A 459079-nucleotide genomic window follows, 5' to 3' on the forward strand; every position below is an offset into this window, starting at 1 on the left:
CAGACTTGACGGATTTGCCAGTACCACACGACCGAGAAGGCTGCGTACGTTAAAACCGATTTCGCGTAGCGCGCGCTCAAACACTCCATTCTGTTCAAAGCAATAACCGCCACGATGCGCCGTCACCAGCTTCTCTTCCAGCGACAAATCGTCAAGCTGCATCTCTCTTGGCAGTAATACATCCAGGTTTTCAAACGGAATCGCGCCGTTGTGCAGTAAATGCAGCGCTTTTAAAGTTTCAATGTCGACGCTGGCCGAATCTGACCAGCCAATACGGGCAAAATAAGCGGTTAAAAAAGGCGTCATAGGGAGTTCCTGTTCGATTAATGCAGTACTTATAACGCATTTTTAATTTTACGCCGTCGATTTTGTGCGTTGTTCCTCCAGACGAGGCGACAAAATCGCTAATACCGTTAATATCTATATCTATTGTGGTGTGTTATCTCTCAGCCCAGGAGCATCCATGAGCCATTTCCGTTCAATCGAATTAAAACATGCCAGTCGGCTGCTTAACCACGGCCCTACGATACTGATCACCAGCCGGGATGAGCATACCGAGCGGCGAAATGTGATGGCGGCGGCATGGTCAATGCCGGTAGAATTTGAACCGCCGCGGATTGCAATTGTTGTTGATAAGACCGCCTGGTCGCGTGAACTGATTGAGCGTAGCGGCAAGTTCGGTATTGTTATTCCGGGCGTGGCCGCTACCAACTGGACTTACGCGGTGGGCAGCGTTTCCGGTCGCGTGGAAGATAAATTTAACTGCTACGGTATTCCGGTGGTAAAAGGTCCGGTGCTGGGATTACCGTTAATAGAAGCGAAATGTCTGGCCTGGATGGAGTGTCGTCTGCTGCCTGCAACGGCGGCACAGGAAAAATATGACACCCTGTTTGGGGAAGTGGTCTCGGCTGCCGCTGATGAGCGAGCTTTCGTGGAAGGACGCTGGCAGTTTGATGATGATAAACTCAATACCCTGCATCATCTTGGCGCCGGAACGTTTGTCACCAGCGGGAAACGCATAACAGCGGCTGAATAATACGGGCGCAATAATCGCCCGTTTTCTTTCACATGCTGTAGCCGGGTTTTTTAATCAGCCTCGTCATCTGTGGTGCGATTTCCGCATCCCATACCGCCTGCCAGGCATCCGGCTCAACTTCATTCAGCGCCACGCTCACTGAACTCTCTTTGCTTTGTAAATGACGAATAATGACTTCGGTAATATCCGTCGCCAGTGCGGCCTTCTCTTCTTCGTTCAAATCGCGAGGAAAACATTTGATATCAACGTGCGGCATGACAGGTTCCTTATTGTTTTGGGATGCAGGTAACTTATGCGGACTCTCTTCAACCAGGTGAAATCCGACATCAATAATATCGTCTTCACGTGGAATTTGTTCGATACTATCGAGGCGACGCGTTGTCCAATGGCCCGTCGGTCGACGCTAACTGTGGTGATGTGCGTCAGCCGCAATACCATGACGACGATAACCTTTTTTCAGCAAATAGTCTGCCACCGCCTGCATCACTTTTTCCACGGTTTTCGGGCGCACCAACTGCAGGCTATTTAGCGCCCTGCTCACCGTCATGGGTGACAATCCCCAGTCTTTTGATTACGCCATTCTGTACGTCGGTTCGATGGGGCTGATTGGCCTGATTTCTTATCTGTTTATCGTGGGTCCATTGGATCGTATTACGCTAACCCTTCTGTCGCGTAATTTAACCTTATGGCGATAGTTCGCCCGCTGTTCCGGGATTTGCACTCCTGCGGAATAGCGTTTTTTTATTCAAATAATCTTATTGCTTTTCAGTACAGTACGCAGCCTCGGATGCTGACAAACTGCATCAGCGATAGCGCTAATATTCGGCGTGTTGTCCTGAAACCAGTCATGCCCAGGTCCCCAGCTGCGCATAACGGCAATATATACGTCCAGTAGTGTTAGCTGATCCCCGAATGCGTACGGCTCGGCGTTTAGCTGATCGTTCAGCCACATATAGAGGGATTTACGGTACTCAATGCAGTTCTTTTTCAACTGCGCCGGGGCGTCCGGTACCCAGCGTTCTGGATAGTCGGCATAGGTAAACGTGGGATAGACATTTGCTACCAGCCATATCAACAGACGCTGAAACTGCTGGCGTTCGGCGTGTCCAACGGGTGGTGAAAGTTCAGGGCGACGATCGAGGATCATCAGCGCGATCGCCGCCGTTTCCGTCATCACACTGCCATTTTCCAGTACCAGCGTGGGCACCTGGCATAGTGGATTCATCGTCTTAAGCAACTCCCGCTGAGGGCCGTCACTGTCAAAACCGTCGACATTAATAAAATGATAAGGGATCTCCGCCAGTGTGAGCATCACTTCACTGATGGCCGATCCCCAGCCCGGTACCCCATAGACCTTAATCATGCTGCAATCCCCAAAGTTAAAACCCTAAGTGTAGAGCAGCATTCGGCAACCTATGCAGACATGATTATTACTTTCATAATAACAATGGTCGAATACCGGGGGAGAATAAGCCATGCGTTCCAGTATGTTTGAATATATGAACATTTTTGTACAGGTTGTTGAGCAAGGTGGATTTGCCAGAGCAGCAGACGTGTTACACCTGCACCGCCCTGCAGTGACCAAAGCTATCCAACATCTTGAAGACGATCTGGGAGCAAAGTTGCTTAACCGCACGACTCGTAAAGTGAGTCTGACAGAAGAAGGTGACGCTTTTTACCAACGCACAAAAATCCTGCTCAGTGACGTTGATGACATCATGGCTTCTTTCTCATCCACTCGCCCTCCGCGCGGAAAACTTAGGGTGAATGCCCCCCTGTCGCTGGCTCACTCGGTATTAGTCCCGGCCCTGAACGATTTCCAGTCGCGCTACCCGGATATTGAGATTGTCCTCACCTCCACCGACCGCAGAATCGATCTGCTTGCCGAAGGTATCGACTGCATGATTCGCATTGGCGAGTTACAAGACTCTTCTCTGATTTCACGGCGGCTTGGTGAGGTAAAAATGGTGACATGCGCGTCACCGGATTATCTGCAAAAACACGGCGTACCGCAGACGCCAGAGGATTTATCCCGACATCAGGCAATTAACTTTTTCAGTGAACGTCATCGTGAAGCACTGGAATGGTCCTTCGTCCGTGAGGGTGAAACCGTGTCGTTTATCCCCACAGGTCACATCAGCGTTGATAACTCCGACATCCTTTTGACAGGCTGTTTATCCGGACTCGGTATCATCCACGGTGTGCACGCGGTACTGGCCCCCTGGATCCAGTCGGGCCAGCTCGTAGAGGTGCTGGCCGATTATGCCGGGGAATCAAAACCCGTTTCTGTGCTCTACCCGGACAGGCGCCATCTTGCCCCCCGCGTTCGGGTGTTTATTGACTGGCTGAGTGCGCTTTTTACCGAGAAAAAATCGCGCCTACAGGGATTATTATAATCTGAGTAATAGTGAAGTTCCGCAACGGCGGTTTTTCACCCTCATCTGAGCCGTTAAATTGTGCAGACCCAATACAGAACAATTTACAGAGGTTTGCTATGTCTAAGGTCGTGGTTTTTAATCAACCAGGCGACGCTGACGTCCTGACAATCCAGGATATGCCAGTTTCTGCTCCGCGTGCGGATGAAGTTCAGATACGCGTACGCGCAATCGGCATTAACCGTGCGGAAATTATGTATCGTACCGGCCAGTATATTTACCAACCCAAATTCCCGGCACGTCTGGGATATGAGGCTTCTGGCGTTGTTGAATCCGTGGGAGACAACGTGCGTGAGTTTGCGCCCGGCGATAGCGTCAGCGTCATCCCGGCTTTCAGCTTCCATGAGTATGGTATGTACGGTGAAGTCGTCAATGCTCCAGCCCATGCTGTCGTCAAACATCCTGAGAATCTTAGCTTCGAGGAAGCCGCGGCGAGCTGGATGATGTATGTGACCGCTTTCGGTGCGCTGGTTGAATATGCGGATATTAAGCCTGGTGATAACGTGCTGATCAATGCTGCTTCCAGCAGCGTCGGACTGGCGGCAATTCAGATTGCTAACATGCGGGGAGCAAAACCGATTGCGATGACGCGCACCAGTGAGAAACGTGCCCAGCTTCTGCAACTTGGCGCGGCAGAGGTTATCGCCAGCCAGGAGCAGGATCTGGTGGCGGAGATTAACCGGATCACTGACGGCAAAGGTACCCGCGTGGTCTTCGATCCGGTCGGTGGCCCTGGCGTGGCAAAAATTGCCCAGGTGATGCCTGCCGGCGGACTCTTTTTCCAGTATGGTTCTCTTGATGCGCGTGATTTGTCGATTCCGGTAATTGAGATACTCGGTCGTCATCTGACCTTCCGCGGCTATGAGATTTTCGAAATCACCGCGGACGCAGAAAAACTTTCGCGGGCGAAACGGTTTATCTTTGAAGGACTGCAATCCGGTAAGCTCAAACCGCTGATTGATAAAACCTTTGCCTTTGATGATATCGTTGAAGCACATCAATACATGGAAGCCAACGGTCAGGTGGGCAAAATCGTCGTCACCCTGTAATCCTTGTGCGGCACAGTTTTGTGCCGCAAATTACCCTCAAAGCACTTTCGACAAAAACTGCTGGGTGCGCGTGTGGCGTGGATGATTCAACACCTGCTCGCTGCTGCCCTGCTCGACGATTTTGCCATCAACCATAAACACCACCTGATCCGCCACCTCCCTAGCGAAGCCAATCTCGTGCGTCACCACCACCAGCGTGGTTCCCGACTTCGCCAGCGCTTTGATGACATCCAGGACTTCGCCCACCAGTTCAGGATCCAGTGCAGATGTAGGCTCATCAAACAGCATGACGCGCGGATTTAGCGCCAGTGCACGGGCAATAGCGATACGCTGCTGCTGACCGCCAGATAAGTGACGCGACCAGGCATCGGCTTTATTCCGCAACCCTACCGCATCAAGCAGCGTTAATGCCCGCTCGGTGGCGGCTTTACGCGATGCCAGTCCATGCGCAATGGGTGCTTCAATCAGGTTCTCCAGCACCGTTAAGTGCGGGAACAGATTAAAGTTCTGGAACACATAGCCGACGTTAACCCGCTGGCGCAAAATTTCCGCCTCTTTCAGCTCATACAGCTTGTCTCCCTGCCGACGATAGCCAATGTAATCGCCATCGATTTGAATAAAACCCTCATCGACGCGTTCCAGATGGTTGATGGTACGCAGGAGTGTGGATTTCCCTGAACCGGACGGCCCGAGAATGACCGTAACCGTTCCGGGAGGGATCTCCAGCGACACATTATCCAATGCTTTGTGGCGACCAAAGTATTTGCTGACGCCGGTAATAGAAATATGACCTTCAGGCGAGTGGGACATGGACGGCCTCCTGCTGTGGACGTTGACGACTGCGTTTTTCTGCACGGCTCACCCGGACGGTGTTGATCGCTGAACGTCGTTCGCTGCGTGCCAGCGCACGTTCGACCAGATGCTGAATAAGCGACAGGATGCTGGTGATCACCAGATACCACACCGCACCCACCATCAGCAGCGGGATCACTTCCTGCGTGCGGTTGTAGATCATCTGGATGGTGTAGAACAGCTCCGGCATTGCCAGCACGTATACCATCGCCGTCCCTTTCGCCAGGCTGATGATTTCATTGAAGCCAGCAGGCAAAATGGTGCGCAGCGCCTGCGGCAGAATAATCCGCAGCGTACGTCGCCCTGCCGGTAAGCCCAGTGCTGCCGCTGCCTCGTACTGACCGTGATCAACCCCCAAAAATCCACCACGTATAATCTCAGCGGTATAGGCGCTTTGCACCAGCGTCAGGCCAACCACCGCAGTGGAAAACTGACCGAGTACATTGATGGTCTCAAAACTTCCCCACTGAATGGGAGTAAACGGAATACCAATCGTCAGCGTGTCGTATAGATAGGAGAAGTTGTACAGAACGATTAGCACCACAATCAGTGGTAACGAACGAAACAGCCAGATGTACCCCCAGGCCAGACAGTTCAACAGCCAGGAAGATGAAAGCCGCGCCAGCGCCAGCAGACCGCCGATGAGAATACTCAACAGCGTCCCGATAAGTGTCAGTAACAGCGTTTGTCCAAGACCAGACAAAATCACCGGATCGAAGAACCAGCGGGCAAACACACTCCATTCCCAGCGCGGATTAAACGCCACAGACTGGAGAATCACCGCCAGGGCAAACAAAGCAATGATCGCGCCAACGGTGCGCATGGGGTAACGCGCCGGTACGACTTTAATGCTATCTGTCGTTTTCATCTTCTCTCCTCAGGCGATTCTGGCCTGACCGGCAATAGTCAGCAGTTTGATAAAGCGCAGTCGTCCATCAAACGGTGGCTGGCTGTACTCTTCGGGATTGCGCGTCGTATCAAATTGCGGATCGTAGCCCTGGCTTAAATAAAGTCTGACGGCCTCCGGCTGGCGAAATCCTGTGGTCAGATATATCCGGCTGTAGCCCGCGAGTAGCGCCCGACGTTCCAGTTCCTGCACTACACGCGCCGCAAGTCCCTGCTGACGCAGGCTGCTTTTTGTCCAGATACGCTTAATCTCGGCAGTGTCCTTGTCGTAAGGTTTGTAAGCCCCGGTGGCGATAATTTCGCCGCCACGCTCCAGGACCACAAAAAGTCCCTGCGGTGCCAGATACCATTCGGTCAGTTCCTCTTCAGCGTCACGAGAAAAATAATCGCCATAGCGGGCAGCATACTCACCGAACAGACCGTTCAAAATGGGCTGTAGCTCGCTGGCTTCAGGTGAGACCACGCGAAATTGATCGCTCACGATGACCTCCTTAGTCGCCTAAACCGGCCGGGTTGATTTCAGATTTCGGAATGCGTTCCACCCCTTCTCCCCAGCGATTCAGCACCTTGTCATAATCGCCGTTGCCAATCACGCCGTTGAGGGCGGTTTGTACCGGCAGAACCAGACCGCTGTCCTTTTTCAGCGTCACAGCGATGTGTGCCGCTTTTGGCCAACCGCCATCAACACTACCCACCAATTGCGTTTTACCGTTGAGTGCAGCTTTCCATGCGCCGATTACATTAGGACCGAAGTAGGCATCGGCGCGGCCTGACTGTAGGGCCAGGGTTTGCGCGGCATCATCTTTGGTATACACCGGCGTAAACGGCTGTAACCCTTTCTTCACGTTCTCATCGTTCCAGGCCAGCAGGATGGCTTCCTGGTTCGTCCCTGAACCGACGATAATGCGCAGTCCAGCGATATCTTCCGCCTGCTCGATTTTCTTCAGCTTGCTACCGGTTTTGACATAAAAGCCAAGAGAGTCTTTCCGATACGTCGCGAAATCGAATTTTTCTTTGCGTGCTTTGGTGACGGTAATATTGCTGATCGCGGCATCGTATTTGCCGGAAGTGACGCCAAGCGGCCAGTCTTCCCATGACGTAGGTACGACGTTGAGTTCCAGCCCCAAACTGTCAGCCACCAGACGCGCGATGTCCGCCTCGCTGCCGATCAGCGTCTTATTGTCATCGGCAAAGACGGTCAGCGGCGGTTGGCTGAGCCCGGCAATCGCCACGGTGAATTTGCCCGGTACGGCCAGGTGCAGGTTTGCGGGCAATTGCGCAATCGCCTGCGGATTCTTTGCCGTATTGATCGGCGTTTTATTGGCTTCCAGACTTACGCCCGTGCCGTTAATCGTCACATCATTTGCCCAGACAGTCGCGCTGAAAGCCAGCGACAGCGCGAGGAATACTGATTTTTTCTGCATAGCGTTTTTCTCTTATTGTGCGAATTGATTTGCAGGTGTCGTTAATCCCAGGCTTGCGCGCAGGGTCGTACCGGGATATTCATGGCGGAACAGGCCCCGCGCCTGAAGCACAGGGACAACCTGTTCGACAAAACGCGGGAAGGTATCCGGCGTTCCGCCCTGGATAATAAAACCGTCTGCGGCTTTCTCGTCGAACCACTGCTGCAGGCCGTCGGCGACCTGTTCCGGCGTGCCGCTGAAACGCGGACGTGGGCTGGCCGCTTCCAGAGCAACCTGACGGAGTGTTAAGCCACGCTCGCGCGCGTTGCGTTTGATCTCATCAGTCGTACTGCGAAAGCTGTTTTGTCCGAGAGAGCCAAGATCCGGGAACGGTGCGTCCAGCGGATATTGGGCAAAATCATGATGTTCAAAGTAGCGGCCAAGATAGTTCAGCGCGTCGGTAACGGAGACCAGCGCAGCGGTAGTCTGATACTGCTGCTCAACGTCCTCTTCGCTGTCGCCAACAATAACGCTGACGCCCTGGAATATATGCAGTTGATCGGGATGTCGTCCGGCGATTTCCAGCTGACTTTTTACATCCTGATAGAACGCCTTAGCCTCTGCCAGCGACTCCTGATGGGTAAAAATGGCATCAGCATGCTGCGCCGCTAATTTCTTGCCATCTGCTGAAGCTCCCGCCTGAAATATAATCGGACGACCTTGTGGCGTACGCCCAATATTTAACGGCCCGGCGACCTGAAAATAATCTCCATGATGGTTTAGCGTGTGCAGTTTATGCGGATTAAAAAATTCCCCGCTTGTTTTATTACGGGTAAAAGCATCGTCTTCCCAGGAATCCCACAGTCCTTTCACTACCTGTAAATATTCATCGGCAATACGATAACGCTGGGCATGCTCCGGATGCTGAGCGCGAGAATAGTTTTTTGCCGATCCTTCCAGAGGCGACGTAACCACGTTCCAGCCCGCACGCCCGTTGCTGAGATGGTCCAGGCTGGCGAACTGTCGTGCGGTCGTAAACGGCTCGCTGTATGATGTGGACACTGTGCCAACCAGTCCCAGATTCTGGGTGATGCTGGCCAAAGCGGATAATACTGTTAGCGGCTCAAAACGATTTAAAAAGTGCGGGATTGATTTTTCATTAATATACAGACCATCGGCGACAAAAATAAAATCCAGCTTCCCTTTTTCCGCAATAAGCGCCGTCTCTTTGACAAACTCAAAATTAATACTGGCATCGGCCTGAGCCGCCGGGTGGCGCCATGCGGACATATTTCCCGATGCGCCATGCAGAATAGTTCCGAGCCGTAGTTGCCGATTTTCAGCCATAATAACCCCTACCCAACAGGTAAACTTAAAGGTGTGCGAATGCCGTTTTTGCTAACTGCGCAAAGTAATGTGCGGCAGGTTCAATTAAACGTTCGTCTGGATTAAATCCCGGGTGATGTAATCCGTATTCACTGGCGCTGCCAATACTGACAAATGCGCCTGGCGTATTTTGCAGGTAGACGGCAAAATCCTCCCCGCCCATATGCAGGTCAGCATGGTGAGTTGTGTAGCCTGACTGTTTCGCCACCGTGGTGGCGATATCGGCCCAACGCGCATCGTTCACCAACGCGGTCGGCCCTGCATGCCAGATAACGTCTATTTGTGCGCCAAAGGCATGGGCAAATCCGGCAGCGATGTCATTAACCCGTGCTTTAACCTGCTGCTGTACCTGAGTCCGGTGCGTTCTGAGCGTCCCTTCCAGCTCAACGGACTCTGGCAGTACGTTCCATGTATTTCCTCCCTGAATACGGGTCACGCTGAGTACCACCGAATCCAGCGTGTTAACGTCGCGACTGGCAACGCTTTGCAACACGGTTACCAACTGGCTGGCAAGCAGGATGGCATCTTTGCCTTCATGCGGACGCGCCGCATGTGCGCCCTTGCCATTTATACGCAGCATGAAGCGATCGACATTGGCATAGAACGCACCGCCGCGTGTGGCAAATTCGCCCACCGGCAAACCGGGCTCATTGTGCATACCAAAAATAGCCGCTACGTTTTGCAACGCACCGGCGCGGATCAACGTTTTTGCGCCGCCGAAACTCTCTTCAGCTGGTTGAAACAAAATACGTACTCGCCCCGGTAAGGTTGTTTCCTGTTGTTTAAGCAGCAGTGCTGCACCAAGCATCACGCTGGTATGGATGTCATGCCCGCAGGCATGCATCACGCCCGGTGTGAGGGAACGAAACGGAACGTCGGCACTTTCTTCTATCGGTAGCGCATCGATATCCGCTCGTAGCGCGATGACATCTTCTCCCTTGCCGATTTCCGCGACCAGACCGGTTTTCAGCTCGAACGGCAGAATGTCGACATCCGCAGAGTGCAACCAGGCCTGAATGCGCCTGGTGGTTGCTTCCTCCTGCAGGGAAAGCTCCGGGTGCTGATGTAATTCGCGACGCCAGTTGATAAGCGTTGAACTGAGGGTCATCAGAGCACCTCCACGGCATTATGGACTTGTGCCAACAAACGCAGCGATGTCAGCCGCGCGTGGCCCTCCGCCACTGGCGTGTCGATAATGAACTCATCAATACCAAATTGCGTATGCAGAGCATTCAGCTTTACCATCACCTCTTGAGCGGTGCCGTGTAACAACGCCAGTTCACGACGCGCGATTTTGCGTGGCGAACTACCCGCCTGTGCGGCGAATGCCAGGGCTTGCTCTTCGCTGGCGACTGTAACGCGTTGACCATTTTCCAGCTCAACGCCCCAGATTTGGACGTTTTCCGCCAGTTGCGCAGCGGTATCGTGACTGTCAGCCACAATCACCTGAACGGCGACTATCGTCGGGCGGTCGCTGTGGGTCTGCCAGAAGGACAAAACCTCACGTAATAACGTTTTGTCACCGTTGAGGTGCGCAGCGAAGATAAAATTCAAGTCGGATTGCGCTGCTAACTGTGCGCTTTGCACACTGGCTCCGAGTACAAATCCTTCTGGCGGTATTGGTGGGATTGGCGTCGGGAATACCGTTTCCCCGCTTTCCGTTCCGTTCAGCGCCAGCCAGCCGTTAAGCTGAGAAAGCTGATCGGCAAAACTGCCTTTTTCTTCCTGATGCAGTCCATGCTGTAACGCCTGAGTCGACAACGGTAACCCGCCAGGGGCCTTCCCTACGCCGAGATCGACACGTCCAGGAGCCAGTGATGCCAGAAGATTGAAGTTTTCCGCCACTTTGTACGGGCTGTAATGTTGCAGCATCACGCCGCCGGAACCAACGCGGATACGCTGGGTTTGCCCGAGGATCCAGGCGATCACCAGCTCCGGCGATGGACTGGCCAGCTGTGGCGTATTATGGTGTTCCGCGATCCAGAAACGATGGTACCCCCACTCTTCCGCCAGTTGCGCCAGGCGCAACGTCCGGGAAAGCGCAGTCGCGGCAGTTTCACCTTCCCCGATGGGGCTTTTATCCAGAATACTCAGGCGATATGACATGTTACGAGCCTATGTTTATTAACATGTCTTTATTATTAATTTATCAAATAGCCATATTGAAACATTTAATTCACATTTACTCAGCTAAAAAGTAGATAACAAACCCTGCAGCAGCCAGGGTTAAAATTTGGATCGCCCTGTACCGCTAAACTGAAAAACACCCGCAATTAATAGCCTACAAAATATAATAGGGTCGTTGATATCACGTTAATAACATCAAAATCATTTCATGCCAGTTTTCTTTTTACGAAAAGGTTTTTTAACGCAATTTACGTTAAGTCAGTTTAAACGACTTGTAACGTTATGCGCTTGTATTAATTGTTTCACTTTTATGACGTGGGATGAATGATTTACATGGAAATTTTTATTTTAACTACTTCCACAGAAATGATGATTAGTAGAGAATGCAACGTTTCTTATTAAAACGGTTTAAAACAGATTTCTAATATCCCCCGATTTCATTGCGGGGATTTTTGTATGGATTATACATAGCATCATGGGACCTCTATGAAAAGTAACATGCCCGTTACACAAATTGAGCACGCACTTAACGATAAAACGACGCTGCTTTCTACGACAGATAAAGAAAGTCATATTACCTACGCCAACTCCGCATTTATTGATGCCAGCGGATTTAACGAACAGCAATTAATGGGCGAACCGCATAATATTATTCGCCATCCTGATATGCCTCCCGCGGCGTTCGCCGATATGTGGTACACGCTACAGCAGGGAGACAGCTGGACGGGGATGGTGAAAAACCGTCGGCAGAATGGCGACCATTACTGGGTTCGCGCCAACGTTACACCGGTCTGGCACAATGAAAAACTCACTGGCTACATTTCAGTGCGTACCGTTCCTTCGCGCGATGAAATAACTCAAAGCGAAAGTTTATATCAAAAAATTAATAGCCAGCAGTTTAAAGGGTTTCGACTTTTTAAAGGCATTATCATTCGCCGCGGCATATTGTCATGGGCATCAATGTTTAAATGGCTGAGCATTAGCCAGCGCGTCAATTATTCTTTAGGGGTAATCGCCCTGCTCGCTGTGCTATTTCTTTTTGCTCCTGTTAATCCATTTATTCAGGCGGGAGGGTTGCTGTTCTTATTTCTGATGCTTGCTATTTACCTTAAGTATCAAATTTGTCAGCCAGTTAATACGCTACTGACGCAAATGAAGAAAGTGGTATCCGGGAGAAAACCTGATAACTGTCATTTAAATCGGGTGGATGAAATCGGAATGCTGATGCGTCTGGTTAATCAGTCCGGGCTTAATCTGAATTCACTGGTCGATGATGTCAGTACGCAAATATCCGGTATTCGCGCTATCAGTCAGCGAGTATCAAAAGAAGGTACGGCGCTGCATAAGCGTTCCGAAGAAACCTCCGCCGACCTGCAACAAACCGCTGCCGCCATTGAAGAAATTGGTAGCGCGGTACAGCAAACTGCTGAGACTGCGGCACATACTATGACCATGGCCGATAAAACCAGCGCCAATGCGGCAGAAGGCGGCGATATCATGAAACAAACTATCGCCATGATGCAGGCGATATCGCGTGACAACGGGCAGATCGTCGACATCATCGGCGTCATTGATAGTATCGCCTTTCAGACCAATATTCTGGCGCTCAATGCCGCGGTCGAGGCCGCGCGAGCCGGAGAGTCAGGACGCGGTTTCGTCGTTGTGGCGGCAGAGGTCCGTAATCTGGCACAGCACTCAGCGTCTGCAGCAAAAGAGATCAAACAGTTGATTGAGAAGAACGTCGCCAACGTGAATAGCGGCGTCAAAATGGTAGAACAAACGGAGACGCATCTTACCGGGATGATTGGCGATGTCCTGCAGATGTCGATGATGATCAAAGATATTAGTCTGGCGACGCGTGAGCAAACCCTGGCGCTGGATCTGATTAACGATTCGATTTCACGCGTTGGCACCATGACACACAATAATGCCGAGATGGTGGAACGTGTCACCGATGCTACCGCCGATCTGACTCAACGTTCATCGCGCTTACAGCAGGCCGTTCAGGTCTTTGGCGTATCAGCATAACCTTACGGCGCTTATCGGGTGAATGTCTCGATAAGCGCACTCCTCTCCAGGTATTTACGCCCTTTTCTTTTATTGGCTGAATCGAGGCCACACCGCGCCAGTGCAGGCTGTACAAAAATGCTGAATTCTTGTTATCGGGGCTTTGCGGAACCGAACAATTGAATGTAGGATGCTCGGCCGGCAGTTTTCCCCCGTAACACAATGAAGGGTAAGGCTGTTTTCGCCGCAGCAGGTGCGGCAAAAAGGATTTGTATTTTTGTCAGGTCAACAGGAAAAGTAATGAACACAAACAACACGCAAGCCGCGGAACAACATGCGGCGAAACGACGCTGGTTGAATGCCCACGAAGAGGGGTATCACAAAGCGATGGGAAATCGACAGGTACAGATGATCGCCATTGGCGGCGCAATTGGTACCGGGTTGTTTTTAGGGGCTGGCGCGCGCTTGCAGATGGCTGGTCCTGCTTTGGCGCTGGTTTATCTGGTGTGCGGTATTTTTTCGTTCTTTATACTGCGCGCGCTTGGCGAACTGGTTTTACATCGCCCTTCCAGCGGCAGCTTTGTCTCCTATGCCCGTGAATTTTTAGGTGAGAAAGCCGCCTATGTGGCTGGCTGGATGTACTTTATCAACTGGGCGATGACCGGCATTGTCGATATCACCGCGGTGGCGTTGTATATGCATTACTGGGGCGCATTTGGTGATGTACCGCAGTGGGTATTCGCCCTCGGCGCGCTGGCCATTGTCGGCACCATGAACATGATCGGCGTGAAGTGGTTCGCGGAGATGGAGTTTTGGTTTGCACTGGTCAAAGTGTTGGCGATTGTGATTTTCCTGGTGGTGGGTACCGTCTTTTTAGGCACTGGAAAGCCATTGGATGGTAACGCCACGGGTTTTCACCTGATCACCGACAACGGTGGATTCTTCCCACATGGCCTGCTGCCAGCGCTGGTACTGGTTCAGGGGGTGGTTTTCGCGTTTGCCTCCATTGAACTGGTGGGCACCGCTGCTGGAGAATGCAAAGATCCACAAACCATGGTGCCGAAAGCGATCAATAGCGTTATCTGGCGTATTGGTCTGTTCTATGTGGGTTCTGTCGTGCTGCTGGTTCTGTTACTGCCGTGGAATGCCTATCAGGCAGGGCAAAGCCCGTTTGTTACCTTCTTCTCCAAACTGGGCGTGCCGTATATCGGCAGTATCATGAATATTGTGGTGCTCACCGCGGCACTTTCCAGCCTTAACTCTGGGCTGTACTGCACCGGACGTATTTTACGTTCAATGTCGATGGGCGGATCGGCGCCGAAATTCATGGCTAAAATGAGCCGCCAACAGGTACCCAGGGCTGGGATCCTCGCCACGCTGGTCGTCTATGTCGTCGGGGTATTTCTGAACTATCTGGTGCCGTCGCAGGTGTTTGAGATCGTGTTGAACTTCGCGTCGTTGGGCATTATTGCGTCGTGGGGCTTTATCATGGTCTGTCAGATGCGTCTGCGCCGGGCCATAAAAGAAGGTAAAACGGCAGACGTTAGCTTTAAACTGCCGGGCGCTCCGTTTACCTCGTGGCTAACCCTGGTGTTCCTGCTGAGCGTGCTGGTGTTGATGGCGTTTGACTATCCAAACGGCACCTACACTATCGCGTCATTACCGTTGATTGCCATCCTGCTGGTTGCAGGCTGGTTCGGCGTGCGTAAGCGCGTCGCGGAAATCCACCGCACCGCGCCGTAATGGCTGAAGGCCTGACAGGTTAACCCTTCAGGCCTTCTTTTTTAGTTCGCTTCAATCAACTGCGCTACATCGTTGCTGTTAATTTCCCGCGCGTTTCCATCCTGATCGGTATAGCTGGTCATTCCCGTATCTTTATCCAGTTTTGGCTTACCCTGGGTGGTAATGGTTTGTCCGCTTTTGGTCGTCATGACGTAATCGGTGGTGCATCCTGCCAGGGTAAACAGCATTACGCCTGCACAAAGACAGATAAATGGCTTTTTCATGGTATTCCCGTGTTATTCAGTTAGCCGTTGAGGGCGTAGTGTAAGTCCCTGAAGTGGGTCGGGCTACTGGCGGGGTGTAACGAGGCGTATCGTGGGGTTTAGAGAAATGACAGGAGGGGTTTCCCCCTCCTGATTTTTTACAACGCAATACGAATAACATCGTCCGGCTGGGTAGCTTCCTGCTCGCGGGTAGATTTCTGTTTCACACTGACGTACAGGGTTTTACCATCGGCAGAGAGCGCCAGGCTATTCGGGAATGTTGGGGTCTCGAATGTTTTGACGACTTTATAGCTTTTCGCGTCGATCACACTCACTTTACCGGCCTGGCGATGAGTCACGTAGGCTTCATTACGCGTCGGGTTGAACAGCACGGCAAGGGATTCCGGCGCGGCGACTTTTGCCAGTACGTTGCCGTTACGGGTGTCGATTACCAGCACTTCCGCCGCTTTAGAGTCGGTGACAAATGCACGGTTGCCCGCTGTGTCCAGGCTCAGGTTGATAAAGAAATGCTCTTTCCCATCATCCAGCAGTTTTTTGCGACTGAGAATTTTGTTGGTGGTGGTATCGATGGTAATGAATTCACCGTCCGCATTGGCGGTGTACAGGCGCTTAGCCTTGCTGTCGACCGCCAGAGCGGTGCTCATTTTGCCGGTATTTTGAATGGTGTCCTTCAGTTTAATGGCATCACCGTCCACCACCCAAATCACGCTCTCTTTACCAATACCGCTAATGTATACCGTGTTAGTGGCGTCATCTGCGGCCAGCTCACGCGGCTGCAGCGGGCGAACATCTTCAGAACGCTTACGCGCATCCAGCACCAGACGTCCTTTCACCGCGCCCGTTTTAGCATCCATCGCCGTTACCGCGCTATTTACCGTGTTGCCGAACCACAGCGTTTGCGTGGCGTTATTGATGGTGGCACCAAACGGTTTGAGATCGTTATGAATCACCTGAGTCACTTCGAGGGTGACCGGGTCAAGGCGGTAAACCACCCCGCCGGTATCCAGTTTGCGGCTCTGTGAGGTCGCCAGCCACAGCGCGTTCTCTTGTTGGCTGTACGCCATTTCATAAGCGCCTTTACCGACGGCTTTGCGCAGCAGTTCTTCTGCAGCCTGCGTAGTAAAAGATGATGCAACGAGCAGTGAACCTAACAGTAAAGAACCACGCAGACGCGGTGAAAACAGATGACGTAAAGACATGACGACTCCCTTTGATAAATTCGTTTGTTACTGCTTCACATAGCTTCAATGAGCAAAATCATGGTTTTGCCTTTTTAAGAATGAGAATAGTAATCATTATTTATCTCAATGTGGAGTATTTATTCGCTTTCGGGTTGTAACTTTCTCATTTTCTCCATGAATAATCGCTTTTCATCCAGATAACGTCATTGGCATTTTACCAGGCCTACATTTCGTACGAAGCAGGCCTGGTTACAGACATTCACCGTCTTCCACCCTTACGCATCAATCCTCAGCAAGACGAATAACTACCTTGCCGAAGTTTTTGCCGGTCAGCAGACCGATAAAGGTTTGTGGCGCATTTTCCAGACCGTCGGTCACCTGCTCGCGGTAGTGGATTTTGTCCTCTTTAAGCCAGCGCCCCATCTCCCGCTGAAACTCCTGAATGCGGTGACCATAATCCTGACCAATGATAAAACCCTGCATCCGGATACGCTTTTTCAGCAGCGTTGCCATTAACAGCGGTAATCTGTCAGGTCCGGCCGGAAGCGACGTTGCGTTATAACCACTGACCAGGCCACAAAGCGGAATCCGCGCTGAAGTATTGAGCAATGGCAGAACGGCATCAAATACTTTTCCGCCGACGTTTTCATAATAAATATCAATTCCTTGCGGGCAAGCTTTTGCCAGTTGTTGCGCAAAATCTTGTGCGTGGTGATCGAGGCAAACATCAAAGCCCAGCACCTCTGTGGCATGTCGGCATTTCTCTGCCCCACCTGCCACACCGATTACCCGGCAGCCTTTAAGCTTACCGATCTGCCCAACCGTTGCGCCAACCGGCCCGGTTGCGGCGGCTACCACCAGCGTTTCTCCCGCTTTCGGCTGACCGATATCCAGCAGACCCATATAAGCGGTAAACCCCGGCATACCCATAACACCCAGCGCCCAGGAGGGATGTTCGGGATGAGCGCCAAGCTTCACCAGTCCGTTACCGTCGGAGATGCCATAGTCCTGCCAACCGCTGTAGCTCAATACCCATTCGCCTGGCTGGTAGTCCGGATGGCGGGATGACACCACGCGACTTACGGTACCACCCACCATAACACCACCAATCTCTACTGGTGGTGAGTAAGATGGCTCATCGCTCATGCGGCCACGCATGTAGGGATCGAGGGAAAGATAAATGGTGCGCAGCAAAACCTGGCCTTCGCCCGGGGATGCCACCTCATCTTCTTCAAGACGGAAGTTCTCTGGGACTGGCGCGCCATGTGGACGGGAAGCCAGTACCCAGCGACGGTTACGATTAGTCTGTTGACCCATGATGTGCTCCTCTGCTTTTGGCATGAATCAATCAATAGTAGCAGTCTGCGCCTGCTATTTAGCTGACGACGTGGTTTAACCGCACAACCAGGTAAACGCAGGGTTTCGCGGTTTCATTGATAAACCGACAGTCATTCGGCGGGCCAAGTTCCAGGCAATCACCTGCCTGCATTTCATGGCGTATGTCCCCTTCCACAAAGACTAATTCCCCCTGCTGTAACCAGATAAGTTGTCTGGCCTGCACATAGGAAGAAGCTGGCATCGGGATATCACTTCCGGCGGGTAATTCAATCTGCACCAGATCGATAGGTAGATCGCTGCGCGGTGAAACATGGCGGCGCAGATAGTGGCTTTGCGGATCGTGCCAGACGGGCTGGTCAGCGAAGCGCAGCAGCTTGCCCTCCTGCATTTCAGCCCGCGCAATCAGGGTAGACATGCTGATGCCAAACGCACCGGAAAGTCTACCCAGCAGCGTCGCCGTTGGACTACTCTCGCCGCGTTCTATTTTATGGATCATGGCCCGCGACACGCCCGCGCGCTCGGCAAGTTCCGTGAGTGACCAACCGCGAGATTCCCGCTCAATGCGAATTCTTGCACTGATCCGTTGATTTATGCTGTCTTCAATAGTATTCATATTGTAATACTATAGTGAACAAGCCCTGAGGTTCAACATGTCAATTCGATTTGCCAGCAAAGAAGACTGCGCCGCCATTGCAGAAATCTACAACCATGCGGTACTGCATACGGCGGCTATCTGGAATGATCAAACGGTCGATGCCGAAAACCGTATTTCCTGGTATGAATCCCGACAATTGATGGGGTATCCGGTACTGGTGAGTGAAGAGAATGGCGTGGTTACGGGATACGCCTCCTTTGGCGACTGGCGTAACTTTGATGGCTTCCGTCATACCGTTGAACATTCGGTGTATGTCCATCCAGAACATCAGGGAAAAGGACTCGGACGAGCACTACTCAGCAGACTGATAGACGAAGCCCGCGCATGCGGCAAGCATGTAATGGTGGCAGGGATTGAGTCTCAGAATCAGGCATCACTGCATCTGCACAGCTTGCTGGGCTTTAAAACCACCGCGCAAATGCCACAGGTTGGAACCAAATTTGGGCGGTGGCTGGATCTGACTTTCATGCAGTTGCAGTTAGACGATCGTCGTGAACCGGATGCCCTTAGATGAACCAGACGCTGACCCTCTCCTTTCTGATTGCCGCTGGTATTGGTCTGGTGGTGCAAAATACCTTGATGGTACGCATCACGCAGACGTCCTCGACGATCCTTATCGCCATGTTACTTAACTCGCTGGTCGGGATCGTGCTGTTTGTCAGCATATTGTGGTTTAAGCAAGGTTTAGCAGGGTTTGGTGAATTGGTTTCCAGCATACGCTGGTGGACACTCATCCCCGGCTTGTTGGGATCGTTCTTTGTTTTCGCCAGCATTAGTGGATATCAAAATGTAGGCGCTGCCACGACGATTGCGGTGCTGGTTGCCAGCCAGCTTATCGGGGGACTGATACTGGATATTCTGCGCAGTCACGGCGTGCCGCTACGGGCGCTAGTGGGCCCAATCTGTGGCGCGGTAATGTTGGTGATCGGGGCATGGCTGGTGGCGAGACGTTCGTTTTAATTGCGCTTATCCGACCTACAGAACGCGCCTGTAGGCCGGATAAGATCCGGCGAGGAAATATCAAAGAATAGTGCCGCCTTTGGTCAACTGTTCGCGACGGGCTTCCATATCTTCTTTATGCTGACGGCCATGATGGGCGATAGCCGTACGCAAACGCTGTTGCTGGGTATAGCGGTCTTCCCGGCTCAACGCGACATCATCGCTGAGCTCAATCAGCAATTCATTCATATGCGTAATGACGCTCTCCTCAATGGCGGCGTCAACACGTGCGCTGACCTCATCCAGATGCGACATAACCTCTCCTTAACTCATTAATTTAATTTTGCTTTTGAAAAATCACTGCCCATCAGGCTAACGCTGTATCCGCTGACGTTGCTACGCGTAGCGTAGAACGTTTTACCGTTTGCCAGGGCTATCCAAGGAGCCTGCTGGTAGAAAATCTCTTGTGACTGCTGGTAAAGCGCGGCGCGCTCTTCCGGTTTGCTCACCAGTTTCGCCTTTTCAACCAGCGAATTATACTCTTTATCGCACCAGCGCGCGGCGTTAGATCCGGTTTTTATGCTGTCGCAGCCCAGCAGCACATCCGCGAAGTTATCCGGATCGCCGTTGTCTGACATCCAACCAAACAACGCGGTGTCATGCTCACCTTTACGCATTCCGGAGAGATATTCACCCCACTCGTACGATACAATTTTCGCCTTCACGCCCACCTTTGCCCAGTCGCTCTGGATCATCTCGGCAATCCGTCGGGAGTTCGGGTTGTATGGGCGCTGGACCGGCATTGACCACAGCGTCGCTTCAAAGCCATTTTCCAGCCCAGCCTGCTTCAGTAGGTCTTTCGCTTTTTGCGGGTCGTAAGCGTAATCCTGCAGATCTTTATTGAACCCCAGCATATTCGGCGGAATCGGTGATTTTGCCACCGTACCAGAACCTAAAAAGACAGCGTTAATAATGGCCTTTTTGTCCGTTGCGTAGTTCAAAGCCTGACGCACCAGTACGTTATCAAACGGTTTTTTCTCGGTATTAAACGCCAGATATCCAACGTTCAGCGCGTCAACCGAATGCAGCGTCAAATCTTTATTCTTTTTAATCTCGTCAAACTGTACGGGCGCAGGTGCTGGGATTATTTGGCATTCATTGGTTTGCAGTTTTGCCAGCCGCGTCTGGACGTTTGGCGTGATTGAGAAGATCAGGTGTTTCGTTGGAACGGCGCCATCCCAGTAGTTAGGGTTGGCAAGATAGCGGATTTGCGAGTCCTGCTTGTACTGCTGCAGCACGTAAGGCCCGGTGCCAATAGGCCAGTTGTCGACGTTTTCCGGTGTACCTTTTTTCAGCATCGCGTCGGCATATTCCGCAGAGAGAATCGAGGCAAAATCCATTCCCCAGTCGGCAAGAAACGCAGCGTTAGGTTCATTCAGGACAAACTGAACGTGATAATCATCGAGCTTCTTAACTTCTTTAATCAGTTTATCCAGACCGACATCGTTAAAGTATTCATAGCTTCCCTGAGAAACCTTGTGATACGGATGATCGGCATCCTTCTGCCGTAATACCGAGAAAATCACGTCGTCAGCGTTGAAGTCGCGGGTCGGTTTAAAGAATTTATTACTGTTGAATTTCACGCCTTGACGCAGGGTAAAGGTGTAAGTCTTTCCGTCCGGAGAAATCGTCCAGTCCGTTGCCAGAGATGGTACCGGGGTATTCTTTACCGGATCAAAGTTGATGAGTCGGTTGTAGAGCACTTGTGAACTGGCCACAAATGAGGGACCGGAACTGGCAATTTGCGGGTTAAATGACTCCGGCGATGCTTCAGAACAATAGATGATGGTGTCAGTATTGGCCGCGAACGCAACGCCTGACGGTATGACGGTGCTGAGAGCCAGCGCGAGTAACGTTTTCCTTGCAATCATGGTTATAAGCCTTCTTATTTTATTATTAACCGAGATATCAGAGCATAGCTGACAAAAACTGACCAATAACAAATCACTATCAGGTTATTCTAATCAGGTGTATTTCGCTGAATAATTCATCACCCTAAGCGAATTAATTTCCCTTAAGTCTTTTTCAAAACGTCAAGATTTTTCCCGGCACTCTATGCCATGAAAATTAGCCCCTTTTTGCCTCTCTTTCTCCGTTTGCTCGTTTTTATAAAACGTAAAGTAGATACGTGAAGAAGTCTAAGGGGTAACAACGTGGCAAAAACTCTCTTGCGCAGCGGCAATTTGGATGACTATCAGGCCGTGGGCGGCGGTGGTCAGGCCGTGTTTGATTCAGCATTGCAAATTCGTGAAACGCTTCGTCTGCGTAAACAGCAGGCGATGGTGGATTGTTTGGCGATCCCACAAATTAACGACAACGGCGATCGGGTTGACTGGTATTCCCCGATAGAAGGGAAAGCCGTGGCGTGGAAAGCCGCTGATGAAGAAGCACGTTTTCGTGCGCTGCGCTATCTGGGAAGCACGCTGGAAAATGCGGCGGCTCTGAGCCGTAAAAGCCTGCAGTCGGGAAAAACCTCCCTACAGCTGTTTGGCTCTCTGCTCGAAAAAGCCATCCAGTTTCCCGGTGAAAACCACGTGTTTCTGGTTGATGGCAAACCCGTTATTACGTTCTGGGGCTTCGTCAATCTGAATGAAAATCCCCGCGACGATGTGCTCGATTGCCTGCGACTTGCCGATATTCCTCCTGTCGTTACCGTAGCAGAGCCGGAACAGGAAGAAGAAATCCCCCCGGAAATCACCTTCGCCGAGGCTGATGCGCCTTTATTGACGCCAGTCGTCGAGCTGGCTAAACCGGCTGAACCTGAACCTGAACCACAGCCACCGGTTATAGTTAACGAACCAGAGGTTACACCGCCGCTGGCACAAGAGAAACCTGCGCGCCGCCTGCCGCTGTGGAGCCTGCCCGTTGCCGCAGTCATCATTGCCGCCATCGTTGGGCCGCTGCTGTGGAAGCAACAGACCACCCAGCCCGTACCCGAAGCCTCCGCTGTTGAAGTCGCTAAGATTGATATGGCACCGCTGCCAGCACTGGCATCTGCTCTGCCTTTGCATCGTGCTGAAGTGACTCCAGCTGCGAAGAAAGAGAAACCTGTAGAAGGACCGGTGGTGATCGCCGCGATTCCAAAAGATGCGCTGGTGATGGATGCCAATCAGATGAAGGCAGGAACGACGCGTTTCCTCAATGGTAACTGGCGCGTCCTGGTCGATGTTAAAGATCCGGTGAGCGGCAAAGCGCCGTCGCTGCGCTATCAGATCCAGGCCAATAAAGGCACTGCTCGCGTAGTTCATGGTGACAATATTGTTTGTCGTGCCGAGATTTTCTCCGGTTTGCACCAGTCGGGTGAATTAATGATTAAGAGTCGCGGCAATGCTCGTTGTACAGACGGGTCACGTTATCCGATGCCTGAAATTACCTGCAAAGCGGGAACCAACGACGTCGCCGCCTGTACCGCGCGTTATGACGATCACGCGGAAATCCCTCTGACAATCAAAAAGATAGGTGCCTGATTCTATGTTGGTGAATCTGTGTGATTACAAGCAGAGCGTGACGCTCATCGCCAATAGCGGTGTTCAATTCCTGGATTTTGGCCTGACGCCGCAGGAATCTGCACACCATGGCCGCTTTGTGCGCAAAACGGCAAACGGTCCCCTGCTACGGCTGGATTTCGATCTGGCAACGGGTCGCTATACCTTGCCTGGCAGCACTGGCGGTCAGCCCGAAGTGGTGAAGCCGGAAAGTACCCAGACGCTGCATTATTCGCTGGATGTCCTCGACGGTGTCTGGCTGCCGCTGCCGTTTCTGCGCTTTAACCCACCGCGCACGTTTGTTGAAGGCCCGGATAACTGGGCGCGCGTGCAGGTACGAAAACTGGCGCAACCCGACAGCGCAGGCAACACCCACCGCGTTACCGTGGCGCTGGATAGCCAGCTCACTGAAAATGCCCCGGCAGCGTTAACGCCTAATGAGAACGACCTGCTCAACGGGACACGATTCGCGCTGGCCTGGCATGACAATGAAATTGCTGATTTCCTTGACCAGACCTGGATTGACGGCTGGTTGCGCGAATCTTTTATGCACCATGTCACCCAACATGAGAATCGCTCAGAACAAGAGATCCAACTGGCGCTGCGTAACTTTGAATACCAGGCGCACTGGCTGAATGTGCTGACTCTGTTAGGCGAGCAGCTTTCTGTCCCGGAAGTGAAACTGGTTACGCATACCCTTAGCACACCCGCTATTCCCGTCGATCTTATTTTAGATATCGGTAATACCCATACCTGTGGCGTCCTGATTGAAGATCACGGGGATGCCAATGACGGGCTGCGTCAGACCGCTGAATTGCAGGTCCGTTCGTTAAGCGAGCCGCAGTTCCTCAACGATCCGCTGTTCACCAGCCGGCTGGAGTTTTCCGAAGCGCGCTTTGGTAAGCAGCATTTTTCCGTTGAGAGCGGACGTGATGACGCCTTTATCTGGCCGTCGATTGTGCGTGTGGGTGATGAAGCCCGTAAGCTGGCGATGCAGCGTATGGGCACCGAGGGCAATAGTGGGATCTCCAGCCCGCGCCGTTATCTGTGGGATGAAACGCCGGTGTTACATGACTGGCGCTTTAGCCAGATGAATGGCAAAACCCAGCGCGAGCCGCTGGCTACCGCCTTCCCGCTGATGAACCTGATGAACGATGACGGGCAACCGCTGTTCAGCCTGCCGCAGGACGATCGTCTGCCGGTATTCTCACCGCAATACAGCCGCAGCACGCTGATGACGCATATGTTATGCGAAATACTGGCCCAAGCGCTGGGGCAAATTAACAGCGTAGCGACGCGGTTGCGCCTCGGATTCCCGGCATCTCCTCGTCAGTTACGGACGCTGATCCTGACCCTACCGTCGGCGATGCCCAAACAGGAGCGCGAGATTTTCCGCCTGCGCATGTTTGAAGCTATTGCCCTGGTCTGGAAAGCAATGGGCTGGCACCCGCAGGATGAAGACTTCACTACCCGTAAACAGCAGGAAAAGAGTGTGGTTCCCGTACCTGAAATTCAGATGGAATGGGATGAAGCCAGCTGCGGGCAACTGGTGTGGCTGTATAACGAGGCTATCTCTCACTACGATGGCCACACCGAATCATTCTTTAACGCCCTTGCCCGCCCGGACCGTTTGCCGGAACCCGGTGAGACTAAAGGTCGGGCGCTGCGCGTGGCATCGATCGACATTGGCGGCGGGACAACGGATATGGCCGTCGTCCATTATCAGCTTGATGACGGCGTCGGCGCGAACGTTAAAATTACCCCGCATTTGCTGTTCCGTGAGGGTTTTAAGGTGGCAGGCGATGACATGCTTCTGGACGTGATTCAGCGTTGCGTGTTGCCTGCGCTGCAAACCCGCTTACAACAAGCTGGCGTGACCGATGCCGCTGCATTGCTGGCCACGCTGTTTGGCGATTCCGGTCGTATCGATACCCAGGCGATTTTGCGTCAACAAACGGCATTGCAGCTCTTTATGCCACTCGGTCATGCGGTACTCAGTGCCTGGGAACAAAGCGATATTAACGATCCGGTCGCTGGTCTGCATGCCACATTCGGAGAACTCCTGAGCCAACGACCAACGCGCAACGTGATGAACTACATCCAGCAGGCTATCGACCATGCGTTGCCAGCAGGTTCGCCAGCATTTGATGTTCTGAGCGTGCCGTTGCAGGTACAGTTCAGGCAGTTACAAGAAGCTCTGTTAGCGGGGCAATTTACCCTGACTTCCCCGCTGCACGCGGTTTGTGAGGCTATTTCACATTATCGCTGCGATATTTTATTAGTGACCGGCAGGCCCGCCTGTTTACCGGGCGTGCAGGCGTTGATCCGCCATCTGCAACCTGTTCCGGTTAACCGTATGATCTGGATGGATAACTACCGCGTGCATGAGTGGTATCCGTTCAGCCAACAAGGGCGGATTGGTAATCCCAAATCCACCGCGGCAGTCGGCGCCATGCTGTGTAGCCTGGCACTAGATTTGCGTTTGCCGCGTTTTAACTTTAAAGCTACCGATATCGGCGCTTACTCGACCGTACGTTATCTTGGCGTACTGGATAACACGGTCAATACCCTGCGCGATGAGAACATCTGGTATCACGATATTGATCTGGATAAACCCGGTGCGAAGCTGGATGCCCGGTTGCACTTCCCGTTACGTGGCAACGTGACGTTAGGATTCCGGCAACTGGCAAACAGCCGCTGGCCTGCCACGCCGCTGTATACGCTCAGCATAAATTCCGCCGAACTGGCAAAAAACATCGCCGGAGATGGCGTGTTGAATGTACGGCTGCAGCTACGCGGCGGCAGCAAAGAAAGTGGCCCAGAATTCTTCGTCCTGAGCGATGCCTGGTTACAGGATGGCACCCCCGTTGCCGCCAATGCCTTAACGTTAAAACTGAATACGCTGGCAGACCGTCGCCATAGCGGAAGCCATTACTGGATCGATAGCGGGAGCGTGTACCTGAAATGAGTAAGATGTTAAATACCGCGCAGGCCGCCATCGAGTGGGTGGTAGATACCCGTCAACGTGCGGCGCGTCTTGATGATGAAGCGGATGCCCTGCTGGCACAGCTTACGCTAGCCGCAGTGAGTGAATCTGCGCTAGAGACAACCTTTTCATCGCAAGGATGTATAGGGTTATACGGACATTCACAATCGGCAAAAGCACATCTGCTTGCGGCATTGTGCAGCAATGCCACTGGCAAAGTGAATATTGTTACCCCGGATCGCAGCTTTGATTATTTCTCGCATATTAATCCTGGCCATGCGCCAACCAATATGGCGATCCGCTTTACGCGCGATGAAAATCCGCATGATAGCGAATGGCCGTTGCGTCTGCGGTTACTCAGTGAAGCGGAACTGGTACAGCTATTTATCGCCCAGTTCAGCGCTCTCCCGGATAACCGGCAGGTCGAGAAATCGATTATTGAGGCGCGCCTGGAAAAATGGCAAACGCTGCGTCAGCGTCACCCTGTGCCGGGCATTACCGCACATGATGTTGCGGCAATCGGTCGTTTCTGGCGCTCCTGCGTACCGGCAAACCAGCAGCAAATTGACGATGCGCTATGGCACCAGTTTGCCACGTTGCTGCCCGCACTGGATCTGACTACCCGGGCAAACGCCTGGGCACTACTGTGGGGAGAACAACCAGAGCTGACGCAGCAGTGGCTGACGCTGGCGCACACGTTTCAACAAACTGGACACGCGCAAGAATTAGCGGCCCCGCTGAGTCTGCTGGTTGATCATTTTGGTTTACCTGCCGAAAGTTTCCTGACCCAGGTGGCATTAATAGGCAATAATGAGGCGCAAAGCGATGTGGTGGTTCATCCGATTGAAAATCATCAGTTGCTCAATGCAGTTAGCCTTTCTTTGTCGTCACTGGCGCTGCTCACGCGCGAACTGATCCTGACGGTTGAAGACGCGGTGCTGGAGAATGTCGATCTGCTCGATATTCCCCTCGCCCCGGATACTCATCCGCATCCACTGTGGCAGGCAAAATTAGGCTGGATGCTGGAACATTATCGCCAGCACCTGCAACCGGATGTGCTCTTAATCTGCAACGCTGTCTCTACCCGCGCCCAGACGCCCGCCATCACCCGCAAGCTATTGGGCTGGGTTAACGATACTCAACCCGTCCACGACGCCGCATTGCCAGGCGTGGTCTGGGCCATTACCCCGCAGGATGCGCGTTTTAGTACCCAGCAAAATCTTGACGAATCCGTGCAGCAATTAATGGGCAAACCCGGACTGCACTGGGGCACGCTGCAGGCGCTGGATAAACACAGCTTACAACGCCTCGTCGAATGGTTGACTCAGGCAACCTCACCACAGCAGCGCCAGGCCAGGCTGACCTCCCTGCGTGAACAGCACCAACAGCGCGTACGCGAAACCCTAATCGGCTGGATTAATCCCGTTGAGACCGAATCAGCAAGCAATGAGTCAGTGATCCGCCAGCTACAGGCTCAGGCGGCAAAGCATGGCGAACTGCTGGATGGTTTGCTCCCGCCGATGCGCATTTTTGAGTCGCTGCTGCGTATTCAGCAACCGCGCGAGGAGCAGGTAAGTGGTTTATTTAATGAAGAGATTGACCTGTTTGCCGAAGTGCGTGACACAATGCACTCACCGGAAAGCCAGGAGACCGGATATCAGGCACACAAAATGTGGATTAACCACGTGCGCCAGTGGTGTCGCGATGAAAATAATGCCCGCCGTTTACGACTCGATCCCCGTACGTTAAGGCAGGTTGCTGACATCCTCGTCACCACCAGCTATCGCCTGGAGATGCCGCAACGCTTACAGCGCATTATGCAGCGCGAAAACGTCTGTGCCGCGCAGCTATACGCCGATATCGGTGATTTTATTACTTGGCTTGGATTTGCCGACGTTGCAGAGGAGCAACGCCCTGCCAGCAGGATCCAGAAAGGAACGGCTATTTTTAGCGCGCCGAAGCAACAGCCGATGTTACGCCTGACGAAGCTGGATGAACAACCTTCGCACGGCGCAAGCCGCTACGTATACGACTGGCTGGTCGCTTTGTATACCCGTGCGAATGAGAACGTGGGGTATCAGCATCCACAGGATGTCAGCGAAGTCGACAAAAAGCGATTGGATGCCCTGCTTTCCGCCTGAAGCGGCGTTTACGCCGTCATCAGAAGAGAGAGAACATTAACGCGACGGGAAAACTCATCGGCCAGGTCGCACCGACTAATACCGCGCTGAGAAAGCGAATTCGCTTTTTATCGCGGGAAAGAAACCAGGTGATGATTGCCGTGATAACGGCCATCACCGCATAAAAAACCAACATTTTTTGGTACAGAGACATGTAAGGCATCCGGGCCGAAAGGTGAAATCGCGCGCAATATGCTCTTTTTCATGACCCACATCAAGTTTTATTAATTAATTTAAGAAAAGTGGCTGTAAAACAACCCATTTTCATTATGTTCAGAATTCGTACTATTGCGGATAGTTATAACCCGTACTATACCCATATGGGTTAAAACGAAAGGTGGCACAAATGAATGTTTCCAGTAAAACGGTGGTGCTGATAAATATATTTGCTGCTGTAGGACTTTTCAGTCTGATTTCCGCAAGGTTCGGCTGGTTTGCTTGATGTGGTTCTTGTTTGATTAATTGCAGCGTCCGTTGGCAGAGAGGGACTTCTCTCTGCCATTAGTAAACTATTTTCCCATTCTCGCACTGCCGGGTAAATTATCCTTAGTATGTAATACCCCTAATCCTTCTGCGGCATTATATTGCCCGAATAACGGCCTGGTGTTGTGCCGGTATGCTGATGGAAGAAAGCAATAAAAGCACTGTCGCTGACAAACTCCAGATATTGCGCGACCTGGCTGATATGGCATCCGTCAGCCAACATCTCCATGGCTTTTAACAGCCTAAATTGCTGCCGCCAGTCCTGATAATTCATCCCGGTATCCCTGATAAATATTCGACCTATTGTCCTTTCGCATGCCCCAACCTGTCGGGACAATTGATTCAGTCGTGGTGGCAGTTCGCCCATGCGTAATCCTTCAAGCCACACGTTAAGCCGCGGATCTGAGGGATACTGCAATGTCCAGTTTTCACTGTGGGCGGCACGCATTTCCTCACAAAATACGGTGATGAGACTGGTCTGCTGCGCGGCAGGCATCTCCCATGACCAGAAAGACATACGTTCTATCACCTCAAAAAAGAGAGGGTTAACGTCGACTATCTGCAGCGGTAAATCAGATAACGGCAACGTGGTTGAGAAGTACAAAGAACGATAAGCCATCACGCCGCGCATTATGGCGCGATGTACCGTACCGGCTGGGATCCAGACCGCACGACGTGGCGGTAGCAGACACAACGCCTGTTCCAGCTCAATCGTAATGCTTCCCGCTGCCGAATAAAGTAGCTGATGACGAAGATGGCTGTGCCGTCTTGAATCGTGTACGCCCATCTCGGAAGCAATCCCGATTACCGGTTTATCAAAGCTGTCCGCATCAAAAGCATCATCCGGGGCAATTTTCATCTTCTGTCCGATATCTGACATTTATAGTCCTGATAATGGTAATGCGACATTTTCCTTTCAGCAATAATGCCCACCTGTTTTCTGTTTCTCTGGATATTGCTATGAACACATTTCATCGACCGCCGCTGTGGCTTCTCACACTCCTGATTATGTTTCCACAACTGGTGGAAACCATTTACAGCCCGGCATTGCCAGGTATTGCGACGTCTTATCACGTCAGCAGTGAGCGCGCGGCTCAAACACTCTCCGTTTATTTTGTTGCCTTCGCCGTCGGCGTGGCGATGTGGGGATGGCTGAGCGACTGCATCGGGCGACGCCGGGCGATGATGGCTGGACTCCTGTGCTACGCCACGGGTTCCCTCATGGCCGTTGTTGCCACTGATTTCAGCGTTCTGCTGCTGGCACGGATGGTCTCGGCCATTGGAGCTGCTGCCGGATCTGTAGTGGTACAGACCATGCTAAGGGACAGCTATGAATCAACTGCGCTATCCCGCGTCTTTTCTGTGATGGGTGCCGCGTTGGCATTGAGTCCGGTTTTCGGTCTGCTAAGCGGAGGATGGTTGGTCAGTTTGTATGGTCATACCGGGGTATTTATTGCCCTTGTGCTGCTGGCGCTGCTACTGCTGATGCTGACCGTGACCATGCTGCCAGAAACCCGGCCCGAACATACGCTCAGACCAAGGCTTGCTGCGCTACTCTCCCGCATGGCGCGTGACTATGAGCTGTGGAAAAACGCCATACTGGTTGCTCTACTGAACACCATGCTGTTTAGCTATTACAGCCTGGCGCCGTTTCTTTTTGGGCAATTGGGATGGAGCTCCAGAGCCTTTGGCTTGACGGGGTTGCTACTTGCGTTTGCTTCTCTGTCGGGTAGCCTGCTGAACCAAAGACTGTTAACGACAGGTCTGACGCCGGAACAACTGGTACGTTATGCCTGTGCGCTGGCAGCGTTGTCAGGTCTCGTAGCGTGGTGCTTACAGCACTCTGCGTGGATCCTGATTCCGGTGTTCGGCGTGGTGATTGCCTATGGTATCGCCATTCCCAATGTGCTGAGTCAGGCGCTGCGTCATTATCGTGAACAGGCCGGAGCCGCGGGGGCATTGTTTGGATTAAGCTATTACCTGTTGCTGGGAATGATGCTGGGATTTGCAGGCATGGTGCAACAACTGGGGCTAGTTCTGAGCGTCTGTGCCCTACTCGCCTGGCTTTGCAGCCTGGGCCGCAGATAAACCCGATGGCGCTCCTGAAAGCACAAAGCCCCGGCAATATGCTGGGGCTTTATTTTATCAATTAGCCTGACCTCGCGGATATTTCCAACTTACCGCCGTCCGATGGCGACGAGGCCAGTGGCGCGAATAGTATAGACACACGTTTGCCGATATTTAGCTATCCGTGCCCCATTTACCGCTCGCGCTTAAAAGATTACTCATGCTTGATCATAACATGGCGAACAATCGTGTAATCTTCCAGCCCATAAACCGACATATCCTTGCCATACCCAGACTGTTTTTGTCCACCGTGCGGCATCTCGCTAACCAGCGTGAAATGGGTATTGACCCAAGTGCAACCATATTGCAGGCGAGCGCTAAAGCGATGCGCACGCCCAACATCCCGGGTCCAGACGGAAGATGCCAGTCCGTATTTCGAATCGTTTGCCCACGCCAGTACCTGGTCTTCATCATCAAATACGGTCACGCTGACCACCGGGCCGAAAACTTCCCGCTGCACGATGGCATCTTCTTGCTTCGCCCCGGCCAGCAGCGTTGGGGCAAAGTAGTAGCCTGCGCCATCCACTTTCTTGCCGCCGGTGATAACTTTGATATGCCCCAGGGCTTTGGCCTCATCGACAGCTTTAGTCACGCGATCAAGATGTGCCTGCGAACTTACCGGTCCCAGTTCCGTCGATTCGTCGTTCGGCGCACCAATTTTCAGGCTGGCAACCGCGGCGCCGAGTTTCTCAACCAACGCGTCATAAATGCCTTTTTGGGCATAGATTCGACAAGCGGCGGTACAGTCTTGCCCGGCATTGTAATAACCAAAGGTCCGCACGCCGCTCACTACCGCATCCAGATCGGCATCATCAAAAATGATCACCGGAGCTTTGCCGCCCAGTTCCATATGTGTGCGCTTAATTGACGGCGCGGTGTGCTGAATAATGTGTTCACCGGTTGCAATGGAGCCAGTCAGAGAAACCATGCGGACTTTTTCATGGCCGGTCAGCGGATCGCCCACCGTTTTACCGCGACCAAACAGGACGTTGATAACGCCAGCCGGGTAAATATCTTTGGCAAATTCGGCCAATTTAAGCGCCGTCAGCGGGGTAATTTCTGATGGTTTAATTACCACACAGTTTCCCGCTGCCAACGCCGGAGCCAGCTTCCACGCCGCCATCATCAGCGGATAGTTCCACGGTGCAATAGAGGCCACCACGCCGAGCGGATCACGGCGAATCATCGACGTATGTCCTTCCAGATACTCTCCGGCCGCCTGTCCTTGCAGAGTTCGTGCAGCCCCGGCAAAGAAGCGAAAAACGTCGACAATAGCTGGAATTTCATCGTTGAGGACACAGTGCAGTGGCTTACCGCAGTTAAGTGACTCCAGCTCAGCGAAGGTTTGCGCGTTATCGGCAATAACGTCCGCCAGTTTCAGCAGCAGTTCAGAGCGGACTTTCGGCGTGGTTTGCCCCCAGGTGGCAAACGCGGTGTCTGCCGCACGCACCGCGGCATCAACCTGCATGGCTGACGCCTCAGCAATCTCCAGAATGAGTTCACCAGTGGCAGGGTTATAGACTGGCTGCTTTTCACCTTCACCGTTGACCAGCTCGCCATTAATCAGTAATTGATGTTGCATAGCAATTTCCCATATCGTCGTTTATTTACCGTTTCCGGCGAGAGTGTCGCCTTCACGCGTTAGCCACCAGGCCCCTAAAATTGGCAGTGTTGTCACCAGCATTACCAGCAATGCCACAACGTTGGTGACCGGCACATCCCGTGGACGGCCCAGTTGATTAAGCAGCCACAGCGGAAGTGTTCTTTCATGTCCGGCGGTGAACGTTGTCACGATGATTTCATCAAACGACAAGGCAAACGCCAGCATCCCGCCCGCCAGTAGTGCCGATGCCAGATTGGGCAGCACGACGTAACGAAAGGTTTGCCAGCCGTTGGCGCCAAGATCCATAGACGCTTCAACCAGACTCCATGAGGTACGGCGAAAACGCGCCACAACGTTGTTAAACACCACCACCACGCAAAACGTCGCATGGCCCACTACGATCGTGAGAAAACCCGGTTCCAGGTTGATGGTTTTAAACGCCGTCAACAGCGCAAGGCCGGTAATAATGCCCGGCAGCGCGATCGGCAACAATAGCAACAGCGATATTGCACTTTTGCCAAAAAAGTCCCTACGCCACAGCGCGGCCGCGGCCAGAGTCCCCAGAACAAGGGCAATAGCGGTCGACAACGCAGCGATCTTAAGTGACAACGTCACAGACTCCAGGATATCGCTACGCTGCGCCGCAACGCTAAACCACTTCAGCGTTAATCCCTGCGGTGGAAAACTAAAAGCAGCCTCCTCAGTATTAAAAGCATAGGTGGCGATGATGAGGATGGGAAAGTGCAGGAAAATAACCCCGCCCCATGCCGCCAGTTTGAGTAACCAGGGCGCGCGTTCAGAGTGCATCGAAAGCTCCCAGACGCTTCACGAACGCCAGATACAGTGCGATTAACACAATCGGCACCAGAGTAAATGCCGCCGCCATCGGCATATTGCCGATCGCCCCTTGTTGCGAATACACCATGTTGCCGATGAAATAGCCTGGTGGTCCCACCAACTGTGGCACGATAAAGTCGCCCAACGTCAGAGAGAAGGTAAAGATAGATCCCGCAGCGATACCGGGTATTGCCAGCGGAAGGACCACATAGCGGAAGGTTTGACGCGGACGCGCGCCCAAATCAGCGGAGGCCTGTAACAGTGACGGCGGAAGTCTCTCCAGCGCGGCCTGTACCGGCAGGATCATAAACGGCAGCCAGATGTAGACGAACACCAGAAAGCGCCCTAAACCTGAAGTCGACAACGTATTGCCGCCTACCGCAGGCAGCGTCAGGAACGAAAGCAGTAACGGCTCCAGCCCAAGATGGGTTAAAAACCACTGCGCCACACCGTCTTTAGCTAACAGCAGCGTCCACGCATAGGCTTTAACGATGTAGCTGGCCCACATTGGCAACATTACGGCAATGTAAAAAAAGGCTTTCATTTTGCCGCTGGTATAGCGCGCCATATACCACGCCATCGGAAACGCCAGAATCGCGCTGGCAATGGTGACCGCCACCGCCATCGTCAGGGTACGCAAAATGATGTCGTAGTTAGCAGGATTAAACAGCGCCTGCAAATTCGCCAGCGTCAGGTCCGGCGTGACCGACATAGTGAAATCGTCGAAGGTATAAAAACCTTGCCACAACAGCGTCAGTAATGAGCCGAAGTAGACAATGCCAAACCACATCAGTGGTCCAAGGAGCAGCAAAAACAGCCCTATCCCCGGATTACGCCAGAAGTAACCTGAGATCCGGTTCAGGCTTGTCGACTGTGGAGGCGAATGTAAGACGTTCATAGCCATTCACCTCTCCTCAACCAGCGGGACCATCACGTCGCGGGACCACGATGCCATCACCTGCTGACCCGGCGACAACGTAGACGGTAGCATTTCTCCCGTCAGGTTCGCCTGGCTAACCAGCAGTTTTTCCCCTCCGGCGAGTTTCAGTTCAAACCGCGTCGCCGCCCCCTGATACTGCACCGCCTGAATAACACCCCGGGCCTGGACTTCTCCTCCGGCATCATTCAAGCGAATGTGTTCGGGACGTAGGGAGAACATACCCTGTAGCCCACAAACGTTCGCCGACATCGTCGCATCAAAGACATTTGACGTTCCGACGAAACTTGCCACAAACGGCGTCCGCGGACGCATGTACAGTTCACGCGGAGAATCCACCTGTTCGATGCGACCGTTATTAAACACCGCCACCCGATCGGACATCGACAGGGCTTCACCCTGATCGTGGGTGACAAAGATGAAGGTGATGCCAAGGGATTGCTGTAATTTTTTCAGCTCCAACTGCATCTGCTCACGCAGTTTGAGATCCAATGCCCCGAGCGGTTCATCCAACAGCAGGACGCGCGGTTCATTGACCAGCGCCCGGGCAATCGCCACACGCTGACGTTGCCCACCGGAAAGCTGCGACGGTTTACGTTCATAAACAAAACCGAGTGCGACCTTATCCAGTGCTTCACGTGCTTTCGCGTGGCGTTGTTTTTTATCAATGCCTTTAACCATCAGCCCATAGGCGACGTTGTCGAGGATCGACATGTGCGGGAATAACGCGTAATCCTGAAATACCGTATTGACGTCCCGTTCCCAGGGCGGCAATTCGCTGGCCTGTTTACCAAAAATAGTGATCGCGCCGCCTGACAGTTGCTCAAACCCGGCAATCAGGCGCAGACAGGTGGTCTTGCCGGAGCCGGATGGCCCCAGCATAGAGAAAAACTCACCGTCGTTAATCGCAATACTCACCCCATCCACTGCACGAACATCCCCATACAAACGCGAGACGTTATGAAACTCCACTGCGTACGTCATAAAACCCCCAGCGGAATTAACGACCACCCATAATGGCGATGTAATCCTGCGTCCAGCGACTGTAAGGAACGAATTTTCCACCTTCGGCAATCGGCGTTTTCCAGAAGGCAATTTTGTCGAAATAGCTATAGCCGTTGGTTTCACAGCCTTTTTCACCCAGTAACGGGCTGGCTTTACAACCTTCAGGCACCACTGGCAGAGAACCAAACCAGGCGGCTACGTCGCCCTGTACTTTCGGGGTTAATGACCAGTTCATCCATTTGTAAGCGCAAACCGGGTGTTTCGCTTCACTGTGCAGCATGGTGGTATCAGCCCATCCGGTAACCCCCTCTTTTGGGAAGACCGTGGCAATTGGCTGACCTTCGCCTTTCAAGGCGTTAGCCTGATAAGGCCAGGCGCTTGACGCCACTACGCCTTCGTTTTTGAAATCGCTCATTTGCACGGTGGTATCGTGCCAATAGCGATGGATCAACGCGTGCTGATCGCTCAGGACTTTGATCACCGCCTGATACTGTTTTTCAGTGAGCTGATAGGGGTCGGTAATACCCAACTGCGGCTGGGTGGCTTTAACGAATAATGCGGCGTCGGCAATATAGATCGGGCCATCGTAAGCCTGAACGCGACCTTTATTGCTTTTCCCGTCAGGCAGATTTTGTTCAACGAATACCACGTTCCAGCTGTCCGGCGGCGTTGGGAAGGTTTTGGTGTTATACATCAGCAGGTTTGGTCCCCACTGGTATGGCGTACCGTAAACTTTACCGCCAACGTTAAACCACTCCCCTTTTACTACTCGCGGATCAAGGGTTTTCCAGTTAGGGATCAGCGCAGTATTAATCGGCTGAACGCGTTTTCCCATTATCAGGCGCAGTGAGGCATCACCAGAAGCGGTTACCAGGTCGTAACCGCCTTTAGCCATCAGGCTGACCATCTCATCAGAGGTGGCCGCCGTTTTTACATTGACCGCACAGCCGGTATCTTTCTCAAACTGCGAGACCCAGTCATATTGTTTATCGGTTTGCCCACGTTCGATATAACCCGGCCAGGCAATAATATCCAGGCGGCCTTCCGGTTTATCTAATGATGTGGGGGGTTCGGCTGCCTGCGCAGTCATCAGCGTCATGCTGAAGGCACACAGGCTACTGAGGGCAAGTTGCTTGCTCATAACGTCTTACTCCTGTCGAAAAAATATTGAGCGGCAGCCTTGCCGTAAATATATGTCCTTTTCTAAAAATAGTCGGGGTGTTGTAAGCGTTCCTGCTGGTGCAAGGAAATTTAATCAGGTTGTGAGCTAACGCTCATTACGCTACAGACTCTGACCTGGGGGGTAATCTTCTGGAGTATAGACAAGGAGTTAGACGCAGAGGTGGCAATAGTATTAACTATTGATATTTTGTATGGCCGCACCCGATATAAATAATACCGTGGTTCAGCATTCACTATTTCGAAAATAAGAATGCGCTATTCATTTATATTGAATAGCGCGTTATGGTTTATTTCATCATTTCACGAATTAATTTGCCAAGCTGTTTTACGGCCAGCTCTTCGCGCTCTCCCCAGTGCCATGCAGTATTAAAACGAAAAAAACGTGTCCAGCTTCCCGAGGTCGAGAACATTTTCCCCGGCGCAATGCTGATGTGGTGTGCCAGCGCATGGGTACTGAGCACACCAGCATCAAGCGGTTCCGGCAGCTCCAGCCACAGAAAATAACCGCTGTCGTTGTGGTGAATTTTGACTTCCGCCGGAAGATGACGCAGCAGCGTTTGCCAGGCCTGTTGTTTACGTTCCGCCAACTGCCGACGCAAGCGTCGCAAATGCGCGTCATAGCGCCGGGTTGAAAGATAATCAACAAGTGCAAGCTGCATGGGCGAACTGGTAGATAAAGTACTCATTAGCTGGAGCCGCTGAATACGCCGGGCATGTTTCCCTGCAGCCACCCAGCCAATACGAAATCCTGGCACCAGACACTTCGAGAAAGACGAACAATGCAGAACGCTGTCGGCGCGATCCCAGGCTTTGGCAGGTAGCGGTTTTTCGCGGCCAAAGTACAGCTCGCTGTAAACATCATCTTCAATCAGCATTACGTGGTATTTTTCCAACAAGGCAACCAGACGCGCCTTTTTCTCTGCGCTGAGCGTAAAACCCAGCGGATTTTGGCTGTTGGTCATTAGCCAGCAGGCTTTTACCGGGTACTCCTGTAACGCCTGCTCCAACGCGGCAAGATCGATCCCCTCGTTAACGTCGGTGGCTACCGACAGCGCCTTCAGACGTAATCGCTCCAGGGCCTGCAACGCTCCGTAAAAACAGGGGTTTTCGACAATCACCCAGTCACCCGGTTCAGTGACAGCTTGCAGGCTCAGGTTGAGGGCTTCCAGCGCGCCGGTGGTGATGACGATTTCGTCCGGCGAAATGGTCATCCCCTGTTGAGCATAGCGACGGGCAATGGCATGACGCAGCTCAGCATTCCCCGGCGGCAGGTTTTCAATCACACTCATGGCGGTGGCGGTTTTACTCACCTGCGCCAACGAGCGGTTCAACTGTTGAAGTGGAAACAAACGCGGGTCGGGGAATGCTGAGGCAAAGGGCATCACTGACGCATCCCGGCTGGCCTGCAACATATCAAAAATATAGGTATTGATATCCACCGCTTCGTCGCGCATGACCTGTACCTGCGGCGCTGCCAGTTCACGTTCGGGGCGCGCGGCGACATAATAACCAGACTGCGGCCGGGCGATAATCCGCCCCTGGCTTTCCAGCAACTGGTATGCGTGTCCGACGGTCATAAAACTCATTCCGCTGCTGACCACTTGCTCACGCAAGGAAGGCAAGCGATCGCCTGGCTGCCATACGCCAGACGCAATTTGATCGCGAATTTGCTCTGCCAGTCGCTGGTACTTTTTCATTTTTGATCCTGATTACCGGTGTCGGTGACAATCACTGTGTATATCAGTTTACATAATCAGGGTGTTTTTTATAACTGTTATAGTTAACAGTTTTACAACATCGTTAACGCCAGCTCTTTGCCTAAGGCGCGCGCAGCAATCTGCACGGCATCAATTTTTGTCGTGTGCTTTAAATCAAATAAACGGGTGATCTCCTGCTTAGGTCTGCCGATCCTGTTCGCCAGCTCCTGCTGGGTGATTTTTGATTCAAGGAAGGCATTCAGCAGAAGAACCTTTATACACACAAAGTAAACATTTATGATTACCTTTTAATTACCTTGCTATTAATATTGCAGAATTACTAACGTGGGGAGGACGCTATTTAATAACAGGAATCCAGCTTCCAGATTTCATATCAGCGTGTACAACCTATAACAACACTGCAACTGTTATGGTTAAAAAGAACTGTTCTGTTTCTGCCCCGCATTGCTTCTCAGGCTTAGAATTGCGCCAAATCAATTTTGCCTGCGGAGTTAATCATGTTCGGTCTTGACGCGTTTCACCTGGCGAGGATCCAGTTCGCGTTTACGGTATCCTTTCACATCATCTTTCCGGCCATTACCATCGGCCTCGCCAGTTATCTGGCAGTACTTGAGGGGTTATGGCTAAAGACGAAAAATCCCACCTGGCGTTCGCTATACCATTTCTGGTCGAAAATATTCGCCGTAAACTTTGGTATGGGTGTAGTTTCCGGGCTGGTGATGGCTTATCAGTTCGGTACCAACTGGAGTGGTTTTTCCGAGTTCGCCGGTAGCATCACCGGGCCGCTTCTGACCTATGAAGTGCTCACCGCCTTCTTTCTTGAAGCGGGCTTCCTTGGGGTAATGCTGTTTGGCTGGAACCGGGTTGGCCCAGGGCTTCACTTCTTTGCCACCTGCATGGTCGCACTGGGTACCATTATTTCAACCTTCTGGATCCTCGCCTCTAACAGCTGGATGCAGACACCGCAAGGCTATGAAATAGTTAACGGCCAGGTCGTTCCCGTTGACTGGTTCGCCGTTATTTTCAATCCTTCATTCCCTTATCGTTTACTGCATATGTCCGTTGCCGCTTTCCTCAGCAGCGCGTTGTTTGTCGCAGCGTCGGGGGCATGGCATTTATTGCGCGGGAATAACACCCCGGCTATTCGCGCAATGTTCTCAATGGCGCTATGGATGACGTTAATCGTCGCCCCGCTGCAGGCTTTGATTGGCGATATGCACGGTTTGAATACGCTGAAGCATCAGCCGGCAAAAATTGCTGCGATTGAAGGGCACTGGGAAAATCCGCCCGGCGAACCAACCCCGCTACTACTTTTCGGCTGGCCGGATATGGAGCAGGAACGCACCCGCTATGGGCTGGAAATTCCTGCCCTGGGTAGTCTGATCCTGACCCATAGCCTTGACAAACAGGTCCCGGCACTAAAAGAGTTTCCTAAAGAAGACAGGCCTAACTCAACGATGGTGTTCTGGTCGTTTCGCATAATGGCCGGGCTAGGCATGCTGATGATCCTGCTGGGCGCTTTTGCCCTGTGGCTGCGCTATAAGCAGCGTTTATACACCTCGCGCCCTTTCCTGCGCTTTGCCTTGTGGATGGGCCCCTCAGGTCTGATTGCCATCCTTGCCGGTTGGGTGACCACTGAAGTTGGCCGTCAACCGTGGGTGGTTTACGGTCTGCAACGTACGGCGGATGCGGTTTCCGCACATGGTAATTTACATATGAGCATCAGCCTGCTGTCCTTCTTTGTGGTGTACAGCTCAGTGTTCGGTGTGGGTTACAGCTACATGATACGCCTGATCCGCAAGGGGCCACATGAAGATGACCCAACAATTCCGCCAACCGGCACGCCTGCCCGGCCGCTTTCGGCTGCCGTCCTTGATTCTCAACCGGAGGCTCATCGCTAATGGGTATCGATTTATCAGTTATCTGGTTTGTGATTATCGTGTTCGCCACGCTGATGTATATCGTGATGGACGGTTTTGATCTCGGGATTGGCATTTTATTCCCCGCGATTCGGGACGCTGATGACCGCGATGTGATGGTTAACAGCGTCGCTCCCGTATGGGATGGGAATGAAACCTGGCTGGTGCTGGGCGGGGCCGGGTTATTTGGCGCGTTCCCGCTGGCCTATGCGGTGATTGTCGATGCGCTGACGATCCCATTGACCCTGATGCTAATCGGCCTGATTTTTCGCGGCGTCGCGTTTGAGTTTCGCTTCAAGGCCACGCCGGCGCATCGACCATTCTGGGATAAAGCCTTTCTCAGCGGTTCAATTCTGGCGACATTCACCCAGGGCGTGGTGGTGGGTGCCGTACTCAACGGATTTTCCGTTACCGGACGCAGCTACAGCGGCGGTCCTTTCGACTGGTTGACCCCGTTCACGTTGTTCTGCGGCGTTGGCCTGGTTGTAGCCTATGCCCTGCTGGGGGCGACATGGCTGGTGATGAAAAGTGAAAATCCGTTGCAGGATAAAATGCGTCGCGTGGCCAAAAAACTGCTGCTGGCAATGTTGATTGTGATTGCCATTATCAGCCTGTGGACACCACTGGCGCATAGCGCGATTGCCGAGCGTTGGTTTAGTCTGCCCAACCTATGGTTCCTGATGCCGGTTCCGCTGCTGGTTGCGCTTATCAGCATCTGGCTGTGGCGTTCGCTGGGGCAACATAACTGCCATACGCTGCCTTTTGTATTGACACTGGGGCTGATTTTCCTCGGGTTTAGCGGGCTGGGGATCAGTATCTGGCCACACATCATTCCGCCGTCCATTACGCTCTGGCAAGCGGCGGCTCCGGCGCAAAGTCAGGGCTTTATGTTGGTTGGCGCACTGCTGATTATCCCGATAATCCTGGTGTACACCTTCTGGAGCTACTACGTTTTCCGCGGCAAAGTTCAACATGGTGAGGGGTATCATTGATGCAACAAACAATCTGGAAACGCCTGATGTGGCTGGTGATCCTCTGGGGCGGCAGCGTGCTGGCCCTCGCCGCTGTTGGTATGTTCTTTCGTCTCCTGATGACGGCCGCCGGATTTAAGTCCTGAATCTCTCCCTGATAACACCCGGGCAGTGCTGCACTGCCCGGGTGTTACAAATCCCAACATCGACTAAACAAAAATGTAAAAAACATCAAAATGACAAAACAGAGATTGTCATTATCCCGATTAAAATATTGAATAGTCACCAGGCGGAATTATCGCCAATTCCGCAGCTAACGTACCAGAGGGTGGATGATGTTTAAGAAAGGGTTAACAGTGTTATTGCTGGCCAGCGCGCTTTTTTCCGGTCAACTTTTCGCTACTAATCAGGGACATGAATATCTTCAGGTGCAGGATGCCGATCATTTACTACGACACACGGCCGACAGTGATGAGCTGCGAGTGACGGCGGAAGAATCCGCCGCCGATCTTCGTGAACGCCATCACTGGCAAAAATCACGCAAACCCGATACGCATCTGAGCTAACGATTAACCTTACGCTTCGGCAGTGTCTTCATCAGTTCTTCCGGACTGACCGAAGCCACGACGCTACCCGGCAACGGCATCTTCAGAATGTGATGTTTCATCTTGCCGATCACGTGCATTTCGCACGGTCGGCAATCAAATTTCAGCGTCAGGACTTCATCGCCGTTAACCAGTTGCATCGGTGTCGCTTTCCAGCTCTTGATGTTCCCTTTCGCCTGTTTCGGACACAGGTTAAAGGCGAAACGCAGGCAATGTTTGGTGATCATCACCGGTACTTCGCCCTTTTCTTCATGCGCTTCATAGGCTGCATCAATCAACTGAACGCCATAACGGTGATAAAACTCACGCGCTTTTTGGTTGTAGACGTTAGCCAGGAAACTCAAGTGCGTTTGCGGATAAACCGGCGCTGGCTGGGATACTGGTTTGCGGCTACCGCGCTTATAGCTTTGCAGGCGCGCTGCATCCAGCATATCAACGGCTTCACGTCTTAACTGATTTAGTTGACCGTTTGGCACGAACAGCGCGCCCGGCAGATTCACCTGAATATTGCGGGCGTAGTACATCGTCTGCCCAAGTTTTGCCAGTCCGTCCTGTAGGTTACTCAACGCTTTTTCCGCATTGTTCGCTTCCTCAAACTGGCCATCCAGCGTATGGGTAATGCTCACGCCCTCTTCACTGGTGAGCGTCAGAATCAACTGCTCCTGCCAGCCGCCGAGCTCAATATCGATCGCAACACGGCGTTCGCTGGAGGTTTTGGTTAACGCTTGCTGCCAGTTATGATCGAGGTTGCGATTCAGCGGATGATGCGGACGCACTTTGTGCAGATCGGCAGGCATTTCATTCGGCCATACCCGATAACGATTGTTCCCCGTTTTTTCCACGGTGTTGGCGCGGAATCCAACAACCTCACGTTTGATTAACACGTTCAGGCCATCCCCGTTAGCCAGCGGTTCTGTCACCTCAACATCGAGATGATCTTTCGCCACCTTCAGGACTTCGCCGACCGGCAAACCGATAAACTTTGGTGAGTCGAATGCGCCGATATCCCCTTTACGGGCATTCACAAAATAATCGGTGCTGCCACGATGGAAGGTTTTCTCCGTGGATGGGGTAAAGAAATGTTCGGTACGTCCCGCTGATGAACGGGCCAGGTCGCCGCGCTCTTCAATGATGGCATCGAGCATCTGGCGATAATGCGCGGTAATATTCTTTACATAACTCATGTCCTTATAGCGCCCTTCAATTTTGAAGGAACGCACACCTGCGTCAATCAATGCGCCGAGGTTGGCGGTCTGATCGTTGTCTTTCATCGACAGCAGGTGTTTTTCATAGGACACCACGCGTCCCTGATCGTCTTTCAGGGTATACGGCAGACGGCAAGCCTGGGAACAGTCGCCACGGTTAGCACTGCGTCCGGTTTGCGCATGTGAAATATAACACTGACCTGAATAGGCAACGCACAGCGCGCCGTGAATGAAAAACTCAATGGTCGCATCGGTAGCCTGATGGATGGCGTTAATTTGCTCAAGGCTCAGTTCGCGCGCAAGGACAATCTGGGTGAATCCGACATCAGCAAGAAATTTCGCCTTCTCAACGCTGCGAATATCACATTGGGTGCTGGCATGCAGTTCAATCGGGGGAATATCCAGTTCCAGAATCCCCATATCCTGTACGATCAGAGCATCAACACCGGTCTGATACAAATCGGTAATTAACCGCTGCGCGGGTTCCAGTTCATCATCGTGCAAGATAGTATTTAGCGTCACAAAGATTTTCGCCCCATAGCGATGGGCGAAAGGCACCAGTTCGGCGATATCTTTCAGGCTATTACTGGCGTTATGGCGCGCGCCAAAACCCGGTCCACCAATGTAAACGGCGTCTGCGCCGTGCAAAATGGCTTCGCGCGCAATGGCGGTATCCCGAGCCGGGCTTAACAATTCAAGGTGATGAGGCTGCTGGCGCATACAGTTGTTACCATCCACAAGCGGTAAAAATGGCGGCTATTGTAGTCACAAGCGCAGCTTTTCGGAATAGTTTTCCCGATTAACTGCGCGGGTAATGGATCAGCGAATGAAAGTGCACCGTTTGTTCGCTGCTGTTACGGTAACTGTGTGCCATATCTCCGGCGAAACGGACACCCTCACCAGATTTAAGGGTGCGCCACTGCCCCTCAATACACATATCCAGCAGACCATTAATCACCACCACGTGCTCTATTACGCCGGTCTCATGCGGAGTAGATTCACTGAGCGCGCCGGGCGCCAATAGTATCGAAAAATGATCGAAGCACAGTTGAGGATCCCACGGGAACAACGGCGTGACGACCATTGCCTGCTGCTGGGGATCGAATGTTAGCGTGCCGTCTGACTCTGGTGGTGAAATAAACGTTGAAAACGGGACGTTCAGCCCAGTGGCAATTTTCCACAATGTCGCCACCGTTGGACTGGATTCATTACGTTCAATCTGCCCCAGCATCGCTTTTGAGACGCCAGTTTCCTCCGCCAGACGCGAAAGACTCCATTCCCGCTGGTGACGTAATGTCCTGAGCGTTGTGGCCAGATAGTGGGTTAAGTTGTCCATTTTCTCCTTCGTCGCTCTCCTTACTCGGGGCTACAGTTTAGCACTTGTACGCTATAACGCACAGTGCTACAGTGATTGACCGTTATAACGCACACGGAGTGAATATGCGTGCATTCTCCATCCCCCTGCCCACTGTATTATCGGGTTTTGTGGCGGTCCTGGTTGGCTATGCCAGTTCGGCGGCCATTATCTGGCAAGCGGCACTCGCCGCAGGTGCGACTACCGGGCAAATTGCAGGTTGGATGACCGCACTGGGGTTAGCAATGGGGGTCAGTACGCTGGTGCTGACATTGTGGTATCGCGCTCCTGTACTTACCGCATGGTCAACGCCCGGTGCCGCGCTGCTGGTGACGGGCCTGCACGGGGTATCTATTCAGGATGCCATCGGCGTTTTTATCGTGGCTAACGCGCTGATTGTGCTGTGCGGCGTAACCGGACTGTTTGCCCGCCTGATGAAAATCATTCCCCACTCGCTGGCATCTGCCATGTTGGCTGGGATCTTACTGCGTTTTGGTTTGCAGGCATTTAATAGCCTGAACAGTGAGCTTATTTTGTGCGGTAGTATGCTGGTGGCATGGCTGGTGCTAAAAGTTATTGCCCCAAGATATGCCGTTATCGCTGCGATGTTAGTGGGTATTGCCATCGCCTTGATGAAAGGTGACATTGTCACTAATGATGTTAATCTGTCACCGGTTATCCCAGCGTTTATTACCCCGCACTTTTCATTAGCCCACAGTATCAGCATTGCACTACCGTTATTTCTGGTCACTATGGCTTCGCAAAATGCCCCTGGTATTGCGACCATGAAAGCATCAGGATATTCGTTACCCGTTTCCCCTCTGATTGTTTTTACGGGTCTACTGGCGCTGCTATTTTCACCTTTTGGCGTCTATTCCATCTGCATCGCCGCCATAACCGCCGCAATTTGCCAAAGTCCTGAAGCGCATCCGGATGCAAATCGGCGCTGGCTCGCCGCAGCGGCAGCAGGCGTCTTCTATCTTCTGGCTGGGGTGTTTGGCGGTTCGGTTACAGGACTGATGGCAGCCCTGCCCGTAAGCTGGATCCAGATGCTTGCTGGTCTTGCATTACTCGGCACGATTAGCGGTAGTTTATATCAAGCCTTACATAATGAAGCTGAACGCGATGCGGCCATCGTAACTTTTCTGGTTACGGCCAGTGGTCTGACGGTATTTGGCATTGGGTCTGCATTCTGGGGGCTGGTTGTCGGCGGTATTTGCTACGCAGTGTTGACGTTATTTCGCCGCGCGTAGCTGCGTTGGTGTTTTACCTGTCACTTGTTTAAACCGGTTACTGAAATGACTCGCCGAGCTAAATCCGCAGGCCATTGCAATATCCGACAGGCTGCGTGATGAATAACAGACCAGTTGCTGCGCCAGTGCCATACGGCGTTGCATGACGTACTGATGCGGCGCCATATTCATCGACTGGCGAAACATTCTGGCAAAATGGAATTCGCTTAGCGCTGCCTCACCAGCCAGATCGCTCAACGTTATGGGATACGCCAGATGTGCTTCAATATAGGCCAGCACGTTGCGCAAGGTGGCAGGTGCAAGCCCTCCGGTAACAACGGGAAGTCGCCATTGAACGTTGCTGTAATGCTGGATCAGATGCGTTAACAGTAGTGAAGATGCCGCGCTAAGCGTGAGGTGATTAGCGGGTTGCAGCCAGTCGTTACCAAGTAAAAACTGACGGTAAACCGCCGTGATCCCCGGGTCGCTGCCAAAAGTATGCTCGTCCAGCGTGAAGCTATAGGGGCTTTTGTCCCAGACTTTTTCACCCACTTCGCGCAGGTGAGCGTCGGTACAATAGAGATGAACAAAGGAAAGATCGTCGCGAATATCCCAACTGGATTCGCTCTCTTTTGGCATCAGGCAAAAACGATCCGGTCCGCCGCCATTCTTCCAGCCTCCCGCCGTTTTGTGATAACTCTCGTAGCCATCCGCGATGTATAAACTGAGCGTGTGGTGATCGCAATACTGGGTAATGGTGTCGCGCTTGTTTGACCAGGCAGCCAGTTGGATCCCCGAATGTAACGCAACTGATTCATGCAGCACGGCATTGTGTTTGCGTAAGTTTTCAAAGGCACCGTAGGGCTGAGACATACCATCACATTCAAAATAAGTTAGCAGGCTTTCAGTCTATATCAGCTACATATCGTTAACAGCTTCCTTTTCACCTTTACACTAAAAAAAGCGCAAGATTTTGCAAGTCCACCGCAAGCCGATGAAAGCCCCCTGCTACCCGACGTGGCACAGTGTGCGCCTGAAGACCAAAAAGAGAGAGTTGTATGAACGGACTGTTGTACTGCCTGGTGGTGGTGATTTGGGGAACGACATGGATTGCGATTTACCTGCAACAAGGCCCGGTTGCGGCGCCAGTTTCCATCTTCTGGCGCTTTGCCATCGCCAGCACCGTGATGATAGCCATCCTGCTGATCAGCGGGAAATTGCGTAAGCTTTCCGGACGCGACCATCTGTTTTGTCTGTTACAAGGTGGATGCGTTTTTTGCTTTAACTTCTGGTGTTTTTACACTGCCGCTGCGTGGATCAATACCGGTCTCGAATCCGTCATTTTCTCGATGGCGGTCCTGTTCAATGCGGTTAATAGCTACCTGTTTTTTGGTCAAAAACCACCAGGACGCTTTTATGTTGCCGCCGGGCTGGGGCTGACAGGTATTGTCACCTTGTTCTGGCAGGATTTGGTCAACAGCGGGTTGAATCACTCGCTGCTGCTGGGGATTGGTTTAAGCGCCCTCGGCACTTTTGGTTTCTCACTGGGCAATATGATAAGTCTGCGTCATCAGAAAAAAGGTCTCGAGGTGATGACCACCAACAGTTGGGCGATGCTGTACGGCACTGTGTTGATTGCTACCATTGCGTTGGTGCGCGGCGACAGCTTCACGCCACAGTGGACCTTCAGTTATCTCAGTGCGCTGTTGTATCTGGCTATTTTTGGTTCGGTAATCGCCTTCGGCGCCTATTTCACGCTGGTCGGACGCATTGGTCCCAGTAAAGCGGCATACAGTACACTGCTTTTTCCACTGGTGGCGCTAACGCTGTCTACGTTGTATGAAGGGTATGTCTGGCAGGTTAATGCGATTGTGGGATTAGTATTGATTTTGCTGGGGAATCTGGTGATGTTTGCCCGACCAGAAGCGCTAATGGGTAAACTCGTATATCGTCGCCGGGCGGCATAAAAGAACGCACCATCCAGGGATGGTGCGTTCTTCGTTATTATTGTTTTTTGTTTACGTCAAACATGGAAGCATCAGTCGCCATGTCATCAACAACTTTCTTCAACGTTTCGAACGCCATCGGCGTACTTTCGTTGTTCAGGTCTTTACCTTCACCCTGACGTACAACTTTAATGACAGGTTTATTGGTTGCCGCATCAATCAACTCACCTTCGAAAAAGAGGTGCGTGTCCATGGTACGGTGCCCCGTCGCCATTTGCGTACCCGCAACGAGCAGTGCAACCGGGACCACTTCATAGAACTGCAGCCCTTCTTTGCTGGTAGCAACACCGGTGATTGCCCCGCGGAAAATCAGACTGCGCGAGCCTGGAGTCGTAACCAGCGGTTTACGTTTTGCCAGGGCAGTTTTCATTTGGGTATTGGTATAGCTCAACAGCTTATCAAGAACCTGCTGACCGACCTGGGTGGTTGGTTTAGGAACCGGATAATACGTGATCGGGTTATAAACGATGTTATCGTATTTAGACTCATTAAAGTTGGGATCAACCCAACGCAGCACCGGCTGTCCGGTTGCAGATTTTGTTTCCTTCAGGCCGGAGTAATCTTTTAAAAAACCTGAATATTTATCAGGCTGCGTTATTTTTGAAGCACAGCCTGATAACGCCAGTAAACCCGTAAGCACTGCAACTTTAAATAAAGTTTGAGCACGCATGGAACGATCCCTTAGTATTTGCAGATATGCATCTGAAATAATAGCAAAAGGAAATCATTTTGGATGAACTAAAAATGGTAAGGCCCGCACAATTTTATCTTAACGTTTTCTTAATATTCAGCACGAAAAAAATGCTGAACGTAGAAAGAGTTATCACAAATGGGCAGGTCAGACCGTTTTACGCGCCAGCATTGTTGCAAAGCGTAGTTTAATTCGGTTGCCGTGCTCATCCGTACGATGAAGCTCACCTACGTCTTCGTTATATTTCAGCAGATCCCAACCTGTGTAGTAACGGCGTAACTCCCCTGTTTTAAACGCAAACGGGAACCCAACGGTGCACGGAAAATCATCGGTATCCATTGCCGCGACGATCAGGTTATACCCACCAGGATTGGTGCAGCGCTGCATATTTTCAATCAGGCCCGGGATGGTTTTCGCGTCCAGGAACATCATCACCACGGTAGAAAGAATAAAATCATATTCACCGTCAAAGTTTAGCGCATTGAGATCCGCCACCTCAGCGTGCAGATTAGTCAGCCCTTCCGCGTTTTTAATGCGTTCCAGATTGGCGATGCTCATCGGATTCTTGTCCCATGCGGTAACGTCATAACCGTTGGCCGCCAGGTACAGACTGTTACGGCCATTCCCGCAGCCCAGATCTAACGTTTTGCCCGGGGCAACAATTTTCGCCGCGTCGACGACATCGGAATGCGTGCGGGTCAAATCATATTTCTCAGTAAAGTAGTTTTCGTCACAACGGATCATTATTTATCCTCAGATTTCAGTAATGCAGCACGTTCGGTGCGAATAAGCAGTTTTCCCTGCATCAGCAATGCAAACGTACGTATCAGTAACAGCGCAATGATAAAATTGGTAAAAATAAACAGCGGGATCGCCAGCGTATGAAAAAAACCTGACTCGCTGCCGTGCCCTAAATGCAGCCCCGTAGTCGCCAGTGCCGACACGCCGAACGAGAAGCTCCAGAAAGACGCATTAAACGGCTGTGACAAATACCACGGCATCAGGCGTAGCATGAACAGAAGTTGCAGCAGACCATAGCCGAACAGCATTTTGGCTAACGTATCTCCCTCGCCACCGTTCACACTAAGCCACGCGCTACAGGCGACCAGCGCGGGTGCCAACTGTATACCAAGTGAAGTCCGTAAAACCGTCGGCAGCTCGCCGCAGCTTCGTAAACGCTGCAGAATAACCGGCTCGAGGCTGAGCCAGGAAAATACCCCTGCGCCCAAAAACACCAACCCGGCATCATTGAAGCCAAGCGCACCACAGGCCATGGCGCTGATAAAGTTATTGGCTACGGTTGGCAGATACAGACCCGGTGTGGTGGCCTCTTCCGGGTGCTCGCCACGCCATAATCCAGCCGTTTGCCAGGCCGCATACGCCAGCTGTATCACCACGCCGATGCTGAACAACACAATCGCCAGCGATCGATACCACGGGACAAAACCAATCGCGACCAGCATCGTTGTAGCCGGAAACAGACTGACAAAACTGCTCATCACCGGATGACGAATTTCCGCCAGTACGCTATGAGGAAAATGCAGTAAACGACTAATAAAGGCCAGCGTCAACAATCCCCAGATGACCATCGCAAGGATCACTAAACCGTCGCCAATCCAGTGGCTTACAGGCCATACCTGGCTGGCATATCGCCACGCGAACCCCATCCCGATGATGCCCAGTACCATGCCAAAATAACCGGCTGGAAGATTGAGGACTCGCTCACTTTGCTTGTTCTTACTCATTTTGTTTATTTTTTAAAGTATATTTGAAATACATTTTATGGAATTTCCACGAATTTAGCCAGTACGGAAAACTTTGCTACGTTTAACTAAGGTGCGCAACATGGAAATGAGCTATGACCAAATATCGTCTGGGCGATGAACCTCGCGCCTTTAGTTACCAGGATAATGGCAATAAAAAGAGCGTATTACTACGCCAGATAATTGCGCTCATTGATTTTAATGATGTCAAAGCCGGTACGCTCGGTGGCTGGATTGATGATGAAAGCGTGCTATCGCAAAGTGGCGATTGCTGGATTTACGATGAGAATGCGCTCGCGTTTTCCGGCGCGACGATATCCGGAAATGCCCGTATTACACAGGCAAGCGTGGTCAGAGATGGCGCGCAGATTGGTGATGCCGCCTGGATTGACCGAGCAGAAATCAGCCATAACGCGCAAATACGTGACAACGTCACCATTCGGGATTCTGTTGTTCGCGGTGAGTGCCTTCTCTGCGGTGATGCGCGCGTTGTGTGTGACTCTGAAATTATCGCCGCCAGAGGACTTACTCGTGAAAACGACCAGCTCCTGCAAATTTACGATCGGGCGATAGTCAGCAATTCACGCGTGGTGCATCAGGTGCAGATCTATGGTGATGCAATTATCAACTATGCCTTTATAGAACATCGGGCTGAAGTTTTTGATTTTGCACGGGTAGAAGGTAACGAAGAGAATAATGTCTGGATCTGCGATTGCGCTAAAGTCTATGGACATGCGCGTGTCATCGCCGGAACTGATGAAGACGCCATTCCTACCCTGCGCTATAGCTCGCAGGTGGCGGAACACGCGGAGGTTGAAGGTAATTGTGTGCTGAAGCACCATGTGCTGGTCGGTGGGCATGCAAAATTACGCGGCGGCCCAATTCTGCTGGATGGGCACATCCTGATTGAAGGCCACGCCTGTATTCTGGGTGAAGTGCTGATCGAGCATCATATTGAGATAACCGGTCAGGCCCAAATTGAAGCCTTTGATGGCGATGCGATCCATCTGCGCGGGCCAAAAGTGATCAACGGCGAACAACGTATTACGCGCACCCCTATCGCCGGTTTATTCTGAGGAGTCATCAATGATGCGGGCATAGAGATTCACATCATAGTAATCGCCATTGAGGAACTCCGCTTGTCGTAAGCATCCTTCCAGTTGGAAGCCATTGCGCAACGCCACCTGGTTGCTCTTGACGTTATCTACACGACATTTAATCACGAAGCGGCGAATCTCCTGGCGCTGCGCATAATGCTGAATCAATGCCTGTAACGCCTGAGACAGAATACCTTTGCCCTGGTGATCTTCGTCCAGCCAATAACCTATATAAGCGGCTCTGTTCAGCGGTTCTATCTGGTTAAACGAGATAACGCCAGCCACCTCCCCTTGTTCGAAAATAAGGAACATTTTGGCGTAGCCGCGCTGATGCAACATCATATTGCCCTGCACATTCTTGCGGGTGTCCTCCACAGAAGTCACAAACTGCGGCCAGTTCAGCGACTGCTGGAGCCAGACTTTATTTTTAAGCACCAACTGATGCAGAGGGGTGACGTGTTGTTCTTCGACGGCACGCAGTTCCAGCGCGTCACTAACGATAATTATTTCTGACATGTTTATCTCCTTTGCAATCGTAAACGGGGCATTTCTGACTGGCAGTAGCCGATATTACTCTGTTTAGAGTCGGGGAGGTCTTATTTTTATGCTGTAACAGCAATCACTTAGAAAGAATCTCTGGCGTGGAACCCGTTACTCTGGTGATCCGGGTATCCCCTCATGGATAGACCGTAATGATGACAATAACACTTTCACTTTATTGCTAAGGAGCAAGCATGGCAGCACCTTTGGGTCGTTTAGCACTTATTCCGCTTTTACTGATTACCGCCTGTCACCAACCCGTTTCCTCCACTCAAGCAGGCCCCGTTCCCTTTGCAGTCAATCAGCATCAGGTCGTGGATAATACCACGCTGGAAATTTCCCGTAGCGCACTGGAATATAACATTCATAAAGTTCAGCAACTGCTGGCAGATAAAACCCGGATGTGCGCCATTCTTAAAGGAGACGCGTATGGCCACGATCTCTCACTGGTAACACCGGTGATGATGAAAAACGGCGTGCAATGTATTGGCATCGCCAGCAATGAGGAGATTAGAACCGTTCGCCAGTCAGGCTATACATCACAGCTCATGCGCGTTCGCAACGCGACGGAAAAAGAGATGCGCCAGGCAGCGGACTTCGATACCGAAGAGCTGATCGGTAATCTGGATATGGCTAAGCGTCTGAGTGCCATTGCTCAGGAGAAAGGTAAAATCATTCGTATTCATCTGGCACTGAACTCTGGCGGTATGTCGCGTAACGGTCTGGAAGTCAGTACCGCTGCAGGTCTGGAAGAAGCCCGCGCCATTTCCGCATTACCCGGCCTGAAAATTGTTGGCATCATGTCGCATTTCCCGGAAGAAGATGCTGCGGTGGTTAGACGCGATCTGGCCCGTTTCAACACGCAATCGGCCCAGGTACTGAAAATTACCGGGCTTAAACGCGAAGATGTCACCCTGCATGTTGCGAATACGTTCGCCACCCTGACCGTTCCTGAATCCTGGCTCGACATGGTCCGTGTTGGCGGTATTTTTTATGGCGATACCATCGCCAGCACCGAATACAAACGCGTCATGACATTTAAATCCGCCATCGCGTCGGTAAACCATTACCCCAAAGGAAACACCGTCGGATATGACAGAACCTATACCCTTAAACGTGATTCCGTTCTGGCCAATATCCCGACAGGTTATGCCGATGGTTATCGCCGTGTATTCAGTAACGCGGGACACGTGCTGATCCGCGGCCAGCGGGTTCCGGTCCTGGGTAAAACATCCATGAATACCGTGATCGTCGATGTGACCGATTTACCGCAGGTTGCATCTGGCGATGAAGTGGTACTGTTCGGTAAACAGGGAAATGCGCAGGTTAGCGCAGAAGAAGTCGAAGAAATTAGCGGCGCGCTGTTCACTGAAATGTCGATCCTCTGGGGGGCGACGAACAAACGCGTGATGGTCGATTAACACCTAAAACAGGAAGGGCTTCCTTTTCTCGCTGGAAGCCCTTTTACACAGCAAGCGCCATTCTACTTAGCTCTCACTGACACTCTCTCTTTGCAAAATTTTGAGCAAATCTTCCTTCAGGTGGAGTTTCTGTTTCTTAAGACGAACAATGTCCAAGCTATACCCCCGACCATCCGAACCTTCCAGTCTGGAGATCTCATGATCAAGGCTGTTGTGTTTTTCGAATAAGGACAGAAAGCGAGGGTTCTCGGATTTCAGTCGGGAAATAAGGTCTCTATATTCTGGAAACATACTTTCTCCCTGTTAGTGGACAAGAACGTGTATAAGAAATACACACTCACAGAGTACCCATTTGCCATACAGAAAAATGCGAACAGGATCGAGTAAATAGTGTACAGAGTCGTTATGAGGATGAATGCAGATACGGCTCCCCATCAGGAGAGCCGTAAAGAGAGTGATTAACGCATCTCGCGGTCGTCAACGTACTGACGTTTATCCGGCGCTGGTGGGAAGTACTGATACAGCCAGGTTTCGCTGATGGCGTCACCCTGACAACGCAGGAACATACGCATATCTACCGGATCGGTTGAGTCAGAGGTCGGATACCAGTCAAACTGAATGCGATAACCGTCGATTGGTTCCACGTAGAGGATCTCAATCTGTTTCGCTTCACCGCTTGAGAGCGTAATCACCGGTTCAATGCCTTTCGGCGCAGCAGCTTTTAGATCGCCACCAACAAAATCAACGGCAAAACGGCGCGCCCATTTTTCCGGGTAGTGCTCGCCCGGCGCCCATCCTTCCGGAAAACCGCCCATGCCTGTCCGGGTCGCCATCACACGAGCCAGCGGTGAACGCACCGGTGGCTGAGCGCTCCAGTACAGGCGATATTTGAATTCCAGCTCATCGCCGGCTTTGATCTTCTTCTCAGGCTGCCAGAAGCAGACAACGTTATCCAGCGTTTCGCCGGTCGTAGGGATCTCCATCAGGCCGATGGTCCCCTTGCCCCACTGGTTGCGCGGTTCGACCCACAGGCTTGGACGCTTGTTATACCAGCCCATGATGTCCTGGTAATGGGAGAAGTCGCGATCGAGTTGCAGCAAGCCAAACCCTTTCGGGTTGTTATCGGTATAGGCGTTGAACTGCAGCTTTTGCGGGTTATTCAGCGGGCGGCAGATCCACTCGCCATTGCCCCGCCACATCGCCAGACGATCGGAGTCATGAATTTGCGGGTGAATAGTGTCGCACATTCGACGCTCATTGTTACCGCAGCTGAACATGCTGGTCATCGGCGCAATGCCGAGCTGCTTGATGTCTTTGCGCGCATAGATGTGGTTTTGTACATCCATAATCACCTGCGTTTTCTCGCAGTGGATCACGAACTTGAATGCACCAGTTACGCTTGGGCTGTCGAGAAGTGCATACACGGTAAAGGAGGTTGCGCCCGGTTTAACCGTCTCGAACCAGAAAGAGGTGAAATCAGGAAACTCTTCTTTGCTGTCGGTGTAGGTATCTACCGCCAGACCGCGGGCCGATAAACCATACTGATAGGTGTCATCCACGGCGCGGAAATAGCTGGCTCCCAGGAAAGAAACGACATCGCGGCGGGCCAGTTCTGGCGCTTTAAAAACACGGAACCCGGCGAATCCGAGGTCAGTCTGCCCTTCCAGCTGTTTGGTATCCACGCCCGCATCGTTATATTTAAACAGTTCCGGACGGAAGTGAATTTCACGCGCCATATGCGTACTGCCATCAACCGAGAACATGCGTACACGGCGACGAAAACCCATTCCCACGTGGAAGAACTGCGCATCAAGCTGACGATTTTCAACGTTGTTCCACAGAGACTGCTCTGCGTCATATTGAATGCTGTTGTAGGCCTGCGGCGTCAGTTTCGCCAGCGTGTCCGGTAACGCGCGCGGTGCGCCGCCCCAGGGTTTCTGTGCTAAGTCATGGGCCATCGATTGCAGAACGGAAAAATCAAAACGTACGGTTTTTCCGTCTGCAATGTCAGACTCTGCCGCAAAGGCGGCGCGGGAAAAGAGTGATGCAATACCACTGGTTCCGCACACGGCGGCCATTGCCATTGAACCTTTAATAAATCGTCTGCGATTCATGCCTGAAAGTGAGTCCTTCTGGTCGTGTAAATGGTCCCGCGCCGGTCAAAATCAGCGGCAAGAGAGTGCACATTTCTGACCGCTCACTCTAGACAAAATTCATTAATAATCCAATTGTTGGTCGCCGATTATCTGTACAAAATCGAAAATATTTTATGTCGATGGGAACAGACCGAATCCCATGTAAATTCCATTAAAGTAAACCACACCGACGTTTACTTCGCTCTTGCGCCTCCTGATACAGCGCAAACTCGTCATAAACCGCGCAACCCAGCGCCTGTTCAAACGCGTCGCGGCTGGAATTCCCGTGGCTGCGAGCCTGCGTTTCATTCCCCAGATTGGACTGGAAAATCCCTGCGGCGCTCACCGGTAAAAAATCTTCGTAGGTGATGGGTTGCGCAACCAGCCACCCTCGCTCAATGAGCGGTTGCGGGTCGTCATCCGGACGGATTGCCTGGCGATGCGCTTCGCCTGATGGCGTCAGTCGATAACGAAACCAGGCGAGTCCCTGCTGGCGCAGCAGAAACTCACTGTCCGGGAACGCCTTGAACACCTCCTGAAGATGTAACTGGTGCGTCAGATTGTCTTTCCCCGTTCCCGCTTTATTCAGCAATTCGTCGTATAACGCTCTACCTTTCGGCGTCAGGGCCACACCGCGCTGTTCGATTTCACCGAAACGTGCCGTGTGAGTGCCGCGCATTTCACCGGCAAACAACACCGGTTCTTCCAGCGCTTTGAAACTCGTCTGACGTAATAAAATGGGCACCTCGCGGCGTGGCGGCCCTTCAATCAGTATTTTCGGTTCAATGCCGCATTCCGGCATCATCGACTGCACCCGGTCGATATCCAGCGTACGCGGCGTCAGGTGGTTGATATGGCAACCGGGGAAACACACTACATCGGCAATCAGCCGGTGTTCGTTATGCAATGCGTGATAGGTCTCTTCATCGACCGTGGCGTGCTGATGCCAGCGGAATGTTTCCAGCGCTTCATGCACAAACTCTTGCGCCTGTTCAGATGTAAAACTGCCCTGCGCATCAAATTCATCCAGCAGCTCGTGACAACGGCGAGTGAAAATATCGCGTTTCGCGAGGATCTCAGCGGCTTTTTGCCGCAGCGCGGCGTTTTCGATTAGTTCGAGCCGTAATAACGAGGTGAATACCCGAAACGGGTTGCGCGATAGCGAGGCATCGTCGATGGGACGAAAGGCTGTGGAATGTACGGGGACGCCTGCCTGGGAGAGATCGTAATAACTCACCGGATACATGCCCATAACGGCAAACATTCGGCGCAGCGTAGAAAGCTCCTGCGCGGTACCCACTCGAATAGCGCCATGGCGCTCAACGTTTAGCCGGGCCAGTTCATCCGCATTCGCCAGTTTTTCATGCAGCGTCGGATTATTTTCCAGTACCGCCAGATTCACATCAGCGACAAGTTCCAGCAACGTGCCGTATTGCGGGACTTCCTGCTGGTACATTGCTGACATTGCCTGCGAAAATTGTTCCCGAATCTCATCTGCCGTGATGGTGTTCGCCATAATGTCATGCCTCCAGTGAATATTACCTGGAGTGTAGAAAACACCGCTGACTCCGGTGGGAAGAATTTACAAAGTGTGACCCCGCGTAAACTTCCCACCCATATAAACGATGAACAGTACCTACTGACGGGGTTTCAAATGGCTTTCCAGCCAGGGGAGCATCTGTTTTTTACGGCTAAGCATACCTTCTACCTTGCAGGGTTGCGGGATGTCTGAAAGTTCTGCTCCAGCAAACCACAGGCTGGTGTCACCCAGATTGATGTCGGTAAGCATCAGCACGACCAACGCAGCATTCTTTTCCTCTGCATAGCGCGCCATTTCCTGACGGAGATCGTCCAGCACCGCATCCACCTGTTGCAGCGCATACAGTTCAAGCTGCGCTACACAGACTGAATGTCCATGGATGGTGAAGGTTTTAATGTCTTTCTGCAAAAGTTCGCGGGCGCTCATCCCTTCCACACTTGTTTTGGCTGACAGCAGGTCGCGACTGAAAGCGTCAAGATCCACTCCGGTTTTTTGGGCCAGCGCATCAACCGCCAGGCGATCGTCAGTGGTGGTTGTTGGTGAACGAAGCGTGACAGTGTCACTCAATACGGCGCCGAGCAGTAAAATAGCCTCAGCGGAAGATAACTGGTTGCGTTCATCTTCCGTCATCAGTTGCCACAGCAGGGTTGCGCTACTGCCGACGGGCTTCACCCACACTTCCGGTGGCAGACGGGTGACTAACCCACCAAGTCGGTGATGATCGATAATTCCCACCACGTTACTTTCTGTCAACGATTCCGGCCCCTGGGCAGGCTCGGTGAAATCGACCAGCCAGACGTCACGATCGGTCAGTTCAAACGTCAACCGTTCAGGCATCGTCAGCCCCGCATGCTCAAAGATAAACTGCGTTTCGCGGTTAGGCTCGCCCAAACGCCATGCCGTCGCCTGCTGGCCACGTAAGCTAAGCCAACGAGCCGTCATTGCGGCGGTGCAGATGGCATCGCTATCGGGATTAAGGTGCCCTATTACATGTATCATTCATCAGTGCCTTGTGAAGAGAAATCGTTCAAAAGTAAACAATAACCAAAGTATAACGACTGAACATACTCCCTTCCATGATCCCACCACCCAGCAACGCTGTACAAAACATAAGCAAAATAAATCAGTTGTAAATAAAACATGATAAATGTTAATAATATTTTGCTATCAGGTTATCAAAAACAAACAACTTTACTTGTCACCGATACGGCTCTGTTTTTAACATCGCTTATGGAAAAAAATGTTCTGTTCAATCAGCGCATTCGCTTGCGCCATCTTCATACTTTTGTCGCCGTTGCACAGCAGGGAACGTTGGGGCGTGCGGCTGAGACCCTTAACCTGAGTCAACCGGCACTCTCCAAAACGCTAAATGAACTGGAGCAACTGACCGGGACCCGGCTCTTTGAGCGTGGCCGCCTTGGCGCGCAGTTAACGCTGCCAGGAGAGCAGTTTCTTACCCACGCGGTAAGAGTGCTGGATGCGCTCAACACTGCCGGGCAAGCGTTAAATCAGCGCGAAGAATCGCAGACTGATATCGTACGGATTGGGGCCTTACCCACCGCGGCACTGGGCATTCTGCCTGCGGTAATTGGTCCTTTCCACAAGCAGCAAATGGAGACCACGCTACAAGTCGCCACCATGAGCAATCCGATGATTCTGGCAGGTTTAAAATCCGGGGAAATCGACCTTGGCATTGGTCGCATGGCCGATCCGGAATTGATGGTCGGTCTGAATTATGAATTGTTGTTTCTGGAATCACTTAAACTGGTCGTGCGCCCTAACCACCCGTTGTTGCAGGAAACCATCACGTTAAGTCGGGTAATGGAGTGGCCGGTGGTGGTTTCGCCAAAAGGAACCGCGCCTCGCCAGCACGCAGAAGCATTGTTGCAAAGTCAGGGCTGTAAAATGCCGCCTGGCTGCATTGAAACACTGTCAGCATCGCTCTCCCGCCAACTGACGGTTGATTACGACTATGTATGGTTTGTCCCTTCAGGTGCGGTTAGAGAGGATTTACGCCAGGCGACGCTGGTATCGTTGCCGATACCTACCCACGGGGCGGGTGAACCCATCGGGATTCTTACTCGTGTCGATGTGCAACTCTCTCAGGCCGCGCAGATCCTTATCGCCGCAATACGCAAAACCGTACCTGTTTAATCGTATTGATGATTGGGCCTGTTAGTACCTACAGGCCCAATTCATGTAAATGTTCAATATATGGACGGTGAAACCGTCATAAAACACAGCTAAAAGCGTATTTTTTCTTAAAAGCAATTTAAGCAACACTTATTATTGATGATATCTCTGTCGAATAATGGCGGACGAAATCCCCGACACAAACTTACATCTAAAAATTTCTTCTTGGAATTCAATGAAGAATAAAAAATCAATCCAATTAAGTTAATTTCATATTACATTAAATAATTAGCTATTACCTCTAAACAAATTCTTAAAAAACACTAACCTCAGCTTCACCCGCTATTCAGTCAGAATCTCACGACATATAATGTTTTCGCCATTTAATTTGTTATTAAGGAAAATAACGTGAAATTTGTTAATTGTTTAAGCGCAGTAGCGCTTCTGGTCGCAGGTGCTACTTTTCAGGCCCAAGCGGCTGGTTCTGATTCTGCAAACATTGATTTTTCAGGAAATATTACATCATCAACCTGTGATGTCAGTATTGATGGTATTTCTGCTTCCAAAGAGGTCAAACTGCCAGATATCACTGTTCCTGCGATGCAAGCGGCTGTCAGTAGTCCTGCGATGAAAACCAAATTTCAGATCACCGTTAAAAACTGCGCCACTGAACCAGCGGGTGGTAAAGTAAAAGGGCAATTTTCAACAACCGGTAATTACAATAGCACCAGCAAAGCATTGTTAAACGCTGCCGCAGGAGATAAAGATGCGGGTTTCCAGGTAGAAGATACCGCAACCAGTACCATTATCGATTTTACATCAGCCACACCGCAATCTGAAGCCACTTACGATACCACCAACGGTGCAGTATTTAATTATACCGTCGGTTATATCTACTCAGGTTCTGGTACGCCGACTGTTGGTGTAGTGAAAGCGAATACCACCTTTGTAACAACCTACCCCTAACAAGCTGTATAAGATCAACATTAGTTAATAACTCTGCTGCAACTTTAATTCAAGGTTGCAGCTATTTAACCAAGACACAAATGATATGATTCCACAAAATACATTCAGATTAATTATATTTTCTGCCGCTATCTCTTTTAGCTATTCGTCAGTCGCCAGCATAGTGATTAACGCTACCCGTGTTATTTACCCTTCCGACGCGAAGGAGGCACTAATTAAAATGGTTAATCAGGGGCAACAACCTTTATTAGTCCAGTCCTGGTTAGACGATGGTCATGAAGATGTTGATCCGCAAACCTTAAACGTTCCTTTTATCGCCTCCCCCCCAGTCAGTCGGGTCGATCCTAAACAGGGACTGACCGTACGCTTAAACTGGGACGGGCAACCGTTACCCACCGATCGTGAAAGCGTGTATTGGTTTAATGCACTTGAAATCCCCGGAAAAAATAAAGATGCCGCTAAATCAAATCAGCTGCAGATCGCGCTGAAAACCCGCATCAAGGTTTTTTATCGCCCCGCATCCCTTCCTGGTTCGGCGGATGACGCAATCCAACATCTGAAATGGAGCCTTGCAAACCAAGGTAAACAAATTTGGGCGACGGCGAAAAATGACTCTCCTTATTTTGTTTCGCTTGTTGGCGCTAACATCACTTCCGGGGGGAAAAAATACAAAATTGAGCCCGACATGGTCGCCCCTTTTTCCAGCGCCAGCTATGAAGTGAAAACGCTCACCACTCCCCGGCTAGAATCCGTTTCATGGACAGCAGTCAATGATTACGGGGCTAACGTTGACGTAACGGATAAATAAAAAAACGCGTGCAAGGATTGCTCTATGTCAATGTCAAAACACCGGTTAGCGACCTCAGTATGGGTATTATTGGCTATTTGTCAGACAGGTTTTGCTGACGATAATTACATTGAATTCAACGATGACTTTATCTTCAGCAATGCAGGTAAAAAATCGGCAATCGACGTGTCACAATATGCACGCGGCAACCCGGTGAAACCCGGTATATATACCGTCTCAGTTTGGATTAACGGTGAGCAACAGCAAACTGCAAAGATCCAGTTTATTGACAACCACACCCCGAACGCGTCTCCCTGCCTGACTCGTGAGGTGCTCGATGAAGCAAACGTTGATGTAAGCAAACTCCCCACGGCAGATGCGGACGAAGGTGAATCGCAATGCTATATCCTGGCGGATTATTACCCCTCATCCAGCGTGAGTTACGATCCTAATTCACAGATCCTGATGCTCACAATTCCGCAACTGTTTCTCGTCAGCCACCCTGCGGGTTATGTCAACCCCGCACGCTGGGATGCCGGTATTCCTGCTGCAATACTGAACTGGAGCTTCAGCGGTTATCACAGTGAAAATGACGGTAGCGCCTCTGACAGTGGTTATCTGGGGCTCGGCTATGGTCTCAACCTTGGAGCATGGCGGTTACGCTCCAGCGGCGCGCTGAACTGGACAAAAGACGATAGTGCAACCTGGGACAACTACGATCTCTATTTAGCACGGGATTTACCCCCTATGCGGGCACAAATGGAACTGGGCCAGGTCACCTCTCGCAGCGAAGTACTGGATAGTATCGGCATTAAAGGCATACATCTGTATAACGACAAACGCATGGATCCGCATGATGGTCGCTACGTTCCCGTCATCAACGGCGTGGCCAACAGTAATGCCAAAATTACCGTACGACAGCAGTCGCGCATCATCTATGAAACCACCGTTCCCCCAGGTCCTTTTGCTCTGAAGGATTATTATGTGGCAATCAACGGCGCTGACCTCGACGTTACCGTGGAAGAAGCTGATGGGTCAAAACGGTTATTCACCGTACCGTATGCCTCTGTTGCTCAGTTAATGACCAAGGGTGAAGTTGACTGGGATTTTGCCGTTGGGACATTAGACAACAATGACAACAGCGACTCCCCCTGGGTGCTCACCACGAACGGTAATTATGGACTGAGCGATATTTTCACGCTGTATGGCGGCATACAGTCAATGGAAGAAGACTATCTGGCGGGGATGCTGGGTCTGGCGATGAATACGCGTCTTGGTGCTATCGCAGTCGATGTTATCCACTCTCGTGCTTCACTTGAAGATATTGGCGCTCTGCAGGGGCAGAGTTACCGTGTAAGCTACAGTAATGTGCTGGACGCAACACAGACCAATTTCAGCTTTAGCGCCTATCGATACAGCACCAAAGATTACCTCTCGCTTAATGACGTCATCTCTTTGCAAAATAGCATCGATAGTTATAGCGACGATCACGATACTAACCGTAACGATGCGTATCGCAACAGCTACAGTCATTCCAAAAATGAGCTTCAGGCTAACGTCAATCAACCTATTGTCCTCAACGGAGAGGATTACGGCTCATTCTATCTCAGCGGCACCTGGACGAGTTATTGGGGTAGCTCAGACAAAACGTCTCAGTATTCGCTGGGCTACAGCAATACTTTCCGCACCATCTCGTGGAATATCTCGCTGCAGCGTAGTTATAACGAATGGGGTGATGAAGATGACAGCCTGTACGTTGGGTTGAGTATTCCTTTTGGTAGCAACGCTCAAAACGATCAACCAGCATTCTCCAGTCTGAACCTCAGCGCCAATAGCGACTTTAGCGGCAACAATGGTTTCACCAGTACGGCCAGTGGTAACAGTAGCAACAATAAATGGAACTACAGCCTCAGTACTACCGCTAACCAGGCCAGCCAGGGAGAAGACACCTATTCCGTCAGCGGATATTCCACCTATAACGGCGCGCATGGAGCGACCAGCGTTTCCGCTACAGTCGATAAAAATCATAACCAGCAGTATTCCCTAAACAATAACGGCGGTGTGCTGTTACACAGCGGTGGATTGACGCTGTTACCGGGTAATGTCAACGCACAAAGCGCCATAGCCCTTATTGAAGCGCAAGGTGCAGATGGCGCGACCACCACCAATGGGTATGGTGAGATTGACAGTGCCGGATACGCAGTTGCCACCAGTCTTTCACCTTATGCCGAGAATACCGTCGGACTGGATCTCAGCACCATCAAGGCGGACGTCGAAGTGAAAAATACCTCCGCCGCCGTGGTTCCGCGCGATGGTGCCGTGGTGAAAGTCACCTTCGCCACCCAGCAAGGTCAATCGGTGTTTGTCACGCTCAGACGTAGTGATAACAGTTTCATTCCATTGGGCGCGAACATTCTCAATGAGCAGGGAAAATCCGTTGGCGCAATGGGTCAGGCGGGCCGCGCCTTTTTACGCGGGATCGAACAACGTGGCAGCCTGAAGGTTATTTGGGGGAGCGACGCGGCAAGCTACTGCGATGTGACCTACCAGATCCCTGACGCGCCCGCGATGATCGGAAAATCAATTCATCTGGAGACGTTAGTTTGCCAGATGCCAGGAGCCGGAAAGTAGCTTATGCGCCAGGTAATGCTTGTTTCTTTTCTATTATGCAGCCCGCATCTCTTTGCGGCGGATGTCGTGGTTAACTTTAAGGCCAATTTGCTTGCTATGACCTGCACCGTCAATATTGTTGTTGGTTCAAGCAAAGCGGTGAACCAGACCATCGATTTTGGTGTATTAACCCGCGCAGAACTGGAGGCTCAGGGCGCTAACACGCTGAAAGATTTTTCGTTGCAGTACAGCAAATGTACGATCGGCTCCAGTACAAACCAGACAGTGACCTGGATGAAAACGGGAATTAAGGCCTCATCTGTCTACAGCGGTTATCCAACCGAACTCAAGGGTGGGGATAACGGGGCAGCAGCGGTTTTGTATCGTTCTGGCTCCCCAAACTCTCTGTTGGTTCTCAATAGTAGTACTCCGCTTGACTGGACCTCGACTGAGCGCACCAATAAGGCCCTGAACCTGGTTTTATCTCTGCGTCCAACGTCTTACTCAACCACCGCGACAAGTGGCACCTTCAACGGTTCGTTGACGTTCACCACCACCTATCAGTAGGAGCCACCATGAAATTTATACCAATAGCCTTATTGCTGATATCCACGCCGCTATGGGCCGCGAACAGTACCAATACAAATGTATTAACGGTTAAGGCGGAGTTGGTTACTGGTAGCTGTGACATCACCGCCTCCGATGTTGATTTGGGCGACTTAGACGCGAGCGAGTTCGCCGCTGGCGGCGCATGGGCGAATTTATCAGCAACAACGAAGGGTAACGTCCCCACACAGCCCCTGAAGATTAGCTTCCGCTGTGATTCAGGCTCTCTCGCCAAAACGCTGGTGTTGAGCTTTAAGCCGCAAAAAGCGCAACTCACCGGTAATCAGATATTCCCGAATGAATATACCGGTCCGATGACTGCAGCGGGAAACGTGGGCGTTGTGGTCTTTGAGGGGAGAACAAGTCCAGTTGCTATTAATGTGCTTAATAAAGACAATACCTCTGCCGTCAATATTGTTAACTATAAAGGTTCAACCACTACCTATTCTGATATCACCCTTTCGGCTCGTTTTCAAAAAGTGGATTCAGCAAAAACGGTCACTCCAGGTGGCGTATTAAGTCAGGTGCAAATCAGCGTGAGCTACAAATAATGGATAAACGGCAGGTTAATATGAGCACGATGATTTCACGATCAATTTCTTTTGTGGCATTGCTGTTGAACGGAATTTATTCATATCAGGTGCAGGCTAAGGAGTGTTATTTTGACAAAATTAATACCAGCACGGTAAGCGCGGGAACGTTAGTCGTGAATAATTATAACCCATCCAGTACAACACCCGTGCTATTGGGGACGCTCAGTGCGGGAGAATATGGTCACATAACTTGTAATACAGGTAATGATGGTTCTGATTTTTATGGAAGATCCACAGCAACAAGCGGTACGCAATACGATAGTTATACCAGCACCAGTGGTAGTACAAAATATAGCTACAACAGAGTTTTTTTTCCAACGAGCATACCTGGAATATATTATAACATTTACATAGCTAATTCTATTAATGCTACTTATACAGCTTACATTCCGTCTAATACGAGTTGGACACGTGAGATCGATAATGCCGCAGAAGGAGGTTTTCCTGTTGGATTATACATCGAAGTTTGGCAGCGTGGGGTGGTTTCCTCAATAGGTAATGGTGAAGCGCATCCTGTTATAAATGGTGAAGTAGGCAGGTTTAAAGCAGGGAATGAAGATGTAAGTAGTCAACAGGTTGTCGCTACAGTAAACGCATCTTCATTCACCGTAAAATTCGCCACGCCAACCTGTAATTTATCCGTATCCCCCACCACCATCGACTTTGGCGATGTGGGTAATGACAAACCACGAAAAACCTTCACCTTGAAAAATAGCAACTGCGTTAATGCTTCAGGGGTTACCCTTAAACTGACGTCGACCAAAGCGGCTTATGATAATAGCGGGTTGTCTATTCTCGCCAATACCACAACTGGCACCTCAGCAGCGGGCGGACGGGGAGTGGCGGTTTCTTACGAGGGATCGTCCCGGCAATATCTGTCGGCGAATGACACAAATTCTTCAGTGTCCATCGACTTTGGTTCCATCGTAACGGCGAAAGATATCACCATGGCCGGGTTACTCACCTGCACCTCCGCCAGCAATAACAGTACCTGCGATGACTACACCCCTGGCGCGTTCACCGCAGCGGGAACTATTAGTGCCACGTACAAATAGATAGTAAATCCGGTAATACAAAGGATCGTATTACCGGATGGCTGGCCTGTCAGAATGTTTCCCAGTTATCCGTATTTACCGTGTTTGATTTTGGCAGTGAAACCGATGGATGAACGGCAGGTGTAACGCGTCTAATTGCGCTTGTCCCGGTTAAACGGAATGTGCCGACGGCTTCCGTTAAGCGTGCGGCCTGCTCTTCAAGAGAGGCCGCAGCAGCCGATGCTTCTTCAACCAATGAGGCGTTTTGCTGCGTGACCTTATCCATCTCTGAAATCGCCTGGCTTACCTGGACGATGCCCCGGCTTTGTTCATCAGAGGCCGCCGCAATTTCCAGCATAATGTCGGTCACGCGTTTTACCGCATCGACAATATCCGTCATCGTATTGCCCGCCGCGACGACTTCTCCAGAGCCCTGGTCAATCAGTCGGACAGATTCGCTGATCAATCCTTCTATCTCTTTTGCCGCCTGAGCGCTGCGGCTTGCCAGCGTACGCACCTCACTAGCCACCACTGCAAACCCACGCCCCTGCTCTCCTGCCCGCGCCGCCTCAACCGCCGCGTTCAGCGCCAGGATATTGGTCTGGAAGGCAATGCTGTTAATAACGGCGGTAATTTCAGAGATTTTCTTCGAGCTGGTTGAGATATTGCCCATGGTTTTCACCACACCAGAGACCATCTGACCGCCCCGGCTGGCCTTGCCGGACGCATCTTCCGCCAGCGTACTCGCATGATGCGCGTTGTCGGCGTTTTGCTTCACCGTAGCCGTCAGCTCTTCCATGCTGGCCGCCGTTTGTTCAATCGCCGCGGCCTGTTGTTCGGTACGTGAAGACAGATCGGTATTACCCGCCGAAATCTCACTGGTACCGCGGTAGATTTCTTCCGCGCCCTGACGTACCGTGCCCACTGTTTTCGCCAGCGACCGTTGCATTGTCTGCAGATGACGGCTCAGGCGCCCAATTTCGCTGCGCCCGGTTGGTTCCTCTGGCATTGTCAGGTCCCCTTCTGAAATTTGCTCAATGCGCTGGGCCGCACGTAACAGAGGATGAATAACGGTACGGCGCAGAACAATAAACGTCATCACGGTCAGTGCCAGCGCAAGAACGAATGCCCCCAGCATAAAGGCCATGCCAAGCTGTGTACGTTGGTGCGCCTGTTCGCTTAACTGATTCGCCCTGGCGGTACGAATATCGATCGCCTTTAACAATACCTTGTTGTAAGCAGAGTCCAGCGGTCTGGCCTGTTCATTTTCATGGTTGATGATCGCCTCGAACATGCCGTTTTTAGCGTACTTGAGCATAGGCTGTAAGCCATCGATATAGGCTTTGAAATTGGCGCTCAGTTCAGCGTCTAACGCCTCTCCGGCAGTAGTTTTCACCGCACGAGCCATATAAGTATTGAAACCGTCCTGCGATTGCTTAATACGTTTTTCTGCCTCGGCAATATTGGCCTTCATGTCATCCATTTCAGCAATACGGCTCGCCGCACCAGCATGGATCATGTTGATGCGCGCGGTGCGTAAGTGGTTAGAGCTGTTAGATAACCCCATCCGGACCTGAATCTCATCGGTTACATCGCGCTGATCGCGATCGGCCTGCATAAGAAAATAACCTGCCAGCCCGGAACTTAAGGCGAATAGCAGAAGGATGCCACCGAGAATGGAGGAAAACAGCGGAACCAGCCGGATTTGATGCAGAAAGCCCAGTTTATGCAGGGCTTGCATCGATGTAGTGTTGTCCATGACCGTCGACTCTCTTGTAGGGTTTATGCGTGAAAACACGCCCGTTAGATAGTCATCGGCAATCCGGGAAGTTTACTTACCGTGAAAAGCGCCGGATTCGTCACACTTTCACAACATAATTCTAAAAAATTCAGGAAAGTGCCAGCGGTGAAATCCGCTGGCCAATGAATCAGTTATCACCAAAATGGATAACGGTACGGATGGATTTACCCTGATGCATTAAATCGAACGCTTCGTTAATCTGCTCCAGAGGCAGGCGATGCGTAATAAACGGATCTAACTGAATTTTTCCGCTCATTGCTTCTTCGACCATACCCGGCAACTGAGTGCGCCCTTTTACGCCGCCAAACGCGGAACCGCGCCACACGCGACCGGTTACTAACTGGAACGGACGTGTTTTGATCTCCTGACCGGCACCCGCCACCCCAATGATGATGCTTTCGCCCCACCCTTTATGGCAACACTCTAGCGCCGCACGCATCACGTTAACGTTGCCGATACACTCAAAGCTAAAGTCCACGCCACCGTCGGTGAGCTCAACAATCACGTCCTGCACCGGCTTATCGTAATCGTTTGGGTTGATGAAATCGGTCGCGCCCATTTCACCAGCCAATTTGAATTTCTCCGGATTGGTATCAACAGCCAGAATACGCCCGGCTTTTGCCTGCACCGCGCCCTGAATCACCGCCAGGCCAATACCGCCCAGACCAAATACGGCTACGGTATCGCCTTCCTTCACTTTCGCGGTGTTATGGACCGCTCCGATACCGGTGGTCACGCCACATCCCAGCAGACACACTTTATCCAGCGGAGCCTGCGCGTTAACCTTCGCCAGCGAGATCTCTGCGCAAACGGTATATTCGCTGAAGGTACTGGTGCCCATATAGTGATAAATCGGCTCGCCGTTATACGAGAAGCGCGTTGTGCCATCAGGCATCAGACCTTTGCCCTGTGTCGCCCGCACGGCCTGACACAAGTTAGTTTTACCCGATTTACAGAACTTGCACTCGCCGCACTCTGCGGTGTACAGCGGGATCACATGATCGCCCGGTTTCAGGCTGGTGACGCCTTCCCCCACTTCAACCACAATGCCGCCGCCTTCATGGCCCAGTACCGCCGGGAACACGCCTTCCGGATCGTCGCCTGAGAGGGTAAAAGCATCAGTATGGCACACGCCGGTGTGGGTAATTTTAACAAGCACTTCACCTTTCTTTGGTGGTGCGACGTCGATTTCAACAATTTTTAACGGTTGGCCGGGGCCAAATGCAACTGCTGCACGTGATTTCATTTGTCTCTTCCCATTATTGCAAGGTGATGGTGTTATTTTAGATAAGCACGCAGAAGATGGCCGATCTCAGCCATGCGCACAGCTCGCTGGTCTGGTGTTGTCTCCCCACTGACCAGTTCATCTTTCAGGTGGATCTCAACCATTTCGCCCATCAGACCATTGGATGCGCCGCGTACGGCGGCAATTTGTTGCAGGATCGACAGGCATGGTTCGCCAGATTCCAGTGCGCGCTCAAGCGCATCAACCTGACCGCGAATACGGCGTACACGAGTGAGAATGCGTTTTTTATCTTCGGGTGAATGCGGCATACGCCCTCCATATACTATAGGGGGGTATACTATCAGAATTTTTATGTAATTGTAAAAAACTAACATTTATTTAATGAGGGGGTGACGACCAGGCCTCGTCAGATGAACCCTGGTCGCCAGGTCACTGAATGGCTTTCTGAACTAATTTTTCCAGATTTTTTAAGGGTTGAATTGCCGCAGTATCTGGTCCATAAGTCTGTAATATCTCAACCGGATGATATCCAACGACTACACGTCCATCCGACTCTTCCCGAATCAATACTCTAAAGGGAAGATCGAGCGCCATATCAGGATATGCCTGCATTAATGATGTGCCACCTTTAGGATTGCCAAAAATAATGACGGTTGTGGGTAACATGGTTAGTCCAGCATTTTTAGCCTCTTTCGCATGATCAAATTCTCCAAAAAAAACAAGATTATTACTCTCAATGGCAGCAATGAGATGCTCTCTGGTCTGCTGGTAATTATAAGTACTATACGTTTTGATCATAGTATTCCCGGTGTTGGCAGCATGACTGGTTACCGTCATAAGCAGATACAGTGCAGCTGTAATAAATATATTTTTTAGAGACCGAAGCATCACAACATCCTTAATTTAACGATAGTCTGGAAAGCTATCTAAGACCAGCGGATACTTTGCCGGTATAATCTCTCTCGTGCTGATTCTGTGCAAGGATACACTTGGCAGAATGCACCATCGCAATAAGACCCGCAGCCATCATTATCGTGTCTTTTAAGACCAGTCGCCCGGCGCCAGAAAGATAGGGAAACCCGGTGTGAGAATCCTGGCCACTTACCCATGTTTCTGGTGTAAATATCAGGAATGTCAGAGTGACAAAAGGAGTTAAGAAGGCAAGTGTTGCCCCCCAAAAGCCGATTTTTGGTGACACATAATGAGCAAGGATTAATAATGAAAAAATGACTTCAACAATACCAAGTCCGGTAGAGTACCCATAAGTATTATTCGCATGATGCCATGCGCGGTTAGCCTCTATTAATTCGCCCTCATGGTTCATAAACTGAGTATAATTACTCGGATCGTTATAAAAGAAAGACATAAATGGGCTATTAGCTACAAAAGGAACGATGCTATCTGCTTCATAGGGAATGAACTTCAACAATCCTATCCACATAAATACAATGGCAATAGAAATGCGACAAAGATTTATTCCCACGTTTTCTTTCGTTGAAACATATTGGTATAGTTTATCCATCATATCCAGAGGTCCTGTGTTGTAGAAATCACGACCTTTATAACCTTGTTATTTATATGTCTATATGTTCAGGAATCTATAATTTTTGTTTGATCGTCTGGATAGGTCAAAATATAGACTATGGATAAGTTCGGTTGAGTGGAATGAACTCCTTGTTTTTCAGTTTGGCTATCAAACTACTTGCAGCAACTGATTGTATAACGTGGTGAAAGCATGTCTCTCTTCATCGCCCACGGTTGCTGTATCCCTTGTCCGGCAAAGCAGAGCGTTCCTTTACCCTTTTCCCAGATACCTCCATCAGTTTATCGCTGTTACGCCGCGGCGTTAGGTTGTCGTCAAAAAGATTCAGTTCACCGTACGTATCGGCAACCAACCTGACATGATCAATTTTTACCAATCCATACCCCAGGCTTACAGCATTAATATGCTCCCACGTCAATAACCACTAAAAGTTAATGGTTTATAAAACAATTTAACCTTACAATAACCATACTTTTTCATGTCTTAAGTTTAAGCTGGAGAAAAAAATGGAGCTCAGCCGGAGGCAGTTCTTTCGAATCTGCGCGGGCGGTATGGCAGGAACAACTGTTGCATCTCTCGGATTCTTATCATCTTTTTCCGTTCACGCGGAAACCCGTCAATACAAACTCTTAAAAGCAAAAGAGACACGTAATAACTGTACGTACTGCTCAGTAGGCTGCGGCATGCTGATGTACAGCCTTGGCGATACAGCCAAAAACGTCAAAGAAAGTATCTACCATATTGAGGGCGATCCGGATCATCCGGTGAGCCGTGGATCGTTGTGCCCTAAAGGCGCTGGCGTGCTGGATTATATTCATAGTGAAACCCGTCTGCAGTATCCCGAATATCGCGCACCGGGTTCGGATAAATGGCAGCGTATTGGCTGGGATGATGCGATTAATCGTATTGCCCGACTTATGAAAGATGACCGCGATGCCAACTTTATTGAGAAAAATGCCCAGGGCGTTACCGTCAACCGATGGTCCACCACGGGCATGCTATGCTCCTCAGCGGCAAGTAATGAAACCGGGATCCTCGACGGTAAATTTGCTCGCGGACTAGGTATGGTCGCTATCGACTGTCAAGCACGGTTATGTCATGGCCCCACCGTTGCTGCTCTTGCACCAACGTTTGGACGTGGTGCGATGACCAACAACTGGGTCGATATTAAAAATGCCAACGTAGTGCTTATTATGGGCGGTAATGCCGCTGAGGCACATCCGGTAGGCTTTAAATGGGTAGTCGAAGCGCAAACTAAAAACGACGCCACCGTGGTGGTAGTCGACCCGCGTTTTAACCGTAGCGCCGCCGTCGCCGATCTGTATGCGCCAATACGCGCTGGTTCCGACACCGCATTCCTGCTCGGTGTAATCCGTTATCTGCTGGAAAACAACCAGGTGCAGCACGACTATGTGCGCCATTACACCAACGCCAGCCTGATTATCCGTGATGACTATCAGTTCGACGACGGCTTGTTCAGTGGCTATGACGACAAAAAACGCCAGTACGATAAATCGAGCTGGTTCTATCAGCTTGACGAACAGGGTAATGCCCTGCGTGATGAAACATTGTCTCACCCACGCTGCGTGTGGAATTTGCTGAAAGCCCACGTCGACCGCTATACGCCAGAAATGGTTAACCGGTTGTGTGGGACCTCAGTGGCAGATTTCAATCGTATCTGCGAAATTCTCGCCAGCACCAGCGTGCCTGACCGCACCGCTACTATTCTGTATGCGCTGGGTTGGACACACCACTCCGCCGGGGCACAGATTATCCGCGCCGCCGCTATGCTCCAGTTGCTACTGGGCAATATAGGCATGGCGGGCGGTGGCGTTAACGCCTTACGTGGCCACTCCAATATTCAGGGCTATACCGATCTTGGCTTGTTGTCGACGAACCTGCCGGGCTATATGCCGCTGCCGTCGGAAAAACAGACAGACTACCAGACCTATATTTCGCAAATCACGCCGCCTGCGCTAGGCGTGAATGAGGTCAATTACTGGCAAAATACGCCGAAGTTCTTTGTTAGCATGATGAAAAGTTTCTGGGGCGACAATGCAACAGTGGAAAATAACTGGGGCTACGACTGGCTACCTAAATGGGATCGCCTGTATGACGTAATGACCCAGGCTGAATTGATGCTCGAAGGGAAGATTAATGGTTACATCGTTCAGGGCTTCAATCCGCTGGCGGCGTTTCCGGATAAAAACAAATCAACTCGCGCGCTTTCAAAACTGAAATATATGGTGGTTATCGATCCGCTGGTCACTGAGTCGTCCAATTTTTGGCAAAATCATGGCGAGATGAACGATGTAAACCCGGCAGATATTCAGACCGAAGTTTTCCGTCTGCCCTCTTCCTGCTTTGCTGAAGAAAATGGTTCAATCGCTAACTCCGGGCGTTGGTTGCAATGGCACTGGGCTGCGGCAGAACCACCAGGTGAAGCCTTACATGACGGGAAGATCCTCGGTCGCCTGTTTATGCGGCTGCGCGAGTTGTATCAACAGGAAGGTGGAGCGAATCCGCAACCCTTGTTGAATATTGCCTGGAATTATAAAGATCCATACGACCCACACCCAGAAGAGATTGCGCGTGAAGCAAATGGCCAGGCGCTTGAAGACCTTTATGATGACAAAGGCCAGCTTATAGCCAAAAAAGGCCAGCAGCTCAGCAGCTTTGCACAGTTGCGCGATGACGGCTCGACCAGCAGTTTCTGCTGGGTCTACTGCGGAAGCTGGACAGAACAAGGCAACCAGATGGCCAATCGCGACAACAGCGATCCGTATGGTCTGGGCTGCACACCGGGCTGGGCGTGGTCATGGCCTGCCAACCGCCGTATTCTCTACAATCGCGCTTCGGCCGATCCATCAGGAAAACCGTGGGATCCCAAACGAACCCTGCTGCATTGGAATGGCAAAAAGTGGGCCGGTATGGACGTAGCCGACTACGGCCAGGCCGCACCGGGCAGCAACGTTGGTCCGTTTATCATGAATCCGGAAGGCGTAGCGCGTCTGTTCTCCATCGACAAAATGAACGACGGGCCATTCCCGGAACATTACGAACCCATTGAGTCGCCTATTGGTACCAACCCGCTGCACCCGAATGTTGTATCCAGCCCGGTTGCGCGTATCTACCATGACGATATCGCCAATATGGGTAAAGCGGATGCCTTCCCGTACGTCGCCACAACTTACTCCATTACCGAACTGTTCCGCCACTGGACCAAACATGCGCTGCTCAACGCCATTGCTCAACCCGATCAATTCATCGAAATCGGTGAGGCGCTGGCGAGCAAAAAAGGCATTGCGGCAGGTGATACGGTGAAAGTGATGTCGAAACGCGGCTTTATCAAAGCGAAGGCGGTGGTCACCAAACGTCTGCAAACGCTGACGATCGATGGTAAGCCGGTCGATACTATCGGTATCCCTTGTCACTGGGGCTTTGAAGGCGCCACACGCAAAGGGTTCCTCGCCAATACGTTAACGCCATCGGTGGGTGACGCGAACTCGCAAACACCGGAGTATAAAGCGTTTCTGGTCAACATCGAGCGAGCGTAAGGAAGGGAACTCATGGCTATGCAATCACAAGATATTATTAAACGCTCGGCGACGAACAGCATCACGCCACCGCCCCAGGCGCGGGATTACCGTGCAGAAGTGGCAAAATTAATTGATGTCACTACCTGTATTGGCTGTAAAGGCTGTCAGGTCGCCTGCTCAGAGTGGAACGATATTCGCGATGAAGTGGGCTACTGCAACGGCGTCTACGACAACCCGACCGATCTCAGCGCTAAGTCCTGGACGGTGATGCGCTTTAGCGAAACCACCCAGAACGACAAGCTGGAATGGCTGATCCGCAAAGACGGCTGCATGCACTGCGCCGATCCCGGCTGTTTGAAAGCCTGTCCATCCGCTGGAGCAATCATTCAGTATGCCAACGGGATTGTCGACTTTCAGTCCGAGCACTGTATTGGCTGTGGCTACTGCATTGCTGGCTGCCCGTTCAATATTCCGCGACTTAATCCCGAAGATAACCGGGTCTACAAATGTACGCTGTGCGTTGACCGGGTCAGCGTGGGCCAGGAACCGGCCTGCGTGAAAACTTGTCCGACCGGCGCTATCCAGTTTGGCACCAAAAAAGAGATGCTCAATGTAGCGGAAACTCGCGTGGCGCAGTTGAAAAAACGCGGCTATGCCAATGCGGGCATCTACAACCCGCAAGGGGTCGGCGGTACCCACGTGATGTATGTACTTCATCACGCGGATCAACCATCGCTGTACCACAATCTGCCGGATGAGCCAAAAATCGCCGCACCAGTGAACTTCTGGAAGGGGATTTTAAAACCACTCTCCGCCGCCGGATTTATCGCCACCTTTGCCGGGCTGATTTACCACTACGTGGGAGTCGGCCCAAACAAAGAGACGGATGATGATGAAGAGGAGAACGGTCATGAGTAAAAGCAAAATGATTCTGCGCACCAAATTCATCGACCGTGCTTGTCACTGGACGGTGGTAATAAGCTTCTTCCTGGTGTCGCTTTCCGGTATTGCGCTGTTCTTCCCGACGTTGCAATGGCTCACCGAAACTTTCGGTACACCGCAAATGGGGCGAATTCTACATCCGTTTTTCGGGGTGATAATTTTCATCGTGCTGATGTTTATGTTCGTCCGTTTTGTACACCACAACATTCCCGATAAACAGGACCTTCCCTGGATTAAAGGGATCGTTGAGGTACTTAAAGGCAATGAGCATAAAGTCGCTGATGTGGGGAAATACAACGCAGGGCAGAAAATGATGTTCTGGAGCATCATGAGTCTAATTCTGGTATTACTGATTACCGGCGTTATTATCTGGAGGCCCTACTTTGCCCATTATTTCTCAATTAACATTGTTCGTTGGAGTTTGTTAATCCACGCGACAGCAGCCATTGTGCTGATCCACGCCATTCTGATCCATATGTACATGGCGTTTTGGGTAAAAGGTTCAATTAAAGGGATGATCGAAGGGAAAGTGAGTCGACGCTGGGCGAAGAAACACCATCCTCGCTGGTATCGTGAGGTTGAACTTACTGAAGAAAAAGCACCGGAATTAGAGTCTAAATAAAAGCAATAAGGCCGCTGTTATTCAGCGGTCTTATTCTCTCAATGGCCCAGTGATATGCTGCGGCGCTGCGAGACCTGATTATCAGGCGAATAAAAGGCCCTCCATTCAATGATGAACAAACCCTACCCAACCCGCAGCAAATCACTGTATCTCGTGGTATAACGCGGTGAGAGCATATCTCGCTTCATCGCCCACGGTTGTTGTATACCTTGTCCGGCAAAATAGAGCGTTCCTTTACCCTTTTCAGCATTGAGCGTATCCAGAACGGCCATCAGCTTATCGCTGTTATGCCGTGGAGCGTTGTCATCAAAAAGATTCAACTGTGCAACACCTGAGCTAAAAAAATCGCCCAGCATGACCCCTGCTTTTTGATAACGTAGCCCCTCTCGCCATATTGCGTCCAGGCTACATGTGGCCGCCCTTATAATTTCCCGACTATCCTGGGTTGGTGTCAGCAGTTTTATCGATGCGCTGTTACCGTAATACGGTTCATTCAGGGAAAATGGGCTGGTTTTGATAAACGTAGAGATAAACCGGCAGAACTGGTGCTCTCTGCGCAGCTTTTCCGCAGCACGTGAAGCATAGGTACAAATTGCCTCTCGCATCGCGTTGTAATCCGTGAGTTTTTCACCAAACGATCTTGAGCAGATAATTTCCTGCTTAACTGGCGCAAACTCCTCCAGCTCCAGGCAAGGTTCACCGCGCAATTCCCGCACAGTGCGCTCAAGCACAACGTTGAAATGTTTGCGGATAAAGCGAATATCGGTATCTGCTAGGTCGCAGACCGTTTTAATGCCCATAGCGTCAAGTTTTTTACTGATACGGCGTCCAACACCCCAGACTTCATCAACCGGGAGCGCAGTCATCAGCTTACGCTGGCGCTCAATATTCGAGAGATCCACCACCCCGCCAGTCTGTTCCTGCCACTTTTTGGCAGCATGGTTAGCCAGCTTGGCCAGGGTTTTGGTCTGGGCGATACCGACCCCAACCTTGAGGCGTGTTTTTTGTAAAATGGTTGCTCTGATTTCCCGACCAAAATCCGTCAGATCCCGGCAGTTTCGCACGCCCGTTAAATCGCAAAAGGCTTCATCAATACTGTACATCTCCACGCGCGGCGACAGCTCCTCCAGAATCGACATCACCCTGCTGCTCATATCCGCATACAATTCGTAGTTCGAACTAAAACAGAACACGCCATAGCGCCTGAACAGATCTTTCTGTTTGAAATATGGTGCGCCCATATTAACGCCAAGCGCTTTTGCCTCCGCGCTACTGGCAATGACACAGCCATCATTGTATCTGAATGAAGCTAACAGTTAGTTGTTAGCAACGATATGATTTATAAACATATTTAATTACTAACTTTTTTCAGTCTTTTCGATTTTAGTGACTTGAATCGCCACGGGTTTAACAGACACCTCAGAGTCATTTAAAATGGCTTGAAGAGAGGTGCCCATGAGCGGTAAGTGTTATCCCGAAGAGTTTAAAATTGAAGCAGTCAAACAGGTTGTTGATCGCGGTCATTCTGTTTCAAGCGTTGCAACACGTCTCGATATCACCACCCACAGCCTTTACGCCTGGATTAAGAAGTACGTCACCCACTAATAAAGAACAGTCAGATGCTCAGGCCGAAATCCGCCGGCTCCAGAAAGAGCAGAAGCGGGTTACTGACGAACGGGACATATTAAAAAAAGCCGCGGCGTACTTCGCAAAGCTGTCCGACTGAGGTACGTCTTTATCCGTGACAACACCCGTTGCTGGCCTGTTCGTCTGCTTTACCGGGTGCTGGATGTTCATCCCAGTGGCTTTTACGCCTGGTTTAAGCAGCCGCATTCTCAGCGCCACCAGGTAGACCTGAGACTAACGGGACAGATCAAACAGTTCTGGCTGGAGTCCGGTTGCGTTTATGGTTATCGCAAGATCCATCTGGACTTGCGGGATAGTGGGCAACAGTGCGGAGTGAACAGAGTCTGGCGACTGATGAAGCGTGTCGGGATAAAGGCTCAGGTCGGGTACCGAAGCCCGCGTGCACGCAAAGGCGAGGCCAGTATCGTGTCGCCCAACAGGCTCCAGCGACAGTTCAATCCGGATGCTCCGGATGAGCGTTGGGTAACGGACATAACCTACATCAGGACTCACGAAGGCTGGCTGTATCTGGCCGTGGTGGTTGACCTGTTCTCACGCAAAATTATCGGCTGGTCAATGTAATCCCGGATGACAAAGGACATTGTCCTGAACGCAATGCTGATGGCTGTATGGCGGCGTAATCCGCAAAGATCGGTGCCGGTTCACTCGGACCAGGGCAGTCAGTACACAAGCCATGAATGGCAGTCGTTCCTGAGATCACACGGCCTGGAAAGGAGTGTGAGCCGTCGCGGTAACTGTCACGATAACGCGGTTGCAGAAAGCTTTTTCCAGTTACTGAAACGCGAGCGAATAAAGAAAAAGATCTACGGAACGCGGGATGAAGCCCGCAGCGATATTTTTGATTACATCGAAATGTGTTATAATAGTAAGCGTCAGCATGGTTCGAGCAATCAGATGTCGCCGACAGAATATGAAAACCAGTATTATCAACGGCTCGGAAGTGTCTAGATTATCCATGGCGATTCACATGTTGGATATCTATCAACTCCTCCAGTCGGAAAAATGTACTCTAATATAGCCTATCTTTACGTCTATAATATAAATCCCCATTAGGGAATCAGTTCAAAGCCATTTCACTTCGCCACTGGCAAATCTGAATAGCGGGTTGTGTAAGAGGGAGACAACATCTCACGTTTCATAGCCCATGTTTTTTCGACCCCCTGACCTGCAAACCAAATTTTTCCTTTCCCTGACTTATTCAATTTGTCGATGGTTTCCATTAACGCAGCGCTGTTTCTTCGTTGGGTATTATCGTCAAATAAATTTAGCTGAGCCACTCCATTACTAAAAAAATCAGTAAGAATAACACCAGCCTTCATATATCGATGACCATCAACCCATACCCTCCTTAGGGCGTTCGTAGCAGCGTTTATAATGTCACGTGTATCATTAGATGGTATCAATAGTTTTACGGATGCTTGATTCCCATAGTATATTTCGTTATCTGCATGTGGGCTTGTACGAAGAAAAACGCTAACGAAACGACAAAACTGGCGCTCACTACGTAGTTTTTCTGACGCCCGCTCTGCATAAGCACAAATGGCCTGATGCATATCTGAGTACTGAGTTATACGGTGGCCAAAAGATCTACTACAGATGATCTGTTGTTTTGTTGGTGAAAATTCTTCTAGTTCAAGGCATTGCTCACCACGAAGTTCTCGGACGGTCCTTTCAAGCACGACATTAAAATGCTTTCTTATTACCCACAATGAGCTTTCAGCCAGATCAAGCGCTGTATTAATACCCATGGAGTTAAGTTTCTTACTAATTCTTCGACCAATACCCCAAACATCCTCAACAGAGGTAAGTGCCATCAGTCTACGCTGCCGATCAATATTCGATAAATCGACAACACCACCAGTGCCACGCCATTTTTTGGCGGCATGATTAGCTAACTTTGCTAATGTCTTTGTTTGTGCAATACCTACTCCCACAATTAAACCAGTATTTTTTAATACTTGATTTTTCATCTCATAGCCGAAAGAACTTAGGGGCATGCAATTCATCATCCCAGATAAATTAACAAAAGCTTCATCAATTGAATAAATCTCGACGGAGGGAGATGTTTCATTTAATGTCTGCATAACTCGCTCACTTAGATCAGCATAGAGTGCATAGTTAGAGCTGAAGACATGAATTCTAGAACTATATGTATTATTCTTTATTTTAAAGAAAGGCTCACCCATTTTTATACCAAGTGATTTTGCTTCAGCTGAGCGAGAAATAATACAGCCATCGTTATTTGAAACGACGACAACAGGTTTCCCCTGCAAGTCTGGCCGAAAAACAGTTTCGCAAGAAGTATAAAAACTATTTACATCGACGAGAGCAAACATATCTATTTATGCGCCTTAATACTAAAAATTACTACGCCAAATATTTCTAATTCATCCACATTTTGAAATGAAATCGCGGAATAATGATGGTTGTGAGGTACTAGCTGTAGATAAGGATGAGTACGAAGTTCTTTCACGGTGAATTCACCTGAAACAGCAGCAATAACAATATCGCCATGTACGGCCGAAAGCGAGCGATCAACCACTAAAAGATCACCATCACTGATACCAGCGCCATGCATAGACTCCCCGCTAACTTTTATGAAGTAAGTGGCACTTGGATGTCTTATCAACAAGTTATTGAGATCCAGTCTGTCCTCAACATAGTCCTGTGCTGGGCTTGTAGTGGTCAACTAAAACTGGCCACGGCTTTAGAGTTTTTCCAGTATCGGTTTTCCGATTCGTTTGGGGGCAACCCACCGTTATAGTCATGCGGCCTTAGCGAGCTGTAATACCCGACGATATAGTCTGTGATCGCATGAGCAGCATCGCTAAAGTTTATATAACCTGTCACTGGCACCCACTCGTTTTTCAGACTACGGAAGAAGCGTTCCATCGGGCTGTTGTCCCAACAGTTTCCACGTCGGCTCATACTCTGCCTGATCTGGCAACGCCACAGTAACTGCCGGAACTGCCTGCTTGTATAGTGGCTACCCTGGTCACTGTGGAACATCACTCCGACTGGTTTACCGCGAGCTTCCCACGCCATTTCCAGCGCTCTGATGGTCAGCTTGCTATCCGGCGAGAATGACATTGCCCAGCCCACTGGTTTCCTTGCGAACAGATCGAGAACAACTGCAAGGTAAGCCCAACGCTTGCCTGTCCAGATGTACGTCACATCGCCGCACCACACCTGGTTAGGTTCTGTCACTGCGAACTGTCGCTCAAGGCGATTCGGGATAGCGATGTGTTCATGACCAACACGTTTATACCGGTGGGTAGGCTGCTGACAACTCACCAGCCCCAGTTCTTTCATGAGCCTGCCAGCAAGCCAGCGTCCCATTCTGAAGCCTCTCAGGGTTGCCATAATGGCGATACTTCTTGCGCCAGCAGAGCCATGGCTGATGTTATGCAGCTCCCGAACCTGGCTGCGTAACACAGCTCGCCAGCCGTCTGGCTTTTCGGCGCTTTTCTCCCAGTATTTGTAGCTACTGCGATGAACCCCGAACACGTGGCAGAGTGTGACCACAGGATACTGCGCTCTGAGTTTCCCGATTAACGAGAATTGTTCAGGGAGTCTGACATCAAGAGCGCGGTAGCCTTTTTTAATATGTCGTTTTCCATTTCAATGCGTTGTAGCTTTTTCTTCAGCTCACGTATTTCAATCTGTTCCGGGGTTATAGGGGAGGCTTTAGGTATTTTGCCCTGTCGTTCATCCCGCAACTGCTTTACCCATCGCGTCATGGTAGAAAGACCCACATCCATAGCACTGGCCGCAGCTGCAACGGTGTAGTTCTGATCAAGGACCAGTTGAGCGGATTCACGTTTAAACTCTGCGCTGAAATTTCTTTTTTTCATTGAGGCACCTGTAATGTTCTGAGGTGAGCATATCACCTCTGTTCAGGTGGCCAAATTCAGTAAACCACTACAGGTTTGCCCTTCAGATCGGGCCGGAATGCCGACTCACAGCTGGCATAAAATGAATTAACATCCACCAGCGCAAACATAATCAGCCCGCAGATTTAATGATGAATGTCACCACGCCAAATATATCCAGCGTGTCCTCGCTGCCGATCATGATCGGCGCGTAGGCGCTGTTCTCTGGCTTCAACATCACCACCGGATGCAATTGCAGGCGCTTAACGGTGAATTCGCCTTCAATAGCAGCAACCACAATGTCTCCGTGGGCCGCTTTTCTGGCACTGTCGACTACCAGCAAGTCGCCAGCACCGATCCCTGCCCCCATCATGGAGTCGCCAGACGATTTAACAAAATAGGTTGCGCTGGGATGCTGCACCAACAGATCGTTGAGATCGATACGTTTCTCAACGTAATCCTGCGCAGGAGAGGGAAAACCGCAGGGCACGAGATCGCTAAATAGCGGGAAGTGTTTGATTTCGCGGTGTTCAACTGGCTGGAAAAACAACATAATAATCTGCCTCTCATATAACTGTATTTATATACAGTAGTTTTAATGAAGACAGTGATCAAGTGACAAGTGTGGCGAATTGAGCGTTGTTTAACCATCTTGTCGATAAGCTTTTATGATGTCTGGAAAAATAATCGGCTAAAAAAATGCCCCACATTTGCGGGGCATTACCTCAGGAGCGTTTTCGCGGCATCATGCGCAACAACGTATTGTCCTTCCAGAAATAGTGATGCATCAGGGCAGCAGCAGCATGCAGAGCAATAACAAAATAACCCAGGTTTGCCAGCGTCACGTGCCAGGACTTCAGCATATCCACTAAATCAAAGTTGGCCTCTGCCGCATGCGGCATAACGATGCCGAATGCAATCCACGGGTTACCCCGGTTGTACATCATCACCAGCCCAATAATCGGCAGGACAATAAACAACAGATAGATAACCAGATGCCCCAGATGCGCCATTCCGGTCATCATCGGCTTCGGTTTTGGCACAATCGGCGGAGCCGGGTATTTCAGCCTGACCAGCAGACGCGCCACCATCAGCGTTAAAATAGTGATACCGCAGGATACGTGCACCATGTTGAACAAGGGGCGATAGCTGCGCGGGAAAAATCCGCGAAACTCCATGGCGCTGTACGCCACAATAACCAACAAAAAGACCAGCCAGTGAATACCGATTTGCAGGCCAGAATACTTATTCCCCATAACACTTCCTGAATAAAAACAATAATGCGTCAACATAACGGGCTTTTGTTAAAAATTCATTAACTTTTGTTCACCCATTTTCAGTCGCTTACGCTTAACCGCAAGAACCGCTATTGCCGAGGATGCCTGTCTGGACTAAGCCTGGTAGGGAAAATATGTCGTACCGCCTCATTCTGACAGGAGAAAACCATGAGTAAAATTGGCATTAACGGTTTTGGTCGTATCGGTCGTCTGGTATTGCGTCGACTACTGGAAGTCAAAAGCAACGTGGAGGTTGTGGCCATTAATGACCTCACCTCGCCCAAAATTCTCGCCTATCTGTTAAAGCACGATTCAAACTACGGCCCGTTTCCCTGGAGCATCGACTTTACCGAAGACGCGCTGATTGTCGACGGTAAAAAAATCGCGGTTTACGCAGAAAAAGAGGCCAAAAATATTCCGTGGAAAACGACTGGCGCTGAGATAATCATCGAATGCACCGGTTTTTATACCTCGACAGAAAAAGCCAACGCGCACCTGGATGCAGGGGCCAAAAAAGTGCTGATATCCGCCCCGGCTGGCGATATGAAAACCATCGTCTTTAACGTCAACGACGATACAATGGATGCGAACGATCGGATTATCTCGGTCGCATCGTGCACCACTAACTGCCTCGCACCGATGGCGAAAGCCCTGCACGACAGCTTCGGTATTCAGCTTGGCACCATGACCACCATCCACGCCTACACGGGAACGCAGTCGCTGGTTGATGGACCTCGCGGGAAAGATCTGCGCGCCTCACGGGCAGCAGCGGAGAATATCATTCCCCATACCACCGGAGCCGCCAAAGCCATTGGTCTGGTCATTCCGGCATTGAGCGGAAAATTAAAAGGCCACGCCCAGCGTGTTCCGGTGAAAACAGGATCCGTCACGGAACTGGTATCGGTATTGGGGAAAAAAGTCACTGCTGAAGAGGTCAACAACGCGCTGAAAAAAGCCACGCAAGACAATGAGTCATTTGGTTATACCGATGAGGAAATCGTCTCGTCAGATGTCATTGGCTCGCATTTCGGTTCGGTATTTGATGCGACACAAACCGAAATTACCGAAGTGGGCGATCTGCAACTGGTAAAAACAGTCGCCTGGTACGATAACGAATACGGTTTTGTCACCCAACTTATTCGTACGCTGGATAAATTTATCAAGCTCTAATGTTCTGGCGGAGGCTCGCCTCCGCCCTCTTTCATTTCCCGCGAATTCAATACGTTGTGAGTCTCTCCCCGTTTTCGATTCACTGACTGTGCTATAGCTAACCTTTGCCACTGAGGGAGCATAGTAATGGAAGCACTGAGTCGTGAAACGTTAGAAAACATGATGGAGCAAGCCGTTGCTAAGGCCACCACCGTCTCATTCTGGCCGCAGGGTGAAGCCCCCGGAGCAAAAAACAGTGATGCGGTGTTTACGCCTGAACCCCGACATACAGGAACATCTCAGTATGATCGTGCGGTCACCGGTATTCGCGCCCCGGAAATTACCGTTTATGCCCCCGCAAAACCTAACGGCATAGGGATCCTTGTCACGCCAGGCGGCTCTTATCGTCGCGTGGTGATGGATAAAGAAGGCAGCGTACTGGCACCGTTCTTTAACGCTCGCGGTTATACCCTGTTTGTGATGACCTACCGCATGCCGGGTGATGGCCATGAGGAAGGCGCAAACGCGCCGCTGGCCGATGCCCAGCGCGCCATGCGCTACATTCGCGCCAACGCCCATGAATGGAAAATTAACCCTGATCGTATCGGTGTGTTGGGCTTCTCTTCCGGTGGTCACGTGGCCGCCAGTCTGGGAACCCGGTTTGCCGAAACGGTTTATACGCCGATAGATAACGTAGACGAGCAACCTGCGCGCCCTGCGTTTATGGCACTGGTGTACCCGGTTGTCACTCTGCGCGAAGACATCGGTCACCCGGGATCTCGTCTTGAGCTGGTTGGCGCTAAGCCAGAAAAGGAAGATCTGCGCCACTATTCTCTGGAAGAACGCGTGGATAGCACAACGCCGCCGACATTCCTGCTACACGCCATTGACGATCCGGCGGTGAAGGTAGAAAACAGCCTGGTCTTCTTTAATGCGCTACGTGAGCAGGGCGTTCCGGTCGAAATGCATCTGTTTGAACGCGGTAAGCACGGATTTGGTATTCGCGATGCGCAAGGGTTACCGCTGGCCATCTGGCCGGAAATGATGATGAACTGGGTAGCCACTAAAGTGTGAGGATGGCGCCGGGTGGCGTACAGACTCACCCGGCGAAAAACTTAGGACTGCAGATACACCACTTGCGTTTGCAGGTATTCGTTCAGGCCATGTTTACCATCAGCCCCGCCAATCCCGGACTTACGCCAGCCAGCGTGGAAGCCCTGCATCGCCTCGAAGTTTTCACGATTAATATAGGTTTCGCCAAACTTCAGCCCCTTAATCGCCTTCATTGCCGTATTCAGATTCTGCGTATAGATCGATGAGGTCAGACCGTAGTCGCTGTCATTGGCCATTGTCAACGCCTGTTCCAGCGTATCAAACGCCACCACCGGCAGCACCGGACCAAACGTCTCCTCGTGCATAATCGCCATCTCCTGGCGCACGTCTAACAGTAACGTCGGCGGGTAGTAATAACCTTTGCCGACAACAGCCTTACCGCCCAGCGCCACTCTGGCCCCTTCCTGCACCGCTCGTGCGACTTTCTGCTCCACACGATCCAGCGCAGCGGCGTTAATCAGCGGCCCCATCGCAATGTCATTGCGTTCGGCCGGATTGCCAAACTGCACGGCTTTCATCGCCTCACCCAAACGATTAACGAACCGGTCATAGATACCTTTCTGAACGTATACGCGCTCAGCACAGTTGCATACCTGTCCGGTATTGATCACCCGCGAGTCAACAATGGCCTTCACCGCCAGCTCAAGATCAGCATCGTCCATCACGATAGCCGGAGCTTTACCACCCAACTCCAGACAAACTTTAGTGATGTTTTTGGCCGCTGCGGCCATAATTTTCTCGCCCGCACCGACGCTGCCGGTCATACTCACCATCGCCACCTTGGGGTTTCCAGCCAGCTCCTGACCGACCGTTTCACCGCGTCCCAGCACCAGATTAAAGACCCCGCGCGGTAAACCAATGTCATCAACAATTTTGGCAAAGGCGATGGCGTTATTCGGTGTGAATTCACTCGGCTTAATGACAATGGTATTCCCCGTCAGCAAGGCGGGAGCCAGTTTGCGGGCAATCAGGAAAAACGGGAAGTTCCACGGCAGAATGCCCGTCGTCACGCCCAGTGCACGCTTAAACAGCAGGATATTCTCACCCGGGCGATCGCTTTGCAGGATCTCACCTTCATAGCGACGCGCCCACTCCGCCATGTAATCGATATAGTCGGCGGTAAACGCGACTTCAACGTCAGCCAGTTGTCGAATTTTTCCACCTTCCGCCACAATCAACGCGCTGATTTCATCGGCTCGCTGGCGGATACCCGCAGAAATTTTGCGTAACCAGTTTGCCCGTTCAATGGCAGGCAACGCTTCCCATTGCGGCTGAGCGCGATCCGCGGCATCGATCGCTTTACGTGCGTCTTCGGCACGCCCATCGGGAATACGCGAGATAATCTCTTCCGTGGCCGGATTGACGACATCAATCCAGGCGTCATCGTGCCAGGTCACAAACTGCCCATCGATATACATAGGATGTTGTACGGGTACTGACATGCGGCTCTCCTGTGATTGATTTGTTTTCAACAAGTAAAACTATTGTTAATTAATATCAATCATGCATGGCGCATTATCGCTGGAGTGGCGGTTCTGTGAACTGCTTCATAAAAGCGCCTGGCAAAGTGATGATTAAGAGAAAAAACGGGTGGGCTTTCTGCCCGTTTGCCGTAAAACGCCGACAAACGGGCAGAAGGGATTACAGAGAACGGCTCTCAAGTAAGTCGGTCAGCGCGGTATCATTTTTTAGCTGCTGCCAGGCTTGCTCAACGTCCTGAGGAATATCAACATGGGCGATAAAATCGCGGCCGCAAGGCCCGTAGCCGGTTGCATCATCACGCAGGCGCGGAAGCTCACCGGTAATGAGAGACAGGTAACGATCCACCGACCACAGACCTTCGGCGGTCGGGGCAAAATCCACGCCGTCGCCCTGCTCAATCAACTCGGGGACAAAACCGGGGAAACTGATCCAGCGTGGGGGCTGAGGGTCGTCACGCGTGACGCGTTCAAATGTCGCCATGGTGCGGCGCTGCATGGTAGGGTCTTGCACCACAATGACGGTCCCCATGGTTTGGGTCGCCTGACGCAGTAACGCACAGCTAAACCGGGCGTTCTCCCCACAGTTGGTGGACTGATCCTCTACCCAAATCTTCTCACCAGGAATGTGCCAGAACTGGTGCGCGATATCGGCAAGGATCGCCGCTTCCGCGCGACCAGTGGTACGAATCGTGTGGTAGCGTGGATGCTCTGCGATGGCGGCATACAGAAAGGTCGTTGAGTGACCGATACCGCCGCTAATCAGCAAGGGAACCTGTTGCTCTTTCGCTATCCGACAGGCTGCATCGATGGTCGGGATCACTGCGTTCCCGGCCAGAATCACGCAATCTGTCTGCACCGTAATATTTTCAGCGAAATCATTTTGCGCCAGCCATTGCCCCACGGTGTTAATCGCCGCAAGGGTGCTAGCGGAAAGTGGCGGAAACTGTCTCATGTTCATGACTCCTGGAGTTTGTTCTTTACCGGATACAGATGCCGGATGGCGGCTACGCCTTATCCGGCCTACGGTCCAGCACTGCGTTAACCCGTAATCTGATCCATTGCCTGCAGGATACGCTTATCCGAAATCGGATACGGCGTGCCAAGCTGCTGGGCAAAGTAGCTGACGCGCAGCTCTTCTATCATCCAGCGGATCTCTTTGACATCGTCATCTTCGCGGCGCGCGGGCGGCAATTTATTGAACCACTGCTGCCAGGACTGCTGCACGGTGTCCACTTTCAGCATCTGCGCGCGATCGCGGTGCGGATCGATGGCCAGTTTCTCCAGCCGTTTTTCAATCGCCTGCAAATAACGCAACGTATCGCCCAGACGTTTGAAACCGTTGCCGGTAACAAATCCTCGATACACCAGTCCGCCCATTTGCGCTTTGATATCCGCAAGCCCCAGCGCCATGGTCATATCCACGCGCCCTTTCAGACGTTTGTTGATATTAAACACTGCGGTCAGGATCTGTTCGACCTGCTTCGCAATCTCCACCACCGTATCGTTCAGTTCAGCCCGCACTTTTTCATGCAACGCCGCAAAGCCTTCTTCGGTCCACACCGGACCACCGTTGGCGTCAATTAGCTGATCCACACCGCAGGAGATACAGTCGTCAATCAAATCCAGAACTTTACCGTACGGGTTAAAGTACAGCCCCAGCTTGGCTTTATTGGGCAGCTTCTCGTGCAAATATTTGATTGGCGAAGGAATATTCAGCAGCAACAGGCGGCGTAAACCGCACCACATCGCCTGCTGTTGTTCCAGCGGATTATCAAACAGTTTGATGGCAACGCTGTCACGCTCATCGACCAGCGCCGGCCACGCTTTCACCTTATAGTTACCGCGTTTTTGTTCGTAACTTTCCGGAAGCCGGCCGAAGCTCCAGATGTGCAATCCACTCTGTTCGATACCGTCATCGGCCACCGCAGACAATGTTTCCTGAACTTTGCCCTTCAGCGCATCTTTCAAATCCTGTAGCGAACGCCCTTCCTGCAGCTTCTTGTTCTTATCATCCACCACCCGGAAGGTGATTTTTAGGTGATCGGGCACCTGATCCCAGTGCCAGTCTTCACGGTCAACGGTGACGCCGGTCATGCGGCGCAGTTCACGCTCCAGCGAGTCCAGCAGCGGCAGTTCCAGCGGCGTCACTCGGCCTAAAAACGCTTCCGCATAGTTCGGTGCGGGTACAAAGTTGCGTCGAACCGGTTTCGGCAGCGACTTAATCAGGGCGATCACCAGTTCACGGCGCAGCCCCGGAATTTGCCATTCAAAACCGCTCTCGTCGATCTGGTTGAGCAGCGGGAGTGGAATATGTACGGTCACACCGTCCGCATCGGCTCCGGGTTCGAACTGGTAGCTCAGGCGCAGCTTAAGGTTACCCTGATGCCAGAAGTTCGGATAATCCAGCTTACTGATTTTCTCCGCGCCCTCTTTGATGAGCATGCTCTTTTCAAAGTTGAGCAGATCCGGTGTTTCACGGCTGACCTTTTTCCACCAGCTATCAAAGTGACGAGCAGAAACCACCTCATGGCTGATACGTTGGTCGTAGAACTCAAACATCGTTTCGTCATCGACGAGAATGTCGCGGCGGCGTGATTTGTGCTCTAACTCTTCCACCTCCGCTCGTAGTTTCAGGTTATCGCGGAAAAACGCATGGCGCGTTTGCCAGTCACCTTCCACCAGCGCATGACGAATGAACAGTTCACGCGATAACGCAGGATCGATCTGACTGTAATTCACCTTACGGGCCGCAACAATCGGTAAGCCGTAGACAGTGACTTTTTCTGTCGCCATCACAGCACCCTGCGCGCGTTCCCAGTGCGGCTCACTGTATGAACGTTTGATCAGATGCTGGGCTACCGGCTCCACCCATTCAGGATCGATACGCGCGGCAATGCGTCCCCACAAGCGGCTGGTTTCCACCAACTCCGCTACCATCGTCCACTTCGGCGGTTTTTTGAATAAACCTGACCCCGGGAAGATCGAGAAGCGAGCGTTACGCGCCCCGGTAAACTCCTGTTTATCGGTATCTTTCATCCCGATATGAGACAGTAAACCGGTCAGCAACGCGACGTGGATCTCCCGATATTCAGCAGGTTCGCTGTTAACCGGAATACCCAACTCTTTCACCACCTGGCGCAGTTGTGTGTAGATATCCTGCCACTCTCGCACGCGCAGATAGTTCAGAAAGTCGACTTTGCACTGGCGACGAAACTGGTTTGACGACAACGCTTTTTGCTGCTCGCCGAGATAGTTCCACAGATTCACAAACGCGAGGAAATCAGACTCTTTATCGTGGAAACGGCGGTGCTTCTCGTCGGAAGCCTGCTGCTTGTCCATTGGACGCTCGCGCGGATCCTGAATGGACAGCGCCGAGGTAATGATCATCGCCTCACGTACGCAGCCATGTTTTTGCGCTTCCAGCACTATGCGCGCCAGACGCGGATCCACCGGCAGTTGCGACAGCTGACGGCCCAACGGCGTTAACTTGTAAGCTGTTGCCTGTTCGTCGGTGGTTATCGCCCCCAGCTCTTCGAGCAGGCGTACACCGTCCTGAATATTGCGCTTATCCGGCGCTTCAACAAACGGGAACGCCGCGATATCGCCCAGCCCCAACGCGGTCATCTGCAAAATAACGGATGCCAGGTTGGTACGCAGGATCTCCGGGTCGGTAAACTCCGGACGCGACAGGAAATCGTCTTCGGAATACAGACGAATACAGATCCCTTCCGAAACACGACCACAGCGGCCTTTACGCTGGTTGGCAGAAGCCTGCGACACCGGTTCAATCGGCAAGCGCTGAACTTTGGTGCGGTAACTGTAGCGACTGATACGCGCGGTGCCTGGATCAATGACGTATTTGATTCCCGGAACGGTCAGCGACGTTTCTGCCACGTTGGTCGCCAGCACGATACGGCGACCACTGTGCGACTGGAATACACGGTTCTGCTCACTGTTTGAAAGACGCGCATACAGCGGCAACACTTCGGTGTGGCGTAAATCCAGTTTATTCAGGGCATCGGCGGTATCACGGATTTCACGTTCGCCGCTCATGAAGATCAGAATGTCGCCCTGACTTTCATGGCCTAACTCATCTACGGCATCAAAAATCGCCTGCAGTTGGTCACGCTCGGTGTCATCTGCATCTTCAACAATCGGGCGATAGCGCACTTCCACCGGATACGTTCGGCCGGAGACTTCGATAATCGGCGCGTTATTGAAATGCTTTGAAAAGCGTTCAGGATCGATGGTCGCCGAAGTGATGATAATTTTTAGATCCGGGCGACGCGGCAGAAGTTCTTTCAGATAGCCGAGCAGAAAGTCGATATTCAGACTGCGTTCATGCGCTTCATCGATGATGATGGTGTCGTACTGCATCAGCAGTCGATCCTGCTGGATTTCCGCCAGCAGGATACCGTCCGTCATCAGCTTGACCATGGTGTTATCACTGACATGATCGCTGAAACGAACTTTATAACCAATACAGCCGCCCGGCTCGGTCTGCAGCTCTTCCGCAATACGGTTCGCCACGGTGCGCGCCGCCAGACGACGCGGTTGGGTATGGCCGATCAGCCCTTTTACCCCGCGCCCCAGTTCCATACAGATTTTGGGTAACTGGGTGGTTTTCCCCGAGCCGGTCTCGCCAGCAACAATCACCACCTGATGATCGCGAATTGCGTCCAGAATATCCTGTTTTTTCTGGCTGACGGGCAGGTTTTCCGGATAGCTGATTTCCGGACGCGCCGCTTCACGCAGCACAACTTTACCGGCTGCCTGCTCAATCTCTTTCGCCATCTCCTGGTAAATGGCCTGTTGTGCATCAGGATTTTTAACCTTCTTCACGCCGTGCAGGCGGCGGGCAAAACGCTGTCTGTCACGCAGCATCAATGAATCCAGCTGTTGCTGCAACATGTTGAAGGTTAATTTTTGTTGTTCTGTCATAGCGTTAAAAGGCAGTGCTCTGCCGGGTTAAATCTCTTTTAGATGATGGGTATAGAGTACCACATCGGCGCTTTTCATGTGTTGTTCAATAATTTCGAACATAGGATTCGATATATTGCGCTATCACTGCGACAGGATTGTGAATAAAGTGTCAACAAGCAACGGGGCTCACCCCCTTCAAACACATAAAAGGAAACACCCATGAGCAAGGTATTAGTTCTTAAATCCAGTATTCTGGCAGGGTACTCTCAGTCTGGTCAGTTGTCTGATTATTTTGTTGAACAGTGGCGTGAAAAGCACTCTGCTGATGAAATCACTATCCGTGACCTGGCTGCAAATCCTGTACCGGTACTGGATGGCGAACTGGTGGGTGCGATGCGCCCGAGCGATACACCGCTGACACCGCGTCAGCAGGAAGCGCTGGCGCTGTCCGATGAGCTGATTGCTGAGCTGAAAGCGCATGATGTGATTGTTATCGCCGCGCCGATGTACAACTTCAACATCCCAACGCAGTTGAAAAACTACTTTGACCTGATTGCCCGCGCTGGTGTGACTTTCCGTTATACCGAGAAAGGCCCGGAAGGTCTGGTGATGGGTAAACGCGCTGTGGTGCTGACCAGCCGTGGTGGTATCCATAAAGATACACCAACCGACCTGATCACGCCGTACCTGAACGTATTCCTGGGCTTTATCGGCATCACCGACGTGAATGTCGTCTTTGCTGAAGGTATTGCTTACGGCCCGGAAGTGGCGTCTAAAGCACAATCCGACGCGAAAGCCGCTATCGACAGCGTAGTTGCTGCCTGATAATTCCCCCTCTCACCGTCCGGTGAGAGGGTTTCTCCGGCACTTACTTCTTTACCTGTACCCGTATCTGTTTGCCGTGAATGCGATTAATATCACGCCAGATGGTTGCATAATCCCTGCATTTCGCCAGATTCTCTTCCCAGCAATGAAGCAAAAATTGTTCAGGCTCCGCGACATCCCGGCTTAACAGTTTGAATACCCAACGATTCCAGACATACCACTTGAGAAGCCACATGATTTCACCCCACAACGCAACCGGTGTTGGACTATATCAGCATCCATTTTATGCCGTGTGGCAACTATTGCGATGTCGATGAGTAAGTCAGCGTCGTGACCGGGGGTTGTGTACAAAGAGATTTATTCTTTCCGCAACCACTTACCATTTATACCCTGGACATATTCACCCGGTTTAGCGCGAGCAACCAGCTTTTGCCCGGCCATTTTTGCTACTTCATCTGGCGGAATATTATTGCTCTCTGCCAGTTGCTGATAGCTGGCGTTGCGCGCTTTATTAATCTCACTCACCAGTGCCTGCGTTTCGGCATCGGTTTGCAATGCAACCAGATAGCCATTGAGCGTTTCTCCTACTCGACCCTGAGCTCTGGCTTCATTCAGGGTCAATGCCCACGCATTGCTACTGAGTAAACTCAGGACGACCAGCGCCACTGCAAACTGTTTTCTCATCATGACCTCAGAACAAATCGCTGCGCGATTTCAATAAGCTTTCGACGTCTTTATCAACTTTGATATGGATCTCATGCTCGATTTTGACGTTCATATTAATGGTGATGGGCTCTTTTGGCGCAGCCACTTCGATTCTGGGAGTGCACCCTACCAGCAGAGATGAAGCCAGCAGACCCAGCATGGCAGCTATCGTTTTCATTGTTGTTCCTCACATTCCTTGCCTTCCGGGCAATGGGTTTCCGGCAGCGCTGCATTTTGTTCAAGCCATGCCTGTAAATTGTCGCCAAAACGCAAGCTGCGCCATAGCGTAAAGACGTTTTCCTCGTGGGTATAATTCAAATTAACTGTACCTACTTTGCCATCCACCCGACTATTGCCAGTCACGGTTGACTGCATGGTTAAGACACCGAGGTTATCCAGATTTATTTTCGTCCACGAATGGCTTATTTCCATATAACGCAGCCAGTTAATGGCCGCCCCCGCCGCCATGTTATCTTTGACGACCGCATCCGCGGTGTCCTTATCAATACGCAACGTCATCGGCCCCGGATTAGTCAACCAGCCGTCTTTGATGATCCATTTTTCGTTATCCAGCCATAATGGCAACGCGCCACTGACCGGGCCAGACATGGCGAACTGTTTGGGGTTAACCGCACTGATAAGCTCGCTGGAAGAGATATTCTGCACTCGCAATAAGGCCGGATCGTGCTGCGGCATCCGCAGTTGCTGCATGATGATTTTGCCCCCCAGCAGGTCAGCGCTGACATCGCTCAACAGTAACGGGTTGTTTTCACTCCAGGGGTATGCCCCCTGCAGATCGGCGGCGATATTTTTCACCGTCACCTGATTCACCACTTCCGCAATACGCAATGAAATAGGTCCACGCGTACCCAGTTGCCATGCACCTTCACTAAACCGGAAAGGCAATACAAAATCGACACCGTTGATTTGGTTATCGGGCATCCAGGCGCTACCGCCTTTTAACACTCCATGACCGCCCGCTTCAAAGCCCTGCTCCGGGGCTGCCGAAAACGCGACCTGCGCATACAGCTCACCTTCTCGTAGCTTCATTTTCCAGTCAGGTGGGATCAGCGGTTGGAATACGGTGAGCGATTGTTTTGGCCACCAGGCCTGTCCGCGCAGGCGGATACCGTCCCAACGACCATTCAACTGTACGGGCCCAATCGCCCCAGCGTGAAGCTGGCCTTTGAACTGGAAGATTGTCGGATCGCTACCATCGACGCTGAACTTCAGCGTCGATGGTGGTAACACGCTTCCCCCGGTGAAGGTGGTGTTCCCTGCGTCCAGCGACAGCGCGCCGCTAAATGTCGGTTTGGTTGCATCCCGCACCCAGACTATCGGTTCGTCCATCACCAGGCGTGGGTTTTCCACCTTCATCGTACCGTATTGCAAATGATCAAATCCGGTGGAAAGATCAAATAGCTTCAGGGTGTTGTCATGCCATTCCCCCTTACCCGCTACGTCCCAACGGGCATGCATCGGCGTAAAGCTGCCTTCACCCCAATATCGCCACTGCCAACGACCAGCATCAGGAAGAAAATCATTTGCCAGGCCATCCAGATGCAGTTCAAAGCCCCCCATCTGGTTTTCATGCGCACGTAAAATAGCCTGCAGACGCCCATCCACACCGCGTTGCGTGACTTTTACCCCTGCCAGCGGCCAGCGAATCTCGTCAATATCCAGCGAATCAATCACCCGCCCACGTGAGCGCAGCAGCGCCCCTGGCTCGAAAGCCAATTGCGGATCGTTCAGACTTCCGGTGAGTCTCGCGGGTAATTTCGCGTAGAAGATCAGATCGCCCTGTTTCGCTTCACCGGTCAACTGTAGCGGCATCTCGCTACTATCCATGCCAAGCTTACCCGGCCCCAGCGTTAATACGGCATTTCCTTTACCGGCGTCGCCATGCGTCAGAACATTCAGACGCCCACTCACCACCGCGTTTTCCAGTCCTGCCTGCCAGTTTTCAACTTTCATGCCCAGCCGGCCACTTAACGGGAATCCCTGATAAGGCCAGTTCCAGCGTCCGTCGCTGATGGTCAGTTGCTGGCGTGTTATTTCCCACGGAAGGTCAAGCAGCGGATCGGCATTATCCCGCGCCATGACGATCAGTTGTCCGCTGTTTTGTTGCCACTCCAGTTCGGCGTCCACAAGCGTAGGTTCTTGCGGCAAACTTAACGTCGCAACCGCATGACCGCTTACCGGCAGTCCATCGGGCACCAGTGGCATAGTGAATTCACCGACCAGTCTTACCGGCGGCTGGCCTTCAAATGCCGCAACATCCAGCTCAGTTACTGTGAGGTTTTGCCCGTGCAAACGCCCCTGGAATTTAACTTTTTCCCCCTGGTAACGCAGCTGTTGAGTGGAGGGAGTGAGCGAGAGTGACAGTTTTCCCTGCCATTCCTGCCATGGAGAGAGAATAAGTTTGTCGATGTTAATCCAGGTATTAGGCAGCATTGACTGCCATTCAGCCAGCGTTTTGGGCGCTACTGGCGACGGCTCTGTCTGTGGCAATTTGGCCAGGCAAGCTGAGTCCAGCTCGATGGTCCCGACATTCAGCAACCAGCGGCTGGGGTGAGACAGATCCGCCTGAGTAATGCGCGCTAGCGGACAATCTTCAACCAGATAGCGGAGTTCAGGTATATGTAACCCATGCCGTGTCAGCCGCGGGCTCTCGTCCAGCGCGATGCGTGTTCCAACGGGTAACCAGATACCCACCAACGTAGGCACCCACAGGCCAAGCGTCATCACTAGCGTCAGCGGCACGAGAATCAATAATAAGAGGAGTGCCAGAACGGCTTTATATTTACCCTTCATGGGTAGTTAATATCCTGATTTAGCAAAAATTTAAGCCGGTTTAGGCCCGTATTGTGGCATGTTTAACTGGATATGCCCACATTAAGGATAGATAACCGTTTTATAGGCACGCTGTTACACGTGCCGTCGGGGATATTAAGATTCAGACTCAATGGGGCCTCAGTTGTCCATCGCTATGTTTAGGTCCTATACGACCTGCTTCTATCAGAATTTCTTCAATGAGTTCTTCGAGGCACTCCCTACCATGATGATCGCAGACCAGATGTACCTGCCGGGAAATCTCATCAGGTTTCATACCATCGCATAATGCCGCCTTCAGCATTAAGGTGGCCCATCGTTTTGCTTCAGAGTGAGTTAACATGACTCCTCCCGATATTTGCTACCTGTATAAGCGTAGCTGTCAGGATGTGATTCGGCTGGCTTTTTAACCACGTTGTCTTTACCGGTATGAGCTGAATGAAAATTATCCAGTTGTTGAAAACGCGTAATCTGCCCACACTAACCAGATATACGTTGGAATTATTCATTACGTCCATGACTATCAATAACTTTTTATATTTTGTAAAATAATTTGAATTGGATTAATGTGACGTCAAAATCACTGGAGAAAGTCTTATGAAACTCGCCATCTATAGTACAAAACAGTACGACAAGAAGTATCTGCAGCAGGTTAACGAGGCTTTTGGTTTTGAACTTGAATTCTTTGACTTTCTGTTGACGGAAAAAACAGCCAAAACCGCCCATGGCTGCGAAGCCGTGTGCATTTTCGTCAACGACGATGGTAGCCGCCCTGTTCTGGAAGAGCTGAAAAAGCATGGCGTGAAATATATCGCGCTACGTTGCGCCGGGTTCAACAACGTCGATCTCGACGCTGCAAAAGAGCTGGGTATGCAGGTCGTACGTGTGCCAGCCTATTCACCGGAAGCCGTCGCTGAGCATGCGATTGGCATGATGATGACGCTGAATCGCCGCATTCACCGCGCTTATCAGCGTACCCGTGATGCCAACTTCTCTCTTGAAGGGCTGACCGGCTTTACCATGTATGGCAAAACGGCTGGGGTGATCGGTACCGGTAAAATCGGTATTGCGGCCCTGCGGATCCTGAAAGGTTTTGGTATGCGCCTGCTGGCGTTTGATCCCTACCCAAGCGCTGCTGCGCTGGAGTTAGGCGTTGAATATGTCGATCTTAAAACGCTATTTGCCGAGTCCGATGTCATCTCTCTGCACTGCCCGTTAACACCGGAGAATTATCATCTGCTCAATCATGAAGCCTTTGAGCAAATGAAAAACGGCGTGATGGTTATTAACACCAGTCGTGGTGCATTGATCGACTCGCAAGCCGCTATTGATGCGCTGAAAAACCAGAAAATTGGTTCTCTGGGTATGGACGTGTATGAAAACGAACGCGATCTGTTCTTTGAAGATAAATCCAATGACGTGATTCAGGATGATGTGTTCCGTCGCCTGTCGGCCTGTCATAACGTGCTGTTTACCGGGCATCAGGCGTTCCTGACCGCCGAAGCGTTAACCAGCATTTCTGAGACTACGCTACAGAATCTGGCTCAAATCTCCAAAGGCGAAACCTGTCCAAACGCCCTCTTCTGATTTCCGTGCTCCCCTGGATTCAGGGGAGCATTTTCAGACAATCACCGATGATAAAACACTCAGTATCATTATTATATTGAATGTATTCCCGTCACAAACCCAGAGAAATAGAATGAAGAAAGTTGTCACGTTGATTGCGCTCAGCATGCTGATGGCTGGCTGTGTGAGCAATGGAAAAGTGTCCGTCAATCGCGAACAGTTGCAGCATCACCGCTTCGTTTTGCAGAGCGTCAATGGCAAGCCGGTAACCGTCGCCAATAACCCACCTGAATTAAGTTTCGGTGAAAATATGACGGTGTCGGGAAAAATGTGTAATCAGTTCCATGGTCAGGGCAAGCTGTCCGACGGTGAATTAAAAGTGAAAGACATGGCAATGACGCGCATGATGTGCGCCGATCCACAGCTTAACGCGCTCGACGGCATCGTCAGCGAGATGTTTAAGCAAGGCGCACAAGTTGATCTGACTGCTGACCAGTTAACACTGGCTACGGCAGAACAAACGTTGACGTTTAAACTGGCAGATTTAATGTAATAAAAGCAGTGGCTCAATAATTCCCACAGCTTCCGGCGGCAAGCGACTGCTCACTACAGCGTTTGCCGTTAGGTAATGCACACATGCCGATGGCAGAACCATCCAGTTGGCGTGCCACGGAGAGCGAACCTCCAATCATGGCGCAATTTGCCTCTCCAGAACTGGACATTACGGCCTTCATTCCCGGTGCGACATGAGCGGCGGTTGCCTGCTGAACAGGTTCACTGCTGCACGCCGATAATAATAACGCGGCACACCCTACCCAAAACGCTGCGCGCATCTTACTCCCCTCTGAAAATTAACCAAACGACACAGCCATAAATAATAGGCAGCGGAAACATTGCCGTCGAGAGGCAAAATGCGCATTTATGCGTGCTATTTACATTTTCTGGCAATTTTTTGGCTACTCCTTTGATCAAACCATTCATTCTGATTATTCCCAGGACACAAAAGCGAAAATCTGTCTTTAGCGCTTTTGCTAAAATAGAAAGATAACTACAGGATTCGCCGCAGTTACGTGAGTCCCTCTTTTTGCGCAATGTAAGGGTGTCAGTATGATCACAATTGACGGTAATGGTGCGGTTGCTTCAGTCGCATTTCGTACCAGCGAAGTTATCGCCATCTACCCGATTACGCCCAGTTCGACAATGGCTGAACAGGCAGATGCCTGGGCCGGAAACGGGCTTAAAAACGTCTGGGGGGATACCCCTCGCGTCGTAGAAATGCAGTCAGAAGGCGGCGCAATCGCGACCGTTCACGGTGCATTGCAGACCGGTGCGCTCTCTACGTCGTTTACCTCATCGCAGGGTCTGTTGCTGATGATCCCAACGCTGTACAAACTGGCCGGTCAGTTGACACCATTTGTGCTGCACGTTGCCGCGCGTACCATTGCTACTCATGCGCTGTCTATCTTCGGTGACCATTCCGACGTAATGGCAGTGCGCCAGACAGGGTGCGCGATGCTGTGTGCCAGCAGCGTGCAGGAAGCACAGGACTTTGCGCTCATTTCACAAATGGCCACTCTGAAAAGTCGGGTTCCGTTTATTCATTTCTTTGATGGTTTCCGCACATCGCATGAAATCAATAAAATTGTGCCGCTGGCCGATGACACGATCCTCAGCCTGATGCCGCAAGCTGAAATTGATGCGCATCGTGCCCGCGCGCTGAACCCTGAACATCCCGTTATTCGCGGGACATCTGCGAACCCGGATACCTACTTCCAGTCGCGTGAAGCGACAAACCCCTGGTACAACGCGGTTTACGAAAACGTCGAACAGGCGATGAACGACTTCGCCGCGGCGACGGGCCGCCAGTATCAACCCTTTGAGTATTACGGTCATCCACAGGCGGAACGTGTCATTATCTTGATGGGTTCTGCAATTGGTACCTGCGAAGAAGTCGTCGAAGAGTTACTTGCTCGTGGAGAGAAAGTTGGCGTCCTGAAAGTTCGGCTGTTCCGCCCATTCTCTGCCAAACATTTACTGCGCGCCCTGCCGGAAACCGTACGCAGCATCGCCGTTCTGGATCGCACCAAAGAGCCGGGTGCCCAGGCAGAACCGCTGTATCTGGATGTAATGACCGCGCTGGCGGAAGCCTTTAACTGCGGCGAGCGGGAAACCCTACCGCGCGTAATTGGCGGGCGTTATGGCCTTTCTTCCAAAGAGTTTGGCCCGGACTGCGTCATGGCGGTCTTTACTGAGCTGAGTAGCGCGAAGCCGAAACCTCGCTTTACGGTTGGTATCTATGATGATGTCACCAACCTGTCACTACCGCTACCGGAAAGCACCCTGCCCGGTACCGCGAAGCTCGAAGCGCTGTTCTACGGTCTGGGCAGTGACGGCAGCGTGTCGGCCACCAAAAATAATATCAAGATTATCGGTAACTCGACGCCGTGGTATGCGCAGGGTTATTTCGTGTATGACTCGAAAAAAGCAGGCGGTCTGACGGTTTCTCACCTGCGCGTCAGCGAGCAGCCTATTCGATCAGCGTATCTGGTTTCACAAGCCGATTTTGTTGGCTGTCACCAACTGCAATTTATCGATAAGTATCAGATGGCCGAGCGCCTGAAACCAGGCGGGATCTTCCTGCTTAATACTCCTTACAACGTGGATGAAGTCTGGGCGCGTTTGCCGCAGGAAGTTCAGGCAGTACTGAATCAGAAGAAGGCCCGTTTCTACGTGATTAATGCGGCCAAAATCGCTCGCGAATGCGGTCTGGCAGCGCGTATTAACACCGTTATGCAAATAGCATTCTTCCATTTGACGCAAATCTTACCCGGCGACAGCGCGTTGGTTGAATTGCAGGGTGCGATTGCGAAAAGCTATAGCAGTAAAGGTCAGGATCTGGTTGAACGTAACTGGCAGGCGCTGGCTCTGGCGCGTGAATCCGTCGCCGAAGTGGCACTCCAGCCAGTTGACCCGCACAGCGCTAACCGCCCACCGGTGGTTTCTGATGCCGCGCCGGATTTCGTGAAAACCGTTACCGCGGCAATGCTCGCCGGTCTGGGTGATGCTCTTCCCGTATCCGCGCTGCCGCCAGACGGCACCTGGCCAATGGGCACCACGCGTTGGGAAAAACGCAATATCGCCGAAGAGATCCCCATCTGGAAGGAAGAGCTGTGTACCCAGTGTAACCACTGCGTTGCCGCTTGCCCGCACTCGGCAATCCGCGCCAAAGTGGTTTCACCAGAAGCGATGGAAAACGCCCCTGCCAGCCTGCATTCTCTGGATGTGAAATCACGCGATATGCGCGGTCAGAAATATGTCCTGCAGGTTGCGCCTGAGGATTGCACCGGTTGTAATCTGTGCGTCGAAGTGTGCCCGGCGAAAGACAGGCAGAATCCGGAGATCAAGGCCATCAATATGATGTCGCGCCTTGAGCATGTTGAAGAAGAAAAAGTTAACTACGACTTCTTCCTCAATCTGCCGGAAATAGACCGCACTAAACTGGAACGCATTGATATTCGTACCTCACAGTTGATAACGCCGCTGTTTGAATATTCCGGCGCCTGCTCGGGCTGTGGTGAAACGCCGTATATCAAGCTGCTTACGCAACTGTACGGCGACCGCATGCTGATCGCCAATGCGACCGGCTGTTCATCGATTTATGGCGGTAACCTGCCCTCAACGCCGTATACCACCGACGCTAACGGTCGTGGGCCCGCGTGGGCAAACTCACTGTTTGAGGATAACGCCGAGTTCGGTCTGGGCTTCCGTCTGACGGTAGATCAGCACCGTGTGCGCGTTATGCGTTTATTGGAACAGTTTGCCGATAACATTCCGGCTGAACTGAATGACGCCCTGCACGCTGAAGCGACGCCAGAAGTACGCCGTGAACAAGTTGCCGCGCTGCGCCAGCACCTGAAAGATGTCGAAGGCGCACAGCAGCTGTTAACCGATGCCGATGCGTTGGTCGAGAAATCCATCTGGCTGATTGGCGGCGACGGCTGGGCTTACGATATTGGTTTTGGCGGTCTGGATCACGTCCTGAGTCTGACCGAGAACGTCAATATTCTGGTGCTGGATACTCAATGTTACTCCAACACGGGTGGACAAGCGTCGAAAGCCACACCGCTCGGGGCTGTCACCAAATTTGGCGAACACGGCAAGCGCAAGGCGCGTAAAGATCTTGGCGTCAGTATGATGATGTACGGGCACGTGTATGTTGCACAGATCTCTCTGGGCGCACAGTTGAACCAGACGGTGAAAGCGATTCAGGAAGCAGAAGCCTATCCGGGTCCGTCGCTGATTATCGCCTATAGCCCATGTGAGGAGCACGGTTACGATCTCGCGCTAAGCCACGATCAGATGCGCCAGCTGACGGCGACCGGATTCTGGCCGCTGTACCGCTTTGATCCGCGTCGTGCAGATGAAGGTAAATTGCCGCTGGCGCTGGACTCTCGCCCACCGTCAGACGCGCTGGCCGAAACATTGCTTAACGAGCAGCGCTTCCGCCGCCTGAATGCCCAACAGCCAGAAGTTGCTGAGCAGCTGTGGAAAGACGCCGCCGCCGATCTGCAAAAACGCTACGACTTCCTGGCCCAACTGGCAGGTAAAGCAGAAAAGAGCGGTGCCGAGTAATACATTTATCTCAGTATTTGCCTGGAACCAAAAAAAAAGCCCGAACAGTTGTTCGGGCTTGTCAATTTATTCGCTGGCTAATTAATAATTACCATCAATATACCAACGAAAAATAAAACGTGACAATAAAGGCATATAACACGCGCAGAATAGCCCAACAAAATTCAATTGTATAATTTTTATTTTATATATTTTCACGCAACACATTCATCGCAATTATCATCATTTCCGTAGAATTATTTATTTAAGGTTTTACTTAAGGCGTAACAATTCATATTTATCTCTTTACGGAACTTCTCCTTTAGCATGCTTTTACTCCCTACATGGGTAGTCACAGGTTAATAAAAAAACTAAAGGATTATTTCAATGAACAGAAAAGTACTGGCTCTCGTAATTCCTGCCCTGCTGGCTGCAGGTGCTGCTCACGCGGCTGAAGTTTATAATAAAGATGGCAACAAATTAGATCTCTACGGTAAAGTAGACGGCCTGCGTTATTTCTCTGATGATGCCAACAAAGATGGCGATCAGACTTATGTTCGTGGCGGCTTCAAAGGCGAAACTCAGATCAACGATATGCTCACCGGTTACGGTCAGTGGGAATATCAGGTCAATGCCAACACCACTGAAGGCAACCGCAACAATAATTTCACTCGTCTGGCCTTTGCCGGTCTGAAATTCGGCGACTACGGCTCATTCGACTACGGCCGTAACTACGGCGTACTGTACGACGTAGAAGGCTGGACCGATATGCTGCCTGAGTTCGGCGGTGACTCCTACACCTATGCTGATAACTTTATGACCGGCCGTGCTAACGGCGTAGCAACCTACCGTAACACTGACTTCTTCGGTCTGGTGAACGGTCTGAACTTTGCACTGCAGTATCAGGGCGCGAACGAGCAAGCGGGTGATGAGCAGGAAGGTACCGGTAACGGCAGCGATCGTAACGTGCAGAACTCTAACGGCGACGGTTTCGGTATCTCCTCTACCTACGATCTGGGTATGGGCGTAAGCTTCGGTGCGGCTTACTCGACTTCTGACCGTACTAACGATCAGGTTAACGCTGGTAAAGCTGGCGGCAACGTTGCCGGCGGTGATACAGCTGACGCATGGACTACCGGCCTGAAATACGATGCCAACAACATCTACCTGGCAACCATGTACTCCGAAACCCGTAACATGACTCCGTACGGCGACAGCGGCGTGGCGAACAAAACTCAGAACTTCGAAGTCACTGCACAGTACCAGTTCGACTTCGGTCTGCGTCCGGCTGTGTCTTTCCTGATGTCTAAAGGTAAAGACCTGAACGCTACCGACGGTGACAAAGACCTGGTTAAATATGCTGATATCGGCGCTACCTACTACTTCAACAAAAACATGTCCACCTATGTTGATTACAAAATCAACCTGCTGGACGAAGACGACAGCTTCTACACTCGTAACAACATCTCTACTGATGACGTAGTTGCATTAGGTCTGGTTTACCAGTTCTAATCCGTCAGCCCGCTGGCAACAGCGGGCTATCCTTTCTTTGATAACCAATCTGTTTTATCCAGATCGAAATATTATATCTATTGTATTAAAACACGCCTTTGATAGATGATATCTTGCATTAAGACCTGTAGTAGAGGATACCTGCAATGAATCATCATCCTGTAAAATCATCCCGTATTGCATCCGTCGGCTATGACGAATCCTCTCACACGCTGGAAATTCGCTTTCACCAATTGGCTACCCTGCAATATCAGCCTGTCCCTGCCCGTATTTTTCGTGATTTCCTGAGCGTGGTCTCGAAAGGTCGATTTTACGACGGCGTAATAAAAGGCAAGTTTCCTGAAATCAAAATAAAGTGATGCCAAAATGTGATCTTTGTCATTGTACATAAAGTGCCATTACGCGGTAAGCTTTAGGTGGATACTTAAACAGGAGGTTTTATGAACAGAACGATTCTTGTACCCATCGATATTTCAGACTCAGAATTAACTCAACGCGTTATTGCCCATGTTGAAGCAGAGGCCAAAATTGACGATGCGCAGGTCCATTTTCTGACCGTAATTCCGTCACTGCCCTATTACGCTTCTCTGGGACTGGCCTACTCGGCAGAGTTACCGGCCATGGACGATCTGAAAGCCGAAGCAAAATCTCAACTGGAAGAGATTATCAAGAAGTTCAATATCCCAACGGACAGAGTGCACATTCATGTCGCAGAAGGTGCGCCGAAAGATAAGATTCTGGAGATCGCCAAAAAATTACCGGCTGATATGGTCATTATTGCCTCACACCGACCTGACATCACCACCTACCTGCTGGGCTCTAACGCCGCAGCAGTAGTGCGTCATGCGGAGTGTTCGGTACTGGTAGTCCGCTAAGCTTTCAGGCCCGCACATCGCTGCGGGCTTTTTGTTTCTACCACTTATACCCCACGATTCCTGTCCTAAATGTGCTGACATTTTTCCCGCTTATCCGTACCATACACGCCACAGTTTTTATATCAGACTTCTTTTGCCGGACTATCCGGCGTGATGCATACTCTTCTGATGCCACACTATGAATTGAGCCTCTATTAAATGTCGCAAAATCAAGATATTAGCAAGAAAGAACAATACAACCTGAACAAATTGCAAAAACGTCTGCGTCGTAACGTGGGCGAAGCCATTGCCGACTTCAATATGATCGAAGACGGCGATCGCATTATGGTGTGTCTTTCCGGCGGGAAAGACAGCTATACCATGCTGGAGATCCTGCGTAATTTGCAGCAAAGCGCCCCGATCAGTTTTTCCTTGGTTGCGGTTAACCTCGATCAAAAACAACCCGGCTTCCCAGAACACATTCTGCCGGAGTATCTGGAACAGCTGGGCGTTGAGTACAAGATTGTCGAAGAAAACACTTACGGGATCGTCAAAGACAAAATCCCTGAAGGCAAAACGACCTGCTCGCTCTGCTCTCGCCTGCGTCGCGGTATTCTGTACCGTACGGCAACCGAGTTAGGTGCCACCAAGATTGCGCTCGGCCACCATCGCGACGACATCCTGCAAACGCTGTTTTTAAACATGTTCTACGGCGGAAAAATGAAAGGTATGCCACCGAAGCTGATGAGTGATGACGGTAAGCACATCGTGATCCGCCCGCTAGCTTACTGCCGTGAGAAAGATATCGAGCGCTTCTCCGAAGCGAAAGGTTTCCCGATTATTCCGTGCAATCTGTGCGGCTCACAGCCTAACCTGCAGCGTCAGGTCATTGCTGACATGCTGCGTGACTGGGACAAACGCTATCCAGGTCGGATTGAAACCATGTTCAGTGCGATGCAGAACGTTGTGCCTTCACATCTGAGCGATATCAATCTGTTCGATTTTAAAGGCATTAAGCACGGTTCAGAGGTTGTGGACGGCGGTGATTTAGCGTTCGATCGTGAAGAGATCCCGCTACAGCCTGCGGGCTGGCAGCCAGAAGAAGATGATGCTCAACTGGATGAGTTACGCCTGAACGTGGTGGAAGTGAAGTAAGTCGATTATGTAAACGCCCTATCAGGCCTACAACGAGCATATACCCGTTGTAGGCCTGATAAGCGGAGCGCCATCAGGCACTCCAATGGGTATTTATTTCAATAAACGAACTCGGCAAGTCTTGCCTTTAATCTTACCGTTTTGCAATTGTTTCCACGCCTTGTGCGCTATGTTCTGGCGAACGGCGACATAGACGTGTGCTGGATGAACGGCAATTTTGCCGATATCGGCGCCATCCAGGCCAATATCACCGGTCAGAGCCCCCAGAACATCACCAGGACGCATTTTAGCCTTTTTGCCACCATCAATGCATAACGTCGCCATCTCTGCTTCCAGCGGCAGGATTGACACGTTAGCTGGCGCTGGCAGCCAGTTCAGCTTCAATTGCAGCATTTCAGAAAGAATATTGGCACGCTGTGCTTCTTCCGGCGCACAGAAACTAATCGCCAGACCGCTGTTACCGGCTCGCGCGGTACGTCCGATACGATGGACATGAACCTCCGGATCCCACGCCAGTTCGAAGTTAACCACCAGTTCGAGTGATTTAATATCCAGGCCACGTGCGGCCACATCGGTGGCAACCAGAACGCGTGCGCTGCCGTTGGCAAAACGCACCAGCGTCTGGTCGCGATCGCGCTGTTCCAGATCGCCATGCAGTGAAAGTGCGCTTTGCCCCGCCTCATTCAATGCGTCACACACGGCCTGACAGTCTTTTTTGGTGTTGCAAAAAACGACGCATGAAGCAGGCTGGTGCTGGCTGAGCAATTTTTGCAGCAGCGGAATTTTTCCGTGGCTGGAGGTTTCGAAAAACTGCTGTTCAATCGCCGGTAACGCATCGACCGTATCAATTTCAATGGTTAATGGATTTTGTTGCACCCGGCCACTGATGGCGGCAATGGCTTCCGGCCAGGTCGCAGAAAACAGCAAGGTCTGGCGAGAAGCTGGTGCAAAGCGAATGACATCATCAATCGCATCGCTAAAGCCCATATCCAGCATCCGGTCGGCTTCATCCATAACCAGCGTATTCAGGGCTTCCAGAGAAACGGTGCCTTTTTGCAGGTGGTCGAGTAAACGCCCCGGTGTGGCGACAATAATATGAGGTGCATGCTGCAGAGAGTCACGCTGTGCACCAAAGGGCTGCCCACCGCATAGCGTTAAGATCTTGGTGTTTGGCAGAAAGCGCGCTAAACGACGCAGTTCACCCGCCACCTGGTCGGCAAGCTCTCGGGTTGGGCACAGTACCAGAGACTGCGTCTGAAACAGCGCGGCATCAATATGCTGTAATAGCCCAAGACCAAAAGCAGCCGTTTTGCCACTGCCGGTTTTAGCCTGCACGCGAACATCTTTCCCCGCCAGGATTGCCGGTAATGCGGCAGCCTGAACAGGCGTCATTTCAAGATAACCCAGCTCGTTAAGGTTCTCGAGTTGAGCAGCAGGTAAAACATTCAGGGTTGAAAAAGCGGTCACAATTTAATCTCGCGGTAAAAACTCACATTCAGCAGGCGCGTATCCTCGCAGATCTACGCCCACGATGCGACAATTTAATAGGTTCTTCATCCGGCGGCGGATCCGGCATTGGCTGCGGACGAGGAATGGGATCGGGAATGGGAACCGGGTCAGTCGGGAGCGAATCCGTGTGCGCAGTTGCAATCAGACAGGTCATATACTCCTCCAGTCATTCAGGTTGACTCTTTTAGGGTAGACGCTGATTTCCTGCAGGCAAAAAAAAGCCGACTAATCTAAGTCGGCGTCGTACGAATCAATTGTGCTATGCAGTAATTCAAAAAAGGAAGTAAGACAATATGGAGCGCAACGCCCATCGCTTGACGTTGCATTCACCTGCGAGAGAGATATTGCCCCGAATAGGTAGATGGTTTATTGACCTCGCTCAAAATTCAGGACGTTTTCATGCGCAAAAGTCACTAAAAAACGTTGTTGTTACAACCATTTACTACGATGCAACCATAAAGTAACACCACCAATCAGGACCACTAACAGAATACAAAAAAGTGAGAAACCGAACTGCCAACCACCGCCGGGGATACCGCCGAGGTTAACGCCGAAAAGCCCGGTTAAGAATGTGCTGGGAAGAAAAACCATTGCCATCAATGACATTGTATACGTTCGGCGAGCCAGAGACTCCTGCATCACCTGCGCAATTTCATCCGCCATGATACCGGTTCTGGCAATACAGGCATCGATTTCATCCAGCCCTCTCCCCAGCCTGTCAGCGATATCCTGCATCCGTCGCCGATGGTCGTCAGTCATCCAGGACAACCTTTCGCTCGCCAGGCGGGCATAGACATCACGCTGTGGCGCCATATAACGGCGCATCACAATTAACTGCTTACGCAGTAATGCCAGGAAGCCACGCGGCGGGATCTGCTGATCGAGCAGGTTATCTTCCAGATCGATAATTTTGTCGTGCAACTGTTCGATAAATTCGCTGGCATGATCGGTCAGCGCATCACAAACATCCACCAGCCAACCGCCACAATCAGCCGGCCCTGTACCTTCCTGGAGGTCGCTGACCACATCATCCAGTGCCAGCACTTTGCGCTGACGCGTTGAGACAATCAGACGTTCATCCATATATAAACGCATCGCTACCAGTTGGTCAGGCCGCTCGTCGGTGCTGCCGTTGATACAGCGCAGCGTGATTAACGTACCTTCTCCTACCCTGCTGACACGCGGGCGCGTGCTTTCACCCGCCAGCGCATCACGCACGTTATTGGGAAGTAAGGGCGTTGTCGCCAGCCATTGCGCACTTTCAGGATGAGTATAATTAAGATGCAGCCAGCAGGGATGCTGAGTGTCGATAACATCGTTATCTTCCAGTGGTTTCACCCCACCACGCCCATCCAACAGCCAGGCAAACACGGCATCCGGCACATTAACATCCGTTCCCTTAATGGCTTCCACAGCGCCTCCACAAACATTCAGCTTTTTTCGTTAGTCTAGCCGTCAGAATATGTTAAGCAATATCTCATTGTCCCATTGTGCTGAAATGACTCATAAAAGTATCTGATAACAAAAAAAGCGCCGACAAATGTGGCGCTTGTTGCGAGGCACCCTGTTAAGCCCGCTGGCGTCTCTCAGATTCAAAAGCGTGACTTAAACGAAACTTGTGCGTTCGCGACTGGAGGTCAGTCACTTGATTTTTCAGAATATCCGAAGAGTCAGACAGTTCATCCACCATAATGGCGTTACTCTGGGTAACGTTTTCCAGTTCCGCGAGCGCATGAGTAATACTGATGATCCCTTTCTCCTGCTCCTGCGTAGTGGTTAATATCTCGCCCATCAGTTGGTTTAATTGCCCGGCACCACCAACAATATCCTGCATATTTTTTTCAGCTTCACGCACAATAGCCGCACCTTGCTGAACGTTTTCATGAGTTTGGGCAATCAGATGTTTAATATTCTTAGCGGCATCTGCGCTACGGTGCGCGAGCATTCGTACCTCTCCGGCCACCACGGAAAAACCTTTGCCATGTTCTCCCGCTCTCGCCGCTTCTACGGCGGCATTCAATGCCAGAATATTTGTCTGGAATGCAATACCATCTATCAGGGTAATAATTTCTGTCATCTGCTGGGCGCACTCGGTGATCGACTGCATATTGGTTGCGACCTGCACCATTAAATCACCGCCCTGCCGGGCAGATAGTGTTGCAATATTGGCCTTAGCACTCGCCATTTGCGTATTCTCTGCATTGTTACGCGTGCTGACCGCTATTTCATCCATGTTGGCAGCCGTTTGCATTAATGCTCCGGATTGCTGCTCTGTTTTTACTGATAACTCAGCGCTGCGTTCCGCGAGCTGTTCAGAGAGCGCCATCGCCGTTTGTGAAGATGTTCTGATCTCATTAACGAGTGTTGAAATATTACTTGATAAACTATTAATGCCCGGTATTAATCTTCCCGCACAGTTATTGCCAAACTCTGGAATACTAATCGCCAGATTCCCGGAGGTTACCTCCTCAATGCTTCTTTTAACCGTATTAATTGGCACGACCAAATATTTCGTCATGTACCACCACAAACATAATATAGAAGTAAAACTGACCAAATTAGTTCCAATGATAATTACCGGGGGAGCAGAAAATATCATTTCAAAAACATTCAGAGCGACCGCCGTAATGAGCAGAAATAAAATAATAAAGGTTCTGACGCTAATATCATTTAACATTTTAGTCCTGTGCGCTAAGAAATAACGTGGATATTATTTTTTATAGCATCTGCAATGCAGATTTCCATAACGCGGAGACGAAAGACGAACTTTCAATGAGAGTCTGCAATCCTTTCACTTAAGACAGGTAATTACACTATTAGTTTACATTAACCAGGTGTTTTATCCTGCAAAGGATGAGACTGGCGCTTGTCGTTAGATTATTGTGATGACAAGCACGTCGTGTGCATAAAATGCACAGAATTATAAATCTTATGAATATTTGTATAAGTAAAGGTCTATCATTTTCGATGTTTGCCCCTTCCCTCTAATAGTCATTGTAAAAACACAAGAACATCCCAGGTTTTATCAGGTTAACTGGACAAAACCTGCTAAATTTATCATCACGTCTTTTTTTTGATAGGTAGTAAGATGTTGCACGTGTCGTGGGACCCTGTATTGATTGGGATTTCCTTTATTGTCGCGTTTATTGCCTCCTTTATTGCCCTCGACAGTGCGGGCAAAGTGGCAATTTCCAGCAGACGTGAATCTACCTTCTGGCGACTCTCTGGCGGCGCTACGCTGGGTATGGGGATCTGGTCGATGCATTTTATCGGTATGCTGGCCATGAAAATGAGTATGCCAATAAATTACCATTTATCCCTCACCGCGTTTTCGTTCTTTATTGCGCTCATTTCTGCGACAGTCGCCATCAATATCGCCATTTCTGGTAATACGCTATCAACAAAACGCCTGCTCATTGCTACCAGCATATTAAGTGCCGGTGTTGTTACAATGCACTACGTTGGTATGTATGCCGTTATCGAACATGTGGCTATTACCTGGGATCGCTCGCTGATCCTGCTCTCCGTGATTATTGCCGTCGCTGCGTCTGGCGTGGGTTTGTGGCTGGCCTTTCACTTACGCCAAAATAGCCGTCGAGCGCTAATAAATCGGCTTATTGCTGCCTTTATTATGGCGCTGGCAATAGCCTCTATGCATTACACCGGTATGGGAGCAGCTACGTTCACCCATTTTGGACACACTGCGCACGATGGTCTCAGCACGCTGGAACTTTCTATCTGGGTCTGCGCCGTCACGCTTGTTATTTTGGGGATCATGCTGGTGGTTTCGATGGTGGATTCGCAACTCCGTACCTCCCGACTGGCTGACAATCTGCATCAGTTGAACTGCCAGCTTGAACATCAGGTTCACTTCGACGCGCTGACCGGTCTCGCTAATCGTACACAAATAGACACCTGCTTACTGGCCTGCCTGCGGCATTCTAAACTGCATCAGCAGCATTTCGCGTTGGTATTTATCGACCTCGATCGTTTTAAAGTCGTTAACGATACCTGGGGACATCACATTGGCGATCAGCTACTGATAGCCAGTACACAGCGAATCTTCACTTGCCTTGATGACTCAATGACGCTGGCAAGACTAGGGGGCGATGAATTTATCCTGCTGGTTCCAGACTGCAACCAGCAGGATATCTCCGCCCTGCTGACGCGGATTGCCGATGTGATCGGTGAACCCTTTACCTTGTTCGAACATACCATTCGGGTTTCGTTAAGTGCGGGGAGCAGTATTTACCCTGAGCATGGCTCAACGCTGCATGAGCTAAAAGTGAAGGCCGATATGGCGATGTATCATGTCAAACAGGCGGGCAGAAACGGCTGGGCTATTTATCATCCGGAAATGGAAGCTATCGCGGATACACCGCCGACATTTTTACAAGAATTGTCGCAAGCGCTTGAACGCAACCAGTTTGAGCTATGGTATCAGCCTAAATATACCGCTGGAGATCATTCCCTGACCGGTTTTGAAGCATTATTACGCTGGCATCATCCGGAACGCGGCATGCTGCTGCCAGCCGAATTTCTTTCTGCGTTGGAAGATACGGGCCTGATTATTCCCGTTGGGAAATGGGTTATCCAGCAGGCATGCCTGCAGTTGCATCAATGGAAATTACAGGGAAATACAGAATGGACGCTCGCCGTTAACCTCTCACCCGCCCAGTTTGAACAGCATGATATTATTGATGTTGTTTGTAATGCCCTGGCGCAGTATCAACTGTCACCTGCCTGCCTCACGCTGGAACTCACTGAAAGCACCGCCCTTAAAAATTTGAAACGCAGTGTGGAAGTCCTGAATGCTTTTTCTGCTTTGGGGATCACCGTATCTATTGATGATTTCGGTACAGGTTATTCAAATATATTGATGCTGAAGTCTCTTCCGGCGCGCGAATTAAAAATTGACAGGATATTTGTCAAAGATATCAGCGAGAACAGCAAAAACACAAAAATTGTGTCTACCATTATTGACATAGCTCACTCCATGAATATGCGTGTGGTGGCAGAAGGAATAGAAACCCAGGAACAGGAAATACTCCTTACTCAGATGGGGTGTAGCATGCTGCAAGGTTTCTTGTTTGCAAAACCGCTGCCAGCACATAAGATTCATGAATTGATACAACAAGAAAACAGCATCAAGCAAAAGCCAGTTGTACCCCCCTTGTCTCACCGACAATCAATAACATTGTGAGACGTAATATCTAAAAATATTCGCCATTTAACAGGCAACACAGCAGATAAAGATAACGGGATTATCGATGAGCACAACCGAGCTGCATTCACTGGATTTATTAACCTTTCCGGTGTGGATTGTTTTGCCACATACCGAAGAGCTGGTGTTCGCTAATAACGTTGCACGGGAGCTAATGCAGGGTCTCTGTTTTTCCCCGCTCCGCAAGGGAACATTTTCAACGCATGCTCAAAATGACTTAACCATGTATCTCAGCGACTTGCGAAATCATCACCATGTAGTGGAAATTCTCACGGTTTACCGCGACGGTGAAGAGATTGCGATGGCAAGTCGCCTTTCCATTAAACCCCTGCCTGGCATGGGTGAAGTCATCCTTTTCGAAGGCATTGAGACGCCTACTGCACAAGGTCTGAAAGCGAGCCGTTCAGCAACCTATCAGCGGAAAAAGCAGGGATTTTATGCACGCTTCTTCCAGACTAATTCCGCGCCAATGTTACTTATTGATCCGTCACGCGATGGGTTGATCGTGGATGCAAACCTCAGTGCGCTCAATTTTTATGGATACACTCATGATGTGATGTGTCAGAAACATACATGGGAAATCAATATGCTGGGCCGCCATATACTTCCAGTGATGCATGAAATCGCCCATCTGCCCGGCGGCCATAAACCTTTGCATTTTGTCCATAAACTGGCTGATGGGACTTCCCGTCATGTGCAAACCTACGCCGGACCGATCGAAATTTACGGTAATAAACTGATGTTGTGCATTATTCATGACATTACCGAACAAAAGCGGCTGGAACAGGAGCTGGAGCGTGCGGCCCTGCGAGATGTTTTAACGGGATTACTTAACCGCCGACATTTTTATCAGGTAACCGAGCCGGAGCAGACGCAAGCGATATCATTGACGCAGGACTACAGCCTGTTGTTGATCGATACGGATCGCTTTAAAAGCATTAACGATCTGTTTGGCCATTTAAAAGGCGACGAAGTGCTTTGTGCTCTGGCACGCACCCTGGAATCCTGTGCGCGAAAAGACGATCTTATTTTTCGCTGGGGTGGTGAAGAGTTTGTGCTGCTCCTGCCGCGAACGTCGCTGGATGTCGCTCTCAACCTAGCAGAAGTGATCCGTGCAACAGTGGCAAAGGTGACTCTCCCTGGCCTTCCCCGCTTTACCGTCAGCATTGGTGTAGCACGGCACGAAACAAATGAAAGTATCGATGAGTTATTCAAACGTGTTGACGACGCGTTGTACAAAGCCAAGAACGAAGGCAGGAACAGAGTGCTGGCCGCCTGATGTTTACGTCGTTCAGCGACTACGTTTAGCGTGACGCTCCCAGTTATCCTGTTTTGCCTGCGCGGTTTTACGCAATGCCACATAGCATGCCCCGCTGCCGCCGTGATGCGGCAGTGCGGCGCAATATGCTTGCACGTCCTCAAATTCCGTCAACCAGCGCGCTACGTAGCTGCGAATGATATTGGCATGAGAATTATCGTCACGTCCCTTGCCGTGTATCACCAGCACATTACGCAACCCTTCTTGCTGCGCCTGCAGAATAAAGCTAAAGAGCATCTGACGACATGTTTCAACAGGTTGGCGAATAAGATTAAGACTCGCCTGCTGCGGATATTTTCCGTTTCGCAGCTTGTCAGTCACACCGTTCTGTAAACCTTCGCGACGAAACTCGAGCGGCACACTTAACGGGACAATATCGAGAAATCCTGTCGAGAGAAAATTATCCAGTTGAAGCGTATCGATACGCGCCGGAGGACGAAGATTGCGCATGGGCTGCCAGTATACATCGGTATGGCTTTTCAGCGGTTGAACATCCCCCATAGCGTCAAGAAACAACGATGCATCATCAAGGTTCATGTTTCATCCTCCAGCGTATTGCGACGGGCATTATCATAACCGCGCACTATTATACCGACAACTATACCGGTAACGGTTTACGGTTATTTCCAATAATTAACCGGATCCGTCGCGCTGAACCGATCTACTCACGACAAGTTGATATCCATTTTTAGAGGTATAGCTGCGACGGTCACTGGCGTGATAATGTGTAGCCTCGCCTGAATGCTGTAATGAGAGAAACGGATGCTTAACTTACTGGAAGACACCATCGACACGCCGCTGGGCCCGCTGTGGGTTATTTGTGATGAGCAATTTCGCCTGCGCGCAGTGGAATGGGATCAGCACAGCGATCGCATGGAACAATTGCTGGATATTCATTACCGCACAGAAGGTTATCAGCGCATTACCGCCAAAAACCCAGGTGGATTAAGCGACAAACTCGCTGAGTATTTTGCCGGAAACCTCAGCATCATTGACACGCTGGAAACGGCAACCGCTGGGACGCCTTTCCAGCGTGAAGTCTGGCAAGCGTTACGCACTATCCCCTGCGGGCAGGTCATGCATTATGGTCAACTGGCCGAACAGTTGGGACGCCCCGGTGCTGCAAGAGCCGTCGGCGCAGCTAATGGCTCCAATCCAATAAGCATTGTGGTCCCCTGTCATCGCGTCATTGGACGTAACGGCACCATGACCGGATATGCCGGTGGCGTACAACGAAAAGAGTGGTTATTGCGTCACGAAGGTTATTTGCTACTCTAGATTCCAGGCAATTAATGCCTTATCCATCACACTTCCGCATAATGCGATCCCAAATTAATTGTGGTTAATCAAGCAGATACAAATATTCACTCCAGTTATGCTTGAATTATTCTCTCTTGGGAGTAGCTCAGGCTTACGTGCTCACCAAAAAGATGTTAAAATTGACAAATATCAATTACGGCTTGAGCAGACCTATGATCCCGGAAAAGCGAATTATACGGCGCATTCAGTCTGGCGGTTGTGCTATCCATTGCCAGGATTGCAGCATCAGCCAGCTTTGCATCCCGTTCACACTTAACGAGCATGAGCTTGACCAGCTCGATAACATCATCGAGCGCAAAAAGCCTATCCAAAAGGGGCAGACGCTCTTTAAAGCAGGTGATGAGCTTAAATCACTCTATGCTATCCGCTCCGGAACGATTAAAAGCTATACCATTACCGAACAAGGCGATGAGCAGATTACTGGCTTCCATCTGGCGGGCGATCTGGTCGGTTTTGACGCGATTGGCAGCGGACATCACCCGAGCTTTGCTCAGGCGCTGGAAACCTCAATGGTATGCGAAATTCCTTTCGAAACCCTTGATGACCTGTCCGGCAAAATGCCAAATCTGCGTCAGCAGATGATGCGTCTGATGAGTGGCGAAATCAAAGGCGACCAGGATATGATCCTGTTGTTGTCGAAGAAAAATGCTGAAGAGCGCCTGGCGGCCTTTATCTACAATTTGTCTCGTCGCTTTGCCCAGCGTGGATTCTCGCCTCGTGAATTCCGCCTGACCATGACCCGTGGCGACATCGGTAACTACCTCGGTCTGACGGTTGAAACCATCAGCCGCCTGCTGGGTCGTTTCCAGAAAAGCGGTATGCTGGCGGTGAAAGGCAAATACATCACTATTGAGAATAGCGACGCGCTGGCAGTTCTTGCTGGCCATACGCGTAACGTAGCGTAATCTTTCCGCAAGCATCTCTGTTATCCTTCTGTCAAATCGCTAAATTATCCCGATTTATTGATCTGGCAGGAGGTTATTCCCTGTTTCAAACCACATTATTGGGTTACTCTTTTAGTTACAAACTGCGATGACAGTTGTAAGGAGACCCTGTATGGCTATGTATAAAAATATGCTGGTCGTCATCGACCCGAACCAGGACGATCAACCAGCATTACGGCGAGCTGTTTATTTGCATCAACGGATTGGTGGCAAAATTAAAGCCTTTTTGCCGATCTATGACTTTTCCTATGAGATGACTACCCTGCTGTCGCCCGATGAGCGTACGGCAATGCGTCAGGGGGTTATCAGCCAGCGAACTGCATGGATACGTGAACAAGCGAAATACTATATCGAAGCAGGGATCCCTCTGGAGATTAAAGTGGTCTGGCATAACCGACCCTTTGAAGCCATTATCCAGGAAGTCATCAGCGCCAAGCATGACCTGGTCCTCAAGATGGCGCACCAACACGACCGCCTCGAAGCCGTAATATTTACGCCAACCGACTGGCATTTATTGCGTAAATGTCCAAGTCCGGTATGGATGGTGAAAGACCAACCATGGCCTGAAGGGGGTAAAGCACTGGTTGCAGTAAACCTCGCCAGTGAAGAGGCTTATCACAACGCGCTCAATGAAAAACTGGTCAAAGAGACGCTACAGCTTGCAGAACAGGTTAACCATACCGAAGTGCATCTGGTAGGCGCCTACCCTGTTACGCCAATCAACATCGCGATTGAACTGCCTGAATTTGATCCCAGCGTTTATAACGACGCAATCCGTGGACAGCATCTGCTGGCCATGAAGGCGCTACGCCAGAAATTCAGTATTGATGAGAAAGTGACGCACGTTGAAAAAGGCTTACCTGAAGAGGTCATTCCTGATTTAGCCGAGCACCTACAGGCAGGTATTGTGGTATTGGGGACCGTCGGACGTACCGGTATTTCTGCCGCGTTCCTAGGTAATACTGCGGAACAGGTTATCGATCATCTACGCTGTGACCTGCTGGTCATCAAGCCAGATGAATATCAGACGCCAGTGGAACTGGACGACGAAGAAGACGATTAACCACATAATAAAATGCCGGATGGCGATATCATCCGGCATTTTAAACGCCTAGTGTTGCTTCTCGCCGCCGAGAAAATAGATACCAAGCGGGATAGCCAACAGAATCGTAAACACCATGCTGTAGACACAAATCATTGCAGATTGAATGGCATACATTGAAGCGGTCCAGTCGGATAGCGGAATGTCATACTGTTCAATAACGCCGCCGATCGTCGCGCGCGTCACGACCGACGCTGCGATAATAAACACTCCAAGCAGGCACAACAAAAATTTCCGTCCCTTCGCTGTTTTCAGCTTAGCCATGATCATAGTACTGTCCTTTTGCAGATGAAAACCTTGTTACTTTGCGCTAACAATATCATGACATCAACTGACTGTCTGCTACATAAACCGCATACTGGGTTGACGTCAGCACTATTTCGCTGAAAATAACGCTGATTGCATTATTTATCTCTCCTTTTGATTAATGATCTGACCGCCCTAACTGAGTAAAATATCTGGGGATTAAGATGTCAGATGATATTTAGATAACATGGAGTTGCCAGGAAGAATCATGATCGCTGAACTGTTTATGAATAATGCGTTTAATTTGACGGTAATTCTCAGCTGCTGTGCCGCGCTGGTCCTGATGAGCGTCTGGTATCATCGTGGAGAGCGTCGCTGCAAAGGATTCATATTTCATGCCGCACAATTTTTTGTCTATGCCATTATCATTGGGACGTTTGGCAGCATTGCTAATAACGTTATCGAAAGTTACAGCCTGAAATTTATCTCCCCCAGCGTGGTCGACTTTATCTGCACCTCATTGATTGCGTTAATCCTGACCATCAAACTTTTTCTGGTGATTAATCAGTTTGAAAAGACGCAGATTAATAAAGGCAGAGATATCACCAGCGCGAGGATCCTGTCGCGTATCATCAAAATTACCATCGTGGTTGCCATCATTTTACTGTATGGCGAACACTTCGGTATGAGCTTATCCGGCCTGTTAACCTTTGGCGGCATTGGCGGTATCGCTGTGGGTATGGCGGGGAAAGATATTCTGAGCAACTTCTTCTCAGGTATTATGCTCTATTTCGACAGACCGTTTAGCATCGGCGACTGGATCCGCTCCCCGGACCGCAATATTGAAGGCACAGTGGCCGAAATTGGCTGGCGAATGACTAAAATAAACACCTTCGACCATCGTCCGTTGTATGTGCCAAACTCGATTTTCTCCTCCATCAGCGTAGAAAACCCAGGGCGCATGACCAACCGGCGTATTAAAACGGTGATCGGGTTACGATATGAGGATGCCGATAAAGTCGGTGCTGTTGTCGAGTCGGTCAGAGAAATGCTGCAAAACCATCCAGGAATAGACCAGAAACAAACTCTGTTGGTCTATTTTAATGAATTTGCCGATTCATCGTTGAATATCATGGTGTATTGCTTCACGAAAACCACCGTCTGGAAGGAATGGCTCGCGGTACAGCAAGACGTTTATTTAAAGATTATCACGATAGTCCAGGCAAATGGTGCCGACTTTGCGTTCCCCAGCCAGACGCTGTATATGGATAATCCTGAAGCATCGCCGTTGACACACTAACAAAAAAAGACGCGGAAATCCGCGTCTTTTTTGTACTTATTTCAATGAGGCAATATCAATTACAAAGCGGTATTTCACATCGCTTTTCAACATCCGCTGCCAGGCATGATTAATATCCTGAATATTGATCACTTCGACATCGGCGGTAATACCATGCTGACCACAAAAATCGAGCATCTCTTGCGTTTCGGCAATACCGCCTATAACTGAACCCGCCACATACCTACGTCCAAGGATCAGGGGAACCGTATTCAGAAACGGATCCAACGCACCGAGATAACCAACCAGCACCAGCGTACCGCTTAGTGCCAGGGTTGGGATATACGGGTTCAGGTCATGAACGTAGGGCACAGTATCGATAATCAGATCAAACTGATTCGCTGTCGCTTTCATCTGCTCACTGTCAGTGGAAAGCACAACATGACTGGCACCCAAACGTCTGGCATCAGCTTCTTTGCCCGGTGAACGCGTAAACAGCGTAACTTCCGCGCCCAGTGCATTTGCAAGTTTGTTGAGCGTGAGTCCCGCATCCAGTTGGTATTGCATATTCGACTCTCCAGAGCGGTGGCAACATTGCACCACCGGGGGCTGAAAACAGTAAAATTATAGAGACTCGACGTGTCGGTGATTAGAGAGGAAAAGAAGGACAAACTTATGAGCTGAGCTCATCAATAATAAGCAGCAGGTACTCTTTATTTGCAGGTTACTGATTGATGACTTACGCCACAATCTCGATTAAATTGCCGTCAGGATCTTTTATCACCGCTTCGTAATAACCATCGCCCGTAGTGCGCGGACCTGAGACTAATATCCCCTGTTTCTGCGCTTGCATTGCAACGGCATCAACATTTTCATTGCCGCCAACAGAAATGGCGAGGTGTACCCATCCGCAACAATTATTGTCAGGTTGCTGCCCGACAAGACCCGGTTTGGTCATTAACTCAATTGCAATATCCTCGCCAATTTTGACAAAATAAGATTCAAACCCAGGGTTGGTTTTACTGCAGTATTTCTCGTTGATCTTACCGTCAAAAAATGAGACCCAGAAGCGAGCTTGCTGCTCGAGATTCTGTGTCCATAACGCCATATGCGCAATTTTCATAGCTTACCTCTTTCCGTTGTATCCAGAATAGTACGGTCCCTGTAAGGGATGTTGACATCGTTAATCATAATGCACGATCATGCACTTTATTGCTCGATGTTTATTTTACCTGGAGTATCTATGCTCGATTACGCCGCATTTCCGGAACAGCGCCAGGCGCTTATCTATCAGATCCTGCAAGAAAACGGCAGAGTCATTTGTTCTGAACTCGCGAACCGATTAGGTGTTTCTGAACATACAATTCGTCGTGACTTGCATGAATTGAGCAAAGATGGCGTGTGCAAGAAGGTCTATGGTGGCGCGGTAATTGCACTCCCTGAATCCGAAGACATTGCCGTGCGCAAGGGTATTAATGTGGCCAAAAAGAGCAACATCGCGCAGCGATGTGCCAGACTGGTCAAATCCGGAAGCTGTATTTTTATCGACACGGGTAGCACCAATCTGGCGATGGCAGAAGCTCTGCCCGCCGAACTGGCGTTAACCGTGGTGACAAATTCACCGGAGATTGCCGCCGTTTTGCTAAAAAAACCGCTGTTTGAGGTCATTATGCTGGGCGGCGCGGTACAGAGATCTTCTGGCGGGTGTGTGGGAGCTTCCGCCATCGCACAAGTGCAGGACATTTTATTCGATCAGGGATTTATTGGCGGCTGTGCGATGTCGCCTGAATCCGGCTTAACGGGGTTTGATTACACGGATTGTGAGTTCAAAAAAGCGGTGATCAAACAATGTAATGAAACTATCGTCGCGCTAACCGCTGAAAAAATCCCAGCCGTCGCCCGATATGTCGTTACCGAAAGCAGCAATATTGATGTGATTGTTGTAGAGGACAACATCAGCAAAGAGTACGCCACAGCATTCCAGGCGCACGACATTCGGATTTATACCGTCTAACCGCGGCAGGCTCTCTGAAAACTTACTGTGCTAAACGTCGCTCCTGGCGTCAGCGCGGTGATAGCTGACAGACAATCCAGACGGATTTTTTTGCTGATTTTCAGATTGCCCCACTACCAGAAATTCTTCTTTTTCCACGGTGGTACACGTCGTCAACGCTTTAGCATCAAAACATGTGCCATCCGTTAGTTCAATGCGCAACCAATAGTGGTACATGCAGGCGATTTCCAGATAATCATGAAGATCGCAATCTATCGGGTGATACTCTTCGGTCGTGTTCATCGCGTTACCTTCCCCAACGTCTTGTATATTCGGGAAATCGCCAACGCAACTTCCCGAACTATCCAGCTATTTCAACGCTTCAATGGGAGCGCCAAAATTAATATGCAGCACATTGCCGTCAATCACCAGCGCCGGAACAGATTTCACGCCAGCCACTTCAGCCTCGGCAACCCGATCAGGATGCTCTCCCAGATGAACCAAATCGATTTCAACATCCGCAGACAAGTGCTGCAGAAGAGCTTGTTCTGCGGAAACACAAACCGGGCAACCTGCATGATAGAAACGAGCTTTAGTCATGATACATCTCCTTTAGATTATAGTATCGATTCGATACTATAATTTATAGTACGTTGCTTTTATTCTTTGTCAATATAGTTTTCAATCGATACTATATGCCGAGGAGGATTTGTTATGACCGACATGTCACTTTTCGACGTACTTGACCGGCTTTCCAGCCTGACACGGATGTGGTTTCGCCAGCATCCTTTACTGGTGGATCTCCAGCCAGTACAACTTAGTGCGTTAATGTATCTGGCCCGTTGTAACCGTTATTCCAATACGCCGCTTGGCGTGACAGACTACCTTGGTCTCACCAAAGGTACCGTGTCGCAATCGCTGAAGCTGTTGGAAAACAAAGGGTTGATTGTTCGCAAACCGGATGACCGTGATAAACGTAGCGTCCATCTACACTTAAGTGAGTCGGCCAATACCTTATTGGAAGCCCTGCTGCCCCCCACGTTTTTAGTGGAGGGTGAATCGGCAATGGGTGAACGGGCGAGCGTACTCAGAGAGCTGCTGTTAGAACTGTTACGCGGGATCCAGAGGACCAACAATGTGCCTGGCTTTGGTCTTTGCCATAGCTGTCGGTTCCACCAAAAAATTGACGGCCAGGGATTTTGTAATCTGACGAAAGAGAGATTAAGTGAAGAAGACTCGTTGCTGATTTGCCGTGAGCATCAACCGCCGGAAACGTAGAATGGCTGATGCAAAATCACACCAGCCATTATCTCTGTCAGTGCTTAACGATATACATTGTGCGGCTATAGGCCACATCTTCAGGGTTAGTAATCGGATACCCTTTTAGCCACGGTTTAATTAAACGCCCGTTGGTATACTGATAAATCGGCGCAATAGGTGCCTGTTCCATCAGAATCTTCTCCGCAGCGTTATAATCGGCATTGCGCGCTTTTTCTGTATTCTCCAGAGTAGCCTGAGTCAACACTTTATCGTATGCCGGATTATTAAAGCGGGAGATATTGCCCGTATGGGTCGATGTTAATAATGACAGGAACGTAGAAGGCTCATTGTAGTCGCCCACCCAGGAGGCACGGATCACATCAAAATTACCGGTATTACGGCTGTCGATATACGTTTTCCACTCCTGGTTCTGCAGTTTCACGTCAACACCGAGGTTTTTCTTCCACATAGAAGCCACTGCGATAGCAATCTTCTGATGATTTTCTGAGGTGTTGTACAGCAGCGTCAGTTTAAGCGGTTTCTGTGGACCATAGCCCGCCGCACGCAGCAGCGTTTTCGCCTGCGCATTCAATTCTTCCTGACTCATTTGCTCAAACGGTGAAGGTTCCGGCACAAATCCTGCCGTTACATCCGGCGTAAAATGCCATGCTGGCTTCTCACCGGTACCCAGCACCTTCTCCGCCATCAGGCGACGATCGATAGTCATGCTGAGCGCCAGACGCACGCGTGAATCGGCAGTCGGTCCCTTCTGGGTATTAAAGGCATAATAATAAGTACCAAGCTGCGGCGGGGTGTAAACCTGACCCGGGATATCCTTCAACAGTTTCTGGTACATATTTTTCGGGAAGGATTCTGTGATATCAATATCACCAGCAAGATAGCGCTTGGTCGCTGCCGATTCCTGGTTAATTGGCAGGAAGGTAACTTTTTGCAGCACTGTTTTGGCGTTGTCCCAATAATGCGTGTTCGGGACAACTTCCAGTTTTTCGTTCACGACGCGATTTTTTAGCACATAGGCGCCGTTACCAATCAGGTTACCCGGTTTGGTCCACTCTTTGCCGCTCTCAACGTTGGCTTTTTGTACCGGATAAAATGCAAAACTCGCCGTCAGATTGGCAAACCAGGGCAGCGGTTTATCCAGTTGAACTTTCAATGTCCGTGCATCGACAGCACTAACGCCAAGTTTATCAGGCGTGGCTTTGCCATCGATAATAGCCTGAGCATTATTAATGCCCGCCAGCGCAGCAAACCAGGCAAACGGCGACAGCGTTTTTGGATCAACCAGACGCTGCCAGCTGTAGACAAAATCCTGCGCCGTTACGGGCGTACCATCCGCCCATTGCGCATTGTCGCGCAGCGTAAACGTCCAGATGCGGTTATCGTTACTCTTCCACTGGGTAGCGACGCCAGGTACGATCTCACCCTTCTCATTCTGGTTGACCAGCCCTTCAAATAAATCACGAATTACCTGAATCTCAGGGAGCCCGACGGCCTTTGCCGGATCAAGCGACGCCGGTTCGTCTTTTATATGACGCACCAGTTCTTGTTTCTCTGCCAGTACCGTTCCGCTGGGAACATCAGCAGCCCAGGATAAAGAAATGCTGCTAACCAACAACGCACAACAGGTTACTGAAACAGAATGCTGCATAAGATACCCTCGATTCCGGCTACTAAGTGAATGTGTAATTATTTGTATCGCCAGCAGGAAATGCAATTAACTTCCGACAAGAAAGTGATATTACACCTGAAAAGATAAGTGTGTGAAAACGATTTGATTATCCATACATTTTGCACAACACTGCGAGTAACAATCCAAGCATTCAGAGATGACTATGACCGTTACCCGTCCCCGTGCCGAGCGCGGCGCATTCCCACCTGGAACCGAACATTACGGACGTTCATTGTTAGGCGCACCGCTAATCTGGTTTCCTGCACTGGCAGCCGATCGTGAAAGCGGCCTGATACTGGCGGGAACGCACGGCGACGAAAACTCCTCGGTAGTTACCCTTTCCTGCGCATTGCGTACGCTTAACCCTTCCCTGCGTCGCCATCATGTGGTGCTAGCCGTAAACCCTGACGGTTGCCAGCTTGGGCTGCGCGCAAATGCGAACGGCATCGATCTTAACCGTAACTTTCCCGCCGCAAACTGGAAAGCAGGCGAAACGGTGTATCGATGGAACAGTAGCGCAGAAGAGCGTGATGTGGTGTTGTTGACCGGCGATCATCCGGGCTCGGAACCAGAAACCCAGGCATTGTGTCAGCTTATTCACCGAATTCATCCCGCCTGGGTAGTCTCTTTTCACGATCCACTGGCCTGTATTGAAGATCCCAGAAGCAGCGAGCTGGGCGCGTGGCTGGCACAATCGTTTGAATTGCCTCTGGTCACCAGTGTAGGTTATGAAACGCCCGGCTCTTTTGGTAGCTGGTGCGCAGACCTAAATTTACACTGTATAACCGCCGAATTTCCGCCCATTTCATCAGATGAAGCGAGCGAAAAATACCTGCTGGCCATGTCCAATCTCCTGCGCTGGCACCCTAGAGATGGAGCTGCCCGGTCGTAAAATGCAGGGCTGGCACCGCATCGGTGGCAAGCCACGTTGGGCCATCAAGATCGGCAAAGCTAACCAGTGGCGTAAGGGGTAATGCCGCGCCGATCGCCCGGGAGGTACACAGCATGCAGCCCAGCATCAGCGCAAATCCCTGCTCGCGTGCTTCGGTTGCCAGCGCGAGCGCTTCCGTCAGGCCGCCTGTTTTGTCCAGTTTGATATTGACCATTTCATAGCGTCCGTGCAGCGCTTTCAGACTGCTACGGGTGTGGCAGCTTTCATCTGCGCAGATGGGCAGCGGATGTACAAAATTCTCCAGCGCGGCATCATCCTGCGCCGGCAGTGGCTGCTCCAGCATCGCAACCCCTAAATCAGCCAGCAACTGACAGCGTGCCGCAAGGCCTTCTGCCCGCCAGGATTCGTTGGCGTCGACAATAATCGTGGCGTCAGGAACAGCCGCACGAATGGCAACCATTCGCTCACTAATCAAGCGAGCATCCAGTTTAACTTTCAGCAATTTCGCGCCATTTTCCCACAGCGCAGCCGCGCTCGCAGCCATTTGTTCCGGCGAGCCAATCACTACGGTTTGCGCCGTAGTCACCACTTCCGCCAGTTCACTTCCCACTAATTCCGCCAGCGACTGCTGCTGTTGACGCGCGCTTAGATCCCACAACGCGCAATCCACGGCATTACGCGCTGCACCCGCTGGCAGCTGCTTTTGCAGCTCTTCACGCGTCATTCCGTTTTCCAGTTGTGGCGCAATGCTCATAATTTGCGCCAGCACTGAGGCATCGCTTTCACCGTAGCGCGGGTACGGTGTGCACTCGCCTATACCTGTGACGCCGTTTTCTTCCACTTCGACAACCACCACATGCGCTTCGGTCCGGCTCCCACGGGCAATGACAAAGGGAGTGTGCAGCGGCCAGGCTTCCTCATATACCTTAACTGTTCTCATTTGTTTTCCTTAATGCAGTCCCTGAAGCGGATATCCGCAAATAGCGTTTGCCGTGTTAACTGCTGATGGCATAAACTAGCCTCGACGTTAACTATATGTAAACAGGAAGATAACCATGTCACAAACCGTTCATTTCCAGGGCAACCCGGTTGCAGTTGCCGGCTCTATTCCTCAGGCTGGAAGCAAAGCTCAGGCTTTTACCCTTGTGGCTAAAGACCTGTCTGACGTTACGCTGGGCCAGTTCGCAGGCAAGCGCAAAGTGCTGAATATTTTCCCAAGCATCGATACCGGCGTTTGCGCGGCATCGGTACGTAAGTTTAACCAACTGGCGACAGAAATCGACAATACCGTCGTACTGTGCATCTCAGCCGACCTGCCATTCGCCCACTCTCGTTTTTGCGGCGCGGAAGGTCTGAGCAACGTTATCACGCTGTCCACCCTGCGCAACGCTGAATTCCTGAAAAACTACGGTGTTGAAATCGCTGAAGGCCCGCTGAAAGGCCTGGCCGCACGTGCCGTGGTCGTTATTGATGAAAATGATAACGTTGTTTTCAGCCAGCTGGTCAATGAAATCACCAACGAACCAGACTACACCGCTGCGCTGGACGTACTGAAAGCGTAAGCTGCGTCTTCATACAAAAATGCCTCCACATGGAGGCATTTTCATTTACGGCATTACTCTTCGCTTTTTTTCTGCTGGCTCAGTCCATACTCACGCAATTTGTTAGCAATCGCAGTATGCGAAACACCTAGGCGCTTGGCCAGCTTGCGCGTGCTGGGATAATTCATATACAGCTGCGTCAACACGGAGCGTTCAAAGCGGCTGGTGATTTCATCCAGCGACCCTTCCATCACCTCTTCTCCGACAGCAACCGTTGCCGCATCGTAATCCGGCAGCAAAATATCCTGTGGTCGCAGCTCATAGCCTTCTAGCTGGGTCAGAGCCCGGTAGATCGCATTTTTAAGCTGACGCACGTTGCCCGGCCAACCATAACGAGTTAGTACCGTGCTGAGATCTGCGGACAGTTTCGGACGCGGCACGCCCTGCTCGTCGGCAAAACGCGCCACAAACAGTTCGGTAAGCGGCATAATATCTTGTGGGCAATCGCGCAGCGGCGGCAGGTTTAGCGTTAGTACATTCAGACGATAATAGAGGTCTTCACGGAAAAGTCCTTTCTGCACCAGTTCCACAAGGTTCTTTTGCGTTGCGCAAATCACGCGAACATCAACATGAACTTCGTGATCTTCTCCCACACGACGGAACGTGCCGTCATTGAGAAAACGCAGCAATTTGGTCTGCATACGCGGCGACATTTCGCCAATTTCATCTAACAGAACCGAACCGCCATTCGCCTGCTCAAAGAAGCCTTTTTTACCTTCCGGCGCATGGCCAAACAGCTCGCTTTCAACCGCATCTTCAGGAATTGACGCGCAGTTCAGCGCCAGATACGGTTTCGACGCACGCGGACTTGCCAGGTGGCAGGCATGAGCAAAGAGATCTTTGCCGGTGCCGGTATTACCTGTAATCAGCAGCGGCGCGCTCAGCGTCGCCAGCTTGCGCGCCTGTTCCATCACGTGTTTCATTTTGGCGCTGACGGCAATAATCTGGCTAAACGCGCTGAGATCCTGCGTAGTCATATTTTGCAGCTGGCGTCCCATTCGGATAGTGGAGCGCAACATCACCACCGCACCGGTCAGCATCTGCTCCTGATTTTCGCCCTGCAAATGGACAGGCGTAATTTCCATCAGGAAATTCTGTCCGTTAATCACGACATGTTCGCTATGGGAATCCTGCGGATTGCTTTCCAGCCAGCGCTGGAAGTTAAACCCATTGATTAACTGGGCAGCGGTATGATTGCGCATCCGTTCCTGACTGTGGGCGAAAAGCTGACAGCTCGCAGGATTCGCCATCTCGATTTTGCTTTTCATATCCAGAGAAAGGACCGGTTCTGGTAGCGCCTCAAGCAGCGCGCTCAGCGCAAGATGTTCACGCTCTGAAGGCATCCAGGGTACAGTACGCACATCCGTAACGCCTGATATACGGCGGATTTCAGCCATCAGACTGCTGAAGTTGGTGAACTCCAGCTCCGCAAAATTAAGGTAAATTCGCCCGATGGGGTCAATCTCGATACCGCGTAAATCAATGCTTCTCAGCACCAGTAAATCGAGCAGTTCGCGGGTCAGACCAAGACGGTCTTCACAAAAGACTTCCAAACGCATAGGAACCTTCACCTGGACAAGGGATTATGTGTTAAATGATAAGCCAGTATTTGGTTTGCAGGAAGAACTCTGTCAACAAATATTGACAGCGAGCTGGAAAATTGGGCGCCGGGGCGTAAAGTTAAACGATCGGCGCCTGTTTTATAGTTAACTTTCGCGCGGAGATTTATTCTTTTGTAAGGTCTCTTTCACCTGACCAATCAGTTGGCGGCGGAAATCGCCCAGCCGTGGCTTATCATCATCGAACCACGGTAGCGGTCGGCATAGTTCCATGGCTTTGATACCCAGACGCGCCGTTAATAACCCCGCGCCAATGCCCTGAGCTGCACGCGTTGATAAGCGGGCGGCTAAATCCTGCGACATCCAGTCCATTCCTACTTCCCGCACCAGTTCACTGGCCCCGGCAAAAGCAATATTCAACAGCACCAGACGGAACAAACGCAGGCGGCTGTAATAACCCAGCTCAATGCCATACAGCGAAGCAATACGATTAATCAGCCGCAGATTGCGCCAGGCGATAAACGCCATATCCACCAGCGCCAGCGGACTGACGGCAATCATCAGTGTGGATTCTGCCGCTGAACGGCTAATCTCACGCCGGGCTTGCGCATCCAGAACCGGCTGCACCAGATGGGCGTACAGACTAACCACTTCACGATCGTTCTGCGTTTCATGAATTGAGGCATACCAGCGCTGCAATGCCGGATGAGACTGATCGATGCCCGCCTGCTGCGCCAGCTTTTCACAAAATGCACGGCCTTTTCCGGTTCCATGGCTGTGGAGCAGATCTCGCGCTTCATCGCGCTCGTGCGCACGCTGACGCAATCGCCATAGCCGACGCCATTCGGTCGCCACCGATCCAACCCCTGCACCGATAATCAATGCGCCTGCGGCACATCCTCCCAGCGCGACCCAATCCTGAGTCTGCCAGGCATTCATGGTCCACTGCACACCCTGAGCGACAACGCTCACGCCAAACAGCGCCAGGCCACCCATCACCATCTTACGCCACAGACTACGTTTAGGGCGAAGGGCCGCATCAATAACGGCTTCTGCCTGACCTTCGTCTTCCAGTGGTTCATCCACTGTCGCCGGAGAAAAAGTTTGCGCCTCCGTTTCGTTAAACATCTGCTGCGCTTTAAACGCCGCATTTTGTTCCACGTCCAGCGGACCTGAGAAATCGATACGCGGTTTTAACGGCTCGCTCATCGCAATTTATCTCCTATTAAAAACTCCAGCGCGGCATCAAGACGGATATGCGGTAAGGGCTTATCGACATCCATCACCTGCGGGCGAAACGCCTCAAACTGAAAGCCCTGGTTGTCCCAAAATGCCTGTCCAGGTAAACGCGCGGGCACTTCCCCCGGATAAACGGTTAGCGGTTCGCCATCGCTCAGACGATTACCACGCAGCGCGGGGATCTTTTCACCTTTCACATCGATAAGGCCGCTGGTGGTTGCCTGCACCGATGCCAGGCCCAGACAATCCATGCTGATACCTTCGAACGCAGCGTTTTGCCAGGCATCCTGGATCAACTGCTGTAAAAGCGACACCATATTGGCGTGCTGATCGACGGTGACATGGTCAGCTTTGGTGGCGGCAAACAGCAGTTTGTCGATCACCGGAGAAAACAGCCGACGAAACAGCGTGCGCTGTCCATAATGGAAACTTTGCATCAGTTGGGTCAGCGCCAGACGCATGTCGTTAAACGCCTGTGGCCCGCTGTTGAGCGGTTGCAGGCAATCGACCAGCACAATCTGACGATCAAAGCGCAGGAAGTGATTCTTATAAAATCCCTTCACGACTTTTTCACAGTAGTAATTAAACCTGTCGCGCAGCATGCCCGCATTGGTGTGTTTATCTGCCTGCGCCAGCTTCGATTCTCCCCAGGCATCGACGTCCGGCCACGGGAAGAATTGCAACGCAGGCGCGCCCGCCATATCTCCTGGCAGAACAAAACGGCCCGGCTGAATAAAGTGCAGTCCCTGCTGCTTGCATTGATGCAGATACTCCGTCCAGGCAGCAGCAATTTCCGCCAGACGGTTTTCGTCAGCAGGTGCCAGTGGATCCAGCCCGTGGTTTAACTGCCGCCATTTTGCCGACCATTCGCCACGCTGGCCCTGTAATAATCCGGTCATTTGCCGCGACCAGCCCAAATAATCCTGGGCCAGCATCGGTAAATCGAGCAGCCACTCCCCCGGATAATCGACGATTTCCAGGTACAGCGTGGAGGTGTCTTTAAAGTGGCGCAGTAATGAGTCATTAGACTTGTAACGCAGTGCCAGACGAATTTCACTCACACCGCGCGTTGGTGTCGGCCAGGTCGGCGGAGAGCCATACAGCTGCGCCAGTCCTTCATCATAGGTAAAGCGCGGAATACCAAAATCGCATTGTGGAACCCGTTTCACGCCAAGCAGACGCTCTTCGCGCACGCAACTGAGCAACGGCAAACGCGCACCGGCATGAATATTGAGTAACTGATTAACCATTGCGGTGATAAACGCCGTCTTACCACTCCGGCTAAGTCCGGTGACAGCCAGGCGCAAATGCCGGTCTACGCCACGATTAACCAGCGAATTGAATTCATTTTTAAGTCGCTTCATCGCCATCCCGTTTTGCTGAAGGAACCGAAGAAATTATAACAAACAGGAAGTAAAGATAGGGGTCAATTCTTACTTATCAACTACCTGAGCTGTATCAGGCGGCATTATTCTTACCGCCTGTAGCAGAATGAATGTGGGCGGTTTATTTATTCTCTACTTTAGGAAGCGCTATCTGATTGATGCCACCTTCGTTGGTCACCTGCGTGTAGCCCATTTCAGTCAGCATATCTTTCGCCTGCCCTGATTGACGCCCGGAGTTGCAATAGAGCTTCACGGTATCGTTCTTATCTGGAACTTCAGTTACGATACGCGCCTTGATCTCTTTTAACGGGATGTTGACAGCCCCTTGAATATGCTGCTGTTGGTACTGTTCAGGAACGCGAACATCAATCCAGTGCTCGGCAGCATAAACCGGCATGCCAATAACCAGTGCCAACGCTAATACGCTTTTCTTCAACATAATATCTTCCTGACTGATAGTTGGATTTAACCCTTACACTATACGCCAGTTCTTAAGAAAATATTGCGACCGCATTATCACCGTCCACACCCGTGGACGATTGTTCCTCAGCACGCACATAGTGCGGTTAGCCTTTTGATTTTCCAACTCGCATTCCGAGATTGTTGTCATTCGCCACTTAACTCCATAATATGTCCGCCATTGACTCTCGGACGGAGCTTGGGATCTATGTCTCCTACCATTTATGATATTGCACGAGCCGCTGGTGTATCAAAATCCACGGTATCGCGCGTGCTTAATAAGCAAACCAACATCTCGCCGGAGGCGCTTGAAAAGGTGCTGCGCGCAATTGATGAGTTACAGTATCAGCCTAATAAACTAGCTCGCGCGCTTACCTCTTCCGGGTTTGACGCAATAATGGTGATATCTACCCGTTCTGCAAAAACAACTGCCGGTAATCCGTTTTTCTCTGAAGTGTTGCATGCAATTACTGCCAAGGCTGAAGAAGTCGGTTTTGATGTCATATTACAGACGTCGCGAAGCACCGAAGATGATTTACAAAAATGTGAGAGCAAAATTAAGCAGAAGTTGATCAAAGGGATCATTATGCTGAGCTCTCCTGCCGATGAATCATTTTTTGCTCGGTTGGATAAATACAACGTCCCGGTTGTGGTTATCGGGAAGGTTGAAGGTGACTACACTAATGTCTATTCTGTAGACACCGATAATTATCGCGACAGTATTACGCTGACAAATGCGCTGATTGAGAGTGGCCACCGTAATATAGCCTGTTTGCATGCACCGCTTGACGTTCATGTTTCTATCGATCGCGTTAACGGTTATAAATCCAGCCTTCAGGCACATAATATTAAAATGCGCGATGAGTGGGTTATTGACGGGGGGTATACTCATGAAACCGCCCTACTTGCTTCTCGAAAATTACTTAGTCAGCAACCGTTACCCGATGCCGTATTTGCGACAGACAGCTTGAAGTTAATGAGTTTATATCGCGTAGCGGCCGAGAAAAACATTTCCATTCCAAAGCAACTTGCCGTTGTAGGCTATAGTAATGAGCTACTTTCTTTTATGCTCACACCAGTTCCTGGTGGAATTGATGTACCTACTCAGCAGTTGGGTGAACAAAGTTGTAATTTATTATTTAATCTGATTGCAGGTGAAAAAGGATTACAGAATATCACGGTGAGCACGCAAATATCATTGGCGGACTCACTGGTGTAAAAACAGGGGCATAATAATGCCCCTGTTCATTTTTAGAATGCGTAGTTCACGCCTATGCCAGCATAATGGAACCTGTCGCTTTCACCTTCGTCATGATCTTCCCATTCATAAGCATACTCCAGAGACATTGATAAACCGTTCTGGAAATCATACGCATACAATAAACCGAGGCGATTGAAATCATGGCCTTCGCGTTCAGGATCATCCTGCCAGTCCCAGTTTGACCAGCGATCAAGCCCGATACGGGTATACGGCGTCAGGGTTGTATTGCCGAAGGACAGAGGCAGATAAGCACGAATTTCCTGGGTTGAGAACTCACCATTATTACGCGAATCTGCCAGATTAAAGCCGCGTTCAAGGTAATAGTTGACCGTTAACCCTATTGTTTCGTTAAACGTATAATTCAACCCGCTCTCACTTTCGACGCGGCTATCAGAGTAGCCGGTGGTGCTCAAATCATTAACGAATTGATACATCGCAAACCAGCCGCTAAAGCGCAGGTCATCAGTAAGTTTAACATCCCAATCTGGCTGCACTTTCCAGCGCTGCATATTAGCTGTATCTTTTCCGGGTTCATTGACATAGTGATAACCGTAATTACGAAAGCCACCGGTCAGACCGAAATTAACATTCTCGCTTTCAAGGAATTGATAGCGGACTTCCAGTTCAGGGCGGTCAAACCACGTACCGCGCTTACCCTCGCTGTAATCAACCGGTCCTTCCTGGTAATAGGCCAGCGATATTTTCCACGGCCCATTGGACGCATTAAAATAGATGGACGGTTCAGCCAGTCCATCCATATCTTCGCCCTGACCTTCAACGTTTTCTATTTCGTACATAGCACCGATATTAAAGTGCCAGTCATTCTTTTCAGCAGCCTGCGCGCAGGCCATTCCCGCGCTCATAATCAGCGCAGTCGCGGACAGTAGGGTTTTCATTATTATTCCTTGTTAAAATACTCGCAAAAATGCCCCAAGGCGCGGGGGATTATTATCCCCCGGAATTTTATTGAATAGCCACTTCAGTTTCAGTATCAAAGAAATGGCATTTCGCCATATCAAAATGAATAGTGATGTTTTCTCCTGCGTGATAATCATTCACTGCCCCAGCACGGACCACTAACTCATGCCCCCCAACAATGGTATAAAGCATAAATTCAGCGCCAGTTAATTCTGCAACGCTAATTTTTGCCGGTACACTATTTTCATTATTAAGCTGCGGAAGTATATCTTCAGGGCGAATTCCCAGCGTGACCGCCTGATGTTCATAACCCTGTGCTTTTAATTGTGCTAATTTATTCTCTGGAATCGTTAATTTTAGTGTTTCAGTAACAAACTTATCACCGTCAATCGCGCCACGAATAAAGTTCATGGCCGGTGAGCCAATAAATCCTGCGACAAACATATTTGCTGGGTGGTTATAAACTGTTTTCGGCGCACCAACCTGCTGAACAATACCATCCTTCATAATCACAATACGCGTCGCCATCGTCATGGCTTCTGTTTGATCGTGGGTAACATATATCATGGTGGTATTGAGTTTCTGATGCAGCTTGCTGATTTCTGCCCGCATCTGTACGCGAAGTTTGGCATCGAGATTCGATAAGGGTTCATCCATCAGGAAGACCCCTGCCTCACGAACAATCGCACGCCCCAGTGCCACACGTTGACGCTGACCACCGGATAACGCACCCGGTTTACGTTGCAGATAATCGCGCAGGCCAAGGATTTGCGCCGCCCAGTTGACACGTTCCTCAATCACGACAGGGGCAATTTTCTGCATTTTCAGGCCAAACGCCATGTTGTCATAGACTGTCATGTGCGGGTACAACGCGTAGTTCTGAAAGACCATCGCAATGTTGCGCGATTTCGCCGGCACATCGTTCATCCGTTTACCGTCAATCAGCAGATCGCCACCGCTGATCTCCTCCAGACCGGCGATCATGCGCAACGTCGTTGACTTCCCACAGCCTGAAGGGCCAACAAAAACAATAAACTCTTTGTCTTCAATTTCCAGATTGAAGTCTTTAACGACGTGTACCTGGTTGTCGTAAATTTTTTGAATGTGTTGCAACGAAAGCTGTGCCATGTTGAATCCTTTACTTGTCGTGTTGCCAGAGAGCCGATAAGCACGGCCACGTCAGAAATTCGGTTGAAGGAAGTTGCAAGCTTGCTCCGTTCAGCCCCGTACCAATGCCAACAGAGAGCATGCCGCAGGCGTTGATCGCATCAATACCCGCCTGAGCATCTTCTATGCCAATGCACTGCTGCGGGTCAGCGCCAAGGCCCGCACAGGCTGCCAGAAAAATCTCCGGATCCGGTTTCGAGCGAGAAATTAGCGCGGCATCCGCACAGAAATCAAAATAAGACTTAAGATCAAGCGCTTGTAAAATCGCAGGGGCATTGAGCGACACAGAGGCCAGCCCCACCGGAATCAGCTCTTCCCGCAACGTCATCAGCAACTCACGTATTCCCGGCAATACCGAGTTCACCGTCAACTGGCGCAAAGAATGGACATATAGTCTGTTTTTTCTCTCGGCCAATTGTGCGCAAACCTCAGGTGTAAACTCCCCCGTTTTCCCGCCATATTGCAAAATACGCTGTAGCGATTCGCCGCGACTAATCCCTTTCAGGCTGTCATTAAATGCCTCGTCAATCGCAATCCCTATTTCACCGGCTACCTGCCGCCAGGCGAGAAAATGCAGATGTGCAGTGTCGGTAATCACGCCATCTAAATCAAAAATGATGGCCTGTGGTTTGAGGATCATTCATCACCCCTTTCTGTGGTAGCGGTCCCATAAATAGGCGAAATAATGGCGTCATTGCAGATAACTATCTCCCCCTGAAAAGAGATCTTTTCCCCTTTTACCCAAAGAGTAATCTGCTCGGCGCTGTTAATGCGGATTTCAGTTGCATTGATGGTTACCTGCAAATCGATACCCTGCCAGCGCAGTGGGAAAGACAGTGTTTGCCAATGTTCCGGTAATGCAGGGGCAAGATGTAACTCCCCATGGCGAACATTCACTCCGGCAAATCCCTGGATAGCGCCCAACCAGATTGCGCCCGTTGCCGCCGCATGAATACCATCATCGCAGCTGTGCGGGTCATCCCCGAGATCGATTAGCGAACCTTCGCGCCAAAACCGATACCCCTGAGCCGAATCACCACAACGCGCAGCCACAATCCCGTGAATCGCCTTACTCAAAGAGGAGTCGTGAATCGTACGTGGCTCGTAATAACGCAGGTTAGCCAGACAGGTTTGCGGACTAAATTGCTCCGGCAACATGTAGGTCAGCATCACGACATCAGCCTGTTTGAGAATTTGCATCTCATTGACTTCTGCACGGGAGTAATCGAGCAAAATGGTCTGCTTGCCCGCTTTGGCTTTATACTGCGACAGATCGATAACCGGTTTGTTCAGGAAGGTATCATCCTGAGGAAGCACGCCATCGGGCTGCACTTCCGGTCGCCAGAGATACTGTAAAAAATGCTCTGCGCGATGAATAAACGTGTCATCGCCACAGCCCAACCGACGGGCAAAACCCAGCGCCTGCTCTACGTTGTACCAGGCCATGTAGTTGGTGAACGCATTGTTGTTCACATGCTCAGTGTATTCATCCGGGCCAATCACATCGTGGATCTCTAAACGATCGTTGACCATGACAGCCCTGCTAATCCAGAACTTCGCCGTTTCCAGCAGCAGCGTCATGCCCTCTCGGGTCATGAAGTTTAGATCCCCTGTGACATGCCAGTAATTGATTACCGCCCAGGCAACATCCGCCACGAGGTGATGTTCAGCCTGTGCGGAGGCCACTTTTTGCCGCAGCCCGGTACGGATGTTGATCGCCGCGAATTCAGGCGTTTCCTCATCACCGCTGCGAGCGCTTTCCCACGGGAACAGCGCGCCTTGCCAACCGTTACGGCGGGCTTTCTCACGCGCGCCCGGCAAATTATGCCAGCGGTAACGCAATAGACCTCTCGCGGTTTTCGGTTCGGTAAACAAGTGAAACGGTAACAAAAAGACCTCAGTATCCCAGAAGATGTGGCCTTTATACCCTTCACCCGTCAGACCTTTGGCCGCAATACTGCTGCGCTCATCATGGTCTGGGGTCATCACACGCAGATGATAGAGGGCATAGTCCAGCGCGCGCTGATCGCTAATATCAGAACTGGTAACCTGAACGCGACGAGTTTGCCACCAGGCATGCCAGTTGGTGCTCGACTCAGCCAACAGAGCGTCATATCCCTGTTGCGAGCATGCTTCAATATTACGCAGCGACTGGCGTCCCCAGGTCTCAAGCGACAGGTTGCGTTCGCTCGTCCAGTCAACCCAACTCATTTTCGTCAGCGTGACGCGCTGCCCGGCTTGCGCCTGCACGGTGTTGTGTTGTAACAACCGACGTTCTTTCGCGGTGAAGCAGCGCTGCGCTGCGCCGTCGACGTCACAATATGAGGTGATCGCGATATCGTTGCGATTGTCCTGGGTTGTGTAAATGCCCTGCAGAAGATGCTGACCAAAGACTCTAATCTGTGTTTCATCCAGATGCTGACGGCCATGATTGGTGATCGTGGCATCAATACCGGTTGAGATACCAATGCTGGCATCGGCATCCAGTGGCGTTACGACCACTTCCATAGCAAACAGCGGCAGCTTCTGTGCCGAGACAAACCGCCGACTCTCAATAGCAAAACGCGCCCCGCCAGGTGCATGCCAGATAAACGCACGGCGCAATTCCCCGCTGGCAAAATCCAGTTCGCGATGCCAGCTTTCAATCACGCCGCTGGTTAGCGAGAAAATCTCGCCATTAAGCGTGATCTCCACTCCGACTACATCGGGTAGATTAACCAGTTCATTAATTTCGCCTTTACCCGCACGGTGATACAACCCAGCCAGATACATGCCACGAGTCTGTAAGGTGTAAGCTTCCTCGTGGCTGGCGCGAATTCCCATATACCCGTTACCGGTCGTCATGAGTGACGCATATTTATTCAGGCTATGTGGGCAAAAAGCCGGTTCAGTTAGCATTACTGGCTTCGTCATAAGTCTACGTAGGTCCCTGTTTCAGCCGATTGGTACAGTGCGGCAACCAGTTGTTGAATAACGACGCCCTGCTCTGCGTCAGCAATAGTGACAGGCTCGCCCTGGACATGGTTAACGAAGGCTTCCATGCTGCGATAATGACGGTTGTCATCAGCCATCTCGCGCGCAAGCAGCACGTCAAGCGCACCATCACGGTCGGTGTAAACCTGGGCCGGGAATAACGTCGCCCCCGCCAAATCGCCGCAGAAATTAACGTTCATAATCGATTGTTCAGGAATATTCAGCGCGAAAGAGGTTTCCAGGCGCAGGATACCGCCGTTATGAAATTCAATCGTGCCGAACAAAGAATCCTCCACGGTATATGTAGTGGGATCCCATTTCCCAAACTGACCGCTGTTTTTAATCGTGCCAATGCGTTGATAGCTGTGCGCGTTAACACGCTTTACCGCCGGGAACCCCAGCACATACATGGCGGCATCAAGCATATGAATACCGAGATCAATCAGCGGCCCGCCGCCCTGCAGTTCTTTGTTGGTAAACACTCCCCAGCCGGGCACGCCGCAGCGGCGCAAAGCGCGGACATTGGTGACATAGATTTCACCCAGAATACCGGCCATCACCTGCTCACGAAGCAGTTGCGTATCCAGCGCAAAACGATGATGAAAATCATAAGCCAGTACTTTTCCCACCCGACGCGCCGTTTTACACATTTCCAACGCCTCGTCTGGCGTCATTGCCGGAGGTTTCTCGCACATCACATGGCATCCAGCGTTCAATGCCAACATGGTGTGTTCATAATGAAAGCGATTGGGCGAGCAGATGCTGACGATATCTGGCTTAGCTTCGCGTAACATCGTTTGCGGATCGTCCCAAACCTGCGGATTACCGTATTTTTCTGCAAACAACCGCGCCTGTGACAGGCGGCTGTCGCAGACAGCCACCAGTTCCAGATCGTTGCGGGTGCAGTAGTACGAAGCATGAACTTTATCCGCCACCTGCCCGGCACCAATAATGGCGACACGTAACGGAGCGCTTGTCAGTGCACTTTTCACGGAAATCCTCTTAGCAAGTACGCAGCCAGGCCAGTGACTGACGATACGCTTCCGGCAGATTCTCTGCTCGTACGCGCCCTTCGTACACAACGTAGCCCTGATAATTATCTTCACGTAACTGGTCAAACAGTGCAGTGAAATCCAGCGTACCGCTTCCCGGCTGATAACGATGGTTATCCGCAATATGGACGTGACCCAGCAGATCGCGATTGTCGTGCAGCGCCTGTGCCATATCGTCTTCTTCGATATTCATATGGTAAAAATCACCAATGATTTGCACATGCTTCAGATTATTTTCCACGATATAGCGACGGGCATCCGCCAGGGTGTTGATCATATGATCCTGATAGCGGTTGAGCGGTTCCAGATACACCACCGTCCCCGTACGCTCGGCAACTTTATCAAGATAAATCAATGAATCACTGACAGCTTTACGATCGCCTTCCAGGCTACGCGGAGAAGCCATCGGCGGTAAGCGGAAGGTAAACATGCCCCATGCAGCAGGTACAATAATGCCTTGTCCGCCGACTTCGGCCAGCGCTTCGAGAATGCGGGTAATCTGCCGCAACCCGTTTAAACGACGCTCTTCGATAAAATCACCGATCCAACCGTCATATCCTCCACAGGCAGTGGTAACAGGCAAACCTGTTTCTTTGATCGCCGCTTTTACTTCATCAAGGTTATTGACCAGCAACTTACCGTCAATTTCAAAACCATCAAACCCCATCTCTTTGATGTAACGGAATTTCTCGAGAATATTTTCCGGGAAAAAAGCCTGATTCTGTGTTCCAATTTTCATCTTCTGCATTCCTTAATTAAAACGTCACGCCCATTTTGATGCTCTTTTCCGGATGGCGATCGACATACTGCATATAGCTCTCCGGGCTGTTGGCGAAAGTCACTACCGGGTCAATGAGTTCTTCACAGTCCAGGTAACCGTTCATCAATAGTTCCCAACAGGTTTCCTCGATGCGCTTGCGGCTCCAGCGCGGATAATCTGGATTAGGTTCACTACCAGCACGTGAGAAGACAATTTTGGCATTGTTGAAATGCGCTTCACGCCCCAGGTTGAAACCTTCAGCAAAAGGTTTCGCGAAAGCGACATAGGAAATGGTTCCACCATAGGCCAGACCGCGTAACGCCGACTGCAGCGCATCTGCATAGCCGCTGGTTTCGATGATCACATCTGCGCCCTGCTTACCGGTCAGCTTCTTAATTTCCATGCCTACATCGGTGCCAATCGGATTCAGACAGAAATCCGCGCCATGGCGACGCGCGATATCGCAGCGATGGGCAATCGGATCGACGCCGATGACCACTGAGGCTCCCGCTTTCTTAGCCAGTTGCACGGCAATCTGGCCAATTGCGCCTAAGCCCACGATGACCACAAAGTCACCGACACGCACATTGGCGTCGCGCACACCGCTCATGGCGAACTGTGCCGGGTCATAGCACACGGCATTTTTCCACGAACTGCCTTCAGGCATTTTGCGCAGTTTGTAGTTGTTCACCGCATTAAAAATAACCGTTTCTGCCAGAGGACCGTATCCGCAAACTGAATCGCCAACGGCGTATTCGGTCACATCGCTGCCACACTCAATAACATCGCCCACCACCATATTGCCAAGCTGGAATTTACCGAATTCGATCCCGCGCGGTGCCCCTTCCGGACGCGGCATAAACATTTGCCATTCACCGTTAAAATCTTCGTCAATAAACGGGCTGGCAGCACGAAAATCGACCACTTCTGTGCCATGTTTCGGCGCGCCAAATTTAACGCGAACTTTAACTTCATTGGCGGATACCGCTCTGTCTTCATATTCCACCAGCGCTGCAACGCGCGGTTCTGTGGCAACTAACTTCTTCATTTACAACTCCTTAATTAAACTGGCCGCTTAGCCTTTCACGCCGCCAGCGGTCAAACCACTTTTAATAAAACGTTCGGAAAGCGCATACATAATGACCACCGGTAATGCGGTGACTAACGATGCGGCCATCATGCGTCCCCAGATATAGTCAGGTGTACTGAACAGCGCGTTCAGACCGACCGGTAAGGTAAAATTGCTGGCGCTGGAAAGGAAAATCGAAGCAAACAGATAGTCATTCCACGCCACCATAAAGCAATACACAAAGACCGAAACCAGACCAGACATTGCCAACGGCACGGTAATGCGAAAGATGATCTGCAGACGATTCAACCCATCCATCATCGCGGCTTCTTCGATCTCGTCCGGAATGGTGTCGAAATAGCTTTTCAACATGAACACTGCGGTCGGCAGCGTCTGGGTGACCATAGTGATAATCAACGCCATTTCGGTGTCGTAAATGCCGAGTGCCGTAATGATCTTGAATAACGGCACCACCAGCAGGATCCCCGAAAACATATACACCGTGTAAAAACTGGCATTGATGGTCATTCGTCCCTTAAAACGCAGGCGGGAAAGCGCATACGCCCCGAGCACGCCCAGAAATACCGCCACCACCGAAGAAGTCACCGATACCACCAGGCTATTACGGAAGTAGTCAACAAAGGGGAAAATCATCGGGTTGAAGATGTCGATGTAATGTTCCAGCGTCCATTGCTGCGGTAACAGCGTCGGATGCAGCGAAATCGCCTCTTTTGCGCTTTTAAATGAGGTCATCAGCATCACAAAAAATGGAAATAACGTGATGCCCAGGAAGACAATTAATCCACAGTAAAAGCCAATGCGGCCAAGCGTGCGCTTATTTGTTGCCATTGAGGTTCACCCGTTTTCTGGTCAGCAGGATAACAGCGAAAATGATGACGAAGAGGACAACAGAAATCGCGGCCGCTTTACCTAAGTCATTAAATGCAAACGCTGTTTTATAGAGATAGACCCCGAGAATATCGACTTTAGTGGTCAGCAGATAAACATCGGCGAACATATAAAACATCCAGATCGTACGCAGCGTGACTACGGTCGCCAGCACCGGCATGATCGCTGGCAGCGTGACGATGCGAAACCGTTGCCAGGCGTTCGCGCCATCCATTTCTGCCGCCTCATACAACGATTTATCAATAGTCTGTAAAATCGCCAGAAACGAGATAAAGGCATACGGGAAGTAGCGCCAGATGGCGAACAACACGACCAGCGCGAAGCTGCTACCGGGATTGTCGAACCACAGCGGAGCCTGATCGTAGAGATGCAACAGATCCACGCCGAGGTAGTTCACAATGCCGTAGCCGTTGTTGAACATGTATTTCCAGGCAAACACCAGCGAAATTGATGGCGTTACGTAAGAGAGGATGACCAGTGAGCGCGCAGTTTTCCGCAGACGAAACTCACGGTTAAAAAACATCGCCACTCCCAGCCCCAGCACCGTGCTCCCTGCCACAACCAGCGCGGTATACCAGACCGTCATCCACAGCGAATGCCAGAATCCGGGATCGGATAAGATACGGATATAGTTGCTCAGCCCGACAAACGTAGACTCAATTTGCGGATTAAGCGGCAAACGCATAAAGCTGATTTCGATGTTAGATATCATTGGCCACGCCACTAAACCGCCCAATAACAGCAAGCTGGGCGCCAGCAGCAGCATGGCAAATGGCATATCAGATCGACCTGAAAAGAACTTATTCATCACGGCTTTCCATTTCCCCATTAGCGCTGTTCAACGAGGTCATCCAGTTTTGTCTGGCTTGCCTTGATGGTCGATGAAAGGTCAGCTTTTCCTACCGTGACGTTGTGCACCATGGTACTCACGATGCCGGAGCCGGTTACGTCGCCCATGCGGGTAAAGTTCTTATCACCGACGGCACCAAAGACCTGAATATTTGGCAGTTCGGCAATCAGTTGATCGGGTAATTCACCCAGCGCTTTGATAACAGCGTTATCTTTCCACGTCGAAGTATTCACCACCGCTTTGTTGACCGGCAGCGCCGCCCCTGGCGACATCATGACCCAGTCCGCAATGTTGTCTGCCTGCTCCATAAAGGTGACAAATTTCTCTGCCGCTTCTGTTTCTTCGGTTTTTTGACCTGCGGTAATGGTCAGCGACGTCAGCATGCCGTAAACAGCGGAATTTTTTTCCGTCGGCACCATAAAGCCAACATTTTTAGGATCGCCCTCTTTGATCACCGCCGGGAGGATATAGGTGGAATAAATCGCCATTGGCGCCGTGCCGTTCATGAAAGCATCTTTGACTTCCATGATGTCGTTCGAGCCAGGCATAGTGTTCATGGCAAGTTGGCGGTAATACTGCAATGCCTGCGCCATTTCAGGTGTGTCGAGCGTAATCTTTCCCTGCGCATCAAAAACGTTGGCCTGGTTAGAGAGCGCAAACTGGGAGAATGACTGTTCGGTCAAAACGCTTTCTGCCGTCGGCAGCGCAATGCCGTATTTCTTACTGCCAGGATTGTTGAGCTTCTGCGCCACGTTTAGCAATTGCTGCCAGTCTTTTGGCTCTTCCAGTCCGGCTTTTGCCAGCACATCTTTGCGGTACCAGATCCCGCCAATCCAGGCGCTGACCGGAACCCCGGTCCATGCACTACCGTCTTCAGTGCGTACAATACGCAGGACACCATCATAAAAAGTACCCTCACCTACACCGTTGATGACCTGCGCTACCGCTTTACGGTCGATGAGGGATTCTTTATCCATAACTTTCGCGTAGTCATGGCTGGTTTCAATGACTTCAGGTAGTGAACCGCTGCGCGCCAGGGTGATGACCTTGGTGTTGTAAGCATCTTCTTCCACAGGAACCTGTTTGACGCTGATGCCCGGGTTTTCTTTTTCAAAACGCTCAATCAGTTTTGCAATGACCGCCTGCCGCTCCTGCTCAACAGAAGAGTGCATAAATTCAATCGCGACAGAGGACTTTTTATCATCCTTACACCCGGAAACCAGGGCGCAGGAAACCAGTGCTGAAATCAGCACAATTTTAGCTTTAAGCATGAAATGTTCCTTTTTATTACTTAACCCACATGACCTGCCAGGCGTACAACGTTAATTCCTTACCGAAAATAGTTTTACCGCCAATCAAATCAACTCCATTTTCTATATCAATACGAATGGTTTGAGTATGACCGCTGACATTAAATAACCCGGTAATTTCCTCACCTGTTTCCGCAGTACGTTTAATTTGCATTACGGCTGGTGTAATACTGTTAATTTGAAAATCACTATCAGGATGAAATGCTTTATTATTACGACGTATTACAATTAGTCGGGATAACTCATGATAAATAGCGTGACGCAAACTGGTTTCATTTGCCAGCTCCGCTTCTATTTGTCTCACCTGATATTTTTTGCGGTTGATCGCGCGGTTATAACCGAACGTCTCAACACCTTTATAATCATTGCGTGATCCAAGTATGCTTTGAATGTAAACCGCCGGCACGCCTGGAAAACTCAGCAAAATGGCATGTGCGAGAATAAAGCGAGAAAACCGTTCGGCATCGCTACAATTACCAGAGGTTAGCGCATCCATATATGTCACGTTAATTTCATACGGGCTGCGACTGCCATCAGGGTTATTTTTCCAGTTAACCAGCGCACCTTCCTGTTGTAGTTCAGTCACCAGCCGCATGATCTCGTCTTCAGGCAACAAACCGCGTAATGGGTTGAGACCAATGCCATCATGTGATGCGAGAAAATTAAACCAGGTTGTCTCACCAGACGGCAGCTCCAGTGATTGCGCCCACTGGCACAATATCGACGTGTCCTGGCGTTGTACCGCATGCAGCACCAACGGCGGCAGCGAGAACTGGTACACCATATGCGCTTCATCATGGCCATTACCGTAGTAGGACACGTTATCCTTATGCGGGACGTTGGTTTCGGTAATAATCGCCGTACCAGGCGCCGCGCAGTCCGCAATAGCGCGGAATAGTTTGATAAGCTGATGCGTTTTTTCCAGATGAATACAGCTCGTTCCAGGCTCTTTCCACATAAAGCCAACCGCATCCAGGCGAACATAATCTGCGCCCTGCTCAAGATAGCTCAGCAGCACATCGACCATCGCCAGTAACACCACCGGGTTGGCATAATTGAGATCGATCTGGTCATCGCTGAACGTCGTCCATAAATGGCGCACGGTGTTATCTTTTAGCGTAAATGGTGTCAGTAACGGTAATGTGCGTGGACGTGTGACGTTGCTCAGGTCCGTATCAGGATCCATTGCAATAAAGAAATTTTCATAACCGTCAAGTTGTTGCAAATAATTATTAAACCACTCGCTTTTAGCTGACATATGGTTACAAACAAAATCAAACATCAGTCGACTGGACTCACCTAATTCCTTAATATCATTCCAGTCACCGGTTTCTTCGGCAACCTGATGGTAATTAATCACGGAAAAACCATCATCCGATGACCACGGATAAAATGGCAGAAGATGCACATGAGAAAATGTCGACTTAAGCCATTCATTATAAAACTGATTAAACGTCGGCAACGGTTTTTTACCAACCCCGTGGAATTGATCGGCGTAGGTAATAAGCACCACATCGCCCTCGTCCCAATGCGCTTTACGGATTTTTTTAATTAATCCCTGTGATTTCTCTAAACGTGCAAACAGCGCTTCATAGTGGCATGAAGTAAATGTATGACCATAAACTTCTGTCAGGCATTTTTGGATTTTTTGGTTCACCTTCGATTCTCGTGGTAGCGGTCCCATGAACCAAGAGACTACTCTGCGGAAAATAAGCTGTCAATTAGCAGAGGTGGTCTGGAGGGGGGTAAAAAAAGAATTTTGGCAGCCAAAAAATCGTATTTGTGAGCTGCCGCAAATTAACTGAGGGAATGTTGATTAATTGTTGCTTGCTTTTACTGATTCAAATATCAGGTTCGATTACCGGAATATCGTTTCGACAATTTTGCCGCGGCCCGACTCAACACCGGTTCCAGAACCAACGCCAGCAGCATTTTTAGCGGGCGTCGGGCGACGGATTTCACCGCCCACCCTGCTACCCCCGCCGGGCCGTAGCGAAGCGCCGTTAAAAGCACCAGCTTACATGCTATTTTAAAGCCCGGCTTAACCCTTTGCCCGGCACGTTGCCAGCGATTGTTCATTTCTAACCTCACAATTGGCGGAAACGACTACGTAAGGAAAAAGTATCGGACGTCACATAACGTTCCATTTCACGCAAACGCTTTTCACTAGCCGCCAGCTCGCGATCGACGGCATCCAACAGCTCACCGCTTGATGGCTGCTGCTCGCCGGAAACCACATTGTCCGGCATCGGGTCCAACACAAATGTCAGCACGATATAGGCGACGAAGGTGAAAAAGGCCAGACCAAAAAAGACTGACAGCACCACCAGGATCCGTACCAGCTTCACAGGCACATCGAGATAATGCGCAATACCCGCACAAACCCCCTTCACCATGCCCTGCTGCGGAATACGCCACAGTTTTTTGTTCAGATTAACGCCTCCCATTAGCGGTCCCTCCAGTTTGGATGTTCAGCATCAAGGATGTCTTCCAGCGCCTGAATGCGCTCGCGCATCCGCTGTGCGTCATCGTTGAGTTCGACCAGACGTTGCTGTTCACTTTGCGACAGTTCGCCACGACTGGAACGGTTGCTGTAATGCAGCCAGAGCCAAATCGGTAAAACAAACAACACAAAGATAGTTAACGGGATAGCCAGAAATAGCGCGCTCATGAGTACTCCTTACAGGTGATGAGCGGCGGCGCGTTCGGGCACCGCCAGATGTTATTATTGCTTGTCTTGCTGCATTTTGGCTTTAAGTTGCGCCAGCTGCTCGCTGATTTCATCATCTGCTTTCAGGTCAGCAAATTGCTGATCCAGGGACTTCTGTTTACCGAAATTATGGCTTTCAGCCTCAGCTTCCATCTGATCGATACGACGCTCGAAAGATTCAAAGCGCGCCATCGCTTCATCAAGTTTACCGCTGTCCAGTTGACGACGAACATCACGTGAAGAACTCGCTGCCTGATGACGTAGCATCAGCGCCTGCTGACGAGCACGGGTTTCACTGAGTTTATTTTCCAGCTCACCAATCTCTTTTTTCATACGCGCCAGCGTATCGTCAACCAGCGTGACTTCATGCTCCAGAGAGGCAATCAGGTCAGTCAATTTCTGTTTTTCGATTAACGCAGAACGCGCCAAATCTTCTTTCTCTTTGCGCAGCGCCAGCTCAGCTTTTTCTTGCCACTCTGCCTGTTGCGCGCTGGCCTGTTCGATACGACGAGATAATTGTTTCTTTTCTGCCAGAGCGCGTGCGGAGTTTGAACGCACCTCAACCAGCGTATCTTCCATTTCCTGGATCATTAACCGCACCAGCTTCTGCGGATCTTCAGCCTTTTCCAGCAACGCATTAATGTTGGCGTTCACGATGTCGGCAAAACGAGAAAAAATACCCATAATGTAATCCTCACTTACTGTTCTGATATCGGGCTATGCCCTGCTGATTTCGTAATGCACTTGGCGTGCCAACTTTTTATCTAATTGATTTTAATAATTATATCTAATTTTACCTGGCGAGAGAATTAGGGTAAATTGGTGAATAACACTAACAAATGGTGAATTTCATCATGACAGGATACAAAGACAATCTTCTGGGTGAAGCAAACAGCTTTATTGAAGTGCTGGAGCAGGTTTCTCATCTGGCACCGCTGGATAAGCCTGTCCTGGTTATCGGTGAGCGAGGTACTGGGAAAGAGCTTATTGCCAACCGCCTGCACTATCTCTCCACCCGTTGGCAAGGCCCGTTTATTTCGCTTAACTGCGCAGCGCTCAACGAGAACTTGCTTGATTCCGAACTGTTTGGTCACGAAGCAGGTGCCTTTACCGGCGCTCAAAAACGCCATCCTGGACGTTTCGAACGCGCCGACGGCGGTACACTGTTTCTCGATGAACTGGCAACCGCCCCGATGTTGGTGCAGGAAAAATTGCTGCGCGTTATTGAATATGGAGAGCTGGAACGTGTTGGCGGCAGCCAGCCGTTGCAGGTTAACGTACGACTTGTTTGTGCAACCAATGCCGACTTACCTCGCATGGTCAACGAAGGTACTTTTCGCGCGGACCTGCTGGATCGTCTGGCCTTTGACGTAGTGCAACTCCCACCGTTACGCGAACGCCAAAGCGACATAATGTTAATGGCCGAGCATTTTGCCATTCAGATGTGTCGCGAGATCGGGTTACCACTGTTTCCAGGGTTTAGTGCCGAAGCCAGAGAAACGCTCCTCCACTACCGTTGGCCAGGCAATATTCGTGAACTGAAAAACGTCGTGGAGCGATCCGTTTATCGACATGGGACCAGTGATTACCCGCTGGATGAGATAATCATTGACCCCTTCCGCCGTCATGTCGTGGAATCTCAGGTGCAGGAAGCAAAACCAACATCTGTAGCATTACCGCTGGATCTGCGTGAATTCCAGCAGCAACAAGAGAAAGACTTTCTACAAACCAGCTTACTGCTGGCTAAATTTAACCAGAAAAAAGCCGCTGAATTACTGGGTCTGACTTATCATCAGCTACGAGCCTTGCTGAAGAAACACCAGATCTAGCACGCATTTGCAAGTGTCATACTGGCGGGTTTGACGCATAACCTCATCTAAGCTACGCCAATTTTTCGAAAGTCGTGTTGGAAAAGTGTGAGCTGCGGGAGAACCGCTGGATGGGGACTCAGGTACTGGGTGCGACATTCAGTGGCTCAGATCTCTCCGGCGGCAAGTTTTCTACTTTCGACTGGCAAGCAGCAAACTTCGCACATTGCGATCTGACCAATTCGGAGTTAGGTGACTTAGATATTCGGGGTGTTGATTTACAAGGCGTTAAGTTAGACAACTACCAGGCATCGTTGCTCATGGAGCGGCTTGGTATCGCTGTGATTGGTTAGCCCAGCGTTTACACCGGGAGATGCGTTTGACGATTTACTTTTAACCAGTACGACTCCTGGCAAGCATTGTGAAACGTTTTCTCCAGTGGACGAATATCCTGACCTGCCGCATCAACGACATGCCATCTAATGCTGCATTCTGGACAGGCATTTGATGAATATTTAACCAATTCATTTTCGCGAGAACAACGAATAACCACTCCCGAATCATGAAGCCATGTCTTATTTATAATCTCAACTTCAGCCATGTCATCCCGTTTACTGACATCCTCAATACAAATAACATTTTTGCCTATTTTTATAGCATTGACATAATCCGCTAAGTTGCTCATTTATTAAATATTCCCGTTGATTCGTACACTAACGCATTGTAATCGCTTACGCATTTTGTCACAGCGAGGAAACCGTAACAAATTACGCCAACTGTCCACATCCTGCACCGCGTTTATAGCAAGTCAGATGGGGCATGAAAATGCTAAGATAGTTAACAGAGTAGATTCAAAGTGGATAGCAGGTATGAATTTTGACCATGACGCGGTGTTGAACTCGCGCTTATCGAACCTGTTGCTCCCAAAAACAAACGGTAATGGCAAATGTCATTAAGTATTAGTAAGATAGCCTCTTTATATAATCCATTAAAATTATGCGCCTGGTTTTATCATCTCTGATCGTGATGGCTGGATTTCTGAGTGGTCAGGCTGCTGCTGCGCCTGAGCAAGCTTCGCACGCTGATATCCGTGACAGTGGGTTTGTCTATTGCGTCAGCGGGCAGGTCAATACGTTCAACCCGCAAAAAACGAGCAGTGGTCTCATCGTCGACACGTTAGCGGCCCAATTGTATGACCGACTGCTTGATGTAGATCCCTACACCTATCGACTGGTGCCTGAGCTGGCTGAAAGCTGGGAGGTGCTGGATAACGGCGCAACCTACCGCTTCCATCTGCGTCGTGACGTACAGTTTCAAAAGACCGCCTGGTTCACTCCCACCCGCAAACTGAATGCAGACGATGTGGTGTTTACCTTCGAGCGCATCTTTGATCGCCACCATCCATGGCACAATGTGAACGGCAGCAATTTCCCCTACTTCGACAGCCTGCAGTTCGCCGATAACGTCCAAAGTGTGCGCAAACTGGACAACAACACCGTTGAATTCCGCTTAACTCAACCTGATGCCTCCTTTATGTGGCATCTTGCCACACACTATGCCTCCGTAATGTCGGCGGAATATGCGGCTAACCTGGCAAAACAGGATCGTCAGGAACTGCTCGACAGACAACCTGTCGGCACAGGACCGTACCAACTTTCGGAGAATCGTGCCGGCCAATATATTCGGTTGCAGCGGCATGAAAAATTCTGGCGCGGCACTCCTCTGATGCCGCAGGTGGTAGTGGACCTCGGTTCTGGCGGAACCGGACGGTTATCAAAGTTACTGACCGGCGAATGTGACGTTTTAGCCTGGCCTGCCGCCAGCCAGCTCAGCATATTGCGTGATGACCCTCGCCTGCGTCTGACGCTGCGCCCGGGGATGAACATTGCCTATCTGGCGTTCAACACCAATAAACCGCCGTTGAATAACCCTGCCGTGCGGCATGCGCTGGCGCTAGCGATCAACAACCAACGGTTAATGCAGTCTATCTACTACGGGACGGCAGAAACCGCGGCATCTATTTTGCCTCGCGCCTCGTGGGCTTATGATAACGAAGCTAAAATTACAGAGTACAACCCGGCAAAATCGCGCGAGCAGTTAAAAGCACTGGGGCTGGAGAATCTGACGTTACAACTTTGGGTTCCTACCAGCTCTCAGGCCTGGAACCCCAGTCCGCTGAAAACCGCAGAGCTGATTCAGGCAGATATGGCTCAGGTGGGTGTGAAAGTGAAGATCATCCCGGTAGAAGGCCGTTTTCAGGAGGCAAGATTAATGGATATGAACCATGATCTGACGTTATCCGGCTGGGCGACGGACAGTAACGATCCTGACAGTTTTTTCCGGCCGTTGCTCAGCTGTGCCGCCATCAATTCGCAGACCAACTTTGCCCACTGGTGTAATCCGCAGTTTGACAGCATTCTGCGCAAAGCCCTCTCTTCGCAGCAGCTTTCATCGCGAATAGATGCCTATGACGAAGCGCAAAATATTCTAGCGCAAGAGTTACCGATCCTGCCGCTGGCCTCTTCACTGCGTCTACAGGCTTACCGCTACGACATCAAAGGGCTGGTGCTCAGTCCGTTCGGCAATTCCTCTTTTGCCGGGGTGTCCCGGGAAAAGAAAGATGAGGTGAAAAAACCATGATTATCTTCACCCTGCGTCGATTTTTGTTGCTGCTGGTCACCCTGTTCTTTCTGACCTTTATTGGATTCAGCCTGAGCTACTTCACACCTCATGCGCCGTTACAGGGCGCATCGTTGTGGAACGCCTGGGTATTCTGGTTCAATGGTCTCATTCACTGGGATTTCGGTGTATCCAGTATCAACGGTCAGTTGATCTCAGAACAGCTGAAAGAGGTGTTCCCGGCCACAATGGAACTGTGCATTCTTGCCTTTGGTTTTGCACTAATGGTCGGGATCCCCGTTGGTATGCTGGCAGGCATCACGCGCAACAAATGGCAGGATCGTTGCATCAGCGCATTGGCTCTGATGGGGTTTTCTATCCCCGTTTTTTGGCTGGCTCTGCTGCTGACATTGCTCTTCTCACTGACCCTCGGCTGGTTACCCGTTTCCGGGCGTTTTGATCTTCTCTACGAGGTGAAACCCGTTACCGGTTTTGCCATTATTGATGCGTGGATCTCCGACTCACCCTGGCGCGATGAAATGCTGGTCAGCGCTATCCGTCATATGGTGCTCCCGGTGCTAACGCTCTCCGTTGCGCCCACCACCGAAGTCATCCGCCTGATGCGTATCAGCACCATTGAGGTCTTTGATCAGAACTACGTCAAAGCGGCAGCCACACGCGGTTTGTCACGCTTAACGATTCTGCGCCGTCACGTTCTGCACAACGCCCTGCCGCCGGTGATCCCGCGTCTGGGCTTACAGTTTTCCACCATGCTGACGCTGGCGATGATCACCGAGATGGTCTTTAGCTGGCCTGGTCTTGGCCGTTGGTTGATTAACGCGATTCGCCAGCAGGATTACGCGGCGATTTCAGCGGGCGTTATGGTGATTGGCTCACTGGTTATCATCGTCAACGTTATCTCTGATATTTTGGGTGCTATGGCTAACCCTCTGAAACATAAGGAATGGTATGCCTTACGATAGCGTCTATAGCGAAAAACGCCCGCCAGGTACGTTGCGCACCGCATGGCGCAATTTCTATGGTGATGCAACTGCGATGATCGGCCTGTACGGCTGCGCGGGATTGGCTGTTTTGTGTATTTTTGGTGGTTGGTTTGCCCCTTACGGCATCGATCAGCAATTTCTCGGCTATCAGCTTTTACCGCCGTCATGGTCACGCTATGGCGAAGTCTCTTTCTTCCTCGGAACTGACGATCTGGGACGAGACGTTTTAAGTCGTCTGCTCAGCGGCGCGGCCCCGACCGTTGGAGGCGCGTTTGTCGTCACTCTTGCCGCCACACTGTGTGGCCTTGTATTGGGCGTAGTTGCCGGTGCGACGCACGGCTTGCGCTCCGCAGTGCTGAACCACATTCTGGACACCCTGCTGTCGATCCCTTCTCTGCTGCTGGCGATTATTGTGGTGGCCTTTGCCGGACCGCATCTGACACACGCCATGTTTGCGGTCTGGCTGGCGTTGCTGCCGCGCATGGTGCGCTCCGTTTACAGCATGGTGCATGACGAGCTGGAGAAAGAATACGTCATTGCCGCTCGCCTGGATGGTGCAACCACACTGAATATTCTGTGGTTTGCCGTTCTGCCGAATATTACCGCCGGTCTGATTACTGAAATCACCCGCGCACTGTCGATGGCGATTCTGGATATCGCCGCGCTGGGTTTTCTCGACCTTGGCGCACAGCTGCCATCCCCGGAATGGGGGGCCATGCTCGGTGACGCGCTGGAGCTGATTTATGTCGCACCGTGGACGGTCATGCTGCCAGGCGCAGCGATTATGATAAGCGTGCTGCTGGTTAACCTACTGGGTGACGGCGTGCGCCGCGCAATTATTGCGGGGGTGGAATAATGCCATTACTGGATATCCGCAACCTGACGATTGAATTCAGAACCGGTGACGACTGGGTTAAGGCAGTTGATCGCGTCAGCATGACCCTCAACGAGGGTGAAATCCGCGGGCTGGTCGGCGAGTCGGGTTCCGGCAAAAGTCTGATCGCTAAGGCCATTTGCGGCGTCGCTAAAGATAACTGGCGCGTAACCGCAGACCGTATGCGTTTTGATGATATCGATCTGCTACGCCTTTCCGCGCGTGAACGACGCAAACTGGTCGGTCATAACGTCTCCATGATCTTTCAGGAGCCACAGTCATGTCTCGATCCGTCTGAGCGGATCGGACGGCAGCTAATGCAAAATATTCCTGCCTGGACTTACAAGGGCCGCTGGTGGCAGCGCATCGGCTGGCGCAAACGCCGTGCGATTGAACTCTTACACCGCGTCGGGATAAAAGACCATAAAGATGCCATGCGCAGCTTCCCATATGAGCTAACCGACGGCGAATGCCAGAAGGTCATGATCGCTATCGCATTGGCGAATCAGCCGCGTTTGCTGATTGCCGATGAACCGACGAACGCGATGGAGCCAACCACCCAGGCGCAAATTTTCCGTCTGCTAACCCGTCTGAATCAAAACAGCAATACCACCATTTTGTTGATAAGCCATGACCTGCAAATGCTCAGCCAGTGGGCTGACAAAATCAACGTGATGTACTGCGGACAAACGGTGGAAACCGCGCCAAGTAAAGATTTGGTGACCATTCCGCATCATCCTTATACTCAAGCGTTGATTCGCGCTATTCCTGATTTTGGTAGCGCAATGCCGCACAAAAGCCGCCTGAATACCATGCCAGGAGCAATTCCATTGCTGGAACAATTACCCATCGGCTGTCGTCTGGGGCCGCGCTGCCCTTATGCACAACGCGAATGTATTGAAACCCCAAGACTGACCGGAGCAAAGAATCATCTCTACGCCTGTCATTTCCCGCTGAACATGGAGAGAGAGTGAGATGGTAGAAACCCTGCTCGAAGTTCGTAATCTGAGCAAAACCTTTCGCTACCGGACAGGTTTATTTCGCCGCCAGACCGTTGAGGCCGTCAAGCCTCTGAGTTTCACCCTGCGCGAACGTCAGACGCTCGCCGTCATTGGTGAAAACGGTTCAGGGAAATCTACGCTGGCAAAAATGTTGGCGGGTATGATTGAACCTACCAGCGGTGAGCTGCTGATTGACGATCATCCGTTAAAATATGGTGATTATTCATTTCGTAGTCAGCGGATCCGTATGATTTTCCAGGATCCGTCAACATCGCTTAATCCTCGGCAACGTATCTCGCAGATCCTCGATTTTCCGCTACGACTGAATACCGACCTCGAGCCTGAGCAGCGTCGTAAACAGATCGTGGAGACCATGCGCATGGTCGGACTGCTGCCCGATCACGTAAGCTATTACCCGCATATGTTAGCGCCGGGACAAAAACAGCGTCTGGGCCTTGCCCGTGCGCTCATTTTACGACCCAAAGTCATTATCGCCGACGAAGCCCTTGCTTCTCTGGACATGTCGATGCGTTCGCAGCTCATCAATCTGATGCTGGAATTACAGGAAAAACAAGGGATTTCATATATCTATGTGACTCAGCATATTGGCATGATGAAGCACATCAGCGACCAGGTATTAGTCATGCATCAGGGCGAAGTTGTTGAGCGCGGCAGTACAGCGGACGTTCTGGCCTCCCCGTTGCATGAACTTACCCGTCGCCTGATTGCAGGTCATTTCGGCGAAGCGCTTACCGCCGACGCCTGGCGGAAAGATCGCTAACAAACGACTGCCCCCTCAACCGGGGGGCATTCTGCCATCAGTGACACAACGTAGGTAAGAGCAGCGTATCAACTTCGGTAAACGTGACTGACGGGTAAAGGGCACCCTGCATTGCCCAGACACCTGCAGTACTGGCCTCGTCGACAAATTGTGATGTTTCGACTCCCTTCACGACAACACGGTCGCAATATTCCCTGATATTTTTGATCAGCACCGGGAACATCGGTTTTTCTACCTGTTCCAGGAAAAAACCGCGATCCAATTTAACAACGTCAAAATGACCGCAAACCAGCGGGCTGGCCCCTACGCTGCCGGAGCCAAGATCGCCTAACCACAATGCGTTTGGGCCGTCGCGAAGTGAATTAATCAACAGACTATTCAGGCACACTGTATTCGTCAGAAAACGTTCTGAAAGTTCCAGTGCAATAAATGGTAGTGCCTGTAAGGCCGACTTGATGGCTGGATCACCAATCGCCAGCAGCGCCATTTCGTCAATGAGTTTCAGGGTACAAATAAGGCTGTTGCGCTCAAACCAGTCACGCTTTTCGGCAATTAATCGAATTTGCTCGAGCATGAAATTACGCTTTTGTTCGCTATCCCACGCTGAAATGATGAAATCTGGATGCAACGGTTGAACCGTATCTGAAGTAAACCGGGCGTTGATCTCTACGCCCAGTAATTTATCTGTTGTGTCTCTCATCGTTTCCGCGATGAAATGATAGTGCATAAGACCACTCCAATTGATCATAACGTCATGATAATGCACTTCTAATCACAATCAATCAATAATATCGATCAATGTGTCGATATTGATCGATAAAAACAATATATCATAACAAGCTGAATATTGTCATATTTTTTGTTTTAAGAAAGTTCCTACCTTGCTATGTTTATTAACATCAGCTAGCAATGAAATAATACCATTTCAATGCCTTTGAAACCTTGCATTTTCTCTGATTCACCGACGTTAAATGCCTGAACGAAGCATAACCGGAGGGGAATGATATACTCCCCACATGCAATGAAGTGACTGGTCACGTGAGGTTGATAACCATTCCTCAGGGAAAAGGCGTGGGATATAATTTCAGACCAATTTCGAGTGAGCTTAACGCGTCAATCATAATTCATTGATTGGTAAAAGATAAGTGTTAACAAAAAGGATTAAAGCCATGGGTTTTTTATCAGGTAAGCGTATTCTGGTGACAGGCCTTGCCAGTAAATTGTCTATCGCATGGGGAATCGCTCAGGCGATGCATCGCGAAGGTGCTGAACTGGCGTTCACCTACCAGAACGACAAGCTGAAAGGTCGTGTGGAAGAATTTGCAGCGCAATTAGGCTCCAACATTGTTTTGCAGTGTGATGTGGCTGAAGATGCCAGCATTGACGCCATGTTTGCTGAACTGAGCAAAACCTGGCCGAAATTCGACGGTTTCGTACACTCAATCGGCTTCGCACCTGCTGACCAACTGGATGGCGATTATGTGAACGCAGTTACCCGCGAAGGATTTAAAATTGCGCATGACATTAGCGCTTACAGCTTTGTTGCGATGGCAAAAGCATGTCGTTCCATGCTAAACCCTGGCTCTGCGCTACTGACGTTGTCCTATCTGGGTGCAGAGCGTGCAATCCCTAACTATAACGTCATGGGCCTGGCGAAAGCCTCCCTGGAAGCGAACGTCCGTTATATGGCTAATGCGATGGGACCTGAAGGCGTGCGTGTGAATGCCATTTCCGCAGGTCCAATCCGTACACTCGCCGCTTCTGGCATTAAAGATTTCCGTAAAATGCTGGCGCACTGTGAAGCGGTTACACCGATTCGCCGCACCGTTACCATTGAAGATGTGGGTAACTCCGCAGCATTTCTGTGCTCCGATCTCTCTGCCGGTATCTCTGGTGAAGTCGTACACGTTGACGGTGGCTTCAGCATCGCCGCAATGAACGAGCTGGAACTTAAATAATCCTAAGACCTCGATGGGCGGTCTTGCGCCGCCCATGACACTCCCCTCAGCCACCACATATGCCTTTCTGATATTTATTATCACGTAACAATCTTTCATCCCCTCATTTGCTTACGTCAGGATATTGCAGCGCAAACGATCCGGCGTAGTAGTATGACGACAAGTCCGGGTCGCCACTTTTAGACCAAGGAACGCCCATGGAACAACGCCGAATTGAAGGCAAAAGCCACTGGTATCATGAGACGCAATCCAGCACGTATCCGCAAGATGTTCTGCCGCTGGTCCCGGAAGCCGCTCATGTCGACGACAGTTTTTTACTGGATCTGGCATTACCTGATGACGTTCTTTCGCCCTTTCAATCCTGGTTAACCCCTGCCCGTAGACTTGCCCAGACGCTCTTCCCGGCTCATGTAAACCTGAATCAGATGCATACGTTCAGTGCCTATGAACGAATGAGTACAGCCCTGACCGTCGCTCAAGTGTATGGTGTGCAGCGATTGTGTAATCACTATGCCGCGCGTTTAACACCGCTTCCCGGTCCGGACTCCTCGCGGGAAAGTAACCATCGACTGGCACAAATCACCCAATATGCTCGCCAACTTGCCAGCTCTCCTGCCGTGATAGGCGAACGCGACCGTCAGCATCTGGAAGCGGTCGGACTGACCACCAGCGATAATATTCTGATGAATCAAATCATCGGCTTCATCGGTTTTCAGGCCCGAACCGTGGCCCTGTTTCAGGCCTGGTCTGGTCATCCGGTACGCCGAATACCGGGGCTGGATATTCAGCAATTTGCTCACGCTTCGTTATTTAACGCCACAAAGACAACCTGGCATGCTGCACCATTCCCGATCGAAAAATATCCCCCCCATGCTGAGAATTCTGCCAGAGGATATCCCGATGAACTGCAAGCGTTGGTGCCATTATTGATACATTCACCGGTCATTTTAGATTTACTCACGACGCTGATTTCCGCTGTCCGGCGCAGCACTGTATCAGTACAGGCATTTTCACTGGCAGCGCTGGTGACGTCACGAATTAACGGCAGCGTGGCCTGCTTTAACGAGCAGGCGCATACAGCAAATGAATTAGTCGACGTTATCGCCCTGCTTCGCCTGGATGAACGTGAATTACAACGTTGGGAACAACGACATCCGGTTGAGCGCGTCACCCTACAGGCGGTACAATGGCTGACCCGGGCGCCCGACCACTTTAGCACCGCACTGTTAACGTCTTTGTTCGATCAGGGAATCTCTTCAGAGCAGGCCATCAACCTGCTAGCCTGGAGTGGATTGTGCGGATGGTTGAATCGCTTGAAAATCGCGCTGGGCGACACTGATTAACCGATCCACTTACTGAAAGAGCGCTTGCTGCCACTGGCAGAATCGCGTAAAACTGTCAGCCGCTCTTTTAGCCACGAAAATAGACAATTATGCTTCAGGACAACCCGCTGCTAGCGCAGCTTAAACAGCAACTACATTCCCAGACGCCACGTGCTGAAGGGGTGGTAAAAGCCACGGAAAAAGGCTTTGGCTTCCTGGAAGTCGATGCACAAAAAAGCTATTTCATTCCACCGCCGCAGATGAAAAAAGTGATGCATGGCGACCGCATTGTTGCGGTTATCCATACAGAAAAAGATCGTGAGTCTGCAGAGCCGGAAGAACTGATCGAACCCTTCCTGACGCGCTTCGTGGGTAAAGTTCAGGGCAAAAATGATCGTCTGTCCATCGTGCCGGATCATCCGTTACTGAAAGATGCTATTCCTTGTCGTGCCACCCGTGGCGTTGAACATGAATTTAAAGAAGGCGACTGGGCGGTTGCAGAAATGCGCCGTCACCCGCTGAAAGGCGATCGCACCTTCTACGCCGAGTTAACCCAATTTATCACTTTTGCTGATGACCACTTTGTCCCGTGGTGGGTCACACTGGCACGCCATAATCTGGAAAAAGAAGCACCGGACGGCGTAGCAACCGAAATGCTGGACGAAGGCCTGGTTCGTGAAGATTTAACCGCCCTTAATTTCGTCACCATCGACAGCGCCAGCACCGAAGATATGGACGATGCGCTGTATGCTGAAGAACAAGCTGACGGCACGCTACAATTAACCGTCGCCATTGCCGACCCAACAGCCTGGATTGCAGAAGGCAGTAAGCTGGATAAAACGGCAAAAATTCGCGCGTTCACCAATTATTTACCGGGGTTCAATATCCCGATGTTGCCACGTGAATTGTCTGACGATCTCTGCTCTCTGCGCGCGAACGAAGTGCGCCCGGTTTTAGCTTGTCGTATGAGCATTACCGCCGATGGCGCGATTGAAGACAACATCACCTTTTTCGCTGCGACAATTGAGTCAAAAGCGAAGCTGGCCTATGACAATGTTTCCGACTGGCTGGAAGGTACAGGCGAGTGGCAACCAGAAAACGACGCGATTGCGGAACAGATCCGTCTGCTGCATCGTATTTGTCTGAGCCGAGGAGAGTGGCGCCATAACCACGCGCTGGTCTTTAAAGATCGCCCGGATTACCGTTTCGTTCTCGGTGAAAAAGGTGAAGTACTGGACATCGTCGCTGAACCACGTCGCATCGCAAACCGTATCGTGGAAGAATCCATGATTGCGGCAAATATTTGCGCCGCCCGTGTGCTTCGCGACAAGCTGGGCTTCGGTATTTATAACGTCCATATGGGATTCGACCCGGCCAACGCCGACGCTCTGGCCGCGCTCCTGAAAACCCACGGTATGCACGTCGATGCCGAAGAAGTCCTGACTCTGGAAGGTTTCTGCAAACTGCGCCGCGAACTGGATGCTCAGCCATCAGGCTTCCTCGACAGCCGAATTCGCCGCTTCCAGTCTTACGCTGAAATAAGTATTGAGCCAGGTCCACACTTTGGGCTGGGTCTGGAGGCATATGCCACCTGGACTTCCCCAATCCGTAAGTATGGCGATATGATCAACCACCGTCTGCTTAAGGCTGTCATCAAAGGCGAAACCATCGCCCGACCTCAGGATGATACCACCGTGCAAATGGCAGAACGTCGTCGCCTGAACCGGATGGCTGAGCGTGACGTGGGTGACTGGCTTTACGCCCGTTTCCTGAGTGATAAAGCCGGTACCGACACCCGCTTTGCGGCCGAGATCATTGACGTCAGCCGCGGTGGCATGCGCGTGCGCTTAGTTGATAATGGCGCTGTTGCATTTATTCCAGCACCGTTCCTGCACGCCGTTCGTGATGAACTGGTATGCAGCCAGGAAAGCGGCACCGTGCAAATTAAAGGTGAAGTTGTTTACAAAGTCACGGATGTGATTGACGTAACTATCGCTGAAGTACGGATGGAAACCCGCAGCGTTATCGCGCGTCCAGCCGCGTAACACGCATAAATCAAGCGACCTTTCTCATTTTTGAAAGGTCGTTTTCTTTTTACCTCCCAAATTTCAACCGCGCACTACACTTCTTTCATCCAGTCAAAAAATTTATTTACTATTTTTCAGCTCCGTTGGCTTTGCTTTTTACGGATTCTGGATTACACATAAATATATAAAAAAAACAATACGTTCAGCCATAATCACCCTGAATGAATCATGGCTACCCATACTTTTGAGGCTCTATGCGCTTTAAACGGGATAGTACACATCATGAAAGACGTCCGGGAGCTGATTACGTTGTATAGCTATGTTGGCACTAATAACCCTTACTGGCGTTTGTCAGAGGATTGCAACATCCTGCATTTCTCTGTCGAAGAAACGTCAGAGGCCGATCAGACCATCGAATTATCCCCGGAACAAGCCGAACGCATTCGCGAGATGACGGTAATTACGTCAAGTTTATTAATGACGTTACCGATTGAAGATGACAACATTCCCGTGCATCTGGTCGGCCGAAAAATCAATAAGCGTGAATGGGCCGGTAGCGCATCCGCCTGGGATGACACCCCTTCCGTCGCCCGTGACCTGGCTCATGGCCTCTCTTTTGCCGAACAGGTGGTTTCTGAAGCCAATTCAGTCATTGTCATTCTTGATCGCATGGGCAACATTCAGCGGTTTAATCGACTGTGCGAAGAGTATACCGGACTCAAAGAACGTGAAGTCATTGGCCAAAGTGTATTCACATTATTTATGAGTCGACGTGAAGCTGCCGCGTCACGACGCAATATCGAGGTCTTTTTTCGCGAAGGTAACTCATATGAAGTTGAACGCTGGGTGAAGACCTGCAAAGGACAGCGTCTGTTTTTATTTCGTAATAAATTTGTGCATAACGGTAGCGGCAAGAACGAAATATTTCTGATCTGTTCCGGGACCGATATCACTGAAGAACGCCGCGCCCAGGAGCGTTTGCGGGTGTTGGCGAATACTGACTCGATCACAGGATTACCCAATCGCAACGCTATTCATAATCTGATCAGCAATGCGATTGAGAACGCGGGCGATACGCAGGTCGGGATTGTGTACCTCGATCTGGATAACTTCAAAAAGGTAAACGATGCCTACGGGCATATGTTTGGCGATCAGCTATTGCAAAGCGTATCGCTGGCAATACTCAGTTGCCTTAGCGAAAACCAGTTACTGGCACGGTTTGGCGGCGATGAGTTTATTGTCCTTGCCACCGAAACATCCCAGGGTTCACTGGAAGCCACCGCGTCGCGTATTCTGACACGCCTGCGTCAACCTTTTCGCATCGGCCTGATTGAAATCTATACCGGATGCTCTATTGGTATTTCCCTCGCTCCACAACATGGTCAGGACTGCGAGAGCGTCATTCGTAACGCCGATACGGCCATGTACACCGCAAAAGAAGGTGGCCGTGGACAGTTTTGTGTTTTCTCTCCGGAAATGAATCAGCGGGTATTTGAATATCTGTGGCTGGATACTAATCTGCGCAAGGCGCTGGAAAACGATCAACTGGTTATCCATTATCAGCCAAAGATAACCTGGCGAGGCGAAGTGCGCAGCCTGGAGGCGCTGGTTCGCTGGCAGTCTCCGGAACGTGGCCTCATTCCACCACTGGAATTTATCTCCTACGCCGAAGAATCAGGGCTTATCGTTCCTCTGGGTCGCTGGGTTATTCTGGACGTTGTGCGTCAGATAGCAAAATGGCGCGCAAAGGGAATCAATCTGCGCGTGGCGGTAAACGTTTCTGCCCGGCAGCTCGCCGATCAGACGCTATTTACCGATCTCAAGCAGGTGCTTCATGAACTCGACTTTGAATATTGCCCCATCGATGTCGAGTTAACGGAAAGCAGTTTAATTGAAAATGAGCAGTTGGCACTGTCCGTCATTCAGCAGTTTAGCCAGATGGGGGCGCAAATCCATTTGGATGATTTTGGTACCGGCTATTCGTCACTGTCTCAACTGGCCCGGTTCCCGCTTGATGCAATTAAACTGGATCAAACCTTTGTCAGGGATGTACACAAACAACCTGTTTCGCAGTCGCTGGTACGTGCCATTGTTGCGGTCGCACAGGCACTCAACCTGCAGGTCATCGCCGAAGGTGTTGAAAGCGCGAAAGAGGATGCGTTTTTAACCAAAAATGGCGTCAACGAGCGTCAGGGTTTTTTGTTTGCCAAACCAATGCCAGCCGCCGCGTTTGAGCGTTGGTATCGACGGCACCTCAATAAAAAAACACGCTAATGCAGTGGGATCAAACGTTGAAAATAGCCATAAATGGACATTACGTAACGATCCTATCTTCATGTAATCACAGAATATATAATATTCTTCTATCGTTGATAGTTAATACTATTTTTCCCTTCTCTTTTGCCATGAAATTCTGCATCATGAAATTCAAACTCTATTGCCATTAGGATGATAACCATGTCTGATATCGACGCTCAGCGTCTGGCCGAACGCATTGATACTGTGCTGGATATCCTCGTTGCAGGTGATTACCACTCAGCTATCCATAATCTCGAAATTCTGAAGGCTGAGCTGCTAAACATGACCAAAGAAGATGCCGAATCCTTGCCCAAAAAGCACAAGGCTCCCTGGGAGATCTGATGACATTAACCCTTTAATGTCGCTGCTATAAGCAAACTGCACGTGGGGCAGTTTCCGTTTAATTTCCGATACGATATCGCAATAAAATTAATATTATGAATTCCCGACAACAATCTATTTTGCAGATGGTGACTGATAAAGGTCAGATGAGCGTTGCTGAACTGGCAAAAATCACCGGTGTCTCAGAAGTGACCATTCGACAGGATCTGAACACACTGGAAAAACAGAGTTATTTACGCCGTGCGCACGGTTTTGCTGTTTCATTGAACAGCGATGATGTGGAAACGCGCATGATGACTAATTTTACGCTGAAGCGTGAGCTGGCTGAATTCGCCGCATCGCTGGTAAGCCCAGGTGAGTCCGTATTCATTGAAAACGGCAGCAGCAATGCGCTCTTAGCCAGAACGCTCGCCGAGCAAAAAGATGTCACCATCATTACCGTCAGCAGCTATATAGCCCATCTGCTGAAAGAAACCCCCTGCGAAGTGATTCTCCTTGGCGGCATCTATCAGAAAAAAAGCGAAAGTATGGTTGGGCCCTTAACTCGCCAGTTTATCCAGCAGGTACACTTCAGCAAGGCCTTTATCGGCATTGATGGCTGGCAGGCTGACACCGGCTTCACCGGACGCGACATGATGCGTTCTGATGTGGTTAACGCGGTGCTGGAAAAAGGCGCAGAAGTTATTGTGCTTACTGACAGCTCAAAATTCGAAGCCATTCACCCGTACACGCTGGGTCCATTAGAGCGATTCAGCCGCGTAGTCACGGACTCCAGGCTTAGCGCCAGCGTACAAATGCAGCTTGAGCATTCCGGATTAACCGTCAATATCATTGATGCCCACGCGTAACATTTTCAGCAGATGATTTGTCAGTTGGCAAATCATCTCCTCTCTGAGAGTTATCTGACAGTCCAATTAAGACTTTTTACCTGTCGTTAACAGGATTAAGTCGTAAAATTAATGTTAGCGATATAACAGGAACGAACCTCCAACTTCAGGATAGTGTTTGTAATGCCTTCGCTAAACGGTTTCACGGAAATATCTTCGTTAGCCTAAATTTAGCGCTATTCTTAAAGAACACTGGATTCCGTGAATCAATAATTCAGGAGAAAGTATTATGTTAGTAACGAGCAAAAAAATGACCGCTGCCATTCTGGCGATTACTCTGGCAATGTCGCTGAGCGCCTGCTCTAACTGGTCCAAACGCGATCGTAACACTGCAATCGGTGCTGGTGCAGGTGCAATAGGTGGTGCAGTCCTGACTGACGGCAGCACGCTGGGTACGCTGGGTGGTGCTGCAGTAGGTGGTATCATTGGCCACCAGGTGGGTAAATAATCTACGGTTGAACGGCTCGATATAATAATACGTTTACTTTTTCAGGTCTGTATTATTAAAAAGCCACGGAAATATTCCGTGGCTTTTTTTATTAACCGCCAGCCAGTTTAACTTTCATTCCTTTGGCTTCCAGCAGCGATTTAATCAGGTCGCGTTTATCACCCTGTATCTCAATCATGCCATCCTTCACTGCCCCGCCACAACCACATTTTTTCTTCAGTTCCGCAGCTAATTTGGTCAGTTCGGCATCGTCTTGATCAATACCGGTAATCAAACACACGCCCTTACCTTTGCGGCCACTGGTCTGGCGCTGGATACGAACAATGCCATCGCCTTGTGAGCGCACAGAAGCAGCTTTTGGTTCATCAATGCGTCCGGAGTCGGTTGAGTAGACCAGGCGAGAGTTTGAGTCGTTCATTTACGCACCTCGTTTCAGTGAGGCATTAATCATCTTCAGCGTCTGAGCCGGATCTGCCGACTGCGTGACCGGACGACCAATAACCATATAATCCACACCAGCTGACTGTGCTTGTTCCGGCGTCATAATGCGACGCTGGTCGCCCGCCTCGCTGCCTTCAGGACGAATACCCGGCGTAACCAATTTAAATGCCTGGCCAAACGCCTGCTTGAATCGCACCGCTTCCTGCGCGGAGCATACAACGCCATCCAAACCACAATGTTGGGTTAAGCGCGCCAGCCTTTCAGCATGCTCTGCAGGTGACAACGTCACGCCGAGATCGGCGAGGTCGCTGGCTTCCATACTGGTCAGAACCGTTACCGCAATCAGCAGCGGTGCGTCCTTGCCAAAAGGTAATAAGGCTTCACGTGCGGCGGTCATCATACGCGCCCCACCAGAAGCATGAACGTTAACCATCCACACGCCAAGCTCAGCCGCTGCCGCAACGGCATGCGCGGTAGTGTTGGGAATATCATGAAATTTCAAATCAAGAAAAACGTCAAAACCACGCTGTTGTAAATCGCGAACCAACTGAGGTCCAAAAAGCGTGAACATCTCTTTGCCCACTTTCAAACGGCAATCACGAGGATCAATTCTGTCGACAAAAGCTAATGCTTTATCACGATTGGAATAATCGAGAGCGACAACGACAGGAGAATCAGTAACAGCACGAGAAGAAGATGAAGCAGTAAACGTCATGACCAGACCTTCTTGAGGATGGGCGCCGACAGTAGCGCGAAATGGGTAAACGGCGTGCATTCTACCTGCGGTAATAGAAAATTAACAGGCGCGATTCCATTTCTGCCAGGCGAATTTGGCAACGGTGGCTGAGGATGGCTTTGTTCTCATCATTAGTATGTTGTAACTAAAGTAAGATTTTTTTAAAAATTACAACCCATCAAGTCCGCGAATAGGCTTAATGGTTGACCATGAGCGACAAGATGGGCAGTGCCAGTACAGTGTATATGCGGTAAATCCGCACTTCTGGCAACGATAGCGCGGCTTGCTGCGCACCTGCTCCCCGACCATATCGCGCAGAACCATCAGGCTCTCTTTCGCGCGCCCTTCTTCTGCTTCGTTAAGATGGTAATCCATTAATTTGTGGAAAACGCGCATCGTAGGATGGCGTTGTAGTTGGCGGGTAATATAAACCTGAGCGGTATCAGTCCCCTCACGCGCTTCAAGAATATCGGCCAGCATCAGCTCGGCGGCGGCGCCAGTATTCTCTTCAACGGCCCGACGTAAAAACTCTGCCCACTCATCGGTTTTCCCCAGATGCTGGTAGCAGCTTTGCAGCATTTCCAGCGTTTCGCTGACCAGTTCTTTATCCTGAGAAATCACGCGTTGCAGACTTTCAACGGCCTTCGCGTACTCGCCTTTCACCATGTACACACGGCCCATCATGATAGAAACCCGGGCACTGTTTTTGTCTGCCGCAGCCCCTTTTTTCAACAGCGCCATGGCGCGATCCATATCGTCGCTGCCCATCTGCTGTAAGGCCAGTTCGCAGTAGAAGTGGGCTATCTCAATACGCTGTTTATCTTTGCCTAGCTTCACCAGACGTTCTGCGACATCAATGGCTTTCTGCCAATCGCTGGTCGCCTGATAAATTTGCAGCAGTTGCTGTAATGCACCGACGCGAAAATCTGTTTCATCGGTAAGCTGATTGAACATGTCTTCCGCGCGGTCGTACAGACCTGCGGCCATGTAATCGCGCCCCAGCTGTTGTACGGCCAACAAACGCTGCTCGTAGGTCAGCGAAGCACTTTCCATTAACGTTTGATGGATGCGGATTGCGCGATCGACTTCACCGCGCGAGCGAAACAGGTTTCCGAGAGTGAGATGAGCCTCAACGGTGCCCGTATCCTCTTTTAGCATATCGAGGAACAGATCCACCGCTTTGTCTTGTTGGTTGCTCAGGAGGAAGTTAACCCCGGCGACATAGTCACGGGAAAGACGGTTAGCTTCATCCTGCTTGGTTTGTTGCGCACTTCTGCGACCCATATACCACCCATAGGCAGCGGCTACAGGTAAAAGCAGAAACAACAACTCCAACATAAATAATTATTCCTTCACAACCGACGAATCGGCAGAAACCGCAACGTCGGTCGCAGGCGTAAGCTGGTTTTCCAGTCGTTTGATTTTACGTTCGGCGCGCGCAAGAGACACACGAACCTTCAGCCAGAAAAGGCCGCAAATTAACCAACCAATCGCAAAACCTGCGGCAAACAATACAGCAAGCAGCGTAGAGATACGATACTCACCCTGAGCCAGCAGGTAATTAAACGTAACCTGTTGATCGTTTTGCGCACCTAATGTCACCGAAATAACAAAAATCGCCAACACCAGTAAGAAAATGAGTAAATATTTCACATTACTTCCCGTTATGTGGTTTAAGCGAATAAATCGTGTACAACTTACCGCGTTGAGCCCTTTAAATTACCATTTTCACAACGAGTGCGAAATGGAAAAGCGCTTTCCGCTTTCTGATTTAAGGGCAAAATTTGAAAAATCAATCATAGCTAGCTTTCTTGCTCGCGTTGCGCGATTTCTTTTGCCTCCTGCACAGGCGGCGTAAGTGGTCCGCATACTCGCTGCGCGAGCCAGGTCGCCAGCGTTACCAGCAACCATGAAATCAGTGTTGCAACGACCAAATCACGCGGCCAGTGCATGCCCAACAGCAAGCGGCTACCCATAACACCTGTCGCCCAGATAAGCAAAAACACAATCGTCAGCGTACGTCGGCGTGGCCATAACAGCCCTACTGCCAGTAAAGCCCAACTGGCAGCAAACATCGTATGTCCTGACGGAAAGGCAAAACCCGTTTCTTTTTGCCAGTGCTTACGTAGAAACGTCGGAATATCCTGTTGTTCGGCCAATTGCTCTTTAACTAAGTTGCCACGATCTTTACGTTTTAAAGTGTAGAACTCATCAACCGGGATATGGTGCGTTTTTTCCAGCCATACGACAAAGGGCCGAGGTTCCTGCACCCTGTCTTTAACCCAGGACTTCACACCCTGACCGACTAAAATTGCCACGGCCAGGATCGCAAACAGCATTACCGCAGCTTTCAGACGAAAACGCAGACACCACAGAAACCATGCGCAGAGCACAACGTGAGTGATAATCCCCCACGGCTGCGTCACCGTTTCCGTTACCCAGTACAGAGATTTTAGCCACCAAACGTTGTGTCCCGGCTGCCAGCTCCAGCCCGATACCCATACAGCAACCGGCATAATAAGTAGCAGCCCGGCCCCGACCGCAGTGCGCTTTGCAATTGACAGCATTGCCTCTCCTTTCGTCGATAAGTCTCACAATCATAACTGAAAAAAGTGCATGCCGGGAAAATTGACATTTTTGTGCCATTCCAAAGGCGAATCCGTTGTCGCGATTAGGTGAACATCATTGCCTTATGGCAAAATAGTGCAATACAGAACAAGAAGCCAACAGGCGACGGCACGACAGTGCCAGCATAATCTGGAGAATTACATGCAGCTTAAACGTGTGGCAGAAGCCAAACTGCCAACCCCCTGGGGTGATTTCCTGATGGTGGGATTTGAAGAACTGGCAACCGGACACGATCACGTCGCACTGGTTTTTGGCGATATCACAGGTCAAACGCCTGTTCTGGCGCGTGTCCACTCCGAATGTCTGACTGGCGATGCATTGTTTAGCCTGCGTTGCGATTGCGGCTTCCAGCTCGAAGCGGCTCTCACCCACATTGCTGAAGAAGGGCGCGGTATCCTGCTTTATCATCGTCAGGAAGGACGCAATATCGGCCTGCTCAATAAAATCCGCGCCTACGCGTTGCAGGACCAGGGTTATGATACCGTTGAGGCTAACCATCAGTTGGGCTTTGCGGCAGATGAGCGTGATTTCACGCTGTGTGCGGATATGTTCAAGCTGCTGGGCGTGGACGAAGTTCGTTTGCTGACCAATAACCCGAAAAAAGTGGAAATTCTGACCGAAGCGGGAATCAATATTGTTGAACGCGTGCCGCTGATTGTGGGTCGTAACCCGAACAATGAACATTACCTGGACACCAAAGCCGCCAAGATGGGGCATTTGCTGGGCAAGTAATGGTTGTTACCGCCGATAATAAAGCCTGCTCTCGCAGGCTTTATGCATTTTAATTCAACATATTACGAATCACGTAGTGCAGAATACCATCGTTTTGGTAGTAAGTTAGCTCCGTCGCAGTATCGATACGGCAGCGGCATAAAATCACCTCTTTACGTCCATCTGAGCGAACCATATTCACCGACACTGTTGCGCCCGGCTTGATGTTTTGCAGGTCCGTAATATCGATCGCTTCCTCACCGGTTAGTCCCAGCGTTTTGCGCGTGACTCCCTGTGGAAACTCCAGCGGCAAAATCCCCATACCAATCAGGTTAGAACGGTGAATTCGCTCAAAGGACTCAGCGATAACCACGCGAATCCCCAGCAAGCGCGGGCCTTTTGCCGCCCAGTCGCGACTGGAGCCAGAGCCATACTCTTTCCCGGCAATAACCGCCAGGGGGATATTCTCCTGTTGATATTGCATAGCCGCATCATAGATAGCCACTACCTCAGTTCCCGGCAAATGACGCGTCATCCCACCTTCCACTCCGGGTACCATCTCATTACGAATACGAATATTGGCAAAGGTACCGCGCATCATCACTTCATGATTCCCGCGGCGTGAACCATAGGAGTTGAAATCTTTACGCTCAACGCCGTGGCTTTGCAGATAACGACCTGCCGGGCTATCCGGCTTAATACTGCCGGCAGGAGAAATATGGTCGGTGGTGACGGAATCCCCAAGCATTGCGAGGATACGCGCACCATGAATGTCCTGGACCGGATCCGGCGTAGCCTGCATACCATCGAAGAACGGCGACAAGCGGATATAAGTTGAGTCAGACTGCCAACCATAGGTATCAGCCCGATCAACCTGGATAGCTTTCCATTCTGGCGTACCTTCAAAGACTTCAGCGTACTCTTTATGGAACATGGCGGTAGAAACCTGCTCCACGGCACGGGCAATTTCCTGAGCCGTCGGCCAGATATCTTTCAGATAAACGGGATCGCCCTTTCTGTCATGGCCTAACGGATCTTTCGTCAGATTGATATTCATATTCCCTGCTAGCGCATAGGCCACCACCAGCGGCGGAGACGCCAACCAGTTGGTCTTCACGAGCGGATGGATACGCCCCTCAAAGTTTCGGTTGCCGGAAAGCACAGCACCAACGGTGAGATCGCCTTTTTTGATGGCTGTCTCGATAGGATCGGGTAACGGACCCGAGTTACCAATACAGGTGGTACAGCCATAACCTACAAGGTTAAATCCCAGCTCATCAAGGTACGGCGTGAACCCAGCCTGCGCCAGATAATCAGACACCACCTTCGATCCTGGCGCCAGCGAGGCTTTCACCCACGGCTGACGTTTCAGACCAAGTGTCACTGCTTTTTTCGCCAACAGTCCCGCCGCCATCAATACGCTTGGGTTGGAGGTGTTGGTACAGGAAGTGATAGCTGCTATCACCACCGCACCGTCCGGCAGCTTATACTGCTGGCCGCTCATGGTGTAGTCCACGGGCTGACGGTCTTTCAGCGAGCTATTTACTTCGAGTTCATTACTCGCCGAAAACGCTTTCGGAACATCAGCCAGTGCCACCCGATCCTGCGGGCGCTTCGGTCCGGCAAGGCTAGCTTCCACACTGCCCATATCCAGCTCCAGTGAACTGGTAAATACGGGTTCATCCCCTGGATTACGCCACATTCCCTGCGCTTTGGCATAGGCGCTGACCAACTCAACCTGCTCCTCACTGCGTCCACTCAGACGCATATATTCAAGAGTGATGCCATCGATCGGGAAGAAACCGCAGGTTGCGCCGTATTCCGGTGACATGTTCGCAATGGTTGCCCGATCGGCCAGCGGTAAGGTGTCGAGTCCATCACCGTAGAATTCAACGAATTTACCGACCACGCCGTGCTTACGCAGCATCTGGGTGACGGTTAAAACCAGGTCGGTAGCGGTGATACCTTCCCGCAGTTTGCCCACTAGTTTAAAGCCCACAACATCCGGGATAAGCATAGAGACCGGTTGACCCAGCATTGCTGCTTCAGCCTCAATGCCTCCAACGCCCCATCCCAGCACACCGAGACCATTAATCATTGTCGTATGGGAATCGGTACCGACCAGCGTATCGGGATAAGCCACCCACTCACCGTCCTGTAACTCGCTCCAGACGGCTTTGCCAAGGTATTCAAGGTTTACCTGGTGGCAAATACCCGTTCCCGGCGGTACAACGCTGAAGCGACTAAATGCCTGCTGTCCCCATTTCAGGAACACATAACGTTCATGGTTACGTTCCATTTCCAGGCGAACGTTTTCTTCGAAAGCATCATCATCACCAAAACGGTCCACCGTTACCGAGTGGTCAATGACAAGGTCCACTGGCGAAAGCGGATTCACTTTTGCCGTATCTCCCCCCAGTCGTTTCACCGCTTCGCGCATGGCGGCAAGATCGACCACCGCCGGCACGCCGGTAAAATCCTGCATCAGAACACGAGCGGGTCGATAGGCAATTTCACGATCGGCATGGGCGGTCTCCAGCCAATGCGCGAGAGCATGAATATCATCTTCGGTAACGGAATTACCATCCTGCCAACGAAGCAGGTTTTCCAGCAACACTTTTAGCGATTTGGGTAGTCGGGTGATATCACCCAGTGATTTAGCAGCCAGAGGTAAACTGTAGTAGCGGTAGGTTTTATCTTTAACCTGCAATGTGTCCTTACTGGCTTCTCGTAGGGTCGACGACATAGCTCCTCCTTAAATGACAGGGTTGGATCCCCTGATTTTCCTCAGGGTTAGTATTAAAGATAACACAAACAAAATGTAACGCTTTGATAACAACTCAAAATGATAAAAGTAGCGGGCGATATAAAAGCGCGAACTGAGGTCGATGGTAAGGAGGAAGGTCTAGCCGTGTAGATTAATAGGATGAATATTCAGCAGGCAATAGAGCAATGGATAATACGTTGATTAGGTTGTTGATGACGATTACATGGATAAATGATTCGATATTCAAGGGCACAAGGTAATCGTTATTATTATAAAATACGTACGAATTATTGTTTCTGTTCATCATCATCAGTTAACAGATCAATAAACGCCCGTTGTTCAGGAGAAAGGTTCCAGGATTCGGGTACCTTCTGCCCCTTCTCTGCGACGGTTTTGCTCTCTTGCTCATGGTCATGAGGCGATAGCGTTTCGGTAGAGTGCTGCTCTGGTGCGGACATACTTACCCCCACACATTCCAGGCCACGAGTGCGACAATAATCCAGAATATCGCAGAACCAAGAAATACGGCGAACCAGGCTTTACGTTTCATCACCGGATCCCTGCGTGCTGGCTGGTTTCCTGAAGGCATCGCTAACCTCATACTATCGAAATCACTTATCATTTAGGCACCAAACAATCGGTACAATTAATCATCAGATAGGAGGAATCCTAATAAAAAAGGCGAAAAAAAGCCAGTTAATTTTCAGACTCGTCCTGATAAATAAATCGATTGTTTGATCGGTTATAAATATTTGAAAGGAATTTTTGGCAAGCTGACTAATTTGAAACTACTTTAGAGAATTTTTTCCACAAGCTATATATGGTTAATTTATCCACGGTAAATTATCAATTAATTCAGTGTTTCCCGTCGGTATCGCTTTATGCTTATGGATACCGACGAGGTTACAGTCGTTATTATTTCTCAGGCAATTTAATATCTTTAAACATGGCTTCAATATCATCGTTGGAACGCAGCGCCACCGCCGTGTCCACCACATCACGCGTCAGATGCGGCGCGAAACGTTGAATGAAATCATACATGTAACTACGTAAGAAGGTGCTGCGACGAAAACCAATTTTGGTGGTGCTATGGCTGAAGATATCGTGAGCATCCACGCGTACCAGGTCAGGATCGGAAACAGGATCAACCGCCATACTGGCAATCACACCCACGCCAAGGCCCAGACGGACATAGGTTTTAATGACATCAGCATCGGTCGCGGTAAAGACAATACGTGGCTCCAGACCCGCGCGGTTAAACGCGGTGTCCAGCTCCGAGCGTCCGGTAAAACCAAACGTGTAGGTCACCAGCGGATACTGTGCCAGTTCCTCAATAGAAACCGAAGATTTCCCCGCCAACGGATGATCCGGCGTGACGACGATCGAACGGTTCCAGTGGTAGCAAGGTAACATCACCAGGTCGTCATACAGGTGCAAAGCTTCCGTCGCGATAGCAAAATCTGCATTTCCTTTCGAAACGGCTTCGGCGATTTGTGTCGGCGATCCCTGGTGCATATGCAATGAGACGCGAGGATAGCGCTCAATAAAACCTTTAATCACGTTCGGTAAAGCGTAACGCGCCTGAGTGTGCGTAGTGGCGATATATAACGAGCCTTTGTCCGGCCAGGTATGTTCGCCAGCAACGGACTTAATGGCATCCACCTTCGACAGAACTTCTCGCGCAATACGAATAACTTCCTGCCCCGCTGGCGTAACTTGCGTCAGGTGCTTACCGCTACGGGCAAAAATCTGGATGCCAAGTTCATCTTCCAGCATACGAACTTGCTTACTGATACCGGGCTGCGAGGTATAAAGCCCTTCCGCTGTTGAGGAGACATTAAGGTTGTGGTTCACCACCTCAACAATGTAGCGAAGCTGCTGTAATTTCATGTTATGCCATCCCGATTCGCGCCATCAAATCATCGTTTCAGTGCAGGCTCGCGGGCGCTGCTAATACGATTTAATAATAAAAACTCTGTTAACTATAACCACTATATCATTTATATGTACGCTGTATAGGTATGACAAAAAATAATATGCGAGAAACAAAAAGGGCCGCTTACGCGACCCTTTGAGGAGAAATTCAGCCGAAACGCTGTTATTTCTTCCCTTCTACCCATTTGCCGTCAACAAAGAACGCGGACCAGCCAGTCGCCTTACCGTCTTTCTCAGCGGCAACGTATTGCTGCTTGGTTTTACGGCTGAAACGAACCATGGACTTGTTACCATCCGGATCAGTTTGCGGCGCATCTGCCAGATAACGCAGTTTTTCCGGCAGGCGATCGCGGAAGCGGTACAACTCTTCCACCAACGGCGCACGAGTCTCACGTGATTTCGGGAACGTATTGGCCGCCAGGAAGATACCTGCAGCACCATCACGTAACACGAAATACGCGTCAGATTTTTCACACGGCAGTTCCGGCAACGGAACTGGGTCTTCTTTCGGCGGAGCGACTTCACCGTTACGCAGGATCTTACGGGTGTTTTTGCACTCGTCGTTAGTACACGCCATGTACTTGCCGAAACGTCCCATTTTCAGGTGCATTTCAGAACCACATTTTTCGCACTCGACGATAGGACCGTCATAACCCTTGATACGGAACTCGCCCTCTTCGATCTCGTAGCCGTCGCAGGTTGGGTTATTACCACACACATGCAATTTACGCTTAGGATCGATAAGATAACTGTCCATTGCCGTACCGCACTTCTGGCAGCGGCGTTTGGCGCGCAATGCGTTCGTTTCCGCGTCGTCGCCTTCCAGCACGTTCAATACTTCGTTTTCCGGCACCAGGTTAATGGTGGTTTTGCAACGCTCTTTCGGGGAAAGTGCGTAGCCAGAGCAACCAAGGAAAACGCCGGTACTGGCGGTACGAATACCCATCTTGCGTCCGCAGGTCGGGCAATCAATGCTGGTCAGCACCATCTGGTTCGGACGCATACCGCCTTCTTCAGGATCTTTCTCGGCTTTATCCAGTTGCTGAGTAAAATCAGTGAAGAAGTTGTCGAGTACGCCCTTCCATTCGGCTTCTTTATTCGCCACCTGGTCGAGGCTATCTTCCATCTGCGCGGTAAAATCGTAGTTCATCAGTTCGCGGAAGTTTTCTTCCAGACGATCGGTGACGATTTCACCCATTTTTTCAGCGTAAAAGCGACGGTTTTCAACGCGAACATAACCGCGATCCTGAATCGTAGAAATGATCGACGCATAGGTAGATGGGCGACCAATGCCACGCTTTTCAAGCTCTTTAACCAGCGAAGCTTCACTGAAGCGCGCAGGCGGTTTAGTAAAGTGCTGTGCTGGCGTCAGTTCGATAAGCGTCAGCGTATCGCCTTTGTCCACCGCCGGTAAGATGCGATCTTCATCGCCTTTACGCAACGCTGGCATCACTTTCGTCCAGCCATCGAAGCGCAGAATACGACCGCGCGCCTTCAGGCGGAAATCACCCGCACCCACGGTGAGCGTGGTGGAATCATATTTAGCTGGGGTCATCTGACAGGCAACAAACTGGCGCCAGATCAGCTGATACAGTTTTTGCGCATCAGCTTCCATATCTTTCAGCGATTCCGCCTGTACGGCGACATCGGAAGGACGGATAGCTTCGTGCGCTTCCTGCGAGTTTTCTTTGCTGGCGTACTGATTCGCGTTTTCCGGCAAATATTTTTTACCAAAATTATCGCTGATGTAATCGCGAACCATCGTCACCGCATCCTGACTCAGGTTGGTTGAGTCAGTACGCATATAAGTGATGTAACCCGCTTCATACAAGCGCTGCGCCATCATCATGGTTTTCTTCACACCGAAGCCCAGACGCGTACTGGCGGCCTGCTGTAGCGTGGAGGTGATGAACGGCGCGCCCGGCTTGCTGCTGGTCGGCTTATCTTCACGCTCCAGAACGCTGTAGCGTGCTTTTTCCAACAAGCTAACGGCAGCTAGCGTTTGTTCCCGATTGACCGGGCGGAACGGTTTATCATTCTGATGCGTCACCTCGAGCGGTAACGCGTCGCCGCCAGGCGTGGTGGTGTTGGCATCAATCTCCCAGAACTCTTCTGGAACAAATGCTTTGATTTCGCGTTCACGCTCAACCACCAGACGCACAGCAACCGACTGTACACGGCCAGCTGACAGACCGCGCGCAATTTTTTTCCACAGCAGCGGCGACACCATATAGCCCACAACACGGTCCATAAAGCGGCGCGCCTGTTGCGCATTTACACGGTCGATGTTCAGTTCGCCAGGTTTTTCAAACGCCTGACGAATAGCATTTTTGGTAATTTCGTTAAACACCACACGGCTATAGCGGGTGTCATCGCCGCCGATCACTTCCCGCAGGTGCCACGCAATGGCTTCCCCTTCGCGGTCAAGGTCAGTTGCGAGATAGATGTGGTCGGCTTTTTCAGCCAGTTGCTTCAGTTCAGAAACAACTTTCTCTTTACCAGGCAGCACTTCATAGCGCGCATCCCAGTTGTGCCACGGGTCAACACCCATACGGTTGACGAGAGCGCCACGTTCATCCTTTTTGGGCTTTTTAGCCGTTTTGGTGGAGGTTGAGTCGGCGCTCTTTTTAGTTGCTGAGCCACTGGTCGGCAAATCACGGATATGACCGACGCTGGATTTCACCACGTAGTCATTACCCAGATACTTGTTGATCGTTTTGGCTTTTGCCGGGGACTCAACGATGACAAGAGCTTTACCCATATTCACCTTTACCTAATTTGATTCTTCCAGAATGCGTCGCACGTTGATTCACCTTCCACTGGCGACGAGACATCGATATGGTCTCTGCGTCGGCGGATATCAACCCTTTAAACTGATTCGCGCTTGTAATGTAACTCTCATGTAACTGAGTTAACAGGCTTTTTTTCTCACAAACGCTCTAGCACGACGAAGTATTGGTCGAATGTCAAGCAAATCTGTTGCCAGATTGACGAAAGCGTCACACTGTACCTGATAAAATGCGTTACGCAACTTTATTAGCATGCAAAAACAAATCTCGCCAGTTGTAACACTGTCGTAAAACCTTCATTTATGTCAGGGAATATTTGCCCATAAGGCGGGCTCAGCGTAGACTAATGTCCTTGTTTAAGGAGTAAATCATGCATAAAGACACTCAACCCATCGATCGCGAAACACTGCTGATTGAAGCCAACAAAATCATTCGTGAGCATGAGGACACGCTGGCGGGGATTGTCGCCACCGGCGTTACGCAGCGAAACGGCGTGCTGGTTTTCAGCGGAGATTACTTTTTAGACGAGCAAGGGCTACCAACGCCCAAAAGTACGGCGGTGTTTAATATGTTTAAACACCTGGCGCACGTACTTTCCGAAAAGTATCACTTGATCGATTAACACGAGTAATAATTTGCCGGATGGCGGCATCGCCTTATCCAGCCTATACTGGTGCATATTTGTAGGCCGGATAGGAGATATATGAGCATCGCTATCCGGCAATGACAATTTTACATCAGTGGCTTCTGCCCCCGCTGCCACCAGCGCATCAGCAAACGATCGGCGCTCTCCGTCGCACTACCGGTAAAACGATCCATCAGCTTTTTACGCTGCAGATAGCGAACGTTCAATACTTCACGACCTTCCATCAGCCCGAGGATCACCTCATCGCTGGTATTGATCTCATCCACCAGCCCATTTGCCAGCGCCTGTTGACCAAACCAGTGTTCACCGGTGGCAACCTGCTCAATGTCCAGAGTCGGACGCATGCGCTGCACAAAATCTTTAAACAGATGATGCGTTTCGTTCAGATCTTCGCGGAATTTCTGCCGCCCTTCTTCCGTGTTTTCACCGAGTAAGGTCAACGTACGCTTATACTGTCCGGCGGTGTGCAGTTCGATATCAATATCTTTCCCTTTCAGGAAGCGGTTAAAGTTCGGGATCTGCGCCACCACGCCAATTGAGCCGACGATAGCAAACGGCGCCGAGACAATTTTATCCGCCACGCAGGCCATCATATATCCGCCGCTCGCAGCGACTTTATCTACCGTAACGGTCAGCGGGATCTGCTTATCGCGCAGACGTTGTAACTGGGACGCAGCCAGGCCATAACCATGTACCACACCACCCGGACTTTCCAGACGAACCACCACTTGATCCTGAGGTTTAACAACCGCCAGCACAGCCGTCACCTCTTCGCGTAATGCGCTGACCTCATGGGCATCCATACTGCCTTTAAAATCAAGCACCCATACACGAGGTTTATCTGATGACGTACTGTCACCCAGTTTCGCTTTTGCCTTAGCCGCTTTCGCCTCCAGCTTTTGTTTCTTTTTCTGCGCCTTATGCCAGAATTTTTGCTGATGCCCATCCAATAAGGCTAGCGACAGGTCTTCCTTCATCTCTTTATATTGATCGCTGAGGTTAATAACCCTCAATTCCCCACGCTGACGTTTGCGTTGTGTCGCGTTTACGATCAGCATCACCACCACTGCAATAGCCACCACGACAGTGACAATTTTTGCCAAAAACAACCCATATTCAGACAACAATTCCACGAGATCCACCTTGGTTAAACAACGCGACTTCCGCTCAGTGTACAACAGGCGTGTCACCTCGTCTTGCTTCATACATCCAGTGCTGAATCAGTAAAAAGCATGACAAAGCGTTCATTTTGCGGTGTTATTGCCTTTGGCTGATTGAAAAAGTACAGGGTTTAAGGCATAAAGCCCAAAAGTTATCGCGAACGAGATATCCAGGACGTCGCCGAGGAGTTGCCGTGCATTACCAACCTAAACAAGACCTTCTACAGGGCCGCATTATTCTTATCACCGGTGCCAGCGATGGTATCGGACGCGAGGCCGCGCAGACCTATGCACGCTATGGCGCGACCGTTATCCTGCATGGGCGTAACGAAGAAAAACTGCGTCAGGTTGCCCGCACTATCGCCGATGAAAACGGAACACAACCACAGTGGTTTACACTGGATCTACTGACCTGTACCTCTGAAGAATGTCACCAGCTTGCGCAGCGCATTGCTGCACATTTCCCGCGTCTGGATGGCGTACTGCATAACGCCGGATTACTCGGCGATATTTGTCCAATGAGTGAACAAAACCCGCAGATCTGGCAGGATGTGATGCAGGTAAATGTAAATGCCACTTTTATGCTGACTCAGGCATTACTGCCGTTGTTACTCAAATCCGATGCCGGATCGCTGGTCTTTACCTCTTCCAGTGTCGGTCGCCAGGGACGCGCCAATTGGGGAGCATATGCCACCTCAAAATTTGCGACCGAAGGGATGATGCAGGTTCTGGCTGATGAGTATCAAAACCGTCATCTGCGCGTAAACTGTATCAATCCTGGTGGGACGCGAACTGGCATGCGAGCCAGCGCATTCCCAACGGAAGATCCGCAAAAATTGAAAACTCCCGCCGATATTATGCCGCTCTACCTGTGGCTAATGGGCGATGACAGCCGCCGTAAAACCGGTATGACTTTTGATGCCCAGCCGGGCCGTAAACCAGGAATTGCCCAATGAGTGAAGAACGCTATCAGCAACGTCAACAGCGCGTAAAAGATCGGGTTGACGCACGCGTTGCCGCAGCGAAAGATGAGCGCGGAATTATCATCGTGTTCACCGGAAATGGTAAGGGTAAAACCACCGCCGCATTCGGTACCGCCACGCGCGCGGTGGGCCATGGTAAAAAAGTCGGCGTCGTACAATTTATTAAAGGTACGTGGCCAAACGGAGAACGTAACTTACTTGAACCCCACGGCGTAGAGTTTCAGGTTATGGCGACAGGATTTACCTGGGAAACGCAGAACCGCGAGTCTGACACCGCAGCCTGTATGGCCGTGTGGGAACATGGCAAGCGGATGCTGGCTGACGATGAACTGGATATGGTGATACTGGATGAGCTGACCTACATGGTGGCATACGACTATCTGCCGCTTGAAGAGGTCATCAATGCCCTGAACGCGCGCCCAGCCCATCAAACGGTCATTATCACCGGCCGTGGATGTCATCGCGATATTCTGGAGTTAGCAGATACAGTCAGCGAGCTGCGCCCAGTCAAGCATGCGTTTGAAGCGGGCGTGAAAGCCCAACCAGGGATCGATTATTGAGTGTAGGCCGGATAAGGCGTTTGCGCTGTATCCGGCTCCACGCTAACGCCTGATGGCGCTTTGCTTATCAGGCCTGGTTATGATTAACCGTTGTTGCTGCGACCACCCGGACGACGGCTGCTGCCAACCTGAGAGTGGCGCTTCACCGCACGACGGATCTGATTCGCCTTCATGCGACGACGATCTTTCTCGACGGCCACTTTAGAGGTCGTTTCCGGCTTCAGCTCCACCAGTTCACGCAGATAGTTGGTCTGAGCAAGATCAAGCTCTGTCCAGCCACCACGCGGCAGGCCTTTCGGCAGCGGGATATCACCGTAACGGACACGAATCAGACGGCTTACCTGTACACCTACAGCTTCCCACAGGCGGCGGACTTCACGGTTACGCCCTTCGGTCAGCGTGACGTTATACCACTGGTTGATCCCTTCACCACCGCTGAACTTGATCGTTTTAAATGCCGCCGGACCATCTTCCAGCTGCACGCCACGACTCAGATCGCGCAGTTTTGCATCATCAACCTGACCAAACACACGTACCGCATATTCACGCTCAACTTCGCGGCTTGGGTGCATCAAACGGTTAGCCAGTTCACCATCGGTGGTAAACAGCAGTAAACCGCAGGTATTCACGTCCAGACGCCCTACGGCAATCCAGCGCGCATCACGCAGTTTTGGTAAACGATCAAACACGGTCGGACGACCTTCCGGGTCGTTACGGGTACACAGTTCGCCTTCTGGCTTGTAATAGGCCAGAACACGGCAGATTTGTTCCGCAGACTCTTTAACCGAAATCAGATGACCGTCGATACGGATTTTCAGACCCGGAGTGACTTCAACGCGATCGCCGAGCGTGGCAATTTTGCCATCAACGCTCACGCGACCCGCGGCAATAATAGATTCGATTTCACGGCGAGAACCGTGGCCAGCGCGCGCCAGCACTTTTTGTAACTTTTCGCTCATAGAGCTTCCTTTAGGTGTCGCCTTCACAGGCGTCTGGTATACTTTCTAAAACAACGAGTTAGCTAAAACATCAACTTAACTCACTGATCTGTAACTCTTTCATGGTACACAGCATGGCAAACAACGTGTCACACAAGCTGTCACACACAATGATTCGTGGGCGCACATACTACACTAACTTTAGACTAAATGATTCAACAACTTTTGTGCGCTTAAGTCTCGGTACTGATAGCCTAAAGCAAGCAGAAGTGATCATGAATCAAATCCGCCCTTTCATTCCCCTTGTGCAGAATGGAAAGATGAGCCTCGAAGAGTTCAAACGCAAAATGCAGGGCTACCGAGCCGCCACTAAGCAGGACTTTGACAACTACCTTCTACAGGCACTCGAAAGGGATGTTGACGAAGTGAAGCGTCTGCCTGAGTTAGGGCAATGGCACAGAAACATTAATCCTGATTCTCCTTTATCAGCTTCTGATACGATTTATGCAGCTCAAGGTTACTCAGAAGCACACTTCCAACGCATGATGAATGGTAGCGATCAGATGGCAAACGAAGTGCTTGCAAGTCTTCACATGAAGAAACTGGAACTTTCCAAGGATGATTTGCCCCTTGCTAATCAAGTGGGCGCTGCTCTTGATATGAGCCGCGCGACCGTCGCGCAAGCCTATGAAGCATACTTTTCGAAAGATCTGCTGCAATATCGCCAACTCATTGCCACACTGCAAGCTCAGTTAGAAGAGCAGAAACTGAAATCCTCACCGCAAAGTAATGTTGAAACAAACCAGTCTTTTTCAACGGAATTTAAAGACACAGCAAGCCAGGCAATCAAACTATCCGAAGCATGGACTCGGTATGTTCAAGAAAAAGGTCAAAAATGGAGTGCAAGCATTGCTAACGAGAACCAGCGTTTCTTTGATGTACTGATTTACGTTGTTGGTGATAAACTGATCGATCGGGTTACAAAGCAAGATATTCGTGAAGCGCTGAAAGTGACCGAAAACTTACCTACTCGTACTAAGCTGCCATACAAGCATCTATCTTTGCCTGAATGCATTGATTATGACGTTCCAGAGGAAGACCTGATCAGTAGTCAGCATGTTGAAAAACATCTCAAGATCTGGCGCTCGCTTTTTAAAACTTACCTCGTTGACACCAAAGACCAGTTAGAGAAATCCCCTACCGACGGAATCTCATATGAGGTGAAGCCAAACCGTAGAGGCCATTTCAGTAACGCTGAGTTGAGTAAACTTAAGACCAAGCTGTTCTCACTGGAAAATAACGATTGGCGCAAATGGTACTTCCTTACCCTCATTTATACTGGTGCTCGACGTGGTGAGATTGCCTCTATCAGAAAGCGGGACATTCGTTTAGATGAAGAAACTTCACGCTGGTACATTTTTATAGAAGATGGGAAAACCAAACAAGCCCAACGACAGATACCACTCCATGGGATTTTAGAGTCAGGTTTGCTCAATCTTGCCGAAACTCTTAATGATGACGATCTAATTTTCTTTGACTTACCTAACTACACTACCACTACAGAAGAATGGGCTAAGTTGATGAATGAAACTGGCGTTCCTGATTATGATGAGTTTGGACTAAAAAGGCGTATACATAGCCTTCGTCACACTTTCGTGAGCCATTGCCTTGCATCTGGAAGCGTATCTTTACCTTTGATGCAGTTTGTAGTCGGTCATTCAAGGACACAGAGTTTAGGTGTAACGTCCATTTATACACACCGCCCATCACTAAAAAACCTGCTTTGTGTGGTTGACTTCCAGAAGTGAAAAAGGGGCTTACGCCCCTTTTCTGTATCAGTCACTACCTAAAACATCCCGAGATTAAGTTTTGCGTTCTGTTTTTCTACGTCGTTTCAAGGTGCGAATTACATCCCAGATAAACAGGTATGTAAATAGACCCGTTTTAGTTCCATGTGTAAATAGACCCGTTTTAGTTCCATGCATTTTTTGAGATCCCGGCCAAATGATTGTGTTGCCGATATTCCTCCGGCGTCATATTGTTCAGTGATTCATGAGGGCGTTCACAGTTATATTCTGACACCCATCTTTCCGTGATTTCCCGCACTTCATTCAGCGTTCTGAACAGATAAAAATCGAGTATTTCTGTACGGTATGTTCGGTTAAAGCGCTCAATAAAAGCGTTCTGCGTCGGCTTACCCGGCTGGATAAACTCCAGTTTTACTGCATGTTTCTCTGCCCATTCAGCCAGTGCCAGTGAGATAAATTCCGGACCGTTATCCATACGTAGCATGACCGGATAGCCGCGATTTGCCGCAATCCTGTCGAGTACACGGACCACGCGCAGAGCTGGCAGATTCAGATCGATTTCAATCGACAACGCCTCACGGTTAAAGTCATCAACGACATTGAACGTGCGAAAACGACGGCCACAGACCAGGGCATCATGCATAAAATCAACAGACCAGCTCTGGTTCAGTGCTTCCGGCGTGGCCAGTGGCGAAGGATTACGCACCGGCAACCGCTGTTTGCCCTTTCGGCGAAAATTCAGCTTCAGCAGACAATAAATACGATGGATCCTTTTGTGATTCCACGGGTGTCCCTGCCGCCGCAACACCTGGAAAAGTTTTGGAAAACCGTATCGTGGGTATCGCTCTGCCACTGCCTGTAACGCGACAATAACGGGTTCGTCACGCGTGGGATCCGGGCGGTAATGGTAAACCGTTCTGCTCAGGTTCAGACTCCGGCAGGCCTGACGGATACTGAGTCCGAATGTCGTTACCAGATGAGTGACCAGCTCACGCTTAAAGGCTGGTTTTAAAGCTTTTTTTCGATAACGTCTTTCAGCGCCCGGTTCTCAAGGCTCAGGTCGGCAAACATCTGTTTGAGACGTCGGTTCTCGTCCTCAAGATCTTTGATCTTTTTAATATCAGAAGCCTCCATGCCGCCGTATCTGGACTTCCAGTTGTAGTAGGTGGCTTCAGAAATACCGGCCTCCCGGCAGACATCTTTAACAGTTCGTCCGGTTTCAACCGACTTAATCACAGCGATAATCTGATGCTCAGTAAAACGGGCTTTACGCATAGCGATCTCCTTCGTTGGCAGATTGATTATGCCGGATGATCTCTAAATGTGAATGGCACGATTATGCGGGCTACTTACAAGTTTTCCCCAGCCCTTCTGCAATTAGTAGATAGAAAACGTAAAGCTCCCCTTCTTGCCACAATGGAGTAGATGTTCACATATTGCTGTGCTGAGTATCCTTATAATGAGCATGTATTTAGAATTCAGCATATCCGCTCGATGAACCAAGAACCAACAGTGTAAGTCCCCCTAAGCATTCGATTTTTTCTTACAACTTTCGCTGTCATATAGCGTCACAGACATAGGTTCCCCCTCTTTATTCTCAACGGATACTAAAACAACGGCATTTTTACTCATAATCAGTGATTTTATTGAAGGGTTATTACAAACCAATATCCCTTTTATACCGTGGTCACTACTAGCCACATCATTGATAAAACCTGCATCAGTTGAATCAACTCTCACTGTATAGTTGAGAGAATCTATACGTTGCGCAGGAAGTTTAACAACCTTATTTCCTGTTTCCACTATCGGGACATAACCATCTAGTGTTGAAATTTTCACGCTGGTTATGGTGAAGAACTGTTTCAAGAAATCAGGTGGTACAACAATCTTCGTTTTTTGAGTACCTCCTGTCTCATCAGCAAATGCCAAAGAACTTATAAAACAAACAAGTAGAGCTAATATTTTCATCACATTTTCTCTTGTATTGCCAGCTATGACAGGAAGCCAGCTTCATTTGCTTATGATGTGGTTACAGGCTTTGAGAGGATAGCCGATAACACGTAAAGGGGCGCAACGCCCCCTTTATCATGGAAACTTTTTGCCTTGCCTCTGATAATAATCCTTCCAGAATTTCGTTGGTGATTCTGCACAATAATCGGACAACTCTTTGAAATCAGACTTAAACTGAGGGAGGTTTTTGGCCAATGTTATTTGCTTTGGTAGTGCACCTGTACCATCACCAACAACTTTAAACGTCATTGCACCACGCTTTCTATCCTCGTTAATTAATTCCAATACTGCAACAGTTTGCATTCTGCCTTCATGCAACTGCTTCAAATAAAACTTTCGGTTAAGGAAGAAATCACGGAATGTTGGCGCGTCTGCTTCAAGCCTAATTTCCCAAGTAAGCGGTAGAGCATCACAGATTTTTTCACTCATCATTTCACCGCTCGCGCTTCCGTCCTCGGATGCCTCCATACTCAAAGTCATCTTTGGTTGTGAAGGATCTAATCCCAGTTCGCCACTGTCCGCTGAGTATTCAGCATTTGTTGACCATTGACCTGTTAAAAATTCGCTATCGTAGATGTACGTATTCTTTAATTCTTTATAGGAGGAAGGAATTTTCACTAAACTATCTAAAACTCCACTGAAACTGGTCAGAAACCCCGCAAGATAGATCAGCGCGTATTTACCCCATTCGAGTTTTTTCATGGACATCCTGTGCGAGAAGTTGTGTTCAATCTTGCTTGTTAACCGCCACTAATTCCAAAACACCATGATGAACTTGCCTATGGCAGTTTGGACATAATGCTATAGCATTTTCCACGGAGTCCTCTCCCCCTTTAGAAAGCCACTCAATGTGGTGAACCTCAAGAAATGGAGTACCATCTTCTTTCAGGAAAGGTGCATCACGCTGACAGCTTTGGCACTTACCATTAGCTCTTAAAAGAACTTCAGCAACTACATAGGGGCTTCGCTTATAAACTCGCGTTGTAACTTCGATTAGCTCAGGAGTTTTACTCTCAGCTTCTAAAATCTCTTTGCGTTCTGACGGGAGCAGTTCTGACGCAGCATCAACAGCCTTTTCAAACTCAGATTTTACCTTGCGGTAACACCATTTGCCTTGTTGATCCTGGTATAACTCCCAAATACCATGAACTGAGGGTTCATAGATTTCAAAAATGTTCCCTCGCTTGAATAAGCGGTCATACTGGTGATGACGATGGGTTACATTATCCGTTCGTCTGGCTGTTTTGTTGAAACTCCAGTAGCTCCGATTGCAGTTAACCGTGTTAACAATAAGGTTAAGGCGAGTATCGTCTTTATAATGCGGGAATATCCCTCTAAGATAATCATCCACTTGATTAGCCGTTGCAGCACCTCCGAACTGTTCTGCGACAACTTGTACAGTAGTTATTCTTATAGGTTGATCCCCATACTTGTATGTTCGTTTGGATTTTGCAGACATCATCATAACTCTTGCATCCCAAGATTTATCTCAGGTTAACTATCGAGCATAGTATATGCAACTATCTGCTTTAGGTATAAGAAACCATTCAGGGCGTTGATGATAAGTCAACGTGCAGAACCATTCGGCATAAGCGTAATATTGAAGGGAAAAGTGTACATACACCATGAGAGTCGAGGTGTGGCTATTGGCTGTCACACAATCTGGTAACAGCCATTAACTAAATGACATTAAGCAGTTGATTTTAAATGGTTTAATATTCACCTTGTGCGCCTTCACAGGCGTCGAACAGGAGAATCAACGGCGCCAGTCAGCGCCATTTTAAGGCCGCGTAGTATAGCGGTTCGCGCCCTTATAAGAAAGGTTTAACGTCACCGACGCCTTCACGCAACACCACCGGAGAATCGTCGGTTAAATCAATGACCGTGGTCGGCTGCTGGCCGAGATATCCGCCGTGGATAATTAAATCCACCTGTTTCTCCAGGCGGTCTTTAATTTCTTCCGGATCTGACTCGGTAAATTCACTACCCGGCAGCATCAGTGACGTGGAAAGCATCGGCTCGCCCAGCGCTTCAAGCAGCGCCAGTGCTATCGGGTTTGAGGGTACACGCAGGCCGATGGTCTTACGTTTTTCTTGCAACAAGCGGCGCGGAACCTCTTTCGTCCCCTTCAGGATGAAGGTGTAGTTGCCCGGCGTGTTGTTTTTAATTAAACGGAAGGCCACGTTGTCGACAAACGAATAGGTCGACAGTTCAGACAGGTCACGGCACATCAGCGTAAAGTTGTGCCCGTCCGGCAGGTGACGGATGCGGCAAATGCGCTCCATTGCGCCTTTATCTTCAATTTTGCAGCCCAACGCATAGCCGGAATCGGTTGGATAGACGATCACCCCACCTTTACGCACGATTTCAACGGCCTGATTGATCAGGCGCTGCTGCGGGTTTTCGGGATGAATATAAAAAAACTGGCTCATACTTTCCTCTCTTTGATCTCGGGCTGCTCCCAAAGTTGCCAGACGCCTTCTACGCCTGCGGGCAACCAAAGTTTACGACCCAACTCAATCCATGGGCAGGGTAGATGAAAATCAGACCCTTGCGATGCCCACAATTGATGCTGACGCGCAAGCGTCGCCAGATGGGTGCGTTCATTGGGAGACTGCTGACACTGCGCTACTTCCATCGCGTCGCCGCGATGTTCAGCAAAATGTGCAACCAGTCTTTTCAGCCACTTAGCGCTAAGATCGTACCGCCCTGGATGAGCCAGAACAGCCTTACCGCCAGAATGATGAATGACATCAATAGCTTGTTCTATTGTACACCACTGTGGCGGAACGTAACCGGTTTTCCCACGGGCAAGATATTTTTTAAAGACATCCGCCATGGTTGTAGCTTTGCCACACTCCACCAGGAAACGCGCAAAATGGCCTCGCGTAACCGCCCCGCCATCAGCCAGGCGCAACGCCCCTTCCCACGCGCCGGGGATATGCGCTTTGTCGAGTCGTTCGGCAATCAGGCGCGCACGCTGCTGACGACGTTCCGTTTGTTGCGCCAGAAACTCGCACATCATGGGATGGGCGATATCAATGTTCAGACCCACTATATGAATCTCATGGTTTTCCCAGACAGTTGATATCTCGACACCAGGGATCAAATTTAACGCTAAACCCGAACGTGAAATTTCTTCTCTTGCCGCCGCAATGCCCGCCGTGGTGTCATGATCGGTGATCGCCAGTGTACCGACTCGCATCTCTACCGCACGGTGTACTAAGGCTTCTGGGGTTAATCGCCCATCGGAGGCTGTAGTATGACTATGCAGGTCATAAATCACTGCGTAATTCGTGTCGCTCAAGGCGGCTCCCGTTTCAATAAATGTCGTAACACGCCCATCATAGCGGTTTCGGCAAATATACTGAAATCAGGTGTTGACTTTACCCCGCCGAACTAGTTAACTAGTACGCAAGTTCACATGAAGAAGGTATCTGCAATGAAAGCAACATTTTTTCTGCACGGTTGGTGGCGCACTTCCTGATTTCGGGCAGTGTCTTACGTCTGCAATTTGCAACCAGATACCCGGCCCGCCTAATGAGCGGGCTTTTTTTTGAACAAAATTAATGAGAATAACGATGCAAACACAAAAACCGATACTCGAACTGCTTGCCTGCGATGCCGCCTACCGTGAGAATCCGACGTCGCTGTTTCATCAGGTGTGTGGCGCACGTCCGGCAACGCTGCTGCTGGAATCTGCAGATATCGACAGCAAAGACGATCTGAAGAGCTTGCTGCTCGTCGACAGCGCATTGCGCATTACCGCTCTCGGTGACACTGTCACTATTCAGGCGTTATCCACAAACGGCGCATCGCTGCTGCCCTTGCTGGATGCTGCCCTGCCCGCTGGCGTTGAGAATGAAAAACAGCCGAATGGTCGTCATCTGCGATTCCCTGCCGTCAGCCCGCTGTTGGATGAAGACGCCCGTTTATGTTCTCTTTCCGTATTTGATGCTTTTCGCATACTGCAGGGGCTGGTGAATGTTCCTGTTCAAGAACGTGAAGCGATGTTCTTCGGCGGTCTGTTTTCCTACGACCTGGTTGCCGGTTTTGAAGATTTACCTCAGCTTGAAGCGGGCAATCGTTGTCCTGACTACTGCTTCTATCTGGCAGAAACGCTGATGGTTATCGACCACCAGAAAAAAAGCACCCGAATTCAGGCCAGTGTTTTTACCCCCAATTATGCGGAAAAACAGCGTCTTAACGCCCGTCTGGCGCAGCTGAGCCAGCAGCTTACCGAGCCTGCGCCGCCGTTGCCGGTCACTGAAGTCCCGCAGATGCGCTGCGAGTGCAATCAGAGCGATGAAGAGTTCGGCGCCGTAGTACGTGGCATGCAAAAAGCGATTCGCGCGGGCGAAATTTTCCAGGTAGTTCCGTCCCGACGTTTCTCGCTGCCCTGCCCGTCACCGCTGGCAGCCTACTATGTGCTGAAGAAAAGTAACCCCAGCCCATACATGTTTTTCATGCAGGACAACGATTTCACGCTGTTTGGCGCCTCCCCGGAAAGCTCGCTGAAATACGATGCCACCAGCCGCCAGATTGAGATCTACCCGATTGCCGGCACTCGCCCGCGTGGTCGTCGTGCTGACGGTTCGCTTGACCGCGACCTTGACAGCCGAATCGAGCTGGAGATGCGTACCGACCATAAAGAGCTTTCTGAGCACCTGATGCTGGTTGACCTTGCGCGTAACGACCTGGCGCGCATCTGTACGCCTGGCAGCCGCTATGTTGCTGATCTCACCAAAGTCGATCGTTACTCCTTCGTAATGCACCTGGTTTCGCGTGTGGTCGGCGAGCTGCGTAGCGATCTGGATGTGCTGCACGCTTACCGCGCCTGTATGAATATGGGCACGTTAAGCGGAGCGCCAAAAGTTCGCGCTATGCAGCTTATCGCCGAGGCAGAAGGTCGTCGCCGTGGCAGCTACGGCGGCGCGGTAGGTTACTTCACGGCTCATGGCGATCTGGATACCTGTATTGTCATTCGTTCCGCCCTCGTGGAAGACGGTATTGCCACCGTACAAGCCGGTGCCGGAATTGTTCTGGATTCTGTACCGCAGTCTGAAGCCGATGAAACCCGTAATAAAGCGCGCGCGGTTCTGCGTGCTATCGCCACCGCGCACCACGCACAGGAGACCTTCTAATGGCTGACATTCTGCTGCTCGATAATATCGACTCTTTTACCTATAACCTGGCGGATCAGCTGCGTACTAATGGTCACAACGTGGTGATTTACCGCAACCATATTCCGGCCCAGACGTTGATTGACCGCTTAGCAACGATGAAAAATCCTGTGCTGATGCTCTCTCCAGGCCCAGGTGCGCCAAGCGAAGCAGGTTGCATGCCGGAGCTGTTAACCCGTCTGCGCGGCAAGCTGCCAATCATCGGCATTTGTCTGGGACATCAGGCCATTGTTGAGGCCTATGGTGGATATGTGGGCCAGGCTGGAGAAATCCTGCACGGCAAAGCGTCCAGCATTGAACACGACGGTCAGGCAATGTTTGCTGGTCTGGCTAATCCGCTGCCGGTGGCACGCTATCATTCGCTGGTTGGCAGCAACGTTCCGGCAGGATTAACCATTAACGCCCACTTTAACGGCATGGTGATGGCGGTGCGTCACGATACCGATCGCGTCTGCGGCTTCCAGTTCCATCCGGAGTCCATTCTGACCACCCAGGGCGCGCGTCTGTTGGAACAAACGCTGGCCTGGGCGCAACAGAAGCTTGAACAAACCAATACGCTGCAACCAATTCTGGAGAAACTGTACCAGGCGCAGACGCTGTCTCAGCAGGAAAGCCACCAGCTGTTCTCCGCCGTGGTCCGCGGTGAACTGAAGCCGGAACAACTGGCTGCGGCGCTGGTGAGCATGAAAATCCGTGGCGAACACCCGAATGAAATTGCCGGTGCGGCAACCGCGCTGCTGGAAAACGCCGCTCCGTTCCCGCGTCCTGATTATCTGTTTGCCGATATTGTCGGTACCGGCGGCGACGGCAGCAACAGCATCAATATTTCTACCGCCAGCGCCTTTGTTGCAGCGGCTTGCGGACTGAAAGTTGCCAAACACGGCAACCGCAGCGTCTCCAGCAAGTCAGGCTCTTCGGATCTGTTAGCGGCATTTGGCATCAATCTGGATATGAACGCCGACAAATCCCGTCAGGCGCTTGACGATCTCGGCGTGTGTTTTCTGTTTGCGCCGAAATACCACACCGGTTTTCGCCATGCCATGCCGGTACGCCAGCAGTTGAAAACCCGCACGCTGTTTAACGTGCTCGGCCCGTTGATTAACCCGGCACATCCGCCGCTGGCGCTGATCGGCGTTTACAGCCCGGAGCTGGTGCTGCCGATTGCCGAAACGCTGCGTGTGCTCGGATATCAGCGGGCAGCCGTAGTGCACAGTGGTGGCATGGACGAAGTTTCGCTGCATGCACCGACCATTGTGGCAGAGCTGCACGATGGGGAAATCAAGAGTTATCAACTGACGGCAGAAGACTTTGGCCTGACGCCTTACCACCAGGAACAGCTGGCTGGCGGCACACCGGAAGAAAACCGTGACATTCTTAGTCGCTTGTTACAAGGTAAAGGTGAAGCCGCTCATGAAGCCGCTGTTGCCGCGAATGTCGCCATGTTAATGCGCTTGCACGGTGAAGAAGATTTAAAAGCCAATGCGCAAACCGTGATTAATGTACTGCGCAGCGGCGCGGCCTATGACCGTGTCACTGCACTGGCAGCAAGAGGGTAAATGATGCAAACCGTTTTAGCGAAAATTGTCGCAGACAAGGCGATTTGGGTAGAAGCCCGCAAACAGCAACAACCGCTGGCCAGCTTTCAAAATGATGTTCAACCCAGCTCTCGTGATTTCTACGATGCGCTGCAAGGTGCGCGCACCGCCTTTATTCTGGAATGTAAAAAAGCATCTCCGTCAAAAGGCGTGATCCGTGATGACTTCGATCCGGCACAGATTGCGGGCGTTTATAAACATTATGCTTCCGCGATTTCCGTACTGACCGATGAGAAATATTTCCAGGGCAGTTTTGATTTCCTGCCTATCGTCAGCCGCATCGCGCCGCAACCTGTTCTGTGTAAGGACTTTATTATCGATCCTTACCAGATTTACCTGGCGCGTTTTTACCAGGCGGACGCCTGTTTGTTGATGCTGTCGGTCCTCGATGATGAACAATATCGTCAACTCGCCGCCGTCGCCCACAGCCTGAAAATGGGCGTACTGACCGAAGTCAGCAACGAAGAAGAGCTGGAGCGTGCTATCGCACTGGGCGCCAAAGTCGTTGGTATCAACAACCGCGATTTACGCGACTTGTCGATTGATTTGAATCGCACCCGCCAGCTTGCGCCGCGCCTGGGCCACGGTGTGACCGTCATCAGCGAGTCCGGGATCAACACCTATGGTCAGGTGCGCGAGCTCAGCCACTTCGCCAACGGTTTTCTGATCGGTTCCGCGCTGATGTCGCATGATGATCTGCACGCCGCCGTTCGTCGCGTACTGCTCGGCGAGAATAAAGTCTGTGGTTTAACCCGGGCTCAGGATGCCAACGCGGCGTATAAATCCGGCGCGATTTATGGCGGACTGATTTTTGTACCCACATCGCCACGCGCGGTTAGCGTTGAGCAAGCGCGAGAGGTCATGACCGGCGCGCCGCTGCAATACGTCGGGGTGTTTCGCAACACAGATATTATCGACGTACGTGAAACAGCGGCTGCTTTGGGACTCACTGCCGTGCAACTGCATGGTAGCGAAGATCAGGCCTACGTAGACGCGCTACGCAATGCGCTACCCGCACAGGTACAAATCTGGAAGGCGCTCAGCGTCAGCGATAAGTTGCCAGCCCGTGATTATCAGCATGTCGATAAATACGTCTTCGACAACGGTCAGGGCGGCAGCGGGCAACGCTTCGACTGGTCACTTTTAGGCGGACAATCGCTGGATAACGTATTACTGGCTGGCGGACTTGGCGCAGATAACTGCGTTGACGCGGCAAAAACCGGCTGTGCCGGTCTCGATTTCAATTCTGGCGTAGAGTCACAGCCGGGCATCAAAGATGCACGTCTTCTGGCTTCGGTCTTTCAGACGCTGCGCGCATATTAAGGAAAAGGACATGACAACATTACTCAATCCGTATTTTGGTGAATTTGGCGGTATGTATGTGCCACAGATTCTGATGCCTGCCCTGCGCCAGCTGGAAGAAGCTTTTGTCAGCGCGCAAAAAGATCCTGAATTTCAGGCGCAGTTTACAGACCTGCTGAAAAACTATGCGGGTCGCCCAACCGCACTGACCAAGTGCCAGAACATTACTCAAGGCACCAACACGACGCTGTATCTCAAGCGTGAAGATTTACTGCACGGCGGCGCGCACAAAACCAACCAGGTGCTGGGCCAGGCGTTGCTGGCGAAGCGCATGGGTAAAACGGAAATTATCGCCGAAACAGGCGCGGGGCAGCACGGTGTTGCATCTGCTCTCGCCAGCGCACTGCTGGGGTTGAAATGCCGTATTTACATGGGCGCGAAAGATGTTGAACGTCAGTCGCCGAACGTTTTCCGTATGCGTTTGATGGGTGCAGAAGTTATCCCCGTTCACAGCGGTTCCGCAACGCTGAAAGATGCCTGTAACGAAGCGCTGCGCGACTGGTCTGGCAGTTACGATACTGCGCACTATATGCTCGGTACAGCGGCAGGTCCGCACCCCTTCCCGACTATTGTGCGTGAGTTCCAGCGGATGATCGGTGAAGAAACCAAGGCGCAGATTCTGGAAAAAGAAGGTCGTCTACCGGACGCCGTTATCGCCTGCGTGGGTGGCGGTTCTAACGCCATCGGTATGTTCGCCGATTTTATTAATGAAACCAGCGTCGGTCTGATTGGCGTAGAGCCAGGCGGTCACGGGATTGAGTCTGGAGAACACGGCGCGCCGTTGAAACATGGTCGTGTCGGGATTTACTTCGGCATGAAGTCCCCGATGATGCAGACCGAAGAAGGACAGATTGAAGAGTCTTACTCTGTTTCCGCCGGGCTCGACTTTCCGTCGGTCGGGCCACAGCATGCGTACCTGAACAGCATTGGTCGCGCCGATTATGTTTCAATAACCGATGATGAAGCACTGGAAGCCTTCAAAACGCTGTGTCTGCACGAGGGGATTATTCCGGCACTGGAGTCCTCCCATGCCCTGGCGCACGCGTTGAAAATGATGCGTGAAAATCCGGAAAAAGAGCAGCTACTGGTGGTTAATCTCTCCGGTCGCGGCGACAAAGACATTTTCACCGTACACGATATTCTGAAAGCGCGAGGGGAAATCTGATGGAACGTTACGAAAACCTGTTTGCACAGCTGAAGGACCGCAAAGAAGGTGCTTTTGTCCCCTTCGTAACCCTGGGCGATCCGTCTGTTGAGCAGTCACTGAAAATCATTGATACGCTGATTGAAGCTGGTGCCGACGCGCTTGAACTCGGCATTCCGTTCTCCGATCCGCTGGCCGATGGCCCAACCATTCAGGAAGCCACTCTGCGTGCGTTTGCCGCCGGCGTCACACCATCGCAATGCTTTGAAATGCTGGCGCTGATTCGCCAGAAACATCCGACGATTCCCATTGGGTTGCTGATGTATGCCAACCTGGTCTTCAGCAAGGGCATTGACGAGTTTTACGCCCAGTGCGAAAAAGTGGGTGTGGATTCTGTGTTGGTAGCCGATGTCCCTGTTGAGGAGTCTGCGCCATTCAGAACTGCTGCACTGCGTCACAACATCGCACCGATTTTCATCTGCCCGCCGAACGCTGATGAAGAACTGCTACGCCAGATTGCCTCTTACGGTCGCGGCTACACTTATCTGCTTTCACGTGCAGGTGTGACCGGTGCCGAAAATCGTGCGGCATTACCGCTGCATCATTTGGTTGAAAAGCTGAAACAATATGATGCACCGCCTTCTTTACAGGGCTTCGGTATCTCTGCGCCTGAACAGGTAGCCGGAGCTATTGAAGCCGGTGCTGCCGGTGCAATTTCCGGCTCGGCAATTGTGAAAATCATTGAGAAAAATGTTGCGGCACCGGAACAGATGCTGGCTGAGCTGAAAGCGTTTGTCAGCACGATGAAAGCCGCCACCCACCAGTAAGTTAAATCAACCGCCAGAGACGTCTGGCGGTTTCACCCTTCTTTCGTGTGCTTCATTCTATACATAGCGCTATCCGCATTCTGAATTGCCACATCCAGTTCACCGTTCACTTCTGCAATTCCCCACGATACTGACAATGGTACGGTATGCCCATCCACCACAAACACATGACTGGTCACCTGCCCGCTAATACGTTGCGCGATTGCTATGGCGTCAGTTGCCTGCGATCGAAACAGCAGGATCATAAATTCATCCCCGCCGGTACGAATTACAATATCGTGGCTGGTGCGAGTGTTTGACAGCATCCTGTTGGCGATAATTTGCAACGCGCGATCGCCTGCCGCGTGGCCCCAGGTATCATTGACGGCCTTAAATTTATTGCAGTCCAGTAGCACCACCGAACAGTGTGATAAATCCCGACGCTTGATAATGTCGAGTATTCGGCGGTTAAAACAGCCGGTCAGAGTATCGATATAAACCTTGAGGTCGCTTTCGTTTAGCCATGACTTTAACGAGAAGCTAATGATGATGAAAAAGAACGGCGCCAGCAGGATAACAATCCCGGCATGTGTATCGCGCGCCATAAAACGGCCTAATGAAAGCGAATAGTGCAGCGCATATTTCTCCGAAAAATTGCGCACCAAATAGCTGGATTGCCCCGCACATTTGCCGGATAAGCAGAGGCTCTCTTTGTTGGTCAGATTCACCAACTCCACGTTCAATCCGGGAAGGATTTGATTATCAAACGCCTCGGCTAACGCTTCCTGCAGCTCAGGCTTCGAATGATCATAGACCAGATAGGCAACGATTTGGTCTGATATCTCTTTACCCGACAGATCGTAGATATAGCTCACTACGCTGTAGGCTTTTTCACCGGTAATTTTATCGGTATAGAAGTTTGTTGAACTGAGAGCTTTGTTTTTGACGTTTTTTTGCAACAACCGGGTATAGAAATCGGTGGGTGGATAGAAAAAATGCGTTATATCCATCGCCATTTCAGAGTCAGAAAAACTGAAATTGCGCGAGTCGGAAGCCATAAACCAATAAAAATAATCTGAATTGCTGGCGATAATGTAACGGTGTGCATCGAAGCTGCCTGGATTTAGCTCATTAACCATTCCGCGAATGAACTCCGCCGCAGTATACATACACAGCGCATTATGGCTGGGTTGCTGAGCAATAATTGTCCCCGTTGCAGAATGAACCCGCTTTGGGTCGGCGTTAATTCCCCATTCATCTTTGTTTCGCGGAACAAACTGCGCCATAACACCACACTGTTCGCCGGTTTTGATGTGGTAATAACGCTCGCCAATCGCATCGGCAATCAGTTCATTATCGTTAAAAATGTCCAACATGTGAGCTTGCAGGCGGCTAACGCCTTCACTGGCGGCCGCCATACGCTGTTCATAAATGATAAACAGAAACAACGAGGTAAAAATCAACGTAATGAGCCCGGATACCAGCAGAGCCTGCCTGTTTCTGAGCTTATCCTGCACAATCTTCACGAGTCCACCCTGATAGTTAACAGTATTGCCAAATCGGTTACCCGTTTATGTTGTTGCATAACAGCGTTGTACGTTGATAGAGAATGTTTGCCACTCCGAAGCAGGTAAGTTGATGTAGCCCGCAGCAGCGCGCGTAGGTTACAGATTTATACAATAAAAGCACATATTTGTTAACATAAACGCAAACTAATCATCACCTTCGATAGGATACCCTGCCCGCCGGATGGCCTCGCGGCAGTCGTTTACGCCTGCGGCATAGCCCGCCTCAATCTCACAAACCGGACTTGCGCTGCAATAAGGTAGTGTAACCGGAGTCGCAATAAGTTTCTCCAGCGCCTCAATTTTATCCATGCAAAGCAATAATTCACGTGCAACACTCACGGCAAACGCTGCCGTTTGATCCTCGTAGAACGGTTCCAGAAGTGTGATTTTTTGCTGTAGCAGATGGCGGGTCAACATCATCAGCAATCCCCTCAAAGTTGGTTTGCTTAAAGAGTAGCACTACATCAAAGGGGAGAAAGGCAGGATGTTTTCCCCAGAATTTTTTAAATGAAGAACGAGGGGAATTTTTCCTGGCTGCTAACCACGGGCAGGTATGCCCGGAATCTATACAGTTCAGTCGTTTTGGTTGTGCAACCATTAATGAAGTTGACTTCAAAAAGTCCCTTGCGAGACACTGAAGGAAAGCATGCCAAATATGGGTGAACTTGTTGAGACATCTGTTGATTAAATTAGTTATGTTAAGCGTTGGATTTTTAAGCGCTGGGGACATACTGGCAAATACTCCGGAACAGGTAATCACCGCTTTCCAGAGGGATTATAAATATTGGAATGACCAGTCATTTCAGAGAAATCAGAACTACGGAAAGCAAGAAGTTATGCTCCTGGCCCAGAAGGGTTGGAATGAGCTTTTGAATAAATATACAAAACCTGGTTTTCAGGGCGAGCCTATAGCTTTTGGTTCTGAGTCTAGTCATGATCCTGAGCAAGAGAACATCATATCGGTTCATATTTCTGAAAAAGTAGCGACCGTGACGACCAGATTATCGAGGCAGTATTATTCACCTGTTTATGAATATCAATTGTCCAAAGAGAATGATACCTGGTACCTATCTCAGATATTTTTAGTTGATGATGATGGAAAATATCCGAGTTTGTAATAAATAGTGCACTCATTACAACTTTATGAGTTAAAAAAATCTGCCATAATGACAGATTTCTTTAATCTATCATTAGAGATTTGCAACGTTATGATATACTTTTTGAACATCATCGTCATCTTCAAGAGCATCAACAAGCCCTGCAAAGACTTCTAAATCTTCTGGTGAAAGTTCAATTTCTGATTGAGCAATCATCTCTAATTCTGTAGTTGAGAACTCAGTAATTCCTGCTGCTTTTAGAGCTGCAATGCCTTTATGAAGATCTGTAGATTCAGTATAAATAACGATGTTTCCTTCTTCCTCGGTTACATCACGAACATCTACTTCAGCATTAAGCAGAATTTCAAAAATATGGTCAGGGTCTGTCCCTTCAAATACAATTACTCCGGTATTGTCAAACATATAGCTGACAGAACCCGCCGCTCCGATATTCCCGCCTTTTTTATTAAAAATTGAGCGGACATTAGCAATCGTACGGTTAACGTTTGAAGTCAATGTTTCAGCGATAATCAGTGAGCCACTGGGACCAAAGCCTTCATAACGCCCTTGCACGAACGTTTCATCGCTGCCGCCTTTGGCTTTATCAATGGCTTTATCAATAACGTGTTTTGGAACCTGAGCTTGTTTCGCACGTTCAATAACGAATTTTAAAGATGTATTTAATTCTGGGTCTGGTTCGCCTTGTTTAGCAGCAGCATAAATTTCTACACCGAATTTTGCATATACATTAGACGTTGCACCGTCTTTAGCTGTTTTTTTAGCAACAATATTTGCCCACTTACGTCCCACTGGAATGATCTCCTCGAAAATTCATTTACATTATTGAATGGTAAATAATCTGCCATCACATTATATCATGATGTATAAACCTTAGTCCATGAAAAATAAAATATCCAAATTTTACGATATGTTACTTTAATTTTATCAATAGTTAACATTTTGGATAAGTTATCCCCTGATTATCTGCAGGTTCTTTTTTGTACGTAATAAATGAGCCGCAGCAATAATGCATAAGAGAATAGAAACAAAAGCGATATTCCAGATAAACACACAGGCTATTATAGTTACCGCGGTACTGCTTAAAGAGAGCGCTACAAGTCATCTTGCACTGCGCCTTATTTGATAGTGTGTTCGTTTAGTACCGGGACAAGATACTTAGCCTATATTTACTCCACCACTCCAACAAAGGGAAATGCTAAATGGGTGGAGCGGTACAACCAGCATCTCTGACTGATGTATTCAGAAGCACACGTGACTCAGTTGACTACGGCTGGTCAAAATAACGATACGCGTGGAAAAGAATGGAAAAAAACTGGTCATTTGATGACCAGTTTTGCAGAGGAGTTTTGCAGAAGAACTTAAAAACGATAACCCGCAGAGAACATAAACACCCACGGATCGAGGCGTACACTGTCGCGCTGCTGGACGCCACCCATTTTATAGCTTGCGGTGGTGTCGATATCCATGTACCAGACCGACATGTTAATCAGCCAGTCGCGGTTAATCAGATAGTCCATACCGACTTGCCCTGCTGCACCCCAGGAATCTTTCAGACTCAGGTCCGATAATCCTGTTTCTTTACCGTTATCGTTAAAGCCTTCATCGAAGAAGGTCGTGTAGTTCACACCAACACCTACGTACGGACGCAGTTTACTGCTGGAGTCACCGAAGTACCACTGTGCCATTAACGTCGGCGGCAAATGATGTACGGTGGCAATATCACCCGTTGCTGCAGTACCAATTTTATGGCGGAACGGTGTAGCCGCCAGTAATTCAACACCGATATTGTCGGTTGCCATGTAGGTAAATGTCAGACCCAACTGCGTGTTATTGCTGACATCAAAGCCACCTAAGCTGCCCAGCGTACCACCTGCACCTTCCGTCGGTCTGACGGTGGCAGAACCTGCACGAATAAAGAACTCTCCAGCTTCATGCGCAAATGCGTTACCAGAGAGAAGAGTTGTTAAAGCCAATGCTGCAACTGTTAATTTTTTCATGTCCGCTCCATCGTTATGGTTATAAAAGCGGAATGAATATACCTACTTTGGAGTAATAAATGATCTAACATGGATCACATTGACTTTGATAATTTAACATTTATTGATCCAGATTAAGTTAGAACTTGCATTCAAAATCCTGGTTAAATTAATTCAGATCAATTTTGATATATTTTCAATGTGCAAGTACCTCCAGCTCATTGCTGATGGGTGATGGTTATCTGCACGCGATGCGCAGATAACAAACAGCGTTCATGCACGACGCTGAAGTCATAGCCAAAAATTACCGCAGCTTTACAAAGATATGCTTTTCCATACATCGCGCGATGCTGCCACTGTAGAGTTATCCAGGGTACAATTGCCCGCAAATGAACACCTGCAAAACTCAAGGAGAGTGCATGTCTATCACGGCGAAATCCGTTTACCGTGACACGGGAAACTTTTTCCGTAATCAATTCATTACCATCTTGCTGGTATCGTTGTTGTGCGCGTTTATCACAGTGGTGTTAGGGCATGCCTTTTCCCCCACTGACGCACAAATTGCGCAACTCAGTGAAGGCGATCAGTTAACCAGCAGCGTGGGGTTGTTCGATCTGGTGCAAAACATGACCCCGGAGCAACAGCAAATTTTGCTACGCGCTTCCGCGGCGTCTACGTTTTCTGGTCTGATTGGTAATGCCATCCTTGCCGGTGGGGTCATCCTGATGATTCAGCTGATTTCAGCAGGTCATCGGGTCAGCGCATTACGTGCCATCGGCGCCAGTGCGCCAGTGTTGCCAAAGCTGTTTATTCTGATTTTTTTGACTACTCTGCTGGTGCAAATCGGTATTATGCTGGTTGTTGTTCCCGGTATTCTGCTGGCCATCCTGCTGGCACTCGCACCTGTGATGTTGGTACAGGACAAAATGGGTGTCTTTGCCGCGATGCGCAACAGTATGCGTCTGGCGTGGTCGAATATGCGACTGGTTGCGCCGGCAGTAATCGGTTGGTTGCTGGCAAAAACGCTGCTGTTGCTTTTTGCGCCAAGTTTTGCAGTACTTACGCCGAATGTAGGCGCGGTATTGGCGAATACGCTGAGCAATATGATCTCCGCGGTGTTGCTGATCTATTTGTTCCGCCTGTACATGCTGATTCGCCAATAAACCCTGAACGCATTCCGGGCTTGTACCCGGTGCTTTTGATGACGGAATCGAAGAATGAAGCAGTTTCTTGATTTTTTACCGCTGGTTGTCTTTTTTGCTTTTTATAAGCTTTACGACATCTATGCGGCGACCTCGGCGCTGATTGTCGCAACGGCTGTAGTGTTGATTTACAGCTGGGTTCGCTATCGCAAGGTCGAGAAGATGGCGTTAATCACCTTTGTCCTGGTGGCCGTATTTGGTGGCCTGACTATTTTTTTCCACAACGATGAATTCATTAAGTGGAAAGTAACGGTGATTTACGGTCTGTTTGCTGGTGCATTGCTGGTAAGCCAGTGGGTGATGAAAAAGCCGCTGATCCAGCGCATGTTAGGTAAAGAACTGACCCTGCCGCAGCCAGTGTGGTCGAAACTAAATTTAGCCTGGGCAGTCTTTTTCATCCTGTGTGGTCTGGCGAATATCTATATTGCATTTTGGCTACCGCAGAACATTTGGGTCAACTTCAAAGTGTTCGGCCTGACCGCCCTGACTTTATTCTTTACGCTGCTGAGTGGGGTCTATATTTACCGTCATCTGCCGCAAGAAGATAAATCGTAATACATGCTCGCCAGATCTGCGGATCTGGCGAATTTTTATCCCCTCGCGTTCCATAGAGCTGACAACCTGACTTACATCTGCTCTGCATGCCGCATCCCCTCTGTTCTCGACGCACAAATTCTAGTAGCATCGCGCCTGTAATCTTTCTCTATAGTCGGTTCTACAATGACAACAACGAATAACACTCCCCAGGGTGAACTGGTTTTACGCACTCTGGCCATGCCTGCCGATACCAACGCGAACGGTGATATTTTTGGCGGCTGGCTGATGTCACAAATGGATATAGGTGGCGCGATTCAGGCCAAAGAGATCGCACATGGTCGTGTGGTAACTGTGCGGGTTGAAGGAATGAGCTTTTTGCGCCCGGTCGCCGTAGGTGATGTAGTGTGTTGCTATGCTCGCTGTGTGAAACGCGGGACAACCTCAATCAGCATCAATATTGAAGTTTGGGTGAAGAAAGTCGCTTCTGAACCTATTGGCCAGCGTTATAAGGCCACCGAAGCTCTGTTTATCTACGTTGCCGTTGATAAAGACGGGAAACCGCGTCCAATCCCCACGTTGGCCTGATAGCACACGCCAGTAATGCTATCCGGCAATCATCACTCTTGATCATTGCCGGACGGCCTGATGCTTACTCGATCTGCGTTGTGCCGTTTAATTTGAAAACAATATTCACCACGAGTCCGGAACCGGGTTTACCTGCTTCATAACGCCATCTACGCATCGCGTTTTTCACTTCACGCTCAAACATATTGGCAGGCTGTGCAGACAGGATCTCCACATTTTCAACCCGACCATCCGGCGTTACATTAAATTTGACCTTTACCCGCCCTTCAATGCGTAGCGCCTGAGCTCGCGCCGGATACTGAGGCTGATTACGGCTTAAAGCGCGTGGGCCCGATGGCGCACTGACCACCGGTTTGCTGGTAGTTGCCGGCGCGGTATTGGTCATTGTGCGCGTAGGTGCCGTATTTTCCAGCGGGGAGGCCGGCCGCGGTTCTGCTGGTTTAACATCGCGTTTCGGCTGCTCTTCCACCTTTTTCACCGGTTTTGGCTTCGGTTTAGGCTTGGGCTTCGGTTTTTCAATCACCACCGGCGCCTCTTTTGGTGGCTCTGGAATCGGCTCTGGTTCCGGTTCAGGCTCGACAACGGGTTCCGGCGGCGGCTGAACGGCCTGAGGTGGTTCGAGATCGGCAGGCGCGACCATCGTGACAGAGATCGGCTGCGCTGGCGCAGGCAGTTCAATAACCTGATGTACCGAGGTATACAGCAAACCAGCCACCACGGCACCATGAATGCCGACAGACAGTAACGTTGGCCAGGGAAAGCGACGAGGTAAATCAAGGGTCATTGAAGTCATAATCGTTTCAGTAAAAAAACCAGGCCCTGATTTTAAATGCAAATAGCAATCATATTCAATAAGCCCGTGGCGGTAACTGACATTTAGAACGCGATTTTATGATAAAAAACCACTTTCAGAGTATGGCCTTAACATATCAGTTATCTTTCCGTTGCAGTTGTTAGGCCTTTCCAATAACGTTATTAACGACTTTTACCGTTCAAGGAGTTCTACCCGTGCTGTATGTTATTTACGCCCAAGATATCGCAGACTCTCTCGAAAAACGTCTTTCCGTGCGCCCTGCTCATCTGGCTCGCCTGCAACTCCTTCATGACGAAGGTCGTTTGCTCACGGCGGGCCCCATGCCAGCGGTCGATAGTAACGATCCCGGTGCGGCGGGTTTTACCGGCTCGACGGTGATTGCCGAATTTGAATCTTTGGAGGCGGCACAGGCGTGGGCGGAAGCCGATCCGTATGTTGCAGCGGGCGTTTACGCGCAGGTTTCAGTAAAACCGTACAAAAAAGTATTTTAAAAACAAAACAAAAACAGACATTGGGCACCGCCAGCGGTGCCCTTTTGGGATCAGATGCTGTGGATCGCAAACAGCAACGAGTTGCGTTGATGGTTGAGAATGCACTTTCTGATAGTGTGGATACGCATATTACGACGCGATTGTCCTTCAAGCCAACGTGCTTTACGGCGGCTAGCCTGACGCAGCATCCGCCAGCGTCCCACTTCCGTTCTACTACGCTTCATGTTTACTACTCTTTCAGTCACTGAGTGGCCATTATAACGCCACACCGAATGCAGACCAGCGGTTTTCCCGTGTTTTTATTTGCCAGATTAATCCTGATGCGTAAACTCTTAACAATACGCTTTCAAAAGGATTTTTAAATTTATGACAACCTTCTACACCGTGGTGAGTTGGCTGGTCATTCTGGGTTACTGGGTACTCATTGCTGGCGTAACATTACGCATTCTAATGAAACGACGCGCAGTGCCCTCCGCAATGGCCTGGCTTTTGATCATCTATATTCTGCCATTGGTAGGGATCATTGCTTATCTGTCCTTCGGTGAGCTCCACCTGGGTAAACGCCGCGCCGAACGCGCCCGGGCAATGTGGCCGTCAACGGCCAAGTGGCTGAACGATCTTAAAGCCTGTAAGCATATTTTTGCGCAGGAAAACAGCAGCGTCGCCTCCTCCTTATTTAAACTGTGCGAGCGTCGTCAAGGAATCGCCGGCGTTAAGGGAAATCAGCTGCAACTGCTCACCAGTTCAGATGACGTGATGCAGGCGCTGATCCGTGATATTCAACTGGCGCGCCACAACATAGAGATGGTGTTCTACATCTGGCAGCCGGGTGGTATGGCCGATCAGGTAGCCGAGTCGTTAATGGCTGCCGCGAGGCGTGGCATTCACTGTCGCCTGATGCTGGACTCCGCCGGCAGCGTGGCGTTCTTCCGCAGCCCTTGGGCGGCGATGATGCGTAACGCAGGTATCGAGGTTGTAGAAGCGCTGAAGGTGAACCTGATGCGTGTATTTTTACGCCGTATGGACCTGCGTCAGCATCGCAAAATGATTATGATCGACAACTACATTGCGTATACCGGCAGCATGAACATGGTCGATCCGCGCTTCTTCAAACAAGATGCAGGCGTTGGGCAATGGGTTGATTTAATGGCAAGAATGGAAGGCCCGGTAGCCACCGCTATGGGCATCGTCTATTCTTGCGACTGGGAAATTGAGACCGGAAAGCGCATTTTGCCCCCGCCACCGGACGTCAATATCATGCCGTTTGAGCAGGCCAGCGGGCACACCATTCACACAATTGCCTCGGGTCCTGGTTTCCCAGAAGACTTGATTCATCAGGCGCTGTTAACCGCAGCTTATTCAGCGCGCGAATATTTAATTATGACCACGCCCTACTTTGTTCCCAGCGACGATTTGCTGCATGCAATTTGTACGGCAGCACAGCGCGGGGTCGACGTCAGTATCATTCTTCCACGTAAGAATGATTCCCTGCTGGTTGGCTGGGCAAGCCGGGCCTTTTTCACTGAGTTGCTGGCAGCTGGCGTTAAAATTTATCAGTTCGAAGGCGGCCTGCTGCACACCAAGAGCGTACTGGTCGATGGCGAGCTGAGCCTGGTCGGTACCGTTAACCTGGATATGCGCAGTCTGTGGCTCAATTTTGAAATCACGCTGGTCATTGACGATGCCGGATTCGGCGGCGATCTCGCCGCCGTGCAGGATGATTATATTTCGCGTTCCCGCCTGCTTGATGCCCGTTTGTGGGTAAAACGACCACTCTGGCAGCGGATAGCAGAGCGACTGTTTTACTTCTTTAGTCCGTTGCTGTAAAACGTGCCCATCAGACAGTAAACAGGTAGTCATTATGGATATGGATTTGAACAATCGCCTGACCGAAGACGAAACGCTTGAGCAGGCTTACGACATTTTTCTCGAACTGGCCGCGGATAACCTCGATCCGGCAGATATCATTCTGTTCAATTTGCAGTTTGAAGAACGCGGCGGTGCCGAGTTATTCGATCCGGCAGAAGACTGGCAGGAGCATGTTGATTTTGACCTGAACCCTGATTTCTTTGCCGAAGTGGTGATTGGTCTGGCAGATACAGAAGACGGCGAGATTAACGATATTTTTGCGCGCGTTTTATTATGTCGCGAAAAAGATCATAAGCTCTGCCATATTCTCTGGCGCGAATAATCAAACAAAAAAGCTGCTCTCGCAGCTTTTTTTATTTTTAGCCCGGTAGTTTGCTTCCGCAACGGTTACAAAACTGCGCGCTATGTTCGTGCTGCGCCTGCTGACACTGGGGACATTTTCGTTGGTGCCCGCGATGCTGGAACGCACTGCTCATGTGCGTGGTAATCAATCCCGTCGGTATCGCAATCACCGAGTAGCCAATCAGGATAAGCACGGACGCCACCATGCGCCCCAACGGGGTGTGCGGTGTGATATCGCCATAGCCGACGGTGGTTACAGTAACAATCGCCCAATACACCGACGCATTCAGCGTAGTAAATCCATATTTTGGCCCTTCAATCAGATACATCATCGCACCAAAAACCACCATCAGAATGGCGATAAAGGAATAGAACAACATCAGCTGATGTCGGGCACTTTTTAACGCATTCCAGAACACCCGTAGAGAAGGCATAAAGCGCAACAGCTTGAGAATACGCAGTACGCGCAGGACACGCATCGCCCGCCAGGCGAAAACATAACTCAGACTGATTTCCGGCCATAGCCACATCACATACAGCGGCAGGATGGTGGCAAGGTCAACTATCCCCCAGAAACTAAACACATATTTGGCGGGATTGGCCCAACAGCATAAGCGCAGAAGATATTCGAGAGTAAAGACCAGAGTAATAAAGATCTCCAGCCAGACAAAAACGCGCCATTCCTCAAATGTTAAATGGTATTGCGTCCCTACTCCGGACTCAATGAAGATAACAATAACGCTGAGCAAGGCGAATAGCGCGCACATACCTTCAAAGCGACGCCCTGAACGGGTGTTTAAATCGAATAATTTGCGAAAGAGCGCGCGGCGGACAGAAGAGACTAAACCTGGCACAGATACCTCACCAAAAAAAGGGCTGACTTTTGTCAGCCCTCGGAATTATAGCGGGTCTACTTTCAGGCAGGAAACTGCGTGTCGGAAACTTCCTTCGAGAACCGGGCGCGTTTTTGCGCATTCCGGCCCTGCAATCGGGCAGCGCGTACGGAACACGCAACCGGAAGGAGGGTTAATCGGGGACGGTAACTCGCCTTCCAGCAACTGGATAACCTTGTTCCTTTCCTGATCCGGATCGGGGATCGGCACCGCAGACATCAGCGCTTTGGTATAAGGATGCAGCGGGTTATGGTACACCTCGTCATAGGTCCCTAATTCCACCGCATGTCCGAGATACATAACCAGCACACGGTCGGAGATATGTTTAACCACCGCGAGGTCGTGGGCAATGAAGATTAACGATAATCCCATTTCTCGCTGAAGTTGTTGCAGCAGGTTAACCACCTGGGCCTGGATTGACACGTCCAGCGCCGAAACGGGTTCATCGCAGATAATCAACTTCGGTTCTAGGATCAGCGCGCGGGCAATACCAATACGCTGACACTGGCCACCTGAAAACTCATGTGGGTAGCGGTTAATCAGGTTGGGCAGTAATCCTACCTTCATCATCATCGCTTTCACACGATCGCGGACTTCCTGACCAGGAAGATTCGGATGATAAGTACGCAGCGGTTCGGCAATGATTTCACCAATGGTCATGCGCGGGTTTAACGATGCCAGCGGATCCTGGAAAATCATCTGGATATCACTGCGTACTTCCCGCCACTCATCGGGTTTCATGCCGAGTAAATCTTTACCCAGCCAGGCAACCTTTCCATCGGTGGCCTTCACCAGGCCGATAATCGCACGGGCAAAGGTCGATTTCCCGCAGCCTGATTCACCGACCACGCCCAGGGTTTCGCCCTCATACAGTCGCAGGGTTACGCCATCAACTGCCTTAAGGGTTTTAGATGGTTGCCAGAACCACTGTTTGCCATCTTTAATATCGAAATGGACTTTAAGGTCAGCAATCTCAAGGAGCACTTTACGTTGTTCGGTTACCGCATTCATACCAGTTCCTCCACCGGCTTAAAGCAGGCGCGCAAACGGCCTGGACTAAATTCCTCCAGTGGTGGAGCACTGCTACAGATTTCCATCGCATGCGGGCAACGCGGCTGGAATGGACAGCCTTTTGGCAGACGCAGCAGGTTCGGTGGGTTGCCCGGGATCGTGAGCATCTCTTCCCCTTCTGCATCCAGACGAGGTACGGCATTCAGCAAACCAATCGAATACGGATGAACGGGCTTATAAAAGACATCCCGCGCACTGCCGTATTCCATCGTACGACCGGCGTACATCACCAGAACTTTATCGCAAATACCGGCAACAACCCCCAGATCGTGGGTGATCATGATAATCGCGGTGTTGAATTCGCTTTTCAGTTCATTCAGCAGCGTCATGATTTGCGCCTGTACCGTCACATCGAGCGCAGTGGTCGGTTCATCGGCTATCAGTAATTTGGGCCTGCACAGCAACGCCATAGCGATCATTACGCGCTGACGCATACCACCGGAGAATTCATGCGGATACATTTTCATGCGCTTACGCGCTTCCGGCATTTTCACCGCATCCAGCATTCTGACCGACTCTTCAAAAGCTTCCGCTTTGCTCATGCCTTTATGCAGCATCAGAACTTCCATCAACTGCTCCCCGACCCGCATGTACGGATTGAGAGACGTCATCGGGTCCTGGAAAATCATCGAGATCTGCTCGGCGCGCAGTTTGTTCAGTTCACGTTCCGGTAAGTTCAGAATTTCACGTCCGTTGAACGTAGCGGAGCCCCCGATACGACCATTAGCCGCCAGCAGGCCCATCAGGGCAAAGGCCGTTTGCGATTTACCTGAGCCGGATTCTCCGACAATACCCAGCGTTTCTCCAGCTCGCAGAGAAAAGTTTAAATCGTTGACCGCAGTTACATCGCCGTCGGGGGTAGCGAACGTCACACGCAAATCTTTTACGTTCAGCAGTGCGTTAGCCTGTTGTTGCGCGAGCGGCGCGGTTGAGGTTTCAATTACGCTCATGGCTGCACTCCTTAACGGTCTTTCGGGTCGAGGGCATCACGCAAGCCATCGCCAATAAAGTTAAAACAGAACAAAGTGACCACCAGGAAACCTGCCGGAAACAGCAGCAGCCATGGTGAGACTTCCATTGAGTTGGCACCATCACTAAGCAGAGCGCCCCAGCTACTTAACGGCTCCTGCGTACCTAATCCCAAAAAGCTCAGGAAGGACTCAAACAGGATCATGCTCGGCACCAGCAATGAAGCGTATACCACCACCACACCCAGCACGTTCGGCACAATATGGCGGATAACGATACGCACGGTAGACACCCCACCCACTTGCGCCGCTTCAATAAACTCTTTGCGCTTGAGGCTCAGCGTTTGTCCACGCACGATACGCGCCATATCCAGCCAGGAGACCATCCCGATAGCGACAAAAATCAGCAGGATATTTTGACCAAAGAAGGTGACCAGCAGGATCACGAAGAACATGAACGGGAAGGAGTTGAGAATTTCCAGCAGACGCATCATCACCGAGTCGATTTTTCCGCCGAGGTAGCCCGACAGAGAACCGTACAGCGTACCGACAACCACCGCGACCAACGCCGCCGTAATGCCGACCATTAGCGAGATGCGCCCGCCAATCGCCACGCGCACCAACAGGTCGCGTCCCGACGAGTCAGTACCGAAATAGTGGCCTGATTCCGTATCCGGCGCGCTGGACATCATGCCCCAGTCAGTATCGAAGTAGGTAAACTGCGACAGCATCGGCGCGAGCGTCACGAACAGCGCAATAATTACCAGCACCACCAGGCTTGCTACCGCAGCTCGGTTATGCATAAAGCGTCGACGCGCGTCCTGCCACAGGCTGCGGCCTTCGACCTCCAGCTTTTCACTGAAATTCTCCAGCGCTTCGCTGTTTTTCTTACTTAACATCATAGCGAGCTCCAGTATCAGTAACGAATTTTCGGGTCGATAACGGCATACAGCACATCGACAATCGCGTTAAACACGATGGTCAGCGTACCCACCAGTATGGTCAGACTCAGAACCAGCGAATAGTCGCGGTTTAACGCGCCGTTGACGAACAACTGACCAATGCCAGGCAAACCATAGATGGTTTCAATAACCATCGAACCAGTGATAATGCCGACAAATGCCGGTCCCATATAGGACAGCACTGGCAACAGCGCAGGTTTTAACGCATGGCGGAAAATAATCCGCCGCATCGGCAGCCCTTTGGCGCGCGCGGTACGAATAAAGTTAGAGTGCAGCACTTCAATCATCGAACCACGAGTAATACGAGCGATACTGGCGATGTAGGCCAGTGACAAGGCCACCATTGGCAGGATCATAAATTTCAACGCCCCACCGTTCCAGCCCCCGCCGGGCAGCCATTTCAAGGTTATGGCAAATATCATGACCAATAAGGGAGCGACCACGAAACTGGGGATAACTACCCCAGTCATTGCCACCCCCATCACCGTGTAATCCCAACGTGTATTTTGCTTCAGCGCGGCTATCACCCCGGCGCTAACGCCGACGAGTACCGCCAGAATAAAGGCTGCCGCACCCAGCTTCGCAGAAACCGGAAAACTCGAAGCAACGAGGTCGTTAACCGTGTAGTCTTTATATTTAAAGGATGGTCCAAAATCGCCATGCGCCAGCTGTTTCAGATAGCTGAAATACTGCGTCGAGATAGGATCGTTAAGATGATATTTCGCTTCAATATTCGCCAGCACCTCTGGCGGTAACGCGCGTTCCCCGGTGAATGGGCTTCCGGGCGCAAGGCGCATCATAAAGAATGAAATCGTAATAAGAATAAACAGCGTCGGAATCGCTTCCAGACAGCGACGTAATATGAATTTTAACATTGCCCGTACCTTCTGGCGTGTGCCTTTATACCTCTTTAACCCCGACGTTCAGGTAAAGCGGTATTAATAGTTCGAAGAAAAAAGACACTGTGGGGCAAAAATGATTGCCCCACGTCTTGCCATTAATGCTTGATAATATACAAGTCTTTAACGTGGATATTATCCATCGGGTCTTTACCGGAGTATCCGCCAACCCATGGTTTCACCAGGCGGGCATTGACATAGTAATAAACCGGTACAATCGCAGAATCTTTATCCAGCTGCTGTTCCGCTTTCGAATACAGTTCACTGCGCTGCGCTTCATCCGTCACTTTCAGCGTATCCGCAATCAGCTTATCAAATGCCGGGCTCTTATAGTGGACGGTATTATTGGAGCTGTCGGACAGCACCATATTCAGGAAGGACGTCGGTTCGTTATAGTCCGCACACCAGCCCGCACGTGAAACATCATAGTTGCCCTGATGGCGCGTATCGAGGAACGTTTTCCATTCCTGGTTTTCCAGCTTCACATTAGCACCCAGATTTTTCTTCCAGATAGATGCCGCGGCAATAGCCAGCTTCTTATGCAGGTCTGAAGTGTTATACAGCAGGTCAAAGGTCAGCGGTTTCTCAGCGGTATATCCGGCCTCAGCCAGCAGTTTCTTCGCTTCTTCATTACGTTTTTCCTGAGACCACTTGAACCACTCTGGCTCAACCAGTTTCGCGCCATCGGTGTATGGAGGAGTAAAGCTATACGCCGGCAGGTCACCCTGGTTTTTCACTTTATTGACGATAATGTCACGATCCAACGCCAGCTTCAGGGCGGTACGAACACGAACATCGTTGAACGGTGCTTTCTGGTTGTTGATTTCGTAATAATAGGTGCACAGATACGGGTCAACGTGGACTTCGTTCGGGATCTCTTTTTTCAGTTTCTGGAATAACTCAATCGGCATGTTGTTATAGGTCATGTCGATTTCACCGCTGCGATAGCGGTTAACGTCAGTCACTTCAGAAGAAATAGGCAGGTAAGTTACCTGGTTAATAACCGTTTTGGCGTTGTCCCAATAGTTGGTATTACGCTCAAGCACAATGCGCTCGTTCACAACCCAGTCTTTCAGTTTATACGCACCGTTAGTAACGATGTTAGCGGGCTGGGTCCACTTCTCGCCGAATTTTTCAACAGCAGCTCTAGGAACTGGTGAAACGGAAGAGTGCACAAGCAGTTTGTAGAAATAAGGAACAGGTTCGCTGAGGGTGACTTCAAAAGTATGATCGTCGAGAGCTTTTACACCGAGATCGGTGATCGGTTTTTTACCGGCGATAATATCATCAATATTGACGATGTGACCGTACTGCAAATAACTGGCGTACGGTGATGCAGTATTTGGATTAGCCAAACGTTGCCAGCTATACACGAAATCTTGCGCGGTAACAGGCGTGCCGTCAGACCACTTAGCATCTTTACGCAGATGGAATGTCCAGACTTTAAAATCTTTATTTTCCCATTTTTCAGCCACGCCAGGCGATGGTTTGCCATCGACATCACTGATTAATAAACCTTCAAACAGGTCACGGTTAATGTTGGATTCAGGTACACCTTCGATTTTGTGGGGATCGAGTGACTGCACTTCCGAACCGTTATTACGCACCAGAGTCTGCTTTTCAGCAAGCTGCACACCCGCTGGCACTACTGCCGCCGTGGCAACATTTCCAGCGACTAGCGCAGTTAAGATCCCCGCAGCTACTAAACTTTTTTTAGTGATGTTAGTCATTGTGTTGTACTCCCTCATTATTATGGCTGGTTTTTTAACCAGACTGTTAATCCTGTCAGGATCACTGTACGGCACCGGAGATTTTCTGCCGTCAGGTCGTTTTTTGTTTTACTGCTTGCTATCACCGACTTTATTTATTCTGGCGGTTCGTATGACTGCCTTACGTCGATTATCTACGTGCCTCCCCTGCCGGAAACACGCTATTACCCTGTTGAGAGAAACTAACTGCAAATGATTCTCATCAACGTGAATTCTTCTGCATAATACCTGGCCGGAAAGTATCAAATGCGTTTCTTAACCGCCAATACATTTTACAAATTTGTTAACCAACTCTCTTTTATTGGAAATAAATCTCACAAAGAAAGCCTTACGAATGAAGGTTTTCTATAATAAACCCATGAAAAACAATAAATTATATCAAGCCAGGTGTTAACTACCCTGTCAGGTGTCAACACCACGTCAAAATGCACATAAATTTAACAATTGGTTATTAATTAGCACATTCAACTGAAAAAAACGCTGAAATAACTAATAACATTTCGATAATCCTACAGCAAGCCCCAGAGTATGATGTTAATTAAATAACAGCGATATCAGGCTCTCTCTGGCAGATGGATGAGCGTTACATTCATAAAATCAATGAATAAACAAATGAATAACCATCAGCATTTTTTATTATCACTATGCTGATTTTCAACTTTAGTGAGAAGTTTTACTGATAATGAAAGGAAACGGAGCCGGGACCGACTCCGTTTGTACAGAAGAGAGATATCAGGCCAGCAAACCAGGGAAAATGGATTTGATACCTGTAACAATGAATTCGATACCCAAGGCCATTAACAGTAGCCCCATAATACGCGTAATGACGTTGATGCCAGTTTGTCCCAACAGTCGTACCAGCCATGGCGCCATGCGAAACAGCCCCCAGCAGCACAGGGCAAACAGCGCAATCGCGACAAAAAAGCCAAACAGGTTAATCGCACTGTGATATCGCGTACCCCAAACAATAGTTGAGCTTATCGCCCCCGGTCCCGCCATCAACGGCAATGCCAACGGTACAACGCCGATACTCTCACGAATTGCGGTTTCTGATTTTTCCTGTTTGTTTTGTTTATCTTCCCCTAGTTTTCCGCTAATCATTGACATCGCGATAGTCACAACCAGAATGCCGCCGGCAATCCTGAACGAATCTATTGAGATACCGAAAAGTTGCAGAATACCATCACCAAGAAACAGCGAAGTCCACAGAATGATAGCGACTGACAGGTTTGCCGTAAGGTTGGTTTTGTTTCGCGCTGCAGCAGTTTGATAACTGGTCATACTGATAAAGACAGGGATGATCCCTACCGGGTTGACCAACGCAAATAACCCAATGAAAAATTTAAAATAGACAGGAAAATCAAATAGCGTTTGGATCACGGTTAGCTCCGAAGCGTTAGCCGGATAAAATGAGTCATAAAAATTGATAAAATCCGCGCTGAAGATACGCCTTTTGTCAGCATACTTCACCTTCTATCTTCGTATATCTACGTAAATACGCTACCAATACTCAGTGTTATTAATATGTATTAATTATGCTAACGTTATTAGCATTCATTACGTCAATTTATTAACACTTGACGAGAAACGCTAAAAGGGCCTGCTGAAAGGTGTCAGCTTTGCGAATTTTTGATCCAGATCACGCAATTACTACTCAGAAGTGAGTAATCTTGCTTACGCCACCTGGAGGTAACGCGTTAGAGTTAATTGGCACTAGCGTATAAGCTCTTTTAGTAAATCAAAGTAAAGTGGACGTTAATTAACCGTTTGATTTTCAAACCGTTACACAAATTTTCGTCGGTCTGTCTATACTCTCGTATCGAGCAGATGATTTACTAAAAAAGTTTAACATTATCAGGAGAGCATCATGGCTGTTACTAATGTCGCTGAACTTAACGCACTTGTAGAGCGCGTAAAAAAAGCCCAGCGTGAATATGCCAGTTTCACTCAAGAACAGGTTGACAAAATCTTCCGTGCCGCCGCTCTGGCTGCCGCAGACGCTCGAATCCCTCTCGCGAAAATGGCCGTTGCCGAATCCGGCATGGGTATTGTCGAAGATAAAGTGATCAAAAACCACTTTGCTTCTGAATACATTTACAACGCTTACAAAGATGAAAAAACCTGTGGTGTGCTGTCTGAAGACGACACTTTCGGTACCATTACCATTGCGGAACCAATTGGTATCATCTGTGGTATCGTTCCAACCACTAACCCAACTTCTACTGCGATCTTCAAATCACTGATCAGCCTGAAGACCCGTAACGCCATCATCTTCTCTCCGCATCCGCGTGCAAAAGATGCAACTAACAAAGCAGCAGACATCGTTCTGCAAGCAGCAATCGCTGCTGGCGCACCGAAAGATCTGATCGGCTGGATCGATCAACCTTCCGTTGAACTGTCTAATGCGCTGATGCACCACCCGGACATCAACCTGATCCTTGCGACCGGTGGTCCAGGCATGGTTAAAGCGGCATACAGCTCCGGTAAACCGGCTATCGGCGTAGGCGCAGGTAACACCCCTGTTGTTATCGACGAAACCGCTGATATCAAACGTGCTGTTGCATCTGTTCTGATGTCTAAAACCTTCGATAACGGCGTAATCTGTGCTTCTGAGCAGTCTGTCGTCGTGGTTGACTCTGTATATGATGCAGTACGTGAGCGTTTTGCGACTCACGGCGGCTACATGCTGCAGGGCAAAGAGTTGAAAGCAGTCCAGGACGTTATCCTGAAAAATGGCGCGCTGAACGCAGCTATCGTTGGTCAGCCGGCATACAAGATTGCTGAACTGGCAGGCTTCTCCGTACCAGAAACCACTAAGATTCTGATCGGTGAAGTGACGGTTGTCGATGAAAGCGAACCGTTTGCTCATGAAAAACTGTCTCCGACGCTGGCAATGTACCGTGCGAAGGACTTCGAAGACGCAGTCATTAAAGCTGAAAAACTGGTTGCGATGGGCGGTATCGGTCATACCTCTTGCCTGTACACTGACCAGGACAACCAGCCAGAACGTGTTGCTTACTTCGGCCAGATGATGAAAACCGCACGTATCCTGATTAACACCCCAGCTTCTCAGGGTGGTATCGGTGACCTGTACAACTTCAAACTCGCACCTTCCCTGACTCTGGGTTGTGGTTCCTGGGGTGGTAACTCCATCTCTGAAAACGTTGGTCCTAAGCACCTGATCAACAAGAAAACCGTTGCTAAGCGAGCTGAAAACATGTTGTGGCACAAACTTCCGAAATCTATCTACTTCCGTCGTGGCTCTCTGCCAATCGCACTGGATGAAGTGATTACCGATGGTCACAAACGTGCGCTCATCGTGACCGACCGCTTCCTGTTCAACAACGGTTATGCAGACCAGATCACCTCCGTTCTGAAAGCTGCTGGCGTTGAAACCGAAGTGTTCTTTGAAGTTGAAGCTGACCCAACTCTGACCGTTGTTCGCAAAGGTGCTGAGCTGGCTAACTCCTTCAAACCAGACGTAATCATCGCGCTGGGCGGCGGTTCCCCGATGGACGCCGCGAAAATCATGTGGGTTATGTACGAGCACCCGGAAACTCACTTCGAAGAACTGGCGCTGCGCTTTATGGACATCCGTAAACGTATCTACAAGTTCCCGAAAATGGGTGTGAAAGCGAAGATGGTCGCCGTCACCACCACTTCCGGTACCGGCTCTGAAGTGACTCCGTTTGCGGTTGTTACTGACGATGCAACTGGGCAGAAATACCCGCTGGCAGACTATGCGCTGACTCCGGATATGGCGATTGTTGACGCCAACCTGGTGATGGATATGCCGAAGTCCCTGTGTGCGTTCGGTGGTCTCGATGCCGTAACTCACGCTCTGGAAGCTTACGTTTCCGTACTGGCTTCTGAGTTCTCCGACGGTCAGGCTCTGCAAGCGCTGAAACTGCTGAAAGAAAACCTGCCGGCGTCCTACCATGAAGGTTCTAAGAACCCGGTAGCACGTGAGCGTGTACACAGTGCAGCAACCATCGCCGGTATCGCGTTTGCTAACGCCTTCCTGGGTGTATGTCACTCAATGGCGCACAAACTGGGTTCTCAGTTCCACATTCCTCACGGTCTGGCGAACGCCCTGCTGATCAGCAACGTTATTCGTTATAACGCGAACGACAACCCGACTAAACAGACTGCATTCAGCCAGTACGACCGTCCGCAGGCACGCCGTCGCTACGCTGAAATCGCAGACCATCTGGGTCTGAGCGCACCGGGTGACCGTACTGCCGCGAAAATCCAGAAACTGCTGGGCTGGCTGGAAGAAATCAAAGCTGAGCTGGGTATTCCTAAGTCTATCCGTGAAGCTGGCGTTCAGGAAGCTGACTTCCTGGCACACGTGGACAAACTGTCTGAAGATGCGTTTGATGACCAGTGTACTGGTGCAAACCCACGTTACCCGCTGATTGCTGAACTGAAACAGATCCTGCTGGATACATACTACGGTCGTGAGTACAGCGAAGGCCAGACCACCGCTAAGACTGAAGCAGTAGCTGCACCGAAAGCAGAAAAGAAAGCGAAGAAATCCGCTTAATTTTCTCAGATAAGTTTTAGTTTCATCATAAACGGTCCCAGTTGGGACCGTTTTTTTTCGTCTTGTGTTATGAAAAATGAGTGATCCCCAATTTAACCATGTGAATAGAATGGCACGGTAAGAGATGTATTCAGGAAGATGTGAGAATAGCCGTCAGAAGAGAGTCTGACAGGGTAGAGAATATTGACGAATGTCCCGGCCTACCCTGTGTTTATAAGCGCTCAGAAGCCTGCAGGTTAATCGTGGCTGTGTCGTTCTTGTATCGCCGTCAGAGAGCCCTCAGACTGCGCCTGTTTGTAGTGTTTACGGCATACCGACACATAGCGTTCATTCCCGCCAATAACCACCTGCTCGCCCTCGTTATAGGGCCTTCCAGACTGATCAAGACGTAAAACCATGCTGGCCTTACGCCCACAGAAACAAATGGTTTTTAATTCAACGAGCTTATCTGACCACGCAAGCAGGTATTCGCTACCGCCAAATAATTCACCACGGAAATCTGTGCGTAAGCCATAGCACAACACAGGAATATCCAGCCGATCGACAACTTCAGATAATTCATAAACCTGTTGTCGAGTCAGAAACTGCGACTCATCAACCAGTACACAGTGAATTCTTTGCTGCTCATTTTCAGCACGAATCTCTTCGTACAAAGATGAATTTTGGTTAAACAATTTTGCAGGCGACGACAGACCTATACGTGAACTTACTTTTCCAGCACCAAAACGGTCATCAATTTCCGCTGTATATACAACAGCACGCATCCCACGTTCCTGATAATTGTACGAAGATTGCAGCAATGCAGTTGACTTACCGGCATTCATTGCAGAATAGTAAAAATATAGCTGTGCCATTGACCGAAGGCCCTCACATGGGGAAATAAATATGCGCGGGATTGTATCATATTTCACGAAAGTGTCGGTGTAGCGTTGCGCCCAAAGGCGTATAAATGCGCGGGCAAGCCCGCTCAGTGCCGCCTGAATTTAAGTAGCAGGTTGTGAGAGAGCATACAACCATCGACCATACAGCCCGAGCTCGGACGCGTATATACACTCTCTTTCACAAATAGTGCTCATGAAATTTATCAATGTCACTTATCATCATACGGCAATAAAGAAACCCTTCCCATATTGTTATTGAATCTACCCACTCTCACCTTGTATTAGCGAATTCACGTAAGCAAAACTAATACAAAAGGTTGAAATCACTGCAAAGAGATACTATTTGTACACCATAAAATGTGACCTGAATCTTGAATTTTTACTCTCAGCTGCTGAGAAGCCCCCTCGCCAATAAGCCTTTTTTATGCCCAACATCATGGGGAATTTAAGACAGGAGAATTAATTCTGTTACTAAATAAAGCGCAATTTTGAATTCCTTACATTCCTGGCTATTGCACAACTGAATTTATCGCTCTATTATTAGCTCAACAAACCACCCCAATATAAGTTTGAGATTACTACAATGAGCGAAGCACTTAAAATTCTGAACAACATCCGTACTCTTCGTGCGCAGGCAAGAGAATGCACTCTGGAAACGCTTGAAGAAATGCTGGAAAAATTAGAAGTTGTAGTTAGCGAGCGTCGCGAAGAAGAAAGCGCTGCTGCCGCTGAAGTTGAAGAACGCACTCGTAAACTGCAACAATATCGTGAAATGCTGATCGCTGACGGCATTGATCCGAACGAACTGCTGAATAGCATGGCTGCTGTTAAATCTGGCACCAAAGCTAAACGCGCTGCACGTCCGGCTAAATATAGCTATGTTGACGAAAACGGTGAAACTAAAACCTGGACTGGCCAGGGTCGTACACCGGCAGTGATCAAAAAAGCGATGGAAGAGCAAGGTAAACAACTGGACGATTTCCTGATCAAGGAATAATTCAGAAATACTTTGCTTAAAATCCCGCCATTGGCGGGATTTTTTTTACTGGTACTTCGCTCAGCCTTACCCGGATTAGGTATAAAAAAATGGCGCTGTTAATACAGCGCCGTTCTGACCAGATAATGCCAGAAGGTTACTTCTTAATACCCATCTCGTCTTCCAGCCAGGCTTTAAATTCAGCGCCGAGAGTATTATGGCGAATACCATATTCGACGAACGCCTGCATATAGCCCAGTTTATTACCACAGTCATGGCTTTTGCCCTTCATGTGATAAGCTTCAACCGTCTCTTTTTCAATCAGCATATCGATTGCATCTGTCAGCTGAATTTCATCACCCGCTCCCGGAGGGGTTTTAGCCAGCAGAGGCCAGATATCGGCACTAAGAACGTAACGACCCACAACGGCCAGATTAGAAGGCGCTACATCAGCTTTTGGTTTTTCAACCACGCCAACCATCGGGACGCTTTCGCCCGGGGATAATTCAACGCCTTTACAATCAACAACACCATAAGCCGTAACATCTTCTACCGGTTCAACCATAATCTGGCTGCTACCTGTTTCATCAAAACGATGAATCATTTCGGCAAGGTTGTCGCGGGATAAATCAGATTCGTATTCGTCAAGAATTACGTCCGGCAGGATTACAGCAACCGGTTCATCGCCAACCACAGGGTGCGCGCACAATACTGCGTGGCCCAGACCTTTTGCCAGACCCTGACGCACCTGCATAATAGTCACATGCGGCGGGCAAATAGATTGCACTTCTTCCAGCAGCTGACGTTTTACACGTTTTTCCAGCATCGCTTCAAGTTCAAAGCTGGTATCGAAGTGGTTTTCAATAGAATTTTTAGACGAGTGAGTTACAAGTACAATTTCAGTGATGCCCGCAGCAATACATTCGTTTACGACGTACTGAATTAATGGCTTATCAACCAACGGTAGCATCTCTTTCGGGATTGCTTTCGTAGCCGGTAACATCCTGGTTCCTAATCCCGCAACTGGGATAACGGCTTTTTTGACTTTTGAATTAAGGGCAGCCATTTAAAACTCTCCTGGACTGTTCATGTATTGAACGTGTTCATCATTCTGTATCGCATCCGAGTATATCAGTACAGCGACAAACTTCTGGTCTGAAAAGGACGCGCGTCGGTATAATTAAGATAAATACGAATAAATCTGGCGTTGATAGTAGCACTCACAACACGGGGAGGGTGAACCAATTTCATTTGCACGCCTCTCAATTGTTCATTCCGCAGACAACATCAAGCGCAGGCGCCCTCCCGCCCCCCATATTTGGCATTGCCATGACTCACAATGTTGGCTCAACTGATTAAGATACGTATTACCTAAGGTACCCAGCGGAACGCCATTGCTGATTTGCACTTGGTGGGAACCTGTATTTAATGTCGCATTCAGCCCTGCAGATACCAGAATCAGATTTTTTAATCCGCTGTGGTAATACCCCACCAGCAAGGGAAATTGCCCTGGTAAATTGGCTTGCCGCAACAAATGATTTACCTGTTTCAATAACGTACCTAACTCCGGCAACCGCTGATTTTGTTGTGTCAGTTGCTCCTGCAGTAAACCATTAAATAGCGCCCGCAATAATAATGCAGCCAAAACACCATTATCCCCTGCCCGCGTCACATCAAGGCAATAGAATGCAAGGTCATGATCCGACAGCGGCGCAATATCCAGCACCAGCCCCGGTTGGTCGGCTACTACCAATTGTCGATAGTTAATGCGACAGTGGGAAATCACTTGCGACACTGGAGGCTGTAATTCTTTTAGCAGCTTCGCGGCGGCGGCAGGATCGTCCACCATCGCATCCCAGTCGCGAAACAGCCGCTCTTCTTCTTCTACGCGTGAATTAAACATGTTGGGATAAAGACATGCAAAGACGGTTTCTCTCAAGCGATTAAGGTCTTTCACCGGCTTCAATAGGACATCATCCACCCCGAGTCGTAGCGCTTTGGCTATGTCGGACATGTTTTCCGTCGCAGAAATCACCAGTATCGGGGTCTGATCGCCACGATTGCGTAGATACTCAACCAGTTTGAGGCCGTTCATTCTTGGCATAGCCAGATCGCAAATCATCAGATCTGGCGTGAAGTGTCCAAGTAGTTCAAGTGCTTCAAGCCCGTCGCCAGCCACCGCCGTTGTCGCTCCCAAAGAGGAAAACCATGAGTCCATGAGTGAGCGAAATACCGGCTCATCCTCAACGATAAGAATCTGTTTTCCGACCAATGGCTGCGTCATATTCTCCCCCCTGACTGGCTTTAATAAATAGTGGCATGCTATTGCCACTCACGCCTGTCAGAATTAGCTTAAGTGTTGATAAAAAATGCGTTAGACGTTGGTTTTCACCAGGGGTAGAAGTTCATCCATTTTCTTCTCGACCGCCAACTGCCCGGCAGCAATTGCTGCACTGGCGCGGTGAAAATCCAGCGTGGATATTTGTGGACAAAACGGCTGAATCAGTATGTCTGGAGGGTCACCGGCCATGCGGTTACGTTTCAGACGATTTTCCAGAACCTGAATAGACGTCGTCATGATCTCCATCGCCGTCGGTGCCGTGACTGCACGCCTGGCCGTAATGTTGCTCAATCGCTCTTTCAGGCGGGCATGCCATGAAAGCTCGTCAGCATCATTACCCGATTCGGCATCGCTATTGACGTTGAAGGAGAGTAAATCTTGTTGCATGAGATGCGCATCGTGTTGCAGGTCGACCGCGATAACAATATCGGCCCCCAACGCACGAGTCAGGGATACTGGGACGGGATTCACCACCGCGCCATCGACCAGCCAGTAACCATTATGCGCCACGGGAGACATCAGACCAGGAATACTACAGGAGGCTCGGACAGCCAGATGCAAATCACCTTCGGTAAACCACAGCTCCCGCCCCGTACTCAGATTAGTAGCAACAGTTGCGAAACGGCGTGTGCATTGCTCAATTGCTTCTACCGGCATAACATTACGGTACTGATTGAATACCCGTTCACCGCGCAGTAAACCTCCCCTGCGCCACGAGAGATCCATCAGCCGTAAAACATCCCAATAGCTGAAAGAACATACCCACTTTTCAAGAGCAGGCAACTTATTGCAGGCGTAGGCAGCGCCAACCAGCGAACCGATGGAGCACCCTGCCACGATATCAACATCGATGCCCATATGCTTAAGGGCTTTAATAACCCCAATATGCGACCAACCTCGCGCCGCGCCGGAACCTAGCGCCAGCCCAATTTTTATTTTTCTCATTATACGTACAAACTTCCCCTGGCTTGCAGACGTAGCAACATCGCTACCGCTCAGTTAACATAGTGCCACTCTGGCGTTTTTACGCCGTTTTTATATTCCAGGGAGTACTTTGTGTCTCAGCTTTGTCCCTGTGGTAGCGCTGTCGAGTATAGCCTATGTTGCTACCGTTATGTGTCCGGCGCGCAAGTAGCACCTACGCCGTCACACCTCATGCGTTCTCGTTACTGTGCTTTTGTGATGAAAGACGCAGATTATCTTATCAGGACCTGGCATCCAGATTGTCATGCGGCCTCGTTTCGCGACGACATTATCGCAGGATTTAATCATACTGAATGGCTTGGGCTGACCGTTTTTGAACAAGAGACGGCAGACACAGAAGATATCGGCTATGTCAGTTTCGTCGCACGGTTTTCTGAACAAGGTAAAACAGGTGCAATTATCGAGCGCTCTCGTTTTTTAAAAGAAAACGGTCAGTGGTACTATATAGACGGTACACGCCCTCAAATTGGACGAAACGATACCTGCCCTTGTGGCTCCGGTAAAAAATTTAAAAAGTGCTGCGGCTAATCAACGCCCGACAGTATCAATTTTGCAAACATTCTCAACAGGATCACCGCTGCAAATGCATTCATTACAAAGAAAAGTGCTGCGTACTATTTGCCCGGACCAAAAAGGTCTGATCGCGCGCATTACGAATATCTGTTACAAGCATGAACTGAACATCGTGCAGAACAATGAGTTTGTGGACCACCGCACCGGACGCTTTTTTATGCGCACCGAACTGGAGGGCATTTTTAACGACGTCACGCTGCTTGCCGATCTGGACAGCGCCTTACCTGAAGGCTCAATTCGTGAATTAACCCCAGCAGGCCGCCGCCGCATCGTCATTTTGGTCACTAAGGAAGCGCATTGCCTGGGCGATCTGTTAATGAAGGCCAATTATGGCGGGCTGGATGTTGAAATCGCCGCGGTGATCGGCAATCACGAGACGTTGCGTCCTCTGGTTGAACGGTTTGATATTCCGTTTGAGCTGGTCAGCCATGAAGGTTTAACACGTGACGAACATGATCAGAAAATGGCTGACGCTATCGACGCCCATCAGCCGGACTATGTCGTGCTGGCTAAATACATGCGCGTTCTGACCCCGACATTTGTTTCACGCTTCCCAAATAAAATTATCAATATTCACCATTCATTCCTGCCAGCATTCATTGGTGCTCGCCCGTACCATCAAGCTTATGAGCGCGGCGTGAAAATCATCGGCGCGACAGCCCACTACGTGAATGATAACCTTGATGAAGGCCCAATCATTATGCAGGACGTGATCCATGTTGATCACACCTACACTGCCGAAGATATGATGCGTGCGGGTCGCGACGTTGAAAAAAATGTTTTAAGCCGCGCGCTGTATCAGGTTCTGGCTCAGCGCGTCTTTGTTTACGGTAACCGAACGATTATTCTGTAATCGATTGATAAGTTAATTGGTTACCTTTACATCTTTGCGTGTAAAAATCAGGCAACCAGTTCTTTTTTATCAACGGAATGCTTTACAGGGGCGCATCATTTGATATGATGCGCCCCGCTTCTAACAGAAGCAGGCCAGTAATTAGCATTACCCCGTGGTGGGGTTCCCGAGCGGCCAAAGGGAGCAGACTGTAAATCTGCCGTCATCGACTTCGAAGGTTCGAATCCTTCCCCCACCACCATTTTTTACTACAGCGATGTAGTTATCCCGGCGAGCAATACAGAAGTTTGCACTTGTCGGGGAAGGGTGAGAACCTTCGATTAAGGTTCGACTCGAGCGAAAGCGAGAGAACGTTGCCAACGGCAACGGCCCGAAGGGTGAGGAGCGAAGCGACGAATAATCCTTCCCCCACCACCATTCATTCTTTTAGATTCACAAAATTAGTATACCCCTGGTGGGGTTCCCGAGCGGCCAAAGGGAGCAGACTGTAAATCTGCCGTCATCGACTTCGAAGGTTCGAATCCTTCCCCCACCACCATCACTTCATAAAGCACCAACACATAATCAATCTGCAATGCCTCATATTCTTCCTATGCGGGAAGGATGAGAAGCTTCGACCAGGGTTCGATTCGAGTGTTAGCGAGAAAGCGTTGCCGCAGGCAACGACCCGAAGGGCGAAGCGCGCAGCGCTGAGTAATCCTTCCCCCACCACCATCACTTCATAAAGCACCAACACAAAATCAATCTGCAATGCCCTTTATTTGCCTGATGCGCTGTGCTTATCAGACCTACAAACTCGACACATGCCCACAAATTGCCTGATGCACTACGCAGGCCTACGGCGCTCGCTTAAACCTGCGTAGGCTGGATAAGGCGCTTGCGCCGCCATCCGGCAAACAGGCATAAAAAAACCCCGCCGAAGCAGGGTTTTATCTTTCACAGAAATACGATTAGTGACGTGCACGAACAATCTGGTATTTGCGTGTCAGATATTCGACCGGGACGCTCCAGATGTGTACCAGACGCGAGAATGGAAACAACAGGAACAGCGTCATACCCAGCACAAGGTGCACACGGAAAATAAATGCGACGCCATCCAGATACTGAGACGCTCCGCCATGGAAGGTCACCACTGTCTGCGCCCAGTTCACCAGCTTCATCATCTCGCTGCCGTCCATATGCTGGGCGGAGAACGGAATGGTCAGCAGACCCAGCGCACACTGGATAACCAACAGAGAGAGGATCAGAATATCCGCTCCGGTGGTGGTAGCCCGCACTCGTGGGCTGAACAAACGACGTTTCAGCAGCAGTACACCGCCAATCAGACACATTACGCCGCTAGCGCCACCCGCGAACATCGCCATCTTTTGTTTCACTTCAAGCGGCAGCCACGCTTCATACATCCAGTGTGGCGTTAACATACCCAAGAAGTGCCCGGCAAAAATCCCCAGGATCCCAATGTGAAACAGGTTTGACGCCAGGTTCATCCCTTTGCGATCCAGCATCTGACTGGAGGCCGCACGCCATGTATACTGCCCGTAGTCATAACGCAGCCAACTGCCGATCAGAAAGACAGAACCCGCGATGTACGGATAGATGTCAAAGAAGAACGTATTCAGGAAGTGCATTAGTGCTGTCCTCCGGTGGTGATATTCAGATACTGCGGCGCAACGGCCCCGGCAAAACGACGCTGGTGAGCGGAGATTTCCGACTCGCCACACCCCTGATCGGCGAAGAATTTTACCTGCTCTTCTTCCCAGACCGCATCCAGCGCTTGTGGAGTATCATCACGGGCTTCATCCGCAATTTTTTCAGCCACTTTATCGCTGTCGATAACGGTATTCGCCAGTTTTAACAGCAAATCGAACAGCACTGCATAACGGCTTCCACGCTGCTGCAAACGAGCGCTGAGCAAAGCCAGGATCGGCGCAATATCCTGCAAGCCACCTAGCGCTTCGCTTTTCGGCAGTTGCGCAAGATATTCCAGATACAACGGCAGATGATCGGGAAGTTCGCGGCTGTCGAGCTGCAAACCGTGCTGTTCATACTGTGCCATCAGGTCAACCATCGCCTGACCGCGATCGCGGGATTCACCGTGTACATGTTCAAACAGCAGCAGCGAGGTGGCACGGCCACGATCAAACAGTTCGCTGTAACTTGCCTGCACATCCAGCACGTCTTGCGCGATTAGATCGCGCAGGAAAACGCCCAGAGTCTGGGCATCCTCTTTATCCAGGTTCTCAGATGACGCGAGTGCATCGAAAAGTTCCTGCTGATGCTGCCACAGGGCAGCATCCGGGTACTCGAGCAAACGCGAAACAATGACGAGTTCAATCATTGGTGCGGCTCCGTTTTGCTGGTCACATCGACAGCGTCGATGCGGCGGCTGTTGAACAGATTGAATTTAGTATCAGAACCGTGGCAACCGTCACCGAAGGTAAAGCCACAACCGCTTTTCTCCGGGAACGCGTCACGCGCCAGTTCACGATGGCTGCTCGGTACCACGAAACGATCTTCGTAGTTCGCGATCGCCAGATAACGATACATTTCCTGTGCCTGCGCTTCGCTCAAGCCCACCTCTTCCAGCGCACGGGTATCGACTTTACCGTCAACGGTTTCCGTACGTTTGTAGTGACGCATTGCCAGCATACGTTTCAGCGCCAACAGCACCGGCTGAGTATCGCCTGCGGTCAGCAGGTTCGCCAGGTACTGAACCGGGATACGCAGACTGTCAACGTCCGGCAGTATACCGTTGCTGCCCAGCTCGCCCGCATCGGCGGCAGACTGAATCGGAGACAATGGCGGCACGTACCAAACCATCGGCAATGTGCGGTATTCCGGATGCAGTGGCAGCGCCAACTTCCAGTCCATCGCCATTTTATAAACCGGAGACTGCTGGGCGGCATCGATAACGCTCAGCGGAATACCATCTTTCAGCGCTTGTTCAATAACAGCCGGATCGTTCGGATCGAGGAACACGTCCAGTTGACGCTGGTACAGATCTTTCTCATGCTCGGTGCTTGCCGCGCTTTCAATCGCATCCGCGTCATACAGCAGTACGCCGAGGTAACGGATACGACCGACGCAGGTTTCGGAGCACACGGTCGGCTGACCGGCTTCGATACGTGGATAGCAGAAAATGCACTTCTCTGACTTACCGCTCTTCCAGTTGAAGTAGATTTTTTTATACGGGCAACCGGTGATGCACATACGCCAGCCGCGGCATTTGTCCTGATCGATCAGCACGATGCCATCTTCTTCACGCTTGTAAATGGCACCGCTCGGGCAAGTCGCCACGCACGCCGGATTAAGGCAGTGCTCGCACAGACGCGGCAAATACATCATGAAGGTGTTTTCGAACTGACCGTACATCGCCTTCTGCATGTTCTCGAAATTTTTGTCTTTCGCCAGCTTCTCGAACTCACCGCCGAGGTCATCTTCCCAGTTCGGACCTTTGGTGATTTTATCCATACGCTGACCGGTGATCAGCGAGCGCGGACGGGCAATCGGCTGCGCTTTGCTGTCTGCCGGGGTGTTGTGCAGAGTCTGGTAATCGAAGTCAAACGGTTCGTAGTAGTCATCAATACCTGGCAAATGCGGGTTAGCAAAAATTTTACCCAGCAGCAGCGCTTTGTTACCCATGCGCGGCACCAGCTTACCGTTGATTTTACGGATCCAACCGCCCTTCCATTTTTCCTGGTTTTCCCAATCAGTTGGGAAGCCAGTACCCGGTTTGGTTTCAACGTTGTTAAACCAGGCATACTCCGCACCTTCACGGCTGGTCCAGACATTTTTACAGGTTACTGAACAGGTGTGGCAACCGATGCACTTATCGAGATTCAGCACCATGCCGACTTGTGAACGAATTTTCATTTTACGCTCTCCTGTACCTGGTCATTGCCTTCGCCATCCAACCAGTCAATGTTCTTCATCTTACGAACCACCACGAACTCATCACGGTTCGAACCTACGGTGCCGTAGTAGTTAAAGCCGTAGGCCAGGTGGGCATAACCACCAATCATGTGCGTCGGTTTCGGTGTGATACGGGTCACCGAGTTATGGATCCCGCCGCGCTGCTCGGTAATCTCCGACCCCGGAATATTCACAATGCGTTCCTGGGCGTGGTACATCATGGTCATCCCGGCCGGGACACGTTGACTCACAACCGCACGGGCGGTAAGTGCCCCGTTACTGTTAAAGACTTCGATCCAGTCGTTATCCTCGATACCCAGATCTTTCGCATCCGCTTCGCTCATCCACACGATCGGACCGCCGCGGCCTAACGTCAGCATCAGCAGGTTATCGCTGTAGGTGGAGTGGATACCCCACTTCTGGTGTGGCGTCAGGAAGTTGAGCGCTTTTTCAGGGTTACCATTTGATTTCTCGCCCATCACCTCTTTCACCGAACGGGTATCAATTGGTGGGCGGTAAACCAGCAGGCTTTCACCGAAGTCTCGCATCCACTGATGATCCTGATACAGCTGCTGGCGACCAGTCAGCGTACGCCATGGGATCAGCTCGTGAACGTTGGTGTAACCAGCGTTGTAAGAAACATGTTCATCTTCCAGTCCTGACCAGGTCGGGCTGGAGATAATTTTGCGCGGCTGCGCCTGAATATCGCGGAAGCGGATTTTCTCGTCTTCTTTATTCAGCGCCAGATGCGTATGGTCACGGCCGGTAAATTCACTCAGCGCAGCCCAGGCTTTCACCGCCACCTGACCGTTGGTTTCCGGTGCCAGGGTGAGGATCATCTCAGCGGCATCAATCGCCGTATTCAGCATCGGCTGGCCTTTTGCCGGGCCTTCAGCCTTGGTGTAGTTGAGCTTACGCAGCAGGTCCATTTCGCTCTGGGTGTTCCAGGCAATCCCTTTCCCGCCGTTCCCGACTTTATCCATCAGTGGGCCGATGGACGTGAAGCGTTCGTAGGTTGCCGGGTAATCACGCTCAACTGTCATGATGTGCGGCGCGGTAACGCCTGGAATCAGATCGCATTCGCCTTTCTTCCAGTCTTTAACATCCAACGGCTGCGCCAGTTCGGCGGCCGAGTCGTGCTGGATAGGCAGCGTCACTACGTCGGTTTCTTTGCCAAGGTGGCCCACGCAAACTTCAGAGAATTTCTTGGCGATAGCCTTGTAGATTTCCCAGTCGCTCTTCGATTCCCAGGCTGGATCAACGGCGGCAGACAACGGGTGAATAAACGGATGCATATCCGAGGTATTCATATCGTCTTTTTCATACCAGGTGGCGGTCGGCAGCACGATGTCGGAGTACAGACAGGTGCTCGACAGACGGAAGTCCAGGGTAACGACCAGATCCAGCTTGCCGTCCAGTCCGTTATCCTGCCATTCCACTTCTTCTGGCTTCACGCCCCCCTGTTTACCCAGATCCAGCCCCTGAATACCATGTTCAGTACCCAGCAGATACTTCAGCATGTACTCGTGGCCTTTACCGGAAGAGCCGAGCAGGTTAGAACGCCAGATAAACAGGTTACGCGGATGGTTTTTACCGTTCTCTGGTTGTTCAGCCGCAAAGCGAATAGAACCTTCCTTCAGAGATTTAACGGTGTAATCCACCGGTGTCATCCCGACTTTTTCCGCCTCACGCGCAATGTACAGCGGGTTAGTACCCAATTGCGGCGCAGATGGCAACCAGCCCATACGTTCAGCGCGAACGTTAAAGTCAATCAAATGGCCACTATAGCGGGATTTGTCTGCCATCGGGGACAGCAGTTCCTGTGCCGTAACCGTCTCATAACGCCATTGGCTGGAGTGGTTATAGAAGTAGGACGTACTGTTCATGTGACGCGCCGGACGCTGCCAGTCAAGGGCAAACGCCAGCGGCTGCCAGCCGGTCTGCGGACGCAGTTTTTCCTGGCCCACGTAGTGCGCCCAGCCGCCGCCGCTCTGACCGACGCAGCCGCAGAACACCAGCATGTTAATCAGACCACGATAGTTCATATCGAGGTGGTACCAGTGGTTCAGACCCGCGCCGACAATAATCATTGAGCGGCCGTGCGTTTTATCTGCGTTATCGGCAAATTCACGGGCAATACGCACGATCTGAGCGCGCGATACGCCAGTGATTTTCTCTGCCCATGCCGGGGTATACGCTTTGATATCGTCGTAGCTGGAAGCGCAGTTTTCATCGTTCAGACCGCGTTCCAGACCGTAGTTGGCCATGGTCAGATCGTAAACGGTGGTCACCAGCGCGGTGCTGCCATCTGCCAGTTGCAGGCGTTTTACCGGCAGTTTGTGCAGCAGAACATTTTCCAGTTCAACTTTGCTAAAGTGCTCGGTACCTTCGCCGCCAAAATACGGGAAGCCGACTTCAGCGATGTCGTCCTGGCTGCCCAACAGGCTGAGCTGCAGTTCGGTTTCGTTACCGGACGTGCCGTCGCGCTGCTCAAGGTTCCATTTACCTTTTTCACCCCAGCGGAAACCAATTGAACCGTTTGGCGCAACCATTTCGCCGTCGGTATTGATGGCAACGGTTTTCCACTCGGGATTATTTTCCTGACCCAGGGAGTCAACCAGATCGGCGGCACGCAGCATACGACCCGCCGCATAATACCCGTCACGCTCTTCGAGCATCACCAGCATCGGGAAGTCGGTGTAACGACGCACGTAGTCGGTGAAGTATTGGCTCGGGTTATCAAGGTGGAACTCGCGTAGCATGACGTGGCCCATTGCCAGCGCCATTGCGGCATCGGTACCCTGCTTCGGAGCCAGCCACAGATCGCAGAGTTTAGCGATTTCAGCGTAATCCGGGGTGATGGCGACCGTTTTAGTCCCTTTGTAGCGAACTTCCGTGAAGAAGTGCGCATCTGGGGTACGGGTCTGCGGAACGTTTGAACCCCAGGCGATAATGTAACTGGAGTTATACCAGTCGGCAGATTCCGGAACGTCAGTCTGCTCACCCCAGGTCTGCGGAGACGCAGGCGGCAAGTCACAGTACCAATCGTAGAAGCTCAGGCAGGTGCCGCCAATCAGCGACAGATATCGTGCACCGGAGGCGTAGGAAACCATCGACATCGCAGGGATCGGTGAGAAGCCCGCCACGCGGTCAGGACCGTAGGTTTTAACGGTGTAAACGTTAGAAGCGGCAATCAGCTCATTCACTTCCTGCCAGGAAGAACGCACGAAACCACCACGACCACGCGCTTGTTTGAAGCTTTTTGCTTTATCGGCGTCTTCGATGATGGAGGCCCATGCGTCTACCGGATCGCTGTGCAGTCTTTTCGCTTCACGCCACATTTTCATCAGGCGTTTGCGCATCAGCGGGTATTTCAGACGGTTAGCGCTGTAGAGATACCAGGAATAGCTTGCACCACGAGGGCAACCACGAGGCTCGTGGTTTGGCAGGTCCGGACGGGTACGCGGATAATCGGTTTGCTGGGTTTCCCAGGTCACCAGACCATTTTTCACATAGATTTTCCAGCTGCATGAGCCAGTGCAGTTTACCCCGTGGGTTGAACGCACGATTTTGTCATGCTGCCAACGCTGGCGGTATCCGTCCTCCCAGTCCCTGTTGGTATTGAGAAGCTGGCCATGCCCATCGGCAAAGGTTTCGCCCTTCTGCTTGAAGTAGCGAAACCGGTCCAGGAATTTACTCATCGGTTTTCTCCTGTAGGAGCCTGACGGCTCTCTGATAAATCGACATTGCTTGATTGAGAGCGAAGGTAACGCTCTGAAAGGGCGTGAGAATTGATAACGATCAAGGCAGGCAGGGATGAAAAATGAGGGTTGGTTTTTACATACCCCCAAAGTGGGATATTGATAATTAATGTAATAAATTGAATTTAAAGGATTTTTAATAATTCAATTATCATGCAAATGTTAAATTCTTTATAAGTGGGTATTAAGGGGTATCCCCCCTGCTTAGCATGTTGTGTTCGCCGTTCTCACAGGCTGTTGTCATGCCACAATACAAAAGTATGTTGTAACTAATTACAGATAAAAAAAAGCGCGGTCTAACACCGCGCAATGGATAATCAACTTACACTTCATCCTTCAAACTGCTTCGCGTTGGCTGCGCTCGTTCTCCCCAGTCACTTACTTCTGTTAGCTCCTGGGGATTTCTCACTTGCCGCCTTGATGCAGTTAGAATGATTTTGTGTATACCACTTTTTTACTTTTTAGAATGACGTCCGTATACCGCCCAGGTGATAACCACACAAGCGACATAGAAGATCAGAAATACTTTCATCGCACCGACCGGAGAACCGGTTAATGCCAGGGACGTGCCAAATGCTTTCGGGATAAAGAAGCCGCCGATCGCACCAATAGCAGAGATAAAGCCCAATGCTGCCGCCGTATCGGTTGCCGCCTCGCGCATCGCTTTCTCTTCTGAACCACCTTCAGCTTTCACTCTGTCCATCGTCAGTTTGCGAAAGATTACAGAGATCATCTGGAAGGTTGAACCACTCCCCAGACCAGCCGTCAGGAACAACGCCAGGAACACAGCGAAGAAGGCAATGAAGTTGCCACCGACACCGTTTGATGGCAGCGTCAGGAACAGTAAGGCACTGAAAATAGCCATCAGAATGAAGTTCACCAGCGTGACGCGGGTCCCGCCCAGACGGTCAGAGATTGCGCCGCCCGCAGAACGCGCCAGCGCACCAATGAACGGGCCAAAGAAGGCGTAATGCAGGATCTGCACCTCTGGGAACTGCGTTTTTGACAGCATCGCGAAACCGGCAGAGAAACCGATAAAGGAACCGAAGGTCGCCAGATACAGCAGGCTCATAATCCACAAATGCCCGCGTTTCAGCACCGGCAATTGCTCTTTCAGCGAGGCTTTGGAGGTTGCCAGTTCGTTCATACCGAACCATGCTGCCAGCGTGAAAATAGCGAGGAACGGCACCCAAATCCATGCAGCGTTTGCCAGATACAGCTGCGTGCCATCCGGTTGTTCAACCCCGTGGCTACCAAATGCGGCAAAGATTGACAATGAAACCACCAGCGGCGCGACCAACTGCATCACGCTGACGCCCATGTTGCCCAGGCCACCGTTCAGACCCAGCGCGCCGCCCTGTTTCTGTTTTGGAAAGAAGAAGCTGATGTTTGCCATACTGGACGCAAAGTTCGCACCAGCGAAGCCGCACAGCAGGGAGATAATAATAAAGGTACTAAACGGCGTGGAGGTATCCTGCACCGCAAAACCTAACCATACGCAAGGAATGATCAGGATGCCGGTGCTAAATGCCGTCCAGCGACGTCCACCAAACAGGGGGACCATAAAGGAGTACGGAACACGCAGCAGCGCGCCGGACACCGAAGGTAATGCCGTCAGCATGAACAGTTGTTCAGTGGTGAAATCAAATCCGACTTTCGGTAAGTTCACCGCCACGGCGCTAAATAACATCCACACGCAAAACGCCAGCAGCAAACAAGGGACGGAAATCCACAGGTTACGGCTGGCGATTCGTTGACCACGCTGCTGCCAGAAGGCGGGATCTTCCGGCCGCCATTCGGTAATTACAGCTCCAGATGCCCTTTCCGGGGCAGATGAGTGACTCATAGACACCTCTGATACTTGTTTCGATGCCTGCAACATTAGGGTTTACAGCTGGAGGTAAGTTGATATAAATCAAAGGAAAAGGTGTCATTATTCATGCCTAAAATTTATTATTACCCTTAATGAGTACATAACTTCGGTAAAAAAGATGTGGTTTTTCACGCTTCTGTCGCCCCCTACTCCCCCTCGCCCAGGATCTCTCCCTCCACTGGCAATTAAGGGGTAGCCCGTTTGAGGTATGGGTATACTCCAGTGTATCGCCGAGAATAACGCCACTGCCTGCAGCAGAATCGTCATTCAATAAGGTTTTCTGTTCGACGAAAACCCGAAGGAACAAGTCACCATGTTTAAACGTTGTCTCTCCCCGCTTACGCTGGTCAACCAGGTGGCGCTGATTGTTTTATTGTCCACAGCCATCGGCGTGGCGGGTATGGCTGTCTCCGGCTGGCTGGTTCAGGGCGTTCAGGGTAGCGCCCATGCAATCAACAAAGCGGGATCGCTGCGCATGCAGAGTTATCGCCTGCTGGCAGCCGTACCGCTGGACGCTAGCGATCAACCGCTGCTGGATGAAATGGAGCAAACGGCGTTTAGCCCGGAGTTGACGCGTGCCGCAAAGCGAGATGGACAACAGGCGCAGTTAAAAGCATTACAGGATTACTGGCACACTGAACTTGCGCCGGGACTTGCGCATGCGCAAACGCCTGATGCGGTAGCGCAGGATGTGACGCGCTTTGTGGGCGGACTGGATAAATTGGTCACCGCCTTTGACCATACCACCGAATTACGCATTGAACGCGTCGTCCTGCTGCATCGCCTGATGGCCGTATTTATGGCATTGCTGCTGGTTTTCACCATTATCTGGCTGCGCGTGCGCCTGTTAGAGCCGTGGAAACAGCTGCTGTCGATGGCGCGAGCCGTCAGCCAGCGTGATTTTACCCAACGCGCGCATATCAGCGGTCGTAATGAGATGGCGGCTCTGGGCTCGGCGCTAAATAATATGTCGGAAGAACTGGCCGAAAGTTACGCTGTGCTGGAACAGCGAGTACAGGAGAAAACGGCGGGGCTGGAGCACAAAAATCAGATTCTTTCTTTCCTGTGGCAAGCTAACCGCCGCCTGCACTCTCAGGTGCCGTTGTGCGAACGCCTCTCTCCGGTACTGAATGGTTTGCAAAATTTGACCTTGCTGCATGATATTGAGCTCCGGGTTTACGACCTGGAAGATGAAAACAATCATCAGGAATTTACCTGTCAGTCAAATGCCAGCTGTGATGAGAAAGGTTGCCATCTGTGTCCTCGCGGAACGCTGCCCGCGATTGACGGCGGGATTACATTGAAATGGCGGCTGACCGACGCGCATACCCAGTATGGTATTTTGCTCGCCACCTTGCCGAACGGACGCCATCTCAGCCACGATCAGCAGCAGCTGGTTGATACACTGGTTGAGCAACTGACCGCAACGCTTGCGCTCGACAGGCATCAGGAGCGTCAACAGCAGTTGATTGTGATGGAAGAGCGTGCCACCATTGCGCGCGAACTTCATGATTCTATTGCACAATCGCTCTCTTGTATGAAGATGCAGGTTAGCTGTTTACAGATGCAGGGCGATGCACTTTCAGATAACTGTCGCGAGTTGCTCAGCCAGATTCGTAACGAGCTAAATGCTTCATGGGCACAACTGCGAGAACTGTTAACCACCTTCCGTTTACAGCTCACGGAACCTGGATTACGACCGGCGCTGGAGGCCAGCTGTCAGGAGTACAGCGCCCGTTTTGGATTTACGGTTAAGCTGGATTATCAGCTACCGCCACGCCTGGTCCCTTCGCATCAGGCGATTCACCTGCTACAAATTGCGCGCGAAGCCCTGAGCAACGCACTTAAACACTCTCAGGCCAATGAAGTGGTCGTGACGGTGGTGCAAAATGGCAAGCAGGTCAAACTGACAGTGCAAGATAACGGCTGCGGCGTACCGGAAAACGCCGAACGCAGTAACCACTACGGCATGATAATAATGCGCGACCGCGCGCAGAGCTTGCGCGGCGATTGCCGCGTACGCCGTCGCGAGACGGGCGGTACTGAAGTTGCTGTCACTTTTATTCCCGAAACAAACTTCACAGAAGTCCAAGGAGATACCCATGAGTAATCTGGAACCGGCAACTATCCTGTTGATCGACGATCATCCGATGCTGAGAACCGGTGTAAAACAGCTTGTCAGCATGGCGCCCGATATTACCGTTGTCGGCGAAGCCAGCAATGGTGAGCAGGGTATCGAGCTGGCTGAATCCCTTGATCCCGATCTGATCCTGCTTGATCTCAACATGCCCGGCATGAACGGTCTGGAAACCCTCGATAAGCTGCGTGAAAAATCACTGTCGGGCCGTATCGTTGTGTTTAGCGTATCCAATCATGAAGAAGATGTGGTTACCGCACTGAAGCGTGGTGCCGACGGTTACCTGCTGAAAGATATGGAGCCAGAAGATTTACTGAAAGCATTGCAGCAGGCTGCCGCTGGTGAAATGGTGCTGAGCGAAGCCTTAACCCCGGTTCTGGCCGCCAGCCTGCGCGCCAATCGCGCAACATCCGACCGTGATGTTACTCAACTGACGCCGCGCGAACGCGATATTCTTAAACTCATCGCCCAGGGTCTGCCTAATAAGATGATCGCCCGCCGCCTCGACATCACCGAAAGCACAGTAAAAGTTCACGTGAAGCATATGCTGAAGAAAATGAAGCTCAAATCACGCGTTGAAGCCGCGGTATGGGTGCACCAGGAACGCATTTTCTGATAACGCGCTCATGCGTCATTGTTAACGAGGATCATTTTCCGAAACGGTAATAAACGGTTCGGTCAGTGATAGCGTGATCTCATTGGAAGAGACACGCTGGCCCTGCTCATCTTCTACCACCACAGACAACCGCCAGCGGTTTGTCGCACCTTCTCTGTTGTCCCACTTCGGCATAATAATCGTCCAACCCTGAGCGCTTCGGCTATTGCTGCCCGCCGTTAAGCTCAACGCCTGAGTATCCCCCTGCCATGCCAGACGACGGATCCCATGCAAACTACGCACCTGCACCTTCAACGCCACCGTCTCACCAGGCTTGAGATCCCAGGGTGGCGTGGCCAAAAATACCGACAGTGTTTTACGCTGGCGATACTCCAGCGTCGGCAGATTGTTACGTTGTGGATCGTCATAACGACTGCCGCGCAGCGATCGGCTGTTTGCCACCTCGCTTACCATCAGCTGTTTTTTTAGCGGCACACCAAAACGATAATTTAGCGTTAATCCGAGGTTATTCTGACTGACGCCATTTTCACCCTGCTTATGCTGTGCTGTCACGGTGATCAGCGGCACCGGCGTATAGCTCAATCCCAGATTCACCGCCACAGGATTGTGGTACCCGGTTCCGGAATGAAACAGATCCACCTGGTCACCAAAATACTGCTCCACGCTGACGCTGGTATTGAGATGTTGATAGAACGGCATGCGCATTTGCGCGGTCAGGTCGTATCCCCGGGCCATCCGTTGTTCTTGAGTTGCAAAACGATCCTGCCAGGAGGACAACGGTTGATAGTAATTAGCAGATAAACGGAGGTATTCACCCCACGCCTCTGCCCCCACGCCTCCCCGAGGCAGATTCTCATCCAGCAGGTTGTCATAAAAGGTGTTGTAACCCAGTAACCAACCGTCACGAACCCAGCGCTGCCCAATCCCCGCATTACTGACCAGGCCTCCGTCCTGTTGCGTCAGCCCCAACTGGCTCCATGTGAGATAACGTTGATTGTCCTGCCACGGGATAAACCAACTTCCCCGACTCCCGGTAAAGCTGCCTTCGTTATCCACCTGCAACCCGACGCTGGCGTTTCCCCAGGGAGAGAGCCAGGATTCCAGTTGCTGATTCACCTGTTCGCTGACCCTGTCGCGCACCTGGCCAAACGCAAACTGCTTCGCCTGTTCACCTGTATCAAGCCCGTTATCGGTCATGCTGGCTTCACCAAACGCTTTGACCATTTCGGCAAAGTGCTTTTCGCCTGCCCGCGACTCCGGCGCCATACCAAGATCGGGCAAGCCATCACTATTGTTATCGAAAGGGTTTTCCGCCTGGTGAATAAATGACGATTGCGCGCTGGCAGTACCGCCTGCCAACGGCAAGAGTGCAAATACAGCGAGAGATAAATAAATAATACGGCTCAAATCGTTAGTGGTTTCTTATATCTATTAGCCACAGCGGCATACTTATCTTAAACCATAACGTCTTCAGTATTGATTTTCAGCCCTTCCTTCCTTTTTCGGCATTATCCTGGCATCTAGAAATAGGTGTAACATACGTGTCAGTTTTTAACGCTCACATGCAGCAAAAGGAGTAAAAATGCAAAAGATAGTGATCGTCGCGAACGGTGCAGCCTATGGAAGCGAATCGTTATTTAACAGCCTACGTCTGGCTATCGCCTTGCGCGAGCAGGAAGGGGATCTCGATCTGCGTTTGTTTTTAATGTCGGACGCGGTAACCGCGGGATTGCGTGGTCAAAAACCCGCGGAAGGATACAATATTCAGCAAATGCTGGAGATTCTGACGGCGCAAAATGTGCCGGTCAAACTGTGCAAAACCTGCACCGATGGCCGTGGAATCACCACGCTGCCGTTAATTGACGGAGTAGCCGTCGGCACGCTGGTTGAACTGGCTCAATGGACGCTGGCTGCAGATAAAGTGCTGACCTTCTGATACACCGCTTTCAGGCAAGCACACTGAAAGTGTCGATAATTTCCGGATTTAATCGTAGATGGGCGCGGTTTCGTTGAACGTTAGCACGCCCTTTCAATCCTTTTGAGGGATTTTGTCACTTTTGTTTAATCGTTATGCCATTTTTTGATCAAAATCAGCATCCCGTTGCTCCCCCTTTGGTGTTATGCAATGAGTGAAATGTGAACAACATCACGCAGCACTTTCGACAGAAAGTACGTTGTTTTCAAGAACGGGGTGAAAAATGGCATTAGTGAAGGCAAGTTTAAAGTTATTTGGTGGCGATACGGTGGTTGTGCGCTGTTCCGAGCGCTGTCACATCCATCTGATGAGCGAGAAAAATCACGTCAAAGACACGCAGTCCGACATCTTAAGCGTGCAGGATCGTGATAACGCATGGTTGACCGTGCCCTACACCGGCATCTGGAATGTGCTGATCGACAGCCACAGCCAGTCGCTAGAGCATTCAATAAGTTATATTGCAGCCTAAGCGTTAATTGCCCGAAAAGCGCCTGGCTTTCGGGCATTCAGTTCCCGGCTGGATTCAGGCAAACCCTGGCCGCATAACGCCTTCCGGCAGATTCTCTCCCAACAATCGTTTGACCGTGATCACCAGATCGTTAAGACAGTCATCCTGCATCCCCAACTTGACCAGCTCTTGTTCCAGCGAGAACAAATACTGGGCGTTGGTGCCTAAAGGTCCGCTCGCCGCAGCGATAAGCGGCGCAATCACCTGCGCGCGCGTGTCTGACTCAAACAGCGGGTGGCGAGGATCCATAATAAAGACCAGCGCGTTCACCGTCCGACCATCATCCAGCGCCAACTGGCACCAGGTGGGCAGATAGCATCCGGTGATCATTTCACGCTTCCACAGTAAAGAAAGCTCTTGTTCGAGCGATGCGTTAGGTAAGCGGTAGGCTACACCGGTAGTGCGTCCGCCCTCTTTCAAGGCCAACATGCGTCCTGGCTGACCCGCCGTTCCTCGCCCCGCCGTCAGGCGCAGGCAAAAAGCACGGTGCCAGCCAACTAACGTCCCGGTACAGGACTCATCAAACTCTAAGGCCGGATTCCACATCAACGATCCATAACCGAAGATCCACACCGGTCCATCATCGGGTCGGCAAGCAAGCGTGGCCGCCAGTGAGGCTGCCCGTTGTTCCGCTGACCAGAGTAGTGATTCTTCAATAGCACCAAATGCCGTCTTACAGTCGGCATTCAATAAAAAATCACGCGTTAACACCTTACACCTCCGCCACTGCTGCTTCCCTGCGACAACTTTTTTGACGCCTTCCGGGCTTTTTTACTGCTCATTTTGAAACCAATAGCTGGACAATAGGCAATTCGCCGCTAGCTTGCAAGGCAACAAAGCGTCAACGGCACTTTATATCCTCTCGCGTTGCTAAGCTCTGCACTATCATTTGTATCAGTAGTATCAGCAATTTTTGTTGACGTTAAAATCTAATGCTTTGTTATTTAAATACTCTATAAACAAGATATGCAATTTTATCCGCTTGGATGCAAAAATTGGTCCATGCCGTAAAATTACGTAAAACTAGATCGGAAATACCGAAAGATCTGTTATTTTTTACATTCTTTAATACTTTTATAATTATAAATACCTGCAGAGATGGAGAATTAGTTCAATGACACAAGTACATGAGGCGGTAAAAACCCGCCACAAGGAGACCTCTCTCGTCTTCCCGATTTTGGCGCTGGTAGTCCTGTTCTTCTGGGGGAGCAGTCAGTCACTACCAGTGGTCATCGGTATTAATGCGCTGGCCCTTATTGGTATATTAAGCAGCGCATTCAGCGTTGTCCGTCATGCGGATGTATTAGCACATCGACTTGGCGAACCCTACGGGTCACTGATCCTCAGCCTGTCCGTCGTTATTCTCGAAGTCAGCTTAATCTCCGCATTAATGGCGACCGGTGATGCTGCACCTACGCTCATGCGCGACACGTTGTACTCAATCATTATGATCGTCACCGGCGGTCTGGTCGGTTTTTCGTTACTATTGGGTGGCCGTAAATTTGCTACTCAGTATATGAATCTGTTTGGTATTAAACAGTATTTAATTGCCCTGTTCCCACTGGCCATTATTGTACTGGTGTTCCCAATGGCTTTACCGGGAGCGAATTTCACTACCGCCCAGGCGCTGCTGGTAGCATTAATTTCTGCAGCGATGTACGGCGTATTTTTACTGATTCAAACCAAAACGCACCAAAGCCTGTTCATTTACGAGCATGAAGATGAAGGCGACGATGACGACCCGCATCACGGCAAGCCATCAGCACACAGCAATATGTGGCACGCCGCCTGGCTTATCATTCATCTGATCGCCGTTATTGCCGTAACCAAGATGAACGCCAGCCCACTGGAGACCTTGCTGACTGAACTGAATGCCCCAGTGGCCTTTACCGGTTTCCTGGTTGCGTTACTCATCCTCTCTCCTGAAGGGCTGGGCGCGCTGAAAGCGGTTCTGAGCAATCAGGTACAGCGGGCGATGAATTTGTTCTTCGGTTCAGTATTAGCCACTATTTCACTGACCGTACCAGTGGTGACGCTGATCGCATGGGCAACCGGGAATGATTTGGTGTTTGCGCTGGGCGCGCCAGAGATGATTGTGATGGTTTCTTCACTGGTACTGTGCCATATCTCTTTCTCCACCGGACGCACCAATGTGCTTAACGGTGCGGCACATCTGGCGCTGTTTATCGCCTATCTGATGACGATATTTGCCTGATGAAAAAAACCGGACACCGACATAACTTGTCGGGTCCGGCTTCTTATTTCCTTTCGTATACCTGATAAGCGCAAGCTCTATCAGGCACACAAAATGAACTAGTTCTCAGTATCCAGCTCGTCGAAGCTTTTCACCAGGTCATCAATCGCTTTAATCTGCGTCAGGAACTGTTCCAGTTTTGCCAGCGGCAGCGCGGATGGGCCATCGCATTTCGCATTGGCTGGATCCGGATGCGCTTCAATAAACAGACCCGCCAGACCTACCGCCATACCGGCGCGAGCCAGTTCGGTAACCTGCGCACGACGACCGCCGCTTGCTGCGCCAAACGGATCACGGCATTGCAGCGCATGGGTAACGTCAAAAATCACCGGTGAGTTGCCGGAGACTTTCTTCATCACGCTGAAGCCCAGCATGTCTACAACCAGGTTGTCATAACCAAAGTTCGCACCACGGTCGCACAGAATAACCTTATCGTTACCACCTTCATGGAATTTATCCACGATATTGCCCATCTGGCCAGGGCTTACGAACTGCGGTTTCTTCACGTTGATAACGGCACCGGTTTTAGCCATCGCTTCCACCAGATCGGTCTGACGCGCGAGGAATGCCGGCAGTTGAATCACATCCACCACGTCAGCAACAGGCTGCGCCTGGCTGGCTTCGTGAACGTCGGTGATCACTTTTACGCCAAAAGTCTGCTTCAGTTCCTGGAAGATTTTCATCCCTTCTTCAAGGCCCGGTCCACGGTAAGAGTGGATGGAAGAACGGTTGGCTTTATCAAAGGAGGCTTTGAACACGTAAGGGATACCCAGCTTTTGAGTAACGGTTACGTAGTGCTCACAAATGCGCATCGCCAGATCGCGGGATTCCAGCACGTTCATTCCGCCAAACAGCACGAACGGCAGGTCATTTGCCACGTTGATGTCGCCAATGCTAACCACTTTTTGTTTCATAGGATCGCCTTAAACGGTAGGTAAAGTGTCATTAATCAATGCAATACAATTTGCTTGTGCGAAATAGTATTAATCTGCGCACGAATCATTTCGCTGATCGGGTCTTCCGGACACTGCTCAACGAAATAACTTAAATCGGTCAGCGCAACATGTTCACACTCAAGCTGCGCGTAGATTAATCCACGATCGCGTATTTCATACGGATCTTCAGGATTAAACTGTAATAGTGCTTCGCTGGCACGCAGCGCCAGCTCCATTTGCCGCTCTTCCATCAGCGATGATTTCAGCGTGTCGAGCAGCTTGCGGATTACTTCTGCATTATCCGCCTCATCCAGGTCTTCGTTAAACAGTTCCGCGACCGGGCTGATATTCCCCTTCAGCCACACTTCCAGCGTGTGCTCATTTAACGTTTCGCCATTGAACGGATTGATTAGCCACATTTCGCCATCGAGCGATTCAATACGCAGGATGAGTTGTGTCGGGAAAATCACCGGCACCAGCGGTAGCTCCAGTCGGTTGGCAATCCACAACAAGATAGCGCCCAGAGATACGGCGCTGCCCTGACGATTTTTCAGTACCTGGTCAAGCCATAATGCATCAGAAAGACGATAGACGCCGTGGGTATCCGTAAACCCCCATTCGCCGTAAAAAAGTGCCAGCAGTTTTTCCAGTTGCTCATCCTGAGACAGGAGCTGGCTAATTTCTTCTTGCGCCAGACTAACCAGACGTTCCAGTTCGTCATACACAGTTTGTGTTGGAAAATCCAGACGGATAGACTCCGACGCCAGGATCATCCCATCACACAATGGCGCTTTATTAAATTCGAAATCAGCTAACGACCTCATGCTTACCCCAGTAACGGTATTTTTGTGGTGGCGAGTTTAATGATGATGTACAGCACCACCAGTGCCAGCGGAAATGCGACTAATCGCGCCTGCTGACTGCGCGCCCGACGATAATCGAGCGCAATAAAACCCAAAACGATGTAAATGATAACCCCAAACAGCTTTTCAGTCAGCCATGTCCCGTGCTCAGTGAATGGCAGGATGTGCGTTTTAACCATTAACGCTATGCCGCTGAGTAATAAAACGGTATCGACAACCGGCGGCACGATGCGCGTCCAGCGCGCGCAGGCAAGGCGCGAGTCGGTGTAACGCCACCAAAAACGCAGCGTTAACAGACCAACAGAAAGCGCAATGCTGATGAGATGGACGTTGAGTAACACGCTGAAGGTACTCATGATGGGATGCGTCCAAGCGTAATTCGCTCGTTGCCGCCATAGTCGCGGCAGGTTTCAACCGCCTGGTAACCGGCATGAGTATAGGCGTCGCGGACTGCCTGTCCCTGCTGCCAGCCGTGCTCCAGCAACAGATAGCCGCCGGGCGTTAACATTTGTCGAGACTGGTCAATGATATGCACGATATCCGCCATACCCTGCTCGCCCGCCACCAGTGCCGATAGCGGCTCAAAACGTACATCGCCAAGCGCCAGGTGCGGGTCCTGTTCGTCAATATACGGCGGATTGCTGACAATCATGTCAAACTGCTGCCCCTGCAAAGCACTGAACCAGTCGCTTTGCAGCACGCAAACATTGTCGATGGCCAGATGCTGTTTGTTGCGAGTTGCCAGCGCCACGGCATCGGGCATGCGGTCAACCGCAGTCACCGCACAATCCGGACGCTCAGTTGCCAGCGCCAGCGCGATGGCGCCCGTACCGGTTCCCAAATCGAGAATACGACACGCAGAGGCAGGCAGACGAGCCAGCGCCTGCTCAACAAGACACTCAGTATCCGGGCGTGGAATAAGCGTAGCCGGAGAGACAAACAGCGGCAGCGACCAGAACTCGCGCACGCCGGTCAGATGAGCCACCGGCTCACCCCGCTTACGGCGTTCCAGTAATGTATCGAGCCGTTGACGCTGCGCCTCGGTTAACACCGTTTCGCCGAACGCCAGAATAAAGGTGCGCCCCTTACCGGTGACAAACTCGAGTAAAATCTCGGCGTCACGTCGCGGGCTTTCGCTTGCCTGTAATTGGCTTATCGCTTCACGCAGCCAGTGCTGATAATCCATTAATCCTGCTCGGACAACGCCGCCAGCTGGTCGGCCTGGTATTCCTGGACAATCGGCTCAATCAGCATATCCAGTTTGCCTTCCATCGCTTCATCCAGACGGTAGAGCGTCAGGTTAATGCGGTGATCGGTCACACGACCCTGCGGGAAGTTATAGGTGCGGTTACGATCGCTGCGATCGCCGCTGCCCAACAGGTTACGACGTTCAGAGGCTTCTGCCTGTTGACGTCTTGCCACTTCGGCGGCACGAATTCGCGCCCCCAGCACCGACATCGCTTTGGCTTTGTTTTTATGCTGTGAACGTTCGTCCTGGCATTCCACCACGATACCGGTCGGTAAGTGGGTAATACGGATTGCGGAGTCGGTGGTGTTAACGTGCTGACCGCCCGCGCCTGATGAACGGAAGGTATCAATACGCAGATCGGCCGGGTTGATGTCCGGCAGTTCGGCATCCGGCAGTTCCGGCATGACAGCGACCGTACAGGCAGAAGTATGAATACGCCCCTGCGATTCCGTCGCAGGTACGCGCTGCACGCGATGGCCGCCGGACTCAAATTTCAGTCGCCCGTAAACGCCTTCGCCGCTAATCTTGGCAATAACTTCTTTAAACCCGCCATGTTCGCCTTCGCTGGCGCTCATGATCTCTACCCGCCAGCGACGCGATTCAGCGTAACGGCTGTACATGCGGAACAGATCGCCGGCAAACAGCGCCGCTTCATCACCACCGGTTCCCGCACGCACTTCGAGGAAGGCGTTACGTTCGTCATCGGGGTCTTTAGGTAACAGCAGGACCTGCAGATGCTGTTCCAGCTGCTCGCATTTCTCTTTTGCTTCGCGCAGTTCATCCTGCGCCATTTCACGCATTTCAGGATCGTCGAGCATCATCTGAGCCGTCTCGATATCTTCCTGAACCTGTTGCCAGTCCGTAAAACAGCGAGAGACATCGCTTAATTGCGCATATTCGCGCGACAGCGCACGAAAGCGATCCTGATCTGCGATAGTACCCGCATCACCGAGCAGCGCCTGAACTTCTTCATGGCGTTCATGCAGGGCTTCCAGTTTAGCAACGATAGAAGGCTTCATAGGCGTAAATGCACCCTGTAAAAAATAAGATTGGTGTGCTGCTACTCCAGCCCGAGGCTGTCGCGCAGAATATTCAGGCGTTCACTATCCCCGTCACGGGCAGCCTGTTGAAGTGATTTGGTTGGTGCATGGATCAGGCGGTTGGTCAGTTTCCAGGCCAAATCCTGCATAATGGCTTGCGCATCACCGCCCTGCTGAAGAGCGGCCAACGCTTTAGCGGTCAGTTCATCACGGATCTGTTCTGACTGACTGCGATACTCGCGGATAGTGTCGCTTGCGCCCTGGGCGCGTAGCCAGGCCATAAACTCGCTGGCTTCCTGCTCCACAATCGTTTCGGCTTCCACCGCCGCCGCTTTACGCTGGGCCAGGTTATGCGAAATGATGCTTTGCAGGTCATCAACGCTGTACAGATAGGCGTTAGACAATTTACCCACTTCCGGCTCGACATCGCGCGGTACGGCGATATCCACCAGTAACATAGGCTGATTGCGACGGTTTTTAAGCGCGCGTTCCACCATTCCTTTACCGATAATCGGCAGCGGACTGGCAGTAGAACTGATAATGATATCGGCATCCTGCAAACGCGCGTCGATATCACTCAGTGAAATCACCTCGGCGCCGACTTCATCCGCCAGCACCTGCGCACGCTCGCGCGTACGGTTGGCGATGATCATCTTCTTCACTTTATGCTCGCGCAAGTGTCGCGCTACCAGCTCGATGGTTTCGCCCGCACCGACTAACAGCACGGTTACCGTTGAGAGCGATTCAAATATCTGCCGCGCCAGAGTACAGGCGGCAAACGCCACCGACACGGCGCTGGCACCGATGTCAGTTTCTGTACGTACACGTTTAGCAACAGAGAATGATTTCTGGAACATGCGCTCCAGCGCACTGGCGTTCTGGTGGCCTTTTTGCGAATCCGCAAATGCTTTTTTCACCTGCCCCAAAATTTGCGGTTCACCGAGCACCAGTGAATCCAGACCACTGGCAACGCGCATCAAATGACTGACGGCGTCGTTGTCCTGGTGCCAGTACAGGCTATTACGCAGGTCTTCTTCATTGAGGTTATGGTATTCGCACAGCCAGCGAATCAGCGCTTCTCGCAGGTTATCCTGCTCTTCCACGCTGAGGTAAATCTCTGTGCGGTTACACGTCGACAGCACTACCCCGCCCTGCACCATTGGCAGCGCTTGCAGGCTGTCCAGCGCCTGATCGAGCGTATCCGGCGAAAACGTTACGCGTTCTCGCAGCGATACAGGTGCCGTTTTATGGTTAATACCAAGCGCTAAAAGGGTCATGTGTGCGGGAATAGTACCAGCGTTGATAAGGTTAGACTGGGTGCATCATACAGGATGCGTGCGGTCAATAAAAGAGACTGACCCCTTTTGGAGTAATAGCTTAGTGCACAAATTTAAGCGATTTAAGATAACTTGAACGTAGACGATGTCAGATGGTGGCGCTAGCATTGAGAGTTATAACTGCAACGTATCTCAAGGATTTGTCATCATTATGACCCTGCCTGATTTTCGCCTGATTCGCCTGCTGCCCCTTGCGGCCCTGGTTCTTAGTGCCTGTACCCTCAACGCGCCGAAAGGTCCCGGCAAAAGCCCCGATTCCCCGCAGTGGCGCCAGCACCAGCAGGAAGTACGCGCCCTGAACCAATATCAGACGCGCGGTGCGTTTGCCTATATTTCCGATCAACAGAAAGTGTATGCCCGCTTTTTCTGGCAGCAAACCGGTCAGGATCGCTATCGTCTCCTGCTGACCAACCCGCTGGGCAGCACGGAACTGGAACTCAACGCGCAGCCGGGCAACGTCGAACTGGTCGATAACAAAGGCAAGCACTACACTGCCGACGACGCTGAAGAGATGATCGGCAAACTGACTGGCATGCCTATCCCATTGAATAGCCTGCGCCAGTGGATCCTTGGTCTGCCGGGAGATGCCACCGATTACAAACTCGATGATCAATACCGTCTAAGTGAAGTGAATTACAGCAAAGACGGTAAAAACTGGAAAGTGGTCTATAGCGGCTACGACAGCAAAACCCAGCCAGCGATGCCGGCAAACATGGAGCTGTCGGACGGCGATCAGCGTATTAAGCTGAAAATGGACAACTGGATTGTGAAATGATGACTCATTGGCCCTCTCCGGCAAAACTGAATCTGTTTTTATACATCACCGGGCAACGTGCGGACGGTTACCACTCGCTGCAAACGCTATTTCAGTTTCTTGATTATGGCGACACGATAGATATTGCGCTGCGTGGCGACGGCGAAATTCGCCTGTTAACCTCGGTGGAAGGCGTTGCGCACGAAGACAACCTGATCGTCCGTGCGGCACGTTTGCTGATGAAGGTAGCATCTGAAAGCAATCGCCTTCCCAAAGGGAGCGGTGCGGACATCAGTATCGACAAACGCCTGCCGATGGGCGGCGGCCTCGGCGGTGGTTCATCAAATGCGGCAACCGTTCTGGTGGCGCTTAACCATCTCTGGCAGTGTGGACTTTCGATTGATGAACTGGCGGCACTCGGTTTAACCCTAGGGGCGGATGTTCCCGTGTTCGTGCGCGGCCATGCGGCCTTTGCCGAAGGTGTTGGAGAAATTCTGACGCCGGTCGAGCCTGAAGAAAAGTGGTATCTGGTTGCTCACCCGGGAGTCAGCATTCCGACACCGGTGATTTTTAACGATCCCGACCTCCCGCGCAACACGCCAAAAAGGTCAATAAAAACGTTACTAAAATGTGAATTCGGCAATGATTGCGAGGTTATCGCAAGAAAACGTTTTCGCGAGGTTGATGCGGCGCTTTCCTGGCTGTTAGAATACGCGCCGTCGCGCCTGACTGGTACAGGGGCTTGTGTCTTTGCTGAATTTGACACTGAGTCTCGTGCTCGCCAGGTGCTTGAGCAAGCCCCGGAATGGCTCAAAGGCTTTGTGGCGAAAGGCGTCAACCTCTCCCCATTGCACAGAGCGTTACTCTAAATCCTTCTGGTTTCAGGAAGATGGCGAAATGACAAACCGCCAGGAGCATACAAAAGTATGTGACTGGTGTGAGGAATTGATGCCAGCGAACATGAAACACGAAGGATAAGGAGTAAGCCGGGCAAGCTGAGTTGCGGTGACAACGTCACCCTGTTCCAGACGTTGCATCGCGCTCTTTAATACACCGCATGGAGAGGATACTGCCTGGCCCGCACAGTTTTCGGCAGATTCTTTCCACCAATGGACGCATGCCTGAGGTTCTTCTCGTGCCTGATATGAAGCTTTTTGCTGGTAACGCCACCCCGGAACTAGCACAACGTATTGCCAACCGCCTGTACACTTCACTCGGCGACGCCGCTGTAGGTCGCTTTAGCGACGGCGAAGTCAGCGTACAAATTAATGAAAATGTACGCGGTGGTGATATTTTCATCATCCAGTCCACTTGTGCCCCTACTAACGACAACCTGATGGAATTGGTCGTTATGGTTGATGCGCTGCGCCGTGCTTCCGCAGGCCGTATCACCGCCGTTATTCCTTACTTCGGCTATGCACGTCAGGATCGTCGCGTACGTTCCGCTCGTGTACCGATTACCGCTAAAGTCGTCGCTGATTTCCTGTCCAGCGTTGGCGTTGACCGCGTCCTCACCGTTGACCTGCATGCTGAACAGATCCAGGGCTTCTTCGATGTACCGGTTGATAACGTATTCGGTAGCCCGATCCTGTTAGAAGACATGCTGCAGCTGAACCTGGACAACCCAATTGTGGTTTCTCCAGATATCGGTGGCGTCGTGCGTGCCCGCGCTATCGCTAAACTGCTGAACGATACCGATATGGCTATCATCGACAAACGTCGCCCGCGTGCGAACGTTTCTCAGGTGATGCACATTATTGGTGACGTTGCAGGTCGTGACTGCGTGCTGGTTGATGACATGATCGATACCGGCGGTACGCTGTGCAAAGCAGCAGAAGCACTGAAAGAACGTGGTGCAAAACGCGTATTTGCTTACGCAACCCACCCGATCTTCTCAGGTAATGCGGCAAACAACCTGCGCAACTCTGTTATTGATGAAGTCGTTGTCTGTGACACAATTCCACTGACTGACGAAATCAAAGCACTGCCAAACGTGCGTACATTGACCCTGTCGGGTATGCTGGCCGAAGCGATTCGTCGTATCAGCAACGAAGAATCCATCTCTGCTATGTTCGAGCATTAATCGAGCCCGGCTCAAAAACCCGCTGCGGCGGGTTTTTTTATCTGTAATATTTATTTGTATGACTTTTGCCTCCTTCACCTGCCATTCAGTTGACAGATGATGCGCCCATGGATGAAACATTATTGTGAACAGATTATTTTCCTCACATGTGATGCCTTTCCGCGCCCTCATCGACGCTTGTTGGAAAGAAAAATATACTGCTTCCCGCTTCACCCGCGACCTGATCGCCGGGATAACGGTTGGGATCATTGCCATTCCACTGGCGATGGCGCTGGCAATAGGCAGTGGCGTTGCACCGCAGTACGGTCTGTATACCTCAGCCGTTGCTGGGATTGTTATCGCCCTTACCGGGGGCTCGCGCTTTAGCGTATCTGGCCCAACCGCCGCCTTCGTGGTGATTCTGTATCCGGTGTCGCAACAGTTTGGGCTGGCAGGCCTGCTGGTTGCCACGCTCATGTCCGGGATATTCCTGATCCTTTTCGGCCTCGCCCGCTTTGGTCGTTTGATCGAATATATTCCGGTGTCCGTGACGTTAGGTTTTACCTCAGGTATCGGTATCACCATCGGTACCATGCAGATTAAAGATTTTCTCGGCCTGCAAATGACCCACGTGCCAGAGCACTATTTGCAGAAGGTGGGCGCGCTATTTATGGCTTTGCCAACCATCAACGTGGGTGATGCCGCGATTGGCGTGGTGACACTGGGGATCCTGATTTTCTGGCCGCGTCTGGGTATCCGATTACCGGGCCACCTTCCCGCACTCCTGGCAGGCTGTGCGGTAATGGGTATCGTGAACCTCACCGGCGGCCATGTCGCCACCATCGGATCTCAGTTCCACTATATTCTGGCTGACGGCTCGCAGGGCAATGGTATCCCACAGTTGCTGCCGCAATTGGTATTACCGTGGAATATGCCAGAGTCAAATTTTACCCTGAGCTGGAGCTCGTTACAGGCGCTGTTACCGGCAGCATTCTCGATGGCAATGCTCGGGGCGATCGAATCTCTGCTGTGCGCCGTCGTACTCGATGGGATGACCGGCACCAAACACAAAGCTAACAGTGAGCTGATTGGTCAGGGACTGGGCAACATCGTCGCACCGTTCTTTGGCGGTATCACCGCCACGGCGGCAATTGCCCGTTCTGCGGCAAACGTCCGCGCGGGTGCAACATCGCCAATCTCAGCGGTTATCCATGCGATTCTGGTGATCCTAGCCCTGTTGGTGCTTGCACCGCTGCTTTCCTGGTTACCGCTTTCCGCCATGGCCGCCCTGCTGCTAATGGTGGCATGGAACATGAGTGAAGCGCATAAAGTGGTGGATTTGCTGCGTCATGCGCCGAAAGACGACATCATCGTCATGCTGATGTGTATGTCGCTGACGGTGCTGTTCGATATGGTTATCGCCATCAGCGTCGGTATCGTTCTTGCATCTCTACTGTTTATGCGTCGTATTGCGCGCATGACGCGTCTGGCGCCGGTCAACGTAGACGTACCGGACGATGTGCTGGTGTTGCGCGTCATTGGCCCGCTATTCTTTGCCGCGGCGGAAGGATTATTTACCGATCTCGAGTCGCGTATTGAAGGTAAACGCATCGTAGTCTTGAAGTGGGACGCGGTCCCGGTACTGGATGCCGGTGGTCTGGACGCTTTCCAGCGTTTTGTGAAAAAACTGCCTGAAGGCTGCGAGCTGCGGGTATCTAACCTGGAATTTCAGCCGCTGCGCACCATGGCGCGCGCGGGTATTCAGCCGATCCCCGGTCGTCTGGCATTTTTCCCGAATAAAGACGCCGCTTTAGCGGATATTAAATAGCAAAAAGGCTCCCGTGAACGGGAGCCTTTTTATTGCCGGATGCGGTTCGCTTATCCGGCCCACAAAACCCAAACATTGCACCGAACCCGTAGGCCCGGTAAACGCAGTGCCACCGGGCAATTACGCGTTTAAAATGCTCAATGCCGTTGCCTTAACGCTGGCCAGCAGGACTTTCACATCCTCCAGGCACACCGTCGGGTTCAGCAGCGTCAGCTTCAGGCAGGTGATGCCATCCGCTTCGGTCACGCCGACGTTGGCGCTACCGGAAGCCAGCAGCACGTCGCCAATACGCTGGTTCAGCAGCGCAACGAACGCCATATCATCGCTTTCAGGACGGAAGCGGAACAGCACGCTTGCCAGCTGTGGTTCCATCACCAGTTCAAGATGCGACTGGGTTTTGACAAACTCAGCAACATCACGCGCCAGCGTTACGCCATTATCAATGATTTCGGCATACTGCTTTTTGCCCAGCGCTTCGAGGCCCATCCACAGCTTCAGCGCATCGAAACGACGCGTGGTCTGCAGCGACTTCGATACCAGGTTTGGTACGCCAGCCTCTTCATCGAAATCAGAGTTCAGGTACGCCGCCTGGTAACGCATCAGCTCGTAGTGGCGCGCATCTTTTAACAGGAACGCACCGCAGCTGATGGTCTGGAAGAACTGCTTGTGGAAATCCAGCGTCACGGAATCTGCCAGCTCAAGGCCGTTGAGGAAGTGACGATACTGCTCAGAAAGCAGTAACGCCCCGCCCCATGCCGCATCCACGTGCATCCAGATCTGATGTTCTGCCGCCAGCGTCGCAATATCCGCTAACGGATCGATGGCGCCCGCATCTGTCGTACCAGCCGTCGCGACAATGGCCATCACCTGCTCGCCGTTGGCTTTCGCCTGGGCCAGCTTGTCTTTCAGGTCAGCCAGATCCATGCGTGAAAACGCATCGGTCTTCACCTGGGTGACGGAGCGGTAACCCAGCCCCATTAACGCCATGTTCTTCTGCACGGAAAAGTGCGCGCTTTCAGAGCAGAACACTTTAATTTTGCTCAGATCACCGGTCAGACCATCTTGCTGAATGGAATGTCCCTTGCGAGCGAAGAAGGCATCGCGCGCCAGCATCAGGCCCATCAGGTTACTCTGGGTGCCGCCGCTGGTGAATACGCCCGCATCGCCTGCCGCATAACCCACCTGCTCACGAAGCCATTCGATCAGTTTGATCTCAATGATCGTGGCCGACGGGCTTTGGTCCCAGGAGTCCATACTCTGGTTAGTGGCGTTGATCAGCACTTCCGCCGCCTGGCTAATCACCAGACTTGGGCAGTGCAGGTGCGCCACGCACTGAGCATGGTGAACCAACAGGCTGTCTTTGAGAAAGTATTCAACCGCACGCTCAATAGCGGCCTGGTTGCCCAGACCCTGAGACGTAAAATTCAGGTTGATACGTTCACGCAGTTGCTCAACGGTTTTGCCCTGATACATCTCAGGCTGCTTCAACCATTCAACGACCGCTTGCGTACTCTGCTCGATAGCGTCCTGATAGGCGGCGATGCTTTGCGCCGAGCCGGACAGAATCGGGTTTACGTCTGACATTCGATCCAACTCCGTTTAAACCGGCTTCACGCCAGCGCCCAGCAGGGCGTTTTCGAATTTATCGAGGAAAATTTCCAGCTCAGCGTTGGTGATCAGCAGAGACGGCAGCAGACGCAGCACGCAGCCGTTGCGGCCACCACGCTCCAGAATCAGCCCGTTTTCGAAGCATTTCTTCTGCAGCAACGCGGACAGCTCGCCATCAGCCGGGTAGCAACCCATGTGATCCTGCGCTTCGTTCGGCTTCACGATTTCCAGGCCGATCATCAGGCCCAGACCACGCACCTGGCCGATAACCGGGTAGCGTTTCTGCAGGTCAGCCAGTTTGCCTTTCAGCCACTCGCCCTGGGCGGCAACTTTATCGGCAATCTTGTCGTCTTTGAGGATCTTCAGCGTTGTCAGACCGGTCGCCATCGCCAGTTGGTTGCCGCGGAAAGTGCCAGTGTGGTGGCCCGGAGCCCACGCATCGAATTGCTTTTTAATGCCCAGTACCGCCAGTGGCAGACCGCCGCCAACCGCTTTGGACATCACGATGATATCAGGTTCAATACCGGCGTGTTCGAAGGCGAACAGTTTACCGGTACGTGCAAAGCCAGCCTGAACTTCATCGATGATCAGCAGAATGCCGTGTTCCTGAGTCACTTTACGAATGCGTTGCAGCCATTCGACCGGAGCCGGGTTCACGCCGCCTTCGCCCTGCACGGCTTCAAGGATCACGGCCGCAGGTTTACGCACGCCGCTTTCAACGTCGTTAATCAGGTTTTCGAAGTAATAGGTTAATGCTTTAACGCCAGCCTCGCCGCCGATACCCAGCGGGCAACGGTACTGATGTGGATACGGCATAAACTGCACTTCCGCCATCATATTGCTGACCGCTTCTTTCGGCGACAGGTTGCCGGTCACGGACAGCGCGCCGTGGGTCATCCCGTGGTAGCCGCCGGAGAAACTAATGATGCTGGAACGGCCGGTCACTTTCTTCGCCAGCTTCAGCGCCGCTTCAACAGCATCTGCACCGGACGGACCGGTGAACTGCAGGCAATATTCTTTGCCCTGGCCCGGTAATAAGGACAGTAAATATGATGAGAATTCATCTTTTAATGGGGTAGTAAGATCAAGCGTATGTAACGGTAAGCCGCTTGTGATGACACTTTGAATGCTCTGCAGCACTTCAGGATGGTTATGACCAAGCGCCAGGGTTCCGGCACCTGCCAGGCAATCAAGATATTGATTATTTTCTACATCAGTAATCCAGACGCCCTGCGCTTTAGCGATCGCTAATGGCAGTTTACGTGGATAGCTGCGGACATTAGATTCAAACTCAGCCTGTCTTGCTAAAAAGGTATCATTGCTCTGTGGTAATGAATTAGCACTTAAAGTATCAATACGGACTTTATCCGTCATCATATCACTCCTACAACCAGGTGTAGATTAACGCCTGATTGAATAAATGGTTATAAGGATTACCTGTAAAAAAGCGCGGCTAATATATGTTGTTTTAGCTTGGGACTCAATCATTTATTTTTAGACGTCTCAAATAAGCATTTTTTCCTTAAATTTCAGCGCATAACCTTCTTCAATCATTACTAAATCCTAAACAAATATAGCTATTAAATTAACAATACTGTAGCCAATTGCAGCGCTTACGATGTTATAAAAACCATGAGATTTTCATGTTTTTATTATTTTTTTACACGTTTTTACCATTAATAATGTAGGCGCTTTCTTGTTACGACATGATTTTTCACTTATTTGCCTATAAATCGAATAAAAAAGTCGATCCCTTAATATAAATCACTTAGTATGGCGCGCTTATTTGCAGGCTTTGTAAATAAAATTAATGCGCAGCACCCGGTAACGCGTACAGGCGACACTCGTTATCGACAACAGGTATACCCTGGGTTGTCAGCAGAAATGTTCGCGGGCGGACATTTCGTAAGGCGAACTTTGTTCCCTTATGCCGAGAATGAAAATTTTCTAGCCATACTTTTATGGCGCCCTGATATGAGATTGTTATGACTCGCATTTATCCACCATCCGTCGTTGCCAAATTTGGCGGCACCAGCGTCGCTGATTTTGATGCGATGAACCGAAGCGCCAGCATTGTCCTTGCTGATCAAGATGTCCGTTTAGTCGTTTTGTCTGCTTCAGCAGGCGTGACAAACTTACTGGTCGAGCTTTCTGTAGGTCTGGAAACGCATCAACAATTAGATAAGCTTGAGACTTTACGCGCCATCCAATACAAAATTATTTCCCGCCTGAAGCAGCCTTCCGTTATCAGCACGGAAATCGATAATCTTCTCAACAACATACAGCGTCTTGCACAAACGGCGATGGTTTCACCGTCTGATGCGTTAAGCGATGAATTAGTCAGCCATGGCGAGCTGATGTCCTCACTACTGTTTACTGAAGTCTTACGTGAACGGCAGGCCGAGGCCGGGTGGTTTGATGCCCGCAGCGTGATGCGTACTAACGCGAACTTCGGCTGCGCCGAACCCGAGCTTGGCACACTGCACCACCAGGTGGAGACTCACCTGCGCCCTCGTCTTGAGCAAGCGATTATGGTGACTCAGGGATTTATCGGGCGAGATGCCGCAGGACACACCACAACGCTTGGACGCGGCGGTAGTGATTACACGGCTACGCTTCTCGGTGAGGCACTTCACGCCACACGCGTTGACATCTGGACCGACGTCGCAGGGATCTACACCACCGACCCACGCATTGCACCGCGGGCCAAACGAATCGACCATATCTCATTTTCCGAGGCCAGCGATATGGCCGCCTACGGTGCGAAGGTCCTCCACCCGGCTACGCTACTCCCGGCAATGCGTAAAAGCATTCCGGTCTTTGTTGGCTCAAGTAAGGATACTGCCGCCGGAGGTACGTTGGTGCACAACACCACCGATAATCCACCTCGCTATCGTGCGATCGCCGTGCGTCGTAAACAGACGCTGTTGCGGTTACACAGTCTGGAGAAGCAACCTTCCTGCTCTTTTCTGGCGCAGTCCTTCGCCATTTTAGCTCGCCACGCTGTCACGGTGGATTTGGTTACAACCTCAGAAAATAGTATTGCGCTGGCGCTGGACGCCACTCATGCAACCTCAGGTGAAGACCATGTGCTGACCACCGCATTGTTTACCGCATTATCCTCCCACTGTCGCGTGGAAGTGGAAACCGGGCTGGCGTTGGTCACTTTGGTGGGGAATCAACTCACACAGGCTGCGGGAGTTTGCAAAGACGTTTTTGCCTGGCTTGAAGAGCATACGGTACGAATGATTTGCCATGGAGCATCGAACGACAACCTGTGCATCCTGTTACCGGCTGACGATGCAGACAGCGCGGTTAGAGCATTACATTACCGATTATTCGAATAATTCTTCTCTTATTCTGTCGCATCCAGTTTAAGCAATGATCATGAACAAGCAGAGCCCTGGTTTTATAACCAAGGCTCTTCATTCTGACCACCGCCCTCTCAACAGAGGGAGGATTTAGTTATGACGGTGATTGGTGTCACCACGACGACAGCGTTTGTCATAATGACGTACCCACCAGTAACGGTCACTGATTTGTTCGTGTCCACCCACTCTGGCACCTGCTAACCAGAGAATACCGCCAACAAAAATACTGAGCACCGCACCATGTGCGAAAAACTGCGGCAGATTAAATTGCGGCAACTGGTTTAAAATTGAATAACCCACACCCACAACCATTACCACCAACCCTAAAGCCATGAGCACGTTACCGAGTAGCGAAGCGTTTTTGCGTTTCATGTGTCACCTCCGGAACTTTGGGTTGTTACAGGGAATACCCCTAATCCTTATGTGTAAAGTATAGACAACACTGCCGTTCGCAAGTGCGGGAGCGATCACAATTACAAACACTCACGCAACAAAACTTTACAAATAAGCCACTGAACATACTCATTTTCTAATAGTCCATTTGTGCAATTATTCAGCTTTTGGCGATAAGCACGCAGTTTTTTGTCAAGCGCACCGTCAGACAGTAAACTACACGTCGTTTATCGAAACACTCAGGACAAAACACGTGGCGATTAAATTGATTGTCGGCCTGGCGAACCCCGGCGCAGAGTATGCGGCAACGCGACACAACGCAGGCGCATGGTATGTCGATCTACTGGCAGAGAGATTACGCGCCCCCCTGCGCGATGAGCCGAAATTCTTCGGTTACACCTCCCGAGTAACGCTTGAAGGTGAAGACGTCCGTCTGCTGGTACCGACCACATTTATGAATCTTAGCGGCAAGGCCGTCGGTGCGATGGCCAGTTTTTATCGTATCAACCCCGATGAAATTTTGGTCGCGCACGATGAATTAGACCTGCCTCCTGGCGTCGCCAAATTTAAGCTTGGCGGAGGTCATGGCGGACATAATGGCCTGAAAGACATCATTAGCAAGTTAGGTAATAACCCTAACTTTCATCGTTTACGCGTTGGAATTGGCCATCCGGGCGATAAAAACAAAGTTGTCGGATTTGTTTTAGGCAAACCGCCTGTTTCAGAACAGAAGTTAATTGATGAAGCGATTGACGAAGCGGCACGTTGTACCGAGATTTTGTTCAAAGATGGCCTGACCAAAGCTACGAGCCGGTTACACACCTTTAAAGCGCAATAAGCAGTGATGTGCGGCATTTTTCTCGCGTGCTGTGTATAATAGGCAAAGTTATTTACATTTCTACAATCTGTTTTCCATAACAGGTTGAATATCAAAAGATTAAGGTGATTTAAACATGGGATTCAAATGCGGTATCGTCGGTTTGCCAAACGTAGGCAAATCCACCCTGTTCAACGCGCTCACAAAAGCGGGTATTGAAGCGGCAAACTTCCCGTTCTGTACTATCGAGCCGAACACGGGTGTTGTCCCGATGCCCGATCCGCGTCTGGATCAGCTGGCCGAAATCGTCAAACCACAGCGTATCCTGCCTACAACGATGGAATTCGTCGACATTGCCGGTCTGGTAAAAGGCGCGTCCAAAGGTGAAGGTCTGGGTAACCAATTCCTTACCAACATCCGCGAAACCGAAGCTATCGGCCACGTGGTGCGTTGCTTTGAAAACGACAACATCATCCACGTTAATAACAAAGTGGATCCGGCTGACGACATCGAGGTTATCAATACCGAGCTGGCGTTGTCCGACCTCGACACCTGTGAGCGCGCTATCCATCGTGTGCAGAAGAAGGCAAAAGGCGGCGACAAAGACGCTAAAGCGGAACTGGCTGCGCTGGAAAAATGCCTGCCACAGCTGGAAAACGCCGGCATGCTGCGCGCACTGAAAACGCTGACTGACGAAGACAAAGCGGCCATCAAATACCTGAGCTTCCTGACCCTGAAGCCAACCATGTATATCGCTAACGTCAATGAAGACGGTTTTGAGAACAACCCGTACCTCGACAAAGTGCGCGAAATCGCGGCTGCCGAAGGTTCTGTTGTGGTTGCCGTTTGCGCTGCCGTTGAAGCTGACATCGCAGAACTCGATGATGCTGACCGTGAAGAATTCATGGCTGAAATGGGTCTGGAAGAGCCGGGCCTGAACCGCGTTATCCGTGCTGGTTACGAATTGCTGAACCTGCAGACCTACTTCACCGCTGGCGTGAAAGAAGTCCGTGCATGGACCATTCCTGTCGGTGCCACGGCTCCGCAGGCAGCAGGTAAAATCCATACCGACTTCGAGAAAGGCTTCATCCGCGCACAAACCATCGCGTTTGAAGACTTCATTACCTATAAAGGTGAGCAAGGTGCGAAAGAAGCTGGGAAAATGCGTGCCGAAGGTAAGGACTATATCGTCAAAGATGGCGATATCATGAACTTCCTGTTCAACGTCTAAGCCGTTTCTATTGTCTCATGCGATCTCAGTGAATCGCATGAAAAATGGAAAACCCCATAAAATCCACGCGATTGCGTGGATTTTTTATTTCATAGCATCTCAGTGGTTCCCGCTGTTGCGCATCTGAAAGTTGGCACCAAACACGATGACCAAAAAGGCTGAGCTATTTTGGCAAAGCAGCAGTTGCCACGTGAACGTACTCATATTGAGGCGCGCGGAAGCCAGGGGCTGTCTACCCGCACGGTATCGCGGTGATCGAGCCCCTGGATAAGATGCAGTGCACTGAGACGGCCAATTTCATAATGCGGCAGCTGTACTGTGGATAGCGGCGGTAAAAACAGCTCGCCGGTGCCTACCATGTTGTCATAGCCCAGTACGGCAACATCCTGCGGAATGCGCAGCCCTCGCCCCAGCAAGACCTGGTAGATAACAAAAGCCACGCGGTCGTTACCGCATACCACCGCATCAAACATCGGACGCGTGCCACTCAGGTAATGCCCGGCAATCTCCGCCGCATCAATATGGTGACTCTCGCCCGCCGGAAGATAGTGGTGGAACATGGCATCAGGGTCGACGCCCGCTTCACGACAGGCGCGCTCCATTCCCGCCCGGCGGCGATCGGTGGCCACAATCCCTTTTGGCAGGTGGATGCACAGCAGCCGACGGTAGCCTGCGGCCAACAGCGCTTTCACGCCAAGGTATTGCCCTTGCTCATCATCAGGAATATAGGTGGGAAAAGGGCCACTGATGCTTTCGCAGTTCGCCAGCACGCAGCGATACTTATGCAGCTTTTCCGGCACGGGAACCTGACGCAGCCCCATCGCGGTGTAGATAATGCCGTCAGGGCGATGCGCCAACAGCAGATCAACCATTTTCTCTGGCTGGTCATTGCTGAACATATTCACCACAAAGCTATTCCAACCGTGCGCCCGCGCGGTCTCTTCGATAGAGAGCGTTATCTCCACGGAAAATGGCGTGGTCATGGTGTCCAGCGCTAACACCCCAATAGTGTTAGCCGTGGTTTTCGCGCCACGAATTTTTTTCGCGGAGAGATCGGAGACATACCCCAGCGCATCTACCGCTTCCATCACCTTTTTATAGGTTTCTGGCCGCAGTCGTTCGGGCTCGTTAATCGCTCGCGATACGGTCATTAACGAGACGTTAGCCCGTTGCGCCACATCCTTTAAAGATGCCATACCCTCTCCTTCGCCGGTGTTCACTTTGCCGGGTTCTGAAAATGCGATCTTGATAACACTCGCAAAATGTTAACGTTAACTTTTGTGATTAACATCGATATTACCATTAATTTTGCGAGAAAACCGAGAATGTTAACGTTATCTTTTGCTCAATTCACTTACAGGGACAAGCAAATGACGTCACTACTTTCCAAAGCCAACGAAGCCTTAAGCCAGCAGAAAGACCTTGTAAACCCGCGCTGGTATCCACGCTATCACCTCGCCCCTCCGGCGGGCTGGATGAATGACCCTAACGGCCTGTCCTGGTTTGATGGTTACTACCATGCGTTCTATCAGCACTATCCGCGGCAGCCGGTCTGGGGACCAATGCACTGGGGTCATGCGCGCAGCCGCGATATGGTGAACTGGGAACACTTACCCATCGCACTGGCACCAGAAGGGCCGGAAGATAAAGACGGCTGTTTTTCCGGTTCAGCGGTGGTTGAAGGCAATAAGCTGGCCCTTATCTACACCGGACACAAGTTTGACGGCGAGGCGAAAGAGGAAAACCTGTATCAGGTACAGTGCCTGGCCACCAGCACCGACGGGATTCACTTTGAACGCCAGGGCATGATTCTGGATACCCCGCGAGGCGTACACCATTTTCGCGATCCGAAAGTCTGGCAAGAGGGAGACAGCTGGTACATGGTGGTGGGTGCCCGGGTCGATGACGTAGGCGAAGTACAGCTCTATCGCTCGCAGGATCTACAGCACTGGCAGCTTGCCAGCACGCTCGGCAGGGCCGATGACGGCATGGGCTACATGTGGGAGTGCCCGGACCTCTTCCCACTGAACGATAAGCTCGTCTTCATGTTCTCGCCGCAGGGCATCGCCGCGGACGGATACGATTACCGTAACCTGTTCCAGAGCGGCTATATGGTCGGCGAATGGCAGGATAACCATCAGTTCCACGTTACCCAACCCTTCCAGGAGATGGATCACGGGCATGATTTTTACGCCCCTCAGTCATTTATCACTCCGGACGGTCGCCGCGTGGTGATCGGCTGGCTGTCGATGTGGGAATCGCCAATGCCAGAACAAGCCGACGGCTGGGCGGGCATGCTTACTCTTCCCCGGGAAGTGACGCTCGATGCAGATCTGCGGCTGCGCATGAACCCGGTCAAAGAGCTGGAGGCATTACGCGGTCAGCTTCATGTCTGGCCGGTCAGTGACCTGAACAATCGCACCCTGATGGTAGAAGAACAGGCGCACGCTCTCGAAGTCGAACTGAGCCTCGATATCGCCCGCAGCCATGCTGAACAGTATGGCATCGCGCTGGGTGACGGGCTGCGCGTCTTCGTCGATACCCAGGCACAGCGACTGGTGCTGGATCGTCGCTACCCGCAGCATGGTCTCTCTGGTTATCGCAGCGTGCCGCTGCCAGTTGGTGACCTGCTGGATCTGCGCTTATTTATTGACAGCTCCTCGGTAGAGGTATTTGTCAATCACGGTGAATATACCCTTAGCAGTCGTATTTATCCTGAACCGGACGATCGCCAACTGACCTTATTTAGCCAGAACGGACATGCCATTTTTAATAACGGGCATGCCTGGCCGCTCGCCGTCAATTAACCACCCGTCTCACTGCTTTGGGGAAAAATAATGACAATCTGGACGCTTGGAGATGCCGTGGTGGATATGCTACCGCGCGACAATATGCAGTTTGAAGCCTGTGCGGGAGGCGCGCCCTTCAATGTGGCCATCGGCATCGCCCGCCTCGGCCATGACAGCGGCTTTATCGGCCGCGTAGGCAATGACACTTTTGGCCGCTTTCTGCATCAGACGCTGGTAACAGCGCAGGTGGATACAGGAAGTCTGGAGTTTGATGCACAACAGCACACCAGTACCGTACTGGTTTCACTGGCTCCCAACGGTGAGCGGCAGTTTGAGTTTTTAGTTAATCCGTCTGCCGATCAATTTCTCAGCCCGGCGAGCCTGCCCGACTTTGGTGCCGATATTCTGCACTTCTGCTCGCTGGCGCTGGTCGCCCCTGACTGCCGCGCCACCCTCACCCAGGCAATGGACGCATTGCGACAGGCCGGCGGTACGCTGAGCTTTGACATCAATCTGCGTCCGCAGATGTGGAGCAACGAGATGCAGATGTTTGACCTTGTCAGCGAGTTTGCCCGGCAGAGCGACATTCTGAAGATGTCGGAAGAAGAGCTGCTGTGGCTAACACAAACTGACTGTCTTAGTAGCGCCTGCGAACGCCTGGCTGATTTTCCCGCACGCCTGAAAATCATCACCCGCGGCGCCGATGGCGCAATCGCTTTCTGGCAAAACCATAGGCTGACTTTAAGCGGCTATCTCGTCGACAGCATCGATACCACCGGCGCCGGTGACGCCTTTATGGCCGGGCTGCTGGCGGCACTCGCCGGAGAAGGCTGGCCCACATCGACGTCAACGCTACTTCCGCTTATCGAGCAGGCCAGCGCTTGTGGTGCTCTGGCGACTACCCGGCGTGGCGCGCTAAGCGCGTTTCCCGACAGCCAACACCTGAGCAGCTTTATTCAGTCGCAACCGTCGCTACGGAGAACGATCACCCCGTAATAAAGCGCACTCGTTACGTCGTATCAGAAAGACCTTACAATGACCTGATCTGGATTGGAAAAATCATGAAGATAAATATGCCGTTCAGTAATGATAAATATCGATACTCATCCGGGTATCTGCTCTTTTTCTTTGCCGCCTGGTCGTTGTGGTGGTCTTTTTATGCAATATGGCTAAAAAATAAACTTGGCCTGTCCGGAACGGAGCTGGGAATGCTGTATGCCGTAAACCAGTTTTTCAGCATGCTGTTTATGCTGGGCTACGGTTTTCTGCAGGATAAGCTCGGTACCCGCAAACCCCTTATCTGGATGATGGGGACTGTCATCACGCTCAGCGGTCCGTTCCTGATTTATGTTTATGAACCGCTGCTGGTCTCCAACTTCAAGCTTGGCATGGTGCTAGGCGCCATTTTCTTTGGCCTTGGCTATCTCGCCGGTTGCGGTCTGGTGGAAAGCTTCGTCGAGAAAGTGAGCCGTAAATTCAACTTTGAATTCGGCACTGCTCGTTTCTGGGGATCGCTTGGCTACGCCGCAGGGACTTTTGTTGGCGGTATCTTCTTCAGCATCAACCCACACATTAACTTCTGGTGCGTGTCGGTCATGGGGGTGTTATTCCTGGTGATTAACGTGGTGTTCAAAACCGACGCACCGGCCCCGGCATCCACGGATACACGTTCGCCCGAGCCAGACGCGCTGACCCGAAAGGATTTTCTCACCATCTTTAAAGATTCGCAGTTCTGGTTTTTCGTTATCTTTGTCGTCGGCACCTGGTCGTTCTATAGCATCTACGATCAGCAGATGTTCCCGGTGTTTTACGCCAGCTTATTTGACGATCCCGAACTGGCACCACGCGTATACGGCTACCTCAACTCGGTACAAGTCTTTATGGAGGCCGTCGGTATGGCGCTGGTTCCGTTCCTGATTAACCGCATCGGGCCTAAATCCGCATTGCTGCTGGGTGGAACAATCATGACCTGTCGAATCCTGGGTTCAGCACTGTTCACCGATATATATATTATCTCCTTGATTAAAATGCTCCATGCGCTGGAGGTCCCACTGTTTGTTATTTCAGTGTTTAAATTCAGCGTAGCGAATTTTGATAAGCGCCTGTCGTCAACGATATATCTTATTGGCTTCAATATCGCCAGTTCCATTGGCATCATCGTGCTGTCACTGCCTGTCGGTAAGTTGTTTGATAAAGTGGGCTATCAGGAAATCTTCCTGATTATGGCGAGCATCGTGGTAATAACACTAATATTTGGCTACTTCTCGCTGAGTAAAAAACATCATCAGCAGAAGGGTATCAATGAACTGGTGACTGAGTAGCGAAGTTTTATTAATATCGCGACAGGGCCATTAGCCCTGTCGTACCCCCTCAACAGTAAGTTCGAACTGTCGATTTACTCAGGCATGTTCCAGCCAGTTGCGGAATATTTGCGCTCGCAGTATTCCCTGAAAATCAATCAGCCCAGAACAACCAAGCTTCTTGATCAGATTCTGCCGGGCCTGGTAAATCGTTTTTAAGTGTAGATTTAACAATGCGGATATCTCAAAAATAGTTCGACCTTCTCCTAACTGCGTTAAAATATATTTATCTCTCGCGGTTAATGAGATATTTGAATCAGATTGATTCTCGTGATTACCACCAGCACGAGTAATATCAATAATAAATTGTTTGATTGAGGCAACTCCGATATCTACTGGTAGTCTGTAAAGCGAAACATCATTAAGATACTGATACAAATGACCATCAATCAGCAATACCAGACGATGCGTTTTCAGATTGTAATTTTGCTTTTTTACCGCCTCAAAGTGATTCGCGGTAAAGAATACAAGTCGCGCCTTGTCATCTTCAAAAACGATATCTGCAAGAATATTCTTTAACCCTTGCCTGATAAAAATATCATCAATCCATAACTCTGCGTTTAGAGTATGTTCCTGAACGATGTTCATCATTATGGCCTCAATGAAAAATCATAATTGATTTAGAGGGGTGCTATGTATAGTCTTAATCCAAAAAATGCTTAGCATAAGGGCTTTCAGCATATAACAAGGGTACTGTACATATTTTGTTAATATGAAGACTTATTAAACATCGTCAGCTGTGTAGCGCAATACTATTTCCAGGGTTTTTCTGATAACATCTGCTTGGACAACGTCAACCGTTGACTCCAGAGAACCAATCAGGCTTAAAATGATGTTTTTATTATTAACATTATCACCTGCAAGAATTACATTTGTTACCGCCTGCCCCAATACCACAGACTCATCTGCTAATAGCTCACCTGCATTATGGAAGTAACTTGATAAAGCTTTATCCGTCATTACGTTGTGGACATTAATTTCATGGAGCATGGTAACCTCGCTTGTATAGTCTGGAAGATTATCTTTAATGTAATTTAGGGTTTTTGCTGGCACTGAATGCACTCTCATCTCTGGTTTTATCCGGTTTTCTGCTTATTTTCTCCGGATTAATGTTTGTAAAATCATTGATAACGCTGTCAATTAATTGCTTGCGTGTGCCATCTATTTCACTGGCCTGCATAAGTCGCAATTGCTTAATCACTGCAGCTAACGAAACGTCTCTATGCATTCGCAGAATTTCTAGCACAGCCAAACCTGTAATTTCATGTTTCAAGCGTTCACTATCAGTTTTCTTCATAACGCCTTCACTACTTACCCCTATCATATAAGGGGTTTATTTTATTCAAAGAGCAGACCAATTAACGCATTGTAATGTTTTTGTTCTTTCTCCCCTGATGCTTTTTCAAGACGACACAAAAGCTTAGTGCAAAGTGATTTGCGGTTCAGATTACGTCCATCTTTGAGTATCTCAGTGACGATTTCTCCCAATGTTTCCTGTTGAGTTGGCAGATGCGCCTTTGCAAAGTAACGAGAAATCGCGCTTGCAGTATCAGTGCGAACGTTATGCTGCTGCATGTCATGCTCCTGTATCAAAATGCTGGTGAATATTAAGTTTTATAACAGTAGCAAAGTTGTACCAAAAATGTGTACAACAAGATTAATTTGTTTTTACCAAAATGTGCTAAATGATGCAAATCAATTACTTACAATTGTATCGATTGATATAAACATTAGGATCACTGTACAAATCACGTCGTAACATGGCTAAATTTCATCTTAATCAGACCGTTCAATTGTGAAATTAAAGTTAGAATAATGTATTAAAATCAGGACATAACCTGGGTTGTCTGATACTGTCATATATCTTCCTCTCCCTTATTCCCGGACTGTCCATGCTCACGACCATTATTTACCGCAGCCATCTACGTGATGACGCCCCCCTCAAAGCGCTTGAGGATATGGTGACAGCCGCAAATATCAAAAACAGGCGATCTGATGTTACGGGAATCTTACTCTTTAACGGTCACCACTTTTTCCAACTGCTTGAAGGCCCTGAGGAGCAGGTAAAAGAGATTTATTGTTGTATTTGTAACGATCCACGGCACCACAATATCGTTGAGCTGATGTGTGATTACGCTCCTGCGAGAAGATTCGGAAAAGTGGGAATGGAGTTATTTGATCTACAAAAACATGAACGCAATGACGTTCTGCAAGCTGTGCTGAATAAGGGAACATCAAAATTTCAGCTCACCTATGATGACAGGGCGTTACAGTTTTTCCGCACATTTGTCCTTGCGACGGAAAAATCGAGCTATTTTGAAATACCAGCGCCAGATTGCTGGAGTTTTATTGCCGACAACTCTTGTACTCTCCTGGATGAAAACACACTCCCATCCGATATAGATTTCAGCTTTGCTTTTCAACCAATTATCGATCCTATGTCGCAACGCGTCATTGCTCTGGAAGCACTTATTCGTGGTAGAGACGGTGAAACGCCCGCAACTTATTTTGACAACTTAAATCCTGAGGAACTGTATACCGCGGATCTGCAGAGCAAAAAGACTGCTTTTGCAATGGCAAGCGCGCTGGGACTTAACGACAAAATGCTGTCAGTCAATCTGCTCCCCATGACCCTGGTAAACAAACCCAATGCAGTCAGCTTTCTTATAAACGAAATCGCTGCGCACGGGCTAGTGCCTGAACAAATCATTGTAGAGTTTACCGAAAGTGAAGTTATTTCTCGCTTTGATACGTTCGCGCAGGCCGTGAAGTCACTCAAGGCTGCGGGGATCTGTGTGGCGATAGACCATTTTGGGGCAGGTTTTGCCGGGCTTCAGCTTCTGTCTCGTTTTCAACCCGACCGAATTAAGATAAGCCGCGAGCTGATCACGGATGTGCATAAAAGTGGACCGCGGCAGGCTATCATTCAGGCAATTATCAAATGCTGCGCGTCACTGGAAATTATGATTTCCGCAGTCGGCGTTGAAAAACCCGAAGAGTGGATGTGGCTTGAATCCGCGGGCATTGAAATCTTCCCGGGTAACCTTTTTGCACAAGCCTGCCTGAATGGTATTCCATCTGTTGCATGGCCAGAGAAAAATGATTTCTCAGCGTCACAATAACTAACGCATTGTTATAAATCAACAATCACCACAACCGCCCTCATGCCGAACATAAAAAAACAGCATTTACTCCTTGCATGATAGTAAAGTAAATCTTAATTTTGCTAGAATCTTATATATGTTTTGTACAATTTGATGAATGTTGTACACAGTAGCAGGAACCGCATATCGGTGACGGAGAATCAAGAGTGTCCGGGGGAACTATGGCTTATTACAGCATTGGGGATGTCGCAGAACGTTGCGGGATAAATCCTGTCACCCTTCGGGCATGGCAACGACGTTACGGTTTACTCAAACCTCAACGCAGTGAAGGTGGCCACCGACTCTTTGATGAAGAAGATATTCAGCGTATTGAAGAAATAAAACGTTGGATTAGCAATGGCATACCTGTTGGTAAAGTTAAGGCATTGCTGGAAACCAGTACCCGTCAAGCTGACGACGACTGGAATCAATTACAAGAAGAGATGATGAGCATTCTTCGCATGGCGCATCCACCGAAGCTGCGAGCCAAAATTACCGCACTCGGTCGCGTTCACCCCGTAGATGCGCTGATTGATCACGTTTATCTTCCCGTACGTCAACGGCTGATACTTGACCATAATACATCCCGCATAATGAACAGCATGCTTGATGGCGCATTGATTGAATATGTTGCAACACTGCTGTCTGAAACGCGGCGCAAGTCAGGAAAGGATGCTCTCCTGCTGGCCTGGGATGTTGAAGACAGAACCCGTCTGTGGCTCGAAGCCTGGCGTTTATCGCAATCTGGTTGGCATATTGCCGTTCTGGCTGAACCCATTGAATCGCCAAGACCTGAACTTTTCCCTGGGCAAACGCTTTTTGTCTGGACCGGTATCGCGCCAACCCGCAGACAAAATGAACTGCTACAACACTGGAATGAGCAAGGTTATAAGGTCATTTTCCACAGCCCGTAGCCAATACGTAATACGTGTAAGATAAATCATACGACTCTCATTTTTTGGGTGGTTATTTTGAGTACCATCCAAGGAATATGTTGCCCCCTATTCTCCTGACTTAACACCCGCCATAGCATAAAAACAAAACAACATACTCACCCGTTGGTATTATTTTTTTGTCGACGACATCACCTTTTTCCTAAGTAAAATTCATTAGATCAACTGGCGTACACCTAATACTTATTCTAGGGTTAAATTATGTCTTCTTGTGCCACATTATTGTTTTTCTAAAGTAATAAATGTGGTTATTTGAAAAAGGTAAAGGATATGGCTCTAGTCTTAGACAAACGCTTAATTCTTTGTTGCTGCGCCTTTTCCATTATCTCTGTGGCAAATGCAGCAACCGTTAACGGAACATTTCAGGTGCTGATGACGATTCAAAAGGCCTGTACCGTGACTGCGGGTTCGGCTTCAAATATCACACTTGGTCCGGTGAATACCACGGCGACAAATACCAGTGCAAGCAACACTATTTCAATTAATTGCTCAAAAACCACGCCCTATTTTATCGGGCTGGCGCCGTCGGCCGCTAATGGAGGGACGACGACGGGCTCGGGCGCCATGTCCTCTGTGGCTAACGCTGCTACCAATACCGATAAAGTGCCCTATCAGCTAAATCGCACGTCAGCAACAGGTCCGGTATGGGGAAATACCGCCACCGACACCGCACCTGGGAATGGCGTAGCAGCGACAGGGACCGGCCTGGTGCAAACTTTTACTGTTTATGCCACCGCACCGAGCGCCAACTTCACTCCTGACGACTATGCCGACACGGTAACGGTTAACGTTAACTACTAACTTCAGGAAGCTATATGAGAGTAAAACTGCCTGTTAAGCAGTGTGCCTGCGCATGCCTGCTAGGGATGGTTGCGAGCGCCAACCTTGCCACTGCCAGTGGGCTGCAAATAGCCCCGGTCACGTTAACGTTGCAAGCGACGCAAAATGCCGATGGTATCTGGTTGAGTAACGCGGGTGAAAATGTGCTCAATGCCCAGGTTCGGGTTTTTCGCTGGAGTCAAAGTGCTTATGACAACAAACTTTCCCCCTCTCAGGGGCTGGTGATAAGCCCGCCGATGTTGGCATTAGCCCCTGGAGAACGTCAGTTGATTCGAGTTATTCGCACAAGCCCTCCCTCGGCACATGCCGAAGACGCTTATCGTTTGTCGATAGATGAGTTACCTCCTGCAAAAGTAGAAAAAAATAAGCTTCAGTTTGTGCTGCATTATTCCGTTCCCGTTTTCATTCAACCAACATCAGCGGCACAAACGCAGGCAAAACTGCAATGGAAATTACAACAACTGGATGGCAAAAAATTTATTGAAGTCAGTAATCAGGGAAATGGGCATGCACAGTTATCTGCTGCAACATTTATAAGCCCTGACGGTACTAAAAAAGTCATTACACCCGGACTATTAGGCTACGTTTTACCAGGCTCAACAATGCGCTGGATAGTCTCCCCGTCGGCCAGTAATAATCATTATGGCGGGAAAATTGAAGTCACAATCAATGGCCAAAAAACAGTACAAGATCTGTAACAGATTCTGGCTTCTGGTGAAATATTGCTTTCTCAATGGAGTATTAATATCGGGAATGGTTTGCGCACAAACGCTGAATAATAACCAGAGTGAGAATGGTGTTATTAATAGCACCTCACAAATTACGGGAGTCGATTTGTATCTCGATGTCACCTTAAATGGGAATCCCGTTGGGCTGGTACATTTTGGCTACGATAATGGAAAGCTTTATGCGGGAGCTAATACCCTGAGTAAAATGGGCTTTCGCTTTGCTCCAGACGCCACTAACGCCGTCTGCCTGAACGATATCCCCCAGTTAACCATTGACTACAACGTTCAGTTGCAAACGCTCTCGCTTACTGCGCCACTTAGTTCACTCGATCTTGCCACCACGCAGCTTAACTCGCCTACCGAAACCGCGCCAACGGCGACAACATCACGCGGAGCGCTGCTCAATTATGATATCTATACCCAGCAGGGGGATGAGAGCGTAATAAATACCTTCAGTGAACTTCGCGCCTTCAATGCTGCCGGCGTGCTCAGCACCACCCAGTTGACGCAGTACTCCACCGAGGGATACGCCGATAACAGCTTTGAGCGCCTTGATACCAGCTGGCGTACCTCATTTCCTGATACGATGTTGGCGTTAACCGTTGGCGATACCCTGACAAGCTCACTCATCTGGTCCCGACCAACGCGTATCGGCGGCATTCAGATAGGCACCGATTTTGGTTTACAGCCCTATATGCCAACCACCCCGCTCCCTGCATATCTGGGATCCGCGACGTTGCCATCAAACGTTGAGCTGTACGTGGACGGTGTCAGGTACTACAACGGAGAAGTCCCCGCAGGTAGTTTTCAGATCAACACCATGCCTAACATCAGCGGCGCGGGAACGGGTCAGGTGATGATGACAGACGCGCTGGGCAGAACGAGCGTACAAAATTTCTCGTTCTACAACGATCAACAACTCCTGCGGGAAGGATTAACCGCCTGGTCGGCAGAATTGGGCACGGTACGCGAAAATTATGGTTATTCCTCTTTTGACTATGCCAGCGCACCGGTATTGAGCGCTACGTGGCGTCGCGGGTTTAGCAATACGTTGACCGCCGGGGCTCACGCAGAAACCAGCGATGGACTAATTAACGCAGGCTTCAGTAACGACTGGATCCCGGGAACCCGCAGCGGCACATTTTCGACATCACTTGCCGCAAGTAGCGATTCAGGGCAGAACGGATTTCTGTATAGCTTTGGTTATCGTTGGTCCGGCGAACGGTTTAATTTCAGTACCAGTAACACGGCAACTTCTGGCGATTACCGCGATGTCGCCACCCATTATGGTGAGCCGCCCCCAACGCTTAACAGCAACACGGTCATTGGCTATTCGCTGGAATCTGCCGGAAATGTCAGCCTGAGTTATCTGCAGTTTCGTTATCCACACGAAAATGCGGTGCGCTACGCCAACGCCAGCTGGTTCAAATCCGTTACAGACAGCATCTCACTGAATGCCGGACTCAACCAGAACATTGACGATAACCGCGATCGCAGTATCTATCTGATGGTAACGATTACCACTGATAACAATCTGAGCGCCAGCAGCACGCTACAACGCACCAACGATGAAACCGGCTATCAGCTCAACGCCAGCAAGACGCCGCCTGCCGACGGCGGTTGGGGCTGGAATCTGGCCGCCAGTCAGCAGGCTTCCCGACAAAGTGGCCAGGGAGAAGTAGGATATCTGGGGCGTTATGGTAAAGCGTACGCGGGATTCAGCCGTTTACCAGATAACCATTACGGCTACGCAGGCGCAACCGGATCGCTGGTGACCATGGGAGGCGGCTTGTTTGCAGCAAGGGAAATCAACAATGGTTTTGCCGTCGTCTCAACTGACGGCGTGCCTGATGTTCCAGTCAAATTGCAAAATAACCTGATTGGCCGCAGCGATGACCAGGGACTACTGCTGGTCACGCCGCTCAACAGTTATCAAAAAAACCTGATCAGTATTGACCCGATGGATCTCCCCACCAATATGCGGATCGCACGCGTTGAGACGAATGCCACGCCTGCAGATCGTTCCGGTACTTTGGTTAGTTTTGGCATCACCACCGTACGTGCTGCGCAGGTTATCCTCGTCGACAATCAGGGTAAGCCAATTCCTGAAGGTAGCATGGCTTACGCCATCAACGGAAAAGGACAGTCGTCTGTCGTTGGTTTTGATGGGATGACTTGGTTCGACACCCTGGAACAGCACAACACGCTGCGCGTTGATACGGACACCGGTAGTTGTCGCGTGCAATTTGACTATCCCGTGTCAGCAAAGGGGATTATGCAAATAGGCCCACTGGTTTGTCGCCCACACTAACAGGAGTACGTTCATGAGGTTAAGACATCTGCTACTCATCGCTGCCGTACTTTTTTGTCCGGCTATTAGCCATGCGGTTACCTGTTCAGTGAGCAATGTTCAACCCATAAATTTAGGTTCGGTCAATCCACTGTCTGCAACAGGCGCAACGTCATCAATGACGTTCAGTTACACCTGCACCAAAGAGCTTGGTGACGCGCTGGCAGGGATCAATCTCTGTTTTAATATTGGCGCCTCGGCCGTCAGCGGCCAGGTGACACCGCGAAATATGTCATTAAGCGGAACGCCTGCCAGTACACTGGCATACCAGCTTTACCAGGATAGCGGGCGCACCAAAGTTTGGGGCAGCCAGTATCAGTCGGGAACCACTTTTCCCATGGTACAGCTTAACCTGCTGAATCTGACGCCAGTGACGGGTTCACTCACGGTATCGGCGCAGATCGTCACACCACAAACCGCAGCCGTCCCCGGAAATTATCAGGATAACTATACGACGGCAACAGCCCTTGTCACTCTCAATCCCGGATTGCTTTTCCCGCCAACAACCTGTGGCGATACGGTTGCCGCCAGGCTGCCTTTCACCGTATCGGCGACCGTAAGCAAACAGTGCAATATCACCTCTGCAACCGATATTAGCTTTGCGCCAGCCAGGGCGACCGGGCGTAACCTTACGGCTTCAAATACCGTGGGCGTAGCATGTTCCAATAACACGCCTTACACCATCGGGCTTCAGCCCTCCAACGGTAATACGGCAGGCAGCGGCGTGATGGCGGGCACGGGGTCAAATACGGATAAAGTCCCCTACCAGCTTAGTTCGACGCCAGGTCCTTCCGGTACGGTCTGGGGCAATACATCACTCAATACCGTCGCGGGCAACGGTACGGGAACAACAACTACCTACCCGGTTTACGCCACCGTCCCCAGCGCGAACTACACGCCAGACAACTATGCCGATACCGTTACCATCGCCGTAACCTACTGACCTCATCTTAACCGCAATAAAGAAAATACATTTTGTTATCAAATTATTTACTTTTAGAGGTGCGTCATAAATCTAACAAATTACGATTTTTATATATTCTGCATATTAAATTACGCACCCTGCAAAACAACCCAATTACAAACAAAGACACAGAATAACTATTCAATCGCAAGTTAAAGCCCATACTAATCATGGCGATAATTCGTGCTGGTCGGGCAGGCCCTTCTATGAAAAAAATGTTAAATTTAGGTTTATATGGTGAGATTCACTGTATACCACGGCCAAATTAAGAACATATTACTTTTATAACTAAGGTTTATCATGGATAAGTTATCTTACGCTTCAGATAGCAGCACATCTGCCTGGAATACCTACCTGCAACAAATCGAGCGTGTGGCCCCTTACCTGGGCGAACTTTCCCATTGGGTGGATACCCTGCGCCACCCAAAACGCGCGCTGATTGTCGATATCCCGGTGCAGATGGATGACGGCACTATCCGTCATTTTGAAGGGTATCGCGTGCAACATAACCTCTCCCGCGGGCCGGGCAAAGGCGGTGTGCGTTATCATCCTGATGTTGATCTTAATGAAGTGATGGCCCTGTCCGCATGGATGACCATCAAATGCGCAGCGTTGAACCTGCCGTACGGCGGTGCCAAAGGTGGAGTGCGCGTCGATCCGTTCTCGCTGTCTGAAGGCGAACTGGAGCGTTTAACTCGTCGTTATACCAGCGAAATCGGCATTATCATTGGGCCGCAGAAAGACATTCCTGCGCCGGATGTAGGTACTAACGGCAAAGTCATGGCCTGGATGATGGATACCTACTCCATGAACCACGGCACCACCGTGACCAGTGTGGTCACCGGTAAACCTATTCACCTTGGCGGTTCATTAGGTCGTGATAAAGCCACCGGTCGCGGCGTTTTCGTCAGCGGTCTGGAAGTCGCGCGCCGTGCCAACATCGAAGTTGAAGGTGCTCGCGTTGCAGTGCAAGGTTTTGGTAATGTCGGCAGCGAAGCCGCCCGACTGTTCGCGGCAGCTGGTGCACGCGTAGTCGCGATTCAGGATCACACCGCTACGCTGTTTAACTCCACAGGTATCGACATGACCGCGTTGTCTGCCTGGCAGTTAGAGCACAAACAGATTGCCGGTTTCCCGGGCGCTGAAACCATCGCCAGCGAGGCCTTCTGGAGCCTGGATATGGATATTCTTATTCCTGCCGCGCTTGAGGGTCAGATCACCCGTCACCGTGCGGAAACCTTGACCTGTAAACTGGTACTTGAAGGCGCTAACGGCCCAACCTATCCGGATGCCGATGATGTGCTGGCAAGCCGTGGTATCGTGGTTGTGCCTGACGTGGTCTGTAACGCCGGCGGCGTAACCGTCAGCTACTTCGAATGGGTTCAGGATATGGCAAGCTTCTTCTGGAGTGAAGAAGAGATCAACAATCGCATGGACAAAATCATGACTGATGCGATGGTGCATGTTTGGGAAAAAGCAGCTGAGAAATCCTGCTCCCTGCGTACCGCAGCCTACATCGTTGCCTGCGAACGCATTCTGCTGGCACGAAAAGATCGCGGAATTTATCCGGGCTAACGCTGAAATCGACCATGCCTACAAACCACCTGTTCTGCAGGTGGTTTGTTTTCCATAAAAAATCGTTCAAAAACTTTCCGCACAAATACCGCCCGACCTCTCACTTTCGCTGTTTTATGCACCATGACGTTCCAATACGGAACATTATTATGCTGCTATGTTTCGTATTGAAACGCTCTTCACAGCAATTTTCTTTTGCAAACCCGTGTGCAAAATTACCTTATCGGCAGCGAGCGGTCGCCGTGGCGTTGTACAAACCGATACCCTACATCAGATGCCTGCCCGAATTTGGCAGCCATCCAGGACTGTCTGCGGAGCATAAATAATGAAAAAATTGATCAACCGTGTTGAAGACGTACTGAATGAACAACTCGCCGGACTGGCGAAAGCGTATCCTTCCCTGGCACTGCATCAGGACCCAGTGTATGTCACCCGCGCAGATGCACCGGTGATGGGCAAAGTGGCGCTGCTTTCCGGCGGCGGCAGCGGGCACGAGCCTATGCATTGCGGCTACATTGGTCAGGGCATGCTCTCCGGCGCCTGCCCGGGTGAGATTTTTACCTCCCCCACGCCGGATAAAATGTTCGAATGCGCCATGCAAATTGATGGCGGGGAAGGCGTGCTGCTGATAATCAAAAATTACACCGGCGACATTCTTAATTTCGAAACCGCTACCGAGCTGCTGCACGAAAGCGGCGTCAAGGTCACCACCATGGTGGTGGATGACGATGTGGCGGTGAAAGACAGTTTGTATACCGCCGGACGTCGTGGTGTGGCTAATACCGTATTGATCGAAAAACTGGTCGGCGCGGCCGCCGAACGCGGTGACTCGCTGGAAGCCTGTGCTGCGCTGGGTCGTAAGCTGAATAACCAGGGCCACTCCATTGGCATAGCCATTGGCGCCTGTACCGTTCCGGCAGCCGGACAACCGTCGTTCACGTTACAGGATAACGAGATGGAGTTTGGCGTAGGTATCCACGGGGAACCGGGCATTGACCGCCGCACCTTCACCTCTCTCGATCAGACCGTTGATGAAATGTTCGATACCCTGCTGGAAAACGGTAACTACAGCCGTACGCTCCGCCACTGGGACAACGTCCAGGGCGCGTGGCATGAAGGTAAAGAAAGCAAGCGTGCGTTACAAAGTGGCGATCGGGTTATTGCGCTGGTCAATAATCTCGGTGCGACGCCGTTGTCTGAACTCTTCGGCGTGTATAACCGCCTCGAAAGCCGTTGCCAGGATGCAGGCATCGTCATTGAGCGCAACCTGATCGGTTCTTACTGTACCTCTCTGGATATGACCGGCTTCTCCATCACCCTGTTACAGGTGGATGACGAAACGCTGAACTTATGGGATGCACCGGTTCACACCCCTGCTCTCAACTGGGGTAAATAAGGAGATTCATGATGTCCCTCAACAGAACACAGATTGTTAACTGGCTCTATCGCTGCGGTGAAATATTCACCACTGAAAGTGATTTTCTCACCGGACTTGACCGGGAGATCGGCGATGCCGACCACGGTCTGAACATGCATCGTGGTTTCAGCAAAGTCGTTGAAAAGCTGCCGTCCATCGCAGACAAAGACATCGGCTTTATTTTGAAAAACACCGGTATGGTGCTGCTCTCAAGCGTCGGCGGGGCCAGTGGACCGCTGTTTGGCACGTTTTTTATCCGCGCCGCCCAGGTTACTCAGGCTCATCAAAGCCTGACGCTTGAAGAGCTGTATCAAATGATTCGTGATGGCGCAGAAGGTGTGATTAGCCGCGGTAAGGCTGAACCTGGCGATAAAACCATGTGCGATGTCTGGCTGCCGGTAGTGGAGTCTTTACGCCAGTCATGCGAACAGAAGCTGAGCGTCCAGGCGGCTCTGGAAGCGGCAAGCCAACAAGCGGAAGTCGCAGCGCAAAGCACCATCACCATGCAGGCTCGCAAAGGCCGCGCCAGCTATCTAGGTGAGCGCAGCATTGGGCATCAGGATCCCGGCGCAACGTCGGTCATGTTTATGATGCAAATGCTGGCTCAGGCGTCCAGAGAGTAAGGATAAAGCGATGGTAAACCTGGTTATTGTTTCTCACAGCGCCCAACTGGGCGAAGGCGTCGGCGTGCTGGCCCGGCAGATGTTAATGGGTGATGGTTGCAAAATCGCCATTGCCGCAGGCATTGACGATCCTGAGAATCCGATTGGCACCGATCCGATTAAGGTGATGGAAGCCATCGAGTCCGTGGCCGATACGGACCACGTGCTGGTGATGATGGATATCGGTAGTGCATTACTGAGTGCGGAAACCGCGCTGGAACTGCTCGACCCTAACATTGCCGCCAAAGTGCGTTTGTGCGCAGCACCACTGGTTGAAGGCACACTGGCCGCGACGGTTAGCGCCGCCGCAGGTGCTGATATCGATCGGGTCATCCGTGATGCCATGAACGCCCTCGACGCCAAATGTGAACAACTGGGTTTACCTTCGCCATCCGCAGCGAAACCCGCATCCGCTGAACTGTCTCCCGACGCTGATGCCCGTTCTGTTGCCATTGTGGTGAAAAACCCTAACGGCATCCACGTCCGCCCGGCTTCGCGGCTGGTTTCTGCGTTGTCTGGTTTTAACGCCGACATGTGGCTGGAGAAAAACGGCAAGTGTGTGGTCCCTGATAGCCTGAATCAAATAGCCCTGCTGCAGGTACGCTGTAATGACACGCTACGCCTGATTGCTAAGGGCGAACAGGCAGAGGATGCGCTGGCCGCATTTAAACAGTTGGCGGCAGAGAATTTTGGTGAATCGCTCGAGCCCGCGCATACTGATAACAAGGCAACTCTGGCTCCCTCAAAAGTCACGGGGACGGCATTTTGTCACACGCCGTTCTCGCCAAAGGTAAACCCGCAGTCCGCCGCATCACTGCAGGCTGAGCAGCAGCGATTACAGACCGCCATCCAAAGTACGCTGAACGATCTGAGCAAACTCACCGCTCTTGCTGAAGAACGATATTCCGCAGATGTCGCCGCCATCTTCTCCGGTCACCACACGCTGTTGGACGATCCTGAACTGTTTGAAATGGCCTGCGATGTAATGCGTGAAAAACAATGCAGCGCCGCCTGGGCCTGGCATCAGGTGCTGAGCGATCTCAGCCAGCAGTATTTACAGCTCGATGACCCTTATCTGCAGGCGCGATACATTGATATTGAAGATTTGCTGTCTCGTTCACTGCAACATTTGACGGGAGAGAGCGCACAAATTCCCGCGTTCTTGCGCCCCACTATCCTGGTCGCTGATGTCATTTATCCGTCTACGGTACTGCAACTCGATCCGAAGACCATCAAAGGTATCTGCCTGCGGGACGGCAGCGAAGCCTCTCATCCGGCGATTATCGCTCGTGAAATGGGTCTGTGCTGGATGTGTCAGCAAGGCGCTGCTCTCGATAGCATCAAGATGGGCGATACTCTGACCATTGACTGTGTCACACAGCGGATAACCCGCGCAAACTGATACCGAAGCACACCCTTTTCGACAAAGGGTGTGCTTCTTCCCTATTCGCGTCGGGAAATGTCTGTTTGTTCGCAAAATGGGGTGTCGATCACGCGCAACGTTCGATCCTGAACTAAGGTTTTCTCATGGTAAATGCCGCTACTTCGGCACACCGCTAAGGAGATTAACCGATGATAACGCCTGCAACTCGCCATCCAGGCCTGCTTTCTGTTGCAATAAAACTGACTCTCGCCAGTACCTTTTTTGCCCTTTCCTCTTTTGCCGTCAATGCAGAAGACGCGCCAGCCGCTACACCGCAGCCGCCAGATATCCTGCTTGGACCTCTGTTTAACGATGTACAAACGGCTAAACTGTTTCCAGACCAGAAAACCTTTGCTGACGCAGTTCCTAACAGCGATCCTCTCATGATCCTTGCCGATTACCGGATGCAGAAAAATCAGTCCGGATTCGACTTACGCCATTTTGTGGAGGTGAATTTCACCTTACCGAAAGAAGGCGAGAAATACGTTCCCCCGGCCGGGCAATCATTACGCGAACATATTGACGGACTGTGGCCGGTCCTCACCCGCTCGACAACTGACGCTGAAAAATGGGACTCGCTACTGCCACTTCCAGAGCCGTATGTGGTGCCTGGCGGGCGTTTTCGCGAAATATATTATTGGGACAGCTATTTCACCATGCTGGGGCTTGCCGAAAGCAATCACTGGGATAAGGTCTCGGATATGGTGGCAAACTTCGCTTACGAGATTGATTCCTGGGGACACATTCCTAACGGCAACCGCACCTACTACCTGAGCCGTTCGCAACCGCCGTTCTTTGCCTTTATGGTTGAACTGCTGGCGCAGCATGACGGGAATGACGTGCTGAAAAAATACCTCCCGCAGATGCTCAAAGAGTACAGTTACTGGATGGAAGGCGTCGAAACACTCCAGCCCGGTCAGCAAAATAAGCGCGTGGTTAAACTGGATGACGGTACCATTTTGAACCGCTACTGGGATGACCGCGATACGCCGAGGCCAGAGTCCTGGGTCGAGGATATCGCCACCGCTAAAAGCAACCCCAATCGCCCTGCCACAGAAATCTACCGCGACCTGCGTTCAGCGGCTGCGTCCGGCTGGGATTTTAGCTCCCGCTGGATGGACAATCCTAATCAGCTGGGTACTCTGCGCACCACCAGCATCGTTCCAGTCGATCTCAATGCGTTGATGTACAAAATGGAAAAAATGATCGCCCTCGCCAGCAAGGCTGCCGGTGATGATGCCAAAGCGGCGCAGTACGATGGCTTCGCTAATGCCCGACAAAAAGGGATCGAAAAGTATCTGTGGAACGACAAAGAAGGCTGGTATGCCGACTACGATCTGAAAAGCCATAAAGTACGCAATCAGCTCACGGCCGCCGCCCTGTTCCCGCTGTATGTCAATGCGGCGGCAAAAGATCGCGCCAGTAAAGTCGCCACAGCCACCCAGGCACATCTGCTGCAACCGGGCGGCCTTGCTACCACGTCGGTGAAAAGCGGCCAGCAGTGGGATGCCCCCAACGGCTGGGCCCCGCTCCAGTGGGTCGCAGCATCCGGGTTACAGAATTACGGTCAGGATAACGTTGCGATGGATGTGACCTGGCGATTCCTTACCAATGTGCAGCACACCTACGATCGAGAGAAAAAGCTGGTTGAAAAATATGACGTGAGCACCACCGGCACCGGCGGTGGTGGCGGGGAATATCCATTGCAGGATGGTTTTGGCTGGACCAACGGCGTCACGCTAAAAATGCTTGACCTGATCTGCGCCAAAGAGAAGCCCTGTGACAGCGTACCCGCATCGCGGCCAACACCGACAAGTACACCACCAGCCGAGCCTAAAAAACAGACTCAACCGACGCCATAACGTCATTACCTGAGCCGTTTTACTCCCCGAATCCGCGCTTCGTCGCGGATTTTTCTGTCATATTTTTCGCTATTTAAGCTGCCTCTATCCCCTCTAGCCCTTATGGGGTATCCGGTGTTTTCATCCGTGAGAATTTGATTCTGAACATGTTTTTATTCGCTGTATATGTAAATATATAGCGAATTTGTAACCTTCAGGATACTGATAATGGCACTGACAAGACGGATGTTTGCCCAACTCGTGGCATCTGCACTGCTGCTACGCCATCTTCCCGCATTGGCGCAAACGCCGCTAACCGTTGCCGTTGGAGGCTCGCCAGGGCCGAATATAACCCAACGCGTGGTCAGCGCGGGGGCGCCCGCTGACATGCTGCTGCTGGCCGTCGCGCCGGAAAAACTGGTAGGGCTTTCCTCCTTTGATTTATCTCGCCAGACCGCCATCCCGTTCCACGATGATATTCGGGCATTGCCGAAACTGGGCAGGCTGGCAGGACGCGCCAGTACCCTATCACTTGAAGCGTTACTGGCGCTTAAACCCGACCTGGTTGTTGACTGCGGCAATGCCGATGAAACCTGGCTTTCTCAGGCCAGACAAGTGAGCGCACAAACTCACATTCCCTGGCTGCTGATTAACGGCGAACTGCGCCATACCCCAGAACAGTTGCGCGCAGCCGGTGAAGCATTGGGCGTCGTCTCGCGTACCGCAATGCAGGCCGCGCTGGCCCGTCGATTTATCGATAATGCAATAGCTTTCTCGCATACAGCTGCAGCGAATCTGCGTTTTTATGCCGCGCGCGGTGCCAGAGGACTGGAGACAGGTTTACAAGGTTCTTTGCATACCGAAGCGGCAGAACTGCTGGGGCTACAGAATGTGGCGCACATCCCCGGAAGACAGGGGCTCACACAGGTTTCAATGGAAAATCTGCTCAGCTGGCAGCCCGATATTATTTTGGTGCAGGATGCGATGACAGCGCAGCACCTACGAGAAGATCCGATCTGGCAAGGGGTCAAAGCGGTTGCTGACCGGCGCATTCTGTTTCTCAGCGGTCTGCCGTTTGGCTGGTTGGATGCACCTCCTGGCATCAACCGTTTACTGGGGTTACGCCGCCTGCACGCCTGGCTTGAACCGCAGGTTAACAAGAGCTTTAAAGCCGATATGCAGCGCTACAGCGAACTGTTCTGGCATACCACGCTAAGCGATGCACAGTATCAACGTCTGGTGGCAGTCTGATGAAAACATCTACCCTCGGTTTTCTGATGATTGCTGCGGTGGTGCTTTGCGCGAGCGTCGCTGCGGTATCGGGCGCGTACCGCCTGGATGCGCAACAGGTTGTGAATCTTATTACAGGTACTGATGACGTCCCGATGCAGGACAAAATCGTCTTCTGGCAAATCCGCCTGCCGCGCATTCTGGCTGCATTGCTGCTCGGCGCGGCGCTGGCAGGCGCAGGAACCACCTATCAGGGCATGTTCCGCAACCCGCTAGTCTCGCCGGATATCCTCGGCGTGGCGGCGGGTGCCGGTTTAGGTGCCTGTACGGCAATCCTGTTTGGATTACCGATCCTGTTCATTCAGCTGTATGCGTTCACCGGCGGTTTATTCGTGGTCGCCGGTGTCTGGTTGATTACCCGGCGAGTCAAGCGCCACGACCCGGTGTTAACGCTGGTTCTGGTCGGGATTGCGCTGGGTACGGTATGTGGCGCGGGGATTTCACTCATCAAAACGCTGGCCGACCCGTATACCCAACTCCCGTCTATCACCTTCTGGCTGCTGGGCGGTTTATCAACGATTACGCTGCACGATCTGTGGTTCTCAGCACCGCTGATCTTCACGGGACTGGTCCCGCTATTGCTGCTGCGCTGGCGCATGAACCTGCTCACCCTGTCGGATGATGAAGCACGATCGCTTGGCATCAACGTCGCCCGACTGCGTCTGGGACTGATCGTCTGCGCAACGTTAATCACCGCCTGTACCGTCGCCATCGCGGGCATCATCGGCTGGATTGGGCTGGTTGTGCCGCATATCGGCCGACTCCTCAGTGGCAATAACCACCAGCAGTTGCTGCCGGTTTCCATGGGAGTCGGCGCCATTTTGCTGCTGCTCACCGATACCCTCGCCCGTACGCTGAGCAGCACGGAAATTCCGCTGGGGATCCTGACTGCATTTATTGGCGCACCGTTCTTTTTGCTGCTTTTGCTACGGGGAAATCGCCCATGACGCTACTGACCGTCCGCCATGCGTCGTTGGGATACCACAGTAACCAGCCCGTGCTACGCGATGTCTCATTTCAGGTTCCGCCCGGCTCCGTCTGTTGTCTGCTTGGTGCCAACGGTAGCGGAAAAACCACCCTGATGCGCACCATTCTCGGCGTTCTTTCGCCGCTTCACGGTGACATTCTTCTTGATGGCATCGCCATAAATCATCTCAACGATCGGCAACGCGCCGCCGCTATCGCCTGGGTTCCTCAGGCGCATGACGGCGCATTTGCCTTCACTGCGCTGGACATGGTGATGATGGGGCTGGCCCCGCAACTGGCGGCATTTGCGGTTCCCGGGGCTAAAGAACACGAAATTGCTCATCAACAACTGGCGATGCTGGGGATCTCTCACCTGGCGCCCCGGCGCTGGAACACTCTGAGCGGCGGAGAGCGCCAACTGGTATTGATTGCCCGCGCTCTGGCGCAACGTCCGCGCCTTTTGTTGCTGGATGAACCCGCTTCCAGCCTGGATTTTGGGCATCAGATCCGTCTGCTCGACACGCTGGTGACGCTGAAAAATTCGGGTATGGCCCTGCTGATGTCTACGCATCATCCGTTGCACGCCCGGGCAATCGCCGACAGCGTGGTACGCGTTGAACCGAACGGTGAGGTGTCGCAGGGGCTTCCTGAACACCAGCTCGCCACCGATCGCCTGGCTGCACTGTATCACGTTACACCGTCACAAATTGCCCACCACCTCTTTGGCTCTCACAATTAAGGAATAAGAATGCTCATTGACGACATTGATTTTGCCGATCTTTACCGTAAACAGTTACAACTGGCGAACAGAACCGAGAAAAAGCCGGAGCACTGGGATAAACGTGCGGAAAAAATGGCGGAGAATTGCGCCTCATTAACCGACAGCTATTTGCTACAGCTGTTGGGGAAAATCGACCTGCAAGGAGCGGAGTCACTATTTGATATGGGCTGCGGTCCCGGTACGGTCTCGCTGGCGCTGGCTAAAAAGATACCAATAATTTACGGCGTAGATTACAGCCAGGGAATGCTGAGCGTTGCTGCCCGCCGCGCTGTGCAAATGAACGCCCGTCACGTACAGTGGGTGCAGCGGGCCTGGGAAGAACACTGGGATGATTTACCCCAGTGCGATATCGCCGTCGCCTCGCGCTCTACGCTGGTTGCCGATATGCGCCAGGCAATGACCAAACTGAATAATCAGGCCCGGCTGCGGGTTTACACCACCCATCTCGTCAGTTCATCTTTCGTTTCCCCCTCCATTCAACGTGCGCTGGGCCGCGAGGTGATTGAGCTTCCCAACTATATCTATGCGCTTAATGTCCTGTATCAGATGGGGATCCACGCGCACGTCGATTTTATCCGCGGCCCCAACTGTCAGCAGGACAACAGTACCTGGACGCGCTTTCTGGAAAACGTGCGCTGGAGTATGGGCGAACTAAGCGCCGACGAGGTCGAACGTCTGGAAACCTGGTATCAGCAGCAGGATCCACGCGCGATTGCCCCTGCCAGCCGTGACTGGGCGCTTATCTGGTGGGACAGCGTCCCACGGGAGGCGCTGCGATGATCTACTTTTCGCAGGCGCAAACCGACGCGCTGCTGCTGGAAGATATTCAGGGCGGCGATCTGACTACCCGCGCGTTGGGAATTGGCGCACAGCCGGGCGTTATGGCGTTTTACCATCGCCAGGGCGGGTGTGTTAGCGGCACCGCCGTTGCCAGACAAATGCTGACGTCATTAGGGCTGACAGTCAGCGACATGGTGGCCGATGGTGAACAGGTAAGTGCAGGACAGCGATTGATTTGTGCGCATGGGAATGCGGCGGCGCTGCACCAGGGCTGGAAAGCGGTACAAAATGTCCTGGAGTGGAGCTGCGGAGTTTCGGGCTATCTTGAGAGCATGTTGAGCCAACTGCGCCAACGCTATCCTGATGGGCAGATTGCCTGCACCCGCAAAGCCATTCCCGGCACGCGTTCGTTGGCGACTCAGGCAATACTCGCCGCCGGGGGCATTATTCATCGCGGAGGATGCGCCGAAACGGTGCTGCTGTTCGCTAATCACCGCCGTTTTCTTACCAACCCAAACGACTGGACAAACGCGGTTGCGCGCTTACGCAGCCATGCGCCAGAAAAAAAGATCGTCGTCGAGGCGGATACGCCAGATGAAGCATTAGCCGCGCTACGCGCCGCGCCCGATATTCTGCAACTCGACAAATTCACCCCTGAGCAGGCGACAGACATTGCCCGCCTGGCACCTTCACTGGCCCCCCATTGCACGCTGGCGCTGACTGGCGGCATTACCCTCGCCTCGCTGGCGGGTTATCTCGACTGTGGCATCAGGCTCTTTATCACTTCCGCACCTTATTACGCTCCACCTGCGGATATCAAAGTTAACCTGAGCCCGGACGCACGTGGCATATAACATTAAAAAATGGACTAACAATAATGAATTTCAACAAAAGTTGTCTTTACACAGCCCTGTCGTTTGCTTTCGCGCACAGTGCTTTTGCTGGGCAAGAAAGCGAAACCATGACCGTCTGGTCAAGCCCGGCCTCTGCGGCAACCACTACGGTTCTCGGCCAGGAAACGATCCAACAGTTGGATAAACAAAACGTGGCGCAGGCGCTAAGCGTCGTCCCCGGCGTGGTGCTGCAAAAGTCGGGCAACCGCAATGAGCAGCAGGTGAAAGTGCGCGGTTTTGACAGCCGTCAGGTTCCCGTCTTTTTTGACGGTGTGCCGGTGTACATCCCCTATGACGGCAACCTCGATTTAGGCCGTTTTCTGACATCCGATATCGCTTCAGTTGAAGTTTCCAAAGGCTACTCATCTCTGCTACAAGGGCCTAACCAGATGGGCGGTGCCATTAATATCACCACCAAAAAGCCCACCAAACCAATTGAAGGCAGCATCGGCTATCGCCAGGGCTGGAGTCGTAGCAAAGACAACGCTCACGATATGCACGCTTCATTTGGCGCGAGTAACGATCTGGGTTATATCCAGCTCAGCGGCAGCCAGTTGAAGCAGGATTTCCTTGGCTTACCGCACGGCGTGGACAATCCGGTTGCGGGTAGTCACGGCAAGATTGCCAACTCGTCCGCCGATGATAAACGCGGCATCGTGAAGCTGGGCTTTACCCCTCGCGGCGATGATGAATATGTCCTGACCTATATAAATCAGGACGGTGAAAAAGATAACCCACCATATGCCGGAACCAGCAATCAGAAATCACGCTACTGGCAATGGCCACAGTACGATAAAGAGAGCTATTACTATCAGGGCACCACCCATCTGGGCGATCGTTTCACTCTGAAAAGCCGTCTGTATCGCGATACCTTTGAAAATACGTTGATGATGTACAACTCGCTTGCCGATCTGAAAAACAAAAAAGGCAACTACAGTCATTATTCAGACTATAGCGATGGAGCTGGCCTGCAGCTCGCTGCGGATATGCGTGAAAACGACCTGCTCTCTTTCGCCGTAAACTGGAAGGATGATGTTCACCGCGAGAAAGGCGCACCGAATGCGGCTTACGACCGTTACGAAGACCGTACCTGGTCTGTTGCCAGTGAATATCAGTGGGCGGCGGCGGATAATGTCGATGTAGTGGCGGGAATAAGCTATGACTGGCGTGACAGTCTGGAAGGCATGAAGCACGAAAAAAATGGTAGCGTCACCCACTATGATGACAACAATCAGTCGGCCTTCAACTGGCAGATGATGACCAAATATCACTTCGAAAATGCAGACACATTAGCGCTGTCCTATTCTGACAGAACGCGTTTCCCTACGTTGAAAGAACGCTACACGACCTCAAAACCGGCCTATAACCAGGTGGCGCTGGTCAATCCGCAGCTTAAACCTGAACGAGCCCACAGCGTGGATCTGACCTGGAATGGGTCACTTAGTCAGAACTGGGGATTCGAAGCCAGCGTGTATTACAACCGCATCAGCGACGCCATCCTTTCACACAATATTGATGCCGACACCATCCAGAATCAGAACAGTGGCCGGGTGGATTACACCGGTCTGGATGCAGGCGTTAAAGGTAAAGTCTTTGATATGCTGGATGTCGGTCTGAGCTACGGCCTTATTCATGCAGACGTCAAACGCAGCGACATCGGCAAGATTACCGACCTGCCAACGCAAACCCTGACTGCCTGGATGACGCTGAAGCCATGGGATCCGCTCAGTATTACGCTGTCAGAAGAGGCCCGTTCGTCGAGCTATAGCAATAGCGACGGCTCACAGAAAGCCGCTGGTTTCGCCATTACCCATTTACGCGCTGACTACGCCATCGGTCACGGATTCAGCGTTAACGCGTCGGTCAATAACCTGTTCGATACGCAGTACGTTTATAGTGAAGGATTTATTGAAGAAGGCCGTAATTACTGGGCGGGGATTGAGTATCAGTTCTGACTTAGCAATACAGAGAAACGGCCCCCGCGGGGGCCGTTCGATTAATCTCGCCGCACCAGTCGGAAGACACCCAGCACAACAATCGCGCCTACCACGGCCACCAGGAAGCTGTGGAGATTAAACCCGCTGACATCGCCGCCGATACCAAACATCGTTGCCAGCCATCCACCGACCACAGCACCGACAACACCGAGAATACAGGTCAGGATAAATCCACCGCCATCGCGCCCCGGCATAATCAGTTTGGCGATAACCCCCGCAATCAGACCAAAAATAATCCAGGCAATAATTCCCATTTTCAGGCCCTCTTTCCAGTGAACGCACGCGCAAGACATTCTTGCGCCAGCCTTTAAAGTATAGGCAAACCATCGCTATATGCTGTTTTCACGCAGACTTAATTCATTGGCGTTGGTAAAAAATTTCATCCATTTGTATTAAGTTCCGTTGATTGATGCCGATAATCCAACGACAAACCAGGCATCCGGGAGTCATTAGGTGTGAGTAACTACAATGAGCAGTTCCTGAAGCAAAATCCGTTAGCGGTGTTAGGTGTACTTCGGGACTTAAAATCGCAGCAGGTTCCACTGCGTATCTCCTGGTCGGGCGGCCAGTTCATCAGCAAAGTTCTGGCCGTCAGCCCGGACGAGCTGGTCATGGATTTTGGTAGCCAGGAATATGAAAACCAGGCCGTACAGCGGGCCAGTCAGATCTCGATTATCGCCGAAACGCAGGGAGCCAAAGTAGAATTCACCCTGCCACAGTTAAAAAAAGGTGAGTATCAGCAACTGCCAGCGTTTATTTCATCCTTGCCGCCTTCCCTGTGGTTTGTTCAGCGTCGGGAATATTTCCGCATCGGCGCTCCGCTGCATCCTCCCTATCGCTGCACGGCAAAAATGCCGGACAACAGCACGCTGTGCTTTCGCTTATTCGATTTGTCGCTTGGCGGTATGGGCGGGCTGTTAGAAACGGCAAAACCAGAAGGACTGGTAGAAGGTATACGCTTCGCGCAGGTTGAACTGAACATGGAACAATGGGGAGTGTATCACGTTGACGCCCAGCTTATTTCCATTAGCGAACGCAAAGTTATCGACAGTAAAAACGAAACCATTACCACTCCCCGCCTGAGCTTTCGTTTTCTCAACGTCGGCCCGGCGGTGGAGCGGAACTTACAGCGGATTATTTTTTCCCTTGAGCGCGAGGCCCGGGAAAAGTCGAACAAAGTGCGCGATTAACATCACCTGAATTACATTACATCCAGCGCTTGCTGAAGCTTCCAGATATAGCGCGGAGCTTGCGGCGCCGGATGATTGTCCGCAACATGTTCAATAAATTCATCCGGGCTGAGATCGTTGATCTTATTGATGGCTTTCTTCCTGTCGGAAGAGAACGTTCGCAGCAATGCTCCCGCTCCGTTAGCGTACGATACTACCAGTGCATACTGCATCACCTGCGGATCCTCAATCCCTGCCAGCGGCCCGGTCTCCAGAATGCTCAGGTATGCGGCCCCCATGGAGATATTGCGTTCGGGGTTTTTCAACTCGCTGGTCGACGGCTCTCCGCTCCATCCCATGCGACGATAAACATCGCGGCCTGAAGTCGAGGCTTTTAACTGCATCAGACCAATAGCATTAGACTTACTGACCGCATTCGGATTACCGCCTGATTCAATGGCAATAATAGCAGTAATCAATTGTGGACTGACACCCCAGGCCGCACCGGCTTTTTCACTGATCGGCATCCATTGCATTGCGCGTTTAACCGGAACTTCAGCATTCCACGGCGGGTTTTTGTAATCATGTTTTGAACTACAGCCCGCAAGTAATACAACCAAAAAAGCAAACCATCTCAATTTCACGTCATCTATCCTTATAGCCGGAACCTGTCGCTGAGGTGACAACGACATACCTACGCGGCATGATATACATTTGGTTTTAGTTGTAGCAAGGAAATGCCATGTCCCGGTTTCACTTAATTGCCCCGTCGGGCTACTGTATCAATCAGCAGGCTGCGTTACGTGGGCTTGCACGTCTTACTGAGGCCGGTCATCAGGTCGATAATTCAGCGGTCATTGCGCGCCGCTGCCAGCGTTTTGCGGGTACTGAGGCAGAAAGGCTTGCTGATGTGAACTCGCTCGTTAATCTGAAAACCCCCGATACCATTGTGATGGCGGTACGTGGCGGCTATGGCGCGAGCCGTTTACTGGAAGATATTGACTGGCAAGGGCTGGCAGCCCGCCAGCAACAAGATCCGCTGCTGCTGTGCGGGCACAGCGATTTTACGGCGATCCAGTGTGGTCTACTGGCTCAAGGGAATGTGATTAGCTTCAGCGGCCCGATGCTGGCGGCCAACTTCGGTGCCGAGGAGATAAACGCATTCACCGAGCACCATTTCTGGCAAGCATTGCGTAATGCCCAATTCACCCTCGAATGGCAGGGTGACGGTCCGCAGTGCGCGACTGAAGGTACACTGTGGGGCGGAAATCTGGCGATGATCATTTCGCTGATGGGTACACCGTGGATGCCGGCCATCAAAAACGGCATTTTGGTGCTGGAAGACATTAACGAGCATCCATTCCGTGTCGAGCGCATGCTGCTGCAACTGTACCACGCGGGAATACTGGCCCAGCAAAACGCCATTATCCTCGGCAGTTTTAGCGGCAGCGCGCCGAATGATTACGACGCTGGTTACAATCTTGATTCAGTTTGTGATTTTCTGCGCACCAGGCTGTCCGTTCCGTTGATCGGCGGCCTCGATTTTGGCCATGAACAACGCACCGTCACCCTGCCGCTGGGAGCCAAAGCGGTGCTGAAAAACGATAAAAACAGCACTCAGCTCACCTTAAGTGGGCATCCGGTACTAAAATCGTAAAAAAAGCGGCTAATGGGGCTAAGTAAAACGCTGTTTCTGTCGTTATTATGGTAGGGTTTATTAATACGAAACAGCGTAATTCAGGAGTAACCGAACGTTGGATGCCGCAGCAATTATTAGCCTTTTTATTTTGGGTTCCGTTCTCGTCACCTGCAGTATCTTACTCAGTTCATTCTCATCACGTCTCGGTATCCCAATTCTGGTGATATTTCTCGCTATCGGTATGTTAGCGGGTGTGGATGGTATTGGCGGCATACCTTTCGATAACTATCCTTTCGCCTACATGGTGAGCAACCTGGCACTGGCGGTTATCCTACTCGACGGTGGCATGCGCACTCAGGCCAGCTCTTTTCGCGTTGCGTTAGGCCCGGCGCTATCGTTGGCGACGGTCGGTGTGCTGATTACTTCCGGACTCACTGGCATGATGGCCGTGTTTTTGACCATCACACTCATCGCCATGATCCAAAATCACGAGACCGGCTTAAGCTGGATGTTCGCGGTGCACATTATCCAGCAGTTTGGCTTAGGAATCGCTATCGGTCTTGGCGGTGGATATATGCTCCAGCAGATGATTAACCGCATTTCTCTGCCTGCCGGACTGTATCCACTCTTGGCGTTAAGCGGTGGGATCCTGATTTTTGCCCTGACCACTGCGCTGGAAGGCAGCGGTATTCTGGCGGTTTATCTGTGTGGTTTCCTGCTGGGGAATCGCCCCATCCGCAACCGATTTGGTATCCTGCAAAACTTCGACGGTCTGGCCTGGCTGGCGCAAATCGCCATGTTCCTGGTGCTTGGACTGCTGGTTACGCCGTCCGACCTGCTGCCTATCGCAATCCCTGCGCTGATTTTGTCTGCGTGGATGATATTCATTGCCCGCCCGCTTTCGGTCTTCGCCGGACTGCTGCCGTTTCGTGGCTTTAATCTGCGCGAGCGTATTTTCATCAGTTGGGTGGGTTTGCGCGGCGCGGTGCCGATCATCCTCGCCGTCTTCCCAATGATGGCGGGCCTGGAGAACGCGCGCCTGTTCTTTAACGTCGCCTTCTTCGTGGTACTGATCTCGTTGCTGTTTCAGGGAACGTCACTTTCATGGGCCGCGAAAAAAGCCAAGGTGGTGGTCCCTCCCGTCGGCTGGCCCGTTTCGCGCATTGGTCTCGATATTCACCCAGATAACCCGTGGGAGCAGTTTGTTTATCAGCTCAGCGCAGATAAGTGGTGTGTGGGTGCCGCGCTGCGCGACCTGCATATGCCGGAAGAAACGCGAATAGCCGCCCTGTTTCGTGACAACGTGCTGTTTCACCCCTCCGGCAGCACGCGTCTGCGCGAAGGCGACGTATTGTGTGTTATTGGTCGCGAGCGCGATCTCCCAGCTCTCGGCAAGCTATTCAGCCAGTCGCCACCGGTGTCGTTAGACCAGCGCTTCTTCGGTGATTTTATTCTGGAAGCCAGCGCGAAATATGCCGATGTGGCGCTGATTTATGGCCTGGATGATGGCACAGAGTATCGTGATAAGCAGCAAACGCTGGGTGAAATTGTCCAGCATCTGCTTGGTGCCGCGCCGGTCGTCGGTGACCAGGTGGAATTCGCTGGCATGATCTGGACGGTGGCCGAGAAGGAAGATAATGCAGTGCTGAAGGTCGGTGTTCGCGTTGCTGAAGACGAGGATGAGTAAAGAGGATGTTGTTTGCCGGGTGGCGGCAGCGCCTTACCCGGCAAACAAAAGTTACACCGTCACAACCGGTACGCGCAGCGCCAAAGAACACATCAACTCGTAGCCCACCGTTCCTGCTGAGGTAGCTACATCATCAATTTTAATCTCTTTGCCCCACAGCTCTACCGGTGTCCCGATCCCTGCCTGCGGGCACGGTGTCAGATCTACCGCCAGCATATCCATTGAGACTGTCCCCACCGTCCAGGTACGTACACCGTCCACCAGCACAGGCGTTCCGCTTGGCGCATGGCGCGGATAACCGTCTGCATAGCCGGTCGCCACTATTCCAATGCGCTGCTCGCCGCTGGCGGTGTAACGGCCACCGTAACCCACCCGATCGCCAGCTTTCAGCGTTTGTATGCCGATTATCTCGCTGCTCAGAGTCATCACTGGCTTCAGGCCGGTGTTGGCGATGTCCCGCCATTGTCCCGAAGGCGACGCACCATACAAAATAATGCCCGGACGGACCCAGTCATAATGCGCTTCAGGGTGCCACAGCGTGGCGGCCGAATTCGACAGTGACCGTCTGCACTCCAGTCCTTCTGTTGCCTGCGCAATACGCGCCATTGCTTCCTGGATACCTTCCGGGTGCTCTGCATCTGCAAAATGCGACATCAGCGTCATTTCGCCGACGTTGGGCATCGCCCGCAGCTGTTGCCAGACCGTTGGAACTCTTTCCGGTAAAAACCCAAGCCGGTTCATACCGCTGTTCACCTTCAGGTAAACATCGAGCGGTGCTTTGAGGCGGGCATTCTGCAATGCTTTTAGCTGCCAGTTACTGTGTACACAGGTGGTCAGTCGATAATTGTCATATACCGTCAGGTCTTCAGCGTGGAAAAAACCCTCCAGCATGAGTATCGGGCCTTTCCATCCGCGCTCGCGCAGGGTTATCGCCTCTTCAAGATTGAGCATGGCAAAACCATCGGTTGTGCCCAGCGCATTCCAGACGCGTTCAATGCCGTGTCCATATGCATTGGCTTTCACCACCGACCAGACGCGAGCGTCCGGCGCTGCCTGGCGGGTAATGGTCAGATTTTGTTTCAACGCCTGCAGGTCAATGCTGGCCAGTATCGGGCGGGTCATCTCACGTCCTTATCAGTTATGTGCGCCATGTAAATGTCGTGGACGAGAGGGGGTAAACCCCGGACTGTAACGCGCCACGCTCAGATCGTCATAAGGTATGGCTGGCGTACGGCCAGAAAGGATATCGCTCAGCAACTGACCGGAACCGCAGGCCATGGTCCAGCCCAGCGTGCCGTGGCCGGTATTGAGCAGCAGATTCTTAAAGCGGGTGCGCCCCACCACCGGCGTACCGTCCGGCGTCATCGGACGCAGTCCGGTCCAGAAGGTTGCCTGCTCCACATGACCACCGCGCGGGAAGAGATCGCGTACGACCATTTCCAGCGTTTCACGACGAGGTTGTAGCAGCTCTGTATTAAAACCGACAATCTCCGCCATGCCGCCAACCCGAATACGATTGTCAAAGCGGGTAATAGCGATTTTGTAGGTTTCATCAAGGATAGTAGAAACCGGCGCACCGTCGTCTTGCGCTACCGGAATAGTCAACGAATAGCCTTTGAGCGGATAGACCGGGATATCAACGATCCCTTTCAGCATCGCCGTGGAATACGAACCAAACGCCATCACATAGGCATCGGCTTTGATAATCTCTTCGCCGCACTGGACGCCATAAATCTGCTCACCATCGCTCAGCAGCTTATCGACCGGGGTGTTAAAGCGAAACTTAACGCCCGCCTGCTCCGCCATCTGCGCCAGACGCTGGGTAAACAACTGGCAGTCGCCGGTTTCATCATTCGGTAAACGCAGACCGCCGGTCAGTTTGTGCGCTACTTCTGCCAGTGCCGGTTCGACTTCCGCCAGACGATTTGCTTCCAGGAGCTGATATGGCACGCCAGCGTCTTCGAGCACGGCGATGTCGCGAGTGGCGTTCTCATACTGTTGAGCGGTACGGAACAGTTGCAGGGTTCCGCCCTGACGTCCTTCATACTCAATACCGGTAGAGGCGCGCAGCGCTTTCAGACAATCACGGCTGTATTCCGCCAGTCGCACCATGCGTCCTTTATTTTCCATGTAGTGGCTAGTGTCGCAGTTGCGCAGCATCTGCCACATCCATTTCAACTGGAACTGGGTTCCGTCAAGACGAACGGCCAGCGGAGCGTGGCGCTGAAACATCCATTTGATTGCTTTAAGCGGTACGCCTGGTGCCGCCCATGGTGCCGCATAACCTGGAGATATTTGCCCCGCGTTCGCCGCACTGGTTTCCAGTGCCGGACCGGGCTCACGATCAATGACGGTGACATCGTGTCCAGCCTGACTTAAGTACCAGGCGCTGGTCACGCCAACGACACCACTTCCCAGTATGACAACTCGCATAGCCACTCCGTTAACAGTAAAAGAACAATCATCTAATTACATCTTGATAACTCAGTTGAAAATATTATTCAACATATGGCTTTTTTATGGTGACTTATCTCACATATAGCGGTGATGGCGGGGAACTCTCTGCTTTGGCATCTCCTGCTGTGCGTTATTTTTATCCAGCATAAAATTTTGCGGCAATGCCGTTTTTCAACGCCTCGCTAACGAGAAATCGCAAAGAAAAAATTTCTGCCGCAGCACGTTTTTTAACACCATGATCTATGCTTGAAATGAGGTACTCCAGACAGAGAGTGCCGCCAACAATGAGGGTGCGCGAATGGCTACGATTGATTCCATGAACAAGGACAGCACACGGTTAAGCGATGGACCCGACTGGACGTTTGATCTGCTGGATGTCTATCTGGCAGAGATAGACCGCGTGGCGAAACTCTACAGACTGGATACCTACCCGCACCAAATCGAGGTGATCACCTCCGAACAGATGATGGACGCTTACTCCAGCGTCGGGATGCCGATCAACTATCCTCACTGGTCGTTTGGTAAAAAGTTTATTGAAACCGAGCGCTTGTATAAGCATGGTCAGCAGGGACTGGCCTATGAGATTGTTATCAACTCCAATCCGTGTATCGCGTATCTGATGGAGGAGAACACCATCACCATGCAGGCGCTGGTGATGGCGCATGCCTGCTACGGACACAACTCCTTCTTCAAAAACAACTACCTGTTTCGTAGCTGGACGGATGCCAGTTCCATCGTCGATTACCTAATCTTCGCACGAAACTATATAACCCAGTGTGAAGAACGCTACGGGGTGGATGAAGTCGAAAAGCTCCTCGACTCCTGCCATGCGCTGATGAACTACGGCGTTGACCGTTACAAACGCCCGCAAAAAATCTCCCTACAGGAAGAGAAAGCCCGGCAGAAAAGTCGTGAAGAGTATCTGCAAAGTCAGGTCAATATGTTGTGGCGCACGCTGCCGAAGAAAGAGGAAGAGAAAAGCGTGGCGGAAACCCGGCGTTATCCCTCTGAGCCACAAGAAAACCTGCTGTATTTCATGGAGAAGAACGCCCCGCTACTGGAGTCCTGGCAACGCGAAGTGCTGCGCATTGTACGCAAGGTCAGCCAGTATTTTTATCCGCAGAAACAGACGCAGGTGATGAACGAGGGCTGGGCCACTTTCTGGCATTACACCATCCTGAACCACCTTTATGATGAAGGTAAAGTCACCGAACGGTTTATGCTGGAGTTTCTGCATAGCCATACCAATGTGGTATTTCAGCCACCCTACAACAGCCCGTGGTATAGCGGGATAAACCCTTATGCCCTGGGGTTTGCCATGTTCCAGGATATCAAACGTATTTGTCAGTCGCCGACCGAGGAGGACAAATATTGGTTCCCGGATATAGCGGGTTCCGACTGGCTGGAAACCCTGCATTTCGCGATGCGCGATTTCAAAGATGAAAGTTTTATCAGCCAGTTCCTGTCACCGAAGGTAATGCGCGATTTCCGCCTGTTCACCGTGCTGGATGACGATCGTCACAACTATCTGGAGATTTCTGCGATTCATAACGAGGAAGGATATCGTGAGATCCGCAACAGGTTGTCGTCGCAATACAACCTGAGCAACCTGGAGCCGAATATTCAAATCTGGAATGTCGATCTGCGTGGCGACCGTTCGCTCACCTTGCGCTATATTCCGCATAACCGCGCACCGTTGGATAAAGGACGCAAAGAAGTGCTCAAGCATGTACACCGGCTTTGGGGTTTTGATGTGATGCTGGAGCAGCAGAATGAAGATGGCAGCGTGGAGCTGTTGGAGCGTTGTCCGCCAAGGATGAACGGTCTGTAAATCTTATTGCCGGAGGCGGTGTAAACACCTTATCCGGCCTACGAAGTGCATGCATTCCAGGCCGGATAAGACGCTTTGGCGTTGCCATCCGGCTTTGAGCGATTAACGGCCCTGAATCGCCAAATCGCCCGGCAGGTTCTTCTGCATACGATGCCAAATCTCGCCACTGTCGTGACCGTAGCGACGCACCGTTTCATACACCTGCTCATGAGCACCCTGCTCGCAGAGTTCTGACAGCTTGTGGTAGAAGCTCAGCGCCAGCGCGCGCGCTTCCGGGTTGGCAAAATAATGGCGGCCAATGCGGGTATATAATCCTTTCATACCGTTGAGGATCAAACCGTAAATCGGATTGCCGGAGGCAAATGCCAGACCGCGGAAAATGTTATAGTCCAGATCGGCAAATGCGTCAGCGTGGTCAGCCACCTGATTTGCCGTCGCCAGAACCTCCTGTGCTTTATCAGGATGCTGGCGAAACGCAGTACGAACAAAGATCGTCGAAATATTGGTACGCACAGACAGCAGATTATCAATCAGCTGCGGGACACTCTCGTGATCGAGGCGCGCCAGCGTTTCAAGAATATTCAGCCCGGAGGTTTCCCAGAAGTTATTCACCTTCGTCGGTTTGCCGTGTTGAATGGTCAACCAGCCATCTCGCGCCAGACGCTGCAATACTTCGCGTAGCGTGGTACGTGTCACCCCAATAAGTTCGGAGAGTTCACGTTCAGCGGGCAAAATAGTGCCAGGTGGGAAGCGGTTATTCCAGATACTTTCAATGATGTACTCTTCCGCGAACCCAGCCGGGCTTTGCGCCTTAATGACCATAGTAAAAATTCCATTACACAGCAAAACATAGTTACACACATCATACCAGATGGGTATCTTAGCTGATAGCTGACGCAATGAAGAAAAAGTGGATCAAGGCTTCATTTTCCAAATAACGCTACAGTACAGCCAACCTTGCCAGTCTTGTGAATAGCTTGCCTGTACTCCCTCCTCCCGCTAAGCTTTGCGGTCAAACATAAAAATATGATTTCATTTTTAAAGGTAGGGAAATCACCATGGAGCTATCATGGGGCCGCGCGATGTGGCGCAATTTTTTAGGTCAATCACCAGACTGGTACAAACTTGCACTGCTTGTCTTCTTAGTCGTTAACCCGATTATTTTTTTCATCAACCCCTTTATCGCCGGCTGGTTGCTGGTGGCCGAGTTCATTTTCACGCTGGCGATGGCGTTAAAATGCTACCCACTGCTGCCTGGCGGGCTGTTGGCTATCGAAGCTGTCATTATTGGTATGACCAGCGCAACGCATGTTCGTGAAGAGGTTGCCGCAAACCTTGAGGTGTTATTGCTGCTGATGTTTATGGTGGCAGGCATCTACTTTATGAAGCAGCTGCTACTGTTTATTTTCACGCGTCTGCTACTCACTATTCGCTCCAAAACGCTGCTGTCGCTGGCATTTTGTGTTGCGGCCGCTTTCCTCTCGGCGTTCCTTGATGCGCTGACCGTCGTGGCCGTGGTAATCAGCGTTGCGGTCGGTTTTTATGGCATCTACCATCGCGTTGCCTCTTCCCGCGCGGAAGACAACAACATGCTCGATGACAGCCATATCGATCAGCACAATAAGGTCGTTCTTGAGCAGTTCCGTGGTTTTCTGCGTAGCCTGATGATGCACGCGGGTGTCGGTACGGCGTTAGGCGGCGTGATGACCATGGTGGGCGAGCCACAAAACCTGATTATCGCCAAAGCGGCTGGCTGGCATTTTGGCGACTTCTTCCTGCGCATGTCGCCGGTTACCGTCCCGGTACTGATTTGCGGCCTGTTAACCTGTGTACTGGTCGAGAAATTGCGCTGGTTTGGCTATGGCGAAACGCTGCCGGAGACCGTCCGTGATGTCCTGCAACAGTTTGACGATCAGAGCCGCCAGCAACGTACCCGCCAGGACAAAATCAAACTGATTGTCCAGGCGATTATTGGCGTCTGGCTGGTAGTTGCGTTGGCCCTGCATCTGGCAGAAGTAGGATTGATCGGTTTGTCGGTCATCATTCTGGCAACCTCCTTGACAGGAGTCACCGACGAACATGCGATAGGTAAAGCCTTTACCGAGTCGCTGCCCTTCACCGCCCTGCTGACCGTGTTCTTCTCTGTTGTTGCGGTGATTATCGATCAACAGCTCTTTTCGCCGATCATTCAGTTCGTATTGCAATCCTCAGAACATGCCCAACTGACGCTGTTCTATCTCTTCAATGGCCTACTGTCTTCTATTTCTGATAACGTATTTGTCGGCACCATTTACATTAACGAGGCCAAAGCCGCGCTGGAACAGGGGACCATCAGCCTCAATCAGTATGAGCTGTTAGCGGTGGCGATCAATACCGGGACCAACCTGCCTTCGGTGGCCACGCCAAACGGCCAGGCTGCATTCCTGTTCCTGCTGACCTCTGCACTGGCGCCGTTAATTCGCCTCTCGTATGGTCGCATGGTGTGGATGGCTCTGCCTTATACTCTCGTCCTGACGCTCGTCGGTCTGCTTTGCGTCGAGTTCACGCTTGTCCCGGTGACCGAGTGGATGACCCAAACGGGCTGGTTAGCTACACTTTCATAACAATTAACCGGGCAAATCACTGCCCGGTTTGACTTTTTGCATGATAATTATCCGATTACGCAAATTTTCAATTCCCGCTAGTGGCGCATAAAGTGAATTGGTTTAAACTGCGGTCTCTACGCATGTTGCAGGGAAATGATTATGTTGCGATTTTTAAACCAGTGCTCCCGAGGTCGTGGGGCATGGTTATTGTTGGCGTTAACCGCCTTTGCGCTGGAGCTCGTTGCGCTGTGGTTCCAGCACGTCATGCTGCTAAAACCTTGCGTGTTGTGTATTTACGAACGTAGCGCATTATTTGGCGTGATGGGTGCAGGGCTGGTGGGTGCTATTGCACCAAAAACACCGCTGCGTTATGTGGCGATGATAATCTGGATTTACAGTGCCTGGCGCGGACTTCAGTTAGCATATGAGCACACCATGATTCAGCTGCACCCATCCCCGTTTATGACCTGTGATTTTGCCGCTCGCTTCCCAAGCTGGCTGCCATTGGACAAATGGCTGCCGCAGGTGTTTTTAGCGTCCGGTGACTGTGCTGAGCGTCAGTGGTCTTTTTTAACCCTGGAAATGCCGCAGTGGCTGTTGGGGATCTTCGCCGCCTACATGGTAGTCGCCGTGCTGGTGGTGATAGCACAGCCGTTCAAACCGAAAAAACGTGACCTCTTCGGTCGCTAACAGAGACGCTCCTTCGGGAGCGTTTTTTTTGGCTTAAATTCATTGCCTGCTGGCATCTATAAGATGTATATTAAATACATCTTATAGATGCCACACCAAGGAGATGTCTTATGTCCCATTTACGCATCCCGGCAAACTGGAAAGTTAAACGCTCTACTCCCTTCTTTACCAAAGACAATGTCCCCGCAGCACTTCTTTCTCACCATAACACTGCAGCAGGCGTTTTTGGCCAGCTTTGTGTGATGGAAGGTACGGTAACGTATTACGGTTTTGCCAATGAAGACGCAAAAGAGCCTGAAGTAAAAGTGGTGATTAATGCCGGTCAGTTCGCGACCAGCCCGCCGCAGTACTGGCATCGCGTTGAATTAAGCGACGACGCCCAATTCAACATCAATTTCTGGGTTGAAGATGACAACCATGGAGATGAGATGTATCAGGCGAAAAAGTCTTAAGCCCTTACGCCTGCTAATCGATGGGCGGCTTAGTCCGCCCATGAAGGTTTGTTCAAAATATGGTCCTGCCAGTCACGCACTTCCGATTCTTTCACCGCAATATGACGTACTGAAATACGCTCGCCGTGCATTGCCGCTTTGGACCCCGTCAGCAGTGGATGCCACTCCGGCAGCCCTTTACCTTCCGCTAACAGACGATACGCACAGGTCATCGGCAGCCATTCAAAGGTAGGCAGATTATCGCGCGTCAGTTTGATACAGTCAGGCTCGTACTCGAATCGGCGTTCGTAATTACGGCATTGACAGGTTTTGATATTGAGCTGCTTACACGCGACGTTGGTAAAATAAATTTCGTCGGTGTCTTCATCCATCAGCTTATGCAGGCAGCATTGACCACACCCGTCACATAATGACTCCCACTCGGCATCGGTCATTTCATCCAGGGTTTTACTTTGCCAGAAAGGTATGTCGCTCATCAGGGTATCCGCTATTGCAATAAAGCTGCACCTTATAACCAGTCTGGCACGCTGATGCAAGTTTTGCCGCCCGAAAAGGCGGCAAGAAGAGATTACAGCACGCGTGTCGTCAGCGTTTGACCATGAAAACTGATGGCCAGCTCATCACCGCTGTTTAACGGCCCAACACCTGCTGGCGTCCCCGTCAACACAACATCGCCCGCTTTGAGGGTAAAGAAACGACTCATATAGGCAATCAAAGGAACGATTTGATGGATCATATCCGCCGTGGAGCCGTGCTGGCGTGTTTCACCGTTGACCGTTAACCCCAGCATCGTATCCTGCGGATCGCCGTTAAACTCGGCCACCGGAATAAACCCCGACAGCGGACAAGAGTTATCAAAACCCTTCGCTTTTTCCCACGGCTGCCCCGCTTTCTTCATTTTGCCCTGAATATCACGCAGGGTCAGATCCAACGCGACGCCATAGCCCGCGATGGCTTTGCGCACATGTTCTTCCGTCGCCTGACGTAGGGTCGCGCCAATCAGTACCGCCAGCTCAACTTCATGGTGAACTGAACCCATATCAGATGGGATCACCAGCGGCTGGCGCAAATCGCACAGCGCAGTTTCCGGTTTGATAAACAACACCGGCTCTTCCGGAGGGGTTCCGCCCATCTCTTTAATGTGGTTGGCATAGTTACTCCCTACGCAAACCACCTTACTCACCGGATAATCCAGCAGAGCACCATGCCAGTTATGATGTTGATACATTATTTTCCCCTAACGTAGTTATCGATTTCAGGTACTGCATCGATGGGGCGTGCTGCTGCCGGATGCAGTTTAACGTTTCGCGTCTGGTGTATTTTGTTTCGCCGCAGCCAGATGCTGTTTAAGTAAATCTTCTGGCGGTGGTGGTATTTGTAAATAATAGCCCTGCTCGGTGAGTGCCTGTTTTACTTTTTCCAGATCGGCATTAACGAGCTTTTTACGGCCATCAAGCGGCAACATCATTGCCAGCGTCGGCTGACCAAATCCTTTCATCAGTTCTTCAGGAACTCGCGAGAAATCGTCTTTTTTTTCGACATATAAATAGGTCTGGTCACGTTTACTGCTTCGGTAGATCACACAAAACATATCTTTTACTCTGAATTCACGGAATGGTGGCTTGCCTCAATATAATACTGACTATAACATGCCTTATAGTCTTCGGAATATCACCCCGCGCTGGGGATGATAAATAGCAAATTGAGTAAGGCCAGGATGTCAAACACGCCAATCGAGCTTAAAGGCAGTAGCTTCACCTTATCAGTGGTTCACTTACATGAAGCAGAACCCGAGGTTATTCGTCAGGCGTTGGAAGACAAAATCGCGCAGGCACCTGCTTTTTTAAAACATGCTCCCGTCGTGGTTAACGTGAGTGGTCTTGAAACCCCAGTAAACTGGTCAGCGTTGCAGAAAGTTGTCGCGTCTACTGGATTGCGCATTATCGGCGTTAGCGGATGCAAAGACGCCAGACTCAAGGCTGAAATCGACGAAATGGGTCTTCCTTTACTGACTGAAGGTAAAGAAAAAGCTATTCGTCCTGCGCCCGTTGAGGCCCCGGCTCACGTCGCTCCGCCGCAAAACGTTACTCCCATCACAAAAACACGATTAATAAATGTGCCGGTTCGTTCCGGTCAGCGCATTTATGCACCACAATGTGATCTGATTGTTACAAGCCACGTCAGTGCAGGCGCAGAGCTTATCGCTGATGGCAATATTCATGTTTATGGAATGATGAGAGGCCGTGCGTTGGCAGGCGCTAGCGGTGATCGGGAAGCGCAAATTTTTTGTACCCATCTGACGGCAGAACTGGTGTCTATCGCAGGTGTTTATTGGCTGAGTGATAAAATCCCAGCAGAATTTTATGGCAAAGCGGCACGTCTGCAATTAGCAGAGAACGCTTTGACAGTTCAACCGTTGAATTGATCCCTTTTTAACAAGGAATTTCTATGGCACGCATTATTGTTGTTACTTCGGGTAAAGGGGGCGTTGGCAAAACCACCTCCAGCGCGGCCATCGCTACAGGTTTGGCCCAGAAGGGAAAGAAAACTGTCGTTATTGATTTTGATATCGGCCTGCGTAACCTCGATCTGATTATGGGTTGTGAACGCCGCGTCGTTTATGACTTCGTCAACGTTATTCAGGGCGATGCGTCGTTAAATCAGGCGTTAATCAAAGATAAGCGTACCGAAAATCTCTTTATTCTTCCGGCCTCACAGACTCGCGATAAAGACGCGCTAACGCGTGAAGGCGTCGCGAAAGTTCTGGACGACCTGAAAACGATGGAATTCGACTTCATCGTCTGCGATTCCCCGGCGGGTATTGAAACCGGTGCGCTGATGGCCCTGTATTTTGCCGATGAAGCGATTATCACCACTAACCCGGAAGTCTCCTCTGTACGTGACTCTGACCGTATTCTGGGGATTCTGGCGTCGAAATCTCGTCGTGCGGAAAACGGTGAAGATCCGATTAAAGAGCATTTGTTGCTGACGCGCTACAACCCTGGCCGCGTAAATAAAGGTGACATGCTGAGCATGGAAGACGTACTGGAAATTCTGCGAATCAAGCTGGTTGGCGTGATTCCTGAAGATCAGTCAGTCCTGCGCGCGTCTAACCAGGGTGAGCCGGTTATTCTCGACATCAATGCTGATGCCGGTAAAGCCTATGCTGATACCGTAGACCGTCTGTTGGGAGAAGAACGTCCTTTCCGCTTCATTGAAGAAGAGAAGAAAGGTTTCCTCAAACGCCTGTTCGGAGGATAAGTTATGGCATTACTGGATTTTTTTCTCTCGCGGAAAAAGAGCACAGCGAACATCGCTAAAGAGCGACTGCAGATTATTGTTGCGGAACGCCGTCGTAGTGACGCCGAGCCACATTATTTACCGCAGTTGAGGAAAGATATTCTCGAGGTTATCTGCAAGTATGTACAAATTGATCCTGAAATGGTGACCGTACAGCTTGAGCAAAAAGACGGTGATATTTCTATCCTCGAACTTAACGTGACATTGCCTGAAGCCGAAGAATCTAAATAACGGCTTTACTCAGAGAGTCATCGTTACAAAAAAGGCAGATTATTCTGCCTTTTTTATTTTCTGTTTCTTACCAACCTGTTGCACTTTTATTCCAAAGTAAACTTTGGATAGTTTTCGGTAAAATAGCGGCGCAAATACTCGACCGTAATACGGATTTTTGCAGACGTCGCCAGCCGGGAAACATACACCGCCCAAATATTTGCTGGTTGATAATACTCGGGCAATATGTGTATCAGGTTTCCGCTGGCAATGTTGTCGCAAACGTCCCACCATGACCGCAGGGCTATTCCCTGCCCATCAAGGCACCACTGATGTACCACTTCGCCATGATTAGACGACAGAGGTCCCGTAACTTTAATCGAATGCGCGCCCTCTTTATTGCGCATTTGCCAGATACCAAACGGATGGTCGCGCTCTTTGATGACCAGACAAGGAAGAGTGGCAAGATCGTTGAGTTGCTTCGGCGTCCCATGCTGCGTCAAAAATTCCGGCGAGGCGCACAAAATACGGTAGTTAGTCGCCAGCTTGCGGGCAATCAGGTTCGGCGCGATATCATCCCCGATACGAATATCAAGATCGATGCCCTCATTCACCATATCCACCAGACGATCTTCAACATCGAACCTCAGTTCTAACTGCGGGTACTCTTTTGCCAGCGCCGACAGCGCCGGAGCCACCACCCTGCGGCCAAAGCCAAAGCTACTAATAATACGTAGCATCCCCCGCGGGACCTGCCTGGCATCAGAAAGCTCGTCCATCATTTGATCGACATCTTGTAGGATCCGCTGCGCCCATTCGTAGATCCGCTCCCCCTCTTCCGTGATGGTTACGCGCCGCGTTGTTCGATGCAGCAGCACTACATTCAGCGTTTGCTCCAGCAGGGCAACGCGCTTACTGATAAAAGCCGGTGATACGCCCAGTTCCTCGGCAACAGCGGCAAATCCTGCACGACGGGCAACCAGCATAAAGACGCGTAAATCATTTAGCAGCGGCAGATTATTCATGATCTGTGTTTTATGTTTCACCAGTTAGGGGGATTAACTATTAATCAGTCAATTATAGGATAAGGGGAAAGTCAATTTTGATGGCGCACAAGTGAGAGCTGCAATGAAGAAAACCTGGCGTATCGCCGCTATCCCCGGAGATGGCATTGGTAAAGAAGTCCTGCCTGAGGGCATTCATGTTTTGCAGGCAGCCGCCGAGCGTTGGGGGTTGTCGCTCAGCTTTGAGCAAATGGAATGGGCCAGCTGCGAATACTACGCCCATCACGGCAAAATGATGCCCGATGACTGGCATGAGCAGTTGCAATCCTTCGATGCTATCTATTTTGGCGCGGTTGGCTGGCCGGACACCGTGCCTGACCACATCTCATTATGGGGTTCGCTGCTTAAGTTTCGCCGCGAATTCGAACAGTACGTCAACCTGCGCCCGGTGCGCCTGTTTCCGGGAGTTCCTTGCCCACTGGTTGGCAAGCAGCCTGGCGACATTGATTTCTACGTCGTACGCGAAAACACCGAGGGAGAATACTCTGCCCTCGGCGGACGCGTGAGCGAAGGTACTGAACACGAGATGGTGATCCAGGAGTCGGTCTTCACCCGCCGTGGCGTCGACCGAATTTTGCGTTATGCCTTTGAACTGGCACAAAGTCGACCACGCAAAACGTTGACTTCGGCGACCAAATCCAATGGGCTGGCCATCAGCATGCCCTACTGGGATGAACGCGTCGAAGCGATGGCGTCACACTATCCTGAGATCCGCTGGGATAAACAGCATATTGATATCCTGTGCGCCCGCTTTGTCATGCAGCCTGAGCGATTTGACGTCGTGGTTGCTTCCAACCTGTTTGGTGACATCCTCTCCGATCTCGGTCCAGCCTGTACCGGAACGATTGGCATTGCGCCTTCTGCCAACTTAAATCCGGAACGCACCTTCCCGTCCCTGTTCGAGCCGGTACACGGTTCGGCCCCGGATATCTACGGTCAGAATATCGCCAACCCTATAGCGACTATCTGGGCTGGAGCCATGATGCTCGACTTCCTTGGCAACGGTGATGCCAACTATAAAGCCGCCCACGACGGTATTCTGGCGGCAATTGAGCAGGTCATTGCCAGCGGCCCGAAAACGCCAGATATGAAAGGCAGCGCCACCACCCAACAGGTAGGTGAAGCCATTCGTCAGGCACTGTGTCGCTAACTCAAATCCGATTAAAAACGGGAGCGCCAGCTCCCGTTTTTTTAGGTTTTCTACTGTGGGTATTCCTGCAGCAGCGCGTTGAGTCGTTCTGCCATCAACTCGCCACGCCAACCGGAAATCAGTTCCGGCAGGGACTGCTGCGGCTTTAATTTCCAGTGCCAGTTGAGCAACTGGTTAATCTGACGACGCGAAGCAAGTAGCTCGACGCTAAGATTATGTTCCGCACTCACTTCAGTAACCAGCGTCTTAATGGCTTTGAACGCCTTGCGATAGCCTGGCATATCCATCAAATTCAGCAGCGGCTGCGGCAGCGACTCTTCCGGTAAGGCCTGTGCCTTCTCTACCAGGGAGATCAGCGTCTTGCCGTGGAAGCGAATTTCACTGCCGGAAAGTCCCAGACTATCCAGCTCACCCAGACTCCCTGGCATATAACGAGCGACCGACCACAGGTGTTCTTCACGCACCACAAAGTTCACCGCCAGATCGCGCTCACGAGCTTTACGCAGTCGCCAGTCGGCAAGCAGTTGCAGGCAGGCCAACTGACGGGTACGCAGTTGCCAGGCGTTGGTGATGTCGCGCCATGCGTCTTCAGGTGCCAGAACCTCCTGGCGACGCTGCTGCATTAAGCGACATTCGTCCAGTGCGGCTGGCAGCCAGCCGCTGGCTTCAGTTTCGACCATCAGTTTTGTGGTGATCGGTAATAGATACCAGACATCAGCCGCCGCGTACTCACACTGACGCTCGGTCAGCGGTCTGGCCAGCCAGTCGGTACGCGACTCGCTTTTGTCGAGCGCCACGCCCGTAAACTCTTCCACCATCGCGGCAAAGCCCCACGACAGCGGACGACCGCAAAAAGCAGCCAGAATTTGTGTATCAATCAACGGCTGCGGCAGTTCGCCAAAAGTGTTGAGAAACACTTCCAGATCTTCGCTACCTGCATGTAGGAATTTGGTGATGGCAGTATCACGCAGAATATCGCGCAGCGGCGACCAGTCGGTGATCCCCTGCGGATCAATCAGAGCAACGTGTTTGCCATCAAACAGCTGGATCAGCCCCAACTGCGGATAATAGGTACGCGTGCGAACAAATTCTGTATCCAGGGCTATCGCCGGAAATTCACGGACGGCTTCGCACAGCGTGGCCAACGCGTCGTCCGTGGTGATCATTTGATAATTCAAATCGTGCTCTCTTAGGTTTGCGCCAAAAAAAACGCCGGATTACCCGGCGTTTTCTGCTGGCTGACTTAACGCTCAGCCTTTATTGTCCACTTTGGCGCGCGCTTCGTCACGTAATTCTCGTCGCAAAATTTTACCGACGTTAGATTTCGGCAACTCATCGCGAAACTCCACCAGCTTCGGTACTTTATAGCCCGTCAGGTGACGACGACAGAAAGTGACCAGCGCTTCATCGGTTAACGAGGCGTCTTTCTTCACCACGAAAATTTTTACCGCTTCACCGCTGCTGCCGGACGGAACACCAACCGCAGCCACTTCCTGCACGCCAGGATGTTGCATGACCACGTCTTCAATTTCGTTCGGATAGACGTTAAAGCCGGACACGAGGATCATGTCCTTCTTACGATCGACAATACGCAGGAAGCCTTCATCATCCATCACTGCAATATCGCCGGTGTGCAGCCAGCCGTCTTTGACGATTTCGTCAGTGGCGTCTGGTCGCTGCCAGTAACCCAGCATCACCTGCGGGCCTTTCACGCAGAGCTCCCCCGGTTCTCCCGGCGGCACTTCGTTGTCGTCGTCGTCCACCAGCTTGACCTCGGTGGAAGGCACCGGTAACCCGATACTGCCGCTGTGGTAGTCGATATCGTGAGGGTTGACGCTTACCAACGGCGCGCACTCCGTCAGGCCGTAGCCTTCCAGCAGATACTGACCTGTCAGCTTCACCCAACGTTCAGCTACCGCCTGTTGAACCGGCATTCCGCCGCCTGCCGAGAGGTGGAGTGAAGAGAAATCCAGTTGCTGGAACTCTTTGTTATTCAGCAGCGCGTTAAACAGCGTATTGACGCCGGTCATCGCGGTAAATGGATACTTCGCCAGCTCTTTTACCAGCCCCGGAATATCACGCGGGTTAGTAATCAGCAGGTTTTGACCACCTAGCTCAATAAACAGCAGGCAGTTCATCGTTAGCGCAAAAATGTGATACAGCGGTAGGGCCGTTACCACCAGCTCTTTACCCGGATGCAGCAACGGGCCATAGGTGGCATTAACCTGCTCCAGGTTAGCCAGCATGTTGCGGTGTGTAAGCATCGCGCCTTTCGCCACGCCGGTTGTCCCGCCAGTATATTGCAGGAACGCCAAATCTTCCGACACGACTTCGGGCTTCACATACTGCATGCGATAACCGTTTTGCAGCGCACTGCGAAACGAGATGGCATCCGGCAGGTGATATTTCGGCACCAGACGCTTGATATACTTGACGACGAAGTTAACCAGCGTCCCTTTGGCGGTGGACAGCTGATCGCCCATACGCGTCAGGATCACGTGTTGCACAGACGTTTTGTCGACTACTTTTTCCAGCGTGTGGGCAAAGTTAGATACGATGACAATCGCCGACGCGCCGCTATCGTTGAGCTGATGTTCCAGCTCGCGAGGCGTGTACAGCGGGTTTACGTTCACGACGATCATGCCGGCACGTAAAATCCCAAACAGTGCGACCGGATATTGCAGCAGATTCGGCATCATCAGCGCGACGCGATCGCCCTTTTTCAGCCCGAGCCCCTGTTGCAAATAAGCGGCAAACGCACGACTACGCTCTTCAAGCTTGCGGAAGGTCATCACCTCCCCCATGTTTACGAACGCGGGCTGATCGGCATACCGTCTTACTGAGTGTTCAAAGAGTTCCACCAGGGATTGATAACGGTCAGGATTGATCTCCGCAGGAACACCAGCGGGATAACGGTTAAGCCAAACCTTTTTCAATACATCACCTCTAAAATGCGTATTCGTCGTCATCACAACCCCAGACAATAAACAAACTGTTAACATAATATTAACTCAGCGTACCAGTTTGTTTATTACACAACGACAAGGTTGCGAAGCACGTCACTATTTATTTTTCTTATATCCACGTTAATGCAGAAACAGCGGACGGGCCGCTGTTTCTTTTACCAATAAAACAAAGAGTTACTCTGTTACTATGGTCTGAACCTGTGCCGGACCGGGATTGTACCAGCCCCATCCGCCATAGCCACCGTAAGGCCAGCCACGCGCACCGTAGAACCAGGGGTCGATAGGCTGAGGCGGCATGACAATCTGCTGAGTAATATGCCAGCGTTTATAGCCGGTTACCTGCATCAGCATGAATTTATACGGCGTATTACCTATTTTTCCGTCCACCGTACCGCTAATCGGACCGACGACGGTGACCAGTTGCCCGCGAAAGTCCACCGGGTCGAGGAAGCCATTTACATCAGCATATATCCGTCCGCGAGAGGCTTCACCCAGCACTGGACGCGCGCCACTATCGAGCGGAACGGTGGCAATTTCCAGACGGGATTTTCCCTGCTGGTTCTGAATATCCACCACTTTGCCACCAAAACGCGCTTCCTGGCCGACATACAGCTGCGGCGCATTCATCACCCGCACCAGATCCTGCTGCGGCATCGGGCTCGAACCTTTAATCGCATCCGGGATGGTGACGCAGCCGCTAAGCATTAACGCTAAGGCCCCCGCCAATACACCTTTCAATAACTGCTTTTGCACCGCCATATTGCGACTCCCTTTTCTTAGCTTCTGCCCCGGCCTGTTCACAACGCTGTGCACCGACGTCTATGAAAATTAACCGGGGATGTACTACTAAGATTCATTCTTTACCGGGAAGTTTCTTCCACGCCACGGTGTTACGTAAATAAACCGGTTCCGCGTGTTCGACCGCTACGGTCTTCCCCACAGCCAGCATTTGCATGGCGACAGGCAGCATATCTTCAGCCGCAGGAAGCAGCACGTCACCATCGCTGAGCGTCAGACCGCTGTCTTTACCAAGCTCAGGCCAGGCTGGCCACCCCGTCCCAACAGTTACCCACTCGCCAGAAAGCTGCAGTAAACGCTCATGTACCTGCTCGGGGGTTAACACCGCTTCGGTTTCTTCACCGTGCCAGTTGCCGTTGTCATCACGCTGGTATTCGGCCCAGTAGACTTCGCCCATTCGCGCGTCAATCGCCGCCAGTACACGAGTCGCGCCCGACTTACGCCAGGCGCCCTGCGCCATGGTCGCCAGGGTGGAGACGCCGATCATCGGTAAGTTTGCGCCTAACGCCAGCCCCTGAGCAATGCCAATACCGATACGCACGCCGGTGAAACTGCCGGGACCCCGACCAAACGCCAGGGCGTCGATATCGGTTAACGTGAGATCGCCAGCGGCCAGGATTTCCTGAACCATCGGTAAAATTCGTTGGGTGTGTTCTCGTGGGCAAAGCTCAAAGTGAGCCTTGATAGTACCGTCATTCCACAGGGCAACAGAGCACGCCTCTGTGGCGGTATCGATAGCCAGAATTCGCATGGGTGTTTGTGATCAGATCAATAAATTTGGCGCGCATCTTACCACACTCCGTAACAAATTACTCAGTCGTTGGTATGGCAAGAAAGCGAACCGCGCGAGCTATGTCACGCGTCCGCGGCGCAGGAGGAAGACTCGCCAGGAAGGTGGCGCCGTATGGCCGCATAACCAGACGATTGTCGCAAATCACCAGCACGCCGCGATCGTCGGCATCACGTATCAAACGCCCTACCCCCTGCTTCAGGGTGATGACCGCATCCGGCAACTGGACGTCTTCAAACGGATCGCCGCCGCGCAGTCGACAATCCTCCATTCGGGCTTTTAACAGCGGGTCGTCCGGCGAGGTAAACGGCAGTTTGTCGATTATCACCAGCGACAGCGTATCACCGCGCACGTCCACGCCTTCCCAGAAGCTGCTGGTGGCAACCAGTAGCGCATTACCTGCGCTGACAAACTGCTGTAACAGTTGCCCTTTACTGGTTTCGCCCTGCAGCAGAACGGGAAGCGTCATGGTGGCGCGGAATTGTTCCGCCAGATCGCGCATCATCGCGTGCGAAGTGCACAGCATAAAGCAGCGACCGTTGTTCGCTTCAATAATAGGTCGCAGCATGGATGCTAACTGGCGCGCAGCCCCCGGCTGGTTGGTTTGCGGGAGATTACGCGGCACGCACAGCAGCGCCTGGCGCGTGTAATCAAATGGACTCGGCAATAACATCGACTCGGCATCTTCAATCCCCAACCTCGCGGTGAAATGATGAAGGTCATCGTTTACCGACAGCGTCGCGGAAGTAAAAATCCAGCAGCCCGGCTTTTGTTCCATCACTTCTTTGAATTTATCCGCCACAGTGAGCGGCGTCAGCGCGAGAGTAAAATGGCGGGAGGTGCATTCATACCAGTAGCTGAAGCCTGGCTGGTTGATCTCTTTCAGACGCTTCAGGCGCGCACGGTAAAGTGTGGCGCGTTCAAACGCGGCATCCAGCAATGCCGAACGCCCAAGAGACAGCTTCGCCACGTCATAACATAGCTCCAGCGTGTCATCGAGCAGCAAAAACGCGCGCTGTACGCGCTGGTCGGCCAGCAGTTCCCGCAGGTTTCCGCGATAGCCCGGCTCACCAAGTTGCAAGCGGAAGTCCTGAGCGCTTTGTGCAAGGCGATCGGCGCACTTTTGCAACTGCTGAGTGTCTTTCAGCTCGGTGCGATAGGCAATGGTGATGTCTTTCGCCAGGTCTAACAGTTGGCGACTGGAGAGCGATTGACCAAAGTACTGGCTGGCGATATCCGGTAGCTGATGCGCTTCATCGAAGATCATTACATCAGCTTCCGGGATCAGTTCGCCAAACCCGCTCTCTTTTACCACCATATCAGCGAGAAACAGATGATGGTTAACCACGACGACATCGGCATCCATCGCTTTTTTACGCGCTTTCACGACAAAACACTCTTTATACAGCGGGCAGTCGCTGCCCAGACAGTTGTCATTAGTGCTGGTGACCAACGGCCAGGCCTGAGAGTCTTCCGCCACGCTGACGCAGGTGCTGATGTCCCCATCAAGGGTTTGATTTGACCAGGAGCGCAGCAGGATGACGTCGCTTAACGTTTGTACCGGCAAGTCACCACCCGCGAGTGCCTGCTGTTCAAGACGTTCAAGGCACAGATAGTTTGAACGCCCTTTCAGCAGCGCCAGTTTACCGGTGAACTTTAGTGCCTTAGCGACGGTCGGGAGATCGCGGCTGTATAGCTGATCCTGCAACGCCTTCGAGCCCGTGGAGACAATGACCTTCTTTCCGGCACGCAGCGCTGGGGCAAGATAAGCATAGGTTTTACCCGTCCCGGTTCCGGCTTCTACCACCAACGGTTGTGATTTTTCGATGGCATGACTGACGGCGATGGCCATCTGCCGCTGTGGTTCTCGCGGTTTAAAACCCGGTATCGCTTTAGCCAACTGACCGTCTGCTGCAAAATCGTCCGTCACACTGCCCCCTGTTCATTTGAACAGGGATTATGTCAGGCCAGCAGCTCTTTCGCCAGTTGAAGAGGTGACGTGGGCACAACATTATGGCAGTCTTGGCGCAACCCAAAGCCATTTGAAAACACGTAAATGAGGAATGATTTATGACGATTGTGCGCATTGATGCCGAAGCGCGTTGGTCCGACGTGGTTATCCACAACAACACGCTGTATTACACCGGCGTGCCGGAAAATCTGGATGCAGACGCTTTTGAGCAAACGGCAAATACGCTGGCGCAAATTGATGCGGTGCTGGAAAAACAAGGCAGCAACAAGTCACGTATTCTTGATGCCACCCTGTTTTTGGCAGACAAAAACGATTTTGCCGCCATGAACAAAGCCTGGGACGCGTGGGTTGTTGCGGGTCACGCGCCGGTACGTTGTACCGTTCAGGCCGGGTTGATGAACCCGAAATACAAAGTTGAGATTAAGATTATCGCTGCAGTTTAAGCGGCGTTATTCGTCCTCATCTTCAAAACGCGCCACGATCCGCTCGCCGGTATGACTGGCGCGTAACTCTTCAGCAACAAGAGCAATGGCTTGTCCGCTGCTCATCCCCTGCGACATCAGCTCCTGAATACGCTCTACCGCTTTTTGCTGCTGCTCATGACTGAGTGAAGGTAAACCTGCAAACATTGTTAACTCCTGCTAAATTGTCTGCGCTAATTATTTCATGCTACCGGGCAGTTAGCCAGTAGAGTAGCAACGAGTCAGGACTGATGAAGACGTTATCTCCCGCAGTAATCACATTACCCTGGCGTCAGGACGCCGCTGAACGCTATTTTTCGACATTAAGCCATCTGCCCTGGGCGATGCTGCTGCATTCGGGTCAAGCCGACCATCCGCATAACCGCTTTGATATTCTGGTGGCGGATCCCGTCACCACGCTTGTTACGCGAGCTACAGAGACCGTAGTGCAGGACGGGCACGCAACCACGTGCTCGCTTGATGATCCCATGACGGTATTACATTCCGCACTAACCGCACACAAGATTCACCCCGAATATCACCCCGACCTGCCGTTTCAGGGCGGTGCGTTAGGTCTGTTTGGCTACGATCTTGGCCGACGCTTCGAATCTCTGCCCACTATTGCAGAGCGCGATATTACGCTGCCGGATATGGCCGTTGGCATTTACGACTGGGCACTGATTGTCGATCACCAGTTGCAGACCGTATCGCTGCTCAGCCATACCGATGTCGAGGCTCGCCTGAAATGGCTCGACGCGCAACAACCGCCAACGCGTGAGCCGTTTACATTAACTTCGGCGTGGCAGTCTAATATGAGCCGTGCTCAGTACGGCGAAAAATTCCGCCAGGTGCAGGATTATCTGCACAGCGGAGACTGTTACCAGGTCAATCTTGCCCAGCGTTTTCAGGCGCATTACCAGGGCGATGAGTGGCAGGCATTTGTCACTCTCAATCACGCCAACCGCGCCCCGTTTAGTGCATTTATTCGTCTTGAGGAAGGTGCAATCCTCAGCCTTTCGCCGGAACGATTTATTCTGCTGGAAAACCAGCACATACAGACGCGTCCGATTAAAGGCACGCTACCGAGGCTTGGAGATACCGATGCCGATCGTGAGCAGGCCCGGCGACTGGCGAATTCGCCGAAGGATCGTGCGGAAAACCTGATGATCGTCGATTTGATGCGTAATGATATTGGCCGCGTTGCCGTACCGGGTTCGGTACAGGTTCCGGAGCTGTTTATCGTCGAACCGTTCCCTGCCGTTCATCATTTGGTCAGCACCATTACCGCACGTCTGCCAGAGTCATTATACGCCACCGATCTGCTACGCGCCGCCTTCCCCGGCGGCTCTATTACCGGCGCGCCGAAAGTGCGGGCGATGGAAATTATCGACGAACTGGAGCCGCAAAGACGCAACGCCTGGTGCGGCAGCATTGGTTATCTGAGCTTTTGCGGCAATATGGATACCAGCATTACCATTCGCACGCTGACAGCCACAAACGGACAAATTTATTGCTCCGCAGGCGGTGGTATTGTTGCAGACAGTCAGGAAGACGCTGAATATCAGGAAACATTTGATAAAGTGAATCGCATTTTGCACCAACTGGAGAATTGACACGTGGAATACAGCAGCCTGACGCTTGATGATTTTTTATCGCGCTTTCAACTCCTGCGCCCGCAGGTCAATCATGCCGCGTTAAACCAGCGCCAGGCCGCCGTACTGATCCCCGTCGTGCGTCGCCCACAGCCGGGGTTGCTGTTAACCCAGCGTTCCGTTCACCTGCGCAAGCACGCCGGACAGGTCGCATTCCCCGGTGGGGCGGTGGATAGCAGTGATGCCTCGTTAATTGCCGCCGCCCTTCGCGAAGCGCAGGAGGAGGTGGCGATCCCACCTTCATGCGTAGAAGTGATTGGCGTTCTGCCGCCTGTCGACAGCGTGACCGGTTTCCAGGTCACCCCTGTGGTAGGCATTATCCCGCCTAATCTGCCGTATCGCGCCAGTGAAGATGAAGTTTCCGCAGTGTTCGAAATGCCGCTGGCCCAGGCCCTGCATTTAGGTCGTTACCACCCGTTGGATATTTACCGTCGTGGCGATTCACATCGCGTATGGCTTTCCTGGTATGAGCAATATTTCGTCTGGGGAATGACTGCCGGAATAATTCGTGAGCTGGCGCTGCAAATTGGCGTCAAGCCCTGACTATACTTATCTTTACGCACACAATAGACAACTTGAAACTCAGGTCACAACATTAGTAAAACCGCGGTTATCTATTAGTTTAATTCATGTGAATAGTTAAGCCGATCGCCGCGTTCCCTCTTACACTATGCGCAGTTATAACATCGTTACTGGAAAGCCCAGTCGCCCTGTAGGAGTATTATCGTGATTAGTCTATTCGACATGTTTAAGGTGGGGATTGGTCCCTCATCTTCCCATACCGTAGGGCCTATGAAGGCGGGTAAACAGTTCGTCGATGACCTGGTCGAAAAAGGATTACTGGACAGCGTTACTCGTGTCGCCGTCGACGTGTATGGTTCACTGTCGCTCACGGGTAAAGGTCACCACACCGATATCGCCATTATTATGGGTCTGGCGGGCAATGAGCCTGCTACCGTGGATATTGATAGCATCCCCGGATTTATCCGCGACGTAGAAACGCGTGGACGCCTGCTGCTTGCGCAGGGTCAGCACGAAGTGGATTTCCCGCAGAATGACGGGATGCGTTTTCACAACGGCAACCTGCCGCTGCATGAAAACGGAATGCAGATCCATGCGTACAATGGCGAAACCGTCATTTATAGCAAAACCTACTACTCAATCGGCGGTGGATTCATCGTTGATGAAGAACATTTTGGTCAGGATGCCTCGGGCGAGGTCAGCGTGCCTTATCCGTTCAAATCCGCCACTGAAATGCTGGAATATTGCAACAGCACCGGCCTGTCTCTCTCTGGCATGGCAATGCAGAACGAACTTGCGCTGCACAGCAAAAAAGAGATTGAAGAGTACTTTGGCCACGTCTGGCAAACCATGCAGGCCTGTATCGATCGTGGCATGAACACCGAAGGTGTGTTGCCGGGTCCGCTGCGCGTTCCTCGTCGTGCTTCAGCTCTGCGTCGTATGCTGGTTTCCAGCGATAAACTGTCCAACGATCCAATGAACGTGATCGACTGGGTGAACATGTTTGCGTTGGCCGTTAACGAAGAAAACGCCGCGGGCGGTCGCGTAGTGACAGCGCCAACCAACGGTGCCTGCGGTATCGTGCCTGCGGTACTGGCCTATTACGATCATTTCATTGAGTCCGTTAGCCCGGATATCTATACCCGCTATTTCCTGGCGGCCGGTGCGATTGGCGCGTTGTACAAAATGAACGCCTCTATCTCCGGTGCAGAAGTAGGTTGTCAGGGTGAAGTGGGCGTAGCCTGCTCCATGGCTGCCGCGGGTCTGGCTGAACTGTTAGGCGCAAGCCCGGAGCAGGTGTGTGTTGCTGCTGAAATCGGCATGGAACATAACCTCGGGTTAACCTGCGATCCGGTTGCCGGTCAGGTACAGGTTCCGTGCATTGAGCGTAACGCAATTGCTTCAGTGAAGGCGATCAACGCTGCGCGTATGGCAATGCGCCGTACCAGCGCGCCGCGCGTCTCGCTGGATAAAGTCATTGAGACTATGTACGAAACGGGTAAAGACATGAACGCCAAATACCGCGAAACGTCACGCGGTGGCCTGGCGATCAAAGTTCAATGTGACTAATACTTAATTTTCGCCCATCTGCAACGGATGGGCGAATTTGCCCCCTCTCCCTCGTCTACTGTAATTTTCCCCACTACACTTGCTCTGTTGCTGTTGGCTTCTGTGACCAACGGCTTATCGGGCGGCCCGCATGCAAACAGCACAACGGATCATTAAAAATTATCGCCGGAATCGCTTAATCGTCTGCACAGTATGTGCACTACTGACGCTCATCCTCACATTAACTGTCCGATTTATTTCGGAGCGTAATTTAAATCACCGAAATATCGTCACCTTTGCCAACCATGCTGTAGAAGAACTGGATGACGTGCTTTTACCCTTGCAGACCGGACGGGATGTATTGCTGCCGTTGATTGGCCTCCCCTGCTCAGTGGCGCGTTTACCCTTAAGCAAACATGCCGCAAGGTTGCAAACGGTGCGTTCTATTAATCTGATTCAAAGCGGGATCCTCTATTGCTCCAGCATTTTTGGTTATCGTAATGTTCCCATTAGTCAACTGCAGCCCGAATTACCCAGCAGGGAACCGCAACTGCTGCTGTCTACCGACCATTCGTTGATTAAAGGCAGTCCGATTCTGACTCAGTGGTATCCGTCCTCTGCCGATGGTGAAGATGGCGTGCTGGAAATCGTCAATATTGACTTATTGTCGTCTATGTTGCTTGAACCCCAGCCGCCGCAGATCACCGATGCCAGCTTAACCGTTGGTAATCGGCATCTACTGTATGATCAAGGTGTTGTCGATACTCTGCCTAAGCTAAATGATGAAAAACGCTACCAGCTTTCATCTCAACATTTCCCGTTTACCATCAGCGTCACCGGCCCCGGTCCCAGTGAGTTGGCGGTAAAACACCTGCCAACACAGCTGCCGCTGGCGGTGATCCTAAGTTTATTAGTGGGTTATCTGGCATGGCTGGCTACCGCCAGCAGAATGAGTTTCTCATGGGAGATTAATCTGGCCCTTGCTGCTCGGGAATTCGAACTATTTTGCCAGCCGCTGCTTAATGCGCAAACCCAGCAATGCATGGGCGTGGAAATCCTTTTACGCTGGAATAACCCACGCCAGGGTTGGATCTCTCCGGAAGTGTTTATTCCCATTGCTGAGGAGCACAACCTGATTGTGCCGCTTACCCGTCATGTCATCGCAGAAACCATTCAGCAACGACACGTTTTCCCGATGAGCAGCCAGTTTCATATTGGGATTAATGTCGCCGCCAGCCATTTTCGTAATGGCACGTTGCTAAAAGATCTTAATCAATACTGGTTCAGCCAGCACCCAATCCAGCAATTGGTTATCGAACTGACCGAACGCGATGCGTTACTGGATGTGGATTATCGGGTCGTACGCGAATTAAATCGGCTTGGCGTAAAACTGGCGATTGATGATTTCGGCACCGGCAATAGCTCGCTCTCCTGGCTGGAAAAACTCCGCCCGGATGTGCTGAAGATCGATAAATCATTTACTTCGGCAATAGGAACAGACGCCGTGAACTCAACCGTCACAGACATTATTATCGCTTTGGGGAAAAAATTGAATATCGAACTGGTGGCGGAAGGCGTTGAGACACAGGCGCAAGCTCAGCATTTGCGCCGACACGGCGTACATTTATTGCAAGGTTTTCTGTATGCCAAGCCAATGCCGCTGCGCGATTTTCCAAAATGGCTGGCGGGCAGCACGCCGCCACCCACCCGGCATAACGGGAGACACAGTATGCCCGTCATGCCGTTTCGCTAAACCCGGTTACTCGTCTTCGTCGTGAGCGGGTTGTTCTTTAACAATGCGAACTAAATCCACACGATAGTCATTCGCTTCGACAATCGTAATGCTCAGCGGTGCGACCTCGATAACATCACCTACACGAGGAATATGGCCGTTAGCCGCAATGACTAAACCTGCCACCGTAGCGATGTCTTCGTCTTCATTCACTAACGTATCCACGTCCAGCGCCTGTTGCAACGCATGCAGATCGGTACCGCCTTTGACCAACCAACCGCCTGCATCAGCTATAATTTCAGGCGTTTCATCGGCATCAGGGAATTCACCGGCGATGGCTTCTAATACATCCAGCGGCGTGACCAGACCCTGTACTACGCCAAACTCGTTAGTGACGATAACGAAGCTACCGCGGGCACGACGCAGAACGCCTAACAGATTGATCGGGTCCAGCGTTTCCGGAACAACAATAGCCGGAGAGGCAGAGGCAATCGCCGCCACATCCACACCGTCTTCCAGCGCCACCAGCAGCTCTTTAGCACGCACGATACCGATGATTTCATCCAGTTCGCCACGGCATACCGGGAACAGGCTATGAGGTGACGAAAGCAACTGCTCGCGAATTTCCTCCACGCTCAGGTCTGCATCAACCCAGCTAATCTCCCCACGAGGCGTCATAATGCCGCGTAATGAACGCGACGCCAAAGAGAGGACGCCGTTGATCATATAGCGTTCTTCTTCTACAAATGCGCCTTCCAGGACGGGAACCGGTACCGGATTGTCGGATTCCATCTGCACGCTGGCCTGACGTTTACCGCCCATCAGACGGAGAATCGCATCGGCAGTACGAGCACGCAATGGCAGCGTCGACTGGTGACGAATAAAGTTACGACGGGCAATCTGGTTAAACAGCTCAATGATGATTGAGAAACCAATCGCCGCATACAGATAGCCTTTCGGAATGTGGAAGCCAAACCCTTCGGCAACCAGACTCAGACCAATCATCAACAGGAAGCTCAGACACAGCACCACCACCGTCGGGTGTTGGTTCACAAATCGGGTCAACGGCTTAGAGGCCAACAGCATCACGGCCATGGCAATCACTACTGCCGCCATCATCACTGGCAGATGGTTGACCATACCGACCGCCGTAATCACAGCATCCAGCGAGAACACTGCATCGAGGATGACAATCTGCGTTACGACAACCCAAAAGCTCGCATACCCTTTCGTCTGCCCGGTATCATGTTCACGGTTTTCCAGCCGCTCATGCAGCTCTGTCGTAGCCTTGAACAAGAGGAAGATCCCCCCCAGCAGCATAATCAGATCGCGCCCCGAGAACGCATAGTCCATTACCGTGAACAGCGGCTTTGTCAACGTCACCATCCACGAAATCACGGACAACAGGCCCAGACGCATAATCAGTGCCAGTGACAAACCGATTAAACGCGCTTTATCTCGCTGTTTCGGCGGCAGCTTATCAGCCAGGATCGCAATGAAGACCAGGTTATCAATACCCAGAACAATTTCAAGAACGACAAGCGTGAGCAAACCCACCCAAATCTGCGGGTCCATTAATAATTCCATGACAAGCTCCTGCTTAAGGAATGACCAAACTGCGCGCTGAGGATCTCAGGCGTTAAAGCGATATGCAGAGAAAATTTGTGGCAAAAAGTGCCAATCTGACAGGCTTGATACGGCCTGAAGGTGAAATGACGTCGGTGACGATCCATATGGTGGGCTACTGCCCTATACTCCTGAGTAATTAAACAGATGCTAAACATAACAGAGAGAAGCGGTTTTTAGCAAAGATTTACCTTCCTTTGCAATAAGTTGTTTCGGAGATATTTTACCCTTCGAAATTTCTTTTAATCGGAAGTTAAATTACGGATCTTCATCACATAAAATATTTTTTTCGATATCTAAAATAATTCACGAAAATCATAGGTTTTTCTTTGTAACCCTTATCTGAATCGATTCGATTGCGGACGACGATTCAAATACATCTTCACGTTGATGTGTTAACGATAATAAAGGAGGTAGCAAGTGACCATTGCTATTGTAATAGGCACACATGGTTGGGCTGCAGAGCAGTTACTTAAGACGGCAGAAATGCTGTTAGGCGAGCAGGAAAATGTCGGCTGGATAGATTTCGTTCCAGGCGAAAATGCCGAAACGCTGATCGAAAAGTACAACGCTCAGTTGGCAAAACTCGATACCAGTAAAGGCGTGCTGTTTCTCGTTGACACATGGGGAGGCAGCCCGTTTAACGCTGCAAGCCGCATTGTCGTCGATAAAGAGCATTACGAAGTTATCGCCGGTGTGAACATTCCCATGCTGGTTGAAACCTTCATGGCGCGTGATGACAACCCAAGCTTTGATGAATTAGTGGCACTGGCCGTTGAAACTGGTAGCGAAGGCGTGAAAGCGCTGAAAGCCAAACCGGTTGAGAAAGCCGCTCCTGCCCCAGTAGCAGCACCCAAAGCAGCAGCTCCCGCCAAACCGATGGGTCCGAACGATTATATGCAGATCGGCCTGGCGCGTATTGATGACCGTTTAATCCATGGTCAGGTGGCAACTCGCTGGACCAAAGAAACCAACGTAACACGCATTATCGTCGTCAGTGATGAAGTTGCCGCCGATACCGTGCGTAAAACGCTGCTGACTCAGGTAGCACCTCCGGGTGTGACAGCGCATGTGGTTGATGTCGCGAAAATGATCCGCGTCTACAACAACCCTAAATATGCAGGTGAGCGTGTGATGCTGTTGTTCACCAACCCAACCGACGTAGAACGTATCGTTGAAGGTGGTGTGAAAATTACCTCCGTAAACATTGGCGGTATGGCTTTCCGTCAGGGTAAAACGCAGGTAAACAACGCAATTTCTGTCGATGACAAAGACATCGAAGCCTTCAAGAAACTCAACGAACGCGGTATTGAGCTTGAGGCACGTAAGGTTTCTACCGATCAGAAACTGAAAATGATGGATTTGATTGCCAAGGTGAAATAATTCCCTGGCATTTACTTAGTTTTCACACTTAAGTCTGTATAGCAATAGGAGAAGTACAATGGAGATTACCACTCTTCAGATTGTGCTGGTGTTCATCGTCGCATGTATCGCGGGTATGGAGTCGGTACTCGATGAATTTCAGTTCCACCGCCCGTTGGTGGCCTGTACGCTGATTGGTGCCGTTCTCGGGGACATGAAAACCGGTATTATCATCGGTGGTACCCTGGAAATGATCGCCCTGGGCTGGATGAACATCGGTGCTGCGGTTGCACCAGATGCGGCACTGGCCTCAATTATCTCTACCGTTCTGGTTATCGCAGGTCACCAAAGCATTGGTGCCGGTATCGCGCTGGCTATCCCACTGGCAGCCGCAGGCCAGGTACTGACCATTATCGTTCGTACTATCACCGTAGCATTCCAGCACGCAGCGGATAAGGCGGCCGAAAACGGTAACCTGACGGCACTCTCCTGGCTGCATGTATCCTCTCTGTTCCTGCAGGCTATGCGTATCGCTATCCCAGCGGTAATCGTAGCGATTTCTGTTGGTACCAGTGAAGTTCAGAGCATGCTTAACGCCATTCCGGAAGTCGTGACTGGCGGTCTGAACATCGCAGGCGGTATGATCGTGGTGGTTGGTTATGCGATGGTCATCAACATGATGCGCGCAGGCTACCTGATGCCATTCTTCTACCTCGGCTTCGTCACCGCGGCATTTACTAACTTCAACTTGGTTGCTCTGGGTGTGATTGGCGCAGTAATGGCGATCCTCTACATTCAGCTGAGCCCGAAATATAACCGCGTAGCCGGTGCACCTGCTGCGGCGGCTGGCAATAACGATCTCGATAACGAACTGGACTAGCAGGTGAGCGAAATGGTTGATATGACTAAAACTACCACCGAGAAAAAACTCACTCCGAGTGACATTCGTGGCGTGTTCATTCGTTCTAACCTGTTTCAGGGTTCATGGAACTTCGAACGTATGCAGGCGCTGGGTTTCTGTTTCTCCATGGTGCCGGCTATCCGCCGCTTGTACCCGGAAAACAACGACGCACGTAAGCAAGCGATTAAGCGTCACCTGGAATTCTTTAACACCCATCCGTACGTAGCGGCTCCAGTACTGGGCGTTACGCTGGCGATGGAAGAACAGCGTGCAAACGGCGCAGAGATTGACGATGGTGCCATCAACGGTATCAAAGTTGGTCTGATGGGTCCGCTGGCAGGCGTCGGCGACCCGATCTTCTGGGGTACCGTTCGCCCAGTATTCGCCGCGCTCGGCGCAGGTATCGCGATGAGCGGCAGCCTGCTGGGGCCATTGCTGTTCTTCGTTCTGTTTAACCTGGTTCGTCTGGCAACCCGTTATTACGGTGTGGCATATGGCTACCGTAAAGGTGTCGATATCGTTAAAGATATGGGCGGCGGCTTCCTGCAGAAACTGACTGAGGGGGCGTCAATCCTCGGCCTGTTTGTCATGGGGGCATTGGTTAACAAGTGGACGCACGTAAACATTCCACTGGTGGTTTCTACTATCACCGGTCAGGATGGTCAGACTCGTGTTACCACTGTGCAGACTATCCTTGACCAGCTGATGCCGGGTCTGGTTCCTCTGCTGCTGACATTCGCCTGTATGTGGCTGTTGCGTAAGAAAGTGAACCCGCTGTGGATCATCGTTGGCTTCTTCGTCATCGGTATCGCGGGCTACGCTGTCGGACTGCTCGGCCTGTAAAACTGTTGTACATCACCGGGGGCTTGCCCCCGGTTTTTCTATTTAGAGGGTTGAGGATTCATGACTATCACGGACCTGGTGCTGGTTCTATTTATCTTTTCGCTGCTGGCGTATGCCATTTACGATCAGTTCATCATGCCCCGCCGTAATGGCCCTACTCTGCTTACTGTCGCCCTGCTTCCCCGCAGCAGAGTCGACAGTGTTATCTTCCTTGGCCTGGTAGCTATTCTTATCTACAACAACATCACCAGCCACGGCGCGCAATTTACCACATGGTTATTATGTGCACTGGTATTGATGGGTTTGTATCTGTTCTGGATCCGTACGCCAAAAATCATCTTCAAGCAGAAAGGCTTTTTCTTCGCCAACGTCTGGATTGAATATAACCGCATTAAAGAGATGAATTTATCTGAAGACGGTGTATTGGTGATGCAATTAGAACATCGAAGATTGTTGATTCGCGTACGAAATATAGACGATCTTGAGAGAATATATAAACTATTAATTTCAAATCAATAGCTTATAAATATAGCCTGAACTATATTTTTATATATCAGTGTAAAAGCAAACATAGCCAAGGCTATATTTTATTGTCCTCAATGTTATTTATTTTAACGTTTTATTTATAAAAAAATCTAAATGAAAATCGTTTTCAACTAGAAGTCAAATATTATTTCTGCGTTTCTTGTTTTATATTCTCAAAATATGTTAAGGTTGCGCCCGTCGTTGGGGAGTAGCCGATTTCCAGACTCCGGAAATGTACGTGTCAACATACTCGTTGAAAAACGTGGCGCGTACGGACTGAGCTTACAGGTTCAGTCAGGCGAGACCATAGGCACATCAACTGCAATGCATATTTGAATGGCGCTGTATTTACAGTGATTCCAGCCTGTATGCATGGTTACTGGGGGCAGTGATGTGTTTTATGGATACCCCGGTCAGGACGCTGTTATGAATCTCACCGCTACCGTTCTTCTCGCTTTCGGCATGTCGATGGATGCTTTCGCCGCATCAATTGGCAAAGGCGCCACCCTGCATAAACCCAAATTTTCTGAAGCATTGCGCACCGGACTGATATTCGGCGCAGTTGAAACGCTTACGCCACTGATTGGCTGGGGCATGGGGATGCTGGCCAGCAAATTCGTGCTGGAGTGGAACCATTGGATCGCCTTCATTCTGCTGATCTTTTTAGGTGGGCGAATGATAATCGAAGGTTTTCGCGACAACGGCGATGAAGAGGAAGAACCGCAGCGCCGCCACGGTTTCTGGCTGCTGGTTACCACCGCCATTGCCACCAGTCTCGACGCAATGGCCGTCGGGGTGGGTCTGGCTTTCCTGCAGGTCAACATTATTGCCACAGCGCTGGCCATCGGCTGCGCCACATTGATTATGTCCACGCTCGGCATGATGATTGGTCGTTTCATTGGCCCAATGCTGGGCAAACGAGCTGAAATTTTGGGTGGGGTGGTGCTGATTGGTATCGGTGCCCAGATCCTCTGGGCACACTTCCACGGTTAATTCAGACGCTGCCAGACATGAATACTAAAGTCGGTCTGGCAGTCAAACGTCGTTTTCCCCGCTAACGTTTCCCACACTTCCGGCTTTGCCCGCCAGGCGAACGGCGTCATTTGCAGTAACGCAACGGCCTCGCTGCCCTGAAGCTGCATCTGATATCCCAGCGCAATGCTCTGTTGCAGAACAAAACCGTCCAGTTGCTCAGTATGGGGCGCATGCAAACGCACCTCATCATAAATCAGCCCTTTCAGTTCCATTAAATGGCGTGGTCCCGGCGTGGCGGTGATCACCCATCCACCCGGTTTAACCACGCGAGCCAGCTCTTGCGCTTTACAGGGCGCATAGATCCGGATGATGGCATCCATTGACTCGTCTGCGAACGGCAGACGATGGCTGGAGGCAACGCAAAAGATCACCTGCGGATAGCGTCTGGCTGCGGCTTTAATTGCCACTTTGGATACGTCAAGACCAAAGGTTGTACAGCCCGCCAGCGCGTCGGCAAACGCATGGGTGTAATACCCTTCCCCACAGCCAATATCCAGGATCGCTGCATCTTCTGAATTCGACTTTTCTTTAAGCACATTCACAATCGCATCACGCAACGGTTGATAGTGCCCAGCATCAAGAAATGCCCGTCTGGCTTGCATCATTTCAGCGCTATCACCCGGATCGCGCGACCGCTTATGCTGAACCGGCAGTAAGTTGACATACCCTTCTTTCGCCACGTCAAACTGGTGCCGCCCGGGGCAGACAAAACTGTTATTCGCTTGAGTAAGAGGCTGGTGGCAAAGAGGACAGGAAAACGACATGACAACTCCGGCAGGTGACTTAAGGGCGCAAGTGTAACGCGAATTGCGCCCTGGGAAAATAACTTACAGCGACGGCGAGGATACGTTGCTGCCGTGCATCACCAGCAGATGATCAGAGTCGGCAGGCATACCATCCGGTTTAACGTTCTCCAGACGCAGGACATCACCCATTATCTGGCTGAAGACAGGCGCAGAGACAGCCCCACCATAATAAGCACCGTTTTGCGGATTATTGATGACGACCACCAGTGCAAATTTCGGGTCGCTCGCTGGCGCAACGCCTGCCGTGTAGGCCACGTATTTATCGACATACTTACCGTCATCACCAATTTTCTTTGCCGTTCCTGTTTTAACCGCTACGCGATAATCTCTGACCGCGGCTTTAGTTCCCCCACCACCGGGTAACGCGACGCTTTCCATCATATGTTCAACCTGGTGAACCAGCGCCTCTGGCATCACTCTGGTACCGATTACCGGCGGGTCAATACGGGTAATCGAAAGGGGTCGATAGATACCAAAACTACCAATGGTTGCATATACGTGCGCCAACTGCAGCGGCGTTACCATTAATCCATAGCCGAATGCAAAGGTCGCGCGATCCAAATCGCTCCAGTAGCGGCGTTGAGGCATTAAACCGCTACTTTCACCGGTTAATCCCAGTCCGGTTGGATCGCCAAAACCAAAGCTCTTATAGGTATCCAGCAACTTTTGAACAGGCATAGCCAGTGAAAGGTGCGACACGCCGGTATCGCTCGATTTCTGCAAAATTCCGGTCAACGACAGCTCCGGGTAAAATCCGACGTCGCGAATGCGATGTCCATCAAGGTAAAAAGGATGGGTATCAATCACGCTGTCCGGTTGTACTATCCCCTGCTGGAGCGCAGTCATGATCACCAGCGGTTTAACGGTTGAACCGGGTTCAAACGTATCGCTTATCGCACGGTTACGAAAATCATCCAGTACCGCGCCGTCACGGTTATTGGGGTTGAAGTCAGGAAAGCTCGCCATGGACAGTATTTCACCGGTAGCAATGTTGACCAGCACTGCGGCTCCTGATTCCGCTTTATTCCACGTAACGGCATTGTCCAACGCATCTTCAGTGACCGTCTGCAGGCGCTCATCGATGCTGAGCTGTAATTGGTGTGCAGGAACAGGCGTAACTTCGGTGATATTCTCGATTACATGGCCAAATTTGTCTTTACGTACCAGACGGGAGCCAGGTTTACCCATCAACTGGTTATTAAAGCTTTTTTCCAGCCCTTCAATGCCTTGTCCATCAATGTTGGTAAAACCTATGAGATTCGCCGCTACGTGGCCTGCAGGATAGAACCGGCGGGATTCCTCACGCAGGTTAATGCCCGGGAGATTAAGATCATCGACCCACTCAGCCTGCTGAGGGGAAATTTGTCGTGCCAGGTAAATAAAACGTCCGCCAGGATTACTGTTAACGCGTTCCGCCAGCGTACTCAGTGACAGATGCAGAGCCCTTGCCAGAGCTTGCCACCGTTCGTTATAACCCACGCCTCCCTTGCTGATGATGGTCTTAGGATCGGCCCATACGGCGTTAACCGGAACACTTACCGCCAGCGGGCGCCCTTCTCTGTCGGTAATCATCCCGCGCGGCGAGGCAATAGTTACCTCACGTAATGAACGCATGTCTTCCTGTTTCACCAGACTCGTCGGCGTGACAATTTGCAGCCATGCAACCCGACCCAGCAGCAATCCCAGACTCAATAATATTGCCACACAAAGCAGGGCAAAACGTACGGGAGTAAAATTGCGCGCGTCGCCGTCGTTTTTCTTTTTCACCTGAACTCCAGCAAGATAGTTTTTCAGGTGTCTGATTTAACGAGAAATGTCGTAAGAAAGCGGGGAAAACTATGCTACGAACATCACGCCTTTGCAACAAAGCGCTAATGGAAGGGCATTTAGAAATATTTAGACGTATTTTGCATTAAAAAGCCCCGCATAGGCGAGGCTTTATATCTGAGATGGTTGCGCATATGCGCTTCAAATCAGTGGTGTCGATCAGATAGCTGTTACGTTAACAGCAGCCGGACCTTTCTGGCCGTCCTGAATTTCGAACTCAACGTTCTGGCCTTCAGCCAGAGTTTTGAAGCCGTTACCCTGGATAGCGGAGAAGTGTACGAACACGTCTTTGCTGCCATCAGCCGGAGTAATGAAACCAAAACCTTTAGACTCGTTGAACCACTTAACTTGACCTTTAATCTTTGCCATTTGCAAAATTCCTTAGAGTATTTTCTTCGCCCGCAGGCATAACATAGATAAAACTGAGACATTACTAACATCGGGGTGTACTAAGGAAGGTGCGAACAAGTTCCTGATATGAGATCATCATATTCATCCGGAGCGCATCCCAGAGGGACATCATGAGCCATCAACTCACCTTCGCCGATAGTGAATTCAGCACTAAGCGCCGTCAGACCCGAAAAGAGATTTTCCTCTCCCGCATGGAGCAGATTCTGCCATGGCAGAATATGACCGCTGTCATCGAGCCGTTTTATCCCAAGGCGGGCAATGGCCGACGGCCCTATCCGCTGGAGACCATGCTGCGTATTCACTGCATGCAGCATTGGTACAACCTGAGCGACGGTGCCATGGAAGATGCCCTGTACGAAATCGCCTCCATGCGCCTGTTTGCCCGATTATCCCTGGATAGCGCCCTGCCGGATCGCACCACCATCATGAATTTCCGCCACCTGCTCGAGCAGCATCAACTGGCCCGTCAATTGTTCAAGACCATCAATCGCTGGCTGGCCGAAGCAGGCGTCATGATGACCCAAGGCACTTTGGTGGATGCCACCATCATTGAGGCACCCAGCTCTACCAAGAACAAAGAGCAGCAACGCGATCCGGAGATGCATCAGACCAAGAAAGGCAATCAGTGGCACTTTGGCATGAAGGCCCACATTGGTGTCGATGCCAAGAGTGGCCTGACCCACAGCCTAGTCACCACCGCGGCCAACGAGCATGACCTCAATCAGCTGGGTAATCTGCTTCATGGAGAGGAGCAATTTGTCTCAGCCGATGCCGGCTACCAAGGAGCGCCACAGCGCGAGGAGCTGGCCGAGGTGGATGTGGACTGGCTGATCGCCGAGCGTCCCGGCAAGGTAAAAACCTTGAAGCAGCATCCGCGCAAGAACAAAACGGCCATCAACATCGAATACATGAAAGCCAGCATCCGTGCCAAGGTGGAGCACCCGTTTCGCATCATCAAGCGGCAGTTCGGCTTCGTGAAAGCCAGATACAAGGGGCTGCTGAAAAACGATAACCAACTGGCGATGTTATTCACCCTGGCCAACCTGTTTCGGGTGGACCAAATGATACGTCAGTGGGAGAGATCTCAGTAAAAACCGGAAATAACGCCAGAAATGGTGGAAAAAATAGCCTAAATAGGCTGATTCGATGTGTTTGCGGGAAAAAAATCGGCCCAGATCCGCGAAATTTTAATCAGCGAGTCAGCTTGGGAAGAAATGACCTGCTTATTCGCACCTTCCCTAATCAACGGGGAGCAGGTCAGTACCTCGTTTAACCCAAAACGTGTTATCACATACAACGTTAATAATGGCAAGCCATTTTTAAACGTGTCTCGATCGGTCGCACAAATCCTGTCGTTCATCAAACAGCAACTGCACAGTTATGCGCCACACCGAGTAGTGTTATATTCCCGCCGCTCGCCCCATCCCCCGCCAGGCTTGCACCATAGCCGGGACATTTCTACCATAGCTCAATAGCTTCGGTTGTTCCAGATTAGCTGTTACAGGGTGTGCTGAATATCATTTTTTATGCTTAGTAATGCATAAAATGTCACAAGCGTAAAAATGAGATCTGCCTTCTGCTTTTGCACCAAAATAATGAAAGAATGATGACAATGCACAAAAAAAGTAAGAGAAACGTTTCGCTGTTAATAAAACGATCACTATCACAAAAATGACATAATCATATTTTTATCGTATGGGAAATTATATTTATATCAGACCGGGGATAAGATATTAATTGGCTGGAGCATCTGAAAATACTGAGTTAACACGAGAATCAGGGTGCTAATTACACGACATGTGCAGAAGAAAATAATCTGGCATGTTGGCGACAGGATGAAACATCTGAGAACGTAAGTAACAGATCCTCACCCTGTCATACCGTTTTTACCGCTCAGCTACCAGGCGGATGATGTCATCATCTTCGTCCTTCGCTGTGACCACAGCAGGCTCTGCCGCTTTTTCAGGTTCGTTAGCTTCGCAAAGGCGACGGAGCAATGCGTTCTGTCTTTTTTGCTGATCTAACAATGCTTCAAGCAGCTCAATCTGCTCATTAGTACGCGAACTTGCCCTATTGACGAAAAACCACAGTACAAGCCCGACAACCAGAATCACCACCGATACAGCCAAAGACGCCAAACTCAACGCGCCAGAATTCAAAACTTCGTTCATTTCACCACCTCAATGTAGACAGCGTAGTTTACCACTGCCGCACAAGAAGGTAATCAACTGTGGCAAAAATGCGCTTACCAGGGAATAAATTTATTAATGGCACAAATACCGCTGAAAAATTGTACATCCTGATCGCACATGATGTTGAACACTTGCGCCCACATCAGTATGCATACCAGCACGACAACTATCAGCACTACCCAGCGAATTTTTTTCACTCCAGCTCCACTCTTCGAATCAACATCTTATGCCTATAAATTATCATGCGTTACCTAAACCCAGCGTTAACTGTATCGGCATTCAATCTTTTTAGGAATGATTCACTTGTTTCATCCCATGTACAGGCTAATCTAATAATAACGAGAAAAGATAAGAGGTTGTAATGCGTCTGATAATCCGCGCTATTGTGTTGTTAGCTCTGGTTTGGATCGGTTTATTACTGAGCGGCTACGGAATTTTGATTGGAAGTAAGGAGAATGCAGCAGGCCTGGGCTTGCAATGCCAGTATCTGACCGCACGCGGAACCAGCACCGCGCAATACGTCCACACAGACAGCGGTATCATTGGCCTGTCGGATTGTCCCTTGTTAAGAAAAAGCACAGTCATTATTGATAACGGTTAATATAGCAGCAATACATCCGCTACGTTATTTGCACCAACTAACGTTATGACTGTTCATAAAAAACCCCAGATACAAAAATACCTGGGGTTTTTACCTTGACGCTATTACATCAGATTAGAACGGATAGTCGTTATAACCCATTTGTTCTGAAATTTTACGCGCAGCCGTATGCAGCATCGCCACATACTCGTGCAAACGTTCTTCTGAGAAACGCAGCGTCGGGAATGAAATACTCAAGCCTGCAATCACTACACCGAAACGGTCAAACACAGGTACACCGATGCAGCGCAGACCTTCTTCCTGTTCTTCGTTATCTTCACCGTAGCCCTGCTCGCGTACTTTATCCAGCAATACCAGCAGCTCATCAGTATTGGTAATAGTACGGTCGGTGCTGCGCTTGTACTCGATACCATCCAGAATCTGCTTCACTTCATCGCGGTCACGCCATGCCAGCAAAACTTTACCGATAGCTGTGCTGTACAGCGGATTACGGCGACCTACGCGAGAATACATGCGCAGATTGTACATAGAGTCGATTTTATGGATGTAGACGATGCTGTCTTCATCCAGTGCACCAAGGTGCACTGTCTCTTTGGTCAGGCGCGAAAGTTCGCGCATCTGAATATCAGCGCTACGGATAAGATCGACGTTTTGTAACGCGCGAGCACCCAGCTCGAATAGTTTCAGGGTCAGTGAGTATTTCTCAGACTCCCCTTCTTGTGCCACATAACCCAGCGTTTTCATGGTCTGCAAAAAGCGATAAACGGTGCTTTTTGACATCATGACGCGTTGCGACAACTCGGTAATACCAATTTCGCGCTCTTCACCCAGCGCCTGCAGAATGCCAAAAACCTTCAGCACGGAAGATACAGAATCGGGTTGTTTATCCAGATCTGCGATTGCCATTTATCACCCCTTTCGAGTGTTTTATAAAAATCAGAACCGGTTTTTATTATAATTTCACGTATCAGCCCTCGCAATCGCTCTTTGCTTACTTAGTTACAAATCTGCGACCTAACGCCTGAATATCAATGCTAAAATTATTATTCTCATCATAAATTCCAACAGTATTGACTTCCTATGGAAAAAACTCAGACCGATGGTCTGCCATTGCCCCAGCGATATGGCGCAATTTTAACCATTGTTATTGGCATCTCTATGGCAGTACTCGACGGCGCAATAGCAAACGTTGCCCTCCCCACTATCGCCACCGATCTTCAGGCCTCACCCGCCAGCTCAATCTGGATTGTGAACGCCTACCAAATTGCGATCGTTGTTTCGCTGTTATCGCTCTCTTTTTTAGGTGATATGTTTGGCTACCGACGCATTTATAAGTGTGGTCTGGTCGTGTTTCTGTTGGCATCGCTGTTTTGTGCCTTGTCAGACTCGCTGCATATGCTGACGTTAGCGCGCGTGGCTCAGGGGTTTGGCGGCGCGGCGCTGATGAGCGTTAATACGGCATTGATCCGACTCATTTATCCTCAGCGCCAGCTTGGCCGCGGGATGGGTATTAACTCCTTTATCGTGGCTGTATCCTCGGCAGCGGGTCCGACTATTGCGGCGGCAATTCTTTCTATTGCCTCGTGGAAATGGCTATTTCTGATTAACGTTCCATTGGGGATCATCGCCCTGCTGCTGGCTATGCGTTTTTTGCCACCCAATTCATCACGTAGCAATAAACCGCGCTTTGATCTGCCCAGCGCAATAATGAACGCCTTAACATTCGGTTTGTTGATCACGGCACTCAGCGGATTTGCGCAGGGACAGTCACTAAAACTGATTGGTGCTGAACTTGTGGGGCTTCTCGTGGTAGGTTTTTTCTTTATCCGCCGCCAGCTCGCATTGCCAGTACCGTTATTACCGGTTGATCTACTACGCATTCCGCTGTTTTCACTCTCTATTTGCACCTCAATCTGTTCATTCAGCGCACAAATGCTGGCGATGGTTTCACTGCCCTTTTTTATGCAAACGGTTCTCGGACGCAGCGAAGTTGAAACGGGCCTGCTGCTGACGCCGTGGCCGCTGGCAACCATGGTGATGGCCCCACTGGCGGGATATTTGATTGAACGTGTTCATGCAGGTCTGCTTGGCGCGCTGGGCATGGCAGTAATGGCGTGTGGGCTGTTTTCGCTGGTGTTACTGCCCGCATCACCTTCCGATTTTAATATCATCTGGCCAATGATTTTGTGTGGTGCGGGTTTTGGCTTGTTCCAGTCACCGAATAATCACACCATCATCACCTCCGCGCCGCGCGATCGTAGCGGAGGCGCGAGCGGTATGCTGGGAACGGCGCGCTTACTGGGTCAAAGTACCGGGGCCGCACTGGTTGCGCTGATGCTAAATCAGTTTGGTGACAGTGGAACGCACATCTCGCTGATAACAGCGGGCATTCTGGCTTCGCTGGCCGCAATCGTGAGTGGCTTACGTATTACACAACCGCGGGTTCAGTCATAAAAAAAGCGCGTCTGTCGACGCGCTTTTTGTTGTTGTCTGCTGCAGATTATTTCAGGTACTCACCGCTGCGCAGCGCTTCAATACGTTTGTCCAACGGGGGGTGAGTCATAAACAGCTCACTCAACGATTTGGATTTACCATTGATGCAGAACGCCATCATACTGGTCGCTTCCTGCGGCTCATAGCTGGTTTTCAGGCGCTGCAGCGCGGCGATCATTTTTTCACGACCCACCAGTTTTGCAGAACCGGCATCCGCATGGAATTCACGATGACGTGAGAACCACATGGTAATGATGCTCGCCAGAATACCAAACACCAGTTCCAGCACAGTCGCCACCGCAAAGTAGATCAACGGGTTACCGTTGCTACCCTCACCCTCATCACGGTTCCCGCCCATAAAGCCAGCGGCAATTTGCGCCAGAATACGTGAGATAAAGATAACGAAGGTGTTTACTACCCCCTGAATGAGCGTCATGGTCACCATATCGCCATTGGCAATGTGGCTGATCTCATGCGCGATAACCGCTTCGGCTTCATCCGGGCTCATGTTTTGCAACAGGCCAGTACTTACAGCCACCAGCGAGGCATCCCGGCGGGCACCGGTCGCAAACGCGTTAATATCTGGCGCGTGGTAGATTGCAACCTGTGGCATAGCGATCCCGGCCTGGCGGGCCTGATTCGCAACTGTATTCATCAGCCAGCGTTCTCTTTCATTGCGAGGCTGTTCGATCACTTCCCCGCCAACGGACTTTAACGCCATCCATTTGGACATCAGCAGCGAAATGAAGGAACCACCAAAACCAAACAGCAGTGCCATGATCAACAAGCCTTGAACGCTGCTTGACTGGATCCCTGTCAGGCTCAATACCAGCCCGAAAACGACCATCACAGCCAGGTTCGTCAGCAGGAAGAGCGCGATTCGCATCATAATTTTCTTTTAACCTCAATTTAACAAAACGCACTATGCGATTACCCATATCGTATGGGTCTTATGACTATTTTCAAGCATCCATAGGTGCTAAGTCACCAGAAAGACACAACTTTACATTTTATCGTATCAGGCTGACGTCTTCATGCACTTGTTAAAAAAACAGGCACAATTTCTTGTGCCTGTTCGAGGTTATTGACTGGTTGCGGGCTGTTCCGCTGGCTTCTCTTTCTCAAGATGCGCCAGGTCGAGCGCGATTTTTACCGTTTCATCCAGGTACGGATCCGGCTCCTGGTAATCCTTCGGCAGATCGTCCAGTTTCTTCAATGGCGGTTTGCCTTCACGTTTAAACCGATCGTTGATACGCGCCAGACGCATTGCGTCATCTTCGTTATTCTCTTTTTCACGCTGAGCGTAATTCAGAGAAGCGATGTTGCGCTTATCCTTCATCGCATTGAAACGCGCAATGTCCTTCATGATGTACTGGAACTCAGGATCGTTCGCAATACGTGCATTGTGCTCTTTCAGCAATTCAGGTCCGAACGGCGTCAGATTATCTGACTTAGTGTAGGTCGCAGCATCAATGCTGTCCCACGGCAGTGCGTTATCTTCAAATTTCTCGCCGGTTTCAGTTTCTTCATTACCTGTCGGCATGATGATATCCGGCGTAACGCCCTTACGCTGCGTGCTGCCACCGTTTACGCGGTAGAATTTCTGGATCGTGTACTGAACAGAACCCAGCGCTGGCCATTCCGGACGCAGCATCTGATCGTAAATACGGTTCAGGGAGCGATACTGCTGGACGGTGCCTTTCCCAAAGGTCGGTTCACCAACGATCAACGCTCGGCCATAATCCTGCATTGCCGCAGCGAAAATCTCTGATGCTGAGGCGCTGAAGCGATCGACCAATACCACCAGCGGGCCTTTGTAGTACACAACGCCGTCGGTATCGCTGTCTTCACGCACTTTACCGTTATTATCACGAACCTGAACCACCGGGCCGGAAGGAATGAACAGACCGGAAAGCGAAACCGCTTCAGTCAGTGCTCCACCACCGTTGGTACGCAGATCGATGATAATACTGCTGACATTTTGTTTTTCCAGTTTCTGCAGTTGGACTTTGACATCATCAGTCAGGCCTACATAGAAGCCAGGAATATCCAGTACGCCAACTTTTTCTTTGCCAACGGTTTTCACGGACATTTTCACGGCGCGGTCTTCGAGACGAATACGTTCACGCGTTAGCGTCACGGTGCGCGTCTTGGTACCTTTACCGGCAGGCAGAATTTCAAGGCGTACCTTGCTGCCTTTAGGTCCTTTGATCAGTGCCACGACGTCATCCAGACGCCAGCCAATCACATCGACCATGCCCTTGCCCGTCTGCCCGACGCCGACAATACGATCGCCAACGCTGATCGACTTGCTCTTGGCTGCCGGACCACCTGCCACCATGGAGTTAATGACGGTGTAGTCATCATCCATTTGCAGAACCGCGCCAATACCTTCCAAAGACAAGCTCATTTCAGTATTGAACTGCTCGGTATTGCGCGGAGAGAGATAGTTAGTATGCGGGTCGATTTCACGGGCGAACGCTGTCATCGCCAGTGAGAACACATCTTCGCTGTTGGTCTGCGCCAGACGGCGAATCGCAAATTTGTAGCGGCGCGTAAGCGTTTCGCGAATTTCCGCATCGGTTTTACCGGTCAGCTTCAGGCTGAGTTCGTCAAATTTAACCTTACCGTCCCACAGCGCATTAAGCTCTGCTTCGCTCTTCGGCCACGGCGCTTTGCTTCGGTCGAGGTTAAACGTGTCGTTACCGGTAAAATCCATCGGACGTGCCAGTACGCTTAATGCGTACTGATAACGTTCAAATCGGCGTTTTTGCGCCAGATTATAGAGATCGTAAAAGACATCCAGCTTGCCGGTGCGTAGTTCATCGCCGAGGACCGTTTTCTTTTTTGCATACTGTTCGATATCGCTCGCCAACAGCACATTGTGGCTGTAGTCGAGCAAATTCAAATAGCGGTCAAAAATTTTTGCCGAAAACGCCTGATCCAGATCGAACTGGCGATAGTGTGATCGCGTAAAACGCGACGTCACACGTTCGCTTACCGTCGCATGCTGGGTTTCTTCCTTTAAAACGGGGATCTGATCGGCACGCGTGATGTCTTCCACAGCAAGTGCCTGGCCTGCTAATGCAAGCAGACCAGCTAACGCAGTAAGCCTAAAAAAAGTGTTCATGCCAGGCCTGGCCTCCGTTTCAGAACACCAGGTGTTCTGCGCGTACAATCAAAGACATACCCGAATTCAGCTGTACACGGACGCCATCTTTGGTGATTTCTAATACGGTGGCATCCATCGCATTATTTCCTGCTTTCACCTTCAGAGACTGCCCTACCGTCAGTACTGAAATATCAGATACCGGGGTATGCTGTTCTTCGCGAGGAGCACGCGGTGCTTTTGCTGCTGGTTTTTCAGCGCGAGGTTTACGCTCTGCACCTTCTTTACGACGCGGTGCAGGACGCGGCTTACGCTCGCGACGCGGTGCGCCTTCTTTTTCACCGGCAGCAGCTGCCGCTTCGCGTTTTTTCGCCTGTTGCTCTGCGCGTTGCGCCTGAACACGGGCTTTAGCTTCTTCCAGCTGTTTGCGCGCATGTTCAACATGTTGTTCATCCAGCTCACCACAAGGGTTGCCGTCGAGATCAACACGCGTTGCGCCCAATTTAACGCCGTACAGATAGCGCCAGCTTGAAGTATAGAGACGTAAGGCAGAACGGAGCTGAGTCTTGCTGAGGTTCATTTCGCCCTCAACACGCTCTACCAGATCCTGAAAAATGCCAATTTTCAGTGGGCGCGCTTCGCCTTCCGCACTAAAACACTGCGGGAAGCGTTCGGCCAGAAACGCGATGACTTCTTTACTACTATTCAACTTAGGTTGATTTTCCATGAAATTTCCTGATTACAACGGACGTAGCCAACAAGCGCAGGCATGAACAGGCGACATTATAATGACGTCATCAGTAATTGCTACGTTATCCGTTGATTATCCTGCGACGTGCGCAAAGAATTTTTTGTAATCCGTCGTTGCAAGCACGGTTTCAAGTTGTGCCACCAGTGTACGCAGACCTTGTTCATCTTCCTCAGTAAAGCGGCCAAACGCCGTGCTATCGATATCCAGCACGCCGATTATCTGATTTTCGACGGTGATTGGCAGGACGATTTCAGCGTTGCTGGCGGCATCACAAGCAATGTGCCCATCAAAAGCATGTACGTCCTCAATACGCTGAACCTGGTTCTGCGCCACTGCTGTACCGCACACACCACGCCCTACCGGGATCCGCACGCAGGCAATTTTGCCCTGGAAGGGACCAAGCACCAGCGTATCGTCCTCAAGCAGGTAAAAACCGGCCCAATTCACTTCTGCAAGACGCTCGTACAACAATGCGCTGGTATTCGCCAGCGTTGCCAGAAAACTGGTTTCACCTGCCATCAATGCCTGAAAATCACGGTTCAGATCCGTGTATAGCTCTATTTTGTTCATTATGTAATCACTTAGTTGTCTTACTTAAAACTGCAGCCTACTAAAATAAACATTAAATGCGTTAATGCTCAAGATCATTCCCGTCATGAGTTAAGATAACATTACTTCAACAATTTGATTCGCGATACATGGCCTTAACGACACCACGCATCACGCCAACTAAAAAAATAGCCATCAGGTCCATCGGTGAGGCACTACCTCGTGCACATTATCATCGCTGCCCTGAATGTGACCTGATATTTAGCTTGCCTAAAATGCGTTCGCACCAAAGTGCCTTTTGCCCACGCTGCCAGGCAAAAATTCGTGACGGACGCGACTGGTCATTAACGCGACTGGCGGCAATGGCTTTCACCATGTTGCTGCTGATGCCCTTTGCCTGGGGAGAGCCACTCCTGCACATCTATTTATTAGGCGTGCGCATTGATGCCAATGTTATGCAAGGCATCTGGCAAATGACCCGACAAGGTGACCCCCTCACTGCTTCTTTCGTGCTTTTTTGCGTCGCTGGCGCGCCGCTAATTCTCGTGACCTCAATTGCTTATCTGTGGTTTGGCAATATTCTTGGGATGAACCTGCGCCCGGTGCTGCTGATGCTGGAAAGGCTCAAAGAGTGGGTGATGCTCGATATCTATCTTGTGGGCATTGGCGTCGCGTCAATCAAAGTTCAGGACTATGCATTTTTGCAACCCGGTGTGGGGCTGTTTGCTTTTATTGCGCTGGTGATCCTCAGTATTTTGACGCTGTCGCACCTCAACGTAGAGCAGCTTTGGGACCGATTTTACCCGCAAAGACCAGCCCGTCGCCCTGATGAAAAGCTCCGCGTCTGCCTCGGTTGTCACTTTACAGGTTATCCGGACGCTCGGGGTCGCTGCCCTCGTTGCCATATCCCGCTGCGCTGGCGCAGGAATCAAAGTATCCAAAAGTGTTGGGCGGCGCTACTGGCCTCGATTGTCCTGCTTTTGCCTGCTAATCTGCTGCCCATCTCGGTAATTTATGTCAACGGTGGTAGGCAGGAAGACACTATCCTGTCAGGCATAATGTCTTTGGCAAACAGCAACGTCGGCGTGGCGGCGATCGTTTTTATCGCCAGTATTCTGGTGCCATTCACCAAAGTGATTGTGATGTTTACGTTGCTCATCAGCATCCATTTTAACTGCGAGCAAGGATTGCGTACCCGCATAAAACTGCTGCGTATGGTGACCTGGATTGGTCGCTGGTCGATGCTGGATCTCTTTGTTATCGCTTTAACCATGTCGCTGATTAATCGCGATCAGATACTTGCTTTTACTATGGGACCGGCTGCGTTTTATTTCGGCGCGGCGGTAATATTGACTATTCTTGCTGTGGAATGGCTGGACAGCCGCTTACTTTGGGATGCACATGAGTCAGGAAACGCCCGCTTCGCAGACTGAAGCGCAGATTAAAACAAAACGCCGTATCTCTCCGTTCTGGCTGCTGCCGTTCATTGCACTGATGATCGCAGGATGGCTTATCTGGGGAAGCTATGAAGATCGCGGCAATACCGTAACCATTGACTTCATGTCCGCGGACGGCATTGTACCAGGACGCACGCCCGTTCGTTATCAGGGCGTTGAAGTGGGCACGGTGCAGGATATCAACCTCAGCAAAGATCTGCGTAAAATTGAAGTCCGCGTCAGCATCAAATCGAGCATGAAAGATGCACTGCGCAAAGATACCCAGTTCTGGCTGGTCACGCCGAAAGCGTCACTGGCCGGAGTTTCGGGTCTGGATGCATTGGTTGGTGGTAACTATATCGGCATGATGCCCGGAACCGGCGAGGAAGAAGATCATTTCGTTGCCCTCGACACGCAGCCCAAATACCGTCTGGATAATGGCGATTTGATGCTGCATCTGCGGGCGCCTGACCTCGGTTCGCTCAATAGCGGTTCGCTGGTTTATTTCCGTAAGATTCCGGTGGGCCGGGTGTATGACTACACTATCAACCCCAACAATCAGGGCGTAACTATCGACGTGCTGATTGAACGTCGGTTTACCAATCTGGTGAAAAAAGGCAGCCGCTTCTGGAACGTCTCCGGTGTGAATGCGGATGTCAGTCTCAGCGGCGCGAAGATCAAACTGGAGAGTCTGGCCGCGCTGGTCAATGGCGCCATTGCTTTTGATTCGCCTGAAGACTCAAAACCCGCCGCAGCCGACGACACTTTTGGTTTATATCAGGATCTCGCGCACAGCCAGCGCGGGGTGATCGTCAAGCTTGACTTACCCAGCGGGGACGGACTCAAAGCTGGCTCAACATCGCTGATGTATCAAGGATTACAAGTCGGCCAACTCACCAAACTGGATTTAAATCCAGGCGGTAAAGTGACTGGAGAAATGACGGTCGACCCCAGCGTCGTAACGCTGCTGCGCGACAACACGCGGATTGAATTACACAGCCCTAAATTATCGTTAAACGATGCCAATCTCAGCTCACTGCTGACGGGTAAAACGTTTGAACTGGTCCCCGGCGAAGGCGAGCCGCGTAGCCAGTTTGTGGTTATCCCCGCAGAGAAGTCGTTGTTACACGATCCAGGGGTCATGACATTTACGCTCACCGCACCGGAAAGTTACGGTATTGATGCTGGCCAGCCGCTGATTCTCCACGGCGTACAGGTCGGTCAGGTGATTGAGCGCACGCTTTCCAGCAAAGGCGTTTCATTTACCGTTGCCATCGAACCGCAGCATCGTGACCTGGTGCAAGGTGACAGTAAGTTCGTGGTCAACAGTCGCGTGGACGTCAAAGTCGGACTTGATGGCGTGGAGTTCCTTGGCGCCAGCGCCAGCGAGTGGCTCAGCGGCGGCATTCGCATTTTGCCCGGAACGAAGGGGGAAATGAAAAAAAGCTACCCGCTGTATGCCAACCTGGAAAAAGCGATTGAAAACAGCCTGAGCGATCTGCCAACCACCACGGTCAGCCTGAGCGCCGAAACGCTGCCTGATGTGCAGGCCGGCTCGGTGGTTCTATACCGCAAATTCGAGGTCGGTGAAGTGATCAGCGTTCGTCCTCGCGCCGATGCATTTGATATCGATCTGCATATTAAACCGGAATATCGCAACCTGTTGACCAGCAACAGCGTGTTCTGGGCCGAAGGCGGAGCAAAAGTTCAGCTTAACGGCAGCGGATTAACCGTACAGGCATCTCCCCTTTCACGCGCGCTTAAAGGGGCAATTAGCTTCGATAATTTAAGCGGTGCCAGCGCCAGCCAACGCAAAGGCGACAAGCGCATTCTGTATGCTTCGGAAACCGCCGCGCGTGCGGTAGGCGGCCAGATAACGCTGCATGCGTTCGATGCAGGTAAACTCGCTGCTGGCATGCCGATTCGCTACCTGGGAATCGATATCGGCCAGATTCAGACGCTTGAGCTGATCACCGCCCGTAACGAAGTGCAGGCAAAAGCAGTTCTGTACCCGGAATACGTGCAGACCTTCGCGCGAAGCGGTACCCGTTTCTCCGTGATCACCCCGCAAATTTCGGCAGCTGGCGTGGAGCATCTGGATACAATCCTGCAGCCGTACATCAACGTTGAACCCGGACGCGGTAATCCGCGACGTGATTTTGAGCTGCAGGAAGCCACCATTACCGACTCTCGTTACCTCGATGGTCTGAGTATTGTGGTGGAAGCACCGGAAGCAGGTTCACTGAATATCGGAACCCCAGTTTTGTTCAGAGGTATTGAAGTGGGGACCGTCACCGGGCTGACGCTGGGCTCGCTTTCCGATCGTGTGATGGTTGCCATGCGCATTAGCCAGCGCTATCAGCATCTGGTGCGCAACAACTCCGTGTTCTGGCTGGCATCCGGCTACAATCTTGACTTCGGCCTGACGGGCGGTGTCGTGAAGACCGGTACCTTCAATCAGTTCATCCGCGGCGGCATCGCCTTCGCGACTCCACCAGGTACACCGCTGGCTCCTAAAGCGCAGGCAGGTAAACACTTCCTGTTGCTCGAAAGCGAACCGAAAGAGTGGCGTGAATGGGGAACAGCCCTGCCACGATAATCTCTCCACTTGCTCCGGCGTACTCGCGCCGGAGCACTTATGCTACACTGCGCACCTGTTTTTTTGCCGGTGGTACCAAGTGGCTTATTTTCCCGACGCCTTTCTGACTAAAATGCGTGAAGCAATGCCTTCCACGCTCTCATTCGATGATTTTCTCGCTGCCTGTCAGCGCCCGTTGCGCCGCAGCATTCGCGTCAACACGCTGAAAATCTCCGTTGCCGATTTCCTCACACTGACAGCACCTTACAACTGGTCTCTCACTCCGGTTCCCTGGTGTGCTGAAGGTTTCTGGATCGAACGCGATGAAGAAGAGTCAGTGCCGCTCGGTAGCACAGCAGAACATTTAAGCGGCCTGTTTTATATTCAGGAAGCCAGCTCAATGCTGCCAGTCGCTGCGCTGTTTGCCGAAGGCAATACCCCGGAACGCGTAATGGATGTCGCGGCAGCCCCTGGCTCCAAAACCACGCAAATTGCCGCAAAAATGAATAATCGAGGCGCCATTCTGGCGAATGAATTTTCTGCCAGTCGCGTCAAAGTTCTGCACGCCAATATCAGCCGTTGCGGGATAGCCAACGTCGCCCTGACCCATTTTGACGGACGAGTATTTGGCGCTGCGTTGCCGGAATCATTTGATGCCATATTGCTCGACGCCCCGTGTTCCGGGGAAGGCGTAGTGCGTAAAGACCCTGACGCGCTAAAAAACTGGTCGCCAGAAAGTAATCTGGAAATTGCCGCAACTCAGCGCGAACTGCTCGACAGCGCCTTTCACGCTCTGCGCCCCGGCGGCACGTTGGTTTACTCCACCTGTACACTTAACCGTGACGAAAATGAAAACGTCATGCAGTGGTTGATTGAAACCTACCCGGACGCCGTCGAGTTTTTACCACTCGGCGATTTATTTCCACAGGCCGAACGCGTTCTGACGCCGGAAGGATTCCTGCATGTGTTTCCGCAAATTTACGATTGCGAAGGTTTCTTCGTTGCGCGTTTGCGCAAAACAGCCGCCATCCCTCCACTACCTGCGCCCACATATAAAGTCGGTAACTTCCCGTTTAGCCCGCTGAAAGGACGCGAGTCCGCGCTTGTCGCGCAAGCCGCGAGCGCTTGTGGACTGCAGTGGGAAGATAATTTACGCCTGTGGCAGCGCGATAAAGAGATTTGGCTATTCCCAACAGAAATTGAGCCACTGATCGGCAAAGTCCGCTTTTCCCGACTCGGCGTCAAATTAGCTGAAACGCACAATAAAGGCTACCGCTGGCAGCATGAAGCCGTCATCGCGTTCGCCAACCCAAATCACAGCAATGCGTTTGAACTGACGCTTGCCGAAGCTGAAGAGTGGTACCGCGGTCGGGATGTCTACCCACAAACCGCACCGACGAGTGACGACGTACTGGTTACATTCCAGCATCAGCCTATCGGTCTGGCAAAACGTATTGGATCGCGACTGAAGAATAGCTACCCACGCGATCTTGTCCGGGATGGCAAACTCTTTACGGGATAACGCACGTTTTTACTGGCGCTTTTGCTAACGTTGACTACGCTGAAAAATGGACGACCTAACTGGTCGTACCACAATCAGCAAATTAACGGAGAGCACGATGATGAAAACCAGTGTGCGCATTGGCGCTTTTGAAATCGACGACGCCGAGTTACATGGCGAATCGCCGGGGGACCGAACGTTAACCATTCCGTGTAAATCCGACCCGGATTTATGTATGCAACTGGATGCCTGGGATGCCGATACCAGCGTCCCGGCCCTGTTGAACGGAGAACATTCAGTACTATTTCGCGAACACTACGATCGTAAGTCAGATGCCTGGATCATGCGCCTTGCCTGATTCAAAAAGAACCCGTCGCCAGACGGGTTATTTCCTGGTTAATTTTCCTCATCTATCAACATCTTCTACACTACAGCTATGGCTTTACCATTTGAGGATGGAATGTTCACGCTGGTTCTTTTTGTGTGCTACCTGGATGGCGGTTGTGAAGATATCGTGGTTGATGTCTACAAAACTGAGCAGCAGTGCCTGATATCGATGGACGATCAACGTATTCGTAACGGAGGGTGTTTACCCGCGGATGACTACATCGAAAGTTTCTGGCACCCGGCCCAGGAATACAGCGATTTTTGATTATTGCAGTTGTACCAGCGTTAACTCGCCGCCAAATACAGCACCGGTATCAATATAATGCAGATTCTCGCGATCCAGCCGATGGCGCAACGGCGTGTGGCCAAACCAAAAGTGATCCGCGCCGCGAATCCCACAACCGTTGTTCATTAGTCTCGAACGATCCCACAGCACACGCTGTAAATCGATCTTTTTTAGCCACTGATAATCATCATCCGGGTAATCGGCATGAGCAATAACGTGTATGCCGTTTTGACAGTGCAGCTCCAGAATCCAGGGTAATTGCCAACACTCTTCAAGAGCGAATTTTGCTGCCGGTTGCTCCGCCTGCGCATACCACGAGCCACCATTCATTAACCACATGAATTTATCCCCCGTCGCCAGCGCGTCCAGCGCCATCTGTTCATGATTCCCCCTGACCGCGACAATCCAGCGTTTACGCAATAATTTCAGGCAACGCAAACTGTCTGGTCCACGGTCAATAACATCCCCCACTGAAACCAGCAGATCCTGCCAGGGATCAAAACGGTACTGGCGCAGTTTAGCCATCAGTATCGAGAAGCAGCCGTGGATATCCCCAACCACCCAGACGTGACGCCACTGTGTACCGTCGATTCGTTGATAGATATTGTCAGGTCGTCCCATGTCGCCTCCAGAGTACAAGGGTACCTGGTTATAATTTTAGCAATGATGGTAAAAAAGCCTGGACGATCGAGGGCAGGAGTATGGTATGGTTTATGGAGAATGCAGCATGCGATAAGACGTGTTTTGCCCTGGATGGCATCGCATTCGCCACATAAAAAGAGACCGAATACGATTCCTGTTTACAAATCAAAACGTAATAACCTATAAACTTCAATATGTTAACACCAAAAAACCACTAAAAAACACCTCCTGATACTTACTAATGCACCCATTCAAGATCAATCAGTTGCTATTGGTTTCGTGGCGTCGTCGGGAAAAATTCGGGATCGCATTGTTCCAGCATCTACATATTTTTAAGAATTCATCAATTCACAAAACCATCATTCCAATTTACCTTACAAGCTCCTTTTTAAATCATTACCGGTGCGCACCACTTTTTCTTCCTGCCCTATACTTTCAGTCTGACATATGGCTGGAGGTTTCTATGTGTGGACGTTTTTTACAGTCAATGACGCGTGAAGATTATCTTGCCCTGCTCGCTGATGAATCAGAACGCGACATTTCACTCAATCTCGAACCAACTAGTCAACTATATTCGGCACGAGATATTAAAGTTCAGCTGTTAAATTTATATGGTACACGGTTACACGTATCTTATATAAAATTAAACAATAAAAACAATGCAATACATATTAAACCCCATTAATATCATTTACTAACTTTGTCAATTTATCTATAGATAGTGGCTGTGAGTAATACCATCCTTGGACACCGCACTCAGGGAACATTTCAGTTAAATATTTCACCTGAGTTGATGTCTCGACACCTTCGAAAACGACTTTGTTAGTTATATCTTTAAAAATCTCCACCAATCCTGATACGATATTATTATTTACAGAGGGTTCACCAATAGAATCTGTAATTGACTTATCAATTTTAATTTCATCTATTTGTAAATTTGATAGCCAGTTTAAATTTGAATGACCAGTCCCGAAATCATCAATAGCTATTGATATACCTTTATTATTAAATAAAGAAATAACCTTTTGGAGGGAATTTATTTCCGCGCTCTGCCTTTCTGTTAACTCCATCATTATCATACCAGGTTTTATATTTGATTCATCAATCATCTGAAACACTTTTTCTTGAAATGATTCCGACAGAAGGTCTTGAGAACTAACATTAATGCTTATAAAAATATCAAATTCCTCAGAAAGAGACATGGTTTGCTTTACTACCATTCGAAATACAAAATCACTTATTCCCTGGATTAAACCATGCTTCTCTGCAATAGGGATAAAAATATCAGGAGGAATGCTACCAATATCATGATCATCCCATCTAATTAGTGCTTCTACACCAATAATTTTTCCGGTTTTTATTTTATAAATAGGTTGATACACAAGATATAATGATTCGCTTCTTATCGCATTTTTTAATCTTGAAACTAATGATTGCTTACGTGCAACTCTTTGATTATAAAAACCACCCAGAAGAACACCGGTCACAATAGATGTAAAGGAAATCAACAACATCGTTAACCAACTATCGAAACTCATCCACGGAAATTTAACTCCCCCCATGACACAGATATTATTATTTTTATTACAGCTTTGCGTGGTAATAAGTCCTAGTTGGTAGGATTTATCATGCTGAGCCTCTTCAAGAAGATCGACCTGCTCACCAAGTTTGAACAAATGAAGCGAATGATCTCTGTCACCTACAATTGCAGAAAACCCCTTCTCTTCATGGTCTGTAACAAATCTATTAAATGCAAATGGTGAAATCGTTATGGCTAATTTTTGATTGCTTAGCAAATCAGCTTTTACATTATTTTCCAGTAACACACCAAAAAACCAAGTTACATTGTCCTTTTCAACTTTTCTATCATAGATATTGAGAAGCAATGGTGCTGGCAACACTCCCCATAAAGCACTACATATGACTGCACCATTTGAAATAAATGATATATCTTTTATAAGAGCATAGGGCCATAAGGCCACTCTTAGAGCATGAAGTTGTAGTTCACTACAAGGACTATAAGCATTAAATATTTCATAACTATCATTTATTTTATCAATCTGTTGAATGAGACTAACGCTTCTATTCAAAACTCGTTCTGTATATGATGCAATCCTCTCCTTGTATATATAATACATTGAAATCTCAGACAATGAGAAAAAAATAAAAAATGAAAACATGATTGATATCATATAAGGCTTAATTCGTTTTAAATTGTGGTTATTCTTCACGCCGACCTCTTTATATGCCTGACCCTATGTAACAACATACATTCTACTATCTGTCGTGAATCAAATACATACAGTTAAAACAGATTATCGGCTAAAACAAATATTTCTTTATGTTTTTTATTAGAAAAGAACGTTATAAAATAACGCAAAACCACATCCAAGTTAGATTTGTGTTTGCATTTTAGCCAAATAAGTGGCACTTCATCTTGTATTCATAGGTCTAATGTAAAGGATGTAATTCTAAGGGAAATAAGTGTGAAACCGCGCCTTTTCCCGATACTGGTACTTGGGTAAAACCGATGATGACGCTGCCGGCGATCAACACTGACGCCAGCAAGCATGAGAAGGAACAGATAAGCCGTACTGTTCAGGAAATGTTTGAAGAGGCTGATGTGTGGCTGATGAGCGAATGATGAACGTGTATAACTTGATTTTTCTGTGGGGATGACAGGTCCCCACCCATCACCATCCCTCCGCTCTTACCTTTGGACTCAAAGCATTTCTTATTGTCAATAAGAGCAAGAATCTACCCAAAGATAGGGTTCTTGAACGTAAAAAGGACATCATACTACTGTATTGACTCAGGTTTTCGATGGTCCTATAGCCGCCAGATGCGGCAGATTAATTAAATTTTTTGTCATGATGTTTACCAGGTCAGCCCGCACTGCGGGTGATATTCAGTTTCTGGACAGAATAGAGTTGATTTCTGCCAGTTGTTTTGCTGTTGGCGTGTTATCGCCAGGTAAGATTTGTTTACTGTCGACCATATTCAGAGGCGTCAGGTATTTATCCCCTCCGGCGATGGGTGGAAGGTTCTCCATGCGGCGAATGTCGTTAACCGATAACCAGCCCCACTGGCGGCCTAAGGCATAAGATTCATAGCGTGACTTCTGATCCCCGCGCAGCAGGCCAGAAACATTGAATTCAATGTACAGATCACCGCGCTCGCTGGGTAAAAGCAGATCGCGCATTAATGCGCCTTCATGACGCTTCAGCCAGGCCAACAGCGTGTACATCACAAACTGCAGCCCCTGATGCTCAATGTTGTTATTTGTGGCTTTCGCCAGCATCTGCACCATATGAGGCGGGATTTTATAGAGCCGGCACACTTCCTCCACGCCCCATTGACGGGACTGTAACAACTGCGCTTTCTCATTATCCTGAGATAGCTGTTTGTAGCTCATCCCTTCCTGAAGCAATGCAACAGAGAATGCGTTCCTGACGCCGGAATACCTGTCCGTCCACTTTGCCAGCAGTCTGTCTATTGCATCCTGGTTTTTGATTGTCGCAGCTTCTTTTGGACGCTCAATAACACCGCTCATCGTCGTACCTCGACGAAAAACCTGAGCAGCATGTTCCTCCACAGCCAGGTTTAACCCAAGTACATCCGCATTTGTCTGGATTGGAGAACTGCCGATATAACCGTCGAGCGAAAATACTTTCACATGATGAATCATGCGCATTGGCAACGTTTCGCCAATTTCGGGGAGTTCATAATATGGCATCCCATCCGGGCCTTTCAGGACAATGACCTTTTGGGGATTAACCGGGATTAATTCGCGGGGATAACCTTTCCCGTCCCTGTCGATGATCGAGTAGCAATTCCCCTCCAGACCAAGCAGGCCCTGTTGTTGCTCAAAATACTCGAAAGAGGTGTCCTTTTTATTAGGCTGGGAATGTACAAGATCATAAACGGGGTGGTCAGTAGCTCGCTTACGGGCTCCGTTAGCACCTCGCCTGTAAAGTTCACACGGCAGCTGCGCCACCGATTCTGCCAGAAGCGTTACACATGCGCGGACCGCCGATAGCGCCATTGCGGTTTCAGGTGTAACCATTATTCCCGCCTTGCTCTGGCTGGAACTCACACCACCCAGCATAGCCTGCCAGAAGCCACCACCAGACTGAGATTTACCCCGAAACATCTGGGGAATGAACATTATTCACCCCCCGATTTAATTACGCTGGCAGACATCGATCTCGCGATTAAAAATGACCACAGCAGGCAGATTCCACCGCCAGTAATAAGCCCTGCTGCAGGTAAAATAAGCCAGGCACCGGCAGACAGTAACGCGGCTCCGGCGAGGCCGATAAAAAAACTCAAAAATGTCATTAGCATGCTATATCTTCCTCGTCGTAAACGGATGAATTACTCACCCGGCCATTCAACATTGCACGACCTATAGCCATAAAAAGCGCCGTTGCGCCGTCAATTTTTGACTGCTTGTCACCTTTCGTTGGTCGGACGATATCATCGCTACCCGGTACCGTTTTGCCGATGACATTGCTGATACACCATGACAGAACAGGATTTCCGTCATGATGGAAGCGTCCACCGGCAAGCGCTGCTTCCAGCTCTTTCATTGGTGGAGACATGTTGGTGTAGTCCTGCCGGATGGAAATCGGTTCAAAACCGTTATCCTGAAGCTCATGACTGAGCGCTGTTGCTCCGCTGGGGTCTATGGGGATCTCGCTGATACGAACCTTATGGATGTCCTGCAGGTCGATAATGCTGGCCAGAATCTCGCGATAATCAGCCTCTGCTCCATCTGTTGCCTCCAGAACACCCATTTCTTTGAATTTACGATAACGATCAGCAGTTTTAGCTTCTTTCGGATCCGTACTGTTGATCGTATCTTCAGGTACCCAAAATTTCGGGCTTACGCAGTAGTAGTGCTTTTTGCCTTCGATTTCCCGGACAAAAACCCCAACACCGGCATTAAGGTCAAGACGGCGGGCAAGGTCCAGACCGAGGTAGTAATCCTCGCCGGCAAAATCTTCATACCGCAGAGACTTATCTTCCGCCGCCTGCCATTGCGTCATGTTGTAGTACGCCGACTTACCAGACACCCAGATATTGAGGCGTTTAGTTTTGAAGGCGTTTACCTTACGCGGGACCTGTTTTGCGACTTCCAGTAGCTCAACCAAATCGCTGTACTTGATGGAAACATCAAGGTTGGGGTTCGCTTTAATCAGGTTTTTAGGGTCAGTCCAGTCATCGCCATCATCCAGCTCGTAAATCATGCCGAACAGACGATCATTGCTGACTATGCCGCTGAGAGCCTCTTTTACCTCTTTGTCTTTGTCATAACATGGTGATTCAAGAGATGTACCTGCAGTCGTGATAATGAGTGTTAGTGGCTGAGAACGCGCGCCCATCCCCATTGTCATCGCTTCATACATATGGTCCGTATCATGCTCGTGATATTCATCAATAATCGCGCAATGCGGGCTGTCACCATCGCCAGGTTTCCCTGCCATTGGTGCGAATACGGAACCATCAGGACGGGTCAGGCTGTCCACCCATACTGAGATATCAAATTTAGCCCGGAGAGAAGGTAATCGGTCCGCCATTTGCCTGGCTGGAGTGAAAACCTTCTTGGCCTGCGCCATTGTCGTCGCACCACAATAGACTTCCGCACTGTTTTCACCATCAGCGCAAAACATGTAAGTGCCAATCCCGGCCGCAAAAAAGGATTTCCCATTTTTCCTAGCTACCCTGATATATGCTTCGCGAAATCGCCGCTTTTTATCCTTTTTCGTCACCCAGCCAAAAATTGAACAGAAAATAAAACTTTGCCACGGTTCCAGTATCAATTTTTGCCCAGCTAAATCCCCGCTAGAATGGGGTAACAACTGAACGAATCTGCATGCACGTTCAGCTAAGTCTCTGTTGAATTGATAGGGGTAGTTCTTATCCAGTGATTTTTTCAGGTCATCAAAATGGCGCTGACATGCCAGTTTGATATATCGACATGCGAGGATTTTCCCGCTTAGTACATCGCGTGCATAAGCGTTCGCCAGATTGACGCTCGGGTATGCCGCCATATACTCCACCCATAAAAAAAGGGACTAAAGACCCAATTAAAATTCGTCGAATTCGTTTCCTGGGTTGGTGTTATCTCCTGGCTGCTTTTTCCTGATGCGGCTGTTGGGGTCCAGTTTCAACACAACACTGAGACGAATAAGTTCGCTGATATATTTGCTCCTGGCCTTTACCGCCGCACCCAGTTTTTGTCCACCTGCAGCAGTGTCGTCGCCAAGACCATCGCTTTTAATTTCCTGATTCGCGTCGTACAGAAGCTGCACTGTATTGCAGTATTCCATCAGTAAATAACAATCTTCCATCTCGAACGTACCCCTGTTGATCAGGATTTTGCACGTCCGTCGCCAGGCATCAACAGCCATTTCACCAAGAAGCTCATCAGGCGGGGAAACGGCTCTTGTAAGAGAACTAACCTGCGTTCCTGTGTTATTCGACTTACGACCGCCACCTGGTGCTCTCACTCCCGAACCCATGTCGAAACACCTCTAAATATGCTCAAAAAAAAATTTCTTATTTCTCACGCGCAAAAATCTACCGGGAGCGGCAGTCCTGAAGCGCGAAAGGGGTCAGGGATTTGATCCCCCCTCCCCCTTGAAGATGACAGCAAGAAAGCATGCAAAAGCAGATACTGGTCATTCATCAGGATGTTCAGCATAGTGTCTTCAGTTAATCTCAATAAATAAACGATGGAGTCTAAGAAATGGATAAAACTAGAAAATATGATAGAGCCTTACAACTTGAGATCCTCAACGCTCTTATAGATTGTGCTCCCAACTCTTTAAACAAGGCACAGGAGCGAGACCTCATTGAGAAGTTTGATAACTATGATCACTTTGTGGCGTGCATGCTATATCTTGAAATGCATAGTCTTGTTTCTACACCCTTCGTACGCAGCGAAACCATGGCTGGCGTTGATTTTATTTTCAACGCCCCATACTGCAACATTACAGAGAAAGGAATTGATTTTCTTCTTGATGATGGCGGCTTAAGTGCGATCCTTAAGGTTCAAACCGTTCGGTTACACAATGACACGATTGTTGCCCTTGAGGATATAATCCGTGTCGCAAATATATCTGAAGATCAGAAGAAGGGATTGATTTCAAAACTCCGAGAGCTTCCGGGAGACGCCATAAAACATTTGACCCTACAGTTACTGACTCAGGGGGTTCTGAATCTGCCGAACGCACTTCGACTAATTCAAACAACCCTCCAGTAGGGCTAAACTCGTCAGAGGGGCGAATTAACTCAAATTTGCCCCATCCCAGTGTTTTACTTAAAAACACCCAAAATTCCTTCCGGGTATCTGCATGAATGTAGAAACTGTTCTTATGCATTACAGCAGTGAATATTATCATCGAATACGTTCTCTTGCTGTCTTCGCTCTGTGGCATTCCCAACACAACGACTCAAGATTGGAATCGTCATCAGTACCGCCATGAGCTTTTGGGATTATGTGGTCAACGCTGGTCGCTTTCTTCGCTATCTTCTGCCGGCGATGGTTCTGACACAGGAATTGATCACGCTGTAAGATACGCTCCCGTATGATTTCCCAGGACCGCCCATAACCACGTTCTTGTCTGCTCTTTCCTGCCTGATAACTCCGCCAGCCGTCACCAGCATGCTGCTGTCGGTGTTGGTCACAATATCCGCTGACATCATTGGTGATTGCCGCACACCCTTTGTGTCGGCATGGGCGTTTAGCGCGTGCTGGCATCGGTATAATCCTGTTTATTAGATACAAATTTTTTAGTATGAGGAAAGAAAACGGAAACGGTCGTTAGTTGAATTTTTTCATAAATAGAAAGAGCCTCTGCGATTGTCGCCCGTTACAGCCGAGCTCGCCAGAAGGCCCCGTTAAAAGGAAGGCAGAAAATCTATGCATAGAAGCGAAGGCTTTGACAACGTTCTTAATTTTATGACAGAAATAAAAAAGCATTACCTTGAAAGGTAATGCTTTTTTACTCGAATTGAGTCTTATAACTATTAAATTAATGTAATTTTAATATCATAGCTTTCAAGCCCAGTCATTTTTTCACGGGCAGTAAACTGGATGTCGGAAACTTCTTTTCCTGTCTTTTTTTTGAGTTCAATAATTTTTTTCGTAATGAATTCAGAAATATCCGCTTCAGTTTTTCTTTTTAAATCTTCAACGTTCATTGTTTACCTCTCTTGATCTCTAACATATCCACGCCAGGCATGTTACATTCCCCATGGAGCACTTTTAAAAGCGCTGACATGCTTAAAAGATAGAATGGAAAGACCCAATAATCAAGAGGTTGCAGTACAATCCTCATACAATAATAGCTCACAAACCACACAAACCGCTGAGCTGAAATCTGGGTCGATAACGAAACCATCAGATATCATTTCAAAAGCTTCGATGCTGCTTCGAGAATCTCTTCGGAACTGACATCACGATCGGAGGCTACATAAACTATTTTATGGTCTCCTGTCAGAGATGGAAATCCCGCAGACATCACGGGTAGATGAGCTTTTTCCCCATTAGGAAACTCACGCATTATCGTTGTAATACCCTTCATTACGGATACAACTACTGCTGGTTCGGAGTTAAAAAAAACAATTACTTTTTTCATAATTATACCGTGATGGTTCTTACATAAATGAACGGTTAAGCATACAAAAAAGGCTCCATAAGGAGCCTGGAATTTATTTTCTAAAATCTAACGAAGTCTGACTAGAACGAATGTATAGTGCAACATTATCAAATGTTATCATTGTTGATTTGCAAAAAATACATTTTGCTCCGAAAGGATTTTTTTCAGTAACATCAAAGCTTGACGTTCTGTACTGAGATCCGTGACAACACGGGCATCTGAAGTGAATATTGTTAGTAATAACAGTACCCTTATACAGCCACGACATTAACTGCTGAGGGGCCTTTAGGTCCCTGTTCAACACTAAATTCTACTTCCTGATTCTCATTCAGTGTCTTGAAATCATTGCTCTGGATAGCAGAGAAGTGTACAAACACATCTTTACTGCCATCTTTAGGGGTGATAAACCCAAAACCTTTTTCAGGATTGAACCATTTAACTAAACCAGTCATTTTATTAGACATAATAATTACCTTAATTGAGTGAGCCCTTGGGCAGAATGGTCCGAAAAAAATTATCAGAGAGAAAAGCTAACAAGGAAATCTCAACAGGAACAAGAAATAAAATTATTACAGTGACTGCTTCAGATAAATTCGTAACAAACCAGAGATTCATTAACGCATGATTAACCAAACATAGCAAGGTTTAGTTTTGTAAGTAAATCACCCATGATTTTGAACATAAAAATTATTTTAAATGGCTAAAATTGAAAATTATGCCATGCTGCTTAAGACCTTTATCTATCACCCTAAGTTGTCAGGGATTTTTGACTCACGGATGAGTCGTATTTCATTCATTGGACAATTCAAATGTAGTACCTATAAAAAGTACTAACCTCTTAATTTTTCGCTTTATTCAGCATATTTCTATGCGGTCCACTATTAGTATTCCTTATGGCCCCATAAATGCTTTCACAAGTCAATCCGGCATTGAAGCGGTCGTCAGCAATCTCAGCATAATATTTAGCTTCTGCTGCAATACTTCCGAGCATGTCGGCAAGCATTGTGGCGTCGGCTCCGGCTGTTTTGCTTCTGGCGGAAGCGGCAATATTTGCGGTGTGCTTTGCGGCGTCCAGGTGGATGGCAAGTTTGGTTGCTTCGTTGCGCAACTGGCTAACAGTAACAGACAGACTAGCAGCAGTAGCAGCTGCTTTAGCGGCTTGTGCTTGTGCATCTTTAACGGCCTCATCACGGGCAATAATTCGCCCCTGTTCAATAATGCGGGCGACAATTTGGACATTAGCTTCCTGAGAGGATTCAGCGCTGTCGCGTTCCGCCCATTTCTTCTGCCAGCCACGGTCGCTCCAGACGCTTCCGGCAAGAAACGCACCGGCCACCAGCAGCAACACAGCAAATATTTTATTCACTGGTCTATCCCCCAGCACGTCAGCGCACTTTCTTGATCCCGTCGCTCTACCTGACCGTAACAGCCATTTTTCTGACCTTTTGTCAGGCGACAATCGCGTCCGCCGTCTTTAATCCACCAGCGGATCGCTTCACAGGCTCCTTTTCGGTCGCCAGCATTGATCCGTTTGTAGAAAGTGGAAGGGAAGCATTTTCCGGGACCGATGTTATAAGGGCAGAAAGAAGCGATACCCGCTTTCTGAGGTTCACTCAGCGGGACTTGGATATTTTTCTCTACCCACGCCAGCGCCTTGTCGCGTTCTATGGCGTTCACCTGGGCGCATTTCTCAGCAGACAGTTTCATGCTCTGAACTACTGGCTTACCGTCAACCATCGTGGCGCCACGGCAAATGGTCCACACTCCGCCGCCGTCGCGATATGCCGTCAGGCTGTTACCCTCTTTCTCATCCAGAAACTGATCGAGAATCACGGGTGCGGAAGCCCCCGCAAGAATCAGACCAACGACCGCTGCGCTCAGTTTATTCTTCAGCTTTGGTGGCATTGCCATTAAGCCGATCCTCCCTTTCCTTTTTCCTGTAATACCAGTTCACTGCACAGGTGATAACAGTGCATGCAATACCGACAATAATTGCCCAGTCGCTCAGGCTTAACCCTGCAATTCTGTCGGCCAACATCCAGGACACCTCTTTTGCTGTTTTAGCTGTTTCGGCATATGCCTTCGCTGATACACCGCAGCCGGTCAGCGTGGTTCCTGTTCCATATGAAAGTCTGCTGTAAATGGTGCTCATTCTGGTCATAGCCCTACCTCCGATTTTTCGGATGGCGTTGTGTGTAATTAAAGGGTCAGGCTTCACGGGCTGGATTTATCAACAAAGCACGTAGTGAGTGATACCCGTGAGCCTGAAATGAAAAAGGCTGCCAGTTGGCAGCCTCGAAGTGAGTTAAGTTGTTTACATTGGCGGAGAGAGAGGACCTTCTAACACCTCTGCTTCACCGTTATGGCAAATGTCATCACCCCTTGTCAGATGCCAGACACCTGTGATTGTTTTACCCGATTCCAGATCATCAACAGTGTCATTCGTGTAGTACGCTACCTGTACAACACCGACATGCTGAATCCAGTAATACCCTTCTTTCATACATTCCTCCGCGATACTCAGCAGATAGTATAGAGCGGAACAGATAATGCAGCGTTGCCAGAAGCCACAACTCAATGTTTGCTGTCCGTGGTGCTCATTCTGGTCATAGCCCTACCTCCGATTTCTTCGGATGGCGCTGTGTGTGATGAAAGGCTCAGGCTTCACGGGCTGGATTTATCTACAAAGCACGTAGCGGATGTTTCCCGTAAGTCTGCAACTAGTGAATATGTCTGAAATATCAGAGTGTTTATTAAAACAACTCGATAAGTGTGGTAAAATCTGGATATATTCCTTTAATTTACTTTGTACCAATGATTACTAAACCCTGCCCCTTTTGCGGGAAACTGATCACCTTACATGCCCTGATGTGCCCACATTGCCAAACCGTAAACCCGTTCGTGAAGGCAGTTAAAAGAGAGAGATTTAAAAACGTTTGCCTCACCGCTATAGCGATCACCTTGGCAGGGGTTGTTATCTGGTTCTCTTTTTGAACATAAATTTAGTCGTTTGCACAAAATCCGACCTGCTTACCTTTCATGCAAAACAAAGTCGGCTGGGACGAACAGGAGGGGAGAGTAAAAAATCCGTTCAAATAACCAGTTCAAAAACAACATTGTTCCTGAGAGGAGAGTTCTCATCAGCAGGTTCTTTGCGAAACTGTTTTCTTAGTGCTATTCCCGCAAACACTGTCTTCTCGGTGCCTCATCACAATCAATCTATACTCGTTATCTTACTAATGGCTATATCAATTCAGTCACCGATATTTTTTATCAGCCCACATCTTTTCATAAAAATAAGATTTTCTGGGCAAATTAAGGTAAAGTTGAAGTCCATACATCAAGGAAAAGCCTATGTCAGAACGTAAAGACTCTAAATCACGCCGTAACTATCTTGTCAAATGCACCTGCCCAAACTGTACCCAGCAATCTGAACACAGTTTTTCAAGAGTACAAAAAGGTTCCCTTTTAATCTGTCCTCATTGCAATAAAGTATTCCAGACGAATCAAAAAGAAGCAGCCTGAATCTGTTTGAGATACTGTTTCTCGCACAGAATCACTTCATCTGTATTTTAAGATTAATTAAGCTACAGATAATAAAAAACCCGCTGGCTGCGGGTTTAGTATTTTCATATTAAATGAATAGTAATTATTGTGATATCTGGGAAAACCATCCCCTTGCGTACTTTATCGTGTAAAGCAAGCAGTCAGTCTCTGAACGTTAGACTTTTCGTGCAGTGAACCAACACTTAACGACAATGGTCAGTATACTTTCTCATTCAAGATTGAGATGAAATATGCTCACCGTTGCCTTTAATGCCGGATCAGTAACATTTTAACTCTACTGATCCAACAATACATCCATTACTTCTGTCAGTATGTCTACTCAGGCTTTAGCCGTCATCGATATTGCATACAGACAAATAAGGATTTTACTCTGTGATAGCTACGTTGCCAGCAACCGGACCTTTGGCACCATTCTCAATGGAGAATGAGACTTTTTGACCTTCGAACAAGGTGCGGAAATTATCGCTCTGGATAGCAGAGAAATGTACAAACACATCTTTACTACCATCAGCAGGAGAGATAAAACCGAATCCCTTATCAGCATTAAACCATTTTACTAAACCAGTCATTTTATTTGACATTTTTATTCCTTAATTTGGCCTTCCGGCGAACATGGTTTTATTACAGAAACTACTTAGCGCTTAGTGGAGAGACTCAAAGAAGGGATAAATATACAACACCTGAAATGAGAACTGCTTTAGTAAACTACTTTGTATTTTGTCTGTTCTTCAAACCGACCCAATCATTAACGCATGGGCGTATGTAATAATCAATGTTTATTTTAGCCGTCCAGATCTCACGATGGCCGAAAAGTATTTCTGGCATTATCTACAGGCATGTGTATAGTGCACCTCGTTATTAGCTTTAAGGAATTTTTTTGTCTCGTAAAATGACAGGAATTGTCACAGCCTTTGACTGCAAAAGCGGTAAAGGTCTAATCACCCCCTCCGATGGTCGCATAGATGTTCAGCTTCACATTTCAGCTCTAAATCTCCGTGACTCAGAAGTACTCCTTCCCGGATTGCGCGTTGAGTTTTGTCGAATAAATGGTCTACGAGGCCCATCTGCAGCGAACGTGTATCTCTCATGACTTGTAGCTCACCCTGACTTCTGGAATCATAAAAGAAAATTTAAAAACAGGGAGAGTTTCATATGTATCCGAAAATCTATCTAAACGACTGGCTAACAGGTCTTAAGAGCTCATGCTGCACGCTGATAGTGACTATACTCCTTTTCATCTAACCTGTTAGGTTGCCGCGTCCTGCTGGCCTCGGCTTGAAAACAGGGGCCAGGAATCATGGTATCATCTGGAAAATACTGCAAAATCAAGCTGATGTTGCAACAAGTTGCGGAGCGAAATAACAATAGTTAACAGACTAAATAGCTTTTTGGAATTCCACAACCTTTTTTGCTTTATATGTGTCTGTATTTTTTTTCGTGCATTCTATATCCATCTCCAGAGTTACATCCACCATCGCCAGGCAGCCTTCAATAAACCCCTCAGCAGCCTGCAGTCGCTTTAATACTTGCGTATGGGAAATTCCCAACTTTGTCCCCATAACACGAACGGGAATACAATGGATGTAATACCATTCAAGCATCACACATAAAAGAGGATCATGTTTCTTAAGCCTGGCCATAGCGCCATTAATAATTAACCCATCGTTATCACTGCAAGACAATCTGGTTTTGCATGCCTGGGGCAACAGCCCCTTGAATCCTGCTGCTACTGGAGAATAGTTCACTCCTGAACTATCGCTTGCCACCCAACCGCCCCATCGTTTTAAAGTCATCTGAATATCTCGCATGTTATCTCCCCTATTCATGCCAGTACGCCGATTGCCAGCGCACGATCTATAACCCGAAAAATAAGCAACAACTGGTCACCATATTTCGCTTCAAATGCCACAGAATCAGCATGCAACTCATCGTGATGTTCTCTGCACAGTGGTATAACAAACAAGTCGTGCGCCTTTGTTCCCATCCCCCCCTGTCCATGGCCAATCAGGTGATGCGGATCATCTGCCGGTCGCCTATAGCTTTCGCAGGGTTGAGTTTTAATCCATGCCAGATATCTGGGAGCCGTCCAGCGATTACCTATCGCCAGCTCTGCAGGTTGTTCGCTGTAGTGGTCACGCAAATGGTCATCACAATGTCCACACAGGAGAACCGATCCGGGTTCATGACGCATAGTGGTTAACTCGTGATAATGGTAATCGCTGTGTGGCCACTGGCAGCAATTACCGCCATAACACAGAAGCCAGTAATCAAGACCACTCAAACCACCAGCAGCCTTTATAACCTTTTCATCCAGGAAGAACGGCCTCAGGGACCCGTCACTGGCAAGCGGCTGGCGAACGTCAGGAACACGGCCAGCAGGCAACCGTTCCATGACTGCCGGCTGGCTTTCCACCAGTACACACTCACAACTGAATAATGACATGAGCTCGCTGCCCGGCTTGAGCAGCACAACTCCAAGCTCACGCGCAACCACCGGCTTCAGCAGCGCCCTCATTCTGCTATCTCCCCGATAACTATTTGTCCCTTTTCTCCCCATAATTTTGTGACGCGTGAATCCCAGATGTGAGCGTCATCTTCGTAAATGGCATCCATCAGCGCTTTCATCATGTTGTCGAAATCGGGTTTAGCTTGGTGTGGTTTACCGTTTAACTCAGCCCGTTTCTTTTTGTTCCAGCTCGCAGGCATCGGAAGAATGAAGGTGACATGCGAACCGCTTTCCGGCAGCTCAACACCCTGCAGACGAACTTCATCACAGAAAGCCCGGTAACGCAGAACCTCGGGGCGTTTTTTCCATTTGTCAGCGCGCGTCATTCTGGGCTTGCCCATTGGGGTGATATCGTAGACTTTCACATTCACCTCCAGATCCGTTGTTGCCAGGTTCTGTCCTGACGCGGAGGCTTAGATGTTTCTGGCAAGAACGCACTAATCGTCCAGTGAATGAAGTCATTATCCAGACTGCGCTCGGTCTTAATCTGCTTTGCGCGATAGCGGGCTTCCAGCTCGTCGGCTTGCTCGGTTGTGCATTCGTGATGGTGGAACCAGGAATATTTCATCGCCATCACCCCGCAAAACTCATGAGCTGCGCTGCGGCGTTTTCCGCTTCACGCTGAGTCTTGAATGCCCGGGACAATACCCAGCGCCACAGAACATCGAGCGCGGCTTTGTACAACTGCTGGAATTCAGTCTCTTCCATGTTGGCGAAAGCAATGCTGCGGGGGTGTTTACGAAGGGTTCCGTCAGGCAGTTGAATGGCGTCGTAGTGGCCAGCCTCGACAATTACCCAGGCTCGGTATGCATCAAAAGATTTGCAGGCGCTGATACTTCCTGCACGCCTGTCAGCGATTCGATCGAGGTATTGCTCAGCTGCATCAAGAAGCGCACCTTCGTTTCCACCAAATGCCGCGAGATATTTAGCGTACCCGGTCACCAATTTTCGTTCATTGGAGGAGATCGCCCCGCCAGTAGGTTCCCAGTATTCAAACCCGAGATTCAGGAGCGCAAAGAAACGGCGATGGAAAGCGGGATTCCTCACCTGACGAAATTCGGCTACCAGTACGGCACCGAGTTTGATTTTTGATTGCAGAATATCGCTGGTCTCGGGAGTGGCCGGGATCAGGATTCCTGAAGATTGCTTGATGAGTTGTAGTTCGTGCGCCATGGTTTCTCTCCGTGGCGCAGTAGGTTACGGTTGTTCAGACCGTTGATTTCATATTATCAGAAGGCGGAGTTACCCGGTAGCCGAGACGGCGGATAAATTGCACAAAACCATTGGGAGTAAAGACTTCTTCATCATCGAGCAAAGGTCGCATTGATACCATTCCATTAACGCGATATATCAGATGCCTGCCAGATGAAGGAAAGCTAAACATAACACAACCATCAGAACGTCTGACAAGGTCGTACCAATGATCATCTGATGCCTGCAATGCTGAATTACTCACTTTTTATTCTCCCTTCAATCGACACAGACGCGGTTAAAAGTTGTCGGCAACAGCATCAAAGGGATACACATTTTCGGTATTCTGTTATCTGCGCGCCGGCTAACCCAAGTTCAGTAAAACCAGTCGTCGGCGCTTTCCCATGTTTCCTGCAGGATTTCCTCCACCTTCGTTTTATCGCCCTTATCGCCACCGAAAACAGTCAGGCTATCGCCGCCAGCCCTGCGGATAACCAGAGAACAATTTTCATATTGATTCTGAAGTCGTTTAAGCAACTCTTTCTCAAGTGCAGGTATGGCGCGGCGCGGCAGGTCTTTTGATTTGTTGATGGTAAGTTCTATCTTCATAATTCCCTCTACATCAATATACTGTACATTTATACAGTAAACCTATTAAACCTCATATTCAAGTGGTTAATAGCACTTTTTGCCAAAGCCATATCTTTGTATACACTAAGTTTTTCCGAGCATTCGGAATTTACTAAATCGGAGAGGAAAAACTGTGTAGGCAAGAAAAAACCCGCCGAAGCGGGTTAGAAGTGCGGGTGCGTTGAGGATACCAAACTAAAAGAGTGGCGGGGATCGCTTCCGTCTTGCTCTCTTACTCAACTTCGTAGGTTAAATCAATGCAGCTTGTCATTTTTAGCGAGCGAATCTACAAAGCTTACCTGAGACGCATCTTCTTGCTGTCTTTTCTTCCCCAGTACATCAACACTACTGAGGTCTTTTTCTGCGGGCTTATTTAGTTTTGCCAACTGGTTCCTGAGGGATTTCATTTCGATTTTCAGGGTGGATATTTCATTGGTCATTTTTCCACCAGCCTCTTCCCACTCTTTAACGAGATTCCGGCGGGCTTTCTCGTAGTCATCCTGCAGCAGACGCTTCAGGTCATGGATTTTTAACTGAACAACGATATTAGCAGCGCAAAAAACATATACGCTTAAGGCTAAAAAAGAAAAAATCAGTACGGCGATGTCGTTAATCGGCATGAACCCTTCACCCTCCCAATGTAAAGACCGTATAATCTTACTGTATTCACACTCAGACCATTACTCCTATGACTTGTTTCCACTCTCGTCAGCATTGGTTCGTTCTAACTCCCACTCAACATCCCTCCCCTGGTACTGCGGCATTACCTCACCTTTGTCTACACTTGTCACAACCTTGTATGACTCATTTTTCCACAAGCCAGTCTGTGGGCAGATCTGGCCTGATGAACACGATGAAACCGATGGTCTTGAGTATGGGTTGTCATTAGTGCTGTAGAAATTACCGTATCCAGAACCATTTATTGAAGAAACCATAAAAACACCACTTAAATAACCAGACATAATTGCTCAAAGCGGCAATTAATGCTGATTATTAACAATGTCACATCCTAACTGTGAATTTAGTCACACCAATACCATCAAGAAACGTTACTGCGTAGTCGCGAGCATGGCTGTACGACAGTCATTCCAACCCTCCGCGTACATTTTGGCGTCCTGCCAGTTTGTCTGTACGTCAGGGTATGTTGTTTCGACCGTGGTTGGCTCTGCCACTATCGGTGCTGGCTACTCTTTGATATGCAGCCGCGGTTCCCTGAGCTGGTAATCCATCCGTAGGGTTGGGATACAAATCTGGTCGAAGTTCATGTGGTGTAATACCTGTAACCCTGAAAATCGGTAATACGCGGTCCGGAGGAACAGCACCTTTATAACGCGTTTTCCAGCGGCTAACCGACATGGGCTTTATGCCCAGTAATGCTGCAAGATTGCTGGCATTACCTGCTTTTTTGATAGCTTTCTCTAATCCGTTCATCATTGTCTCCAAAAGATACACGAACAAATTAAGCCTTAGACTTAAATACAAATCAAGCCTTGGGCGAGTTTTATTTTATAAGCAAAAGGCTTATTCTTTTGATATGGCTGAGAAAAAAATACTTAACCCGATTCTCATCGAGCGTTTGACAGAACTGACGCAGCGGGGAATGACAAAATCTGATATGGCAAGGGTTGCAGGGATTACTCCGCAATCCGTAAATGGCTGGTTTAAAAAAGGGGTTATCAGCAAAAATTCAGCATTAGCTGTTGCTGATGCTGCTGGGGTATCCGTCCCCTGGCTACTTGGTGAGGATGTCGGAGAGAAGGATGGCCTTAAGCCTGACGAACAGCGCCTGCTGGAGCTCTACCGCCAACTGCCAGAAGAAGAACAACAGAACATGTTGCGGATCGTATCTCTGCGATTGAAAGAGCTCGACGAACTATACGCGAAGTACATGGGGCGTAGAATTAGAAGTGAACCAGAATAATGTGTTTACTTTCAAATGGTTAGTCTAATATAAATTTGTTATCGTGTGCCTAACAAGCAAGGTATATTTTTCACGACGCATACGAAAATAGCACTTAGATCAAAAACTCGACACTACACAAAAACGTAAATACTTACAGCAAGGCAATGCATGCAAAAGTTGTGTTTTCCCCCGTTACTTACCGCGGGTTTCCATGATTTTGATGACGACGGACTGAAGCGTTTATGTGTTGATAGCTTTCCAAAGTCATTGCGCCGAAATGATTTATACTGTAAATATATACAGCATATGAAATTCATTCGCGACATTAACCTGCAAATAAAATGTTTTAGCGAAGTTTGGATAGATGGTTCATTTACTACAGAAAAACCAGAGCCAGATGATATTGATTTGCTTTTAGTTTTAGATTATCAAGCATTGAATCAGTTACCTTCTACATTGCATGGTCAGGTAGGAGCAATGCTGGATCGTCAATACGTAAAGCAGAATTTTAATATTGATGTTCTGCTCTTGGCTGAAAACCACCCTCAAGTTAACTATAGTGAAAGAAGAAGTTACTGGCGCGGTTGGTTTGGTTTTGATCGTAAGGAGAATCCAAAGGGTTTGGTGAGGATCATGCTATGAACGATGATAAAATTTTCAAGTCATTAAATGACAGAATTGCTTTCGTTCAGCGTGAGGTTGACTCTCTTTCCCTAACGAGTAATCACACTTTTGCTGATAGAGTTTTATTCAACTCTATGGATTCTCATTTAAGCGATTTACTGGAAGAAAAACGTCACATCGAGTCGAGACACCCACTGGTTGACTTCATGGAGTTACGCCTCAGAGGGACTTTGGTTGATTTTGGAACAATTCCTTTAGAGCTTCTTTCTGCATTATCTGGCAGTTTGGCAGGGCTAATTCAAAAAGCGACACACAGAATCTCAAGCGGTAAAGACTCCAGTAGAGTACCGCAAAGTATAAGAACACAACTAGATATGCGGCTTGCTGACTTAACACCAGGCTCAACAAGGTTAGCTATCACCTTTTCAACAGGATCGTGTGAATTGGTTGATACTGTTTCGAGCCATGCTGTTAAGGAGATTTTTTCACTTTTAGGCACTGATAGTGACGTTGAGTTCATCTCGAAAATTGCTGAAATAGGTACAAATTCTGCCGCCAGTTTGCAAAAAATTGCCCAAGAATGTGAAAAGAACAACTTAAACTTTGATCTTAGTTGGGTTGGCCCTCTTAGTAATGGAAAACGCCATGTTTCATTGAACAATGAACGTTTACGTAAGTTATCTCAGCGCCTAATGACCACACATGTATCCAAACCTTACGATGAAGTTATCACCGGTGAATTAGCTTTATTATCTATGTTCGGGAAATTGGAAATAGTCAATGAATTCGGCAAGTTTAAATGCTCATATCCTATTGAAATGCTTGGTAACTTGCAAAGTAAATATAAGGTAGGGGAGCGTGTGAGCGTAATTGCGACGGTTACAGAAATACACAACGAGAGACTGAATTACGTCAAAAAAAATCTAATGATTAAAAGTTTCCAGTAAAGTTTTGACTCCCGGCCTTCGCGCCGGGTTTTTTATTGCCCTTTTCTCATCATAGCTGCCGCATCCCGCAATACACCTTTGTGAATCACATTTCCCACTGCCCTGCGCTTAGCCTCTAGGCTGTCAACAATTGCATACCGGCTGATCACAATCCCGTTAGCTATCAGACTGACAACTGCACCACCAATCTCACCCGCAATGAATGCTGCGCGGTCTTCTTCCAGTTCGTCACGATCCATAACCAACCCTCTATGATGCTTTTCTGACCATAGCATCCTCTACTCACGTGTATTCGTCAAAAAATAAGCCCGAAACTTAACCATGAGATTAGTTGAAGGCTTGACACCAATTAAGTCTGAGGCTTAATATAAATCCACATCAACACAACCACCGAGGCAGGACGCCCACGAAGTAGCCGTCCGGGGCATACGAAGACCGGAATGAGGTGGCGAGATTAACGCGCAGTAGGTTTGAAATGTTCCGCCAGCCTGGCGACAAGGGCAAACACAGAAGTGAGCTTCGCGGTGGCGAATTGCAGAGTGAAAAAATCAGCGCCGCAGCGCCACCAGCGAAGTTCACTCAGAAAACTGGAGAACATCATGGTTCATCAGCACTACGGTACACAGACAGTAAACCGCGGCGCAGTTCAGCCGGGGATGCTCGTCAAACACAAAGACTCAACCTGGACGGCATCAGCTAACGCTCGCGGACGTTTGTATCTGCATCGCGGCGTGGAGATGACTTACACCAAGGATTTGCTGGTTGAAGTTTATCTAAACGGTCTGGGGCATGGCCTCAGGCACTAGCGGAGGATGTCATGTTAGACAAGAAATGCGGATATTGCGGCAAGCCGGTTAAAACTGAAGAAGTAATCAAAAGCACCCTTCTCTATCGCAACGGCTCACAGCTGGCACGCAAAGAGAAAGAGTATTGTTCCAAGCGCTGCGCTTCTTACGACCAGATGGCGCACGAAGGCTAAATAGCAGTCCCAAAATATGAAATTAAAAATTCGCCATTAGTTTGGCGTGGATTCTTACACCCTGAATAAACCAACAGGAATAATTTATGAAAATCGTAAAAGTCGAATTAAATCTGAAAGCAGTAAATAAAGAAATTGCTTTATTCAACTGCGAAAAGAAAGTGTCTGGCGTTATTCACTCAATCAAAAACGGTGCAACAACCGTCGTTCTCGATGGCGGCTATGTGCTCGGTCAGTTCGATTGCCCTCACTGTGCAGTAACAGCCATTTCACTGCTTGCGGTGCAGGTGAGCGATGGTGATAAGGCAGGTTTTGGTAACTACCGCAGCTACAAACTCGATTACTCAGAAAGAGTTTTCAGCATCGTGCATTAAGAAAACGCCCACCGAAGCGGGCGTGCCCTGTCCGGTCCAACCGACCAAAGCGTACCGGACATAACAACCTGCTATATCGGGGTGCTGTTAAGGCACCTCCATTCTACACGAATCGAGGATAAAGTAATGAGTGGAACTAATCCTGTATTTTTAGTCCGCAGAGCAAAAAAACAATCCGGTAATAAAGATGCGGTGCTCTGGTGCAGCGATGATTTTGAGGCTGTAAATGCAACACTGGATTATTTGTTGATTAAAACTGGCGCGAAGCTGAAAAATTATTTTAAAGCTGTAGCCACTAATTTTCCAGTCGTTAATGAGTTGCCTCCAGAAGGCGAACTCAGCTTAACGTTTTGCGATTTCTACCGCCTCCGCGACGACAATATGACATGGGAACAAATCCCAGGTGTTACGTTGCCCTCTTCTGATGCGGCCGCCGAAGCACGTCAGCATATCGTTAACGGTGTTGATACCTCCACCGGAGAAATTGTCGATCAATCTCAGTTAGACCAGTCTGACAACAATGGCCTGGACGTCGATGAATACGACGATGAATACACCCGGTACCCGATCGTTCAGATGCCCTTCCGTAAGCAACTATTGTCCCAGTTCACATCCGATGCGCTTCGTCATCATCTCACTCTGACAGAGCATAAAGAGATAGTCGGTCTGGAAATGGATACCGATAACGGATACGTCCAGAACCTGATACTTGCAGCCGAAAGTGTCGAAGGTATCAAGAAACTCGACATGCCGTTCCTCTGGCAATATACGAAAGCAATGAAGGACGTATTTGATCCAGAAAAACGCCACGAGCTTTCTCTTATGTTGCATTTTTCTAAAGCCTGGATTGAAACCACGCATATTGTAGTGGTCAACTAAAACTGGCCACGGCTTTAGAGTTTTTCCAGTATCGGTTTTCCGATTCGTTTGGGGGCAACCCACCGTTATAGTCATGCGGCCTTAGCGAGCTGTAATACCCGACGATATAGTCTGTGATCGCATGAGCAGCATCGCTAAAGTTTATATAACCTGTCACTGGCACCCACTCGTTTTTCAGACTACGGAAGAAGCGTTCCATCGGGCTGTTGTCCCAACAGTTTCCACGTCGGCTCATACTCTGCCTGATCTGGCAACGCCACAGTAACTGCCGGAACTGCCTGCTTGTATAGTGGCTACCCTGGTCACTGTGGAACATCACTCCGACTGGTTTACCGCGAGCTTCCCACGCCATTTCCAGCGCTCTGATGGTCAGCTTGCTATCCGGCGAGAATGACATTGCCCAGCCCACTGGTTTCCTTGCGAACAGATCGAGAACAACTGCAAGGTAAGCCCAACGCTTGCCTGTCCAGATGTACGTCACATCGCCGCACCACACCTGGTTAGGTTCTGTCACTGCGAACTGTCGCTCAAGGCGATTCGGGATAGCGATGTGTTCATGACCAACACGTTTATACCGGTGGGTAGGCTGCTGACAACTCACCAGCCCCAGTTCTTTCATGAGCCTGCCAGCAAGCCAGCGTCCCATTCTGAAGCCTCTCAGGGTTGCCATAATGGCGATACTTCTTGCGCCAGCAGAGCCATGGCTGATGTTATGCAGCTCCCGAACCTGGCTGCGTAACACAGCTCGCCAGCCGTCTGGCTTTTCGGCGCTTTTCTCCCAGTATTTGTAGCTACTGCGATGAACCCCGAACACGTGGCAGAGTGTGACCACAGGATACTGCGCTCTGAGTTTCCCGATTAACGAGAATTGTTCAGGGAGTCTGACATCAAGAGCGCGGTAGCCTTTTTTAATATGTCGTTTTCCATTTCAATGCGTTGTAGCTTTTTCTTCAGCTCACGTATTTCAATCTGTTCCGGGGTTATAGGGGAGGCTTTAGGTATTTTGCCCTGTCGTTCATCCCGCAACTGCTTTACCCATCGCGTCATGGTAGAAAGACCCACATCCATAGCACTGGCCGCAGCTGCAACGGTGTAGTTCTGATCAAGGACCAGTTGAGCGGATTCACGTTTAAACTCTGCGCTGAAATTTCTTTTTTTCATTGAGGCACCTGTAATGTTCTGAGGTGAGCATATCACCTCTGTTCAGGTGGCCAAATTCAGTAAACCACTACATATTGATCGCGGCACCTTAGTAAAAGAGTGGATTGCCGGGAACCGCATCAGCAAGGTGTTGCCACCAAACACGCCGGAGAAAGCGCCAGAGAAAAAAGAAAAGTTAACGACAGTGACGGCAGAACGCTACAAACGTGCCGTTGCTCAGTCTATCTATAACCTGAATGTTGAATCCTGTATTGCCCGCATTTATCCCGACGCGGAACCCGGTTCAATTACGGTAGAACAATTAAAATCAGCGAAAGAACTCATCGACTCTCGCGATGACATACAAGCCAAAGTTATTAAAGTCATTTCTCAAATTAATGACATCATGGATTACGATGCCCTCTCAATTTTTGGCGTCACTCGCGCTATTGACTGGAGTGACTGCCTGAATATCGGTCCTGTAATACTGCGAGATCAGGCGCGTAAGTGGCTGGCTGAAAACGGCATCTATTCCAACGGTAAGAAGTCGAACGGCTATAGAGAATGGGAGGAAGATCCTCGCTCGGCGCGCCACTCCGATAGCCCATCAACGGAAGAAGTTGGTAAGCAACTTGCTGCTCAGCGTGGAGAGTTCGTCGAGGGTATCAGCGACCCTGATGATCCTAAATGGGTAAAAACTGAGACAAGCCAGCAGTCTGCAGAAACAGAGCTGGTTAAAAATGTCGGTAACGGAATATTCGACGTTACGGCTTTGCTGCAGAACTCAGCAACTCATGGCACGAAAAAAGCTACGGAGACCACCAGCAATGTGCAGGTTCAAGAAACTGTCAGTGATGAAAAACAGGCTGGTGATGCGCTGCATACAGGCAAGAGCAGTGTGGAAACTGGTGAAGAGTCACATACCAGCCAGCAAGCCGATGTAAACCAGAATACAAATTCTGTCCCCCAAAATAGCGATTCTGTAAACCAAACCGAACCAGTTGCGGCACAAACCGAGCCAGAAGCGCAATCTGACGAACCGGCTATTGTTTACCCCGCTTACTTCGAGCCAGGCCGCTATGAGGGTTTGCCGAACGAGGTTTATCACGCAGCGAACGGTATCAGCTCTATCACCACACGTAACTCGCCACTGTGGAAAACAGCGCCGAAGCAGCAGATCGCTTATTTGGCAGTGAAGTACTGGGCACGCTTGTACTGCCCTGAAGTCATCCTCGGCGTCTACAGCCCAGATGAAGTTGAGCCGCGTACTGAGAAAGAGATTAACCCGGCACCGAAGCACGTTAACCTGGCTGAAATTTCTGGTGACACCGTCACAACCACGCAAAGCGCACAGGAATCGTCGGTAAATATCGACTCTCTTGCCGATGATTTCCGCGAACGAATCGATGCCGCTCAGGATGTTGATAGTGCAAAAGCACTGCGCGCTGATATCGAAAGCGCGAAGACCACGCTCGGTTCAGCCCTGTTCACTGAGCTGAAGAACAAAGCGGTGAAGCGCTACTACCTGGTTGATTCACGTAACAAGGTTGAGGCCGCGATCAACTCCCTGCCGTCTCCGGGCGAACCGGATGCAACGGCGCGTTTCGGGGAAGTTGAGCGAGTTCTTGCAACTGCGAAACGTCATCTGGGCGACGAGCTGCACGATCAGTTCAGCATCACCCTGGCGGATATGAAACCGGAATACGTGGCCTAAGGGAGGCGGGAGGGTCCGCCCTCCCGGTAACAAGATGAGTAAATCTTTAAACGCACGCTGCATCCGCCGCTGGGAAATTGAGTTCAAAGGGCGTTGCGATTCGAAAGTAAGTCCTTGGTGGCGCAAACACCACCTTCGCGGTTACATCCGGGAATGCGCCCTGGCAACTGCCGACTGCATGGTTGAGCGTATGGCTGAGGACAACGCTCTGGTTGATTTTCAAGATAATGGTCGCGGCTGGTCACCGGAGTTCTCTGCCTGGTACCACGAACGCCGAGAACAGTACCTCAAAGAGGCGCGCGACTATCTAAACGAAGACGCCACCAATGACGAGATCGACGAGGAAATCCAGAACGAGCTGGAGGCCTGGAATGACTGAGCTGAATTATAACCCGGCAGACCCCGATAAAATGCAACTCCCGAAGGGTAAGACCTGCGGCGACTGCGCCCATATCCGTCGCTGTAAGGCAATTTTCGGGCATACCGAAACCGATGCCTATTGCGATTGGTCGCCGTCCCGAGCGGTTTTCCGTCAACCATCGAATCCAGAAGGCGGTGACCATGCGATTAATTAACCGAGGCAACCAGCAATCCCCGTTAGCGCGTCAGGCATGCGACATAGCACTGGCCACTCATGCAGAACGTTACGGCGACTATGGCCGCAGCAAGATGAAGGAGACGTACACGGTGAGAGTTGAAGGTGTGAAGGTATGGGTGGAAGTGGTGAACCGTAAGGCGAGCTATGTGGCCACGGCAATGACAGGTATGCGCCGGTTGCGCGCGCTGCCGGGTCAGGTGAGTTGATAACGATATTTCATTAACAGTTTTCCGGCAGCTCTATAATAAGTTGCCGGAAGCCGGAGGTAGTATGGCCAAGCTTCTTAATCTGCTGGAATGGGCGAATTCAACTTATTCAACCCCACCGTCTCTTTCAACACTTCGCCGCTGGGCGCGGGAGGGGCGTATTTACCCTGCTCCGGAACTTCACGGCAAAGAATATAAGGTTCAGCCAGATGCCATCTATGTGGATCCGAGCAAAAAGAACCTTCGTCACAAAGCAAAACGCATATCGCTGCCAACTGGCGGCACTCTACTGGAGAGACTGACTCATGGCGAAAAGGCCAGTACGTTACGACGCTAACCTGCCCCGTAACCTGACCTATCGTAAAAGAGACAGGCTTTATAGCTGGCGAAACCCGATTACCGGTCAAGAATTATCTCTTGGCCGGATCGACAGAAAGGACGCCATTTCTCAGGCCATCGAGGCCAACAACTACATCGACCAAAATTACCTTCCGTCAGCGCTGCTTGACCGCATAAAGGAAACACCAACATTTACGGTGAAAGCGTGGCTTGAGCGCTACGAAGTAATTCTTGAGCGAAGAGAATTAAAGCCCAACACGATGAAGGTCAGGCGCAATCAGATCGCCACTATCAGTGATGAATTCGGACGTATGCCGCTATCGGCGGTCAGCACAAAGGACATATCTACTTTCCTGGAGAGTTACATACTCTGCGATAAGAAGAGCATGGCCTCCGGCCTGCGTTCGGTATTGTTGGATATTTTCAGAGAGGCGATCGTCGAGGGGCATATTGAAAGGAATCCGGCAGAGCCGACAAGAACGCCGACACCCAAAGTGAAGCGCGAGCGTCTTCTACTTGAACAGTTCGAGATAATAAGGGATGCCGCAACCGCCCATTCCGAATGGGCTGCAAATGCTTGTGACCTGGCGCTGGTCACCGGGCAAAGAAGAGAGGACGTATCGTTGTTCAGATTCAGCGATATCAGGGATGGAAGATTGTTTGTCACGCAGGAAAAGACAGGTCACAAATTAGCGTTGCCGCTTGATTTGCGACTGGACTCTGCTGATTTGGTATTGCAGGATGTTATTGACCGTTGTCGTAAAAACAACCCGTCAGACTTCATGCTTTATTCAGCGGTGAGACGTGGCGGCAGGAAGCCAGGGCCATTAACTCCGGACGGAATTACCCAGGCATTTTCTGATATCAGGGATTCTACAGAGTTAAAGTTTGGTCCCAACCCTCCTCCTTTCCATGAGATCAGGAGCTTGGCGAGCAGACTGTATGAAAGGGAGCGCGGAGAGGATTTCGCACAGAGACTGCTGGGGCATAAAAATTTAACAATGACCAAAAAATACCTGGACGCACGCGGTGCAGAATATGTTATGGTTTAGACAGGATATGGAAATTTCGAGTAATTTTCGTGGGATTACGTGATAGCACCGAAAAAACCCAACGAAAACAAGTACATAAAAAGAGACCGAATACGATTCCTGTATTCGGTCCAGGGAAATGGCTCTTGGGAGAGAGCCGTGCGCTAAAAGTTGGCATTAATGCAGGCTAAGTTACCCTGCCATTTAAGAATAGATGACAGCGCCAGGTTTTCCAGTCCGCGACTAAAGTGGCCGGAAAAAAAGGACGTTTGTTACGCATCCAAACGCAAAAACCGCAAGTTCTCGTGTGAGATCCTTGCGGTTTTTTATTGGAAATCAGAGCGCTACATCTGACAATTAGCAGAGCTTTTCTGCACGCTCCACAAACGGTGCCAGGCTCATTTTTTCGCCCGGTTTCGCCGGATCATCAATCTGGATAATCTCGATCGGCTTTGCCGTGGTTTTTCCGCTCTCCATCTGCTGTCTGGCAACATCATTCAACGGGTATTGTACCAGCGTACTGGGATTGATGACATACAGCGCGTTACCCGGGCGGCAGGTCAGCATCACCTCTTCCCGATTAAACGCCCACTTATCTTTGCCAACCTCAAAACGGCTGACGGTAATGACCTGCGGCGCAGCCAGCGCGGCTCCGGAGCTTGCCAGGAGTAATAAAGAGATAATGATTTTTTTCATGCGTTTCGCCAGTCCATCAATCAGAAAGGTTCAAGGGTTGCGAACAGGCTGACAATTGCCAGCACAACGGCTCCTATACCCCATTCCAGCTTGGTCATCCAAATAAAATAGAGAGTCATGCCGCGGTTATCCTGCTGCATGCGTGGTACCAGAACATACCGATTCACCAGCGCAATCGCCACCATTAGCATGACCAGGGCACCTTTTAACAAAAGCAGCCGCCCGTAAGCCATGTGCCAGGGAACAGAAAAACCGACAATAAACAGCGCATTCATAATACCGGTAAGTAAAACACCAATAACAAAAAGATGCCCGTAGCGGGAGAAACGCATCATGGTGCTGATGGCCTGTTCTCGCCAGCGGCCATGCGCCATTCGCATACAGTAAAGTACGGGTAGCAGGCCACCGAACCAGGCGGCGGCGCATATCAGATGCAAGGCATGGTTAACCTGCTGGATTGCCCCAGTAATACCACTATGCAGCGTCGCATGCCCGACGCCAGCCAGCAAAATAAACTGCGCAATCGTCAGCATTAACAGCCGTCGCGGCATGCTACGCGGTACGATAATAACCACCACCAGAGTGACCAGCGCGAGGATAATCTGCCATAACCAGACGCCGCCAAACTGCGTTTGCAACACCGCGCCCCATACATCTGTAGAGATAACATCCCGCCAGCCTGAGCCCATTAACCCACCCTGGATCGCCAGCATCAGCGTCGCGCTGATAAAGCTCCACGTTGCGGCATGCCGTTGCAGACGCAAAAAACGACGCATCATTAAACGACGAACCGAAACGGGAGCCAGCCATGCGCCGTAAAGCGCACAACCAAACACCAGCATCAAAGTGGTAAAATGGATAAACCGTAATGCAACCCAGGTAAATGCCAGCATCGGTTATTTCACGCTAAAGGTATATTGCCCCTTCGTCTTGTGACCATCCACGGAAACAACGTGCCAGTCGACCGTATATTTTCCTGCTTCAAGTGTTTGATCAAGCGGAACAATCAGCTGCGTTTTGTCCTGCTCACTGCGTGACGCCTTGCCCGTTTTGATCTGTTCTTTGTTTGGACCTGTCAGGGTTGCGCCGCTGAATCCCGGCTCTACGCCTTCAGAAAAATTCAGCGTCAACGCCTGAGGAGATGCCACAACCTCGGCATTAGCAGCCGGGCTTTGTTTTGTGAGGTGGGCATGCGCCAGGGCGGCGGGCGTTGCCAGCACGCTGGCGAGTACGATGAGAGCGCTGCGAAGCATAGATGCAGATGAAGCCATTTCAACTATTCCTTTTTGTTATGTCTAATCTATAGAGAATAACCTTCTACAATGATCGAGTCGAGAATCATCATTTCGGTCTTGCCATTAATGCACACTCTTAGTAACTTTGCGCGCCGAAAGACAGAGAAAAGGAGAAGCCCATGAACATCAATCTGGCCAAACTTGAGCAAGCGGAAATGGATAAGGTCAATGTTGACCTGGCCGCTGCGGGTGTAGCGTTTAAGGAGCGATACAACATGCCGGTTGTTGCCGAAGTTGTTGAGCGTGAACAGCCCGAACATTTACGCGACTGGTTTCGCGAAAGACTCATCGCGCACCGACTGGCATCCGTTTCCCTTTCACGTTTACCTTACGAGCCTAAAGTTAAATAAAACTTATACTACGTTACGATTCCTTACATGATGGCTGCTACAGTATAAGTATATTCTTAATCTATACTTTCAGGATGATTGTAGACACTATGAAAAGGAAATCATTATGTCACACTGGAAAATCGCAGCAGCGCAGTACGAACCTCTTCACACCTCAGTTACCGAGCATGTCGCACATCACCTGCAATTCATTCAGGCAGCCGCCCAATGCCAATGTGAATTGCTGGTCTTTCCTTCCCTCTCCTTGTTAGGTTGTGTTGATGAACATGACGCGCTTCCTGCCCCGCCCGATGAAGCGCTGTTAGAACCTCTCGCCCATGCCGCCGTGACTTATCGTATGACAATCATTGCGGGACTACCGGTGGAACATAACAACCGGTTCGTAAAAGGCATCGCGCTCTTTTCTCCCTGGATGACCTCGCCCTTAACGTTTCATCAAAGTCACGGAGCCTGTATCGCCAGACAGCAAAATGCCATTAGCGTAGTGGATAGCCAACCGGAAGGAATCGATATCGACCCGGCTTACTCCCTGTTCACGAGCAGTCAGTCCATTAGCGAACCCGAATTGCTCTCCTCCACATCTCGTCTACAGAGTTTCTCGCATAAGTTTGCCATAGCTGTATTAATGGCCAACGCGCGTGGCAGCAGCGCGTTATGGGATGAGCGAGGCCGATTGATTGTTCGCGCAGACAGCGGTTCTTTGCTGTTAACCGGTCAACGCACGCCACGGGGTTGGCAAGGTGATATCATTCCATTACGCTAGTCGTTTTGGGTCAGGAGCATGGCATGTTGCGCATAATAGATACAGAAACCTGTGGTCTACAGGGAGGCATTGTTGAAATTGCTTCTGTCGATGTGGTTGACGGAAAAATAGTCAACCCAATGAGCCACCTGGTACGCCCTGACCGCCCCATCAGCCCACAGGCGATGGCTATCCATCGCATTACTGAAGCAATGGTGGCCGATAAGCCGTGGATTGAAGACATCATCCCGCAGTATTACGGCAGCGAGTGGTACGTGGCGCACAATGCCAGCTTTGACCGCCGCGTATTACCCGATATGCCCGGAGAGTGGATTTGCACCATGAAGCTCTCCCGTCGTTTGTGGCCGGGGATCAAATACAGCAACATGGCGCTGTATAAATCGCGCAAGCTGAGCGTACAGACGCCAGCGGGTCTCCACCATCACCGCGCCCTGTACGACTGCTACATCACTGCTGCACTCCTGATCGACATCATGCAGACGTCAGGCTGGACAGCCGATCAAATGGTCGATATTACCGGCCGTCCCGCGTTACTCACTACTTTCACTTTTGGTAAGTACCGCGGAAAACCGGTATCAGAAGTGGCTGAACGCGATCCGGGCTATCTGCGCTGGTTATTTAATAACCTTGATAATATGAGCCCGGAACTGCGATTAACGCTAAAACACTATTTGGATCACGCCTGAGCAGGCAGTGTTCCCTGCGCCAGTCCAATCAAAAAAGCGTACTCAAGAGCCACACCTTCGTAAGATTTAAAACGCCCGGATTTACCGCCGTGTCCGGAATCCATATCCGTGCAAAGTAGCAGCAAACGATCGTCCGTTTTCAGCTCACGCAGTTTTGCCACCCATTTTGCTGGTTCCCAGTATTGCACCTGGGAATCGTGTAATCCCGTCGTGACCAGCAGATGCGGATACGCCTGCGCGGTTACATTGTCATACGGACTGTAGCTTTTCATATAGGTGTAATACTCTTCGTCCTGCGGATTACCCCACTCTTCAAACTCACCGGTCGTCAGGGGAATTGATTCATCCAGCATTGTGGTCAGCACATCGACAAACGGCACCTGAGCAATAACACCATGGAAGCGTTCCGGGCGCTCATTAATGGCGACGCCCATTAACATGCCCCCGGCGCTTCCTCCCATGCCATAACATAACTCAGGCGCGCCATAGCCCATTTTTAGCAGCGCATCACAGACGTCGAGGTAATCATTAAAAGTATTTTTCTTGCGCAGAAACTTACCGTCCTCGTACCACTGTTGTCCTAATTCACCACCGCCACGCACATGGGCAATGGCGTAAACAAAGCCGCGATCCAGTAAGCTTAAACGGCTGCTGCTGAAATCGGCATCCATGCTGGCGCCATATGAGCCATAGCCATAAACCAGTAACGGATTTTTTCCTTTCAGGAAATACTTTTGATGATAAACCAGCGAAACCGGAACCTCGGTGCCATCACGTGCCGTTATCCATACGTGTTCGCTACGGTAATTCGCCGCATCAAATCCGGGGACCTCCGTCTGCTTAAGCACACGACGTTCCCCGGTGTCCATATCCAGTTCAAACAATGTGTCCGGGGTAGTCATGGAGGAATAGCCATAGCGCAGGCGCGATGTCTCCGGCTCTGGATTATAGGCAAGCCAGGTCACATATGCCGGATCGTCAAAGGCGATCCCGACCACTTCGCGCGTTTTACGATTAATCTGCCGCAAGCTGGTTAAGCCCCGCTGACGCTCTTCTACCACCAGCCAGTCGGTGAATAACGTAAAGCCCTCCAGCATCACGTTGTCACGCGGTGGGATCAGCATCTCCCAGGCTTGCTCATCACGAACACGGGTACGGTACAGGCCGAAATTTTTCCCCTGACGGTTGGAGCGCAGATAAAAGTTGTGCTGATAGTGATCGAGACTGTATTCGTGGTCTTTGCGTCGCGCTAAAAAGACCAACGGTTCGGCATCTGCCAGTTCTGCATCAAGCAACAAAACTTCACTGGTGGTCGCACTGGCAATGTGGATAATCACATAATGCAATGATGTGGTTTTATGCAGACTGACATAAAACATGTCATCGGCTTCTTCATACACCAGCTCATCCAGTGACGATGGCGAACCGACTGTATGTCGCCAGACCTGATACGGCAATAACGTCGTTTCGTGCTTGCGCACGTAATAGAAAGTCTGAGAATCATTCGCCCATACGAGATCCGCTTCGACGTTTTCCAGCACTTCCGGATACCAGTTGCCGCTTTGCAGGTTGCGAAAACGCACGCCATATTGCCGGCGAGAGAGATAATCTTCGGCCAGTGCCATGATGGTGTTATCCGGTGATATCGCCAGTCCTCCCAGCGTATAAAACTCGCTGTGTGCCGCGCGCTGGTTCCCATCCAACAAAGTGTCCCAATCATCCCACTCTTCACTGAAGGCAGACTGACGCTGATAAATGGCATATTCGCACCCCGGTTCATAAATATGCCGGTAGCGATAACCATTCTTAACATAGGGGGCAGAAGCATCCTGAGGCGGGATACGGTCGATAATCTCTTTCAGGACGCGATCCTGCAAAGCCTGCTGCGAGGCCATAACCTGACGGCCATACGCATTTTCTTGTTGCAGATAATCCAGCACTTCTGGCTGCGAGCGAGTGTCATCTCGCAACCAGTAATAATTATCAACACGAGTATCGCCATGCTGCGTCATGGCGTGGGGAATACGAGAAGCTTTTGGTAGCATGTCATTGTTCTTTTGCTTAAACATCCTATAAGGGTGGCAAAAGACAGCAATGATGCAAGCGAAACATGCGCCTTAGCGGTAAGTAATTAACCCGGTAACGCCTGTTTTTGTTCCTTGAGATCCTGTTCAATGCCTTCACGAACATCCTGCGGGATCTTCAACGCATCGCCCAGCGCATTGAGATAACTACGTTCCATAAAGTGGTCGATATCAATCGCCGCACAGCTCAGGAAGTAAATTTCTAGCGCTTCTTCTTCGTTACGGATCCCATGCGCCAGTCGTTGAGGGTCTAACGGTTGTTCGATGGCGCGTTCAATCAGAACGCGGCCCTGCTCTTCCACGCCCGCTTCACGGAGCTGCTGCTCAATGGCGCTACGTTCTTTGGCATCAATATGGCCATCGCTTTTCGCCGCAAAAACCAGCGCCAGAATCAGACGTTCAGTTCGCTCATCCAGCGGTGAGCTTTGTGCGCCAAACTGCGGCTCATCCTGATGCGCTGCGCGAATTTTATCCTTGTACTTGTTCCATAACACAGTCCCGGCAACCGCGCCGCCGCCCACCAGAAGCGCGCTGGTACCGTATTTACTCAGTAATTTACGAGAAGATTTGTTGGCAACCAGTAATCCTGCCAGACCGCCTAACGCGCCTGGAACGAGAAGTTTACTCAGCCCTTGCTCGCCAGAAGATGACGCGGAGGAAGCTTTTTGCCCAAGAAGAGATTGTAGTTGATTTAGCCAGTTAGCCATTTTGCCCCTCAAGTACAGACGAATAATCATCAAAGCGTACCCGAGGGGATGTCAGGAAGTGTTCAGGTCATCAAAAGATGTGCAAATACCTCCGTTACTGCGGCTGATACTCCGCTGTTCCGGCTTTGCAGTCGACTTTTACCTGATAGTGAATATCCGCACTTTTACCGCGAACCGTCAGGGGAACTGACCATTTCCCGTCTTTGCCCGTAATATCGGGCGTGTTTACCCAGGCGACAGGATCGGCTTGCCCGACGCGCTTTTGATCGTCAGCCCAGCGCGCGATGCGATTTTGTTGATAATCACGTTTCACGCTCGCCGCAATACCGTTAGCGTCCAGTCCCTCACACTTGGGAAACTGGACGTTTTTGCTTTCCATATTTGCCGCAAATACAGATACGCTGGCAGACAGCAGCAGCAGCAGCAGCAGGCTCAATAACGTTCTTTTTTTATACATTCTTTTCTCCTTAATCTCCCCTTCGTCATTCAGATTGCCTGTAGCAACGTGAAATAACGTCAGGGATTGCACAATGATTCAGGGAAAAGCATGGTACAAAACGTCAGGAGCGCAAGTCGTTTCAGGCAGCCTGAGTATCATCCCCAGCGTGCGCATCGTTTTCGACAGCCTGCGGCGAAGGCAGCTTGCCATTTTTCAGAATGGCGCTCAGCACATCTTTTTGCTCAGCCAGCCACAGGGAAAGCGCTTCGCGCTGCTCGTCTTCAAGCGCTACCGGCGATTGCTCCAGCCATGTGTCGAGCAGATCTGCTGTATCCAGCATTTTGTCATACGCATCGGCTTCCTTTTTGCTGGTAAACGACATTTTTTCCTCACCTTCCCGAATGACTACGTATTTAACTTCAACCGCCATTTTGCAGCCTCTTAAATTACCTGTATTTATGTACAGTATATTCTTTTTAAGCCCTGAAATCAACCTGGTAATAAAGACAGACGCAAACGTTTTCGTATATACTGCGCCCAGATAAAACAGGGGATTAATTTATGACGTTATTAGGCACAGCGCTGCGTCCAGCAGCAACGCGAGTGATGTTATTAGGTTCGGGAGAACTGGGTAAAGAAGTAGCAATTGAATGTCAACGCTTGGGTGTGGAAGTCATTGCCGTGGATCGTTACCCCGACGCGCCAGCCATGCACGTTGCCCATCGCTCATACGTTATCAACATGCTGGATGGCGAAGCATTACGCCAGCTCGTCGAGCGTGAAAAACCACATTATATCGTGCCGGAAATTGAGGCGATCGCCACGGATATGCTGGTAAAACTGGAGCAGGAAGGCCAGCGTGTTGTGCCATGTGCAAGAGCAACGCAACTGACCATGAACCGGGAAGGAATCCGTCGCCTCGCCGCCGAAGAATTGTCTCTACCGACCTCTTCTTACCGCTTTGCTGACAGTGAAGTCCGCTTTCGCGAAGCCGTCGCTGAAATCGGCTACCCTTGCATCGTGAAACCGGTAATGAGTTCATCCGGTAAAGGACAAAGCTTTATCCGTTCAGCCGATCAGCTCGCTGCAGCCTGGGACTATGCTCAACAGGGCGGTCGGGCTGGTGCCGGACGCGTTATCGTCGAAGGCGTAGTGAATTTTGATTTTGAAATCACCCTGCTAAGCGTTAGCGCCGTTGATGGCGTGCATTTCTGCGCGCCGGTTGGACATCGACAGGAAGATGGCGATTATCGCGAGTCCTGGCAGCCGCAACAGATGAGTGAACTGGCGCTGGCGCGCGCGCAGGAGATTGCCCGCAAGGTGGTTCTGGCGCTGGGTGGTCACGGACTGTTTGGCGTGGAGCTGTTTGTCTGCGGTGATGAGGTGATTTTCAGCGAAGTCTCCCCTCGCCCTCACGACACGGGTATGGTGACCTTAATTTCGCAGGATCTGTCTGAGTTTGCCCTGCACGTACGTGCATTTCTCGGTCTGCCCGTTGGCGAAATCCGCCAGTATGGGCCTTCTGCTTCCGCTGTTATTCTGCCGCAACTTACCAGTCAGAATATCACGTTTGATAACGTGCAGGCCGCTGTAGGTGCGGGTATGCAAGTTAGGTTCTTTGGCAAACCGGAAATCGACGGGAGCCGTCGTCTGGGCGTTGTGCTGGCCACAGCACAGAGCATTGAAGATGCGGTGATACGCGCGAAAGACGCGGCCGCACAGGTGAAAGTTACTGGATAAAAAAACGGGCCGAATGGCCCGTTACAGATTCGATGCCCGGTAGTGATTACCGGGCATTTTGCACAATTATTGCTTCGCGCCTTCAACAGCCTCACGAGCCAGTTTGGTAATGCGATCGTAATCACCTGCTTCCAGCGCATCTGCCGGAACCAGCCAGGAACCGCCGATGCATAGCACGCTTTTCAGTGCCAGGTAGTCGCGGTAATTCGCTGGAGAGATACCACCGGTTGGGCAGAAACGGACCTGTGAGAACGGACCCGCAATCGCCTGCAGCGCTTTAGTACCGCCATTTGCTTCAGCAGGGAAGAATTTGAACTCTTTCAAACCGTAGTCCATACCCAGCATCAGTTCAGATACGGTGCTGATACCAGGGATCAGCGGAATAGTGCCTTCAGTTGCGGCTTTCAGCAACGGCTCGGTCAGACCCGGACTGATAGCAAACTGTGCACCGGCTTCGGTAACTTCAGCTAGCTGTTGTGGATTCAGTACAGTACCTGCACCAACGATAGCGTCCGGAACTTCTTTTGCGATCGCGCGAATGGCATCCATCGCACATGCGGTACGTAGGGTCACTTCCAGAACGCGCACGCCGCCTGCAACCAGCGCTTTTGCCATCGGCACTGCGTGTTCCAGTTTATTAACCACGATAACCGGTACAACCGGGCCAGTGGTCAGGATTGCTTCTGCACTTGTCTTCCAGTTTTTCATCAGAGTTTTCTCTCGCCTGATTACAAAATAAGTCTTAAAAAGTGATACAGGTTGCGCCCTGTTCCGCACCGGACAGCTTTTCACGCAACGCGCTGAACATTTCACGGCCTGTGCCCACGCGCGATGCGCTGAGGTCAGGAATATGAGGCTGACGAGAAGCAAGTTCCTCTTCATCAACCAGCAGCGTCAATTCACCTGTCTGTCCATTCACACGAATGATGTCGCCATCGCGTACTTTTGCCAGCAGCCCGCCATCATAGGCTTCTGGGGTTACATGGATTGCTGAAGGCACTTTACCTGAAGCACCTGAAAGTCGTCCATCGGTAACTAACGCAATTTTGAAACAACGGTCCAATAATACACCAAGTGGCGGCATGAGTTTATGTAATTCTGGCATTCCGTTTGCTTTTGGTCCCTGATGGCGCACAACTACTACGCAATCACGATCGAGCAGTCCCGCATCGAAGGCAGGCAATACATCATGCTGACTTTCGAAAACAACCGCGGGCGCTTCAATCACCTGATTTTCTACCGGTACCGCCGACGTTTTCATCACTGCGCGGCCGAGGTTTCCACTCAGCACTTTGGTGCCGCCGTGGTGGGAGAAAGGCTGGTCAAAGGTGGCTATCACGTTGCTGTCCAGCGACTTCGCCGCACCTTCACGCCAGTCCAGCTCACCCTCGTTGAGCCAGGGTTCCATGGTGTAGCGCGATAAACCAAACCCGGCAACGGTGTTCACATCTTCATGCAGCAGACCCGCGTTAAGCAGTTCACGCATTAACACCGGCACGCCACCCGCCGCCTGGAAGTGGTTAATGTCTGCCGGACCATTCGGGTACAGACGCGCCATCAGCGGCACGATATCGGACAGATCGGAGAAGTCGTCCCAGTTAATCAGAATACCGGCCGCGCGCGCCATTGCGACCAGGTGCATTGTATGGTTAGTGGAGCCCCCGGTCGCCAGCAGCGCGACAATACCGTTGACCACCACTTTTTCATCGATCATTTTACCGATCGGCATCCATTCATTGCCGTTGCCGGTCAGACGCGTTACCTGACGAGCCGCAGCGGCGGTCAACGCTTCGCGCAGCGGCGCATCCGGGTGCACGAATGAGGATCCTGGCAGTTGCATCCCCATAAACTCCACTACCATCTGGTTGGTGTTTGCCGTGCCATAGAACGTACAGGTACCCGGTGCGTGATAAGACGCAGCTTCGGATTCAAGCAGCGCCATACGATCGACTTTACCTTCAGCATACAGCTGACGGATACGCACTTTTTCTTTGTTCGCCAGACCACTCGCCATCGGGCCGGAGGGAATAAAGATCGAAGGCAGATGACCAAATGACAGTGCCGCCATCACCAGACCCGGGACAATTTTGTCGCACACGCCAAGGAATAACGCGCCGTCAAACATATTGTGTGAGAGTCCCACAGCAGCCGACATAGCAATCACTTCGCGACTCAACAGCGAAAGCTCCATCCCATCCTGTCCCTGGGTCACACCGTCGCACATCGCAGGAACACCGCCAGCAACCTGGCCTACCGCATTGGCTTCATGCAGCGCTTTACGAATGATGTCCGGGTAATGCTCGTACGGCTGATGTGCGGAAAGCATGTCGTTATAGGAGGTAATGATCGCGATATTGTTACGCAGCATGCTTTTCAGCGAAGCCTTGTCATCCGGCTGGCAGGCAGCAAAACCATGCGCCAGGTTACCGCACGCCAGTTGTGAACGATGAACGGTAGTCGATTTCGCTTGTTCAATACGGGCAAGGTAGGCGGAACGTGTGTCGCGAGAACGTTCGACGATACGTTGTGTTACGCGTAACAAATTCGGATTCATAGAGGCTCCTAAAATTTATCTGTCAGAGCGTTGGAAAAACAATGTGTTTCAGTTGGGTTAAAAACAGCTGAATCGCTTGTTAGCCGTAGCTCAGGGGCAAAATCGTTTCAGGCAGTGTAATAAAAAAAGCCCCGCGGGTGAATCCACGCGAGGCTTAAAAGTGCAAAAATTATTCTACAATCTGTGTTAGATCATGTTACCGGTAAAATAACACCTATGGGCTAGATGATATTTTACTCGAATTCGTTCCAGGAACGACCATCACGGGTAATCATGGCCACAGAGGCAACCGGTCCCCAGGTCCCGGCCTGATAAGGCTTCGGCGCGTCGTTGTCCATTGCCCAGGCTTCGGTAATAGAGTCGACCCACTTCCATGCTTCTTCAACTTCATCTCGACGCACAAACAGCGCCTGAATGCCGCGCATCGTTTCAAGCAGCAGACGCTCATAAGCGTCGGCCAGATGTGTTTGGTTGAAGGTTTCGGAGTAGCTCAGATCAAGTTTGGTAATTTGCAGGTTATGCTTGTGATCCAGACCCGGCACTTTGTTCAGTACCTGGATATCGACACCTTCATCAGGCTGCAAACGGATGGTCAGCTTGTTCTGTGGCAGGTCCTGCCAGGATTCTCTGAACAGGTTCAGCTCAGGCGTTTTGAAGTAAACCACGACTTCAGAGCACTTGGTCGGTAAACGTTTACCAGTACGCAGGTAGAATGGAACACCCGCCCAGCGCCAGTTATCGATATCCACACGGATTGCCACAAACGTTTCCGTATTGCTGCTCTTGTTCGCACCTTCTTCTTCCAGGTATCCCGGAACTTTTTTGCCCTGGGCAAAACCGGCGGTGTACTGACCGCGAACCGTTTTTTCTCGCACGTTCGAACGATCGATGCGACGCAGTGATTTCAGTACCTTCACTTTTTCATCACGGATGCTGTCAGCGCTCAGATCGGACGGTGGAGACATCGCGATCATGCATAGGATTTGCAGCAGATGGTTCTGGATCATGTCGCGCATCTGACCGGCCTGGTCAAAGTAGCCCCAGCGCCCTTCAATGCCCACTTCTTCCGCCACGGTAATTTCTACGTGATCGATAGTGCGGTTATCCCAGTTGTTCACAAACAGGGAGTTGGCAAAACGCAGTGCCAACAGGTTCAGTACCGTCTCTTTGCCGAGATAGTGGTCGATGCGGTAAACCTGGCACTCTTCGAAATACTCGCCGACCTGATCGTTGATTTCGCGCGATGTTGCCAGTGACGTTCCTAACGGTTTTTCCATCACCACGCGGGCAGGCTTAGCATTCAGCTTTGCTTCACCCAAACCTTTGCAGATTGCGCCAAAAGTGCTTGGCGGCATCGCGAAATAGTTAATAGTGGTACGTGATTTCTGATCCAGCATTTCACCCAGACGGCTAAATGCGGCGGTATCATTGACGTCCAGATTACAAAACTCCAGACGACCGCTGAGGGTCTCCCATAAACCTTCATCGATTTTTTCTTTCATGAAGGTTTCGAGCGCTTCGCGCACAACCTTGGTATAAGCTGCTTTGTTCCAGTCGGCACGCCCAACCCCAATGATACGGGTTTCCGGGTTAATCTGGCCGGCCTTTTCCAGTTGATACAGGGAAGGCAGCAATTTCCGTCGCGCCAGGTCGCCCTTCGCACCGAAAATGACCAGGTCACATGCCTGGGCTGTTTGCGTTACCGCCATGTCATTCTCCTCAATTAAGTGCCTGGTGCTTTTGCCAGACACTGGTTGTAATTTTATTACAGTGCACTGTACTGCTTTTACGTGAATCCGGAAACCGTAAACGCTTATCCAGCCGTGCTGTTACCGCGAACAGCCGCTTTATTGGCGTATAACCCATCAAAATGGATAAAAAAGTCGTATTTTTCGTACCCATGACGAAGTATGAAAATCCGACTCCGATCATGTAATGAAAAAAAACAACAACTATTCTGTCCATTTTGCTCCGTTGCTGCATTAGCAGGGGTAATATCTATACACTAAATTGTGTATCGGTTTCCCCGTATCGCTGAAATCGTTTTTGCCCATGACCCATGAGTCTACCTACATCATGAATATGCTGGAAAAAATCCAGTTAAAACTGGAACATTTGAGCAAGTCAGAGCGTAAAGTCGCCGACATTATTCTTGCCTCTCCCGAGCGGGCAATCCATTCAAGCATCGCCGCACTTGCTGTAGAAGCGAATGTCAGCGAGCCAACGGTGAACCGTTTTTGTCGCAGCATGGACACCCGCGGCTTTCCTGATTTTAAACTGCATCTGGCGCAAAGTCTGGCAAATGGCACCCCTTATGTTAATCGCAATGTGGATGAGGATGACAGCGTAGAATCTTACACGGGGAAAATCTTCGAGTCAGCGATGGCAAGCCTCGACCACGTTCGCCAGTCGCTGGATAACGCGGCGGTAAACCGGGCGGTAGATTTATTAACCCAGGCGAAGAAAATTGCCTTCTTTGGTTTAGGTTCTTCCGCCGCGGTAGCGCATGACGCGATGAATAAATTTTTCCGCTTTAACGTGCCGGTAATTTATTCCGACGATATTGTTCTGCAACGCATGAGTTGTATGAATTGTAGCGACGACGACGTCATTGTGCTTATTTCTCATACCGGAAGAACCAAAAGTCTGGTTGAACTGGCGCAGTTAGCGCGGGAAAACGATGCCATGGTTATCGCCCTCACCTCTCCCGGTACGCCACTGGCGCGGGAAGCCACGCTGGCAATTACCCTCGATGTACCGGAAGATACTGACATTTATATGCCCATGGTCTCTCGACTTGCTCAACTGACCGTGATAGATGTGCTGGCTACAGGATTTACTTTGCGCCGAGGGGCAAAATTTAGAGATAACTTGAAGCGTGTCAAGGAAGCGCTCAAGGAATCGCGTTTTGATAAAGAATTACTCATCAAGAGTGATGACCGCTAAAAGCAATAACAATGTTCTACCCTTTTATCATCCGGGTTGTTCATTTACCGTTAATGTTTGAGAACGGCCGGATCAATGTTCACGCAACACCAAGTTGTTTCAGTCAACGGAGTATTACATGTCCAGAAGGCTTCGCAGAACCAAAATCGTTACCACGTTAGGCCCGGCAACTGACCGCGATAACAACCTTGAGAAGATTATCGCCGCGGGTGCGAACGTCGTACGTATGAACTTTTCCCACGGCTCTCCAGAAGATCACAAACTGCGGGCGGATAAAGTCCGTGAAATTGCCGCAAAACTGGGACGTCATGTAGCTATTTTGGGTGACCTGCAGGGACCTAAAATCCGCGTATCCACCTTTAAAGAAGGTAAAGTATTCCTTAACGTTGGCGACAAGTTCCTGTTAGACGCCAACCTCGGCAAAGGCGAAGGCGACAAAGAAAAAGTCGGTATTGATTATAAAGGGCTGCCTGCTGACGTCGTGCCTGGCGATATCCTGCTGCTCGACGATGGTCGCGTACAGCTTAAGGTGCTGGAAGTTCAGGGCATGAAAGTCTTCACCGAAGTCACCGTCGGTGGCCCGCTATCCAATAACAAAGGCATCAACAAACTGGGCGGCGGTCTCTCTGCTGAAGCTCTGACCGAAAAAGACAAAGCCGACATCATTACCGCAGCACAAATCAGCGTTGACTATCTGGCTGTCTCCTTCCCGCGCTGCGGCGAAGATCTGAATTATGCCCGCCGTCTGGCGCGCGATGCCGGTTGCGATGCGAAAATTGTCGCCAAAGTAGAACGTGCAGAAGCCGTCTGCGACCAGAATGCGATGGATGACATCATCCTGGCTTCTGACGTAGTGATGGTAGCCCGTGGCGACCTGGGTGTTGAAATCGGTGACCCTGAGCTGGTAGGTATTCAGAAAGCGTTGATTCGTCGCGCGCGCCAGCTGAACCGTGCGGTCATCACCGCTACGCAGATGATGGAGTCGATGATTACCAACCCAATGCCGACTCGTGCGGAAGTGATGGATGTGGCTAACGCCGTCCTCGACGGCACCGATGCCGTGATGCTCTCTGCAGAAACAGCAGCAGGTCAGTACCCGGCGGAAACCGTCGCAGCAATGGCGCGCGTCTGTCTCGGCGCTGAAAAGATACCGAGCATCAACGTCTCTAAACACCGCCTTGACGTGCAGTTTGATAACGTTGAAGAAGCGATTGCGATGTCAGCGATGTACGCTGCTAACCACCTGAAAGGGGTCACCGCTATCATCGCAATGACGGAGTCCGGTCGCACTGCGCTGATGACTTCTCGTATCAGTTCCGGCCTGCCGATTTTCGCGATGTCTCGTCATGAGCGCACGCTGAATCTGACCTCCCTGTACCGCGGTGTCACCCCGGTTCACTTCGACAGCGAAACTGACGGCGTCGTTGCCGCCAATGAAGCGGTGAACCTGCTGCGCGATAAAGGCTACCTGGTTTCTGGTGACCTGGTGATCGTGACCCAGGGCGATGTGATGAGCACCATTGGCTCAACCAATACCACGCGTATTCTGACCGTAGAATAAGTCGCTTAAATGTAAAAAAGCCTCTCGTTTGAGAGGCTTTTTTTATTTCTTCGGATAGAGATCTTTGCGCTTATAGGGCTCAATCTCGCCGGGTTTACGCGTCTTAAGCAGTTTCAGAATCCAGGTGTATTGTTCGACATGAGGCGTGACAAAAATCTCCACCTCTTCGTTCATCCGTCTGGCAATGGTGTGGTCATCCGCCGTCAGGATGTCATCCATCGGTGGACGAACATGGATCGTCAGGCGGTGCGTTCTCCCATCGTATACGGGGAACAGCGGTACCACGCGCGCGTGGCAGACTTTCATCAGACGTCCAATCGCCGGTAACGTTGCTTTATAGGTAGCAAAAAAATCGACAAACTCGCTGTGTTCAGGCCCATGGTCCTGATCCGGCAGGTAGTATCCCCAATATCCCTGACGGACAGACTGAATAAACGGTTTGATGCCATCATTACGCGCATGCAAACGACCACCAAAGCGACGGCGTACCGTGTTCCAGACGTAATCGAATACCGGGTTCCCCTGATTGTGGAACATCGCAGCCATTTTCTGTCCCTGGGACGCCATCAGCATCGCCGGGATATCTACCCCCCAGCCATGTGGAACGAGAAAAATAACTTTTTCATCGTTGCGCCGCATCTCTTCGATGATTTCCAGGCCCTGCCAGTCAACCCGACTCTGAATTTTCTCCGGGCCACGTATTGCTAATTCAGCCATCATGACCATCGCCTGAGGCGCAGTTGCATACATATCATCAACAATGGCTTCACGCTCAGCTTCGCTACGTTCAGGAAAGCAGAGGGATAAATTGATCAATGCTCTGCGACGGGAGCTTTTTCCCAGTCTTCCGGCGAGCCGTCCGAGTTTTGCCAGAATAGGATCACGAAATGCTGCCGGCGTTAACGCAATACCAGCTATCGCCGCCACCCCCAGCCAGGCGCCCCAGTAGCGCGGATGGCGAAATGATTTGTGAAACTCAGGGATATACTCAATATTCTTTTTTTTCGTTTCCATGCTCTTCCAGTGTCTGGTGCCGCGAAAAGTAAATCTGCTGATAGTGTAGCGGCGCACCGTGCGCCGTACAAAATAAAAAAGCCGGCACGCATAGCGTACCGGCTTTGTCAGTGTACTAATTAATCAAAACGTAGCTGAGGCATAACCTCTTTCACCTGCGCCAGGTAATCGGTGCGATCCGAGCCGGTCAGACCCTCTGTACGCGGCAGTTTCGCCGTCAAAGGGTTCACGGCCTGCTGGTTAACCCATACTTCATAGTGCAGATGCGGCCCCGTTGAACGCCCGGTGTTACCTGACAGCGCGATACGATCGCCACGTTTCACTTTTTGGCCTGGTTTCACCAACAGCTTACGCAGGTGCATATAACGCGTGGTGTAGGTGCGACCATGACGAACCGCAACATAGTATCCGGCAGCGCCGCTACGCTTCGCTACAACCACTTCACCATCGCCCACCGACAGTACCGGCGTCCCCTGCGGCATCGCAAAGTCGACACCTTTGTGCGGCGCTACGCGTCCAGTCACCGGATTCAGGCGACGCGGGTTAAAGTTCGAGGAAATACGGAACTGTTTCGCCGTCGGGAAACGCATGAAGCCTTTCGCCAGCCCGGTACCGTTACGGTCATAGAACTTACCGTCTGCTGCACGGATGGCATAATAGTCTTTGCCTTCAGAACGTAAACGCACGCCCAGCAGTTGGCTTTGCTCGCGCTTGCCGTCCAGCATTTCGCGAGACATCAGTACCGAGAACTCATCACCTTTTTTCAGTTTGCGGAAATCCATCTGCCACTGCATGGCCTTAATCACTGCGCTGATTTCAGAGCTGGTCAGCCCGGCATCTTTGGCGCTTGCGACGAAGCTTCCGCCCACCGTGCCTTTGATACGACTGTTAACCCAATCGCCCTGTTGCATTTCGCTGCTCATTTTGAACCCCGTCGCAGTGCGATCGTAAGTACGGGTTTCACGGCGGGATACTTCCCAGGTCAGACGCTGCAGGTCACCTTCCGCGCTTAAGGTCCAGGAAAGCTGCTGACCAATTTTCAGATTACGCAGCTCTTTATCGGAAGCAGCGAGTTGACTGATATCGCCCATATCGATGCCGTACTGATTCAGAATACTGCTCAGCGTATCGCCAGTGGAGACGACATACTCATGCACACCAGCTTCACCAGACGTTTTGTCATCCAGTTCATCCTGCGGAATGGCTTCGTCTTCCTGTGCAGCCTGATCAATAGGTTCGCTTGCCTCAGGCAACAGTGAACGAATCTCGCTTTTTTCCAGCTCGATAGTTTTAACGATGGGTGCAGAATCGGGATGGTAAACATAAGGCCGCCAGACGGCGACGGCCAATGTCAGTACGGTAAGCGACCCCAGCATAACGCGATGGGGTCGCGGCAGATTATTAAATGCCAGAGCGACAGAGCGGGCTATCTGTTGCACGTATTCACTTCCTCATTAATCTCCTTTCAGGCAGCTCGCATACTGGTTGGCTAATTGGTTCAAAAACGCTGAATAGCTTGTTTTACCCAGTTTGATATTCGTACCGAGCGGATCCAACGTTCCCATTCGAACGGATGTCCCTCTCGCGACGGCTTCAACGACCGCTGGCCTGAACTGTGGCTCAGCAAAAACGCAGGTTGCTTTTTGCTCAACCAACTGTGTTCTTATTTCATGTAAACGCTGCGCACCAGGTTGAATCTCAGGGTTCACGGTAAAGTGACCAAGCGGTGTTAGTCCGTAGTGTTTTTCGTAGTAGCCATAGGCGTCATGAAAAACGAAATAACCTTTTCCCTTGAGCGGTGCGAGCTCGTTACCTACCTGCTTATCGGTTGCGGCTAATTGTGCCTCAAAATCCTTCAGGTTGGCGTCAAGTTTGGCTCGACTTTGCGGCATAAGTTCCACTAATTTTTCATGGATTGCAACCGCTGAGGCCCGCGCTATCTCTGGGGAAAGCCAAAGATGCATGTTGTAATCGCCGTGATGGTGATGCTCGTCACTTTTTTCACTGCCAGCATCATTGTGTCCATGATCGTCATCGTCGTCGTCAGCACCTTTCATGAGTAACGGTTTCACGTCATTGAGCTGCGCAATCGTTACCAGTTTCGCGTTAGGAATATTCTTAACTGACTTTTCCATAAACGCTTCCATCTCAGGGCCAATCCAAACGACTAAGTCCGCGCCCTGTAAGCGTTTTACGTCTGATGGACGCAGTGAATAGTCATGTTCGGAAGCCCCGTCTGGCAGCAAAACCTCAGTGTCTGTTACCCCGTCCGCAATGGCCGAAGCAATAAATCCCAGCGGCTTGAGCGAGGCCACCACAGCAGCATTTGCTGCCTGTGTTGCACTACCCCAAAGAGCAGCGGATAATGCTGCGAAAAGAAGCGTATTTTTATGTAACATAATGCGACCAATCATCGTAATGAATGTAAGAAATGTGATATTATAACATTCTATAACTTCTGCAAGACTAAAATTGATATGACGACTTTGGTTTCACTGGAAAATGTCTCGGTCTCTTATGGTCAACGCCGCGTCCTGTCTGACGTATCGCTTGAACTTCGACCCGGTAAAATTTTAACGCTTCTCGGCCCGAATGGTGCCGGGAAGTCTACGCTGGTGCGCGTTGTATTAGGACTGGTAGCGGCTGATGAGGGAGTTATCAAGCGTAATGGCCAATTGCGGATTGGCTATGTACCGCAAAAACTGTACCTCGATACTACGCTTCCGCTGACGGTAAGTCGGTTTATGCGCTTACGTCCCGGCACCAAAAAAGAGGATATCCTTCCGGCACTGAAGCGCGTTCAGGCCGGACATCTGATGAATGCGCCGATGCAAAAGCTCTCTGGCGGGGAAACGCAACGCGTCCTGTTAGCCCGTGCTTTATTGAATAAACCTCAGCTACTGGTGCTCGATGAGCCGACCCAGGGCGTGGATGTCAATGGGCAGGTCGCACTGTACGACCTTATCGACCAGTTGCGACGTGAACTGGATTGCGCCGTACTGATGGTTTCCCATGACCTGCATTTGGTGATGGCCAAAACCGATGAAGTACTGTGCCTGAACCATCATATTTGCTGTTCCGGTGCACCGGAAGTGGTTTCCATGCACCCGGAATTCATCTCAATGTTCGGGCAACGCGGCGCCGAACAACTCGGAATTTACCGTCATAATCACAACCACCGCCACGATTTACAGGGTCGTATCGTCTTACGCCGGGGAAATGGTCACTCATGATTGAATTGTTATTACCCGGTTGGTTAGCCGGGATCATGCTGGCCTGTGCTGCTGGCCCACTCGGCTCGTTTGTGGTCTGGCGTCGAATGTCTTATTTCGGTGATACGCTGGCCCACGCTTCGCTGCTGGGAGTCGCCTTTGGCCTGCTGCTGGATGTAAACCCTTTCTATGCGGTTATCGCCGTCACTTTGTTGCTGGCTGGCGGTCTGGTATGGCTTGAAAAGCGCCCTCACCTTGCGATCGATACCTTACTGGGCATTATGGCGCATAGTGCATTGTCGCTGGGGCTGGTTGTCGTCAGCCTGATGTCCAACATCCGTGTGGATCTGATGGCATACCTGTTTGGTGATTTGCTCGCCGTGACGCCTGAAGATCTTATCTCCATCGCCATCGGCGTGGTTATTGTTCTGGCGATTCTGTTCTGGCAGTGGCGTAACCTGCTGTCGATGACCATCAGTCCGGATCTGGCATTTGTCGATGGCGTGAAGCTGCAACGCGTGAAGCTGCTGCTGATGCTGGTTACGGCGTTAACGATTGGCGTGGCGATGAAGTTTGTCGGGGCGTTGATTATCACCTCGCTGCTTATTATCCCTGCGGCGACCGCCCGTCGCTTTGCCCGTACGCCGGAACAGATGGCAGGAGTTGCCGTTGGTGTGGGAATGATAGCGGTTACAGGCGGGTTGACCTTCTCGGCCTTCTATGACACCCCGGCAGGTCCCTCCGTGGTGCTGTGTGCCGCGCTGCTGTTTATTTTCAGCATGATGAAAAAGCAAGCGAGCTAAGCATGCGTTGCCCGGTGGCGCTGCGCTTACCGGGCCTACAAAATCGCCCAGGCCTTATAAGCGTAGCGACATCATGCATTAAGGCATCTGTGGCGGTGTAATGCCAAAATGGTTCCAGGCGCGCACGGTTGCCATACGTCCACGCGGCGTACGCTGCAGAAAACCTTGCTGAATCAGATATGGCTCAAGCACGTCCTCAATGGTTTCACGCTCTTCCCCGATCGCCGCTGCCAGGTTATCCAGTCCGACCGGTCCGCCAAAGAATTTGTCGATAACCGCCAGCAGCAACTTACGGTCCATATAATCAAATCCTTCCGCATCCACATTGAGCATATCCAGCGCCTGAGCGGCGATATCTGCTGAAATCGTGCCGTCATGCTTCACTTCGGCGAAATCACGTACCCGGCGTAATAAGCGGTTGGCGATACGCGGCGTACCGCGAGCGCGGCGTGCCACTTCCAGCGCGCCTTCATCGCTCATTTCCAGGCCCATAAAACGCGCACTGCGTCCTACAATGTGCTGCAGATCAGCCACCTGATAGAATTCCAGGCGCTGTACAATACCAAAACGGTCACGCAACGGAGACGTTAACGACCCGGCGCGCGTCGTCGCCCCGATTAGCGTAAACGGTGGCAGATCGATCTTGATCGAACGTGCAGCCGGCCCTTCACCAATCATGATATCCAGCTGATAATCTTCCATCGCCGGATACAGCACCTCTTCCACCACCGGTGAAAGACGATGGATTTCATCGATAAACAGCACATCGTGGGGTTCAAGGTTGGTAAGCATTGCCGCCAGGTCACCCGCTTTTTCCAGTACCGGACCGGACGTGGTGCGCAGATTAACGCCCATCTCATTGGCGACAATATTGGCAAGCGTGGTTTTACCAAGACCTGGAGGACCGAAAATCAGCAGGTGATCGAGAGCGTCACCACGCAGCTTCGCCGCCTGGATAAAAATCTCCATTTGCGAACGGACCTGAGGCTGGCCAATATACTCTTCCAGAAATTTAGGGCGGATCGCACGATCCACCAGGTCTTCAGGGGTCGTGCTGACAGCCGAAATCAGGCGATCTGCTTCAATCATCCTTTACCTCACAATGCCGCGCGAAGCGCTTCACGAATCAGGGTTTCACTGCTGGCATCAGGGCGGGCAATTTTGCTCACCATGCGGCTGGCTTCTTGTGGTTTATAGCCCAACGCCACCAGCGCAGCAACCGCTTCCTGCTCGGCGTCGTCCGTTGTCGGACTGGCCGGAGAGGTCAGAACCAGATCCGCCGCCGGGGTAAAGAGGTCACCATGCAGGCCTTTAAAGCGGTCTTTCATTTCAACAATCAAACGCTCTGCGGTTTTCTTACCAATGCCCGGTAATTTCACTAACGCGCCAAGCTCTTCGCGCTCAACGGCATTAACAAACTGCTGCGCAGACATTCCGGAGAGGATCGCCAGCGCCAGCTTCGGCCCCACGCCATTGGTTTTGATTAACTCTTTAAACAGCGTGCGCTCTTGCTTGTTGTTAAAGCCATACAGCAGTTGAGCGTCTTCACGCACCACAAAATGGGTGAAGATAATCGCTTCCTGCCCGGCTTCCGGCAACTCGTAGAAACAGGTCATCGGCATATGCACTTCATAGCCTACCCCACCCGTTTCCAGAAGGACCAGCGGGGGTTGTTTTTCAATAATGATGCCTCTGAGTCTGCCTATCACGTGACGCTCCTGCGTTAAGGGCTAAAAGGTAATGCGCTATCATAAAAAAAGGCTGGATAGATATCCAGCCTCATTTGTCACTAACGTAATCGACCTCGCGCCAAATTCAGCCTCGACTCGCTCATTTGCATGGCATTCTGACTGACATGGCAGTGGGTAATAGCAATCGCCAGCGCATCCGCGGCATCCGCTTGCGGATTCGCCGGGAGTTTTAGCAGCGTGCGCACCATATGCTGGACCTGGCTTTTTTCCGCACTACCGATCCCCACCACAGTCTGTTTTACCTGGCGGGCCGCGTATTCAAAGACCGGTAGATCCTGATTGGTCGCCGCAACGATTGCCACGCCGCGTGCCTGTCCAAGCTTTAGCGCCGAGTCAGCGTTCTTCGCCATAAAGACCTGCTCAATGGCAAAATAGTCCGGCTGGAACTGGGTGATGATTTCCGTCACGCCCGCGTAAATTAACTTCAGACGTGACGGGAGATCGTCGACTTTGGTGCGGATACAACCGCTGCCGAGGTAGGTCAGCTGTCTGCCGACCTGACGAATAACGCCATAACCGGTGATGCGCGACCCCGGGTCAATGCCGAGAATGATAGACATCACGCACCTCCTGTCAGGTTGCGGTACAGCCACCTCATTCTAAGGTAGCTGCAACCTCATCAGAGATCTCGCCGTTATGGTAAACTTCCTGCACGTCGTCGCAGTCTTCCAGCATATCGATCAGACGCAACAACTTCGGCGCTGTTTCTGCATCCATATCTGCTTTGGTGGATGGAATCATAGACACTTCAGCCGCGTCCGCTTTCAGACCCGCCGCTTCCAGCGCGTCACGCACTTTACCCATCTCTTCCCACGCGGTGTAAACGTCAATTGCGCCGTCGTCGAAGGTCACCACGTCTTCAGCACCTGCTTCCAGCGCCGCTTCCATGATGGCGTCTTCGTCGCCTTGTTCAAAGGAGATCACGCCTTTTTTGCTGAACAGGTAAGCCACGGAACCGTCGGTACCGAGGTTGCCGCCCGTTTTCGTGAACGCGTGACGCACTTCCGCAACAGTACGGTTACGGTTGTCAGACAGACATTCAATCATAACGGCTGTACCGCCAGGACCATAACCTTCATAGATGATGGTTTCCATGTTGGAATCTTCATCACCACCCACACCGCGCGCGATTGCACGGTTCAGGGTGTCACGGGTCATGTTGTTAGCCAGCGCTTTATCAACCGCTGCACGCAGACGCGGGTTAGCGTCCGGATCGCCGCCGCCGAGTTTTGCCGCCGTCACCAGCTCACGAATTATTTTGGTGAAAATTTTACCGCGTTTAGCATCCTGCGCTGCTTTACGGTGTCTGGTGTTGGCCCATTTACTATGACCTGCCATAAATAATATCTCCAAAAAGCGCGCCTTTTCAGGCGACGTTAATTACAAACTCTTCAATCGCCTGCCGGTTACTCCACGACTTGGTTAATTGGGCGGCTTCAACCGCATTAACCCAACGATAGGTCAGATGTTCGGTGAACACGATCTCTCGTTCTGAGGGAAGTGCCAGGCAAAACCAGGATTCAGTATTACGTTCAATTCCCGGTGCATAGCGATGACGTAAATGGCTAAAAATCTCAAACTCCACCGTGCGCTGACAGTCAATTAAGGTCAGTTGCTCAGATGCAACATCAATGGCGACCTCTTCCTTTACTTCGCGCATAGCGGCTTGCGACGCGGTTTCACCCTCTTCAAGGCTGCCGGTGACCGACTGCCAGAAATCAGGATCGTCGCGTCGCTGTAACATCAGCACTCTCCCGGTGTCCTTTGCATAAATCACGACTAACACCGAGACAGGCTGTTTGTATGTCATATCAGTTATTCTCGGCCTTCTTAACAACCTGAATGCTCAGTTCCGCCAGCGCAGCTTCGTTGGCAAAGCTCGGCGCTTCAGTCATCAGACACGCTGCAGCAGTGGTTTTTGGGAAAGCAATAACGTCACGAATGTTGTCAGTACCGGTCAGCAGCATAGTCAGACGGTCCAGACCAAACGCCAGGCCCGCATGCGGTGGTGTACCATATTTTAGCGCATCCAGCAGGAAGCCGAATTTCTCACGCTGCTCTTGCTCGTTAATGCCCAGAATACCGAATACGGTCTGCTGCATGTCGCCGTTGTGAATACGCACGGAACCGCCGCCCACTTCGTAGCCGTTGATAACCATATCGTATGCGTTAGCAACCGCGTCTTCTGGCGCAGCTTTCAGCTCAGCAGCAGTCATATCTTTCGGCGCGGTGAACGGGTGGTGCATTGCGGTCAGTCCGCCTTCACCATCGTCTTCAAACATTGGGAAGTCGATAACCCACAGCGGCGCCCATTTGGCTTCGTCGGTAATGTTCAGGTCTTTACCCAGTTTCAGACGCAGCGCGCCCATCGCGTCGGCAACCACTTTCTTGTTGTCGGCACCGAAGAAAATCATGTCGCCGTCTTGCGCACCGGTACGCGCCAGAATCGCTTCCACGATTTCTGCGTTCAGGAACTTAGCAACCGGGCTGGTGATACCTTCCAGACCTTTCGCACGCTCGGTGACTTTGATGTAAGCCAGACCTTTCGCGCCGTAAATCTTAATAAAGTTGCCGTAATCGTCAATTTGCTTACGGCTCAGTGCGGCACCGCCCGGTACACGCAGAGCAGCTACGCGGCCTTTCGCATCGTTTGCCGGACCAGAGAACACTGCGAACTCAACGTCTTTCACCAGATCGGCAACGTCAACCAGCTCCATCGGGTTACGCAGGTCTGGTTTATCGGAACCGTAACGACGCTCAGCTTCGGCAAAGGTCATGATCGGGAAATCACCCAGATCCACCCCTTTAACTTCCAGCCACAGATTACGCACCAGCGCTTCCATCACTTCACGCACCTGCGGTGCGGTCATGAAGGAAGTCTCAACGTCGATCTGGGTAAATTCAGGCTGACGGTCAGCACGTAAGTCTTCATCACGGAAGCATTTTACGATCTGATAGTAGCGGTCAAAGCCAGACATCATCAGCAGTTGTTTAAACAACTGAGGTGATTGCGGTAGCGCGTAGAATTTACCTTTATGTACGCGAGAAGGTACCAGGTAATCGCGCGCGCCTTCCGGCGTCGCTTTGGTCAGCATCGGTGTTTCGATGTCGAGGAAGCCGTGGTCGTCCATAAAACGACGCACCAGGCTGGTAATTTTGGCACGCGTTTTCAGGCGCTGCGCCATTTCAGGGCGACGCAGATCTAAATAGCGATACTTCAGTCGCGCTTCTTCGGTGTTGACGTGGTTAGAGTCCAACGGCAGCGAGTCTGAACGGTTGATGATGGTCAGATCGGAGGCCAGCACTTCAATTTCGCCCGTCGCCATCTCGGCGTTGACGTTTTTCGCGTCACGCGCACGCACGGTGCCCGTAACCTGGATGCAGAACTCATTACGCAGTTCGGAGGCCAGCTTTAACGCGTCCGCACGGTCCGGATCGAAAAATACCTGCACGATACCTTCGCGGTCGCGCATATCGATAAAGATCAGGCTACCAAGATCACGACGACGGTTGACCCAACCACACAGAGTCACCTGCTGCCCCTCGTGGGACAGACGTAGCTGTCCGCAATATTCTGTACGCATGAGATATCCCTTAACTTTGCCGCAGGCGGATTGTCACCTGTCTCGCAGATGACGAAGTCGCAGCTTTAGCTGAATGTCACAACTGAATGAAAAAAGGCGGCTATTATACTGGAAATTCTGCCGCACGATAAGTCCGGTACTGACTGTACGCCTGTTTCCTGGACGGGCATTGCGTAATCTCACAAAAAATAACAAAAATTGTCGCCCCTTTCACACTGATTCGCGCTTAAGGTGTAACGGAATTCTATTTTTTTACTGGAGTGACCATGCTGGAACTGAACGCAAAAACAACCGCCCTTGTCGTGATTGACTTACAGGAAGGGATCCTGCCTTTCGCTGGCGGACCTCATACGGCACACGCTGTGGTTGCCCGCGCCGCGCAGTTGGCGGAAAAATTCCGTACCCACGGTTCCCCGGTGGTAATGGTGCGCGTCGGGTGGTCTGACGATTACGCCGAAGCGCTAAAACAACCAGTAGATGCTCAGACTCCAGCAAAAGCATTGCCCGAAAACTGGTGGGATTACCCGGCTGCTCTGGGTAAATGCACCAGCGACCTCGAAGTAACCAAACGCCAGTGGGGCGCATTCTACGGCACCGATCTGGAATTGCAGCTGCGTCGCCGGGGTATCGATACCATCGTCCTGTGCGGCATCTCTACGAACATTGGCGTTGAGTCGACGGCGCGAAATGCGTGGGAGCTGGGTTTCAGTCTTATCATTGCAGAGGATGCCTGTAGTGCTGCCAGTGCTGAGCAACACCTGGGCAGCATGACTCACATTTTCCCCCGCATTGCGCGCGTTCGCAGCGTGGAAGAGATTTTGCAAGCGCTATGATCTATATCGGTTTACCCCAGTGGTCGCATCCAAAATGGGTGCGTTTGGGGATCACAAGTCTTGAAGAGTATGCCCGCCACTTTAACTGCGTGACGCGGTAATTTTTAAAATCACTAAAGAACGCCCAAGAGCATGTGTTTTCTTTAGGTTAATCAGTGCATTATAAGACGCCTCCATATGAAATTCGGTTAAGTTCATATGAGTTAAAATGTCCCAACCATGCCCCAAAACTGGCATTTATGCCCCATACATGCCCCAAAAACCTTCCTTAAAAAGCTACGTGCCCAACCGTTGACGCTGTATAAATAAACAGTATAAATTGCGTGCAAAATCATTGTTGCTTTGGAGGCGGTATGTTCGTTGAGTTGGTGTACGACAAACGGAATGTTGAAGGATTAACAGGTGCCAGAGAAATAATTCTGAATGAGTTAACAAAGCGAGTGCACCGGATCTTTCCGGATGCAGAAGTGAAGGTTAAGCCGATGCAGGCGAACGGCTTAAACAGCGATGCCAGCAAAAGCGATCGGGAGAAGCTGAACCGCATGCTGGAGGAAATGTTTGAAGAATCCGATATGTGGTTAGTTTCGGAGTAGTGCCAGCTTTTACCAAGTCCTTTTCATACCTTTCTGGATACGGGAAACCAAATTCCCGTATTGGATGAACCATTGCCGCCCTTTTTTAAAGCTGCTCTACCAGCGGATAAAAATTATGATCCTCGCGCTGCATTCGTTCATGCACCTTGCGCAACACTACATTCGCGTCGCGGCGAAATGCCTCGTCACAATTGATAAGCTTATTTGCCGTATTCCAGCGACGGGAAAACTTTTCATACTCGGCAACAATATCAGCCATCTCGCGCTGAAAATTTACGCTCATTGTTTTTAGCTTTTGATCGTTCACCTTTTCCAGACAAGGATATAAAAACTGATCTTCGGCAGAAAGGTGTACTTTAATCACAGAACTCATACTGATAACGGTTTGAGCGATTTCTTGCGCATGAGCCGTCACACCCTCCCGGCTAAGCTCCCTGAGGCGGCTAATTTTATGGATAATCTCGGCATGCTGGATCTTCATTTTATCAATATTCACTGGGGAATCCCTTAATGAGCTTTGCAATTTATAACATATATATTAAATGCATCTTTAAAAATAAGCAATCTGAGTTGTTTTTATTAAATTTTATAAATTTACGTTATGTAAATACATAATAAACAAAATTTGAATGCAAATATAAAGAGATCTATTGCCAATCTTCGGAATTTTTCTATCGTACATATGTCTCAAAACTGCGCCAATGCCGCCTCAAGAGATATCGCAGCATCAGTGCTGTTGATAAAGTGCGTCACCCGCCTCATAACCTCAGCCTCTTCAGCTGCATCACCTTCGATCGCTTCGCCGTCATCCGTGATTAACGCTTTCCCCCTAAGCTTCGCAAACTGCGTCCGACCTCCGGACAGAATCAACAGCGCATCACCCTGCTGTGGGCGCGTGACCGGGACGATGATCGCATAACCCGCCGACGTCTCGAGGATGCGACTGTCGGGAGTCATGCAGACACTGGCTGGCGTAACCCGCTGCTCTATATAGTCGGTAGCTGGTGAAGGAAAGCCCATGTTTACGCCCTCTCTTGAATACCGGATAAAAACACAGTATAAATACTGTATATCCATCCAGTAAAGGAGCAATAAGCAATGTTCGTGGAACTCGTTTATGACAAAAGGAATTTTGATGGTCTGCCCGGTGCAAAAGATATCATTCTGGGCGAGTTAACTAAGAGGATACACCGGATCTTCCCCGATGCTGATGTTCGGGTTAAACCGATGATGACACTGCCGGCGATCAACACTGACGCCAGCAAGCATGAGAAAGAACAGATAAGCCGTACTGTTCAGGAAATGTTTGAAGAGGCTGATATGTGGCTGGTTTCAGATTAAACGCCTTGAACCGTCATATTGCTTAAGTACAATCCGCGGCGACTGGCCATCATTCAATACTCGCACTATCGAACGTTCGCCAGTCGGCCGCAATCATGCTCTTGCATACGGTGTGGTTGCGGCAACCATCATTTTTACGACTGGGTATCCTGCTGATTTTGCTTACGCTCGCGTTCAGCTTTTTCCATCGCCTCCCGCTCATCCCTCTGTTTCTGGTGCCAGATACTGTCAACCGGCATTTCCACGCGTACAGAAACGAACTGGTCGGAAGGAATATCTATCGGGTCACCACTGGCGTATCCGTCCCGTTCGTTACGTGCAAAAACTGGAGCGTCAGGATGGGTACGATGATAGGTTTTCACCAGGACTGAACCATCCGCGTTTACCTCATAATCCAGCCAGATAAGCGGTTGCTTGTTTCTGTCTGTAGGGACATCAAAACCACCATCAGTCCCTCCCCACCCGGCATCAGCATTCAGACCTGTACAGCCGTTTATCAGGTATTCGCCGACCGACAGGCGGGTAACCGTACAGCCCTCTGACTCCGCGTTTGTTTCAGCGCGTCCGTCAGAAAACAACCTGACTATGGGTGATGCCGCTTTCAGCGTACCGTCTGCCGCTTTGGTGGTGTTGCCCTCTGAATAGAACTTACCCACAGGCCCCTCTAAAACGCCACTATTGAACAAATACCATCGGCGTGCAAATCCCCCACCATCCGTTGACATCAGCAAATGCCCCGCGTCGAATACACCTCCCGATGCACCGTTATAGACACCTACTGAAAAGCCAAGAGCCCAGGACGAGGTACTCACATATAATGTACTGGCTTTAGCCACAGTGTCAGGCCACAGTTCGGCATTCGATTTATACCCGTATGTCCCTAAATCATGGTATGTAACGGCCGGGACCGTTGTAAAATACACTGGCTGAATACTTCCTGCGGTCACCACATCACCGGTGGCAGTCCCGACATTTTTACCCGCAGCTGTACCCAGTGAAGATTTATCAGCTTTGTCATTCAGTGCGCTCGTGATGCCGCCCCATGCTGGCCCTGTAAAGGAGCTGCCATCGGGTAATTTTACTGTTGCAGTTCCGGTCCCACTAAAAATGCTTTGCCAGTTCTGCTTGTCGTAGTTCAGTCCTCGCAGGGCTTCTGCGCTTTGCGCCACCAGAGCCGCAGTAACCATGTTCAGCGCCACACGAGGAACAGCTGACCAGGCAGCACCAGATTGCGTTGGCCCGGTAAAATTGCTGACCAACGTCAGCGCCGTGCCACTTTCGATGGATTTAACCGGGAGCGTATAGGGAACGCCTCCGACAGTGACAACAATAAAATCTCCGGCCGCCACCTCGGTAGTAAACGCAGTCCCGCTGCCAGCGACCGCAGCAGAGTTATTCGTCAGGGTTAAGGTTCCTGCTGACATAGTTTTTCCTCAGTACATGTTCGGAAGAATGAGAATGGGCATGGCGATATTTCTGTTTCTGGTCATATCCCATGCACCAGAATTGCGGTCCGCAAACACTTTGTTGTAGGCTGACCTGACGCTACCGCCTGACATGACCACGCCTTTGGTTCTGATATTTCCCCATCCACCAATCATTCGTACCTGAACGCCGGTATAGACTATCTGGCAGAACCCACCGCCAATATCCTGGAAGGCATCGGTGATCTGGATTTGTCGGTCATACACAAAGGGGCGTTTCAGCGTGGAGAACGTGACCTGGCCTGCGGCGTTGGTCATCGTGATACCGTCGCCGCCGACAGGTGCGGTCTGATTGAATATCACCAGGTCAATCGTCACCGTTCCGGCCACGTCGTCCCGTCCTGTGTAGGAAATATCGCGAACGATGATATTGCCGCCATCAAACCCTACCGACACATTCGGGTTATCCCATTTGCCAAAAGGAATACCGCTCACCGGAAGCGGCGCACTGCCGTTAACCGTAATGCGTCCGGAATAAGCGCAGGTCATCAGTGCGGCCTGATTGGATATGGCAGTGAAGTCAGTCGAGTTTGAAACCAATAATCCTTCGTTATACGTCGCCGCGGGCAGCAGCTCCATGACATAACCTGACCAGTCTGGAGTAAGGGCTTTACCCCCGATTGTCTCAGCACCAATGACGACCCCGGAGTCCCCGTTTCGGGTGACTCCAGTCATAATGGCCACATCAAATTCAGCAAAGGAATAGATGTAAATGGGATTGGTTGGCACCACGATAACCTGTGAACCGGGAACAAGTGGCGTATTGACCGGGTACTGCATTGACTGGGATGACCAGCCCGAGAACGTTGTGCAAAAACTGGGGGCTCGCAGCCCCGCAGTAATTGCCATAACCGGACGGCCATCGTTATAGTCGATTAATATCCCCTCCGGCATATCACCACCTCCCGACGACAACCCGCCCACCGCCAGATAAATTGACAGTTAGTCCATTGCCGTTCATTACGACGGTGTTATTAACCCCGTTAAATGCGAACTCACCACTGTCGGCATATAACTTTCCGTGGAATTCAGGGCTGGCATTCTTGGGAAGATTCCATCCTCTTACACCGGGAATGAAATTCGCCGATTGCAGAGAGTCGGTAATTTTACCAAAATCAATGGACGCTTCCTGGATGAGCGCACTGCGAATAAATACCTGCCCGTTATAGACAAAGAATGCAGCCTGCCAGTTACCTGGATTGTTACCGGAATAAATACCGAACTGATCGGCGGCAAATACAACCGTGGATTTATAGCTGTTTCCTGATGGCTCAATAGACATGCCAAATCCGGTATTGTATTTAACACCGTCTCGCACAATGCCCATATTCAGGGTGTAAGAGGCTTTGGCTGTTCCGTCACTTTTTACTTCAGCCGTCATTTTCTGGTTGACCGCAGAAGTCAGACTTCCTTCCGGTCCTATTTGAGCCTGTACATAGGTAGATAAATCAGCGAGCCCCTGCTCGGCTGTCGCAACGGTTGTTTTAACCACCAGGATTTCAGCGCGAACTTCGCCGTACTGCATCCACTGATGTTCTACTGTGCCATGGTTCGCCAGTGTATTTTCCATAACGCCTTGCAGGTTAGTATCAACGCCATTTTTAACATTCTGGAACGCATCTGACTTCTGTATCCCGTCATCAATGAGATCGAACAAACCGCCTGTGTCCATAGAACACAATGCCGGAACCTCGATAAATCCGGAGGCGCCAAAGGCATTTATCGTCCTGATGTACCAGTAATAGGTATGGCCGATCTTTAACTGATTACTTGTCCAGGTTGTACCCATCCCCTCGCGGCTGGCGTTCCCTTCCACCGTGGATGTTGAGGTGTTGGGTAGCTTTGTTTCGCCAGACGTCCAGAAATCGAACTGTGTGGAAACACTGGTAATTGCAGCCAGACGCGGGATCAACGTGACGGCAAAGAAACCCTGCTCAATATCGACATGGGAAGGTGCTGGCGGAGCTTCAATACTGAATTCCAGATACCCTTCTGGCGACTCTGCCCCCATCTGGTTTACGGCAATAACGTGGGCTGTGTAGGTGTTTTTCGGTAACCCGGTAAGTCGTGTGAACGTCCCCGGAACCTGGACGGACATGACCATCTGACCATTGCGACGAATGATCACTTTGTTGTAGACCACCTGCCCGATATTCTGCCAGGACAAAATGCCCTGTACGACCTGACCAATTTCCTCCACGGTGTATTTCAGGTTCTGCGGTTGCGCCATGCCACCTGACGGCAACTGAGTGAATGGCGGTCGCTCGATCGGTTTACCAACGGCGTCTCCCCAGACATCTGCTGTTTCCTGCTTCAGCGTCAGTTGCACGCCATTCTGGACGCCGAACTTCCAGTCAGTTACCCGCATCTCAACATTCACGATACCGATAGACGGGAAATTCACCTTTACATACATTCCCGGACGGTAACGATATCCGCTCAGGTTTAACGTAACGTTCATGGTTCTGGCGATGCGGGTGCGCTTTAACTTCACGTCAGCCAGCCGCTGGGCCTGAAATTCAGAGGTCACAAACCGCAGCTTCATATCCTGCGATATTTCCACGCCGTCTTCTGTCACCCATTCACTGACTGACACAGAGGGGAAATCTGCTTCGGTATAACCCTGCTGCGGATCGACAAATGTCCCCTTGATGGTGTTAACGCGTTCCGCCTGAGAGACTTCCGGCATGATTTCAATATCACCGGCCAGCTGGCTTTCAGTGATCACCTCTGTCGCAGGACCATAATAGGCCCCGACCAGAAGACCATGTTTACCCGCGGTATACGTTACATCCCCGGCGCATGCTGCCAGCATCCCTTCCAGAATACTGACCTTGTTTTCACTGAGATCGAACTCACCGTTAATCGTATAACGCTTCTCAACGGTATTACCGCCAGTAATCACATCCTCATCACAGATATTCGCCGCATCCTTAAACTGGTCCCAGAGAATATCAGTGTCGGGCACTTTCAGGTAATTACGGTAATAGTCCAGGATAACCAGCGCCGCATTGTTGCTGTAACCCGTCAACCCCGTCCGTGGGTCATAAACGGCACGCCCGTATTTTTCGACCTTGATATTCGGGATACCTGACGGGAATTTTTCTGCGCTGAATTTGAGGGACACACGCAGCCAGGTGATCCCTTTTCCGATCATGTCTTCTTTCCATGACGGGCAGTTTGCCAGCATGTAAGGGTCCGCCGTCTGGCGGTTGGTGTGCAGCTCGAAAAAGGCATGCTCAGGATAGCTACTGATCGGCTCATCACCCAGCCAGACAGTCTGTACACCGGATAACGGGTGTCCCGCCAGAGCAATGCCCAGATGCAACATTTCACCATCATCCTGTTCGCCAGCCTGCTCTTCGGAAAAGAACAGAGTGCCAGCAGATGTGGAACGACCATAAACAACAGTTTTGGCACTGGCCGCAGCACGCAGAACCTGTTTACGTTCTGACGTATCACGGTAGGAATTCAGCGACGGCGTCTTGGTCAGCGCCTGAGTGGCAATCTGTGCGGCAACGGTAATAACCATTGCGATGGCATACATTTCATTTGCCGCTGCCACACCTGCGGCAATGGTGGCAACAATAGGAACAGCAGCAGGCATTAACGCACCCTCCAGACACTCAGCGGTTTAACCCGCAGACTGACAAGACCAGTTTCGCCCGGCACCCACACAACGCCGGAATACACCACCCCGGCGCATCGCGCTCCGGCATTTTCAACAACGGCAATATCCCCACGCTGCGCCAGTTTCACCGGCACTTCGTCGAGATAACGGGCCAGCACCTTTTCAAGCGAACCGCCGCCGCGCAATATCGCCTTTTTCGCCCCATATTCGCTGTCATAGGTTCCGCGCCAGCCTGCCGCAAAATCCTCGCCGCACATGGCCTGAGCGCAGTCCGCCGCGAACAGGCAGCAGTCATGACTGCCCCATAAAAAAGGCCGCTTTTCAGCGGCCCTTATTACGGTGATTAATCTGTTATGCCAGTCCGGATGCTTCATGCTTCCTCACTTATAGGTAAATCCTGGTGCATCTTTTTTACTGCCCCAGTAAATCGAACGTTCAGCCATCTGCGCCACATATCGGAATATGTGATCGCCGGGATAAGCGGCCTGCTGCGATTCATCGGTATAGCGATCAGGGAAAGGACGCTGCCAGTCTTCAAAAATATTACTGATGGTGTACTGCAGGGCATTTGTCCCGCCAGCGGTCGCCCCTGTACTGGATACCCGCCCTTTGAACAGAAGATCGGCAACCTGGACAACACCGTTATCATCCATGGCCACCAGGTAGATTTCGGCATTTCTGCCCACGCATCGCTCGTTCAGCGTGGTGGCAAAGAGGGTCATATCCAGCCCCGAGAGGGTCATTTTGACCTGCGTGGGGCTTGTCGTGCTGGTTTCACTGGCATCATCAACAGAACCCATGCGCCCCATGCCGTAATATACATAGCCACCAAGAACTAACGTCCCGGTACCGGAATGCACATAGACGGTGCCAGATTCAAACTGAATATTGGCGGCGATCGCGACCGTCACCCTGTCGCGGGATAACCAGTCCACCATCGAATCAGAAAAGGGGGAATACAGCATTAAAATGCCTCCTCAAGCTCCAGCGTATAACTGGTAAAAACACCCGGCACACGGTTACCGGCACCCTGCTGGTTATCCTTCAGTTTGAAAATGCCGTAGGGTTTCGCGACCTCAATGGCAGCATTAGCAGGCGGAGAGCTACGCAACATCGGCGCAAATGCAATCATTGCAGTACCGTTCGCCGCGCTCGTCACGTCGGCTGTAACCATCTTCAGCTCATCGTTAACAGTGAAATAATCGCCCTGTCTGAGCACCACCGTTCCTGGTGTCCAGCCCTTACTCTGAAGCTGGGTTCCGGTCTGATTAGCGCCATCAACAACTGGCGTTCCAGCAGGTGTTCTGCCACTTCTCCCCCAGTCACGAACTTTTACCCTGCCATACTCGCCATCGAGTGAAGCCACCAGAGCATCAATACGTCTGGATTTTTCATCTGTCAGGTTATTAAAGGTCAGGGAACAGACCCAGCGGGTACCGGGAAAGCGTGCTGTCTGCGATGAGCCATTGAAGGGGGAACGAAAGGTTTTGGTATTACTTTCTGGTCGCCAGGTCAGCGACGCGGGACAGACATCTTCCGGCCATTCGAGTACAGCCATAGATTCTCCTGCATTATTCTGCGCACGGCGGCGCTACTGATCATTTGTCAGGATGTTACTGATTTACATACCTGGTTATGGTTGTTACTCAGCCCGTCAGTGGTGGGACACTGACGCACTCAGATTAAGGAGGGATAGCTGATTACCTCTGGATAAGGAAATAAAATGAAGTTTTACCTGTCTAAAGTGCAACTGCTACACATTGGAATGCCAGGTGATTACGAACCAGAAGCCGGGGATCCAAATGTCAGATTTACCGTTTATGGTGAGCACGGAGAAAGCATCACCAATCATATATATATTAAGGATGCGAAGAGTCGCACTCTCGTGGATCTTGAAAAAGAAGTTAATCAGTACCTCAATGGATTATATTCCGCCTCAGTCAAGTAATCGGCGTAGTGGTCCACGAGAAATAAAGTCTTGATGTATTTGTTTCATAGCCGCCTCCGCACCAGCAGTAGCGGCTTTCTCCATTGCCTGGCGTAATTTATCTGATTCGCTTACAGGGGAACTAAAACAGTTAATAACAATAACCCCTCCCCCTTTAAGATGAACAGTAATACCGCCATCTGCTAATGTAACTTTGTCGCCCCGCTCCTGAAGTCCATTATCATTAACTTTCAGTTGCTGTCGAACAGAAGCACTGAGTTCATCAATCGCGCAGTTAATCTCATTATTGACCTGGCGCATACGCAAAAGCGACTTTTCCAGCACTTCAACACGTTGTTCTAAAGTCATAACTTTCTCCCGCCTTTCGGCTGATTAAATTAAGAATGCAGGCCATTACACGCCTAACAAACGACGTGCCTGCCCTCGATTGGAAAAGTCCTGCAAGATATCTTGCCGCGCCTGTTTAGCGCCGTCATTGGCCCCTTGACGGGCGGCTTCCTGCATAGCCTGCTTCAGTGCCGCATCTCCGTTACCAGAAATAGAGAAATGCTGCTGAATGGTTTGCTGGAGCTGAGCACCACCACCGCCAACAGAAGAAACCGTGTCATCCACCATTCGAACACCGAGGTTACCGTCAGCAGTACGCGTCAGGGGCATAATCGCTTCATGGCCAGCCTCACCCATAAGCCCCGCACCTTTGGCGAAAGCAAACATCGTAGGGCTATTCACTACACCATTACGGAAACGACTAAGATCAGGCGAATCCATTACACCACCCTTAGCGAATTTCAATTGAGATGCTGCGCCTGTGTAAGCCCCAGACGGTGTTGCCCCGCCAGCGGATGCTGCGCCAGCCACTGAACTACCAAACATCCCACCCAGTGAACCAAACCAACCGCTATCACCAGCCGATTTAAGCGTGTTGACCATAATTGCCCTGAGCAAGACTTTCTGCAGCTCATTCAACACACTGTTCGCCCAACTTGCCCAGTCAGCTTTATTACCACTGAGGGCATCAGCCATGTTATCCACCAGGCCATCAAGGGTGTTACCGACTAAATCTGATACCTGAGTGTAATAATCGCTGGAAGTGTCTACCCAGTTAGCCAGACCATTCTGAGCCCCTGCCAGCCAGTTTCCCTGTAACTCATCCAGTTGGTCATAATGAGAACGGTATTTATCGAGTCGCTCAGCAAGCGCTTTGTCCAGTTCCTGGTTATAGCGGTCATAATCCTCCTGGTTAGCAATATCTCCGCTTTGATATCTCCTCTGTAAATCCTCCCGCTTCTCAAGGAATTCACGCTCAGTATTAAGCTGTTCGCGCATCCTTTCACGGGCTTTATCACCCAGACCCGCGCCAATAACATCAGCATCAAGAGAGGCGGCAACATTAGCATTTTCACGCTGTAGGTTTGAAATGTACTCCGCGAGTTTTAAATTTTCCTCATTTGCTTTTTTTACTGCATTGAGGCGATCAACCTCTGTTGCCAACTGCTCGAGCCGTTGCTTCTGACTTTCATTCAGGCCAGTTAACTTCCCACTGACGATATCAAACTGTAGCTTCTGCTGCTCCGTAACTTCCGCTGTTTTTTTCCCAGTGGTATCAATGAGGTTTATCTGACGGAGATAACTTGTCTCCATAGATTTAAATGATGACTCAAGTTTTTTTGCAGTAGAATCTGGTTTCTCCTTCCCATTTGATTCACCGGGATTTTTATTATAATTTTTTGGTTTATCATTTATATTCCCAGCGAATGCTGGAGTAAGAGGAAGATTATTCGCAGTTTCGATAATTAAAAGTCTTTGTCTTAATTGGTCTCTTTCTTTCCTTTTCCCATTTGTATCCATACCAATTCTGTTAAAGCTTGCAGCGAACCCCTCATCTTCAAGATCAGCTGTAAGATTTCGTATTCTACGTTCAATTTCTTCTTTAGAAGCATTTTCTCCAACAGGAGTACCACCTTTGTAAAGGTCAATGAGTTTTCCTGCTTCCGCCCCAACCTTAACAAGCCAGGTGGCAAGGTCAACCACACCGCCAACAAGATCGGTGATACCTTTAATAACCTCAGGGTCTTTAAAAACATCCCCCATGTCGCTAATTGATTTCTGCAAGTTTGAAAGGTCTACCTTTGCTAATCCAGTTGCTAATTCAATCTTAACCCCATTAATTTGCGTTTCCATATCTTCAAAAATTGAATTAACTTTAACGAGGTTTTCTATATCAGCATCATCAGGTGCCACGCCAAAATCTTTTGCAGCCTTAAGGTATTTTTGTAATTTATCACCCCCCTGTTCAAGCAAAGGAAGCAATTTAGAAAGGTCGTTACCAAGGCTTTCAAGAATCGTGGTCTTTTCAGCGTTTGTTTTAATATTTCCAAGCGCATTGCTGATTGCTATCAATTGTTTATCTGGGGATTCACCCGCTAACTTCTTAGCTGACAATCCAAGAGCATCTAGCGCGTCTACAGCTTCGCCAGACTTGTTAAGGACGGCATCACCAATTTTGTCGCCAATATCTTTAAAAATATCAGCCATCTGATCGCCAGAAACACCAGCTTTTTGCGCGGCATATTGCCAAGAAAGTAATGACTGAGTAGACATGTTAAGTGATTTTGCCCAGCGATCAGACTCAGTAATCTGTTTTGAAGTATTTTTAAGGAGGTTATAACCCGCCACACCAACGCTAAGTGCTGCGGCACTTGCCGCTGTAGCAAAGCCTGTAAACGCTACCGCCGCCGCCTTCGCATCATCCTTAACTTGTTTACGCCATTTTTGAGATGCTCTTTCAGCCTGACTAAGACCAGAGACAAAACCACCAACTTTCGCTACAAGGTCAATTGTCAGCGTGCCAAGTGACTTTCCAGCCATTGCCCCTCCTTAAAACGCAAAAACCCGCTTGCGCGGGTTATATATAGTGATGTTGGTGTTAGAATTTCGCCGTGTTTGGTGACTTAATTATTTTGCAACTTGTCTTAGTAATCATAGTGTCATTGAAAGTTAAGCTGTATACCTCTCGTTTGAACTCAAGGGTTGAGCGATCAACGGAATAATTACGCTTCCAGTTTTTTTCATCCCTTCTCCAGGTAACTTTACTTGGTCCGAAGGAGGCTGGAGCAGTAAAATTCAAGCCTTCTCCACCAAAAGAAGTCTGCAATGATGCTGTGCCATTAGGTTGATCAAGCACTACGACCAAGTCTTTTGCCCTTTCATCAAAATTTGGACATTCCAGATATATGACCTTAGAGGCAGAGTATGTGATTGTAGAAACAAGCATCAAAGATAATGCGGTTAGAGCTTTAATCATAATTGTCTTCCTTGTTTACCATCTTTAAATGTTGAGACGAGAAACAAATTAACTGATGGTAATTCAGAAAACTACCCCCACGTCCTCATCGCTTCCTGCAGGCTGATTGGTTCGTTAGCGGCAACGCGCTCTACAGCTGCTATGTGAGGAGCGAAATCAGCAATGCTGAATGCCGGTGTGTTTGAACCGCGATTCACATTAGCCAGCACAGAAGAAATCAGCGCTGCGCCCCATTCCGTCCGCATCATAGGGTTCAGGCTTCCGTATTTTTGACGATACTGAACCCACTGCTGGAACTCAAGGAAGCTAAGGCGTTCCTGCGCTTCTGAAATGGTACGTCCCCCAATCCCGTTAAGGACTAGTTCGCACCAGATTTCGTCTTCTGCGCTGAGTCCGTCTTTCCCAGATCGTTAACTTCCTGAATGGCCACCAGCAAAGCCACTGTAAGATTCCCATCCAGTGCTCCACGTTCCGGATCAGCCTCACCAGTTACATCAGCTACGGTAAACACCTGATGCCCGTCTTCGTCACAGATTGAAGCCGCAATACGACCAGCAACGCCATCAATCTTGCCTAGCCCGGCGAGAACGTCAGACGTAGCAGTGTGATAACCCAAAGGGCGAACATAAGTTGTGGCAATGTGTTCTTCCCCGTCAGCACCTTTCCATTTAATTTCTTTCTCAACAGGACGACCTGTAAAAGCACCTGTTTTCTTCAGCGTATCAAGAGTAAGTTTCATGTCGTTTTCCGGTATAAACATCGATGGTGCGGGGAATGATCCCCGCGTTTAATTAACTGCCTGGCTGTTCTTTCGGAATCCATGCCCCCTGGCCGGAGCGCTGAATGGTGGCAGACGTCTGCACGACGGTATTACCCTGGAAGTCAAACGGGAAGTCGGATACATAACCTTTGAACACGTACCAGGTACGATCTGAAGGCAGAGTCAGACCATCAACAGACCCCTCAGAGCTCCCGATTGTTGGTTTAGATTCTCCATCAGCCCATCCGATCGCAAACGTTACGTCGCTTTGATCGTTGGACTCAGCCATATTACTGAGCATCAAATGGCTGGCATTTGCTGGATCAGCGTTCAGAGTGGCCGTTGCCTGTCCTGGTGTACGTAAACCCTTTTTATATTTTCGGGTGTTGCGTTCACTGAGGCACGTATCATCAATCTGATCCGCTGGGCTGCCGCCTGGTGAGAATGCCGTAATACATTCGATTTCGCTCACGACACCATTCGCGAGCACAAAAAGTTGAGTGCCTTGAGTCACTACTGACATAGTCATCTCCGGATATAAAAAAACCGGCTTATAGCCGGTGTGATGTGAGTGGTTTTGAGTTATCGGTTGACCAGCCAGTCAACGTCGAATGAATAGCGGTATTTGAGGGTTACCGGGTCTCTGCCCTGCGCATCCCAGCGGGTAATGTAAGCCTTGCGCTGAATGACATCGCGTAATGCCCGCGCCACAGCAAGAGCATCTTCATCGGTGTCACCGTACACATCCACCTGAATGGAATAACGGTCGATGTCAGGGTTCTGACTCAGGTAATTTTCAGGTTCACCGCCCACGTTCTGCCAGACTGCGTAGGGGTACACCAGAACATCATCAAGCATGCCAAACGGATAAAGCCTTACCGGGTGAGCACCGAGCAACTCTTTTACTTTCGGGTCTGTCGAACAGACGGCAAAAACTGGTGCAATCATGCTGTTGTTCCTTTTTTGGCGGCACGCCTTACTGCGCGATCGATAGCTTTCTCCATTTCTTCTGCGAAAACGCTTATTACTGCGGTGTCAACACCATTCATCGCCGGTCGCAATACAGGCTTTGCGGCGGCATTTTCGGTTCCAAACTCGAGAAAACGCCAGTACCAGGTATCGCCGCCAGGATTGCTTTTATCACCCAGTGTTCTGAACGTTTTCCCAGCCCTGCCTTTCCTGACATTAGCCTTTGTATTTGCATACTGACTGGCGCCGCCCATTACCCCAACACGAAATGCCAGATCACCCGTCCTGCGGAATTGTTTGCTGCTGAAGCTGGCGACGATATTTTTATATATCGCCTCTTTGGTGAGGGGGTCATCAACTCTGGCTGCGTTACTTCTGGCGCGATCCCTGATTATATTCGCAGCCTTACGCAGCGCAGAACGACCAGCTTTATTTCGGGTAACTTCGGAGACAGCCTCCATTTTTCCAAGCAGTGACTCGAGTCCTTTAAGGTTTACTTCAACGCCATCAGCCATCGTTTACCCCCTCTGAACAAGGAAGCGTAAGATATTCACGCCCGCTTTTCGGATCGGGCAAAACACCTTCGATATTGTAGATGCCACCACGAAAAAGAATACGGTGCTTTCGGGTAATACCTGCACGGTAACGAATCGTTATGCGCGTTGTTATTTCGCCCTGTGATGCCTGGGCCGCTATAAACTCTCGTGCTGATAAGGGGGATATTTCGGCCCAGATAGTTGCGATATCGCGCCAGGTATTAATTACAGCTCCCGTTGTAGGGTTCTGTTCTTTTACCGGCTCCTGCAGGATAACCCTGTGACGCAATTTCCCGGCTTGCATATCACCCCCTCGGTCTTTGACTCAAGTAAACTGGTCGCTCATCGCCTAATGAAGTAGTATCAATTTCTTCATTTTCGGCCAGTGACTGGATAATGACATCACACAGAGCTGCGTTTGATTCAGCCAGGCGGCTTATCACTTCCGTCTGTTCTCTCTGAGCTGCGGTCTGTTCCCGCAGCGCCTCTATCAGTTCGTTTGCCAGTTGTTCGTTCATAAGCTATTTTCGCCCACTTTTTTATCCACTCGCGCCGCTGAGCGCACCCGGAACATGACATGAACTACCTCACAGAGGGATAAATTGATAGGGTTCAAGCAACGAGGTAAAGCCAAAAGGGATGCTCATTTTGGCAACATCAGATGCCTCTTCCCTGCTGTTAAACCAGTGCCCGACCAGCAACATCAGCGCCAGCAGAATATCATCGGCAATCTTTAGTCCATCGGGATCGGTATCAGGTACATCGCCTTCATACAATTTACGGTTGATGTAATTCTCTGCCTTTCGCGTAGCAGCGCCGTAGTAGAGCAACAGCATTTCATCTTCCGCTGTATCTTCAGCATCGATCCGACACTGCGCCCTTAGCTTCTCAATCGTTGTGCTCATAGCTTTTCCCTGGCCCGCAGCGAACTGCGGGCACAAAAAAACCGCCGTAGCGGTGGAGTTTACTGCTGATGACTTTCTTAGCCGCCGGACGCCGGTTTACCCACCAGCGCTTTGATGGCTCCGGTGTCTTCCAGCACACAGTCGAAGCGATGGAAGGCCAGGAAGCCAGTCTGATCGTACTCTGCGTAACGCTCCACCAGCCGTTTCAACGTCATGTAGGTTACGCGACGAACGATAAAGCGGTTAAAATCGCCGAAGTAAGCAAATTTGGAACCAGCCGCGATATCAGGAATGGCCTGATCCACAACATACGGCACCTGCAGAACAGTAGCAGGTGCGCCACCGATAATGTTCGGCAACCAAAGAGGACGGCCCTGGCCATCTTCCATTTCTTCCACCAACTGGAGGGTTGCATCGTTAAAGGCAAAGCGAACTTTTGGGCCATTACGATAGGCGGGATCAACAGCATGTTTCAGCGCGTTGAGTTCTTTCCAGGTGAAAGCCGTCGCTGACGCCGTGTTTTTCGTTCCTGTCACTGAAGACGCCAGTCCTTTCGGCTGTAGCGGTGTGCCCGTCCCGGTACCCAGGACCAGGTATTTTGCTTCACCACGGCCAATGCGCGTTGCGATACGTCCGGCAAGAAATGCCTCGATATCGACGCCGCTATCCTGCAGCAATTCATTCGACACGCGGATGATTTTGGAAGAGAGTTTCTTTGCTCCCAGAGTCGCGCCGCCGAAAGACACATCTTCTTCACTGGTTTCGGTGTTTTCGCCAAGCAGTTCACCTTCTTCAGCGGTACCGTCAGAAGTAGCCCAGTCGATATCCTGTCCGTTTGAGGTGTTCAGGATTTGGGCCACACTGGCAATACCACCGTAATCTTTCAGTGCATCGACAATCTTATTGCGGAACTGGGTTGGTACGGTATAACCCCCTTTTTCATCCGGCGTCGTACCCTGAGCACGCAGCTCCTTTAAAGCCTGGCGTTCTTCAGCGCTCATCTCACCAAGACCACGGCGCAAAAACGCGTTAAACGCCGCAGCCCTGCGCTCATTTGCCTGCGCTTCCGGGTTTGCTGGATCACGGTTCTGTTTCTGGCGCTGTTCCGGTTCATTTTCGTCGATATAGTTCTGGTCCTGGCGGCGAAGTTCCTCTTCGCGTGCAATGCGCTCATCCAGGCTGTCAAGTTCAGTTTTAGCCGCCTGCCATTGGGTACGCTGCTCATCAGTCCATGCCGTATCGCCAATTTTGTCATGCAGGGCACGCATATCTTTGGCGATAGTGTTACGTTTTTGCTTCATTTCATGCAGTTTCATAGTATTTCCTTACGCGTTAAGAAGGGTCAGCAGGCGCTCACGCGCCATTCGTTGATTAATGGCGTTATGTAGCGCACCACTGTCGCGCGCCTCCTGCCAGGCTTTCATCGATCGGACGCCGGAATCGGCCTCCTGGTATGCGGGATAGGTCACCGGACTGACGTCAAACAACCGGGAAAACTTCGATATTTCACGAATAACCACCCCTTCGTCGTCCTCGTACCAGTGTTCACCGTCGCGGGCGACACGAAAGGCAAAGGACGACTGGTTAATGTCACCGCGAAGCATTGGTGCCAGCACCAGATCACGGATGGTTTGCGTATCCGGCGCGGTAATGTCGTAACGCAGGCCACGATCATCGACAGCGAGTGACAGCGTTCCGGCGGCGCTACGTCCGAGAATAAAATTGGGGTCATGGTTAAACAGCCCGCGAACATCATCGTTCAGCACGTCGTCAAAAGCTCCGGGCTTGATGATTTCGCGAAACCCCCAGAGTGGTTCGGAACGACTGTTAAACACCGATCCGTAACCCAGAATGCGGGTGGGTTCATCAGTGTGTTGTTCCGCGCGAACCTCCCCGCTATAGCAGCGCGTTTCACGGTCATTCATTGGTTTTTTCCTCGTCGGTTTTTGGCGTCTTAAAATCGTCTGCCGGGTTAGCCGCATTCACGCTTACCAGCATTTCATCCAGGCCGTCTACCGGGTTCATATCTTCGAAGGCTCGGGCCTCATTGCGGCTCATCCAGCCGTCAGTAATCGCAAAGTGGTAGAACTGAGCACGCTCCTGTGGAGTTCCCCGAAGTAAGCCAGTCAGGTTGAACCGGACGTAATATCCGGCGGCCAGTTCAGCACGGGTAAACAGGCGGCGGTTAAGCTCCTGCTCCCAGTTCGTCACCCACGGCATGATTGTGTAGCGGACAAACTGAATGGCCTGCTGCGTAATGTTTGAGAACGTGGCTTTTTCGAGATCGTTAATCATGTGTGCCGGCACGTTGAATATTCCGGCAATCATTGACCGGTTCAGCTTCGACATATCAATGATTTGGGCATCGACCGGGGAAACAGTGAGCGCTTTGTAATCCAGTTCTGCCGGGAGAAGCATCGTTTTATTCTCCTGGCTGCGCAAAGCAGCTGTAGCTTTTTGCCACATGCTTTTTAAACGCCCCCAACTTTCTTCGTTCAGGGCGCTTTTCACCGAAATAATGCCTGCGGGTCGCGCATTACCGTTAAAGAATGAACTGGTATATTTCTGCCCGCTCATCCCCATACCGATCGTCTCGGCATGCTGCATGATCGGGCTGAGTCCCATTTTCTGGTTATTTCCCAGCGCCCTGATATGCACCATATCGTCAGGGTTTATAGCAAACGCGCCTTCTTCGTTGTAAACCCCATAGGTGTAACGACCACCGGTGTTGAGTAACGTGGTTTCCCACGGCATACAGCATTCCAGGCCGGAAACCTCACCGCGCCGGGAACGTTTTACCCATGTATAACCATTACCCCAGCCCAAAATATGACGCTGTTTTAACTCACGCCATTTATAGCTGGTCTGCCACACATTGGGTTCATCGTGCACCAGGTAGAACACCGGATGATCGCGTGCTGCTTCAACCTTGTTATTGGTTTTCCGCATCACATGCAGCGGCATCTGTGCAATATTTGAGGAAATAACATAAATACAGGCGTATACAGCCGCCAGTTTCATCGCAGTTTCGGGGCTGACAAAAACATCGCGGGCAAAAATATTGTCCGTTTCTGCTGATTCTCCCGTGATTGGTGTAGAAGGATTCTCCAGTGGTTCATTGCGAAACAGGGCATCAAGCAGCATTTTTCCCCCTCATTGCGACCACCAGCGCATAAAGCAGAAGCAAACTACCGGACATCATCAGAGATGAAGCCAGACCGAACTGGAGATATACGCCAGCAGCGAGCGAACCGAACCCTGCCAGCCCGATAGCATCAGTCATTAATGTTTTCATAGAATTAAAAGATCTTCGTCAGGGTCGAGTGTGGACAGGAAATCAGCTTCACCACCACCGTTAACCAGCATTCTGCTCATCGCAGTAAATAGCGCAGCGGGACCGTCTATTTTTGCTTCGGGTGTGGATTTGTTCGGAAAGATATTGTCGTTTTTGTCAGGCTTGACGGTGACGTTAGACATCATCCAGTTCATAACCGGATGATTGCTGTGATGAAAACGCCCGCCATAAACCAGAGACTCCACCTCTTTCATTGACTCAGAAAAGTTTCTGACCGTCTGCGGAACCTCCACCAGCGGCACACCTTCTTCTGCCAGAGCCAGGCTAAACTGCGTCGCGCTCCAGGGGTCAAATCCGGTTTCCTTCAGGTTTTCGCCACTAATCCATTCCAGAAAATCAGCTTTAATCTGCGCATGATCGATAACATCACCATCGGTCAGCTCCAGCTTCCCAAGCTCAGCCCATTTGCGATACATCTGCGCCATTTGAGCGGAACATTTTTCCAGCCGCCCTTCGGGTAACCAGAATTTAAAGTCTGCATGCGCGTGACCGTTGTCTGCCCGCCAGAGTTTTACTGCTGCGCAAATATCAATCTTGTGGGCCAGATCCACGCCAGCCCACATCGGGTAGGTTTTCAGCTCATGACGGGGGGCTATAAACTCACATTTTTCCCACTTAATCATGTCCATCCAGGCTGACTCAGCGGTCACCCAGATATTCATGTGTTTGGTGAAAAAGTTAACCCTTGCGGAAACCTGTTCTTTGGCTTTCTTAGCCAGACGGCGAAGGTCATCCCAGCGCTTACAGATTCCGAGTCCGGGGTTAGCCTTTTGCCAGACCGTTTCATCAAACGGATCATCATCCTTATCCAGCGTGAATATAATGGCGAAAAAGGTATCATCCTTAACCGCGCCTTCCACTTCGCTGTTATAGCCACGCAGCACCTTAATGGCATAATCGCGCAGCTCGTAACAAATTCCTTCTTTGTTAAACCCGGCTGTCGTTATGCCAAACAGAAGTGACTGCAATCGTGCGCCGGTTGCAGTTTCCAGAACGTCCCAGACATCACGGGTTTTATGCGCATGAAGTTCGTCGACGATGCCACAATGGATATTGAGGCCATCCAGATTGTTGGCATCAGAAGAAAGTGGTTCAAACTTGGATGCTGTCTGCTCCTGGTAAATCGCCAGTTTATTAAATTCAAACAGTCGCCCCAGTGTGGTTTTTGCTTTTTTAATCATGTTTTTCGCATCTTCAAAAACGATGCGAGCCTGATCCCGCGTTGTCGCTGCGGAATAAACCTCTGCCCCGCCCTCACCATCGGCGCCAGCCATATAAAGACCAACGCCAGAAGATAATGTCGACTTGGCGTTTTTACGGGCTACCTCGTTATATGCTGTGCGAAACCTGCGGACCATCACCGGACGACCGCTGCCATCATTACGCAGCACAACTTCGCCTGTTTCTTCATTTACCAGGGGAATAACAAACCCGAAAATGTTGATCAGAATGAAAACATGCCAGTCCATCAGCTCAATCGGCTGGCCTGCCAGTGCTCCTTTAACATGAGGCACGAATTTATAAAAATTGAGGATATGTTGTGCGCGGGGTTCGCTGAAATAGATGCCACGTTCTTCACCGTGCTTCAGATCATCAAGAAATCGCTGACAGGAAAGACGGACAAATTCACAGGCAATAACCTCCCCGGCAACGACGCGTTCGGCGTAACGTATGCCATCAGTAACTTTTGCCATCAGTCCCTCGAATTTAGAAATTGACTTAACAGATCATCATCGTCTGGTTTGTCTTTACTGACCTTAGACCTGCTGGAAGGAGTCATACCAAACTCCGCTAACATCGCGCGAAGTCGCTTCCAGGCATCAGCTTTCATCATGGCTGCCGGATGCGGCTTGATCATGCGTATTTCACGTTCTTTCCCTTCATCAGCATCATCATCGCTGTATACCGCATAGGTATAACCTTCCCGATCCAGCGTTTCACAATGATGGCGGTATTCCGTATATGCCTCTACCAGCAACTCCAGAGCCCTGGCATCCAACTGAGATATGACGCCAATGGCGTCAAGTTCTTCGGCCATCCGCTTAAACCAGTATTTCCCCTGCTTGTCGAAATGCTTGGGAACTGGGGGGACCCCTTTAGGTGGTTGCGGCTCGTTTTTGTTGATTGGTCGTTTGGAAGGGTTCCCCCTCACCAAACGCAGATGGGTAGGGGTTTTCGGCGGTCCTGACATAATCGAAAACTCCTATTAATCATCGGCTGGGGGACCCCAAAAAAAGTTTTCTAACCTGCGGCGATGTGAAGAAAGGCTAGGCGGCGGTCCTTTGGGCTCTCGGCTACAGGGATTTGACCTCCCCCTCCCCTCCATGCCCATTGATGATAATTACTATCATTTGAAGCGCTCGCGCCCTGTTTTCGAGCGGTGGCAAGGCCAGCACAGGCTTTCAAGGTTCGAATCATCATCGGTCCCCCCATGCGCCTTAGCCTTGATATGATCTACGGTTGTGGCCGCAACAGCGCGACCAGTACGCAGGCAGTTCTGACACAGATGATTATCACGCTTCATGATGCGGGCACGCTTGATATCCCACTTGCTACCGTAACCACGTTCATGGCGACTCTTACCTTGTTGGTGCTGCTGCCAGCCTTCGTTTCGATGTTGCTCGCAGTAGCCAGAGCGATCAGTTGTCGTACCAGGGCAACCACGCTTGCGACAGGCACGGGGGATTAATGCTGGCATGGTTCACCATTACGCAAATCAATAGTGATTTGGTTTTCAGCGCGGTTTTTATCAAGATTAAATACCGCTGTAACGGTGGGGAGTTCTCTACACTGAGTATCTATAACCGTCGATACCTGGTTATCAAGAAGCTGTCCATTCACAGCAATTCCATAACCCATGAAGCGCTCTCCGCGATACAGCTTAGCAAGCTGAAACTTCATAACTATTTCCTTTTTGGTGCGAGACTGTTGCACGGCAAAGCCGCCAAGAGTTAACTGATTACACGGGCTCACTACTGAAAGACTCTCATTGATGTATGCGTGTGATGCGCATAAAAAAGCCCCGCATATGCGAGGCATCATCACTTTTAGAAAAACTACCAACAAACTTCCTTTATACCATTGATAATTTCTTCATCACTTAAGTCGTATTGTAGTCGAGCAATTAAATATTCGTTTTCACCATAAGAGAATGTTTCAATCGGAATACTCACTCCCCCAGGGTTGCCCATAGGGTCAGTTCCATTACATTCGTAAAAATTTGTCTGTTGCTTCAATCTAACGATTTCCGGCTCTTTTCCGGGGAGTAAAACTAGTACTTGTTTATACATTATTATCTCCTCTGCAATTTAGAGGAAACATTATCACAGGCACTCAGTGAATGCCTGTTGTAATGCCAATCCAGTCGAGCTTAAGTGTTTAGTTGATTCAGAGTATTCAAGCAGTCTAGTACACTAGACTGCTGCTTCTACCTGCTGTGCGAGCATTAGGCACTCCAATTGGAAGATGATTCATGTGCTGTTCTAGTGATCGCTTCAGAACGTCGGCACGGTTATGTGTTGTTATAGCAATGCCGATGCGGGCCACTGAATTGCAGGTAGGCGCATACGGGACACCGTCGATAGTGACCTGCATAGAAGCTCCAATAAAAAAGCCCCGCTTTCGCGAGGCTTATTCGATGTGATGGCTGAGTATCATGCGTCTTTTTTGATTACCACTTCTTGTGGTCTCATCTGCTGGATAGCACGACAGATGCAATATGGGATTACCGCCCACGCAACGCCCATTGCTGCACCAGCAGCCTGCTGAGGCGCACTAACAGCACCGAACACCCCGATAATTCCCTGCACAAACCCAATAACTCCGCAAATAATGCATACAACCCAGAGAAATTTCATTACCAAAACTCCTTTTATCAAAGAGCCACCATGATAACCCCATGAATTATTTAGTAAAGCATGATCGCAGACACTCAGTGAATGCCTGTGGGGCTGATTAACACAGCTTCGTTCAAACGAAGCGAAACCATTTCCATATCTCCTGTAATGAATCTTTTAAAGAGTCGCAATCTTTACGACTCACTAATGGGAAGACCTATTAGGCCCTACAATAGATGACTGAAATCCTCAGCCATCTCCACAATTTTGGTTTGAAGGAGATACAATATGATAGACACTACTCTAATTGACTTTCTTAACGCACTTTCCCCTTATGCGACTCCCATAATCGGGTTCCTTATGCACTGGGCGAAACTTGAATTGCAAAAGCGATATACCAGTAAAAAATTAAAGTAATCGTTACCCCAAGCACCTTAAGTTTTTCCCTCTTCTCGTCAATCCTACCATCAAGCACAGCCACTGCACGTGGGTGTTCATCGTGTAACCCTGTTGTTATTCGAATGTCTCACCGAGTCGTAAACACGCTCACATGTCATTCCAGCCCGGTAGCTTTCGTCAGATCGCTCAGCATAATATCGAGCTTCTTCTGCAAGGCGTCCGAGCATGTCGGCGAGCACTGCGGCGTCGGCTCCGGCTGTTTTGCTTCTGACGGCAGCGGCAAGATTTGCGGTGTGCTTTGCGGCGTCCAAGCGGGTGGCAAGCTTTGTTGCTTCGGTGCGCAGCTGGCTAACAGTGGCAGACAGGCCAGCAGCAGTGGCAGCAGATTTAGCGGCTTGTGCTTGTGCATCTTTTACAGCCTCATCACGGGCAATAATTCGCCCTTGTTCAATCATGCGAGCTGCGGTCTGTGCGTTCGCTGTCTGCGATGATTCCGCGCTATCACGTTCCGCCCACTTCTTTTCCCAACCACGGTTACTCCATACGTTTCCTGCGATGAATGCGACGGCCACCAGCAACGAAATGGCAATGAACTGATAGCGCAGGCTCACTGGTCTAGCCCCCAGCACGTCAGCGCGCTTTCCTGGTCTCGTCGTTCAACCTGCCCATAGCAACCATTCTTCTGGCCTTTGGTCAGACGACAATCGCGGCCACCATCTTTAATCCACCAGCGAATAGCTTCACATGCGCCTTTACGGTCGCCAGCATTAATTCGCTTATAGAACGTAGACGGGAAACATTTCCCGGGGCCGATGTTATAGGGGCAGAAAGATGCGATCCCGGCTTTCTGTGGTTCGGTCAGTGGTACTTTGATATTTCGGTCAACCCACGCCAGCGCCTTGTCGCGTTCAATGGCATTCACCTGGGCACATTTCTCAGCTGACAACTTCATACCCTGAACTACCGGCTTGCCATCAACCATCGTGGCGCCACGGCAAATCGTCCAGAGCCCACCGCCGTCTCGATACGCCTGCTCGCTATTACCCTCCTTCTCATCCAGAAACTGATCGAGAATAACTGGCGCGGATGCCCCGGCAAGAATCAAACCAACGACCGCTGCGCTCAGCTTATTCCTCAGCTTTTGTGGCATAGCCATTGCGACGATCCTCCCGTTCCTTCCAGCGGAAATACCAGTTCACTGCACAGGTGATTACCGTACATGCGATACCGACAATAATTGCCCAGTCGCTCAGGCTTAACCCTGCAATTCTGTCGGCCAACATCCAGGACACCTCTTTTGCTGTTTTAGCTGTTTCGGCGTATGCCTTCGCTGATACACCGCAGCCGGTCAGCGTGGTTCCTGTTCCATATGAAAGTCTGCTGTAAATGGTGCTCATTCTGGTCATAGCCTCACCTCCGACTTTTCGGATGGCGCTGTGTGTGATGAAAAGGTCAGGCTTCACGGGCTGGATTTATCAACAAAGCACGTAGCGGATGATTCCCGTGAGCCTGAAATAGAAAAGGCCACGCAAATGCGCAGCCTGTAACCAGAAATCAATATTGTCTTTACATCAATTTTTCTTAAGGTTAAATTCTTCTGACAAGTTGATGAAAGACAACTTGAATATTAGCTATTTGTTCTCTGTTATGCCCGCAACCCAATGCGGGCTTTTTTTCGCCCTGCTAAAAGTTCCACCGTTGTGAGCCTTTTTGCTATGCAATAATGGATGCGTGGTGCCGGGTGTCTCCCGGTGATCCTTTGGCTGACAACCCATGCCTCACGAACATTTCACAACGGGATATAGAAAAGGCCATGCATTTGCATAGCCCTGAAAGATGTTTATGCTTTATTAATTCGCTGGAATATCTGGCATGGCGCGATCCATAGAAGAGCTAATTAACGCCTTAATAGCGTTGCATACCTGATAAAATCCACCCAGCTGAGATGAGACAGAAAAACGGGAGACGTCGTCTCCTGAGCCTACTTCAGCATAAAATGATGAGTTCTCATACCAGAGTGAGATGCTTACGCCCTGCCTGTAGCCACCTGTTAGCGGAGAATCATCAAGAGTGGTTGCAATCACGAAATTCAAGTGGTAACGGCTGTCCATATTGAGTTGGGGGATTAAGACAGGAAAGAACTTCCCCTCCTCCTCCCAAATACCAATGTCCACATAAGGCCATCTTGTTCCGTCAGAACCAGTCCACTCACGAGATGTAAGATCAAGAGAACCTGAATACTCTCGTAGTAGTTCGCTCGCCTTCTCCTGAAGTTTATCCTGTAACTTCCATTGCGCCTCGACCAGTTTAGTGCGTTTTTCTTTCAGATCCTTAAATGTTAATTCCATGCCACTCTCCAGACAACTTTTGAAAGGAATCTGCATAGTAACTCACCCTGAAAGCACATGGTTATATTTCACTTACACTGAGTGCGAAAAGCAAAAACCCCGCCGAATGGCAGGGTTCCAATGATTAGGCTGTGTGTCGAAGTGACGCTCATTACGCTGCTAAACTGTGCTGTTCTTCAATCAGCGGCTGGCGATGATTGCGATCAAATACACCCTTTAGCGCCTCTTTGCGCTGCTCAAAGTCCCAGCCCATGCCAATGAAAACTGTATTGGCCCGCTGCAACTCAGTTACGCAGTGGATCTGCTCCGGCGTCAGGTAGTCACGGATGTTCTCTTTTTTGTCGAGGTCGTGGTAAACACGAAATTTTGCCGCCGTCATACCGAGCGCGATGCGGTTAATCAAATCGGCTTCGTTGCTGAAGTGGTAAGGCTTGATTTCTTTACCCTGCACTTCACGCTCATGCTTAATGGCATCGCTCATCGGGCGATATTCCAGACGGGCGGTGTTGCGATCCATTTTTTTGCCCGCCAGAGCGCCACGCATGCGGAAGAACTCAGCAACCAGTTTCTTTTTGAACTTGCGGACAACATCGTTATTACGCATGTAGGTGATCAGTAGAGTGGTTTGCTGTTCATTCAGTAGCGCCACTCGACGCTTTTGAAGACCACCGTCAGTTTGAATGGTTCGGATTTCAAATCCGACCCTTCCAAATTCTTCAAGATCAGCCTTGTTACGGTCCACTAACTTAATGACGGTGTCATGATCACGCCCAACCCCGTCAGCAATAGAGACAGTGCTGGTTACAAGGTCGAGTTTTTTAATTTCAACTAATTGCATGGCGTTTACCTTACTTTGAGATGAACCTTTGCCGCACAGGAAATCAGCCCGTCGAGGCTCGCCAGCGCTAACCGACTTCCTCAAAGGCTCATTTCAAATGGATTGGTTCGACGTGATGGATGCGCGGGCGGTGCGCAGGAAATGCGGATACAAAAAAACCCGCTCACTGGCGGGTTTATAAAACTTTGGCAACATATCAAATATGCTTCAAATATGGCTTATTTTGTTGCATTTTGCAAGCGCGTTTGAAGGAGATAGTGAAATTTACTTCACATTTCTGCCACTTTGACGGCTTCTTCTTCCTCATAGTATTCAAGAGCCATGGCCAACGCAGATTCATCAAGCTGGGTAAAAGCGGCCTTTAACCCAGCCCAGTGCCCTGAATAGACGCGCAACCACGTCGAACGGTCAACGCTAACCATACGGGCCAGCGCCGCGCCAGCGTAGTCTTTATAGGTTTCATTGTTTCGGGTTGCGGCAATTTCCTGCCCTGCCAGCCATACCAGGCCTATCAGTTTCTTCACTACGCGCTCCTGAAGCGTGTTTTCACCCAGGCATTTCTGATAAGTTTTCCAGACGTATTCACACATCATCACCTGGTGCTTATAGCTAAGGTCAAAACCGTAGCAGTACCGCAACCAGGCCTGCTGGTATCCACTAAGCGCGGACACTGCCCTACGCCACGGCGCGGACTCAAATTCCGCATCTTTTATCGGCGGCATTGGCCTGCGGCGGCTGCGTGTTTCCAGCACATACAGTGGCGCGGAAAGCGAGTTAACAAAGCGTGGCCCCTTCTCTCCCTCAAGTTCGACGAGATGAATTCCACGGCGCGGGGTGGCATTTTTGTCTGCTGGTGGGTGTTCACTGAAAGCCTCAAGCTGCCCTTTTGTTCCCCCAGAGAGGTCAGGTAGCGCGCGGCGCAATTCTATTCTTACAAAATTCAGGTCTTGCTGATTCATGCTTCTTTGCGCTCCATACACTTAAGCTTTCGCAATTACGCCGATCGCCAGCGCCCGATCCATAAAACGCAGTAGCAGCTCAAGCTGCGTACCATGCTTCTGCTCGAATGCTGGTACATCGGCGTGTAACTCGTCGTGGCACTCTCTGCACAGAGGGATCACGAAGAGGTCATGGGCTTTTGTTGCTGTACCACCCATACCGTGCCCTACGATATGGTGCGGATCATCTGCTGGCCGTCGGCAACACTCACAGGGTTGTGTTTTTACCCAGCGGGTGTAAGTCTCATTTATCCAGCGGCGTCGCTTTGGCCTGAGCATGAAAGATTCTGGAGATTCCGGATCAACAGAGAGCGTGAGGATCTTCTTCGCCTTCTCCTGCACGAGGCTGGTTGCAGAAGCGGAAGGTACAATGTCGCTTTCCCTCATGACCGAGCGGATCTTCTCATCCGGAAGGCGTAGCCCCTTGTGCGCAACGCTTTCCGGAATAACATCAGCCAGGTCGTTTCTGACCATCCACCAGCACAGTTCCGGAAGCGTCAGGATATGCGACTCGGGAAAACCAGAATCACGCAGAATGACTTCCAGAATCCAGGATACCAGGTTTCCTGCCGCTATACCTGCAAGCTGTTCGGTATGCTGCCCCGACAAAGTGTGATCGCAATGCCAGCACAGGCGAATACTTCCTGGTGGGTGCCGCATTGTTGTGAAGTTCTTGTCGTGCCACGTTGAATGTGGCCACTGGCATTCAAACCGATTACTCAGCCATTGCTCAAGGGAAGGAAGCCCGCCGGCACGCTGAATAACCCTCTCATTCTCGAAGACCTGACGCATTACCGGATCATCAGCCAGCGGCTGAATGGCTGCCGGAACAGCCCCGGTACTGAATGACGCCATTTCTTCTGGTTCAGGCTCGAGCAGAACGCGACCACGCATGAAGAGGTGCATCAGCTCCGCACCAGGACGGAACAGCACAATCCCCATACGATGGGCGATCTCGGGGGTAAGCAGAGCTTTCACGCGACCTGCCCCCTGGCAATGTGTTCTGCCCACAGTCCACCAATCCAGCGCACGCCTTTCGGCGTGAAGCGTGCCTGGCTGAATGCATGGTTTGAGGTTACGGATGTGCCGGTTTTCACTTCAAAACGGCCCGCATCAATATGCTGATGCCGTGGGGTCATCGTTCCGCCAAGGCGATACATGATGTCCTTCTCAAGGAGGAATAGCCGCAGATCAGGCTCTTTGGCCTTAAGCAGTTTTGCCACCTGGCGGAATGACATTGACCCACTGGCTGTACAGTACCGATCAACAAACTCTACCTTCGGCGCCGCGGCAGCCAGTTCGTTAGTCAACTGCTGTTTTTGTTCTGCAAGGTCAGCTGCAAGACGTAGGGCTTCAGAGAATGATTGAGGAATCGTCTGCTGCTGTGCCTGCTCAAGCTCCTGCCAGCGATCAACCAGACGCGCGGTAAACTCCGGCGACAGCTGCGCGACAACGATATAACTGTCCCGCTTCCCTATCAGATAAACCGATACCGACTGATTGAGATGATTTCTAACTTCCCCCATTGGGGGGAGTTCAATAACACCGCGCTCTGCCAGGCGCTCAATGGACCGTTTAACATGGTCATGTCTTGATTCCACCAGCTCAGCAATATCGCTGCTGGACATGGTTAACGCTGTTGTTGCTAACTGGCTCATACTTTTCTCCATATCAGGCGGCTGCACCCGCCGGTTCATATCTGCTGATTGTTATCTCTACCCGACCTTTCGGCACAACGGGTCCCCATTCCACCAGCATGCGCTTAATCTGGCTGTCGTCTTCCCAGACACCCGCATGCGTCAGCGCGTCAAACAGGGCTTTGTTGTAATTATCGATATCCCGGCGGCGCGCATCCGGCGGGTACAGAGTGATTTCTACCGCTGCCAGTTCAGTCGATGGCTTCGGGAGACGTCGTAATTGCTCAATGATCGCCACGCAGGCAGCGCTCTGGTATTTACGGCCATCAGCGCTAATGAGGTGACGACCGGCCAGCGGCCCCTTGTTAGGGGCGCGCCAGTAGGTGTTCACGCTGGGTGGAAATGGGAGTATGAGCCTCATTAAAAGCCTCCGTCATAATTCCTGAAACATACCTCAACTTTCCCGCTATAGTGACGAACACGTTGAACAACATCCGAAATAGGCGCTATGCCAGCATGGAGATAAAAGACTGTTTCACGCATGAGTTACCCCCCGCATGCTGTCGACAAGACCTTGCGCAATTGTGATGATTTCGCTGGTGGCCGTTCGTTCCAGCCATAGTTGATTGATATTGGCTTTCAGCTTGTTCTGCTGTGGTTCCTCCAGCATGTCAGCCCCTTCCACCTGGTTAAACACAATACCCACCTCAAGTGGCCAGATGCGTGATTCAACTTCTGGCAATGACAGCGGCACAGCAGCGGGCATTTCACGTGGTTGCACTGCTGGTGGCTGAACCTTCGCGGCGACAAACGTGGCCAGAGCCATAGAAGCACGCCCTTTTGCCTCCAGTTCTGTGCGGTTGATGTAGCTGAACCGCTCACCACGCCATGACTTATCGAATACAGCTATGGCACCGGCAAAAAACGCGCTGGTGGGCTTCTGTTTTTCGTCAGCAGGTACAAACCACACAGGCAGATCGAACCCAATGCGCCCGCGAATGAATACAATGTGATCGGCATCTTCCGGCCACCACGTTTCACTCGGCGCGGCTTTTATCAGGAATACATAGCGACCGCCCTTCTCACGCTGTGCTGCTGCGTAGTTCATGATGTGCGTCATACCAGTGATCGCCTGTTTTTCGTGGTATTGAGAACGGCTATACGGTGGGTTGCCATAACCTGCACCACCCAGTTCAGCCAGACGTTCAGACCAGTCCTGTGTTAGCGCGTTATCTTCGACGGTGTACCATGCCTGGCACTTCGCGTTGTCGTCGTCAGCGAACAAGTCCAGGACTAATGGGCCAAATAGCGCGTTGATCCCCCAGAAAAGCAGATCCGGTGTCCTCCACTGATCTCCAACTTCTTTCAATTCGTGAGCTGGTTTGCTGCGCAGTGCTGCCAGCGCCTGGCAATATTTATTTGGCATCATGAGCGGAACCCCGAATTTTCTGGCAGTGAGTAGTCAACATTTTGGAAGTTTGCGCGGCTGGCTGAGTTAGTCGCCCATTTACCGTTAACGCGTTCAGGTCGCCCAGCGGCAGACCATTTGGTCGCGCTTTGCAGATAACCGGGGAAGTTTTTTGGAATAAACAGAGTTGCCGGGCGGAGGTATTGAGCCTGCTCGCTATCACGCCAATCAGCGTTTTTGTAATCCACCACAAGGCACAGATCATCAACAGTGAACTGTTCCCGCAGACGGGCGCGAATGTTCTCCAGCGACGTGCTGCATACCTGGTAGCGTGAACCAGTTGTCTGGTTCAGGTAAGACAAAACCTGTCTGGCCTGATCAGTAATCACAACCTCAGGGTCTGGTTGCGCCGCAACCGGACAAGAGGGTTTTGAAGTTACTTGTGGATCTTGTGTTGATTTTACTGACGGATCCCCGCCAGATTCTGACGGGTCAAAACCGCCATTTTTGCCAGATTTCGACGGGTCAGTTTTTGATGCTTCAGATTTTGACGTGTCAGAATCTGACAGTTGAGAAAATGCAGCAGCCTGAAGTTTCGCCACATTCAGGCGGTACACGTTCGACGCATTACGGTTTCCATTACGGCGCTGTGTACGCGTGAGCCAGCCATCTTTTTCAAGCTTTGCGATTGCCGTTCTGATAGTGCTCGGCCCTGCGCCAAGCTGGCGAGCAATAGTTTCAATGGACGGCCAGCACACGCCCTCATCGCTGCTGAAATCAGCAAGGCGAGCCATGATCGCGACACTAGACAACTTCATGCCCGACGCCGCGCAACCATCCCATACGTAGCCGGTTAATTTAGTGCTCATGATCGTCCGTTATCTCCCTGAACTTTTGCCTGAAATGCTCAAGTGGGCTGAAGCATTCGTGCGGGTAGCCATCACGCAGATAGATAACGCGCTGTGTTTCTGGCTCCCAGCGGATAACACGGACTGGCACTCCACGGTGGTCTTTGAACCTTCGGTTAAGTTCGCGCACAAGCGTTTTGCCCTCCGGTTGTAGACCCCCACAATTGAAACCGCCCTACTGTGGTTACAAGGAACCCAGCGGTTTGATAATCTGCGTTCATACCGAAACAACGGAGTACCCGAAACCGGGATCATCCTGAGTTGCGGTAGACGGTTAAAAGCCGTTAAACTGATCATGCGGATTATTTCTCCATACTCGAAGAGTTGTTCGCCAAGGCGCCCGGAGCTGCACACTCGCGGGCGTCACTCTTTTCAGCGACACAAAAAACTCGATAAAGAAGCGTTACGTGCTCCTGGAACTTCGCGATAACCTGATAGCTGTTTTCCTCAATCTGAGCACGCTCCTCTGCGTCAATTACCCCATCAGCCGTGGCTTTACGTACAAAATTAGAATGACGGCCTATCCACTCAATGGACTCCATCAGACGCTGGTTGATATCGGCGTTATCCAGATCATCAACATCTGCCAGTGGTACAAATACGCCCTGAGAATGGCGCGCAACGGCATCAGCTATATGAGTTGAGCCACTAGCACGTTGTAAAACCATTGCCCAACCCAGCGGGAATATCTGGTCGCCGTCAACACGAAGGCGGTTAAATAATGCGTTCTCTGTCACACCCAACCATTCCGCGGCCTCGGCATACCCGCCAGGCAGATCGGTAATCGTCTTTTTAATCGCGACCACCAGCCAGGCTGGCTGACGTTCGACTTTCCAAATTGGTTCGTTACCCACGGTTAACCCCTTAATTCTGTGGTTACTTTCATGCCGCTGATTTTTTATGCTCCAGTTCAGGCCAAATCTTTTCCCAATCATCCGGGTGAAGATTTTTTCTACTAACTGAGCCGCCAGATTGTGTTTCGATAGAAACAGATAGAGCAGCTCCCAACTTTTGCTTTTTGCTAATGGCTTTACGCAGGTACTCAAGAGAGGTTTCGCATCGTGCTGCAAATTCTCTCTGTTTTTCGAGCGACAAAGCGTTTAGGTAATTTCTTAACGTTTCCATCACGCCTCCTATGTTTGGAAATTAAATATACCTTTAAGTAAATACATGTCAATACTCACAGGTCATTTACCTTGAAGTAAATTTAAGTAAGATGGAATTATGAAAAATGAATCGCCTGACATCTTCGAGTTGCGACGCCTCAAACTGCAGGAGTTGGTAACTCGCTATAAAACACAGAAAGAGTTTGCTGAAAATGCAGGGCTTGATCCGACTGTTGTCTCTCGGATGCTTTACCCTGTTGGTAAAGCTAATAAGCGGAATATTGGTGAACAGGCGGCTCGTCAGATCGAGGAGGCGCTGAAAATCAGCAGAGGATGGTTGGATGGTCTAGGCCCAACCTCAAATATGGATATTGATGTACCCACCCGCAATATCGACACCTATCGTGTAGAAGTTCTCGATCTTACTGTGAGTGCTGGTCCAGGGTCTTTCATGATTTCTGAGTTTGTTGAGGTTCTACACGCTATTGAGTTCACCACTGAGCACGCTCGTTCACTCTTCGGGAATCGTTCTCAGGATGAAGTTAAAGTAATGACTGTAGATGGCGACAGCATGTGCCCAACCATCCAATCTGGTGACAGGTTGTTTTTCGATATTTCGATAAGAAATTTCAAGGTGGACGGTGTTTATGCGTTCGTTTTCGGACAACACTTCCATGTGAAGCGATTACAAATGCAGGGCTTGCAGCTTGCAGTCCTGTCCGATAATCCAGTGTACAAAGACTGGTATATAACTGAAGAAAATCAGGATCAACTGTATATCATGGGTAAAGCTCTGCTACATGAATCAATAGCTTACAATAAACTGTAGTTGCTATCTTTGGATAGTTGATACAGACCTAACACTTTATGAAATAACATATAACCCGGCCACTGAGCCGGGTTTTTATTGCCCTTTTCTCACCATCGCAGCGGCGTCTCGCAGAACACCTTTGTGGATCACATTTCCCACCGCACGTCGTTTTCTTTCCAAACAATCGACAATCGCATCACGGTTAATAACTACTCCGCCGATTATCAATTCGACAACTGCGCCGCCAATCTCGCCAGCTATGAATGCCGCACGGTCTTCTTCCAGTTCGTCACGTTCCATACCAAGCCCTCTTTGGTGTTTTTTTGAGCATAACACGCATCACCTCCTTAAATAAAATTCAATTAAAAGCAATTAGTTGTCATTAAGGTAAATAAAAATATACCAAAAGGTATTTACACAAAAATTACTCATAGGTATATTCAATTCATCAACAGCGGATAGGCAGGACGCCCACGATGTTGCCGCCGGTGGCATATGAATAACCGGATGATTCGCTGACAGGTGTCTTCGGGAGGGGTAACAGAGACGCGGTCTGATTAACCGCAACTCGTAGTCAAATTCCTATAGCTGGTGGCGATACCCAAGCCAGGAATACCAAAACCAGCAGGAGTGTTAAGGGCAAGGGCTAATCACCCCCTTAGCACCCCGCCCGAAGATACCTACCACCGCGCCTGATGTGGTTAAAAGCAGGCCAAAGCAATAACAAGTAACTCCATGTTCTGGCGGCCCGGTGTTTTCCCACTTGTCCGGTAACCGCCAGCCTTTTTCAGGGCACAACAGAAAAGAGCATCACCGGGCGACGGGCTCATAACCCAATCCACCCGGGCAAAAAGAAAGCGGTCTCTGCAAGCCGCCGACCAATGCAGGTGCCCTTCTCTGTTGTGTATGGAGAAAGTTCGGCGGTTGCAGCCGCCTTAACGAGGGTAAAACCATGAGTAATGACCGCATGACCGTAGTGCCAGATTTTCTTGGCGAACTGGATGCCGGCGTGTTCATGAACAAAATCGCGGCAGCACTTAATACTACCGCGCTTGGCGTTCTGAACAACGGCAACAAAGGCAAAGTAGTCCTCACATTTGATTTTGAGCGTATGGGTAATTCCGTTGAAGAGAAGCGCGTGAAGATCAAGCACAAGCTGAACTACAGCACCCCGACACCGCGTGGTAAAGCCTCCGAAGAGGACACAACCGAAACCCCGATGTGGGTCAACAAAGGCGGGAAGCTAACCATCCTGCAGGAAGATCAGGGTCAGCTGTTCGGGATCACTGGCGCGGTGGATGGAAAGCTTAAAGCGGCACAGTGATCCGCAACAACAAACTCACTGATACCACTTTGATCATCAGTTAATAAGGAATTTTTATGTCTCAGTTAGACAGCGGTACCTTCAAGCAGGTCAAAGACCTGGTTATTTCCGGTTATCACCTGAATGATATTCATGGCCTGGCTTGCCCGACCGCATTACTGCCAGAGGGCACTGGCGTTGAAAGCCTCGAGCGCTTTTCTCTGGAGCGTTTCCGCTTTCGTGGCGCAATGACCACAACCAGTATTGACGACTTCTCACGTTATTCTAAAGGTTACGCCAGCGACAGTGAACCAGCTCGTTGCTTCATTGACGCTGACAACATGACCGCCCGTTCAGTGTTCAACATCGGCACCCTGGATAATCCTGGTCACGCCGATAACGTTGCTTCAATCACCCTGAAGAAAACCGCCCCGTTCCGCGCGTTACTGCAGATCGATGGTCAACGTCTGAAACAAAAGCAAATTGCTGAATGGCTGGAAGACTGGAGCGATTACCTGCTGGCGTTTGATGCTGATGGCAATACGATGCAGATTTCCCAGGCGGCTCAGGCTGTGCGTCGTATCACTATTCAGCAAGCAACACAGCAGGACCATGAAACTGGTGATTTCGCTGGTAAAAAATCGCTGATGCAAAGCGTTGAAGCAAGCAGCAAAGACGTAATGCCTGTAGCGTTCGAGTTCAAATGTGTGCCGTATGAAGGTCTGGGTGAACGCCGCTTTAGCTTGCGTAACAGCCTACTGACCAGCGATGAACCCTGCTTTGTTCTGCGCATCGTCCAACTTGAAGCCCAGGAAGAAGAGATTGCCAACGAATTCCGCGATTTGCTGATCAGCAAGTTCGAAGGTGAATCAGTGGAAACTTTCATCGGTAACTTTAAAGCCTAATTGCTCTGCATTAAATCCCCGGCGCCGCGGGGATTTATTGAAGCGTAATTCCATTAATTATCGCCACCAGGCGAGGGATTCGTGCAACCAAAATCTGCGCGGTGCAGCGCGCCAATATGGAGAAAGACATGAGCTACATTCAGACATTATCCGGCAAACACTTTAATTACCTCGATATCCAACAGGACGATATCGTGATCGAAGATATCGCTACCGCGTTGTCTCATATCTGCCGCTTTGCAGGGCATCTTCCTGAGTTTTACAGCGTCGGCCAACATAGCGTTTTAACCAGCCACCTCGTTCCACAGGAGTTTGCATTAGAAGCCCTGCTTCATGATGCCGCCGAAGCCTACCTGCAGGATATCCCCTCACCGCTTAAGCGCCTGCTTCCGGATTACCAGGCGATCGAAGCTCGCGTGGACGCAGCCATTCGGCAGAAGTTCGGTCTACCAACTGAGCAACACCCAACCGTGAAATATGCCGATCTGGTGATGCTCGCCAGCGAACGCCGCGATTTTGAGATTGACGAAGGTTCCATTTGGCCATGCATCGAGGGAGTTGTCCCAACGGATTTATTCATTATCAACCCAGTTCGTCCAGGCCAGTCATACGGCATGTTCATCAATCGCTTTAACGAGTTGATGGAGCAGCGCCAATGCGCCGCATGAAGGTAAAAGAACTCGTAGCGGAGGCGTTCGCCTCCGTTGCTGAATTGCCACCAAAACATGCGCCGCTTATGCGCGAAGTCGCCACCAGACTGGACGCTACGTTCGCAGCATTAAAAGAGTCTCTGGTGCAACTGGAACAGGAACGTAAAGGTAAAACGCCATGACCGTATTTGAATATCTCCAGGCTCACCCCAACGCCACCAGCGCTGAAATAGCTAAGGGTTTAAACAAAAAAACAGCTTCGATCGCTGGTTCGTTATCGCAACTCTTTACCACTGGCAGGATCGTGAAGTCTGGTGTTCGCAAGGGCATTCCAACATACCGTGTTAACGATATGCCATTTGGGTGCAGTAACAGCCTAACCATGATGTTTAACCAGCTATTGAACAAAGCCAGACAGGGAACCGCGCTATGAGCACTGGAATTGAACTCATGCAGCATGCGCTGGGCATCAGTGAGCGAAACCGCACGCCATACCGTAATTATTTCCTGGCTGGCGAAGGGCATACGGATAACGTGAAGTGGGAAGAGCTGGTATCTGATGGTTTCGCTACCTCCCGTCCCGCGCCTGATTTTGTGGGTGGTGGAACAATTTACCACGTCACAGAAAGAGGTGAAGCAACGGCAATTTCTGCACTGCCAGAGACAAAGAAACGCACTCGATACGAAGAATATCTTGATGCTGATAGCTGCCAGCCCTTCAGTGAATGGTTGTTGGGATATCGACTGCCTGAAGTCGAATACAGCCGTGATGGAAAATGCCGAATGTTTCGCTGCTCATACGACGCGGCTTATGGCTACCCACGACGTGATATTGAAGGTGAGTGGTGCGACACCAAAAAAGCAGCGAAGGCCAGCTACAAAGAAGCGCTGCGCAAATCGAAACTGGAGGCAGCCCAATGACAGCACTCAAAAAACATGCAGAACTGCGCCAATTAGCAGAGAAAGCCACCCAGGGCGAATGGTGGTCTGATGTTGTCGAAACTGACGGCGAATACGGCGAGGGTGAAGACAGAGCGTCTGGATACCACTCATACGCGGTTTACGTCGGTAGCGAGTCATTGCTCGATATGACCAACTCGACGGCAGCGTGCATTCACGAGGAGTGGGATCACGATTACCACATGGCTTGGGATGAGACAGCCAAACGCAACGCAGAATTCATCGCCGCCACTAACCCCACCACCGTCCTGTCGCTGCTGGATGAGAATCTCCAACTACAGCGCGACAAAGATTCTCTTGAAGCAGTTGCGATTGCTATGCGTGACGATATGCGGGATGCGCGTGAAAAGCTGGAAGAACTGGATAATGCCCTCTGCGAACTCCTCCCCGGAACTCAGTACATGGACCCGCCAGATGGTGGAAGTGTTACCCCACTGGAGCAAGTGCGACGGATGGTTGCTGACTATCGGGAGCGTATTGCCATCCTAGAATCGCGAAAGGTATGCGTTCCAAGGATATCTAACGATGAATTCTGGTTAAGTTTTAATAATCGGATTGTATTCCGCGAAGAAACGTATCGCAGCGCGGTAACTAAGGCGATAGAAGACGCTGGCATTGGTGTGAAGGGGGAGTGAGTCAGTGGAAAAATGTAATCGCTGTATTGTCGGCCTGATTGGGTCGCAGCCAGTTCTTTCCAGTGACTGGGCTAATGCGGTCGTAAATTTTGAAATCGTAATTGCTGACTGGAACGAGAAAACCAAACGCTTTGCCGTTCCGCATCCTGGATTCGCCCATAAGTTCAATTACTGCCCGCATTGCGGAAACAAGGTAGAGGACTAACCCATGACAACTAACAACCACCCGGCGCACGGTCCTGTATCACTCGATCGCTTGCACCAGATACGCGAACACCTGCAGCATGATACCCAGTACTCAAACGGCGGGAACAGAGCTTACATTCTCGCTGATATGTTGAAGGTGATTGATGAGGTGCAGGCATCGAGGAACGCAGAGCCAGTATTGCCAGATGAAAAGCCGATGCCAGAAGCGTCGAAAATGCATGCAATAGACGCTGTAGCTGCAATCGCAGAGGTCAGAGGATGGAACGCCTGCCGCGCCGTCATACTTAAGGCTGGCAACTCTCCGGTAACTCAGGATGGTTACGTGCTGGTCCCGAAGAAACTAACCGCTGAGAACGGCGCAAAGAGTGTGCTGTCCGGTGAGTTTTCAGAAACGAAATTTATAAACTGCCCAGAGTGTTTTGGTGATGATGATTGCGAAACCTGCGACGGCAGCGGAAGAATTGAAATCACCGTTCCTGTCACATGGACGACCATCAAAGCTATTTGGGCTAAAGGTGTCGAGCATTTCGCAGCAGCACCGCAGCAGGAGAATGTATAACGTGAACAATTTAATGATCGACCTTGAGTCCATGGGCAAAAAACCGAATGCCCCTATTGTCTCCATTGGTGCCGTATTCTTCGATCCGCAAAGCGGTGATCTTGGTCAGGAGTTTTACACCGCCGTTAATCTTGAAAGCGCTATGGAGCAGGGAGCGGTGCCGGATGGTGACACTATTTTGTGGTGGTTAAGACAAAGCTAAGAAGCACGATCAGCAATCTGTGTTGATGATGCGATGCCGATATCATCTGCCCTATCTGAACTGAGCCATTTCATTAATCGGCATTCTGATAACCCTAAATATTTAAAAGTTTGGGGCAATGGAGCTACTTTCGACAACGTTATATTGCGCGGCGCATATGAGCGTGCCGACCAGGTTTGCCCGTGGCAATTCTGGAATGATCACGACGTCAGAACCATCGTCACATTAGGCAGAGTTGTAGGTTTCGATCCTAAGCGTGATATGCCATTTGATGGGGTTGCACATAACGCACTGGCTGATGCCCGCCACCAGGCGAATATGTTTCAGCGATTTGGCAGAAACTAATCCCAACCACCAGCAACAGCTAAAGTTTTCCCCGGGTGCAGCCGGGATAATGGAGAAATAACTATGAGCAATATTTTCCAGTTAGCTCCCAACGATTGGGTTTGTGAAAGCGTTTTGATCGCGGTTACCGGGCTCAAACCCGGAACCATCCTCCGTGCCAGAAAAGAATGCTGGATGATTGGGAGGGAGTATATCCACGTATCGCCTGACGGAAATCCTAAACCTTCCAGTGAGTGCATGTATAACAGAAAGGCTGTAGATGCCTGGGTCGCTTCAATGAAAAGCAAGCAGCCAGGGTGATTTGATGCCATGAAAAAGGTAAGCTCGTATCGCTCTTGGGCGTCTGGAGGCAACACCAATGGATAAAGTCACATATCCAACAGGCGTCGAAAACCACGGTGGCACATTACGCATCTGGTTTAATTTTAAAGGTAAGCGTGTCAGGGAAAGTCTCGGTGTCCCTGACACCGCTAAGAACAGAAAGATAGCCGGGGAACTGCGGACATCAGTATGTTTTGCCATCCGCACAGGAACCTTTGATTATGCAACCCAGTTTCCTGACTCCCCTAACCTCAAGGCTTTTGGTGTAAGTAAAAAAGACATTACAGTGAAAGAACTTGAAGAAAAATGGCTGGATCTGAAACGGATGGAAATCTGCGCGAACGCATTCAATCGCTATGAATCTGTCGCAAGGAATATGGTGCCGAGGATCGGAGGTAATCGCCTGGTGTCAGCAGTAACCAAAGAGGAATTGCTGTATCTTAGGAAAGATTTGCTAACTGGTTATCAGAGTCCGACGAAAAACAAAGCCCCGGCAAAAGGGCGAAGCGTTGTTACTGTGAACTATTACATGACGACAATGGCCGGAATGTTTCAGTTTGCTGCGGATCACGGTTACTTAGAGGTGAACCCATTCGAGGGAATTAAGCCTCTGAAAAAAGCCAGGGCAGAACCAGATCCTCTGTCTCGTGATGAATTTATTCGCCTGATAGATGCATGCCGGCATCAGCAGACGAAAAACCTGTGGTCATTAGCAGTGTACACAGGAATGCGTCACGGGGAACTGGTCTCCCTGGCCTGGGAAGATATCGACCTGAAGGCGGGAACAATTACCGTCAGGCGTAATTATACGAAACTTGGTGAGTTCACTCTACCGAAAACCGAGGCAAGCACAGATCGAGTGGTGCATCTTATCCAGCCCGCAATCAGCATCCTGAAAAATCAGGCTGAAATGACAAGGCTGGGCAGGCAATATCACATTGAAGTGCAGTTACGTGAGTATGGCCGTTCGGTGAACCATGAGTGTACATTCGTCTTTAACCCGCATGTGGTCAGACGCAGTAAGCAGGTCGGATTTATCTACCGGGTCGATTCAGTAGGCGACTCATGGGAAGCGGCACTAAAGCGCGCGGGGATCAGACACAGAAAGGCGTACCAGTCACGACATACCTATGCGTGCTGGTCATTATCTGCAGGTGCAAACCCGAGTTTTATTGCCAGTCAGATGGGGCATGCGAGCGCGCAGATGGTGTTCAATGTTTACGGTGCATGGATGGCTGACAGCAGCGCAGAGCAGATCGCAATGCTGAATCAGAAGCTGGCAGATTTTGCCCCATTGATGCCCCATAGCCACGATAACAGTACGGGAGGATTATTAAAATCAGTAAGTTAACCCCTAACGCCCGTCATGTTAACTGCGTGGAGGGCAATACCACGCTGTATGCGCTGCCTAAAGCCGATATTGTTGCCCGCTGGCAAGCACAGACCACCGATACGTTTCGATTTTGTTTTAAGTTTCCGGCGACCATTTCGCATAAGGCCGCGCTGCGTAATTGTGATGACCTGGTGCAGGAATTTTTTACGCGCATGTCGCCGCTGGGATCGCGCATTGGACAATACTGGCTGCAATTACCCGCGACTTTTAGCCCACGCGACCTGCCTGCCCTGTGGCAGTTTCTCGATGCGCTCCCCAAATGCTTTACCTACGGTGTGGAAGTTCGCCATCCAGACTTCTTTGCCAAAGGCGAAGCCGAACAGCTATTTAATCGCGGGTTACACGAGCGTGGAGTAAACCGGGTGATTCTTGACAGCCGCCCGGTACATGCCGCAATCCCACATACCGAAGCGATACGTGACGCCCAGCGCAAGAAACCGAAGGTTCCGGTGCATGCGGTGGTGACGGCAAACCATCCGATGGTACGCTTTATCGGCAGCGATGATATGGCACAAAACAGCGCGCTTTTCGCCGTCTGGCTGACCAAGCTGTCACTATGGCAACACACCACGACGCCGTATCTGTTTTTGCATACGCCGGACATCGCGCAGGCCCCGGAGCTTGTTGATACGCTATGGGCAGATTTACGCAGTGCTCTGCCAGAGATCGGATCAGCACCGTCTATTCCACAGCAATCTTCTCTTTTCTGAAAATGCCACCTATCATAGTCAATGCCAGCAGCCATTTTAAAAGGGAGTTTGTATGGTAAGCGCGCTTTATGCCGTATTGGGTGCGTTATTGTTAATAAAGTTCTCCTTTGACGTTGTTCGCCTGCGCATGCAATATCGCGTTGCCTATGGCGATGGAGGTTTTAGCGAACTGCAAAGCGCTATCCGCATTCACGGTAACGCGGTGGAATATATTCCCGTCGCGTTAGTGCTGCTGTTATTTATGGAAATGAACGGCGCAGAGACGTGGATGGTGCATCTTTGCGGGCTGATGTTGATTGCCGGACGTCTGATGCATTATTACGGATTCCACCACCGGCTTTTCCGCTGGCGCCGTTCAGGCATGAGCGCAACCTGGTGTTCGCTGTTGCTAATGGTGCTGGCGAATCTTTGGTATATGCCCTGGGAGTTGGTTTTCTCCCTGCATTAGCGCACAATACGCCACTTTATTTTTCCCGGATTTTTACGTTATGTCTCACCGCGACACGCTTTTTTCTGCGCCTATCGCCAGTCTGGGTGACTGGACCTTTGATGAACGGGTAGCTGAAGTCTTCCCGGATATGATCCAGCGTTCCGTTCCTGGCTATTCCAATATTATTTCTATGATTGGCATGCTGGCCGAACGTTTCGTACAACCCAACACGCAGGTCTACGATCTGGGCTGTTCTCTGGGCGCGGCGACGCTCTCGGTGCGTCGCAATATTCATCACGAGAATTGCAAAATTATTGCTGTCGATAACTCCCCGGCGATGGTTGAGCGCTGCCGTCGTCATATTGACGCCTATAAGGCACCGACCCCGGTTGAGGTTGTCGAAGGCGATATTCGCAACATTACTATCGAAAATGCCTCGATGGTGGTGCTGAATTTTACCCTGCAATTCCTTGAGCCACCCGAGCGCCAGGCGTTGTTGGATAAGATTTATCAGGGGCTGAATCCCGGTGGCGCGTTGGTGCTATCTGAAAAATTCAGCTTCGAAGACGCGAACGTAGGCGAGTTGCTGTTCAACATGCACCACGACTTCAAACGAGCCAATGGCTATAGCGAACTGGAAATCAGCCAGAAGCGCAGCATGCTGGAGAACGTGATGCTCACCGACTCGGTCGAAACGCACAAAGCGCGACTGCATCAGGCCGGCTTTGAGCACAGTGAGTTGTGGTTCCAGTGCTTCAACTTTGGCTCTCTGGTGGCGTTGAAGGCTGAGGTTAGCGCATGATCGATTTTGGTAACTTTTATCAGTTGATTGCCAAAAATCATCTGTCCCATTGGCTGGAAACACTTCCGGCGCAAATCGCTGCCTGGCAGCGCGATCAGCACGGTCTTTTTAAACAATGGTCAAACGCCGTCGAGTTTCTGCCCGAGCTAACGCCGCATCGTCTGGACTTACTGCACAGCGTTACCGCAGAAAGCAAAGAGCCGCTCAGCGAAGGTCAGCTTAAACGCATAGACACCCTGATGCGTAACCTGATGCCATGGCGTAAAGGACCTTACTCGCTGTACGGCGTCAATATCGATACCGAATGGCGTTCCGACTGGAAGTGGGATCGCGTCCTGCCGCACTTGTCTGATCTCACCGGACGTACCATTCTTGATGTCGGTTGCGGCAGTGGCTATCACATGTGGCGCATGATTGGCGCGGGCGCACATCTGGCGGTCGGTATCGATCCGACCCAACTGTTCCTGTGCCAGTTTGAGGCGGTGCGTAAACTGCTGGGCAATGACCAGCGCGCGCATCTGCTGCCGCTGGGTATTGAACAGCTTCCGGCGCTCAACGCCTTTGATACCGTATTCTCCATGGGCGTGCTTTATCACCGCCGCTCGCCGCTGGAACACCTGTGGCAGTTAAAGGATCAGTTGGTTAAAGACGGAGAACTGGTACTGGAAACGCTGGTCGTCGAAGGCGATGAAAATACCGTGCTGGTGCCGGGCGATCGCTACGCCCAGATGCGTAACGTTTACTTTATCCCGTCTGCACTGGCGCTAAAAAACTGGCTGGAAAAATGCGGGTTTGTTGATGTGCGCATTGCCGACGTATGTGTGACCACTACCGAAGAACAGCGCCGCACCGAATGGATGATTACCGAATCGCTGGCCGACTTCCTTGACCCGAACGACCACAGCAAGACGGTGGAAGGCTACCCTGCCCCACTGCGTGCGGTATTGATTGCGCGTAAACCGTAGTCATTTTTGCCAAATGACTATTACGTATAGCACCATTTCTCCAAAATAGTTCGGTTTGCAACAAGGCGGCGACGCAGCAAATCCCTGGGAGCGTAGATAACTACGTGACCGGGGTGAGCGAGGAAAGCCAACACAGTTGCAGACCGAAATATGCAGGAGAAGGAGAAAAAAAGGCCCCTGTTGAAATTGCAGGGGCCTGGTACGAGCAAGCATCATATTGGGCGACATGATGCAACGGTAAAATCAGCTGGCCTGATGGTGTGCAATGATTGCTTTCATTTCAGCAACCGCCGCCCCGTCTACCGCATAGCGAGAATACTCATCCGCCTGCGCATCCGAAGACATCGACAACCCCGAATTGCGATAACGCATTGGTGAAGCCAGCCATACTCCGGCAGAACTATGGACTTCCTGCACCCCAGCATCAAGGAACAGGGACAAATTCGAGGCGCGAACCCCCGCTCCGGCCATAATGATTGGAGCACCAGGCTGCGCAATAAGTTCCATTATTTTTGTTAAACCTTGCGCCGCATCTGATTTTTGCCCGGAGGTGAGTACTCTGGCGATGCCCAAATCAGCTAATTTTTTAAGCGTATTGAGTGGGTTAGCACACATATCAAAGGCACGATGAAAAGTGACTTGCAGTGAACCGGCGGCGATCATAATTTTCTCCATGCGCGGCATATCGACATATCCATTCGCATCTAAAATGCCGGTCACCAGCCCTGAGAACCCCAGTTCTCTGACCATCGCTATATCATCCAGCATTGCAGCGAATTCACCTTCGGTGTAACAAAAGTCGCCTCCACGTGGACGAATAATGGGATTGACGGGAATCGAAATGTGCTGGCGAACAGAACGCAAGACGCCCAGTGAAGGCGTTAAGCCCCCTTCTTTGGGTGCCGAGCAAAGCTCAATACGATCCGCGCCGTTTTGCTGCGCCGTGCGCGCGCACTCCATGCTGTAACAGCAGATTTCCAGTATAGTCATGCTCACTCCTGACGTTCGCTTGCCACAATGGTTTCAATCGACCACGGGTGGAATTTTATCGTCACGCTACCATCGCTAACCGCCAGCGTCGGATTCGGTAAACGTTCACGTTCTCCTTTTGGCGAGCTGGTTTTCACAAATATACCAGGTTGACTCAGACCGTGATCGGAAAGCAGCGCCAGCGCTCGCGCATTCAGCGTTTGTGCCTCACCCGGCAGAACAATTTCAATATGTTCCCAGCCTTCATGTGGGTAACGTTTTTCGCCCGGCCACGGCAGTTCGACGATGGAAAATTGCCAATGTTGCACACAAACCGGCTCATGCAGTTTAAAAAGACAAATAGGTCTGCCGTTAATGATGTTTTCTGACAACAATTCACCGCACTGTTCAAACCCACGACGCCAGCGTTCTGCAGTGGTATTTTGATGGCAACGCAAGGAAATGTGATCGGCTTCCAGGCCTGTGATATCCAGCCCAAGACGGGTAGAAAGTTCCGTTAATGCCTGCGTGAAATGCGGTAAATCTGCAGAAATATCCTGTAGTTCTGCAACGGTTTGCCAGTTCGCCATATTAAAAGCTCATATCCATGTTCAAAGTCGCTAATTTACTCTGTTGCGCTGCGCCATCCAACCGCTGTTTTCTCCGAACACATCATGGATAAATCTACGCCATTGCATGGTTTACATTTCAGGCTACTGGCGGTACACACAATGCTGACGGCAACGGGCATTTGCAGTATACTCCCGCCCTTAATTCTTAAACTGGTGCGGTGAATTTTAGACCGCTTCATAAATGTAAGGTATTCCGGTGAATATTCAGGCTCTTCTCTCAGAAAAAGTCAGTCAGGCCATGATTGCTGCAGGCGCGCCTGCAGATTGCGAACCGCAGGTTCGTCAGTCAGCAAAAGTACAGTTCGGCGACTATCAAGCTAACGGCATGATGGCTGTCGCTAAAAAACTGGGTATGGCGCCGCGACAACTGGCTGAGCAGGTGCTGACTCATCTGGATCTCAACGGGATTGCCAGCAAAGTTGAAATTGCAGGCCCGGGCTTTATCAACATTTTTCTCGACCCGGTATTTCTGGCGCAGCACGTTCAGCAGGCGCTGGCTTCCGATCGTCTGGGCGTCACCCAACCGACTAAACAAACCGTCGTGGTTGACTACTCCGCGCCTAACGTAGCGAAAGAGATGCACGTTGGTCACCTGCGTTCCACCATCATCGGTGACGCGGCGGTGCGTACGCTGGAATTCCTTGGTCACAAGGTTATCCGCGCCAACCACGTCGGCGACTGGGGAACTCAGTTCGGTATGCTCATCGCATGGCTGGAAAAACAGCAGCAGGAAAATGCCGGAGAGATGGCGCTGGCTGACCTGGAAGGTTTCTACCGTGACGCGAAAAAACATTACGACGAAGATGAAGCCTTCGCGGAACGCGCTCGTAGCTATGTCGTGAAGCTGCAAGGCGGCGACGAATACTTCCGTGAGATGTGGCGTAAACTGGTCGACATTACCATGTCGCAGAACCAGTTAACCTACGATCGCCTCAACGTTACCCTGACCCGTGACGACGTCATGGGCGAGAGCCTGTACAACCCGATGCTGCCTGGCATCGTGGCCGATCTCAAAGCCAAAGGCCTGGCTGTTGAAAGCGAAGGCGCTACCGTCGTATTCCTTGATGAGTATAAAAACAAGGAAGGCGAACCGATGGGCGTTATCATTCAGAAGAAAGATGGCGGCTATCTCTACACCACAACCGACATCGCCTGTGCCAAGTATCGTTACGAAACCCTGCATGCCGATCGCGTACTGTATTACATCGACTCTCGTCAGCATCAGCACTTAATGCAGGCCTGGACCATCGTACGTAAAGCTGGTTATGTGCCGGATTCGGTGCCGCTGGAACACCACATGTTCGGTATGATGCTGGGTAAAGACGGTAAACCGTTCAAAACCCGCGCTGGCGGCACGGTTAAACTGGCCGATCTGCTGGATGAAGCGCTGGAGCGCGCACGTCGTCTGGTCGCGGAGAAGAACCCGGACATGCCTGCCGATGAGCTGGAAAAGCTGGCAAATGCGGTCGGTATCGGTGCGGTGAAATACGCGGATCTGTCCAAAAACCGTACCACCGACTATATCTTCGACTGGGACAACATGCTGGCGTTCGAAGGCAATACCGCTCCGTACATGCAGTATGCTTACACCCGCGTACTGTCCGTATTCCGTAAAGCGGATATCGACGAAAGCGCGCTGGCAAATGCGCAGGTGATTATCAACGAAGATCGCGAGGCTCAGCTGGCTGCGCGTCTGCTGCAGTTTGAAGAAACGCTGACCGTCGTTGCGCGTGAAGGTACACCGCACGTGATGTGTGCTTACCTGTACGACGTTGCCGGTCTGTTCTCCGGCTTCTACGAGCACTGCCCTATCCTCAGCGCTGAAAACGAAGAGATTCGTAACAGCCGGCTGAAACTGGCACAGCTGACGGCGAAAACCCTGAAGCTGGGTCTGGATACACTGGGTATCGAAACCGTAGAACGTATGTAATTACCTCAAGTAATGTGGAAGCCCGCGCTATGTCGCGGGCTTTTTTATTTTCCCTGACCCGTTCTCATGGCAGCGCAATCAGGCCTACGAGAAGCGGCGACGTTCACTGTAATTTGTAACAGCCCACAAGGAATGACACATTTCCCTAGAGATATGGAACATTTTTTGCCTGTCATCCCGTTTAAGCCTCCGTATCATTAGGCGGCGAATTAATCGGGTACGGGTCAATGACATTCAGAGATTTTGAGGCGGAAGAAAAACTCTTTCAGCGGCGTGTGTTGGTGGCCTTTGGCCTGGTGGTCATCTGTTTTGGCATCCTGATTTACAATCTGTATAACTTACAAATCTGTCAGCACCAGTATTACACCACCCGGTCGAATGCAAACGATATCAAAATGCTACCCGTCGCCCCCACACGTGGCATGATTTACGATCGCAACGGCATCCCGCTGGTGCGCAACGTCACCTGGTACGATATTTCCGTTACGCCTTATAAAATCAGCGATATGAATGCGTTGATCCAGCAGCTCACGCCCATCGTTGACCTCACTCCTGATGATATTGATCAGTTTCGCCATGAGCTAAAAGCCAGCAGCCGCTATCGTCCGGTCGTGCTAAAAAATGCGCTTACCGATGTGGAAATCGCCCGTTTCTCGGTAAATCAGTTTCATTTTAGCGGCGTAAACATCAATAGCTACGAAGACCGCCAGTATCCCTATGGCGCGGCGCTGGCACATGTGCTTGGCTATGTTTCAAAAATCAATGACAACGACCTGAAAGCACTGGATCAAAAGGGTCAGGCAGAGAACTACGCCGCCGATCACAATATCGGTAAGCAAGGTATTGAGCGCTATTACGAAAATGAACTGCATGGAAAGACCGGTTATCAGGAGGTGGAAGTAGATAACCACGGACGCATCGTACGCCTGCTCAAAGATGTGCCGCCCGTTGCCGGAAAAAATATCCATCTGACGCTGGATTTACATTTACAGCAATATATTGAGAGCTTGTTGGCTGGCCAGCGTGCCGCCGTTTTGGTTGAAGATCCACACGACGGTTCTGTACTGGCGATGGTCTCAAACCCCAGCTATGACCCTAATCCGTTTGTCAAAGGCATTAGCTATCAGGACTATAACAAGCTACTCCAGGATAAAGACCTGCCATTAATCAACCGCGTCACACAGGGATTGTACCCCCCCGCTTCAACAGTCAAACCGTATATGGCGATGTCAGCATTACTAAACGGTGTGATCACGCCGCAGACCAGTTTCTTCGGTGCTCCTACCTGGACGCTACCCGGCACCGAGCGACATTACCGTGACTGGAAAAAAACAGGCCACGGTATGCTGGATGTCACCAAAGCGATAGAAGAGTCTGCCGATACGTTCTTCTATCAGGTGGCGTATATGATGGGGATCGACCGGATTAACAGCATGCTCAGCCAGTTTGGTTACGGTAAACCGACCGGCATCGATCTTGATGAGGAGTATAACGGCCTGCTCCCGAGCCGTGAATGGAAGCAAAAAGTGCATAAAAAAGCCTGGTATCAGGGGGATACTATCTCAGTTGGCATCGGCCAGGGCTACTGGATTGCCACTCCTATCCAGATGGTAAAAGCCATGGTCGCACTGATTAACAACGGCAAGGTTATCGTCCCTCACCTGCTACTCGATGAAGAAAATGGCAAAACCCTCACGCCGTATCAGGCTCCAGAAGCACCGTCACAAATCGCCTCAGCCTCGTCACCCTACTGGGGACTGGTGCGTCAGGCGATGTTCGGCATGGCGAATGAACCAAATGGTACAGGTTATAAGTTCTTTCACACCGCACCTTACGGCATTGCGGCGAAAAGCGGCACCTCGCAGGTCTTTAGCCTGAAAGAAAATCAGACCTACAATGCGAAGATGATCCCTGTCCGCTTGCGCGACCACGTGTTCTATACCGCATTTGCGCCCTATAAGAACCCGAAGGTCGCGGTGGCGTTAATTCTGGAAAACGGCGGCAGCGATGGTGTCACCGCAGCGCCGGTTATGCGTCAAATCATGGATCATCTCTTTGCCCCGCAGGACAACACGGTACACACAGTGACGACTCAACCATCAGGTCCGATAGCGGAAGCGCCATCGAATACCGATATCAAAAATACTTACGCAAGTATTCGGTAAGACACAGCATCGCCATCGCTTGTCCGTAAGGCATAGAAGTCCGAGGGATGTTGCGGTAGAAATCGAGATTGTGTCCCATCCCGGTACCAAACGAGGTGTGCAGCAGTTCACCTTCCGGTGAAATATGCTGCACAATGCCACGAATGGCTTTTTCGGCCACCAGCGTATACTCTTGCCCAACATAGCGTTTACGTACAGCTTTGAGGATCCCATAAGCAAATCCGGCAGTTGCCGATGCTTCCAGATACGACTGCGGGTCGTCCAGCAAGGTATGCCACAACCCACTTTCATCCTGGCATTTCGCCAACGCCGCGATTTGTGCGTTCAGGACCTGTACCAGATAGCGGTGAACGGCATTGTTTTCTGGTAAATCAAGTAATTCGAGGAAGTCCGGGATCACGATAGTTAACCAACTGTTGCCACGCGCCCAGCGGGCATTGGCAAAGTTATGATTTCCTTCATAGCTCCAGCCGTGGAACCACAGCCCCGTGTCTTTATCCATCAGGTTTTGCACGTGCAGCAGGAACTGATACGTTGCCTCTTCGATGTAGTCAGGGCGATTGAGTAACTTGCCAATCTTCGCCAGCGGTAAAACCGTCATCATCAGCGTGTCATCCCACATCTGCTGGTGGTTTTCTTCCGCCAGCGTAATGTGTTGCATACCGCCGAACTCGGTACGCGGCATCTCATGCATTGCCCACTCAGCCCAGCTGTCGAGCCACGGTAGATACGCTGGATTACGCGTCTCTTCATAGCGATACGCCAACGTTAAAAATGGCGCCATGGTGTTAACGTTTTTGGTGGTTGCACCTTCAGCAAAGCGATCGGCAAACCAGCTATCGATGATATCGCGTATCGTTTCATCGCCGGTTTGCAGATAGTACTGATACATCCCGTACAAGCCGACGCCGTGCGTCCACTCCCATCCCGCCCAGCCTTTGGTATCAATTACGCGTCCATCGTCCAGACGCAGCAAGAACTCACCAGTTTCGTCATGAATATTGACCAGGTTATGCGTCACCTTTTTGATCAGCGTTTTTAATTCATCCCTGGCAATAAAATGTTCTGGCTGGCGCAACAACGGGCTATGTTTAACCGGGTAAACAATCATTTACTTAACCTCTGTCAATGTCGGATTCAATGCTGTGACCTGCCCCTGTTGCGGCGCAGCAGCTGTATTTGGGAGGCCCCGCAATCCTCGCTTTGACAATGGGCATCCTTATAGGGGCACAGTAAAAGCAAACAGGAAGTGAAACCTTTCTATTTCTGCCAGAAGGATTCGTGAAATGGCAACAATACAAAGAGTCCGGCAACGTACGTCACTTATTTTATAAAACTGCGTTTCTATTTAATTGAATGAGAGACTGGAATGTTGAAACAACCAGCAGTTTCAACTGCTGGTTTGAATGACGGAGGGTGTTAACGGTAGTTCACAATCACCTGATTGCTCTGAATGCGTAACGCGGGGATCAGGCGACCACCGCCGGGGACTTCCCAGACAAAATGCATCGGTTCAATGGCCGGAACATTATTGAACCCGTTGGTGGTCCCACTTTGCCCGTCCAGCTCGACACAACGGGACTGAGAACATAAACGCACCCGCAGACCTGCGGGCGTGGGGCCATTCAGCTCATAGCGCCAGGCTACCAGCGTCATTAAGCCAGAGACCGGCTGGCCAGGAACCAAAGGCGCAGACGAGGCTGACTGGCCACGGTGATTTAAGGTGATCCCCATACCGCTTGCCTGCCAGGCCCCTTCTCCGGCGGCCTGCGCCACCAGAGGAAAAAACAACAACCACAGTAACTTGCGCATTATTTACCTCCAATGGTCGCCGTCATGCGGATATGGCGGTTATCGGAAAGCTCCATGTTCGATAACACCACCAACTGCGGGATGCTGCGACGTAAAAACCGCGCCAGCAGCGGACGCAACGCGTGATTAACCAGCAAGACCGGCGGCGCGCCCAACATTTCCTGCCGGGACAGCGCTTCCTGTGTTTGGGCCAGCAGGCGGTCTGCAAGCCCAGGCTCCAGGCCACCACCCCCCTGCAGCGCTTGCAGCAGCAAACGCTCGAGCGGAGTATCAAGACCGATAACCTGAACCTCTTCATTACCCGGGAACCACTGCTGAGTGATGGCGCGTCCCAACGCAACACGGACGACCGCGGTAAGCTCATGCGGATCGTTTTGCAGCGGCGCATGTTCCGCCAGCGTTTCAAGAATGGTGCGCATATCACGAATCGGTACTTTCTCGTCCAGTAAGTTCTGCAGCACTTTATGCAGCGTGGTGAGCGTCACAACGCCCGGCACCAGATCTTCCGTCAGCTTTGGCATTTCCTGCGACACTCGATCCAGTAACTGCTGCGCTTCCTGACGGCCAAACAGCTCAGCGGCAAACTGGCCAATCAGGTGATTTAGATGCGTAGCAACAACAGTACTGGCTTCAACCACCGTAAAGCCCTGAATCTGCGCCTGTTCCTTCAATGCGCTTTCAATCCAGATAGCGTCCAGTCCGAAAGCCGGATCGACCGTTTTCTCGCCTGGCAGCGACCCGGCAGCAGTACCTGGGTTAATGGCCAGCCAGCGTCCCGGATAGGCATCACCGCTGCCAATTTCTACCCCTTTCATCAAAATTCGATAGCGGGCCGGTTGCAGATCCATATTGTCACGGATGTGTACCACCGGCGGCAGGAAGCCCATATCCTGAGCGAATTTCTTACGAATACTGCGAATTCGTCCCAGTAACTCGCCATCCTGCTGAAAGTCCACCATTGGGATCAGGCGATAACCAACCTCCATTCCCAGCGAATCTTCCAACTGCACGTCGTTCCACGTGGCTTCCACCACGGAGTTGTTTTCCGGCATTTTCACCGGCTGCGGTTCATCTGGCGCTTTTTGCTCACGACCGCGCATCCACCAGGCCAGGCCCAGCAATGCGGCAGTAAACATCAGAAACACCAGGTTCGGCATGCCCGGAACCAGGCCCAAAAGTCCAAGTACCGCCGCACTGAGCAACATGACACTAGGATTGCTGAACAGTTGGGTCACCATCTGTTCGCCTACGTCCTGGTCGGTACTCACGCGGGTCACGATAACGCCCGCCGCGGTAGAGATAACCAGCGCAGGAATTTGTGCCACCAGCCCGTCACCGATGGTCAGCAGGGTATAACTTTCCGCAGCGCTGCCCATGCTCATACCATGCTGCAACACCCCAACTAACAGACCGCCGACTACGTTGATCACCATGATCAAAATACCGGCAATGGCGTCTCCACGGACGAATTTACTCGCACCGTCCATTGAGCCGTAAAAATCCGCTTCCTGGGTCACTTCCGAGCGTCGTTTTTTAGCTTCATCTTCGCCAATCAGACCGGCATTCAAATCCGCATCAATCGCCATCTGCTTGCCGGGCATACCATCCAGCACGAAGCGCGCGCCAACCTCGGCGATACGCCCTGCACCTTTGGTGATTACCATAAAGTTAATGATGACGAGAATCACGAAGACCACGATGCCGATCGCAAAGTTACCGCCCACCAGGAAGTGACCAAAAGCTTCAACCACCTTCCCCGCCGCCGCCGCGCCGGTGTGTCCTTCCATCAAAATGATACGGGTCGACGCGACGTTCAGCGCCAGGCGTAATAATGTGGTAAACAGCAAAATCGTCGGGAATGCGGCAAATTCCAGCGTACGCTGGGTGAACATCGCCACCAGCAGCACCATGATCGACAGCGCAATGTTAAATGTGAACAGCAAATCGAGGACGAAAGCCGGCAGCGGCAGCACCATCATCGACAGGATCAGCAGGATGAGGATCGGTCCGGCAAGGATTTGCCATTGCGTGGATTTCAGGTTGCTGGGCAGGCGCAGCATCGCGACCAGATTAGCCATCAGTATTCTTCTCGTTCATGAAATCCAGTGCTTCAGGCACCGGAAGGTTTTCAGGTTGTGGTGGACGTTTGCCGCCAGCCAGACGCCAGCGTTTTAGCTGCCATACCCATGCCAGCACTTCGGCAACGGCGGCATATAATTGACCCGGTATTTGCTGACCAATTTCAGCATGGCGATAGAGCGCACGCGCCAGTGGCGGCGCTTCTAACGTAGGGACACGGTGCTCTGCGCCAATTTCACGAATGCGCAGCGCAACCAGCCCGGCCCCCTTAGCGATAACTTTCGGCGCACTCATTTTGTTCTCGTCATACTTCAACGCCACTGAGTAGTGCGTAGGGTTAGTGACAATAACGTCTGCTTTTGGTACATCCGCCATCATGCGACGCTGGGCGGCCGCGCGCTGCATTTGGCGAATTTTGCCCTTAACGTGCGGGTCACCTTCGCTTTGCTTAAATTCGTCACGGATATCCTGGCGCGACATGCGCAGCTTTTTCAGATGGCTGTAGATCTGGAAAAAAACGTCGAATCCCACCATCGGAATGACGCCAAGCACCACCAACAACGCGCACATGCCGACTAAATCCAGGGCGTTGCCCATTGCCGTAATCGGAGATTCCGCCATCAGCCGCATCATCTCTGGCCACTTGTGCCAGAGATAAAACCCGGCCACGCTGCCCACTAACGTCGACTTCAGTATCGCTTTGAGCAGTTCTGCGCCGGTTTGCGCGGAAAACATGCGCTTAATGCCCGGCAACGGATTCAGCTTAGAGAATTTGGGTTGCAGGGATTTACCGCTGAAAATCAAGCCGCCAAGCATCACCGGGGAGATTAATGCCACCAGAACGACGCCGGTAATCAACGGCAACAGCGCAATCATCGCGTCTTTAATCAGCAGGATGATTTGGCTGAGGATCAGGTTTGGATCGTTGACCATACTGTGGTCAAAACGTAATCCGGCCGACAGCATACCGGCCAGCCGGCGGGCAAGCGACTCCCCGCCAATCCAGATAATACACACGCCCACCAGCAAAATAAGTAGTGAGGTTAGCTCTTTGGATCGGGGGATCTGCCCTTCTTCCCGCGCTTTTTCAAGTCGGTGGGGGGTGGGGGCTTCTGTTTTGTCGTCGTCGCTTTCTTCTGCCACGCATCAGACCCTGGATAGAGATATAGGCGAGAATGATGCCAGAACAGCTATCCAGCAATGGGAAGAGTAAGCGGTAAAAAAGACGGGATTTATGGCTTTAAGCAGAATTGCGCGTAAGCCGGATGAGAGGCCTACGCCTCACATCCGGCAAATACTCATCAGAACCCGAGGCTATCCAGCAGGTCGTCAACCTGATCCTGGCTTGCCACTACGCCAGCTTTCGAGGCGTCAACCTGCGGGCCGTTCAGCAAGCTTTCGTTTTCACGTTTAGGACGAGCGCCCTGTTCCGGTATGTTTTCCAACAGAACCATCAACAGCTGACGTTCAATTTCCTGGATAACATCCATCATGCGCTTGATGACCTGTCCGGTGAGATCCTGGAAATCCTGCGCCATCATGATGTCCAGCAACTGGGCATTGGTAAAGCTGGTATGTCCGGGCACATCACCAAGGAACTGACGGGTATCGGTGACCAGTTCACGAGCGTCTGACAGTTCGATCGGATTTTCGAACCATTCATCCCAGCGTTTGGTCAGGTCTTTGGCCCCTTTTTCCATCGCGTCCTGGTGCGGCTGCGAAGCTTCGACGCTGTTCAGCGCGCGCTCTGCCGCCTGAGCGGTCATCTGTACAACGTAATCGAGACGATCGCGGGCATCGGGAATTGCTTCTGCCGCTTCGGCAATAGCCTGATCCAGCCCCAGTTCACGCAGGCTGTCGCGCAGCATTCGGGTCAAACTGCCGATGCGCGCGATGATGTCCCCTGCAGAGTGCTCGTCAGCAGGTTTAATTTGTGGTTGCATCATCATCACACCCTCACATGCCCAGTTTCTCAAAGATTTTATTCAGTTTTTCTTCCAGCGTCGCCGCCGTGAACGGTTTCACGACATAGCCACTGGCGCCTGCCTGTGCCGCCGCAATGATGTTCTCTTTTTTCGCTTCTGCCGTGACCATCAGCACCGGCAGAGAAGCCATCCCACCGTCTGCACGGATGGTTTTCAGCAGTTCCAGTCCATCCATGTTCGGCATGTTCCAGTCAGAAATAACAAAACCGAATCCCCCTGCCTGCAGCTTGTTCAGCGCATCCACGCCATCTTCAGCCTCTTCAACATTGTTGAATCCCAGCTCTTTAAGCAGGTTACGCACGATGCGACGCATGGTGGAAAAGTCATCCACAACCAAAAACTTAAGCTCTTTATCCGCCATAAAAATAAACTCCTGATTCAAATACGTATTGCCTGTCCGGCACTAATTTTCACCAGCATTTGCTGGCTCACCTGGCTAAGATCGACCACTTCGCTTACGCCACCCATATTGATGGCCTCGCGCGGCATGCCGAACACCACACAACTTGCTTCGTTTTGCGCAATGGTCCAGGCACCCGCCTGGTTCATCGCTAGCATTCCGGCTGCGCCATCGTTGCCCATACCGGTCAGGATCACCCCAACGGCATTACGCCCCGCATGCTTCGCCACCGAATGAAACAGCACATCCACTGAGGGCCGGTGCCGGTTTACCGGCGGACCGTCATGAATTTTGATTTGATAGTTCGCGCCGCTGCGCGCCAGCTCCATATGCTTGTCGCCAGGCGCGATATACGCATGCCCAGGGAGAACGCGCTCTCCGTCCTCTGCCTCTTTCACGGTAATCTGACACAGTTTGTTCAGACGTTCGGCGAACGATCGGGTAAATCCTGGCGGCATATGCTGGGTAATAAGAATACCGGGACTTGAAAGCGGCAATGGCTGGAGTACATGGCGAATTGCCTCTGTTCCTCCGGTTGAGGCGCCGATGACCAGCAGTTTTTCTGAACTGAGTAATGGCCCCGATTTCAAGGTCGTCGGTGCCGCCAAGGGTTTGTGGGCGGCCAGTTTTGCCCGCGATGCGGTGCGGATTTTCTCCGCAATCATCTCGCTATACGCCAGCATGCCTTCGCGGATCCCCAACTGAGGCTTGGTGACAAAGTCAATCGCTCCCAGTTCCAGGGCCCGCAGCGTGACCTCAGAACCTTTACCGGTCAGTGAAGAAACCATAACCACCGGCATCGGACGCAGGCGCATCAACTTCTCAAGGAAATCGAGGCCGTCCATGCGCGGCATTTCCACGTCCAGCGTCAGGACGTCGGGATTGTATTTTTTGATTAAATCCCGGGCGACCAACGGATCCGGCGCCGTCGCCACCATTTCCATATCACTGTGGCTGTTAATAATTTCGGTCATGATTTGACGCATCAATGCAGAATCATCTACCGACAACACCCTGATTTTACTCATGCTTTATCCTTACCTGGCGCATGCGCATACACGGTCTGTCCACGCAGGCTAAACTCGCGCACAAGGTTGCTAAAGTTTTCTGAATGACCTGCAAACAGCAGTCCGTCAGGTTTAAGAAGTGGAACAAAACGGTGCAAAATGTCCTGCTGCGTCGTTTTATCGAAATAGATCATCACGTTACGGCAAAATATGGCATCAAAAGGGCCTGGCACGTTGTACTGCTTATCCAGTAAATTGACGCTGGAAAATTCAACATGACCTGCCAGTTCCTGCCGAACGCGTACCAGCCCTTCATGCGGACCGGTACCGCGCATGAAATAACGCTGCAACTGCTGGGGTGACAGCGTCTTTAGCTCATCGAGGCGGTAAATGCCGTTTCTGGCCTTTTCCAGCACTTCGGTATCAATGTCGCTGGCAAAAACGCGCCAGCGGCCCGGTGCCATACCTAAGGTATCGGCAAGCGTAATCGCAATGCTGTAGGGCTCTTCTCCGGTTGAAGCCGCCGCGCTCCAGACGCGGTACTCACCGCTGCGCCGACGAGCATGATCTGACAGCACCGGAAAATGATGCCCTTCGCGAAAAAATGCGGTCAGGTTGGTAGTCAGGGAGTTAATAAAAGCCTGCCACTCAGCACTGTTCTGGTTAGCTTCCAGCATGCTGAGATAGCGACCAAAGTCATCCAGCCCCAGGGTACGCAAACGGCGGACCAGGCGGTTATAAACCATATCCCGCTTGTGGTCGGCCAGTACGATCCCCGCACGCTGGTAGATTAATTGACATATCCGACGAAAATGCGCGTCAGACAGCGCGAGGCGCTGTGTCATCTGTAACAATAATGACGTTTGCCCGGTGGGCAGAGATGATGTCATAGCGCCTTCTCAATCACATTCAGGATACAACGGGCACAACCTGCGGCTGCGCCAACTCTTGTTTTGCTACGGTTTGCTCTTCAAGCTTGAAAAATGCGACACAGGCGGAAAGATTATCGGCCTGTGTAGCGAGTTGTCCGGTGGCGGATGCGGCTTCTTCCACCAGCCCGGCGTTTTGCTGCGTCACTGAGTCCATCTGGCTGACGGCCTGCGCCACCTGCTCAATGCCTCTGCGCTGTTCAGCGGATGCCGAGGCAATCTCGCCCATTATGTCGTTAACCCGGGTCACCGAACTGACAATTTCCGTCATCGTGCGCGACGCCATATCCACCAGTTGCGAGCCCTGATGCACCCGGGTGACTGACTCCTCAATGAGCCCCTTAATTTCTTTCGCCGCCTGCGCGCTACGGCTTGCCAGATTACGCACTTCACCAGCGACGACGGCAAAACCACGCCCTTGCTCCCCTGCCCTGGCGGCCTCGACCGCGGCATTCAACGCCAGGATATTGGTCTGGAAGGCAATGCTGTCAATCACGCCGATGATGTCGCCGATTTTCTGCGAGCTGGCAGAAATCTCATGCATGGTGCTGGCAACCCGGGACGTCTGCTCGCCACCTTTATGCGCTGTGTCTGCCGCACTTTTGGCGATCCCTGACGCCTGGCGCGCGTTATCAGCGTTCTGGCCGACAGTGGCGGTAAGTTGTTCCATGCTGGCTGCCGTTTGTGCCAGCGCGGCCGCCTGCTGTTCGGTTCGCGAAGATAAATCGTTATTGCCCATCGCGATTTCTGAAATACCGCTATGCATGGCTGAGCTGCCCTGACGAACGTCACTTACCGTTTCGCGTAACGCCTTTTGCATCTTCTGCAGGCTGGCAAAAATGGCCGAGATCTCATTGCGCCCATAAACCGCTACTGGCCGTGCCAGATTCCCCGCGGCAATACTGTCGAAATGGCTGCCAATAATCGCCAGCGGCTGAACAATCATCTTGCGTGACCAGAACAGCGCACCGCTGGTGAGCAGTGCCGCCAGGACCACCATGGTGGCGAAAATCACCCCCGACATATGGTAATTGCGCTGACTCTGCTCTCCTGCCGTTTGCAACACGCGGTCGATGTTGCTCTGCCACGCATTCACATTCGCATCAAAAGCATCTTGAGCCGCCTGCACCGGCGCGGTCAGAAAATCTGACAGCTGATTGTTTTCAAGCCAGGTGGCCTGATGCGCGAGATCGCTGTGCCACTGGTTGAAACTTTTCTCCGTCGCGCTAAACAGCGCCTTGCCTTGTTCCGTCGAATCCGACATCGCCATAAAGCGTTTAAACATCAATTCAGACTGCGCCAGGCTGCCGCGCGCAAGGGTCATCAGGGTTTTGATGTCCTCTGGCGGATAGCTCAGGGCGGTCAGCGTCCCTGCCTTATTAAGGGCCGTACTGGCCTGTAATAACACAGCGCGGGTTTGGGCCAGCGCAGCGCGTTGCTGATTACTCCGTTCGACCTGATTCAGGTTCTGAAAACCGTCCCGAAATGCCCAGAAGGACAAGCCATTACTGCCAATCTGCAAAACACCGCAGAGGATTAAAATCAAAAACAGCGTGGTCGAAATTCGAATACGATTAAACATCAACGCTCCCATCAGGCGGCACTGGCCGCGGTTTAACTGTCAGTCAAAATGTTTCCCAATTCGTATCTTGTTCAATGCTCTGGCGCGGATAGGATGCGCTCGGCGCTGCAGGTAATCGTGTATCGCGTGGTTTTGTCGAGGCCGGACGTGACGCAAGACGGAAAGTCGATACCGACTGCGTCAGGCGACTGGCCTGTTCTTCAAGAGCGGCCGCTGCGGCAGCCGACTCCTGTACCAAAGAGGCGTTCTGCTGCGTAACGCGATCCATTTCAGAGACCGCGAGCGCAACCTGATCAATCCCCCGGCTTTGCTCGTCGGAGGCCGAGGCAATCTCACCCATGATATCGGTCACCCGCGTCACGGCATTGACGATGTCGTTCATCGTTTCCCCAGCGCTTTCTACCAGTACAGAACCGGTATCAACCCGGGAAACGGAATCTTCAATCAACGCTTTAATCTCTTTCGCCGCCTGCGCACTGCGGCTTGCCAGATTACGCACTTCGCCCGCCACCACGGCAAAGCCGCGGCCTTGCTCACCGGCGCGGGCAGCTTCAACCGCCGCGTTCAGTGCGAGAATGTTGGTCTGAAAGGCAATGCCATCGATGACGCTAATAATGTCGGCAATTTTCTTCGAGCTATCGGCAATTTCGTGCATGGTGTTCACCACGCTATCGACCACTTTGCCGCCATGCTGCGCGGTGTCCGAGGCGCTTTTCGCCAGTTGCGAGGCCTGACGCGCATTGTCCGCGTTTTGCTTCACGGTTGCGGTCAGTTGTTCCATGCTGGCTGCGGTCTCTTCCAGTGCAGACGCCTGCTGTTCCGTACGAGATGAGAGGTCCGTGTTTCCGCTGGCAATTTCGCTGGTACCGGAATAAATCGCATCAGAGCCTTCACGCACCAGAGTGACGGTTTCCGTCAGCGAGCGCTGCATATGATCAACCGTACTGGCCAGCTCGCCGATTTCGTTACGACCACTAACGGCAAGAGTTGCGGTCAGGTTACCGCTGGCGATTTCCCGAATATGGGCAATAACACGGGACAGAGGATTAAGTAGGGTATGACGGATGCCGTACCAGACCACCACCAGAATCAGCACCAGCACCACGGCCAGCACGCCAAGCTGCCATTGGGCGAAATGGTAATCCCGCGCGCTTTGATCAAATGCCTGAACGTAAAGCTTTTCGCTAACGCTGGCGTACTTGCCCAGCGCCTCGCCGAGTGCGTTTTGCATTCCCTGCGTAGGCTGCGCAAAGTAGGCGTCCATATTGCCGCTTTCCAGAAACTGAACCAGTTCTGCCAAGGCCGCATGGTACTGCTGATATTTTTCCTCAACGTTGCCGCTGGCTTCTGCCATTTCCGGCAACGGTGTGATGTTTTTAAATTTTGCGTAATGCGTTTCAGCTTGCGCCAGCGATGCTTTCGCATTCTTCAGCAGATCGTTTTTGGCACTGCTTTGCTGGTTAGACGCATCCATCATCATGCGCGCAGAAGAACGGCTTAAATTGATTCGTGTTTGCAGCATCAGATCCCATGTTGAGGTGAGTTCACTTTGCTGCTGTCGAAGATCGTTAGAAATAACAAAACTTTGCTGATTCTGCTGCAATGAAGAAAACAACAGACCACCGGAAACAAGCTGTAGCAGTGCGAAAACCCCCAGCACCATCATCAGCATTGTGACAACGCGGATACGGTTAAACATAAGGCACCTTCCTGAAAACGAGTTACCAACGTTATCGGCAGTGGCAGAGATAACTTTACGTTTGCAAAAAGGAAATCCTGAAGGGATGTGAAGCCTGGCGAGGGGAAGGTAAAACGGGTGTGCAGCAACCACAAATTATTCACATAAAAACACCATAATTATCATGCAAATAACATTCATACTCATCAGTGAGCACGGCCAGATTGGCTGAAATACACTTTTTTGTGTGATTTGGATCACACATACGTATCGTAAATACCACAACAAAATGGATAAAAAATTAAAAAAAGTTGTATCCGTTTACGCTTTAATCCAATTTATATGATGAATACTTCGTTACCACTTAATAAGTATAAAAAATGAGTAACAGATCAATAAATGTTAAATCCTTACTGAGGGCTTTTTAGTGGCAAATGCAAACAAACTCACGTTGTTTATCGTGATCTTCATGCTGGCGGGGATCCTGTCGGGTGCGGTGATCCACTCTTATGCCTCCCCCGGCGTTGTGACCGCCTGGGCCGATAATATTACGCTTCTCACCGACATCTTTTTACGTCTGATTAAGATGGTGATTGCGCCTTTAGTATTCAGCACCCTGACCGTTGGTATTATGCGCCTGGGGGAAACGTCCACCATCGGTCGCGTGGGCGGCAAAGCGATGATCTGGTTTATCAGCTCTTCTGTATTGTCTATTCTGGTCGGTCTGTTTGTGGTTTCCCTTGAGCAACCCGGGAGCGGGTTAAACCTTGCGATCCCGCTGGAAGCCACCGACACCGGTCTGGCCGTAGGCGGCATGAGCCTGAAAGGTTTTCTGACACATACCATTCCAACCAGCATAGCCGAGGCAATGGCTAACAATGAGATCCTGCAAATCGTGGTGTTCTCAATGTTCTTCGGTATTGGTGGAGCATCGCTCGGAGAGAAATTTAACGCTCCGCTGGTTGCCGCGCTGGATGTGGTTTCCCACATTATGCTGAAGGTGACCGGCTACGTGATGTACGTCGCGCCGCTGGCAATTTTTGCCGCCATCTCTTCCGTAATCTCTACCCAGGGTCTGGGGATCCTGCTTAACTATGCATCGTTTATCGGCGGCTACTATGTGGCGATTTTGCTGACCTGCCTGGTTCTGTTGGCGGTGGGTTATGTCATGCTGAAAAAAGAGGTATTTCGCCTGGTGAGCATGCTGAAAGACCCGGTTCTGGTCGCATTCACCACCAGCAGCTCTGAGGCCGCTTATCCGAAAACGCTGGAGCAATTAACTAAATTTGGCTGCTCACCCAACATCGTGTCATTCGTGCTGCCTATCGGTTATTCGTTCAACCTGGTCGGTTCCATGGTCTATTGTTCATTTGCCTCCATGTTTATCGCGCAGGCCTATAATATTCACCTCTCTTTCGCAGAAATCACCGTCCTGATGCTGACGCTGATGCTGGCGTCCAAAGGAATTGCCGGTGTGCCGCGTTCAGCGCTGGTGGTACTGGCGGCAACCATCCCAAGCTTCAATATTCCGGTTGCCGGAATTCTGCTACTGATGGGTATTGACCACTTCCTGGATATGGGACGTTCAGCAATCAACGTATTAGGTAATGGGATTGCAACGGCGATGCTGGCGCAGGATGAAGGTTTACTGGAAGAAAGCGAGTCTTCAGAAAACATCACAGAACAAATTAAGGCTTAGCTTTTTTAAGACAAGAGCAAGCTAAGTAAACAAGAGCAGCAAATCAACAAAGATTACCCCAGCCATAGACTGGGGTATTTCAACAACACCTGGATGATAATTTACATCAATTACCAGCTATAACGTACGAGCAAACTACCGTTGAGATCGCCATAGTCATTACGTCCTTTTTGACCCGCCACTTGTCCAGTGATACTCCACTGGCTATTCAAATTCGCCTGGATACCCACTTTCACCTCGGCGCGATCTGCCGGAAGATCCTGCTTCACCTCAGCACCATCAAATGCTACGCCAACATCATCACTGGTGTGTAACCAGTTCACCTCTGCAAACGGCTGGATCACCGACGTCGTATTCTTGTGCAGCTTGCCATCTACCCGCAGTCCGAGGCGCGTGGTCCAGCTGTCCCCGTTTTGTCCATCAATACGCGTTCCATTCTGTGCGACAGCGTCCGCTTTAAATTGCTGCCATGTCGCCTGAGCCTGCGGCGTCAGGCTGACGACATTATAGTTGGCAAGTATGATGTCGTACCGATAGCCCGTTTCCAGAGAGACCGCGCTCGCCGCCGAATCATAATCTGTTGACCCGACATCGCCGTTTTCGACGCTGTTATCGTAGAGCCCGTACTGGTACCAACTGTCCACGTACAGGCCGCTGTGATTTTTCGCATCCGCAAACCAGGTGGCATAAGCGCCAAGATTATAACCGGCTACGTTACCACTGGCAGAGAACCGGCTCCCATCTGCACCACGGTTACCCGTACTGTCCGTGTCGGCGTGAATATAACTCACCATCAGCCCCGCCTTCAGGCTCTGCTCGCCATTATCCCAGCTAAGCACATCACCACCGATTTGCAGTTGCGAATAAGTGTTGTCAATATCCACATGACCGTCTGCAGCTGTTGACGACGCTTCACCCGCTTTAAAGCGCAGCCACATACCGCCGTCACCGGTACGTAATTGACTCCCTTCGCGATCATAAAGGGTCTGCATTTGCAGATTACGCGCCATCCACTGGTTGCCCAGATAAGCGCCAATATCAGCCCGATATTGCGGTTCTACCGGTTTAATATCACCACCATCGTCCGGGTATACCGGCGTGACATCACCGCCATCGTCCGGGTATACCGGCGTAACATCATCGCCATCATCCGGGTCTACCGGCGTAACATCATCGCCATCATCCGGGTCTACCGGCGTAACATCATCGCCATCATCCGGGTCTACCGGTGTAACATCGTCGCCATCATCCGGGTCTATCGGCGGGACAGCCTGCGAACGCAAATACCAGTCACCGCCATCTTCATACAATCGGTATTCATACAAACCTGTCTGCACCTGATTACCCTGAGTAAAAACGCCATCAGACTGACCGCCGACATCAATCACTTCAATACCTTTCGTTGTTAACGCCCCTTCTCCCCCGATATTATTGACATAGAGCGTCGTGCTACCGGAAGTATCACCTGTGATAATCACTTTATCCGTCGGTGAATTGTCATCCCCTAACTGCGTGTTCAGATAAAGATTACTGTTATCACCATGATAATTTCCATTAATCGTCAGCGTCTTGAACTGTCCGTTATGTGAAGGAGTATCAAATACAATATCTCCGGCATTATTTAATTGAGTTAAAGAAGAATCACCGGTAATTGTCCATTGCGTCTGTTCAGCCAGTGAGAGATTCAGCGAAGAGTCTACCGTTGGCTCGGTGTTAACAAACGTCTCCCCCACAAACCGCGAACCAGACGCCATATCCAGTGAAATGCTGCCTTCACCCGCGCTAATGATATTGCCCGTAATATCCATTACACCTGAACCAGTCACGGTCCCGCCGGGTAAGAGATTTCCCGCACTGTCGGTAACAACCGGAACAAAAATAGCGACACCATCCTGGGTTTTAATGGTGGTGTTACCGATCAGCGATATTGCCCCGCCCTGCTGAACCACCGCGCCATAACCATTTTCCCCACTCGCTGTCACATCAATGGTCAGGTTTTCACCATTAATTATTCCCGGACGGTTTAAATTATTACTTCCTATCGCCCAAAGCCCGTAAGGGTTATTTTGCCCACTCATGATAATATCGGTATTCGCGATATTAACCGTTGCGCCGTAGAACTGGGATGACACGCCGTAACCATCGATCGCGTAAATAACATTTCGATTGTCGGCATCCCCTTTAAAATCAAGAGTACTCCCGGAGGCCGCAGCGATACCGCTGGTCGCAGAGCCCAACCTGGCTGAACTTCTGCCGTCAACAACGCTGCCTGCACCAATCATCACATCGCCCCCCTGCGCAATGATGCCCACAGACTGGGCGGTATTGACGATAAGTGCATCCGCGTGGAATTCGCCCCCCGTCACCCAGAGAGTCGTCGCCTCTCCGGCTGCGCTTATGATGCTGTTTTGGCCTAAATCCATAAAACCTGTGTTCATTGATATTGCATTTACCTGAGACCCTGTTACATCAATCGTTAGATTATCAGCAATAAATTCAGAACCTTTTGCCGCGGGGTTTATCGTTACTCCAGCCCCATCATAGAACCCGGTGATTGAGATGGTCGATCCGCTGCCCAAATCAATGCGTGAGCCGGCCTCATTAATAGCGATACCACGCGTGGTACACCCTCCTGTGCGGCAGTCCAGAGTCGTACTGATATTAATATCCATATTATTGGCGATTAACGTAGCATCAGGACCCATAACCGAGATACCTTCAGCAAGATCGGAGGTGCCATTGATAGTTACTCTGCTGTTATTTCCCAAATCAACATGATTATTTTTACCCAACTTTAAACCTGTCACAGAACCATAATCTGTTGCCAGTCCTGTTGCAGTGACAGTGAGTTGATCGGCATCTAATACACCATCAGTACCTATCTCAATACCGGTTACAATATTATTGCCCTCTACAACCACCTGGCTATTTTTACCTAAATCAATTTTAGCATTACCCGTGCTTTGAATCCCCCACGCGGTGTTGTCTTTACTCGTAGCATGGATAAAACCATTATCCATGGTGAAAGTACCACTCCCGCCTAATAAATAAACACCACGGGCATCACCTATCCCACCAATACTATAATCAGTTTCCGTTATGGCTGTAATAGAACTTCCACTACCAAGATCGACGTTACTGTCTTTTCCTATATTTTTAAATCCATAAACATTATTTTTACCCGAAACGTCGATATTAATACCAGATGCTGTTACCTCTGTACCCGGGTTATTAGCTGAGATCAAAATTCCGGTAGTATTTTTACTTGAATTTTGTGTGCCATCCGTATCGGCGACATGAACTTCGGTATTCGTGCCTAAATCATTTTTGGTGCCATTATCCAGTGAAACTCCGGTAGACAGAGTTTCACCAGATACGTTGATAGTTGCTTTTCCTTCAATCTGTAAGCCATCACCGCCTGTCGTGATGCTCTCAACACCCGTGGTATT

At 50.7% G+C, this 459079-nt stretch carries 463 protein-coding genes, 2 tRNA genes, 2 other RNA genes, 18 pseudogenes and 1 other annotated feature (2 of these 486 only partly in view); of the genes and pseudogenes, 207 read left to right on the plus strand and 278 right to left on the minus strand.

Annotated elements, in window-relative coordinates:
- Positions 1-306: the 5' end (the start) of an N-hydroxyarylamine O-acetyltransferase gene (gene nhoA, locus G4551_RS11845; protein WP_003836200.1), read on the minus strand. The gene continues 540 nt to the left of window position 1, outside the view; only the first 306 of its 846 coding nucleotides appear in the window; the start codon lies at positions 304-306; its stop codon lies off the left edge, out of view.
- A gap of 157 nt (positions 307-463) precedes the next feature.
- Between nhoA and G4551_RS11850 the strand changes: the two genes are divergently transcribed.
- Positions 464-1036 carry a flavin reductase family protein gene (locus tag G4551_RS11850; protein ID WP_003020117.1) on the plus strand — a complete coding sequence of 191 codons (573 nt, stop codon included), beginning with the start codon at positions 464-466 and terminating at the stop codon, positions 1034-1036.
- 28 nt (positions 1037-1064) lie between these two features.
- Here the strand turns inward: G4551_RS11850 and pptA are convergent, their stop codons facing one another.
- Positions 1065-1292 carry a tautomerase PptA gene (gene pptA / locus G4551_RS11855; protein WP_003836197.1) on the minus strand — a complete coding sequence of 76 codons (228 nt, stop codon included), beginning with the start codon at positions 1290-1292 and terminating at the stop codon, positions 1065-1067.
- Between the two features lie 216 nt (positions 1293-1508).
- Positions 1509-1592 (minus strand): annotated as a pseudogene (locus tag G4551_RS11860) (LacI family DNA-binding transcriptional regulator); the annotation flags it as partial.
- On the opposite strand from G4551_RS11860, the pseudogene G4551_RS11865 reads away from it, so the two are divergent.
- Positions 1591-1731, plus strand: a pseudogene (locus tag G4551_RS11865) (glucarate transporter); the annotation flags it as partial. The pseudogenes G4551_RS11860 and G4551_RS11865 overlap by 2 nt on opposite strands.
- A 50-nt stretch (positions 1732-1781) precedes the next feature.
- Here G4551_RS11865 and G4551_RS11870 read toward each other — a convergent pair.
- Positions 1782-2399, minus strand: a complete 618-nt coding sequence (locus G4551_RS11870) for a glutathione S-transferase family protein (RefSeq protein WP_003836190.1) — start codon at positions 2397-2399, stop codon at positions 1782-1784.
- A gap of 112 nt (positions 2400-2511) precedes the next feature.
- On the opposite strand from G4551_RS11870, the gene G4551_RS11875 reads away from it, so the two are divergent.
- Together G4551_RS11875 and G4551_RS11880 are read left to right on the plus strand one after the other, a co-directional pair.
- Positions 2512-3432 (plus strand): LysR family transcriptional regulator, encoded by a 921-nt coding sequence (locus G4551_RS11875; RefSeq protein ID WP_003836188.1) that lies wholly within the window; start codon positions 2512-2514, stop codon positions 3430-3432.
- A 98-nt stretch (positions 3433-3530) separates the two neighbouring features.
- Positions 3531-4520 carry a zinc-dependent alcohol dehydrogenase family protein gene (locus G4551_RS11880; protein ID WP_003836186.1) on the plus strand — a complete coding sequence of 330 codons (990 nt, stop codon included), beginning with the start codon at positions 3531-3533 and terminating at the stop codon, positions 4518-4520.
- Between the two features lie 36 nt (positions 4521-4556).
- Here G4551_RS11880 and G4551_RS11885 read toward each other — a convergent pair whose 3' ends face one another.
- From G4551_RS11885 to G4551_RS11910, 6 genes and pseudogenes are all read right to left on the minus strand, one after another.
- Positions 4557-5330: an amino acid ABC transporter ATP-binding protein gene (locus G4551_RS11885; RefSeq protein ID WP_003836184.1), complete on the minus strand. Its 774-nt coding sequence runs from the start codon at positions 5328-5330 to the stop codon at positions 4557-4559.
- Positions 5314-6240, minus strand: coding sequence for an amino acid ABC transporter permease (locus tag G4551_RS11890; RefSeq protein ID WP_003836182.1), 927 nt, complete (start codon positions 6238-6240; stop codon positions 5314-5316). The genes G4551_RS11885 and G4551_RS11890 overlap by 17 nt, the downstream gene beginning before the upstream one ends.
- A 9-nt stretch (positions 6241-6249) precedes the next feature.
- Positions 6250-6759, minus strand: a complete 510-nt coding sequence (locus G4551_RS11895; RefSeq protein ID WP_003836181.1) for a GNAT family N-acetyltransferase — start codon at positions 6757-6759, stop codon at positions 6250-6252.
- A 10-nt stretch (positions 6760-6769) separates the two neighbouring features.
- Positions 6770-9028 (minus strand): annotated as a pseudogene (locus G4551_RS11900) (NtaA/DmoA family FMN-dependent monooxygenase).
- A gap of 25 nt (positions 9029-9053) precedes the next feature.
- Positions 9054-10175: an amidohydrolase gene (locus tag G4551_RS11905; protein WP_003836175.1), complete on the minus strand. Its 1122-nt coding sequence runs from the start codon at positions 10173-10175 to the stop codon at positions 9054-9056.
- Positions 10175-11173 (minus strand): MsnO8 family LLM class oxidoreductase, encoded by a 999-nt coding sequence (locus tag G4551_RS11910; protein WP_003836173.1) that lies wholly within the window; start codon positions 11171-11173, stop codon positions 10175-10177. Before G4551_RS11910 ends, G4551_RS11905 begins: the two co-directional genes overlap by 1 nt.
- 507 nt (positions 11174-11680) lie before the next feature.
- On the opposite strand from G4551_RS11910, the gene G4551_RS11915 reads away from it, so the two are divergent.
- Complete coding sequence (locus tag G4551_RS11915) at positions 11681-13222, plus strand: methyl-accepting chemotaxis protein (RefSeq protein WP_003836171.1); 1542 nt, start codon at positions 11681-11683, stop codon at positions 13220-13222.
- Between the two features lie 279 nt (positions 13223-13501).
- Entirely contained in the window at positions 13502-14944 is a 1443-nt protein-coding gene (gene ansP, locus G4551_RS11920; protein ID WP_003836170.1) for an L-asparagine permease, read from the plus strand.
- 41 nt (positions 14945-14985) lie between these two features.
- On the opposite strand, the gene G4551_RS11925 is transcribed toward ansP, so the two are convergent.
- From G4551_RS11925 to G4551_RS11940, 4 genes are all read right to left on the minus strand, one after another.
- Positions 14986-15207 (minus strand): YgdI/YgdR family lipoprotein, encoded by a 222-nt coding sequence (locus G4551_RS11925; protein ID WP_003020157.1) that lies wholly within the window; start codon positions 15205-15207, stop codon positions 14986-14988.
- Between the two features lie 137 nt (positions 15208-15344).
- The gene (yncE, locus tag G4551_RS11930; protein WP_003020161.1) at positions 15345-16406 is read right to left on the minus strand and encodes a 7-bladed beta-propeller protein YncE; all 1062 of its coding nucleotides are present in this window, start codon (positions 16404-16406) and stop codon (positions 15345-15347) included.
- 264 nt (positions 16407-16670) lie between these two features.
- Positions 16671-17705, minus strand: coding sequence for an NADP-dependent oxidoreductase (locus G4551_RS11935; protein ID WP_003836167.1), 1035 nt, complete (start codon positions 17703-17705; stop codon positions 16671-16673).
- 58 nt (positions 17706-17763) lie between these two features.
- Complete coding sequence (locus tag G4551_RS11940) at positions 17764-18339, minus strand: helix-turn-helix domain-containing protein (protein WP_003020168.1); 576 nt, start codon at positions 18337-18339, stop codon at positions 17764-17766.
- Between the two features lie 37 nt (positions 18340-18376).
- Between G4551_RS11940 and G4551_RS11945 the strand changes: the two genes are divergently transcribed.
- Both G4551_RS11945 and G4551_RS11950 read left to right on the plus strand, forming a co-directional pair.
- Complete coding sequence (locus G4551_RS11945) at positions 18377-18895, plus strand: GNAT family N-acetyltransferase (protein WP_003836165.1); 519 nt, start codon at positions 18377-18379, stop codon at positions 18893-18895.
- Entirely contained in the window at positions 18892-19341 is a 450-nt protein-coding gene (locus tag G4551_RS11950; RefSeq protein ID WP_003836163.1) for a DMT family transporter, read from the plus strand. Before G4551_RS11945 ends, G4551_RS11950 begins: the two co-directional genes overlap by 4 nt.
- A 60-nt stretch (positions 19342-19401) precedes the next feature.
- Here G4551_RS11950 and G4551_RS11955 read toward each other — a convergent pair whose 3' ends face one another.
- Both G4551_RS11955 and G4551_RS11960 read right to left on the minus strand, forming a co-directional pair.
- Positions 19402-19635, minus strand: a complete 234-nt coding sequence (locus G4551_RS11955) for a YdcY family protein (protein ID WP_003020183.1) — start codon at positions 19633-19635, stop codon at positions 19402-19404.
- A 17-nt stretch (positions 19636-19652) separates the two neighbouring features.
- On the minus strand, positions 19653-21251 hold the full coding sequence (locus tag G4551_RS11960) for an ABC transporter substrate-binding protein (protein ID WP_003836160.1): 1599 nt from the start codon (positions 21249-21251) through the stop codon (positions 19653-19655).
- A 282-nt stretch (positions 21252-21533) separates the two neighbouring features.
- Between G4551_RS11960 and G4551_RS11965 the strand changes: the two genes are divergently transcribed.
- From G4551_RS11965 to G4551_RS11975, 3 genes are read left to right on the plus strand one after another with little or no spacing between them, the layout of a single operon-like run.
- Entirely contained in the window at positions 21534-22847 is a 1314-nt protein-coding gene (locus G4551_RS11965) for an SrfA family protein (RefSeq protein WP_003836158.1), read from the plus strand.
- Between the two features lie 4 nt (positions 22848-22851).
- Entirely contained in the window at positions 22852-25833 is a 2982-nt protein-coding gene (locus G4551_RS11970) for a virulence factor SrfB (RefSeq protein WP_003836157.1), read from the plus strand.
- Positions 25830-27992 (plus strand): virulence factor SrfC family protein, encoded by a 2163-nt coding sequence (locus G4551_RS11975; protein WP_003836154.1) that lies wholly within the window; start codon positions 25830-25832, stop codon positions 27990-27992. Before G4551_RS11970 ends, G4551_RS11975 begins: the two co-directional genes overlap by 4 nt.
- Positions 27993-28011: 19 nt before the next feature.
- Here the strand turns inward: G4551_RS11975 and G4551_RS11980 are convergent, their stop codons facing one another.
- Positions 28012-28185 carry a GhoT/OrtT family toxin gene (locus G4551_RS11980; RefSeq protein WP_003020198.1) on the minus strand — a complete coding sequence of 58 codons (174 nt, stop codon included), beginning with the start codon at positions 28183-28185 and terminating at the stop codon, positions 28012-28014.
- Between the two features lie 192 nt (positions 28186-28377).
- On the opposite strand from G4551_RS11980, the gene yncL reads away from it, so the two are divergent.
- Complete coding sequence (gene yncL / locus G4551_RS11985) at positions 28378-28473, plus strand: stress response membrane protein YncL (RefSeq protein WP_071524268.1); 96 nt, start codon at positions 28378-28380, stop codon at positions 28471-28473.
- Positions 28474-28593: 120 nt separating this feature from the next.
- Here yncL and G4551_RS11990 read toward each other — a convergent pair whose 3' ends face one another.
- Positions 28594-29373, minus strand: coding sequence for an AraC family transcriptional regulator (locus tag G4551_RS11990; RefSeq protein WP_032941261.1), 780 nt, complete (start codon positions 29371-29373; stop codon positions 28594-28596).
- A 101-nt stretch (positions 29374-29474) separates the two neighbouring features.
- On the opposite strand from G4551_RS11990, the gene G4551_RS11995 reads away from it, so the two are divergent.
- Complete coding sequence (locus G4551_RS11995; RefSeq protein ID WP_032939100.1) at positions 29475-30602, plus strand: multidrug effflux MFS transporter; 1128 nt, start codon at positions 29475-29477, stop codon at positions 30600-30602.
- Between the two features lie 193 nt (positions 30603-30795).
- Here the strand turns inward: G4551_RS11995 and patD are convergent, their stop codons facing one another.
- From patD to G4551_RS12030, 7 genes and pseudogenes are all read right to left on the minus strand, one after another.
- Entirely contained in the window at positions 30796-32223 is a 1428-nt protein-coding gene (patD, locus tag G4551_RS12000; protein ID WP_003836148.1) for an aminobutyraldehyde dehydrogenase, read from the minus strand.
- A 21-nt stretch (positions 32224-32244) separates the two neighbouring features.
- A complete protein-coding gene (locus G4551_RS12005) occupies positions 32245-33051 on the minus strand; it encodes an ABC transporter permease (RefSeq protein ID WP_003020204.1) in 807 nt (268 codons plus the stop codon).
- On the minus strand, positions 33041-33985 hold the full coding sequence (locus G4551_RS12010; RefSeq protein ID WP_003836145.1) for an ABC transporter permease: 945 nt from the start codon (positions 33983-33985) through the stop codon (positions 33041-33043). Before G4551_RS12010 ends, G4551_RS12005 begins: the two co-directional genes overlap by 11 nt.
- The gene (locus tag G4551_RS12015; RefSeq protein WP_003020210.1) at positions 33986-35002 is read right to left on the minus strand and encodes an ABC transporter ATP-binding protein; all 1017 of its coding nucleotides are present in this window, start codon (positions 35000-35002) and stop codon (positions 33986-33988) included. It abuts the gene before it with no gap.
- A 16-nt stretch (positions 35003-35018) separates the two neighbouring features.
- Positions 35019-36164 (minus strand): putative ABC transporter substrate-binding protein YdcS, encoded by a 1146-nt coding sequence (ydcS, locus tag G4551_RS12020; RefSeq protein WP_003020212.1) that lies wholly within the window; start codon positions 36162-36164, stop codon positions 35019-35021.
- 328 nt (positions 36165-36492) lie between these two features.
- The gene (locus G4551_RS12025; protein ID WP_003836140.1) at positions 36493-37902 is read right to left on the minus strand and encodes an aminotransferase-like domain-containing protein; all 1410 of its coding nucleotides are present in this window, start codon (positions 37900-37902) and stop codon (positions 36493-36495) included.
- A 92-nt stretch (positions 37903-37994) separates the two neighbouring features.
- Positions 37995-38186, minus strand: a pseudogene (locus G4551_RS12030) (type II toxin-antitoxin system HicB family antitoxin); the annotation flags it as partial.
- Between the two features lie 234 nt (positions 38187-38420).
- On the opposite strand from G4551_RS12030, the gene G4551_RS12035 reads away from it, so the two are divergent.
- From G4551_RS12035 to G4551_RS12050, 4 genes are all read left to right on the plus strand, one after another.
- On the plus strand, positions 38421-39824 hold the full coding sequence (locus G4551_RS12035; protein WP_003836135.1) for a cytochrome ubiquinol oxidase subunit I: 1404 nt from the start codon (positions 38421-38423) through the stop codon (positions 39822-39824).
- Positions 39824-40834, plus strand: coding sequence for a cytochrome d ubiquinol oxidase subunit II (gene cydB / locus G4551_RS12040; RefSeq protein WP_003836133.1), 1011 nt, complete (start codon positions 39824-39826; stop codon positions 40832-40834). The genes G4551_RS12035 and cydB overlap by 1 nt, the downstream gene beginning before the upstream one ends.
- Positions 40834-40959, plus strand: coding sequence for a DUF2474 domain-containing protein (locus tag G4551_RS12045; protein ID WP_003020230.1), 126 nt, complete (start codon positions 40834-40836; stop codon positions 40957-40959). Before cydB ends, G4551_RS12045 begins: the two co-directional genes overlap by 1 nt.
- Before the next feature lie 189 nt (positions 40960-41148).
- The gene (locus G4551_RS12050) at positions 41149-41379 is read left to right on the plus strand and encodes a DUF2554 family protein (protein ID WP_003836131.1); all 231 of its coding nucleotides are present in this window, start codon (positions 41149-41151) and stop codon (positions 41377-41379) included.
- Here the strand turns inward: G4551_RS12050 and G4551_RS12055 are convergent.
- Together G4551_RS12055 and G4551_RS12060 are read right to left on the minus strand one after the other, a co-directional pair.
- On the minus strand, positions 41376-43343 hold the full coding sequence (locus G4551_RS12055; protein ID WP_003836129.1) for a peptidase U32 family protein: 1968 nt from the start codon (positions 43341-43343) through the stop codon (positions 41376-41378). The two genes, G4551_RS12050 and G4551_RS12055, sit on opposite strands and share 4 nt — an antisense overlap.
- A 79-nt stretch (positions 43344-43422) precedes the next feature.
- Entirely contained in the window at positions 43423-43959 is a 537-nt protein-coding gene (locus G4551_RS12060; protein ID WP_003836127.1) for a helix-turn-helix domain-containing protein, read from the minus strand.
- A gap of 104 nt (positions 43960-44063) precedes the next feature.
- Here G4551_RS12060 and G4551_RS12065 point away from each other — a divergent pair, with 104 nt between their 5' ends.
- Positions 44064-45230 carry a benzoate/H(+) symporter BenE family transporter gene (locus G4551_RS12065; RefSeq protein WP_003020244.1) on the plus strand — a complete coding sequence of 389 codons (1167 nt, stop codon included), beginning with the start codon at positions 44064-44066 and terminating at the stop codon, positions 45228-45230.
- Here G4551_RS12065 and G4551_RS12070 read toward each other — a convergent pair.
- Positions 45213-46082 (minus strand): AraC family transcriptional regulator, encoded by an 870-nt coding sequence (locus G4551_RS12070; protein WP_003836123.1) that lies wholly within the window; start codon positions 46080-46082, stop codon positions 45213-45215. The two genes, G4551_RS12065 and G4551_RS12070, sit on opposite strands and share 18 nt — an antisense overlap.
- Before the next feature lie 185 nt (positions 46083-46267).
- Here G4551_RS12070 and G4551_RS12075 point away from each other — a divergent pair, with 185 nt between their 5' ends.
- Entirely contained in the window at positions 46268-47176 is a 909-nt protein-coding gene (locus G4551_RS12075) for a DMT family transporter (RefSeq protein ID WP_003836122.1), read from the plus strand.
- Positions 47177-47213: 37 nt separating this feature from the next.
- Here the strand turns inward: G4551_RS12075 and G4551_RS12080 are convergent, their stop codons facing one another.
- The 3 genes from G4551_RS12080 to tehA form a co-directional block, all read right to left on the minus strand.
- Positions 47214-47885 (minus strand): DUF3313 domain-containing protein, encoded by a 672-nt coding sequence (locus tag G4551_RS12080; protein ID WP_003020253.1) that lies wholly within the window; start codon positions 47883-47885, stop codon positions 47214-47216.
- 168 nt (positions 47886-48053) lie between these two features.
- On the minus strand, positions 48054-48650 hold the full coding sequence (gene tehB, locus G4551_RS12085) for a tellurite resistance methyltransferase TehB (RefSeq protein ID WP_003836119.1): 597 nt from the start codon (positions 48648-48650) through the stop codon (positions 48054-48056).
- Positions 48650-49651: a dicarboxylate transporter/tellurite-resistance protein TehA gene (gene tehA, locus G4551_RS12090; protein WP_003836116.1), complete on the minus strand. Its 1002-nt coding sequence runs from the start codon at positions 49649-49651 to the stop codon at positions 48650-48652. The genes tehB and tehA overlap by 1 nt, the downstream gene beginning before the upstream one ends.
- 113 nt (positions 49652-49764) lie before the next feature.
- On the opposite strand from tehA, the gene ydcK reads away from it, so the two are divergent.
- Entirely contained in the window at positions 49765-50745 is a 981-nt protein-coding gene (gene ydcK, locus G4551_RS12095; RefSeq protein WP_003836115.1) for a YdcK family protein, read from the plus strand.
- Here ydcK and rimL read toward each other — a convergent pair.
- Positions 50737-51282, minus strand: a complete 546-nt coding sequence (gene rimL, locus G4551_RS12100) for a 50S ribosomal protein L7/L12-serine acetyltransferase (RefSeq protein WP_003836113.1) — start codon at positions 51280-51282, stop codon at positions 50737-50739. The two genes, ydcK and rimL, sit on opposite strands and share 9 nt — an antisense overlap.
- Before the next feature lie 218 nt (positions 51283-51500).
- Between rimL and alr the strand changes: the two genes are divergently transcribed.
- Complete coding sequence (alr, locus tag G4551_RS12105; protein WP_003836111.1) at positions 51501-52727, plus strand: alanine racemase; 1227 nt, start codon at positions 51501-51503, stop codon at positions 52725-52727.
- Between the two features lie 66 nt (positions 52728-52793).
- Here alr and G4551_RS12110 read toward each other — a convergent pair whose 3' ends face one another.
- The 4 genes from G4551_RS12110 to G4551_RS12125 all read right to left on the minus strand — a co-directional run bounded on the left by G4551_RS12110 (position 52794) and on the right by G4551_RS12125 (position 57401).
- A complete protein-coding gene (locus G4551_RS12110) occupies positions 52794-53018 on the minus strand; it encodes a YdcH family protein (protein ID WP_003020276.1) in 225 nt (74 codons plus the stop codon).
- 167 nt (positions 53019-53185) lie between these two features.
- Positions 53186-54841 (minus strand): glucan biosynthesis protein D, encoded by a 1656-nt coding sequence (locus tag G4551_RS12115; RefSeq protein WP_003836107.1) that lies wholly within the window; start codon positions 54839-54841, stop codon positions 53186-53188.
- 193 nt (positions 54842-55034) lie between these two features.
- A complete protein-coding gene (gene hglS, locus G4551_RS12120; protein WP_003020282.1) occupies positions 55035-56378 on the minus strand; it encodes a 2-oxoadipate dioxygenase/decarboxylase HglS in 1344 nt (447 codons plus the stop codon).
- Between the two features lie 120 nt (positions 56379-56498).
- Positions 56499-57401 (minus strand): manganese-dependent inorganic pyrophosphatase, encoded by a 903-nt coding sequence (locus G4551_RS12125; RefSeq protein WP_003020285.1) that lies wholly within the window; start codon positions 57399-57401, stop codon positions 56499-56501.
- Positions 57402-57632: 231 nt separating this feature from the next.
- Here G4551_RS12125 and pcaQ point away from each other — a divergent pair, with 231 nt between their 5' ends.
- The 7 genes from pcaQ to G4551_RS12160 all read left to right on the plus strand — a co-directional run bounded on the left by pcaQ (position 57633) and on the right by G4551_RS12160 (position 65152).
- Positions 57633-58556 (plus strand): pca operon transcription factor PcaQ, encoded by a 924-nt coding sequence (pcaQ, locus tag G4551_RS12130; protein WP_003836104.1) that lies wholly within the window; start codon positions 57633-57635, stop codon positions 58554-58556.
- Positions 58557-58943: 387 nt separating this feature from the next.
- Positions 58944-59501 carry a fimbrial protein gene (locus G4551_RS12135; protein ID WP_003836101.1) on the plus strand — a complete coding sequence of 186 codons (558 nt, stop codon included), beginning with the start codon at positions 58944-58946 and terminating at the stop codon, positions 59499-59501.
- Positions 59502-59586: 85 nt separating this feature from the next.
- Positions 59587-60309, plus strand: coding sequence for a fimbria/pilus periplasmic chaperone (locus tag G4551_RS12140; RefSeq protein ID WP_032935666.1), 723 nt, complete (start codon positions 59587-59589; stop codon positions 60307-60309).
- A 24-nt stretch (positions 60310-60333) separates the two neighbouring features.
- Positions 60334-62919 carry an outer membrane usher protein gene (locus tag G4551_RS12145; protein ID WP_003836097.1) on the plus strand — a complete coding sequence of 862 codons (2586 nt, stop codon included), beginning with the start codon at positions 60334-60336 and terminating at the stop codon, positions 62917-62919.
- A gap of 3 nt (positions 62920-62922) precedes the next feature.
- Complete coding sequence (locus G4551_RS12150) at positions 62923-63465, plus strand: fimbrial protein (RefSeq protein WP_003836095.1); 543 nt, start codon at positions 62923-62925, stop codon at positions 63463-63465.
- Between the two features lie 8 nt (positions 63466-63473).
- On the plus strand, positions 63474-64055 hold the full coding sequence (locus G4551_RS12155) for a fimbrial protein (RefSeq protein WP_003836094.1): 582 nt from the start codon (positions 63474-63476) through the stop codon (positions 64053-64055).
- A 20-nt stretch (positions 64056-64075) separates the two neighbouring features.
- Complete coding sequence (locus tag G4551_RS12160) at positions 64076-65152, plus strand: fimbrial protein (RefSeq protein WP_016150292.1); 1077 nt, start codon at positions 64076-64078, stop codon at positions 65150-65152.
- A gap of 49 nt (positions 65153-65201) precedes the next feature.
- Here G4551_RS12160 and G4551_RS12165 read toward each other — a convergent pair whose 3' ends face one another.
- The 6 genes and pseudogenes from G4551_RS12165 to G4551_RS12190 form a co-directional block, all read right to left on the minus strand.
- Positions 65202-66890 carry a methyl-accepting chemotaxis protein gene (locus G4551_RS12165; RefSeq protein ID WP_003836088.1) on the minus strand — a complete coding sequence of 563 codons (1689 nt, stop codon included), beginning with the start codon at positions 66888-66890 and terminating at the stop codon, positions 65202-65204.
- A gap of 169 nt (positions 66891-67059) precedes the next feature.
- Positions 67060-68178: an S-(hydroxymethyl)glutathione dehydrogenase/class III alcohol dehydrogenase gene (locus tag G4551_RS12170; protein WP_003836086.1), complete on the minus strand. Its 1119-nt coding sequence runs from the start codon at positions 68176-68178 to the stop codon at positions 67060-67062.
- A gap of 32 nt (positions 68179-68210) precedes the next feature.
- Positions 68211-68486: a metal/formaldehyde-sensitive transcriptional repressor gene (locus G4551_RS12175; RefSeq protein WP_003020296.1), complete on the minus strand. Its 276-nt coding sequence runs from the start codon at positions 68484-68486 to the stop codon at positions 68211-68213.
- A 121-nt stretch (positions 68487-68607) separates the two neighbouring features.
- A complete protein-coding gene (locus tag G4551_RS12180) occupies positions 68608-69066 on the minus strand; it encodes a DUF302 domain-containing protein (protein ID WP_008322331.1) in 459 nt (152 codons plus the stop codon).
- Between the two features lie 34 nt (positions 69067-69100).
- Entirely contained in the window at positions 69101-69700 is a 600-nt protein-coding gene (rclC, locus tag G4551_RS12185) for a reactive chlorine resistance membrane protein RclC (RefSeq protein ID WP_032939118.1), read from the minus strand.
- Positions 69701-69876: 176 nt separating this feature from the next.
- Positions 69877-70052 (minus strand): annotated as a pseudogene (locus tag G4551_RS12190) (DUF4113 domain-containing protein); the annotation flags it as partial.
- 175 nt (positions 70053-70227) lie between these two features.
- Between G4551_RS12190 and fdnG the strand changes: the two are divergent.
- Genes fdnG through fdnI form a run of 3 tightly spaced genes read left to right on the plus strand, consistent with a single transcriptional unit; the run spans position 70228 to position 74824 of the window.
- Positions 70228-73278: a formate dehydrogenase-N subunit alpha gene (fdnG, locus tag G4551_RS12195; RefSeq protein ID WP_071524267.1), complete on the plus strand. Its 3051-nt coding sequence runs from the start codon at positions 70228-70230 to the stop codon at positions 73276-73278.
- 12 nt (positions 73279-73290) lie between these two features.
- Positions 73291-74178 carry a formate dehydrogenase subunit beta gene (gene fdxH / locus G4551_RS12200; RefSeq protein WP_003836079.1) on the plus strand — a complete coding sequence of 296 codons (888 nt, stop codon included), beginning with the start codon at positions 73291-73293 and terminating at the stop codon, positions 74176-74178.
- Entirely contained in the window at positions 74171-74824 is a 654-nt protein-coding gene (gene fdnI / locus G4551_RS12205) for a formate dehydrogenase-N subunit gamma (RefSeq protein ID WP_003836077.1), read from the plus strand. Before fdxH ends, fdnI begins: the two co-directional genes overlap by 8 nt.
- 122 nt (positions 74825-74946) lie before the next feature.
- Here the strand turns inward: fdnI and umuC (G4551_RS12210) are convergent.
- A pseudogene (gene umuC, locus G4551_RS12210) lies at positions 74947-76119 on the minus strand (translesion error-prone DNA polymerase V subunit UmuC); the annotation flags it as partial.
- A 160-nt stretch (positions 76120-76279) separates the two neighbouring features.
- On the opposite strand from umuC (G4551_RS12210), the pseudogene G4551_RS12215 reads away from it, so the two are divergent.
- Positions 76280-77419: pseudogene (locus tag G4551_RS12215) on the plus strand (IS3 family transposase).
- Positions 77420-77544: 125 nt separating this feature from the next.
- Here G4551_RS12215 and umuC (G4551_RS12220) read toward each other — a convergent pair.
- The 6 genes and pseudogenes from umuC (G4551_RS12220) to cybB all read right to left on the minus strand — a co-directional run bounded on the left by umuC (G4551_RS12220) (position 77545) and on the right by cybB (position 81599).
- A complete protein-coding gene (gene umuC, locus G4551_RS12220) occupies positions 77545-78807 on the minus strand; it encodes a translesion error-prone DNA polymerase V subunit UmuC (protein WP_003836068.1) in 1263 nt (420 codons plus the stop codon).
- Positions 78808-78809: 2 nt separating this feature from the next.
- Positions 78810-79148: pseudogene (gene umuD, locus G4551_RS12225) on the minus strand (translesion error-prone DNA polymerase V autoproteolytic subunit); the annotation flags it as partial.
- A gap of 8 nt (positions 79149-79156) precedes the next feature.
- Positions 79157-80325 (minus strand): IS3 family transposase gene (locus G4551_RS12230; RefSeq protein ID WP_085951607.1). Its coding sequence is split into 2 segments (ribosomal slippage): positions 79157-80076 and positions 80076-80325, totalling 1170 coding nucleotides; the frame shifts between segments, so codons are not numbered across the junction.
- A 62-nt stretch (positions 80326-80387) separates the two neighbouring features.
- Positions 80388-80474 (minus strand): annotated as a pseudogene (locus G4551_RS24000) (Y-family DNA polymerase); the annotation flags it as partial.
- A gap of 2 nt (positions 80475-80476) precedes the next feature.
- The gene (locus G4551_RS12240; RefSeq protein ID WP_003020321.1) at positions 80477-80896 is read right to left on the minus strand and encodes a translesion error-prone DNA polymerase V autoproteolytic subunit; all 420 of its coding nucleotides are present in this window, start codon (positions 80894-80896) and stop codon (positions 80477-80479) included.
- Between the two features lie 172 nt (positions 80897-81068).
- Positions 81069-81599: a cytochrome b561 gene (cybB, locus tag G4551_RS12245; protein WP_003020322.1), complete on the minus strand. Its 531-nt coding sequence runs from the start codon at positions 81597-81599 to the stop codon at positions 81069-81071.
- Positions 81600-81788: 189 nt separating this feature from the next.
- Here cybB and gap point away from each other — a divergent pair, with 189 nt between their 5' ends.
- Together gap and G4551_RS12255 are read left to right on the plus strand one after the other, a co-directional pair.
- The gene (gap, locus tag G4551_RS12250; protein WP_003020325.1) at positions 81789-82790 is read left to right on the plus strand and encodes a type I glyceraldehyde-3-phosphate dehydrogenase; all 1002 of its coding nucleotides are present in this window, start codon (positions 81789-81791) and stop codon (positions 82788-82790) included.
- Positions 82791-82916: 126 nt separating this feature from the next.
- The gene (locus G4551_RS12255) at positions 82917-83843 is read left to right on the plus strand and encodes an alpha/beta hydrolase (protein WP_003840844.1); all 927 of its coding nucleotides are present in this window, start codon (positions 82917-82919) and stop codon (positions 83841-83843) included.
- Between the two features lie 41 nt (positions 83844-83884).
- Here the strand turns inward: G4551_RS12255 and aldA are convergent, their stop codons facing one another.
- The 3 genes from aldA to hrpA form a co-directional block, all read right to left on the minus strand.
- Positions 83885-85324 (minus strand): aldehyde dehydrogenase, encoded by a 1440-nt coding sequence (aldA, locus tag G4551_RS12260; protein ID WP_003840843.1) that lies wholly within the window; start codon positions 85322-85324, stop codon positions 83885-83887.
- Between the two features lie 199 nt (positions 85325-85523).
- Positions 85524-86321, minus strand: coding sequence for a YdcF family protein (locus G4551_RS12265; RefSeq protein ID WP_174435671.1), 798 nt, complete (start codon positions 86319-86321; stop codon positions 85524-85526).
- An 80-nt stretch (positions 86322-86401) separates the two neighbouring features.
- Positions 86402-90304 carry an ATP-dependent RNA helicase HrpA gene (hrpA, locus tag G4551_RS12270; RefSeq protein WP_032941318.1) on the minus strand — a complete coding sequence of 1301 codons (3903 nt, stop codon included), beginning with the start codon at positions 90302-90304 and terminating at the stop codon, positions 86402-86404.
- 201 nt (positions 90305-90505) lie between these two features.
- Here hrpA and azoR point away from each other — a divergent pair, with 201 nt between their 5' ends.
- Entirely contained in the window at positions 90506-91111 is a 606-nt protein-coding gene (azoR, locus tag G4551_RS12275; RefSeq protein ID WP_003840837.1) for an FMN-dependent NADH-azoreductase, read from the plus strand.
- Between the two features lie 43 nt (positions 91112-91154).
- Here azoR and G4551_RS12280 read toward each other — a convergent pair whose 3' ends face one another.
- The 4 genes from G4551_RS12280 to G4551_RS12295 all read right to left on the minus strand — a co-directional run bounded on the left by G4551_RS12280 (position 91155) and on the right by G4551_RS12295 (position 94630).
- Complete coding sequence (locus tag G4551_RS12280) at positions 91155-91346, minus strand: hypothetical protein (RefSeq protein WP_003020344.1); 192 nt, start codon at positions 91344-91346, stop codon at positions 91155-91157.
- A gap of 122 nt (positions 91347-91468) precedes the next feature.
- Positions 91469-91795: a YdbL family probable chaperone protein gene (locus G4551_RS12285; protein ID WP_003840834.1), complete on the minus strand. Its 327-nt coding sequence runs from the start codon at positions 91793-91795 to the stop codon at positions 91469-91471.
- 7 nt (positions 91796-91802) lie between these two features.
- Positions 91803-91994 (minus strand): YnbE family lipoprotein, encoded by a 192-nt coding sequence (locus G4551_RS12290; RefSeq protein ID WP_003020350.1) that lies wholly within the window; start codon positions 91992-91994, stop codon positions 91803-91805.
- On the minus strand, positions 91991-94630 hold the full coding sequence (locus tag G4551_RS12295; RefSeq protein WP_003840832.1) for a YdbH family protein: 2640 nt from the start codon (positions 94628-94630) through the stop codon (positions 91991-91993). The genes G4551_RS12290 and G4551_RS12295 overlap by 4 nt, the downstream gene beginning before the upstream one ends.
- A gap of 615 nt (positions 94631-95245) precedes the next feature.
- Here G4551_RS12295 and G4551_RS12305 point away from each other — a divergent pair.
- Positions 95246-96235: a 2-hydroxyacid dehydrogenase gene (locus tag G4551_RS12305; RefSeq protein ID WP_003020354.1), complete on the plus strand. Its 990-nt coding sequence runs from the start codon at positions 95246-95248 to the stop codon at positions 96233-96235.
- A 112-nt stretch (positions 96236-96347) separates the two neighbouring features.
- Positions 96348-96767, plus strand: a complete 420-nt coding sequence (gene hslJ, locus G4551_RS12310; RefSeq protein WP_003840829.1) for a heat shock protein HslJ — start codon at positions 96348-96350, stop codon at positions 96765-96767.
- Between the two features lie 13 nt (positions 96768-96780).
- Here the strand turns inward: hslJ and G4551_RS12315 are convergent, their stop codons facing one another.
- Positions 96781-97047, minus strand: coding sequence for a putative hemolysin (locus tag G4551_RS12315; RefSeq protein ID WP_003840828.1), 267 nt, complete (start codon positions 97045-97047; stop codon positions 96781-96783).
- 274 nt (positions 97048-97321) lie between these two features.
- Between G4551_RS12315 and nifJ the strand changes: the two genes are divergently transcribed.
- The 5 genes from nifJ (at position 97322) to ttcA (ending at position 104346) form a co-directional block, all read left to right on the plus strand.
- Positions 97322-100846 (plus strand): pyruvate:ferredoxin (flavodoxin) oxidoreductase, encoded by a 3525-nt coding sequence (nifJ, locus tag G4551_RS12320; RefSeq protein ID WP_003840826.1) that lies wholly within the window; start codon positions 97322-97324, stop codon positions 100844-100846.
- A gap of 366 nt (positions 100847-101212) precedes the next feature.
- Positions 101213-102337 (plus strand): porin OmpC, encoded by a 1125-nt coding sequence (gene ompC, locus G4551_RS12325; protein WP_003020364.1) that lies wholly within the window; start codon positions 101213-101215, stop codon positions 102335-102337.
- Positions 102338-102483: 146 nt separating this feature from the next.
- Entirely contained in the window at positions 102484-102696 is a 213-nt protein-coding gene (locus G4551_RS12330; RefSeq protein ID WP_003020366.1) for a KTSC domain-containing protein, read from the plus strand.
- Between the two features lie 81 nt (positions 102697-102777).
- A complete protein-coding gene (gene uspF, locus G4551_RS12335) occupies positions 102778-103212 on the plus strand; it encodes a universal stress protein UspF (protein WP_003020369.1) in 435 nt (144 codons plus the stop codon).
- A gap of 198 nt (positions 103213-103410) precedes the next feature.
- A complete protein-coding gene (gene ttcA, locus G4551_RS12340; RefSeq protein ID WP_003833209.1) occupies positions 103411-104346 on the plus strand; it encodes a tRNA 2-thiocytidine(32) synthetase TtcA in 936 nt (311 codons plus the stop codon).
- A gap of 93 nt (positions 104347-104439) precedes the next feature.
- Here ttcA and dbpA read toward each other — a convergent pair whose 3' ends face one another.
- From dbpA to G4551_RS12355, 4 genes are all read right to left on the minus strand, one after another.
- A complete protein-coding gene (dbpA, locus tag G4551_RS12345) occupies positions 104440-105813 on the minus strand; it encodes an ATP-dependent RNA helicase DbpA (protein ID WP_003840821.1) in 1374 nt (457 codons plus the stop codon).
- Between the two features lie 28 nt (positions 105814-105841).
- Complete coding sequence (gene ynaL / locus G4551_RS23945) at positions 105842-106009, minus strand: proline-rich small protein YnaL (protein WP_085951593.1); 168 nt, start codon at positions 106007-106009, stop codon at positions 105842-105844.
- A gap of 275 nt (positions 106010-106284) precedes the next feature.
- On the minus strand, positions 106285-107268 hold the full coding sequence (zntB, locus tag G4551_RS12350; protein WP_003020379.1) for a zinc transporter ZntB: 984 nt from the start codon (positions 107266-107268) through the stop codon (positions 106285-106287).
- Positions 107269-107422: 154 nt separating this feature from the next.
- The gene (locus G4551_RS12355; protein ID WP_003840818.1) at positions 107423-108532 is read right to left on the minus strand and encodes a methyl-accepting chemotaxis protein; all 1110 of its coding nucleotides are present in this window, start codon (positions 108530-108532) and stop codon (positions 107423-107425) included.
- 411 nt (positions 108533-108943) lie between these two features.
- On the opposite strand from G4551_RS12355, the gene G4551_RS12360 reads away from it, so the two are divergent.
- The gene (locus G4551_RS12360) at positions 108944-111058 is read left to right on the plus strand and encodes a putative bifunctional diguanylate cyclase/phosphodiesterase (RefSeq protein WP_003840816.1); all 2115 of its coding nucleotides are present in this window, start codon (positions 108944-108946) and stop codon (positions 111056-111058) included.
- A 67-nt stretch (positions 111059-111125) separates the two neighbouring features.
- Positions 111126-112358, plus strand: a complete 1233-nt coding sequence (locus G4551_RS12365) for a GGDEF domain-containing protein (RefSeq protein WP_003840815.1) — start codon at positions 111126-111128, stop codon at positions 112356-112358.
- 12 nt (positions 112359-112370) lie between these two features.
- Here the strand turns inward: G4551_RS12365 and smrA are convergent, their stop codons facing one another.
- The gene (gene smrA / locus G4551_RS12370; protein WP_003840813.1) at positions 112371-112934 is read right to left on the minus strand and encodes a DNA endonuclease SmrA; all 564 of its coding nucleotides are present in this window, start codon (positions 112932-112934) and stop codon (positions 112371-112373) included.
- A 225-nt stretch (positions 112935-113159) separates the two neighbouring features.
- Between smrA and ogt the strand changes: the two genes are divergently transcribed.
- From ogt to uspE, 3 genes are all read left to right on the plus strand, one after another.
- Positions 113160-113675 carry a methylated-DNA--[protein]-cysteine S-methyltransferase gene (ogt, locus tag G4551_RS12375; protein ID WP_003840811.1) on the plus strand — a complete coding sequence of 172 codons (516 nt, stop codon included), beginning with the start codon at positions 113160-113162 and terminating at the stop codon, positions 113673-113675.
- 194 nt (positions 113676-113869) lie between these two features.
- Complete coding sequence (fnr, locus tag G4551_RS12380; RefSeq protein ID WP_003020397.1) at positions 113870-114622, plus strand: fumarate/nitrate reduction transcriptional regulator Fnr; 753 nt, start codon at positions 113870-113872, stop codon at positions 114620-114622.
- Positions 114623-114773: 151 nt separating this feature from the next.
- Positions 114774-115724: a universal stress protein UspE gene (uspE, locus tag G4551_RS12385; protein WP_003840808.1), complete on the plus strand. Its 951-nt coding sequence runs from the start codon at positions 114774-114776 to the stop codon at positions 115722-115724.
- A 48-nt stretch (positions 115725-115772) separates the two neighbouring features.
- Here uspE and G4551_RS12390 read toward each other — a convergent pair whose 3' ends face one another.
- Positions 115773-116033 (minus strand): DUF2534 family protein, encoded by a 261-nt coding sequence (locus G4551_RS12390; RefSeq protein ID WP_003840806.1) that lies wholly within the window; start codon positions 116031-116033, stop codon positions 115773-115775.
- A gap of 244 nt (positions 116034-116277) precedes the next feature.
- On the opposite strand from G4551_RS12390, the gene G4551_RS12395 reads away from it, so the two are divergent.
- On the plus strand, positions 116278-117309 hold the full coding sequence (locus G4551_RS12395) for a mechanosensitive ion channel family protein (RefSeq protein WP_003840804.1): 1032 nt from the start codon (positions 116278-116280) through the stop codon (positions 117307-117309).
- Between the two features lie 36 nt (positions 117310-117345).
- Here the strand turns inward: G4551_RS12395 and G4551_RS12400 are convergent.
- Both G4551_RS12400 and G4551_RS12405 read right to left on the minus strand, forming a co-directional pair.
- Positions 117346-117819: pseudogene (locus tag G4551_RS12400) on the minus strand (zinc-binding dehydrogenase); the annotation flags it as partial.
- 208 nt (positions 117820-118027) lie between these two features.
- On the minus strand, positions 118028-118411 hold the full coding sequence (locus G4551_RS12405) for a VOC family protein (RefSeq protein WP_003840800.1): 384 nt from the start codon (positions 118409-118411) through the stop codon (positions 118028-118030).
- 120 nt (positions 118412-118531) lie between these two features.
- On the opposite strand from G4551_RS12405, the gene G4551_RS12410 reads away from it, so the two are divergent.
- Positions 118532-119302 (plus strand): DeoR/GlpR family DNA-binding transcription regulator, encoded by a 771-nt coding sequence (locus tag G4551_RS12410; protein ID WP_003840797.1) that lies wholly within the window; start codon positions 118532-118534, stop codon positions 119300-119302.
- Between the two features lie 30 nt (positions 119303-119332).
- On the opposite strand, the gene G4551_RS12415 is transcribed toward G4551_RS12410, so the two are convergent.
- Positions 119333-119584: a Rho-binding antiterminator gene (locus G4551_RS12415; protein ID WP_003840796.1), complete on the minus strand. Its 252-nt coding sequence runs from the start codon at positions 119582-119584 to the stop codon at positions 119333-119335.
- 66 nt (positions 119585-119650) lie between these two features.
- Positions 119651-119881 (minus strand): glutaredoxin family protein, encoded by a 231-nt coding sequence (locus G4551_RS12420; RefSeq protein WP_003840793.1) that lies wholly within the window; start codon positions 119879-119881, stop codon positions 119651-119653.
- 114 nt (positions 119882-119995) lie between these two features.
- On the opposite strand from G4551_RS12420, the gene G4551_RS12425 reads away from it, so the two are divergent.
- Positions 119996-120559, plus strand: coding sequence for a MarR family winged helix-turn-helix transcriptional regulator (locus G4551_RS12425; RefSeq protein ID WP_003840791.1), 564 nt, complete (start codon positions 119996-119998; stop codon positions 120557-120559).
- Positions 120560-120596: 37 nt separating this feature from the next.
- Here G4551_RS12425 and mppA read toward each other — a convergent pair whose 3' ends face one another.
- A complete protein-coding gene (gene mppA / locus G4551_RS12430) occupies positions 120597-122210 on the minus strand; it encodes a murein tripeptide ABC transporter substrate-binding protein MppA (protein WP_003840789.1) in 1614 nt (537 codons plus the stop codon).
- 184 nt (positions 122211-122394) lie between these two features.
- Here mppA and mpaA point away from each other — a divergent pair, with 184 nt between their 5' ends.
- Positions 122395-123123: a murein tripeptide amidase MpaA gene (gene mpaA, locus G4551_RS12435; RefSeq protein ID WP_003840786.1), complete on the plus strand. Its 729-nt coding sequence runs from the start codon at positions 122395-122397 to the stop codon at positions 123121-123123.
- Here mpaA and ycjG read toward each other — a convergent pair.
- On the minus strand, positions 123098-124063 hold the full coding sequence (gene ycjG, locus G4551_RS12440) for an L-Ala-D/L-Glu epimerase (RefSeq protein ID WP_003840784.1): 966 nt from the start codon (positions 124061-124063) through the stop codon (positions 123098-123100). The two genes, mpaA and ycjG, sit on opposite strands and share 26 nt — an antisense overlap.
- Before the next feature lie 115 nt (positions 124064-124178).
- Between ycjG and tpx the strand changes: the two genes are divergently transcribed.
- Complete coding sequence (tpx, locus tag G4551_RS12445; protein WP_003020437.1) at positions 124179-124685, plus strand: thiol peroxidase; 507 nt, start codon at positions 124179-124181, stop codon at positions 124683-124685.
- Between the two features lie 53 nt (positions 124686-124738).
- Here tpx and tyrR read toward each other — a convergent pair whose 3' ends face one another.
- The 4 genes from tyrR to pspE form a co-directional block, all read right to left on the minus strand.
- A complete protein-coding gene (tyrR, locus tag G4551_RS12450; RefSeq protein WP_003840780.1) occupies positions 124739-126283 on the minus strand; it encodes a transcriptional regulator TyrR in 1545 nt (514 codons plus the stop codon).
- A gap of 147 nt (positions 126284-126430) precedes the next feature.
- Positions 126431-127492: a YcjF family protein gene (locus G4551_RS12455; RefSeq protein WP_003840778.1), complete on the minus strand. Its 1062-nt coding sequence runs from the start codon at positions 127490-127492 to the stop codon at positions 126431-126433.
- Positions 127489-128886 carry a YcjX family GTP-binding protein gene (locus G4551_RS12460; RefSeq protein ID WP_003840776.1) on the minus strand — a complete coding sequence of 466 codons (1398 nt, stop codon included), beginning with the start codon at positions 128884-128886 and terminating at the stop codon, positions 127489-127491. Before G4551_RS12460 ends, G4551_RS12455 begins: the two co-directional genes overlap by 4 nt.
- A 142-nt stretch (positions 128887-129028) precedes the next feature.
- Positions 129029-129346, minus strand: a complete 318-nt coding sequence (pspE, locus tag G4551_RS12465) for a thiosulfate sulfurtransferase PspE (RefSeq protein WP_003020447.1) — start codon at positions 129344-129346, stop codon at positions 129029-129031.
- A gap of 228 nt (positions 129347-129574) precedes the next feature.
- On the opposite strand from pspE, the gene G4551_RS12470 reads away from it, so the two are divergent.
- A complete protein-coding gene (locus tag G4551_RS12470) occupies positions 129575-130585 on the plus strand; it encodes a LacI family DNA-binding transcriptional regulator (protein ID WP_003840773.1) in 1011 nt (336 codons plus the stop codon).
- A 32-nt stretch (positions 130586-130617) separates the two neighbouring features.
- Here the strand turns inward: G4551_RS12470 and G4551_RS12475 are convergent, their stop codons facing one another.
- From G4551_RS12475 to pspA, 15 genes are all read right to left on the minus strand, one after another.
- The gene (locus G4551_RS12475; RefSeq protein WP_003840770.1) at positions 130618-131523 is read right to left on the minus strand and encodes an OmpG family monomeric porin; all 906 of its coding nucleotides are present in this window, start codon (positions 131521-131523) and stop codon (positions 130618-130620) included.
- 67 nt (positions 131524-131590) lie between these two features.
- Entirely contained in the window at positions 131591-132673 is a 1083-nt protein-coding gene (locus G4551_RS12480; protein WP_003840768.1) for an ABC transporter ATP-binding protein, read from the minus strand.
- A gap of 10 nt (positions 132674-132683) precedes the next feature.
- A complete protein-coding gene (pgmB, locus tag G4551_RS12485) occupies positions 132684-133352 on the minus strand; it encodes a beta-phosphoglucomutase (protein WP_003840766.1) in 669 nt (222 codons plus the stop codon).
- Positions 133349-135625, minus strand: coding sequence for a glycoside hydrolase family 65 protein (locus G4551_RS12490; protein ID WP_003840764.1), 2277 nt, complete (start codon positions 135623-135625; stop codon positions 133349-133351). The genes pgmB and G4551_RS12490 overlap by 4 nt, the downstream gene beginning before the upstream one ends.
- Positions 135622-136677: a Gfo/Idh/MocA family protein gene (locus tag G4551_RS12495; protein WP_003840761.1), complete on the minus strand. Its 1056-nt coding sequence runs from the start codon at positions 136675-136677 to the stop codon at positions 135622-135624. Before G4551_RS12495 ends, G4551_RS12490 begins: the two co-directional genes overlap by 4 nt.
- A gap of 10 nt (positions 136678-136687) precedes the next feature.
- A complete protein-coding gene (locus tag G4551_RS12500; RefSeq protein WP_003840759.1) occupies positions 136688-137476 on the minus strand; it encodes a sugar phosphate isomerase/epimerase family protein in 789 nt (262 codons plus the stop codon).
- A gap of 16 nt (positions 137477-137492) precedes the next feature.
- Positions 137493-138545, minus strand: coding sequence for a zinc-dependent alcohol dehydrogenase (locus tag G4551_RS12505; protein WP_003840756.1), 1053 nt, complete (start codon positions 138543-138545; stop codon positions 137493-137495).
- A 27-nt stretch (positions 138546-138572) separates the two neighbouring features.
- Entirely contained in the window at positions 138573-139415 is an 843-nt protein-coding gene (locus G4551_RS12510; protein WP_003020474.1) for a carbohydrate ABC transporter permease, read from the minus strand.
- Positions 139402-140283, minus strand: coding sequence for a carbohydrate ABC transporter permease (locus G4551_RS12515; protein ID WP_003840754.1), 882 nt, complete (start codon positions 140281-140283; stop codon positions 139402-139404). Before G4551_RS12515 ends, G4551_RS12510 begins: the two co-directional genes overlap by 14 nt.
- Before the next feature lie 20 nt (positions 140284-140303).
- The gene (locus G4551_RS12520) at positions 140304-141596 is read right to left on the minus strand and encodes an ABC transporter substrate-binding protein (RefSeq protein ID WP_003840753.1); all 1293 of its coding nucleotides are present in this window, start codon (positions 141594-141596) and stop codon (positions 140304-140306) included.
- Between the two features lie 16 nt (positions 141597-141612).
- Positions 141613-143292, minus strand: coding sequence for a sugar phosphorylase (locus tag G4551_RS12525; RefSeq protein WP_003840751.1), 1680 nt, complete (start codon positions 143290-143292; stop codon positions 141613-141615).
- Between the two features lie 191 nt (positions 143293-143483).
- Complete coding sequence (pspD, locus tag G4551_RS12530; RefSeq protein ID WP_003840750.1) at positions 143484-143714, minus strand: phage shock protein PspD; 231 nt, start codon at positions 143712-143714, stop codon at positions 143484-143486.
- 8 nt (positions 143715-143722) lie between these two features.
- Positions 143723-144082 carry an envelope stress response membrane protein PspC gene (gene pspC, locus G4551_RS12535; RefSeq protein WP_003020497.1) on the minus strand — a complete coding sequence of 120 codons (360 nt, stop codon included), beginning with the start codon at positions 144080-144082 and terminating at the stop codon, positions 143723-143725.
- Complete coding sequence (gene pspB, locus G4551_RS12540) at positions 144082-144306, minus strand: envelope stress response membrane protein PspB (protein ID WP_003020509.1); 225 nt, start codon at positions 144304-144306, stop codon at positions 144082-144084. The genes pspC and pspB overlap by 1 nt, the downstream gene beginning before the upstream one ends.
- Positions 144307-144360: 54 nt before the next feature.
- Positions 144361-145029 (minus strand): phage shock protein PspA, encoded by a 669-nt coding sequence (gene pspA, locus G4551_RS12545; RefSeq protein ID WP_003020532.1) that lies wholly within the window; start codon positions 145027-145029, stop codon positions 144361-144363.
- Between the two features lie 155 nt (positions 145030-145184).
- Between pspA and pspF the strand changes: the two genes are divergently transcribed.
- Positions 145185-146174 carry a phage shock protein operon transcriptional activator gene (pspF, locus tag G4551_RS12550; protein WP_162138599.1) on the plus strand — a complete coding sequence of 330 codons (990 nt, stop codon included), beginning with the start codon at positions 145185-145187 and terminating at the stop codon, positions 146172-146174.
- A 44-nt stretch (positions 146175-146218) separates the two neighbouring features.
- Positions 146219-146506, plus strand: a pseudogene (locus tag G4551_RS12555) (pentapeptide repeat-containing protein); the annotation flags it as partial.
- A gap of 8 nt (positions 146507-146514) precedes the next feature.
- On the opposite strand, the gene G4551_RS12560 reads toward G4551_RS12555, so the two are convergent.
- Positions 146515-146838, minus strand: coding sequence for a hypothetical protein (locus tag G4551_RS12560; protein WP_003840736.1), 324 nt, complete (start codon positions 146836-146838; stop codon positions 146515-146517).
- A gap of 311 nt (positions 146839-147149) precedes the next feature.
- On the opposite strand from G4551_RS12560, the gene sapA reads away from it, so the two are divergent.
- Genes sapA through sapF form a run of 5 tightly spaced genes read left to right on the plus strand, consistent with a single transcriptional unit; the run spans position 147150 to position 152432 of the window.
- Positions 147150-148793, plus strand: coding sequence for an ABC transporter substrate-binding protein SapA (gene sapA / locus G4551_RS12565; RefSeq protein WP_003840735.1), 1644 nt, complete (start codon positions 147150-147152; stop codon positions 148791-148793).
- Positions 148790-149755, plus strand: a complete 966-nt coding sequence (gene sapB / locus G4551_RS12570; RefSeq protein ID WP_003020545.1) for a peptide ABC transporter permease SapB — start codon at positions 148790-148792, stop codon at positions 149753-149755. The genes sapA and sapB overlap by 4 nt, the downstream gene beginning before the upstream one ends.
- Positions 149742-150632 carry a peptide ABC transporter permease SapC gene (sapC, locus tag G4551_RS12575; protein WP_003020550.1) on the plus strand — a complete coding sequence of 297 codons (891 nt, stop codon included), beginning with the start codon at positions 149742-149744 and terminating at the stop codon, positions 150630-150632. The genes sapB and sapC overlap by 14 nt, the downstream gene beginning before the upstream one ends.
- The gene (sapD, locus tag G4551_RS12580; protein WP_003020556.1) at positions 150632-151624 is read left to right on the plus strand and encodes a peptide ABC transporter ATP-binding protein SapD; all 993 of its coding nucleotides are present in this window, start codon (positions 150632-150634) and stop codon (positions 151622-151624) included. Before sapC ends, sapD begins: the two co-directional genes overlap by 1 nt.
- 1 nt (position 151625) lies before the next feature.
- A complete protein-coding gene (gene sapF, locus G4551_RS12585) occupies positions 151626-152432 on the plus strand; it encodes a peptide ABC transporter ATP-binding protein SapF (RefSeq protein ID WP_003020558.1) in 807 nt (268 codons plus the stop codon).
- Between the two features lie 37 nt (positions 152433-152469).
- Here sapF and G4551_RS12590 read toward each other — a convergent pair whose 3' ends face one another.
- Positions 152470-153159 (minus strand): EAL domain-containing protein, encoded by a 690-nt coding sequence (locus G4551_RS12590; RefSeq protein WP_003840730.1) that lies wholly within the window; start codon positions 153157-153159, stop codon positions 152470-152472.
- 442 nt (positions 153160-153601) lie between these two features.
- Here G4551_RS12590 and fabI point away from each other — a divergent pair, with 442 nt between their 5' ends.
- From fabI to osmB, 7 genes are all read left to right on the plus strand, one after another.
- Complete coding sequence (fabI, locus tag G4551_RS12595; RefSeq protein ID WP_003020565.1) at positions 153602-154390, plus strand: enoyl-ACP reductase FabI; 789 nt, start codon at positions 153602-153604, stop codon at positions 154388-154390.
- A 197-nt stretch (positions 154391-154587) separates the two neighbouring features.
- Positions 154588-155733 (plus strand): CMD domain-containing protein, encoded by a 1146-nt coding sequence (locus G4551_RS12600; protein ID WP_003840728.1) that lies wholly within the window; start codon positions 154588-154590, stop codon positions 155731-155733.
- Positions 155734-155822: 89 nt separating this feature from the next.
- Positions 155823-157757 (plus strand): exoribonuclease II, encoded by a 1935-nt coding sequence (locus G4551_RS12605; protein ID WP_003840726.1) that lies wholly within the window; start codon positions 155823-155825, stop codon positions 157755-157757.
- A 264-nt stretch (positions 157758-158021) separates the two neighbouring features.
- Positions 158022-160013 (plus strand): cyclic di-GMP phosphodiesterase, encoded by a 1992-nt coding sequence (pdeR, locus tag G4551_RS12610; protein WP_003840724.1) that lies wholly within the window; start codon positions 158022-158024, stop codon positions 160011-160013.
- 183 nt (positions 160014-160196) lie between these two features.
- Positions 160197-160379 (plus strand): YciZ family protein, encoded by a 183-nt coding sequence (locus tag G4551_RS12615; RefSeq protein WP_003020577.1) that lies wholly within the window; start codon positions 160197-160199, stop codon positions 160377-160379.
- 95 nt (positions 160380-160474) lie between these two features.
- Complete coding sequence (gene yciT / locus G4551_RS12620; protein WP_003020580.1) at positions 160475-161227, plus strand: DNA-binding transcriptional regulator YciT; 753 nt, start codon at positions 160475-160477, stop codon at positions 161225-161227.
- A gap of 268 nt (positions 161228-161495) precedes the next feature.
- The gene (gene osmB / locus G4551_RS12625) at positions 161496-161714 is read left to right on the plus strand and encodes an osmotically-inducible lipoprotein OsmB (RefSeq protein WP_003020583.1); all 219 of its coding nucleotides are present in this window, start codon (positions 161496-161498) and stop codon (positions 161712-161714) included.
- Positions 161715-161805: 91 nt separating this feature from the next.
- Here osmB and yciH read toward each other — a convergent pair whose 3' ends face one another.
- From yciH to pgpB, 5 genes are all read right to left on the minus strand, one after another.
- Positions 161806-162132, minus strand: coding sequence for a stress response translation initiation inhibitor YciH (gene yciH, locus G4551_RS12630; protein WP_003840722.1), 327 nt, complete (start codon positions 162130-162132; stop codon positions 161806-161808).
- The gene (pyrF, locus tag G4551_RS12635) at positions 162133-162870 is read right to left on the minus strand and encodes an orotidine-5'-phosphate decarboxylase (protein ID WP_003840720.1); all 738 of its coding nucleotides are present in this window, start codon (positions 162868-162870) and stop codon (positions 162133-162135) included.
- A gap of 189 nt (positions 162871-163059) precedes the next feature.
- Positions 163060-164229 (minus strand): lipopolysaccharide assembly protein LapB, encoded by a 1170-nt coding sequence (lapB, locus tag G4551_RS12640; protein WP_003020592.1) that lies wholly within the window; start codon positions 164227-164229, stop codon positions 163060-163062.
- A 6-nt stretch (positions 164230-164235) separates the two neighbouring features.
- Entirely contained in the window at positions 164236-164544 is a 309-nt protein-coding gene (locus G4551_RS12645; RefSeq protein ID WP_003020595.1) for a LapA family protein, read from the minus strand.
- Between the two features lie 149 nt (positions 164545-164693).
- On the minus strand, positions 164694-165458 hold the full coding sequence (pgpB, locus tag G4551_RS12650) for a phosphatidylglycerophosphatase B (RefSeq protein ID WP_003840717.1): 765 nt from the start codon (positions 165456-165458) through the stop codon (positions 164694-164696).
- 202 nt (positions 165459-165660) lie between these two features.
- Between pgpB and ribA the strand changes: the two genes are divergently transcribed.
- Complete coding sequence (gene ribA / locus G4551_RS12655) at positions 165661-166251, plus strand: GTP cyclohydrolase II (RefSeq protein ID WP_003020601.1); 591 nt, start codon at positions 165661-165663, stop codon at positions 166249-166251.
- Positions 166252-166300: 49 nt separating this feature from the next.
- Here the strand turns inward: ribA and acnA are convergent, their stop codons facing one another.
- From acnA to topA, 5 genes are all read right to left on the minus strand, one after another.
- Positions 166301-168976, minus strand: a complete 2676-nt coding sequence (acnA, locus tag G4551_RS12660; protein ID WP_003840716.1) for an aconitate hydratase AcnA — start codon at positions 168974-168976, stop codon at positions 166301-166303.
- 308 nt (positions 168977-169284) lie between these two features.
- Positions 169285-169455 carry a hypothetical protein gene (locus G4551_RS12665; protein ID WP_008322403.1) on the minus strand — a complete coding sequence of 57 codons (171 nt, stop codon included), beginning with the start codon at positions 169453-169455 and terminating at the stop codon, positions 169285-169287.
- 2 nt (positions 169456-169457) lie between these two features.
- The gene (locus tag G4551_RS12670) at positions 169458-169598 is read right to left on the minus strand and encodes a YmiA family putative membrane protein (RefSeq protein WP_213083937.1); all 141 of its coding nucleotides are present in this window, start codon (positions 169596-169598) and stop codon (positions 169458-169460) included.
- A 314-nt stretch (positions 169599-169912) separates the two neighbouring features.
- Complete coding sequence (gene cysB, locus G4551_RS12675) at positions 169913-170887, minus strand: HTH-type transcriptional regulator CysB (protein WP_003020610.1); 975 nt, start codon at positions 170885-170887, stop codon at positions 169913-169915.
- A gap of 208 nt (positions 170888-171095) precedes the next feature.
- Positions 171096-173693, minus strand: a complete 2598-nt coding sequence (gene topA, locus G4551_RS12680; RefSeq protein ID WP_003840713.1) for a type I DNA topoisomerase — start codon at positions 173691-173693, stop codon at positions 171096-171098.
- Between the two features lie 398 nt (positions 173694-174091).
- Between topA and G4551_RS12685 the strand changes: the two genes are divergently transcribed.
- Positions 174092-174343, plus strand: coding sequence for a YciN family protein (locus G4551_RS12685; RefSeq protein WP_003020616.1), 252 nt, complete (start codon positions 174092-174094; stop codon positions 174341-174343).
- A gap of 110 nt (positions 174344-174453) precedes the next feature.
- Here G4551_RS12685 and sohB read toward each other — a convergent pair whose 3' ends face one another.
- Entirely contained in the window at positions 174454-175500 is a 1047-nt protein-coding gene (sohB, locus tag G4551_RS12690; RefSeq protein ID WP_003840711.1) for a protease SohB, read from the minus strand.
- 221 nt (positions 175501-175721) lie between these two features.
- Here sohB and G4551_RS12695 point away from each other — a divergent pair, with 221 nt between their 5' ends.
- Both G4551_RS12695 and cobO read left to right on the plus strand, forming a co-directional pair.
- A complete protein-coding gene (locus tag G4551_RS12695; RefSeq protein WP_003840709.1) occupies positions 175722-176483 on the plus strand; it encodes a YciK family oxidoreductase in 762 nt (253 codons plus the stop codon).
- Entirely contained in the window at positions 176480-177070 is a 591-nt protein-coding gene (gene cobO / locus G4551_RS12700; protein WP_003840707.1) for a cob(I)yrinic acid a,c-diamide adenosyltransferase, read from the plus strand. The genes G4551_RS12695 and cobO overlap by 4 nt, the downstream gene beginning before the upstream one ends.
- 83 nt (positions 177071-177153) lie before the next feature.
- Here the strand turns inward: cobO and rluB are convergent, their stop codons facing one another.
- Complete coding sequence (rluB, locus tag G4551_RS12705) at positions 177154-178029, minus strand: 23S rRNA pseudouridine(2605) synthase RluB (protein ID WP_003020625.1); 876 nt, start codon at positions 178027-178029, stop codon at positions 177154-177156.
- Positions 178030-178142: 113 nt separating this feature from the next.
- Here rluB and G4551_RS12710 point away from each other — a divergent pair, with 113 nt between their 5' ends.
- Positions 178143-179816 (plus strand): tyrosine-type recombinase/integrase, encoded by a 1674-nt coding sequence (locus tag G4551_RS12710; RefSeq protein ID WP_032941320.1) that lies wholly within the window; start codon positions 178143-178145, stop codon positions 179814-179816.
- Between the two features lie 163 nt (positions 179817-179979).
- Here the strand turns inward: G4551_RS12710 and G4551_RS12715 are convergent.
- From G4551_RS12715 to rnm, 6 genes are all read right to left on the minus strand, one after another.
- A protein-coding gene (locus tag G4551_RS12715) for an IS3 family transposase (RefSeq protein ID WP_085951609.1) occupies positions 179980-181091 on the minus strand; the annotation gives its coding sequence in 2 pieces (ribosomal slippage) (positions 179980-180830 and positions 180830-181091; 1113 coding nt in all).
- 249 nt (positions 181092-181340) lie between these two features.
- Positions 181341-181784 (minus strand): hypothetical protein, encoded by a 444-nt coding sequence (locus G4551_RS12720; RefSeq protein ID WP_003841269.1) that lies wholly within the window; start codon positions 181782-181784, stop codon positions 181341-181343.
- Between the two features lie 117 nt (positions 181785-181901).
- Positions 181902-182528, minus strand: coding sequence for a hypothetical protein (locus G4551_RS12725; RefSeq protein ID WP_003841271.1), 627 nt, complete (start codon positions 182526-182528; stop codon positions 181902-181904).
- Positions 182529-182553: 25 nt separating this feature from the next.
- Complete coding sequence (locus tag G4551_RS12730; RefSeq protein ID WP_003841272.1) at positions 182554-183285, minus strand: HNH endonuclease; 732 nt, start codon at positions 183283-183285, stop codon at positions 182554-182556.
- A 352-nt stretch (positions 183286-183637) separates the two neighbouring features.
- Positions 183638-184258: an L-threonylcarbamoyladenylate synthase gene (locus G4551_RS12735; RefSeq protein WP_003020628.1), complete on the minus strand. Its 621-nt coding sequence runs from the start codon at positions 184256-184258 to the stop codon at positions 183638-183640.
- Entirely contained in the window at positions 184255-185133 is an 879-nt protein-coding gene (gene rnm, locus G4551_RS12740) for an RNase RNM (protein ID WP_032941265.1), read from the minus strand. Before rnm ends, G4551_RS12735 begins: the two co-directional genes overlap by 4 nt.
- Before the next feature lie 135 nt (positions 185134-185268).
- On the opposite strand from rnm, the gene trpL reads away from it, so the two are divergent.
- From trpL to trpA, 6 genes are all read left to right on the plus strand, one after another.
- Positions 185269-185313 (plus strand): trp operon leader peptide, encoded by a 45-nt coding sequence (gene trpL, locus G4551_RS12745; protein WP_191229385.1) that lies wholly within the window; start codon positions 185269-185271, stop codon positions 185311-185313.
- Positions 185290-185384 (plus strand) — a sequence feature (Trp leader region). It overlaps the preceding gene by 24 nt.
- Positions 185385-185407: 23 nt before the next feature.
- The gene (locus G4551_RS12750) at positions 185408-186970 is read left to right on the plus strand and encodes an anthranilate synthase component 1 (protein WP_003841278.1); all 1563 of its coding nucleotides are present in this window, start codon (positions 185408-185410) and stop codon (positions 186968-186970) included.
- Positions 186970-188565 carry a bifunctional anthranilate synthase glutamate amidotransferase component TrpG/anthranilate phosphoribosyltransferase TrpD gene (gene trpD / locus G4551_RS12755; protein ID WP_003020639.1) on the plus strand — a complete coding sequence of 532 codons (1596 nt, stop codon included), beginning with the start codon at positions 186970-186972 and terminating at the stop codon, positions 188563-188565. Before G4551_RS12750 ends, trpD begins: the two co-directional genes overlap by 1 nt.
- A 3-nt stretch (positions 188566-188568) precedes the next feature.
- Positions 188569-189927 (plus strand): bifunctional indole-3-glycerol-phosphate synthase TrpC/phosphoribosylanthranilate isomerase TrpF, encoded by a 1359-nt coding sequence (gene trpCF, locus G4551_RS12760; RefSeq protein WP_003841280.1) that lies wholly within the window; start codon positions 188569-188571, stop codon positions 189925-189927.
- A 10-nt stretch (positions 189928-189937) separates the two neighbouring features.
- Positions 189938-191131, plus strand: coding sequence for a tryptophan synthase subunit beta (trpB, locus tag G4551_RS12765; protein ID WP_003841283.1), 1194 nt, complete (start codon positions 189938-189940; stop codon positions 191129-191131).
- Positions 191131-191937 (plus strand): tryptophan synthase subunit alpha, encoded by an 807-nt coding sequence (gene trpA, locus G4551_RS12770; protein WP_003020647.1) that lies wholly within the window; start codon positions 191131-191133, stop codon positions 191935-191937. The genes trpB and trpA overlap by 1 nt, the downstream gene beginning before the upstream one ends.
- Positions 191938-191969: 32 nt before the next feature.
- On the opposite strand, the gene G4551_RS12775 is transcribed toward trpA, so the two are convergent.
- Positions 191970-193442, minus strand: a complete 1473-nt coding sequence (locus G4551_RS12775; protein WP_003841287.1) for a GGDEF domain-containing protein — start codon at positions 193440-193442, stop codon at positions 191970-191972.
- A gap of 186 nt (positions 193443-193628) precedes the next feature.
- Positions 193629-193904, minus strand: coding sequence for a hypothetical protein (locus G4551_RS12780; RefSeq protein WP_003841288.1), 276 nt, complete (start codon positions 193902-193904; stop codon positions 193629-193631).
- A 260-nt stretch (positions 193905-194164) separates the two neighbouring features.
- Between G4551_RS12780 and G4551_RS12785 the strand changes: the two genes are divergently transcribed.
- A complete protein-coding gene (locus G4551_RS12785) occupies positions 194165-194602 on the plus strand; it encodes a hypothetical protein (RefSeq protein WP_227761066.1) in 438 nt (145 codons plus the stop codon).
- A gap of 72 nt (positions 194603-194674) precedes the next feature.
- Here G4551_RS12785 and G4551_RS12790 read toward each other — a convergent pair whose 3' ends face one another.
- Entirely contained in the window at positions 194675-195391 is a 717-nt protein-coding gene (locus G4551_RS12790; RefSeq protein WP_003020658.1) for a YebC/PmpR family DNA-binding transcriptional regulator, read from the minus strand.
- A 569-nt stretch (positions 195392-195960) separates the two neighbouring features.
- Complete coding sequence (gene ompW, locus G4551_RS12795) at positions 195961-196599, minus strand: outer membrane protein OmpW (RefSeq protein ID WP_003833354.1); 639 nt, start codon at positions 196597-196599, stop codon at positions 195961-195963.
- 283 nt (positions 196600-196882) lie between these two features.
- On the opposite strand from ompW, the pseudogene G4551_RS23855 reads away from it, so the two are divergent.
- The 4 genes and pseudogenes from G4551_RS23855 to yciA form a co-directional block, all read left to right on the plus strand.
- Positions 196883-196969: pseudogene (locus G4551_RS23855) on the plus strand (YkgJ family cysteine cluster protein); the annotation flags it as partial.
- 28 nt (positions 196970-196997) lie between these two features.
- Positions 196998-197741 (plus strand): YciC family protein, encoded by a 744-nt coding sequence (locus G4551_RS12800; protein WP_003020663.1) that lies wholly within the window; start codon positions 196998-197000, stop codon positions 197739-197741.
- Positions 197742-197795: 54 nt separating this feature from the next.
- Positions 197796-198335, plus strand: a complete 540-nt coding sequence (locus G4551_RS12805; protein ID WP_003020667.1) for a septation protein A — start codon at positions 197796-197798, stop codon at positions 198333-198335.
- Between the two features lie 165 nt (positions 198336-198500).
- A complete protein-coding gene (gene yciA / locus G4551_RS12810) occupies positions 198501-198902 on the plus strand; it encodes an acyl-CoA thioester hydrolase YciA (RefSeq protein ID WP_003020670.1) in 402 nt (133 codons plus the stop codon).
- Between the two features lie 64 nt (positions 198903-198966).
- Here the strand turns inward: yciA and tonB are convergent, their stop codons facing one another.
- Positions 198967-199695 carry a TonB system transport protein TonB gene (gene tonB, locus G4551_RS12815; protein WP_168150127.1) on the minus strand — a complete coding sequence of 243 codons (729 nt, stop codon included), beginning with the start codon at positions 199693-199695 and terminating at the stop codon, positions 198967-198969.
- 215 nt (positions 199696-199910) lie between these two features.
- On the opposite strand from tonB, the gene G4551_RS12820 reads away from it, so the two are divergent.
- Positions 199911-200207 (plus strand): YciI family protein, encoded by a 297-nt coding sequence (locus tag G4551_RS12820; RefSeq protein WP_003020675.1) that lies wholly within the window; start codon positions 199911-199913, stop codon positions 200205-200207.
- A gap of 50 nt (positions 200208-200257) precedes the next feature.
- Here the strand turns inward: G4551_RS12820 and G4551_RS12825 are convergent, their stop codons facing one another.
- The gene (locus G4551_RS12825) at positions 200258-200431 is read right to left on the minus strand and encodes a YciY family protein (protein WP_003020684.1); all 174 of its coding nucleotides are present in this window, start codon (positions 200429-200431) and stop codon (positions 200258-200260) included.
- A gap of 142 nt (positions 200432-200573) precedes the next feature.
- On the opposite strand from G4551_RS12825, the gene cls reads away from it, so the two are divergent.
- Together cls and G4551_RS12835 are read left to right on the plus strand one after the other, a co-directional pair.
- Positions 200574-202034: a cardiolipin synthase gene (gene cls, locus G4551_RS12830; protein ID WP_003020687.1), complete on the plus strand. Its 1461-nt coding sequence runs from the start codon at positions 200574-200576 to the stop codon at positions 202032-202034.
- 34 nt (positions 202035-202068) lie between these two features.
- Positions 202069-202398 carry an HI1450 family dsDNA-mimic protein gene (locus tag G4551_RS12835; RefSeq protein ID WP_003020691.1) on the plus strand — a complete coding sequence of 110 codons (330 nt, stop codon included), beginning with the start codon at positions 202069-202071 and terminating at the stop codon, positions 202396-202398.
- A gap of 37 nt (positions 202399-202435) precedes the next feature.
- Here the strand turns inward: G4551_RS12835 and G4551_RS12840 are convergent, their stop codons facing one another.
- From G4551_RS12840 to ychE, 7 genes are all read right to left on the minus strand, one after another.
- On the minus strand, positions 202436-203272 hold the full coding sequence (locus G4551_RS12840; protein ID WP_003020693.1) for an ion transporter: 837 nt from the start codon (positions 203270-203272) through the stop codon (positions 202436-202438).
- 45 nt (positions 203273-203317) lie between these two features.
- Positions 203318-204322, minus strand: a complete 1005-nt coding sequence (oppF, locus tag G4551_RS12845) for a murein tripeptide/oligopeptide ABC transporter ATP-binding protein OppF (RefSeq protein ID WP_003020696.1) — start codon at positions 204320-204322, stop codon at positions 203318-203320.
- Positions 204319-205332: a murein tripeptide/oligopeptide ABC transporter ATP-binding protein OppD gene (gene oppD, locus G4551_RS12850; RefSeq protein ID WP_003833364.1), complete on the minus strand. Its 1014-nt coding sequence runs from the start codon at positions 205330-205332 to the stop codon at positions 204319-204321. Before oppD ends, oppF begins: the two co-directional genes overlap by 4 nt.
- An 11-nt stretch (positions 205333-205343) precedes the next feature.
- Positions 205344-206252 (minus strand): oligopeptide ABC transporter permease OppC, encoded by a 909-nt coding sequence (oppC, locus tag G4551_RS12855; protein WP_003841294.1) that lies wholly within the window; start codon positions 206250-206252, stop codon positions 205344-205346.
- Positions 206253-206266: 14 nt separating this feature from the next.
- The gene (gene oppB, locus G4551_RS12860; RefSeq protein WP_003020708.1) at positions 206267-207187 is read right to left on the minus strand and encodes an oligopeptide ABC transporter permease OppB; all 921 of its coding nucleotides are present in this window, start codon (positions 207185-207187) and stop codon (positions 206267-206269) included.
- A gap of 122 nt (positions 207188-207309) precedes the next feature.
- Positions 207310-208941: an oligopeptide ABC transporter substrate-binding protein OppA gene (oppA, locus tag G4551_RS12865; protein ID WP_003020712.1), complete on the minus strand. Its 1632-nt coding sequence runs from the start codon at positions 208939-208941 to the stop codon at positions 207310-207312.
- 771 nt (positions 208942-209712) lie between these two features.
- The gene (gene ychE / locus G4551_RS12870; RefSeq protein ID WP_003020714.1) at positions 209713-210360 is read right to left on the minus strand and encodes an NAAT family transporter YchE; all 648 of its coding nucleotides are present in this window, start codon (positions 210358-210360) and stop codon (positions 209713-209715) included.
- A 487-nt stretch (positions 210361-210847) separates the two neighbouring features.
- Between ychE and adhE the strand changes: the two genes are divergently transcribed.
- Positions 210848-213526: a bifunctional acetaldehyde-CoA/alcohol dehydrogenase gene (gene adhE, locus G4551_RS12875; protein ID WP_003020717.1), complete on the plus strand. Its 2679-nt coding sequence runs from the start codon at positions 210848-210850 to the stop codon at positions 213524-213526.
- A gap of 236 nt (positions 213527-213762) precedes the next feature.
- Here adhE and tdk read toward each other — a convergent pair whose 3' ends face one another.
- Positions 213763-214380 (minus strand): thymidine kinase, encoded by a 618-nt coding sequence (gene tdk, locus G4551_RS12880; RefSeq protein ID WP_003020720.1) that lies wholly within the window; start codon positions 214378-214380, stop codon positions 213763-213765.
- Positions 214381-214990: 610 nt separating this feature from the next.
- Between tdk and hns the strand changes: the two genes are divergently transcribed.
- A complete protein-coding gene (gene hns / locus G4551_RS12885) occupies positions 214991-215404 on the plus strand; it encodes a histone-like nucleoid-structuring protein H-NS (protein ID WP_003020723.1) in 414 nt (137 codons plus the stop codon).
- Between the two features lie 136 nt (positions 215405-215540).
- Here the strand turns inward: hns and galU are convergent, their stop codons facing one another.
- The 3 genes from galU to rssA all read right to left on the minus strand — a co-directional run bounded on the left by galU (position 215541) and on the right by rssA (position 218669).
- Complete coding sequence (gene galU, locus G4551_RS12890) at positions 215541-216449, minus strand: UTP--glucose-1-phosphate uridylyltransferase GalU (protein WP_003020727.1); 909 nt, start codon at positions 216447-216449, stop codon at positions 215541-215543.
- A gap of 204 nt (positions 216450-216653) precedes the next feature.
- Positions 216654-217667 carry a two-component system response regulator RssB gene (gene rssB, locus G4551_RS12895; protein WP_003841305.1) on the minus strand — a complete coding sequence of 338 codons (1014 nt, stop codon included), beginning with the start codon at positions 217665-217667 and terminating at the stop codon, positions 216654-216656.
- A 90-nt stretch (positions 217668-217757) separates the two neighbouring features.
- Positions 217758-218669, minus strand: a complete 912-nt coding sequence (rssA, locus tag G4551_RS12900; protein ID WP_003020732.1) for a patatin-like phospholipase RssA — start codon at positions 218667-218669, stop codon at positions 217758-217760.
- Between the two features lie 111 nt (positions 218670-218780).
- Between rssA and G4551_RS12905 the strand changes: the two genes are divergently transcribed.
- The 6 genes from G4551_RS12905 (at position 218781) to G4551_RS12930 (ending at position 220848) form a co-directional block, all read left to right on the plus strand.
- Positions 218781-219236 carry a YchJ family protein gene (locus G4551_RS12905; protein ID WP_003841307.1) on the plus strand — a complete coding sequence of 152 codons (456 nt, stop codon included), beginning with the start codon at positions 218781-218783 and terminating at the stop codon, positions 219234-219236.
- 55 nt (positions 219237-219291) lie between these two features.
- Positions 219292-220134, plus strand: coding sequence for a formyltetrahydrofolate deformylase (gene purU, locus G4551_RS12910; protein ID WP_003020737.1), 843 nt, complete (start codon positions 219292-219294; stop codon positions 220132-220134).
- A 156-nt stretch (positions 220135-220290) separates the two neighbouring features.
- Positions 220291-220375: transfer RNA gene (locus G4551_RS12915), tRNA-Tyr, on the plus strand.
- A gap of 44 nt (positions 220376-220419) precedes the next feature.
- Positions 220420-220551, plus strand: a non-coding RNA gene (locus tag G4551_RS12920) — RtT sRNA.
- A gap of 36 nt (positions 220552-220587) precedes the next feature.
- Positions 220588-220672, plus strand: a tRNA-Tyr gene (locus tag G4551_RS12925).
- 44 nt (positions 220673-220716) lie between these two features.
- A non-coding RNA gene (locus G4551_RS12930) (RtT sRNA) lies at positions 220717-220848 on the plus strand.
- 236 nt (positions 220849-221084) lie between these two features.
- Here the strand turns inward: G4551_RS12930 and narI are convergent.
- The 5 genes from narI to G4551_RS12955 form a co-directional block, all read right to left on the minus strand.
- A complete protein-coding gene (narI, locus tag G4551_RS12935) occupies positions 221085-221762 on the minus strand; it encodes a respiratory nitrate reductase subunit gamma (protein WP_003020743.1) in 678 nt (225 codons plus the stop codon).
- The gene (gene narJ, locus G4551_RS12940; RefSeq protein WP_003020745.1) at positions 221762-222472 is read right to left on the minus strand and encodes a nitrate reductase molybdenum cofactor assembly chaperone; all 711 of its coding nucleotides are present in this window, start codon (positions 222470-222472) and stop codon (positions 221762-221764) included. Before narJ ends, narI begins: the two co-directional genes overlap by 1 nt.
- The gene (gene narH, locus G4551_RS12945) at positions 222469-224007 is read right to left on the minus strand and encodes a nitrate reductase subunit beta (RefSeq protein ID WP_003020747.1); all 1539 of its coding nucleotides are present in this window, start codon (positions 224005-224007) and stop codon (positions 222469-222471) included. Before narH ends, narJ begins: the two co-directional genes overlap by 4 nt.
- The gene (locus G4551_RS12950) at positions 224004-227747 is read right to left on the minus strand and encodes a nitrate reductase subunit alpha (protein ID WP_003841311.1); all 3744 of its coding nucleotides are present in this window, start codon (positions 227745-227747) and stop codon (positions 224004-224006) included. The genes narH and G4551_RS12950 overlap by 4 nt, the downstream gene beginning before the upstream one ends.
- 514 nt (positions 227748-228261) lie before the next feature.
- Positions 228262-229653 carry a NarK family nitrate/nitrite MFS transporter gene (locus tag G4551_RS12955; protein ID WP_003020752.1) on the minus strand — a complete coding sequence of 464 codons (1392 nt, stop codon included), beginning with the start codon at positions 229651-229653 and terminating at the stop codon, positions 228262-228264.
- 340 nt (positions 229654-229993) lie between these two features.
- Here G4551_RS12955 and narX point away from each other — a divergent pair, with 340 nt between their 5' ends.
- Both narX and narL read left to right on the plus strand, forming a co-directional pair.
- Positions 229994-231790, plus strand: a complete 1797-nt coding sequence (narX, locus tag G4551_RS12960; RefSeq protein ID WP_003841313.1) for a nitrate/nitrite two-component system sensor histidine kinase NarX — start codon at positions 229994-229996, stop codon at positions 231788-231790.
- Entirely contained in the window at positions 231783-232433 is a 651-nt protein-coding gene (narL, locus tag G4551_RS12965; RefSeq protein ID WP_003020756.1) for a two-component system response regulator NarL, read from the plus strand. Before narX ends, narL begins: the two co-directional genes overlap by 8 nt.
- 21 nt (positions 232434-232454) lie before the next feature.
- On the opposite strand, the gene G4551_RS12970 is transcribed toward narL, so the two are convergent.
- Entirely contained in the window at positions 232455-233840 is a 1386-nt protein-coding gene (locus G4551_RS12970) for a YchO/YchP family invasin (RefSeq protein ID WP_042270433.1), read from the minus strand.
- A gap of 175 nt (positions 233841-234015) precedes the next feature.
- Here G4551_RS12970 and G4551_RS12975 point away from each other — a divergent pair, with 175 nt between their 5' ends.
- The gene (locus G4551_RS12975) at positions 234016-234369 is read left to right on the plus strand and encodes a DsrE/DsrF/TusD sulfur relay family protein (RefSeq protein ID WP_003020761.1); all 354 of its coding nucleotides are present in this window, start codon (positions 234016-234018) and stop codon (positions 234367-234369) included.
- A 262-nt stretch (positions 234370-234631) separates the two neighbouring features.
- Entirely contained in the window at positions 234632-234877 is a 246-nt protein-coding gene (locus tag G4551_RS12980) for a DUF1883 domain-containing protein (protein ID WP_003020763.1), read from the plus strand.
- Between the two features lie 54 nt (positions 234878-234931).
- On the opposite strand, the gene G4551_RS12985 is transcribed toward G4551_RS12980, so the two are convergent.
- The gene (locus G4551_RS12985; protein ID WP_003020766.1) at positions 234932-235627 is read right to left on the minus strand and encodes a gamma-glutamylcyclotransferase; all 696 of its coding nucleotides are present in this window, start codon (positions 235625-235627) and stop codon (positions 234932-234934) included.
- Positions 235628-236030: 403 nt separating this feature from the next.
- On the opposite strand from G4551_RS12985, the gene chaA reads away from it, so the two are divergent.
- Positions 236031-237131, plus strand: a complete 1101-nt coding sequence (gene chaA, locus G4551_RS12990; protein ID WP_003020769.1) for a sodium-potassium/proton antiporter ChaA — start codon at positions 236031-236033, stop codon at positions 237129-237131.
- A 98-nt stretch (positions 237132-237229) separates the two neighbouring features.
- On the opposite strand, the gene kdsA is transcribed toward chaA, so the two are convergent.
- Genes kdsA through hemA form a run of 6 tightly spaced genes read right to left on the minus strand, consistent with a single transcriptional unit; the run spans position 237230 to position 242534 of the window.
- Positions 237230-238084, minus strand: a complete 855-nt coding sequence (gene kdsA, locus G4551_RS12995) for a 3-deoxy-8-phosphooctulonate synthase (RefSeq protein WP_003020772.1) — start codon at positions 238082-238084, stop codon at positions 237230-237232.
- A gap of 35 nt (positions 238085-238119) precedes the next feature.
- A complete protein-coding gene (gene sirB1 / locus G4551_RS13000) occupies positions 238120-238929 on the minus strand; it encodes an invasion regulator SirB1 (RefSeq protein WP_003020775.1) in 810 nt (269 codons plus the stop codon).
- 2 nt (positions 238930-238931) lie between these two features.
- Positions 238932-239324, minus strand: coding sequence for an invasion regulator SirB2 (gene sirB2, locus G4551_RS13005; protein WP_003841320.1), 393 nt, complete (start codon positions 239322-239324; stop codon positions 238932-238934).
- Complete coding sequence (prmC, locus tag G4551_RS13010; protein WP_003841322.1) at positions 239321-240154, minus strand: peptide chain release factor N(5)-glutamine methyltransferase; 834 nt, start codon at positions 240152-240154, stop codon at positions 239321-239323. Before prmC ends, sirB2 begins: the two co-directional genes overlap by 4 nt.
- Positions 240154-241236 carry a peptide chain release factor 1 gene (gene prfA, locus G4551_RS13015; protein ID WP_003020786.1) on the minus strand — a complete coding sequence of 361 codons (1083 nt, stop codon included), beginning with the start codon at positions 241234-241236 and terminating at the stop codon, positions 240154-240156. Before prfA ends, prmC begins: the two co-directional genes overlap by 1 nt.
- Positions 241237-241277: 41 nt before the next feature.
- Complete coding sequence (gene hemA / locus G4551_RS13020; RefSeq protein ID WP_003020789.1) at positions 241278-242534, minus strand: glutamyl-tRNA reductase; 1257 nt, start codon at positions 242532-242534, stop codon at positions 241278-241280.
- Positions 242535-242745: 211 nt separating this feature from the next.
- On the opposite strand from hemA, the gene lolB reads away from it, so the two are divergent.
- The 4 genes from lolB to dauA all read left to right on the plus strand — a co-directional run bounded on the left by lolB (position 242746) and on the right by dauA (position 247238).
- Positions 242746-243369, plus strand: coding sequence for a lipoprotein insertase outer membrane protein LolB (gene lolB / locus G4551_RS13025; protein WP_003841325.1), 624 nt, complete (start codon positions 242746-242748; stop codon positions 243367-243369).
- On the plus strand, positions 243366-244217 hold the full coding sequence (ispE, locus tag G4551_RS13030; RefSeq protein ID WP_003841326.1) for a 4-(cytidine 5'-diphospho)-2-C-methyl-D-erythritol kinase: 852 nt from the start codon (positions 243366-243368) through the stop codon (positions 244215-244217). Before lolB ends, ispE begins: the two co-directional genes overlap by 4 nt.
- 266 nt (positions 244218-244483) lie before the next feature.
- On the plus strand, positions 244484-245431 hold the full coding sequence (gene prs, locus G4551_RS13035; RefSeq protein ID WP_001518537.1) for a ribose-phosphate diphosphokinase: 948 nt from the start codon (positions 244484-244486) through the stop codon (positions 245429-245431).
- A gap of 151 nt (positions 245432-245582) precedes the next feature.
- Positions 245583-247238, plus strand: a complete 1656-nt coding sequence (gene dauA, locus G4551_RS13040) for a C4-dicarboxylic acid transporter DauA (protein ID WP_008322586.1) — start codon at positions 245583-245585, stop codon at positions 247236-247238.
- A gap of 120 nt (positions 247239-247358) precedes the next feature.
- Here the strand turns inward: dauA and G4551_RS13045 are convergent, their stop codons facing one another.
- Both G4551_RS13045 and G4551_RS13050 read right to left on the minus strand, forming a co-directional pair.
- On the minus strand, positions 247359-248822 hold the full coding sequence (locus G4551_RS13045) for a pyridoxal phosphate-dependent decarboxylase family protein (protein ID WP_003841330.1): 1464 nt from the start codon (positions 248820-248822) through the stop codon (positions 247359-247361).
- A 15-nt stretch (positions 248823-248837) separates the two neighbouring features.
- Positions 248838-250223 (minus strand): diaminobutyrate--2-oxoglutarate transaminase, encoded by a 1386-nt coding sequence (locus G4551_RS13050; RefSeq protein WP_003841333.1) that lies wholly within the window; start codon positions 250221-250223, stop codon positions 248838-248840.
- Positions 250224-250831: 608 nt separating this feature from the next.
- Here G4551_RS13050 and lysC point away from each other — a divergent pair.
- Positions 250832-252193, plus strand: coding sequence for a lysine-sensitive aspartokinase 3 (gene lysC / locus G4551_RS13055; RefSeq protein ID WP_003841334.1), 1362 nt, complete (start codon positions 250832-250834; stop codon positions 252191-252193).
- A gap of 114 nt (positions 252194-252307) precedes the next feature.
- Here the strand turns inward: lysC and ychH are convergent, their stop codons facing one another.
- Positions 252308-252589, minus strand: coding sequence for a stress-induced protein YchH (ychH, locus tag G4551_RS13060; RefSeq protein WP_003020810.1), 282 nt, complete (start codon positions 252587-252589; stop codon positions 252308-252310).
- 274 nt (positions 252590-252863) lie between these two features.
- Between ychH and pth the strand changes: the two genes are divergently transcribed.
- Together pth and ychF are read left to right on the plus strand one after the other, a co-directional pair.
- The gene (gene pth, locus G4551_RS13065) at positions 252864-253448 is read left to right on the plus strand and encodes an aminoacyl-tRNA hydrolase (RefSeq protein WP_003020814.1); all 585 of its coding nucleotides are present in this window, start codon (positions 252864-252866) and stop codon (positions 253446-253448) included.
- A gap of 115 nt (positions 253449-253563) precedes the next feature.
- Positions 253564-254658, plus strand: coding sequence for a redox-regulated ATPase YchF (gene ychF / locus G4551_RS13070; protein WP_003020818.1), 1095 nt, complete (start codon positions 253564-253566; stop codon positions 254656-254658).
- Positions 254659-254858: 200 nt separating this feature from the next.
- On the opposite strand, the gene G4551_RS13075 is transcribed toward ychF, so the two are convergent.
- Positions 254859-255854, minus strand: a complete 996-nt coding sequence (locus G4551_RS13075) for a LacI family DNA-binding transcriptional regulator (RefSeq protein ID WP_003020837.1) — start codon at positions 255852-255854, stop codon at positions 254859-254861.
- A 174-nt stretch (positions 255855-256028) separates the two neighbouring features.
- Between G4551_RS13075 and G4551_RS13080 the strand changes: the two genes are divergently transcribed.
- The 3 genes from G4551_RS13080 (at position 256029) to G4551_RS13090 (ending at position 259768) form a co-directional block, all read left to right on the plus strand.
- Entirely contained in the window at positions 256029-257465 is a 1437-nt protein-coding gene (locus G4551_RS13080) for a glycoside hydrolase family 32 protein (RefSeq protein ID WP_003841338.1), read from the plus strand.
- 30 nt (positions 257466-257495) lie between these two features.
- Positions 257496-258443, plus strand: coding sequence for an aminoimidazole riboside kinase (locus G4551_RS13085; protein ID WP_003841340.1), 948 nt, complete (start codon positions 257496-257498; stop codon positions 258441-258443).
- Between the two features lie 65 nt (positions 258444-258508).
- Entirely contained in the window at positions 258509-259768 is a 1260-nt protein-coding gene (locus G4551_RS13090) for an MFS transporter (RefSeq protein WP_016150363.1), read from the plus strand.
- 78 nt (positions 259769-259846) lie between these two features.
- Here the strand turns inward: G4551_RS13090 and G4551_RS13095 are convergent, their stop codons facing one another.
- The 4 genes from G4551_RS13095 to ycgZ form a co-directional block, all read right to left on the minus strand.
- Positions 259847-260398, minus strand: a complete 552-nt coding sequence (locus G4551_RS13095; protein ID WP_003841344.1) for a LuxR C-terminal-related transcriptional regulator — start codon at positions 260396-260398, stop codon at positions 259847-259849.
- Positions 260399-260530: 132 nt separating this feature from the next.
- Positions 260531-260797: a biofilm development regulator YmgB/AriR family protein gene (locus tag G4551_RS13100; protein ID WP_003020849.1), complete on the minus strand. Its 267-nt coding sequence runs from the start codon at positions 260795-260797 to the stop codon at positions 260531-260533.
- Positions 260798-260831: 34 nt separating this feature from the next.
- Entirely contained in the window at positions 260832-261104 is a 273-nt protein-coding gene (locus G4551_RS13105) for a hypothetical protein (protein ID WP_003844030.1), read from the minus strand.
- Between the two features lie 41 nt (positions 261105-261145).
- Complete coding sequence (gene ycgZ, locus G4551_RS13110; protein ID WP_003020856.1) at positions 261146-261382, minus strand: regulatory protein YcgZ; 237 nt, start codon at positions 261380-261382, stop codon at positions 261146-261148.
- A 317-nt stretch (positions 261383-261699) separates the two neighbouring features.
- Here ycgZ and G4551_RS13115 point away from each other — a divergent pair, with 317 nt between their 5' ends.
- The 17 genes from G4551_RS13115 to G4551_RS13195 all read left to right on the plus strand — a co-directional run bounded on the left by G4551_RS13115 (position 261700) and on the right by G4551_RS13195 (position 282368).
- Positions 261700-262929, plus strand: coding sequence for a diguanylate phosphodiesterase (locus G4551_RS13115; RefSeq protein WP_003841532.1), 1230 nt, complete (start codon positions 261700-261702; stop codon positions 262927-262929).
- Between the two features lie 203 nt (positions 262930-263132).
- Entirely contained in the window at positions 263133-263864 is a 732-nt protein-coding gene (locus G4551_RS13120; RefSeq protein WP_003841536.1) for a MerR family transcriptional regulator, read from the plus strand.
- Positions 263865-264173: 309 nt separating this feature from the next.
- On the plus strand, positions 264174-264704 hold the full coding sequence (locus G4551_RS13125) for a Csu type fimbrial protein (protein WP_003020867.1): 531 nt from the start codon (positions 264174-264176) through the stop codon (positions 264702-264704).
- A gap of 14 nt (positions 264705-264718) precedes the next feature.
- Entirely contained in the window at positions 264719-265441 is a 723-nt protein-coding gene (locus tag G4551_RS13130; RefSeq protein ID WP_003020869.1) for a fimbrial biogenesis chaperone, read from the plus strand.
- 55 nt (positions 265442-265496) lie between these two features.
- Positions 265497-267782 carry a fimbria/pilus outer membrane usher protein gene (locus G4551_RS13135; RefSeq protein ID WP_003841539.1) on the plus strand — a complete coding sequence of 762 codons (2286 nt, stop codon included), beginning with the start codon at positions 265497-265499 and terminating at the stop codon, positions 267780-267782.
- A gap of 13 nt (positions 267783-267795) precedes the next feature.
- The gene (locus G4551_RS13140) at positions 267796-268764 is read left to right on the plus strand and encodes a Csu type fimbrial protein (protein WP_032941266.1); all 969 of its coding nucleotides are present in this window, start codon (positions 267796-267798) and stop codon (positions 268762-268764) included.
- Positions 268765-269085: 321 nt separating this feature from the next.
- Entirely contained in the window at positions 269086-270360 is a 1275-nt protein-coding gene (locus G4551_RS13145) for a Glu/Leu/Phe/Val family dehydrogenase (protein ID WP_003841543.1), read from the plus strand.
- Between the two features lie 325 nt (positions 270361-270685).
- The gene (dhaK, locus tag G4551_RS13150) at positions 270686-271756 is read left to right on the plus strand and encodes a dihydroxyacetone kinase subunit DhaK (RefSeq protein WP_003020880.1); all 1071 of its coding nucleotides are present in this window, start codon (positions 270686-270688) and stop codon (positions 271754-271756) included.
- A gap of 11 nt (positions 271757-271767) precedes the next feature.
- Entirely contained in the window at positions 271768-272400 is a 633-nt protein-coding gene (gene dhaL, locus G4551_RS13155; RefSeq protein WP_003020881.1) for a dihydroxyacetone kinase subunit DhaL, read from the plus strand.
- Between the two features lie 10 nt (positions 272401-272410).
- Positions 272411-273841 (plus strand): dihydroxyacetone kinase phosphoryl donor subunit DhaM, encoded by a 1431-nt coding sequence (dhaM, locus tag G4551_RS13160; RefSeq protein WP_003020885.1) that lies wholly within the window; start codon positions 272411-272413, stop codon positions 273839-273841.
- A gap of 170 nt (positions 273842-274011) precedes the next feature.
- Positions 274012-275724 carry an alpha,alpha-trehalase gene (locus G4551_RS13165; RefSeq protein ID WP_003841545.1) on the plus strand — a complete coding sequence of 571 codons (1713 nt, stop codon included), beginning with the start codon at positions 274012-274014 and terminating at the stop codon, positions 275722-275724.
- A gap of 207 nt (positions 275725-275931) precedes the next feature.
- Complete coding sequence (locus G4551_RS13170; RefSeq protein ID WP_003841547.1) at positions 275932-276954, plus strand: ABC transporter substrate-binding protein; 1023 nt, start codon at positions 275932-275934, stop codon at positions 276952-276954.
- 26 nt (positions 276955-276980) lie between these two features.
- A complete protein-coding gene (locus G4551_RS13175; RefSeq protein ID WP_369712959.1) occupies positions 276981-277940 on the plus strand; it encodes a FecCD family ABC transporter permease in 960 nt (319 codons plus the stop codon).
- Positions 277937-278698: an ABC transporter ATP-binding protein gene (locus G4551_RS13180; RefSeq protein WP_003841551.1), complete on the plus strand. Its 762-nt coding sequence runs from the start codon at positions 277937-277939 to the stop codon at positions 278696-278698. The genes G4551_RS13175 and G4551_RS13180 overlap by 4 nt, the downstream gene beginning before the upstream one ends.
- A 9-nt stretch (positions 278699-278707) precedes the next feature.
- Positions 278708-279520, plus strand: coding sequence for a class I SAM-dependent methyltransferase (locus tag G4551_RS13185; protein ID WP_003841553.1), 813 nt, complete (start codon positions 278708-278710; stop codon positions 279518-279520).
- On the plus strand, positions 279517-280374 hold the full coding sequence (gene modD / locus G4551_RS13190; protein ID WP_003841555.1) for a ModD protein: 858 nt from the start codon (positions 279517-279519) through the stop codon (positions 280372-280374). Before G4551_RS13185 ends, modD begins: the two co-directional genes overlap by 4 nt.
- 23 nt (positions 280375-280397) lie before the next feature.
- Entirely contained in the window at positions 280398-282368 is a 1971-nt protein-coding gene (locus tag G4551_RS13195) for a TonB-dependent receptor plug domain-containing protein (protein ID WP_003841557.1), read from the plus strand.
- 41 nt (positions 282369-282409) lie between these two features.
- Here the strand turns inward: G4551_RS13195 and G4551_RS13200 are convergent, their stop codons facing one another.
- Positions 282410-282664: a GlsB/YeaQ/YmgE family stress response membrane protein gene (locus G4551_RS13200; protein ID WP_003020908.1), complete on the minus strand. Its 255-nt coding sequence runs from the start codon at positions 282662-282664 to the stop codon at positions 282410-282412.
- 201 nt (positions 282665-282865) lie between these two features.
- Here G4551_RS13200 and ycgR point away from each other — a divergent pair, with 201 nt between their 5' ends.
- Entirely contained in the window at positions 282866-283600 is a 735-nt protein-coding gene (gene ycgR / locus G4551_RS13205) for a flagellar brake protein YcgR (RefSeq protein ID WP_003020911.1), read from the plus strand.
- Positions 283601-283611: 11 nt separating this feature from the next.
- On the opposite strand, the gene emtA is transcribed toward ycgR, so the two are convergent.
- A complete protein-coding gene (gene emtA, locus G4551_RS13210) occupies positions 283612-284223 on the minus strand; it encodes a membrane-bound lytic murein transglycosylase EmtA (RefSeq protein ID WP_003020914.1) in 612 nt (203 codons plus the stop codon).
- A 98-nt stretch (positions 284224-284321) separates the two neighbouring features.
- Here emtA and ldcA point away from each other — a divergent pair, with 98 nt between their 5' ends.
- Entirely contained in the window at positions 284322-285236 is a 915-nt protein-coding gene (gene ldcA / locus G4551_RS13215) for a muramoyltetrapeptide carboxypeptidase (RefSeq protein WP_003841560.1), read from the plus strand.
- Between the two features lie 202 nt (positions 285237-285438).
- Positions 285439-286839 (plus strand): annotated as a pseudogene (locus G4551_RS13220) (potassium/proton antiporter); the annotation flags it as partial.
- Here the strand turns inward: G4551_RS13220 and G4551_RS24115 are convergent.
- The 3 genes and pseudogenes from G4551_RS24115 to G4551_RS13230 form a co-directional block, all read right to left on the minus strand.
- Positions 286840-286899: pseudogene (locus G4551_RS24115) on the minus strand (hypothetical protein); the annotation flags it as partial. It abuts the pseudogene before it with no gap.
- 57 nt (positions 286900-286956) lie between these two features.
- Positions 286957-288027: a catabolic alanine racemase DadX gene (gene dadX / locus G4551_RS13225; RefSeq protein WP_003841564.1), complete on the minus strand. Its 1071-nt coding sequence runs from the start codon at positions 288025-288027 to the stop codon at positions 286957-286959.
- A 12-nt stretch (positions 288028-288039) separates the two neighbouring features.
- Complete coding sequence (locus tag G4551_RS13230; protein WP_003841565.1) at positions 288040-289338, minus strand: D-amino acid dehydrogenase; 1299 nt, start codon at positions 289336-289338, stop codon at positions 288040-288042.
- A gap of 322 nt (positions 289339-289660) precedes the next feature.
- Here G4551_RS13230 and G4551_RS13235 point away from each other — a divergent pair, with 322 nt between their 5' ends.
- The gene (locus tag G4551_RS13235) at positions 289661-291193 is read left to right on the plus strand and encodes a SpoVR family protein (protein WP_003841567.1); all 1533 of its coding nucleotides are present in this window, start codon (positions 289661-289663) and stop codon (positions 291191-291193) included.
- A gap of 102 nt (positions 291194-291295) precedes the next feature.
- Here the strand turns inward: G4551_RS13235 and fadR are convergent, their stop codons facing one another.
- Entirely contained in the window at positions 291296-292015 is a 720-nt protein-coding gene (gene fadR / locus G4551_RS13240; protein ID WP_003020931.1) for a fatty acid metabolism transcriptional regulator FadR, read from the minus strand.
- Between the two features lie 236 nt (positions 292016-292251).
- Here fadR and nhaB point away from each other — a divergent pair, with 236 nt between their 5' ends.
- From nhaB to G4551_RS13255, 3 genes are all read left to right on the plus strand, one after another.
- Positions 292252-293796 (plus strand): Na(+)/H(+) antiporter NhaB, encoded by a 1545-nt coding sequence (nhaB, locus tag G4551_RS13245; RefSeq protein WP_003020934.1) that lies wholly within the window; start codon positions 292252-292254, stop codon positions 293794-293796.
- 141 nt (positions 293797-293937) lie between these two features.
- Entirely contained in the window at positions 293938-294468 is a 531-nt protein-coding gene (gene dsbB, locus G4551_RS13250; RefSeq protein WP_003020937.1) for a disulfide bond formation protein DsbB, read from the plus strand.
- Between the two features lie 110 nt (positions 294469-294578).
- Positions 294579-294920 (plus strand): DUF1971 domain-containing protein, encoded by a 342-nt coding sequence (locus G4551_RS13255; protein ID WP_003020940.1) that lies wholly within the window; start codon positions 294579-294581, stop codon positions 294918-294920.
- A 29-nt stretch (positions 294921-294949) separates the two neighbouring features.
- Here the strand turns inward: G4551_RS13255 and G4551_RS13260 are convergent, their stop codons facing one another.
- The 3 genes from G4551_RS13260 to G4551_RS13270 all read right to left on the minus strand — a co-directional run bounded on the left by G4551_RS13260 (position 294950) and on the right by G4551_RS13270 (position 296511).
- A complete protein-coding gene (locus tag G4551_RS13260) occupies positions 294950-295396 on the minus strand; it encodes a YcgN family cysteine cluster protein (RefSeq protein WP_003020944.1) in 447 nt (148 codons plus the stop codon).
- A 92-nt stretch (positions 295397-295488) separates the two neighbouring features.
- Complete coding sequence (locus tag G4551_RS13265; protein WP_003020947.1) at positions 295489-296148, minus strand: fumarylacetoacetate hydrolase family protein; 660 nt, start codon at positions 296146-296148, stop codon at positions 295489-295491.
- Between the two features lie 69 nt (positions 296149-296217).
- Positions 296218-296511 (minus strand): YcgL domain-containing protein, encoded by a 294-nt coding sequence (locus G4551_RS13270; RefSeq protein WP_003020949.1) that lies wholly within the window; start codon positions 296509-296511, stop codon positions 296218-296220.
- Positions 296512-296637: 126 nt separating this feature from the next.
- Between G4551_RS13270 and minC the strand changes: the two genes are divergently transcribed.
- The 3 genes from minC to minE are packed head-to-tail and all read left to right on the plus strand — an operon-like array spanning position 296638 to position 298451.
- Positions 296638-297345, plus strand: a complete 708-nt coding sequence (gene minC, locus G4551_RS13275) for a septum site-determining protein MinC (RefSeq protein WP_003841571.1) — start codon at positions 296638-296640, stop codon at positions 297343-297345.
- Positions 297346-297368: 23 nt separating this feature from the next.
- Positions 297369-298181, plus strand: a complete 813-nt coding sequence (gene minD, locus G4551_RS13280) for a septum site-determining protein MinD (RefSeq protein WP_003020956.1) — start codon at positions 297369-297371, stop codon at positions 298179-298181.
- Between the two features lie 3 nt (positions 298182-298184).
- Entirely contained in the window at positions 298185-298451 is a 267-nt protein-coding gene (gene minE, locus G4551_RS13285; RefSeq protein WP_001185666.1) for a cell division topological specificity factor MinE, read from the plus strand.
- Between the two features lie 86 nt (positions 298452-298537).
- On the opposite strand, the gene G4551_RS13290 is transcribed toward minE, so the two are convergent.
- Positions 298538-299455: a LysR family transcriptional regulator gene (locus G4551_RS13290; protein ID WP_003841608.1), complete on the minus strand. Its 918-nt coding sequence runs from the start codon at positions 299453-299455 to the stop codon at positions 298538-298540.
- Positions 299456-299558: 103 nt separating this feature from the next.
- Between G4551_RS13290 and G4551_RS13295 the strand changes: the two genes are divergently transcribed.
- A complete protein-coding gene (locus G4551_RS13295; protein WP_003841610.1) occupies positions 299559-300644 on the plus strand; it encodes a tartrate dehydrogenase in 1086 nt (361 codons plus the stop codon).
- Positions 300645-300694: 50 nt separating this feature from the next.
- Here the strand turns inward: G4551_RS13295 and rnd are convergent, their stop codons facing one another.
- From rnd to G4551_RS13320, 5 genes are all read right to left on the minus strand, one after another.
- Complete coding sequence (rnd, locus tag G4551_RS13300) at positions 300695-301810, minus strand: ribonuclease D (protein WP_008322612.1); 1116 nt, start codon at positions 301808-301810, stop codon at positions 300695-300697.
- 84 nt (positions 301811-301894) lie between these two features.
- On the minus strand, positions 301895-303580 hold the full coding sequence (fadD, locus tag G4551_RS13305) for a long-chain-fatty-acid--CoA ligase FadD (RefSeq protein ID WP_003020970.1): 1686 nt from the start codon (positions 303578-303580) through the stop codon (positions 301895-301897).
- 204 nt (positions 303581-303784) lie between these two features.
- Complete coding sequence (locus G4551_RS13310; RefSeq protein WP_003020975.1) at positions 303785-304369, minus strand: Slp family lipoprotein; 585 nt, start codon at positions 304367-304369, stop codon at positions 303785-303787.
- Between the two features lie 94 nt (positions 304370-304463).
- The gene (gene tsaB / locus G4551_RS13315; RefSeq protein ID WP_003841615.1) at positions 304464-305159 is read right to left on the minus strand and encodes a tRNA (adenosine(37)-N6)-threonylcarbamoyltransferase complex dimerization subunit type 1 TsaB; all 696 of its coding nucleotides are present in this window, start codon (positions 305157-305159) and stop codon (positions 304464-304466) included.
- 58 nt (positions 305160-305217) lie between these two features.
- On the minus strand, positions 305218-307128 hold the full coding sequence (locus G4551_RS13320) for an ATP-dependent DNA helicase (RefSeq protein WP_003020980.1): 1911 nt from the start codon (positions 307126-307128) through the stop codon (positions 305218-305220).
- A 140-nt stretch (positions 307129-307268) separates the two neighbouring features.
- On the opposite strand from G4551_RS13320, the gene G4551_RS13325 reads away from it, so the two are divergent.
- A complete protein-coding gene (locus G4551_RS13325) occupies positions 307269-307613 on the plus strand; it encodes a RidA family protein (protein WP_003020984.1) in 345 nt (114 codons plus the stop codon).
- A gap of 6 nt (positions 307614-307619) precedes the next feature.
- On the opposite strand, the gene G4551_RS13330 is transcribed toward G4551_RS13325, so the two are convergent.
- A complete protein-coding gene (locus G4551_RS13330) occupies positions 307620-307799 on the minus strand; it encodes a YoaH family protein (protein WP_003020986.1) in 180 nt (59 codons plus the stop codon).
- An 83-nt stretch (positions 307800-307882) separates the two neighbouring features.
- Between G4551_RS13330 and pabB the strand changes: the two genes are divergently transcribed.
- The 4 genes from pabB to G4551_RS13350 all read left to right on the plus strand — a co-directional run bounded on the left by pabB (position 307883) and on the right by G4551_RS13350 (position 313106).
- Entirely contained in the window at positions 307883-309244 is a 1362-nt protein-coding gene (pabB, locus tag G4551_RS13335) for an aminodeoxychorismate synthase component 1 (protein WP_003841618.1), read from the plus strand.
- A 3-nt stretch (positions 309245-309247) separates the two neighbouring features.
- A complete protein-coding gene (locus tag G4551_RS13340; protein WP_003020991.1) occupies positions 309248-309826 on the plus strand; it encodes a CoA pyrophosphatase in 579 nt (192 codons plus the stop codon).
- A gap of 183 nt (positions 309827-310009) precedes the next feature.
- Entirely contained in the window at positions 310010-311374 is a 1365-nt protein-coding gene (gene sdaA / locus G4551_RS13345; protein WP_003020994.1) for an L-serine ammonia-lyase, read from the plus strand.
- A gap of 130 nt (positions 311375-311504) precedes the next feature.
- The gene (locus G4551_RS13350) at positions 311505-313106 is read left to right on the plus strand and encodes an EAL domain-containing protein (RefSeq protein ID WP_003841621.1); all 1602 of its coding nucleotides are present in this window, start codon (positions 311505-311507) and stop codon (positions 313104-313106) included.
- A gap of 6 nt (positions 313107-313112) precedes the next feature.
- On the opposite strand, the gene yoaE is transcribed toward G4551_RS13350, so the two are convergent.
- The gene (gene yoaE, locus G4551_RS13355) at positions 313113-314672 is read right to left on the minus strand and encodes a CNNM family cation transport protein YoaE (RefSeq protein WP_003841622.1); all 1560 of its coding nucleotides are present in this window, start codon (positions 314670-314672) and stop codon (positions 313113-313115) included.
- Positions 314660-314869 (minus strand): protein YoaL, encoded by a 210-nt coding sequence (locus G4551_RS24065; protein WP_008785027.1) that lies wholly within the window; start codon positions 314867-314869, stop codon positions 314660-314662. Before G4551_RS24065 ends, yoaE begins: the two co-directional genes overlap by 13 nt.
- Before the next feature lie 262 nt (positions 314870-315131).
- On the opposite strand from G4551_RS24065, the gene manX reads away from it, so the two are divergent.
- From manX to mntP, 5 genes are all read left to right on the plus strand, one after another.
- The gene (gene manX, locus G4551_RS13360) at positions 315132-316094 is read left to right on the plus strand and encodes a PTS mannose transporter subunit IIAB (protein ID WP_003841624.1); all 963 of its coding nucleotides are present in this window, start codon (positions 315132-315134) and stop codon (positions 316092-316094) included.
- A gap of 58 nt (positions 316095-316152) precedes the next feature.
- Positions 316153-316953 carry a PTS mannose/fructose/sorbose transporter subunit IIC gene (locus G4551_RS13365; RefSeq protein WP_003021004.1) on the plus strand — a complete coding sequence of 267 codons (801 nt, stop codon included), beginning with the start codon at positions 316153-316155 and terminating at the stop codon, positions 316951-316953.
- A gap of 12 nt (positions 316954-316965) precedes the next feature.
- Positions 316966-317817, plus strand: a complete 852-nt coding sequence (locus G4551_RS13370; RefSeq protein ID WP_008322630.1) for a PTS mannose transporter subunit IID — start codon at positions 316966-316968, stop codon at positions 317815-317817.
- A gap of 60 nt (positions 317818-317877) precedes the next feature.
- Positions 317878-318336, plus strand: a complete 459-nt coding sequence (locus G4551_RS13375) for a DUF986 family protein (RefSeq protein WP_003021010.1) — start codon at positions 317878-317880, stop codon at positions 318334-318336.
- A gap of 432 nt (positions 318337-318768) precedes the next feature.
- Complete coding sequence (mntP, locus tag G4551_RS13380; RefSeq protein WP_003021013.1) at positions 318769-319335, plus strand: manganese efflux pump MntP; 567 nt, start codon at positions 318769-318771, stop codon at positions 319333-319335.
- Here mntP and rlmA read toward each other — a convergent pair.
- From rlmA to cspE (G4551_RS13395), 3 genes are all read right to left on the minus strand, one after another.
- Entirely contained in the window at positions 319332-320141 is an 810-nt protein-coding gene (gene rlmA, locus G4551_RS13385; RefSeq protein WP_003841628.1) for a 23S rRNA (guanine(745)-N(1))-methyltransferase, read from the minus strand. The genes mntP and rlmA overlap by 4 nt on opposite strands.
- Before the next feature lie 63 nt (positions 320142-320204).
- Positions 320205-321950 (minus strand): peptidoglycan glycosyltransferase FtsI, encoded by a 1746-nt coding sequence (gene ftsI / locus G4551_RS13390; protein ID WP_003841630.1) that lies wholly within the window; start codon positions 321948-321950, stop codon positions 320205-320207.
- Between the two features lie 219 nt (positions 321951-322169).
- Positions 322170-322379 (minus strand): transcription antiterminator/RNA stability regulator CspE, encoded by a 210-nt coding sequence (gene cspE, locus G4551_RS13395; RefSeq protein ID WP_001062678.1) that lies wholly within the window; start codon positions 322377-322379, stop codon positions 322170-322172.
- A gap of 152 nt (positions 322380-322531) precedes the next feature.
- Between cspE (G4551_RS13395) and G4551_RS13400 the strand changes: the two genes are divergently transcribed.
- On the plus strand, positions 322532-323512 hold the full coding sequence (locus tag G4551_RS13400) for an IS5-like element ISKpn26 family transposase (RefSeq protein WP_000019441.1): 981 nt from the start codon (positions 322532-322534) through the stop codon (positions 323510-323512).
- On the plus strand, positions 323494-323694 hold the full coding sequence (locus G4551_RS24005; RefSeq protein ID WP_318240441.1) for a hypothetical protein: 201 nt from the start codon (positions 323494-323496) through the stop codon (positions 323692-323694). The genes G4551_RS13400 and G4551_RS24005 overlap by 19 nt, the downstream gene beginning before the upstream one ends.
- A 613-nt stretch (positions 323695-324307) precedes the next feature.
- On the opposite strand, the gene G4551_RS13405 is transcribed toward G4551_RS24005, so the two are convergent.
- Positions 324308-324592, minus strand: coding sequence for a YebO family protein (locus G4551_RS13405; protein ID WP_003841991.1), 285 nt, complete (start codon positions 324590-324592; stop codon positions 324308-324310).
- A gap of 74 nt (positions 324593-324666) precedes the next feature.
- The gene (gene mgrB / locus G4551_RS13410; protein WP_003034977.1) at positions 324667-324810 is read right to left on the minus strand and encodes a PhoP/PhoQ regulatory lipoprotein MgrB; all 144 of its coding nucleotides are present in this window, start codon (positions 324808-324810) and stop codon (positions 324667-324669) included.
- Between the two features lie 164 nt (positions 324811-324974).
- Here mgrB and G4551_RS13415 point away from each other — a divergent pair, with 164 nt between their 5' ends.
- Positions 324975-325214 (plus strand): YobH family protein, encoded by a 240-nt coding sequence (locus G4551_RS13415; RefSeq protein ID WP_003841988.1) that lies wholly within the window; start codon positions 324975-324977, stop codon positions 325212-325214.
- A gap of 114 nt (positions 325215-325328) precedes the next feature.
- On the opposite strand, the gene kdgR is transcribed toward G4551_RS13415, so the two are convergent.
- Positions 325329-326120, minus strand: coding sequence for a DNA-binding transcriptional regulator KdgR (gene kdgR / locus G4551_RS13420; RefSeq protein ID WP_003833778.1), 792 nt, complete (start codon positions 326118-326120; stop codon positions 325329-325331).
- Between the two features lie 174 nt (positions 326121-326294).
- Here kdgR and G4551_RS13425 point away from each other — a divergent pair, with 174 nt between their 5' ends.
- The gene (locus tag G4551_RS13425; RefSeq protein ID WP_003841986.1) at positions 326295-327668 is read left to right on the plus strand and encodes an MFS transporter; all 1374 of its coding nucleotides are present in this window, start codon (positions 326295-326297) and stop codon (positions 327666-327668) included.
- Between the two features lie 46 nt (positions 327669-327714).
- Here G4551_RS13425 and htpX read toward each other — a convergent pair whose 3' ends face one another.
- From htpX to G4551_RS13445, 4 genes are all read right to left on the minus strand, one after another.
- Positions 327715-328596 (minus strand): protease HtpX, encoded by an 882-nt coding sequence (gene htpX, locus G4551_RS13430; protein ID WP_003034964.1) that lies wholly within the window; start codon positions 328594-328596, stop codon positions 327715-327717.
- A gap of 192 nt (positions 328597-328788) precedes the next feature.
- On the minus strand, positions 328789-330837 hold the full coding sequence (prc, locus tag G4551_RS13435) for a carboxy terminal-processing peptidase (RefSeq protein WP_003034960.1): 2049 nt from the start codon (positions 330835-330837) through the stop codon (positions 328789-328791).
- A 19-nt stretch (positions 330838-330856) separates the two neighbouring features.
- On the minus strand, positions 330857-331543 hold the full coding sequence (gene proQ, locus G4551_RS13440) for an RNA chaperone ProQ (RefSeq protein ID WP_003034957.1): 687 nt from the start codon (positions 331541-331543) through the stop codon (positions 330857-330859).
- Positions 331544-331639: 96 nt separating this feature from the next.
- Positions 331640-332137, minus strand: coding sequence for a GAF domain-containing protein (locus G4551_RS13445; protein ID WP_003034953.1), 498 nt, complete (start codon positions 332135-332137; stop codon positions 331640-331642).
- A 128-nt stretch (positions 332138-332265) separates the two neighbouring features.
- Here G4551_RS13445 and yebS point away from each other — a divergent pair, with 128 nt between their 5' ends.
- The 5 genes from yebS to G4551_RS13470 all read left to right on the plus strand — a co-directional run bounded on the left by yebS (position 332266) and on the right by G4551_RS13470 (position 338283).
- Complete coding sequence (yebS, locus tag G4551_RS13450) at positions 332266-333549, plus strand: membrane integrity lipid transport subunit YebS (RefSeq protein ID WP_003841983.1); 1284 nt, start codon at positions 332266-332268, stop codon at positions 333547-333549.
- The gene (locus G4551_RS13455; protein ID WP_003034947.1) at positions 333518-336151 is read left to right on the plus strand and encodes a PqiB family protein; all 2634 of its coding nucleotides are present in this window, start codon (positions 333518-333520) and stop codon (positions 336149-336151) included. The genes yebS and G4551_RS13455 overlap by 32 nt, the downstream gene beginning before the upstream one ends.
- A gap of 112 nt (positions 336152-336263) precedes the next feature.
- Positions 336264-337652 carry a 16S rRNA (cytosine(1407)-C(5))-methyltransferase RsmF gene (rsmF, locus tag G4551_RS13460; RefSeq protein WP_003841980.1) on the plus strand — a complete coding sequence of 463 codons (1389 nt, stop codon included), beginning with the start codon at positions 336264-336266 and terminating at the stop codon, positions 337650-337652.
- 100 nt (positions 337653-337752) lie between these two features.
- Positions 337753-337989, plus strand: a complete 237-nt coding sequence (locus G4551_RS13465; RefSeq protein WP_029139506.1) for a YebV family protein — start codon at positions 337753-337755, stop codon at positions 337987-337989.
- Positions 337990-338091: 102 nt separating this feature from the next.
- Complete coding sequence (locus G4551_RS13470) at positions 338092-338283, plus strand: YdfD/YebW family protein (protein ID WP_003841978.1); 192 nt, start codon at positions 338092-338094, stop codon at positions 338281-338283.
- Here G4551_RS13470 and pphA read toward each other — a convergent pair whose 3' ends face one another.
- A complete protein-coding gene (gene pphA, locus G4551_RS13475; protein ID WP_003034937.1) occupies positions 338284-338925 on the minus strand; it encodes a protein-serine/threonine phosphatase in 642 nt (213 codons plus the stop codon).
- A gap of 692 nt (positions 338926-339617) precedes the next feature.
- A complete protein-coding gene (locus G4551_RS13480; RefSeq protein ID WP_003841974.1) occupies positions 339618-341177 on the minus strand; it encodes an EAL domain-containing protein in 1560 nt (519 codons plus the stop codon).
- A 269-nt stretch (positions 341178-341446) separates the two neighbouring features.
- Between G4551_RS13480 and G4551_RS23860 the strand changes: the two are divergent.
- Positions 341447-341590: pseudogene (locus tag G4551_RS23860) on the plus strand (DinI-like family protein); the annotation flags it as partial.
- Positions 341591-341854: 264 nt separating this feature from the next.
- Here G4551_RS23860 and G4551_RS13490 read toward each other — a convergent pair.
- From G4551_RS13490 to G4551_RS13505, 4 genes are read right to left on the minus strand one after another with little or no spacing between them, the layout of a single operon-like run.
- Positions 341855-343114, minus strand: coding sequence for a phage portal protein (locus G4551_RS13490; protein ID WP_003841970.1), 1260 nt, complete (start codon positions 343112-343114; stop codon positions 341855-341857).
- Positions 343114-343293, minus strand: coding sequence for a hypothetical protein (locus G4551_RS13495; protein ID WP_003841969.1), 180 nt, complete (start codon positions 343291-343293; stop codon positions 343114-343116). The genes G4551_RS13490 and G4551_RS13495 overlap by 1 nt, the downstream gene beginning before the upstream one ends.
- The gene (locus G4551_RS13500; protein ID WP_003841968.1) at positions 343287-345002 is read right to left on the minus strand and encodes a terminase large subunit; all 1716 of its coding nucleotides are present in this window, start codon (positions 345000-345002) and stop codon (positions 343287-343289) included. The genes G4551_RS13495 and G4551_RS13500 overlap by 7 nt, the downstream gene beginning before the upstream one ends.
- A gap of 36 nt (positions 345003-345038) precedes the next feature.
- On the minus strand, positions 345039-345473 hold the full coding sequence (locus G4551_RS13505) for a P27 family phage terminase small subunit (RefSeq protein ID WP_032941333.1): 435 nt from the start codon (positions 345471-345473) through the stop codon (positions 345039-345041).
- 227 nt (positions 345474-345700) lie between these two features.
- On the opposite strand from G4551_RS13505, the gene G4551_RS13510 reads away from it, so the two are divergent.
- The gene (locus tag G4551_RS13510; RefSeq protein WP_003841965.1) at positions 345701-346216 is read left to right on the plus strand and encodes a hypothetical protein; all 516 of its coding nucleotides are present in this window, start codon (positions 345701-345703) and stop codon (positions 346214-346216) included.
- A 135-nt stretch (positions 346217-346351) separates the two neighbouring features.
- On the opposite strand, the gene G4551_RS13515 is transcribed toward G4551_RS13510, so the two are convergent.
- The 9 genes from G4551_RS13515 to G4551_RS13555 form a co-directional block, all read right to left on the minus strand.
- Positions 346352-346714, minus strand: a complete 363-nt coding sequence (locus tag G4551_RS13515; protein WP_003841963.1) for an HNH endonuclease — start codon at positions 346712-346714, stop codon at positions 346352-346354.
- Positions 346715-346983: 269 nt separating this feature from the next.
- Positions 346984-347157, minus strand: coding sequence for a GnsA/GnsB family addiction module toxin (locus G4551_RS13520; protein ID WP_003841960.1), 174 nt, complete (start codon positions 347155-347157; stop codon positions 346984-346986).
- 206 nt (positions 347158-347363) lie between these two features.
- The gene (locus G4551_RS13525; protein WP_032941334.1) at positions 347364-347594 is read right to left on the minus strand and encodes a hypothetical protein; all 231 of its coding nucleotides are present in this window, start codon (positions 347592-347594) and stop codon (positions 347364-347366) included.
- 73 nt (positions 347595-347667) lie between these two features.
- Positions 347668-347856, minus strand: coding sequence for a cold shock small protein YmcF (gene ymcF / locus G4551_RS13530; protein ID WP_072144007.1), 189 nt, complete (start codon positions 347854-347856; stop codon positions 347668-347670).
- A gap of 10 nt (positions 347857-347866) precedes the next feature.
- The gene (gene cspG, locus G4551_RS13535; protein WP_003841958.1) at positions 347867-348079 is read right to left on the minus strand and encodes a cold shock protein CspG; all 213 of its coding nucleotides are present in this window, start codon (positions 348077-348079) and stop codon (positions 347867-347869) included.
- Between the two features lie 374 nt (positions 348080-348453).
- Positions 348454-348981 (minus strand): DUF2514 domain-containing protein, encoded by a 528-nt coding sequence (locus G4551_RS13540; protein WP_003841956.1) that lies wholly within the window; start codon positions 348979-348981, stop codon positions 348454-348456.
- Positions 348978-349526, minus strand: coding sequence for a lysozyme (locus tag G4551_RS13545; protein ID WP_032941335.1), 549 nt, complete (start codon positions 349524-349526; stop codon positions 348978-348980). Before G4551_RS13545 ends, G4551_RS13540 begins: the two co-directional genes overlap by 4 nt.
- Positions 349498-349776: a phage holin gene (locus G4551_RS13550; protein ID WP_003841952.1), complete on the minus strand. Its 279-nt coding sequence runs from the start codon at positions 349774-349776 to the stop codon at positions 349498-349500. The genes G4551_RS13545 and G4551_RS13550 overlap by 29 nt, the downstream gene beginning before the upstream one ends.
- 153 nt (positions 349777-349929) lie before the next feature.
- A complete protein-coding gene (locus G4551_RS13555; protein ID WP_003841950.1) occupies positions 349930-350118 on the minus strand; it encodes a hypothetical protein in 189 nt (62 codons plus the stop codon).
- A gap of 851 nt (positions 350119-350969) precedes the next feature.
- On the opposite strand from G4551_RS13555, the gene G4551_RS23865 reads away from it, so the two are divergent.
- Complete coding sequence (locus tag G4551_RS23865; protein WP_162835200.1) at positions 350970-351140, plus strand: YnfU family zinc-binding protein; 171 nt, start codon at positions 350970-350972, stop codon at positions 351138-351140.
- Between the two features lie 407 nt (positions 351141-351547).
- Here the strand turns inward: G4551_RS23865 and cspE (G4551_RS13560) are convergent, their stop codons facing one another.
- Positions 351548-351763 carry a transcription antiterminator/RNA stability regulator CspE gene (gene cspE / locus G4551_RS13560; protein ID WP_003841948.1) on the minus strand — a complete coding sequence of 72 codons (216 nt, stop codon included), beginning with the start codon at positions 351761-351763 and terminating at the stop codon, positions 351548-351550.
- Between the two features lie 296 nt (positions 351764-352059).
- Between cspE (G4551_RS13560) and cspF the strand changes: the two genes are divergently transcribed.
- Entirely contained in the window at positions 352060-352272 is a 213-nt protein-coding gene (gene cspF, locus G4551_RS13565; protein WP_003841946.1) for a cold shock-like protein CspF, read from the plus strand.
- 62 nt (positions 352273-352334) lie between these two features.
- Positions 352335-352424 (plus strand): hypothetical protein, encoded by a 90-nt coding sequence (locus G4551_RS24120; RefSeq protein WP_420022586.1) that lies wholly within the window; start codon positions 352335-352337, stop codon positions 352422-352424.
- Positions 352425-352558: 134 nt separating this feature from the next.
- Here the strand turns inward: G4551_RS24120 and G4551_RS13570 are convergent, their stop codons facing one another.
- The 9 genes from G4551_RS13570 to G4551_RS13610 form a co-directional block, all read right to left on the minus strand.
- Positions 352559-352990 (minus strand): antiterminator Q family protein, encoded by a 432-nt coding sequence (locus G4551_RS13570; protein ID WP_042270662.1) that lies wholly within the window; start codon positions 352988-352990, stop codon positions 352559-352561.
- Between the two features lie 14 nt (positions 352991-353004).
- Entirely contained in the window at positions 353005-353697 is a 693-nt protein-coding gene (locus G4551_RS13575; RefSeq protein WP_003841943.1) for a DUF968 domain-containing protein, read from the minus strand.
- Complete coding sequence (locus G4551_RS13580) at positions 353694-354053, minus strand: RusA family crossover junction endodeoxyribonuclease (RefSeq protein WP_032941336.1); 360 nt, start codon at positions 354051-354053, stop codon at positions 353694-353696. The genes G4551_RS13575 and G4551_RS13580 overlap by 4 nt, the downstream gene beginning before the upstream one ends.
- Positions 354054-354055: 2 nt before the next feature.
- Complete coding sequence (locus tag G4551_RS13585) at positions 354056-354262, minus strand: hypothetical protein (RefSeq protein ID WP_003841940.1); 207 nt, start codon at positions 354260-354262, stop codon at positions 354056-354058.
- Positions 354262-354861 (minus strand): DUF1367 family protein, encoded by a 600-nt coding sequence (locus tag G4551_RS13590; protein ID WP_003841938.1) that lies wholly within the window; start codon positions 354859-354861, stop codon positions 354262-354264. The genes G4551_RS13585 and G4551_RS13590 overlap by 1 nt, the downstream gene beginning before the upstream one ends.
- 34 nt (positions 354862-354895) lie before the next feature.
- On the minus strand, positions 354896-355144 hold the full coding sequence (locus G4551_RS13595) for a hypothetical protein (protein WP_071524344.1): 249 nt from the start codon (positions 355142-355144) through the stop codon (positions 354896-354898).
- Between the two features lie 110 nt (positions 355145-355254).
- The gene (locus G4551_RS13600; RefSeq protein ID WP_003841935.1) at positions 355255-355488 is read right to left on the minus strand and encodes a DinI-like family protein; all 234 of its coding nucleotides are present in this window, start codon (positions 355486-355488) and stop codon (positions 355255-355257) included.
- 275 nt (positions 355489-355763) lie between these two features.
- Positions 355764-356129, minus strand: a complete 366-nt coding sequence (locus tag G4551_RS13605; protein WP_003841934.1) for a hypothetical protein — start codon at positions 356127-356129, stop codon at positions 355764-355766.
- A gap of 514 nt (positions 356130-356643) precedes the next feature.
- Positions 356644-356940: a transcriptional regulator gene (locus G4551_RS13610; protein WP_003841932.1), complete on the minus strand. Its 297-nt coding sequence runs from the start codon at positions 356938-356940 to the stop codon at positions 356644-356646.
- Positions 356941-357043: 103 nt separating this feature from the next.
- On the opposite strand from G4551_RS13610, the gene G4551_RS13615 reads away from it, so the two are divergent.
- The 3 genes from G4551_RS13615 to G4551_RS13625 all read left to right on the plus strand — a co-directional run bounded on the left by G4551_RS13615 (position 357044) and on the right by G4551_RS13625 (position 358983).
- Positions 357044-357430, plus strand: coding sequence for a helix-turn-helix domain-containing protein (locus G4551_RS13615; RefSeq protein WP_032941338.1), 387 nt, complete (start codon positions 357044-357046; stop codon positions 357428-357430).
- A 150-nt stretch (positions 357431-357580) separates the two neighbouring features.
- Positions 357581-358054 (plus strand): DUF6932 family protein, encoded by a 474-nt coding sequence (locus G4551_RS13620; protein WP_003841927.1) that lies wholly within the window; start codon positions 357581-357583, stop codon positions 358052-358054.
- Positions 358051-358983, plus strand: a complete 933-nt coding sequence (locus tag G4551_RS13625; RefSeq protein WP_003841925.1) for a hypothetical protein — start codon at positions 358051-358053, stop codon at positions 358981-358983. The genes G4551_RS13620 and G4551_RS13625 overlap by 4 nt, the downstream gene beginning before the upstream one ends.
- 32 nt (positions 358984-359015) lie before the next feature.
- On the opposite strand, the gene G4551_RS13630 is transcribed toward G4551_RS13625, so the two are convergent.
- Both G4551_RS13630 and G4551_RS13635 read right to left on the minus strand, forming a co-directional pair.
- Entirely contained in the window at positions 359016-359222 is a 207-nt protein-coding gene (locus G4551_RS13630; RefSeq protein WP_032941339.1) for a hypothetical protein, read from the minus strand.
- A 215-nt stretch (positions 359223-359437) separates the two neighbouring features.
- Positions 359438-359584 (minus strand): hypothetical protein, encoded by a 147-nt coding sequence (locus tag G4551_RS13635; RefSeq protein ID WP_155267880.1) that lies wholly within the window; start codon positions 359582-359584, stop codon positions 359438-359440.
- Between G4551_RS13635 and G4551_RS13640 the strand changes: the two genes are divergently transcribed.
- From G4551_RS13640 to G4551_RS13655, 4 genes and pseudogenes are all read left to right on the plus strand, one after another.
- Positions 359583-359789, plus strand: a complete 207-nt coding sequence (locus G4551_RS13640; RefSeq protein ID WP_003841921.1) for a hypothetical protein — start codon at positions 359583-359585, stop codon at positions 359787-359789. The genes G4551_RS13635 and G4551_RS13640 overlap by 2 nt on opposite strands.
- 11 nt (positions 359790-359800) lie before the next feature.
- The gene (locus G4551_RS13645; RefSeq protein ID WP_003841919.1) at positions 359801-359962 is read left to right on the plus strand and encodes a YdaE family protein; all 162 of its coding nucleotides are present in this window, start codon (positions 359801-359803) and stop codon (positions 359960-359962) included.
- Between the two features lie 21 nt (positions 359963-359983).
- Positions 359984-360336 (plus strand): annotated as a pseudogene (locus tag G4551_RS13650) (DNA breaking-rejoining protein).
- Between the two features lie 126 nt (positions 360337-360462).
- Positions 360463-361215 (plus strand): RecE family exodeoxyribonuclease, encoded by a 753-nt coding sequence (locus G4551_RS13655; RefSeq protein WP_032941340.1) that lies wholly within the window; start codon positions 360463-360465, stop codon positions 361213-361215.
- On the opposite strand, the gene G4551_RS13660 is transcribed toward G4551_RS13655, so the two are convergent.
- A protein-coding gene (locus G4551_RS13660) for an IS3 family transposase (protein ID WP_085951607.1) occupies positions 361208-362376 on the minus strand; the annotation gives its coding sequence in 2 pieces (ribosomal slippage) (positions 361208-362127 and positions 362127-362376; 1170 coding nt in all). The genes G4551_RS13655 and G4551_RS13660 overlap by 8 nt on opposite strands.
- A gap of 385 nt (positions 362377-362761) precedes the next feature.
- Between G4551_RS13660 and G4551_RS23950 the strand changes: the two genes are divergently transcribed.
- The 6 genes from G4551_RS23950 (at position 362762) to G4551_RS13690 (ending at position 366264) form a co-directional block, all read left to right on the plus strand.
- The gene (locus G4551_RS23950; RefSeq protein ID WP_269149479.1) at positions 362762-364069 is read left to right on the plus strand and encodes a recombinase RecT; all 1308 of its coding nucleotides are present in this window, start codon (positions 362762-362764) and stop codon (positions 364067-364069) included.
- Between the two features lie 34 nt (positions 364070-364103).
- Positions 364104-364448, plus strand: a complete 345-nt coding sequence (locus G4551_RS13670) for a hypothetical protein (RefSeq protein ID WP_003841644.1) — start codon at positions 364104-364106, stop codon at positions 364446-364448.
- Positions 364441-364644 carry a hypothetical protein gene (locus tag G4551_RS13675; protein ID WP_003841645.1) on the plus strand — a complete coding sequence of 68 codons (204 nt, stop codon included), beginning with the start codon at positions 364441-364443 and terminating at the stop codon, positions 364642-364644. Before G4551_RS13670 ends, G4551_RS13675 begins: the two co-directional genes overlap by 8 nt.
- Positions 364631-364873 (plus strand): DUF4060 family protein, encoded by a 243-nt coding sequence (locus tag G4551_RS13680; protein ID WP_003841647.1) that lies wholly within the window; start codon positions 364631-364633, stop codon positions 364871-364873. Before G4551_RS13675 ends, G4551_RS13680 begins: the two co-directional genes overlap by 14 nt.
- Positions 364874-364937: 64 nt before the next feature.
- Positions 364938-365210, plus strand: a complete 273-nt coding sequence (locus G4551_RS13685; RefSeq protein WP_003841650.1) for an excisionase — start codon at positions 364938-364940, stop codon at positions 365208-365210.
- Positions 365179-366264: a tyrosine-type recombinase/integrase gene (locus G4551_RS13690; RefSeq protein WP_003841651.1), complete on the plus strand. Its 1086-nt coding sequence runs from the start codon at positions 365179-365181 to the stop codon at positions 366262-366264. The genes G4551_RS13685 and G4551_RS13690 overlap by 32 nt, the downstream gene beginning before the upstream one ends.
- Before the next feature lie 336 nt (positions 366265-366600).
- Here the strand turns inward: G4551_RS13690 and G4551_RS13695 are convergent, their stop codons facing one another.
- The 3 genes from G4551_RS13695 to yobA are packed head-to-tail and all read right to left on the minus strand — an operon-like array spanning position 366601 to position 368210.
- Positions 366601-366939: a YebY family protein gene (locus G4551_RS13695; RefSeq protein ID WP_003034934.1), complete on the minus strand. Its 339-nt coding sequence runs from the start codon at positions 366937-366939 to the stop codon at positions 366601-366603.
- Positions 366940-366959: 20 nt separating this feature from the next.
- Complete coding sequence (gene copD, locus G4551_RS13700) at positions 366960-367832, minus strand: copper homeostasis membrane protein CopD (protein ID WP_003034931.1); 873 nt, start codon at positions 367830-367832, stop codon at positions 366960-366962.
- 3 nt (positions 367833-367835) lie between these two features.
- Entirely contained in the window at positions 367836-368210 is a 375-nt protein-coding gene (gene yobA / locus G4551_RS13705; protein WP_003841654.1) for a CopC domain-containing protein YobA, read from the minus strand.
- Positions 368211-368353: 143 nt separating this feature from the next.
- On the opposite strand from yobA, the gene G4551_RS13710 reads away from it, so the two are divergent.
- The 3 genes from G4551_RS13710 to exoX all read left to right on the plus strand — a co-directional run bounded on the left by G4551_RS13710 (position 368354) and on the right by exoX (position 370033).
- Positions 368354-368584, plus strand: coding sequence for a DNA polymerase III subunit theta (locus G4551_RS13710; RefSeq protein ID WP_003034925.1), 231 nt, complete (start codon positions 368354-368356; stop codon positions 368582-368584).
- A 106-nt stretch (positions 368585-368690) separates the two neighbouring features.
- Positions 368691-369347, plus strand: coding sequence for a carbon-nitrogen hydrolase family protein (locus G4551_RS13715; protein WP_003841657.1), 657 nt, complete (start codon positions 368691-368693; stop codon positions 369345-369347).
- Between the two features lie 23 nt (positions 369348-369370).
- Positions 369371-370033: an exodeoxyribonuclease X gene (exoX, locus tag G4551_RS13720; RefSeq protein ID WP_003841659.1), complete on the plus strand. Its 663-nt coding sequence runs from the start codon at positions 369371-369373 to the stop codon at positions 370031-370033.
- Here the strand turns inward: exoX and ptrB are convergent.
- The 4 genes from ptrB to yebG form a co-directional block, all read right to left on the minus strand.
- The gene (gene ptrB / locus G4551_RS13725; protein ID WP_003841660.1) at positions 370024-372078 is read right to left on the minus strand and encodes an oligopeptidase B; all 2055 of its coding nucleotides are present in this window, start codon (positions 372076-372078) and stop codon (positions 370024-370026) included. The two genes, exoX and ptrB, sit on opposite strands and share 10 nt — an antisense overlap.
- A gap of 86 nt (positions 372079-372164) precedes the next feature.
- Positions 372165-372824, minus strand: coding sequence for a tellurite resistance TerB family protein (locus tag G4551_RS13730; RefSeq protein ID WP_003841661.1), 660 nt, complete (start codon positions 372822-372824; stop codon positions 372165-372167).
- Positions 372825-372918: 94 nt separating this feature from the next.
- On the minus strand, positions 372919-373281 hold the full coding sequence (yebF, locus tag G4551_RS13735; RefSeq protein WP_003841664.1) for a protein YebF: 363 nt from the start codon (positions 373279-373281) through the stop codon (positions 372919-372921).
- Positions 373282-373402: 121 nt separating this feature from the next.
- Positions 373403-373693: a DNA damage-inducible protein YebG gene (gene yebG, locus G4551_RS13740; protein ID WP_003034906.1), complete on the minus strand. Its 291-nt coding sequence runs from the start codon at positions 373691-373693 to the stop codon at positions 373403-373405.
- 131 nt (positions 373694-373824) lie between these two features.
- Here yebG and purT point away from each other — a divergent pair, with 131 nt between their 5' ends.
- Positions 373825-375003 carry a formate-dependent phosphoribosylglycinamide formyltransferase gene (gene purT / locus G4551_RS13745; protein ID WP_003841666.1) on the plus strand — a complete coding sequence of 393 codons (1179 nt, stop codon included), beginning with the start codon at positions 373825-373827 and terminating at the stop codon, positions 375001-375003.
- A 66-nt stretch (positions 375004-375069) separates the two neighbouring features.
- Here the strand turns inward: purT and kdgA are convergent, their stop codons facing one another.
- The 3 genes from kdgA to zwf form a co-directional block, all read right to left on the minus strand.
- Entirely contained in the window at positions 375070-375711 is a 642-nt protein-coding gene (kdgA, locus tag G4551_RS13750; RefSeq protein WP_003034901.1) for a bifunctional 4-hydroxy-2-oxoglutarate aldolase/2-dehydro-3-deoxy-phosphogluconate aldolase, read from the minus strand.
- Positions 375712-375745: 34 nt separating this feature from the next.
- Positions 375746-377557, minus strand: coding sequence for a phosphogluconate dehydratase (gene edd, locus G4551_RS13755; protein WP_003841668.1), 1812 nt, complete (start codon positions 377555-377557; stop codon positions 375746-375748).
- A gap of 233 nt (positions 377558-377790) precedes the next feature.
- Complete coding sequence (zwf, locus tag G4551_RS13760) at positions 377791-379266, minus strand: glucose-6-phosphate dehydrogenase (protein ID WP_003841670.1); 1476 nt, start codon at positions 379264-379266, stop codon at positions 377791-377793.
- A gap of 367 nt (positions 379267-379633) precedes the next feature.
- Between zwf and G4551_RS13765 the strand changes: the two genes are divergently transcribed.
- Together G4551_RS13765 and pyk are read left to right on the plus strand one after the other, a co-directional pair.
- A complete protein-coding gene (locus G4551_RS13765) occupies positions 379634-380503 on the plus strand; it encodes a MurR/RpiR family transcriptional regulator (protein WP_003034893.1) in 870 nt (289 codons plus the stop codon).
- 118 nt (positions 380504-380621) lie between these two features.
- Complete coding sequence (pyk, locus tag G4551_RS13770) at positions 380622-382064, plus strand: pyruvate kinase (RefSeq protein WP_003034890.1); 1443 nt, start codon at positions 380622-380624, stop codon at positions 382062-382064.
- A gap of 42 nt (positions 382065-382106) precedes the next feature.
- Here pyk and lpxM read toward each other — a convergent pair whose 3' ends face one another.
- From lpxM to znuA, 3 genes are all read right to left on the minus strand, one after another.
- A complete protein-coding gene (gene lpxM, locus G4551_RS13775; protein WP_003841672.1) occupies positions 382107-383078 on the minus strand; it encodes a lauroyl-Kdo(2)-lipid IV(A) myristoyltransferase in 972 nt (323 codons plus the stop codon).
- Between the two features lie 119 nt (positions 383079-383197).
- Complete coding sequence (mepM, locus tag G4551_RS13780; RefSeq protein WP_003034883.1) at positions 383198-384517, minus strand: murein DD-endopeptidase MepM; 1320 nt, start codon at positions 384515-384517, stop codon at positions 383198-383200.
- A 15-nt stretch (positions 384518-384532) separates the two neighbouring features.
- Positions 384533-385477, minus strand: a complete 945-nt coding sequence (znuA, locus tag G4551_RS13785; RefSeq protein ID WP_003841677.1) for a zinc ABC transporter substrate-binding protein ZnuA — start codon at positions 385475-385477, stop codon at positions 384533-384535.
- Positions 385478-385555: 78 nt separating this feature from the next.
- Between znuA and znuC the strand changes: the two genes are divergently transcribed.
- Both znuC and znuB read left to right on the plus strand, forming a co-directional pair.
- Positions 385556-386311 carry a zinc ABC transporter ATP-binding protein ZnuC gene (znuC, locus tag G4551_RS13790; protein WP_003034877.1) on the plus strand — a complete coding sequence of 252 codons (756 nt, stop codon included), beginning with the start codon at positions 385556-385558 and terminating at the stop codon, positions 386309-386311.
- Positions 386308-387093, plus strand: coding sequence for a zinc ABC transporter permease subunit ZnuB (gene znuB, locus G4551_RS13795; protein WP_003034874.1), 786 nt, complete (start codon positions 386308-386310; stop codon positions 387091-387093). The genes znuC and znuB overlap by 4 nt, the downstream gene beginning before the upstream one ends.
- A gap of 78 nt (positions 387094-387171) precedes the next feature.
- Here znuB and ruvB read toward each other — a convergent pair whose 3' ends face one another.
- The 6 genes from ruvB to aspS all read right to left on the minus strand — a co-directional run bounded on the left by ruvB (position 387172) and on the right by aspS (position 392428).
- Positions 387172-388182: a Holliday junction branch migration DNA helicase RuvB gene (gene ruvB, locus G4551_RS13800; protein WP_003841680.1), complete on the minus strand. Its 1011-nt coding sequence runs from the start codon at positions 388180-388182 to the stop codon at positions 387172-387174.
- An 8-nt stretch (positions 388183-388190) separates the two neighbouring features.
- Complete coding sequence (ruvA, locus tag G4551_RS13805) at positions 388191-388802, minus strand: Holliday junction branch migration protein RuvA (protein ID WP_003034869.1); 612 nt, start codon at positions 388800-388802, stop codon at positions 388191-388193.
- 80 nt (positions 388803-388882) lie between these two features.
- Positions 388883-389404, minus strand: coding sequence for a crossover junction endodeoxyribonuclease RuvC (gene ruvC, locus G4551_RS13810; protein WP_003034867.1), 522 nt, complete (start codon positions 389402-389404; stop codon positions 388883-388885).
- A gap of 34 nt (positions 389405-389438) precedes the next feature.
- A complete protein-coding gene (locus tag G4551_RS13815) occupies positions 389439-390182 on the minus strand; it encodes a YebC/PmpR family DNA-binding transcriptional regulator (RefSeq protein ID WP_003034865.1) in 744 nt (247 codons plus the stop codon).
- Between the two features lie 28 nt (positions 390183-390210).
- On the minus strand, positions 390211-390654 hold the full coding sequence (nudB, locus tag G4551_RS13820) for a dihydroneopterin triphosphate diphosphatase (RefSeq protein WP_003034863.1): 444 nt from the start codon (positions 390652-390654) through the stop codon (positions 390211-390213).
- A gap of 1 nt (position 390655) precedes the next feature.
- On the minus strand, positions 390656-392428 hold the full coding sequence (gene aspS, locus G4551_RS13825) for an aspartate--tRNA ligase (protein WP_003034862.1): 1773 nt from the start codon (positions 392426-392428) through the stop codon (positions 390656-390658).
- 266 nt (positions 392429-392694) lie between these two features.
- On the opposite strand from aspS, the gene G4551_RS13830 reads away from it, so the two are divergent.
- The 3 genes and pseudogenes from G4551_RS13830 to G4551_RS13835 all read left to right on the plus strand — a co-directional run bounded on the left by G4551_RS13830 (position 392695) and on the right by G4551_RS13835 (position 393854).
- The gene (locus G4551_RS13830) at positions 392695-393261 is read left to right on the plus strand and encodes a hydrolase (RefSeq protein WP_003841685.1); all 567 of its coding nucleotides are present in this window, start codon (positions 392695-392697) and stop codon (positions 393259-393261) included.
- A pseudogene (locus G4551_RS23870) lies at positions 393258-393353 on the plus strand (hypothetical protein); the annotation flags it as partial. The gene G4551_RS13830 and the pseudogene G4551_RS23870, both read left to right, overlap by 4 nt.
- A gap of 261 nt (positions 393354-393614) precedes the next feature.
- Positions 393615-393854, plus strand: coding sequence for a DinI family protein (locus G4551_RS13835; RefSeq protein WP_000497460.1), 240 nt, complete (start codon positions 393615-393617; stop codon positions 393852-393854).
- A gap of 85 nt (positions 393855-393939) precedes the next feature.
- On the opposite strand, the gene G4551_RS13840 is transcribed toward G4551_RS13835, so the two are convergent.
- On the minus strand, positions 393940-394350 hold the full coding sequence (locus tag G4551_RS13840; RefSeq protein WP_003841688.1) for a hemerythrin domain-containing protein: 411 nt from the start codon (positions 394348-394350) through the stop codon (positions 393940-393942).
- Between the two features lie 191 nt (positions 394351-394541).
- Entirely contained in the window at positions 394542-394874 is a 333-nt protein-coding gene (locus G4551_RS13845; protein WP_003841689.1) for a hypothetical protein, read from the minus strand.
- A gap of 78 nt (positions 394875-394952) precedes the next feature.
- Between G4551_RS13845 and G4551_RS13850 the strand changes: the two genes are divergently transcribed.
- Entirely contained in the window at positions 394953-395195 is a 243-nt protein-coding gene (locus G4551_RS13850) for a DinI family protein (RefSeq protein ID WP_003841691.1), read from the plus strand.
- 134 nt (positions 395196-395329) lie between these two features.
- Here G4551_RS13850 and G4551_RS13855 read toward each other — a convergent pair whose 3' ends face one another.
- Genes G4551_RS13855 through G4551_RS13880 form a run of 6 tightly spaced genes read right to left on the minus strand, consistent with a single transcriptional unit; the run spans position 395330 to position 401868 of the window.
- Entirely contained in the window at positions 395330-396619 is a 1290-nt protein-coding gene (locus G4551_RS13855) for a phage tail fiber protein (protein ID WP_003841693.1), read from the minus strand.
- 9 nt (positions 396620-396628) lie between these two features.
- Complete coding sequence (locus G4551_RS13860) at positions 396629-397573, minus strand: DUF6453 family protein (RefSeq protein WP_003841695.1); 945 nt, start codon at positions 397571-397573, stop codon at positions 396629-396631.
- Between the two features lies 1 nt (position 397574).
- On the minus strand, positions 397575-400286 hold the full coding sequence (locus G4551_RS13865) for a phage tail tip protein J-related protein (protein WP_003841697.1): 2712 nt from the start codon (positions 400284-400286) through the stop codon (positions 397575-397577).
- Positions 400286-400684 carry a DUF6950 family protein gene (locus G4551_RS13870; RefSeq protein ID WP_003841698.1) on the minus strand — a complete coding sequence of 133 codons (399 nt, stop codon included), beginning with the start codon at positions 400682-400684 and terminating at the stop codon, positions 400286-400288. The genes G4551_RS13865 and G4551_RS13870 overlap by 1 nt, the downstream gene beginning before the upstream one ends.
- A gap of 6 nt (positions 400685-400690) precedes the next feature.
- Positions 400691-401275, minus strand: a complete 585-nt coding sequence (locus G4551_RS13875) for a hypothetical protein (RefSeq protein WP_003841700.1) — start codon at positions 401273-401275, stop codon at positions 400691-400693.
- Complete coding sequence (locus G4551_RS13880; protein ID WP_003841701.1) at positions 401275-401868, minus strand: hypothetical protein; 594 nt, start codon at positions 401866-401868, stop codon at positions 401275-401277. Before G4551_RS13880 ends, G4551_RS13875 begins: the two co-directional genes overlap by 1 nt.
- Positions 401869-402033: 165 nt before the next feature.
- Here G4551_RS13880 and G4551_RS13885 point away from each other — a divergent pair, with 165 nt between their 5' ends.
- Positions 402034-402258 (plus strand): hypothetical protein, encoded by a 225-nt coding sequence (locus G4551_RS13885; protein ID WP_003841703.1) that lies wholly within the window; start codon positions 402034-402036, stop codon positions 402256-402258.
- On the opposite strand, the gene G4551_RS13890 is transcribed toward G4551_RS13885, so the two are convergent.
- The 35 genes from G4551_RS13890 to G4551_RS14055 all read right to left on the minus strand — a co-directional run bounded on the left by G4551_RS13890 (position 402247) and on the right by G4551_RS14055 (position 425584).
- Entirely contained in the window at positions 402247-402606 is a 360-nt protein-coding gene (locus G4551_RS13890; RefSeq protein ID WP_003841705.1) for a hypothetical protein, read from the minus strand. The genes G4551_RS13885 and G4551_RS13890 overlap by 12 nt on opposite strands.
- A 45-nt stretch (positions 402607-402651) precedes the next feature.
- Complete coding sequence (locus tag G4551_RS13895; RefSeq protein ID WP_003841707.1) at positions 402652-405126, minus strand: phage tail tape measure protein; 2475 nt, start codon at positions 405124-405126, stop codon at positions 402652-402654.
- A gap of 58 nt (positions 405127-405184) precedes the next feature.
- Complete coding sequence (locus G4551_RS13900; RefSeq protein ID WP_003841708.1) at positions 405185-405562, minus strand: hypothetical protein; 378 nt, start codon at positions 405560-405562, stop codon at positions 405185-405187.
- 71 nt (positions 405563-405633) lie between these two features.
- Complete coding sequence (locus G4551_RS24125; RefSeq protein WP_197027405.1) at positions 405634-405810, minus strand: phage tail assembly protein T; 177 nt, start codon at positions 405808-405810, stop codon at positions 405634-405636.
- 110 nt (positions 405811-405920) lie between these two features.
- A complete protein-coding gene (locus G4551_RS13905) occupies positions 405921-406301 on the minus strand; it encodes a phage tail assembly chaperone family protein, TAC (RefSeq protein ID WP_003841709.1) in 381 nt (126 codons plus the stop codon).
- 52 nt (positions 406302-406353) lie between these two features.
- A complete protein-coding gene (locus G4551_RS13910) occupies positions 406354-406845 on the minus strand; it encodes a phage tail tube protein (protein WP_003841711.1) in 492 nt (163 codons plus the stop codon).
- A gap of 59 nt (positions 406846-406904) precedes the next feature.
- Positions 406905-407270, minus strand: a complete 366-nt coding sequence (gene gp17 / locus G4551_RS13915; protein WP_003841715.1) for a tail completion protein gp17 — start codon at positions 407268-407270, stop codon at positions 406905-406907.
- The gene (locus G4551_RS13920; RefSeq protein ID WP_003841717.1) at positions 407267-407806 is read right to left on the minus strand and encodes an HK97-gp10 family putative phage morphogenesis protein; all 540 of its coding nucleotides are present in this window, start codon (positions 407804-407806) and stop codon (positions 407267-407269) included. Before G4551_RS13920 ends, gp17 begins: the two co-directional genes overlap by 4 nt.
- The gene (locus tag G4551_RS13925; protein ID WP_003841719.1) at positions 407799-408131 is read right to left on the minus strand and encodes a phage head closure protein; all 333 of its coding nucleotides are present in this window, start codon (positions 408129-408131) and stop codon (positions 407799-407801) included. The genes G4551_RS13920 and G4551_RS13925 overlap by 8 nt, the downstream gene beginning before the upstream one ends.
- Position 408132: 1 nt before the next feature.
- Complete coding sequence (locus G4551_RS13930; RefSeq protein ID WP_003841720.1) at positions 408133-408345, minus strand: uS7 family ribosomal protein; 213 nt, start codon at positions 408343-408345, stop codon at positions 408133-408135.
- A gap of 69 nt (positions 408346-408414) precedes the next feature.
- Complete coding sequence (locus G4551_RS13935) at positions 408415-408732, minus strand: head-tail connector protein (protein WP_003841722.1); 318 nt, start codon at positions 408730-408732, stop codon at positions 408415-408417.
- A 77-nt stretch (positions 408733-408809) separates the two neighbouring features.
- Positions 408810-410048: a phage major capsid protein gene (locus G4551_RS13940; protein ID WP_003841724.1), complete on the minus strand. Its 1239-nt coding sequence runs from the start codon at positions 410046-410048 to the stop codon at positions 408810-408812.
- 9 nt (positions 410049-410057) lie between these two features.
- Positions 410058-410657, minus strand: coding sequence for an HK97 family phage prohead protease (locus G4551_RS13945; RefSeq protein ID WP_003841726.1), 600 nt, complete (start codon positions 410655-410657; stop codon positions 410058-410060).
- Positions 410650-411876 carry a phage portal protein gene (locus G4551_RS13950; protein WP_003841728.1) on the minus strand — a complete coding sequence of 409 codons (1227 nt, stop codon included), beginning with the start codon at positions 411874-411876 and terminating at the stop codon, positions 410650-410652. The genes G4551_RS13945 and G4551_RS13950 overlap by 8 nt, the downstream gene beginning before the upstream one ends.
- A complete protein-coding gene (locus tag G4551_RS13955) occupies positions 411866-412015 on the minus strand; it encodes a hypothetical protein (RefSeq protein WP_162138603.1) in 150 nt (49 codons plus the stop codon). Before G4551_RS13955 ends, G4551_RS13950 begins: the two co-directional genes overlap by 11 nt.
- A gap of 8 nt (positions 412016-412023) precedes the next feature.
- Positions 412024-413781 (minus strand): terminase large subunit, encoded by a 1758-nt coding sequence (locus tag G4551_RS13960; RefSeq protein ID WP_003841731.1) that lies wholly within the window; start codon positions 413779-413781, stop codon positions 412024-412026.
- Positions 413781-414278, minus strand: coding sequence for a phage terminase small subunit P27 family (locus tag G4551_RS13965; RefSeq protein ID WP_003841734.1), 498 nt, complete (start codon positions 414276-414278; stop codon positions 413781-413783). The genes G4551_RS13960 and G4551_RS13965 overlap by 1 nt, the downstream gene beginning before the upstream one ends.
- Positions 414279-414434: 156 nt before the next feature.
- Positions 414435-414785 carry an HNH endonuclease gene (locus tag G4551_RS13970; protein WP_003841739.1) on the minus strand — a complete coding sequence of 117 codons (351 nt, stop codon included), beginning with the start codon at positions 414783-414785 and terminating at the stop codon, positions 414435-414437.
- Positions 414773-414988 carry a hypothetical protein gene (locus G4551_RS13975; RefSeq protein WP_155267876.1) on the minus strand — a complete coding sequence of 72 codons (216 nt, stop codon included), beginning with the start codon at positions 414986-414988 and terminating at the stop codon, positions 414773-414775. The genes G4551_RS13970 and G4551_RS13975 overlap by 13 nt, the downstream gene beginning before the upstream one ends.
- 155 nt (positions 414989-415143) lie before the next feature.
- On the minus strand, positions 415144-415377 hold the full coding sequence (locus G4551_RS13980) for a hypothetical protein (RefSeq protein WP_003841743.1): 234 nt from the start codon (positions 415375-415377) through the stop codon (positions 415144-415146).
- Positions 415378-415740: 363 nt separating this feature from the next.
- Positions 415741-415944 carry a hypothetical protein gene (locus G4551_RS13985; protein ID WP_003839237.1) on the minus strand — a complete coding sequence of 68 codons (204 nt, stop codon included), beginning with the start codon at positions 415942-415944 and terminating at the stop codon, positions 415741-415743.
- A 473-nt stretch (positions 415945-416417) separates the two neighbouring features.
- Positions 416418-416933, minus strand: a complete 516-nt coding sequence (locus G4551_RS13990) for a DUF2514 domain-containing protein (RefSeq protein WP_003839236.1) — start codon at positions 416931-416933, stop codon at positions 416418-416420.
- On the minus strand, positions 416930-417478 hold the full coding sequence (locus G4551_RS13995; protein WP_008322460.1) for a lysozyme: 549 nt from the start codon (positions 417476-417478) through the stop codon (positions 416930-416932). The genes G4551_RS13990 and G4551_RS13995 overlap by 4 nt, the downstream gene beginning before the upstream one ends.
- The gene (locus tag G4551_RS14000; RefSeq protein WP_001568784.1) at positions 417450-417728 is read right to left on the minus strand and encodes a phage holin; all 279 of its coding nucleotides are present in this window, start codon (positions 417726-417728) and stop codon (positions 417450-417452) included. Before G4551_RS14000 ends, G4551_RS13995 begins: the two co-directional genes overlap by 29 nt.
- 444 nt (positions 417729-418172) lie before the next feature.
- Positions 418173-418670 carry a hypothetical protein gene (locus tag G4551_RS14005; protein WP_000423994.1) on the minus strand — a complete coding sequence of 166 codons (498 nt, stop codon included), beginning with the start codon at positions 418668-418670 and terminating at the stop codon, positions 418173-418175.
- Positions 418671-418821: 151 nt separating this feature from the next.
- Entirely contained in the window at positions 418822-419508 is a 687-nt protein-coding gene (locus tag G4551_RS14010; RefSeq protein ID WP_003839229.1) for a Rha family transcriptional regulator, read from the minus strand.
- Positions 419509-419777: 269 nt separating this feature from the next.
- Entirely contained in the window at positions 419778-420467 is a 690-nt protein-coding gene (locus G4551_RS14015; RefSeq protein WP_003839227.1) for a bacteriophage antitermination protein Q, read from the minus strand.
- A 21-nt stretch (positions 420468-420488) separates the two neighbouring features.
- On the minus strand, positions 420489-421484 hold the full coding sequence (locus G4551_RS14020) for a DUF968 domain-containing protein (protein ID WP_003839225.1): 996 nt from the start codon (positions 421482-421484) through the stop codon (positions 420489-420491).
- The gene (locus G4551_RS14025; RefSeq protein ID WP_003839223.1) at positions 421481-422164 is read right to left on the minus strand and encodes a phage regulatory protein/antirepressor Ant; all 684 of its coding nucleotides are present in this window, start codon (positions 422162-422164) and stop codon (positions 421481-421483) included. Before G4551_RS14025 ends, G4551_RS14020 begins: the two co-directional genes overlap by 4 nt.
- Before the next feature lie 13 nt (positions 422165-422177).
- Positions 422178-422564: a RusA family crossover junction endodeoxyribonuclease gene (locus G4551_RS14030; protein ID WP_003839221.1), complete on the minus strand. Its 387-nt coding sequence runs from the start codon at positions 422562-422564 to the stop codon at positions 422178-422180.
- Positions 422565-422678: 114 nt separating this feature from the next.
- Positions 422679-423572: a phage N-6-adenine-methyltransferase gene (locus G4551_RS14035; RefSeq protein WP_003839220.1), complete on the minus strand. Its 894-nt coding sequence runs from the start codon at positions 423570-423572 to the stop codon at positions 422679-422681.
- Positions 423569-424420, minus strand: a complete 852-nt coding sequence (locus tag G4551_RS14040) for a conserved phage C-terminal domain-containing protein (RefSeq protein WP_003839217.1) — start codon at positions 424418-424420, stop codon at positions 423569-423571. The genes G4551_RS14035 and G4551_RS14040 overlap by 4 nt, the downstream gene beginning before the upstream one ends.
- Positions 424410-424589, minus strand: a complete 180-nt coding sequence (locus G4551_RS14045) for a DUF4222 domain-containing protein (RefSeq protein ID WP_003034732.1) — start codon at positions 424587-424589, stop codon at positions 424410-424412. Before G4551_RS14045 ends, G4551_RS14040 begins: the two co-directional genes overlap by 11 nt.
- A gap of 172 nt (positions 424590-424761) precedes the next feature.
- Positions 424762-425313: a YmfL family putative regulatory protein gene (locus G4551_RS14050; protein WP_003839214.1), complete on the minus strand. Its 552-nt coding sequence runs from the start codon at positions 425311-425313 to the stop codon at positions 424762-424764.
- A gap of 28 nt (positions 425314-425341) precedes the next feature.
- On the minus strand, positions 425342-425584 hold the full coding sequence (locus G4551_RS14055) for a helix-turn-helix domain-containing protein (protein ID WP_003839211.1): 243 nt from the start codon (positions 425582-425584) through the stop codon (positions 425342-425344).
- Between the two features lie 99 nt (positions 425585-425683).
- Between G4551_RS14055 and G4551_RS14060 the strand changes: the two genes are divergently transcribed.
- Complete coding sequence (locus G4551_RS14060) at positions 425684-426394, plus strand: LexA family transcriptional regulator (RefSeq protein WP_003839209.1); 711 nt, start codon at positions 425684-425686, stop codon at positions 426392-426394.
- Positions 426395-426469: 75 nt separating this feature from the next.
- Here G4551_RS14060 and G4551_RS14065 read toward each other — a convergent pair whose 3' ends face one another.
- Entirely contained in the window at positions 426470-426676 is a 207-nt protein-coding gene (locus G4551_RS14065; RefSeq protein ID WP_003839207.1) for a hypothetical protein, read from the minus strand.
- A gap of 652 nt (positions 426677-427328) precedes the next feature.
- On the opposite strand from G4551_RS14065, the gene G4551_RS14070 reads away from it, so the two are divergent.
- The 16 genes and pseudogenes from G4551_RS14070 (at position 427329) to cmoB (ending at position 436763) form a co-directional block, all read left to right on the plus strand.
- Positions 427329-427700 (plus strand): hypothetical protein, encoded by a 372-nt coding sequence (locus tag G4551_RS14070; protein ID WP_001515608.1) that lies wholly within the window; start codon positions 427329-427331, stop codon positions 427698-427700.
- Positions 427701-427756: 56 nt separating this feature from the next.
- Complete coding sequence (locus G4551_RS14075) at positions 427757-428584, plus strand: YfdQ family protein (RefSeq protein WP_003839202.1); 828 nt, start codon at positions 427757-427759, stop codon at positions 428582-428584.
- A 128-nt stretch (positions 428585-428712) separates the two neighbouring features.
- The gene (locus tag G4551_RS14080; RefSeq protein WP_003839201.1) at positions 428713-429252 is read left to right on the plus strand and encodes a hypothetical protein; all 540 of its coding nucleotides are present in this window, start codon (positions 428713-428715) and stop codon (positions 429250-429252) included.
- Positions 429240-429416, plus strand: coding sequence for a hypothetical protein (locus tag G4551_RS14085; RefSeq protein WP_001253786.1), 177 nt, complete (start codon positions 429240-429242; stop codon positions 429414-429416). The genes G4551_RS14080 and G4551_RS14085 overlap by 13 nt, the downstream gene beginning before the upstream one ends.
- Positions 429413-429667: a hypothetical protein gene (locus G4551_RS14090; RefSeq protein WP_003839198.1), complete on the plus strand. Its 255-nt coding sequence runs from the start codon at positions 429413-429415 to the stop codon at positions 429665-429667. The genes G4551_RS14085 and G4551_RS14090 overlap by 4 nt, the downstream gene beginning before the upstream one ends.
- Positions 429664-430155 carry a hypothetical protein gene (locus tag G4551_RS14095; RefSeq protein WP_003839196.1) on the plus strand — a complete coding sequence of 164 codons (492 nt, stop codon included), beginning with the start codon at positions 429664-429666 and terminating at the stop codon, positions 430153-430155. Before G4551_RS14090 ends, G4551_RS14095 begins: the two co-directional genes overlap by 4 nt.
- Complete coding sequence (locus G4551_RS14100) at positions 430152-430829, plus strand: ead/Ea22-like family protein (protein ID WP_003839194.1); 678 nt, start codon at positions 430152-430154, stop codon at positions 430827-430829. The genes G4551_RS14095 and G4551_RS14100 overlap by 4 nt, the downstream gene beginning before the upstream one ends.
- 4 nt (positions 430830-430833) lie before the next feature.
- Positions 430834-431034 (plus strand): hypothetical protein, encoded by a 201-nt coding sequence (locus G4551_RS14105; protein WP_003839192.1) that lies wholly within the window; start codon positions 430834-430836, stop codon positions 431032-431034.
- 3 nt (positions 431035-431037) lie between these two features.
- Complete coding sequence (locus G4551_RS14110) at positions 431038-431595, plus strand: hypothetical protein (RefSeq protein WP_003839190.1); 558 nt, start codon at positions 431038-431040, stop codon at positions 431593-431595.
- 1 nt (position 431596) lies between these two features.
- Positions 431597-432165, plus strand: a pseudogene (locus tag G4551_RS14115) (3'-5' exonuclease).
- 40 nt (positions 432166-432205) lie between these two features.
- Complete coding sequence (locus tag G4551_RS14120) at positions 432206-432442, plus strand: excisionase family protein (protein WP_003839185.1); 237 nt, start codon at positions 432206-432208, stop codon at positions 432440-432442.
- Positions 432443-432500: 58 nt separating this feature from the next.
- Positions 432501-433814, plus strand: a complete 1314-nt coding sequence (locus G4551_RS14125) for a tyrosine-type recombinase/integrase (RefSeq protein WP_003839182.1) — start codon at positions 432501-432503, stop codon at positions 433812-433814.
- Positions 433793-434566, plus strand: coding sequence for a DUF72 domain-containing protein (locus tag G4551_RS14130; RefSeq protein ID WP_050499175.1), 774 nt, complete (start codon positions 433793-433795; stop codon positions 434564-434566). The genes G4551_RS14125 and G4551_RS14130 overlap by 22 nt, the downstream gene beginning before the upstream one ends.
- 52 nt (positions 434567-434618) lie before the next feature.
- Complete coding sequence (locus G4551_RS14135; RefSeq protein ID WP_003034689.1) at positions 434619-435014, plus strand: MAPEG family protein; 396 nt, start codon at positions 434619-434621, stop codon at positions 435012-435014.
- A 40-nt stretch (positions 435015-435054) separates the two neighbouring features.
- Complete coding sequence (gene cmoA, locus G4551_RS14140; protein ID WP_003034686.1) at positions 435055-435798, plus strand: carboxy-S-adenosyl-L-methionine synthase CmoA; 744 nt, start codon at positions 435055-435057, stop codon at positions 435796-435798.
- The gene (gene cmoB / locus G4551_RS14145; protein WP_003839177.1) at positions 435795-436763 is read left to right on the plus strand and encodes a tRNA 5-methoxyuridine(34)/uridine 5-oxyacetic acid(34) synthase CmoB; all 969 of its coding nucleotides are present in this window, start codon (positions 435795-435797) and stop codon (positions 436761-436763) included. The genes cmoA and cmoB overlap by 4 nt, the downstream gene beginning before the upstream one ends.
- A gap of 243 nt (positions 436764-437006) precedes the next feature.
- On the opposite strand, the gene cutC is transcribed toward cmoB, so the two are convergent.
- Together cutC and G4551_RS14155 are read right to left on the minus strand one after the other, a co-directional pair.
- Positions 437007-437753: a copper homeostasis protein CutC gene (gene cutC, locus G4551_RS14150; protein ID WP_003839174.1), complete on the minus strand. Its 747-nt coding sequence runs from the start codon at positions 437751-437753 to the stop codon at positions 437007-437009.
- Between the two features lie 2 nt (positions 437754-437755).
- Complete coding sequence (locus tag G4551_RS14155) at positions 437756-438322, minus strand: VOC family protein (RefSeq protein ID WP_003034677.1); 567 nt, start codon at positions 438320-438322, stop codon at positions 437756-437758.
- A gap of 238 nt (positions 438323-438560) precedes the next feature.
- Between G4551_RS14155 and argS the strand changes: the two genes are divergently transcribed.
- Positions 438561-440294, plus strand: a complete 1734-nt coding sequence (argS, locus tag G4551_RS14160; RefSeq protein ID WP_003839171.1) for an arginine--tRNA ligase — start codon at positions 438561-438563, stop codon at positions 440292-440294.
- Between the two features lie 227 nt (positions 440295-440521).
- Positions 440522-442459 (plus strand): penicillin-binding protein 2, encoded by a 1938-nt coding sequence (gene mrdA, locus G4551_RS14165; RefSeq protein ID WP_003839169.1) that lies wholly within the window; start codon positions 440522-440524, stop codon positions 442457-442459.
- Here mrdA and bglB read toward each other — a convergent pair.
- The 10 genes from bglB to tar form a co-directional block, all read right to left on the minus strand.
- A complete protein-coding gene (gene bglB, locus G4551_RS14170) occupies positions 442431-443570 on the minus strand; it encodes a beta-galactosidase BglB (RefSeq protein WP_003034669.1) in 1140 nt (379 codons plus the stop codon). The genes mrdA and bglB overlap by 29 nt on opposite strands.
- A 308-nt stretch (positions 443571-443878) precedes the next feature.
- A complete protein-coding gene (gene flhE / locus G4551_RS14175; RefSeq protein WP_003034667.1) occupies positions 443879-444271 on the minus strand; it encodes a flagellar protein FlhE in 393 nt (130 codons plus the stop codon).
- Positions 444271-446349, minus strand: coding sequence for a flagellar biosynthesis protein FlhA (gene flhA, locus G4551_RS14180; protein WP_003034666.1), 2079 nt, complete (start codon positions 446347-446349; stop codon positions 444271-444273). The genes flhE and flhA overlap by 1 nt, the downstream gene beginning before the upstream one ends.
- Positions 446342-447493, minus strand: a complete 1152-nt coding sequence (gene flhB / locus G4551_RS14185) for a flagellar biosynthesis protein FlhB (protein WP_003839165.1) — start codon at positions 447491-447493, stop codon at positions 446342-446344. Before flhB ends, flhA begins: the two co-directional genes overlap by 8 nt.
- 158 nt (positions 447494-447651) lie before the next feature.
- Positions 447652-448296, minus strand: a complete 645-nt coding sequence (gene cheZ / locus G4551_RS14190) for a protein phosphatase CheZ (protein WP_003034659.1) — start codon at positions 448294-448296, stop codon at positions 447652-447654.
- Between the two features lie 10 nt (positions 448297-448306).
- Entirely contained in the window at positions 448307-448696 is a 390-nt protein-coding gene (gene cheY / locus G4551_RS14195; protein WP_003034656.1) for a chemotaxis response regulator CheY, read from the minus strand.
- Between the two features lie 17 nt (positions 448697-448713).
- The gene (locus tag G4551_RS14200) at positions 448714-449763 is read right to left on the minus strand and encodes a protein-glutamate methylesterase/protein-glutamine glutaminase (protein WP_003839158.1); all 1050 of its coding nucleotides are present in this window, start codon (positions 449761-449763) and stop codon (positions 448714-448716) included.
- The gene (gene cheR, locus G4551_RS14205; protein WP_003034649.1) at positions 449760-450632 is read right to left on the minus strand and encodes a protein-glutamate O-methyltransferase CheR; all 873 of its coding nucleotides are present in this window, start codon (positions 450630-450632) and stop codon (positions 449760-449762) included. Before cheR ends, G4551_RS14200 begins: the two co-directional genes overlap by 4 nt.
- A gap of 19 nt (positions 450633-450651) precedes the next feature.
- Positions 450652-452253 (minus strand): methyl-accepting chemotaxis protein IV, encoded by a 1602-nt coding sequence (gene tap, locus G4551_RS14210; protein WP_003839154.1) that lies wholly within the window; start codon positions 452251-452253, stop codon positions 450652-450654.
- 43 nt (positions 452254-452296) lie between these two features.
- Entirely contained in the window at positions 452297-453952 is a 1656-nt protein-coding gene (gene tar, locus G4551_RS14215; protein ID WP_003833879.1) for a methyl-accepting chemotaxis protein II, read from the minus strand.
- Between the two features lie 406 nt (positions 453953-454358).
- Here tar and G4551_RS14220 point away from each other — a divergent pair, with 406 nt between their 5' ends.
- Complete coding sequence (locus G4551_RS14220) at positions 454359-455630, plus strand: dicarboxylate/amino acid:cation symporter (RefSeq protein ID WP_003839151.1); 1272 nt, start codon at positions 454359-454361, stop codon at positions 455628-455630.
- Positions 455631-455740: 110 nt separating this feature from the next.
- On the opposite strand, the gene G4551_RS14225 is transcribed toward G4551_RS14220, so the two are convergent.
- On the minus strand, positions 455741-459079 hold the 3' portion of the coding sequence (locus G4551_RS14225; protein ID WP_003839149.1) for an autotransporter outer membrane beta-barrel domain-containing protein. The gene runs 222 nt beyond the window's last position; 3339 of the gene's 3561 nt are visible here — the last part of the coding sequence; the start codon falls outside the window, past its right edge; the stop codon is at positions 455741-455743.

Origin of the sequence: Citrobacter freundii ATCC 8090 = MTCC 1658 = NBRC 12681 (assembly GCF_011064845.1) — a bacterium.
GTDB lineage: Bacteria > Pseudomonadota > Gammaproteobacteria > Enterobacterales > Enterobacteriaceae > Citrobacter > Citrobacter freundii.

What these genes read in the sequence shown, in the direction of transcription:
- G4551_RS13975 (WP_155267876.1), bottom strand. Translation starts at nt 414,988, where the DNA reads ATGAAGTTTCAGCTTGCTAAGCTGTATCGCGGAGAGCGCTTCATGGGT.
- G4551_RS14000 (WP_001568784.1), bottom strand. Translation starts at nt 417,728, where the DNA reads ATGACCAGAATGAGCACCATTTACAGCAGACTTTCATATGGAACAGGA.
- G4551_RS12355 (WP_003840818.1), bottom strand. Translation starts at nt 108,532, where the DNA reads ATGTTAAATGATATTAGCGTCAGAACCTTTATTATTTTATTTCTGCTC.
- G4551_RS12265 (WP_174435671.1), bottom strand. Translation starts at nt 86,321, where the DNA reads ATGAACATGAGACAGTTTCCGCCACTTTCCGCTAGCACCCTTGCGGCG.
- narL (WP_003020756.1), top strand. Translation starts at nt 231,783, where the DNA reads ATGAGTAATCTGGAACCGGCAACTATCCTGTTGATCGACGATCATCCG.
- G4551_RS13255 (WP_003020940.1), top strand. Translation starts at nt 294,579, where the DNA reads ATGTCCCATTTACGCATCCCGGCAAACTGGAAAGTTAAACGCTCTACT.
- G4551_RS14135 (WP_003034689.1), top strand. Translation starts at nt 434,619, where the DNA reads ATGGTAAGCGCGCTTTATGCCGTATTGGGTGCGTTATTGTTAATAAAG.
- hns (WP_003020723.1), top strand. Translation starts at nt 214,991, where the DNA reads ATGAGCGAAGCACTTAAAATTCTGAACAACATCCGTACTCTTCGTGCG.
- G4551_RS13645 (WP_003841919.1), top strand. Translation starts at nt 359,801, where the DNA reads ATGTTAGACAAGAAATGCGGATATTGCGGCAAGCCGGTTAAAACTGAA.
- G4551_RS23865 (WP_162835200.1), top strand. Translation starts at nt 350,970, where the DNA reads ATGTCAGAACGTAAAGACTCTAAATCACGCCGTAACTATCTTGTCAAA.
- ansP (WP_003836170.1), top strand. Translation starts at nt 13,502, where the DNA reads ATGAACACAAACAACACGCAAGCCGCGGAACAACATGCGGCGAAACGA.
- G4551_RS13680 (WP_003841647.1), top strand. Translation starts at nt 364,631, where the DNA reads ATGCGATTAATTAACCGAGGCAACCAGCAATCCCCGTTAGCGCGTCAG.
- oppA (WP_003020712.1), bottom strand. Translation starts at nt 208,941, where the DNA reads ATGACTAACATCACTAAAAAAAGTTTAGTAGCTGCGGGGATCTTAACT.
- cheZ (WP_003034659.1), bottom strand. Translation starts at nt 448,296, where the DNA reads ATGATGCAACCACAAATTAAACCTGCTGACGAGCACTCTGCAGGGGAC.
- G4551_RS12780 (WP_003841288.1), bottom strand. Translation starts at nt 193,904, where the DNA reads ATGATGTTGACCCGCCATCTGCTACAGCAAAAAATCACACTTCTGGAA.
- G4551_RS13495 (WP_003841969.1), bottom strand. Translation starts at nt 343,293, where the DNA reads ATGCTAATGACATTTTTGAGTTTTTTTATCGGCCTCGCCGGAGCCGCG.
- copD (WP_003034931.1), bottom strand. Translation starts at nt 367,832, where the DNA reads ATGCTGGCATTTACCTGGGTTGCATTACGGTTTATCCATTTTACCACT.
- prmC (WP_003841322.1), bottom strand. Translation starts at nt 240,154, where the DNA reads ATGGATTATCAGCACTGGCTGCGTGAAGCGATAAGCCAATTACAGGCA.
- ynaL (WP_085951593.1), bottom strand. Translation starts at nt 106,009, where the DNA reads ATGACCTGTCTGATTGCAACTGCGCACACGGATTCGCTCCCGACTGAC.
- G4551_RS13940 (WP_003841724.1), bottom strand. Translation starts at nt 410,048, where the DNA reads ATGAAACTGCATGAAATGAAGCAAAAACGTAACACTATCGCCAAAGAT.
- galU (WP_003020727.1), bottom strand. Translation starts at nt 216,449, where the DNA reads ATGGCTGCCCTTAATTCAAAAGTCAAAAAAGCCGTTATCCCAGTTGCG.
- ptrB (WP_003841660.1), bottom strand. Translation starts at nt 372,078, where the DNA reads ATGCTACCAAAAGCTTCTCGTATTCCCCACGCCATGACGCAGCATGGC.
- cspG (WP_003841958.1), bottom strand. Translation starts at nt 348,079, where the DNA reads ATGTCTAATAAAATGACTGGTTTAGTTAAATGGTTCAATCCTGAAAAA.
- G4551_RS13945 (WP_003841726.1), bottom strand. Translation starts at nt 410,657, where the DNA reads ATGAATGACCGTGAAACGCGCTGCTATAGCGGGGAGGTTCGCGCGGAA.
- dhaK (WP_003020880.1), top strand. Translation starts at nt 270,686, where the DNA reads ATGAAAAAATTGATCAACCGTGTTGAAGACGTACTGAATGAACAACTC.
- minC (WP_003841571.1), top strand. Translation starts at nt 296,638, where the DNA reads ATGTCAAACACGCCAATCGAGCTTAAAGGCAGTAGCTTCACCTTATCA.
- G4551_RS13845 (WP_003841689.1), bottom strand. Translation starts at nt 394,874, where the DNA reads ATGGGCTTTCCTTCACCAGCTACCGACTATATAGAGCAGCGGGTTACG.
- yciT (WP_003020580.1), top strand. Translation starts at nt 160,475, where the DNA reads ATGAATTCCCGACAACAATCTATTTTGCAGATGGTGACTGATAAAGGT.
- G4551_RS13135 (WP_003841539.1), top strand. Translation starts at nt 265,497, where the DNA reads ATGGTTTGCGCACAAACGCTGAATAATAACCAGAGTGAGAATGGTGTT.
- edd (WP_003841668.1), bottom strand. Translation starts at nt 377,557, where the DNA reads ATGAATCCGAATTTGTTACGCGTAACACAACGTATCGTCGAACGTTCT.
- sapB (WP_003020545.1), top strand. Translation starts at nt 148,790, where the DNA reads ATGATTATCTTCACCCTGCGTCGATTTTTGTTGCTGCTGGTCACCCTG.
- pspC (WP_003020497.1), bottom strand. Translation starts at nt 144,082, where the DNA reads ATGGGAGGCGTTAATCTGAACAAAAAACTGTGGCGTATTCCGCAGCAG.
- fadR (WP_003020931.1), bottom strand. Translation starts at nt 292,015, where the DNA reads ATGGTCATTAAGGCGCAAAGCCCGGCTGGGTTCGCGGAAGAGTACATC.
- G4551_RS12405 (WP_003840800.1), bottom strand. Translation starts at nt 118,411, where the DNA reads ATGAAAATTGCGCATATGGCGTTATGGACACAGAATCTCGAGCAGCAA.
- G4551_RS12800 (WP_003020663.1), top strand. Translation starts at nt 196,998, where the DNA reads ATGTCTATCACGGCGAAATCCGTTTACCGTGACACGGGAAACTTTTTC.
- dsbB (WP_003020937.1), top strand. Translation starts at nt 293,938, where the DNA reads ATGTTGCGATTTTTAAACCAGTGCTCCCGAGGTCGTGGGGCATGGTTA.
- G4551_RS12155 (WP_003836094.1), top strand. Translation starts at nt 63,474, where the DNA reads ATGAAATTTATACCAATAGCCTTATTGCTGATATCCACGCCGCTATGG.
- lolB (WP_003841325.1), top strand. Translation starts at nt 242,746, where the DNA reads ATGACCCTGCCTGATTTTCGCCTGATTCGCCTGCTGCCCCTTGCGGCC.
- G4551_RS13835 (WP_000497460.1), top strand. Translation starts at nt 393,615, where the DNA reads ATGTTCGTTGAGTTGGTGTACGACAAACGGAATGTTGAAGGATTAACA.
- yciH (WP_003840722.1), bottom strand. Translation starts at nt 162,132, where the DNA reads ATGAACGACTCAAACTCTCGCCTGGTCTACTCAACCGACTCCGGACGC.
- G4551_RS12480 (WP_003840768.1), bottom strand. Translation starts at nt 132,673, where the DNA reads ATGGCACAGCTTTCGTTGCAACACATTCAAAAAATTTACGACAACCAG.
- G4551_RS13935 (WP_003841722.1), bottom strand. Translation starts at nt 408,732, where the DNA reads ATGAGCACAACGATTGAGAAGCTAAGGGCGCAGTGTCGGATCGATGCT.
- G4551_RS12605 (WP_003840726.1), top strand. Translation starts at nt 155,823, where the DNA reads ATGCTTCAGGACAACCCGCTGCTAGCGCAGCTTAAACAGCAACTACAT.
- G4551_RS13730 (WP_003841661.1), bottom strand. Translation starts at nt 372,824, where the DNA reads ATGGCTAACTGGCTAAATCAACTACAATCTCTTCTTGGGCAAAAAGCT.
- kdsA (WP_003020772.1), bottom strand. Translation starts at nt 238,084, where the DNA reads ATGAAACAAAAAGTGGTTAGCATTGGCGACATCAACGTGGCAAATGAC.
- G4551_RS12980 (WP_003020763.1), top strand. Translation starts at nt 234,632, where the DNA reads ATGGCATTAGTGAAGGCAAGTTTAAAGTTATTTGGTGGCGATACGGTG.
- G4551_RS14090 (WP_003839198.1), top strand. Translation starts at nt 429,413, where the DNA reads ATGACCGTATTTGAATATCTCCAGGCTCACCCCAACGCCACCAGCGCT.
- G4551_RS13920 (WP_003841717.1), bottom strand. Translation starts at nt 407,806, where the DNA reads ATGGCTGATGGCGTTGAAGTAAACCTTAAAGGACTCGAGTCACTGCTT.
- G4551_RS11935 (WP_003836167.1), bottom strand. Translation starts at nt 17,705, where the DNA reads ATGGGTCAACAGACTAATCGTAACCGTCGCTGGGTACTGGCTTCCCGT.
- G4551_RS14010 (WP_003839229.1), bottom strand. Translation starts at nt 419,508, where the DNA reads ATGCAATTAGTTGAAATTAAAAAACTCGACCTTGTAACCAGCACTGTC.
- G4551_RS13180 (WP_003841551.1), top strand. Translation starts at nt 277,937, where the DNA reads ATGACGCTACTGACCGTCCGCCATGCGTCGTTGGGATACCACAGTAAC.
- G4551_RS12025 (WP_003836140.1), bottom strand. Translation starts at nt 37,902, where the DNA reads ATGAAAAAGTACCAGCGACTGGCAGAGCAAATTCGCGATCAAATTGCG.
- rsmF (WP_003841980.1), top strand. Translation starts at nt 336,264, where the DNA reads ATGCGTGAAGCAATGCCTTCCACGCTCTCATTCGATGATTTTCTCGCT.
- fdnI (WP_003836077.1), top strand. Translation starts at nt 74,171, where the DNA reads ATGAGTAAAAGCAAAATGATTCTGCGCACCAAATTCATCGACCGTGCT.
- G4551_RS14120 (WP_003839185.1), top strand. Translation starts at nt 432,206, where the DNA reads ATGAGCAATATTTTCCAGTTAGCTCCCAACGATTGGGTTTGTGAAAGC.
- cspE (WP_003841948.1), bottom strand. Translation starts at nt 351,763, where the DNA reads ATGTCAAATAAAATGACTGGTTTAGTAAAATGGTTTAATGCTGATAAG.
- minD (WP_003020956.1), top strand. Translation starts at nt 297,369, where the DNA reads ATGGCACGCATTATTGTTGTTACTTCGGGTAAAGGGGGCGTTGGCAAA.
- G4551_RS13365 (WP_003021004.1), top strand. Translation starts at nt 316,153, where the DNA reads ATGGAGATTACCACTCTTCAGATTGTGCTGGTGTTCATCGTCGCATGT.
- fdnG (WP_071524267.1), top strand. Translation starts at nt 70,228, where the DNA reads ATGGAGCTCAGCCGGAGGCAGTTCTTTCGAATCTGCGCGGGCGGTATG.
- G4551_RS13490 (WP_003841970.1), bottom strand. Translation starts at nt 343,114, where the DNA reads ATGTTCATTCCCCAGATGTTTCGGGGTAAATCTCAGTCTGGTGGTGGC.
- G4551_RS13610 (WP_003841932.1), bottom strand. Translation starts at nt 356,940, where the DNA reads ATGAACGGATTAGAGAAAGCTATCAAAAAAGCAGGTAATGCCAGCAAT.
- rlmA (WP_003841628.1), bottom strand. Translation starts at nt 320,141, where the DNA reads ATGTCGTTTTCCTGTCCTCTTTGCCACCAGCCTCTTACTCAAGCGAAT.
- G4551_RS12750 (WP_003841278.1), top strand. Translation starts at nt 185,408, where the DNA reads ATGCAAACACAAAAACCGATACTCGAACTGCTTGCCTGCGATGCCGCC.
- G4551_RS13260 (WP_003020944.1), bottom strand. Translation starts at nt 295,396, where the DNA reads ATGAGCGACATACCTTTCTGGCAAAGTAAAACCCTGGATGAAATGACC.
- G4551_RS12290 (WP_003020350.1), bottom strand. Translation starts at nt 91,994, where the DNA reads ATGAAAACGATAGCTGCCATGCTGGGTCTGCTGGCTTCATCTCTGCTG.
- G4551_RS13985 (WP_003839237.1), bottom strand. Translation starts at nt 415,944, where the DNA reads ATGAAATTTCTCTGGGTTGTATGCATTATTTGCGGAGTTATTGGGTTT.
- cls (WP_003020687.1), top strand. Translation starts at nt 200,574, where the DNA reads ATGACAACCTTCTACACCGTGGTGAGTTGGCTGGTCATTCTGGGTTAC.
- G4551_RS13715 (WP_003841657.1), top strand. Translation starts at nt 368,691, where the DNA reads ATGTCACACTGGAAAATCGCAGCAGCGCAGTACGAACCTCTTCACACC.
- ogt (WP_003840811.1), top strand. Translation starts at nt 113,160, where the DNA reads ATGCTTAACTTACTGGAAGACACCATCGACACGCCGCTGGGCCCGCTG.
- G4551_RS12140 (WP_032935666.1), top strand. Translation starts at nt 59,587, where the DNA reads ATGATTCCACAAAATACATTCAGATTAATTATATTTTCTGCCGCTATC.
- G4551_RS12725 (WP_003841271.1), bottom strand. Translation starts at nt 182,528, where the DNA reads ATGAAAAAACTCGAATGGGGTAAATACGCGCTGATCTATCTTGCGGGG.
- sapA (WP_003840735.1), top strand. Translation starts at nt 147,150, where the DNA reads ATGCGCCTGGTTTTATCATCTCTGATCGTGATGGCTGGATTTCTGAGT.
- G4551_RS13850 (WP_003841691.1), top strand. Translation starts at nt 394,953, where the DNA reads ATGTTCGTGGAACTCGTTTATGACAAAAGGAATTTTGATGGTCTGCCC.
- trpCF (WP_003841280.1), top strand. Translation starts at nt 188,569, where the DNA reads ATGCAAACCGTTTTAGCGAAAATTGTCGCAGACAAGGCGATTTGGGTA.
- pgpB (WP_003840717.1), bottom strand. Translation starts at nt 165,458, where the DNA reads ATGCTGTCAATTGCAAAGCGCACTGCGGTCGGGGCCGGGCTGCTACTT.
- G4551_RS12470 (WP_003840773.1), top strand. Translation starts at nt 129,575, where the DNA reads ATGTCTCCTACCATTTATGATATTGCACGAGCCGCTGGTGTATCAAAA.
- lapB (WP_003020592.1), bottom strand. Translation starts at nt 164,229, where the DNA reads ATGTTGGAGTTGTTGTTTCTGCTTTTACCTGTAGCCGCTGCCTATGGG.
- flhE (WP_003034667.1), bottom strand. Translation starts at nt 444,271, where the DNA reads ATGCGCAAGTTACTGTGGTTGTTGTTTTTTCCTCTGGTGGCGCAGGCC.
- G4551_RS11910 (WP_003836173.1), bottom strand. Translation starts at nt 11,173, where the DNA reads ATGTCATATCGCCTGAGTATTCTGGATAAAAGCCCCATCGGGGAAGGT.
- narI (WP_003020743.1), bottom strand. Translation starts at nt 221,762, where the DNA reads ATGCACTTCCTGAATACGTTCTTCTTTGACATCTATCCGTACATCGCG.
- G4551_RS12720 (WP_003841269.1), bottom strand. Translation starts at nt 181,784, where the DNA reads ATGAAAATATTAGCTCTACTTGTTTGTTTTATAAGTTCTTTGGCATTT.
- G4551_RS24120 (WP_420022586.1), top strand. Translation starts at nt 352,335, where the DNA reads ATGTATCCGAAAATCTATCTAAACGACTGGCTAACAGGTCTTAAGAGC.
- dhaM (WP_003020885.1), top strand. Translation starts at nt 272,411, where the DNA reads ATGGTAAACCTGGTTATTGTTTCTCACAGCGCCCAACTGGGCGAAGGC.
- G4551_RS11885 (WP_003836184.1), bottom strand. Translation starts at nt 5,330, where the DNA reads ATGTCCCACTCGCCTGAAGGTCATATTTCTATTACCGGCGTCAGCAAA.
- G4551_RS12170 (WP_003836086.1), bottom strand. Translation starts at nt 68,178, where the DNA reads ATGAAATCACGTGCAGCAGTTGCATTTGGCCCCGGCCAACCGTTAAAA.
- rclC (WP_032939118.1), bottom strand. Translation starts at nt 69,700, where the DNA reads ATGGATAAACTATACCAATATGTTTCAACGAAAGAAAACGTGGGAATA.
- hemA (WP_003020789.1), bottom strand. Translation starts at nt 242,534, where the DNA reads ATGACCCTTTTAGCGCTTGGTATTAACCATAAAACGGCACCTGTATCG.
- G4551_RS12410 (WP_003840797.1), top strand. Translation starts at nt 118,532, where the DNA reads ATGCTCGATTACGCCGCATTTCCGGAACAGCGCCAGGCGCTTATCTAT.
- sapC (WP_003020550.1), top strand. Translation starts at nt 149,742, where the DNA reads ATGCCTTACGATAGCGTCTATAGCGAAAAACGCCCGCCAGGTACGTTG.
- zwf (WP_003841670.1), bottom strand. Translation starts at nt 379,266, where the DNA reads ATGGCGGTAACGCAAACAGCCCAGGCATGTGACCTGGTCATTTTCGGT.
- patD (WP_003836148.1), bottom strand. Translation starts at nt 32,223, where the DNA reads ATGCAACATCAATTACTGATTAATGGCGAGCTGGTCAACGGTGAAGGT.
- G4551_RS12825 (WP_003020684.1), bottom strand. Translation starts at nt 200,431, where the DNA reads ATGAAGCGTAGTAGAACGGAAGTGGGACGCTGGCGGATGCTGCGTCAG.
- yebF (WP_003841664.1), bottom strand. Translation starts at nt 373,281, where the DNA reads ATGTATAAAAAAAGAACGTTATTGAGCCTGCTGCTGCTGCTGCTGCTG.
- hslJ (WP_003840829.1), top strand. Translation starts at nt 96,348, where the DNA reads ATGAAGAAAGTTGTCACGTTGATTGCGCTCAGCATGCTGATGGCTGGC.
- G4551_RS14035 (WP_003839220.1), bottom strand. Translation starts at nt 423,572, where the DNA reads ATGATGCCAAATAAATATTGCCAGGCGCTGGCAGCACTGCGCAGCAAA.
- G4551_RS13925 (WP_003841719.1), bottom strand. Translation starts at nt 408,131, where the DNA reads ATGCAAGCCGGGAAATTGCGTCACAGGGTTATCCTGCAGGAGCCGGTA.
- G4551_RS13620 (WP_003841927.1), top strand. Translation starts at nt 357,581, where the DNA reads ATGCAAAAGTTGTGTTTTCCCCCGTTACTTACCGCGGGTTTCCATGAT.
- cobO (WP_003840707.1), top strand. Translation starts at nt 176,480, where the DNA reads ATGAGTGAAGAACGCTATCAGCAACGTCAACAGCGCGTAAAAGATCGG.
- G4551_RS14060 (WP_003839209.1), top strand. Translation starts at nt 425,684, where the DNA reads ATGAAAAATGAATCGCCTGACATCTTCGAGTTGCGACGCCTCAAACTG.
- G4551_RS12835 (WP_003020691.1), top strand. Translation starts at nt 202,069, where the DNA reads ATGGATATGGATTTGAACAATCGCCTGACCGAAGACGAAACGCTTGAG.
- pspF (WP_162138599.1), top strand. Translation starts at nt 145,185, where the DNA reads ATGGTGAATTTCATCATGACAGGATACAAAGACAATCTTCTGGGTGAA.
- G4551_RS13130 (WP_003020869.1), top strand. Translation starts at nt 264,719, where the DNA reads ATGAGAGTAAAACTGCCTGTTAAGCAGTGTGCCTGCGCATGCCTGCTA.
- G4551_RS12285 (WP_003840834.1), bottom strand. Translation starts at nt 91,795, where the DNA reads ATGAGAAAACAGTTTGCAGTGGCGCTGGTCGTCCTGAGTTTACTCAGT.
- oppC (WP_003841294.1), bottom strand. Translation starts at nt 206,252, where the DNA reads ATGATGTTAAGTAAGAAAAACAGCGAAGCGCTGGAGAATTTCAGTGAA.
- G4551_RS11970 (WP_003836157.1), top strand. Translation starts at nt 22,852, where the DNA reads ATGTTGGTGAATCTGTGTGATTACAAGCAGAGCGTGACGCTCATCGCC.
- G4551_RS13425 (WP_003841986.1), top strand. Translation starts at nt 326,295, where the DNA reads ATGGAAAAAACTCAGACCGATGGTCTGCCATTGCCCCAGCGATATGGC.
- ruvC (WP_003034867.1), bottom strand. Translation starts at nt 389,404, where the DNA reads ATGTCTATCATTCTCGGCATTGACCCGGGGTCGCGCATCACCGGTTAT.
- trpA (WP_003020647.1), top strand. Translation starts at nt 191,131, where the DNA reads ATGGAACGTTACGAAAACCTGTTTGCACAGCTGAAGGACCGCAAAGAA.
- aldA (WP_003840843.1), bottom strand. Translation starts at nt 85,324, where the DNA reads ATGTCAGTACCCGTACAACATCCTATGTATATCGATGGGCAGTTTGTG.
- mpaA (WP_003840786.1), top strand. Translation starts at nt 122,395, where the DNA reads ATGACCGTTACCCGTCCCCGTGCCGAGCGCGGCGCATTCCCACCTGGA.
- G4551_RS13960 (WP_003841731.1), bottom strand. Translation starts at nt 413,781, where the DNA reads ATGGCAAAAGTTACTGATGGCATACGTTACGCCGAACGCGTCGTTGCC.
- G4551_RS13145 (WP_003841543.1), top strand. Translation starts at nt 269,086, where the DNA reads ATGGATAAGTTATCTTACGCTTCAGATAGCAGCACATCTGCCTGGAAT.
- aspS (WP_003034862.1), bottom strand. Translation starts at nt 392,428, where the DNA reads ATGCGTACAGAATATTGCGGACAGCTACGTCTGTCCCACGAGGGGCAG.
- G4551_RS13170 (WP_003841547.1), top strand. Translation starts at nt 275,932, where the DNA reads ATGGCACTGACAAGACGGATGTTTGCCCAACTCGTGGCATCTGCACTG.
- yebS (WP_003841983.1), top strand. Translation starts at nt 332,266, where the DNA reads ATGGCCTTAACGACACCACGCATCACGCCAACTAAAAAAATAGCCATC.
- G4551_RS11890 (WP_003836182.1), bottom strand. Translation starts at nt 6,240, where the DNA reads ATGAAAACGACAGATAGCATTAAAGTCGTACCGGCGCGTTACCCCATG.
- sapF (WP_003020558.1), top strand. Translation starts at nt 151,626, where the DNA reads ATGGTAGAAACCCTGCTCGAAGTTCGTAATCTGAGCAAAACCTTTCGC.
- G4551_RS13955 (WP_162138603.1), bottom strand. Translation starts at nt 412,015, where the DNA reads ATGACTGATGCTATCGGGCTGGCAGGGTTCGGTTCGCTCGCTGCTGGC.
- G4551_RS13950 (WP_003841728.1), bottom strand. Translation starts at nt 411,876, where the DNA reads ATGCTGCTTGATGCCCTGTTTCGCAATGAACCACTGGAGAATCCTTCT.
- G4551_RS12115 (WP_003836107.1), bottom strand. Translation starts at nt 54,841, where the DNA reads ATGAATCGCAGACGATTTATTAAAGGTTCAATGGCAATGGCCGCCGTG.
- G4551_RS11905 (WP_003836175.1), bottom strand. Translation starts at nt 10,175, where the DNA reads ATGACCCTCAGTTCAACGCTTATCAACTGGCGTCGCGAATTACATCAG.
- G4551_RS12500 (WP_003840759.1), bottom strand. Translation starts at nt 137,476, where the DNA reads ATGAAAATTGGAACACAGAATCAGGCTTTTTTCCCGGAAAATATTCTC.
- yoaE (WP_003841622.1), bottom strand. Translation starts at nt 314,672, where the DNA reads ATGGAATTATTAATGGACCCGCAGATTTGGGTGGGTTTGCTCACGCTT.
- G4551_RS12255 (WP_003840844.1), top strand. Translation starts at nt 82,917, where the DNA reads ATGGAAGCACTGAGTCGTGAAACGTTAGAAAACATGATGGAGCAAGCC.
- G4551_RS12160 (WP_016150292.1), top strand. Translation starts at nt 64,076, where the DNA reads ATGAGCACGATGATTTCACGATCAATTTCTTTTGTGGCATTGCTGTTG.
- G4551_RS11995 (WP_032939100.1), top strand. Translation starts at nt 29,475, where the DNA reads ATGAACACATTTCATCGACCGCCGCTGTGGCTTCTCACACTCCTGATT.
- G4551_RS14095 (WP_003839196.1), top strand. Translation starts at nt 429,664, where the DNA reads ATGAGCACTGGAATTGAACTCATGCAGCATGCGCTGGGCATCAGTGAG.
- fnr (WP_003020397.1), top strand. Translation starts at nt 113,870, where the DNA reads ATGATCCCGGAAAAGCGAATTATACGGCGCATTCAGTCTGGCGGTTGT.
- tap (WP_003839154.1), bottom strand. Translation starts at nt 452,253, where the DNA reads ATGTTTAATCGTATTCGAATTTCGACCACGCTGTTTTTGATTTTAATC.
- G4551_RS13590 (WP_003841938.1), bottom strand. Translation starts at nt 354,861, where the DNA reads ATGGCGCACGAACTACAACTCATCAAGCAATCTTCAGGAATCCTGATC.
- lpxM (WP_003841672.1), bottom strand. Translation starts at nt 383,078, where the DNA reads ATGGAAACGAAAAAAAAGAATATTGAGTATATCCCTGAGTTTCACAAA.
- G4551_RS13165 (WP_003841545.1), top strand. Translation starts at nt 274,012, where the DNA reads ATGATAACGCCTGCAACTCGCCATCCAGGCCTGCTTTCTGTTGCAATA.
- G4551_RS13670 (WP_003841644.1), top strand. Translation starts at nt 364,104, where the DNA reads ATGAGTAAATCTTTAAACGCACGCTGCATCCGCCGCTGGGAAATTGAG.
- pspB (WP_003020509.1), bottom strand. Translation starts at nt 144,306, where the DNA reads ATGAGCGCGCTATTTCTGGCTATCCCGTTAACTATCTTTGTGTTGTTT.
- G4551_RS12035 (WP_003836135.1), top strand. Translation starts at nt 38,421, where the DNA reads ATGTTCGGTCTTGACGCGTTTCACCTGGCGAGGATCCAGTTCGCGTTT.
- G4551_RS12015 (WP_003020210.1), bottom strand. Translation starts at nt 35,002, where the DNA reads ATGACGTACGCAGTGGAGTTTCATAACGTCTCGCGTTTGTATGGGGAT.
- G4551_RS13115 (WP_003841532.1), top strand. Translation starts at nt 261,700, where the DNA reads ATGCTCACGACCATTATTTACCGCAGCCATCTACGTGATGACGCCCCC.
- ompC (WP_003020364.1), top strand. Translation starts at nt 101,213, where the DNA reads ATGAACAGAAAAGTACTGGCTCTCGTAATTCCTGCCCTGCTGGCTGCA.
- hrpA (WP_032941318.1), bottom strand. Translation starts at nt 90,304, where the DNA reads ATGACAGAACAACAAAAATTAACCTTCAACATGTTGCAGCAACAGCTG.
- znuB (WP_003034874.1), top strand. Translation starts at nt 386,308, where the DNA reads ATGATTGAATTGTTATTACCCGGTTGGTTAGCCGGGATCATGCTGGCC.
- G4551_RS13400 (WP_000019441.1), top strand. Translation starts at nt 322,532, where the DNA reads ATGAGCCATCAACTCACCTTCGCCGATAGTGAATTCAGCACTAAGCGC.
- G4551_RS13550 (WP_003841952.1), bottom strand. Translation starts at nt 349,776, where the DNA reads ATGACCAGAATGAGCACCATTTACAGCAGACTTTCATATGGAACAGGA.
- G4551_RS12065 (WP_003020244.1), top strand. Translation starts at nt 44,064, where the DNA reads ATGCGTGCATTCTCCATCCCCCTGCCCACTGTATTATCGGGTTTTGTG.
- G4551_RS13815 (WP_003034865.1), bottom strand. Translation starts at nt 390,182, where the DNA reads ATGGCAGGTCATAGTAAATGGGCCAACACCAGACACCGTAAAGCAGCG.
- ldcA (WP_003841560.1), top strand. Translation starts at nt 284,322, where the DNA reads ATGTCCCGGTTTCACTTAATTGCCCCGTCGGGCTACTGTATCAATCAG.
- G4551_RS13615 (WP_032941338.1), top strand. Translation starts at nt 357,044, where the DNA reads ATGGCTGAGAAAAAAATACTTAACCCGATTCTCATCGAGCGTTTGACA.
- G4551_RS12505 (WP_003840756.1), bottom strand. Translation starts at nt 138,545, where the DNA reads ATGAAGAAGTTAGTTGCCACAGAACCGCGCGTTGCAGCGCTGGTGGAA.
- G4551_RS13265 (WP_003020947.1), bottom strand. Translation starts at nt 296,148, where the DNA reads ATGTATCAACATCATAACTGGCATGGTGCTCTGCTGGATTATCCGGTG.
- G4551_RS13855 (WP_003841693.1), bottom strand. Translation starts at nt 396,619, where the DNA reads ATGTCAGCAGGAACCTTAACCCTGACGAATAACTCTGCTGCGGTCGCT.
- G4551_RS12365 (WP_003840815.1), top strand. Translation starts at nt 111,126, where the DNA reads ATGAGCACAACCGAGCTGCATTCACTGGATTTATTAACCTTTCCGGTG.
- G4551_RS14070 (WP_001515608.1), top strand. Translation starts at nt 427,329, where the DNA reads ATGAGTAATGACCGCATGACCGTAGTGCCAGATTTTCTTGGCGAACTG.
- G4551_RS11960 (WP_003836160.1), bottom strand. Translation starts at nt 21,251, where the DNA reads ATGATTGCAAGGAAAACGTTACTCGCGCTGGCTCTCAGCACCGTCATA.
- G4551_RS11915 (WP_003836171.1), top strand. Translation starts at nt 11,681, where the DNA reads ATGAAAAGTAACATGCCCGTTACACAAATTGAGCACGCACTTAACGAT.
- G4551_RS12280 (WP_003020344.1), bottom strand. Translation starts at nt 91,346, where the DNA reads ATGTGGCTTCTCAAGTGGTATGTCTGGAATCGTTGGGTATTCAAACTG.
- G4551_RS13330 (WP_003020986.1), bottom strand. Translation starts at nt 307,799, where the DNA reads ATGTTTGCAGGTTTACCTTCACTCAGTCATGAGCAGCAGCAAAAAGCG.
- G4551_RS14085 (WP_001253786.1), top strand. Translation starts at nt 429,240, where the DNA reads ATGCGCCGCATGAAGGTAAAAGAACTCGTAGCGGAGGCGTTCGCCTCC.
- G4551_RS13230 (WP_003841565.1), bottom strand. Translation starts at nt 289,338, where the DNA reads ATGCGAGTTGTCATACTGGGAAGTGGTGTCGTTGGCGTGACCAGCGCC.
- prc (WP_003034960.1), bottom strand. Translation starts at nt 330,837, where the DNA reads ATGAACACTTTTTTTAGGCTTACTGCGTTAGCTGGTCTGCTTGCATTA.
- sirB1 (WP_003020775.1), bottom strand. Translation starts at nt 238,929, where the DNA reads ATGAGGTCGTTAGCTGATTTCGAATTTAATAAAGCGCCATTGTGTGAT.
- G4551_RS12560 (WP_003840736.1), bottom strand. Translation starts at nt 146,838, where the DNA reads ATGAGCAACTTAGCGGATTATGTCAATGCTATAAAAATAGGCAAAAAT.
- rnd (WP_008322612.1), bottom strand. Translation starts at nt 301,810, where the DNA reads ATGATCACCACGGACGACGCGTTGGCCACGCTGTGCGAAGCCGTCCGT.
- znuC (WP_003034877.1), top strand. Translation starts at nt 385,556, where the DNA reads ATGACGACTTTGGTTTCACTGGAAAATGTCTCGGTCTCTTATGGTCAA.
- ruvB (WP_003841680.1), bottom strand. Translation starts at nt 388,182, where the DNA reads ATGATTGAAGCAGATCGCCTGATTTCGGCTGTCAGCACGACCCCTGAA.
- G4551_RS12415 (WP_003840796.1), bottom strand. Translation starts at nt 119,584, where the DNA reads ATGAACACGACCGAAGAGTATCACCCGATAGATTGCGATCTTCATGAT.
- G4551_RS12080 (WP_003020253.1), bottom strand. Translation starts at nt 47,885, where the DNA reads ATGCGTGCTCAAACTTTATTTAAAGTTGCAGTGCTTACGGGTTTACTG.
- G4551_RS13525 (WP_032941334.1), bottom strand. Translation starts at nt 347,594, where the DNA reads ATGAAAAAAGTAATTGTTTTTTTTAACTCCGAACCAGCAGTAGTTGTA.
- trpD (WP_003020639.1), top strand. Translation starts at nt 186,970, where the DNA reads ATGGCTGACATTCTGCTGCTCGATAATATCGACTCTTTTACCTATAAC.
- G4551_RS12685 (WP_003020616.1), top strand. Translation starts at nt 174,092, where the DNA reads ATGCATAAAGACACTCAACCCATCGATCGCGAAACACTGCTGATTGAA.
- pptA (WP_003836197.1), bottom strand. Translation starts at nt 1,292, where the DNA reads ATGCCGCACGTTGATATCAAATGTTTTCCTCGCGATTTGAACGAAGAA.
- cydB (WP_003836133.1), top strand. Translation starts at nt 39,824, where the DNA reads ATGGGTATCGATTTATCAGTTATCTGGTTTGTGATTATCGTGTTCGCC.
- G4551_RS14015 (WP_003839227.1), bottom strand. Translation starts at nt 420,467, where the DNA reads ATGAATCAGCAAGACCTGAATTTTGTAAGAATAGAATTGCGCCGCGCG.
- G4551_RS13515 (WP_003841963.1), bottom strand. Translation starts at nt 346,714, where the DNA reads ATGCCAGCACGCGCTAAACGCCCATGCCGACACAAAGGGTGTGCGGCA.
- exoX (WP_003841659.1), top strand. Translation starts at nt 369,371, where the DNA reads ATGTTGCGCATAATAGATACAGAAACCTGTGGTCTACAGGGAGGCATT.
- G4551_RS14005 (WP_000423994.1), bottom strand. Translation starts at nt 418,670, where the DNA reads ATGGAATTAACATTTAAGGATCTGAAAGAAAAACGCACTAAACTGGTC.
- G4551_RS13905 (WP_003841709.1), bottom strand. Translation starts at nt 406,301, where the DNA reads ATGAAACTTACTCTTGATACGCTGAAGAAAACAGGTGCTTTTACAGGT.
- ispE (WP_003841326.1), top strand. Translation starts at nt 243,366, where the DNA reads ATGATGACTCATTGGCCCTCTCCGGCAAAACTGAATCTGTTTTTATAC.
- rssA (WP_003020732.1), bottom strand. Translation starts at nt 218,669, where the DNA reads ATGAGAAAAATAAAAATTGGGCTGGCGCTAGGTTCCGGCGCGGCGCGA.
- G4551_RS12055 (WP_003836129.1), bottom strand. Translation starts at nt 43,343, where the DNA reads ATGCGCCAGCAGCCTCATCACCTTGAATTGTTAAGCCCGGCTCGGGAT.
- G4551_RS13635 (WP_155267880.1), bottom strand. Translation starts at nt 359,584, where the DNA reads ATGATGTTCTCCAGTTTTCTGAGTGAACTTCGCTGGTGGCGCTGCGGC.
- G4551_RS13295 (WP_003841610.1), top strand. Translation starts at nt 299,559, where the DNA reads ATGAAGAAAACCTGGCGTATCGCCGCTATCCCCGGAGATGGCATTGGT.
- G4551_RS14125 (WP_003839182.1), top strand. Translation starts at nt 432,501, where the DNA reads ATGGATAAAGTCACATATCCAACAGGCGTCGAAAACCACGGTGGCACA.
- tyrR (WP_003840780.1), bottom strand. Translation starts at nt 126,283, where the DNA reads ATGCGTTTGGAAGTCTTTTGTGAAGACCGTCTTGGTCTGACCCGCGAA.
- G4551_RS13510 (WP_003841965.1), top strand. Translation starts at nt 345,701, where the DNA reads ATGGATAAAACTAGAAAATATGATAGAGCCTTACAACTTGAGATCCTC.
- pabB (WP_003841618.1), top strand. Translation starts at nt 307,883, where the DNA reads ATGAAGACGTTATCTCCCGCAGTAATCACATTACCCTGGCGTCAGGAC.
- G4551_RS13235 (WP_003841567.1), top strand. Translation starts at nt 289,661, where the DNA reads ATGGCTACGATTGATTCCATGAACAAGGACAGCACACGGTTAAGCGAT.
- G4551_RS12395 (WP_003840804.1), top strand. Translation starts at nt 116,278, where the DNA reads ATGATCGCTGAACTGTTTATGAATAATGCGTTTAATTTGACGGTAATT.
- G4551_RS13505 (WP_032941333.1), bottom strand. Translation starts at nt 345,473, where the DNA reads ATGGGTTCGGGAGTGAGAGCACCAGGTGGCGGTCGTAAGTCGAATAAC.
- G4551_RS12060 (WP_003836127.1), bottom strand. Translation starts at nt 43,959, where the DNA reads ATGGACAACTTAACCCACTATCTGGCCACAACGCTCAGGACATTACGT.
- G4551_RS13605 (WP_003841934.1), bottom strand. Translation starts at nt 356,129, where the DNA reads ATGCCGATTAACGACATCGCCGTACTGATTTTTTCTTTTTTAGCCTTA.
- cutC (WP_003839174.1), bottom strand. Translation starts at nt 437,753, where the DNA reads ATGACTATACTGGAAATCTGCTGTTACAGCATGGAGTGCGCGCGCACG.
- G4551_RS14075 (WP_003839202.1), top strand. Translation starts at nt 427,757, where the DNA reads ATGTCTCAGTTAGACAGCGGTACCTTCAAGCAGGTCAAAGACCTGGTT.
- tpx (WP_003020437.1), top strand. Translation starts at nt 124,179, where the DNA reads ATGTCACAAACCGTTCATTTCCAGGGCAACCCGGTTGCAGTTGCCGGC.
- ompW (WP_003833354.1), bottom strand. Translation starts at nt 196,599, where the DNA reads ATGAAAAAATTAACAGTTGCAGCATTGGCTTTAACAACTCTTCTCTCT.
- smrA (WP_003840813.1), bottom strand. Translation starts at nt 112,934, where the DNA reads ATGAACCTTGATGATGCATCGTTGTTTCTTGACGCTATGGGGGATGTT.
- G4551_RS13080 (WP_003841338.1), top strand. Translation starts at nt 256,029, where the DNA reads ATGACGTCACTACTTTCCAAAGCCAACGAAGCCTTAAGCCAGCAGAAA.
- G4551_RS13870 (WP_003841698.1), bottom strand. Translation starts at nt 400,684, where the DNA reads ATGAAGCATCCGGACTGGCATAACAGATTAATCACCGTAATAAGGGCC.
- alr (WP_003836111.1), top strand. Translation starts at nt 51,501, where the DNA reads ATGGCAGCACCTTTGGGTCGTTTAGCACTTATTCCGCTTTTACTGATT.
- G4551_RS14200 (WP_003839158.1), bottom strand. Translation starts at nt 449,763, where the DNA reads ATGAGTAAAATCAGGGTGTTGTCGGTAGATGATTCTGCATTGATGCGT.
- ribA (WP_003020601.1), top strand. Translation starts at nt 165,661, where the DNA reads ATGCAGCTTAAACGTGTGGCAGAAGCCAAACTGCCAACCCCCTGGGGT.
- G4551_RS13865 (WP_003841697.1), bottom strand. Translation starts at nt 400,286, where the DNA reads ATGCCTGCTGCTGTTCCTATTGTTGCCACCATTGCCGCAGGTGTGGCA.
- nudB (WP_003034863.1), bottom strand. Translation starts at nt 390,654, where the DNA reads ATGACATACAAACAGCCTGTCTCGGTGTTAGTCGTGATTTATGCAAAG.
- G4551_RS12425 (WP_003840791.1), top strand. Translation starts at nt 119,996, where the DNA reads ATGACCGACATGTCACTTTTCGACGTACTTGACCGGCTTTCCAGCCTG.
- G4551_RS12665 (WP_008322403.1), bottom strand. Translation starts at nt 169,455, where the DNA reads ATGTCCGCACCAGAGCAGCACTCTACCGAAACGCTATCGCCTCATGAC.
- G4551_RS13050 (WP_003841333.1), bottom strand. Translation starts at nt 250,223, where the DNA reads ATGATGACGGATAAAGTCCGTATTGATACTTTAAGTGCTAATTCATTA.
- G4551_RS12515 (WP_003840754.1), bottom strand. Translation starts at nt 140,283, where the DNA reads ATGAATAAGTTCTTTTCAGGTCGATCTGATATGCCATTTGCCATGCTG.
- G4551_RS12455 (WP_003840778.1), bottom strand. Translation starts at nt 127,492, where the DNA reads ATGAGCGAGCCGTTAAAACCGCGTATCGATTTCTCAGGTCCGCTGGAC.
- G4551_RS12050 (WP_003836131.1), top strand. Translation starts at nt 41,149, where the DNA reads ATGTTTAAGAAAGGGTTAACAGTGTTATTGCTGGCCAGCGCGCTTTTT.
- G4551_RS13200 (WP_003020908.1), bottom strand. Translation starts at nt 282,664, where the DNA reads ATGGGAATTATTGCCTGGATTATTTTTGGTCTGATTGCGGGGGTTATC.
- G4551_RS11850 (WP_003020117.1), top strand. Translation starts at nt 464, where the DNA reads ATGAGCCATTTCCGTTCAATCGAATTAAAACATGCCAGTCGGCTGCTT.
- G4551_RS12510 (WP_003020474.1), bottom strand. Translation starts at nt 139,415, where the DNA reads ATGGCAACAAATAAGCGCACGCTTGGCCGCATTGGCTTTTACTGTGGA.
- G4551_RS13185 (WP_003841553.1), top strand. Translation starts at nt 278,708, where the DNA reads ATGCTCATTGACGACATTGATTTTGCCGATCTTTACCGTAAACAGTTA.
- fdxH (WP_003836079.1), top strand. Translation starts at nt 73,291, where the DNA reads ATGGCTATGCAATCACAAGATATTATTAAACGCTCGGCGACGAACAGC.
- G4551_RS13500 (WP_003841968.1), bottom strand. Translation starts at nt 345,002, where the DNA reads ATGGCGGCATACCCGAGCGTCAATCTGGCGAACGCTTATGCACGCGAT.
- bglB (WP_003034669.1), bottom strand. Translation starts at nt 443,570, where the DNA reads ATGATTGTTTACCCGGTTAAACATAGCCCGTTGTTGCGCCAGCCAGAA.
- topA (WP_003840713.1), bottom strand. Translation starts at nt 173,693, where the DNA reads ATGGGTAAAGCTCTTGTCATCGTTGAGTCCCCGGCAAAAGCCAAAACG.
- mppA (WP_003840789.1), bottom strand. Translation starts at nt 122,210, where the DNA reads ATGCAGCATTCTGTTTCAGTAACCTGTTGTGCGTTGTTGGTTAGCAGC.
- G4551_RS13445 (WP_003034953.1), bottom strand. Translation starts at nt 332,137, where the DNA reads ATGAACAAAATAGAGCTATACACGGATCTGAACCGTGATTTTCAGGCA.
- G4551_RS13640 (WP_003841921.1), top strand. Translation starts at nt 359,583, where the DNA reads ATGGTTCATCAGCACTACGGTACACAGACAGTAAACCGCGGCGCAGTT.
- G4551_RS12295 (WP_003840832.1), bottom strand. Translation starts at nt 94,630, where the DNA reads ATGAAGGGTAAATATAAAGCCGTTCTGGCACTCCTCTTATTATTGATT.
- G4551_RS13600 (WP_003841935.1), bottom strand. Translation starts at nt 355,488, where the DNA reads ATGAAGATAGAACTTACCATCAACAAATCAAAAGACCTGCCGCGCCGC.
- nhaB (WP_003020934.1), top strand. Translation starts at nt 292,252, where the DNA reads ATGGAGCTATCATGGGGCCGCGCGATGTGGCGCAATTTTTTAGGTCAA.
- dhaL (WP_003020881.1), top strand. Translation starts at nt 271,768, where the DNA reads ATGTCCCTCAACAGAACACAGATTGTTAACTGGCTCTATCGCTGCGGT.
- G4551_RS12145 (WP_003836097.1), top strand. Translation starts at nt 60,334, where the DNA reads ATGTCAATGTCAAAACACCGGTTAGCGACCTCAGTATGGGTATTATTG.
- G4551_RS13520 (WP_003841960.1), bottom strand. Translation starts at nt 347,157, where the DNA reads ATGAACGTTGAAGATTTAAAAAGAAAAACTGAAGCGGATATTTCTGAA.
- G4551_RS12710 (WP_032941320.1), top strand. Translation starts at nt 178,143, where the DNA reads ATGGCAAACAACGTGTCACACAAGCTGTCACACACAATGATTCGTGGG.
- pyk (WP_003034890.1), top strand. Translation starts at nt 380,622, where the DNA reads ATGTCCAGAAGGCTTCGCAGAACCAAAATCGTTACCACGTTAGGCCCG.
- cysB (WP_003020610.1), bottom strand. Translation starts at nt 170,887, where the DNA reads ATGAAATTACAGCAGCTTCGCTACATTGTTGAGGTGGTGAACCACAAC.
- rimL (WP_003836113.1), bottom strand. Translation starts at nt 51,282, where the DNA reads ATGTCAGAAATAATTATCGTTAGTGACGCGCTGGAACTGCGTGCCGTC.
- G4551_RS12045 (WP_003020230.1), top strand. Translation starts at nt 40,834, where the DNA reads ATGCAACAAACAATCTGGAAACGCCTGATGTGGCTGGTGATCCTCTGG.
- G4551_RS14155 (WP_003034677.1), bottom strand. Translation starts at nt 438,322, where the DNA reads ATGGCGAACTGGCAAACCGTTGCAGAACTACAGGATATTTCTGCAGAT.
- umuC (WP_003836068.1), bottom strand. Translation starts at nt 78,807, where the DNA reads ATGTTTGCTCTCGTCGATGTAAATAGTTTTTATACTTCTTGCGAAACT.
- G4551_RS13290 (WP_003841608.1), bottom strand. Translation starts at nt 299,455, where the DNA reads ATGAATAATCTGCCGCTGCTAAATGATTTACGCGTCTTTATGCTGGTT.
- yncE (WP_003020161.1), bottom strand. Translation starts at nt 16,406, where the DNA reads ATGTCTTTACGTCATCTGTTTTCACCGCGTCTGCGTGGTTCTTTACTG.
- G4551_RS13890 (WP_003841705.1), bottom strand. Translation starts at nt 402,606, where the DNA reads ATGACTTTAGAACAACGTGTTGAAGTGCTGGAAAAGTCGCTTTTGCGT.
- G4551_RS12125 (WP_003020285.1), bottom strand. Translation starts at nt 57,401, where the DNA reads ATGATACATGTAATAGGGCACCTTAATCCCGATAGCGATGCCATCTGC.
- azoR (WP_003840837.1), top strand. Translation starts at nt 90,506, where the DNA reads ATGAGCAAGGTATTAGTTCTTAAATCCAGTATTCTGGCAGGGTACTCT.
- znuA (WP_003841677.1), bottom strand. Translation starts at nt 385,477, where the DNA reads ATGTTACATAAAAATACGCTTCTTTTCGCAGCATTATCCGCTGCTCTT.
- G4551_RS13995 (WP_008322460.1), bottom strand. Translation starts at nt 417,478, where the DNA reads ATGGCTATGCCACAAAAGCTGAGGAATAAGCTGAGCGCAGCGGTCGTT.
- purT (WP_003841666.1), top strand. Translation starts at nt 373,825, where the DNA reads ATGACGTTATTAGGCACAGCGCTGCGTCCAGCAGCAACGCGAGTGATG.
- G4551_RS13710 (WP_003034925.1), top strand. Translation starts at nt 368,354, where the DNA reads ATGAACATCAATCTGGCCAAACTTGAGCAAGCGGAAATGGATAAGGTC.
- G4551_RS11950 (WP_003836163.1), top strand. Translation starts at nt 18,892, where the DNA reads ATGAACCAGACGCTGACCCTCTCCTTTCTGATTGCCGCTGGTATTGGT.
- G4551_RS12955 (WP_003020752.1), bottom strand. Translation starts at nt 229,653, where the DNA reads ATGAGTCACTCATCTGCCCCGGAAAGGGCATCTGGAGCTGTAATTACC.
- G4551_RS12110 (WP_003020276.1), bottom strand. Translation starts at nt 53,018, where the DNA reads ATGTTTCCAGAATATAGAGACCTTATTTCCCGACTGAAATCCGAGAAC.
- G4551_RS13095 (WP_003841344.1), bottom strand. Translation starts at nt 260,398, where the DNA reads ATGATGAACATCGTTCAGGAACATACTCTAAACGCAGAGTTATGGATT.
- G4551_RS13625 (WP_003841925.1), top strand. Translation starts at nt 358,051, where the DNA reads ATGAACGATGATAAAATTTTCAAGTCATTAAATGACAGAATTGCTTTC.
- G4551_RS13125 (WP_003020867.1), top strand. Translation starts at nt 264,174, where the DNA reads ATGGCTCTAGTCTTAGACAAACGCTTAATTCTTTGTTGCTGCGCCTTT.
- pspD (WP_003840750.1), bottom strand. Translation starts at nt 143,714, where the DNA reads ATGAACAATCGCTGGCAACGTGCCGGGCAAAGGGTTAAGCCGGGCTTT.
- G4551_RS13875 (WP_003841700.1), bottom strand. Translation starts at nt 401,275, where the DNA reads ATGCTGTATTCCCCCTTTTCTGATTCGATGGTGGACTGGTTATCCCGC.
- G4551_RS13965 (WP_003841734.1), bottom strand. Translation starts at nt 414,278, where the DNA reads ATGTCAGGACCGCCGAAAACCCCTACCCATCTGCGTTTGGTGAGGGGG.
- G4551_RS13545 (WP_032941335.1), bottom strand. Translation starts at nt 349,526, where the DNA reads ATGGCAATGCCACCAAAGCTGAAGAATAAACTGAGCGCAGCGGTCGTT.
- cheR (WP_003034649.1), bottom strand. Translation starts at nt 450,632, where the DNA reads ATGACATCATCTCTGCCCACCGGGCAAACGTCATTATTGTTACAGATG.
- hglS (WP_003020282.1), bottom strand. Translation starts at nt 56,378, where the DNA reads ATGGCGAACACCATCACGGCAGATGAGATTCGGGAACAATTTTCGCAG.
- dadX (WP_003841564.1), bottom strand. Translation starts at nt 288,027, where the DNA reads ATGACCCGCCCGATACTGGCCAGCATTGACCTGCAGGCGTTGAAACAA.
- cheY (WP_003034656.1), bottom strand. Translation starts at nt 448,696, where the DNA reads ATGGCGGATAAAGAGCTTAAGTTTTTGGTTGTGGATGACTTTTCCACC.
- ycjG (WP_003840784.1), bottom strand. Translation starts at nt 124,063, where the DNA reads ATGAGAACAGTTAAGGTATATGAGGAAGCCTGGCCGCTGCACACTCCC.
- G4551_RS12730 (WP_003841272.1), bottom strand. Translation starts at nt 183,285, where the DNA reads ATGTCTGCAAAATCCAAACGAACATACAAGTATGGGGATCAACCTATA.
- flhA (WP_003034666.1), bottom strand. Translation starts at nt 446,349, where the DNA reads ATGGCTAATCTGGTCGCGATGCTGCGCCTGCCCAGCAACCTGAAATCC.
- G4551_RS14080 (WP_003839201.1), top strand. Translation starts at nt 428,713, where the DNA reads ATGAGCTACATTCAGACATTATCCGGCAAACACTTTAATTACCTCGAT.
- G4551_RS13880 (WP_003841701.1), bottom strand. Translation starts at nt 401,868, where the DNA reads ATGGCTGTACTCGAATGGCCGGAAGATGTCTGTCCCGCGTCGCTGACC.
- tehA (WP_003836116.1), bottom strand. Translation starts at nt 49,651, where the DNA reads ATGAGTAAGAACAAGCAAAGTGAGCGAGTCCTCAATCTTCCAGCCGGT.
- G4551_RS12010 (WP_003836145.1), bottom strand. Translation starts at nt 33,985, where the DNA reads ATGGCTATGAACGTCTTACATTCGCCTCCACAGTCGACAAGCCTGAAC.
- ydcK (WP_003836115.1), top strand. Translation starts at nt 49,765, where the DNA reads ATGACCAAATATCGTCTGGGCGATGAACCTCGCGCCTTTAGTTACCAG.
- G4551_RS13695 (WP_003034934.1), bottom strand. Translation starts at nt 366,939, where the DNA reads ATGAAAAAAATCATTATCTCTTTATTACTCCTGGCAAGCTCCGGAGCC.
- G4551_RS11875 (WP_003836188.1), top strand. Translation starts at nt 2,512, where the DNA reads ATGCGTTCCAGTATGTTTGAATATATGAACATTTTTGTACAGGTTGTT.
- tar (WP_003833879.1), bottom strand. Translation starts at nt 453,952, where the DNA reads ATGTTTAACCGTATCCGCGTTGTCACAATGCTGATGATGGTGCTGGGG.
- G4551_RS13555 (WP_003841950.1), bottom strand. Translation starts at nt 350,118, where the DNA reads ATGAAAGAAGGGTATTACTGGATTCAGCATGTCGGTGTTGTACAGGTA.
- proQ (WP_003034957.1), bottom strand. Translation starts at nt 331,543, where the DNA reads ATGGAAAATCAACCTAAGTTGAATAGTAGTAAAGAAGTCATCGCGTTT.
- gp17 (WP_003841715.1), bottom strand. Translation starts at nt 407,270, where the DNA reads ATGATTGCACCAGTTTTTGCCGTCTGTTCGACAGACCCGAAAGTAAAA.
- oppD (WP_003833364.1), bottom strand. Translation starts at nt 205,332, where the DNA reads ATGAGCGTAATTGAAACCTCAACCGCGCCGCTCGCGCAACAACAGGCT.
- G4551_RS11990 (WP_032941261.1), bottom strand. Translation starts at nt 29,373, where the DNA reads ATGAAAATTGCCCCGGATGATGCTTTTGATGCGGACAGCTTTGATAAA.
- ycgZ (WP_003020856.1), bottom strand. Translation starts at nt 261,382, where the DNA reads ATGCAGCAGCATAACGTTCGCACTGATACTGCAAGCGCGATTTCTCGT.
- G4551_RS13310 (WP_003020975.1), bottom strand. Translation starts at nt 304,369, where the DNA reads ATGGCGGTGCAAAAGCAGTTATTGAAAGGTGTATTGGCGGGGGCCTTA.
- G4551_RS12615 (WP_003020577.1), top strand. Translation starts at nt 160,197, where the DNA reads ATGTCTGATATCGACGCTCAGCGTCTGGCCGAACGCATTGATACTGTG.
- G4551_RS14100 (WP_003839194.1), top strand. Translation starts at nt 430,152, where the DNA reads ATGACAGCACTCAAAAAACATGCAGAACTGCGCCAATTAGCAGAGAAA.
- G4551_RS13350 (WP_003841621.1), top strand. Translation starts at nt 311,505, where the DNA reads ATGCAAACAGCACAACGGATCATTAAAAATTATCGCCGGAATCGCTTA.
- fabI (WP_003020565.1), top strand. Translation starts at nt 153,602, where the DNA reads ATGGGTTTTTTATCAGGTAAGCGTATTCTGGTGACAGGCCTTGCCAGT.
- G4551_RS13090 (WP_016150363.1), top strand. Translation starts at nt 258,509, where the DNA reads ATGAAGATAAATATGCCGTTCAGTAATGATAAATATCGATACTCATCC.
- yobA (WP_003841654.1), bottom strand. Translation starts at nt 368,210, where the DNA reads ATGGCTTCATCTGCATCTATGCTTCGCAGCGCTCTCATCGTACTCGCC.
- G4551_RS14065 (WP_003839207.1), bottom strand. Translation starts at nt 426,676, where the DNA reads ATGGAACGTGACGAACTGGAAGAAGACCGTGCGGCATTCATAGCTGGC.
- G4551_RS12005 (WP_003020204.1), bottom strand. Translation starts at nt 33,051, where the DNA reads ATGCACTCTGAACGCGCGCCCTGGTTACTCAAACTGGCGGCATGGGGC.
- mntP (WP_003021013.1), top strand. Translation starts at nt 318,769, where the DNA reads ATGAATCTCACCGCTACCGTTCTTCTCGCTTTCGGCATGTCGATGGAT.
- oppB (WP_003020708.1), bottom strand. Translation starts at nt 207,187, where the DNA reads ATGTTAAAATTCATATTACGTCGCTGTCTGGAAGCGATTCCGACGCTG.
- G4551_RS13970 (WP_003841739.1), bottom strand. Translation starts at nt 414,785, where the DNA reads ATGCCAGCATTAATCCCCCGTGCCTGTCGCAAGCGTGGTTGCCCTGGT.
- G4551_RS12165 (WP_003836088.1), bottom strand. Translation starts at nt 66,890, where the DNA reads ATGGACAACACTACATCGATGCAAGCCCTGCATAAACTGGGCTTTCTG.
- G4551_RS13405 (WP_003841991.1), bottom strand. Translation starts at nt 324,592, where the DNA reads ATGAACGAAGTTTTGAATTCTGGCGCGTTGAGTTTGGCGTCTTTGGCT.
- G4551_RS13570 (WP_042270662.1), bottom strand. Translation starts at nt 352,990, where the DNA reads ATGCGAGATATTCAGATGACTTTAAAACGATGGGGCGGTTGGGTGGCA.
- pspE (WP_003020447.1), bottom strand. Translation starts at nt 129,346, where the DNA reads ATGTTGAAGAAAAGCGTATTAGCGTTGGCACTGGTTATTGGCATGCCG.
- modD (WP_003841555.1), top strand. Translation starts at nt 279,517, where the DNA reads ATGATCTACTTTTCGCAGGCGCAAACCGACGCGCTGCTGCTGGAAGAT.
- G4551_RS13175 (WP_369712959.1), top strand. Translation starts at nt 276,981, where the DNA reads ATGATTGCTGCGGTGGTGCTTTGCGCGAGCGTCGCTGCGGTATCGGGC.
- mrdA (WP_003839169.1), top strand. Translation starts at nt 440,522, where the DNA reads ATGACATTCAGAGATTTTGAGGCGGAAGAAAAACTCTTTCAGCGGCGT.
- rluB (WP_003020625.1), bottom strand. Translation starts at nt 178,029, where the DNA reads ATGAGCGAAAAGTTACAAAAAGTGCTGGCGCGCGCTGGCCACGGTTCT.
- sirB2 (WP_003841320.1), bottom strand. Translation starts at nt 239,324, where the DNA reads ATGAGTACCTTCAGCGTGTTACTCAACGTCCATCTCATCAGCATTGCG.
- G4551_RS13195 (WP_003841557.1), top strand. Translation starts at nt 280,398, where the DNA reads ATGAATTTCAACAAAAGTTGTCTTTACACAGCCCTGTCGTTTGCTTTC.
- G4551_RS12805 (WP_003020667.1), top strand. Translation starts at nt 197,796, where the DNA reads ATGAAGCAGTTTCTTGATTTTTTACCGCTGGTTGTCTTTTTTGCTTTT.
- tdk (WP_003020720.1), bottom strand. Translation starts at nt 214,380, where the DNA reads ATGGCACAGCTATATTTTTACTATTCTGCAATGAATGCCGGTAAGTCA.
- acnA (WP_003840716.1), bottom strand. Translation starts at nt 168,976, where the DNA reads ATGTCGTCGACCCTACGAGAAGCCAGTAAGGACACATTGCAGGTTAAA.
- sapD (WP_003020556.1), top strand. Translation starts at nt 150,632, where the DNA reads ATGCCATTACTGGATATCCGCAACCTGACGATTGAATTCAGAACCGGT.
- kdgR (WP_003833778.1), bottom strand. Translation starts at nt 326,120, where the DNA reads ATGGCAATCGCAGATCTGGATAAACAACCCGATTCTGTATCTTCCGTG.
- G4551_RS14055 (WP_003839211.1), bottom strand. Translation starts at nt 425,584, where the DNA reads ATGGAAACGTTAAGAAATTACCTAAACGCTTTGTCGCTCGAAAAACAG.
- adhE (WP_003020717.1), top strand. Translation starts at nt 210,848, where the DNA reads ATGGCTGTTACTAATGTCGCTGAACTTAACGCACTTGTAGAGCGCGTA.
- nifJ (WP_003840826.1), top strand. Translation starts at nt 97,322, where the DNA reads ATGATCACAATTGACGGTAATGGTGCGGTTGCTTCAGTCGCATTTCGT.
- G4551_RS11945 (WP_003836165.1), top strand. Translation starts at nt 18,377, where the DNA reads ATGTCAATTCGATTTGCCAGCAAAGAAGACTGCGCCGCCATTGCAGAA.
- G4551_RS13415 (WP_003841988.1), top strand. Translation starts at nt 324,975, where the DNA reads ATGCGTCTGATAATCCGCGCTATTGTGTTGTTAGCTCTGGTTTGGATC.
- uspF (WP_003020369.1), top strand. Translation starts at nt 102,778, where the DNA reads ATGAACAGAACGATTCTTGTACCCATCGATATTTCAGACTCAGAATTA.
- G4551_RS11940 (WP_003020168.1), bottom strand. Translation starts at nt 18,339, where the DNA reads ATGAATACTATTGAAGACAGCATAAATCAACGGATCAGTGCAAGAATT.
- G4551_RS12600 (WP_003840728.1), top strand. Translation starts at nt 154,588, where the DNA reads ATGGAACAACGCCGAATTGAAGGCAAAAGCCACTGGTATCATGAGACG.
- G4551_RS12075 (WP_003836122.1), top strand. Translation starts at nt 46,268, where the DNA reads ATGAACGGACTGTTGTACTGCCTGGTGGTGGTGATTTGGGGAACGACA.
- htpX (WP_003034964.1), bottom strand. Translation starts at nt 328,596, where the DNA reads ATGATGCGAATCGCGCTCTTCCTGCTGACGAACCTGGCTGTGATGGTC.
- G4551_RS12975 (WP_003020761.1), top strand. Translation starts at nt 234,016, where the DNA reads ATGCAAAAGATAGTGATCGTCGCGAACGGTGCAGCCTATGGAAGCGAA.
- pspA (WP_003020532.1), bottom strand. Translation starts at nt 145,029, where the DNA reads ATGGGTATTTTTTCTCGTTTTGCCGACATCGTGAACGCCAACATTAAT.
- G4551_RS11955 (WP_003020183.1), bottom strand. Translation starts at nt 19,635, where the DNA reads ATGTCGCATCTGGATGAGGTCAGCGCACGTGTTGACGCCGCCATTGAG.
- G4551_RS13140 (WP_032941266.1), top strand. Translation starts at nt 267,796, where the DNA reads ATGAGGTTAAGACATCTGCTACTCATCGCTGCCGTACTTTTTTGTCCG.
- G4551_RS12475 (WP_003840770.1), bottom strand. Translation starts at nt 131,523, where the DNA reads ATGAAAACCCTACTGTCCGCGACTGCGCTGATTATGAGCGCGGGAATG.
- G4551_RS24065 (WP_008785027.1), bottom strand. Translation starts at nt 314,869, where the DNA reads ATGTTTAGCATCTGTTTAATTACTCAGGAGTATAGGGCAGTAGCCCAC.
- dauA (WP_008322586.1), top strand. Translation starts at nt 245,583, where the DNA reads ATGCCTTTCCGCGCCCTCATCGACGCTTGTTGGAAAGAAAAATATACT.
- G4551_RS13630 (WP_032941339.1), bottom strand. Translation starts at nt 359,222, where the DNA reads ATGGATCGTGACGAACTGGAAGAAGACCGCGCAGCATTCATTGCGGGT.
- ychF (WP_003020818.1), top strand. Translation starts at nt 253,564, where the DNA reads ATGGGATTCAAATGCGGTATCGTCGGTTTGCCAAACGTAGGCAAATCC.
- narX (WP_003841313.1), top strand. Translation starts at nt 229,994, where the DNA reads ATGTTTAAACGTTGTCTCTCCCCGCTTACGCTGGTCAACCAGGTGGCG.
- G4551_RS12150 (WP_003836095.1), top strand. Translation starts at nt 62,923, where the DNA reads ATGCGCCAGGTAATGCTTGTTTCTTTTCTATTATGCAGCCCGCATCTC.
- G4551_RS13860 (WP_003841695.1), bottom strand. Translation starts at nt 397,573, where the DNA reads ATGCCGGAGGGGATATTAATCGACTATAACGATGGCCGTCCGGTTATG.
- G4551_RS12070 (WP_003836123.1), bottom strand. Translation starts at nt 46,082, where the DNA reads ATGTCTCAGCCCTACGGTGCCTTTGAAAACTTACGCAAACACAATGCC.
- G4551_RS13325 (WP_003020984.1), top strand. Translation starts at nt 307,269, where the DNA reads ATGACGATTGTGCGCATTGATGCCGAAGCGCGTTGGTCCGACGTGGTT.
- cybB (WP_003020322.1), bottom strand. Translation starts at nt 81,599, where the DNA reads ATGGGGAATAAGTATTCTGGCCTGCAAATCGGTATTCACTGGCTGGTC.
- G4551_RS13085 (WP_003841340.1), top strand. Translation starts at nt 257,496, where the DNA reads ATGACAATCTGGACGCTTGGAGATGCCGTGGTGGATATGCTACCGCGC.
- narJ (WP_003020745.1), bottom strand. Translation starts at nt 222,472, where the DNA reads ATGATTGAACTCGTCATTGTTTCGCGTTTGCTCGAGTACCCGGATGCT.
- trpB (WP_003841283.1), top strand. Translation starts at nt 189,938, where the DNA reads ATGACAACATTACTCAATCCGTATTTTGGTGAATTTGGCGGTATGTAT.
- tehB (WP_003836119.1), bottom strand. Translation starts at nt 48,650, where the DNA reads ATGATCCGTTGTGACGAAAACTACTTTACTGAGAAATATGATTTGACC.
- oppF (WP_003020696.1), bottom strand. Translation starts at nt 204,322, where the DNA reads ATGAATGCGGTAACCGAACAACGTAAAGTGCTCCTTGAGATTGCTGAC.
- G4551_RS13685 (WP_003841650.1), top strand. Translation starts at nt 364,938, where the DNA reads ATGGCCAAGCTTCTTAATCTGCTGGAATGGGCGAATTCAACTTATTCA.
- chaA (WP_003020769.1), top strand. Translation starts at nt 236,031, where the DNA reads ATGACACAAGTACATGAGGCGGTAAAAACCCGCCACAAGGAGACCTCT.
- G4551_RS12360 (WP_003840816.1), top strand. Translation starts at nt 108,944, where the DNA reads ATGTTGCACGTGTCGTGGGACCCTGTATTGATTGGGATTTCCTTTATT.
- pphA (WP_003034937.1), bottom strand. Translation starts at nt 338,925, where the DNA reads ATGGGACGACCTGACAATATCTATCAACGAATCGACGGTACACAGTGG.
- G4551_RS24125 (WP_197027405.1), bottom strand. Translation starts at nt 405,810, where the DNA reads ATGATGCGGACGGAATGGGGCGCAGCGCTGATTTCTTCTGTGCTGGCT.
- G4551_RS23950 (WP_269149479.1), top strand. Translation starts at nt 362,762, where the DNA reads ATGGATTACGATGCCCTCTCAATTTTTGGCGTCACTCGCGCTATTGAC.
- G4551_RS14110 (WP_003839190.1), top strand. Translation starts at nt 431,038, where the DNA reads ATGACAACTAACAACCACCCGGCGCACGGTCCTGTATCACTCGATCGC.
- G4551_RS12670 (WP_213083937.1), bottom strand. Translation starts at nt 169,598, where the DNA reads ATGAGGTTAGCGATGCCTTCAGGAAACCAGCCAGCACGCAGGGATCCG.
- G4551_RS13075 (WP_003020837.1), bottom strand. Translation starts at nt 255,854, where the DNA reads ATGGCATCTTTAAAGGATGTGGCGCAACGGGCTAACGTCTCGTTAATG.
- G4551_RS12305 (WP_003020354.1), top strand. Translation starts at nt 95,246, where the DNA reads ATGAAACTCGCCATCTATAGTACAAAACAGTACGACAAGAAGTATCTG.
- yebG (WP_003034906.1), bottom strand. Translation starts at nt 373,693, where the DNA reads ATGGCGGTTGAAGTTAAATACGTAGTCATTCGGGAAGGTGAGGAAAAA.
- ttcA (WP_003833209.1), top strand. Translation starts at nt 103,411, where the DNA reads ATGTCGCAAAATCAAGATATTAGCAAGAAAGAACAATACAACCTGAAC.
- G4551_RS13370 (WP_008322630.1), top strand. Translation starts at nt 316,966, where the DNA reads ATGGTTGATATGACTAAAACTACCACCGAGAAAAAACTCACTCCGAGT.
- G4551_RS12240 (WP_003020321.1), bottom strand. Translation starts at nt 80,896, where the DNA reads ATGTTGTTTTTCCAGCCAGTTGAACACCGCGAAATCAAACACTTCCCG.
- G4551_RS13830 (WP_003841685.1), top strand. Translation starts at nt 392,695, where the DNA reads ATGCTGGAACTGAACGCAAAAACAACCGCCCTTGTCGTGATTGACTTA.
- G4551_RS11870 (WP_003836190.1), bottom strand. Translation starts at nt 2,399, where the DNA reads ATGATTAAGGTCTATGGGGTACCGGGCTGGGGATCGGCCATCAGTGAA.
- G4551_RS13655 (WP_032941340.1), top strand. Translation starts at nt 360,463, where the DNA reads ATGAGTGGAACTAATCCTGTATTTTTAGTCCGCAGAGCAAAAAAACAA.
- cspE (WP_001062678.1), bottom strand. Translation starts at nt 322,379, where the DNA reads ATGGCAAAGATTAAAGGTCAAGTTAAGTGGTTCAACGAGTCTAAAGGT.
- G4551_RS12180 (WP_008322331.1), bottom strand. Translation starts at nt 69,066, where the DNA reads ATGCTTCGGTCTCTAAAAAATATATTTATTACAGCTGCACTGTATCTG.
- G4551_RS14030 (WP_003839221.1), bottom strand. Translation starts at nt 422,564, where the DNA reads ATGAGGCTCATACTCCCATTTCCACCCAGCGTGAACACCTACTGGCGC.
- ydcS (WP_003020212.1), bottom strand. Translation starts at nt 36,164, where the DNA reads ATGAGCAAGCAACTTGCCCTCAGTAGCCTGTGTGCCTTCAGCATGACG.
- G4551_RS13980 (WP_003841743.1), bottom strand. Translation starts at nt 415,377, where the DNA reads ATGTATAAACAAGTACTAGTTTTACTCCCCGGAAAAGAGCCGGAAATC.
- G4551_RS13045 (WP_003841330.1), bottom strand. Translation starts at nt 248,822, where the DNA reads ATGTCAGACGTAAACCCGATTCTGTCCGGCTCGGCGCAAAGCATCGCC.
- minE (WP_001185666.1), top strand. Translation starts at nt 298,185, where the DNA reads ATGGCATTACTGGATTTTTTTCTCTCGCGGAAAAAGAGCACAGCGAAC.
- G4551_RS13270 (WP_003020949.1), bottom strand. Translation starts at nt 296,511, where the DNA reads ATGTTTTGTGTGATCTACCGAAGCAGTAAACGTGACCAGACCTATTTA.
- G4551_RS11980 (WP_003020198.1), bottom strand. Translation starts at nt 28,185, where the DNA reads ATGTCTCTGTACCAAAAAATGTTGGTTTTTTATGCGGTGATGGCCGTT.
- G4551_RS13765 (WP_003034893.1), top strand. Translation starts at nt 379,634, where the DNA reads ATGAATATGCTGGAAAAAATCCAGTTAAAACTGGAACATTTGAGCAAG.
- ychH (WP_003020810.1), bottom strand. Translation starts at nt 252,589, where the DNA reads ATGAAACGCAAAAACGCTTCGCTACTCGGTAACGTGCTCATGGCTTTA.
- purU (WP_003020737.1), top strand. Translation starts at nt 219,292, where the DNA reads ATGCATTCATTACAAAGAAAAGTGCTGCGTACTATTTGCCCGGACCAA.
- G4551_RS13885 (WP_003841703.1), top strand. Translation starts at nt 402,034, where the DNA reads ATGAAGTTTTACCTGTCTAAAGTGCAACTGCTACACATTGGAATGCCA.
- G4551_RS13910 (WP_003841711.1), bottom strand. Translation starts at nt 406,845, where the DNA reads ATGTCAGTAGTGACTCAAGGCACTCAACTTTTTGTGCTCGCGAATGGT.
- G4551_RS12175 (WP_003020296.1), bottom strand. Translation starts at nt 68,486, where the DNA reads ATGCCGCATTCACCCGAAGATAAAAAACGCATTCTCACTCGTGTACGC.
- pyrF (WP_003840720.1), bottom strand. Translation starts at nt 162,870, where the DNA reads ATGACGTTTACTGCTTCATCTTCTTCTCGTGCTGTTACTGATTCTCCT.
- G4551_RS12950 (WP_003841311.1), bottom strand. Translation starts at nt 227,747, where the DNA reads ATGAGTAAATTCCTGGACCGGTTTCGCTACTTCAAGCAGAAGGGCGAA.
- cmoB (WP_003839177.1), top strand. Translation starts at nt 435,795, where the DNA reads ATGATCGATTTTGGTAACTTTTATCAGTTGATTGCCAAAAATCATCTG.
- G4551_RS11975 (WP_003836154.1), top strand. Translation starts at nt 25,830, where the DNA reads ATGAGTAAGATGTTAAATACCGCGCAGGCCGCCATCGAGTGGGTGGTA.
- G4551_RS13930 (WP_003841720.1), bottom strand. Translation starts at nt 408,345, where the DNA reads ATGAACGAACAACTGGCAAACGAACTGATAGAGGCGCTGCGGGAACAG.
- G4551_RS13895 (WP_003841707.1), bottom strand. Translation starts at nt 405,126, where the DNA reads ATGGCTGGAAAGTCACTTGGCACGCTGACAATTGACCTTGTAGCGAAA.
- narH (WP_003020747.1), bottom strand. Translation starts at nt 224,007, where the DNA reads ATGAAAATTCGTTCACAAGTCGGCATGGTGCTGAATCTCGATAAGTGC.
- cmoA (WP_003034686.1), top strand. Translation starts at nt 435,055, where the DNA reads ATGTCTCACCGCGACACGCTTTTTTCTGCGCCTATCGCCAGTCTGGGT.
- G4551_RS11880 (WP_003836186.1), top strand. Translation starts at nt 3,531, where the DNA reads ATGTCTAAGGTCGTGGTTTTTAATCAACCAGGCGACGCTGACGTCCTG.
- G4551_RS12315 (WP_003840828.1), bottom strand. Translation starts at nt 97,047, where the DNA reads ATGCGCGCAGCGTTTTGGGTAGGGTGTGCCGCGTTATTATTATCGGCG.
- G4551_RS13900 (WP_003841708.1), bottom strand. Translation starts at nt 405,562, where the DNA reads ATGATTAAAGCTCTAACCGCATTATCTTTGATGCTTGTTTCTACAATC.
- kdgA (WP_003034901.1), bottom strand. Translation starts at nt 375,711, where the DNA reads ATGAAAAACTGGAAGACAAGTGCAGAAGCAATCCTGACCACTGGCCCG.
- G4551_RS13585 (WP_003841940.1), bottom strand. Translation starts at nt 354,262, where the DNA reads ATGGCGATGAAATATTCCTGGTTCCACCATCACGAATGCACAACCGAG.
- lysC (WP_003841334.1), top strand. Translation starts at nt 250,832, where the DNA reads ATGACTCGCATTTATCCACCATCCGTCGTTGCCAAATTTGGCGGCACC.
- yciA (WP_003020670.1), top strand. Translation starts at nt 198,501, where the DNA reads ATGACAACAACGAATAACACTCCCCAGGGTGAACTGGTTTTACGCACT.
- pgmB (WP_003840766.1), bottom strand. Translation starts at nt 133,352, where the DNA reads ATGATCCTCAAACCACAGGCCATCATTTTTGATTTAGATGGCGTGATT.
- G4551_RS13120 (WP_003841536.1), top strand. Translation starts at nt 263,133, where the DNA reads ATGGCTTATTACAGCATTGGGGATGTCGCAGAACGTTGCGGGATAAAT.
- G4551_RS12420 (WP_003840793.1), bottom strand. Translation starts at nt 119,881, where the DNA reads ATGACTAAAGCTCGTTTCTATCATGCAGGTTGCCCGGTTTGTGTTTCC.
- G4551_RS13690 (WP_003841651.1), top strand. Translation starts at nt 365,179, where the DNA reads ATGGCGAAAAGGCCAGTACGTTACGACGCTAACCTGCCCCGTAACCTG.
- G4551_RS13465 (WP_029139506.1), top strand. Translation starts at nt 337,753, where the DNA reads ATGAAAACCAGTGTGCGCATTGGCGCTTTTGAAATCGACGACGCCGAG.
- G4551_RS13675 (WP_003841645.1), top strand. Translation starts at nt 364,441, where the DNA reads ATGACTGAGCTGAATTATAACCCGGCAGACCCCGATAAAATGCAACTC.
- G4551_RS14040 (WP_003839217.1), bottom strand. Translation starts at nt 424,420, where the DNA reads ATGAGCACTAAATTAACCGGCTACGTATGGGATGGTTGCGCGGCGTCG.
- G4551_RS12490 (WP_003840764.1), bottom strand. Translation starts at nt 135,625, where the DNA reads ATGACGAAGCCAGTAATGCTAACTGAACCGGCTTTTTGCCCACATAGC.
- G4551_RS14025 (WP_003839223.1), bottom strand. Translation starts at nt 422,164, where the DNA reads ATGAGCCAGTTAGCAACAACAGCGTTAACCATGTCCAGCAGCGATATT.
- G4551_RS13100 (WP_003020849.1), bottom strand. Translation starts at nt 260,797, where the DNA reads ATGCTCCATGAAATTAATGTCCACAACGTAATGACGGATAAAGCTTTA.
- osmB (WP_003020583.1), top strand. Translation starts at nt 161,496, where the DNA reads ATGTTAGTAACGAGCAAAAAAATGACCGCTGCCATTCTGGCGATTACT.
- pdeR (WP_003840724.1), top strand. Translation starts at nt 158,022, where the DNA reads ATGAAAGACGTCCGGGAGCTGATTACGTTGTATAGCTATGTTGGCACT.
- G4551_RS13470 (WP_003841978.1), top strand. Translation starts at nt 338,092, where the DNA reads ATGTTCACGCTGGTTCTTTTTGTGTGCTACCTGGATGGCGGTTGTGAA.
- G4551_RS12460 (WP_003840776.1), bottom strand. Translation starts at nt 128,886, where the DNA reads ATGAAGCGACTTAAAAATGAATTCAATTCGCTGGTTAATCGTGGCGTA.
- G4551_RS12590 (WP_003840730.1), bottom strand. Translation starts at nt 153,159, where the DNA reads ATGCACTATCATTTCATCGCGGAAACGATGAGAGACACAACAGATAAA.
- pcaQ (WP_003836104.1), top strand. Translation starts at nt 57,633, where the DNA reads ATGGAAAAAAATGTTCTGTTCAATCAGCGCATTCGCTTGCGCCATCTT.
- rssB (WP_003841305.1), bottom strand. Translation starts at nt 217,667, where the DNA reads ATGACGCAGCCATTGGTCGGAAAACAGATTCTTATCGTTGAGGATGAG.
- prfA (WP_003020786.1), bottom strand. Translation starts at nt 241,236, where the DNA reads ATGAAGCCTTCTATCGTTGCTAAACTGGAAGCCCTGCATGAACGCCAT.
- G4551_RS11925 (WP_003020157.1), bottom strand. Translation starts at nt 15,207, where the DNA reads ATGAAAAAGCCATTTATCTGTCTTTGTGCAGGCGTAATGCTGTTTACC.
- G4551_RS12735 (WP_003020628.1), bottom strand. Translation starts at nt 184,258, where the DNA reads ATGAGCCAGTTTTTTTATATTCATCCCGAAAACCCGCAGCAGCGCCTG.
- G4551_RS12520 (WP_003840753.1), bottom strand. Translation starts at nt 141,596, where the DNA reads ATGCTTAAAGCTAAAATTGTGCTGATTTCAGCACTGGTTTCCTGCGCC.
- G4551_RS13575 (WP_003841943.1), bottom strand. Translation starts at nt 353,697, where the DNA reads ATGAGGGCGCTGCTGAAGCCGGTGGTTGCGCGTGAGCTTGGAGTTGTG.
- G4551_RS13375 (WP_003021010.1), top strand. Translation starts at nt 317,878, where the DNA reads ATGACTATCACGGACCTGGTGCTGGTTCTATTTATCTTTTCGCTGCTG.
- G4551_RS13105 (WP_003844030.1), bottom strand. Translation starts at nt 261,104, where the DNA reads ATGAAGAAAACTGATAGTGAACGCTTGAAACATGAAATTACAGGTTTG.
- yncL (WP_071524268.1), top strand. Translation starts at nt 28,378, where the DNA reads ATGAATGTTTCCAGTAAAACGGTGGTGCTGATAAATATATTTGCTGCT.
- G4551_RS12390 (WP_003840806.1), bottom strand. Translation starts at nt 116,033, where the DNA reads ATGATCATGGCTAAGCTGAAAACAGCGAAGGGACGGAAATTTTTGTTG.
- gap (WP_003020325.1), top strand. Translation starts at nt 81,789, where the DNA reads ATGAGTAAAATTGGCATTAACGGTTTTGGTCGTATCGGTCGTCTGGTA.
- tonB (WP_168150127.1), bottom strand. Translation starts at nt 199,695, where the DNA reads ATGACTTCAATGACCCTTGATTTACCTCGTCGCTTTCCCTGGCCAACG.
- G4551_RS12330 (WP_003020366.1), top strand. Translation starts at nt 102,484, where the DNA reads ATGAATCATCATCCTGTAAAATCATCCCGTATTGCATCCGTCGGCTAT.
- G4551_RS13455 (WP_003034947.1), top strand. Translation starts at nt 333,518, where the DNA reads ATGAGTCAGGAAACGCCCGCTTCGCAGACTGAAGCGCAGATTAAAACA.
- uspE (WP_003840808.1), top strand. Translation starts at nt 114,774, where the DNA reads ATGGCTATGTATAAAAATATGCTGGTCGTCATCGACCCGAACCAGGAC.
- tsaB (WP_003841615.1), bottom strand. Translation starts at nt 305,159, where the DNA reads ATGCGAATTCTGGCTATCGATACCGCCACAGAGGCGTGCTCTGTTGCC.